Source organism: Perspicuibacillus lycopersici (assembly GCF_025660475.1).
GTDB classification, from domain to species: Bacteria; Bacillota; Bacilli; order Bacillales; family Caldibacillaceae; genus Perspicuibacillus; species Perspicuibacillus lycopersici.
Genome location: NZ_JAOUSF010000003.1, coordinates 57,672 through 519,044, shown reverse-complemented (window position 1 = coordinate 519,044; position 461,373 = coordinate 57,672). Strand labels below are relative to the sequence as shown.

Here is a 461,373-nt window from a genome sequence, read left to right as displayed (position 1 = left end):
GTAAGGCTTTAAAAAAGATTTTATTAGCAATCGAAGATGAATTACGAACAGGTGTAAGTTTTTCCAATGCGGCAACGAAGCATCCAAAGGTTTTTCCGCCGATTTTTATTAATATGGTTCGGGCTGGTGAAGCAACGGGGAATTTAGATGAAACATTGGACAGGCTTGCTAATTATTTTGAAAAGCAATATGAGATAAAAAAGAAGGTGCAATCTACACTCGCTTATCCATTAGTGTTACTGTTCATAACGATTGTAGTTGTAATCTTTTTAATGGTTTCCATTGTTCCTACCTTCTCGCATATGTTTGCTGATATGGGTGGAGAATTACCTGGGATAACAAAATATATGATAGGGCTAAGTAATGCCATTCAACACGGATGGTGGCTGCTGTTAATTACCGTTCTTTTCATTATTGGCGCCTTTCGCTATTTAATGAAAACGAATAGTAGGTTTTTCTATGGATTCCATGCTTTCATTTTAAAGATTCCTGTTTTTGGAAAGCTACTCCAAAAAACAGCAATCGCGCGGATGACGAGAACATTGTCATCGTTATTTTCCAGTTCAGTACCAATATTACAATCCCTTTCAATAGTTGAGCGGGTCGTTGGCAATCCGGTTATCGGTAAGGTCGTTCTGGAAGCACGCGATGCGCTAGAAAATGGAAACCGTCTATCGGAGCCCTTTTCAAAAAGCTGGGTTATCCCACCGCTTGTAACACAAATGATTAGTATTGGGGAAGAAACCGGTGCATTGGATTATATGCTCGGAAAAATTGCCGACTTTTATGAAGGTGAGGTTGACCGTTCTGTTGACACATTAAAGTCATTAATTGAACCAATAATGATCGTAATACTAGCAGTCGTCGTCGGAACTGTTGTGCTTGCCATTCTTGTACCAATGTTTAGCATCTTTCAAACGGTGCAATAGAAGTTCTTTGAAAAAAATAAGGAGGTGGTTACCTTCCGAATACTTACCTGCTACTGGATGCCATTTTCTATTTCATTATAAAAATTAAAAATCAAAAATAAGGAGGCAATAACATGAAAAAACATCTAAAACAACTGAAAAATGAAAAGGGATTTACATTAATCGAACTACTAGCCGTAATCGTAATTTTAGGTATAATCGCAGCAATCGCAGTACCGATGATTGGGAATGTGATTCAAGATTCAAAGGAAAAAGCTGCAGTTAATGATGCGCTAAATATTATTTCATCAGCAAAACTTGCAGATGCGAATAATGAAGCTCCTGCAAATTCTGAAACTGGTTACACAGAAAATGATTTAAATAAGTATCTAGAAACCACATCTACCTTTACTAGTGTAAACAAGGATGACAATGGTAATTGGTATATTACTGGTCATACAGATGCTCTTGACTATGTTAAAGGAGCTAAAGAAAATGTATTAACTGAACAAGAACTAAAAGCAGCATTGGCAAACGATTAATTTATCTTTTCTTATCAACACATTCAGGAGGTCCACCCATGCTCAACCTATTTTCCAACAAAAAGATCGTCAATATCGTTATCGATGACTATGTAATCCGAATGGTTGATCAACCGAACGGTACCGTCACTCAATGGAAAAATTTAAAGGAAAAGCTAGTACCAGCTGGTCTACTTGAGCGTGGGCGGATTGTTGATGAAATTGAATTCTACCACTTCATAAAAGACACAGTACGTGAGTGGGGCATAAAAAAACGCAATGTACGCTTTTATGTCCCTGACTCACTTGTCATTATGAAAAAGGTGACCTATCCTGCAAATCTAGAGGAAACAGAAATTAAAGGTCATTTCATAATGGAGCTGGGTCGCACCTTATATCTTCCATTTGAAAACCCTATTTTTGATATTTACCCAATCCCCACTACTGATGGTAATGAAGAAAGGGAAGGGCTACTTTTTGCTGTCCCAGAAGAAGAAATTAAAAAGTATACCGAAATTTTTGATGACTGTGGATTAACGCCGATTGCCGCGGATATTCGCGCAATAGGTGTATACCGCTTCTATCAATCGCTCCAAAGTATTGATAACAATGATGCTTACTTATTTTTGGAGGTTAATTTAGATTCTGTTTTAGTTAGTATTTTTTCTCATAATCGTCCAGAGTTTTTACGCTATATGGACTTAGAAGTTCAATTATCTAATTGGAATTGGTCACGAACAGAAACGAATTTTTTGCAATGGGAATATAAAGGCGAAATTGATTACATCAATCGCTTAATTGATGATCAAATTACCGAGATTGAGCGGATTTTAAGCTTTTATCGATACTCGATTCATAAAGGGGAACGTGCTGTTTCGAAAATAATTTTATTAGGTGACATACCAAATATGAACACACTATACGAAAAGCTGCAATCTCAGCTTTCGCTATCAATCGAATTACTGGATGCCAATTTACCTCTTAAAAAAATGACTCAAGTACCGAGATCCTTCATTCCAGCTGTTGGTTTAGCGATGAGAGGAGGTAGTGAACGTGATTCCTAATATTAATTTATTACCAAAATACGAACGGAAGGACTCGAGAATCTTTATTATCGTCCTAACGATAGCGGTAGCTTGGCTACTGTTATTATTATTTTCAATCTATCAATACGTTTTAGCAAATAGTGATATAAAATTGCTACAAAAGCAAACAGAATCCGCCACTTTAGAACGTGCCGTATTAGAGAAACAGCTTCATATGATAGATGTAGAGCAGTTAGCTACCATTCAAGATGCGATTACATATGTAGAGGGCATTACTGTACCGACATCAATTGTAATCGAGGAGCTGAATCAATTATTGCCGAACACAAGCTATCTTCGGCAATATAGCTATAATAATGGGGAAATCTCGATTCAATCAGAGTTTGCATCAATGAATACCATTGCACAATATATTACAGCTTTAGATGCTTCCGAAATAATTAGTGATGCGGTAGTCAATACCATTACAGCAAATGCAGGGGATACAGTAACTAGCTATAATGTGAGCTTTATTGTGAGGGTTAACAGGGAAGAGCTAGTGAAATTAGATAGGGGTGAGGATAATGACTAACTTCATTGAAGAAAAGAAAAAGCTCGTTATCCTTATTCTTGTTATCATGTTTCTATTAATCGGATTATTTTATGTAAATAAAGTGATGCCGATAAAAAAGGAAGCTGCACACGCAAGGCGAGATTTAGAAACAATTGAAGAAGATATTGACATACTTGAAACACAAATGAAGACAGAGGATGAGGAACAGGCCGATAACGATTTCCAATTGGAAAGAAAAATGCCCACCTCGCGTAAATTAGATGATGTATTGCTTTCCTTGAAAAAAATAGAAACAGACAGTTCTAGTCAAATTACAACGATGTCGTTTATTGAGAATAGTGAGCTTTTGGAAAATGAATTAAGTCTATCGGATGTAGAAAATGGAACAACAAATGTAACAGAGACGACGGATGTTGGTAACGAATCTCAAGCAAATATTCAAAATAGCTTGCAGCAATTAAAATTAATCACAATCAATTTATCTGTAACTTCTCCGAGCTTTGGGCAATTTCAACAATTTTTGCAAGGGATTGAACAAATGGAAAGAATAACGAAGGTCGATAATGTGACATTTACAACTAATTCAAATGAAAACAATCCGAAAAATCAACAAATATCGACCAATATCCAAATAACGACATTTTACTTTGATTCTAGTCAATAATAGACAAAAAACGTCAATAAAGAAAAAATAAAGGTGAAGAGGAAAAGATATTTTTATGAATGCTATTTATTTATTATTATTCGTTTTGTTTGGACTATTATTTGGTTCGTTTTTTAATGTGATTGGATTGCGGGTGCCAAAGAAGGAGTCTATCATTTATCCAAATTCGCATTGCACGAATTGCAAACATGAATTATCTTGGTGGGAGCTTATTCCTGTTTTATCTTATCTGTTTTTGCATGGGAAATGTCGAAAGTGCAGGACGAAGATATCTCCGATTTATCCAATGATGGAAGCAATTACAGGCGGATTGTTCGCTTTATCCTATTATTATTTAGGCTGGGAAATGGAATTACTAGCAGCGCTCTTCTTCGTTTCCCTACTCGTTATTATTACTGTGTCCGATTTAGAATATATGATTATTCCAGACAAAATTTTAATCGTATTTCTCCTACTATTTATTGCTATTCGTATTTTTGAGCCACTAAATCCATGGTGGGATTCCATTGTAGGAGCGGTTCTCGGATTTGCTATTCTGTATTTACTAGCCATTGTTAGTCGTGGAGGTATGGGTGGTGGAGATATAAAATTATTTTTTGTTTTAGGGATAATACTTGGAACGAAAGCAATCATTATGACATTATTTTTCGCTTCTTTGCTTGGGTCTCTCGTTGGTATAATCCAAATGCTTTTTCATAAGTGGAAAAAGAAAACACCAATTCCTTTTGGCCCTTTTATCAGTATTGGTGCATTATTATCGTATTTTTATCGTGATACGATATTGGAATGGTATATTCAATTTCTTTCCTAAAAAAAACGTGACGAAATTTCACGAAATTTCACGAAACCTTCTGCAACAAGACGACAAAAGTCTTGTTCTTTTTTTTTACAAGTATGATAGGATAGAACAAAACGTCATGGGGGAGGGCTATTTTATGGACAAGCTCCCTAAAGGGAACGGAAAAGTAACCATTAAAATAAACGGGAAAGAAAAGGATTACGAGGAAAATTTAGAAATTTATAACTGGAGAGATGCTCAAAAGGAAATGGCAGCAAGTGAAGAGCCAGTAGCAAAAAATAATGATTACAGTATAAACAACATTACGAATCCTTTTAAAAAACGGAAGAAAATCGGTCGAAAGCGGATATCATCTGTTAGCGCACAGAAACAAATGAGTCATTCGACGACAATGGTAATTATTGCATCGATTTCTGCAATAACTATAGGTATTTTAATCGGTTTTATTTTGTTACAGGTGATGGGTACTGGGAAAAATCCATCGCAAGTAAATGGAGAAGATGGACATGCAGCAGGTGTCAATGGAGAGCAAATGATTTTACCGGCGGTTGATATTTATTTTTTACAAGAAGGTGTATACTCGAATGAAGATTCGGTGAAAAGTCTTGTTGCAGAATTGAATGCTAAAAACCAACCTGCCGCCTATGTAAAGAGTGAGGACAATATCCATGTACTTGTCACAATGGTGGATAGCTTGGATTCAGGTAAGGCGATACAAAAAAATACAGACTATGCAAATTATTGGCCGAAACAACTGACCATTAAAGAAAAAATCATCCAAAATTTAACATCCGATGAAAAAAAGTTTTTCGAATCAGCATTTTCGTTTTATGACATGCTAATAAAAGAAGGTACAACAGCATACATACAAGGGGAAAGCTATCAAGCAAATACAGAAAACTTACAAAAGGCATATGAAATAATTCAATCAATTGAAAATTTAGATCGAGAGCAAGTAAAGCAGCTGAAAGAGTTACTATCAGAAGCATATGATGAAATGCAATTATTTTTAGCCGACCGGAAGGAGCAAAACTGGGTAGCTGCTCAAAGTGATTTACTTCAATTCATTTCTACTTATTACGTGATGTAATTTCATTCCTTCCTGTTAAATAAACGTAAGGTGAGAATATAATAAAATATATATTTTAAAAGTGCTAATCATTCGAAAATGGCGTTTTATTACAGAGGTTTTGGGGAAATGATGGAAAATTGTCATCCAAAATTAATCTTTGTGTCGTTGAGTGTCGAACGTTGTTTTGATACGATAAGCTTATGTATCTCCCCTGGTACATTTATTTAATAGGAAGGTGATTTTCTTGGCACGCCTCATTTTAGCTTCATCATCACCACGAAGAAGAGAAATCCTCAAACAAGTCCAACATAATTTTGAAATTATTATTAGTGATGTTGATGAAACGATTGAAGAAATACTTCCACCGGAACAAGTTGTGATGACTCTAGCATCGAAAAAAGCGCATGCAGTTGCCAAACATTATCCAGATGCCTATGTAATCGGAGCAGACACAGTCGTATATTTAGCACCACAAATATTAGGCAAACCAGCAAATAAAGTTGCGGCAAAGCAAATGCTAGTCAATTTGTCCGGGAAAACACATACCGTGTATACAGGAATATCGGTAATTCATGGATCACAGGAAGAAACTTCTTTTGTGAAAACGGATGTAACGTTTTGGGAACTTTCAGAAAAGGAAATCGAGCATTATATTCAAACAGGGGAACCATTTGACAAAGCAGGGAGTTATGGCATCCAAGGATATGGAGCAACTCTTGTTAAAAGCATCAATGGTGATTACTTTTCCGTTGTTGGTTTACCAATTGCAAAGTTATATCGTACATTACAAACAATGGGCTATGCTTTTTTTTAGTGAAAAGAGCATAAAGTGGAAACCTCAAACTTATTATTAACAATGTCGAGTATTTCTTTAAACATTTCAGTTATGGAAGAAACGTAGTAAACTACTGTTTATGGAAATTTCAGGAGGGGATGGAGGATAAATAAAACGTTAATGATTAAAGATTTTCCGAAAGAGGAACGTCCACGTGAACGGTTTATTCATAATGGTCCTGAAAGCTTATCCAATCAAGAACTACTCGCACTAATTTTACGGACAGGAACAAGAACAGAGTCAGTTCTTCAATTATCTCAGCGCCTTCTCACACATTTTGAAGGATTACGAATGCTAAAGGAAGCTTCTCTTGAGGAATTAATGAACATTAATGGGATTGGAGAGGCAAAAGCAATTCAATTACTAGCTGCAGTGGAGCTGGGCAGAAGAATTGCAAATTTAACATTTGATGACCGTTACGTAATCCGTTCCCCGGAGGATGGGGCAAAATATGTAATGGAAGATATGCGTTTTTTGAATCAGGAGCATTTTGTATGCTTATTTTTAAATACAAAAAATCAAGTATTACACAAACAAACCATATTTATCGGTAGTTTAAACGCATCGATTGTTCATCCAAGAGAAATATTTCGAGAAGCTTTCCGTCGTTCGGCAGCATCTATTATTTGTTTGCATAATCATCCATCGGGTGATCCTGGACCAAGCAGAGAAGATATTGAAGTGACAAAGCGCTTAGCAGAGTGCGGCAAAATGATTGGCATCGAACTCTTGGACCATATAATCATCGGGGACAAAAGATATGTAAGTTTGAAGGAAAAAGGTTACTTATAATACTATTAATTTTTTGTTTGATAGGATATAATTATGTTTATGAATTTTTTCGTTTGAAAAAAATAAATGGATTTTGACGATCTTTTTTTATGGCTAAACAATAAAATCGCTTCATTATGTAAAGCTTAATATAAATAGCCGAAATTTACCGTGTCAGAAACGGTGCAAGAAAATTACTCAACTATGTTTATCACAGAAAATGTATCAGAAAGGGAGATACGACCATGTTTGGAATTGGTGCAAAAGATTTAGGAATTGACTTAGGAACAGCGAATACGCTTGTGTATATTAAAGGAAAAGGTGTAGTACTTAGAGAACCTTCTGTTGTTGCTTTTCAAACAGATACAAAACAAATAGTAGCTGTTGGTAATGACGCAAAAAATATGATTGGACGAACTCCAGGTAATGTTATCGCACTTCGTCCTATGAAAGATGGAGTAATTGCTGATTATGAAACAACAGCAAAAATGATGAAGTATTTCATCAATCAAGCGATGAAAAATAAAGGCGGATTAGGTAGAAAACCTTATGTAATGGTTTGTGTACCATCCGGAATCACTGCTGTTGAAGAACGAGCAGTAATTGATGCAACTCGTCAGGCAGGGGCTAGAGATGCTTATACAATTGAAGAACCGTTTGCTGCAGCAATAGGTGCTGACCTGCCAGTTTGGGAGCCAACTGGAAGTATGGTTGTGGATATCGGTGGCGGAACTACGGAAGTTGCCATTATCTCGCTAGGCGGCATTGTAACTAGCCAATCAATCCGTATTGCTGGTGATGAAATGGATGAAGCAATTATTAATTATATTCGTAAAAATTATAACTTAATGATTGGTGACCGTACGGCAGAAATCATCAAAATGGAAATTGGTTCCGCTGGTATGCCAGAAGGAATTGAAAATATGGAAATAAGAGGTAGAGATTTATTAACAGGTCTACCGAAAACAATCGAAATTACGTCAGAGGAAATTTCGAAGGCGTTAGGTGATACAGTATACTCCATTGTGGAGGCAGTAAAAAATACATTGGAAAAAACACCACCAGAACTTGCTGCGGATATTATGGATAGAGGTATTGTATTAACTGGGGGAGGAGCACTCCTACGAAATCTTGATAAAGTAATTAGTGATGAAACAAATATGCCTGTTCTAATTGCTGAAAACCCGTTGGATTGTGTTGCGATTGGTACAGGAAAAGCACTAGATCATATTGATTTATTCAAAAGCAGATCCAAGGATTCACGGTAAGTAAGCGAAGAGGTGTAGATCATGCCACAATTTTTTATGAATAAGCGACTGATTATTTTACTTGTGGGAATTATCCTTCTCGTGGCATTGATTGGTTTTTCATTAAGAGAAAGGGATAACCTATCATGGCCAGAGCAGTTTGTAAAGGATACTGCCGGCTTTGTGCAATCCATTTTCGCAAAGCCCGCACATAGTATTGCGGGCTTTGTTGGAAATGTTCAAGATTTACTTCATACATATGAAGAAAATGAAATTTTGAAAAAAAGATTGGATGAATATGCCCAATTGAAAATAGAGTCAGATCGATTAGAGAAGGAAAATGAAGAATTAAAAGCGATCATAGAGAAGAAGGAAGATTTAGCTTCCTATAATCCATTACCAGCATCGGTAATTTCTCGAAGTTTTGATCGCTGGGATGAAACCCTTATTATTAATAAAGGGGAAAACCAAGGGATTAAAACGAATATGGCGGTTGTCACATCAGAGGGAATGATTGGAACGATTAAGAGTACTAGTAAGCTGTCGTCAACCGTGCAGCTATTAACAACAATTGATCGAGCAAATCGAATACATGTAGCAGTACAAGCAGAAAAAGATGTTTACGGGTTAATCGAGGGCTATGATGCAGAATCAAAAATGTTGCTAATTAAGCAAATACCATCAAATAGTAAAGTGGAAAAAGGTCAAAATGTTATAACATCAGGTTTAGGTGGTATGTATAGAAAAGGCCTGTTTATTGGAACGATAGAAAAAGTCGAGCCAGATCAGTATGGGTTAACACAAACAGCGTATGTAAAACCAGCTGCAAACTTCTATAATATTGAAGAAGTTATTGTGATTGAACGTTTAATGGACCAACCAGATGAAGATGTGGTGGATAATGATGAATAAAAAATGGTGGATACCTATCTTCGCAATTATATTTTTTGATATTGAAAGTATCTTTGCGAATTATTTTCCAGTACAGCTAATCTCAGAGGATTGGATTTGTGTCCCTCGTTTTCTCTTATCTTTTTTTATCTTTATCGCGGTCTATTATGATAAAAAATTAGCACTAATCTATGGTCTTGTATTTGGATTAATAATGGATATTGTTTTTATTGATATTTTGGGAATCTATTTGTTTTGGTATCCCGCAATTATTTATGGTGTATCTAAATTAATGAAAATTATCCATACCCATTTGCTTATTCTGGCATTTATTACGTTGCTCGCAATTACCGTATTAGAATTTGGAGTATATGGTTTTAATTTTATTTTACAAATTACAGACATGCCAATCGAGCATTTTGTAAATAATCGGTTATTCCCTACTTTATTATTAAATTTAGTCTTTTATCTATTACTAGCTTATCCGTTAAAGAAATACTTTACATTGATAAAAAAAGTAAAAGAAGAAGAAGAGGGCATGTTTCAATCCTAAATAGGCTCATTTGTTTGAGCACTTTTTATTACTATAATTTTATATAAATAAAATTTTTCTATAAAATAAAGGATATTGCCCGCCTTTTGTTGAATTTTATTTTTGTTGAGGTGAATTTCTAGCATGGTAAAATTGCATAATGTCATGATAAAAGGCACAAAAGACGGGTTATTATTACACCTTGATGATAGATGTTCTTTTTCTGAATTATTAAATGAACTGGAGGACAAGCTTCTTCCACATCAGCAAGTGAATGACGACTCGCATGTATTAAATGTTCGTATTCATACAGGCAATCGCTTTTTATCGAAAAACCAAGAGAAGAAAATAAAAGAGATTGTAGGGCATAAAAAAAATTTACAAATTGAATCTATTGATTCCAATGTTATATTAAAAAAAGATGCAGAACGAATCAAAAGAGAATCTGAAATACAAGTTATCACAAAGATTGTTCGATCTGGACAAATCTTAAATATTACTGGGGATGTTCTCCTTATAGGGGATATCAATCCTGGTGGAAAAGTGATGGCGAGTGGGAATATATTTATTCTTGGTTCTTTAAAGGGAATCGCACATGCTGGATGTTTAGGAAATGAAGAGGCGGTAATATGCGCCTCAAAAATGAGCCCTACTCAATTACGAATTGCGGATTGTTTCACACGGGCACCAGACCGAGAGGAAGATAAACCGCAGGAAGCTGAGTGTGCATATGTTAATGATGCTCAGCAAATTATTATTGATAAATTAATAGTTTTGAAGAAAATACGTCCAAATTTAAATCGGTTCGTGGAAGGGGGATTATAATCGTGGGTGAAGCGATTGTTATAACTTCCGGAAAAGGTGGAGTAGGAAAAACAACTACCTCTGCTAACATCGGTACATCACTAGCATTACAAGGAAAAAAGGTTTGTCTTATGGATACAGATATTGGCTTACGTAATTTAGATGTCGTAATGGGACTAGAAAATCGCATCATTTATGACTTAGTTGACGTAGCTAACGGCAGGTGTAAACTTCATCAAGCACTTGTGAAGGATAAGCGCTTTGATGAAAAATTGTATTTATTACCAGCTGCACAAAGTAGCGATAAAACGGCAGTAACACCTAGCCAAATGAAGAAAATCGTTGACGAGTTAAAACAAGAATTCGATTATATTATCATTGATTGCCCAGCTGGTATTGAGCAAGGCTTCCAAAATGCAGTTGCCGGCGCTGACCAAGCGATTGTTGTCACAACTCCTGAAATCTCTGCTGTTCGCGATGCAGATCGGATTATCGGTTTATTGGAAAAAGAGCCGATGGATCCGCCACGACTCGTTATTAATCGAATCCGTACGAATATGGTAAAACGCGGAGATATGATGGATGTCGATGAAGTAACCAATATTTTAGCTATTGAATTAATAGGCATCGTCGCAGATGATGAGGAGGTTATTAAAGCCTCCAATATTGGCGAACCGATCGCAATGAATCCAAATAGTAAAGCAAGTATTGCTTACCGGAATATCGCTCGAAGAATTTTAGGTGAATCCGTACCATTACAACATTTAGATGATGCGTCAAAAGGTATGTTAACAAAGCTTAAAAAGTTTTTCGGTGCACGTGTATAGTAATTCATATGCAGTGAAATTAAATAGTATAACGAAATTCAATAAATTATATAACGTAATAAAATAAAAGCAATTGATTTATTATCAATTCTGCTCCCCGACTGTAGACAAACTGGAAAATTTTCGAGCATGTCTACAGTCTTTTTCATTTAGAAAGGTCACTTACGCTCCAATCAACGCATTTTAACTACAATTACCATCAAAACCAAATAAAGACATCGAGTGGAAGCCCGCTTGATGTCTTTTTTCGATTATCTGAAGCGACTGAAAGAATTATTTGTAATCACTTAACCATTTTTCTATAATCGTTAGCGGAACTAATTAATTGAATTTCATTGGGGTGTAACTGGATTGTTTTTATAACTAATGCCAAAATGTTTAAATGTAATCCCTTTCTCTTTTAAAGATACTAAAAGCAGATAGAATCTTTCCATTTCATTATCCTGATTCTCATTTGTAATTTCATTGAAATATCTATATCAATAGTTGAGTATTCTTTAAAAGGAGAGATTTGCAAATCTTCACTATAATAACGATTGTTTAGCTAATAAATATCAACTGCATTATGAAAACTGTCAGGAAAGAAATGCTCAACAATTGGACCTAATTCATCTTTTGCTTGCTTTTGCCATGTTTGATCGAGATAACTATCTTCTGTTTCTTTAGTAGTATAGCGATTTTGTCCTACATAAAAAATTAACTCAGGGTTCTCTTTAGCATGGGCATAGCCATGGTATGCTTTGCCGTGGAAGAAAGCAAAGGAAATTTCCTCCATCACAAAATCCTTGTTGTATTTATTCTCAAGATACTCCTCAAAATTGTTTTTATACGAAATTAAGTCCCAAGGTGTGCCATAAAAAATGTAAAAAATGATACCACCGAAAATTGCAAAAACAGGCAAAACAAGGATTTTTTTGATTTTAATAATTTCATTCCTCCCCCCTGTTATCGAATGATAGTTTAATTCTACTACTACTACTACTTTAGTTTCTGTGCCATGCGGCAACTGTAGACATAAATTAATTTAAAACTAGAAAATGAGCTTTATTTATAAACTAATGAAGCTGGTTTATTGAATAAGCAAGTGGTGGATTCAATACGGTAGATATTTTTAAATCTTTTAAGTTCCAGCAGGACAAACAGGCTTTTATGTCGAATATTCAACATAAGAAATTTATTATATTGGAGGAAAAAAATATGGCAGAAGTTTTGTTGTTACACCATGTTTTAGGCAGGACGAAGGGGATTGAAGCATTCGCTAATCAATTGAGAGATGCGGGACATACTGTGCACGTGCCAGATTTATTTGACGGACGCATCTTTTCTTCATTGGAGGAAGGCTTAGCATTTGTGAAGGGTATCGGATTTGAAGAAGTGACGGCGCGTGGCGTTCGGGCAGCATGGGAGCTACCACGAGATGTCGTCTATGCTGGCTTTTCACTCGGTGTCTCGGCAGCACAGCAGCTCGCCCAAACTCGTGACGGTGCTAGAGGCGCACTATTTTTTCATGCCTGTCTCCCGACCTCGGCGTTCGAATCCGAGTGGCCAGCAGATCTGCCTGTGCAAGTTCATGCCATGAGTGCAGATTCTTTTTTCGTTGAAGACGGCGACATTGAGGCAGCCCATGAGCTGGTTGCGTCGGCCAATCACGCTGAACTTTTTCTGTACGAAGGCAAGGAACATCTTTTCACTGACAGTAGTTTACCGTCTTACGATGCTGACGCGACGAAACTAGTAATCAAGCGTGTTCTCGACTTCCTCGCATAACTCGCATAATTACGCGAAAATTTTCAGTAGCTACCATAACTTAGCTCCGGTTTAAAACATCCCTCATTTTGTATAAAATGAAGGGATTTTTCTTTGTATCAATTATTGGAAATGAAACGAAAGCGTTGCACTCCAATGAACTTATTTTCTCCTTCTATACATTCTATTCCTTGATAGTTTACCTCATGTTTTTGGGTGATGTGTCAAGCGCATCCATAACAAATCATCACTAAGTAGTATTTCTTGTTTGAAGTGAACCTGTTCAGTTAATAACTAAGTGCTTATTTGTGGAACTTTTTCTTATTACTAACGTTTTTTCCTAATCATCGGACACGTTGTCATACTTACTAGGGACAAGTCATACATTGTAATAAAGAAATGGGCATAAAGGGTTGGTGAATATGAGTAATCGAAAAGAAGAAATAAAAAGACGAATAGCGCAACGAAAAAAACTAAATCGTACAATGGCGATGAATAGTAATGCCAAAAGGCAGTCAGAACGACCGTTATTCACTCCGGATTATTATCCACAAGAAGATAAATGGTTTACAGGGGATAAGGAAAATAATAATGAAACAATCCACCCATTGTTTAGAAAGGAAATCTTTATTTTTAAACTATTAGCTGCAGCTTGCCTAGTGTTAGTCGTTGCAATAATCTTTCAAAATCCATCACAAAAATTAGATAGTTTCCGTGTGGCTGTCAAACAAGTGATGGAGAAGGACTTTCAATTTGCTACCGTGTCCAACTGGTATGAAGATACTTTTGGCAAGCCTTTGGCACTTTTACCGGAACAACCAAAGGAAAACACGGAAGAAAAGGTGCAAAAAGAATTTGCTATGCCTGCCAATGCGAAAATATTGGAGGATTTTGATTCCAATAAAGAAGGAATAACCATTCAAACGACGAAGGATGCAATAGTAGATGCAATTCAAGAAGGTACTGTTACGTTTGCAGGTGAGAAAGAAGGGTATGGTAAAACGGTCATTGTCCAACATCCGGACAGTAGTGAAACATGGTATGGTGAACTTAGTGAAATATCAGTGGATTTATATGATCAAGTAAAAATTGGTGATCCATTAGGGAAAGTTTCGCAAGCAGAGGATACCGTTTCGGGAGAGTTTTATTTTGCTATTAGAAAAGATGAGAAATTTATTGATCCAGTTCAGGTGATTACCTTTGAATAAATGGATCCGGTTACTTACAAACATTCATATTCATCCACTTTTTTGGATGGTTGCTCTCGTCGCAATACTTACCGCACGTTTCAAAGAATTGCTAATCGTATTTGCGATTGTCTTTATACATGAATTAGGCCACGCCATGGCCTCTTCTTTTTTTTCCTGGAGGCTAAAACGGATTATGCTACTTCCTTTTGGTGGTGTGGCAGAGGTTGATGAACATGGGAATCGGCCGTTAAAGGAAGAATTTATTGTAGTAATTGCGGGACCACTTCAGCATTTATGGATACCAATATTCGCCTATATCCTTTATTACTATGGATTAATATCAGAACCAGTTTATCAGTACTGTATTGAATATAATTGGATGATTTTATTGTTTAATTGTTTACCTATACTCCCATTAGATGGAGGAAAATTAGTCTATCTTTTTTTTGCAAATTATTGTCCATTTATAAAAGCATTAAAGCTTGCTATCATCACATCGTTTATTTTTCTCCTTCTATACTGCTGTATGATTGTTATTCTCTTTCCGTTTCATTTAAATGGTTGGTTTATGGCATTATTTTTAATGATCACCCTTTACAAAGAATGGAAAAATCGTCCCTATATTTTTATGCGTTTTTTACTAGATCGTTACGCTGGAAAAATGCAAAAAAACAAACAAAGGAAACTATTATATGTTTCCCCAGAGGATACGGTACAATCCGTAATCGAAAGACTATATCGAGGAAAATGTCATCCAATCGTTATTCTTGAAAACGGTAGGGAGCTTAAAAGGCTATCTGAATCAATTTTATTAAAGGCGTTTTTTGAAGAGAATGCCGCAAGTCAACCAGTAAACTATTTGCTTTCCAGAACATAAACCCATTAAAATGAAGAGAAAACATCCGTAGTAGCCAAGAAAGAGGATTAACAAAATGAATCGACTATTTATTAATACAAGAGAATCAGAGAAACGTTGGATGGTAGAAAAATCAGGTGAAATGGTGGAGCTCTTTATTGAACAACCAGAACATGCTTCACTTATCGGTAATATTTATCTTGGAGTAGTAGAAAAGGTCATACCAAGCATGAATGCAGCCTTTGTTCATATTGGAAAAGGGAAAAAAGGCTATTTACATATTAGTCAAATTCCTGCTTATTATATGAGTGAGGAAGCAAATAAACCGTTCAAATCTATCGCCAAATTCCTTCGACAAGGCGAAAAAATTATCGTACAGGTCGTAAAGGATGAGACAGATTCGAAATATTATCGACTAACCGGTAATATTGAGTTTTCTGGAAAAGCGATTGTTTATATGCCATTTGGAAAATATACTGCGGTATCGAAAAAATTAAACGAAGAAACACGCACGAAGTGGAAGGAATGGGCGAAGCTAGTGCTAACAGATTCTGAAGGGATCGTCATTAGGACAAGTGTGGAGAACGTAACGAATGATGTACTTTTACAGGAGTTGGAAAAATTACGGAAGCAGTTTACAGAGGTTCATTCATCTTCCGTAAAAGGGAATGCACCTTCACTACTTTTACAGAAAAATACCTTTTATGAAAAAATATCCCATATATTAGAAAAAGAACAAATGGATGAAATATATTGTGATGAAATTTCTTTGTTTCAAAAATTAAAAGAAGCGCTGAAGGATAGTAACCTCTCGATTAACTATTACCCGGGAAATGAAAATATTATTTCTCACTTTCAAACGAGTCACGCAATGGAGCAACTTACGAAAAAAATTGTTTGGCTGAAAAATGGGGCAAATATAGTAATAGAAGAAACAGAAGCTTGCACAGTCATCGATGTTAATACAGGGAAATTCACGGGAAAAAGCCAAAAGGAAAAGACAATTTTCGACACAAATTTATTAGCTGCAGAAGAAATCGCCAGACAGGTGAAGCTACGAAATATCGCCGGCATTATTTTAGTAGATTTTATTAACATGAAATCGCCGCAGCAGCAAAAACAAATCATTTCACTTTTAAATGAACGATTTATACACGATCAAGAACGGGTAACTATTTATGGGTTTACCTCTTTAGGAATATTAGAACTATCAAGAAAGCGGACAACCCCTAGTATTAAGCAGAAGCTTACCATTAGCTGTCCAGTTTGTAATGGTTTAGGTACTGTTATGTCACCTGCAACAATTGCATTTCAATTGGAAAGAGAGCTTTGGGAATATAAAGGCTCAGATTATTCAGAAGTTCAAATCGAAGCAACACCAGATGTAATCCAATATTTCACTGGTGAAAATGAAGCCCATTTACATGATTTAGAAGTAATTCTCCGTATAAAAATATTGCTACAATCAATCGATAAGAACATTCCACATTATCATATAAAAAGATGGCGTTAAATTAATGTAGAATGGAGAAAATAGTTTGACACTATTATTGATATATGGTAGTATTCATATGTTGTTATTTTTGTAGCACCCGTGCTACAACCGCACATAACAGGTATTACATAAGTATTGTTCTTACGAATAATCACCTGCAAATGGCGAGTCTGAGTCTAAAGAGGAGGTGCAATTCATGTACGCGATTATTGAAACTGGTGGTAAACAACTTAAAGTTGAAGAAGGACAATCTATTTACGTTGAGAAATTAAACGCTGCTGATGGCGAAACAGTTACTTTTGATAAAGTTCTTTTTGTTGGTGGCGAAACTGTAAAAGTAGGTGCTCCTTTCGTTGAAGGCGCAACTGTTACGGCTAAAGTTGAAAAACAAGGTCGTCAAAAGAAAATTATTGTCTTCAAATACAAAGCTAAGAAAAACTATCGTAAAAAACAAGGTCATCGTCAACCTTATACAAAAGTTACGATTGAAAAAATTCAAGGCTAAGGCGATTGAACAATGATTTATGTAACAATTCAACAGACAGACGAAAAGTATATACAATCCTTTTCAGTCGAGGGTCATGCGAATTTTGCTAAACATGGTTCAGATATCGTTTGTGCTGGAGTTTCTGCGGTAACATTTGGCGCAATAAATGCTGTAGAGGCTTTAACCAATGTTGTTCCAGCTGTAGAGCAAGGTGGAAAAGGCGGCTATTTGCAATGTACTGTACCAAATAATTTACCAAAAGAAACAAAGGATAAAGTACAGCTACTTCTTCAAGGGATGTTAGTTGCACTACAAACAATCGAATACGATTATAGTGAATATATAAAAATTACCTTCAAAAAATAGGAGGTGGGACTAATGTTAAGACTAGATCTTCAATTTTTCGCTTCTAAAAAAGGTGTAGGTTCTACAAAAAACGGTCGTGATTCTATCGCGAAACGTCTTGGTGCTAAACGTGCAGACGGTCAATTCGTAACTGGCGGATCTATCCTTTATCGTCAACGTGGAACGAAAATTTATCCAGGTGAAAACGTAGGTCGCGGTGGCGACGATACACTTTTTGCTAAAGTTGATGGCGTTGTACGTTTTGAACGTATGGGCCGTGACAAGAAAAAAGTTAGTGTTTATCCTGTAGCTAAAGAAGCATAAGTATTTAATAAAAAAACTCTAACCCGTTAGGTTAGAGTTTTTTTATGCGAATAAAGATAATGTCCACAAGAAACTACGAATTTTATCCTCAAGAAAATCGTATGTATCTCTTTCAACGTATATTTACACTTGGATTTTCCGATAATTTCAAGGCTAACCCTATCAATATATGTTATACTAATGAACAAAATGGGTAGTGAAATAAAAAGGTTTTAATAAGGGGTAAAATAAGATGAAAGAACAGGATATCGTAAATCTACTTCGTCATTCTCGACATGACTGGTTAAATAAAATTCAGCTAATTAAAGGATATTTGTCGTTTGGTAAGTTAGAGCGCGTAAATGAAATTATAGAGGAAATTGTGAGACAATCAGAAAATGAATCGAAATTGTCAAATTTACCATTACCTCAATTTTCCGCACTATTATTAACGTACAATTGGAACACTAATCCAGTAGTATTAAGTTATGAAGTTTTGGGGACAGGAAAAGCAATAAATGTGGATGATGTAGTCTTTACGAAGTGGTTGAGTCAGTTTTTGCAAAAGCTGAATGCTTCGGTATCAACTATCGACGAACATCAATTATTTCTTCAAATTATACTAGATGAGGAACAACTGCGATTGGCTGTCCGTTTTAATGGAATACTAGTACATACGGAATCCATTTTAGATTTTTTAAATAAGCAAATGGCAGGAATATATTTATCAGCACCTACCATTAGCAAGGAAGAAATCGACTTTGAATTACATTTTTAAACTATTTTTGTTATTGGCAATGTAAACATCAAATTTACGGATGCAAAATAACAATCGATGCTAGAATTAGGAAGGAGAATGCAGACTTTATGTTTGTTGATCGCGTTAAGATATACGTTAAAGGTGGAGACGGAGGCAATGGTATGGTTGCTTTCCGTAGGGAAAAGTTTGTACCAATGGGTGGACCAGCCGGTGGTGATGGTGGTAAAGGTGCAGATGTTGTATTTGAAGTGGATGAAGGCTTGCGGACATTAATGGACTTCCGCTATCAACGGCATTTCAAAGCACCAAAAGGTGAGCACGGAATGTCTAAAAATCAACACGGTAGAAACGCTAAAGATTTTATCGTGAAAGTTCCACCGGGTACAGTTGTTAAAGATGAGGAAACTGGTGAAGTAGTAGCAGACTTAGTAAGACATGGCGAGCGTGCTGTTATTGCAAAAGGTGGTAGAGGTGGCCGTGGGAATAGTCGTTTTGCAACACCTAGAAATCCTGCGCCAGAGTTATCTGAGAAAGGGGAGCCAGGGCAGGAACGAAATATCATTTTAGAGCTTAAGCTATTAGCGGATGTTGGTTTGGTTGGTTTCCCAAGTGTAGGGAAATCGACACTATTATCTATCGTTTCTTCTGCAAAGCCTAAAATTGCTGAATACCATTTCACGACCATTGTTCCAAATTTAGGAATGGTACAAACAGAAGATCAAAGAAGCTTTGTCATTGCAGATTTACCTGGATTAATTGAAGGTGCTCATCAAGGAGCAGGACTTGGACTTCAATTTTTACGACATATTGAGAGGACAAGGGTAATCATTCATGTAATTGACATGGGAGCTGTAGAAGGTCGCGACCCTTATCAGGATTTTCTTACGATTAATGAAGAATTGAAGCAATACAATATGCGTTTAACGGAACGTCCGGTCGTTATTGCAGCAAATAAAATGGATATGCCTGAGGCAGAAGAAAATTTACAAAAGTTCAAGGAACAATTGAAAGAAGATATTCAAATTTTCCCGATTTCTGCTATAACAAAAGAAGGCATAAGAGAGTTATTATTTGCAGTGGCTGACTTACTAGAAACGACACCTGAGTTTCCTTTAACTCACGAGGATGAAGACGAAGATGTCATCAATCGTGTACTTTATAAACATGAAAGTGAAGTAGAAGACTTTACTATTACCCGGGATTCAGATGGTGCATTTGTTTTAAGTGGATATAAAATTGAGCGACTGTTCAAAATGACTGATTTTAGTCGTGAAGAATCCATTCGTAAATTCTCTAGACAGTTACGGGGAATGGGAGTCGACGAAGCATTAAGAGAACGTGGTGCCAAAGATGGCGATATTGTTCGGTTATTAGAATTTGAATTTGAATTTGTAGAATAATAATTTTGCACATCATTCTTTTGAATGGTGTGTTTTTTTATAGCCTTTGTATTGCAGATAAAAAGATGAAAAGGACAAATTCGATTCTACATATTTATGAAATGTTTATCATAAGTTTTTACGAAGATGATTAGCACTTTACCCATTCTTTCATACAATAAATACGACTTAAGTTTAGGAGGGAAGAAGAGTGAAGATCCATATTGTTCAAAAAGGCGATACGCTGTGGAAAATTGCACAAAAATATGGTGTGGATTTTGAACAGCTAAAAAGCATGAATACACAGCTTTCCAATCCAGATATGATCATGCCTGGAATGAAAATTAAAGTTCCTTCTAGTAGCGGAACCGTTAAAAAGGAAATGCCTACGTATAAGAAAGAATTTCCTGTAAAAGAGATGCCCATACAAAAAGAGAAACCATTAGTGGATCATCCTTTTGCACAGGAGAAACCAATTACACTTCCAGCACAAAAAGAAGCACCGAAAGTACAAAAACCGAAGGAAATCATTAAGGAAGTGCCTAAGCCAATCTTTATACCAAAAGCCCCACAACCAGTGATTCCTGAAATTGATATTAATAATTATTATATGTTAAACATGGCAAATATGAATGTTCAACAGCAACCACAGGTAGCACCTGAGAAAGAAAAACCACTAAAACCGACCTACCAAATGCCTACTTTCGAGGAAGAGTCCGAGGATATGCCGGAAGCTCCAAAGCAACCAGTCGTTCAACCAGAAGCAGTTGCTCCACCAATGTATCCTTGTCAACCTTGTGTTCCGATGACTCCAGTATTACCTGGATCTGGAATTCCATGTTGGCCGATACAAGCTGTACCCTTTACCCAGCCAATGTTTACCCAACCGATGATGCAACAGCCATTTATGCAAATGCCAGCAGTAGATCAATCTATAATGCCGATGGATTCTCAATATATGAATCCAACCGAAGGAATGAATTCACAGCAATCCTTTATGCAGCAACCAAATTCTTTTTCGACCCCGTTTGATCCACAATGGGAGGATGATATGTCACCAGATGATTCAAATGTATTTAATAGCCAAATGCCATTAACACCTGTTCAAGGAGTTAATGATATGTCAATGGGATATCCTGCACCAACATTTCCAATGATGCAGCCAAATATGGTTTTCCCAGGATTTATGCAAAATGATGATTGTGGATGTGGAGGTTCTTCATTTCCTCCTGTACCATATGCATTACCAAGCAATCCATCAGCTTTCCCAACAGGCATGCAACCGATGATGCCTGGAAGCGGGGCATTTCCAGGCTTGTTTCCGACCGCACAACAACCATCCGGACTAATGGATGAGCAAGCAGGTATGGATTCATCCATTGAAGATAACGATGGTTTTGCGCAAGACATGGGAATGCCAATGGTACCAGGAACTCAAGGCTGGCAAGTGCCAAGCTATGGTGGAATGGGGATGGACCCTGATGGTCAACCTTGGCAAGGAGGAGACTTTGGAGAAATGCCGATAGCACAAGAAGCTCAAGGCTGGCAAGAAGGAGACTTTGGAGGAATGCCAATGGCACCGGGAGCTCAAGGCTGGCAGACACCAGGCTTCGGAGGAATGCCAATGGCACCAGGAGCTCAAGGCTGGCAGACACCAGAGTTCGGAGGAATGCCAATGGCACCAGGAGCTCAAGGTTGGCAGACACTAGGCTTCGGAGGAATGCCAGTGGCACCAGGAGCTCAAGGCTGGCAGACACCAGAGTTCGGAGGAATGCCAATGGCACCAGGAGCTCAAGGCTGGCAGACACCAGAGTTCGGAGGAATGCCAATGGCACCAGGAGCTCAAGGCTGGCAGACACCAGACTTTGGAGGAATGCCAATGGCACCAGGAGCTCAAGGCTGGCAGACACCAGACTTTGGAGGAATGCCAATGGCACCAGGAGCTCAAGGCTGGCAGACACCAGGCTTTGGAGGAATGCCTTATGGATATGGAATGAGTCCAGATATGTTTGGTCAAATGCAAGGTAATTTTGGCATGCAACAACCAAGATTGGACGATGAAAGTAGTGACGATTAATCATAAAAATAATAGGGACGGTCAACAGGATCGTCTCTTTTCTCTTTTGGAAAATATTATGCATGTTACACAATTAATTCCGATTAACGCACGCGTGTATTATTTGAAAGCAGCTGGAAAATCCCCGATGATTGTCAAACAATTTCCTTCCACCCAGCAGTTTCAAAGACAAAAGCTTTTAACGGACCATTTAAAAAAATTCTCCTTTCCTACGTATCAGTTTTTAACCGATAGTGATACATTGCTTCAAAGTTTAGGAGAGTATTTTGCAATCATTTCTTACATAGAACCGTCGATTAGGAAGTTTTCATTTCGATCAGAAACGGATCGGTTATCAGGGATTTTTCTATTAAATCAATTTCATCGGATTACTACGTCATTATCAATATCAGAAAAGCTATTGTTTCCACCATTTGATCAAGAAATGAAATGGAACATAAGACTCCAGCAATTTAAGGAACATCTTCCATTATTCAATCATTTGTTACGTCGTGAGCTGCTTGATAATTATTTAACTATAGCTAATTGGTCACTTGAAGAAATGGAGAGATATAGTAAACATTTGCTACACGAGGACAATGTCATCATTCACGGCGATTGTGCAAATCATAATTTTATTCGAGACAATCGCGGGAAATTATATTTGATTGATTTTGATTTATGTGCACGTGCACTGCCAATTATTGATGATCTACAATATGTAATGCGGATTCTCCCATTTGTAAATTGGAATATTTCCAGCATATTCTCCATTGCGCCATTAAAAAAATATGAAAGGCATCCTTGGTTTTTGGCGGCTCTCGCTTTTCCTAGTGATGTATTTCGAGAGATAAATCGCGTCCTGTCCAATGCTTCTATTGCGGTCGATTACAAGCTTCACTATATAAGGAAATTACTAGTGGAACAATATGAGAGAATTCTTTATGTTTATCATCAGATTAACTTTTTCCTAAAAAAATTATAAGTTAAAGGATATTTTGTTTCGTTGCCGAACAAAATATCTTTTTTTATAAAATTTTTATAGAATTGGTTATTATCGCTAACACATGGTAAAAATACTAATAGTGAAGAGAAATATTTAATTAAAGGGTGAGCAGAATGAATATGAAAATACGACTAGTATTGATGACCCTTCTTTTATTCGCGGCTATCTTGGATTTGTTTTTTTTTAATCCATTAGGCGACCCACACACTTTTGCCAAAAGCGATGCGGACAGTAATCAAGTGAGCGAACAACAATTGACTGTTGTCTTACAAATAGCCTATTTAGATGGAGAAGTACAGGAAGAAATCATAACAGAGAATATTTATGCAATGGATGAGCTTTGGAAGCAATATAAGGATTGGAAACTAGTAGATATAAATGCTGATCATGTTGTATTAAAAAAATATGTAGATGATATTTCTCCATTATTGAAAGCGAATGGATATTTTGGATTAACGGAAAATGGAACATTATCGATTTTTAATGGGAAACCGGAAGAAATGCAGATTATTCATACGTTTTTTCAGTTAGATATGGAAAAGCTAGAAAGCACGAAACAAGATCAATTGAAAACAGGGATACCAGTTCGTACAAAAAACGATTTCCAAAAGGTATTAAATGCTTTCAAACCATATAGCCGTACAACCAATCAATAAGTCATTCGGTTGTGCGGTGTTTTTTTATGTACGAGTACATTAGAAAAATTTCATAATAAATAGAAAAAATTCTAATTGCAGTAATATTGGTCAGAAGTTCTCCTAGAAGAACATTATATGGTAAAATGATAAACAGTACTAATTTAGGGAGAGAGAGAATTGTACGAATACATCGTAGGAACGATTAAATATATTAGTCCACAATATATTGTGATTGAAAATAATAGTATTGGCTACCAACTATTAACTCCAAATCCATATGCATTTTCGATGGATGGTAAAGAGCTGAAAGTATATACATATTTTCATATTCGGGAAGATGCACATACATTGTATGGATTTGTCACGAGAGAAGAAAAGCAATTTTTCACCAAATTATTAAATGTATCGGGCATTGGTCCAAAAGGTGCATTGGCGATTTTAGCAGCTGGTGAGCCGCAAAAGATTGCTCAAGCAATTGAACAGGAAAATGAAAACTTTTTAACGAAATTTCCTGGTGTAGGAAAAAAGACAGCAAGACAAATTATTTTAGATTTAAAAGGCAAATTACAAGATTTCCTTGGAGAAACTGGAGAAGATTTGCCAGTGGATATGGTAACATTAGCTGAAAATATTGAGGTAACTGAAGCGTTGTTAGCGCTCGAAGCATTAGGTTATTCTCAAAAGGAAATTAATAGAGTTGCGCCATTGTTAGAAAAAGAAAAATTAACGACAGACCAATATATTAAACTGGCGTTGAAAAAATTAACGTCATTGTAAAAATGGGGGATGTAAATGTCTGAGCGAATAATATCGGAAGAAGCAAATTTTGAAGATTTGTCATTGGAACAACACCTGCGTCCCCATTCCTTTAATCAATATATCGGTCAAGATAAAGTAAAAGAAAACTTGAAAATCTTTATTGAAGCAGCAAAAATGAGACAAGAAACGTTAGATCATGTCCTTTTATATGGACCGCCAGGACTTGGGAAAACGACATTAGCAGCCATTATTGCAGCGGAAATGGGTGGAAACCTACGAACGACCTCTGGACCAGCGATCGAGCGGCCAGGAGATTTAGCTGCAATATTAACGGCAATAGAGCCAGGGGATGTATTATTTATTGATGAAGTTCATCGTCTTCCACGCTCCATTGAAGAAGTCCTATACCCTGCAATGGAGGACTTTTGCTTAGATATTGTAATAGGAAAAGGACCAAGTGCTCGATCGATTCGCTTGGACCTCCCACCTTTTACATTAGTAGGGGCAACTACAAGAGCTGGAGCACTTTCTGCACCTTTACGAGATCGCTTTGGTGTGCTTAGTCGTCTAGAGTATTATACTCCGGAGCAATTGAAAGAAATCGTACTGCGAACGGCAGCTATTTTGGATTCAGAAATAGATAGTCGGGCAGCAGAAGAAATTGCATCCCGTTCTCGGGGGACTCCGAGAATTGCCAATCGATTGCTACGTAGAGTCCGTGATTTTGCCCAAGTAAAAGCAGATGGAATTATTTCGCATTCCCTTACGAACGAAGCACTTGATTTATTACAGGTAGACCGTTTAGGATTAGATCATATTGATCATAAATTATTAAAAGGTATTATCGAGAAATTTAAAGGTGGTCCAGTAGGACTGGAAACTATTGCTGCATCGATTGGGGAAGAAGCTGGAACGATAGAAGATGTGTATGAACCATATTTATTACAAATTGGATTTTTACAACGTACTCCTCGGGGAAGAATCGTAACACCACTTGTTTATGAACATTTTCATATGGAGGTTCCGAAAAAGTGATAGGTATCGGAAAAGCGTTAATGGTAATTGGTGGTATCATCTTTGTTGTAGGATTGCTTATGCAGTTTGTGAAAATTGGAAAATTACCCGGTGATTTTATTTTTCAAAAGGGTAATACAACCTTTTATTTTCCAATGATGACATCTATTATTATTAGTATTGTATTATCCTTATTATTTTTTATTATTAACAGATTTAAATAAGAAGATGGTGACTAAAATGAAAGTAGAAGATTTTGATTATTATTTACCAGAAGAATTAATTGCACAAACGCCACTTGAAAATCGTTCAAGTAGTAGATTGATGGTATTAAATAAACAATCTGGTGACATTGAGCATCGGACATTTGTTGATGTAATTAATTATTTGAATCCAGGCGATTGCCTAGTATTAAATGATACGAAAGTTTTACCAGCCCGTTTATTTGGAGAAAAAGAAGATACTGGTGCCCATGTAGAAGTGTTACTTTTAAAGCAATTAGAAGGGGATCGCTGGGAAACATTGGTGAAACCAGCAAAGCGTGTGAAGGAAGGAACCGTTGTTCACTTTGGTGATGGCAAGCTGAAGGCTACATGTGTAGATTCATTAGAATACGGTGGACGCATCTTTGAGTTTTCCTATGAAGGAATATTTTATGAGGTGCTGGAAAGCTTAGGAGAAATGCCACTTCCACCATATATTAAAGAGCGTTTAGATGATCAGGACCGTTATCAAACGGTATATGCAAAAGAACGTGGGTCTGCAGCTGCCCCAACAGCTGGCTTGCATTTTACTAAAGAGCTGTTAGAGCAAATTGCTGCAAAAGGTGTCCATATCGCCTTTATTACCCTTCATGTTGGCCTTGGTACTTTCCGTCCAGTAAGTGTTGATAATTTGGAAGAACATGAAATGCACTCCGAATTTTATCAAATGAACGCAGAAACGGCGAATTTATTAAATGAAGTGAAGCAAAAGGGAAATCGAATTATTTCGGTTGGGACAACCTCCACGAGAACATTAGAAACGATTGCGACAAGAAATGATGGAAAATTCGTAGCAGAAAATGGTTGGACGAATATTTTTATTTACCCAGGTTATGAATTTCGCGCAATTGATGGATTGATCACGAATTTCCATCTACCGAAGTCAACACTTGTCATGTTAGTAAGTGCACTAGCTGGTAGAGATCATATTTTACATGCATATGAAACTGCAGTAAAAGAAAAATATCGATTCTTCAGCTTTGGTGATGCGATGCTAATTATCTAAACCATTTTTGTATAATAAAGTGGTACATACGATTATGGGGGCATTAGCCGTAGATCTATACTTTTCGTGTTTCTGCGCGATCTACACTATTCCCCCGAAAAATGAAATCTATCGTAGCCCAGTACTAGTGTAATACCTGAAAATATGAAACTACAGAAGAAGGGAGTAGCAACTTTGACTGCTATTCGTTATGAACTAATAAAAACTTGTAAACAAACTGGAGCGAGACTTGGGATTCTACATACTCCGCACGGATCATATGAAACCCCAATGTTCATGCCGGTCGGTACACTTGCTACCGTAAAAACGATGTCCCCTGAAGAATTAAAGGAAATGGGTGCAGGTGTTATTTTAAGTAATACGTATCATTTATGGCTAAGACCTGGTCATGAGATCGTAAAAGAAGCAGGCGGACTACATAAATTCATGAACTGGGATCAAGCAATTCTAACAGATTCTGGTGGTTTCCAAGTCTTTAGTTTAAGTCAATTCCGCAAAATAGAAGAAGAAGGCGTTCATTTCCGTAACCATTTAAATGGCGATAAAATGTTCTTATCACCAGAAAAGGCAATGGAAATCCAAAACGCCTTAGGATCAGATATTATGATGGCATTTGATGAATGTCCGCCATATCCTGCGGAATATGAATATATGAAAAAATCAGTAGAGAGAACATCTCGTTGGGCGGAACGTTGTTTGAAGGCCCATCAACGTCCAGAAGATCAAGGATTATTTGGGATAGTCCAAGGTGGGGAATATGAGGACCTGCGCAAATTAAGTGCAAAGGACCTTGTGGCGCTTGATTTACCGGGATATGCTGTCGGTGGTCTATCGGTTGGCGAACCGAAGCACATTATGAATAAAGTATTAGAATATACTACACCACTATTGCCAGCAAATAAACCACGTTATTTAATGGGAGTAGGGTCTCCTGACTCCTTAATCGATGGTGCTATCCGTGGGATCGATATGTTTGACTGTGTACTACCAACACGAATTGCAAGAAATGGTACAGTAATGACAAGTCAGGGTCGGTTAGTTGTGAAAAATGCGAAGTATGCAAGAGATTTCCGTCCATTGGATGAGAATTGTGATTGTTATGCATGTAAAAATTATACACGTGCATATATTCGCCATCTTATTCGTACTGACGAAATTTTCGGATATCGACTTACTACTTATCATAATCTATATTTTCTGTTACAATTAATGGAGCAAGTCCGTCAAGCGATTCGTGAGGATCGTTTAGGTGACTTCCGCGAAGAATTTTTCGAACAATATGGCTTCAATGAGCCAAATGCGAAAAACTTTTAATATGAAAATGTAATTGTTCAAAAAAGGGGCAGTAGGTAATCAAGCAATTGACTTATGATAGGTCTCCTTTTTGAAAATTTAATATTACATAAAGAAAGGAGGGAAATTATGAGTCCAGGTGTACAAAGTATTATTATGCTTGTATTGATGTTTGCAATCTTTTACTTCCTTTTGATTAGACCGCAACAAAAGAGACAGAAATCTGTTCAACAAATGCAGTCAAGTCTTGAAAAAGGTGATAAAGTTGTTACTATCGGTGGCCTTCACGGATTTATCGATGCAATTGATGAAGGTACTGTAGTTATTCGATGTGGTGATGGTAGTAAACTTACATACGAACGAAGTGCTATTCGTGATGTTGTAGAAAAAGCTGCAAAATAATCCATAAAATAATAAACCCTGACCAACCACGGTCAGGGTTTATTTATGAAATTTGCACAAAATTTATGCGGTTCTATTTCGATTTCCACCACTTAAATTTACCCCTAAAATTCCACCGAAAATAGCTGTCACATTAAAACAAATATAAAAGATTACTTGCTCCATGGAAAATAACTGATCAAGACCTAAATATTGGAATAAGAAGTTTATCAATGTATAACTAATACCGGTTAACCCTCCAAGTAACCAACCTTTTTCTTTTCCTCTCCCGCCAGCAACAAATCCGCCAATGAATAATGAAATAAAGGATATGATGGTTATGATTAAACTAAGCTGATCCTCGTGTAAAGAAGTAAAGGTTAATAATAAGGAGAAAATTAAACTAAAAACTGCTGCAACTACATAAATGACACCTAAACCAACTAATATAGAACTTCCTAATTTTCTTGTTTCCAAAATCTCTCCCCCTAGCGTTTCCATTCCTATTCATAAAATTATTTATTTCAGTACAAGCATATTCGGACATTCCTATATTTAGAATGAATTTTTTTAAATAATAATTGGAAAATTAATAAGATGAACGAGTGTCATGTTTAAGGGGGAAAATTATTAGGTTAATTATGTAGCAAGAAGGTAAGGCATGAGTCAAATAAATAAATTGCATAGAAGGTAGCGACAGATAGCATCAATTATTCAGCTGTAAAATGAACTTTCTAAAGAAATTAATACGAGTACACTAAGGAGAGATTTGAGTGGAAGCCTATAGTATTATTACAGTAAGAACCATTATCGTTTATCTAATAATCGTCATTATTTTTCGAATCATGGGGAAGCGGGAAATTGGAGAATTGGGAATCCTTGACTTAGTTGTGTTTGTTATGCTGGCAGAAATGGCCGTAATGTCGATTGATCATTATGAAGCTTCCTTTATTAAAGCACTTTATCCAATGCTTGTGTTATTTATCGTTCAAATTGTCTTTGCCTTTATTTCCTTAAAAAGTCGAAGGTTTCGTAAAATCGTCGATGGAGAGCCAACAATCATAATTAACAATGGAAAAATTAATGAGAGGGAAATGAAAAAACAACGATATAACTATGATGATTTACTCATGCAATTACGTGAAAAGGACATTCGAAATATAGCAGATGTGGAATATGCATTATTAGAACCAACAGGAAAATTATCGGTTTTTAAAAAAGAAACGAGTGGGAAATCACGTGGCTACACGATTCCGATGATATTAGATGGAATTATCCAAGAGGATAATTTAGCTCTACTTCATAAGACGGAGCAATGGTTACAGGAGGAGCTGCAAAAGAAAGGTTATTTTAATATAGAGGATATTTCGTTTTGTAGTTATGAAAACGGGCAATTTTATATTGATCTAAAGGACGGTAAAAAAAGCGAAACGAAACGGCAATAAAGATTGTTCGTCAAATGTTGATAGGCTCAGTAATCCAACTGAGCCTTATTTGGATATATTAACGCTATTTATTTTGGCGGTGAAAGAAATGCAAACATTTTACGTATGTCACCTATTCGCATTACTTTTAGTAGAAATAAAAGAATAGTATATACGATTACCATTACAACAGTGGTCGCTAATACTGCCAGTACCATTGTCATCTCATCTAGAAAATATGGATATAAATATGTTCCAAACCAACCAGTGAAAATCGTTAAACTAAAAATTTTTACATAAAAACGAGTATAAAAAGTAAGTGGAATGACTTTTAATACGGTTGCATAGTGAAGGAATGTCACGAGCACGAATCCAACGATCATTCCTAATGCTACCCCATTAATTCCAAAGCTAGGTTGGGTAGCAAGTAAAAATATTGTTGCTAATTTCACTACGGCACCAATAAAGCTATTTATCATTGCTGCTTTTGCTAAATCCAATGCTTGCAGTGCGGCTTGAAGTGGTGATTGTAAATACGAAAAAATAATAAATGGTGCCATTATTTTAATGAAAATTGCTCCATTAGTGGAATTATACATTAGCTGCATTAATGGTTCTGCAAGTACATAAAGAACGATTAAAGCAATTGCCCCAGTAATCACACAAAATTTCATTGCTTGCTGAATTCTCTTCTCTACTAATGCATAGTTTTTAAGCGAATGTGCCTCACTAATGGCAGGAACTAATGATGTACTGAGCGCATTTGTTACAAATGATGGCAAAAACAATAGCGGCATCGCAAAACCAGTTAAGGAACCGTACTGTTTTGTCGCCATAACCGTTGTTATCCCAGCGATGGCAAGTGATTGGGTTACAACAATTGGTTCGAAAAACCATGAAACAGAGCCAATCATTCTACTTCCGGTCGTCGGCACCGCAATTCGCATTAAATCTTGGAAAATACTCTTCCCCTTGGCCAATCCTTTAAAAAAGTTTTTGCGTAAAGGAAATGCTTTTTTTAGTTTAAACATCGTTAATAAATACAATAAGGAAATAAATTCTCCGCCAATTGTGGCAACCATTACTGCTGCTGCTGCAATATGAATCCCATATGGTAAAAATATTCTTGTTAATATGGCAATTAATAGAATGCGGACAGATTGCTCGATAATTTGTGAGATCGCAGCTGGCTTCATATTTTGTTTTCCTTGAAAATATCCTCTCAATACCGAAGAAACTGCTATAATAGGTATAACGGGTGCAATGGCAATTAATGGATACATTGTTCTAGAATCGGTAAAAAATGCTTCTGCAATATAAGGGGCTCCAAAAAATAATGCAGGTGTAAAAAGAATCGAAAGTGACAAAGTTGTTAACAAAGAGATGACAAGGATTTTTTTCACCTTTGCTGTATTTCCGACTGCCTCTGCTTCTGCAACGCGTTTCGATATTGCTACCGGTAAACCGAATTGAGTTAAGGTTACAGCTAATATAAAGGTTGGATATGCCATCATATATAGGCCAACACCTTCTTCGCCGATAAATCTCGCGATGGCAATTCGATTAATAAAACCTAATATTCGAGTAACTAGTCCGGCAGTTAAAAGGATAATAATTCCTTTTAAAAACTTTGACATTTGCTTCCCTGCCTTCTCAAATGGATTTTTTTTTTATACAATAATATATATGCAAATACTTGGACAAACCATGACAAGTTTTTTAAGGAGGACTGAACTTGGATACCCATCCATATGACCACTTCCTAGAGGAAGTTAAAGAGGTTTTACGTAGTAAGCTAGAAGAATTTAAACTGTTTGATTACGATCAAGTAACAGAAGAAGAGCTGTGGAATTTTTTAATGAAAAAGAAATGGAGAAAACCGAAAGAGGACATTCATATTTATGAAATTGTAAAAGATATTTTTTCTTTAAAGGTTAGTGATTTCATTGCCTTTGCTCAAGTAGAGCATTTACGGATGGACGACATCTTTTCTGAAGCAGGAGCATTAGAACTAAAAGAATTATTGAAAAAATAGTTCAAATATTATATAGTAAGCACGTTACATAAACGAAATTATTGCATTAATAAAAATTATTTAACCCTCATACAGTTGAAGCTACCGATATATTTGTGATTCAAGTTAAACGATTGTAAATCATCTTATGAGTGTTCTCTTAAGGGGGATTTTTTAATGGTAAAACGCAGTAGAATTGTCGCTTTCTTTCTCATTATCGTACTATTTGCTAGTTTAATCGGAACAACTACTGATTCAATTGTACACCGAATTAAATTAGGACTGGATTTACAAGGTGGGTTTGAGGTTTTATATGATGTACAACCAGTAAATAAGGGCGACAAAATAACAGACGATACTTTAGCAAGTACTGCTGAAGCATTGGATCGAAGAATTAATACGCTAGGTGTAAGTGAACCGAGAATTGATATTGAAGAAGGAAATCGTATTCGTGTTCAGCTTGCAGGAATTGAAGATCAAGAGCAAGCAAGAGAAATGTTATCAACTACAGCTGTTCTTTCCTTCCGGGATGCCAATGATAATAAATTATTGGACGGAACGGATTTAGTCGAAGGTGGAGCAAAGCAGTCATATGATCAAAACGGTAAACCGAATGTTACACTGAAGTTAAAGGATGCGTCTACTTTTGCTGAAGCGACTAGCAAAGTATTGACACAAGATAATCCTGTCATGGTTATTTGGTTAGACTTTGAAGAGGGTGTCGATTCCTATGCGGAAGAAAGCAAGAAGGAAAATCCGAAATATATTTCCGCACCAGGTGTTAGCAAAGTAATTAATAGCTCAGATGTTGAAATATCAGGTAATTTTACTCCAGAGGAAGCACAGGATTTAGCGAACCTATTAAATGCAGGGGCACTTCCAGTTGAACTGAAAGAGGTATACTCCACATCTGTCGGTGCACAATTTGGTGCAGATGCATTACAAACAACTGTTACTGCAGGTATTATTGGGGTATTAGCAGTATTTCTATTTTTACTAATCTTCTATCGTTTACCAGGATTTGTAGCAGTCGTTACATTATCCATTTACATTTTCTTAATTTTAGCTGTATACGACGGCTTAAATGCAGTATTAACGTTACCAGGAATTGCAGCGCTATTGCTCGGTATCGGGATGGCTGTCGATGCGAATATTATTACATATGAGCGGATTAAAGAAGAATTACGAGTAGGAAGGTCACTTCAAGCAGCATTTAAAGAAGGAAATAAATCATCCTTTATTACGATACTAGATGCCAATTTAACGACGATGATAGCTGCTGTCGTACTATTCTTCTTAGGGACAAGCTCTGTCAAAGGCTTTGCGACGATGTTGATTGTCAGTGTTCTTGTCAGCTTCATCACGGCAGTTTATGCTTCAAGATTGTTCTTACAGTTACTAGTGAAGAGTAACAAGTTTAATGATAAGCTTTCCTGGTTTGGTGTGAAGAAAGATGAAGTGAAACATATTCGGGAAGGCTATGATACATTAGATCTTACTACGAAGTTTGATAAAGTAGATTTTGTTAAACATAAAAATAAATTCTTTGCTCTATCTGCAGTGCTCATCGTTGTAGGATTGATTCTTATTGCGATTTTCCGTTTGAACTTAGCAATTGATTTTTCCAGTGGAACGCGACTTGAAATTATGGCAGAGCAATCTTTAACAGTTCAAGAAGTTAGTGACGAATTACAGAAATTTAATATTGAAACCGAAGATATAGTTGTATCTGGGGATAATGATGAACGGGCAGTAGCACGCTTCAAGGATGTCCTTGATCAAGATGAAGTAAATGAAATGAAAGTTTATTTCCATGAAACATATGGCAGTGATCCAAATATAAGTGTAGTTACTCCAACAGTTGGTAAGGAATTAGTGAAAAATGCAATTTATGCATTAGCGATTGCCTCTGTAGGAATTATCCTTTATGTATCGTTGCGATTTGAAATGCGAATGGCGGTAGCGGCAATCATTGCGCTTCTCCATGATGTATTTTTCATGATTGCGATTTTCAGTATTACGAGATTTGAAGTAGATTTGAATTTTGTTGCAGCAATCCTTACGATTATCGGTTATTCGGTAAATGATACGATTGTCACCTTTGACCGAATTCGTGATCATATGAAACGGAAGAAACGTATTAAAGAATATAGTGAATTAGTCGAGATTGTTAACAAGAGCTTACGTCAAGTATTTACAAGATCGATTAATACAGCATTAACGACACTACTTCCAGTGCTGTTCCTATTGTTAATGGGAAGTGAAGCGATTTGGAACTTCTCCTTTGCAATGACGATTGGACTAATCATTGGAGTATATTCTTCCCTTTATATTGCAGCACAGCTGTGGCTAATTTGGAAGGGTAAGGAATTAAAGAAAAAAGGTGTACTAACTACTTATAAAGAAAAGAAAAAATATAATACAGATGATGCAGTATTATAAAAAAACTTGCCAAGCATTGCTTGGCAAGTTTTTTTGTGACGATTATAAGAAAATCAATATTTGTCATTGATTCCAAACACACTCTCTAATATAATAGTTAGGTTGAGAGGTGAGGGTAAATATGTTACAAGCTCGTACACGCTGGTCTGTTCAAGCAGCAGATCAATCGAAAGTAGACGAATTGATTAATGAATTACAATTAGCACCTCTTGTAGCAACCCTTCTTATAAATCGCGGAATTGATACGCCAGCGAAAGCTAGTGAATTTTTATTTCCAACAGTGGACTTCTATGATCCATTCATATTGAAGGATATGGATCGGTGTGTAAATAGAATAAATGAAGCAATTGAAAAGAACGAACGAATTGTTGTTTATGGAGATTATGACGCGGATGGGGTTAGCAGTACAGTTGTTTTATTAAAAGCTTTACAAGAGCTTGGTGCTACTTCCGTAAATTTTTATATTCCAAACCGTTTTACAGAAGGCTATGGACCAAACGAAAAGGCATTTCGACACCTAAAAAATGAAGGCTATGATTTAATCATTACCGTAGATAATGGAATATCTGCAATACATGAAGCACAAGTTGCCAAGGAAATTGGTATTGATTTGATTGTTACTGATCATCATGAGCCAGGGCCGGTATTGCCTGAAGCAATTGCAGTAATTCATCCGAATCGCAAAGATTCAACGTATCCATTTAAAGAACTGGCTGGAGTAGGTGTAGCATTTAAAGTAGCAACAGCGCTGTTAGGAAAACCCCCTGAGCATTTATTACCTTATGCTGCTATTGGAACGATTGCAGATCTTGTTTCCCTTCATGACGAAAATCGCTTAATAGCCAAAAAAGGCTTATCCCATTTACGAAAAACAAATGAAATTGGATTGCTTGCATTAATGAAATTGGTAGGTATTAAGCAAACGGAAATTAATGAAGAAACGATTGGCTTCACACTAGCTCCAAGAATTAATGCACCAGGAAGATTAGATAGCGCGAGTACTGTCGTTGAGCTGTTTATGACAGAGAATCGTGAACTGGCTGAACAGCTAGCAGATGAAATTAATGAAATTAATACGGAAAGACAAGAAATTGTTAATGAAATGACAAATAAAGCAATGGAAATGGTGGCTGCCTCCCAAGCAGAAAATAATCATTCTGTGATAATTGTCGGGAATGAAGGTTGGCACCCAGGTGTAATTGGTATTGTCGCTTCCCGATTAGTGGAAAAATTTTATCGTCCGGTATTTGTATTTTCTTATGACCGTGATAAAGGACTAGCAAAGGGCTCTGCAAGAAGTATCCCAGGTTTTAATTTATATGAAAATTTATATGATTGTAAGGATCTTCTACCCCATTTTGGTGGACATAAAATGGCGGCAGGCTTGACATTGAATTTGGATGAGGTGGAGGAATTACATAGTCGCCTCAATCAACTAGCGAATGAACAATTGACGGAAGAAGATTTTATCCCCGTTACAGAGTTGGATGGTATATTCACCCTTGAGGAGACAACTCTCGAAGCAATTGAACAGATGCAATTACTAGCACCGTTTGGTATGCATAATCCGAAACCAAAGGTGTTAATCAAAGACGTCCAGCTTCCCCAACTGAAAAAGGTAGGAGGCGACCAAAAGCATTTGAAGGTTACATTATCCGATGGAGTACATCAATTAGATGGCATTGCGTTTGATATGGGTTCCTATGCGGATCATCTCTCCCCGGTAGCTAATGCTTCGATTATTGGTGAATTAGGAATCAATGAGTGGAATAATACTCGTAAGCCGCAAATCTTCTTAAAAGATATATCGGTTTCAGAATGGCAATTATTTGACTATCGTGGGAATAAAAAGCTACAACAATGGATAAACAAATTACCAAACGAGAATTGTAAATTCATTATTTTTCAAGAGGATAGTTATGATAAATTTCCAGAGGTTGATGAGCTAATCTTCATCGATTCTGATGAGACAGCAAAAAATTGCCATTTAGATGGTATGCATGTCGTTATTTTGGACATGCCACCGAATCGGCACCGAATCGAGTGTTTATTAACCGATAAAAGCATCGCAAGAATTTATGCGCACTTTTATCAGCATGATACACAGTTTTTCCGGACAATCCCTACCCGAGATCATTTCAAATGGTTTTTCGCATTTCTACTTAAAAAGGGTGTCTTTGATATTAATCGCTATGGTAATGATTTAGCCAACTATCGTGGCTGGTCAAAAAACACCATTCATTTTATGACAAAAGTGTTTTTTGAATTAGATTTTGTTACAATAAATAATGGCATTATTTCTGTAGTGGAAAAAGCGAAGAAACGAGATTTGACGGAATCTAAAACCTATCAAGAAAGAATAGAAATGATTCAATTAGAAAAGGAACTGCTTTATTCTTCATATGATCAATTAAAAAAATGGTTGTCGCATTGTATGCAGAAGGAAAACCATGAGGAGGCTAAAGTTTTATGGACTTAAATAAATATATTGGAATTGTTGAGGATTGGCCGAAACCAGGAATTGAATTTAAAGATATTACACCATTAATGAATGATGGTGCAGCATTTAAGTATGCTACAGAGCAAATTGTAGAATATGCAAAAGAAAAATCCATTGATATTGTAGTAGGACCAGAAGCACGCGGATTTATTATTGGTTGTCCAGTTGCTTATGCATTAGGTGTTGGTTTTGCACCTGTTCGTAAAGAAGGGAAATTACCAAGAGAAACTATTAAAGTAGAATACGATTTAGAATATGGTCAAGATGCATTAACAATCCATAAGGATGCCATTAAACCTGGTCAACGTGTATTAATTATTGATGACCTTTTAGCGACAGGTGGAACTATTGGTGCGACCATCAGTCTTGTAGAACAGCTTGGTGGAGTTGTTGCAGGAGCTGCATTCTTAATTGAATTATCGTATTTAAATGGTCGTGAAAAATTAAAAGGATACGATATTCGCGCATTGTTACAATATTAATTTTGGAGTTATTTAACCGTTTTTACTGTACTTGTTTTTTGAAAGAGTGATTATACCCAATATGGCTTGGCAAATGCCAAGCTATTCCTTTATTCAAGAGAGAAATTGGAATTATTATGCAATTATAGATTTTTTTATTATATATTGATTGTTTATGCTTTACATCTGATATAATTTTATAAATAATTAATTTCATATACATGAAGTGATTCATATAATGATATGATAATTTTTCAAAATAATGTCTTTTTTAAAGATATTTTTCCTATAGATATTGATGCTTTATTGTAAAGGTGATTAAATGAGTACCGATCAAATATTAACGGTAGATGAATGTTTTGACAAAATAAAAATGTATTTAAATGAAGAACATGTAGCGATAGTAAAAAAGGCTTATGAATTTGCTGAAGCAGCTCATCGAAATCAATTTCGGAAATCGGGGGAACCGTATATTATTCACCCAATCCAAGTTGCAGGTATTTTAGCAGATTTACGTATGGACCCTTCTACACTTGCAGCAGGTTTTCTTCATGATGTAGTAGAAGATACTGATGTGACATTAGCGCAATTAGAAGAAGTATTTAATCCAGAAATTGCGATGCTAGTTGACGGTGTGACTAAATTAGGAAAAATTAAATATAAATCCCATGAAGAACAGCAGGCGGAAAACCATCGGAAAATGTTTGTCGCAATGGCAAAGGATATGCGGGTAATATTAATTAAGTTATCCGATCGTTTGCATAATATGCGGACATTAAAGCATCTTCCAGAAGAAAAGCAGCGGAGAATTGCAAATGAAACGCTAGAGATATTTGCACCATTAGCACATAGACTAGGTATTTCAAAAATTAAATGGGAATTAGAAGATACCGCGCTACGTTATTTAAACCCACAGCAATATTACCGAATCGTTAATTTAATGAAACGGAAGCGGGCAGAACGTGAACAATATTTAAATGATGTAATAAACGAGATTAAGCATCGTTTAGGTGATGTATCGATCCAAGCAGATATTACTGGTCGACCAAAGCATATATACAGTATTTATCGTAAAATGGTATTTCAGAACAAGCAATTTAATGAAATATACGACCTATTAGCGATTCGCGTAATGGTAAATAGCATTAAAGATTGTTATGCTGTACTCGGTATTGTCCATACAGCCTGGAAACCAATGCCTGGAAGATTCAAAGATTATATTGCAATGCCGAAACAGAATTTGTATCAATCATTGCATACAACGGTAATTGGACCAAAAGGTGACCCACTAGAGGTGCAAATTCGGACGATAGAAATGCATCAAATAGCCGAATACGGGATTGCAGCCCACTGGGCATATAAAGAAGGTAAAAAAATTAATAATGGCGATGCCTTTGAAAAGAAATTAACATGGTTTCGAGAAATACTAGAGTTCCAAAATGATTCCGACAATGCGGAAGAATTTATGCAATCATTAAAGGTCGATTTATTCTCTGATATGGTGTATGTGTTTACACCGAAGGGAGATGTAATTGAACTTCCATCTGGGTCAGTACCAATTGATTTTGCCTATCGCATTCACTCGGAAATTGGTAACAAAACAATTGGTGCGAAAGTAAATGGAAAAATGGTTCCCCTTGATTACGAATTGAATACAGGAGATATTATTGAAATATTAACCTCTAAGCATTCTTATGGCCCAAGTCGTGATTGGATCAAATTGGCACAAACCTCACAAGCAAAAAATAAAATTAAACAATTTTTCAAAAAGCAACTAAAAGAAGAAAATGTGATTAAAGGAAAAGAGCTTGTTGAAAAAGAAGTTCGTAATTTAGAATTTGATTTAAAAGAAATAATGACCGCTGAAAATTTGAAACGTGTTGCCGAAAAGTTTAATTTCATGAATGAAGAGGATATGTATGCAGCGGTAGGCTATAATGGGATTACTGCGATACAGGTTGCCAATCGGTTAACGGAGAAATTACGTAAGAAAAAAGAACAAGAGGATCCAAGCATTTTAAAAGAAATAGCGGAAATGCGACCAGTCGATGCCTCTAAACGTAGGGATTCAGGGGTACGGGTAAAAGGAATCGATAATTTGTTAATTCGTCTTTCCAAGTGCTGCAGTCCAATTCCTGGCGATGAAATTGTAGGCTACATTACAAAAGGTCGTGGCGTATCTGTTCATCGTGCAGACTGTCCAAATATCCATGCGGATGATGTAAAGGACCGTTTAATTCCAGTGGAATGGGAAGGTTACTCGAGCTCACGTAAAGAATATAATGTTGATTTAGAAATCAATGGATATGATCGTAGTGGATTGTTAAATGAAGTATTACAGGCAGTTAATGAAACAAAGACGAATATTACAGCTGTATCTGCACAATCTGATCGTAATAAAATGGCAACGATATTAATGTCTATCTCTATTCATAATGTGGCACATTTGCATAAGGTAGTAGAGCGTATTAAACAAATATCAGATATTTATGCCGTTCGTCGGGTCATGAGCTGAGGAGGACAAAGATGCGAGTAGTATTACAACGTGCGAAAAATGCAAAAGTAGTCGTAGAAGAGGCAATCGTCGGGAAAATTGATAATGGTTTTCTCCTTCTAGTTGGTGTCACTCATACGGATACGGTAGCTGATGTCGACTACTTAGTAGAAAAAATTGTCCACTTGCGAGTATTTGAAGATGAAGCAGGAAAAATGAATCAATCGTTAATCGATGTAGCTGGACAAATATTATCCGTTTCGCAATTCACGCTTTACGGAGATACACGTAAAGGAAGACGACCAAATTTTATGGATGCAGCTAAGCCTGAGCAAGCGAATCAACTGTATCAATTATTTAACGAAAAGCTTCGAGAAAAAAATATTCAAGTTGAAACAGGAATTTTTGGTGCCATGATGGATGTATCATTTACAAACGACGGACCTGTTACGTTACTATTAGATAGCAAAACAAAATAATTTATGTGGAAAAACTAGTGAGAATCAATTGTTTCTTGATCTCTCACTAGTTTTTTTGTTTGAATAAGGACGTTTCACGTATGTGGTGAAAAATAATTAATGACATGAAATATTTTCTCCATTATGGAAAAGCTATAGAAAGAATGAAAAACCAACAACGAGTATTAATTTTCCGAAAGGGAATTTTCTATCAAAGGTAAAAGAATGAAAAATTTATATTTGAAAGGATGAAGGCTGTGCGTTCCAGTGATAAACATGAATTATCAAACCTTTCAGGAAATGATGTATTGGGTGTTGATTTCCATGATTTCCTAGTAAAACAAACAAATTCCACTACTTATGAATTAGCATCCGAATTTGGCATTTCTTTAGGAGATGTACAAAAGCTAAAAAAACAAATTCAACGCAATTAGATTCCCCTTGACATTTTTCGTGTGGTTTCGTATGATTATTGAATCATATACAAATACGAATAATTGATCCAATGAAGGAGAAAAGTATTTCCGCCCCAAATGGCTAGAGAGGGAATGTCCTAGGCTGCAAACATTCCTCCATGATGACGAAAAGAAAGACACTCCCTAGGATAATTTTAGAACAATGATTAAAAAGATATCGATTTCTCGTTTAAGGAATGACGATAACACTTTTGGATCATTTAGTATAGAATTTACGTAAACAGGCGTTAACTGTTTGAGAGGAAGACTGTTGATGGAATGATTGAATTCCTGAAATACAATCTTCAATTAGGGTGGCACCGCGAGATAAGCTCTCGTCCCTTGTATACAAGTACAAGAGACGAGAGCTTTTTTATTTTCCTTAATTGTAAGTGCAATAGCTTTTTGATACATATTCGTTTTAAAGGAGGTTTTACCCATGAAAGTGCAAATTCCACGTGGGACACAAGATATTCTTCCAAGTGATGTAAGGACTTGGCAGTGGATTGAAGAAAAAGTAAAAGAAATTACAAAAAAATATCGCTATGAGGAAATACGGACTCCGATTTTTGAACATACAGAGATTTTTACAAGAGGGGTTGGCGATACAACAGATATTGTCCAAAAGGAAATGTACTCCTTTCAAGACCGTGGTGGAAGAGATATAACATTACGACCAGAAGGAACAGCAGCAGTCGTTCGTTCCTATGTAGAAAAGAAAATGTATGGTGATCCAAATCAACCGATGAAATTATATTATTTAGGACCAATGTTTCGCTATGAGCGTCCACAATCCGGTCGTTTTCGTCAATTTGTTCAGTTTGGCGTAGAGGCACTTGGAAGCAATGATCCGGCAATTGATGCAGAAGTAATTGCATTAGCATTAGATGTATACAAGAGTGCGGGGTTGAAAAATTTAAAACTAGTCATTAATAGTCTAGGGGACAAGGAAAGCAGGATTTCTCACCGTCAAGCACTTATTGATCATTTTAAACCGAGCATTCATGAATTTTGTTCCGATTGTCAAAACCGTTTAGAAAAGAATCCATTACGTATTTTAGATTGTAAAGTCGATCGCGAACATCCGCTTATGGGAAGTGCACCTTCAATTTTGGAATTTTTAAATGAAGAATCTAAAGCATATTTTGGAAAAGTTTGCAGTTATTTAGATGATTTGCAAATTGACTATGAAATCGACTCAACATTAGTTCGAGGATTAGATTATTATAATCATACAACCTTTGAAATAATGAGCTCTGCTAGTGGTTTTGGAGCAATTACAACATTATGTGGTGGCGGTCGCTACAATGGTTTAGTAGAAGAGTTCGGTGGACCGGAAACACCTGGAATTGGATTTGCTTTAAGTATCGAGCGCCTTATTGCAGCATTGGAAGCGGAAGGAATCGAACTCGATACATCTGATGCATTAGATCTTTATATTGTTACATTAGGTGAGGAAGCAAAAGACTATTCTGTGAAATTATTAAATGCAGTTCGCCAAGCTGGTTTTACAGCAGATCGAGATTATACCGATCGGAAAATAAAAGCGCAATTAAAATCAGCGGACCGATTAAATGCTAGATTTGTTGTTATTTTAGGTGAAGATGAGCTAAATAAGGGCATTGTTCAAGTGAAAGAAATGAATACAGGGGAACAAAAAGAAGTAGAGATTTCCTCATTTGTACAGCAATTTACACAGTTATTTGAATAAGAGGAGGATGGACAAATGTTTGGCAGAACCTATTATTGTGGAGAAATTACAGAAATAAATGTTGGTGAATCCGTAGCGCTAAAAGGGTGGGTACAAAAGCGGAGAGATCTGGGTGGATTAATTTTTATTGACTTAAGAGATCGCTCAGGATTAGTACAACTCGTGTTTAATCCAGATGTATCAACAGAAGCATTAAAAATTGCAGAATCAATTCGTAGCGAATATGTTATTGATGTAAAAGGTACGGTAGTCCTTCGTGCAGAAGGTACAGAAAATGCTAAATTAAAAACAGGTAAAATCGAAATTAAATGTGAAGAAGTTTCGATATTGAATGAATCGAAAACACCACCGTTTATTATTGAAAATGATTCGGACGTAACCGAAGAAATGCGATTGAAATATCGTTATTTAGATTTACGTCGTCCAGTGATGTATGAAACATTAAAATTGCGTCACAAAACAGTAAAAGCAATGCGTGATTTTCTTGACGATGCAGGATTTTTAGAAGTGGAAACACCGATTTTAACGAAAAGTACGCCAGAAGGGGCAAGGGATTATCTTGTTCCTAGTAGAGTACATCCGGGAGAATTTTATGCATTACCACAAAGCCCACAAATATTTAAACAGTTATTGATGGTAAGTGGAATGGATCGTTACTTCCAGGTTGCTCGTTGTTTCCGTGACGAAGATTTACGTGCAGATAGACAACCAGAATTCACTCAAATTGATATGGAAATGAGCTTCATGAGCCAAGAAGAAATTATTGGGCTTATGGAGGAAATGATGCAAACAGTGATGGAAAAAGTAAAAGGCATTAAACTTGCAACTCCATTCCCACGCCTGACCTATGCAGAGGCAATGGCAAGATATGGCTCTGATAAGCCTGATACAAGATTCGGACTTGAATTAGTAGATATATCCGAAGTAGTAGAAAAATCTGGCTTCAAAGTATTTGCTAATGCTGTTGCAAATGGTGGACAAGTAAAGGCGATTAATGTAAAAGGTAGTGCTAGTGCCTATTCAAGAAAAGATATCGATGCATTAACAGAATATGTTAATCGTTATGGTGCAAAAGGTTTGGCATGGTTAAAAGTTACTGCAGAAGGCTTAACTGGTCCGATTGCGAAATTCTTTAATGAAGAAGAAGCTGGCCAACTAATGTCTGTACTACAAGCAGAAGCTGATGATTTACTATTATTTGTGGCAGATAAGAAGTCTGTAGTTGCTGATGCGTTAGGAGCTCTACGCTCGAAATTAGGAAGGGATTTACAGCTTATTGATGAGTCCAAATTTAATTTCCTTTGGGTAACCGATTGGCCATTATTAGAATATGACGAAGAAGATGGTCGCTATTATGCTGCACACCATCCATTCACAATGCCACAACGAGAAGATTTACCATTATTAGAAACTGATCCTAGTAATGTAAAAGCACAAGCCTATGACCTTGTTCTAAACGGCTATGAGCTTGGCGGTGGATCATTACGTATATTTGAAAGAAATATTCAAGAAAAAATGTTTAACGTACTTGGATTTACCGATGAACAAGCACGTGAACAATTCGGATTTTTAATGGATGCATTTGACTATGGAACACCGCCACATGGTGGTATTGCATTAGGATTAGACCGATTAGTTATGCTTTTAGCAGGTAGAACGAATTTACGTGATACGATTGCATTTCCGAAGACAGCAAGTGCTAGTGATATTTTGACAAATGCACCGAGTGAAGTAAGCACAGCACAATTAGATGAATTAAAACTAACGGTAAAACAGCTACCAAATAAGCAATAATTACCAGCCTGTTCCGCTTGAAAAGAAAACGAATTTCATGCTATTATGTAGTCAATCAAGAGAGTCCTGATGTGTTAGTTGTCCTACCGAGTTTTGACCGAACATGTTAGCCTTCGGGAGTTTGCCGTGTCTAAGTGGCGCAAATGCCTCTATACATGTGGACTTGCAAAATTTAGACCAAAACACCCACCTGCAAATTCGCGGGATCAAAACAAAGGCGAAAAACGACGGCACGATTGGGACTCTCTGCTTTACCGAAGTCTTTTGGTTAAACCATTTTACTTTCTTTTTATGTGTTTATGGAGAAATCATTACATGTGAGGCTTAGATTAACATCTAAGCTTTTTTATTTACCTATTAAAATAATTGAAAACAAAAGCATTTGGAAAAAATCTACTCATTTCTAAATGATTATGATATATTTTTTAATGCTTAGAAAAAAATTTTATATAAAATAGCAAGGGTGTGGACTTATCATGTTACATCAATTTTCACGTAATGAATTAGCGTTAGGAAAAGAAGGCTTAGAGTTATTAAAGAATTCAACTGTTCTTGTGCTTGGTATTGGTGGCGTAGGTTCGTTTTCTGCGGAGGCTCTCGCAAGATCTGGAGTTGGTCGTTTAATTTTAATTGATAAAGATGTAGTCGATATTACAAATGTTAATAGACAAATTATTGCATTACTCTCTACAATTGGGAGACCAAAAGTAGAAATTATGAAGGAGCGGATTGCCGATATTAATCCTGATTGTGAAGTAATCGCATTAAAAATGTTTTATACAGAGGAAAATTACGAAGAAATTTTTGCCTATGGCATTGATTTTGTTGTGGATGCATCTGATACGATTTCATATAAAACACATATTATGAAGGAATGTTTGAAACGTAATATTCCGATAATTTCTAGCATGGGTGCTGCAAATAAAATGGATCCAACACGTTTTCAAATTGCCGACATTTCTAAAACACATACCGATCCAATCGCTCGTGTGATTCGTCAACAATTAAAACGAGACAAAATTAAAAAAGGTATTCCAGTTGTCTTTTCTGATGAAAGCCCAATTGTTATTCGGGAAGACGTAAGACAAGTTGTAGGGAATGATAATGCAGAAATTCGCAAGGCGAAAATGCCACCGTCCTCTAATGCATTCGTTCCTTCTGTAGTAGGGTTAATTATGGCCTCCTATGTCGTTCGAGAGATCACAAAAGATATTATGATTCAACGAGTAAAGCCTGAATAAAAAATGAAAAAAGGATTGCTAGTTTTTAAATACTAGTCAATCCTTTTTATATTGATTAATTTTCTCATATACTTGACCGAGTGCGATTTCGAATTTTCCTGATTTTTTAGGTTGAAAATATTTTTTCCCACGTAGTGAATCAGGAAGGTATTGCTGATCTACCCAGCTACCTTCATAATCATGTGGATATTTATAATCGACACCTCTTCCCAGTGCCTTTGCTCCTTGATAATGGGAATCCTTAAGGTGGTCGGGTATTTCACCGCTTAAACCTTTTTCGAGATCTGCTAGTGCTGCATCGATGGCGGTTATTGCGGAATTTGATTTTGGAGATAAACAAAGCTCGATGACTGCATTTGCCAGTGGGATTCGTGCTTCTGGAAATCCAATTCTTTCCGCTGTTTGAATAGCTGCAAATGTACGAAAAGCAGCTTGAGGATTGGCAAGCCCAATATCCTCGTATGCGATAACTAACAGTCGCCTACTTATGCTGGGCAAATCTCCAGCACTGATTAATCTTCCTAAATAATGGAGTGCTGCATTCACATCACTACCACGAATTGATTTTTGGAAGGCAGAAATGGCATCGTAATGGCCATCCCCATCTTTATCAAAGGAAAAGCTTTTCTTTTGAATACATTCTTCTGCAATTTGAACGGTTATATGGATTATCCCATTTTCGTTTACTTCCGTTGAGCGGACGGCAAGCTCCAAAGCATTTAATGCACTTCGCACATCGCCTGCCGTTGTACTTGCTAAATGGTGGATAGCTTCATCTGATATCTCGACATTATCATTTCCTAAACCGCGTTCCTTATCTTCCAAGGCACGACGTAAAGCGATTTTTATATGTTCAGGTTCTAGCGGTTTTAATTCAAATATTTGGCAGCGGCTACGTATCGCTGGGTTAATGACATGATAAGGGTTGCCCGTCGTTGCACCGATTAAGACGATCATTCCATTTTCTAAATACGGCAATAGAAAGTCTTGCTTTGCCTTGTCTAAACGATGGACTTCATCGAGAAGTAAAATTACCTTTCCGCTCATTTTTGCCTCTGCAGCAACAATTTCCATATCTTTTTTATTATTCGTTACAGCATTAAGCATCCGAAATGCATATTCTGTACTGCCAGCGATGGCACTAGCAATCGAAGTTTTCCCGACTCCTGGAGGACCATATAGAATCATGGACGATAGCATTTTTGCTTTTACCATCCGTTGGATTATTTTTCCCTCTCCAACGAGATGTTCCTGACCGATGATTTCTTCAATTTTTCTAGGTCGCATGCGAAATGCTAATGGTTTTATACTCATGGTCATTCCCTCTTTTTAACAGTCTCTTTACCATATAATCTAGCATAATTTCTGAAAGATAAAAAGCTGGAAGTAATTAACCTTTTTATTATAGAAGCAGAGAAGCGGGCGAATCTATCTGCTTGCCCTTGTAGTTAATCATATCAAAATATGCTATAATGCTTAAGGTTGAGAATGATACGTATATACATTTTCGGGAGATAATTCTATTTATATATTCATGTTTGAAAAGAGGTGTTTCAATGAAAATTTCTACAAAGGGTCGATATGGACTAACGATTATGATTGAATTAGCAAAGAAATTCGGGGAAGGACCAGTTCCGTTGAAGTCGATTGCAAAAGCGAATGATCTGTCGGAGCATTATTTAGAGCAAATAGTTTCTCCACTTCGAAATGCAGGTCTTGTAAAAAGTATTCGCGGGGCATATGGTGGCTATGTTTTGGCAAGAGAACCAAAAGCTATTACTTCTGGAGATATCATTCGTGTGTTAGAAGGTCCCCTTCAATTAGTAGAGGGAATTGAAGATGAGGAGCCAGCAAAAAGAGAACTATGGATTCGAATTCGTAATGCAATAAAAAATGTGTTAGAAAACACGACATTAGATGATTTAGCGAAACATTCGGATGATAATAGTGCAGAAGAAGGCTATATGTTTTACATTTAATTCATTTTTATATAAACTGTTTATCACTGTGATAAAAGTCGATACTATAAATAAAATGGTAGGACAAATAATAGTATTTTTTAATAAAGGCTGTGCTTGTAATCGTTTGTTAATATCACATGAAGCAAACGGAAAAAATAGTACCCATCGTATTTACAAAAAGGAAGCTTTTAAACAGCCTAAATAAAGTAGGTGCAATTTATTCATGGAAAAAATTTATGTTGATCATGCAGCGACATCGCCAATGCATCCTGAAGTAATTAAAGTAATGACGGATTTAATGCCAAAGTTTTATGGGAATCCTTCCAGTATTCACCATTTTGGACGTGAGGCAAGACATATTGTTGATCAAGCGCGAACAACTGCTGCGAAATCGATTCACGCCGATTTTACAGAAATTATTTTTACGAGTGGTGGTACCGAAGCAGATAATTTAGCGCTAATTGGTACAGCAACGGCCAATGAAAATAGAGGTAAGCATATTATTACAACTCAAATCGAACATCATGCCGTGCTTAATACATGTAAGTTTTTAGAAAAAAACGGTTTTGAAATAGAGTATTTACCGGTTGACCAGTATGGGATTGTCCGAATGGAAGATTTGAAAAAAGCATTGCGAGATGACACTATTCTTGTGTCGGTAATGTTCGCCAATAATGAAGTTGGCTCGATTCAACCAATCGCGGAAATCGGACAATTGCTAAAAAATCATCCGGCTTATTTTCATACAGATGCCGTACAAGCATATGGTGTTATACCGATAAATGTACAAGAAATGGGTATTGATATGCTATCGGTATCCGCACATAAATTGAATGGACCAAAAGGAATTGGCTTTTTATATGTGAAAAACGGAACAAAAATGACACCACATCTTTATGGTGGGGAACAAGAGCGAAAACGAAGAGCGGGCACAGAAAATGTTCCGGCAATTGCAGGATTTGCGAAAGCAATTTCCGAAAGTTTGCGAACACAGACTGAAAAGATTAATCGTTATAAGCAATTTAAAGCGAGATTTATTGAAATATTGACGGAAGAGGCAATCGATTTCCGAGTTCATGGATTAGCAGAACATACGCTACCACATGTCGTAAATATTAGTTTTACTGGTATCAATGTGGAACAAATGTTAGTGAACTTAGATTTAGAAGGCATTGCAGCATCCAGTGGTTCTGCATGTACAGCAGGATCTTTAGAACCAAGTCATGTACTACGGGCAATGTTTGGTAGTGATTCAAGTGAGCTTTATAATTCCATTCGTTTTAGCTTTGGTTTTGGAAATTCACTCGAACAAATCGAAACAGTAGCACGCAAAACGGCAAAAATCGTGAAACGGTTAACAAATAATTAAGGTTGGAGGTGTTACATTTGAAGGAACCGAGAGACACTCGTGTAGTAGTAGGAATGAGTGGTGGTGTAGATTCTTCGGTAGCAGCATATTTGTTAAAGCAACAAGGATACGAAGTTATCGGTATTTTTATGAAAAACTGGGACGATACTGATGAGTTTGGAGTTTGTACGGCTACAGAAGATTACGAAGATGTTATTCGCGTATGTAATCAAATTGGCATACCTTATTATGCGGTTAATTTTGAAAAAGAATATTGGGATAAGGTCTTTACTTATTTTTTAGATGAATATAAAGCAGGAAGAACACCGAATCCAGATGTAATGTGTAATAAGGAAATTAAATTTAAAGCATTTTTAGACCATGCGCTAAAGCTTGGTGCAGACTATTTAGCTACAGGTCATTATGCACAAGTGAAGCTAATGGATGGTGAATATAAAATGCTTCGTGGGAAAGATGAAAATAAGGATCAAACATATTTCTTAAATCAACTATCACAAGAGCAAATTTCAAAGGTAATGTTTCCAATTGGTCATCTTGATAAAAAGGATGTGCGGGAAATTGCGAAAGAAGCTGGTCTTGCTACTGCAACGAAAAAGGATAGTACTGGTATTTGTTTTATTGGCGAGCGCAATTTCAAAGAGTTTTTAGGACAATATTTACCTGCTCAACCTGGAAGAATGGAAACATTAACTGGGGAATTAAAAGGAAAACATGAAGGGTTAATGTACTACACGATTGGTCAAAGACATGGTCTTGGTATTGGTGGTCAAGGAGACCCATGGTTTGTCGTTGGGAAGGATTTAGAAAGAAATGTACTACTAGTTGGTCAAGGCTATGATAATGATGCGCTTTATTCGGATGAAATTATTGCAACGGATATTAGCTGGACAACGGAAAATATGCCAATGCAAGATTTTGCTTGTACAGCGAAATTCCGGTATCGCCAACCAGATAATGGTGTAAAGGTACAATTTCTTGATGGTAATCGCGTAAAGGTGATTTTTGATCAACCAATTCGTGCGGTAACCCCAGGACAAGCAGTTGTTTTCTATAAAGGAGAAGAATGTCTTGGTGGCGGTACAATTGATCAGATTTTTAAAAATGGAAGTAAATTAGAATATGTAGGCTAATATATAGGATCAGTGTTTTGCAGGAAATCTGTAAAAATGCTGATCCTATTATCCATTTTTGCCTATTTTATATATAATAGATGTGAGAGTAATAATAAGGCTGTATTTGCTAATTTAGTATAAAGCAACAATCTTAATAACAGTAAAATAGAGGAATTGATTATGGATACGAAAGAGATGAATTTATTAAAATCAGGTAATATTGAAGAAGCGGCACAGGTTTTGTTGGAAAAAATAGAGGGAGAACCAAAGAATCCTATCCATTATATAAATTTAGGAAATTTATTCGCCATAATAAAGGATTTTGATAAAGCAATTGTGCTTTTTGAAAAGGCCATTTCGTTAGATGAATCGGCTGCTTCTGCTTATTATGGAATAGGAAATGTCTATTATCAGATTCAACAATATCAACTCGCTGTCCAATACTTAGAACGTGCACTGGCATTTGTGAAAGATGATGCAGATACTTATTTTATGTTAGGTATGTCGATTGTTCAATTAGGACAAGATCGGCTTGCCCTACCGTATTTGCAACGAGCGGTAGAACTGAAGGAGACCGATAGTGAAGCACATTTTCAATATGGTTTATGCTTAGCGAAATCGGGACTTTTAGAAACAGCAATTCACGAATTTGAAAAAACGATTCATCAAAATACAAAGCATGCTGATGCTTACTATAATTTAGGAGCAGCCTTTTTCAAATTAGACGAGCTTCAGAAGGCAAGACAATATTTCGAAAGAGCGGTGCAACTAGAGCCTGCACATTTATTAGCAATTAAAGGGTTAAAAATGCTTGAGGAAGAAAATTAATGTAGGGGAGGGGGAAATCCAATGGTAGAATCACAGCAAGCTTTTATTAAGGGAAGACATATTGTCACGATATTTCATAATGAAACTAATTTATATACTGTGTTAAGAATTCGGGTGGAGGATTGTAGTGAAGATTTTCAAGAGAAAGAGGCAGTGATTACAGGATATTTCCCCCGTATACACGAAGAAGAATCTTATACCTTTTATGGGGAATTTCAAGAGCACCCAAGATATGGGAAACAATTTCAAACAACACATTTCCAACAAGAATTGCCACAAACGAAGCAAGGAGTTATTCAATATTTATCGAGCGATTTGTTCAAAGGAATTGGTAAAAAAACTGCAGAAAGTATTGTCGAGGTTTTAGGTGAAAATGCAATTTCACGGATATTGGCATCCCCATCCTTGCTAGATACTGTACCAAAACTCTCCCCAGAAAAGGCAAAGGAGCTCTATGAGGCGTTACTTGAACATCAAGGCTTAGAAAAGATTTTAGTGCAATTAAATCAATATGGATTTGGTCCGCAATTATCGATGCGCATTTATCAAAGCTATAAGGAAGAAACGTTACACATTATTGAGAAAAATCCGTATCGCCTGGTCGAAGATGTCGAGGGAATTGGTTTTGGTAGAGCAGATGAGTTGGGCTCTAAATTAGGAATACAAGGAAATCATCCCGATCGAATCAAAGCAGGCTGTCTCTATAAACTGGAAGTGGAAAGTTTGAATGAGGGCCACTCTTTTTTACTTAAAGACCATTTAATCAATGAAGTAAAGAAATTACTAGAATCTAAACAACCGATTCAAATAGATAGCAATGCGATTGCTTATGAAATATTAAAGCTGGAAGAAGAGAAAAAACTAGTCGTGGAGGAAAATCGTGTGTATATGCCCTCCGTCTATTACTCAGAAAAAGGGCTAGTAAATAATATTAAGCGAATTCTTTCACAAAAGGAATATAAAGATCAATTTCCAGAATCAGAGTTTCTACTTGCATTAGGTTCTTTAGAAGAAAGATTAAGTATTGAATATGCACCATCTCAGCGGGAAGCGATTCAAAAAGCATTAACATCGCCAATGCTTATTTTAACAGGTGGTCCGGGAACAGGGAAAACAACGGTTATTAAGGGGATAGTTGAGCTATATAGTGAGCTTCACGGTTGTTCACTGGATCCGAAAGATTATAAAAGGGATGAAGTTTTTCCATTTCTTTTAGCGGCACCGACGGGGAGAGCGGCGAAAAGAATGAGTGAATCAACAGGACTCCCTGCCGTAACGATCCATAGACTGCTAGGCTGGAATGGAACAGAATCGTTTGATTATCACGAAGATAACCCAATTGAAGGAAAAATTATCATCATCGATGAAATGTCTATGGTCGATATTTGGTTAGCACATAATTTATTCAAAGCATTACCTGAGCATATGCAAGTAATTGTAGTAGGTGATGAGGATCAATTGCCATCAGTTGGACCAGGTCAAGTGTTAAAGGATTTATTAGCATCTGAGCGAATCCCTACTGTTCGATTAACAGATATTTACCGACAAGAAAATGGCTCCTCCATTATTGATTTAGCCCATTCGATTAAAAATGGGAAGGTTCCAAGTAATTTATTGGAACAGCAAAAGGATCGATCCTTTATTCCTTGTTCAACGGGTCAAATGAGCGAGGTTGTGAAGCAAATAGTGACACACGCAATAAAGAAGGGATATTCGAAAAAGGATATTCAAGTTTTAGCGCCAATGTATCGTGGTCCTGCGGGTGTGGATCAATTAAACATAATGTTACAGGAAATATTAAATGGAAACCCCGATGGTCGGAAACGTGAATTGACATTTGGTGATATTGTGTATCGGGTCGGTGATAAAATATTACAGCTAGTCAATCAGCCAGAGAAAAATATTTTCAATGGGGATATGGGGGAAATTGTTGCTATTTTCTTTGCAAAAGAAAATGAAGAGAAACAAGATCAATTAATTGTTTCTTTTGATGGAAATGAAATTACCTATACGAGACAAGACTTAAATCAAATTACGTTAGCATACTGCTGTAGTATTCACAAGTCACAGGGAAGTGAATTTCCTGTCGTCCTATTGCCAATTGTAAAAAGCTATTATCGTATGCTTCGGAGAAATCTCTTATATACGGCGGTTACAAGAAGTAAGGAAAAATTGATATTATGCGGAGAAATGGATGCATTTCAAATGGCAGTCAATCGTACTGATGATAATAGCCGTAACACGACATTAAAGGATAGAATTGTAGAATCTATCACAAATATGAATGTTAACGAGAAAAATGTAGCGGACGAAGCTGCTAATACCGAACAATTCCCGTTTGAAGAGCTTTTAATGAAAACAGATCCAATGATTGGAATGTCAAATATCAGTCCATTTGATTTTATGGAAGGTTGATTGGTAGATTTTTATAATTTTTTGTATAAAGGTTTAAATTTTGTCAATTTGGGCACAATTTTTAGTGATCTTAAATATTTTAATATGTGAAAAACAGGAGATCTAAAGAGGTGCAAACAAATGATTGTGGCGTGTCCTAATTGTCGAAGCAAAGATGTAGGGAAAATCGGAATAAATCAGTATTATTGCTGGAATTGTTATATAGAGCTTACGATCAGTAAAGGAATCATTTATACCCATCAAGTGGAAGAGGATGGCTCATTATCCTCCTTAGATGATTTATTTTCCGAAGAAGAACGACGCTTTAATGCATAAGCATGCTTCGTCGTTTTTTTTATGTCCATTATTAATCATTAGCTATCTTCGTATATTTTACGTATTACCTTCCAAACTAATGAACATGGAGGGAGAATGATGGATATTAAAGTAAAGTGGTTTTATCGATTAGGCTTTTTATTGCTTCTATTTGTCGTTATTTTTATTTTTTTAAAGCTAAAGCCATTTTGGCATCCGATTCTCCATGTAGTATTAACTACCTTATTTCCATTTGTGGTGGCTGCGTTTATTGCATATTTACTGCGACCGTTAGTAGAAAAGCTCCATCGAAATGGGTTACAAAAATGGTTAAGTGTTCTAATTATTTACATATTATTTTTTGTTGGTTTTGGGTTTGCTATTTATAAAGGGATTCCAATTTTTGTCCATCAGTTAAAGGACCTTTCGGAGAATGTTCCAGGATTAATGAAGCAATATGATAAATGGGCGATATTTGTCGAGGAAAAAACGAAAAATTGGCCGTTTGGGTTACAAGGACAAATTGATAAAGGCATGCATGCCGTCAATAATGGTATTGAGCATCTCGTAGAAAGAATATTAAATATTATATTTTGGGTGCTAGATAAGTTCTTTTTGTTACTTTTAATACCATTTATCGCTTTTTACATGCTTAAGGATAGTAATTATTTGTATCAAGTGTTTTGGAAGATGATCCCTGGGAAATGGCGTAGTGAAATGCAGTTATTTATTTTAAAAGTAGATGAATCATTAGGAAATTATATTCGGGGACAGCTAATTGTTTGTGGAACGATTGGGACCGTCTCTGCTTGTTTATTTTGGTTAATTAAGCTTAAATATCCATTACTTCTCGGCTCCATCGTTGGAGCAACAAATGTAATACCTTATTTCGGTCCAATTATCGGTGCAATCCCGGCAGTAATAATTGCTGCCACGATATCGAATAAATTGGTGATCTATGTCGTCTTAATTATATTTGTTCTCCAATTTTTAGAAAGCAATGTCCTCTCTCCTTTTATTGTAGGAAAAAGCTTGCGAATGCATCCACTATTAATTATGTTCTCGATTTTAATTGGTGGAGAAATTTGTGGCATAACCGGACTTATTTTAGCTGTACCTGTAGTGGCCATTATTAAAACAGGGATTATTCAAGGGCATCAGCTATTTGTAAAAAAACAAACGCTCGAAGAGAATGGAAACAATACATCATAAGAAATCTAATTTGACAAAATTACCAATCATGAATATAATCCATGTATATATTACTATACGGAAAATACATTGAAGGATCGAGTATGTTATTACTTATCTACGTGCGTTTTGCATTAAGAGAGGAATTCCTTGGCTGAAAGAATTCTAGATGGAGGGTAACAGAAGGCTAATCCCGAGTGCAGTTAAACACTGCCGTGAGACCACGTTACGGTTTTGAGTGATGAAAGGATAACGAATTTTTACTTTCATAATCAGGGTGGTACCACGGAAAAGCGCTTCGTCCCTGCTTTTGGGATGAGGGGCTTTTTTTATTGTCTTTTCCATGTATTTTCAAAAATCAATCAACAGGAAGTAATTAATTGCTTATTTTTTCTATTTAAATCGTATGGAAAATGGTAATAAATGAAGTAGGAGGAAAAGGACAAATGAAATCATTAACCGGTGCAGAAATTCGTCGTATGTATTTAGATTTCTTTCAAGAAAAAGGGCATAAAATTGAGCCAAGTGCGTCATTAATTCCACATGATGATCCATCATTACTATGGATTAATAGTGGTGTAGCAACATTAAAAAAATACTTTGATGGCAGAGTAGTTCCAGAAAATCCACGGATTACGAATGCACAAAAATCCATTCGTACGAATGATATCGAAAATGTTGGGAAAACAGCACGACATCATACTTTTTTTGAGATGCTTGGAAACTTTTCTATTGGGGATTATTTTAAAGAAGAAGCAATTTTATGGGCTTGGGAATTTTTAACTAGTCCAAATTGGATTGGCTTTGAACCGGAAAAATTATCGGTTACTATACATCCGGAGGATCAAGAAGCATATGAAATTTGGCATAAGCAAGTAGGTATTCCAAAGGAACGGATTATTCGCTTGGAAGGAAACTTCTGGGATATTGGGGAAGGACCGAGTGGACCAAACTCAGAAATTTTTTATGATCGTGGACCAGAATTTGGTAATGATCCGAATGATTCAGAATTATATCCAGGTGGAGAAAATGATCGCTATTTAGAAGTATGGAATCTAGTATTTTCTCAATTTAACCATAATCCTGACGGTACGTATACACCACTTCCAAAGAAAAACATTGATACTGGAATGGGTCTAGAAAGAATGGCATCTGTTATTCAACATGCGAAAACGAATTTTGATACTGATTTATTCTTACCGATTATTGGAAAAACGGAAGAAATTAGTGGAGAAAAATATGGTGTGACAGATGAAAAGGATGAGGCTTTCAAAGTAATTGCGGACCATATTCGGACAGTAACGTTTGCAGTAGCTGATGGTGCACTTCCTTCAAATGAAGGACGCGGTTATGTATTAAGAAGATTACTAAGAAGAGCCGTTCGTTATGCAAAAAAAATTAATATTGAACGACCATTTATGCATGAACTAGTTCCAGTGGTTGGGCAAATAATGGTAGAGTATTACCCGAACGTACAAGAGAAAACGGAGTTTATTCAAAAAGTAGTGAAAAATGAAGAAGAGCGATTCCATGAAACGTTAAATGATGGACTTGCAATTTTATCAGAAGTAATGAAAAAAGCGAAAGAAACGGGTAGTGATACAATCGATGGCAAGGATGTTTTCCGCTTGTATGACACATATGGTTTCCCTGTAGAGCTAACAGAGGAATATGCATTAGACGAAGGTCTTAAAGTTGATTACTCTGGATTTGAGGCAGAAATGGAAATGCAGCGTGAGCGAGCAAGAAAGGCTCGTCAAGACGTAGACTCCATGCAAATTCAAGGTGGAGATATCGGGAATGTGAAAGTGGAAAGTAATTTTGTCGGTTATGACCAACTAGAAGTGGAAGCAACAATTGAAGCGGTATTAGTGGAAGGAAAGATTGTCCAAACAGCAACGAAAGGACAAGAGGTTCAATTCATCCTTGATCAAACACCATTTTATGCAGAAAGTGGTGGACAAATTGCAGACCGTGGCGAAATCACTGCAACTGGTGTAAAGCTATTCGTGCTTGATGTACAAAAAGCACCAAATGGGCAAAACCTACATCGAGCAGTTATTGAAGAAGGAACAATCGAAACTGGTCTGAAAGTAAATGCGAAGGTTTATGAAAGCAATCGTCTACAAATTACAAGAAACCATACTGCAACCCATTTACTACATCAAGCATTAAAAGATGTTCTAGGTATTCATGTAAACCAAGCTGGGTCATTAGTAGAACCAGATCGTTTACGCTTTGATTTCTCACATTTTGGACAGGTTACAGAAGAAGAACTAGATCGAATCGAAAAAATTGTAAATGAAAAGATTTGGGAAAGTCTCGCTGTAGATATTAGTTACAAACCAATTGCAGAAGCTAAGGCAATGGGTGCAATGGCATTATTTGGTGAAAAATATGGCGACATTGTCCGTGTAGTTAGAATAGGTAAATATTCTCTAGAGCTTTGCGGTGGCTGTCATGTACCAAATACATCGGTCATTGGTTTATTTAAACTAATTTCGGAAACTGGTATTGGTGCAGGAACTCGAAGAATTGAAGCTGTTACTGGGGAAAAAGCATATCAATTTATGAATGATCAATTATATCTATTAAAAGCAGTAACTAATAAATTAAAAACAAATTCGAAGGATGTTTTATCTAGAATTGATTCTCTTTATCAAGAAATAAAGGAATTGCAAAGAGAAAATGAGTCCTATGCTACAAAATTAAGTAATGCAGAAGCAAATTCTTTAATGGATCAAGTCATTCAAGTGGACGGTGTGAATGTATTAACTAGCCATGTACATGTGACAGATTCCAACCAATTACGAACAATGCTAGACGAAATAAAGCAAAAACTAGTATCAGGTGTCATTGTTTTGGCAACAACAGAAGAAGATAAGGTTCAATTTATTGCTGGTGTAACGAAAGATTTAACTAATAAATACCATGCTGGACAATTAGTGAAAGAAGTAGCTAGTATTTGTGGTGGTGGCGGCGGTGGTCGCCCGGATATGGCACAAGCAGGTGGAAAAGATCCAAATAAATTGAATGAAGCACTCGACTTTGTAAAAGAATGGGTAAAAAAGATTTCATAAAGAATCTATGTGTTGTACAATAAGGATAATAAGTCAAAAATGTCCCAATTGACGAATGGAGGTGCTTTTTCCTATGAGTTCACTTGATAAAACGATGCAATTTCATTTTCCAGAGGAGCCTATTGAGCAAGAAGTAAAAGAAGTCGTGTTCCAAGTTTTCAGTGCATTAGAGGAAAAGGGGTATAACCCAATCAACCAAATTGTCGGATATTTACTTTCAGGTGACCCAGCATATATACCGAGACATAAAGATGCAAGAAACATTATCCGGAAGCTGGAACGTGATGAAATTATTGAGGAGTTAGTAAAATCATATTTACAACACCATCGAAAGGAACGTTAAATGCGGGTATTAGGATTAGATGTAGGCTCAAAGACTATTGGAGTCGCAGTTAGTGACGAATTAGGCTGGACGGCACAAGGTGTAAAAACCATAGTAATAGATGAGGAAAGAAATCAATTTGGGATTTCAGAAATAGAAGCAATTGTTAAAGAGTATGGTGTAGAAAAAGTAGTAGTCGGTTTGCCGAAGAATATGAATGGGACGATTGGACCACGTGGAGAAGCGAGTCAAAAATTCGCCAAAATGCTAGAAAAAAAGGTACAGCTACCGGTTATTCTATGGGACGAGCGACTTTCGACAGTGGCGGCAGAACGAGTGCTTCTAGAAGCAGATATTAGCCGGAAAAAGCGGAAAAAAGTTATAGATAAAATGGCAGCTGTAATGATCCTCCAAGGATTTTTAGATAGCCAAATGTAAATCTATCTTTTCGATAAATAAACAAATATGCATATAGTAATGCATCAAATATTGGAGGTTTTTTAAATGGAACATGGTGAAAATAATATTACAGTAATAGACGAGCAAGGAAATGAACAACTTTGCGAAATTTTATTTACTTTTGAATCCGAAGAGTTTGGTAAATCATATGTATTATACTATCCAATCGGTGCAGATGAAGACGAAGATGGAGAAATCGACATCCATGCATCAAGCTTCATCCCTGGAGAAGAATCTGGCGAATTAATGCCAATCGAATCCGACGAAGAATGGGATTTAATCGAAGAAATGCTAGAAACATTTTTAGCGGAAGATGAAGAAGAATAAAATCATCGAATCATAAAATAAAAAACTGACGGAGGGCATGTAGAAATACGCGCCTTCCAGTCAGTTTTTTTTAGGTCGTAATACTTCTTTTTATTCATGGAAACAATCACATTGAACGCATTATAAGGAAGTTATAATGATTAGAACGAGTCATTTACATATTTCCATCTTCAGGTTATATTCCTATCGTAAGCAATAAATAGGATTTTGTATTTTTTGCAAAATAACAACAAATAGTTTCCGCCATTTAGGTATGATATAGTATAATGGTGCAGAAAAGGATTTTTTTTGTCGATAAATCATTCATTCGTACTTTCTTCCTATGAAAGGAGATATTAATGGGGAATAAAGATAAGCAGAATCAAATGAAACAACAAATATTAGAAGAAAAATATAAAGAAGCAAAAATTACCCGTCGGATTGTTTTTATCACGACAATTGTTCTCTTCTTGTTAGTTTCCGGAATACTAACGGGTACGTATTTGTATATTAGTGCTGCATTAAAACCTGTAGATGCTAATAGCAATAAAGATATATCGGTAGAAATACCACTAGGCTCAGGAATCTCTACAATCGCAAATATTTTAGAGGACAAGCACGTAATCAAAGATGCAAAGGTATTTAAATATTACGTGAAATTTAAAAATGAAGCCGAATTTCAAGCAGGAACATACGCATTATCACCTTCGATGACCTTAGATGAAATCATTCAAAGCTTAAAAACCGGGAAGGTATACAAGGATGCAAAAATAGCAATTACCGTACCAGAAGGATTAAATTTGAAGGAAATAGTAGCAATAGTGTCAAAAGCAACTGGCTATTCTGAAACAGAATTAATGAACACCTTAAATGATGAAAAATTTATTCAGTCCATGATTGATAAATATCCAAATCTGCTTACCGATGAAGTATTCCAGGAAAATATTAAATACCCGTTAGAAGGATATTTATTCCCTGCTACTTATTCTTATGTGGAGGAAAAGCCTGCAATTGAAGAAATTTTTGAGCCGATGATTGAAAAGACAGATTCCATCGTAGCTAAATATATGCCGGATATTAAGAATAAAAAGATGACCGTTCATACCTTTTTAACAATGTCATCACTTATTGAGGAAGAAGCAACGGAAGATACCGATCGAAAAACGATCGCAAGTGTATTTTACAATCGGATGGATATTGGCATGCCACTTCAAACGGATCCTACAGTAATTTATGCATATGGAGAGCATAAGGATCGTTTATACTTCACAGACTACGAAATTGATGATCCATACAATACGTATGTCATCCAAGGCTTACCTCCTGGTCCAATTGCAAATGCAGGGGAAAGCTCGTTTGAAGCAACACTATATCCGAAAAACACTAAGTTCTATTATTTCTTAGCAACCGACTCTGGCGATGTATTATTTTCAGAGACGCTAGAAGAGCATAATAAAAAATATGATGAATATATCGGGAACTAATTTTCACAATACATTTTGATAAAATATCGCTTTTTTATTTCCTTTATGGTAAAATAATTCAAGTGTTTTTTACTGGTACAAGTGTCATTAAAAGGACCTATTTTCTAAATATGTCCTTTATAATGACTCTTTTTTCATGAATATAGAGTGTTTTTGTATGTATTTTCATTGAAGGAGATTCCAACTCGATGATGAATGAAAAATTATTGGATTATTTGTATGAAAAAATCCCTAAACGGTCTCCTCTATTTGAAGAAATGGAACAATATGCCAAAGAAGAGCATGTGCCGATTATGGACCCATATAGTATGGAAACATTGCTTTTGCTTTTACAATTGTACAAGCCAAAAGCTATTTTAGAAATTGGTGCTGCGATTGGCTATTCTGCTTTGCGAATGGCTAGCCGAACAGATGCCAAAATTGTCACCGTTGAACGTGATGAAAAACGCATTTCGGATGCGAAAAAATTTATTAATCAGGCAAATAAAGCAGATCAAATTGTCCTATTAGAAGGGGACGCATTTGACCTTGTAGATCAGGTGGCAGCATATGCACCGTTTGATTGTATGTTTATTGATGCAGCTAAAGGTCAGTATCAGCGATTTTTTGAAGCATTTGAGCCGTATATGGCAGAATCCCATGTGATTATTACCGATAATGTTTTATTCCGGGGATTTGTGTATAATGGACAATATGAAAACAAAAGATTAGCGAATTTAGCGAAGAAAATAGACCAATACAATCATTGGCTAATTACTAACCAAGCCTATCAAACAGTAATTTTACCTGTTGGTGATGGAATGGCGATTAGTATAAAAAAATAGATGTAATAGTACAACTTGAAAGGAGAACGAGTATGCAGCCAAGACCTGTAGTTATAGGGGTAGCTGGCGGATCAGGATCAGGCAAAACGAGTGTAACAAGATCTATATGTGAACGCTTCGGAGAGCAATCGATTGTAATGATTGAGCAAGATGCTTATTATAAAGATCAAAGCGAAAAATCATTTGAGGAAAGATTGCAAACAAATTATGATCACCCACTTGCTTTTGATAATGATTTATTAATTTCCCATATAGAACAGTTACAGCAATATAAACCGATTGAAAAACCAGTATATGATTACACCATTCATACGCGTTCGAAAGATGTAATTCCAGTTGAACCAAAAAAAGTTATCATTTTAGAAGGTATATTAGTATTAGAAGATGAAAGATTGCGCAATTTAATGGATATTAAACTATTTGTTGATACTGATGCTGACTTACGAATTATTAGACGATTACTTCGTGATACGAAGGAACGTGGACGTTCGATGGACTCTGTTATCGATCAATATGTATCTGTAGTTAGACCGATGCATAATCAGTTTATTGAGCCAACGAAGCGATATGCAGACGTAATTATTCCTGAAGGTGGGAAAAATGCGGTTGCGATTGACTTAATGGTAACTAAAATTCAAACTATTCTTGAACAAAAGTCATTTTTGTGACACAATATCATAAATAATTGTAATGAATACTTTCATTTATTATAAATTATAATCCGTTTCGTTTAGTACCAGTTAAATAAATCATTACCAATGAACCTCTCACTATGAACAAATACTAGTTCATAGTGAGTATTAAACAGAAGGAAACGGAAGAAAATAAGAAGGAGTGGAATATGATGGTGGCTGAAAAACAATATCCAATGACAAAAGAAGGAAAAGAAAAAATAGAATTAGAATTAGAACAACTGAAAACGGTTAAACGTAAAGAAGTTGTAGAACGAATAAAAATTGCTCGAAGCTTCGGTGATTTATCTGAAAACTCAGAGTATGATTCTGCAAAAGAGGAACAAGCCTTTGTTGAGGGAAGAATTGCGCTTTTAGAAAAAATGATTCGCAATGCGGTAATTATTGAAGATGATACTGCTAATTCTGATACTGTCACATTAGGAAAAACGGTAACTTTTATTGAATTACCAGATGGTGAAGAAGAATCCTATACAATTGTAGGTAGTGCAGAAGCAGATCCATTTGAAGGAAAAATTTCGAATGATTCTCCAATCGCGAAAAGCTTAATGGGCAAAAAAATTGGAGATAAAGTGAATGTTCAAACTCCAGGTGGAGAAATTTCCGTGAAAATTGTAGCAGTAAAATAAATACATATTGAATAATAACCACAGTCACATGATGCAGCCAATGGATAGTTAAAATCTTTTGTTGGGGAAGCATTGTAGTGACTGTGGTATTTTTTTTGCAATATTCTCGCAAAACTACACGATTAAAAGCCCCTGATATCGTCAACAATGGTAAGGGGTGAAGGGAAATGATTCGAAAAAGAGTACAGAGATTGGCAGTATTTATTTTAATAGGAATTGCAATTTTAATTATTCGATTAGTACAAATACAATTAATGGAAACGAAAAGTTTTTCAGATAGAGATATAAATTTAATAGAGGCGAGTGTGGCACAACGTTCACAAGAAATGATTCTTGATAATGGGAGAGGAAAGTTTTATGATCGGAACGACAAACCGTTAACGTATGAAACAGTGCCATCACTTGTTTTATTTCCATTTCTTAAAAATATGAATTGGGACGTGGAACAATTAGCGAACATTATCGGAGTTCCTACGAAAGAAATTACAGCCGCATTAGAAACTTCGAAGGAGCCGTTTGTTTTAGGTGGGAAAAACCCAATTCAGCTAACAGATGAACAAATGGAAGCAATCAATGAGCTACAAATTCCGGGAGTTTTTGCTGTCCATAAGCAATTTGAGCGGAAAACAACGCCAGCTGCCCAGTTGATTGGCATTTTAGGGGAGAATCCCGAGCAGCTAAAGGAGCGCTATCCAGATAAAGATATCCCGCTGAATACATTAATTGGGATCACCGGGTTACAAAAAAGCTTTGACGAATTTTTATTACAGGAAGAAAATACGAAGCTTGTGTACCATGTCGATGGCAAAGGTGGTCCATTATTTGGCATCGATGTGAAGTATGTAGATCCCTCCAATCCGTTTTACCCAGTAAAAATTAATACTACTATTGATATGGAAATACAAAATGAGGCAGAAAAAATAGCAGACAAGCATAAAATAAGTAAAGGTGGAATAGTATTACTAGATATTGAAACTAATTCCATTCTTGCCCTCGTATCACGTCCGAATATCGATGAAAAAGACCCGTATGCAAATGATGGGGCAAAAAATTTGATGGTAACAGCCCAAATTCCGGGTTCCGTGTTTAAAACAGTAATTGCTGCAGCTGCTATTGATAACAGTTTAAACAATCCAGACCGTGTGTTCGATTGTAGTAAAACGATACGTGGTACGGAGGACAAAGTATATGACCATGGACCATTGAATTTTACGGATAGCTTTGCTGTAAGCTGTAATTACACATTTGGAACGCTTGCGCAAGAATTAATGGAAAAGGATGAAACAATTATTGAAACGTATGCAAGTAAATTAGGATTAATGGATAATGTCGGTTGGTCTGGGGATGTTTTTCACTTTAAAGACTTTCATCAACTTGCAGATGAAGAAAAAGGTCAAGTGTTTTTAACAAACGAAGAACGTTCAGATGCGAATTTCGTTGCCCAAACGGGAATTGGACAATATAATGTTCGAATTACCCCGTTGGGAGCTGCTAATATGATGGCAACGATAGCTAGAGGCGGAAAGAAAGAAATGGTTCGTGCAGTATCCTCTATTGAATATAAAAATGGTTCGACACTTTATTCTTTTCCACAGGAATCGTTAGGTGGGGACGAAATATCACCATATACAGCGATGAAGCTACAACAATTGCTTCGCGAAGTGGTTGTAAATGAAAATGGAACAGGAAGATTAATGCAAAATCTCCCTTATGACGTTGCCGGTAAATCCGGAACTGCACAAACCTATCAAAAAGAGGATATGCAATATGAAAATAAGTGGTTTGTTGGGTATTTTCCTTTTGACAAGCCGAAATATGCAATGGCAATTGTAAAATTAGATGTACCATCAGAAGAAGGTTCAGTAACCCCAATTTATCAAGATATGGTAAACTATTTATATCAATATGATCACCAATAAAAATCGTTACTTTGGATGTAATATATTGTAAAAGAATCGTCATGTAATTTTTACTGTACATGACGGTTAATTCATTGAATAATATTTAAAGAACAGTTAGAGAAATACAATGGGGAGGAATAACTTATGGCAAATAATTATTACCCGCCGGTTCGCCGTTCTCGAGTGGAACAACATTCAAAACGTAAAAAAACAAATTTTATATTAAATATATTAATTGGAATTGTATTTATTTTATTAGTTATGGTCGGCGGATATATTTTGTTTGGAACACATGATGAGGATAGGCAAGCAGCGAAAACGGTGCAAGAGGGTGAAAATAGTCAATCACTATCAAATACAGATGAAAATGGGGAGCAAGTAGATTCCACTGATCAATCGGAGGGCACAGAAAATGCATCTGACAATCCGGAAAATGGAGCTATTGATGAGATTGACCAGGAAGAAGGGGCAACTGCTGGAGAAGAAGATGTAACAGAGGAAGACTCTGCTGCTGAAGACGAACTAGCTTCTGAAGAAGGTGAAATCATAACAGAAACCTCGAATGATCCAAATGTATCGCAATCAATTGTTAATTCCGCTTGGAAGCCTGTCGGAACCGTCCAAACAGGTGAACATACTACACAATATGATGAAGGCACAACAGATAGAAAAGAAATGGAAAAAGCAATTGCATATGCTACAGGTGTAAGTGCGGATAATATGACAGTTTGGTGGCTAGAACGCGGGGAAGTTCCTAATCGGGATGTAATCGCAACGATTTCGCCGAAAGATCAATCGCAAACATATCGTGTATATTTACAGTGGTATGATGGCCAAGGCTGGAAACCAGTGAAGCTAGATTATTTAAAAGAAAATGATAAAAAATAGTTAGGAGCACGAAAATGAAGATTGCAATTATCGGAGCAATGGAAGAAGAAGTTACTATTTTACGAAATGAGATTAAAAATCAGCAGGTGGAAACAATTGCCAACTCCGAATTCACCTCAGGAACAATGAATAATAAGGATGTTGTATTATTGAAATCAGGTATTGGAAAAGTAAATGCAGCAATGTCAACATCCATTTTATTAGAAAAATATAAACCAGATGTTGTAATAAATACTGGTTCTGCTGGTGGGCTTCATCCAGATTTGAAAGTTGGCGATATTGTTATTTCAACAGAAGTGCGTCATCATGATGTCGATGCAACTGTATTTGGGTATGAATATGGGCAAGTTCCACAAATGCCTCCAGCATATGTAGCGGATGAAAAGTTACAGGAAATAGCCGTGCGAAGTGCGAAGGAAATTTCTGAAGTGCAAACGGTCAAAGGATTAATTGCAACAGGCGATTCGTTTATGAGTGATCCAGAACGTGTCCAAGCAATCGGTAAAAGATTTACTAATTTACAGGCAGTGGAAATGGAAGCTGCTGCAATTGCACAGGTTGCCTATCAGTTTGGTGTTCCGTTTGTTATTATTCGTTCATTATCAGATATTGCTGGTAAAGAATCGAATATCTCTTTTGAACAATATTTGGAAACAGCAGCAGTAAACTCTGCAAAATTAGTGATGGCGATCATTAACCAATTATAAAATTTATTTCGTTTGTTTGTATGGAGAAGACAACCGGTGATGGTTGTCTTTTTTGTATCCTCTTTTTTCCAGTTCTACGTTTATTTACATTCTCTATCCATGATCGTTTTATGATAATCTAGTAGCATGCAATAAGTTCATATAATAGTAGGTGAGTAGAATGAAGGAAATAAAAAACTTACAAGGAAAAGAAATCGATTATAAAAATTTCTCCCATATATTAATAGCAGTCAGTACGTTTTTGTATATCGGAATTTTAATAAAGGGAAATGACCAATCGTTGCAGGAAACTTTACTGATGATTGTTACGACATTAGTTTTCATCGGATTTGCCTATATTTTCCGTTACTTTTCTGTACAATGTCATCGTAAATTAGTAGAGTTGGAAGCAGAGGAAAATCATCATCTACAATAAATAAAGTCGGGATAGTAAGTCATCCCGACTTTTTTAACTTTCATTTTGTCGATTTTTCTTTTCTTTTTCTGCGCGATAAAATTCATGGAACATTTTCATTAAAGCACGTTTTTCAATTCTAGAGACATAGCTTCGTGATATTCCTAATTCTTTTGCAATCTCTCTTTGTGTCTTCTCTTTCTTTAAATCAAGACCAAATCTGCCGATAATAACTTCTTTTTCTCGTTCATCTAATACCCCGATGTATTCCTTCACCTTTTCTAATTCCATATTTAACTGAATGGTATCAATTACATCTTCGGATTCTGATTTTAATACATCGATTAAACTTATTTCATTACCTTCTTTATCCTGCCCTATTGGGTCGTGTAAGGAAACATCCTTTTTTGTCTTTTTTAATGCTCGCAAATGCATAAGGATCTCATTCTCTATACATCTTGCAGCATATGTAGCGAGCTTTGTCCCTTTCCCTTCTGAAAAGCTTTCAATTGCTTTAATTAGTCCGATTGTACCTATAGAAATTAAATCCTCTTGATCCTCCCCGGTATTCTCGAACTTTTTGACGATATGGGCAACGAGACGTAAATTATGCTCAATCAGCAAATTTCTTGCTTCCATATCGCCCTCTGCCATCCGCCGTAAATATTTCTTTTCTTCACTCTGGGTAAGAGGTTGTGGAAAGGCATTGTTCTTTACGTAGGAGACCAAAAATACAAGCTCTTTAAAAAGAATACTAAGTGCTGATAAGATTCCTGACATGGACACACCTCACCTCTAGCAAACATCAATACATTGCCTATAAGTAATACGTATGTGGAATTTTAGGAAAATGTGTCTGTCCGGAATTTTTTATTTACAAGAAAATAATGGAAAGTAAAATTCACATTAGAAGTACCTACATTTTATTTGAGAAGCTAAATTTTTTGAATAATTATAGAAGTTTGTGAAAAATCATATTATAATAAAAATAATAGCTGAAAGGAGGAAATGATTTGACTACTATTACATATACAGATACTTGGGATTTAGATACCATATTTCCGGGAGGTAGTAACTCTCCAGAGTTTCAAGTGCATTTACAAGTAACAGAAGGAAAACTGCACCAATTTCTAGCAAATGTTGAAAATTGGCAGCCTCCTTCAAGTGCAGCAGACAGTGAAGCTTTCAATCAATTAATTGATGAATTTCAAGCGGTTGGTTATAAAATTAGACAAGCGGGTGCTTTTGCAAGCTGCCTAGAAGCACAGAATATGCATGACAAACAAGCGAACAAATTGAGGGGCCAAGTAACACAATTAAGCGCTGTGTTTCAAAAGGCTTTAATTCAATTGGACGAAAAACTAAAAAATATAGATGATGTTGTCTGGGAGCAGCTACTATCCACAGATTTACTCAGTCCGTTAGCTTTTGCACTAAACGAAAGACGCGTCCGTGCAAGTGAAAAAAGATCTAAGGAAGAAGAAGCTGTGATTAGTTCATTAAGTGTTGATGGATATCATGGCTGGGGTCAATTTTATAATACAATTGTAAAAAATATTAAAATACCTTTTTCGGAAAATGGAGAAGAAAAACTCCTTTCTGCAGGGCAAGCATCTAATAAATTATCTAGCCCTGACCGCAATGTCCGTGCCCAAGTATTTAGTAAATGGGAAGAAACTTGGCAAGATAAGGCAGACTATTTTGCAGCAACATTAAACCATTTAGCAGGCTTCCGCCTAAATGTATATAAACAACGGGGATGGGAGGATGTTCTGAAAGAGCCATTAACGATTAACCGAATGACGAAGGAAACATTGGATACGATGTGGACAGTTATTCGTGATAATAAACAGCCATTTGTTGATTATTTGAATCGTAAAGCAAAGCTATTAGGCTTAGAAAAGCTTTCCTGGTTTGATATCGGTGCACCGTTAGCAGATACAGAAACAAAGATTCCATATCAAGAAGGAGCGGAATTTATTCTCGAACAATTTGGTCGCTTCGGAGAAAAACTACCTGCTTTTGCACAAATGGCATTTGAAAATCGTTGGATTGAAGCAGAGGACAGAGATGGAAAACGTCCAGGAGGTTTTTGTACATCCTTCCCAGAAAGTAAACAATCTCGTATTTTTATGACCTATTCTGGCACCCCATCTAACGTTTCGACATTAGCCCATGAATTAGGGCATGCCTTCCATTCCTATGCAATGCTAGATGTTCATCCAATGAACAAAGGCTATGCAATGAATGTTGCAGAAACTGCCTCTACATTTGCTGAAATGATTGTAGCGGATGCTAGCGTGAAGCAGGCAAAATCACAGGAAGAGAAAATTGCCTTATTAGAAGATAAAATTCAGCGTTCGACCGCATTTTTTATGAATATTCATGCCCGCTTTTTATTTGAAACAAGCTTTTATGAAGAGCGAAAAACTAGTTTAGTAAGTGCGGAAAGACTTAATCAATTAATGGAGGCTGCTCAAAAAGAAGCATATTGTGATGCATTAGATCAATACCATCCAATGTTTTGGGCATCAAAATTGCATTTTTACATTACAGGCACCCCGTTCTATAACTTCCCGTATACATTTGGATATTTATTCTCTCTAGGAATCTACGCGAGAGCACTTGGAGAAGGGAAGGGCTATGAAGAAAAATATATTGCACTATTAAAGGATACTGCATCAATGACAGTGGAAGACCTTGCGAAAAAACACTTAAATGTTGATTTGACAAAACGTGATTTCTGGGAAAGTGCAGTAAATCTTTGCATTGAAGATGTAGAAGAATTTCTAGAATTAACGAAATAAAAAAAGTCTGTATTTGGGTTTCTTGTTGTTGCTTTAATATAGCTCGCAGACCGAATTCACTCCGCTAGATAACAGCCAAAAGAAAAGAGCGCAAATTTGTGCTCGATTAAAAAAGTATCGAGAGAACATTCTCGATACTTTTTTTGTTATGCTAATATATAGTTGTAGTTAGCGTTAGGCAAATGAGTTCCATAAAATATGACCCAATGCCTCGTGCATATAAAAACGGTGTGTTCTACCTTATATTTTTTTTATCGTAAATTGGCTAACCATAAGGAATGATAATATGACTAAGAAAAACATATATAATTGCGGTGGAATAATAGGATTCATTAAGTACATTAATGTTAAAATACAGCCAGCAGCAGTAATCGGTAGCCCTGTAAAATAGCCATTACTTTCACTAATATTAAATCGAGCCAAACGGAATGCACCACAGCCAATATAAAAAATAGTAAAGAAAATACCCGGTGTAGCAAAACCATGAATTATTCCCTCATATAATAAAAGTGCAGGGGCAACACCGAAGGAAATAATATCGCTCATGGAATCCAATTGCTTCCCTAAATCCGATTCGGTTTTTAATTTTCTCGCCACAATTCCGTCGAATCTGTCTAATAAAGCAGCCATGAAAATAAAAAATACACTAATATTAAGCTCTCCTTGTAATGTGTAAATGATGGAGAACCCACCTAAAAATAAATTGATCATCGTTAACAAATTTGCCAACTGTGCTTTTAGTTTTTTTATTGTTGCATCAATGACTGATGTCCGAAACATTACTTCACCCCTTTCCATAAAATTTCGTATATCATATAATATTTTATGCTTTCTACAATAGTGCGTAAAGAGAAATGTTCTGGAGGATAAGATGATAAAAACTATTTATCGTTTACTAATTGAATTGACCAATCGCAAATGGTCATCTTTATTACTACAAAAATTTGCTATGTCAAAAACGAGTAGGCTCTTGATTCCTTATTTTATTAAAGTATACAACATTAATATGGAGGAGGCAGAACTACCTTATCAAGCATATCCAACCTTACATCAATTATTTATTCGTCGGATAAAATCCGAGGCAAGAGTAATTGATGCTGATAAATTTACCGTAGTAAGTCCAGTTGATGGTTTTATTGAAGCTATAGGTAAAATTACCGATGAGACGGAATTTCTAGTAAAAGGAAAGAAATACTCGGTCGTAGAAGTACTCGGATCAGCTTCGGTTGCCGCTAAGTATACGTTAGGTACTTATATGGTAATTTATTTAAGTCCAACAAATTATCATCGGATTCATAGCCCGGTCAATGGGGAAATAATCGGCCAATGGGAGCTTGGGAAGCATTCCTATCCAGTCAATCGAATTGGATTGCGCTACGGGAAGGACCCATTAGCGAAAAATTATCGTAAAGTTACGGAATTGAAGTACCTAGGTGGTCATTTAGCGATTGTAAAAGTGGGAGCGATGTTTATAAATTCTATTGACTATACATACAAATCAACTACATTGCAAAAGGGAGAGGAGATTGCTTATTTCTCCTTCGGATCAACCGTAATATTATTATTTGAGAAAGATACACTTTTCCTATCAGACCCATTAACGAAAACAAGACAAATACAAATGGGACAAACCATCGGATACATACGATAATAAATAGGGATACTATAAAAATAAATTACGTTCCCCAACAAGGAACAAAAATGTTAAGGAACGTAGCGGATAATTTTACTAGGAATTTATTTCTATTTCATTAAGACGATGCTTTAATTTTTTGAGTTAATGATCGGCGGTGAATTTCCTTTTCGATTAGGCGAATAAATTCTGGAGATAATTTTAATTTCTTTGCTTTGTAGTAGGATTCAAGTAATAGTTCGTCAGATAAATTTTTCATCTATTCCGGTTTCGAACCATTCACCTCCATTTATTAGTAATAAATTAGCTGTATATCACATATACTAATAGGTTGATTCGTATGCTGTAATGCTACTTTATCAAAATTAAATCGTAAGAACAACCGTTCTTTTATCCACAGTAAACAGTGGATAAGTTGTGTTTAACTTGTTAATAGTAAATAGAAACTGAGGTTTTATCGATTGTTATTTTGTGTATAAACTTATCCACAGTTGTAGAATTCGGGTTGAAATTGTCGAAAACTTTTTTGTATTTGTCAGATTGTTAGGAAAAATGTCGAATGTTGATTTTTTATATTGCCATATAATTATTTTGCCTATTTTATAGATTTACTTTGAAAAGAGTGGATAATTTCGGTATGATGATAAACGTTAAAGATTATTTCGAGGTGTAGCTATGTTAAAAAAATTTTTACCGAAGGATTATGTAAAATCAATTTATGAAATAACTCCTGAACTGTTAAAGGAAAGAAATATTAAAGGAATTATTACAGATTTAGATAATACGCTCGTAGAATGGGATCGACCGCTTGCGACACCAAAGTTAACGCAATGGTTTAAAAATATGAGCGATCACGGGATACATGTCGTAATTGTATCGAATAATAATGAAAAGCGTGTTCATGCTTTTGCAGAGCCACTTGGTATTCGGTACATATATAAAGCACAGAAGCCAATTGGAAAAGCATTCCGTAAAGCATTAGCGATGATGGATTTACAAAAAGAAGAAACAGTGGTTATTGGTGATCAGCTGTTGACTGATATATTAGGTGGAAATCGTTCCGGCTTTCATACAATTTTAGTTGTCCCTGTTGCACAAACAGATGGTTGGATGACGAGAATTAATCGTTCAATCGAACGGAAGCTATTAAAATGGTTTGATAAAAAAGGCTTGCTTCATTGGGAGGGTTCGTCAAGTGGAAAATGAAATTGTTTGTATTGGGTGTGGTTCAAGAATTCAAACAGAGGATCCAAGCGAGCTTGGTTACACTCCTTCTTCAGCATTAAATAAAGAGCCGATTATTTGTCAACGTTGCTTCCGATTGAAGCATTATAATGAAGTTGCTGACGTACGGTTGACCGATGATGACTTTTTAAAGATATTAAATGAAGTTGGTAAAACAGATGCGTTAATCGTAAAAATTGTCGATATTTTTGATTTTAATGGTAGTTGGTTACCTGGCATTCAGCGCTTTGCAGGGGGAAATGATGTCCTTCTTGTAGGGAATAAAGTCGATTTACTTCCAAAATCAGCAAATAAAAATCGACTAATCAATTGGATTAAGCAGCAAGCAAAGGAATTAGGCTTAAAGCCGGTAGATGTAACGTTAGTAAGTGCCGATAAAGGTATGTATATGCAAGAGGTAATCGATCTAATTGAAACATACCGAAACGGTAAAGATGTATATGTTGTTGGTTGTACAAATGTAGGAAAATCAACCTTTATCAATCGGATTATTAAAGAAGTATCTGGAGAACAGGATGTTATTACGACCTCACATTTTCCAGGTACAACTCTTGATATGATTGAAATTCCTTTAGATGATGGCAAGGCAATTATTGATACGCCAGGAATTATTAATCATCATCAAATGGCCCATTTTGTTAATAAAAAAGATTTAAAAATCATTACACCGAAAAAAGAAATAAAACCAAAGGTGTATCAATTAAATGAACAGCAAACATTATTTTTTGGTGGACTAGCTCGCTTTGATTATATTAAAGGTGGCAGACGGTCATTTGTTTGTTATTTATCAAATGAACTCTCAATTCATCGTACAAAACTTGAAAAAGCAGATGATTTGTATGAAAACCACAAAGGGGAGTTATTACAGCCACCACGTGTGGATGAATTAGAAGATTTCCCGGCGCTCGTTCGACATGAATTTTCTATTAAGGATGGTAAAACGGATATAGTCTTTTCTGGCCTAGGTTGGGTAACAATCTCCGAACCAGGAGCAGTAATTGCAGCTTATGTACCAAAAGGTGTTCGCGTGTATGTAAGACCGTCATTAATATAAATGAAAATAATACGAAACTATTTCGAAATCAGCTATGTAACATTTTTATAGGGAAAATGAAAAAGCAGAATGAATATATGGAGCTTCTCTAAAAAGTAAAGTGTATTTATTCTGCGGATGCAAAGCACATAAAGACTTAACAATAAGCACTTTTAAAAGGCTTATTAAAATAAAGGAGTACGATTACATGTTAACAGGTAAACAAAAACGTTTTTTACGTTCAAAGGCACATCATCTGAACCCGATTTTTCAAGTAGGTAAAGGTGGAGTAAACGACAATATGGTAAGACAAATTGCCGATGTTCTCGAAGCAAGAGAGTTAATTAAAGTAAGCGTTCTGCAAAACTGTGATGAAGATAAAGATACTGTTGCTGCAAAGCTATCAGAAGGGGCAAATGCAGAATTAGTCCAAGTTATTGGTAATACCATCGTATTATACAAAGAGTCAGCAGAAAATAAACAAATTAATTTACCACGGTAACGGTCATGAAAAAAATCGGAATACTAGGTGGTACCTTTGACCCACCACATATTGGACATTTAATTATTGCTGATCAAGTTTTGCAAAAATATCGGCTAAATGAAATTTGGTTTATGCCAAACCATGTTCCTCCTCATAAGATTAAAGATTCCAATACTACTGATGCTAACCGATTAACTATGCTACAATTAGCAATAAATAATCATCGTTCATTTAAAATAGAATCTATTGAATTAGAACGTGAAGGTAAATCATATACATATGATACGATGGTTTTATTAAAGGAACGAGAAAAGGATACACAGTTTTATTTTATCATTGGGGCGGATATGGTAGAGTATTTGCCGAAGTGGTATAAAATTGATGAACTTGTTCAGCTTGTTCAATTTATTGGAGTGAATCGTCCGTTTTATAAAAGAGAAACTCGATACCCTGTACAGTTTATCGATATCCCTTCCATTCACATTTCTTCTTCTATGATACGAGAGAAAATTGTAAAAGGAGAATCTGTGAACTACTTAATTCCGGATAATATCATACACTATATAGAGGAGAACGGTTTGTATGGATCGAAATGAAGCATTACAAATTTTAAAAAAACATTTGCCAGAAAAACGCTATATTCATACGTTAGGGGTGCTAGAGACGGCATTAGATTTAGCCCGAGTGTATGGCTGTGATGAAAAGAAAACAGAGCTAGCGGCAATTTTTCATGATTATGCGAAATATCGACCGGAGGAAGAAATGCGGAATATTATTATTCAAGAACATTTTCCAGAAGATTTATTGCATTATCATTCAGAGCTTTGGCATGCACCGGCTGGAGCCTATTTAGTAAAAAAAGAACTAGGAATCGATGATAAAGATATATTCCAAGCCATATACTATCATACAACCGGAAGACCAGGAATGACGCTAATAGAAAAAATTATCTTTATAGCTGATTACATTGAGCCAGGTCGACAATTTCCAGGAGTAGACGAAGTAAGAGCTTTGGCAAAGAAAAATTTGGATGATGCTATATTACAGGCTTCACGTAATACGATTGCGTTTTTAATGAAGAAAAATGCTCCAATCTATCCTGACACCTTTCATACTTATAATCATTTCTTAATGAAAAAGGAGGAATCGTCTATTCATGAATAATAACCAAGATTTATTATTAACAGCTGTAGATGCAGCGGACGACAAAAAAGCGGAAAATATTCTCGTATTAAATATGCAAGGAATTTCATTAATCGCGGATTATTTTGTTATTTGTCATGGGAATTCTGATAAGCAAGTGCAAGCAATCGCAAATGAAATAAAGGATAAAGTAAATGAAAAGGGCTATAACATTAAACGTCTAGAAGGATTTGATGAGGCGCGTTGGGTATTAGTCGATTTAGGCGACGTCGTTGTCCATGTTTTCCATCGCGAGGAAAGAGGCTACTATAATTTGGAAAGATTATGGGGAGATGCGCCTTTTGTTGATGTGAAGAGTGAATTGACCCCATGAATTATCAATCATTCGCCTATTTGTACGATGAATTAATGGATGAAGCACCATATGATAAGTGGGTTTGCTTTTTTCAAAAGCAAAAAGAAAAGTATACTCCGAATGCAAATAACATTTTAGATTTAGCATGTGGAACTGGTGAAATGAGTATTCGCTTATCTGAGCAAGGATATCAGGTGACAGGAGTCGATTTATCAGAGGATATGTTAGCGGTAGCGAATGAAAAAGCGATGAATAAAGGCTATCGTATACCGTTTTATCAACAAAATATGACGGAGCTAGAAGGTATTGGACCATTTGATATTGTCGTCATTTTTTGCGATTCATTAAATTATTTAGCATCAGAAAAAGAAGTTATTGAAACCTTTCAGTCTGTGAAGCGAGTTCTTAAGCCAGATGGGTTATTATTATTTGATGTTCATTCTACCTATAAAATTGATTCGGTATATGCAGGAAATACTTTTGCCTTTAATGGCGATGACATTTCTTATATTTGGTCAAGTTACAAGGGAGAACAACCATATTCCATTGAACATGAGCTTTCGTTTTTTGTTTTTGATGAACAAACGGCACAGTATGATCGATATGATGAATTACATAAGCAACAAACCTATACGATCAATCAATATAAACATTGGTTAACTAATACTGGTTTTACTATTCAATCAATCGAGGCTGACTTTGGAGAAGCTGTAACGGATACAAGTGAACGGATATTCTTTACTGCTCAAAATCGCTATTAGAGTCTTTACATAGAAAAAATTCATTTTTACTAAGAGACTTCAAGCAGTAGACAAACTGGAAAATTTTCAAGTTGCCTCCAGCTTTTTCGTGATAAGACAGCACAAAACATGCCTTTGGAGCAGAAATCTACATATATTAACTACAAAACACCCAAGCAGGACAAAAGGCATCGAGAGTAAATCCTCTTGACGCCTTTTGTTATTATTCTAGTGTGTAAGGCTATATGCATGCATCGGTATCTGTTTCCAAAGCAAAAAAAAATCAGCTCTATAAATATTTTATCGTTTTTGAAGGACTTTCTTTCCTTACGTCGAATAGTTTTATTAGACATTTGGAATTTGAAACTGCTCTTTAATAATATCTAAATCCTCTTGATATTTTTTGTGTGTTGCTTGGTATAATTGGTTAAAGCTCCTATGAATATCACTAGCTTCTAAAACCTTTATTCCTTCTCCAGTGATACCGCCTTTTACACAAACTTTCTCTTGTAAGCTCGGTAAAGTGTATAATTGCTTTTCTATTAAATTTCCCATACCAATTAACATTTCAGAGGCAAGCTGTGTAGCCAATTCCTCACTAATTTTTGTTTCCTTTACAGCAGAGTCAATAAATTTCCGTAACAAATAACTAAAGAATGCAGGTCCACAGCTGACAATATCAGAGGCAACTCTAGTTATTTCATTATCTATTTCGATCGGTTTGCTAATCTTCGATAGTAACTCTACCAACGTATTTTTCCATTCTTCCGTACAATTTTTTCCGAATGTTAGTAAACAAACGCCAGACAATGCATGGTTTGTAATACTCGGTATTGCGCGTGCACAAGAACAAGCGCAAAGTGATTCCAACTGTTCCACCGTTATGGGACTTGTTATGGAAATAAGACATTTTTTATCTGAAAGTAAATGGTTTATTTTTTTTAATAGAGGATGAATGTCTAACGGTTTAATGCAAAGAAAAAGCAGATCACTGTTTTGAATCACTTCCTCTGCATTTGAATGAACATGGATTTCCGGATATTTCGCTTGTAATTTTAATGCTTTTGAGATGGTACGATTCGTAATACAAATATTATTTGGCTTTATTGCATCACTTATAATAAGACTTTCCGTTAACATCGATCCCATGTTCCCAGTTCCAATGATACCTATTTGCAATTCAATTCTCCCTCCTTTAACAAGACGGTTTCATAACAGATTATGAGACGGAAGAGAAATTTATGACACAGGAGTGATGATTCGTGCACTGGGTTATGCAAAAAAAAACGTTAATACTCATTACAGTTATCGCGATAGGAGCAATTTTCGTACTATTAACAAAAATGCATGAAGAGGAAAGTTTACGTACATCCGCAAATTTAGATTCTAATCTTTTGGAGACAAATGCGACTAATGCTTCTCCAGAACCTTCTGCCCAAACGAGTGAAGCGATACATTCAGAGCCAATGGTTTTTAAGGTTGATGTAAAAGGTGCCATTCAGCAACCGGGGGTGTATTCGATGAAAGAAGGGGATCGGATTATTGATGTAGTGGAAAAAGCGGGTGGATTTCTCGAAACAGCAGATCTAAATCAAGTAAATTTATCGCAAAAGGTTAGTGATGAAATGGTGATCTATGTTCCAGAAATAGGGGAGGATATTGAAGCAAATGCAGTTGTTTCTGCCGCTAAACCTCCAGTAGAAGGTTCCCAGGAAAATGGGAGTATCATCAACATTAATGAAGCAGATGTCACTATGCTGCAAAATCTTCCTGGTATAGGGCCAGGAAAAGCAGAAGCGATTATCAAATACCGAGAAGAAAATGGTCCCTTTCAAGAAGTAACGGATTTAATGAATGTTTCTGGAATAGGTGAAAAAACATTTGAAAAATTAAAGGAGAATATATCAGTTCAATAAAAGTATTGACTCCTATTTGTAAGCTTGTCTAAACTTATGATAGGAATCATTATGGAGAGGGAGTCGTTTGGAATGGAAAGAATCGCTTGGGATCAATATTTCATGGCACAAAGTCATATATTATCACTTCGGAGTACATGTACAAGATTAATGGTTGGAGCGACTATTGTTCGGGATAAGCGGGTTATTGCTGGTGGCTATAATGGCTCTATTGCTGGTGGAGATCATTGTATGGAAAAAGGCTGCTACGTGATTGAAAATCATTGTGTCCGTACGATTCATGCAGAAATGAATGCCGTTATTCAATGCGCAAAATTTGGTGTTCCAACAGAAAATGCCGAAATTTATGTGACGCATTTTCCATGCTTACAATGCACAAAAGGAATCATTCAATCGGGAATCCGTGCAATCTATTATGCAGAGGATTATAAAAATCATCCGTATGCATTAGAGCTTCTTGAACAAGCGAATATAAAAGTACAAAAGGTTCCGTTTCCGAAGGATCTTTTTGATGAAAACCAGCTGGAAAAGAAACAGCTAGTAAATGAAATGTTAGAGGAATTAGCAAATGCTAATTTGAAAGATTCGCAAAAGGCGGCATTCGTGGAACGGGCAAAGCGATTATTTAATTAATGGAAGTTTTTTTGATAACTTTTGAATTGGAATAAAGTTTTATTTATTGAAACTTTATTCCAATTCAGGTAGTAAATTTATTCTCAAGATCTGTCTCTGTATATTTATTGATGGAGGGAGTGTTTGCCTATATTTTATGGTATATTTGCTTATTTAAGCTTTACCGTGCTTCTCGGATTTTTATCCTTTTATGATTTTTCCCTTGGTTTAATTAGCCTCATTTCCTTTTGTCATCTGCTTCATTATCGTCTTCCAAGAAATCGAATATATCTCCTAATCGTGAGCTTTAGTTTTTGGCTCCTCCTCTTTAAGCTAAATCTTTCTCCAGTGCCTATTTCTGTACCTGAAACAGATGTGCATGAAACGATTCGTTTTATCGAATATCCTGTTTTTGATGGGAATAAAATGAGCGCAAATGTAAACATAAACGGCAGGAAGATTGCCGTTTCCTATTGGCTAAACTCGAAAACTGAAAAAGATCATTTAAGGACGATTAGCTACCCTGGTGTCATTTGTTCTGTTAATGGAAATTACGAAATTCCTTCCCAACAAAGAAATCCTAATGCATTTAATTATCGGCAATTTTTATTAACCGAAAAAATTTATTACACAATGACAATTCATGAAATGAAAGAATGTCATATTGGAAAACGAACGTTCCTGGATTACTTACTGATTATCCGCGAAAATAGCATTGCTGAAGTAAATCGAGTGTTTCCAACACATATAGCTCCATTTATTAATGCGTTATTATTTGGAGAGGATCGAGGGATGGAGGAGGAAGACCAAGCCGCATATCAATCACTTGGTTTATCTCATTTACTTGCGATTTCTGGCTTGCATGTCTCCATTTTATCAGTTAGCCTATTTTTTCTTTTATTACGATTCGGCTTTACAAAGGAATTTGCAAGAAACTTCCTCTTATTTGTATTACCGCTGTATGCTGTTTTTGCTGGCATGTCACCTTCTGTTAATCGCGCGGTATTTATGTCATGGTGTGTGCTATTTTTATCGAAATGGAAGGATACGTTCCTACCAATAGATGCCCTTGGTTTTTCGTTCCTTTTCTTTATTCTGCGGAATCCGGCCATTATTTATCATGTAGGCTTCCAGCTCTCCTATTTAGTGACGGCATGCTTATTATTATCATCCGCAATTTTGAAAAAGCATGCACGATATCTTACCTCCAGCGTGCTTATTGCATTATTAGCCCAACTTGCTTCGTTACCGGTTATTCTTTTCCACTTTTATGAATTTTCCCTAGTCAGCTGTCTTATGAATATTATTTTTGTTCCATTGTATTCCTTTATTATCCTACCGCTATGTATAGTAATGTTTATTATTATACTCATTATGCCTTCGTTGATTGATTTTTTCGCAAATCTCTTAATGAAAATAGTGGAGCTTGCAAATTCGATTACAAATTGGATTAGTCATTTTGATTTGTTTACCATAACCTTAGGAAAGCCACCAGTATTCCTGTTTATTTTCTACTTTTTCACGATAATTGTTCTTTTCTTTGTAATCGAAAAATATTGGTTACAGAAAAAAGGATTACTTTTTCTTTTATTATTCACTCCAATAATTTTTCAGCTTTTATTTGTAAAATGGTCTCCTTTCGGTGAAGTTACATTTATTGATGTTGGTCAAGGAGATAGCATCCTTATCCGGTTACCTTTTAATCAAGGGAATTATTTAATTGACACTGGAGGGAATATCTCCTATACGCAGGAAGAATGGGAGGAACAGGCGAATCCGTATGATCCTGGAGAAAAAATAGTTCTTCCATTGTTGAAAAGCAGAGGAATTACCCACTTGGATAAGCTTATTTTAACTCATGGGGATATGGATCATATTGGTTCTGCAAAAACGATTATCGAGAAGCTACCAATAAAGCAATTGCTTGTAGGGGATACCATTCATAAAAAGGCATTTGAATTGGAAATAATTGCATTAGCTAATAAAAAAAATATAGAGGTTATTCACGTTTATGAAGGATTAAAATGGGCTAAAGGAAAATATGACTTTCATATTTTAGCTCCAAGGTTAATGGACGAAGCGGATAATGATGCTTCCATTGTGATTTATGCAATAGTTGCAGGTAAGAGGTGGTTATTTACTGGAGATTTGGAAGAAGCAGGGGAAAAACAATTGATAGAGAAGTATCCGCAGTTACGAGTTGATATACTAAAAGTGGGTCATCATGGAAGTAATACTTCCACGACAGCTCCATTTTTATCTAAAATCAAACCGAAAGCGGCCATTATTTCTGTTGGGGAAAGGAATCGCTATGGACATCCACATCAGGAAATTCTCGATAGACTGCAGGAGAATACTATAGATATATACCGAACAGATAAAAATGGGGCAGTTTCTTATTCCTTTTTCTTAAATAAAGGGAGATTTTCTACCGTTATTGATTAAGAAGATCTGTATTATTTTGTAACCAAAATAGCTTTACCACATATAATATCCATATAGAAAAGACCGCCACCATTTTGGCAGCAGTCTTTTCTTCTAGTCATGAAGTGGTATTAAGAAATAATTTGTTTAATTACAACTGCGACAATGAAAATAGTTGCAAAAAAACCGAAAGATACTACCATCCCAACCATCGTATCAGTAAAGTCATTTCTTTTCGATTGGACGTCTTGTTCGAATTCGTTCACATCTACCCCTCCTATTTCAAACTAAGTATACTTGAAAATTCTAAAAAAATCTACATATTCAATTCCTTTTCCTGAACTGACAAGTGTTGTCACAAATATTTAGATAAGGAAAGGTAAAAATAAGAGAACACCGTTGAAATATAAATGAATACATGGGCTTTATATTTCAACGTTTAAATAAATGGGAATTGGCGTGATTTGCCGATTCCTTTTTGATTTTTATGGTATTGTATATCCAATTCTTTTTTGACTTATTCCTTATCTTTTTTTAACATAAAGATATGAATATCATGGAAAAGATCGGAGAGTAGTATGTACGATAAACTTTGGAAAGATATTAAAAACAAAAAATTTTCCTCACTCTATTTATTATATGGAGTGGAAAAATTTTTAATCGATAAAACCAAAAATTTAATCATAAGTGAAGCATTAACCGATGAGGAATTAGAATTTAATCTCTCGAACTATGACTTAGAAGAGATTTCAATAGAAGCAGCATTAGAGGATTGTGAAACAGTTCCTTTTTTCGGTGATCGGAAAGTAGTTATCATGCATAATCCATATTTTCTTACCGCTGAAAAAGTAAAAGAAAAAGTGGAACACAATCTAAAAATGCTGGATGCCTATTTGGCGGATCCTGTTCCAACCTCGATTGTCGTATTTATTGCTCCGTATGAAAAATTGGATGAACGAAAAAAAATCACTAAAAATCTCATCAAAAATGCTACGGTGCTTCAAGCGAACAATCTTTCTGAGGCAGAAATTAAAAATTGGATTGAGCATCAATTTCGGATGAATGGGAAACAAATTGAAAGCTCTGCTATTGAAAGGCTGTATCACTTAGTTGGGGCGAATATGGCCATATTGAACAAAGAAATTGATAAATTATTATTATATACTAATGAAGGGGAGACAGTGGCACTAGATACCATTGATTTGCTAGTTTCTCGTTCTTTAGAAGAAAATATTTTTGCTTTAGTAGATAAAGTAGTGCATCGAAAATTAGCAGGAGCATTAGAAATTTATTATGATTTATTAAAGCAAAATGAAGAACCAATCAAAATATTAGCAGTAATAGCGAATCAATTCCGCTTTATTTACCAAGTCAAAGCCTTATTAAAGAAAGGGTATGCGCAAAAACAAATTGCTTCTTCATTACGAACGCATCCATATCGGGTGAAATTAGCAATTGATCAAACACGTCTGTTTGATGATGAGTGGCTATTAAAATTAATTCATGAGCTCTCAGAATTAGATTATAAAATGAAAACAGGTTATGGAAATAAAGAGAAATTATTAGAATTATTTTTTATTCGATTTTTAACGAAATGATGGAAAGCAAAAACCAATCCTTTTTTGGTCGTTTCAGACTGTAGGCAAACTCTTGAAATTTTCGCATTTGCCTACAGTTTTTTTATCGAATAGAAAGAGTAGAAAGCGTTGGTTGGTTGGAGCGGACATGCTTGATTCCTGGGGGATTAGCGCTACAGGCGAGAACCACAGGAGCGATATGCTCCCTATAAGGTAAACAGATAAAAACCATTTTTATAATCATGATAGATATCCAAAACGACTAAACGGCCTCAGCCCTATAGAATATAGAGCTAAAGCCGCTTAGCTTAATTATATTATTTTCACTGTCTACTTGACGAGGTGCAGTTCAATCCTTTTTTGGATCGACTTTTACTATTTTCTTATATATGGTTGGCTATTTATAAGCCTGCAGACTGTACATTTTACGCATCTTGGCGAATCGGAGTCTACGTTAAATCACATCGTATATAAAAAGAAAATTTGGTCATTTAACCAAATTTTCTAGTTGAATTATGCGTTTAGAGCATTCACTTTTTTAGATAAACGTGATTTATGACGTGCAGCAGCGTTTTTATGGATTAAACCTTTAGTAGCCGCTTTATCTAATTTGCGAACAGCAAAAGTTAAAGCTTCTTTTGCAGCATTAGCATCATTGTTTGCAACAGCAACCTCTACTTTTTTAATTGCAGTACGCATTGCTGATTTTGCAGATGTGTTACGTACATTGTTAAGTTCACTTGTTTTAATACGTTTGATAGCTGATTTAATATTAGCCAAATCTCTTCACCTCCTAGTGACATGCGAGATTTATAAAAACTCGACTTCAATTTCAACAATAAGAACAAATGATATTCTATCAAAGGATAGACAATAATGCAATAGTATGCATAGAAAAACGTACCATTTCGAATGAAACATTGAAATTAAGGCTATATTAATTTTAGCAAAACATTTTAATAAATGCTATTGATTTATAAAATATGCGATTAACATAATTTAGCACTTATCAATAAGGAGAGGGTTGTGAAGGATGGAGAATGATTTAAGTTTATATTCTGTTCGAACAGATTTGGCAATTGAAGCGAAGGATATGGTAGCGGAACAACAAGAAAAAGAAGATCAGTCCCTTTCCCAAATTAAGGGAGTAATTGTGAAGGAGCGTACCGAACAAGGGGTAAAAATAACGGAAGTGGAAATCTCCCCAGAGGGTGCCAAGACGATTGGAAAAAAACCGGGTAATTATTTGACATTAGAAAGCCAAGCAATTCGGCTACAGAATGAGGAATTAGAAAAAGTAACGGAACAAATTTTTGCTAAGGAATTCCATCATTTCTTAAAAAATTTACAGATACCAAAGGATGCTAGCTGCTTAATTGTAGGGTTAGGAAACTGGAATGTTACACCAGATGCACTTGGGCCGATTGTATGTGAAAATGTGCTTGTAACTAGACATCTGTTTGAGCTCCAACCTGAAACAGTCGCTCAAGGATACCGTCCAGTTAGTGCTCTAGCCCCTGGAGTTATGGGGATTACAGGAATAGAAACGAGCGATATTATTTTAGGTGTTGTGAAGAAGACGAACCCCGATTTTGTAATCGTTATTGATGCATTAGCTTCTCGTTCCATTGAAAGGGTCAATGCAACGATTCAAATATCGGATACGGGAATACATCCTGGCTCTGGGGTTGGTAATAAACGTAAAGAATTAAGTCAAAATACGCTCGGAATCCCGGTTCTAGCAATTGGTGTTCCTACAGTTGTCGATGCTGTATCTATTACTAGTGATACGATAGATTATATTTTAAAGCATTTTGGTAGAGAGTTGAAAGAGGGAGATCGACCATCCCGTGCCCTAGCACCAGCAGGTTTAACCTTTGGGGAGAAAAAGGTGCTTACCGATGATGATCTACCGAGTGAAGAGCATCGGAAGAGCTTTTTAGGTATTGTTGGTACATTGGAGGATGAAGAAAAACGTTCCTTAATACGGGAAGTACTTGCACCACTCGGTCATAATTTAATGGTAACACCAAAAGAAGTCGATGTATTTATCGAACGAATGGCAAATATTATTGCGGAAGGTTTAAATGCTGCCCTTCACGATGCAGTAAATCAGGAAAATGCTGGCTTTACAACTCATTAAACACTAGTATTAATTCTACTAAATTGTTCTACTTCAAAATAAAAAGCATATTCTAGTAATAAATCTAGCAAAATGAACGTTGGCTAAAGGTTATAAAGAAGGTGAGATTATGTTTCGATTTTTACTAAAAACATTAATAGTAGCAGGAATACTGTTTTTCGGAATCATTATAGGCTTCCAAGAAGCAAATCATGGACTGCTAAAAATGAAGGGATATGCGGACGAAAATTTCACAGGAGCCTTCACGGTGGAAGAAGCAGCGAATGGCGAGTACGAAGCGACTATTTTAGGTGAAACAGTTACTAGCCATGATCTTGAAGGGAAAAAGAAAATATTAGAAGAGATGAATAACTACAATTTCTTTACAGACATAGCAAAAAAAGTATCCAATCTCATCTCCAACTTTGTAACCAACCTATTTCCTTCATGAATTTATTTTTTCCGTACCTTGTCGTACGGATATTTTTTTTATAAAAAGCGGGCAGTTGATAAATAGTAAAAGTGATGCTAGGTAGATTTAATAACGAATTCTTGTCATGTTAACAACGTGTGGAAGTTCGCTCTTGTCAATCCGTTAAGGTAAAAATAAATTGGCAACCAGAGCGTATTTAGTGTGCAGGCAAAAAAAAAAGCAATTATCGATTCGAAAACAGCTTAAACGAAAATGATTTTCATTGAATATACAAAAGTCTATTGTTATAATCAAAGCTAGTGATTTGTCTTTGTCTACAGGAGTGAACGGAATGAATAGAGAAGAAAAAATAAAACGTCAATCAAAAATCCGTAATTTTTCCATTATCGCCCATATTGATCATGGAAAATCGACTTTGGCCGACCGGATTTTAGAAAAAACACAAGCGCTAACTGCCAGAGAAATGAAAGATCAATTGCTAGATTCAATGGATCTTGAACGGGAACGTGGAATTACCATTAAATTAAATGCAGTTCAGCTATCTTATAAAGCGAAAAACGGTGAAGAGTATATATTACATCTAATAGATACTCCTGGACATGTTGACTTTACATATGAAGTATCGCGAAGTTTAGCTGCCTGTGAAGGGGCAATCCTTGTCGTTGATGCTGCCCAAGGAATTGAAGCACAAACACTTGCTAATGTTTATTTAGCACTTGACAATGATTTAGAAATTATCCCGGTTATTAATAAAATTGATTTGCCAAGTGCTGATCCTGAGCGTGTTCGTCAAGAAATTGAGGATGTTATTGGCTTAGATGCTTCAGAAGCAGTTTTAGCCTCTGCAAAGGCAGGCATTGGTATTGAAGACATATTAGAGCAAATTGTCGAGAAGGTTCCACCGCCACCAGGAGATGTAGATGCCCCATTACAAGCATTAATATTTGACTCATTATATGATCCATATAAAGGTGTTATTGCTTATATTCGAGTAGTCAACGGATCTGTAAAAGTTGGTGATACGGTTCGAATGATGGCAACTGGTAAGGAGTTCGAAGTAACTGAACTTGGCGTTTATTCACCGAAACCAATTAAAAAAGATGAGCTAATCGTTGGGGATGTAGGTTATTTAACTGCATCGATTAAAAATGTCGGTGATACAAGAGTAGGGGATACAATCACAAGTGCAAGTAACCCTGCCAGTGAACCACTACCAGGTTACCGAAAGCTAAACCCGATGGTATACTGCGGACTTTATCCAATTGATACTGCTAAATACAATGATCTTCGAGAAGCATTAGAAAAATTACAATTAAATGATTCAGCCCTGCAATTCGAACCAGAAACATCACAAGCACTAGGCTTTGGTTTCCGTTGTGGATTTTTAGGCTTACTCCATATGGAAATTATTCAGGAGCGGATAGAAAGGGAATTTAAAATTGATTTAATTACTACTGCTCCGAGTGTTATCTATCATGTGTATTTAACAGATGGCGAATCCATCCAAGTGGATAATCCTTCGAACATGCCAGACCCACAAAAGATTGATCGTGTCGAGGAGCCATTTGTAAAAGCGTCAATTATGGTTCCAAATGATTTTGTTGGAGCTATAATGGAGCTATGCCAAAACAAACGCGGTAATTTCATTGACATGCAATATTTAGACCAATCACGTGTCACAATTACTTATGAAATTCCATTATCCGAGATTGTTTATGATTTCTTTGATCAATTGAAATCAAGCACGAAGGGCTATGCTTCCTTTGATTACGAGCTAATTGGCTATCGTCCGTCTAAATTAGTGAAAATGGATATTTTATTAAACGCCGAAACGGTAGATGCACTTAGCTTCATTGTTCACCGTGATTCAGCATATGATCGCGGAAAAGTAATTGTCGATAAGCTGAAAGAAATCATCCCACGTCAGCAATTTGAAGTACCGATTCAAGCAGCTATTGGAACAAAAATAGTTGCACGTTCAACAATTAAAGCAATGCGAAAAAATGTATTAGCGAAATGCTATGGTGGAGATATTTCCCGGAAGCGTAAATTATTAGAGAAGCAAAAAGAAGGTAAAAAACGAATGAAGCAAGTAGGATCTGTTGAAATTCCGCAAGAGGCCTTTATGGCAGTTTTAAAAATTGATGAGAATAAATAACGTATTGTTTTCCTGCTGAGATTCCTTTTTTATAGAGTAAACAAAAAGAATGGAGGTTAGAAATGGGGTTGTGAAAGACTCCCTATTGACTAGCCTCCTTTCTATATACATGGTTGTAAAGGTTGTGAAATACATGGTTCAAGCAGTTTATATTCATATTCCATTTTGTACGCATATTTGTCACTATTGTGATTTTAATAAAGTATTTTTAAAAGGTCAGCCCGTCGAGCTTTATTTAGAAGCGTTGGATAAAGAAATGCAGACTACCTTGGAGAAAATTCCCGCAAAAGAATTATCAACAATCTTTATTGGCGGCGGAACCCCTACAGCGTTATCTGAAACGCAATTGCAATTATTAATGAAATCCATTCATAACAATTTCCAAATTACCCCAAATATTGAATTTTCGATTGAAGCAAATCCTGGTGATTTGACTATGGAAAAGCTGGAAATATTAAAGGAGTACGGTGTTAATCGATTAAGCTTAGGCGTTCAAACCTTTAACAATCAATTACTGGAGGCAATTGGCCGTAGTCATCGAGCGGATGATGTATATGCAACGATAGAAAATGCGAAAAAATGCGGTTTTACTAATATTAGTGTCGACTTAATGTATGGGCTTCCTGGACAAACAATCCAGGATGTAGAGCATTCCTTAAAGGAAGTATTTGCACTTGATATTCAGCATAGCTCTGCATATTCCTTAATAGTAGAACCAAAGACTGTCTTTTATAATTTGATGAATAAAGGAAAGCTCTCACTTCCAGGGGAAGATACGGAAGCAATGATGTATGAACTGGTGATGAGTGAGATGGAAAAACACGGATTCAACCAATACGAAATTAGCAATTATGCTTTACCAGGATATGAAAGCAGACATAATCTCGTATATTGGAACAATGATCCATATTACGGTTTTGGTGCTGGCGCACATGGCTATTTACAATCTAGTCGGCAAGCAAACATCGGACCTGTAAATAAATATATTCAAACTGTTCAGGCTGGAAATCTTCCGATACGTGAGCAAATATCTGTTAGCAAAAAAGAACAAATGGAAGAAGAAATGTTTTTAGGCTTACGTAAAACAAATGGTGTTTCCATCTCTGTTTTTATAGAAAAATTTTCGGAAAATCCACTTGAAAAATATGCACAGCAAATCGAGGAACTTACGAACAAGCAATTACTGATGGTTTCTAACGGTAGCATCCAATTAACGAAAAAGGGCAGGATGCTTGGAAATGAAGTATTTCAGCAATTTTTAGGTTAATGGGAATTATATGGAAATAAAGAAAGACTGGGTAGATTTATTGACATATAAAGGTTGATTTGATAATTTATATATAGATTTAGCACTCGCATGCTAGGAGTGCTAAAAGGAGTGATAGTAATGTTAACAGATCGTCAGTTGTTAATATTGCAAGTCGTCATTGATGATTTTATTCGCTCTGCACACCCTATCGGTTCACGGAGCTTGGCAAAAAAGGAGAAGATCTCTTTAAGTTCTGCAACGATCCGTAATGAAATGGCTGATTTAGAGGAATTAGGTTTTATCGAAAAAACCCATACATCCTCAGGAAGAGTTCCGTCAGAGAAGGGGTACAGGTTTTATGTCGATCATTTAATCTCCCCTGAGAAAATTGCATTACAAGAGTTGCAAAAAATCAAGTCCATATTTAATGAAAAAATCTATGAGCTTGAAAAAATCATTCAAAACTCTGCAAGTGTTTTGTCTGAGCTTACGAAGTATACCGCAGTTGTACTTGGGCCAACTGTGAAGGAGAATAAATTAAGTAAATTTCAAATCCTTCCATTGAATGAGGAAACGGCGGTTGCAATCATTGTGACTAACACAGGTCATATTGAACATAAGCTCTTTTCCTTGCCAAAATCAATTAACAAATCCGATCTTGAAAAAACGGTCAACATTCTAAATCATAGATTGGTTGGAAATCCGTTAGTAAATTTACAAGAAAAGCTTTTTAAAGAAGTAGCAATCCTTTTTAAGGAGCATATCGATAATTATGACTTTATGATTCAATCGGTAGCAGATGTATTAAACATCCCACTCCACGAAAAGCTATATTACGGTGGAAAAATCAATATGTTAAAGCAACCGGAATTCCAGGATATCGAAAAGGTTCATGAAATCATGAATTTCCTTGAAGAGGAAAGTGGCTTCTATCATTTATTAAAAGAAACACCGTTCGGTATCAATGTGAAAATTGGTACAGAAAACAATCTAACGGTCATGGATAATTGCAGTTTAATTACTGCAACCTATAATATTGGCCAGGAACAAGTTGGTACTATCGCAATACTAGGACCGAAGCGAATGCATTATTCTCGCGTAATATCTATTATGAATTTACTTAGCAATGACTTATCTAACGCATTATCCAAGTTGTACTCACAATAATTGGTGAATGCTAAGGTGCAGCAAGTTCGATTAGATATTGCCGTTGATAAATTTATCTATTATTACTGTACAATTTAACAACGTAGTTTGGGTGAGCAGCAAAGCTTCCGCTCACCTGAAGCTAACGCGGACGATACTTTGCCTGCGAACATAGCTAATAAGTTAATTGTGCGAACTATCAATTTGATGGAAACTATCGGTTACCACAATTGATATTTTTTCAGGAGGTGACAATATGGAAAAAGAAAACGAAGTATTTCCAGAAGATAAAACTACAGAACAAGCACAAGAAACAACAGTTGCTGATGAACAGGAAGAAAACAAAGAAAATGTTGAAGTGATTTTTGATGAAGAAGCCATAGAAGCGGATGCTTCCGAAGCACCTTCCGTATCTGAATTACAAGAACGTATTAGTCAACTTGAAAAGGCTGTTGAAGAAAAAGATAATCGTCTACTTCGTTTACAGGCTGATTTCGATAATTACAGAAGACGAACACGTTCGGAAATAGAATCCAATGAAAAATATCGTTCACAAAGTCTAGCGCTCGGTATATTAACAGCGATTGATAACTTTGAACGTGCACTTCAAACCGAAGTCCAGGATGAAGAAGCAAAATCCTTGCTACAAGGGATGGAAATGATTTATCGGAATATTTTAGAAGCCTTGAAAAAAGAAGGAATTGAAGCATTAGAATCTGTTGGTCAGCCTTTTGATCCAGAATACCATCATGCGGTCATGCAAGATAGTAATGATCAATATGAGCCAAATACAGTTATTGAAGAATTCCAAAAAGGTTATAAACTAAAAGATCGAGTAATCAGACCTGCTATGGTTAAAGTAAATCAATAATAGACTATAGTACTACATATATAAACAGAATATTGGAGGTTATTACGAATGAGTAAAATCATAGGAATCGATTTAGGTACTACTAACTCTTGTGTTGCCGTATTAGAAGGTGGAGAACCACAAGTAATTCCAAATCCAGAGGGAAATCGTACAACACCATCTGTTGTTGCTTTTAAAAATGGCGAACGTCAAGTAGGGGAAATTGCAAAACGTCAAGCAATTACTAACCCTAATACGATTATTTCTATTAAACGCCATATGGGTACTAATCATAAAGAAACAATTGAAGGAAAAGATTATACACCACAAGAAATTTCTGCAATCATTTTACAACATTTAAAATCATATGCAGAAAGTTATTTAGGTGAACCAGTAACAAAGGCTGTTATTACAGTTCCAGCTTACTTTAATGATTCTCAAAGACAAGCAACAAAAGATGCTGGCAGAATCGCAGGATTAGAAGTAGAACGGATTATTAATGAACCTACTGCAGCAGCACTTGCATATGGTTTGGATAAAACAGACGAAGAACAAACAATTCTAGTATTTGACCTTGGTGGTGGTACTTTTGACGTATCTATCCTAGAACTAGGCGATGGTGTATTCGAAGTACGTTCCACTGCAGGTGATAATAAACTTGGTGGAGACGATTTTGACCAAGCGATTATTGACTATTTAGTAGAGCAATTTAAAAAAGAAAATGGTATCGACTTATCACAAGATAAAATGGCATTACAACGTCTAAAAGACGCTGCTGAAAAAGCGAAAAAAGAATTATCAGGTGTATCTAGTACACAAGTTTCCTTACCATTTATTACAGCAGGAGCAGCTGGCCCACTTCATTTAGATGTAACATTAACTCGTGCGAAATTTGAAGAAATTACATCTGATTTAGTAGAAAGAACAATGGGTCCTACTCGTCAAGCATTAAAAGATGCTGGTTTAACTGCTAATGAAATTGATAAAGTTATTTTAGTAGGTGGTTCTACTCGTATCCCTGCGGTACAAGAAGCAATTCGTAAAGAAATTGGGAAAGAACCACATAAAGGTGTAAACCCAGATGAAGTAGTTGCGATGGGTGCTGCTATTCAAGGTGGCGTAATTACAGGTGATGTAAAAGACGTTGTATTACTTGACGTAACACCACTTTCTCTTGGTATTGAGACAATGGGTGGCGTGTTTACAAAGCTAATTGAAAGAAACACAACCATTCCTACTTCCAAATCACAAGTATTCTCTACTGCTGCAGATAATCAAACAGCAGTTGATATCCATGTACTTCAAGGGGAACGCCCAATGGCTGCTAATAATAAAACGCTTGGCCGTTTCCAATTATCTGATATTCCACCAGCACCACGTGGAGTACCACAAATTGAAGTGAAATTTGATATCGACAAAAACGGTATTGTTAATGTAAGTGCAAAAGATTTAGGAACAGGTAAAGAGCAAAACATTACCATTAAATCTTCCACAGGTCTTTCAGACGATGAAATTGATCGTATGGTGAAAGAAGCAGAACAAAATGCTGAAGAAGATAAAAAACGTAAAGAAGAAGTTGAATTGCGCAACGAAGCTGACCAATTAGTGTTTACAACAGAAAAAACACTAAAAGAAGTTGAAGGCAAAGTAGATGCAGCTGAAGTGAAAAAAGCAGAAGATGCAAAAGATGAATTGAAGGCTGCAATTGAAAAGAATGATTTAGATGAAATTCGTACGAAAAAAGATGCTTTATCAGAAATAATTCAAAATATCTCTGTGAAATTATATGAGCAAGCAGCACAAGCAGGTGCAGCTCAAGGTGGAGCAGCAGGTGATCAATCAGCACCAAAAGACGATAATGTTGTAGATGCTGATTTTGAAGAAGTTAATGATGATAAATAAAAAATAGTCGAATTTGTTAGCCAAAAGCTAAGCAATTCACTATACTTTATAAGTCAAAGTCAGGTTCGCTTGGCTTTGACTTTTTGTGTATTAAGGGAATAGGATTAGTTATTGCACACAGGAAAGAATTAGTGATAGAATTAACTCTATGTGAAAAGATTCGGGAGTGAAAGTATGAGTAAACGTGATTATTATGAAATCCTCGGTGTTGAGAAAGGTGCCTCGAAGGATGAGATTAAAAGAGCATATCGTAAGCTCTCAAAAAAATACCATCCAGATATTAATAAAGAACCAGGTGCAGATGAAAAATTCAAGGAAATTGCTGAAGCCTATGAAGTATTAAGTGACGACAACAAACGTGCCCAATACGATCAGTTTGGTCATACCGATCCAAACCAAGGATTCGGAGGGTTTGGTGGAGGATTTAGTGATTTTGGAGAAGGTGGATTCGGAGGATTTGAAGATATTTTAAATAGCTTCTTTGGAGGCGGAAGCACCCGGAGAAGAAATCCGAATGCCCCTCGACAAGGAGCTGATCTTCAATATACTATGACACTAGAATTTCAAGAAGCTGTTTTTGGTAAAGAAACAGATATTGAAATTCCACGCGAGGAAGATTGTGGAACTTGTCACGGTAGTGGAGCTAAGCCTGGAACAAAACCGGAAGAATGCCCATATTGTCATGGAACGGGACAAATTACGGCAGAGCAAAACACTGCCTTTGGTAGAATTGTTAATCGCAGAGCTTGTCATCATTGTCAAGGAACTGGAAAAATTATTAAAGATAAATGTACGACCTGTGGCGGAACGGGTAAGGTGAAAAAACGTAAAAAAATCCATGTTCGGATTCCAGCAGGAATTGATGATGGTCAACAATTGCGTATCGCTGGTCAAGGGGAACCTGGTATAAATGGTGGACCAGCTGGTGATCTGTATGTTGTCTTTTACGTAAAACCGCATGAATTTTTCCAACGTGATGGAGAGGATATTTATTGTGATATGCCGATTACCTTTGTACAGGCTGCGTTAGGCGACGAGATTGAAGTACCTACTTTGCATGGAAAAGTGAAATTGAAAATTCCTGCAGGTACACAATCCAATACGAAATTCCGGCTCCGTGGAAAAGGTGTGAAACACCTGCGTGGAAATGGTATTGGTGACCAGCATGTAACGGTTAAAGTCGTTACACCTACGAAATTAACCGAGAAACAAAAGCAAATTTTACGTGAATTTGCGGAAATTAGTGGGCAAACACTTGAAGAGCAGGATGAAACATTTTTTGAAAAAGTAAAACGGGTTTTAAAAGGAGATTAACGGATCGGAGTTGTCACAAATGAAGTGGTCTGAAATTAGTATCCATACTACTAATGAAGCTGTAGAACCAATTTCAAATATTTTATATGAAGCGGGTGCAAGTGGAGTTGTTATTGAAGACTCCTTTGAATTGTTAAAGGAAAGAGAAAATCGATTTGGTGAAATTTTTCAACTAGACCCAGATGATTTTCCAGAAGAAGGCGTAATTATTAAAGCATATTTACCGATTAATAGTTTTTTGGGTGAAACGGTAGAAGAAATTAAAGATGCGATCAATAATTTAATTCTATTTAATATTGATATTGGGTTAAATAAAGTCACAATAAGTGAAGTAAATGAAGAAGAATGGGCCACTGCATGGAAAAAATATTATAATCCAGTGAAAATCTCAAAAAAATTTACAATCGTACCAACATGGGAAAATTACCAGCCTGTGCAAAGCGATGAATTGATTATCGAGCTAGATCCAGGAATGGCGTTTGGAACTGGAACACATCCTACCACTGTCATGAGTATTCAAGCATTAGAATCGACTGTAAAACCTGGGGATACTATTATCGATGTTGGAACCGGATCTGGTGTGCTAAGTATTGCGGCAGCTCTATTACAAGCGGAAAATGTAATTGCATTAGATTTAGATGAGGTAGCGGTTCATTCAGCTCGTGTAAATATTAAACTAAATAAAGTACAGCAAACCGTGTCTGTTATGCAAAACAATTTATTAGATGGTATCCAGGTGGAAGCAGATGTCATTGTTGCAAATTTACTGGCGGAAATTATTATTCGTTTCCCTGAGCAAGCATATGCATTGCTAAAAGAAAAAGGATATTTCATTACATCTGGAATCATTAATCAAAAGCGTAAGGATGTAGAGGATGCCCTTATTTCTGCAGGTTTTACCATTATTGAAACATTAGTAATGGAAGATTGGGTAACGATGGTTGCGCAAAAAATATAGATACAACCTTGGACTAGAGGTGTCATAATGCAACGGTATTTTTTAGAAAATAATATCCAAACAGATGCTCAAATTCAAATAATTGGGGAAGATTATCACCATATTGTTCGAGTCATGAGAATGACAGTAGGAGATATGATCACCGTTGTATTTCCAAATGGTAAGGTGGCTATCTGTGAAATTAGTGATATTCTTTCCGAATCTGTTTTAGTCGATATAAAATCTTGGGAAACGGTTGAGCATGAGTTACCCATTCATGTAACGATTGCAAGCGGCTTGCTTAAGGGGGATAAATTAGATATAGTTATCCAAAAGGGAACCGAGCTAGGTGCAAGTCAGTTTCTACCGTTTGCCTCCGATCGTTCGATTGTGAAATTAGATGAAAAAAAGAGTGGCAAAAAGCTGGAACGTTGGCGGAAAATTGCGAAAGAAGCTGCCGAGCAGTCAGAGAGAAATCGGATACCAACGGTTGAAATTCCTTCTTCCTTTCAAGATTTAATTAACATGAGTAAAACATATACAACAAAAATCGTTGCATATGAAGAAAGTGCACGAGAAAACGAAACAAGCCAATTTAGTCAAACATTGCAACAACTGAATACAGGTGATTCACTATTTATAATATTTGGTCCTGAAGGTGGTTTAACCCCGTCAGAAGTTAATCAGCTGCAAGAAAATGATTTTATAATTTGTGGTTTAGGTCCGCGCATATTGCGGGCGGAAACGGCTCCTATGTATTGTTTATCAGCGATTTCTTTTTATTATGAATTACAGAGGTGAATAAAATAAATGTCATCAGTTGCTTTTTATACGTTAGGTTGTAAAGTGAATCATTACGAAACAGAGGCTATTTGGCAATTATTTAAAGAAAATGGCTATGAACGAGTCGACTTTGAAAAGAATGCAGATGTTTATGTAATTAATACTTGTACTGTAACGAACACTGGTGATAAGAAAAGCCGTCAAGTTATCCGTCGTGCCGTTCGACAAAATCCGGATGGTGTGATTTGTGTAACGGGCTGCTATGCCCAAACATCACCTGCTGAAATATTGGCAATTCCGGGAGTAGATATTGTCGTCGGGACACAGGACCGAGTGAAGATGCTTGACTATATCGCTAAATATCGCGAAGAACGAAAGCCCATCAATGCTGTACATAATATCATGAAAAATCGTGTGTATGAAGAAATGGATGTTCCGTATTTCACGGATCGTCATCGTGCGTCATTAAAGATTCAGGAAGGCTGTAACAATTTCTGTACATTTTGTATTATTCCTTGGGCACGAGGGTTAATGCGTTCACGAAATCCAGAGGAAGTTATCCGTCAAGCACAACAATTAGTTGATGCCGGCTATAAGGAAATTGTTTTAACAGGAATTCATACAGGAGGCTATGGCCAAGATTTAAAAGATTATAATTTAGCCATGCTCCTTAAGGACTTAGAACATAAAGTAACAGGACTGAAGCGTTTAAGAATTTCATCCATTGAAGCAAGTCAACTAACAGATGAAGTGATTGAAGTTATTAATCAATCAAACATTATTGTTCGGCATATGCATATTCCTCTACAATCAGGTTCAGATACCGTGTTAAAGCGAATGAGACGGAAATATACAATGGCTGAATATGAAGAAAGATTACTCAAATTGAAGAAAGCATTACCAGGACTTGCGATTACATCTGATGTCATTGTTGGTTTTCCAGGAGAAACAGAGGAAGAATTTATGGAAACCTACAATTTTATCGAAAAACATAAATATGCAGAGCTGCATGTTTTTCCTTATTCGAAACGAACTGGTACACCAGCAGCAAGAATGGAAGATCAAGTAGACGAAGATGTAAAAAATGAGCGAGTTCATCGGTTAATCTCGCTATCCGATCAATTAGCAAAGGAATATGCTTCCCAATTTGAGCATGAGGTGCTTGAAGTTATTCCAGAGAACTTTTATAACGAAGATCCTGCTAGCGGGTTATTTGAAGGTTATACTGATAATTACTTAAAAGTTGTTTTTCCGGCTACAGAGGATATGGTGGGTAAAATTGTTCGTGTGAAAATTACGAAATCTGGTTATCCGTATAATGAAGGACAATTTGTGCGTGTAATGGACGAACTCGATGGTGATAATAAGGAAAAATTAGTAATTTAAATAGAGGGGCGAATCTCGCTCCTTTTTTACCGTACAAATCTACGGAGAATGATTGGTTAATAAAGGAGAAGAAACGAAATGGAAATTGCAAAATATATTGATCATACTTTATTAAAAGCAGATGCAACAAAAGATCAAATTAAACAGCTTTGTTTAGAGGCCAGTGAGTACCACTTTGCATCTGTTTGTGTCAATCCTACATGGGTTTCCTATGCAAATGAATTATTAAAAGACACGGATGTAGCTGTTTGTACAGTAATTGGTTTCCCATTAGGTGCTAATACCTCAGAGGTAAAAGCATTTGAAGCAGACAATGCAATTAAAAATGGCGCAAATGAAATTGATATGGTTATTAATATAGGTGCACTAAAAGGCGGAGATCATGAGCTCGTAAAAAATGATATCGCAAGTGTAGTAAATGCTGCAAATGGGAGAGCATTAGTGAAGGTTATCATTGAAACAAGCTTGTTAACAGATGAGGAAAAGGTAGTGGCGAGTAAACTATCAGTTGAAGCTGGAGCAAATTTTGTCAAAACATCTACTGGTTTCTCTACAGGTGGTGCAACACCTGAGGACGTTAAGCTAATGCGCGATACGGTTGGCCCAAATATTGGAGTGAAGGCATCTGGTGGTGTTCGAAGTGCTAGTGATGCTAAGGCAGTAATAGATGCAGGAGCTAGCCGGATCGGCGCAAGCTCAGGTGTTAAAATTGTCCAAGGCTTAACTGCTGATTCTGATTATTAATTTACAGAAATACAATGTAGAGATCGTCTAATTATATGGGCGGTCTCTTTTTTTGAAATCTTAGGATTCCTTTGATTGTAAGGATAAACGGCAAAGTGAGTGGGAAAACAGTTCGAAATCCGTTTGATAGAGGGTATCAAAAGGAAAGCGAGTAGGAAAACGGTACGAAATCCGATTGATGGAGAGTATCAAAAGGAAAGTGAGCAAGATATCGGAGAGAAATCCGTTTGATAGAGGATATCAAAAGGAAAGTGAGCGGGAAAACGGTACGAAATCCGTTTGATAGAGGATATCAAAAGGAAAGTGAGTGGGAAAACAGTTCGAAATCCGATTGATGGAGGGTATCAAAAGGAAAGTGAGCGGGAAAACGGTACGAAATCCGTTTGATAGAGGATATCAAAAGGAAAGCGAGTAGGAAAACGGTACGAAATCCGTTTGATAAAGGATACCAAAAGGAAAGTGAGCGGGAAAACGGTACGAAATCCGTTTGATAGAGGATATCAAAAGGAAAGTGAGCGGGAAAACGGTACGAAATTCGTTTGATAGAGGGTATCAAAAGGAAAGCGAGTAGGAAAACGGTACGAAATCCGATTGATGGAGGGTATCAAAAGGAAAGTGAGCAAGATATCGGAGAGAAATCCGTTTGATAGAGGATATCAAAAGGAAAGCGAGTAGGAAAACGGTACGAAATCCTTTTGATAGAGGATATCAAAAGGAAAGTGAGCAAGATATCGGAGAGAAATCCTTTAGATGCAAAGTACCAACAGGAAATTGAGCAAGAAACCTAAATGAAATCCGATTGATAAAGTAAAAATGCAAAAATTTCCCTCCATATCTTTATGATCCCGTTTTTCCCAGAAACAGAAAAATATGAAGAGAACATTTTTAAGATCCCCCATGTATTTTTTCAATAAATCGAGCAAATTGCTTTGCAAACGGTAGAATGAGTAAGGATACCACGACATTAAACAATACACTAGCATGTGCAATCTGTTGATCTGGAAGCGAGGCGAGCTGCTGGATTAAGTGTGCAAATGGCTGAATAAATGGTAAAAACAATACGACGCCAATTATATTCAGCCAAATATGGGCATAAGCAGATAGCTTTGCTTCCTTCCCACCACCAATACTCGCAACATAAGTATCCACACATGTACCAATATTTGCTCCAAGCATAATCGCAATAGCTGCAGGAAGGGTCAATATATGTCCTTCCATAAATCCCATTGTAATTCCGGTCATAGCAGTACTTGATTGAATAATGGCTGTTAATATACAACCGAAGAGAACAGCAATCGACATCGATTCATTCATTTGTAAAAAGATTGGTCCAAGATAAGGGTTGTCCGATAAAGGCTGGGCAAGCTTCTCAAATCCCAGCATTGCTAAAAATATTGCTCCTAACCCGTAAAAAAATAGGCCGGTGCTCCGAATTTTTTTATATGGAAATACGATAAATACACTTCCGATAATTATTAAGGGAAGTATAAATTGATCTGGTCCATAGGCTAAAAATTCAATCGTAGCAGTTGTTCCAATATTTGTTCCAAGAATAATTCCGATTGATTGAGAAAAAGTTAATAAACGAGCGGCTATAAGTCCAATCGTTATAATCATAACAGCAGAGCTGCTCTGTAAAATCATCGTAATAAAAATGCCGAATAGCATACCTTTAAGTGGTGTGGATGTAAATTTAAGAAGCCAGTCTTTCATTTTTTCTCCAGCAACATTGACAAGACCAGTTCTCATAACCGTCATTCCAGCAATAAATAATACGATATAAATAATAAATAAAAAAAATGAAAGCATGTCCTCACCTCAATCCATTCATATGATAAAATAAAATAAAAATGACCGAATAAATATTTTCCTAACACTAGTTGACCCAAAGGGGTAGTATATATTATAATTTTGTAGGTACATGGTTTTTCTCCATGTTTGGTGTAAGGGTTTTGTTCGGAGGGAGGGAAAGATATGTCAAAAACAGTCGTTCGTAAAAATGAATCCCTTGATGATGCATTGCGTCGTTTCAAACGTCAAGTATCAAAAACGGGTACTCTACAAGAAGTAAGAAAACGCGAATTTTACGAAAAACCAAGCGTTAGACGTAAGAAAAAGTCTGAAGCTGCTAGAAAACGGAAATGGTAAGAGAGGGTGTAGTGATGAGTCTTCTCGAACGTTTAAATGAAGATATGAAATCGGCGATGAAGAGTAAAGAGAAAGAAAAACTTTCTGTTATTCGGATGATTAAAGCTTCATTGCAGAACGAAGCAATCAAGCTTGGTAGAGAATTATCTGAAGATGAAGAGTTGACTGTTCTATCGCGCGAAGTAAAGCAAAGAAAAGATTCCCTCCAAGAATTCGAAAATGCAGGTCGAAGTGACTTGGTTGAAAAAATCAAAACAGAACTTACTTACGTCAATGAATATTTGCCAAAACAACTATCTGAAGATGAATTAATAAAAATTATTCAACAGGCAATTGAAGAAGTAGGAGCTTCTTCAAAAGCTGATATGGGTAAAGTAATGGCAGGCGTTATGCCAAAAGTAAAAGGAAAAGCAGATGGCTCACTCGTAAACAAATTAGTCTTACAAGAGTTGTCCTAACTCTTTCCATATACTTGAATAGGAAAAAGGAGCTGACCTCGGTCGGCTCCTTTTTCTATGGCTGTTTTCTTAAGGATTGTAATCATTTCATGAAGTAGGTTTATTTAATGTAACGCTGTGCAGACTGAATACACGAAGACTCCAACGGGAAAGCGAGATAGCCGTGAACCACAGGAGCTCTAGCGAAGCGGAGGTTGACTGCTTGCCCATACGGCTAAGCGGAGTATATTCAGTCTGCGGTCTTTTTAGAAAAAGCAATAATATATACGGAAACTGTCTTTTCTATATAGAAAAAAATCTTGTATATAATTGAAACTTTTGTACTACATATTCGTATATGTATTTAGCGGTAATTCCTTGGCGAAAGGAGGGGGAAAATGATCAAACGTTGGATAAAAATAATGCTGCTTGCACTCGTTGTTTCATTAAGCTTCTTCCCTATCGAGAAAGCAAGTGGTAATAATGATATAGTCTATTTTGCAGATATTAATAGTGAAGTAACAAAGGGATTGTATGAATATATCGGAAGAGCAATTTCTGTTGCTGAGGAAGAAGGGGCTAGTGCAATTGTTTTTGAGATTGACACACCAGGAGGCGCAGTAGATGCAGCTGGCGATATTTCGAAGCTGTTATCGGAAACAGATTTGAAAACCATTGCCTTCATTAATCCGGATGCTATTTCAGCAGGCTCCTATATTGCATTGTCAATGGATGAAATATATATGGTACCTTCTGGACGAATGGGGGCTGCTGCAGTCATTACCCAGGACGGTAATGCCGCTGATAAGAAAGCACAATCCTATTGGCTAGCAGCAATGAAAACTGCTGCCGAAAAGAATAATCGTGATCCAATCTATGCAATGGCAATGGCTGATGAATCAATAGATTTACCAGAAGTAGGTTCTCCTAAAGGGAAATTATTAACATTAACTGCTTCTCAGGCGGTTGAAGTTGGGTATGCTGAAGGAATTGTTCAAAATCAAGCCGATTTATTACAGAAATTAGGCTATGCAGATGCAGAAGTAAGGCATGTCGAAAAAGCGTGGTCGGAAAAAATTGCCGAATTTCTAACGAATTCTTATATTGTTCCGATTTTATTATCATTAGGAAGCTTAGGGCTCATTGTTGAATTGTATTCACCAGGCTTTGGTATCCCTGGGTTTATGGGTATTAGCTCATTACTATTATTCTTCTATGGGCATTTTATTGCAGGTTTAGCAGGTTTTGAATCGATTATCTTATTTACTTTAGGTATAATATTAATTGTAGTAGAGTTATTTCTTCCAGGAGGTATTCTTGGATTCTTAGGCTTAGGTAGTATCATATTATCGATTTTACTAGCCGGTGAAAACATGGTCCAAATGGGAATCAATTTATTAATTGCAATTGCGATTGCAGTTATTGCGATGGTGATACTAATGAAAGTATTTAAGAAGAAGATTAGGGTGTTTAATAAGATTATATTAAAAGACTCGACTAATACGGAGCAAGGCTATATTTCGAACAAAACTAGAACAGATCTTTTAAATAAAACTGGAATCTCCTTAACGCCATTGCGTCCAGCAGGAACCATTATGATTGATGGAGAACGAGTGGATGCAGTTACAGAAGGAAGCTTTGTGAATAGTGGTGTAAAAGTTTCTGTTGTAAAAGTAGAAGGAGTTCGAGTCGTCGTTCGAGAAGTATAGGAACATTCGTAATAGAAAATAGTACAAAAAATAAATAGTGTTCAATTATTTTAGGCTGTTTTCTTCATTAGGAAGACCAGTAAATACTGGCCAAATGGTTAAAAATAGCCTAATGTAAAATAAAGATAATAAACAGGAGGTAATAAAATGGGTATTGATGCAACTACTCTTTTTGGAATAATTATAGTAGTAATTGCGATAATTCTTTTAGTAACATTATTCTCATTTATCCCAGTAATGCTCTGGATATCGGCATTAGCTGCTGGTGTTCGTATTAGTATTTTCACTTTAGTAGGGATGCGCTTACGGAGAGTTATTCCGGGGCGGATTGTAAATCCACTTATTAAAGCACATAAAGCAGGGTTAGATGTTGCCATTAATCAGTTGGAAAGTCATTATTTAGCAGGTGGTAATGTTGACCGTGTTGTAAATGCATTAATTGCAGCACAAAGAGCAAACATTGAGCTTACCTTTGAACGATGTGCGGCTATTGACTTAGCTGGTCGGGATGTTCTGGAGGCTGTTCAAATGAGTGTAAATCCTAAGGTAATTGAAACACCGTTTATTGCCGGTGTTGCCATGGATGGGATCGAGGTTAAAGCGAAAGCAAGAATTACTGTACGTGCCAACATTGACCGTCTAGTCGGTGGTGCTGGTGAAGAAACGATTATCGCACGTGTTGGTGAAGGGATTGTAAGTACAATCGGTTCATCTGAGAATCATAAAAAAGTATTAGAAAATCCTGATTTAATTTCACAAACGGTATTAAAGAAAGGTTTAGATGCTGGAACAGCATTTGAAATCTTATCCATTGATATTGCGGATGTTGATATCGGCAAAAATATTGGTGCCATCCTGCAAACAGACCAAGCAGAGGCAGATAAGAAAATTGCTCAAGCGAAGGCAGAAGAACGCCGTGCAATGGCGGTTGCTTCTGAACAGGAAATGGTAGCGAAGGTTCAAGAAATGAGAGCGAAAGTTGTTGAATCTGAGGCTGAGGTACCATTAGCGATGGCAGAGGCATTACGTTCTGGAAATCTAGGGGTAATGGATTATATGAACTATCGAAACATCATGGCGGATACCGAGATGAGAAATTCCATTGGTAAAGCAACAGATCAAAACCAAGGGGAAGATCCTAACAACAAATAATGTGAAGGGAGGTTCACTCTCTTGATTGAATTTTTACTTAATAATCCCTTTTTAATTGTCATCATTATAGGAGCGATTACGTCCTTTTTAGGAAAATCCAAACAAGAAAAAAAGGGAAGCGCAACAGAACCAGTAAAAACTTTTCCACCAAGAACTATTCAACAAGAAACCGAGCAACCATTGCAAAAACCAAGCTCTACCGAACAGCCGGTAGTGCAAAAAAAGACTGTCGTTGAAGTAGTACAAAAGGAAAAGAAGGCTGTAATGACAGAAAGCCATTCTGGACTACAATCGCAACAAACCGCAAAAACAAAAGCATTACAAAAAGAGATGGATCACCTTCAACATGTATTGACAAAGAAACAGGCAACAGTAGCTACTAATATTCCTACTAGAAATATAACAAAGTCAAACGTGGTGGATGGAATTATTTGGTCAGAAATTTTAGGACCACCTCGAGCAAAGAAGCCGTATCATTTTTCTAAAAATCGAGGATAAAGATAAATAGAAATTTAGTGCTATTCCCCCCTTTCATTTCATAAATATGATATGAAAGGGGGGTTCTTTTATGGCCAAAAAATGGAGGCAGAGAATAAAGAATTGGTTGACTAAACAATTAGATCTCCCAGAAGATGTCATGATGGATTTTCCCCGGATAACCATGGTAGGGCAAATTCACATATACATAGAAAACCATAAAGGGCTGCTTGCTTTTTCCGATAATGAAATTCGTATTATGTTGAGTCAAGGACAATTACTTGTGAAGGGTAAAGGCTTTGTCATTCGAACAATTTTACCAGAAGAGTTACTTCTTGAAGGGAAAATTGACCAAGTAACCTTTATTAATGAATAGAAGTGGGAGGATTGTATGAAGAACCTTTGGATGAAACAAATGACAGGAAATATAACGGTCACCATTACTGGTCAGGGTGCAGAGCGGTTTATTAACAAGCTAGTAAGGGACAATATTTCCATTTGGAATGTAAGACGCCTCAGTTCCGAGGCAGTCTCCTTCCAAATGTTTATCAGTGATGTCCGGCATATCCGAGAGGCAGTTCGTTATCATCGAGTTAAAGTAAAATTTTCAAAAAAAGTTGGACTGCCATTCTTCATGAAAAAACTTAAACGAAATGTTGGCTTTATTATTGGTTGTATTATTGCCATATTTACCGTGTTATTTTTATCTAATATGATTTGGAATGTAGAAATTAAAGGTGCTAGTCCAGAAATTGAATATAAAATCAATAATGAATTAAAACAGCTCGGAGTGAAAAAAGGACAACTCCAATTTTTCGTTGATGATCCAGAAACATTACAACGAAAAATCACGAGTAAAATTGATGAAATTACATGGATTGGTGTGGAATTGAAGGGGACAACCTATCATTTCCAAGTAGTGGAGAAAAAACAGCCGGAAAAGCAAGAAGCAACCTCTCCACAAAATCTTGTGGCAAAAAAAGAAGCTATTATTGTGGATTACTTTGTAGAATCAGGAAAACCTCTTATTTCGGTTAATGACTATGTGAAGCCTGGCCAGCTTTTAGTTTCCGGGACAATTGGAAATGAAAAGCAGCCAAATATTGTTTCGGCCAAAGGGGTGGTATATGGGAAGACATGGTACAAAACAGAAGCAACAGTGGATATGAAAACAGACTATTCGTTATTAACAGGGGAAGAAGTAACGAAACGAGGATTGAAAATATTTAACCTCGACATTCCAATTTGGGGTTTTAAAAAGGAAGATTATAAAGAAAAGAAAATTGAGCATGATGAAAAAGAAGTGAAATTTTTAAAATGGACATTACCTATTTCCTTCACAAAAACAACAATCCGTGAAGCAGAAGTACAAGAAAAAACATATAGTAAAGAAGAAGCAAAGGAAATGGCAAAGGAGCTAGCAAAAAAAGATTTGCAAGCAATGTTGCCCGAGGATTCGAAAATTGTAAGTGAAAAAATTTTGCAAGAAGGTACAGACAATGGTAAATTTAAACTAACGATAATTTATACTGTAGTTGAAAATATTGTCAAAGAGCAACCTATTATTCATGCTAACTGAGGAGTGTTGTATTTATTGAACACAATAGATTTGCAATTAGAACATTTAGATAATCCAATTGAATTATTTGGTACATCTGATACACATTTGAAAATGATTGAAAATGAATTGGATGTTTCTATTATTACAAGAGGCGAATCGATTCGAATCTCGGGGGCTGAAGAGAATATTCATTCAGCTGCTAATGTTATAAAAAGTTTACATCAAATGGTCAAAAATCGAATTGGGATTGGACCACGCGATGTATCGCTTGCATTACAGATGGAAAAAAAGGGCACTATTGAATATTTTGGGGAGTTTTATAAAGAAGAAATCACAAGAAATTCTAAAGGCAAGCCTATTCGTGTGAAAACATTAGGGCAACGTGAATACGTACAAGCTATAAAAAATCATGATTTAGTCTTTGGTATTGGACCAGCAGGAACAGGAAAAACCTATTTAGCGGTTGTTTTAGCTGTTCATGCATTGAAAAATAATCTGGTGAAACGGATTATTTTAACTAGGCCAGCTGTAGAAGCGGGGGAAAGCTTAGGATTTCTTCCGGGAGATTTAAAGGAAAAAGTAGATCCATACCTTCGTCCTCTATACGATGCGTTGCATGATATATTAGGTGGCGAGCATACGGAAAGAATGATTGAGCGTGGTATTATCGAAATTGCACCGCTTGCCTATATGCGTGGCCGAACATTAGATGACGCGTTTGTTATTTTAGATGAAGCACAAAATACGACCGCTGCACAAATGAAAATGTTTTTGACTAGATTAGGATTTGGGTCTAAAATGGTAATAACTGGAGATCGGACCCAGATTGATTTACCTAGAGGTGTACAGTCAGGATTAATAACAGTTGAAGCTGTATTAAAGAAAATCTCGGGAATCTCGTTTATTTATTTAGAACAAAGCGATGTTGTTCGTCATCCGCTAGTTGCAAAAATAATCACTGCATATGAAGATGAGGTTAATAAAGACTAAAAGTCCGATTTTACGGACTTTTTTTGTTCTTTTAAAGGAGAAAAACGAGATTTTTGCTAAAAATTATTATTTTTCGCAAAAAAATAGGAGAAAATGATGCAAGATGAATAAAATATTGTTATCATTTTACATAATTAGTCAACCTTAGAAGGCTTAGAGAAAAATGTGGAACCTTGCTACTGAAGATAGGATAGGAGGATTAAACGGTGAAGCGTTGGCAAAAATCCTTTACGAAGTTTAAAAATCATTTAAGTAAAAAGCTATTTCAAATTATCATATTTGCACTGTTATTTTTAATGCTCTATGCATCGATGTATAGTAATGTGAATTTAGAACCTATCGATGTACAAAAATTTGGTGTAAGTGAGCATACAATTATTTCTCCAATAACAATGGAAGATACAGAATTAACCGAGAAGAAAAAGCAGGATGCTGTAAATCAAGTACAACCAGTGTATGAATTAAATCAGGAATATGCACAAAATATGGTGGACTTGGTAAGCGATATATTCACTTCGGCCATTGAGATAGTCGAAGAAATCAATCAAGCAAAGAAAGATGCGAGCTTGAATTTGTCGAATGAAGACAATGAGGGAACAGCATATGTGGAGCCAAGTGTAAGTCAAAAGGTAAATATGCTGAAGGAAAAGCTAACAGATGATGTAAATAGTGATTTATCTAACACAACGTTAGCTGCATTAGTCACTAGCTCGAAAACAGAGTTATCAATGGCAAAGGATGCCGTTGTAACAGCAGTAAACAACGCCATGACGAAACGAATTTCTGCTAGTGAAGTAGAAAATGCAAAAAAACGGGTGGAGGATGAAATTCGTTATAGTTCTCTTTCACAGGATTTAAAAAATGCTGCCATTGAGTTAGGAAGATATGCAACAATTCAAAATGAATATTATGATCCAGAAGCTACAGAAGTTGCTCGCCAGCAAGCAATTGAAAATATCGAACCTGTTCGAATTCTTCAAGGCCAAATTATTGTGGAGGAAGGACAGCTTGTTACCCAAGAAATATATCGCCAATTAGATTTGTTAGGATTACTTGATACAAAGGAACGCTCATTGCCGTATTTTGGCTTGTTTCTATTTGTAACGGTATTAGTAGGCTTTATTTATTCCTTCTTCTATCGGGAGATTCAAAAGCCAGAGATGAATAAAAAACTACTGTTATTTAGTGTTGTCCTAATCATCTCGATTATATTTATGAAAATAATTAGTTTATTGCCATTCACAAGTATTAATATGTCATATGTTTATCCAGCAGCCATGTGTGTCATGTTAATGAAAATCTTATTGAATGAACGAATGGCGATTATGAGTGCGATTTTACTCTCGGCATGCAGTACAGTAATTTTTAATGGAAGCTCATCAGGATCGTTTAATTACTCTGTGGGGCTGTATATTTTGATTAGTGGCTTATCCGGTATTATCTTTTTGACAAACCAAAATCATCGGTCTAAAATATTTCAAGCAGGCTTATTTGTATCGTTAATCAATATGGTAATTATTGCGGCATTACTGTTTATTCCAAATTCCCAATTTACTTATTTACAATACATTTATTATTTTGTATTTGGAATTGGTTCCGGTTTAGCATCGGCAGTATTGACGATTGGTCTTTTACCGTTTTTTGAAGCAGGCTTTGGTATTTTATCAACAATGAAATTAATCGAGCTTTCAAATCCAAATCATCCATTGTTGAAAAAAATATTAACAGAGACACCGGGAACTTATCATCATAGTGTCATGGTTGCCAATTTGGCTGAAGCTGCCTGTGAAGCAATAGGTGCAGATGGTTTATTGGCGAGAGTGTGCTGTTATTACCATGACATAGGGAAAACAAGGCGCCCAAGCTTTTTTGTGGAGAATCAAGGGAATATGGAAAACCCACACGATCGGCTAGCTCCAGAAATAAGTAAAGAAATAATTATTGCACATACTACAGATGGAGCAAATATTTTACAAAAGCATCGCATGCCGAAGGATATTGTGGATGTAGCTAGACAGCATCATGGAACAAGTTTACTTAAATTCTTTTATTATAAAGCAAAGGAATTAGGGATTGAAGTAAAAGAAGAAGATTATCGATATCCTGGTCCGAAACCACAAACAAAAGAAACGGCGATTATTAATATTGCTGATAGTGTAGAAGCGGCCGTTCGTTCCATGGCAAATCCCAATATGGAGAAAATAGAAAGCTTAGTAAAAAATATTATAAAAGACAGATTACACGATGATCAATTTAATGAATGTGATATTACATTAAAAGAATTAAAAATGGTTGAAAAAACGTTATGTGAAACATTGCATGGTATTTTTCACAATCGAATTGAGTATCCAGAATTAAAAGAAGAAAGGTAAGATAGGTATGCCATTAGATATGGACTTCAATGATGAAACAGAATCGTTAACAGAAGAACAAATAAATACATTGGAAAAATTATTACATTTAGCGGCAAAAATGGAAGCAATCGAAGAAAAGAGTGAGCTTTCCTTAACATTTGTTGATAATGAAAGAATCCAAGAAATAAACCGTGACTATCGAGATAAAGATCAGCCTACAGATGTTATCTCCTTTGCGCTCGAGGAAACCGTGGAGGATGAACTCGATATTATTGGTGCAGACATGCCTCGGGTACTTGGGGATATCATTATTTCCGTCCCGCGGGCACAAGAACAAGCTAATGAATACGGGCATTCCTTTATGCGCGAGCTTGGCTTCCTAAGTGTTCATGGGTTATTACATTTATTAGGCTATGATCACCAAACCGAGGAACAAGAGAAAATAATGTTTGGTAAACAGGAAGAAATTTTACAAGCATTTGGTTTAACGAGATAAATAAAGATGGGATATAATCAATGAAGAAATTATGGTTATCTTTTCATTACGCTACCGAAGGGCTTATACAAGCCTTGAAAAGCGAAAGGAATTTGAGAATACATATCTTTAGTGCAGTTATTGTCGTTATCTTTGGTTTCTTATGTAAAATTTCTAGTGTCGAGTGGTGTATTTTACTATTAACAATCGGTGGCATGATTGTCCTGGAGTTAATCAATACAGCAATTGAAAGAACGGTAGATTTAGCTACAGATAAAATACATCCACTCGCTAAACAAGCAAAAGACATTGCCGCAGCAGCCTGTTTTATCTTTGCTATCATTAGTGTTATCATAGGATTACTAATTTTTTTACCAAAAATTACATGAATCAACCTAGACGAGAACTGTTTCCATTTTTACGTATTTTACATATTAATAGTATATAATCTTATCCAAATGGCGGGCTGTAATCCATACGGTGTTGCTATTATAATTTCGACAACATACAGTAATACGGCACTTAGAGTATTTTTTAACCAAACATTATTTTTTGAATTTAATAAATTTTTTCATCATTTTACCATGGAAACGTTAACATCAGATTATTTTTATAGTAAAATAAAAGAAGAATCGTGAGAAGGGAAGACAATAATGAAAACCGAGCAATTAGTTTTAGAAGCAAAAGAAGCAATGAAACGTGCCTATGTACCATATTCTAAATTTCCAGTAGGAGCAGCTCTTCTTACAACTGATGGTAAAGTATATCACGGATGCAACATCGAAAATGCTGCCTATAGTATGACGAATTGTGCGGAAAGAACAGCCTTTTTTAAAGCAATATCAGAAGGTGATAACAAATTTGAAATGCTAGCAGTTGTAGCAGATACAGATCGTCCTTGTTCCCCGTGTGGTGCTTGTCGCCAAGTAATTTCCGAATTTTGTTCGCCGAGCATGAAAGTAATATTAACTAATCTACATGGAGATATTCAAGAAACTACAGTTGCTGAATTACTACCAGGAGCATTTAATGCGGAGGATATGAATGAATAATATGGAAAAAGAGTTTAAGTCAGGCTTTATTACAATTATTGGCAGACCAAATGTTGGAAAGTCAACTTTTTTAAATCAAGTTGTCGGTCAAAAAATTGCTATTATGAGTGATAAAGCACAAACAACACGAAACACAATTCAAGGAGTTATCACAACTGATGAAGCTCAAATGATTTTTATTGATACACCGGGAATTCATAAACCAAAACATCGACTCGGTGACTTTATGATGAAGGTTGCGACAAACACTTTACATGAAGTAGATTTAATTCTTTTCATGGTAAATGCCACCGAAAGTTTTGGACGTGGAGAAGAGTTTATTCTAGAAAAATTAAAAGGGGTTAAAACGCCGGTCTTTTTAATCATTAATAAAATTGATTTAGTCCATCCAGATGAGTTGTTTACGATTATTAGCCAATATAAGGATAAATTCTCCTTTGCGGAAATAGTTCCAATTTCTGCATTACAAGGGAATAATGTAGAGCATTTATTACAAGTAATTAAGGACTACTTACCAGTCGGTCCACAGTTTTATCCGAGTGATCAAGTAACCGATCACCCAGAACGTTTTATCATTGCCGAACTTATTCGAGAAAAGGTTTTACAATTAACACATGAGGAAATCCCGCATTCCATTGCAGTGATTATCGAAAAAATTGAAAAACCGAGCGAAAATGAAAAACTAAATGTAATGGCGGCTATTGTTGTGGAACGAAGCTCGCAAAAAGGGATTATCATTGGAAAACAAGGAAGTATGTTAAAAGAAATCGGAAAGCGTGCTCGGAGAGATATCGAGAATTTACTTGGCTCCAAAGTATACTTAGAGCTTTGGGTTAAGGTACAAAAGGACTGGCGAAACAAAGCGATCTTTTTAAAAGAATTTGGTTATCGAGATGATGAGTATTAATGGATTGTTAAAATTTATGTAACATGATTTTTTAAAGACAGGTAAAAATATATTATAGATTCGGGTTTTAGCTAGTCGATAAATTTGAAAGGTGGGAATTTCCATGTTAAATTTTACTTGGAAGGTTTTTACCCAAACTGGAAGTATTGACACATACCTTCTCTTTAAGGAATTGGAAAAGGAAATGGAAGAAGCACCAGATAATGATACGATAGAGCTAGCAAATGTAGATTATCCGATTATATAAAGTGTAATCGACAGAATCATGCCATTATGATGGCAATGTGTCTTTTAGTAGACAGTCGATGGAACAAGAAGTTTAGAAGTGTGTAATGGATGGTGACACCATTGTTTCAAAAATTAGAAGGCATTGTATTAAGATCCATCGACTATGGTGAATCTAATAAAATATTGACAATATTTTCCCGAGAAAAAGGGAAGGTAGGTGCTGTGGCACGTGGGGCAAAAAAGCCGAATAGTCGGCTTGCCTCTGTGTCACAGCCTTTTACTTATGGATATTTTCTTTGCTCGATCGGATCTGGACTAGGAACCGTACAACAAGGAGAAAATATCGATTCCTTCCGTACGATTAAAGAGGACTTATTTTTAACCGCATATTCTGCTTATATAGTGGAACTATTAGAAAAAGGAACAGAAGAAAAAGTAGTAAATCCTTTTTTGTTTGAACTTTTGTATCAAACATTAAAACATATAAGTGAAGGATATGATCCAAAAATAATAAAAAATATATTTGAAATAAAAATGCTTAGTGTACTTGGATTCCGACCAATTTTAACGGAATGTGCAGTATGTGGAAATCCAGATGGTCCTTTTGCCTTTTCTGTTAAGGAAGGTGGGATTATTTGTCCGAATTGCTATCATAAGGATCCATATCATTTGAAGGTACAGCAGGCAACGATTCGTTTATTGAAATTATTTTATTATATTGATATTACAAGAATTGGGTCTATCAATGTGAAAGAACTAACAAAAAAAGAATTAAATCAATGTATTACCGCTTACTATGAGGAGTACTCTGGAATATACTTAAAATCAAAAAAATTTCTTTTACAAATGGAAGAATTAGGCTAAAATCGAAAAGGTAGGTTGAAAAAGGCAAATTCTATCGTTCCATTGGATTTATGAAAGAAATTAGTATATAGTAATAAAAGAAAATCTTGTTTTTATTTGATGGATGTTGACAACTAAATCAATTTCCGATATGATACGAAAAAATATGTTTTGTGAAGAAGGAAAGTAGTACTTAATCTACTCTATATTAGCGAACCTAGGATAGTGCAAGCTAGGGTGTAGAGAATTAAGGAAGGCGTTCTGGAGCAAATGTAATCAAAGTGGCCAATTTTTTTGGCAAATAGGGTGGAACCGCGGGTATAACTCTCGTCCCTATGCTAGTTGCTAGCATAGGGATGAGAGTTTTTTGTTTGTCTATATTTTTAAAATGAGAGGTGTTTCTATTGAATATTCAAAACATGATACTAACATTACAAAAGCATTGGTCTGAGCAAGGCTGTGTGTTAATGCAGGCATATGATGTAGAAAAAGGAGCAGGTACGATGAGCCCTTATACGTTCTTACGGGCAATTGGTCCAGAGCCATGGAAGGTAGCATATGTGGAGCCATCCAGAAGACCTGCAGATGGACGCTATGGAGAGAATCCAAACAGATTGTATCAACATCATCAATTTCAGGTGATTATGAAGCCATCACCGGATAATATTCAAGAGCTATATTTAGATTCATTACGCGCACTCGGAATTAACCCGTTGGAACACGATATCCGGTTTGTAGAGGATAATTGGGAAAATCCTTCCCTTGGCTGTGCCGGATTAGGCTGGGAAGTTTGGTTAGATGGTATGGAAATTACGCAATTTACTTATTTCCAACAAGTTGGTGGCTTGGAATGTAAACCAGTATCGATTGAAATAACCTATGGTATTGAGCGTTTAGCATCCTATATACAGGATAAAGAAAATGTATTTGATCTCGAGTGGACAGAAGGATTTACTGTACGCGATATTTTTGGTCAACCAGAATATGAACACTCAAAATATGCTTTTGAAACATCAGATGAGGAAATGCTCTTCCAATTATTCTCCACTTATGAAAAAGAAGCACATCGTCAAATGGAGGAAGGTTTAGTACATCCAGCATATGACTATGTTTTAAAATGCTCACATGTGTTTAATTTACTTGATGCTAAAGGTGCAATTTCGGTTACGGAGCGCACGGGATATATTGCACGCTGCCGTAATTTGGCGAGAAAAGTAGCGAAAACTTTTTATGAGGAACGTGAGAAGCTTGGTTTCCCAATGTTAACAAATGGAGGGGGAAATACAAATGAATAAATCTGATTTATTATTGGAAATTGGTTTAGAGGAAGTACCAGCAAGATTCCTCACACATGCAATGAACCAATTAGCAGAGAAAGTAAAGCAACTATTAACAGAAAAAAATATTGAATTTGGAGCAGTTCAAAGCTACTCCTCCCCAAGAAGATTAGCGGTATTGATTGAGGATGTTAGTGAAAAGCAATTGGATCTTCACGAGGAAGTAAAAGGACCTTCCAAAAAGGTAGCGCTTGATGCTGAAGGGAATTGGTCGAAGGCTGCGATTGGATTTACAAGAGGCCAAGGAAAATCTGTAGAGGATATTTATTTTAAAGAAATTAATGGTGTGGAATATGTCCATGTTGAAAAATTTACGAAAGGTCAAGATACTATCGCGATTCTTTCATCATTAGGTGAATTAATTACTAGCCTTACTTTTCCGAAAAATATGCGCTGGGCTAATTTAGACATTCGTTATATTCGTCCGATTCGTTGGATTGTCGCCTTATTTGGAAATGAAATTATTAATCTAGAGGTAGCAACAGTAAAAAGTGGTCGCGCATCATATGGTCATCGTTTCCTAGGGGAACGAGTAGAAATTCCTACAGCAAAGGAATATAAGCAATTATTGTTGTCCCAATATGTAATGGCAGATTATAAAGATCGAAAAGCTGTGATTTTAAGTCAAATCCACCAATTAGAAAAAGAACAAAATTGGCTGATTCCAATTGATGAAGATTTATTAGAAGAAGTGACAAATTTAGTAGAGTATCCTACTGTTTTATTTGGATCCTTTGATGAAGATTACTTACAGCTACCAAAAGAAGTATTAATTACAACAATGAAAGAGCATCAACGATATTTCCCAGTAACAGATTCTAATGGGAACTTATTAGCGTACTTTGTAACGGTTCGTAATGGGGATCAAAACCATTTAGAGACGGTTCGAAAAGGGAATGAGAAGGTATTAAGGGCACGATTACAGGATGCAGTATTCTTCTATGAAGAAGATAAGAAATTATCGATTGAAAAAGCATTAAATAAATTAGAGCATGTTGTTTACCATGAGGAAATTGGTACGTATCAAGATAAATTGACACGAATCCAAGAGCTCTCCCAATACATTGTACAAAAGGTTGGTATTAATGGGGAAGAGGAAAAACAAACGTTAAGAGCTGCAGAAATTTGTAAATTTGACTTAGTTACACAAATGGTTGATGAATTTACCGAGCTTCAAGGAATTATGGGAGAAAAATATGCAAAAATAGCTGGGGAAGCAGATCTGGTCGCATTGGCGATAAATGAGCATTATATGCCAAGATTTTCTGATGGACAGCTTCCAGAAAGTAATGCAGGTGCAATTGTAAGTATTGCTGATAAATTAGATACCTTGGCATCGTTCTTTGCATTAAATCTTATTCCGACAGGATCCCAAGACCCATATAGCTTAAGAAGACAAGCGACAGGTATCGTGCAAATTTTACTTCAAAAGGGATGGAATCTTGATTTCACTTCATTATTGAAAAAGGGTATCGCAAAAACATCTGGATTTAGTAAACGTGGAGAAGAAGAGGTTTTAAACGATTTACTAGAATTTTTCAAACTACGTTTTAAACATTTATTAAACGAAAGACAGGTTCGTTACGATATTATTGAAGCAGTTCTAGAAGCACCTATTACGAATGTGAAGTCATTAATTACGAAGGCAGATATCCTTCAAGCGAAAAAAGAGGAATCTGGATTTAAAGAAGATATGGAAGCATTAAGTCGTGTTGTTAATATTGCAAGCAAAGCAGAAAAAATTGTGGAAATAAATGCGGATCTTTTTGAAAATGAATCCGAACGTGTGCTATATAATGAGTTTGTCAAAATCGAAAATGCAGCAAGTCAATCGTTGAATGATGAACAATATTATGCACAATTAGTGGCATTAAACAAACCAATTACTAATTATTTTGATCAAACAATGATAATGGTGGATGATGAAAACATTCGAAACAATCGTTTGTCCTTTATGAGAAAACTCGCAGATCTTATTTTATACTTTGCACATTTCCAAAATATCATAGTGAAATAAAAATACCGTTAGCCGCGATAATAAATGGTGATAAAAAGATAAATAAATGTGACACATTTATTTATCTTTTTAAAATATAGTATATAATATTTGTAACAATGTGCGAATGATACGCTTTTTAGGCTAGGTGGTGATTACAATCGAACTAAATAAACGACAAGAACAAATTTTGGAAATCGTTAAAGAAAGTGGTCCAATTACTGGCGAACATATAGCAGATAAACTAAATTTGACGAGAGCAACTCTACGTCCAGATTTAGCTATTCTAACAATGGCCGGATTTTTAGATGCAAGACCACGGGTAGGATATTTCTATACTGGAAAAAGCAGAACACAATTACTATCAGAAAGTCTTAAGAAGATTAAAGTAGAGGACTATCAATCTCTACCAGTAGTAATAAATGAAAGTGTCTCTATCTATGATGCAATTGTCAGCATGTTTTTAGAAGATGTCGGTACATTGTATGTCGTGGATGAGGATTCCTTATTAGTAGGAGTGCTTTCGCGAAAGGATTTATTGCGTGCAAGTATTGGAAAGCAGGATTTAAACACTGTCCCAGTGAATATTATTATGACACGGATGCCAAATATTACATTGTGCAGAAAAGATGACTTATTAATAGACGTCGCTGAAAAGCTAATCGAAAAGCAAATTGACTCAATTCCGATTGTTAAGGATAAAGGTCGAGGTTACGAGGTAACAGGGAGAATATCAAAGACAACAATTACAAAGGCTTTTGTGTCACTTATGCATACTGATTGATAAATAAGGAGCTGGACAACTAATGGTAAAACCTCCTATATATTTAGTATCGGATTCTGTTGGGGAAACAGTAGAACTAGTAACAAAAGCAGCGATGAGTCAATTCAACGGTTCAGATGTCGATCTAAGAAGAGTTCCCTATGTTGAGGATTTCGTAAATATTGATGAAGTAATTTCGATTGCATCAATGAATCATGGCATTATTGTATTTACTTTAGTAAAACCAGAAATGCGAAATTACTTGTCAAAAAGGGCAATGGAAGAAGGTATTTATGCCTTCGATGTAATCGGTCCATTAATGGACAAGTTTGGAGAATTATCAGGAATTCATCCTCGAAATGAACCAGGACTTGTTCGGAAACTAGATGAGGATTATTTTAAAAAAATCGAGGCAATCGAGTTTGCAGTAAAATATGATGATGGAAAAGATCCAAAAGGAATTACAAAAGCTGATATTGTATTAATCGGTGTATCAAGGACATCCAAAACGCCACTTTCCCAATTTCTCGCATTAAAACGCTTGAAAGTAGCAAATGTACCAGTCGTACCAGAGGTAGATCCACCGGAGCAATTATTTACGATTAACCCGAATAAATGCATCGGTTTAAAGATCAGTCCGGATAAATTGATTAATATCAGGAAAGAACGACTGTTGGCGCTTGGATTAAATGAAACGGCACATTATGCTAACCTACAAAGAATTCAAGAAGAACTAAATTATTTCGAAAAAATCGCAAATAAAATAGGTTGTCAAGTAATCGATGTAACAAATAAGGCAGTGGAAGAAACAGCTAATTTAATTATGAACTTAATTCGAAACTAAGGAATAGGTATCGAGTATTTATTTTTCCGAATGGATGTTCGTGCGGACAGATAGAACAAATATAAATTAGCCTTAAAAAGCACAGCAATGTGCTTTTTTTTATCGGAACAACGAAATAAAACGATAAAACGGAATAAATAATGAAAATACGAGATAAATATGTGGAAAAAAAGATTTTCTTATACTATAATAAAAAATTGTATGAAAAAAATAAATGAAATAGGTTTAGACTTCGGTTGTTAAGAATAAACTTAGTAATGTGTAAATCTAAAGGGTAAGGATACCATTAAATATAAGTAGCTACTTTTTCCTCTTGCATCGAACCGAATATACCAATTCATTGCCTAAGGGCTGTTCTAAAGGGTTGTTATTATATTAGTCAGTAGTCTTTTTACAAATAACAACAATTGAACGAAACAATCAAAATAAAATATGTCCAATTTAGCAGGATTATGTGGAGTGATGTAGAATTTAATAAAAGAGTGTAGCATTTGATGCAGTTGTCCTTAATATTTTAATATGAGAGGGGAAAAATTTTACATACTCATTTAAAAAAATGTCGATGATTGCAGGATTTTGGAATTAAATATCGAATAAATATAAAATGGAGAGAGATGTTCTCATGGTAGAACGAATTCCTGAAGAAAAAATTAACGAAATTCGACAGAGTGTAGATATTGTCGAATTGATAAGTGAATTTGTTCATTTGAAAAAACAAGGACGAAACTACTTTGGGCTTTGTCCATTTCACGGGGAAAGTACTCCTTCATTTTCCGTATCACCTGATAAACAAATTTTCCATTGCTTTGGTTGCCACGCAGGAGGAAATGTTTTTTCTTTTTTAATGGATATTGAAGGAATATCTTTTCAAGAAGCTGCAATTAAATTAGCCGAGCGTGGAAATATTCATCTACAAATAGACTCATCCCCTATAAGTAACCCGGTTTCAAAAGAAAATGAGCAAATGATCCAAGCATATGAGCAATTAAGTAAGTTCTACCATCATTTATTAGTGAATACAAATGAGGGTCAGGAAGCGTTAGAATATTTAACGAATCGAGGATTTACTAGAGAAGTAATTGATCATTTCCAAATTGGTTTTGCTTTGAATAAACGAGATATGGGTTTGAACTTTCTAAAGAGAAGGGGATATTCAGAAGAATTTCTGGAACGCTCAGGATTAGTAATAAAAAGTGAACATTCAAATGAATACTTTGATCGATTTCGGGAACGTATTATTTTTCCGATTTTTGACAATAAAGGAAATACTGTTGCTTTTTCCGGGCGTATTTTAACAGAAGGGCAACCAAAATATTTAAATAGTCCCGAGACCATCATTTTCCACAAAAGCAAAACTTTATACAATTTTCATAAAGCACGTCCAAATATTCGCAAAAAGCAATCAGTCGTTCTTTTTGAAGGTTTTGCGGATTGTATTTCTGCATTTCGGGCAGGAATTGATAATGGGATAGCAACAATGGGTACCGCGCTTACAGAAGATCATGTGAATATCATTAAGCGTAATACGAACCAAGTTATTTTGTGCTTCGATGCAGATGCAGCTGGACAAACAGCAACAATGAAAGCTGGAGAATTACTCCAAGCAGCCGGCTGTCATGTCCAAGTCGCAATGATTCCTAATGGTAAAGACCCTGATGAATATATAAAAACAAATGGACCGAAAAACTTCGTAAATGAAGTTATCGGGTCAAGTTTAACCTTCATGGCCTTTAAATTAAAATATTACCGTCTAGGAAAAAATTTGCAAAATGAAGGAGAAAAGCTTAACTATATCGAAAATGTATTAAATGATATTAGTAAGCTAGGCAATGCTGTCGAGCAAGAAATGTATTTACGGCAGCTTGCAGAGGAATTTTCCTTATCATTAGATGTACTGAAGCAACAAGTTAGAAAAATGATTTTCCAGTCAAAAAAGGGAAATATTCATAAAAATAATCCACCACTTCAAAAGGTAATGGTAGTACATGCGGATAAAAAGTTAAAGCCTGCATATTATAACGCAGAAAGAATGTTAATTGCCCATATGTTAAAAAGTGTACAATTTACCTATAAGGTTCAAGAAAAATTAGCTGGCACTCCTTTTAACGTGGACGATCATCAAGCGATAGCAACTTATTTATATGCATTTTATGAAACAGGAAATGAACCTGATTTAAGTCATTTTTTAACTTTTTTACAGGATGATCAATTAAGAAAAGTAACTGCAGAAATTGGTATGTTATCGATAAATGATGAAATTACCGAAAGAGAATGGACAGATTACATTTATAATGTGTTGAAGTATCAAAAAATGCAAAAGATAAAAGAAAAAGAGGAAGAACAAAAGCAGGCAGAGAGAGAAAAAAATTACACAAAAGCAGCAGTAATTGCAAACGAAATATTGCAATTAAGAAAAATGCTTTAATTGTTGGAAGGAGGGGAACCAATGGCTGAAAAGTCAGCGCGTTCCAAAGAGGTTGAATCTGAACTTACAGTTGATCAAGTGAAAGAAAAATTAGTGGAGGTAGGAAAGAAAAAAGGGTCTCTTTCTTATGATACTATTGCATCTAAGCTTGCGCAATTTGAACTGGAAGCAGAGCATATGGATGAATTTTATGAGCAATTAACAGAAATCGGTATTCAACTTAATGAGGATACAGAAGAAGAAGATGCAAGTGATGATCCAGATGACCAAGAAATAGAAAAAGAAGAAGAAGAATTTGACCTAAATGATTTAAGTGTTCCACCAGGTGTTAAAATAAATGATCCTGTCCGGATGTATTTAAAGGAAATCGGTCGTGTCGATTTATTATCCCCGGATGAAGAAATCGTATTGGCAGAACGCATTGCTCAAGGTGATGAAGAAGCGAAACGACGCTTAGCTGAAGCTAACTTGCGACTCGTTGTAAGTATTGCAAAACGTTATGTAGGTCGTGGCATGCTTTTCCTTGATTTAATCCAGGAAGGAAACATGGGCTTAATCAAAGCTGTTGAAAAATTTGATTATAAAAAAGGATTTAAATTCAGTACGTATGCAACATGGTGGATAAGACAAGCGATTACTCGTGCTATTGCCGATCAAGCGAGAACGATTCGTATTCCTGTTCATATGGTTGAAACGATTAATAAATTGATTCGTGTCCAACGGCAATTACTGCAGGATTTAGGACGTGAACCAACACCTGAAGAAATTGCAGAAGACATGGATTTAACACCTGAAAAAGTTCGGGAAATCTTAAAAATCGCTCAAGAACCAGTTTCATTAGAAACCCCAATTGGTGAAGAAGATGATTCCCATTTAGGTGATTTTATTGAAGACCAGGAAGCAACTTCACCATCTGACCATGCTGCATATGAAATGTTGAAAGAACAATTAGAAGATGTTTTAGATACATTAACAGACCGTGAAGAAAATGTATTACGTCTTCGCTTTGGCTTGGATGACGGGCGCACTCGTACGTTAGAAGAAGTAGGTAAAGTATTTGGAGTAACCCGTGAAAGAATTCGTCAAATTGAAGCGAAAGCATTACGAAAACTTAGACACCCAAGTAGAAGTAAACGATTAAAAGACTTTTTAGAATAATTATTTTCTAAGGTTTGTCGCTTTTTGCGACAAACCTTTTTATTTATAATAAATTTATACGATGTTGTTTCCTTCAGCAATCTATTTGAGAAAAGCAATCATCTAGCCTTATTTAATGTGTTAACCTTCATAAGGGGGATATTTCCTTCCGCATTTCTAAATGCAACTCCTACCTTGTCATCTATTTTAATGAATTTAAATTTAATTTGCAAATGTCCTTTGCACTAATTTTTAAAATTTTTTATTTTTAATGGTCTGAAATGCGAATTTTTTTATGAACAAATATAAAATCCTCCTAACTAAAAAGACAGCGCATACATTGGTATAGATAATAGTTTTTTCAAACCGGCATCATTGGGTTATTGTGAAGCTATTTTCTATTGTCTATGAGGGAGGGTGATCAATCATGAACTTTGATTTAACGGCAGAACAAAACATGATTCAGAAAACAATTAGAGAATTTTCTGAGGAGGAAGTGGCTAAGGGTGCACTTGAACGAGACAGGTCGAAAACATTTCCGAAAGAAATTTTTCAGAAGCTTGCAGATTTAGGAATGATGGGGCTGCCATTTCCTGAAGAATATGGTGGGGCAGGGGCTGATACCATCAGTTTTGCAATAGTAGTAGAGGAATTAAGTAAAGCTTGTGCATCAACAGGTATTACTTATTCTGCCCATATTTCATTAGGAGGAGCACCAATTCATTTGTTTGGTACAAAAAAACAAAAAGAGGAGTACTTACCTCTCATTTGTTCAGGGCAATCTCTCGGTGCATTTGGGTTAACAGAACCTAATGCAGGTTCTGATGCTAGTGGAACAAAAACAAAAGCAATTGAGCAAGGAGATAGCTTTATTATCAATGGGAATAAATGCTTTATTACAAATGCAAGTTATGCGGAATTTGTCGCATTAACTGCTGTAACCAATTCCGATGGAAAAAAATCGGAAATAAGTGCCATTATTGTTCCGACTAATTCGAAAGGGTTCACTGTTATTGATAATTACGAAAAAATGGGACTTCATGCTTCCAATACAACAGAGCTTGTATTAGAAAATGTTCAAGTTCCAAAAGAAAATTTATTAGGGGAAAGAGGGCAAGGCTTTAAACAATTTTTGCAAACATTAGATGGTGGGAGAATCGGGATTGGTGCGATGGCTGTTGGGATTGCACAAGCAGCATATGAAAAGGCATTAGCATATGCGAAGGGGCGTAAGCAGTTCGGAAAATCTATTTCCTCTTTCCAAGCGATACAATTCAAGCTTGCTGATATGGCAATGAAAATTGAATTAGCAAGAAATATGGTATATAAGGCAGCATGGCTAAAGGACCAAAAGCGACCATTCACAAAGGAAGCTTCGATTTGTAAGCTGTATGCATCAGAAATTTGCATGGAAATAACGTCACAGGCGGTGCAAATTCACGGAGGAAATGGTTATATGCAGGATTATCATGTCGAGCGTTATATGCGTGATGCAAAGCTGCTAGAAATCGGAGAAGGGACATCAGAAGTACAGCGGATGGTGATTGCCAAACAAATTGGCTGCTGATGTTCGTATAAATGGAAAAAGTAGGAATAGAAGTATATCCGATTGAAGTCAGTTTGCGGTAAAAATAGCAGTTTTTATTACATTTTTTGTACAAATTTTGAAATTCCCTATTTTCGTAGTGTTTTCCCCTTCCACTTCTTGTCTTTTTAAAGTAAAATAAGAATTGTTTGTATATACTATTTTCAGAACAATACATACACAAAGGGGAGAAAGACATGAAACGTAATGCACTAGTTCCATACTTTCTTATTATGGTTTTAGGTATCTGCTTAGTAATAGCGCTTCCACTATTTGATAACGGAAGTGGTAATGAAGCGGAAGCTGGTGAAGAAAATGGTGGAGAAACTGTAGCGCAAGCGCCGGAGGATATTTACAATAGTACTTGCTATACTTGCCACGGCAGCAACTATGAAGGTGGAGCAGGTCCATCCTTAAAGGGTGTTGGCGAGCGTTTGTCTGCTGATGAAATTAAAGATGTGTTAGTTAATGGTAGAACAGGAGATATGGGAACAATGCCTCCTGGATTAATACCTGACCAAGCAAATGTTGATGCAATGGTAGAATGGCTAACAACACTTGAATAATTTTCTTTCCTTACGATTGAACAAGAAAATCTGACTTACAATGGTCAGATTTTTTTTGTGTTTGAAATTACCGCTATTTTCTTGTACTTTTATATATAGGATTTTCCTTGGAAAAGAAAGAATGGTGATTGGAAAAAGATGATGAATTTATCAAGAAGACTTACTGCTGTAGCGTCTTATATACCGAAATCGAGTATTCTCGCAGATATTGGCTCAGACCATGCCTATTTACCAATTTATGCGGTTGAAAATGGCTTAGCGAAAGCGGCAATTGCTGGTGAGGTTGCTGATGGCCCATTTTCGGCTGCAAAATCAAGTGTGACAGCTGTTAATTTACAAAATGTAATTGAGGTCAGAAAAGGCGATGGATTAGCTGTAATCCATGATTCTGATCAAATAGAGTGTATTACAATTGCTGGAATGGGTGGGGCATTAATCGCCTCTATTTTATCTGCGGGTAAAGATAAATTAACTTTCGCAAAAAGATTGATTTTACAGCCAAATGTAGCAGCTCATTTTGTTCGCAATTGGTTAGTTGATAATGATTGGGAATTAATCACGGAGCAAATTCTCGAAGAGGACGGTCATATTTACGAAATTTTAGTCGCTGATAGAGGAGAAGGTAAGAAACCGTACGCACAAATGGAGAAGGAATTATTTTTTGGTCCATTTTTATTGAAGGAGAAAAATCCGATTTTTCGGAAAAAGTGGGCACGAGAGAAAAAAGAGTGGGAACGAATTTATAAACAATTAGAAAAAGCAGAGGCAACCGAGGCAATCCGTGAAAAAAAACAAGAATTACTACGAAATATCCAATGGTATAAGGAGGAATTGAGTGATGAAACAACCGAATGGGCATGAAATCATTCAATTATTTGAGACATTTTCTCCAAAGAAGTATGCAATGGAGGACGATAAAATTGGTTTACAAATTGGTAGTTTAAATAAGCCGATTGATAATGTTTTAATTGCACTTGATGTATTAGAGGAAGTAGTAGATGAGGCAATAGCCAATAATGTGCAGCTGATCATTGCCCATCATCCGATTATTTTCCGTCCGCTGAAAACGTTACGCCATGAGGATACATATGGAAAAGTCATTGAAAAATTAATAAAGCACGATATAGCGGTTTATGCAGCCCATACAAATTTAGATGTGGCAAAAGGTGGCGTAAATGATTTACTTGCAGAAAGCTTACAATTAGCACAAGTTGAGGTTTTAGCTCCTACTTATGAGGATCGCGTCAAAAAATTAGTAGTGTATGCTCCAGAAAATGTGGAAGAAGAACTGCGGAAAGCATTAGGGGATGCAGGTGCGGGAGCGATTGGGAATTATCGTCATTGCTCCTTTACAGTTAATGGAACCGGTAGATTTTTACCGGAAAAAGCAGCCAATCCACATATCGGGACAATCGGTCAGCTAGAAGCAGTTCCAGAAGCTAGAATTGAAACGATTTTTCCAGAATCAAAGGAAAAACAAGTACTTACAGCAATGCGAAAGGTGCATCCATACGAAGAACCTGCATTTGATATTTATCCGTTAAATATTAAAGGTGAGCAACTTGGATTAGGAAGAATTGGGTACTTACATGAGGAAATGACATTAGAACAATTTGCGAAATTTGTAAAAGTACGGTTAGATCTTGAAGGTGTTCGTGTCGTTGGCAATTTATCTGATAAGGTGAAAAAGGTTGCTGTTTTAGGTGGAGATGGAAATAAATATTATCATGCTGCATTAAGAAAAGGTGCGGATGTATATGTTACAGGTGATATGTATTACCATACTGCAATTGACGCTAAAATGGATGGTTTAAATATTGTAGACGCTGGCCATAACATTGAAAAAATTATGAAGGTTGGAGCTGCGAAACAGTTAACGAAAATGTGTGAGAAAGCGAAATTTGCTGTAAACATCTTTCCTTCAAAAGTTCATACAGACCCATTTCAATTTATATGGTAAGAAGGCTATTCTCCTATCGTGTGTTGCCATTTAATAAGTTACACGCAGGATGAGTACACTCCGCTATCCTGCTCATCTCGCTATAAGCACATATTAGTGACAAGCGAACTTCTGCACACCTTCGGAAAGCAAGTAATGTGTGGATAATAATTGACAATAGATACCAATAGGAAGCTCTCTTGATGGCTAATGTCGACAAAAAGGACAATTTCTGCAAATTGTCCTTTTTCTCTATGTTATAGTGCTTTTTTTACTTTCGGTAATATTTTCGCTAAAGGTACTTTTTTCTCTCGATTCCATGTAGAATCATCATTTGCATCAAATTGCTCGAGAAATTGAATAACCTCTCTCGTAATTGGTGTTGGTGTAGAAGCACCAGCTGTTACTGCTACTTTTTTTGCATCTTTAATCCATTCGATCGCAATTTCAGAAACATCAGAGATACGATAGGATTTTGTTCCAGCAATCTCTTCTGATACTTGTGCTAAGCGATTAGAATTATTGCTTTTTGGATCCCCCACAACGATTAAAACATCTGCCTCACCAGCTTGTTTCGCTACGGCTTCTTGTCTCACCTGTGTGGCTAAGCAAATTTCATTATGTTTTTCGGCATGCGGGTATTTTATTAAAACAAAATCCATAATATCTTTTACATCCCATTGACTCATAGTCGTTTGGTTTGTAATGATTATTTTGTCGTTATTAATGTTTAATGCCTTTGCGTCATCCATTGTTTCTACTTGATGAACCTTTCCTGGTGCAATCCCTGCAGCTCCTTCAGGCTCTGGATGCCCTTTTTTACCAATATATACAATTTCATAACCTGCAGCTGTTTTTTCAGCAATTAAATCATGTGTCTTCGTAACATCTGGGCATGTTGCATCAAGTGTTACGAGCCCTTTTTCACTTGCGATTTTTCGAACCTCTGGGGAAACTCCATGGGCGGTGAAAATAACGGTTCCACCATCTATCTTCTCTATAATTTCTTTTCTGTTTTTACCATCTAGTGTAATAATTCCTTCTTCTTCAAATGCATCTGTCACATGTTTATTATGAACGATCATACCGAGTATGTAGATCGGTCTTGGTAATGTTTTATCGAGCGCTGCATTACGGGCAATAACCATCGCGTCCACAACACCATAACAATAACCACGGGGAGAAATTTTGATAACATCCATTGATTATCCTCCTACTATTCTCGCTATCTTTTAGTTTATTATAACGAAGAACAGGAAAGAATACAAAGTAAAAAAGCAGTGTAAATTGCACTGCTTGCTAAGAAAAAATTATATATAGAATTTAGGAACGGATGGCAGTTCCCGATATCTTTGTTTTCTATTATTTTGGTTGTTTTCATCGAACGTTGCATTTTCCGTTGAGCTGGATTTCTCTGGATTTGATTTGTATCCCGTCTGTTTTTCATTTAAAACACTTTCTTCGGCTGCTGTTTCGTTTATCGTATTTTCGTCTTCTATTTCCAGTTCTACTTCACTACTATTTTCCAAATCCAGTTCTTCCGATTCCTCTGCTTCTGTATCCGTTACATCGCTATTTTTAAATCCTTGATATAATTTCCATAAGGAGGGCAAATTACGAATCAACGGACCATATTGTTGTACCATTGGTCCAATCTGTTGTGCCGTTCGGAGCACTTGTTGAGTTTGCCCTAAAAAACGGGAGATACTTTCGGGATTTAACATGGAACGAAGCGATGATTGTGTTCCTGTCTGTTGGATACCCGCACCGAATTGAAATGGATTTATCGAACTTTGTATTGGTTGAGTTTGTGACCTTCCGAAAAGTCGAGCTAGAAAGCCTCCGCCACGACCTCTTGCTGGCTGGGCTTGAAATTGGCGTGTTGGATAATACATGAAGTTTTGCTGTCTAGGTACTCTCGGTACTCTCGGTACTCTCGGAGCTCTCGGCATCCCCCAAGGTGAATAGCCTTGATTAGGTCTTTGTGAAAATGGTGGTGGCAACGAAATAACCTCCTTTGTATCGTGCATAAGTGAATCTATACTACAATATGCAAAATTCCCATTTTCGGTCATGGAATAGAAAATTTTCTATAGGTGGAGTTATTCCACTAAATTCTGTATAATACTAAACTGACAACTTAATTTTATGCTTATATAGTAGTAGCCCAAATGGGTTGGACGAATCACAGAAATCAATCCGAGCTTGTATGAGAGGAAAGCGAACGAATTGAATTTGTAATTAATGTTATTTAATGTATATAACTAAGTTAATAATAAATAAGGGAGTTCACTCATAATGAAAGAAACGAAATTTACGAAATTTCCACTAGCGCCATTTCTATTAGGGGCACTAGCAGAAATTGGATTTTATGAGCCAACAGAAATACAAGAAAGAATTATTCCAAAAGCTTTAACAGGTAAAAGTATTGTCGGACAGTCTCAAACAGGAACAGGAAAAACGCATGCTTTTTTACTGCCAATTCTTACGAAAATTGACCCAGAAGTAAACGAAGTACAAGCTGTTATTACGGCACCGACAAGAGAGTTAGCGAATCAAATTTATCACGAAGTGCTTAAACTCACAAAAAATGCTGAAGTAGAACTTTTAACAAAATTATTCGTTGGTGGAACCGATAAAAATCGAACCATTGAAAAATTAAAAACACAGCCACATATTGTTGTTGGTACACCGGGAAGAATATATGATTTAGTAAAGGAAAAGGCACTCTCTATTTATACAGCCAAAATGATGGTTGTTGATGAGGCAGATATGATGTTAGACATGGGCTTTATCGAGGATGTCGACAAAATTGCAGCATCACTACCAGGTGATTTACAAATGTATGTATTTTCTGCAACGATTCCAGAAAATTTAAAGCCATTCTTGAAAAAGTATATGGAAAATCCATTATTTGTACAAGTGGAGCCAGATCAAAAATCTGCGAAAAATATTGAGCATATTTTAATTCCACAACGTCATCGAAACAAAGTCGATTTGTTAATTAATGTACTCCAAGCATATAATCCATACTTAGCTATTTGCTTTACGAATACAAAGCAAAATGCGGACAGCCTTGCGAATAAACTTGCGGAAAAAGGTGTAAAAGTTGGGATTATCCATGGGGATTTGCCTCCAAGAGAGCGTAAAAAAATGATGAACCAAATTAGAAATTTGGAATTTCAGTATATTGTCGCCACAGATCTTGCTTCCCGTGGTATTGATATTGATGGAGTTAGCCATGTAATTCATTACGAGCTGCCAAAGGACTTAAGCTTTTATATACATCGAGCCGGTAGAACTGGTCGTGGGGACTATTCCGGAATTTCCGCCGTTATATATGAAGAAAATGATATAATGACCATTTCCAAGCTAGAAAAAATGGGAATAACCTTTTCGAATAAAGATTTAGTGAATGGTGAATGGGTAGATGTACAGGACAGAAATGAACGAAAAAACCGGAAGAAAAAATTACCAGATTCAAAAGAACGGCCGATTCAAGTGAAAAAGCCTAATAAAGTAAAACCAGGCTATAAAAAGAAAATCAAGAACGAAATAGAAACGATGAAAAAAAGACAGCGGAGAAAAGGGAAGTAATGATTTGTTTTTTCTAAAGAAACGTTGTTAAATTTTGTATTAGAAATTTTTATTATGGAAAAAGAGGGGAAACTTATGTTGAAAATTGGATCACATGTGTCAATGAGTGGAAAAAAAATGCTTCTTGCAGCAAGTGAGGAAGCTGTTTCCTACGGTTCTAGTACATTTATGATTTATACTGGTGCACCACAAAATACTAGAAGGAAAAAAATTGAAGATTTAAATATTGAAGCAGGTCTTGCTCATATGAAGGAAAATGGGATAAAGGAAATCGTCGTACATGCCCCATACATTATTAATATTGGGAATACGACAAATCCTGCCACCTTTGAGTTAGGCGTTAATTTTCTTCAATCGGAAATTGAAAGAACAGAGGCAATCGGTGCAAAACAAATAGTTTTACATCCTGGTGCACATGTAGGTGCTGGTAGTGAAGCGGGAATTGCAAAAATTATCGAAGGATTAAACGAAGTATTAACTAATGATCATGATGTTCAAATTGCATTGGAAACAATGGCTGGTAAAGGATCGGAATGTGGTAGATCATTTGAAGAATTGGCAATGATAATTAATGGCGTGACGAATAATGATAGATTGTCCGTATGTTTTGATACTTGTCATACACATGATGCAGGATATAATATTGTGGAAGATTTCGATGGTGTTTTAAATGAATTTGATAAATTGATTGGTATTGATCGGATAAAGGTTTTACACATTAACGATAGTAAAAATCCACGTGGTGCAAGAAAAGACCGTCATGAAAATATTGGCTTTGGACATATCGGGTTTAAAGCATTAAATTATGTCGTTCATCATCCACAATTGATGAATGTACCAAAAATTTTAGAAACACCATTTGTTGGGGAAGACAAAAATAATAAAAAGCCACCATATCAATATGAAATTCAAATGTTTAGAAATCAAACATTTGATGAAGCTGTTCTAGAAAAGATAATCAATGCATAAATTATGGGGCTGTTTAAGTCAAATAATCGACTTAAGACAGCCCTTTTTAATGTGAAGGAATAACTAAGTAGTTTGGTGAAATAATTGCTTTTGTTATCTATCATTATCTTCTCCTTGCTATAATTTACACGATGCTTGCTTTAGTAAAATAGTTATTTTGTTAGCATGAGGAATAATTGGTTTACCTTTTTTGCTGTATCTGGACCAGCAATTTTGGCAATTTCTTTAATTACTTTTGCTCGATCAGATGAATTAAAAATATTGATATTTCTCCCTCGCAAATAAGCTGCCACTTGTTCTGCCTGCTGACTCGTTACTTGAATATTAAATTGCTTCGCATACTTCAATAACTCTTTCCCAGAAATACTGTTGATTTTCATATTGATGATGTTTTCAAGAAACTTCATTTCATCGCCTCCAAATATAATGTATGAATAAATGAAAAAGATAGTTCCTATGTATTAGAATGGAAAGAGAAGAAACTTTACATATTAACCATTATTAGGTATACTTTCTTGAGTAAATCGTAATCATTCTTAATACCTTATATCTATTCACACATTTTATCTTTGGAAAGGTGAGTTTATGAAAACAAATACACCTGTGATTGAAATAAATCATTTAGATTATCGATACGACTACGATTTTGTCTTAGAAAATATACAGTTAAAAGTAAATAAAGGTGACTTTTTAGCAATTGTTGGACCAAATGGGTCTGGTAAGTCAACGCTATTAAGGCTCATTTTAGGTTTATTAAAAAAACAAGATGGGCAATTACTTCTCTTTGGAGAACAAATAGATACTTTTACTGGGTGGGACAAAATTGGATTTGTTTCGCAAAAAGCAAATTCCTTTAATACTGGATTTCCTGCCACAGTTTATGAAGTTGTGCGGAGCGGATTAACAAAAAAAACGGGTATGTTCCGTTTCTACCCGAAGGATTCAAAGGAAAAAGTTTTAGCTGCATTACGGTCAGTTGATATGGAGGAATATATTGACAGAAATATTGGGGAGCTTTCTGGAGGACAACAGCAAAGAGTATTTATTGCCAGGGCAATAATAAGTAACCCAGAAGTATTAATTTTAGATGAACCTACGGTAGGAGTAGATATTCAGAGAGTAGAGGTTTTCTATCAGCTACTAAATCGTCTCAATAATGAGCGAGGAATGACAATTGTCATTGTAACACATGATATTGGCACAATTACCGATAAGGTTTCCCATATTGCTTTTCTCAATCGATCCATTCATTTTTATGGTACAATAGAAGAAATGAAACGATTGGATAATGAAGTGATGTCCTTTTTTTATGGCCATAATATGCATTTATTAACTAGCAATTATGAGCATGGAGGAGCAAGAGTATGATTGAAAGTTTGTTTCAATTTGAGTTTTTACAAAATGCATTTATTACCGGAATTATCATTGGGATCATTGCTCCATTATTAGGCGTTTTTATTGTAGTTCGAAAGCTAGCATTAATTGCTGATGCCTTAAGTCATGTGACATTGTCAGGAATCGCAGCGAGCCTGTTAATTTCTAAATGGTGGGTGCCATTTGCAGCGGTTAATCCTTTGTATACAGGAATGCTATTTTCGGTGGTCGGGGCGTTATTAATTGAAAAATTACGAACGGTCTATAAACATTATGAAGAATTAGCAATTCCGATTATCATGTCCTTTGGGGTAGGGTTAGGCGTTATTTTTATTTCCTTGGCTAATGGCTTCACAACAGATTTATTTGGTTATTTATTTGGTAGTGTAAGTGCTGTTAGTCGAACGGACTTATATATTGTCATTATTATTAGTGTCATTGTTATTATTACGATTACCGCCATTTATAAGGAATTATTTGTATTATCATTTGATGAGGAACATGGACAATCATTAGGATTACCAGCGAAACTAATTCATTTTATTTTTATTGTTACGGTTGCGTTAGTAATAGCAATTTCCATGAGAATAGTTGGAATTTTATTAGTCTCAGCATTAATGACACTTCCAGTCGCTGCAAGTATTCGATTAGCGAAAAGCTTTAAGCAGGCAATTATTTATTCGATTTTATTTGGTGAGTTATCTGTAATTGGTGGTTTAATTAGTGCCTATTATTTAGATTTAGCTCCAGGTGGTACAATTGTAGTAATTGCTGCGGGAATATTATTAGTCACGATTTTATACAAAAAACTACGATTGAATTTTAAAATTGTAGGATGAGATGAGGTGAAGAGACGTGAATGTTAATGAGGCTATTCAATTATTAAAGGATAAGGGTTATAAGTATACAGGAAAAAGGGTAGATATGTTGGAATTTTTTGCGGATCATGATCGCTATATGACAGCAAAAGAAGTTTTGGAGGGAATGAAAACTACCTATCCAAATTTAAGCTTTGATACGATATATCGAAATTTATCATTGTTTGCAGATCTTGGCATTTTAGAAACAACAGAGCTTTCAGGTGAAAAACATTTCCGTTTCCTCTGTTCCAGAGAACATCACCATCATCATTTTATTTGTTTACATTGCGGGAAAACGAAAGAAATCGATACATGTCCGATGATTAGCTTAGATGGTGAATTAGATGGCTATACAATTTCAGGGCATAAATTTGAAATATACGGGTATTGTAATCAATGTGTACATTAATTAAGTCTAGGTAAAATGAAATTTCTATAAATACCATGAAAAGAGGCAATCGGTTGTGTGAACTGATTGCCTTCTCTTACAAATTCTATTTGGCGAATAGGTTATTTTCGAGTTTGTAGCCAATTTGTTACCCATTGATCAGCTTCTTCCCAAGTATATACACGAATAACATTCTCAGGAATTGGCTTCCGGTTATATGGAGTATCGAATAACAATACAGGAATATTACAAGCTTCCGATATCATTACCGCATTATCATGTTTATCTTCTAAAAACAAATTGACTTGCAATTTTTTTGCTGCATCAATTTTGTCATGGGATCCTATCAATTCAATATGATCATAATGAATTTGATGTTTGTCTAACCATCCTTCTGTTACTCCAAGCATATTGTTTCCTCTAGCACTAATGAAAATTAATTCATGCTCTTTTTCCCATTTGTTGAGAATTTCTTTAGCACCTTCGAATATTGGAGAATCCCGATAGATCGTCGCTTCTGTTTCTTTAAACCATTTAGAAAATTCCTCAGGTGTTGCGTTAACAAAAGGAGTTAATTCATATTCGGTAATATCCTCCATTGTAAGCTGCATATGGAAATCTTTATTTATTTGAGAAATAATCGAAAATGGTGATGTTACTGTTCCATCAATATCAATACCAAAACGTATACCCATAAATACTGTACTCCTTAGATTCTTTAATAATTTGGCTGTTTTCATATGAATTGTTGCTATAGGAAATAAAAAATATAGAATGAACTACTACTGTACAAACCGAATACATGAAGACTCCACAAAAAAGTGAAGTGTTTTAGTCTGCGGCTAATTACAAATAGCAGAAATTTTTTAGTAAATAGCCAAATTTATTTCTTATATGTTTAGTTTACCATATATTACAAATAAAGCGAGGTTCTAGTTTTTGTGTAAATAAAAGGGTATCAAGTTAATCTTTTGTGAGTGTTATCTGGCTATTTTGATTCATACTATGAATGCTCCCTACAAAAGAGAAAGCGAGGGATACCTTTTGGATGATTACAACAAAGAAATTCAGAAGCAAAACGAAAGCCAAACAAGCAATAATTTAGCGGACGAAAACACGTACGAGGAAGAAACTGCTGCTGAATTTGTCGCTCCTGTAGATTATGAATTACGTTCAATGCGAGAAAGTCGAGGCGTACAAGAAACAAATGAAGCAGGAGCAGGCAAGGTTTGGGGTTATATTGGATTGGCACTCGCAATTCTATCCCTATTTACTGCGCCATTACTTTTTGGTATAGCAGGGATAGTACTCGGTTTCATTGCTCGAAATCGAGGGGCATCAGGGCTAGGGAGCTGGGCAATAGGAATTGGAGCATTGTCAGTGGTTATTAGCCTATTTTTAGCACCATTCTTTTGACCCAATAAATCTCATGTAACAAAAAAACAGTCCTGCACCATTTGCAGGACTGTTTCTATTAGGAATTCACCATTTCATTTTGCTTTTCAAAATATTCTTTTGCAACTTGATCAATTTCTTTTTTCAATTCTTCCACCATTATCGCCTCAGGTACTTTTCGAACGATCTTTCCTTTTCGAAAAAGTAAACCTTCTCCACGTGCACCTGCAATACCAATATCTGCTTCCCGTGCTTCACCAGGACCATTTACTGCACAGCCAAGTACTGAAACCTTAATTGGTGCTTTAATGTTTTGAATGTATTCTTCTACTTCATTTGCAATACTGATTAAATCAATTTCGATACGTCCACAGGTCGGGCAGGAAACAAGTGTAGCTGCATTGGAAATGAGTCCAAAGGCTTTTAATAATTCTCGAGCTACTTTTACTTCTTCAACTGGATCGGCACTTAACGAAATCCGTAATGTATTGCCGATGCCCTTACTTAAAATGGCCCCAAGACCAGCTGCACTTTTTACTGTTCCAGCAAATAATGTACCGGATTCAGTGATTCCAAGATGGAGCGGATAATCAAATGCTCTCGATGCTTTTTCGTATGCTTCGATTGCAAGCGGTACGGTAGATGCTTTCATCGAAACGATTATATCATGGAAATCCAAATCTTCTAATATTTTTATATGATGAAGTGCGCTTTCCACCATTCCATCAGCAGTCGGATAACCATATTTTTCTAATATCCGCTTTTCTAACGAACCTGCATTAACACCAATCCGAATTGGGATTCCACGTTCTTTTGCAGCATTAACAACTGCTTCAACTTTTTCTCTTTTTCCGATATTTCCTGGATTAATTCGAATTTTATCTACTCCACCTTCAATTGCCTTTAATGCAAGCCGGTAATCAAAATGAATATCAGCAACAAGTGGAATATTTATTTGTTTTTTTATTTCATGTATTGCATTAGCTGCTCTTTCGTCAGGGACAGCTACACGAACAATTTGGCAACCAGCTTCTTCTAATTGATGAATTTGTGCAACAGTTGCTTCCACATCGTGCGTTTTTGTTGTTGTCATACTTTGGATAAATACTTGATCACTGCCACCTATTGTTAAATTTCCAACACGGACAGGTCGAGTTTTTGTACGATGAGTAATTTCACCCATGTTTGTTCTCTCCCTTATTTTTAAATGTGGGACGAAAATTGTCTACTCGTTTATTTTATCAATGAATGTAGAGAGATATCAAGAGAATAATAAATTTGAAATGTCTATTTAATATTATTTAATAATTATTGAATCCATTCCATTACATTGGTGAGTTGTAAATGTTTGTTGTCACGTAGAAGATTATTTCGGATGGTTTCTATTAAGGCTGTTTTCGAATAGATTGTTGCTTTTTCTAAAATTCGGTGACTCCAATACACTCCGCGCATCCATTCGGGCGAGCGGAGTGTATTGTATTGGAGTCTGCACAGTGCTTCCCTTTAATAAACCTATCTAGTGAAATAATAACGATTTTTAGAAAACAGCTTTATTTAATAATAAAAAAGTATTGGATAGACTGCTATACAATTTATCAAGATAAAGTAGGAAAATATTATTATTCTTGCATTTTCTTATTCCTCACTTGTGCTTGCATAGATCGGAATTTTATAAACCTCTCCTGGTCGGATTTGCTCTGGTGCGATGCCTCCGTTAAGTGAGGTGAAGTCCTTTATCATTTGATCAATGGCAATATTTTTAGGAAAACCCGTTAGTTCCTCGATAATCGATAATACTGTGTCACCTGGTTCAATTCGTACTTCTAAAAAGGCTATGGAACTACTTGCAATGGCATCTTGCTGTGTGGCTTTTGGAAGTGTTCCGACAGTAATATCCATGTAAATCGCATATAGTACGGCTAAAAGTACTAATCCACCAATTACCCTTTTCATCTCTATCATCCACCTACTATTTTTATGATTTTCAACACTATTAGTAATAATATGTATTCTATAAAACTAGCTTTTATACATAAAAATAGTAAATTTAATCTAGTAAATGATGTTTCGGTAGTAAGAAAAAACCCTTCTCGGATGGAGAAGGGTTAGTAGTGTATCGTTACTATTTTATGATAAATCAGATTGCTTCGGGATTTCTTTTATTACTAAGAAGAGCATGATGACCATTACTGCCCAGTTAATCATTCCGCCAAGCGGAACTGTAACCTGTAATGCTTCCATTATCGTGAAAAATAAGGTAGGTAGCGTAATTGCATACGCACTTAGTTTCCATGATTGACCATATGTTAATGTTTCTTTTAAGGAATTTTTAATAATTAAGCCAATTAATGCAAGAATTGTTACCTTTATGAAGGAGCTTGCTGCTTGGAATAAGTAAAACAGGATGAAAATTACGATATTAATAACCGGAATAAAGGAATCAACCGATTGAACTATATCCGCTAATTGGTCCTTTGTAAGCGAATCAAGCTCTAAAAAAGAATAAGTAAATGAATCCGTTTGACCTTCTAAATTAATCGCGACATCGTTCTTTAAAATCGAGAGTGTATTTGCCTCATTAAGTGCATCATTTACTGTAATTGTTCCAGTGCTATCAAAAATAATGGAAAAATCATCCTTTTGTACATGGATTGGTTCGTTACTGTTGGAGACAAGTGTTCCATCTTGAATTTCAAATTCTGGCAGGTCATTCATTAATGTGTTTTCCACTCTATCAATCCCATTGGAAATGATAGTTGCTGTAATAATAAAGATTGGAAGTGTAGCGATTAACGATAAAAAGAATAGATAGCCAATTGTTTTTCCCATCTTTTGATTGCGGAAATTAACCATGTCCTTCGGAGAATAAAGACTTTTATAAAATTGTTTAAATATATTCACACGAACACTCCTTTTTAATTCTAAAAATAGAATTTTCCTATTTCATCCTATTTATTATTACATACAATGGGAAACAATAAAAATACTTTACGGAAGGAAGAATTCTAAGTAATACAATTGTAATATTTTTGTAATCTTAATGTAAAGATAACTCTTAATGTAAAGTATATGTAAATTTCACTGTATTTGTATTTACAATTAATTGTGTTTTATACCATAATTGTGAAGGGTTTTCGCAATTTGAATATACACTAGAGTAGGGGTTGAATGAATGAACGAAATAAATATTCAGCAAATGATATTCGAGTTTTTAGGTGGTTTAGGTATTTTTCTTTTTGGGATAAAAGCAATGGGTGAAGGGCTGCAAAAATCTGCAGGTGATCGATTGCGTGATATTTTAGATAAATTTACAACGAATCCGGTTATGGGTGTACTTGCTGGGATGGTTGTTACGATTCTCATACAAAGTAGTTCAGCAACAACGGTTATAACTGTTGGTCTTGTAAGTGCCGGTTTTATGACACTTAGACAAGCAATTGGGGTAATCATGGGAGCTAATATTGGTACAACAATTACTGCTTTTATTATTGGTATTGATGTAGGAGAATTTGCTTTACCAATATTAGCCCTTGGCTCCTTTCTATTATTTTTCTTTAAAAGCAAAAGAGTACATTATATCGGACAAATTCTATTCGGATTTGGTGCCTTATTCTTTGGATTAGAATTAATGAGCGGTGGAATGAAACCTTTACGAGACTTTGAGTTATTCCACGAATTAACGGTAAGCATGAGTGAAAATCGTTTACTAGGTGTTCTTGTTGGTACTATTTTCACAGTTGTGGTACAAAGTTCGAGTGCTACAATCGGTATATTGCAAAGCTTATTTGCGGATGGTCTATTAGATATTAAAGCAGCATTACCTGTCTTATTTGGAGACAATATAGGTACGACTATTACCGCGATTCTAGCCGCTATTGGCGCATCCGTTGCAGCCAAGCGCGCTGCGTTAAGTCATGTATTATTTAATGTAATAGGAACCATTATATTCCTAATCATTTTAGGACCATTTACGATGTTCATTGAATTTTTACAGGATAGCTTAAACTTAAATGAAAAGATGGTAATTGCATTTGCACATGGAACTTTTAATATTACGAATACTATTATTCAGTTACCGTTTATCGGCTTACTTGCATTAATAGTAACTAAACTTATTCCTGGGGATGATTCCTTTGTGGATACGAAGGCAAAGCAATTAGATCCGATGTTTATTGATCAATCGCCTTCTATTGCTTTAGGTGCAGCAAAGGAAGAAGTAATCCGAATGGGTCAATTGGCAATTAAAGGACTCGAGGAATCAAAAAATTATTTAACGACTAGACAATCGAAACATGCAGAAATGGCATTGAATTTGGAAGATGCGATAAATAATTTGGATAATAAAATTACCGATTATTTAATCAAGCTATCCTCTGCCTCCTTGTTGGATCATGAATCGGAAATGCATTCGATGCTATTAGATACAGTTCGTGATATTGAGCGAATCGGGGATCATTTTGAAAATATTGTGGAACTATCGGAATACCAAATCAATAATAAAGTGAAGCTTTCCGATTTTGCAAAGCAAGATATTGAGGCTATGTTTGAGCTTGCAGTTTCAACTGTTAAAGAAGTAATAGATGCGCTTGATCATAATGATAGTGAAAAAGCAAAATCCGTCATTCGAAAAGAAGCTAAAATAGACCAAATGGAAAGACAGCTTAGAAAACAGCATATTTTACGTACGAATGAAGGAATATGCAGTGCCCAAGCAGGTATTGTTTTTGTAGATTTAGTGATAAATTTAGAAAGAATCGGGGATCATTCTGTTAATATTGCAGAAGCGATATTGGGAATTAAAGAACATCAAGAAACTGTGGTGAAATAATGGGAATTATCGCTTGGCTCATTATAAGTATTTTATTTGTTTTAGCTTTTGTAGGGTTGGTTTATCCAATCCTCCCGAGCTCATTATTTCTTTTATTGAGCTTTGTAGTGTATGGTATATTTTATTCTTTCGGTGATTTTCATTGGACGTTTTGGACTATCCAAATATTCCTGTTTATCCTATTATTTACTACTGATTATTTAGCAAATTTATTTAGTTTAAAAAAATTTGGCGGGTCGAAGGCAGGTATGTGGGGGAGTACATTCGGGTTGCTTATCGGTCCATTCGTTATTCCATTTCTTGGTATAATCATCGGCCCATTTTTAGGAGCCGTTATTGCGGAACTGCTAGTCCATAGAATATCTTTTTCAGATGCAGTAAAAATTGGACTCGGCTCTGTAGTTGGCTTTATTGGCAGTGTCGTTGTCAAAAGTTTAATTATGATCTTTATGATTGTTTATTTTCTTATTGTAGTTCTTTAAAGTTTTCGAGCAACTTTTTATCCTTTAAAAACAGTCCGGATGGTACTTCCATAGGGGCTGTTTTTGTTTGTATGACCCTATAATAAATATACATCATTGTAAATAGGTAAAAATAAATATTTTAAGACATTTTATTTGCTAATGGTTAATGATTTTGCTACTCTTATTTTGAAAGTTTTAGTATGTTTGCTAAAGCTTAAAACAATTTACATATATTTGAAGGAGGAATTAACAATGGCTTTTGAATTACCACAATTGCCTTATGCTTATGATGCACTAGAACCACATATCGACAAGGAAACAATGAACATTCACCATACGAAACATCATAATACGTATGTAACAAATTTAAATAATGCAGTCGCAGGAAATGCTGATTTAGAAAGCAAATCTGTTGAAGATCTTGTTTCTAATTTAGATGCTGTTCCTGAAAACATTCGTACAGCAGTTCGTAATAATGGTGGAGGACATGCTAACCATTCACTATTCTGGCAAATCTTATCTCCAAATGGTGGCGGTGAACCAACTGGTGAATTAGCAGATGCAATCAATGCTAAATTTGGTAGCTTTGCTGGATTCAAAGATGAATTTACAAAAGCGGCTACAGGTCGTTTCGGATCTGGTTGGGCATGGTTAGTAGTCAATAACGGAGAATTAGAAATTACAAGTACACCTAATCAAGATTCTCCATTAATGGAAGGTAAAACACCTGTTTTAGGTCTTGATGTTTGGGAACATGCTTACTACTTAAACTATCAAAACCGTCGTCCAGACTACATTGGTGCATTCTGGAATGTAGTAAACTGGGAAGAAGTTGCAAAAAGATTTTCTGCAGCAAAATAATGGGAATGCTTTGAATAAAGCAACAAAAAAGCAAGAGATGCCTGAATGACTAGGCTATTTCTTGCTTTTTGTTTTTATTTGAATAGTTCATGCTCTCTTTACAAACAATAGAATTTGTAAAGGGGAGTATGTAATGAAGAAAAAAAACCATAAATGGTTTGGAAATGTTGTACTCACGAAGGATTTAGTTTTATTACTATTAATAGGTGGCTTGTATTCCTTAAGTCTTGCTTTATCCAACACATTTGTAAATGTTTTTCTTTGGAAACAAACGGGTGAGTTTTTTCAATTAGGCTTATATAATTTAATGATTGTTGTCATTCAACCATTAACCTTTATATTAAGTGGAAGAATCGCCAAAAAGGTAGATCGAATCATTGTTCTACGAATTGGGGTAGTTTTTCTCTCCATTTATTATATTAGCGTTTTATGGAGTGGGGAAAATGCAGCAAATATTTTATTATTATTAGGTGCTTTACTCGGGATTGGCTACGGATTTTACTGGTTGGCTTACAATGTTTTAACCTTTGAAATAACAGAACCTGAAAATCGAGATTTCTTTAATGGATTTTTAGGAATCCTTAACTCGATTGGAGGAATGGTCGGTCCTATTTTAGCAGGTTTTATCATTTCACATTTCGAAGCGTTTACAGGATATTCGATTATTTTTACTATTTCGCTTTTGTTGTTTGCAGCGGCGAGTATACTTAGTTTTTTTATGAAGCGAAGACCTGCCAGTGGGAATTATTTTTTTATCCGAATTTTAAAGGAACGTAAAAAGGATGGGAATTGGAAAAATATTACAAATGCTAATCTTGTACAAGGCTTAAGAGAGGGAATTTTTGCATTTGTTATCAATGTATATGTGTATATTTCAACCGGTAGTGAAATGGCACTTGGAACCTTTGCCTTCATTAATTCACTTGTCGCATTTATCACCTACTATCTTGCAAGTCGATTTATTAAGAAGCAGCATCGCAAACGAGCGATTCTATTTGGAGGATTACTATTATTTGCCACGGTATTTTTAATCATTTTCCATGTTTCCTATCCACTGTTTTTAATCTATTCAGCAACCATTGCCTTTGCCTATCCGATAATTTTAGTACCTTTCATTTCAACCTCCTATGATGTTATCGGACAAGGATGGAGAGCAGCAGATATGCGCATTGAATATGTGGTGGTAAGAGAGTTATACTTAAATGCAGGTCGAGCAATTTCGATTATCGTCTTTTTAGTCGCAATAACGTTATTCCCTGTAAAAACAGTAATGCCATATTTATTAACAATACTCGGCTCAGGTTATTTACTTATTTATGTATTTGTACGGAATATTAATGTTAAAGGAGTCCAATCGTGATTCCTTTTTTTATGGGAAAATTTGTTATATACTTTTAAAGGAAAAGACTAGCATTTTTAATAGAAATTACTTGAAAAATTATATACAATAGACAAGTATTGAATTAGTTTCGTTTTAAGAGAGGTGAATACGGTTGAAGCATAAGCAAAAACAAAAGAAAAAGAAGAAGAGCCATATTCCATTACGGATGAATATATTATTTTTTGCTGTATTTCTCCTGTTTTCCATATTAATTCTCCGACTCGGCGTTTTGCAAATTGTCCAAGGGGAAGAATATACGAATCAAGTAGAGCAGAAAGATGAAATTTCAGTCGATTATTCCGTTCCACGTGGGGAAATATACGATCGGAATTATCAGAAGGTAGTTTATAACATTCCTCAAAAGGCGATTACGTACACACCGTCAAAAAATCCTCAGCCTGATGATTTACTGGACGTTTCCAAGAAATTAGGTCAAATTATTCAAATGACGGATGCTGATAAAGAAAAAGTGACGGAAAGAGATAAGAAAGATATATGGCTATTAGAAAATAAAAATGGGGATTCCTTAATAACAAAAGAAGAAAAGGAAATGTTAAAGGATAAAAAACTTAGTGATAGTGATATCTATCAAATGAAGCTAGATCGGATAACGGAAGAACAATTGAAAAGTGTTGATATAAATGTCGCAAGTATATATCGGAAGTTATTTAATGCTGTCGCACTAACACCTACTATAGTAAAAAATGCAGATGTAACGGATGAAGAGTTTGCCTATATAAGTGAAAACTTAGCAGACTTACCGGGTGTCAATATTACGACAGATTGGGACCGAAAGAAAACGTATGATACTGCTTTGTCTACTGTGCTTGGTAACTGGAGTCAAGGGCTTCCAGCAGAGCAATTGGAATATTACGAATCCAAAGGATACAATCTTAATGATCGTGTTGGGGTTTCCTATATTGAAGAACTATATGAGGATGTTCTAAGAGGAACGAAATCAAAAGTAAAAACTGTAACAGATAAAAATAATAATGTCGTGGACACAAAAGTGATTTCTGAAGGTCAAAGCGGAAAAGACTTAGTGTTAACAGTTGATATGGATCTCCAAGTAGAGGTTGAAAAAATTATCGAAGAAGAAATTCAAAAAATGAAGGAGTACCCAAACACGGATACACTTGATCGAGCATTTGTCGTAGTAATGAACCCGAAAACAGGGGAAGTTTTAACCTTGGCTGGTAAGCAATATACAGGTAATAAGAAAACACCTTGGTATGACTATGCACATGGAACATTTACGTCTGCCTATGAATCTGGATCAGCTGTGAAAGGTGCAACAGTGTTAACTGGTTATCAAACAGGCGTTATTTCACCTGGAGATCAATTACTGGATGAAGTGTTTAATATTAAAGGGACACAAGTAATTAGTTCTTATAAAGTAATGGGTTGGATCGATGATTTAACAGCATTAGAAAGATCTTCGAACGTTTATATGTGGAAAGTTGCGATTGCAATCATGGATGGACATTATGTATCAGGACAAGCACTTCCACTTAATACAGATAAAATTGATTTAATTCGCTATTATTTTAGTCAATTTGGATTAGGTACAAAAACAGGGATTGGTTTTTCAGAGGAAATTGAAGGGCTAAAAGGTGCAGCAGACGTTAATGCTTTTCAAATTGGTATTGGTCAGCTTGACACGTATACACCACTTCAGCTGGCTCAATATGTTTCAACCATTGCAAATGGTGGCTACCGCATGCAACCATTGCTTGTAAAAGAAATTCGTAATCCTGACGTGAATGACAATGCATTAGGTAGTACGATTATAGAAGAAATGCAACCAAAAGTGTTGAATCGGATTGATATGAAATCGGAGTGGATTGAGCACGTACAAGAAGGATTTTGGCGCGTTACACATGGTTCTCAAGGAACTGCGAGATCATTTTTTGTGAACGAGCCATATGATGCAGCTGGGAAGACTGGTACTGCACAAAGCTATAAAGATGGTAAATCTACGTATAATTTATCATTTGTAGGATATGCGCCATTTGATGATCCAGAAATAGCGATTTCTGTTATTGTACCAAATGCTTATTATGGAAGTAATCAACCATATTCTATTTCGAACGTGATTAGCCAGCGAGTTTTCCGGAAGTACTTTGAACTAAAAGAAAAACGACAAAATAATGACTTAGAAAACGATGAGGCAGAGAATAATACCGAAGAAACAGATACAGAAGAAAATTTACAAGAATAATAAAAAAGCTGATAGGAAACAAAACTGCCCCGTAAATGTTAGGTAAGTGTCTAACATTTACGGGGCAGTTCAAATGAATTCCGTCAGCTTTTTCTTATAGAAAAAATTTATAATAGATGTATACAACGGAACTGGTGAAGAGGATACCGAGGGCAAAGGAACGAACTGTTTGTTTATTCATCTTATTATTTCCCCCTTGGATTATTAGATTCTAATATTGCTATCACTTCCTCAACAGATAAAGCAGATTGTCTCGCAATCTTTTCAATAGGCAAGCCTTGTTGATAAAGTAACTGTACCTGGTTAATGATAATTTGATTAGGTGAAATATATGGGTTTTTTTTATGTACACTATTGTTCGGTATAAGTAGTTCTTCTTCTAATATTTTTAGTCGTCTTTTTATTTGGTATGTTTCTTGAAATAATTGTAAAGATAGCTGCTCCAGTTCATTTTTTATTTCTTTCGTACGGTTTGGTAGAAAAAATGACAGTATAAATAATATAATTCCTACTCCAAAAAGAATAAATAATATACTTTCCACGATTTGCATCACTCCTAATTCATAAGTTTAGCATATTAGACAAAATTCCACTATATTTGACAATTTCAATTCGTAAAATCTCATCACAAAAACTTTCTTTGACGAAATTCGAATACATATTTAATTGTCTTGTTGCATAATTTGTAAAAATAGCACGAACAGACAAATATTTTAATACAAAAAATGACAAATTGCGTTTATTGTTAGAATATTAGATAAATGTTACGATACATATATACATTTTTTTGCTAAATGGTCAATGGACAAGTGTTCATTTTTTATCGTATATTTTTGCTTTTTCTAAACATCCGTTTTCGAGTGGTAGGCTACGTGCTCTGTCTACTCAAGAAAAATTGGCTTTCCTCCAGAAAACCAATAATCCTTAGAAAAAGCCTTCTAATAAAAGTAACGGAATGAATACATGTGAAGTTATCGAATTTTAAACAAATTTAACGAAAGGCGTGAGACCGATGAATAAGCCGATAGGTGTAGTGAATGGAAATAAAGAGCAAGCAAATCTTGGGGATGTAATAAGCATGAATCATTATATATTTGTAAATAATGAGATGAAAACAATAAATATAGGGGAAGAAACCTTTCTGCTAAATCATTTACTGCATATCAATATTTATCCTCAGTGTGTAAAGGAAAACATGTTATTAATTAAATTTGATATTCAAAATTTAGCCAATCACGATGTTCCTATTCGTATTCTCGTGGAAAATTATTTACATGCAGAAACAAATAATTATGCATTTGTTTCCCCTAAAAACGAAGTATTATTTTTGACTGATCGAGAACAATTATATTTAACGTCAGGTATTATTCAGGAAAAATCAATCTATCAATATGGTATTCTAAAAATGAAAACTAGTCTTGCGACAATATGTAATGGTAGCATTCCATTTTGTCCAATTGGAAGCGGAGAGGTTGCAACAGTATACTCATTAGAACAAGTGATCAAGCCAAAAGAAAAGATTCATGCATATACTTGGGTACTATCCTCGAACTCGTTAGTAGAAAGCGATCTACTTAATTGGGATAATCAATTAAAATCTAGACTAGCTTTTTTATAAAAAAGGTGATATTATAGAAAGGTCGTAATTTGTGTAAGACTGGAGGGATCAATATGCGTGTGAACATTACGTTAGCATGTACCGAATGTGGTGAACGTAACTATATTTCAACAAAAAATAAACGTAACAATCCAGATCGTTTAGAATTGAAAAAATATTGTCCTCGTGATAAAAAGACTACTGTACATCGTGAGACAAAGTAAGCAGCAGGATTTTTCCTGCTGTTTTCTTATACTCTTTTTTTGAGGTGATTATGCAGTGAAGGAACAAAAAAATGTGCTTAGACAAACATTGATACATAAGCTGAAACAGCTAGATAGAGCAGAATATGAAATGAAATCAGACGATATTGCTAAAAATTTATTTCAATCCCAGATTTGGAGTAACGCAGCAATGATCGGTATTACTATATCGATATTTCCTGAAGTGGATACATATAATATTATTCAACAAGCCTGGAAGGAAAAAAAGCTTGTTACAGCTGCAAAATGTATTCCTAAGACGAGGGAATTGAATTTTTATCAAATAACGGACTTCCAACAATTAGCAAAAGGCTATTTTGGGTTATATGAGCCGATAACCGAACAGACGAAGCTTGTCCAAGCGGAATCCATTGATACATTAATTATTCCAGGTGTTGCATTTACTCCAACAGGTTTTCGGCTAGGCTTTGGTGGTGGTTATTATGATCGCTATATCCCTACTTTTAAAGGGATTAAGCTAGCTTTAGCCTTTCAAGAGCAATTACTTGCTGATTTACCTGTGGAGGAACATGATCAAAAAGTAGACATGATTATTACTGAAAAGGGAGTATATTATTGCAATGATAAATAACAGTCTTTTATTATTGTTGTTAGCAATTTTCTCCTATATGGCTTATAAAGCAAAGGCGCTGAAGCTCAGTGGCTCGATAGCTGCGATTGTAGTTGGGTTTGCGATTTATTTTGGGTTTGGATTAAAAGGGTTACTTTTATTAGCGATATTTTTTATTACGTCGACATTTTGGTCGAAATGGAAGCAAAAGCAAAAGGAAAATGTTCAATCAATTTTGGAAAAAGATGATATTCGTGATTGGGCACAGGTGGTAGCTAATGGAGGCGTACCGGCAATTATAAGCATCCTCTATTATGTTACTGATGAACCTATTTTTCTAGTGATTTTTGCGGTTTCTATTGCAGCAGCGAATGCCGATACATGGGCTTCGGAAATTGGTATTTTTAGTAAAAGCAATCCCTTTCTTTTCGTGAATTTGAAAAGGGTTTCAAAAGGTACGTCTGGAGCTGTTTCACCTTTAGGAACAGTTGCAGGCTTAATCGGTTCATTGCTAATTGCGATCAGTACTTATGTATTATGGTATAAGGAAATAACCGTTAGTGAGATTGGAATTATTACGTTGTTTGGTTTTCTTAGTATGATTATCGACACAATTTTAGGCAGTACGATTCAACAAAAAAACAGTTGCCCTATTTGTCATCTAGAGACGGAAAAGAAAATACATTGTCATACAAAGACGATACCATCAAATGGAATTGCTTTTTTTAATAATGATATGGTTAATATCGTATCTATTTTACTTACGACAACAATGTCGGTCTTATTTTATTTCATTTAGGAATATTTTATTGGATAAAAATAATAAAGAATCAAAAACTATTTCTAGGAGGAGGATATCCATATGTTATCAAGGTTATTTCGCGTATTATTGATTTCTGCTGGAATAGTAATGATTTATAAGTACCGGTTTAAATTGATGAATAAGGTGCTAGGAAACGAAAAATTAAGAGCATTTGCTGTTCAATTTTCCATGAAAATTCCAGCAATCCGGAATCTATTTATGCAAACAGCATTTCGCTCGTAAACCAGTATTAGTATCAAAGAGAAGACAGGCGACTTTCCTTGCCTGTCTTTTTTCTATCGTCGAATGGAATCCAATGAAACGATCCTCGAAGCAATGAATACATATAAAGGTAAATAATTTTATTCAAACATTAAATACACTTTACTTTTAAAAACAGGTTCCGATATAGTATGGTTAATGTAATATAACTATCGCTTAAAAAGGCGCAGGAAATAAAAAGATTGTATTTGGAAAGTAGGGAAGCTGTTGGGATTAAGAGAAGATTACTTATATTGGCGTTTTACTTACTTTTTTATCGTAGAAAAAAAGTATCGCATTCTTAACATATCCCCTGATCATCAAGAAATTTGGTTGGAAAATACGAAAAATAAAAAATATCCAGTGATACGATTAAAACGAATGGATATTGATTGGAGCAATTGGTTACAAAGAGATTTAGAGCGTACAAATGTAAATGGCGAAAAAATTAGGAAAGCACTATATAAACGGAGTTTAGAAATTGTAAATATATATATTTCTTCCTTTCCTCCAGTGGATTCATATGAGCAGCTATTACGGGAGCAATACGATACGAAAAAAATAATCCTTCAAACGTTTTTGGTGGAAGGATCGAATATTGAGCAAACATTAAAACCAATTAACAATAAATTTGGTGAACAAATTATCCATGAGATAAAGGAGCATTATGATCCTTTAGAAGTGGAACAATGGAAAAGTCATGCATTAAATTTTGCTGTCCATGAAGCAAAAAAAGAAAAACAGCTTTTTCAGTCTGGAAAGCCATTTTTCACGTATGCATTATTAGTTGTTCAATGTGTCATTTTTCTTCTATTGGAAATTAGTGGTGGAAGTACGAATCCATATGTATTATTACAATTTGGTGCAAAGTATAATCCGTTGATTTTGGAAGGAGAGTGGTGGCGATTTTTCACACCGATGTTTCTTCATATCGGATTCCTGCATTTATTCATGAATAGTCTTGCACTTTATTATTTAGGTACTGCAGTGGAAAGAATTTTTGGTAATTGGCGATTCTTACTTATTTATTTTTTTGCAGGCTTTTCTGGATCGCTCGGAAGTTTTCTCTTTAGCCCAAATCTTTCCGCAGGTGCAAGCGGAGCGATATTTGGCTGTTTCGGAGCATTGTTATTTTTTGGTCTTGTTCATCCAAAAGTATTCCAACGAACATTAGGGATAAATATTTTAGTCGTGCTTGCACTTAATTTACTATTTGGTTTCTCCGTATCTTCAGTAGATAATGCTGGACATATTGGTGGATTGATAGGAGGCTTTTTAGCGGCTGGATTCATACAGCTACCAAAAAACCGCAGGCTCGGCCAACAAAGCTTGTTTCTCCTCCTAGCCATTCTTATCGTAGGTGCTAGTTTATGGCTAGGTTTTTATTAATGGTTGTTTTTTATAGGAATGTTGTTATTTCATGAAACCCACTCCTACGGGAAAAATAAAGTGTATTAAGTTTGTGGGCTGTGAAAATATGCGGCGATTGTTACGATAATCGTCTGATCTATTTTACTCGTTGTTGGAAATCAGTTGCTTCAATAGAATACTTTCCCCTGTATCTGTTTCAAAAACAACATATAAATGCTGGTGATTTTTTGCTAATAAAATTACTGGGATGGTGCTATTTAATGGAGATAAAATAGTGCCATCGCTTTTTTTTATGCCGAGGAAATAGTTTTTATATAAACCTTCCCATAATTGTCCGATAATTTTATTGGATTGCTCCTTTGTTAACGATGGGAGCGGTTTTTCATTGTAGTTAGGTAATTCTGATAATGGGATGATATGATAGTGCTCCAAATTTAATTGATGCACTTCAGCGGCAGATTGTAATGTAAGCTGAATTACTTCAGTTTCCGCTTTATTTAATACTTCCATCCAACCAATATCCTCTTCTGTTGCTGGTGTTTGAAAAGCTAAAAGCGACGCCACAGAGGAATGAACGATATACAGAAAATCGGAAGACATTGTTTGGGCACTATACAATTGATTTTCCTTATGTATTTCGCTGTGGTGAAAGGTAACCGCACGCAATAAGCGATTATTCTTTAAATTGAGTGGAAATTCATTTTGAATGCTTTCTGTTTTTTCCTCCCATTTCCCCATTTTTCCAATAAGCCTACCGTTTGCAAATATAAGTGAAATATCTTGACGCATGTATACCGGATTTTCCAATCGAGATAAAGTATTTACTTGAACTTGATAATGCTTTTCTTGAGAAATAGGTTCCGAAATTTTTGTTTTTGCATCCAAATAGGAGATTTCGGGGTCGGAAGGAAAGTACGTGATACTTTCTACCACCTTGTTGTTACTAATTGCGCCCCAATAAATGGAGGCAAAAATGGTACAAATAGCAAAAAGTATAATATGAAAAATTTTCAATTGCTTACACCTCAAATTCATCTGTCATTATGAACAGTAGAGATTGTTACAGAATGGAGATTAATTTTCTTCTTCGTACGATAAGTAATCATCAGCTCACAAGTTCGCTGTGTTTCCTTTCTCTCATTGCGAAGGGCACCAGTTTGTCCGTCGCTACCCGCTCGCCTTCGCTTTTCTGTTCATATATATGTTTTTGTCCTTTTTTTATGATAAGAAAGAATTTTGCTATTAATTGGAATTTTGTTGTTTTCGTTGGTAAGGTATGAATCTGAATGTGCTTGTCTATGATGGTAGTATTATTTTTGCAGGAAAAAGATGGTAGGTGGATACTAACGTGGGTGTAGATAAAGAGAAAATTTCCGTGTCAAAAAGTCTTGTTGAAAATGTTGATAAATTAGAAGGAATGCTAGGAATTGGAAAAAGCTTTGATGTAATAAAATTAGATTTAAATTATGCGGATCGAGACATGGCGATCTTTTTTATCGATGGATTTATAAAAGATGATTTATTTCTTCAAATAATGAAATTTCTAGCAAACTTAAAACGAGAAGAATTAGATCTCCAGCCGCTTGAAAAATTACTTCGTAGGTATTTGCCATATGTAGAGCTGGAGGCGACGGATGATTTAAATAAAGTGGCTGATATGGTCCTTGCAGGACCAACAGCATTAGTGATTGATGGGATTGACAAGGTCATCTTAATTGATGCAAGAACCTATCCGTCCCGAGGTCCAGAAGAACCGGATATTGAAAGAGTGGTTAGAGGTTCACGTGATGGTTTTGTAGAAACTTTAGTATTTAATACGGCATTAACAAGACGGCGTATCCGCGATCGCTCGTTACGAATGGTATATACACAAGTGGGAAGACGTTCAAAAACCGATGTCGTTATTTGTTATTTAGAAGACATTGCAGATCAAAATTTAGTAAAGGATATAAAAGCTTCACTAGATAAAATAGATACCGATGGAATACCAATGGCTGAAAAAACGATTGAAGAATTTATTTCTGGTCAGCATTGGAATCCATATCCAACGGTTCGCTATACGGAAAGACCGGATACTGCTGCTGCTCATTTATATGAAGGACATATCTGTATTATTGTCGATGGCTCACCAAGTGTGATAATTACGCCAACTACATTTTGGCATCATCTCCAGCATGCAGAAGAGTATCGAAACAAACCCATTGTAGGTGCCTATTTACGTTTGGTTCGCTATCTAGCTGTCTGGGCATCGATTTTTCTATTACCTTTATGGTACTTATTTGCGGTGCAACCAAATTTATTACCGAAAAGTCTTGCTTTTATTGGCCCAAATGATGATGGTCAAGTTCCATTATATTTACAATTTCTTTTAATAGAAATTGGTATTGATATGCTACGAATGGCCGCCATTCACACCCCTACCTCACTTGCAACAGCATTAGGGTTAGTTGCTGCTTTGATGATTGGTCAAGTAGCGGTAGAGGTTGGTTTATTTTCTAATGAGGTTATTTTATATTTAGCAGTTGCGGCAATTGGTACATTTTCTACTCCGAGCTATGAGCTTAGCTTAGCTAACCGAATATTTCGCTTGCTTTTATTGACGGCAACTGCGATATTTCATATTTATGGATTTGTTATCGGAACCGTTTTATGGGTTCTCCTTCTAGTGAATATGAAATCGTATAATATTCCATATTTATGGCCATTTATTCCGTTCAATTTGCGAGCATTTCTTGATGTACTCGTTCGTGCACCAATTCCTTTAAAACGACAACGACCGAAAATATTAAATCCACAGGATCCAGATAAATAATAAATATTGCGGGTCGATAAAATACTATCATGTTGAAGTGTATTAGTGAATAAAATGCACACTGTGTTCTTAACCGCAGTTAAAGTGTATTTAATCTTGTAAAACACCGCTACTATTGTTGAAAGCCTTTTACAATAAATTTTATAAATGATATTTTTATGAAACTACCAACCCACCATTCTGTTGGTAGTTCTTTTTTTGGAAAATATTGATAAAAATTATCGATGCGTTTCGCGTGAGAATGTTGTATAATTATCTCGTGAAAAAGGTGTGTGAAAACATGAGAACAATCTATGATGTTCAGCAATTATTAAAATCATTTGGTACAATTATTTATATCGGAGATAGACTAGCTGATTTAGAACTAATGGAATCTGAGGTAAGGGAATTATACCGATCCCAGCTTATGGAAGTGAAGGATTATCAAATGGCATTATTGTTGTTAAGGCAAGAAATACAAAAAGAAAAAGACAAACGAAAGAATAGGGGATTGCGCACATGAAAAATTTAATTTTCGCAGTTGATTTAGGTGGAACAACAAATAAATTGGCTATTTTAACTGACAGTGGAGATTTTGTACATAAATGGGAAATTCCGACGGATATCAGTGAGAATGGGAAATATATCGTTGAAAATATTGGAAAAGCATTTTCCCAAAAAATACAAGAATTAAAATTAACGAGAGAACAATTTTGTGGTGTTGGTATGGGCGCACCTGGCCCGGTAGTTCCTGGTGGGATAATTTCGAAAGCGGTTAATTTAGGTTGGGAAAACTTTCCACTAAAAACGAAATTAGAGGAAGAATTACAACTCCCAGCATTTGTCGGTAATGATGCCAATTGTGCAGCATTAGGGGAAATGTGGAAGGGTGCAGGAAAAGGATTAGATAATCTTGTATGTGTTACGCTTGGCACTGGTGTCGGCGGCGGGGTTATCACGAATGGAAATATTGTCGAAGGTGCAAATGGTGGTGCAGGTGAAATTGGACATATCTCTGTTCAACTAGAAAATGGTTTCCAATGTAATTGTGGAAAACGTGGTTGCTTAGAAACGGTTGCTTCTGCAACAGGGATTGTTCGATTAGCAATGGAGGAAATGAAAAATACAGAAAATTCCCCCTTAAAAGATTTATATTTACAAAACGGTGCTGTTACATCAAAAGATGTATTTGATTATGCTGCGAAGGAAGATGCAATTGCATTAAAGGTTGTAGATAAATTAGCATTCTATATTGGGTATGCAATTGGAACATTAAGTACAGTATTAAATCCAAATGCAGTTGTCATTGGAGGCGGAGTATCTAAAGCAGGAAATGCCTTGATAGAGCCAGTGGAAAAATACTATGAAAAATTTGCTTTCCCACCTTCAAGTGCAGATACGAAAATAATTTTAGCAACATTAGGAAATGATGCAGGGGTAATCGGCGCGGGATGGCTAGTAAAGAAAAATATTTTAGAGGATAACTAATTTCTTTTTCAAAATAAATTAAGTAAGTAGCTATTAGGAGTTTTTTCCTATTAATGGAAAAGCTCCTTCTATTTTTGTTTTTCTTATTGGAAATAAATTTGAAAAAAAGCTTAATTATTGAAACATTTTTCTAATGAAAATCGTCAATATAAGAGTAGAAAAAATTGTTTAGATTTTCTCGTATACTAGTAAAATATCCATAGGTCATTTGTAATGATTTTATGAACGGGTATTTTTGGAAACATGATGTTCAAATGTCATTAGGAGGATATGTAATGAAGCGATTAATAGAGTCAAAATATACGATTATCTTTTTAGCAATATTTCTTTTATGGATAAAAACGTATATTTCCTATAAAACAGCTTTTGATATTACAATTGAAAATAAGCTGCAGGAATTTATATTATTTATCAATCCAATCAGTTTCCTGTTGATTGTGTTTGGTTTATCCATGTTTATTAAAGAGAAAAATAGAAATCGATTTATTATTATTACATACTTTTTAGTTTCGGCTATTTTATATGTAAATGTTGTATTTTTCCGTTATTTTAATGATTTTATTACTTTACCGGTGTTGTTCCAAACGAGCAATTACGGGCAATTGGATAGCAGCGCCATTGCTGAAATGTATGTAACAGATATTTTTTATTTTATCGATTTTATTATATTACTAGTTGTCATGTATTTCTTAAGAAAGAAGCAATCGTCTAAACAGGATTCCACTAATTCTACTGTGTTTACAAAGCTTGAAAGACGTATCTTTTATATTATTACCGCAGGAATCGTTTTTATAAACCTCGGATTAGCTGAAATGGAACGACCAGAGCTTTTGACACGAACATTTGAACGAGAGCTGCTAGTGAAAAATATTGGTCCATACAATTACACGGTGTATGATCTATATTTACAATCGAAAACCTCGGCACAAAAAGTATTTGCCAATGGGGATGATTTAATCGAAATCGAAAATTATCTTCGTTCCAACGCAAATGACTCCAATACTAGTGATATGTTTGGAATTGCAAAAGGAAAAAATGTAATTGTCATTTCTTTAGAATCGACACAAAATTTTGTTATTAATTCAAAAGTCAATGGGGAAGAAATTACGCCATTTTTAAATGATTTTATAAAAGAAAGCTATTATTTTGATAATTTCTACCATCAAACAGGGCAAGGAAAAACATCAGATTCAGAGTTTATTATTGATAATTCCTTTTATGGATTAGGTAGAGGAGCAGTTTTCTTTACACATTCTGAAAATGAATATAATGCATTACCAGAAATTTTATCACATAATAATTATTATACTGCTTCATTACATGCTAATAATAAAACATTCTGGAATAGAGAACTGATGTATCATTCTTTAGGATATGATCGATTTTATAATTTAGAGGATTACGAAGTAACGGGTGAAAACTCTATCGGCTGGGGATTAGGAGATATTTCATTCTTTGAACAATCGATTGATCATCTAAAGAATATGCCAACACCATATTATGCTAAATTTATTACGTTAACTAATCATCATCCATTCGAATTGGACGAAGAAGATCGATTGATTGAACCATATAATTCTTCAAGTAATACATTGAATAATTATTTTACAACGGTTCGCTATGAGGATGAGGCGATAAAATTATTTATTGAGCAGCTGAAGGAAGAAGGGCTATATGATAATTCCATCATTATTATGTATGGGGATCATTATGGAATATCCGAAAATCATAATGATGCGATGGAACAATATTTAGGCAAAGAAATCACACCTTTCGAGGAAGCTCAATTACAAAAAGTTCCATTTATCGTACACATACCTGGTCAAGAGGGTAAAACAATTTCTTCCGTTAGTGGTCAAATTGATGTGAAGCCGACAATATTAGGACTATTAGGGATAGAGGCAAAAGATGATCTTCATTTTGGCCATGATCTATTTGCTGAGGAGCAACCGAACTTTGTCATTTTCCGAGATGGTCGGTTTGTTACCGATAAATATATTTATGCAGATCAAATTTGTTATGACAAGTCCACTGGAGAAGCAACTGATATTAGTCTTTGTAGTCCTTTTATAGAGAAGGCTAGAAATGAATTAAATTATTCCGATAGCATTATTTATGGAGATTTATTACGCTTTTACAAATCAGAACAAGTAAATGGCGAGGAATCCGATAAATAAGTCGGAAAGCTTCTTTTATTAATAGATTTATAGATACTGCGAAAACCAGTAAAGATAAAATTCTTTACTGGTTTTTTTGTTCACGTTTGTAAATAATGAAACCGGATTCGGATGAGTACAGGCAAGATAAAACATTTTTCTCATATATTATGTTATATAGGCATTAACCTATCTGTATAGTTGTATTCTAAAGAAATGGTATTCGTTATGGAGCCCAGAAAAATTATATAAATTACAGAGCAAATGGAATACACGTAGGTTCCATGAAATAGCGGAATGTATTCAGATTATCGGACTATTTGAGATTCTAATTAATACGAAAATGGCTTTCAGGATAAACGAGTGGATTAGGAGGAAATTTATGAGAGTTCGAGTAAGAAAAGGAGATTCCTTTTGGACGTATAGCCAAATATTTCAAATTCCATTAGTTTTAATAGAAGACTCTAATCCAGGTGTAACACCAACATCCTTACAAATTGGCCAAGAAATTAATATCCCGGGTTATATAGCAGAAAATTATTCGGTAAAAGAAAATGATACATTATGGATGATTGCACAAAGTAGAAATCTTCCGTTAGAGGCGTTGTTGATTATGAATCCGAGCATCGCCCCCAATCTTTTGTCTATTAATCAGCAAATTGTCATACCTGTTCGCATAGTCGAACGAATAGTAAATGGGAACATGGATTATGATTTTCAACAGCTGGAGAATGATATCCAGCAGTTGGTAGACCTTTATCCATTTTTACAATTAAACATTGTTGGCAATAGTGTACTAGGAAAACCACTATACGAAATAGAATTAGGAAGAGGGGAGGGGGTAATACATGTTAATGGTTCCTTTCATGCAAATGAATGGATTACGACACCTGTAATCATGCAATTTATTAATGATTATGGACTTTCTTTAGTAAATGGAACACCAATTCGCGGTGTTTTTTCGCTACCACTATATAATAAACATACATTATCCATTGTCCCGATGGTAAATCCAGATGGAGTCGATCTTGTCCTGAATGGACCACCAGAAGAAAGAAAAGCAGAAGTGCTCGCAATTAATAATGGTAGTGATGATTTTTCTGCATGGAAGGCAAATATTCGTGGCGTGGATTTAAATAATCAATACCCAGCTAACTGGGAAATTGAAAAAGAGCGAAAAGAGCCGAAGAGTCCAGCGCCAAGAGACTTTCCTGGTGATGCACCACTGACAGAACCAGAGGCGATTGCAATGGCAGCACTTGCACAAAAGAAGCAATTTGAAAGTGTATTAGCACTTCATACACAGGGAAGGGAATTTTATTGGGGATATGAAGGATTAGAGCCGCCTGAATCTACCGCTTTAGCTAGTGAATTTGCAAGGGTAAGCGGCTACTTACCTGTTCAATATATAGATAGTCATGCTGGCTATAAAGATTGGTTTATTTATATATATCAGCGTCCTGGTTTTACATTTGAGTTAGGTACCGGAGTAAATCCTTTACCGATAGAACAATTTCCAGCGATTTACGAAGAAATGCTCGGGGTTTTTCTCGTAGCTTTATATTTATAAGGAAATTAAGACATCAAAAAAATTTATTGTACACGATTTCTTTTACTTCCATTTTTATTAATAAGTGCTATTATTGATAGATGTTAAAAAGAAAAAGCCTATTTTGGCTTTTTCTTTTGCTCTATTTTATTGAAAATGCAATACAGGAGAACGAAAAGTTTCGTATTATTCTAGTTATTTAACAAAAGCTAATAAATATTGAAATAAATGAAACATTTTTGTAATTTAACCGTCTAATATATATATACAAAAAATGAGGGAGAGGTAATGGATCAATGAGAAATACAAGATTATGGATGACGTTGTGTATTTTTATCATCCTATTAACTGGTTGTCAAACTGGCCAATTAGAAGAGAAGCAGCGATCCATTACCCTACATGGCAGCAGACCAGAGGTGGCAAACAATCTCCAAAAGAGTCCAGCGATGGAAAATAGCACGACATTTATGCCACTAGAAGTAGATCAACAGTCGTTTCGTTTTATTATTGGCTGGTTAAATAATGAAGAAATTCTATTATATGAATCTATTGATGGAAAGTCTGTTGTCTCATCTTATAATGTAAAAACTGGAGAAAAGCTGGAGCGCTTATCTCTAGCACAGTCAATCATTACTGCAGAAATAAGTCCAGCCAAGGAGCAATTATTAATTCATACTGCACCTAGTGCTTACGAGGCGCAAATAAATATTTATCAATTAGATACGTGGGAAAGTATTTACGAAACAACGATCGAATCAGCGGAAATTTCTTACGAGTGGAATGGGAATGATGAATCAAAGCTTATCGTAACTGCCTTTTATCAAGATTGGTCTTTTGCTACATTCCTTTTGAATACAGATGAAAAGGAAATGCAACAAATGCAATTCCCGCAACCATTTATTCTCTGGCTAAATGATACAGATTTCGTATATTTAAATTGGGATACTGATAGTCCAAGTACGACAGCTCCTGTTGTAAGAAAAGGGGATAGAGAAGAAGAATTATTTCCTAATAAACAATTTTACCACTTATTCAGCTGGAAAAATGTAATGATGACTATTAGTGTAAGTGAAGAAGATGAGGATTCAGCTGAATTTCAATTTCTTGATAGTGAACTTCACCCACTATACACTTTCGAAATTCCTCATTTACGGAAATATTCTGGCTGGCAAATCCCTTATTTCGATTGGGTTCCAACAGAAACTACCTTTATGGTAATTGAACCAAATACGAGTGGACTATCTGATGAATATGCAGGAGGATTCCGATTAGTAGCGAGAAATATAGCTAATGAACAATCAGAGGTGATTATGGAATCGATTGATAATGCACCTTTAAGTTGCTCACCTGACGGGAAATATTGTTTAGTTGGTTATCAATTGGAGCAAATCGTACTAGTTCATGATAAAGAAATGAAGGAATTTCTCCTTTTTAAGTAAGTATTAATAACAAAGAGACAGCTACTATTTTTAAGTAGCTGTCTCTTTGTTTATGCCTCTGGAAACCCTTGAAATATGATCGTCATTACCGTAAAGAATCCAAAAACACCAACTGTTGCAATGGATAAAACTAATCCGAGGAAATTTTTATTTTTTAAGCAAGAAACTATAGCAAATAAAGCCAAAATCGTAATTAAGCCAGTGATAATAACAGTACCCATTATTATGCCCCCTTGTATGTAGTCAATTTACACATTTACCTTAAGTATTAGAAAATTCATCCCATTATTATTTTAGCGGTTTTTCTAATATTTGTCGAGTGTTTGTCATCTATACGAGGGGAACTCCTTTGTCATTTTTGCATATGATTTGTTAATTTTATTATCTTCTGTAAAATATAATTTATAAAAAATTAGGAGTGAGAAGTATGAAATGGGAACAAATTCCCTTAGGTAGGGTGCAAACGAATTGTTATTGTTTATCCATTGATTCAAAATGCATTATCATTGATCCAGGTGCAGAAGGGGAGAAGCTTGCACAGATCCTTCAAGAAAAAGGCTTACGACCTATCGCAATTCTTTTAACACATGGACATTTTGATCATATCGGGGCAGTAGATTTTTTGCGCGAGAAATATAGCATACCAGTATATATTCATAAAAAGGAAAGAGACTGGCTATCAAATTCCTCATTGAATGCATCGACTTTCTTTTTCCCAGATGAACCAATGCAAATAAAACCAGCAGACTTTGAAATATCTGGTGCTGGAAAATTAACGATTGACGAGTTTTCCTTCACAATATTTGAAACTCCTGGTCATTCACCAGGAAGTGTTTCCTATTATGTAGAAGCTGTGCAATTTATTGTTTCAGGAGATGCTTTATTTTATGGGGGAATTGGTAGAACAGATTTACCTGGGGGAAATCAGCAGCAATTACTCTCCACTATTAAAGAAACATTATTCGCTTTACCAGAAGAAACAATTGTTTTACCAGGACATGGTCCAAAAACAACCATTGCTAGAGAAAAGCAAAGTAATCCATTTTTGAGAGCGTAATTTACAAAGGCAGTTTTTGTATAGATTATTACTTATTCTAAAAAGACCGCAGATTGAATACATAGTAGGTAATGAGCACCGGATAAGGCGAAGCAACGCGAAGAAAGCGAGCGTTTGTCAACAGCCTGAGAGGCTCGATAATTCGAGCCTCATGCAACAATATCTCTCTTTTGAAAAGAATAAAAAGTAATAATCATAAATAATAAATAGTATACGACCATTACAGTAAAGGAAAATCCAACAGTCATTCCATTGACCGTATCGTCATAGGTATAAATGGTTAAATCTAAGTTAGGAAAAATTAAATATTTAAACCATTCGTATCGGTCAAGTAACATGGTGAAAATACCTGATAAAGTGGAGCTAATAAATAATACAAATATCCCGACACCTACAGCTAATGCTTGATTTTTAAATAGTGTGGACAGCATAAAAGATATCGTATTAATCAAAATTAAGCCAGGTAAATAATAGATGAACGTTTGAATGAATTGTCCACCTTCCGTTGTTGTTTTTACGGCATCAGAGAACAAGCCACCAGTAACAATTTCCTTATGAAAACCACCCGTTCCAAAGAAGATGCTACCAATTATAAACCCAAAAGCAACTAGTCCGATAAGCAATAGAAGAGAATAAAGATTTACTGCAAAGTATTTGGATAATAATATTTTCCAGCGTTTATACGGACGAATTAACAGTTGCTTAATCGTTCCATCACCAAATTCCGCAGATATATTTTGACTTACGACAATAACACTAAATAAGGTAACAAAGGATGTAATGCCAAGCACAACGGTATTTAAAAAATTCCAAACGGATGGCTGCTCCTCTGTAGCAGTACTACTGCCATCTGCTGCTACTTCAGTCATTGCTCCGCCAATCACATGGAATAGTTTATCGTAAGCAAATGCCCCAATGAAAAGGAAAACAACTAGTAAGATAAGGTATACATAGGAAGATTTTCTTGCAAATATTTTAATCCATTCATTTTTAATTAATTTTATCATTTTATTTCACCGCCATTTCTTCTTGCTGATTCGTAATTTCTATAAATCGATCCTCTAATGTTTTTCTTGTTACGGTAATTTCGGAAATAGCAATTTCGTTTTTTACAAGGTGCGCATTAATTTTTGCAATTTCCTCATACGGGAGCATTAGCATAATACTCTGTTCACTTTTTTTCACAACATTGGAAATGGAAAGGTTCTTTAATAATTTTATTGCTGTTTCTGAACTATTTACGGTAAATATAACTTCTCTTAGTTGTTCTTGTTCCACATCATTGCCCTCATGAATAGAAGCAGAGTGGATTAGCTTTCCTTTTTCGATTATGACATAACGATCACACATTAATTCGATTTCTGAAAGCAAATGGCTGGATATTAACACAGCAATTCCTTGGTCCGCAAGTGTACGAAGATGCTGACGGAACTCTCGAATGCCTTGAGGATCCAAACCATTCGTAGGCTCATCTAATATAATTATGGAAGGGTTATGTAATAAGGCTTGAGCAACACCTAGTCTTTGTCTCATTCCAAGGGAATAAGTTTTCACCTTCTGATGAATTGCGTTTTCTAAATCAACTAATTTAACAATCTCATCAATTCTTTCCTGAGAGATTGGAGATAGAGACATGCGGGCATAATGTTTTAAATTTTGGTACCCGGTCATGTATTTATAAAATTCAGGATTTTCTACGATTGCTCCAAGTTTATTCATTGCCTCTGAAAAATTGCTATCAATGTCAGTGCCATCGATAAAAACTTTACCACCAGTTCGATTGATTAAGCTTACAATCATTCGAATAATTGTTGTTTTACCAGCACCATTTGGACCAAGTAAGCCAAAAATTTCTCCCTTTTGAATTTGAAAGCTAACCCCGTCAACAATCAGTTTATTGCCAATTCGTTTGCTTAATGCTTGTACCTCTAATGCACTATTTGCCATGGTATCCCTACTTTCTCTTAACTTCTCTTCTAGTAGTACGAAAAACGAATAAAAAAGTTTCATATAAAGTAAAGACGACAACCGAAAATGGTACGGTCGTCGTCTGATAAACTCTATTTCGCTTTATTAATGGCTAACGCCAGGAGTCATATGGAATGTTGTATAGTAGGTGAAACCTACGAAAAAGATGGTTAAATATGCACCAAAAATATACATATACATTCTTTCTGATAAACGTAAATAGCCAAGTAATAAGAAAAATCCTGTTTGCGCTAAAAATAACAATGCTAAAACATTTAATTCCTCTCCACCCACAAAAAACATGACACTAAAAATAGCTGTCCAAAAGGATAAGACTCGAAACATCCGATCCACTATGTATTACCCCCTTTGTTGATTTGAAATACATCTACCATCATTATAATAATAGTATATACAAATGTAAACATTTCCATCAATTAATTCGAAATATTTAGGTGATATGCACAGGAAAGGCACCCGTCCATCATATTTTGGACGTTTGTTAAAATAAATGGATTATCAAATAACGCTTCCACAAGCCCCTTTAAAAATGCAATATGTAGGTCGCAGGTAATGTCTTTCTGCTGGCTAGCGACTTCTTTAAATGGACAGTTAAATATTTGAAAGAATAGCTTGTGATTATCTTCCTTAATATAAATATCTGGATTTAAACCAAGCATAGAAGAACTTGTTTTTAGCAGCTCCACTTTTTGGTTAAAGCTAAGCTGGTCTTTATTGATATTACGTTTTACTAACAGGTTTCCCATAATTTCCAAGCCGTAGCGTTTTCCAGTTTCATATAATGCATTGGACGCAGCTGGACCTAAACAGACCATCGTTTCAAGCGCGATTTTTGCTAATAAACGATAATCGCGAAATGGGAAGTTTAGTTCAACTACTTCATCAGATAGGCGATACAGTCGACTAGGTCTTCCACCTTTACCAGTTTTTTGATTTTCACTACGGAGCATCCCGACATCCTCTAATTTTGATAAATGTAGTCGGGCAACATTTGGATGGATATGAAATTCCTCTGCTATGTCTTGTACGGATACATTACGATGGTTATTGCTTACATATTGATAAATTGAATATCTAGTAGGATCAGCTAATACATTTGTAATTTTTAATGTTAGTTCTTGTTCCACTATATTCACCTCGTTTACCTGTTTTACTATATTATAGTACGAGAAGGAGTATAAATGTTGATATGTAGGGGATTGTTGGAATTTGTTCACATTTTCACAAACTTACAGTGACCTATCAACCAATGATTAAAAAAATTATCGGAGGAGAAGGAGTTTATCTATATGCGTCGAATATTTAATATATAGAAGTAGAGCATAAAGGAGTGTGGTTTATGTAGTGTCTTCCACTATTGAAAACATGGCTGAAACAATAATAAAGCAGGCAGTAGTCTCCCGTGCAACAGATATTCATATCCTCCCTAAGGCAGAACATTCCCAAGTTCTTTTTCGTCTAACCTATAAACTTATTCCAAAAATTAATTTAACACTAGAAGAATCTGAGCGATTAATTTCTTATTTAAAATTCCAAGCTTCGATGGATATTGGAGAAAAGCGAAGACCACAAAATGGATCGTTTTCCATAGAAGTAGATAAGCAAATAATTGGTTTGCGCTTATCCACATTACCATCTACGTATTCCGAAAGCTTAGTAATCCGTATTTTACCGCAGGAAGATTATATTCCGTTTCACCGCCTATCGCTATTTCCTAAATCTACTAGAATATTATTATCGATGATTAAGTTTTCCCATGGATTAATTATATTTACTGGACCGACCGGGTCTGGGAAAACTACCACCTTATATTCGTTACTGCAACATTCCACCAAATTTCATGGCCGAAATGTGATTACATTAGAGGATCCAGTAGAAAAGAGTAGCGAAGATCTACTACAAGTCCAAGTGAATGAAAAGGCAGGTATTACGTACAGTACAGGCTTAAAAGCAATTTTACGACATGACCCTGATATCATTATGGTTGGAGAAATCCGTGATAGTGAAACCGCAAAGATTGCAGTGCGGGCTTCGTTGACAGGACATTTAGTATTAACGACAATGCATACGAGAAATGCGAAGGGGGCATTATATCGTCTTATGGAATTTGGTGTGAATTGGAGTGAAATGGAGCAAACACTTGTAGCTATCACCGCCCAACGACTAGTAGAGGTACTCTGTCCGTATTGTTTATCGGAGGACTGTCCTATTTATTGTTCTCATCATAAGGAAAATCGGGCAGCTGTTTATGAAATTTTATATGGAAGTGCGCTTCAAGAGGCATTAATGGAATTAAAAGGATATACGATGCAGAGGAAATATCCAACGTTAAAGCAAGTAATATCGAAAGGAATAGCACTTGGTTTTATTAAAGAAACAGAATATGAAAGATGGGTGTTAGATAGTGCGCAAGAGACGTTGGAGTATACATGAGCAGGCATTATTGTTTCAACGACTCGGCTTGCTATTACAACAAGGTTATACATTGAGTGAAGCGATTGACTTCATGATTATTCAGTTGGATAAGGAGAAAAGTTCTGCTTTAACAACTGGTGTGGAACAGCTTAAGACAGGAGAACGCTTCTATAAAGTACTATCCAATCTTAAATTCCATCCGACAGCGGTAAGCTTCGTTTATTATGGAGAGGAAAATGGTCAACTTGCATTTTCTTTAAAAACTACAGGGGAGCTTTTACAAAAACGAGAAAATGACGAAGGAAGGTTAAAAAATTTATTAGCTTATCCATTGTTTTTGTTAATGTTTACCGCGGTTCTATTTTTCGTCATTCAATGGAAACTGCTTCCCCAATTTCTTCAATTGTACAATTCTTTTCAAACGGAACCTAGCATGTTCATTCGCTTCATGGTTTGGCAGAGAAATCATCCAGTGCTCATCCTCCTTGTATTGTTGGTGATCACTGCTATTTACCTTGTCTCCTTTACTATTTTTAAAGAAAAAAAATCCCCATATGAACTTCAGTGCCTTTTTGCAAAAATACCAATGTTTGGTCCAATCTATCGGTTATGGCATACGTATTATATCTCCTTTCAAATTAGTCAATTATTGACCAATGGAATTTCATTACATGATGCATTGAAGTTTATAAGTAAAGACCCGAAGAAAAAGTATTTATACGAAGCTATTAATCAAATTAATGCAGATTTATTAAATGGAGAATCACTCTATTCAGCAGTTAAAAGAATCCCATTATGGCAAAAAGAATTAGCGATTGTTGTTTTACATGGACAATTAAGTGGAAAGCTCGATATCGAGTTAAAGACATATAGTGAAATTTGCTTTCAACAGTTTTCTGAGCGGATTGAGAAGCTGATTAACATTATCCAACCGTTAATTTTTACATTACTAGCTGTTTGGCTAATCGTTTTATACATGTCTATCATGATGCCATCGTTTCAAATGATTAACAAAATATAGCAAGGAAATGGAGGAAACTCATGAAGAAAGGAAAGAAGAAAAATAATAAAAGATTCATATTAATGGAGATGAAAGATAGTAAAGTTGCACATGTTGCTATCAAAAAAATAAAGGAGCAAGCTGCGTTCACATTAATAGAAATGATGATTGTATTATTCGTCATTTCCATTTTATTATTGATTACTATTCCAAATGTTACATCCCAGCATGCAAGCATTAGCGAAAAAGGCTGCGAAGGATTGATTAATATGGTACAAGGTGAAGTTCAAGCCTATTGGATTGACCATAGTAAAAAGCCCGAATCAATAACAGATCTTACCGATGGTGATTATTTAAAAGAAGCTCCCATTTGTCCAGATGGAACAAAAATCATTATTGACGAAGATGGAAATGCTGTGAAAGAAACAGAAAGTTAATCGAAATGGATAAGAAAAAATTTCCTACGGAAATGGGCTACACCTTACTTGAGGTGTTAGTAGTCTTTTCCATCGTTATTTTCTTTTTGTCGATTTTGCCACCTTTATTTATCTCTTTACAAAATACAATCGGACGTGAGCATTTTTTTGGCCAATTGGAAGAAGATTTGTATTTTGCCCAAAGCTATGCCATGAGTAAAAGAACAACGGTAGCCTTTCAATATCGAGCGAGCAATCGAATGTATGATGTAACGGAAATTGGGGGTTCAATCCTCATTCGGCGTACACTTCCAGAAAACGTAGAAATTTACCGCGGAGACATGAATAGCTTTTATTTTAAAAGGGATGGAAACATAAGTAAATTCGGCAGTCTATATATAAAAATTGAGGGGAAGATCTATCGATTAACCTTCAGTATTGGAAGGGGGAGATTTGAAATTTTTGAGGAATAAAGTGCAATTAAATAGACAAGCGGGGAGTATTTATTTAGAAATGTTACTTTCCCTTTTTGTTTGGCTAACTATCCTTTGCTCACTTATTCCAGCATTCTTTCATTTAACGATAAGCAGAAAAGCATTACTTTTAGAAAATGAGGCAAATCATATTTTGACTACTCAAATTGCAAAATGGTATTTAAAAGAGCCTTTGGATACTGTAATAGAGGGAGAGGGTACGATAAAGTTTTTCGTTGAAATTGAAAGGGAGATGGAGGAGATAAGAGGAATATGCGTCCGCTATCAAGGATGGATAAAGAAAGAAAAAAGGATTTGTCGCACCATTGCGGAAAAATGAACATGGATATACATTTTTAGAATTAATCCTCTCCCTGTTTTTATTTACACTCATTACAATGTTCATTGCAACTACAACACCAATGCTACGTTACCATTCATATACTAGTGAAATTCGAGAACAAATGGAATGGGATAATTTCATTCAACAAGCAAAAAGAGAAATACGTAATAGTGATCGTTTATATCTTTCGTCGGGTCGTTTGTTTTTATATGCTGGACAAAAGGTTATTAAATATGAAAAATACGGGAATTTATTAAGAAGGCAGGTGGATGGAGAAGGTCATGAAGTGTTACTGTACAATACGTACGCCGTTCAATTTAAAGCACTCCAAAAAGCGATTAAAATTTCGATTGAACGAGACAATGCAAAAACATATTCGGCAATTATTTATTTGCCGAAATATAAAACGAAGGAATTTTCGGAATGAGGATGGCTACTTGTTGCCATTCTCACTTTTCATCCTACTATTATTTTCCATCATAATTTTACAATCCGTTAGCAAATATGAAGTGGAAAAACAATATTTTGAGAATTCGAAGACAATGGATCAATTAGAATCCCTTCTATATACTGGCATCCACCAATTTGAAAAAATAGCAGACTATCCATTAATGAAAGAAGAAGTATTTACGTTTGATGTTGGAGTTGTATCGTATAAAGTGATGGAGGAGTCAGAGCAACAAGTAACCGTACAATTTCAATGTAACACATGGAATGAAGGAGAATACTTGGTGCAAATTATTTGGAATCCCATTCATCAGGAAATTATCGCTTGGCAGGAGCTATAAATTATCGTATATAGTAAAAATGAAAAATTTTTGGTGTGCTACGGTTAAATTCATAAAAAAGCGGAAAATCTATTAGTAAAGCCTAGTTTTCTAACTTTACTTATAGAAAGGATGCTTTTACCTATGAAAACAAACGAATATGTGAAGTTTATAACGCAAACGGTAGTCGAGCATTTTGATAAGCCGAAGGAAGAACGTAAACAACTAAAATATGAAAAAAAACAACTGCAGGAACCACGTGTCTATAAATATTTCGGCATCATGCCATATGCTGTGAAAGAAGCTTTTAAAATGATGAAGCATAAAAAACGGAAATAAAAAGGTTGAAAAGTTAAGTTGCTTTTCAACCTTTTTTTATCGGCATTCGATTGGACGGTTTATAAAGAGAGGTTGGCGCTAATGTCGCAATCTCTCGTTGCTTTGCTAAATAAAATATCCCCCCATTAATAATCGAAACGGTAATTTTAGGTTCATATTGTTCCTGTAATGCTTCTTTTTCGCTGTAATAGCTCTCTGGCTTTTCCTCCATATCTTCATAAAAGTGATTAAGTAATTTTTCGTCCTCTTGCCATCGTTTACGAGCTTCGTCTGCCCAAGAATGATCATCCTTTTCAATATCATTCGTTATATATTGCTCAATACGACGCAGCCCACTTTGCGGCTTAATTAATGGGGATAGTGTAAAGCAAAAATCTGGAATTTTTGCGACTAATTGATTTTGAAAGCTATTTAATTGGTCTTGAAAATTTTCTGCCATTGCCCCATTAATTAAATTTAAGCCTATGGACCGAAAGGAGTCCTTCTTGCGATCACAGCAATAGCTAATTTTCATATTGATACAGAGCCATGGGATTAATGGTATATTCGACGATATGGATGCATGTTGATCCTCAAATAATCGAATAAACCCCCCGAGTCTTTTTGAAATTGCAAAAATTTGATGGAGGCGAGGGGACCCAAAATGAATCAACTCTCCTTTAATTTCCTTTGCTTTCTCGTAATCCGTTATTAATGTAAGCTTTTGTGGATTCGGAACACCACCGGTCTTTTCGACATAATGCCAATAGAACGGACGATTCATTAATGCCTTGTCCATATCGATTGTTAATTGAACCGATAAATATTGACCAGGGTGGTTTTCAATTTCACAATCATTGGCAGTGAAAAATTGGTTAAGAAAGGAGTGAATCTCCTGCTGCTTCACGATAATCATTCTCCTTTACTGATTGAGCAAATTCAATCATCGATGATAGATTTTCCATTTTAATTCGCATTTCCCCTTCGGACATGGAGTGCCCAAAAATATCGATTAAGTGATCTTCCATTTTACCAAAATCCAACTTCGTTAAAATATCATCGAGCTCGCCAATCACTCGTTCGAATAAGTCAATTTTTTCATAAAGCAGTTTCAATATATGCTCTTCTACTGTGTTCTTTGTTGCGAAATTATAGATGTGAACATCCTTTTCCTGTCCTAGTCGGTGCACCCGTCCAATTCTTTGCTCTAGACGCATCGGATTCCATGGTAAATCAAAATTAATAATATGATTACAAAATTGGAGGTTGATACCCTCACCACCAGCTTCGGTTGCAATGAATACTTGGGCATGATTTTGGAATAATTCCTTCATCCAATCCTTTTTCCCGCGTTTAAAGCCGCCTCGGAACGGAACAGATGTAATCCCGTGCTGCTTTAAAAACCATTGTAAATACAGTTGGGTTGCACGATATTCCGTAAAAATAATTACTTTATCATTTATCGATTGAATTAATTCAACTGCTTTTTTTGCTTTGGAATTAACCGTAATATTATTTACTTTCTCCATTACCTTTTCAACAAACTGTTCAAACAGTGGAGAGGATTCTTCTTTCTTTTCTAGCATATTTTTAATGGTGTAATAAACTGCCTCTCGACTACTACAAGCTTCGCGTTGCAATGTAAGTAGAGCAAATGAATTACTTAAGAAGGATTCGCTATTAGTATGATAGGAGGTGAATAGGTCATACAATGCTCGTTCCTCTGGTGTAAAATCAATTAATACTGTTTCTACTTTGCGTTTTGTCCATTCAATCTTTGTATCTTGTCTTCTATTTCGGATCATAACTTTGTTTACTAATTCTTTTAAATGAAGATCATTCAGTTTATCCTTATCCTTCTTATATGCATCTAAAAAGTCCTCGTATCTTCCGAGGTGACCCGGTTTGAGTAAGGATACTAAGTTAAAGATTTCCTCAATTTTATTTTGAATTGGAGTTGCAGTTAAAAGTAAACAAAATTTCTTTTTTAAATTTTGTACAAACTCATAGTTTTTTGTTTTATGATTTTTTAGTTTATGTGCTTCATCAATAATAATAAAATCATAGCTTTGTTCGAGAATAGCCTCCTTATGTGGACTCTTTTTTGCAGTATCTAGGGAGGAAACAACAACATCGATACTTTCCCAGCTATATGATTTTTTGTAGGCAATTGCGGGAATATGGAATTTACTATTTAACTCCATCACCCATTGCGATACGAGAGATGCAGGGACAAGAATAAGTACCTTTTTAACAAGTCCACGAATCATATATTCTTTTAAAATTAATCCTGCTTCAATCGTTTTTCCTAAACCTACCTCATCGGCTAAAATTGCTTTCCCATTCATATTTTCAATAACTTGTTGTGCAGCATCAAGTTGGTGTGGCAGTGGCTTTAGCTGGGGCAAAAATTTAGGTGCCTGCAAACCTTCAAATTCCGGAATCAAAAGATGTTTTTCCACTTCGATCGCGAGATTATATAATTGTCTATTTGACCATGGTCCATCGTCTTCCAATCTTTTTAAAAAAGGCTCTTGCCACGATGTATCGAAATGGATGGAAACACTCATAAAAACATCTCCTTTATCACGAAGAAATGGTTGCTAAAATTACCTATTAGATGATACGATGAGGTTATTGTAATAATTATAAAAATAGTGATTTTTAAGACTTGATTACAATCGTAAAATTAGTATGACCATTTTTTAGAAAAATATGTAGCGGATGATGACTTGGGGAGAGACTACCTATGTAGCGCCGAAGGAGCAAGCATTAATGTGAATCTCTCAGGCAAAAAGACTCATGTCGGACGCAACTCTGGAGAGCGCTCATATATCGGGCCACCAAAGGGGAAATCTTTTAAATACATTGGACATTATCCAAAGAATAAGAAGAATCGTTTATTCCTCGGTTTCCTATGTATTTTTAAGAAAACTTTCAGGTTACAGGACAGAGAACTCATTTGCAAAGATGAGTCTTTCTGTCCTTTTTTATGCTTGTCAGCCATATGTTAAAAGGTTTTATTGAAAGGGCTACTTTTTAAAGACTCGTTGTTTTTCATGTGATTAGAAATATTGTATTCGGTCTAGGGACTACTCCTAAATCAACCGAATGACTAAAAAAGGCCTTGTAAAATTAATTGTTTCACACAAGCAAAAAATCGAACAGAATAGGAAACTTATTGCGATTATCTAGAAAGGGGAGCTTGCGATGACAGATTTAAAACGAACGCCATTATTTGATACGTACAAAGAGTGGGGTGCCAAAACAGTTGATTTTGGTGGCTGGGAATTGCCAGTACAATTCTCGAGCATTAAAGAAGAACATGAAGCCGTTCGAACGAAAGCAGGACTATTTGATGTATCCCACATGGGAGAAATCATGGTATCAGGTACGAATGCAGAAAACTATCTACAAAAAATGCTGACAAATGATGTATCAAAAATCAAAATTGGTAGAGCACAGTATACGATTATGTGCTATGAGGATGGTGGTACCGTCGATGATCTGCTGGTGTATCGATTAGAGGAAAATTCATACCTACTTGTCGTAAATGCTTCCAATACAGATAAAGATTTTGCCTGGTTAAAGCAGCATCAAATGGAAGAAGTAACGATTGAAAATGTTTCTCCACAATATGCACAACTAGCAATCCAAGGTCCATTAGCACAAACAATTTTACAAAAAATAGCAAACAATACAGATCTTTCAGAAATCTCCTTTTTCAGCTTTCAAACAGATGTACAATTAGGAAAAGTTTCTGCCCTCGTTTCTCGTACTGGATATACCGGGGAGGATGGTTTTGAAATTTATTTACAAGCAGCAGATGCCCCATATTTATGGAATGAAATACTTGCAGCTGGAAAAAATGAAGGAATTTTACCTTGTGGATTAGGTGCAAGAGATACACTTCGCTTTGAAGCAGGGCTACCATTATATGGTCAAGAACTATCTCGTGAGATTACTCCAATCGAAGCTGGAGTAAGCTTTGCAGTAAAAAGTAATAAGCCTTCCTTTTTCTTAGGGAAAGATATTTTGCAGGACCAAAAGGAAAACGGACCTACTCGAAAACTTGTCGGTATTGAAATGATTGATAGAGGTATTCCGCGACATGGCTATAAAGTATTCAAGGATGGCGAAGAAATTGGGTTTGTCACCTCTGGTACTCAATCACCAACCTACAAGAAAAATATTGGTCATGCATTATTACAAGCTTCCTTCACGGAACTAGGTACGGAAATATTCGTAGAAATTCGTGGCAAACATTTAAAAGGAAAAGTAGTTGCTACTCCTTTTTATAAAAAAAATAAATAAAAAAAAGCAAAATATATGGATATGGGAAAGCGGGGAATTAAAATGACGTTTCGTTATTTACCAATGACAGAGCAAGATAAGAAGGAAATGCTCGATGCCATCGGAGTTACATCTGTGGAGGAGCTCTTTTCAGATATTCCAGAAAGTGTTCGTTTTAATGGACGTTTACAAATTAAAGAAGCCAAATCTGAAACGGCACTATTAAAGGAACTAACTAATTTAGCAAAGAAAAACGCGGATGTTAAATCATATACTAGTTTTCTAGGTGCAGGGGTGTATGATCATTATATTCCATCGATCGTAGATGCTGTTTTATCTAGATCTGAATTTTATACAGCATATACACCATATCAGCCAGAAATATCGCAAGGGGAGCTACAAGCAATCTTTGAATTCCAATCCATGATTTGTGAATTAACAGGAATGGATGTCGCTAACTCTTCCATGTATGACGGCGGAACAGCTCTTGCAGAGGCAGGATTGTTAGCTGCAGCACAAACCAAAAGAAAAAAAGTGTTAATCTCAGAAACCGTCCATCCAGAATATAAACAAGTTGTTGACACATATGGAAAGGGTCAAGGAATTGAAGTAATCCAAATCCCACATAAAAATGGGATGACAGACATTACCGCTTTAACAGAAATGATGGATGATTCGATTGCTGCTGTTATTGTGCAATATCCAAATTTCTTTGGGCAAATTGAATCATTAAAAGAGTTGGAACCGATAATTCACGAGCATAAATCATTATTTATTGTTTCAAGTAATCCGGTTGCATTAGGGATATTAACACCTCCAGGAGCACTTGGTGCAGATATTGTAACCGGTGATGCACAGCCATTTGGTATTCCCCAATCCTTCGGAGGACCACATTGTGGATTCTTTGCCGTTACAAATAAATTAATGAGAAAAATTCCTGGTAGATTAGTAGGACAAACATCGGATGAGGATGGGAAACGAGGATTTGTTTTAACCTTACAAGCACGGGAACAACATATCCGCCGTGATAAGGCTACCTCTAATATTTGTTCCAATCAGGCATTAAATGCACTAGCTGCAAGTGTTGCCATGACCGCGTTAGGGAAACAAGGGATTAAGGAAATGGCAATTGCCAATATTCAAAAAGCGAATTATGCGAAACAATTACTGAAGCAAAAGGGTTTCGAAATTGTATTTGATGGCCCATCATTTAATGAATTTGTAGTAAAAACTAAGCAACCAATGAAAGAAATTGCTAATCATTTATTAGAGCAAGGGATCATAGCTGGTTTTGATTTACAACGTGTGTATCCGGAACTAAACAACCATATGCTAGTTTGTGTTACGGAAATACGTACAAAAGAAGAAATTGATCAATTTGTTGAAGAAATGGGGGCTTATCATGCATAATCAAGAATTGCCACTTATTTTTGAAATTAGTAAAGAAGGAAGAATTGGCTATTCCCTACCAGAAAAAGATGTACCAGAGGTAGAATTAGCGGAGCTTATTCCTAGTGAATATATTCGTACGGAAGATGCAGCATTGCCAGAGGTTTCAGAGCTAGATATTATGCGCCATTACACTGCATTATCGAAAAGAAATCATGGCGTTGATTCGGGATTTTATCCGCTAGGATCATGTACAATGAAATACAATCCAAAAGTTAATGAAGTTGTTGCACGGATTCCAGGGTTTGCCCATATACATCCCCTTCAAGATGAACGTACCATTCAAGGATCAATGGAGCTTATGTATGATTTGCAACAGCAATTAAAAGAAATAACCGGTATGGATGAGGTAACCCTACAGCCTGCTGCCGGAGCACATGGAGAGTGGACCGGATTAATGATGATCCGTGCGTACCATGAGGCGAACGGAGATACATTACGGACGAAAGTAATAATCCCAGATTCTGCACATGGAACAAACCCAGCATCAGCATCTGTTGCAGGATTTGAAACAATTACTGTAAAATCAAATGAATTTGGTCTAGTAGATATTGATGATTTGAAGAAAGTGGTTGGTCCAGATACCGCTGCATTAATGTTAACAAATCCAAATACATTAGGGCTATTTGAAGAGAACATAGTGGAGATGGCAGAAATCGTCCATGCAGCCGGTGGGAAGCTGTACTATGACGGTGCAAATTTAAACGCAGTTTTATCAAAAGCTCGACCAGGAGATATGGGCTTTGATGTTGTTCATTTAAACCTACACAAAACATTTACAGGTCCACACGGCGGTGGTGGCCCAGGTAGCGGTCCAGTTGGTGTGAAAAAGGACTTACTGCCATTTTTACCTACACCAGTACTGACAAAAACGGACAATGGCTATACATTTGATTACAACCGTCCCCAATCAATTGGTAGAGTTAAACCGTTCTATGGGAATTTTGGTATAAATGTTCGTGCATATACGTATATTCGTACGATGGGTCCAGATGGATTAAAGCAAGTTACCGAAAATGCAGTATTAAATGCAAACTATATGATGAGAAGACTTGCACCATTCTATGATTTACCATATGATCGCCATTGTAAGCATGAGTTTGTTATTAGTGGTAGAAGACAAAAGAAATTAGGGGTTCGTACGCTTGATATTGCGAAAAGACTGTTAGATTTTGGATTCCATCCACCTACAATCTACTTCCCATTAAATGTAGAGGAATGTATGATGATTGAACCAACTGAAACGGAATCGAAAGAGACATTAGATTCCTTTATCAATGTGATGATTCAAATTGCAAAAGAAGCAGAAGAAACACCTGAAGTGGTACAAGAGGCACCACATACAACTGTTATTAAAAGGTTAGATGAAACGCAGGCAGCTCGTAAGCCGATTCTGCGCTACCAAAAAGCATAAATACGAATAAACAAAAAAGGAAGAGGGGCAACGTAAAAATTGTAGCCCCTCTTCTCTTTTTGAAAAGTCCATTCGATTATTTTGTTTTTATTTTACCAGTCCATTTTTTAAATCCACCTTTTAATTGGTAGATCTGTTTATATCCTTTACGGTATAACATTTGTGCTGCCCTACCACTTCTAGTATTGTTTTGGCAATACAAATATACAGGCTTATCTGGACGAATTTCCTTTAATCTCATTTTCATTTGAGTTAACGGAATATTTCTAGCACCTAAAATATGTCCTGCATCAAATTCGTTCGGTTCTCTTACATCAATTAATTGGGCTTTACGATACCCTTCGATAAATTCTTCTTGTGTTAATGTTTTAACAACTTTCTTTTGATAGAAGTAATTGAATAAAGTATAAGCAATAACTGCTACGATTACGACTAGTAATATATACATAGATGGTTCCCCTTTCCACAAACATGTGCATTATTATTATATAAATGAAATTGGAAAAGCGCAAAGGAAAATGATAGGGAATGATATATTTCTTCATCATTTTTCATAAGGTTATTCATATTTGTAGAATTTTGTCGATTTTTATCGAAGCATTTCTTTTTTTTATAAATAAATTATTTGTTAAAATGGTACATGTGTTTCTTTTAATTCCTCTTATTCTATTCCCTTACAAACCTAATAAACTTCGTCAATTTTAGACAAATTTCTCTTTTTAGTACAAATTTCCCTTGACAATTTTCTAGTTATATGCAGAAAAACACAATATATAGATTTAATATTATTTTTACATACTACATATTGAATTAATAGTTTCTGTAGAGTAAAATATTTTTAGCGCAACTAGACAACCATGATAGATTGGTTGAAAAGTTAGTAGAGAAAAGGAGATGGGTAAATGACCATTGTTGTAAAAGAAAAAATGAATATTGACATGAATCGTTTGAATGAATCCATTCGATTATTTCCTCAAGTACATCCCATCACAGAGGATATGCATATAACCTTTAAAGGTGTATCAAGACTTGTAATGTTAGATAGATATTCCTTTAAAGATACAGAGAAAATGACATTAACCAATGGCGATTTTGTCGTATTAACGATAAAAGAGGATCCGAAATTTCCTGCAAGAGGCCTAGGGTATATTGAGAATATTGATTGGGATACAAAAAAAGCCACTGTACTTGTAGAAGAGGAGTATCGTGGAGCGTTAGATAATCCAGAAGAAGTGGAAAGCGGAAAAATTATACGTTCGTTAGATGTGATTGAAAAACCGCTGGAAATTTATTATGAACAAATTGCGAAACGGAATGCCACCGGACTTGCGAAAGTGGAGACAACAATTGAGAAACAGCAGGAAGCATTTGAAAAATTCTATTATGAGCTAGTAAACTTGAATTTTGTTCCTGCGGGCCGTGTGCTTTACGGGGCAGGTTCTGAAACCGAAGTTACCTTCTTCAATTGTTATGTAATGCCTTTTGTTCAAGACTCTCGTGAAGGAATTTCCGAGCATCGGAAACAAGTAATGGAAATTATGAGTCGTGGCGGAGGAGTTGGAACTAATGGTTCCACATTACGACCTCGCAATACTCTTGCAAGAGGTGTCAATGGTAAATCAAGTGGCTCCGTATCTTGGTTAGACGATATTGCAAAGCTGACTCATCTTGTAGAACAAGGTGGATCAAGACGCGGTATAGTTATTAGTGGTGCCCGTCTATAAATACCTCGTGAATTGCTGGAAAATCTTAAATCATGTAAATGAAAAAATGGACATGAGACATGCAAATGAACTACAGCATAACTTGAAAAAGTAGGTGCGAATGTTTGAAAATCATTGGCATGAAAAAGACAATCAGCAGCCAAGCTCCTACGTTCCAAAGGAATAGGGAGAAGGTTCAACGACCATCGAAAGCACGTATAATACGGAAGCGAGTAGAGTAGGAATCAAGTGATTCCGAAGCGCGAGGACACTCGAGTGTAGAGTGTGAGATATGGTCTGAGCTCTAAGGAGACTTAGAGAGTTGATGTAACGAGTCAACGAAACGAACTGGCTCAAATGATAATGTTATCCATTACACATCCAGATATTGTAGAATTCATTATTTCTAAAATGCAAAACCCAAGAATTCTTCGATTCTTACTAGAAAATTCTAAAGATGAACAAATCATCCGATTAGCAAATGAAAAGTTAAAATTTACTCCATTGACAGAACAAGAAAAAACAATGTATCAAGGAATTGTAAATTTCAAGCATATTCCAGGATTTGGCGGCTTTACAGATAAAATTATTAAAGATGCAGAAGCAAAACTTCAGGATGGCGGAACATATGACGTTCATAATAAAGAGTTTTTAACAGGTGCGAATATTTCTGTTTGTTTAACAAAGGAATTCATGGAAGCTGTAGAAAATGATGATTATTTTGAATTGAAATTCCCTGCTATTGAAAGCTATACTCCTGAGGAAATGAAAGAATACAATGAGAAATGGCATGAAGTTGGCGATGTTCGTGAATGGGAAAAAATGGGTTATAAAGTACGTACATACCGTAGTGTACGTGCGAAAGAGCTTTGGAACTTAATCAATATTTGTGCAACTTATTCTGCAGAACCTGGTATTTTCTTTATCGATAATGCAAATGACATGACAAATGCTCGGAGCTATGGCCAAAAGGTAGTAGCAACAAATCCGTGTGGTGAATAGTTTGCCTCACGTAAAAAATTGCGGGATAAAGCGGGGATGCTGAGATGCAAATCCGAACCGAAGGCTAGAGGTAACACTTTAGTCAGGGGCAACGCATAGCAAGTGAAACTGTGGATAAAACAGAATATAATCTTGCCACGAGACCGCAACATTACAATATTTGTAATGAAAAGATATGCTGAACTTACAGGAAGCAAACTGTAAGAACTAAAGGATAAAAAGCCTTTAGGATAACAAAATTGGAACAACCACTTGCACCATTTAGTGTATGTAACCTAGCAGCTGTTAATTTAGCGAACATGGTAAATAAAGAAACGAAACAGGTTGATTTTGAGAAATTAATCAATACTGTACAAACAGGCGTAAGACTTCAGGATAATGTAATTGACGCAACTCCATACTTTTTAGAGGAAAATAAGAAGCAAGCCCTAGGGGAACGTCGGGTAGGCTTAGGCGTTATGGGTCTAGCAGATTTATTAATCTACTGTGAGAAAGAATATGGTTCAAAAGAGGGAAATGAGCTTGTTGATAAAGTGTTTGAAACGATCGCAACAACAGCTTACCGTACTTCAATTGAATTAGCGAAAGAAAAAGGTAGTTTCCCATTTTTAAAAGGTAAAACAGAAGAGGAAACGAACCGTTTACGCCAAGCATTTATAAATACTGGCTATATGAAGAAAATGCCAGAGGATATTAGACAATCAATTTTAGAAAATGGAATTCGTAACTCGCACTTAATTACCGTTGCTCCTACTGGATCTACAGGTACAATGATTGGAGTTTCTACTGGACTTGAGCCATATTTCTCCTTTACGTACTACCGTAGTGGTAGACTTGGTAAATTCATTGAAGTGAAAGCGGAAATCGTAAATGAATATTTAGAACGAAATCCAAATGCAGCTTCATCTGAATTACCAAAATGGTTTGTTACTGCGATGGAATTAGCTCCAGAAGCTCATGCCGACACGCAATGTGTAATTCAACGCTGGGTAGATAGTTCCATTAGTAAAACAGTAAATGCACCAAAAGGCTATACAGTGGAACAGGTGCAAAAAGTATACGAGCGTCTATACAAAGGCGGAGCAAAAGGCGGTACCGTTTATGTAGATGGAAGCCGAGATGCACAGGTGTTAACGTTAAAGGCGGAGGGAAACACTTCTGAAGATGTAGCACCTGCCTCATTAGAAAAACCAAAAGTAGTCCTTGTAGAAACAATTCAAGATTTGCGTTCTACAGATGTCACTTATGGATCGGAAATTGGGGATATTTGCCCAATATGCCGAAAAGGTGAAGTGAAAGAACATGGTGGCTGTAATACGTGTGATAACTGTGGTGCCCAATTAAAATGTGGTTTATAAACAAATAAATATGCTAAAAAAATTATAATAAGAAAAGAACGAGAGGAGTATCTCTCGTTCTTTTTTATTAGAGAATTTTGCCCACCAAGACGGACGAACAATGAAAATATTTACAAAATAACTAGCTTGGCAAATGTACTATTTTTTCCTCCTGTTGATTAAATATGAAGTAATAAAACATGGGGGGATGCCTGTGCAGGTCGATGCAGTATTTTCTGGAGGCGGGATAAAAGGCTTGGCGTTCATTGGCGCCTATGAGGAATTAGAAGCAAAGGGAATTACATTTTCACGACTGGCTGGAACAAGTGCAGGATCGATTATTGCTTCACTAATTGCAGCAGGTTATACTGCACAAGAGGTTAATAACGCGTTAAATGAACTTGATTTAACTTCGATCTTGGATAAGCGACCAGCCCTTTTCCCATTAAAAATTTTAAACTGGTTACCTCTATACTGGAGATTAGGACTCTATAAAGGACAAGCGCTAGAAAATTGGATAGCTGAAAGGCTGCTAGCAAAAGGTATCAAAACATTTGCAGATCTCCCACCAGGTAAACTACGAGTAATTGTATCTGATTTAACAAATGGAAAAATGGTTGTATTGCCAGATGATCTCCATAAATATGATTTGGCTTTTGAATCCTTTTCCGTTGCCAAAGCTGTAAGAATGAGCTGCAGTATTCCTTATTTTTTCGAACCAGTACAATTGAAAACGTCTAAAGGGAAAGTAGTCATCGTAGATGGTGGAGTATTAAGTAATTTCCCGATGTGGTTATTTGAACATGATGGAGGTAAACAAAAGCGTCCGGTAATTGGCTTAAAATTAAGTCACAATTATAAGGATAAACCAATGAAAAAAATAAAAAATGCACTGCAATTATTTGAAGCGTTATTTGCAACAATGATGGATGCACATGATGCACGGTATATATCTAAAAAACATGTGAAAAATATAATCTTTATTCCAACAGAAGGAATTGTTACTACCGAATTTTCGATAACAGAGGAGAAAAAAAGTGCCCTCATTGAATTTGGTAAATTGAGGACACAAGATTTTTTGAAAAGATGGACATATTAAATAATGGATAATGAAGAAGCAATATGATTAATGAAGCGCTCGATTTTTCTTCTTCCCTTTTTTCCCTTCTATAACGGTTAAATGAGAGGGATAGGATTTTCGAATCGCTTTTTTATTTTTTTTCATTTGTTGTTTTGCGCTTAATTGTTTTTTTAATCGTCTCTTTGAACGACGAGCGGCATGGATAAATGCTCGCTGCTCTTTTCTTGCCGGACTTACTGGAGCCGCAAAATGTCTAAACAAAAGAAAAATTATCGCAACAATTGCAATTGTTATCAAAATTTCGCGCCCTATCCGTAATGGGTTTGCAAATAAACCAATTACAGCAAGCATGAGAAGACTATAAAAGACAATAGCGAAATATTTGGATTTCATGCGGGCCACCTCCTAAGAGCATCATGAGCATATTTGGAAAATTTTAAACGGTATTTTAAGAAAAATTAAAACTACTTGTTTATGAGAACATGTCATGAATTTTGTAAAGTTTATATTATCTTACTTATATTTTATAAAAGATTGGAATATTCTTCTATAGCTGAATGAAGAATTCTTTTTAAGAAAAACTAACATTAGGTCAAATTACAAATGGAGGTTGCAATAGATGCAGAAAGCAAAGTTGGAACAAAATCAGCATGCAAAACCAATATCAGCAAGTGTAAATGCTGTCCTCACAGGTTTTGTTGGGGGGCTATTCTGGAGTGCACTAGGACTTCTAGCGTATTATTTTCATTTTACAGAAATTCGACCAAATATGATTCTTGAACCATGGGCATTGGGGGCATGGAAAACAAAATGGCTTGGGACCGTTATTTCCTTAATTGTGATCGGCCTTTTTGGAATTGGAGCTGCCCTACTTTATTATATTGCGCTTCGAAAATTTCGAACAATCTGGATAGGTATTGGTTACGGTGCAATTTTATTTGCTTTAGTATTTTTCGTTTTAAATCCACTGTTTCCAAGCTTAAATCCGCTCCATGATTTAAACTATAATACGATCATAACAACGCTTTGTTTATATATATTATTTGGAGTTTTTGTTGGATATTCAATTTCTTATGAATATAATGAGCAAAATTTTCGCAAACATCACGAAGATAAAGATAATGAGTCATTAAAAACCGTGTAAACTATAGTATCTATTTACAATAATATGATAAAATATTTTTATCCTTATATTAAGGTTTTTGTGTTTCGAAGCATTTAGCATTAAAAATTTTCAATATTTTGCAAGCTGTCGTAAATGGGGATATAGCGATTGGCTCTATTGAATGAGAAGTAAATACAGTAACTAAGGAGAGGATTTACATGGAGAAATTAGTAAAACTACGTAGTCAATTTTCAGAATTAGGCATTGATGCAATTTTAATTATGAGCCCATATAATCGTAGATATTTAGCGAACTTTACTGGATCAGCTGGTGTCGTTCTCATTAGCGAGAAGGATGCATTTTTCATTACAGACTTCCGTTATGTGGAGCAAGCCAATAAACAGGCAGTAGGCTTTGAGGTTGTCCAGCATGCAGGGACAGTTACTAGCGAAGTAGCGAGATTATGTAAAGAAAAAGGAATACAAAAGCTAGGGTTTGAAGAAAATGATGTTACATACGCTTTATATCAAACACTACAAAAAGAAATCGCTGCGGAATTAGTACCAGTTAGTGGAGTGGTAGAAAAAATTCGCTTGATTAAGACGGACGCAGAGATTAAGATATTAAAGGTGGCTGCTGATATTGCAGATGCAGCTTTTAAACATATACTTGAGTTCATGCAACCTGGAAGAACAGAAATTGAAGTTTCCAATGAACTTGAATTTTTCATGAGAAAATGTGGTGCAACTTCATCTTCTTTTGATACTATTGTTGCTTCAGGAGTTCGTTCGAGCTTACCGCATGGTGTTGCAACAAATAAGGTCATTGAAAAGGGAGATATGGTAACATTAGACTATGGTGCTTATTATGAAGGATATGTTTCTGATATCACTAGAACTGTTGCAGTAGGAGAGCCATCCCAACAATTAAAAGATATTTATCAAATTGTTTTGGATTCTCAATTAAAAGCAATGGAATTGATTCGCCCAGGAATGACAGGAAAAGAAGCAGATGCCATCACACGTAATCATATAACGGAACACGGGTATGGTGAGAATTTTGGACATTCTACTGGTCATGGGATTGGTTTAGAGGTTCATGAAGGTCCTGCTCTATCTTTTAGATCTGACATAGTATTACAACCAGGAATGATTGTTACTGTTGAACCAGGAATTTATGTGCCAGGTCTTGGTGGTGTGCGTATTGAGGATGATACAATCATTACAAAAGATGGTAATGAAGCATTAACTCACTCAACAAAAGATTTAATTATATTGTAATAGTAGGAGGATTTTTGAATGATTTCAGTAAATGATTTTCGAACAGGTTTAACGATTGAAGTAGACGGCGGAATCTGGAGAGTATTAGATTTCCAACACGTTAAACCAGGTAAAGGTGCTGCGTTCGTACGTTCTAAATTACGAAATCTACGTACAGGTGCGATTCAAGAAAAAACGTTTCGTGCAGGTGAAAAAGTAGAAAAAGCACAAATTGATAACCGCAAAATGCAATATTTATATGCAAGTGGTGATTCCCATGTATTCATGGATACAGAAAATTACGAGCAAGTAGAGCTTGCAGCAAATCAAGTAGAGTATGAATTAAACTTCTTAAAAGAAAATATGGAAGTTCATATTATGATGTACCAAGGAGAAACACTTGGTATTGAGCTACCTAATACTGTAACACTAGAAGTAACTGAAACAGAACCAGGTATTAAAGGGGATACAGCTTCAGGTGGTACAAAACCAGCAACTGTAGAAACTGGTTTAGTTGTACAAGTACCATTCTTCGTAAATGTAGGCGATAAATTAATCATTAACACAACAGACGGCTCTTATGTTTCTCGCGGTTAATCGCTAGATATAGCATGCAGCGAAAAAATAAAAAAGTAAGCAAAAAAACAATCGGTTAATCCAACCGGTTGTTTTTTTTTGCATATTATTATTTCTATCATTATTAAAATTGAAGGTCATACTTTGTACAGGGCTGCCATACATTTTAGTAAGAACAAACTTTGAAAAAATAGGGAGAGGGACGATTATGCAAAGTGTACTAGCATTTCTTCCTAAAACAATTCAAGAACAAATACTAGTTTTACCTCCTGAGCAAATAGAACAAATGGAAGAGGTTCGCATAAGGATTAATCGACCAATTGAAATTTCAACAATGCAGCATACGATCTACTTACCGTATATCGTCCAACCTTTTGATGCAGAGCTTTTACTAAATATGCTAAGTCAAAATTCCTATTATACATTGGATGAGGAATTAAAACGTGGATATATCACCATTGAAGGCGGTCACCGTATTGGATTAGCTGGAAAAGTAATTTTAGAGGATGGAAAAGTAAAAGCTATCCGCGATATATCTTCTTTTAATATTCGGGTGGCGAAAGAACAAATCGGGATTGCCGAAAAATGGATTCCTTATTTGTATCAAGGAAAGTGGCAGCATACGATGATTGTTGGTGCTCCACAGACCGGTAAGACAACATTATTAAGAGATTTAGCGAGAATTATTTCTACCGGTTCAAAAAAGCATTCAATACCGCCACTGAAGGTTGGCATTGTCGATGAACGTTCCGAAATTGCTGGATGTGTACATGGTATTCCGCAGCTAACCTTTGGAATGCGAGTAGATGTACTTGATGCATGTCCAAAAGCGGAAGGAATGATGATGTTAATACGCTCGATGAGTCCAGATGTCCTCATTGTAGACGAAATTGGTAGAAAGGAAGATACGGAAGCTATTTTAGAAGCAGTGCATGCAGGAATATGTTTAATTATGACCACCCATGGAGAATCGGTTACCGATCTATATGGACGGCCAGCACTTCGACCAATAATAGAGCAGAAGGTGTTTGATCGATATATTGAGCTTTCGAGGAAAAAAGGTCCAGGAACGATTATTGGATTAAAGGATCAAAATGGTAAGGAAATATTTAGAAAAGTGAGTGTTACGTAATGATGAAAATCCTAGGTGCTTTAATTATTCTTGTTGCCACCAGCTGGATTGGTTTTGAAGCATCGAGATTGTTAACAGAAAGGACACGTCAATTACGATTGCTCAAATCAGCCTTACAGAGCCTAGAGGCAGAAATCATGTTTGGACATGCTCCACTTCATGAAGCATCGAGAAGAATTGCAAAGCAAATCGACGGACCAGTTGGGAAAATTTTTAAAAGATTTGCCACGAATTTAATAAAAATCGATACAACAGCAAAGGTTGCATGGGAGGAAAGTTTAAATGAGGTTTGGAAGCAAACCGCGTTAAAAAAAGGTGAGTACGAAATTCTACTCCAATTTGGAGAAACATTAGGAAGGCATGATCGAGTTCAGCAGCAAAAACAAATTCGGCTGGCATTAACACATTTAGAAAGAGAAGAAGTAGAAGCAAGGGACAAACAGCTTGTATATGGAAAAATGGTAAAAAATTTAGGTGTGTTATCAGGAATACTGATTATTATTTTATTAATTTAATGGATTGGTAAATGAGAGGCTAATTGGTTTCTTCAAGTAGACATTACAAAAGCAGGGTTGCATGTCTTAACGTAACAATTGGCTGAACAAGTTGAATAATCATACGAAATAGGTACAGCGGATCGATGATAGGGAGGATCAATGATGGGCATTGAAGTTGATGTAATTTTTAAAATAGCAGGGGTTGGAATTGTAGTAGCCTTTTTGCATACAATTCTTGATCAAGTAGGGAAAAAAGAATATGCCCAATGGGTAACCCTTTTTGGCTTTATCTATATTTTATTTCAAGTAGCAACCATTGTGGATGATCTATTTCAAAAGATAAAATCCGTCTTTTTATTTAATTAAATAAAGGAGGGCTCCTCGATTGATATTCTGCAAATAATTGGAATAGGACTAATTGCATCATTTTTAGCAATCATTATTAAAGAACAAAAGCCAAATATCGCGTTCCTATTAACTGTATTTACTGGTAGTGTCATATTTTTGTTTTTAATTGATCAAATTTATACGATCATTCAAATGATTGAACGAATCGCAATTAGTGCAAAAGTAAATACCGTTTACGTGGAAACTATCCTAAAAATCATAGGGATTGCATATATTGTAGAATTTGCTTCACAAATAACAAAAGATGCTGGACAAGGTTCAATTGCTTCTAAAATAGAAATGGCTGGAAAAATAATTATTTTAGCGATGGCCGTGCCTATTTTAACCGTATTAATTGAAATGATTTTAAAAATGATTCCTTCCTAATAATAGTAAACATAGTAATAGTGTATATCAAAATTGAGGTGAAACAATGAAGCGCCAGATCGTCCGCTGTATACTTTTCGGAATGGTATTCTTTTTTCTTTGGACAAGTCCTATCTTCGCTTCTACACCAGAAGAAGGAAAGAATGCAATCGATTTAGTAGAGGAACAATTAGAAACAATCGATTTCAGTGATATTCAACAATTTTGGGATCAAATTGTCACGGATTATGGCGGATTTTTACCAGAAAGTGAGAAAGGAAGTCTTCTAGATTATATAAAATCTGCAGATGATTTTAGTTTAAAGGAATGGGGACTTGCTGCCCTACGTTATGTCTTTCATGAATTAATCGCAAACGGTCAATTATTAGGATCCCTGATTATGCTGACAATCTTTAGTATGTTTTTACAATCCATTCAAAATGCCTTTGAAAAAAGCACCGTTAGTAAAATTGCATATTCCATTGTGTTTATGGTACTTATGATCATTGCATTAAATAGTTTTCATATTGCGATTGAATATGCTAGTGGGGCAATTGACAATATGATACATTTCACGATTGCATTTATCCCATTGCTACTCGCATTAATTGCCACGAGTGGTGGTATCATCTCCGGCGGATTTTTCCATCCAGTCATTTTATTTTTAACAGATATAAGTGGGATATTTGTGAAAAACATCGTCCTACCTCTATTATTTCTATCCACATTATTAAGCATTGTAAGTACTTTGACAGAACATTATAAGGCTACACAGCTTGCACAATTATTACGGAATTGGAGTATCGGCTTACTCGGTGTATTTATGACGGTGTTTTTAAGTGTAGTCTCCATTCAAGGTGCTACAACAGCGGTTGCCGACGGGGTTGCTATTAAAACAGCAAAGTTTGTTACGGGAAATTTTATACCGGTTGTCGGTAGGATGCTAACCGATGCGGCAGATACGGTGATTAGTGCATCCGTATTAATGAAAAATACTATTGGAATTGCTGGTGTTGGCATTCTTTTACTATTAATCATGTTTCCTGCATTAAAAATCTTAATGATTGCATTTATTTTCAAATTTGCAGCAGCACTCCTCCAGCCGTTAGGTGGGGGACCGATAATTACTTGTTTAGATATTATTTCTAAAAGTGTTATCTATCTTTTTGCTGCACTAGGCATTGTGGCAATCATGTTTTTCTTATGCTTAACCGTAATTGTGATGGCTGGTAATTTGACAATGATGGTTCGTTAAGGTAGGTGAGGAAATGGAATTTCTTTCAGAATGGATAACGAATATTTTATTATTTATTTTACTTGCGGTAGTTGTAGAGCTGTTACTTCCTCAAACGAATTTGCAAAAATACGTCAAAATGGTTTTAGGATTGTTATTAATCGTAATTATTTTAACTCCGATTTTTCAATTGTTTTCTGTGGATGCAAACGAATTATTGCATCAGGCAACAAAAGAAGCTGATCGAAATAATTCTTCCATAGAAAATTCAATAGAAAATAAGAAAATAGATATACAAGCCGAACAACGTGCATATATTTTAGAAGAAACGGCTGTCCAATTAGAGGAATTAACACAAAAGGAGTTGATGGAAAGGTTTAATTTACAAATTAAGGATATTCAGTTAGTAGTAAATGACACGTTTGATAATACAGCCAGCATGGAAAATATCATGGAAAGTATTGATGGTATTACCGTTGTTTTAGAAGAAGCAAAAGGCGACGATCAAACGGCAGTAGAAGTAGTACAAGAAGTAAAAATAGATACAAATGAAGGAGTACCCAAAGAAGATACTAATGTAATAGATTCGTCTGTTGCAAGTTTTCTTTCCGATAACTGGGGGGTAGATATGGAAACTATTCACATTACAGTTGAAAGGGGGAATAGTGGGAATGAGTGAAGAGCGAGGACCGTTATCTTCTCTAAAAAAATGGTTGAATAATAATAAAAATGGTTCCAGCGGCAATCAAAAGCTGGGTAAACATCATTATATTTTAATCGCATTAATTATCGGGATAGCTTTTATGCTAATGAGTAAGTTTTTAAGTGGTAACCAGCAATCCACTGACCCTATGCCCGTAAATTCAACAAACGATGCTGTTGAAGATGTGGAAACACTCGGCAAAAATAGTGGCAGCCAGCCTTCTTCCATGATGGATTATGAAGTCTACTATGAAAATCAACTGAAGGATCCATTAGAAGCCATCGTTGGCGTAGACGACGTATCCATTGTAGTAAATGTGGAAGCAACAGAGAAACAAATCTATGAAAAAAATAAAATAAATCATAAACAAACTACGGAAGAAACCGATGCGAATGGTGGAAAGCGTAAGGTGGAAGATGATTCTACCGAAGAGCAGATGGTTCTTATCCGCGAAGGTGACAAAGAAATACCATTAATTTCAGAAACGAAAAAACCTGAGATTCAAGGAGTTTTGATAGTCGCTAAAGGTGCAGATAATCTGCAAGTGAAAAAATCAATAATTGAGGCAGTCACTAGAGTACTAGATGTCTCTAGCCATCGTGTCTCAGTTCAAGTTAAAAAATAGCTTAAGGGGGATAAAAAAATGATGTTAAAAAAACAAACCGTGTGGTTATTAACAATGCTAAGTCTAGTCGTAGTCCTATCTGTATACTATATTTTTGGGGAAGATCAAAAGTCAAATGTGGCAAATGTTGATAATGAGCAAGCTGGAACAGAAGAAATGCAAAACGAAGCAGATGGAGCAACTAGCAATCAATTAACAACTGATCAAGCTTTCGAAGCGATTCGCCTTCAAATGCAAGATGACCGTGGAAGAAGAATAGAGGAGTTGCAAACAATTGTAGGTTCAACAGAATTATCAGCAGAAGAAATTAGTGAAGCGAAAGATGAAATGGAAATGATTAATGAAATTGCTGAGAAAGAAAGATTGTTAGAAAAACTAATTGTTTCAACATTAAATTATGAAGATGCATTAGTCCGTGCCGATGGTAAAAATGTATCGATTACCGTTAAAGGACAAGAGCCTTCTAAAACAAATGCAAATGCAATCATTCAAATGGCTGCAAAAGAAATGGGAACATCCTCTGTCCAAGTTTCCTTCCAAACAGAAGATGAAACAAAATAATGAATCTATTTTTCTCGGGTAATATAAAAACATTTTTCCCGATAAAGATTTAAGCGGAAAATGTGTTCCAATCAAAGTTTGGGACACATTTTTTCATGCGACAAAAGCTTGAAAATAGCGTTTACTTGTATTAACCTTTTATTAAGGATTGAATTATAGGTACATTATATCGTATAGTATTAGTAGTTAGTCATAATTTTTTAAGGGGTGTTTTACATGTTGAAAGTCCAAGAAATCCGTGAACTAATCAGACTTGTAGATCAATCAAGTATTGATGAATTTACTTTTGAAAATGAAGGTATAAAGTTAATAATGAAAAAAAATAATCTTGCAGAAGTGAGAGAGCTATCTGCTTCTCTACCAGTTCAAGTAATAAATACTGCTTTACCACAAGCAGAACAAAAACCAGTAGAAGTTTCTACTCCAAATGTAGAAACAAAAATAGAAGCACCAGTAATTACAAATCCAGAAACTGCGGAAGAGGCAAAATTACATACAATTACCTCACCAATGGTAGGAACCTTTTACAATGCACCATCACCAGGTGCAGAACCATATGTGAAGATTGGTTCACCAGTAACGAAAGAAACAATTGTTTGTATTGTGGAAGCGATGAAACTATTTAATGAAATTGAGGCAGATGTAGAAGGTGAAATTGCTGAGATTCTTGTAGAAGAGGGCCAATTAGTAGAATTTGGCCAACCACTGTTTTCAGTAAAAGTAAAATAAGAGGTGCTCAGTTATGATAAAGAAAATATTAATTGCAAATCGAGGAGAAATTGCTGTCCGAATTATTCGTGCGTGCAAAGAGATGGGTATTGAAACTGTCTCTGTATATTCTGCAGCAGATCAAGAGGCACTACATGTGCAAATGGCAGATGAAGCATATTGCATCGGACCAAATCCGTCAAAAGATAGTTATTTAAACATACCAAATATATTAAGTGTTGCTAGACTAACCGGTTGTGATGCTATTCATCCAGGTTATGGTTTTCTAGCAGAAAATGAAGATTTTGCAGCTTTAGCAGCAGAATGTCATCTAACTTTTATTGGTCCTAGCCCAGAAGCTATTGCGAAAATGGGAACGAAGGACGTTGCAAGAGAAACAATGAAGCAAGCGGGAGTACCGATTGTTCCTGGGTCACAAGGAATTGTGGAAGAAATGGACGACGCACTTGCCGTTGCAAGAGATATCGGATATCCAGTCATTATTAAAGCAACTGCCGGTGGTGGCGGTAAAGGAATCCGGATTGCTCGGAATGAAGACGAATTAATAAATGGTATAACCATTACGAGACAAGAAGCAATGACTGCATTTGGTAATCCAGGCGTTTATATAGAAAAGTATATTGAAGATTTTCGTCATGTTGAAATCCAAGTATTAGGTGATAATTTTGGCAACGTGATCCATTTAGGAGAGCGGGACTGTACGATTCAAAGAAGACTTCAAAAATTATTAGAAGAATCTCCATCGCCAGCATTAAATGAGGAAATTCGTAATAAAATGGGAGCAGCAGCAGTTTTAGCTGCTAAAGCAGTTGATTATACAGGCGCTGGTACGATAGAATTTATATATGATTACCGTAATGAATCATTCTACTTTATGGAAATGAATACCCGAATTCAAGTAGAACATCCAGTTACAGAACTCGTCACAGGGATCGACTTAATTAAAGAACAAATTCTTATTGCAAGTGGTCAGCCTTTACAATATAAGCAAGAAGATATTAAAATGAATGGATGGGCGATTGAATGTCGGATAAATGCGGAAGATCCTGAGAAGAACTTCCTACCATCTCCAGGGAAAATTAAAATGTATTTACCACCAGGCGGTTTAGGTGTACGTGTGGATTCAGCCGTTTATCCAGGATATTCAATTCCTCCCTACTATGACTCGATGATTGGAAAACTGATTACTTATGGAGCGACAAGAGAAGAAGCAATAAGTCGGATGAAACGAGCGTTAAGTGAATATGCAATTGAAGGTGTTGCAACTACTATTCCTTTCCATTCCCGTCTGTTGGATCATGAAACATTTGTCAGTGGTCAGTTCAATACGAAGTTTTTAGAAACGTATAATGTAATGAGGGATACTGAAGAAGGAGGTATGCGAAATGGCTGAAAATCAAGCATTAGAAATGACTAATGGTGGCTTAGGTCGAATTGAAATTGCACCGGAAGTTATTGAAATTATTGCTGGAATTGCCGCTTCAGAAGTTACAGGAGTCGCAAATATGCGCGGTAATTTTGCTTCTGGAGTAGTAGAACGTCTAGGAAAGAAAAACCACGGAAAGGGAATCCGAGTAGATCTTTCCGACAACCAAATTAAAATAGATGTTTACTGTGTACTTAATTTTGGCGTAACAATACCAAAGGTTGCAAAAGAAATGCAGGACAATATTCGCCAAGCATTATTAAACATGACGGGCTTAGAAACCGACGAGGTTAATGTTCATGTTGTGAACATTAACTTCGAAACACAAAAGGAAGAGTCTTCCGAAGAAGAATAAGAGATTATTCGAAAGCTAGCAGGGAATCCGCCCTGCTTCTTTTTTTTGTTCGTTATTATGCTAACAAATGAAAGTTCACAAATGGAATATGTGTTCACCCATCGTATTTTCGGATAAACTACTTTTAAAGAAAGCATTCTATTAATATTCACGAATAATTGCAAATTGAATCTGCCCCTTTCTTTTTAAAGGATAGTTTGCTATCATTTGTTTAGAAAATAGGACAGAATAATGGACTACATATAATGAATACGAAATAAAGGAGTATTTTCATGAATAGAAGGACAGCTAGAGAAAAAGCATTACAAGCAATTTTCCAAGTAGATGTAGGGAAAGTTGATGCCGAGCAAGCATATGAGCATGTACTGGAGGATGAAGAAAAAGATCCGTTTTTAGAAAAGGTGATATATGGAACCATTAATCATCTAGAAGAAATTGACCAATTAATTTCCGAACATCTAGAAAATTGGACAATTAGTCGGCTAGCAAACGTAGATCGAAATATTTTAAGAATTTCTGTCTATGAAATGAAATACATGGAAGAAATACCAACTAGTGTGGCGATTAATGAAGCATTGGAAATCGCGAAAAAATTTGGTGATGAGAACTCCAGTCGTTTTATTAATGGTGTATTATCGAAGGTGAAAAAAGCATTAGATAAATAAGTAGCATTATTTCCAAAAGGGGTGGAGACATGCCAGGTAAATTAATCAGTGGAAAAGAAGTTTCAATCAAAAAAAAGCAAGCTTTAAAAGAGGAAGTTACAAAATTAAAAAATAATGGAATAACTCCAGGTCTTGCAGTTGTTTTAGTAGGAAATAATTCCGCATCACAAACATATGTGCGAAATAAACAAAAGGCATGTCAAGAGGTAGGAATTCACTCTCTACTATTACATTATGATGAAAGCATTTCAGAGGAATTTTTACTGGAAAAAATTCATGAATTGAATAATGACCCGATTATTCATGGGATTCTCGTACAACTTCCGTTACCTAAACAAATCGATGCGAAAAACATACTAGAAGCGATTAGTCCTGAAAAAGACGTCGATGGATTTCATCCAAGCAATGTTGGAAAAATGATGACTGGCGAGCCGTCCTTTGTTCCGTGTACACCACTTGGGATAATGGAACTGTTAAAAGAGGCTGATGTTTCCTTGAAAGGGAAACATGCGGTTGTAATCGGTAGAAGTAATATTGTCGGTAAGCCAATTGGTCAGCTACTTTTAGCAGCAGATGCGACTGTCACTTATTGTCATTCGAAAACCGAAAATTTACGATACTACACAAGCCAAGCGGACATATTGGTTGCTGCTGTCGGTATCGCAAATTTAATTACCGCAGACGATGTGAAACAAGGTGCAGTCGTTATTGATGTTGGAATGAATCGTAATGATGCAGGAAAACTTTGCGGGGACGTATTAACAGACGATGTCATAGAAAAGGTAGCATATATTACACCTGTACCAGGTGGAGTAGGACCAATGACCATTACAATGCTATTAGCAAATACGGTGCAGGCTGCAAAAAACATCCATAATGTCATGGATCTTGTTTAATCTTAATACAGAAATACATAGCTTTTGATAGTTAAGAATGAAGCAGCACCGATAATAGGTGACTGCTTATCTTATTTTTTGTACACTAAATGTATCAGCCAATCGTGTACGGTTTAAAGGAGTGTGTTTATGTCAGAAGAACGTTATTTAACGGTACAAGCACTTACAAAGTATATAAAAAGAAAATTTGATTATGACCCATATTTACAGGATTTTTATGTAAAAGGGGAAATATCAAATTTTAAGAGACATTCTAGCGGACATATGTATTTTACATTAAAGGATGAAAAAGCACGAATACTTGCTGTCATGTTTGCAGCAAGTGCAAAAAAATTGCGCTTTGAACCGGAAAATGGAATGAATGTGTTACTTCGGGGAGAAATCACCGTTTATGAACCGAGTGGCCAATATCAAATATATGTAAAAGAAATGCAACCCGATGGAATTGGGGGGCTTTATTTAGCATTTGAGCAATTAAAAGAGAAATTAGAAAAAGAAGGTTTATTTAAAAAAGAATATAAGAAGAAACTGCCACCATTTCCAACGATGGTTGGTGTTATAACTTCACCAACCGGAGCAGCAATACGAGACATTATTACAACGATAAAAAGGAGATATCCGGTTGCAAAAATTATTGTCTATCCTGCGCTTGTACAAGGAAATCAAGCCGGACCTTCAGTTGTAAAAGCTATACAAACAGCCAATGAAAGAAATGAAGCAGATGTATTAATAGTTGGTAGAGGCGGAGGTTCCATAGAGGAATTATGGGCATTCAATGAGGAAATCGTTGCTCGTGCAATATTTGAATCAAATATCCCAATAATTTCTGCTGTTGGCCATGAGACGGATACTACAGTAGCTGATTTTGTCGCAGATATGCGGGCACCTACACCTACTGGAGCTGCGGAACTAGCTGTTCCACATATCGAGGATTTAATGGAACGGGTGCTAAATCGTAAAATCCGGCTATTACGTGTTATTAAAGAAAAAGTGAACATGGAGAATGAAAAGTTATCGAGATTAACGAAATCCTATGCATTCCGCTATCCACATAAAATGTTTGAACAAAAAATGGAGCATCTTGATCGGACGATGGAAAGGTCTAATCGAGTAATGATAAAATTAATAAAAGATCATTCTCAGCAGTTACAGCTATTGAGTAAACGACTAGAAAGAAATCATCCACAGGCACATTTTGAACGAGCAAAAACAATGTATACCAACCAAGAAAAGCGATTAAATCGATTATTAGAAAATCTGTTAAAGGATAAACAAAAGCAATTTGTCGGGATTATCCAAACATTAGAGGCGTTAAGTCCTTTGAAAATCATGAACCGTGGATATAGTATCGTTTACCAGGATGACGAAAAATTATTGAAAAGCGTGAAGGATGTAGCGGTAGGAGATAAAGTAAATATTTCATTATTTGACGGAAAATTGCATGCGCAAGTATTAGAAAGAAGGGAGAATGACCAAAATGGCTGATAAAGAGACATTAACATTTGAAGAGGCAATGGAAAAATTAGAAGGTATTGTTGATATTTTAGAGGAAGGCAATGTTCCTTTAGAAACAGCAATTGAAAAATATAAAGAAGGTATGGAATTAGCAAAAATTTGTAATCAAAAACTAAAAAATGTCGAGGATCAATTAACAGAAATTTTGAAAGAAAATGGGGAAACGGAAAGCTTTGTCATCAACGAGGAGGAATAGGGTTGCAGCATTTATCAAGTTCCATGAGCGAAAGTATTTCACACGTTAATAAGGAATTATCAAAATATATCGAAAGACTCGAAATGCCAGAGACGCTAAAAAAATCAATGGATTATTCACTCCAAGCAGGCGGAAAAAGAATCCGGCCACTACTTATATTTGCTACATTGGCAGCGTTTCGTAAGGATATAAAAATCGGCTTACCTGTTGCCTGTGCGGTAGAAATGATACATACCTATTCATTAATACATGATGATTTACCTAGTATGGATGATGATGACCTTCGAAGAGGAAAACCGACTAATCATAAAGTGTTCGGCGAGGCGATTGCCATTTTAGCGGGTGATGGGTTATTGACCTATAGTTTTCAACTGCTTTCAGAATTAAACGAGTTAAACATATCAGAAACGCAAAAATTATCCATCATTTATGAGTTAGCGAAAGCAGCCGGACCTGAAGGGATGGTTGGCGGACAAGCTGCTGATATGGAGGGCGAAAATCAAACATTAACATTAACAGAGCTAGAATATATTCATACACATAAAACGGGGAAATTGCTTACCTTTTGTGTCAAAGCAGGAGCAATTCTTTCCGGAGCAGATACATATACATTAGAACGTTTAGAAACATTTGCAAATCATATTGGTCTTGCCTTTCAAATCCAGGATGACATTTTAGACATCGAAGGTACAAGTGCAAAGCTAGGGAAAACGCAAAGTGATAACAATCATAATAAAAGTACATATCCTAGCTTATTAACGCTAGCAGGGGCGAAGAAAAAATTACAGGAACATATCCATTTGGCAAAAAGTATTCTGCGTAAACTGCCACTGGAAACAGAGCAATTAGAAAAAATCACGGATTTAATTGGCAAAAGAGACCATTAAAGAGTTAGAAATTGTACGGGATCACTATTTATTTGATATGATAAAGGAAAGGACAATCAGTTTGATAAAGGTGGGTAAATTTGTTGCCACTAATTGAATACACGTCCACTATTTTGTAAGATTCTATTATGTATTCATTTACATAAGCAGTTTATTACCGTAATTAATCATAAAAACAATAAAAATAGGAAAATCGCTTGGTAAGAAAATACCGGGAAATCGATACGAAAGTGAGTGATCCGTTATGGATCTGTTATCCATTAAAGACCCCTCTTTTATTCGTGAATTAACAATGGAACAGCTACAAGAGCTTAGTAATGATATCCGCCAATTTTTGATAAAAAAATTATCCATTACTGGCGGTCATATTGGTCCGAATCTCGGGGTTGTTGAATTAACGATTGCACTTCATAAAATGTTTGATAGTCCGAATGATAAAATTTTATGGGATGTAGGACATCAATCGTACGTACATAAAATTTTAACCGGACGGGCAAAAGATTTTGGTACGTTACGACAGTATAAAGGGCTATGCGGATTTCCGAAACGAAGTGAGAGTGATCACGATGTATGGGAAACAGGTCATAGTTCCACAAGTTTATCTGCTGCAATGGGAATGGCAATTGCGCGGGATATAAAAAAAGAAAACCATTTTATTGTCCCAGTTATTGGTGATGGAGCTTTAACTGGTGGGATGGCTCTTGAGGCACTTAATCATATTGGACATGAAAAGAAAAATATGATTGTGATTCTCAATGATAATGAAATGTCTATTGCTCCAAATGTTGGTGCACTTCACAATGTACTAGGAAGATTACGTACCGCTGGAAAATATAATTGGGTGAAGGATGAATTAGAATCCTTTTTGAAGAAGATTCCAGCAGTTGGTGGGAAAGTAGCTTCTACAGCAGAACGGTTAAAGGATAGTCTAAAATATTTATTAGTTTCAGGTGTGTTTTTTGAGGAATTAGGGTTTACCTACTTAGGTCCAATTGATGGACATAATTTTGACGATTTATTTGAGAACCTCAAATATGCGAAAAAAACCGAAGGCCCTGTGTTGCTTCATGTAGTAACTAAAAAAGGCAAAGGCTATTATCCTGCCGAAACAGATACAATTGGCACATGGCATGGACCAGGTCCGTATAAAATTGAAACAGGCGATTTTGTAAAACCGGTGAATAGTCCACCTGCATGGAGTAAAGTTGTAAGTGAGACGGTGAGAAGAATTGCACGTGAGGATGATCGAATCGTTGCAATTACACCAGCAATGACAGTAGGCTCTAAGCTAGAAGGCTATCAGGAGGAATTTCCAGATCGAATATATGATGTTGGGATTGCTGAACAGCATGCAACGACAATGGCAGCAGGACTTGCAGTAGGACATATGAAACCATACTTAACTATCTATTCCACCTTCCTTCAAAGAGCATACGATCAAATTGTTCATGATATTTGCCGGCAAAAATTAAATGTATTTATCGGAATAGATCGAGCAGGTCTTGTTGGAGCAGATGGTGAAACCCATCAAGGTGTTTTTGATATTGCTTTTTTACGTCATTTACCAAACATGGTGCTGATGATGCCGAAAGATGAAAATGAAGGACAACATATGGTATATACGGCAATGAAATATGATGATGGCCCAATTGCGATGCGCTTTCCAAGAGGAAATGGATTAGGTGTCCCTATGGATGAAAAATTAAAAACGATCCCAATTGGTACGTGGGAGGTGCTGAAAGAAGGTAGAGATGCAGTGATTTTAACCTTTGGCACAACGATACCAATGGCCATGGAAGCGTCAAGAATATTAGAGAAATACGGTGTACAGGTGAGAGTCGTAAATGCTCGCTTTATAAAACCATTAGATGAGCAATTACTATCCAAGATATTAGACGAAAATATTCCAATCTTAACAATCGAAGAGGCTGTTTTACAAGGTGGCTTTGGTAGCTCTGTAATTGAATTTGCAAGCGATCACCGCTATTCTAATTCATCCATCGAGCGTATGGGAATACCAGATAAATTTATCGAACATGGAAGTGTTTCCGAATTATTACATGAAATTGGATTAACAACGGAAAATATTGTTCAAAAGATTGGCAATATGACAAAAAAAATAGTAAAAAGGGCATAAAAAATGAAGGAACCTAAAGTAAGACTTGATATATTATTAGTAGAACGTGGTTTAGCAGAAACTCGTGAAAAGGCAAAACGAGCAATCATGGCAGGTATTGTTTACTCGAATGAGGAAAGATTAGACAAGCCAGGAGATAAAGTGGCTGCTTCCATTCCATTAACAATAAAAGGAAAGCAAATGCCATATGTTTCACGTGGCGGGTATAAGCTGGAGAAGGCTTTGAAAGCCTTTAATTTATCTGTTCAAGATAAAGTCCTTATTGATATTGGATCCTCCACCGGTGGATTTACCGATTGCGCACTACAAAATGGAGCAAAATATTCTTATGCAGTAGATGTAGGCTATAATCAATTGGCATGGAAGCTTCGTAATGATGATCGTGTAGTCGTAATGGAAAGAACGAATTTCCGTTACTTAAAGCCAGAAGATCTTTCACGTGAATTACCAGAGTTTGCAGTTATCGACGTAGCCTTTATCTCATTAAGACTAATATTACCAACATTGAAAAAATTATTGGTGAATAATGGCGATGTCATTGCTTTAATTAAACCACAATTTGAAGCAGGGAAAGAGCTTGTTGGGAAAAAAGGAATTGTGAGAGATCCAAAAGTTCATTTTCAAGTTATTAACGATATCGTTCATTTTTCCTTACAAGAAGGATATGATGTTGACCACCTTACCTATTCGCCAATTACTGGTGGGGATGGAAATATCGAATTCTTGCTCCACTTGAAATGGAGTAGTGAAAAGGAAAAAGGAGATAACAATTTAACAGTATCAGTTGACAATGTCGTAGCAGAAGCACATAACCAGTTAAAGGCTGGGAAAAGAGAGGAATAAGCTAATATGCTTCCTCTCTTTCTTTATGAAATAAATTTCCTATTTCTTATTTTTCTTGTAAAATAAGGGTATATGAAAAATTAAAGGATTTTTGTCGAAAGCCAGAGAATAAATAAGATATAGATACTTGACTAATTTTACAAGAAAATATTGAGGGGATGCTCATGAGTAAAGTAAAACGCCTAATTAAAATACGTGAAATCATTGCAAATAACGATATTGAAACACAGGACGAACTTGTTGATCGGTTGAAGAATGCAGGATTTAACGTTACACAAGCAACTGTATCACGAGATATAAAGGAACTTCATTTAGTGAAGGTGCCTTCTAATAATGGTAATTATAAGTATAGTTTACCTGCGGATACGAGATTTAATCCACTAGAAAAATTACAAAAAACATTAGTGGATGCTTTCGTTAAAATTGATTATGCAGATCATCTTATTGTGCTAAAAACAATTCCTGGTAATGCACATCCGGTCGGTGCATTAATAGATTCCTTAGATTGGGATGAAATATTAGGAACAATCTGTGGGGATGATACATGTTTAATAATTACGCGAACACCAAATGATGCGAAAGCTTTAACGACCCGTTTGATAGATATGTTAACGTGATCTAAAGGAGGGGAATGGTATGTTAGCAGAACTTTCTATAAAGAATTTTGCCATTATCGAATCTATATCGGTTTCCTTTCAAAAAGGTTTTACTGTTTTAACAGGTGAAACAGGAGCAGGGAAGTCCATTATTATTGATGCCATCCATTTATTAGCGGGAGGCAGAGGCTCAGCCGATTTTGTCCGCCATGGAACTGAAAAAGCAGAGATTGAAGGTTTGTTTTTAATCGATGATAATCACCCATGTAATCGACGCTTGCTGCAATTTGGAATTGATATCGAAGAAGGAATGGTTGTATTAAGAAGAGATATAACGGTTTCTGGAAAAAGCGTATGCCGAGTGAACGGAAAATTAGTGACGATTTCCACCTTGCGTGAAATTGGAAGATCGTTAATTGATATTCATGGACAGCATGAGCATCAGGAGTTAATGGATGAACGCAGCCATCTACAGCTATTAGATGAATTTGGTAGCGAATCTATCCAAAAGGCATTACTTGAATACCAATACATTTACCGAGAATACGAAAAGGTAAAAAAAGATTTACATTCACTAAGTGTAAATGAACAAACGATGGTACAACGGCTCGATCTTTTGCAATTTCAATTAAAGGAAATTACCGATGCAAATTTACAAATTGGGGAAGATGAAGAACTAATAAATGAAAAGAAAAAATATATGAACTTTGAACGCTTATATCAGGCGTTAAATACTAGCTATGCAGCACTGCAGGGAGAACAGCGAGGTATTGATTGGGTTGGATTAGCCCTAGCTAATTTAGAAGAAACAATCACAATGGATGAAGAATACAAGGAAATGTATGAAATTGTATCCAATAGTTTTTATCAATTGGAAGATGTCATGCACACATTACGGGATAAAATCGAAAATTTAGAGTATGATCCAGAAAGAATAAACTATGTAGAGGATCGTTTAAATGAAATTAATCAATTGAAACGAAAATATGGGAAGACAATCGAGGAAATTCTTGAATATTGTGCAAAAATTGACGAAGAGATTGAAATGATTACCAATCGGGAAAATCATATTAATCAATTAACGACGAAACTATTCTCGATTGAAAAAGATTTAATCCTCGAAGGGGAAAACGTAACAGCTATCCGCAAAAAGACAGCAAAAAAATTAACCGATGCGATTCACAAGGAATTAAAAGGGCTTTATATGGATAAAACCGTATTCGAGGTTCGTTTCCACAAAAATGATCAGCCACTATTTAAGATGGATGGTATGGATACGATTGAGTTTTACATAAGCACCAATCCTGGTGAGCCAGTAAAACCGTTAGCAAAAATAGCATCAGGTGGTGAGCTCTCTAGAATTATGCTTGCGTTAAAAACGATTTTTTCTAAGCATCAAGGAATTACCTCCATTATTTTTGATGAGGTGGATACAGGTGTTAGTGGGCGAGTTGCACAAGCGATCGGGGAGAAAATTTATCAAATTTCGATTGGTTCGCAAGTCTTATCCATTTCGCATTTACCACAGGTCGCTGCTATGAGTGACTATCATTATTTTATCTCGAAGGAAATTATCGGTAATCGAACGAAAACAGCTATTCGCGTTTTAAATGAAGATGAACGGATAAATGAAATTGCGAGAATGATTTCTGGAGCACAAATAACGACTGCAACACAAGAGCATTCACGAGAAATGCTAAAATTAGCTAATCAATTTAAAGAAGAAGTAGTAAAAGTATAGTCGCGAAAGATAAATATTTTCGCGATTTTTTTATGATTTTTTTTACGATACCAAACTTACCCAACTTGTACAGTATTTTTTTCAAGAAATGCATTATAAATGTTTCAATCCTAGGCAACATTATAAGTGTAAGTGATGTTGTGTGTGTGGATTAGGAGCGAGGAGAGTGAATGGATTGAAGTTCGACAATATTAGAAAAATATTTGGATGTATTCTCCTTGTTTCTTTCATATTTATCGGCTTTTTTTCCCCTCTAGGAAGCATTATTCAATTGCCGAAGGAGTTAACGATTTTTGAAGGACAAAAACAAATAATAGCAACTTCTGTACCTGTCCAAGCATCTCAAACGAACGATGATTTGGATATTGACTATAATGATGACCGACTTACATTAAATGCCGAGAATCAAGGAAAAAGTGAAGTAATTCTTCAAATCGCTGGGATTCCAGTGAAGAAAGTCGATGTAAACATTCTTAAAGATTTCAAGGTCATTCCTGGTGGACAATCAATTGGTGTCAAAATTAACTCAAAGGGAGTATTGGTAGTTGGACACCATCTCGTTGAAACGGAATCAGGAAAAGTATCCCCAGGAGAAGAAGCAGGTATTAAAATAGGCGATTTAATTACAAAAATTAACGGAAAAACGATTGAATCAATGGGTGACGTTGGGCCATTTGTACAGGAATCTGGAAAAAGTGGAGAACCACTTGATATCGTTATTCAGCGAAATGACAAAGAATTTCATACGAAACTTAGTCCAAAACAAGATGCTAAAGAACAAAAGTTTAAGCTCGGTTTATTTATCCGTGATTCTGCAGCTGGAATCGGGACACTTACCTTCTATGAACCAAAATCAAAAAAATATGGGGCATTAGGGCATGTTATCTCTGACATGGATACAAAAATGCCGATTGTTGTAAAAGACGGTTATATTGTTCCATCTACCGTAACTTCTATTCAAAAAGGAAGTAATGGTGTACCAGGGGAAAAATTAGCAAGATTTTTACCAGAAAAGGATGTCGCAGGTAGTATACAAAAGAATAATCAGTTTGGAATTTTTGGGAAGCTGAATAAGGAATTAGAAAATGGTGTATATGATAAAGCAATTCCAATTGCACTTTCCCATGAAGTGAAAAAAGGACCTGCACAAATATTAACAGTAGTTGATGAGGATAAAGTAGAATTATTTGATATCGAGATTGTTAATTCCATTCCACAAAAATTCCCTGCAACAAAAGGAATGGTTATCAAAATAACGGATAAACGACTTTTAGAGAAAACAGGTGGTATTGTTCAAGGAATGAGTGGAAGCCCAATCATTCAAGATGGAAAGCTTATAGGAGCTGTTACACATGTTTTTGTAAATGATCCGACAAGTGGTTACGGAGTTCATATTGAATGGATGTTAAATGAAGCAAATCTAAATATTTACGAAGATACACTTGGTGAGGCAAGCTGAGGCGAGGATTATTATTATCCTCGCTTTTTTTTTTCATTGGATAGGATTATTATGTAGAAATACGGGTATATATGAATTATAAAGGCGTGTCCTAAAAGATAAAGAAAAAAATAATGTCTTAAACAGTGGAAATGTATCGGATTAAGCAATGAATATCCTTATATGAACTGAAATATTTTAACAGGAAAAGGCGAGTAAATCGTAAGAAAAACTCGAAACATGACGAAAATTGGAGAAAATATTTGGAAACATAAGAAAAAATATATTTTTTTAAAAATATAGAGGGATTTTGTTTGCTTTGTCGAAAATGTTAGTTAGAATAATGTTATGTACACTTGTTTAGGAACAAATAGGGAGGAAACATTGGTGAAGAAAATTAAGGTTTGTATAGTTGATGATAATAAAGAATTAACGGGCTTATTAAAAGAATATATAAATGATCAAGAAGATATGGAAGTTATTGGGGTATCATACAATGGACAGGAATGTATGAAAATGCTCGAAGAACTAACCCCAGATGTTCTTCTTTTAGATATAATTATGCCTCATTTAGATGGTTTAGCTGTTTTGGAAAAATTACGGGAAAAAGAATCGGCACCAAATGTTATTATGTTAACTGCGTTTGGCCAAGAGGATGTTACGAAGAAAGCAGTTGAATTAGGGGCTTCTTATTTTATTTTGAAACCATTTGATATGAACCATTTGGCAAATCAAATTAGGCAAACAAGTGGAAAGCTCGTGCAATCTGCACAAAAAAATTCATTAATCTATAAATCCTTAACCAATGGGGAAGAAATAAAAGCAAAAAATTTAGATGCCAATATAACGAGTATCATCCATGAAATTGGTGTACCAGCACATATTAAAGGTTATTTATATTTACGCGAGGCAATTTCCATGGTTTATAATGATATTGAATTATTAGGATCGATAACAAAGGTTCTTTATCCGGATATCGCGAAAAAATATAACACAACTGCTAGCCGAGTAGAGCGGGCAATTCGCCATGCTATTGAAGTGGCTTGGAGCCGTGGGAATATCGATTCCATTTCCAGTTTATTTGGCTATACTGTTTCCATGTCTAAAGCGAAACCAACAAATTCGGAGTTCATTGCAATGGTAGCAGACAAACTAAGATTGGAACATCGAGCATCGTAATTTTTTCATAATTCCATTTAAAGTGAAGACCATTTTTGATAATAATCAAAGATGGTTTTTATTATTAAAACTTTATACTTGCTTAACAATTATCCGTTATACTAAAGAAAAAAGGCGTGGTGAATAAAATGACATTGATTTTTGCACATCGTGGCTCAAGTAGTAGTCATCCGGAAAATACAATGATTTCTTTTATGGAAGCAAACAAGGCAGGAGCAGACGGAATTGAATTAGATGTACAATTAACAAAAGATGGCGAAATTGTTATCATTCATGATGATAAAGTAGACCGAACGACTAATGGGAAGGGCTTTGTTAAAGATTTAACATTAGCTGAAATAAAGCAGCTAAATGCTGGACATCATTTTAAAAAAGGAACATTTGAAGATACGATTCCAACTTTACAGGAATTTCTTACATGGTTTAAACAAACAAATTTGCTATGCAATATCGAATATAAATCAACCACTATAACCAACCATGAATTAGAAGATAAAGTGGTGCAATTAGTGAGACAATATCAATTAGAAGATCGGATTATTTTTTCTTCTTTTAATCATTATAGCATTGTCTATAGCTACCGATTGGCACCTGAAATTGAAACTGCACCACTCTACATGGAAGGAATTTATATGCCATGGGTATATGCAGATTCCATACGTGCAAAAGGAATTCATCCACATTACAAAGTAACACCAAACGAATTGATTATTCTCGCACAGCAAAATGGTATTGCCGTACGACCTTTTACTATCAATCAAGAAAAGGATATTAAGCGATTTATGGAAGTAAATACGGCAGCAATCATAACAGATTATCCTGCGATGGCTAGAGAAATTAAAAATAATTTATAATGAATGCCATTTACCGATGTTTAAATCGTTTTGTGACTTTTTTTCTTTTTTTATCTCGACGATAGATGAAGCCGCCAATGAATGCTAGTCCCATGATAAAAAGAAACAGTCCGAATGCAAATTGAAGCCATACATTGGTAAATGGCCAATTTTCTATAGAAAAAGCAGAATCTCGCATGAGCTTTACGCCAATAACTGCTAAAATACCTGGGATTAATACAATAATCAATGCTAGTAAACGCGTCATTAATATAGTCCCTCCACATGTTCTATTCATTGAAATATTATCGGAAAATAAACATTTGTCAAGCAAAAACACCTTAAAATCATTGCTTCGGATAGAAAAATAATATATGGTAATTACATAATGGAAATTTTTTTTTGCAAAAAATACAAGTAATAGTACAATATTTTGCTACATACGTTAGAATAAAAGAGGGAAAGCGCTTACAAAAATGGTTTGGCATTTTTCGTAAATTATAGTAAATTATATATAGGGTTTTTCATCTGGTAGTATAGCAAATTGTTAAGGGGGAACTAAGATGGAATTATTCAAGTACTTAGAAGCTTATGATTATGAAGAAGTACATTTTGTCCAAGATAAACAATCTGGTTTAAAAGCAATTGTCGCTATTCATGATACTACATTAGGACCAGCTCTTGGTGGGACAAGAATGTGGACCTATGAATCAGAGGAAGCTGCAATAATTGATGCGCTCCGGTTATCAAAAGGGATGACATACAAAAATGCTGCTGCAGGTCTTAATCTTGGTGGAGGAAAAACGGTTATCATCGGTGATCCTCGAAAAGATAAAAGTGAAGAGAAGTTTCGGGCATTTGGACGTTTTATTCAAGGATTGAACGGTAGGTACATTACTGCAGAGGATGTAGGGACTTCTGTGGAAGATATGGACATTATTCATGAAGAAACAGATTTTGTTACTGGAATCTCTCCTGCATTTGGATCTTCAGGAAATCCTTCTCCAGCTACAGCGTTTGGAGTATATCGGGGAATTAAAGCCAGTGTTAAAGAAGCCTTTGGATCTGATTCCTTAGAAGGGAAAAAAGTTGCTGTCCAAGGTGTGGGAAATGTTGCTTATCATTTATGCCGTTATCTTCACGAAGATGGAGCATCCTTAATTGTTACTGATATTCATAAAGATGCCGTCATGAGAGCTGTAAATGACTTTGATGCTGTTGCAGTCGATCCAAGTGATATTTATAGTGTGGATTGTGATGTATTCTCCCCTTGTGCTCTTGGTGCTATAATAAACGATGAAACTATTCCACAATTGAAAGCGAAAGTAATTGCTGGTTCCGCAAACAACCAATTGAAAGAGAACAAGCATGGTGACATTTTATTTGAAATGGGAATTGTGTATGCACCTGATTATGTCATAAATGCTGGTGGGGTCATCAATGTGGCTGATGAATTATATGGTTACAATCGTGATCGTGCAATGAAAAAAATCGAACAAATTTATAATAATTTAGAAAAAGTATTTGCAATTTCCAAACGAGATGGAATTCCATCCTATTTAGCAGCTGATCGGATGGCAGAAGAACGAATTAAACGAATTCAAAATTCAAGAAGCCCATTTTTAGTAAATGAAAAACATATACTTAGTCGTAGATTAAAATGAATTCCGTGCATCGTTTGCAGGTTTAATTAAATATATATACTTCACCCTGAAAATATTAAAAAAATTTCAATGGAAGGAGTGATTTTTTTTGGCTAGAGATTATGACTTGGTCATAGTAGGAGGCGGTACAGGCGGTTATGTTGCAGCTATTCGTGCCAGCCAGCTAGGTTTAAAAACAGCGCTTGTGGAAAAACAGAAGCTTGGAGGAACCTGTCTTCATGCTGGTTGTATACCTAGTAAGGCATTGTTACGGAGTGCCGAGGTTTATAGAACAATGAAGGAAAGTGAAATATTTGGGGTTACAGCAACAAATATTTCGTTAGATTTCGAAAAAGTACAGGAAAGAAAAAATTCCATTATTACTCAATTACATAGCGGTGTGCAGCATTTAGTGAAAAAAGGAAAAATTGATGTTTATTATGGGGTTGGAAGAATATTAGGTCCTTCAATATTTTCGCCACTACCTGGGACAATTTCAGTAGAAATGAATGACGGTAGTGAAAATGAATTATTGGTGCCAAAATTTGTTCTTCTTGCAACAGGATCTAGACCGCGAACAATACCGGGAGTAGAAATCGATGGGCAATTTATTTTAACTTCTGATGAAGCACTAAAAATGGAAAAATTACCGAAATCCATCATTATCGTTGGTGGTGGTGTTATTGGGGTGGAATGGGCTTCCATGCTTGCAGATTTTGGAGTAGAGGTCACCGTTGTTGAGTATTTGAATCAAATTCTTCCAACCGAAGATGATGCTGTTATAGCTGAAATGACACGGTTGTTAAAGAAAAAAGGAATCAAAATATTGACAAATGCGAAGATGTTGCCAGAAACCATTACAAAGGCAGAAAATCATGTGGATGTAATAATAGAACATGGTGGGGAAAAGAAAGAATTAACTGCCGATAAATTATTGTTATCAGTTGGGCGAACTGCCAATGTGGAAGGAATTGGCCTTGAAAATACAGAGATTGTGGTAAATAAGGGAGTAATCGAAACGAATGATTTTTATCAAACGAAGGAATCCCATATTTATGCTATTGGAGACTGTATTGGTGGGCTACAGCTTGCACATGTTGCCATGAGGGAAGGAACTATTGCAGTAGAGCATATCGCTGGTGAAAAGCCAGAGAAATTAAATCAACGACTCGTACCAAAATGTATTTACTCCAATCCTGAAATTGCTAGTATTGGATTAACAGAGCGAGAGGCAAAAGCACAAGGTTTTGATTTACAGGTTGGTACATTTCCGTTTAAAGGTATCGGTAAAGCATTAGTAGTTGGGGAAACAGATGGGTTTGTAAAAATAATAACAGATAAAAAGACAAATGATCTTCTCGGAGTTCATATGATTGGTCCCCATGTAACGGATTTAATATCGGAAGCAAGTCTTGCCGCTTTATTAGATGCAACAGCCTGGGAAATTGCCCAAACCATTCATCCGCATCCAACTTTGTCTGAAATATTTGGAGAAGCAAGCTTAGCGGTAGATGGAAATGCAATACATTTTTAAATTTCATTAAAAATTTTATGCGGTAGATAAAACTGAATAATGGCAATTATTTATCATATTCAAGCATGAAATTATTAACATTTATTTTTATTTATTGTTAGGAGGTAGAAAAAATGGTCGAAAATCGTCATCAAGCATTAGGTTTATCAGATGAAACGGTACTTGAAATGTACGAAACGATGTTACTTGCAAGACGGTTAGATGAACGGATGTGGCTATTAAATCGTTCGGGTAAAGTTCCATTTGTTATTTCTGGTCAGGGGCAAGAAGGCGCGCAAATTGGTGCTGCCTTTGCTTTAAACCGTGAGAAAGATTATATTCTCCCATACTACCGTGACATGGGTGTAGTATTAGCGTTTGGTATGACAGCAAAAGAATTAATGCTCTCTGCCTTCGCAAAAGCAGAGGATCCAAATTCTGGTGGCAAACAAATGCCTAGCCATTTCGGACAAAAGAAAAATCGAATTGTAACTGGATCATCGCCGGTTACGACACAAGTACCGCATGCTGTAGGCATCGCTCTTGCTGCGAAAATGGAAAAAAAGGATTTTGTCTCCTTTGTAACATTTGGAGAAGGTTCCTCTAACCAAGGTGATTTTCATGAAGGAGCAAATTTTGCAGGTGTTCATAAATTGCCAGTCATTTTCATGTGTGAAAATAATAAATATGCTATTTCTGTCCCCGTGACGAAACAGCTTGCTTGTGAACGTGTATCCGATCGTGCAATTGGCTATGGAATGCCTGGTATTACTGTAGATGGGAATGATCCATTAGAAGTATATCGAGTCGTGAAGGAAGCACATGACAGAGCTATTCGTGGAGAAGGTCCAACATTAATCGAAGCAGTAACGTATCGACTAACGGCACATTCAAGTGATGATGATGATCGTGCATATCGTGATCAAGAAGAAGTAATGACTGCTAAAGAACAGGATCCACTATATACATTTGGTAGCTATTTAAAAGAAGTAGCTGTATTAACAGACGAAATCGAAAAATCGTTAAATGATAAAGTGATGAAACTTGTAAACGAAGCAACCGATTATGCCGAAAATGCACCATATGCGAAACCAGAGGATGCCTTGAAATATGTGTACAAAGAGTAGGAGGAGAATAGTATGCCCGTTATTTCCTATATTGATGCTGTGACAATGGCAATACGAGAAGAAATGGAAAGAGACGAAAAAGTATTTATATTAGGAGAGGATGTTGGTAAAAAAGGTGGGGTATTTAAAGCGACACATGGTCTTTATGACCAATTTGGGGAAGAAAGAGTAATTGATACCCCGCTTGCTGAATCAGCCATTGCAGGTGTTGCCATCGGCGCGGCTATGTATGGAATGAGACCGATTGGTGAAATACAATTTGCTGATTTTATAATGCCGGCAGTAAATCAAATTATTTCCGAGGCTTCAAGAATTCGTTATCGCTCAAATAATGATTGGAATTGTCCACTTGTTATTCGTGCTCCATATGGTGGTGGTGTGCATGGTGGTCTATACCACTCCCAATCAGTGGAAGCAGTATTTGCCAATCAGCCAGGATTGAAAATTGTGATGCCATCTACACCATATGATGTAAAAGGCTTGTTAAAAGCAGCAATCCGAGACGATGATCCCGTCCTATTTTTTGAACATAAACGTGCCTACCGGTTAATAAAAGGTGAGGTGCCTACAGAGGATTATGTTCTCCCAATTGGGAAAGCAGATGTGAAACGGGAGGGTGAGGATATTACAGTTATCACCTATGGTCTTTGTGTTCACTTTGCACTTCAGGCAGCAGAAAAACTAGCCCATGATGGGATATCTACCCATATTCTTGATCTCCGAACGGTTTATCCTTTAGATAGAGAAGCAATTATGGAAGCAGCTTCGAAAACAGGAAAAGTATTATTAGTGACAGAAGATAATAAAGAAGGCAGCATCATGAGTGAGGTAGCGGCCATTATTGCGGAAAATTGTTTATTTGACTTAGATGCACCAATTATGCGTGTAGCAGGTCCAGATATACCAGCTATGCCATTTGCACCAACAATGGAAAAATATTTTATGCTGAACCCTGAAAAAATAGAAAAAGCAATGCGAGAGCTAGCAGAATATTAATGATAGGCAAGGAGGGTAAAGTATGCCAGTAGAACAATTAACAATGCCACAATTAGGGGAAAGTGTTACAGAAGGAACAATTAGCAAATGGTTAGTTTCGGTAGGGGATAAAGTGAATAAATATGATCCGATTGCCGAAGTAATGACAGATAAAGTAAATGCAGAGGTTCCATCCTCTTTTACAGGAGTAATAAAACAATTAGTAGCCGAAGAAGGCGAAACATTAGCCGTTGGGGAAATCATTTGTATGATTGAAACCGAACCGTCCGAGGGGAAAGCAGAAGAGAAAATCGAAGAGGCGATTCAAGATACGGTAAATGGTGAGAGTACCACTGAGGAAGAGCTAAAATTCCGTTATTCTCCTGCAGTATTACGGTTGTCTCAAGAGCACGGAATCGATCTTACACAAGTAAAAGGAAGCGGAAAGTCAGGAAGAATAACACGGAAGGACTTACAAGCAATTATTGAATCCGGAAATATTCCGACAGCAACGACTCCAGTTATAGAAGCTTCAACTGCAAAAGCTGCTACAGCGGAAATGGCAAATGCTGTACCAATATCAGAAAAAACTAAAGCTACACCTTCCGTTGCCCAAACGGTACCTGGTGATATCGAAATTCCTGTTACTGGTGTTCGAAAAACGATTGCTGCAAATATGGTTCGAAGCAAGCAGGAGATTCCACATGCATGGACAATGCTGGAAGTGGATGTGACAAATTTAGTTGCTTACCGTGATTCACTAAAAACCGAATTTAAACAGAGAGAAGGCTTTAATTTAACCTATTTTGCCTTTTTTGTAAAAGCAGTAGCACAAGGATTAAAGGAATTTCCACAGCTAAATTCTACTTGGGCAGGGGACAAAATTATCCAAAGAAAGGAAATTAATGTATCCATTGCGGTTGCAACAGATACGTCATTATTTGTTCCTGTAATAAAACATGCAGACGAAAAAACGGTTAAAGGAATTGCTAGAGAAATTAGTGAACTCGCCCAAAAAGTCCGTACCGGAAAATTAACAGTAGACGATATGCAAGGTGGAACATTTACAGTTAATAATACTGGTTCCTTTGGATCGGTGCAGTCTATGGGAATCATTAATTATCCGCAAGCAGCTATTTTACAGGTGGAATCCATTGTGAAACGTCCAGTTGTTATGAATAATGGCATGATTGCAGTAAGAGATATGGTGAATCTTTGCTTATCCTTAGATCATCGTGTATTAGATGGGCTAGTTTGTGGACGCTTTTTACAACGGGTAAAAGAGATTTTAGAAAATATCTCGAAAGAAACTACTTCTATTTACTAATAAATATATAGAAAATTACAGAGCAGACTGAATACATGAAAACTCCCACTCACCTGTAGGAAAGTATTATGTATACCATCTCTGACGAAATACAAATAGTAACAACGTGCTTTATGAAACTACAAAAATTAAATATTGCTAATGATTTTCCACAGTTTAACATATGCTCGAATTAGTCGTTGTTTAATTACAGCGACTTTTTTTATAAAGCAAAATAATATTAGAATAAAAATAATATGATAAATACTGGAGGTGTTACTTTGAAAAAAGTAGAGTCAACTATTACAGATATTCGCAAATATCGGTTTCCCGTACTAACATATGAAGAATGGGTAAAGCATGCGGAAAAAGCGTTAAAGGGTAAAAGCTTACGAGAATACGATTATCCATTGGATGAAACGAATAAAATGAAACCGCTTTACGATGAGGGCGATAGAGATAACGATACAAAGCAAATTCATCCGATCATTAGTGATAATCCCGATTGGTATTTAGCACAAAAGGTTTATGGTCAAACAAGTACGGATATAAATCGTGCATTGCATAATGCATTAGAAAATGGTCAAAAAATCCTCTCCTTTGATCTTGATCCCAATTGGTCTGTGACTGATTTACAACGGGTGCTAAAAGATGTGGAAGTAGCAAATGCATCGTTCTTTATTGATGGAAAAGTAAATACGATTCCTTTCTATCCGATGATAGTTGAGTGGGTGGAGCGTACAGATATCGAAAACCAATCAATAAAAGGATTTATCGGTGGAGATCCAATTGCTTACATTTATCAAAATGCACTATCGAAAACGGATAGCGAAAAATATTATCAATATTGGAGTAATGGAATTCAATATGCTCTAGAGCAACTACCGAATGTGAAAACGATTTATGTGGACGGAACAATGTATGGAAATGCAGGAGGAAACGTTATTCAGCAACTAGCATATTCTTTGGCAACTGCCGTTGAACATATTACTATTCTACACGCTACCGGCTTATCATTAGAAGCCATTTTTTCAAGGCTTCAATTTGGCTTTGCCATCAGTTCCAACTTTTTTTTAGAAATCAGTAAGCTACGAGCAGCTAAATATTTATGGGAAAAATTAAAGGAGGCATACAGTGTCACTAGTAACGATGGCATCGATCTATATGCGGAAACAACAATCATTAATAAATCACAAATAGATGTTTATACAAATCTATTACGGATTGGCGGCGAAGCATTAGCAGCAGTAATCGGGCAGGTGAAGTATTTACGAATAAATTCATTTGATGAAGTGACAGGAACGATAAGTGATTTAGGAATTCGCTTAAGTCATAACATCCATCACATTTTTAAGGAAGAGGCAAAGCTCGCAGCTGTTTCGGATCCAAGTGGAGGTTCTTATTATATAGAATCATTAACGAAAATGCTAATCGAAAAAGCATGGCACTTATTTTTGCAAGTAGAGGAAGCAGGCGGGATGCTTGCTGAAATACTCAACGGTGGTGTACAACGGCAGCTAGAAGAAAACAAAAAGCAGACGCTTGATGATTTTCAAAATCGTACATGCACACTAATAGGTACGAATCGTTACGTGAATAACCTGGAAAGACTCGAGATTTCCAGCCAGAAAGAAAACACATTAACACTTGCTGTTCCTATCTCCATTCCAAAACTGTCAGCGGAAGTGAAAAAAGGAGCCGCATTAGGAAATTTTCTGAAAACTAGCGTTAAATCTACTTCTTCGTATCTACCAATCTCCTTCTTTAGATTAAGCGAGCAATATGAATCCATTCGAAATAAGGCAAATCAATATTTTCAAAAGCACGCACATCCACTTACCGTTGGAATGGTTTGCTTTGGCGAAAGAAAAAGCTGGCAGACGATTGCTGATTATTGTTCTGATTTTCTTGCCAGTGGCGGTATTCACACTGTGCAGAGTCAGGGAATTCGACATATTTCGGAAGCTGAGGCTTTTATTAAAGAAACAAAATTTCCAGCTTACTGCTTTTGCTGGAAAGACGATGATTCAAACTGGGAGTCACAAATATTAACGATAGCAACATTATTTCCTGACAAGCAATGGATACTTACAAACCCAACATCGCTTCCCCTCCAAAACAAACTAGAAATACATCCAAAAGTAAACCAGCAAAAACTATTAACAAATCTTTTCCAAAGGATTGGAGGACTTGCCGAATGAAACCAAATTTTAAGGACATCCCGTTATTTTCGGAACGGAATCATGCAATAAATAGCCAAGGTCGGATGAAAGCGGAAAAGGTGATGGAAACGTATGAAAAGATTCCAATCGCATCGGTCTATTGGGAAGAGGACACCAAAGATTATGAACATATAAAAGGCTATCCTGGCATCTCTCCCTATACGAGAGGTCCATATCCGACGATGTATATTAACCGTCCTTGGACCATCCGTCAATATGCAGGCTTTTCGACAGCAGAGGAAAGCAATGCTTTTTATAAAAGAAACTTGAAAATGGGACAAAAAGGGTTATCGGTTGCTTTTGATTTACCTACACATCGAGGATATGATTCTGATCATCCACGAGTAATTGGAGATGTTGGTAAAGCGGGAGTCGCAATCGACTCGATTTTAGATATGAAAATATTATTTGATCAAATTCCGCTCGATCAACTATCGGTGTCGATGACGATGAATGGCGCAGTTTTGCCGATAATGGCATTTTATATAGTGACAGCAGAAGAACAAGGAGTAAGTCAAAAGCAGCTCTCGGGAACGATTCAAAATGATATTTTAAAAGAATATATGGTTCGAAATACGTATATTTATCCACCACATATGTCAATGCGAATTATTGCCGATATTTTTTCGTATACAGCTAAACATATGCCGAAATTTAATAGTATAAGTATTTCCGGCTATCATATGCAGGAAGCTGGAGCAACAGCAGATTTAGAATTGGCATATACATTGGCAAATGGCCTAGAATACGTTCGAACAGGGCTTCAGGCAGGAATTGATATTGATGTATTTGCACCAAGGCTCAGCTTTTTTTGGGGAATAGGGATGAACTATTTTATGGAAGTCGCTAAGCTCCGGGCAGCTAGATTCCTATGGGCAAAATTAATGAAATCATTTGATCCGAAAAATCCAAAATCACTCGTATTACGAGCTCATAGCCAAACCTCTGGGTGGAGTTTGACGGAACAGGATCCATTCAACAATGTAATCCGAACGTTAACAGAGGCACATGCTGCTGCTATGGGGCATACGCAATCACTTCATACGAATGCATTAGATGAAGCTATTGCCCTGCCAACCGATTTCTCGGCAAGAATTGCAAGAAATACTCAGTTGTATTTGCAAAAAGAAACATCTATTACGAAAACAATTGATCCATGGGGTGGCTCCTATTATGTGGAATATTTGACGAATTCATTAATTGAGCGCGCGTGGCTGCATATACAAGAAATTGAGGAACTTGGTGGAATGACAAAAGCGATTGAAACAGGGTTACCGAAGCTTAAAATAGAAGAAGCAGCAGCTGTTCGACAGGCAATGATTGATTCCGGAGAAGAAAAGCTAGTCGGGGTTAATATTTATCAAGTTGCTCAGCACGAAGCTATTGATATTTTAGCTATTGATAATGAATTGGTACGGAAAAAGCAAATGGAACGATTAGCGAATTTGCGAGCAAATCGAAATACACAAGAAGTAAAAACGGCGCTTGCTAAAATCACGAAGGCAGCACAAACTGGAGAAGGAAATTTACTAGAACTTTCTGTTGCTGCGGCAAGGAAACGTGCAACTTTGGGGGAAATTTCTCAGGCAATTGAGAGTGTGTCAGGTCGATACCGAGCGATCGTTCAATCGGTAAGTGGGGTTTATCAAAAAGCATACAATGATGAGGAGAAAATTGAAGAAATTCGCCAAATGACCGATGAATTTTTTGAATTAGAGGGACGACGCCCGCGAATGCTAATGGCAAAAATTGGTCAGGACGGGCATGACCGTGGGGCAAAGGTAGTAGCAACAGCATTTGCAGATTTGGGCTTTGACGTAGATATTGGTCCATTATTTCAGACAGCCGAGGAAACCGCCCGTCAAGCGGTGGAAAATGATGTACATGTTATTGGGATGAGTTCCTTAGCAGGAGGACATAAAACATTTTTGCCACAACTAATAGAGGAACTAAAAAAACAAAATCGACTAGATATTCTTGTCGTGGTAGGTGGCGTCATACCAGCTCAGGATTACACCTTTTTGAAGGAAAAAGGTGCTGCTGCAATATTTGGGCCAGGAACTATTATACCGAATGCAGCACGTGCAGTTTTGGAGGAAATTTATCGCCGCTTAGGGTATGAGGAAGTGTAGTAAATGCCGGAGGATAGCAAGAAAAACCGTTCACGATATGTAAAAAAGGATAGAAGCACATTATCTATTACCGATTATGTGAAAGGTATTAGAAATGGTGACCGAAGTATATTAGCAAAAGCAATTACCTTAATTGAGAGTAGGAATTCTAATCATTTTAAAATGAGTCAGCAGATTTTGAAAGAAATTTTACCCTTTACGGGAAACTCCATGCGTATCGGTATTACAGGGGTTCCAGGAGCAGGAAAAAGCACCTTCATTGAAAGATTTGGTACGGAGCTTTGCAATAAAGGTAGAAAGGTAGCCGTTTTAGCCATCGATCCAACCTCAACTATTAGCAAAGGGAGCATTCTTGGCGATAAAACACGAATGGAAAATTTATCACGGGAACCGAATGCATTTATTCGCCCCTCTCCAACCAATGGTGCACTCGGAGGGGTTCATCGAAAAACACGTGAAACCATTCTTTTATGTGAAGCAGCTGGTTTTGACACGATATTTGTAGAAACAGTCGGGGTTGGCCAAAATGAAGTGGTAGTCCGAACAATGGTAGATTTGCTTATGATGCTAACCATTACTGGAGCTGGAGATGAGCTACAAGGAATGAAAAAGGGGATGATGGAGCTATGCGATATGGTCCTCGTGACAAAGGCAGATGGTAGCAATAAACAAAAGGCAATAGAAACAAAAAGCCAATACAATAAATTTCTACATTTGCTAAAACCAGTAACAAGAGGCTGGATAGCTAAAGCATTTACCTGTTCTGCGGTGACAGGAGAAGGAATCCCAATGGTATGGAAGGTCATTCAAAAATTTTTCACCGTAGTGGACAACAATGGCTATTTAATGGAAAGAAGGAATGAACAAACAAAAGAATGGCTGCGATCCTCAATAATGGAGCAATTGGAGCATTCCTTTTTTCAAAATAAGGAGGTCATGCTCCGGCTCCCACTATTAGAAAGTAAGGTCACAGCTCTTTCCTTACCAGTATCTACTGCAGTGGAACAATTACTGGAGCTTTATTTCCATGAAATCAAAAAAATATAAAGTAAATAAAAATAGGCTGTTTTTGTATAAATTAAATTGTTTCTATTTGTAAAAAGTACACAGAATGAATTCACCCTATGCATCCATTCGGGCAAGCGGTGAGACTAGCTGCTGCTTTAATCCCTACTAGCAAACTTCGCCAACCTCCGTATGATTAGGAAACATCGGTTCGTAAACTCACCGTGTTTCCTTTATCCTGTAGATTGGCTACAGTTTGTATGTGTATGTCGCCGGGCAGCCGCCTCCGCCTTTATGGATTCTTTGTGCATTCAGTCTGTTCAGTAGTTTTAACAAAATTTCTAATCTTGTTAAATAAAATAATTCGTTAAAAAAAGCCATAAAAAAAGAGATAGTGCCGATTCGCACTATCTTCATCAGGGAGTTAGGGGTATGGATCATGTGTACTAATACTTTACCCCTTGAACAATAAATTAAACATAAAATTTGAAATTTGATTATAATAATTGATATGATAAACAAAGAATAACGTATTTACAATGAAGAATAAAAAGGAGTGATTCGTAATGAGTCTTGATTTTAATTTTTTAATGAATGACGTTGTAGAACAAGCAAGAAAAGATATAGTGGAAGCAGGATTTGAAGAACTAAAAACTGCGGATGAAGTAGAAGAAGCATTAAACAGAAAAGGTACAACATTAGTAATGGTCAATTCCGTATGTGGTTGTGCCGGTGGAATTGCTCGTCCAGCAGCAAAGCATGCGATTCATTTTGATAAACGACCAGACCATTTAGTTACCGTTTTTGCAGGTCAAGATAAAGAAGCTACAGCGAAAGCAAGAAGCTATTTTGAAGGATACCCACCATCTTCTCCATCCTTTGCTTTATTAAAAGATGGGAAAATTTGTGCAATGGTAGAACGTCACGAAATTGAAGGCCATGCACCGATGTCAGTTATTGAAAATTTACAGGAGCTTTTTGACAAATATTGTGAGGAATTTTAATTACTAAAGACTAACGGCATTTATTATGCTGCATTCTATAAGATTGTTAAGAAGACTCTCACTGGAAAGCGAAGTACATTCAGATTAAAGGCTATTAACAAATAGCGATATACTTTACGAGTACAGCCATTTTAATAAAATCAATTGCTTAAAACCACCAGCTTAGGAACATACTAGAAAAAAAGCTGGTGGTGTTTTTTTATGAAATTATTGTTATCATTGCTACTTGCATTCACCATGTCTCCGGTTTGGCCAATTGGTCCAAATCCACTTCCAGGTGATCCATTTCTTATTGTAAATAAAAAAAGTAATGAGGTTGCTTTTATCCATGATAATAAAGTACAGATAGTTTATAAAGCGGCAACCGGAAAGACAAATGATCTCACTCCAGCAGGATTATATACAGTCACTGTAAAAGCAATCAATCCATATTATCGAAAAAAAAATATTCCGGGAGGATCACCAAAAAATCCATTAGGATCACGCTGGATTGGATTTAATGCAAAGGACACAGAAGGAAGAACATATGGCATTCACGGTACAAATAACCCATCATCTATTGGTGGCTATGTTTCACAAGGCTGTATTCGATTGAAAAATGAGGATGCCATTGAGTTGTTTGAAAAGGTACCGATTGGTACAAAAATTTATATAACATACTCTGGAATGCCATTTGAAGAAATTGCGCAAGAAAAAGGAGCTATTACCAATCATTAAAGATATGGTAAGAGCTCCGTTGCTATCGTTTAATTTTATAGAAAAATCGTTAATCCTGCTAGAAATGTAGATGCCACCATTGCAAAAAGCATAAAATAGATAATTACTTTCCGCAGTTTTCGGTTGGTCATAATGATTCCTCACTTTCATATAATCTACTAATCCTATTGTACCCACTTTTGTATACTACTACAAGTTCGTTTTGTTACGAAATCGTGCATCCTTATCTAGTAATCTATGAAAGATTCGACATAATATTCGGGAAAAATAAAAGTACTTACTATATTATGGAATGTGGGAGAACATGACTACCGATTTATGATTAATTTGGAGGTGTTTTGGCGTGAAAGGAATCGATCATATTGGAATTGCAGTTCAATCATTAGAGCAGGCACTGCCATTTTATGTGGACATTTTACAATTTAAGCATGTACATACAGAGGAAGTGGAATCAGAAAGAGTAAGAGTAGCTTTTATCCAAACAGATAATTGTAAAATAGAGCTACTAGAGCCGATGGATGAAAGTAGCCCGGTTTATACTTTTTTACAGAAAAGAGGGGAGGGCGTTCACCATATTGCACTAGAAACTGAAAAAATAGAGGCAGATATTGATTCATTAACAGAAAAAGCTGTCCGATTGATTAATCAGCAACCGAAACAAGGGGCAGGCGGTGCACGCGTTGCCTTTTTACACCCTAAATCTGCCAATGGTGTGTTATATGAACTTTGTGAAAGACAATCAAAATAGCAATTTGAAATAGTAGTTATGTTAAATGGAAATAGATGGGAAGGGGAGAAATAAATGCGCGGGGTAAAACAGACGGATATGTTTGATAAAATCCATGAATTGTATGATAAGCGCCGAGAGGTAGAGCTAGGTGGGGGAGAAGAAAAAATTGATAAGCAGCATGATAAAGGAAAATTAACGGCAAGAGAGCGGATCAATCTTCTTGTTGATGACGGTTCCTTTGTCGAATTAAATCCATTCATGGAACATCGCTCGCTTGAACTAATGGGGGTAAAGGGACCGGGCGATGGTGTTGTTACCGGATTTGCTAAAATAAATGGTCGGCCAATCTATTTATTTTCTCAGGATTTTACTGTGTTTGGTGGTGCATTAGGAGAAATGCACGCAAAAAAAATCGCGAATGTAATGGATTTGGCAGCGAAAAATGGAGTACCAATTGTAGGATTAAATGATTCCGGAGGTGCTAGAATTCAAGAAGGAGTTATTTCGTTAGATGGATATGGCCATGTTTTTTATCGAAATTCAATATATTCTGGTGTTGTTCCACAAATTTCTGTCATAATGGGACCTTGTGCAGGCGGAGCAGTATATTCCCCTGCAATTACCGATTTTGTAATTATGGTGGAAAAGACTAGTCAAATGTTTATCACCGGTCCGAAGGTAATAGAAACGGTAACAGGAGAAAAGATTAGCTCAGAAAATTTAGGAGGAGCAAGAATCCATAGTGGCATTAGTGGAAATGCCCATTTCAGTGTTCCAACAGAGGAAGAGGCACTACTGACCGTTCGTACATTACTCAGTTATTTACCATTAAATAACGAAGAACGACCACCTACGAAAGAGGAGGTAACGGAGGGTGATGATTATCGACCTAAGCTAGCGGAGATAATTCCTTATGATCCACTGCGAACCTATGATGTTCGTAACGTTATTGAAGAGGTATTAGATCAAAACACTTTTTTTGAAATACAGAAAGATTTTGCCAAAAATATTGTGATTGGCTTTGGAAGAATAAAAGGAGAAACGGTAGGATTAGTATGTAATCAACCGAAATGGCTAGCGGGAGGGCTTGATATAGATTCCTCTGATAAAGCAGCAAGATTTATCCGCTTTTGTGATTCCTTTAATATTCCGATTATTACCTTTGAAGACGTTACCGGATTTTTTCCAGGTGTAAAGCAGGAGCATGGGGGCATCATTCGTCATGGAGCAAAAATATTGTATGCCTATTCTGAAGCAACCGTTCCGAAAATGACCGTTATTACAAGGAAGGCTTATGGTGGTGCTTATGTTGCATTAAACAGTAAAGCAATTGGGGCAGACTTTGTGTTTGCCTGGCCAAATGCTGAAATTGCCGTCATGGGACCTCAAGGAGCGGCGAATATTATATATGCAAAGGAAATTCAGCAAAGTAACAATCCAGAAATAACTCGCGAACAAAAAATCGTAGAATATCGCGAAAAATTTGCCAATCCATATGTTGCTGCAAAAATGGGAATGGTTGACGATGTGATCGATCCGCGGGAGACAAGAATGAAATTGATTCAATGTTTAGATATGCTAAAAACAAAACAAGAAACAAGGCCGAAGAAAAAGCATGGCAATATACCTTTATAAAGTAAATTGGTAAGCGATTACAAAGTGCTGATCATAAAAAGATTAGCGCTTTTTTTGCAATTGAAATTTTTTCGTAAGCAAAACATATGTCGGGAAAATAATCGAAACCAAGAGAAAAATTTGAATGGATATGGAAAAAAGCGGTATACTTAGTTTGTTACTATTAATAGGAGGGTTATATATGATAAATAATAATAGATTGTTAAATACATTTTTAGAGCTTGTTCAAATTGACTCAGAAACAAAAAATGAAGCTCAAATTTCGAAAGTATTGAAGCAAAAATTTTCTGATCTTGGTTTAGATGTTTTCGAGGATGATACGATAGCTCAAACTGGACATGGTGCGGGCAATTTAATTTGTACATTAAAAGGAAATAATCCAAATGCCGATACGATTTATTTTACTTCCCATATGGATACCGTTGTGCCAGGAAAAGGCATAAAACCATCGATAAAAGATGGCTATGTTGTAAGTGATGGTACGACAATTTTAGGGGCGGATGATAAGGCCGGACTTGCAGCAATATTCGAAGCAATTCAAGTAATAAAAGAAACGAATATTGCGCATGGCGATATCCAATTTGTTATTACTGTTGGTGAGGAATCTGGATTAATGGGAGCAAAAGCATTAGATCCTTCTTTAATTAAAGCAAAATACGGGTATGCATTAGATAGCGATGGTCCTGTAGGTACTATTGTCGTTGCAGCACCAACACAAGCGAAAATTAAAGCAACTATATACGGAAAAAGTGCACATGCTGGCGTTGCACCGGAAAAAGGAATTTCTGCGATTACAATTGCAGCAAAATCGATTTCTAAAATGCCGCTAGGGCGAATTGATGAAGAAACAACCGCTAATATCGGTCGTTTTGAAGGTGGTCAAGCAACGAACATTGTCTGTGACCGTGTGGACATTTTAGCAGAGGCACGTTCATTAGTACAAGAAAAATTAGATCAACAAGTACAAAAAATGAAAGTGGCATTCGAAGAAACTGCGACTGCTATGGGTGGTCGTGCGGAAATCGATGTGCAAGTAATGTATCCATCCTTTAAATTTAGTAGCAACGATCAAGTAGTACAAATCGCTGAATTAGCAGCGAAAAAAATTGGTCGGGAGAGTAATTTAATTCAAAGTGGTGGTGGTAGTGATGGGAACGTTATCGCTGGATTTGGAATTCCGACCGTTGTATTAGGCGTAGGGTACGAGGAAATTCATACAACAAACGAACGGATTCCTGTAGCTGAATTAAATAAATTGGCTGAAATGGTTTTAGCCATTGTAGAGACGGTAAATAATCAATAAATTTTTGCTACTATATTCCACTAGAAGGAAGCAGTGAGGTGTAACTATTGAATGCATCTAATATCGTCGTTTTTCGAAGCGGATCAGAAATGTATGGAGTGTTGATTGAGAATATTGTCTCCATTGAAAAGTCAGAGAAAACGACCGATGAATATGATTTACCTGTTTATGTAAAAGGTTTTGTAAATAGCGGAGCGGAAGAAGTACCAGTGATTGATTTTCAAACCGTTTTGTATCCGAATAAAGAGACAACGGATGAAACTGCTCGATGTATAGTTGTTAAAGCAGATCTTATTCAGCTTGCATTTTTTGTATCAGAGGTAATCGGCATAAAGGAAGTAGGCAGTGGACAGTTACAGCAAGTGAAATTTGTAACCAATACTTCAAAGTCGATTTTCTCAGCAATTGCAATGATAGAAAATCAGCTAATACCAATTGTCGATCCAGTAAAATTTATTCATTATGCAAAAGACTTTGCTACGATTCTTTCATTTATGAAGGAAAAGCAATCTGTAATAGAGTGCAAGTAATCAATGTAGGTTAAATCGTTTCGTAATATTTCAATAGGGGCTCTAGTCATGGATGGAAATTTATCAAATAAAGCCAAAATTATTTTTCATGTGGATATGAATAGCTTCTATGCATCAGTTGAGATGGCAAGTGATGCGACACTAAAGGGGAAACCTGTTGCCATTGCTGGTAATGTGGAGGAACGCAGAGGTATCATAGTTACGTGCAGCTATGAGGCTAGGGAATTTGGTGTGAAAACGACAATGCCCGTATGGCAGGCGAAAAAATTATGTCCACACCTCATCGTTAAACAACCAAATTTCGAATTATACAGAAAAGCCTCGAAAGCGATGTTTCAATTACTTCGTGGATATACCGATTTAGTAGAACCTGTATCCATTGATGAAGGTTATATGGATATGACACATGCATTGTCCGAGCATCCTTTACATATTGCGAATATGATTCAAGAACAGCTACTCCGAGAACTGGATCTTCCATGCAGTATTGGTATCGCACCAAATAAATTTTTAGCAAAAATGGCTAGTGATATGAAGAAGCCTTTAGGGATTACCATTTTAAGAAAAAGAGAAATCCCAACAATTCTCTGGCCGATGCCTGTGCATGAAATGCATGGAGTCGGTAAAAAGACAGCCGAAAAGCTACAAACCATTGGTGTAGTAACTATCGGTGATTTAGCAAGTACTAATGAATTACAATTAAAAAGCTTACTTGGTATTAATGGAATCCGTTTAAAGGAACGTGCCAATGGAATCGATACGCGTCCGGTCGACCCTGAATCTATTCATGATTATAAAAGTATTGGTAATTCTACTACATTGCCAAAGGATACTACCATTCAGCAAGATTTGCTCGAAACATTGCTCTCTTTGTCCAAAACGGTATCGGCACGGCTAAAAAATAAGAACGTTTATGCTACTAATTTAGCAATAACAATTCGTTATAAGGATCGTTCTACCTATTCAAGAAGCGAAAAGCTAGCGAATCCTATGCAAACAGAAAAGGATATATACGAACAGGCAAAACGATTATTTATTAAGCATTGGAATGGTAATCCAGTCCGATTACTCGGAGTTACTGGTAATGATTTAGTGGAACAGGACCATGCTTTCAAGCAACTCGATATTTTTACATATGAAAAGGACGCAAAAGAGGAGCCGTTGATTAAAACAATGGAGAAGCTGCGAGATAAATTTGGTAAAGATATCATTGTAAAAGGCTGGAATAATTATCATAAAGAGGGTCAGACCGATACAGGATTCAATAAAGATTTTTTAAGACGTGAGGACGAGTAGAAAAGTAAATCCCCCGGATTCGTTAGTTATTACTAGCAAATTTCGGGGGATTGCTTTTTGGTCTAATTATCGATTTGATTAATCAATTTTACTTCTGTACCAGGATAATAATGGTCAATAATTTCTTTATAGGTTTTTCCTGCTTCTGCCATTACATTTGCTCCCCATTGGCTCATTCCTACACCGTGACCATTTCCTTTTCCGCTTATATTATATGCAGAAGGCTCATTTTCAAACGAGCTAATGAGATAGCTTTTAAAGTAGGAAGCACCAATCAGCGGGCGGATTTTTTTTAATGGTACATGATGGAATGAAACCTTTTCGAAAAAAATGAAATCATCCATCACTTTCCGTATTAAAGTGATTTCAATCGAGCCTTCCAATGAACGTTGTGCCTCATTTTTATCCTTCGCAATAACAAAGGTAGGGATACTCAATATTTTAATGTCACCCGGATAGCCATGTTGATTTAGCCAGTTTTTCATCGTGGAAGTGATTTCTACATCTTTTTCTTGTAATTCCTCCCACCAATTAGATTTGCTCCAGTTTATTTCATCCAAGTCGATTTGCGTCTTTTTTAATGAAAAATCCCAAAGAATAACTGGGTCATAAGGATCTTGTTTTATTGGGAAATATGAGCTTTGTTTACCACCCCAAACATTTCTGTTACTTTCGGTCATCCCACCATTACTGGCAGAATAATAAGCATTTATCGGCTTCCCTTTAAATGTAATAATTTCACCATTCGTTTCCTTTACCGCTTGCTTCGTTTTTTCAAATGTATTGTACCCTCCATATACTTGATAATGTGTGGTGTCATCAAGATTGGAAGATTGATGGGTAACGGTATACGTACGGGCAGCCAATGTTTGCGCCTTTAATGCCTCAAGACCCCAACTCGGATAAACTTCAAATGGGACAACACCCATTAAATAATCTTCTAATAATAATTGATTAATGGGACGAATATATTTACCATCTTCTATATGGAATTCGATTGCACCTAAATACGGTCGGTCTTCCAAGAATAATAAATGTTCTTCATCATAATCGGCTGGATATAAAATAAATGGTTCAGCTACCTCTGTAATGGTTTTTCCAAACTGAAGAAATAATTTACCGTTTTTTAATGTAAGTGTGTAATCTACTCCATCCTTTAATGTCACCGTTGGATCCAATGTTAAGTAATCGCTTCTAAAGTGAAATGATATTTTAGAAGTATTTCCAATATAGTTTTTTAAACGTACGGAAATCATTTCATCAGCAAAAACCTCATTTGCGAAGGTTAATGATAAAAAGGTAAAGATGATTAAAGTTAGTGTTTTCATATTTATAGTATTGTTTCCGTGTTAATAGTTTATTCCTAAAGTTTGTCGTGAAGAACAATGAAAGGACACTGTTTAATCAGTGCCCTTCCATATCATTTATTTTGTTCTTATCTTTTGTTAATCACGATTTTAGCAATTTTCATCGACATCTAAATCAGCAACCGGCCACCAGAAGAAGCCGTCTTTTTCGAGTAATTCATCTGCTGCCTTTGGTCCCATAGTGCCTGCCGCATAATTAGGGAATGGAGCTTTTTGGTTTGCCCATACTTCGGAAATTTGATCTACAAATCGCCAAGATAATGCTACTTCATCCCAATGTGTAAAGTTTGTTGCATCCCCACGTAAGCAGTCAAATAAAAGTTTTTCGTACGCTTCTGGTGTGTTCATTCCATCAATGCTCTTATTCGAGAAGTTTAACTTTACAGGATTCGTTTCCATACCTTGTCCAGTCTTCTTCACATTTAAATGAAGGGTAATTCCTTCTTCTGGTTGGATGTGAATAACAAGTAAATTCGGATTCAAGGATGATCCGTTTTTATAGTACAAATTCATTGGAATATCCTTGAATTGTACGACAATTTTTGTAGACTTTTTATCCATTCGTTTTCCTGTACGGATATAGAATGGGACTCCAGCCCAACGGAAATTATCAATCATGAATTTACCGGCAACATATGTTTCCGTGTTGGATTCAGGGTCTACATTCGGTTCGTTCCGGTAAGCAGGAACGGTTTCGTTATTTATCGTACCTTCTCCATATTGACCACGAACGAAATATTGATCAATTTCTTCGTTTTTAAATGGTCGTAATGCACGAAGCACCCGTACCTTTTCGCTGCGAATTTCATCCGTTGTCAGCTTAATCGGTGGTTCCATCGCTAATAAGGATACGATTTGCATCATATGGTTTTGGAGCATATCGCGTAGTGCACCGTTTTTATCATAATATCTAGCCCGTTCCTCAACGCCTAGCGTTTCACTGGAGGTGATTTGAATATTAGAGATGTAACGATTATTCCAAAGTGGTTCAAAGATTGCATTGGAAAAACGAATAACCTCTATGTTTTGGACCATTTCTTTTCCTAAATAATGGTCAATCCGGTATACTTCATTTTCTTTAAAAGCGGAACGAATTCGTTTATTTAAATTGATCGCAGATGGTAAATCATGACCAAATGGTTTTTCAATAACTAATCGTTTGAACCCTTTTGTATCGGTTAGTCCATCTTCTTTTAAATGCTCGGCAACTGTACCGAAAAACTCAGGAGACATTGCTAAATAAAAGATGCGATTACCGTCTAAATGATAGGTAGTATCGAGACAATCGACAAGATTTTTTAATTCCCGATAAGATTCGGAATCTGTAACATCATGTGATTGATAATAAAAATGGGAAATAAACTCGGTTAAATCCTCTGAACTATTTCCAAAGGTATCTATTGATTCCTTTACCCAATTTCGAAAATCGTCGTCATCCTTTAATCGTCTTGCAACACCGACTACGGCAAATCTATCAGATAATAATCCTTTTTTGTAAAGATTATATATGGATGGATATAATTTTCTTTTTGCTAAATCACCTGTTGCGCCAAAAAGTAATATCAATGATGCTGGAGCTTCTGTATGTTTCACTTTATACCCTCACTTTATTATGTAGTCCTAATAGCTAATCGCTATAGTTAAATTTTAGCTATATAATTTTGAAATGGCAAATTGTAAACGGTATCGTATCTATTGTGTGTAATTTAACAATATGCTAATACATAGTATAATGAAAAATATAAAAAGATGAAATAAAAAAGACTCAAATTTCCTTCGTGAAAGAGTCGATCTACTTTGTTTTCGGTGAAAGTATTGTATTTCATGTACGAAAAAAAGATAATAGAGATAATTACTATTAATTGCTTTCATTTTGTTAGTTTATTGGAGGAATCCATTTTGGAAATATTGTTTTTAGGAACAGGTGCAGGTATGCCTGCAAAATATCGGAATGTAACATCTATTGCATTAAAGCATCTTGAGGATGGCTCTATCTGGTTATTTGATTGTGGCGAAGCAACCCAGCATCAAATACTACATACTTCTGTAAAACCGAGAAAAGTCTCGAAAATTTTTATTACCCATTTGCATGGGGACCATATATTTGGCCTACCTGGCTTTTTAGGCAGTCGTTCCTTTTTAGGTGGGATTGAGCCTTTAACGGTTTATGGACCAAAGGGAATTCGTGAATACATTGAAACAAGTCTTGCAATTAGTCAAACCCATTTAAAATATGAATTAATCATTGAAGAGATAGAAGACGGGCAAATACTGGAGGATGAACAATTTCAAATTGAAATAAAATTATTGGAGCATGTGCTTCCATCGTTTGGTTTCCGAATCATGGAAAAGGACAAGCCTGGAGCACTATTAGTGGATGAATTATTAGCTATTGGAATAAAGCCCGGCCCCATTTTTCAGCAAATAAAAAATGGAGAAGAAATCACATTAGAAAATGGGCAAGTTATTTCTGGAAAGGACTATGTTGGTCCAGCGAAAAAGGGACGAACGGTTACAATATTAGGCGATACACGGCCATGTTCGAATGGTTTAGCATTAGCGAAAGATGCGGATTTACTTATTCACGAAGCAACATTTGATAAGAGTGCAGATAAAATGGCAAATGATTATTTCCATTCTACCACTCACCAGGCTGCGACAATTGCAAAAGAAGCGAATGTTGCACAATTATGTATTACCCATATAAGTTCTCGATTTGAAAAAAGAGATTGGCCAATGCTGGAAAGAGAAGCACAGGAAATTTTCCCGAATACAATCATTTCAGAGGACTTTAAAAAAATTGAAGTAAAAATGAAGTAACTAAAACAAAAAGAGTAGATGAAAGCTATCTACTCTTTTTGTGTGCCAATTATAGCCAACCACGCTCGTATGGAACGGGAGCTTTTAAGGAATGCCCTAAAGTTTTGGCTGCCTGATATGGCCAATAAGGATTTCTTAAAAGCTCACGTGCAATAAAAACTAAATCTGCTCGTTCGTTTTGTAAAATTTCCTCCGCTTGAACTGGGGAAGTAATGAGTCCAACAGCACCTACCGGAATAGCAGCATTTTCGCGAATCTTTTCTGCTAATTTCACTTGATATCCAGGATATACTGGCACCTTCACATTTGGAACGACGCCGCCAGTGCTTACATCAATGAAATCTACCCCTTGTTCCTTTAGCCAGCCTGCAATAGTAATAAAATCATCCAATTTAGAACCATCCTCGTGATATTCAGCAGCGGAAATTCGAACAAATAATGGGCCATCCCAAACGGATTTCACTGCATCAACTACTTCACGAATGATACGATAACGATTTTCTAAACTTCCACCATATTCATCACTACGTTTATTCGTTAATGGAGATAAAAATTGGTTCAATAGGTAGCCGTGTGCACCATGTAGCTCAATGACATCAAAGCCTGCTGCTTTCGCTCGACTAGCAGCCTTTTGAAAGGCATCGACAATTTCTTGTATTTCCGATTTTGTTAATTCTTTTGGTGTTTGATAGCGGTCACTAAAAGCGATTGGGCTAGGAGCAACAATATCGCTTGGCAAGTCTGCTTTTCTTCCTGCATGTGCGAGCTGAATACCAGTTTTTGATCCATGCTCTTTCATCAGCTGAACAAGTTCTGTTAATCCCTCAATATGTTGATCATCCCAAATACCTAAATCCTTTGTGGTAATTCTTCCTTGTGCTGTAACGGCAGTGGCCTCTACCATGATTAATCCTACTTGACCAACCGCGCGACTCGCATAATGGGTACGATGCCAATTAAGTACTTTGCCATCCTCGTTATTGGATGAATACATACACATAGGGCTCATCACAATTCGGTTCGGTAACGTGACATTTTTAATCGTATATGGTTCAAATAGCTTTATTGTCATTTCCATCCTCCTCGGTAAATATCATTCCCCACTAGTATAGCAGTAGCGGCAGTGGTAGAGAAAAAAGTTGCTCATGATAAACAATTTGATTATATAATTGCTATTGGCAATTTTCTGCATTCCTATACGGATAACATGACATTTTCCGTGTGAACAGGTAAACTTATGAAAAGATAATGTGATAAAGGAGAGCGGTATTCGAAATGGCAGAATGGATTAACGGAATTGGCAAAATTACGCTACCGACCCCATTTGCAGTTGGCGATGTCAATGTTTTTCTTGTGAAAGGGGAGGCATTAACATTAGTAGATGCCGGAATTAATACAAAGGAAGCGTGGGAAATCTTTGTACATGAATTACAATCATTAGGATATCAGCCTTCAGATATTGACCAAGTGATTTTAACCCATCATCATCCAGATCATGTCGGTTTACTCGATTATTTACCAGTTTCTAAGGTGGTAGGACATGCATATTGCGAACGATGGATTAATCGTGACGAACAGTTTATTTCTGATTATCGGAGTTTTTATAAAAAATTATTTAAGCAGTATAGTGTACCTGAAAAATATTATGTGGGAATTCAACAAATGGAGGACCAATTACAATATTCCTGTAACCGCTCGCTAACCGGTATTTTAGTGGAAGGGATGGATGTTCCCGGTTTACCGAATTGGACGGTTATCGAAACTCCGGGGCATGCACAAAGTCAGCTGAGCTTTATTAATGAAAAGGAAGGGTGGATGTTTGGTGGGGATCATATATTGGCGACAATCTCTTCTAATCCATTATTGGAACCTCCGCTAAAAGCGGGAATGGAGCGTCCAAAGCCATTGCTACAATACAATGCTTCCTTAGTAAAGGTTAAACAATATCCAATTGAATTGGTTTACTCTGGTCACGGTAATGAAGTTAAATACATATCGCGATTAATTGATAGAAGGCTAGCACGCCAGCATAGTCGAGCAATGAAGGTGAAGGAAATGATCCAACAAGAGCCATTAACAGCTTTTGAAATTTGCATGCGGCTGTTTCCACAAGTATATGAGCGCGAGGTAAGCTTAACAATGTCTGAAACGGTTGGTCAATTGGATTACTTACAATCGCTTGGAGAAATAAAATTGATAACAGATGAAGTTGGAAAACAAATATTTGTAACGGTTTAGCTGTAATTAGGAAATTAGAGGTGAGAAGATGGAAAATCTTAAAAATAAAACTATTATCATTACAGGGGCATCTTCTGGAATTGGCGAAAAAATTGCCATGAAAGTGGCTAACATTGGTGCTCGACCGATTCTTGTTGCGCGATCCAAAGAGAAATTAAAAGCGATAAGTAATAAAATTAATCAACAAACAGCAGTCGATAGTTTATACTACCCGCTAGATATTAGTGATAGGAAACAGGTGAAAATTGTTTTTGCACAAATTCTTAAGGAGATTGGGCAGGTTGATATTCTTTTAAACAATGCTGGATTTGCTATCTTTGATTCCTTCGCTGAAGCCGATTTGGAAGATATCGAAAAAATGTTTCAAGTAAATGTTCTTGGATTGATGGCATGTACAAAGGAGGTTCTCCCTTCTATGCTGGAGAGAAATAGTGGCCATATTATTAATATCGCTTCCCAGGCTGGAAAGTTAGCTACGCCGAAATCTAGTGGATATGCTGCAACAAAGCATGCAGTATTAGGGTTTACCAATAGTTTACGAATGGAGCTTGCTAAGACAAATATTTCTGTCTCCTCTGTTAATCCTGGCCCAATAGAGACGACTTTCTTCGACATTGCAGATAAGTCCGGAAACTATGTAAAAAATGTCAAAAAATACATGCTGCAACCGGAAAATGTAGCAGAAAAAATTGTCCAGCTCATGATTCATCCAAAGCGTGAATTAAACTTACCGAGATGGATGAATATGGGAAGTGTTTTATATAATTTATTCCCAAATATTGCCGATCGATTTGTTGGAAATATATTAAATAAAAAATAAAGGCTGTTGTCTAAAAGATTGTTGTTATTTCATGAGATAGGTTATTAATGGCATGTATTCAGTCTGCGCACTTTTTACAAATAGCAACAATCTATACCGTAAACAGCCAAAATAAAATAGGGAATAAGCCCTAAATGAAGAAGGCGATGTCACGCAAAAACCAGTGAGATAACAAAATAAGTACAGCAGAAACAGCGATGGCAGCATATAATGGCTCAGTTTTCCCCTTAGCTTCTGTATGGAAGGAAAAAATCGTTGCAAAAATCACCATAAATTCCAAAATAGTAGTCATATTGATTAGAAATGGCTGGATTACATATAGCTGCGGAATCGAAAGAATAAAAGTAACAAGCATAAAAACGACAGAAATGGTAATAAACGAACCAAACCGTCCGACAATATGATGAAATGCTCGATTTAATTTTAGCCAATAATTAATGACAACATATAAGAGTCCAGCGGTTACGAGTAACCAAGCTTCATAAAATAGAAAGGATAGCAAAAAAGTTTGAAGTGATTCAAGAAAACGGGCGTCCGGTGGTTGCAATAAGGTCAACGGACGATAAAGAAAAGCGATTGTTAGTCCATAAAATAATGCGTACAGTGTAATCGACAAATATCCATTTAAATATTGATCGGCACCTACTCTGTTGGAAAAAGTTGCGGGCGACTTTAAACTTTCGAGAAGGAAATCCCAATACTTTTTAAAAAAACCTTTCTTTTTGTTACGAGAAATAGCTGCAGCTCTCCTGTCTTTCGTATGATGAGACATTGGGCTTACAGCAATTTCGGTGCTATCAATAGCGACTGGTTCGGAAGGCTCTTTTGCAATAGAGTCAAATGAATTCCCACAATACGGACAATAACTCGCATCAGGTGTATTTGTTTTTTGACAATGTGGACAGATCATACACACTACCTCCTATACCATATAGTTATTTTTTTTACTTTGTAATCAGCTAGCGGACTTATACAAACAACCATCCGAAAACCGTCCAAAGGTTAGCCACTATGCATACGAAATACTAAATTCGTTATCTATCCGATAAACCAACCTATTCTATAAATAGTATACGTTCTAAGCTTATATACATATTTTTATTAAGAAAGCTTTCCAGCCATTAAAAAGTAAGGAGAGAATATTGTTATTCTCTCCTTTTTGTTCTTATAGTTTATGAAATATGGGCTGTTGATTTTCGAAGGTTGTTACATAGCGAAAGCCGATTTTTTTTAGAAGTCCAGCCGACTTTTCATAATACTCTGCTAAGCGGTCTGGTCTATGTGCATCTGAGCCAATGGTAATTATTTCCCCACCCATGTCTTTATACAGCTGTAAAATATCTTCGCTTGGTAGTAAACGATTCATTCCATAATAAAAACCTGAAGTATTAATTTCGATTCCTTGTCCAGAAGGAATAATTTCCTTAAAGATTTCTTCGATAATATTTAAAAATAAACTTACACCTTCCGTATATTTATAACGGGCGACTAAATCTAAATGCCCTAAAACGCTAAACGAACGAAAGGTACGAATACATTCTAGCAATTCCAAGTAATATTCTTCATATGCCTGATCAAGGCTCTTTCCTTCAAAAAAACGACCAGAATGCAAATCTAGCTTTTTTGTTGTATGCATCGAGCAAATGACAAAATCAAATGTCTCTTTTTGCAAAAGCTTACGATAACTGTCTAAAACATGTGGCTGAACACCAAGCTCAACTCCTTTCCGAATGTTTATTTTGTCCCCGTATTTGCGCTGCATTGTTGCGATTGTAGCTGCATAATTTACCACATCTAAATCAAAATCAATCGTTTCATCCGGATAATCTTCATCAATATGCTCCGTAAAACACATTTCTTGTATTCCTTTTTGTATGGCAGCTTGCACCATCTCTTCCATTGGAGTATCGCAATCAGCAGAAAAATTACTATGTAAATGGAAATCAAACATGTGTGGCTCGCTCCTGTCTATTAAAAAATAATTTCTACAATTTTAATAATACTACATGACTTTATTTTAATAAAGTGATAAACTGATAAAGTGATAATTAGATAAAGGGTGATTGTATGCAACTACTGAGTCAAATTGTTCCGGAAGGTGTAACAGATCTGCTTGCGAATGACTTCGATCGGAAAGAGCAGTTAACAGTAAAAATAAAGCAGTTATTTCGAGAAAATCAATTTAAGCAAATACAAACTCCGATTTTCGAATATTATGATCTCTTTTCGGAAATGAAAGGGACGATCGAAAAGGATCGAATGATTAAATTAATTGATACGGATGGCAAAATCTTAGTGTTGCGACCAGATGCTACGATTCCAATTGCACGAATGGTAGCAACCAATTATAAGGATGCAGCGCCTATCCAAAAATTTTCCTATGTAACTAGCATATTTCGTATGAATGATGACCCGCAAAATGTTCAATCAAGAGAGTTTACGCAGGCGGGTGTGGAGTTATTTGGAAAAGCAGGAATCGAGGCAGATGTGGAAGTGATATCGCTTGCTATTGAGTCATTAAAGCAGGTTGGGGTCAAAGCTTTCACGATTGATATTGGGCAGGCGAATTTTTATAAAGCATTAATGGAACCAATTGATTTACCAATGGAGGAAATGGCGGTTATTGAGAAATTAATAGAAAAGAAAAATTTTGCCGAATTAACTGCTGCCATTGGGAATTTGCCGATTGGAATGGAATATAAACAGGCATTACAGACAATTCCTACGTTATGTGGAGAGCCGAAGCGAGTTTTGGAGCAAGCGTGGAATATCGCAGTAAATAATGAGATGAAGGCGGAAATCAGCCAGCTTAAAGAGGTGTATGGTCATTTAGTAGCGTTGGGCTATGAATCGTATTTATCACTCGATTTAGGACTAATTAATCATTTGAATTACTATACGAGCATTATTTTTCAAGGCTATATTCCAGGCTTTGGCAAACCAGTTATTTTAGGCGGTCGCTATGATTCTTTAACGAAGCAATTTGGCTATGATACAAAGGCAACTGGATTTGCAATCTATATTGATGATTTAATGCTTGCACTTCATAACATTGGATAAAGTGAGGAAGGTTCATGACTTACATAAATATTGCACTTGGGAAGGGAAGATTAGTAGATAAAACGATTTCCCTACTAAAGGAGATGGGGATTGATTTCTGCGAGTATCATTCCGAAAGTAGAAAGCTAATTTTTGAGGATCCGAAAAATTATATTCGAATCGTACTTGTTAAAGCGGTGGACGTCCCTACCTATGTAGAAAAAGGGGCAGCAGATATAGGGGTCGTTGGAAAAGATACATTGCTAGAATCAGGAGCTAATGTTTTTGAAATGGTTAATTTAGGCTTTGGTAACTGTAAATTTGTAGTTGCTGGTTGCGAACAATTAAATCTTTATAAAAAGAAATTAATTGTCGCAACGAAATATCCAAATGTAGCAAAGAAATATTTTAACCAACAAGGTCGGTCGATTGAAGTGATTAAATTAAACGGTTCTGTTGAGTTAGCACCACTAGTTGGTTTATCGGATTGTATTGTCGATATCGTAGAAACTGGAACAACATTAAAAGAAAATGGTTTGAAAATATTAGAGGAAATTTGTCCGATTAGTGCCCGCTTAATTGTGAATAAAGCAAGCTATAAAACAAATTTTCAACAGGTGAATACATTTCTCGAAAAACTACAGGCCATAATTAATCGGCTGGAGGTGAATAATCCATGATTAATGTAATGAAAGTTGATACGACTGACATTTCATCTATCATGAACGAAAAACTATTACGTCTGGAAGACTCCTATGATCAAATTGATCAAGTTGTTCGTGAGGTAATGGAGCAGGTGAAAACGTTCGGCAATCAGGCGCTTATTAACTATACGGAGCAGTTCGATGGTATTTCATTACCATCCATTAACGTTCGTGCGGAGGAAATAGAAGCGGCTGTTCAATTACTAGACCCAGCATTTGTAGCAATTTTGGAGCAGGCAAAATCAAATATTTTCGACTATCATCTGCACCAGAAAGAAAAATCCTGGTATGTAAATAAATCCGATGGGATTATTTTAGGACAGCAGATCACACCTCTTCACCGGGTCGGGGTTTATGTCCCAGGAGGAAAAGCTGCATACCCATCGACACTATTAATGAATGTTATTCCGGCATTAGTCGCAGGCGTTTCTGAAATTGTAGTAGTATCTCCACCTGGAAAAGATGGCAAAGTGAATCCTGCCGTGCTTGCAGCAGCATCACTTGTTGGGGTGAAAGAGATTTATGCCATTGGTGGCGCACAAGCTATTGCAGCCTTGACATATGGGACAGAAACGATCCGACCAGTTGATAAAATTGTCGGTCCAGGAAATATTTATGTAGCTCGTGCAAAAAAATATGCCTTTGGAAAAGTAGCTATCGATATGATTGCTGGTCCAAGTGAAATTTGCATTATTGCCGACGAGTCCCAAAATCCATTATTTATTGCGGCGGATTTATTGTCACAGGCAGAGCATGATGAAATGGCGGCAGCTGTTTTGATTACAGATTCATCGACAGTTGCAGAGCAGGTAAAGCTGGAAATTGAAAAGCAGCTATCAAACTTAGAAAGAGCAGCGATTGCTAGAAAAGCAATTGATACCTATGGAAATATTTTTATTGTGGAGTCAATAGATGCTGCCTTTGCCCTTGCCAATGAGATGGCACCCGAACATTTAGAGGTAATGGTCGAAGATGCGTTTCTTCAGTTACCAAAAATAAAGAATGCTGGTGCTATTTTTCTCGGAAAATTTTCCCCTGAACCATTAGGAGATTATTTTGCAGGACCAAATCATACGTTGCCAACGAGTGGAACTGCGAAATTTTCATCCCCACTAGGAACCTATGATTTTATGAAAAAATCAAGTGTCATTTATTATAGTGAAAATGAGCTGAAAAAAGTAAAGGATCAAATTATTGATTTTGCAAATCAAGAAGGGCTCGGTGCCCATGCAAATTCGCTTAGCGTCCGATTTGCTGAAGGAGGTAACAAATGAGAACGGCAACTATTACACGAGAAACCGCAGAAACAAGCATTAAATTACAGCTTTATTTAGATGGAACAGGAACCGCAACGCTACATACAGGAATTGGATTTTTCAATCATATGTTAATTTTAATGGCTAAGCATGGATTTTTAGACTTAGATGTGAAATGCAAGGGTGATTTGGATGTTGATTTCCATCATACGGTGGAAGATATCGGGATTGTATTAGGCAAAGCCTTTGCAGAGGCGTTAGGCGAGAAACAAGGAATTACTCGCTATGCGACAGCTTTTACACCGATGGATGAAGCGCTGAGCTTAGTTTCTCTCGATATTAGTGGAAGACCATATTTATATTTTGAAGCGGAGTTTCCGACTGAAAAGGTGGGAGATTTTGATACCGAACTAGTAGAAGAATTTTTCCGAGCATTTGTTAATCAAGCAGGTGTAACGTTACATATTAAGTTGCTGCATGGAAAAAACAGTCACCATATTATAGAGTCAATTTTTAAAGGCTTCGGTCGTGTAATCGATGAAGCTTCTACAATCGATACTCGGATTACTGGTGTACGTTCGACAAAAGGCATGCTGTAAGGGGGAATAGATGATGATTGCTATTATTGATTATGGGGCAGGTAATTTAAAAAGTGTTCAGCATGCATTAACGACGCTTGGACTAGCTTCGGAAATAACCGCAGATCCGGAAAAATTATATCAAGCAGCAGCACTTATTCTTCCTGGGGTAGGTGCCTTTCAAAATGCGATGGTCGAACTAAATCGATTGGGCTTGGTGGCGGCAATTAAAGAAAATGCAAAATTAGGCAAGCCAATTTTAGGAATTTGTTTAGGTTTGCAGCTACTTTATGAGAAAAGCTATGAACAAGGAGAATGGGGAGGCTTAGGCTTATTAAGCGGTGAAGTAATTCGCTTTAATACAGAATGGAAAGTTCCGCATATGGGCTGGAATAACTTAATCAAAGGAACGGAAAGTGCATTTGGCCGTGAAATTACTGCGGATGATTATGTATATTTCGTTCATTCCTACTATGTGGATACGAAAAATCCAGAAGAAGTATTATTTTGGAGTGATTATGGCTGTAAGTTTCCGGCCGTTGTGAAAAAGGACAATATTATCGGCATTCAATTTCATCCAGAAAAAAGCGGGGAGACTGGAATGAAGCTATTAAAAAGTTTTGGGGAGATGATGTTGTGATTCTATTTCCTGCAATTGATATTCGAAATGGGAAATGTGTCCGTTTAATTCAAGGGGACTACGGAAAAGAAGCGGTATATGGTGATCCATTAGAAATGGCAAAAAAATGGGCGACAACCGGTGCCCAGTTCCTTCATATCGTGGATCTAGATGGTGCTCTAATAGGGACTTCGCAAAATCTTGAAATCATCGAGGCAATCGTCCAAGTAGTGGATATTCCAGTACAAGTTGGCGGTGGAATCCGTTCATTGGAACAAATCGAACGTCTTCTTGCGATTGGTGTGAAACGAGTGATTCTTGGCAGTGCAGCATTAGGGAATGAGGAGTTATTAACAGAAGCGCTAAAACGTTACAGTGAATCAATAGCAGTTTCCATTGATGCAAAAAATGGATTCGTGGCAACGGATGGCTGGACGAAAACAAGTACAGAAACAGCTGTAAGCTTCGCCAAAAAGCTAGAAGAAAAAGGGCTGCAAACGATTATTTATACAGATATTGCAAAAGATGGTATGTTAGCCGGACCGAATTTTGCCGAGCTTGATGTGATGAATAACGCTACAAAGATGAATGTCATTGCCTCTGGCGGAGTTTCCACTACACAGGATCTTGCTAAATTGGAACAGCTACAAATGTACGGAGCGATTATCGGAAAAGCGTTGTACACTGGACAGCTTGATTTACAGCTTGCGTTAAAGGAAGTGAGTCCATGCTAGCAAAGAGAATTATTCCTTGTTTAGATGTCCGAGATGGTCGCGTGGTGAAAGGGGAAAAATTTCAAAATATTATGGATGTCGCTGACCCAGTAGTACTCGCACAAAAATATAGTGAGCTTGGTGCGGATGAGTTAGTCTTTTATGATATCACAGCTTCTAATGAGGAGCGCGATATTTTTATTGAAATCGTAGAAAAAACTGCCGAGCAAGTACATATTCCATTTACGGTTGGTGGTGGAATCCGGACAATCGAGGATTTCCGAAAAGTTTTAAAAGCTGGTGCTGATAAAGTATCGATTAACAGTGCAGCGGTGAAAAATCCGATGATCATCCGGGAAGCGGCAGATAAATTTGGAAGTCAATGTGTCGTGCTTTCCATCGACGCAAAGGAGCAAGCTGATGGTAAGTGGCATGTCTATATAAATGGTGGCAGAATCAATACTGGTATGGATGCCGTCTGGTGGGCTAAAGAAGGAGAGCGTCTTGGGGCAGGAGAAATTGTTCTCAATGCAATTGATACAGATGGAGTGAAAACGGGTTTTAGTACCGATATTACCCGGGACATATCGAAGCAAGTGAATATTCCGGTGGTCGCCTCCGGTGGTGCAGGAACAATGGAGCATTTTCTTGAGGTTTTAACCATTGGTGAAGCAGACGCAGCTTTAGCCGCCTCAGTATTTCACTTTGGACAAATAGAAATAAAACAGCTAAAAGAATATTTATACAAAAATGAAGTAAGTGTAAGGAGAGGTTAATGATGAATTTTACAATAGATACCATCGTGTTTGATGAAAAAGGGCTTGTACCTGCAATTATTCAAGATATTTATTCCGGAAAAGTACTAATGCTTGCTTTTATGAATAAAGAATCATTGCAAAAAACGCTGGAAACGAATATGACATGGTTTTTTAGTAGAAAAAGAAAACAGCTGTGGAATAAAGGAGAAACCTCGGGAAATAAGCAATTGGTGAAAAAAATCAGCTATGATTGTGATGCAGATACATTGCTTGTGGAAGTCGAGCAAATCGGTGTTACCTGTCATACTGGAGAAGCAAGCTGCTTCCATAATGAAATTCGTACGACCGAAGAAGTAGGCGCGTTTAATCGCGAGATTGTAAATGATTTATACGATTTTATCCAATACCGGAAAGAAAACCCAGTGGAAGGCTCTTATACGAATTATTTATTTACACAAGGAATTGATAAAATCCTGAAAAAAATTGGTGAGGAATCTAGTGAAGTGATTATTGGTGCAAAAAATCCTGGCAAGGATGAATTAATTTATGAGTTATCCGATTTAATTTATCACTCGATTGTATTAATGATTAATAAAGGGGTAACGATTGATGAATTAAAGGGAGAACTAACGAAACGGATGATGGCGAAACAAGCGAAGTAAAGTGAGGGATAGATGTGAGTAAATTTTGGAGCGAAATTGTACACCTGACAGATCCATATGTTCCTGGTGAACAGCCAAAACAACAAAATATCATCAAATTAAATACAAACGAAAATCCGTATCCCCCTTCACCAAAGGTGCTAGCTGCATTAAGGGAAGGGGCAAATGAGTACTTACGTCTCTATCCTAGTCCTACTGTAGATGAGCTATTACAAGCAGCTGCAAAGCAATTTGCTGTTTCTCCTGATCAAGTATTTGTTGGTAATGGATCGGATGAGGTGCTTGCATTCGCTTTTCTTGCTTTTTTTACTAAAGGGGAAGTGATTCGTTTTCCGGATATTACGTATAGCTTTTATTCGGTTTATGCGAAATTATATGGTCTTGAATATGAAGAGGTTCCATTATTACCGGATTTCACGATTCCAGTGGAACAGTTTTTTGATTCAGAGGGGGGCGTTATTTTTCCAAATCCGAATGCACCAACAGGCGTGTATTTGCCATTAGCAGCGGTAGAGGAAGTATTAGTTCATAACCCGAATAAAGTAGTTATCATTGATGAAGCATATATTGATTTTGGCGGAGAATCCGCGATACGGTTAATCAATCAATACGACAATTTACTCGTTATTCAAACCTTATCGAAATCTCGATCGTTAGCAGGTTTGCGAATCGGCTTTGCTTTCGGAAATAAGGAGTTAATCGAAGGATTAAATCGAATCAAAAACTCTTTTAATTCCTATACAATCGATCGACTAGCGATTATCGGTGCAGTTGCCGCGCTAGAGGATACAGTTTATTTTGCAGAAACGCGTGAGAAAATTATTTGTTCACGTGAAAAGGTTGCCGCACAGTTACAATTGCTAGGCTTTACCATCTTAGAATCAAAGGCTAACTTTTTATTCATCAAACACAATCTACTACCCGCAGAAGTTTTGTATACAAAATTAAAGGAAAAGGGGATTTTTGTTCGATATTTCAATAAGCCACGAATTTGTGAATACATTCGCTTAACCATTGGCAATGAGGAAGAGATGGACCGGTTTATTCATGAGGTGAAAGTTATTCTCCATACATAATAATGAATCTGTTTGGTATAATGGATGTATCAAGAATATCTGATACATCTTTTTTGTTTTCATTCAAACCAAATGTTCGGCCATTTTTTCGAATAAAGGAAGGTTCACTAGATGTCATTATTACAAGTAATTAACCCTGCAACGGGAGAACATATCGAGAATATTACGGAAACCAATGTCGCAGATGTTCCGCTTATGTATGAAAAAAGTAGAAATGCCTTTCAGAGCTGGAGCCAGCTTGCTGTAGAGGAGCGGCTGCAATATTTAAAAAAATTAAAAGAAGTAATGGTCCAAGAGATGGACGCGATTGCAAAAACGATAGTGAAGGATACAGGAAAGGTACCAACCGAAGCTTTAGTGGCAGATATTATGCCATCAATTGATGCCGTTGGTCATATTATCAAACATGCAAAGGCAATGCTGAAGCCACATAAGGCAAAAACTCCGCTTTTACTTATTGGAAAAAAATCTTATGTAGAATATATGGCCCGTGGTGTTGTGCTTGTGATTTCTCCATGGAATTATCCACTGCAATTAGCATTTGTACCGATGATTAGTGCGCTTGCTAGTGGGAATTCGGTTATTTTGAAGCCTTCAGAAGTGACTCCACTTGTTGGCAAATGTATCGAGCAATTATTTCAAAAGGCAGGATTTCCAGAAGCAGTTGTCCAGGTGGCACATGGAGGAAAAGAGCTTGGTGCAGCGTTCACTGCCGGGAACCCCGATTACATCTTTTTTACAGGCTCTGTCAAAACAGGGAAAATCATTCAAGAAGTTGCTGCGAAGCAGTTGATTCCAACGACGCTTGAGCTAGGTGGAAAAGATCCGTTTATCGTATTTGCCGATGCTAATTTGAAAAGGGCTGCCAAAGGAGCAGTATGGGCAGCGTTTACCAATTCAGGACAAGTGTGTATGAGTGCAGAGCGAATGTTTGTGGAACGAACTGTATATGATGAATTTTTACAGCTAGTAAAAAAAGAAACCGAAATACTTGTACAAGGAACAGATGAAAATGCAGATATTGGTTCGATGACATTCCCGGGACAGGTTGCTATTGTAAAACAACAGGTGCAGGAAGCATTGGAAAAAGGAGCACAGCTTGAATCTGGAATACATCCTGAGAAGTGGGATAAGCAATCGATGTTTATTAAGCCAATAATTTTGACCAATGTACATATGGATATGGAGATTGTTCGCGAGGAAACCTTTGGTCCAGTAATGCCGATTATTCCGTTTGATACGGAAGAGGAGGCAATTATCCTTGCGAATCAGTCAGAGTATGGCTTGAATGCAAGTGTTTGGACGCAAGATTCACATCGAGCAAGACGTGTAGCTCGCCAGCTTATTTCTGGTGCTGTTACGATTAATGAAGCAATTGTATCTGTTGCAAATCATTATCTACCATTTGGCGGTGCGAAGCATAGTGGAATTGGTCGTTACCATGGCGAACAAGGCTTGCGTATGTTTTGTCATGAAAAAGCAATCGTTATGGATCGCGGCAAACGCAATCAGGAAATTCAATGGTATCCATATAAAGGGACCTATTCCCAATTTCTTCAGCTATTCCAAAGCTATTTTGCGAAGAAAACTCGTTGGGGTACGTTTCTTAAAAGTTATGTACGACTGTTAAAAAAATAAAGCTTTTTTAAAACTACTGTAATGGTCTTCTAGATGGGACTGACATGGGCAGAGTATGTAGTCAGAACTTTGAAAACAGCTAGCGTGGTAGTAAAAGGAGACTTCAAAATAGATAATTAGTTCACTTATAGTGGAGAAAACTTGAAATCACAACACAAATTGCATAAGGTTTCGCAGTACTTTTATTACAATTATTTACACTTGAATTAACGTACAAAAACGCTTGGTTAGAAATAAAAATTCAAACCGGCGTTTTGTATTATGATATCTGAAGTTTAACTAACTTCAATAAAAAAATGCGTTAATCCTTTGGTTCAACGCACCCGTTTGTTGTAGATTACCTTACTTTTTAATTACTCTGTTAAATTTTCTTTAGTTTGTGGTATGTCCATCAACCAATTATTATTCTCGTTTGCTTCAATTAACTCATTTACTTCATATGTAGCATAATAACCCTCTTTGATAAATGGATCGCTTTCAACAAGATGTATTGCTTCATCAATTGTCTCACATATTAATATTTGCATAGCCCTATCATTACCCTTAAAGGGTCCGCAAATAAATAGCTTTGTATCTTTGGTTAAGTTTTGCAAATGGTTTACGTGTTTGTATAATAAATCAGTTGTTAGTTCACCTTTCTTTTTATCTTTTAAAATTGCAACATACTTCCTCATAGAATATTCTCTCCCTTCACCAATCAAGATCATTCGTTCATGTTTGTGATTATATTCATTCAAACTTTATTCAACTCTTCTGTTCTTTAACTCAATAAGCCTTAACACAGAAAAAGAGAACAATTCTTGCTGCAGAATTGCGCCCTATAACGTAATACACACTATATTTTTAGACTTCTTTAATTAAGGGTAAGAATAAACTCCTCCACATCTTCGCCACGTGCATTAGAAAACCCACTGTCCTCACCAGTAATCATGAATCCACCTTTCTCTAAAACCTTAAGAGATCCGGCATTGTCTTTCGCGGCACGAGCATAAAGAGGACGAATTGTAATGTGCTTTAGAAATTCCCGTAAAGCTTTTGTTGCGATCCCTTTTCCCCAATATTCCTTTCCAATCCAATAGCTAACTTCTAGCTCTCCGAACTGCTCGAAACATGAAATATGCCCAACCACATTCTTTTCGACCATAATCGTCTGCTTAATAATTTCCTTATCAGTAAGAATTTTGTTCCAGTGTGCAGCGAAGCTATCCCAATCACTGGGGTCTTTGCTCGTAAAGGCAGCCATATGGTTCGCTTCATGGTTCTGTTGATGCTTAAAAAAAATGGGAAGATCATCCTCCATCACATTCCGAAGCATTATATTACTCATCAAACTCCCCCTTTGTTATTTACTTTATTTTAGCAAACGTACGTTCCTATTTCAATGGATTTTCAGACTACTAAAAACCAATAATAATACTTTTCCTTTATCCGTTAAATGGCCCGATTGTTGAAAAAAAGCTAATGACGATTGTTCAACTAAACTGCTTCTTTCGTTTAAGAACAAGTTTTCACATAGTCTTTATTTTGTTCTAAAATTTTCCTAATTAAGATTTAATCCCATTTACCTTTTTTCATACTTTTTATCAATCCCATTGCGACCTACTAAGACTTAATTGTGAAATGTAAATTTTAAATGCTAAAGCAAAGACAAAGACAATTTATAATAAACATCAATAAAAATAGCATACCAATCACTATGCAATTTAGTATGCTATTTTACTTGTTAATTTAGGTTTTCTCCATCGATAGTGAACTACTTACAAAATAGAAGCTCTCCTTTTTTTCAAAAATTTTCCTATTGAAATCGAACGTATATTCTTATAAAATGAGGAATATACTAATAGCGAACATTTGTTTGTTGGAGATGAAGAATAAATGGTGGATTATCATAGCTTACCCCATCAGCAGATTTTATGTGTAGATATTAAAAGCTTCTATGCCAGCTGCTCTGCTGTGATGGCAGGGCTCGATCCGCTCACTTGTTATCTTGTTGTCGTAGGAGATAAGCAAAGAGAAGGGAGTGTGGTGCTTGCAGCATCCCCGCGAATCAAAAAGGAATTTGGCATTAAAACAGGATCACGTTTATTCGAAGTGCCAAATGATCCGCGCATTCAAGTAGTAGAACCTAAGATGGCTACCTATCTTCGGGTTTCCACCGAAATCACTCGCATGTTTCATCGGTATGTTCCGAAAGAGGCAATTCATGTATATAGCGTCGATGAAAGCTTTATTAAGCTGGATGGAACAAATCAGCTCTGGGGGGATGTATACGAGATTGCTGAAAAAATAAAAGATGAAATGGAACGGGAATTTCAGCTTCCATGTGCGATTGGCATTGGGCCGAATATGTTACTTGCCAAGCTTGCGTTAGATTTAGATGCGAAAAATAGAGGGATTGCTTTATGGACATATGAAGATGTTCCTAAGAAGCTTTGGCCTGTTTCACCATTACGGGAGATGTGGGGAATTGGGAAACGAGTCGAGAAAACATTGAATGGAATGGGAATCTTTTCAGTAGGGCAGCTTGCTAACTATGATTTGGCTAAGCTGGAGGCGAAATTTGGAGTTATGGGAAACCAGCTTTATCATCATGCATGGGGTGTCGATCTGTCAGAGATGGGTGCCCCGATTATGGATGGGCAAATTAGCTTCGGAAAAAGTCAAATTTTACTTCGGGATTATAAAATAGTGACAGAAATTAAACAGGTGATTTTAGAGATGTGCGAGGAAGTTGCTCGTCGTGCCCGCACACATAAAATGGCGGGAAGAACAGTAAATCTCGGCATCGGCTACAGTCATGAAGAATTAGGTGGGGGATTTTCCCGTTCGAAAACGATGGACGTACCTACCAATATTACGATGGATTTGTATCGGGTTTGTTTAGAGCTATTCGATAAATTTTATGATGGTCGTACGGTTAGGCAAATTTCCATTGCACTCTCTAATATTGTTCCGGATAATGTCCTGCAAATGAGCTTATTTGAACCAAATCAATGGAAGAAGCGGGAGCTTGGCTATGTAGTTGATCGAATTCGTGGCCGCTTTGGTTCGGAGTCGCTTCTCCGTGCAGTTTCTTATGCAGAAGGTGGAACGGCAAGAACTCGTGCGAAGCTAGTTGGCGGACATAAGGCGTAACGCTTATTTTTCGCATGATGAGAACAAATGGGAAAGAAGGAATGACAAATGATCCGTGATCGCGGGCGGATAAAATGGACGGCAATGATGTTGCCGGAGCATGTGAAAATGCTGAGAGATTGGGCAAAGGAGGAGGCGTGGGAGCAACCACAGGTGATCGATGAACAGAAATGGGAGTTAATGAATGCGACAATTGTAGAAGCACAACAATTAGAAAAAGCAATTGTTGTCCATTTTTATACAAATCATCATATAGAAACAGTCAGCGGCATGCTTCGTTCCTTTGATCCGATTGCAGGAGAAATCCAAATCATTGAACTACCAGGTACTATTCAATCGATCCGATGCAACGAAATCACTGATATCGAATGGATGGAGGAAGAATAGTCAAGAAGATACCTAGAATGCGTATAGTAGATTTACGAAAAAGGTAAATCACTATACGTGCATATTTTTTTAGAGGGGGTTAATATTTATGGAGCAGCATGAAGCGGACAAATTGATGACGCTAAGGAAAAAGAAAAAAATAATGACAAACGATAAGAAATTTAGTATACTATTTGTTGTTGCAAATAATTTAATATATGGAGAAGTACCCAAGTGGTTATAAGGGGGCGCACTCGAAATGCGTTAGGACGGGCAACCGTTGCGTGAGTTCGAATCTCATCTTCTCCGCTAAAGAAAATCCACCTGTTTGTTAAAAAGCAGGTGGATTTTGTGTATAAAATTTCCATTCATTACATCACATACTTCTGTAAAAACTCATCAATAGCCGCTTCATACTCTGTTTGATTTTCATTAAGCGACTGGGCATGTGTACCGTTTTTCGCCATCAAAAGCATTTTATCGCCACGCTTCTTATCATACAAATCTTTCGTCATATACGGGAGGATATAATCATCTTTTTCACTATGTATAAATAAAACAGGCTGGTCAATTTGATCTACAACAGAAATAGGAGAAACTTGTTTCATCGAATAACCATCCCGAAAACGTAAAAATACATTACCTAATGGTACAAAAATCGAAGCTGGCAAATATTTTATTTCACATTTCATTCGGTAACGAAGTAGCTCTTTTAAGTCTGAAAATGGACAATCAACGACATAAAAATGGGCTCGGCTTCCTTTGTCACCAGCATAAAGCAATGCAGTTGCTGCCCCCATCGATTCCCCATGAATTCCAAGCAATAAATCTTGGCCAACTTGAGCATATAACCAATGAACAACTGCTTGTAAATCATCCTTTTCATAATAGCCATAGCTTGTCGTTTTTCCACCAGTTTGGCCATGGCGCCGCTGATCGTAAATAACAACATTAAATCCACGCTTTAAAAATAAGTTAGCGTATTTGATTGAACTCATTTTACTTTCGGTTACACCATGACTAAAAATAACATATCGCTTGCTCGGATATGGATTAATCATCATCGTACTGATTTGGTAGCCATGAGGAGATGGAATCCACACTTCTTTTTTTGGTAATTCGGAAAATGTTGCAGGGTGAATATGCTTCAGTTGCATATCTCGCTCAATAATTTCTTGTTCCTCTTTTTTCTTTATATGGGTAATCCGTTCGGTAAAATAAATCCCGAAGGAAACAAGGGAGCCTAATAAAGCTAACCCAGAATATAAGTATTTTTTTCTCATGATTAACCCTCCAAACGAATGGATAAATAGAAAATGGCTGCTAAATATGCAGCCAAGTGAACGATAAATGAGAAAGCATACGTCTCTACTGTTTGGAATTTTGACGGTTCGTTGGTTGTGCTGCGTTTTCTAAATCCTCCACAGCAATTTGTCTCTTCACGGTATCGGCAGATGGCTTTCCTTTTTGGCTATATCCTTTTTCACGTTTTTGTGACATGGATTTGTTCTCCTTTCAAAAAGAATCATTTGTATTTTAAGGAGAACGTCTGTATTTTATTCTATAATACGACGATGTAGTTTCATAATCAAAATCCTTAGCCACAGATGTTTTTTATTATATGGTAAAATCAATAGTATATATCTACTTATATATATTGTAACGAGTGGACGGGTACACTTGCAATTATTTTAAAAGATTCAAAAATAAAGGAGTAATTTGTATGAAAAAAAAACAACCAATTAAAGATGAGGGACCATTGACATTAAAAGATGCATTAGGTAGTGATCTGCTGAAAAAGCTTAAGGAAACGAAGAAGCAATTAGAAGACTCTGAGGTAAAGAAAAAGGCAGAGGAAGCGGAACGGAAGCGGGAAGAACAAAGACAAAAGGAAAAAAATAAATCATTCGAAGAACTATTAAACGAGAGTGATTTTGACTGGAGAAAATTCAAGTAATTGGCAACGAAAAAATAAAAACATCGGGAGAATGTATGAGGGGAAAACATATTGGACAAATTGTCCTACTAACCATTTTAAGTTGTATTGCGTTGTTTATCATCGAACAAATTATTGAAGTGGGGTACGTAATAAAAACAGCAGCGAAATTAGTGATGTTTCTCATCATTCCACTAGCCTATATTACATTTGTTCTACGTCAGCCGATTTTAGCATTTTTAAATGTAAAGTCTATTGATATAAAAAATTTACGACTTGGTTTTATATTTGGCGTTCTTGCGATGGGGATTGTTATTTCCGCTTTTGTGCTTTTCCATAATTTTATTAACACGGATACAATTATCGATGATTTACAAACAAGATTAAAAATTACACCAGAAATCTTTCTTTTTATTGCTATATATATTACATTAGGGAATTCCTTGCTAGAAGAATTCTATTTTCGAGGGTTTATCTTTTTTAATTTATATAAAACGGATCATAAACTACTAGCCTATTTATTTTCCTCCTTACTTTTTTCCGTTTATCATGTAGCAATATTTGCCGTTTGGTTCAATATTTGGTTAATCCTTTTGGCGATGCTCGGACTTTTCCTAGTAGGTCTTGTTTTCAGCTGGCTAAATACGAAATCAAATAATTTTTTAAACTCCTGGCTGCTACATATTCTTGCGGACTTGGGTGTCATGCTAATTGGGTTTCATCTATTTGGCTTTTATTAATGGTTCGAGTAAGCTTTGCAAACATTTCCGTTTTGCAAAGCTTTTTTTATGCTGATTAATAGAAATAGTAAAAATTTTATTTAAAAATATTTTCATATTTTATTTTTTTCTATATAATGGATAATAATTCGAAAAACGAAATATTTTTCGGATGAGCACTACCATTTTTCATTAGGAGGGGATTTCAGATGGAAGAAATATTGACGAAAACGTTAAGCCGTTCAGAAGTTGCGGTCGAACAAACATGGGATTTAACGGACTTGTTTAAAACAGTTGCGGATTGGAAGGCAGAATTAGAAGCAATACAGAAGGATGTCCAAACAGTGGTTCAATATAAAGGGCATTTTACTAGTAATGCAAAAACATTGCTAGCTTGTTTGCAAGCAAGGGATGCTTTAAGGGAGCGCGTTACTCGAGTGATTACGTACGCATCATTAAATCAATCAGCAGATGGAACAAATCCAGAAAATCAAACGAATTCTGCATTAGCGGATTCCCTTATTTCTTTTGTGAATGCGAGCATTGCTTTTATTAACTCTGAAATTCTCGAAATGCAGGAAGAGACAATTTTGCAATATATGCAACAAGAACCAGAATTAAAAGAATTCCAGAAAACATTAATGGATTTATTTGAAACGAAACCGCACCGACTTTCTCCAGAAGCTGAGGAGGTTTTAGCAGCATTTGGTGAAATCCTTGATGCCCCATATATGATATATCAAAGAAGTAAAACATCCGATATGAAGTTTTCTTCCTTTAAAACTAGGGATGGAGTGGAACATCTACTAACATTTAATTCCTTCGCTTCCTATGAGGATGCTGTAAATCCGGAACTTCGAAGAAAAGCTTACGCTGCATTTGTGGATACATTAAATCAATATAAAAATACGTATGCAGCCACACAAGCGACAGAAGTGAAAAAACAAGTAATCGAAGCAAAATTGCGAAATTATCAATCTGTAACCGATATGTTACTAGCAGAACAACAAGTAACAAAGGAAATGTACGAAAATCAATTAGATACGATTTTAACCGAATTAGCACCACATATGCGTCGATTGGCGAACTTAAAAAAACGCGTATTAGGATTAGATAAATTCTATTTTTGTGATTTGAAGGCACCACTAGACCCAGGTTTTGAACCGAAAGTTACCTATGCAGAAGCGTCTAAGCTTGTGCTTGAATCAGTACAAGTTATGGGACCAGAGTATGTAAGCATTATTGAGCAAGGGCTAACGAATCGCTGGGTAGATCGTGCAGATAATATTGGGAAGCGATCTGGTGCATTCTGTTCAAGTCCATATGGGGCACATCCCTACATAATGATGACTTGGAATGGTTCGATGAGAAATACGTTTACTTTAGCACATGAGCTTGGACATGCGGCACATTTTACGTTGGCTGGTCGAAATCAACGAATTTCCAATACTCGCCCATCGAGATATTTTGTTGAAGCACCGTCAACTATGAATGAACGGTTATTAAGTGAACATATTTTATCTCAATCAAATAATGAACGGATGCGCAGATGGGTAATACTTCAATCATTAGGTACGTATTATCACAACTTTGTCACCCATATACTTGAAGGCGAGCTGCAACGACGTATTTATGACCTAGCAGACAAAGGGACACCAATAACTGCAAAAATTCTTTGTGAACAAAAATTAGATCTGTTAGAGAAATTCTGGGGAGATGCAGTGGAAATAGATGAAGGTGCTGGTCTAACTTGGATGCGCCAGCCGCATTACTATATGGGTCTGTATCCATATACGTATTCAGCTGGCTTAACCGCATCAACTGCTGCAGCACAAAAGATTTTTGCGGAAGGCCAACCAGCAGTAGAACGATGGTTATCTGCATTGAAAGCTGGAGGCACATTGAAACCGCTAGAATTAATGCAGCTAGCAGGGGTAGATCTATCAACGAAAAAACCAATTCAAGAAGCGGTTGCCTATGTAGGAGCATTAGTAGATGAGTTAGAAAAAAGTTTTTACAACTAAATAGGAATTGGCTAAATTCAAAACAAAAAATGAACCTTTCATAACGAAGGTTCATTTTTTTGTTTCATATGTATTATACTCGGCGAAATCCCTCTTGCTGAAGGTAGTTTGTTGCACCATTATAGGTTGTATACGTTCCGTCTAGCATTTCTCCAGCATAAATATTCCAAAGATCGAAGTCGTACACTAATGTTAGTGTTTGATTATCATCATTCACCCAAGTTTCTACAATTGGTTCCTTTTCGGAAAGCGATGCAATCGATTCACGAATAATTTTTTTTAACGCTTCCTCCGAAAAATCACGGATATTTACCATGCCTTTATGATCAAGCGGATAGCTGTTATCGTCTATACGCTCTGCATACACAAATCCGTTACCATTAGGATGAAGATGGTATACCACTATTTTTTTATCGGTTATGCTTTCTTCATAATGGAAATTCACCCGGTTAAGGGATACATCTTTTCGTTGTAATTCTGGAAAAGATTCAATTATAGCAAGTTTTTCTTCAAAAGTAAGCATAATTCCTCCAAATACGTATGTAATAAGTTTTCCTCCAAATTATACCACTATTATTAGAGAATATACTACTCCACAAATAGATAGAGGATATACACTTTTACTAGGTGTAATGAATGAAAGTTAATTAGCCTAAACGATGTTCTCTATATCCAGTTGTTTTTGTTAATTTTTGAACGAGCTGTATTTCTTCCGTTGTTAGTGGAGATGCTTGGCTAGATGCAATGTTTTCTTTCAATTGTGCAACAGAGCTTGCGCCAGCGATTGCGGAAGCAACAACAGGATTATTCAAAACATATTGTAAACTTACAGATGTTAAGGAACGATTGTTAGCTACCTTTTCCTTTAGTTTAGGGATAATATCATTTAGTTCCTCGTAGCTATACTCCAAATATCCATTTTTCTTAATCGCTTCTGAAGCTTTTGTTAGCATCGCTTCACTAAGCAATCCTCTTGCGAGCGGTCCGCGGGCAATGACACTAATTCCGTGATCATGTAGTAATGGCATTGCTTGTTCTTCTGGGCGGCGATCTAAAATACTATATTGCATCATGACGGAATCTATATTGGAGTGCTTGACAAATTCATGTATAACCGTCGGACGAATAGAAGATATCCCGTAATAGCGTATCAATCCTTCTGCCTTCAACTCTTCAAAAGCAGCGATTGTTTCTTCGATTGGATCTTCCATTGTACCGCCGTGTAATTGGTACAGATCGATATACTCGGTTCCAAGTCGCTTTAAGCTTTGTTTTACGGCTTCTTTTATGTAAGCTTTAGAGGCATCCCAATACCAGCCGCTTTTATCTTCTTTCCAACGGTTACCTGCCTTCGTTGCAATAATGACTTGATCACGTACATGTTTTAACGCTTTCCCGACTATTTGTTCATTCACACCGACATCATATAAATCTGCAGTATCGAAATAATTTATACCTGCATCTAGTGCGGTATGAATGATTTCTGTTGCATGCCTTTCCTCTGTCCCTAGTGACATGCAACCAAGGCCAAGCTTTGAAACGAATAGATCAGACTTTCCTAATTTTCTTGTTTCCATTTCGTGTCACCTCAACATACGTTTTCTTCATTTTAGTATGTACCGGTAAGACAAGCAACTATATAGAATTAGGAGTCTATAGATAGTAAAATTGATAGAAGAAGTTTAACTCCCCCATGGGAGTCTCCGTGTATTCATTCTGCTCTACAGTTCATTCAATATTTATTATCTCTAAAAATCACCAAGCCTTTAGAGAACAGCATTTGTTTTGAATGGACTCCGCTTTCCTGCTCTTGTGCTTCTATCCAATCGCTTACGTATTGATATTGTTTGGCGTATTGTTTTAATAGATGGCGAATTTCCCAAGCTTTTCCGGATAAGATAATTCTTTTCATAACAATTCCCCCAGTGAAGATAGCATTCGTAATTATATTTATCGAGGTTCCAGTAGATGTAGGGATTCTCATATATAGAAGTAAATAAAATATGGTAAACTATATGAAACTAAGCGATTAGATAGAACTGGAGGATGTATAAATGCAAATATTTGAAGAAAAAACGATAAGTAGTAAAAAGATTTTCGATGGAAGGGTTATCCAATTACAAGTGGATGAGGTGCTATTACCAAATGGAAAGACGAGCACGAGAGAAATTGTGAAGCATCCGGGTGCTGTAGCAGTTATTGCAATTACGGATGAAGGAAAAATGATTATGGTAGAACAATATCGAAAACCATTGGAACGTACACTAATTGAAATTCCAGCAGGAAAGTTAGAACAAGGTGAATTACCCGAACGATCGGCAGCTCGTGAGCTAGAGGAAGAAACTGGTTATTCCTGTACTGCTTTAGAACATCTTACTTCCTTTTATACTTCTCCAGGATTTGCTAATGAATTGTTACATATATACAAAGCAGATGGGTTAAAATTAGAAAACCGTTTACATACTGACGAAGATGAATTCGTAAATGTTTTAGAAGTAACCTTTGAAGAAGCACAGCAAATGGTGGCAGAACAGAAAATTTATGACGCAAAAACGGTGTACGCCGTACAATATTGGCAAATGCTAAAAACATTGGAGAAATAAACGAATGAAACGATACTTCGCAGATTTACATATCCACATCGGACGCACAAAATCTGGGCGTGCGGTAAAAATAACAGGCTCGAAAAATTTAACATTAACAAATATTCTGCAGACGGCGAAATATCAAAAGGGAATTGACATTGTAGGGGTAATTGATAGTCATTCTCCTGAAGTAATAGAGGAAATAGAAGAATTAATACAAAAGGGTTCCCTTGAGCCGTTGCAGGATGGCGGACTACTATTTGAAGGAAAAACGACGCTTATTATGGGAAGTGAACTGGAAATCTATGATTTATCGTGTAAAGGACCAATCCATTTATTATGCTATTTGCCTTCACTAGAGAAGATGAAGGCATTTTCAGCATGGCTTGCCACACAATTAAAAAATATTCATTTAAGCTCACAAAGAATATATACAACTGGAAGAGAATTACAGGAACAAGTGAAAGCACTTGATGGCTTATTTATTCCCGCACATGTATTTACACCATTTAAGAGTTTATTTGGTCGTGGAGTAGAAAAAAAATTAACAGAAGTTTTCTATCCAGATAAAATTGATGCAATAGAATTAGGACTTAGCTCCGATACGAAAATGGCAGACCATTTGAAGCAATTGCATCGCTATCCATATATAACAAATTCAGATGCCCACTCTTTACCGAAAATTGGCCGTGAATATCAAGCGTTATTTATAGAAAATGGTAGTTTTTCGGAATTGACAAAAGCACTTCGTGGCGAAGCAGGTCGGAAGATAATGGTAAATTACGGATTGGATCCATTGCTTGGAAAATATTATCGGACAACCTGTGCAAAATGTGTGACACCAATGACAGAGGAGATGGATAGATGTCCACATTGTGGATCAAAGCAGAAGGTTAAAGGGGTATCAGAAAGAATAGCAGAGCTTACCGATACAAATGACCACCCGGTACGTCCGCCGTATGTCCACCAAGTACCTTTAGATTTTTTACCAGGGATTGGACCGAAAACGTTGGCGAAGCTATTACATTCATTTGGTACGGAAATGGAAATTATTCACAATGCCAATGAATCAGACTTGTTAAAAATAATTCCCGAAAAAACAGTCTCCTACATAATAAAAGCACGTAATGGAGAGCTATTATTGGAGTCTGGTGGTGGTGGGCGCTATGGGAAAATCAAGCATAAGTAATATGGAAAAACAAATGGTTCGCTAGACAATCTTTTGTTAGGAGAAATACAAAGCGAAAAACGAGAAAACATTCCTATTATTAGAATACTTCCTTCTAGTAAATCATAGAATCTAGTAAGTTGATTGAAGGAGGAAGTAATGATGAAAAAAAGGATGCAGCCAAATTTTATAACAAAACATTTGCAAGAATATTCCTCAATCTATATATTTCATACGGTACTATTTTTAATGGGTGTTATATTTGGTGCAATTGTAGTGAATAGTTTAAGTGGTACACAAAAAAGTGACTTATTTTATTTTTTAAATGAATTTTTTGGACAACTTCGTCAAGGGGATTTAGTTTCTGCAAATAATGTATTTATCCATACGTTAAGCTATAATGCAAAATATATTGGGTTAATGTGGATACTCGGTATATCTATGATTGGACTACCTTTTATATTAGTGCTTTTATTTTTAAAAGGGATGGTTATTGGTTTTACAGTAGGATTTTTAGTACAACAAATGAGCTGGAAAGGGTTCTTTCTCTCCTTTGTTTCCGTCCTACCGCAAAATATTATTACGATTCCGGTTTTTATAGCTGTTGCTGTAATCTCCGTTACATTCTCATTACAAATGATCCGTAAATTATTTGTTAAATCATTATATCAGCCGTTTGGACCAATGCTTGTCCGATATTGTATGTTTTTTGGTGTTGCAGTTCTATTCCTTTGTGTTGCAGCGTTTATTGAAGGTTATTTTACGCCACATTTAATGAAAGGGCTGCTAAATATATTAAATTAAAGTAATAGATTATAATAGTTATTAAAAAATAATTATTATTAAATGTAATTTATTATTATTTTCATTTGCAACTCCCTAATCATTTGTTATAATGAATATACATTGCGAGGGAGGGGCTATCTTTATGGAAAATCGTCTTGAGAAAATCAAAAAGCAGTTACATACATCCAGCTATAAGCTAACTCCTCAAAGGGAAGCAACCGTTCGTGTGTTGCTCGAACATGAAGAGGATCATTTAAGCGCAGAAGATGTATACCTCCTCGTGAAAGAAAAATCACCAGAAATCGGGTTGGCAACTGTTTATCGAACACTTGAATTATTAACAGAATTAAAAATAGTAGATAAAATTAATTTTGGTGATGGTGTGTCCCGTTATGATTTACGGCAAGAGGGTGCAGCACATTTTCACCACCATCTCGTCTGCATTGAATGTGGTTCAGTTGAAGAAATTCAAGAAGACTTATTGGAAGATGTAGAAGCGATTGTAGAAGAAAGATGGAATTTTTTAGTAAAAGATCACCGACTAACTTTCCACGGTGTTTGTCGAAACTGTCAAACGAAACACGCGGAAGTTACTCCGTTGAATCCCGAAAAAACGTCTATTTAAATAGGAGACTATTAAAAAGCAATGACATTAGCCACCCTAATATCATTGCTTTTTCTTTTATATTTCAGAAAAATGGAATCGATAAGTATAAAACCTGTCTTCTCTGGCATAAGTTGTACTAATGATTATTATTGTTAAAGGTGCGAGAGAAGATGAAAAATTCGATTAAGCTAATTTTTAAAACGTTAAAGGTATTTCTTCTATTTACTGGATGTACGATTCTTTTTTATTATGCTATTATGTGGGTAACGCAAGAGTATCAAGACTATCATCGCTACGATGAACCAGATGGAAAAGCAATTAGTGTTGTTTCGGATGGAGCAAACGAGAACTATCATTGGTATAATCGACTATTACTGTTTTATTTAGATGGGGAGTAATTTGTGTGAATGACCAAATTAATGATTTTTTACATTTTTTAATTGTTGAAAAGGGATTGGCAGAAAATACAATCAAATCGTATAAACGTGATTTGATAAGCTATGCAGCATTTTTAAAACAAGAAGAACAAATCGTGCATCCTAATGATGTTCTTAGAACACATATTATGCATTTTTTAGGAAATTTAAAAACAAATGGAAAATCTTCGCGAACCATTGCTCGGCATATTGCATCGATTCGTTCATATCATCAATTTTTGCTTCGAGAAAAAGTGACCGAAAATGATCCGACTGTACATATCGAAACACCGCAAAAAGAGTTGAAATTACCAAAAGTTTTAAATACACAAGAAGTGGAAGCCTTATTAGTAGCACCCGATCTTTCGACTATTTATGGGATACGTGATAAAGCGATGCTAGAGCTTATGTATGCAACAGGTATGCGGGTTAGTGAATTGATCAATTTAAATTTAGGAGATATCCACTTATCGATGGGATTTGTTCGATGTATTGGTAAGGGAAATAAAGAGCGAATTATCCCAATCGGATCGCATTCTATCCAGTCTATTGAAAACTACTTACAAATGAGTAGACCGAAGCTCGCAAATCGGAAAAAGAAAAGCGAATCTTTATTTTTAAATCATCATGGAAATCGCTTGTCTAGACAAGGATTTTGGAAAATATTAAAGCAATTGACAGATAAAGCTGGAATTAAGAAGGAATTAACACCACATACATTAAGACATTCCTTTGCAACACATTTGTTAGATAATGGGGCAGATTTACGGGCAGTTCAAGAAATGCTTGGACATGCCGATATATCAACAACACAAATTTATACTCATGTAACTAAAACAAGATTAAAGGATGTTTATAGTAAGTTTCATCCACGTGCATAGTGAAAAATAATTTGTGATGATAGTATATTAGAATAATATTTTCTTGGAAATCATTTAGCCGATTTCAATTTTAGATTAGCTGCTATTTATAGCGGCTTTTTGTTGTTGGAAGGAAGAAAATTATATACAATAATAGTATTAGCCGAAAGTGTTCCATATATTACATATTATAGTAAGTTGTATCCAAAGCTATACTATAGGCGAAATAGATCACTTTGACTACACGATACAGCAATGGCATACATATTATTTTGAGGAGGAAATTGGTCATGAGCCAGTCTTATAAACGGATATTTTTAATTGTTATGGATTCTGTTGGTATTGGGGAAGCACCTGATGCTGAAAAATTTGGAGATAAAGGCGCAGATACTTTTGGTCATATCGCAGAAAAAATGAATGGTCTTCATATGCCAAATATGGCAAAGTTAGGCTTAAGTAATATTCGAGAAATTAAAGGCATTGAGAAAGCGGCACAGCCACTCGCTTATTATACAAAAATGCAAGAAGCTTCGAATGGGAAGGATACAATGACAGGTCATTGGGAAATTATGGGCCTTCATATTGAAACGCCATTTCAAGTATTCCCAGAAGGTTTTCCAAAAGAATTAATTGATGTGATTGAAAAGAGAACTGGTAGAAAAGTGATTGGTAATAAGCCTGCAAGTGGCACAGAGATTCTGGATGAATTAGGCAAGGAGCAAATGGAAACAGGAGCATTAATCGTCTATACCTCTGCAGATTCTGTTTTACAAATTGCTGCACATGAAGAAGTTGTTCCATTGGATGAATTATACAAAATTTGTGAAATCTGTCGGGAGCTAACGCTAGACGAAAAATATATGGTTGGTCGTGTCATCGCTAGACCATTTGTTGGAGAACCAGGTAATTTTAAACGTACAGCAAATCGCCATGACTATGCATTAAAACCATTTGGTCGCACGGTTATGAACGAATTGAAGGATGCAGGATTTGATAGTATTGCGATTGGAAAAATTTCCGATATTTATGATGGAGAAGGCGTAACGAAATCATTGCGTACCGTCTCTAATATGGATGGAATGGATAAGCTTATGGAAACATTAAAAATGGATTTCACTGGTTTAAGCTTCTTAAACTTAGTAGACTTTGATGCGTTATATGGACACCGAAGAGATCCGCTAGGTTACGGGAAAGCTTTAGAAGAATATGATGCGCGACTTCCAGAAGTATTTGAATTAATGCAGGATGATGATTTATTAATTATTACAGCAGACCATGGCAATGACCCAATTCACCATGGAACTGACCATACACGAGAGTATGTGCCATTACTTGTATATTCGAAACAAATGAAAGCTGGAAAAGAATTACCAATTAGAAAAACATTTGCCGATATTGGTGCAACAGTTGCTGAAAACTTTGATGTGAAACGTCCAGCATTTGGCACGAGCTTTCTTGCTGAAATATCCGAAAAGTAATAGGGGAACATAATTTTTTAACAATCGACAGCAGCAGTTTTATCTGCTGCCTGTCATCTACTATACATAAGCAGAAGGTGAATGATTGTGAGATTTGTTGATATTATTGAAAAGAAACGGGATGGATTGGAATTAACGACAGAGGAAATTCGTTATTTTATTAAGGAATATACCGAAGATCGAATTCCGGACTATCAAGTAAGCGCATTATTAATGGCTATCTATTTCCAAGGCTTGAACGAAAGAGAAATTGCCGATTTAACGAAAGCAATGGTGGAATCTGGAGATCAAATTGACTTATCAGCAATCCACGGAATAAAAGTAGATAAACATTCTACTGGAGGGGTAGGTGATACAACTACATTAGTATTAGGACCGCTCGTTGCAGCTTTAGACGTACCGATTGCGAAAATGAGTGGACGAGGATTGGGACATACTGGTGGAACGATTGATAAATTAGAATCAATTGCTGGCTTCCATGTAGAATTGACCAATGAGGAATTTATCCGACTGGTGAATGATAACAAGCTAGCGGTTGTCGGACAAAGCGGTAATTTAACACCAGCAGATAAAAAATTATATGCGTTGCGAGATGTAACCGCTACAGTAAATAGTATCCCGTTAATTGCGAGCTCCATCATGAGTAAAAAAATAGCTGCTGGGGCAGACTGTATCGTTTTAGACGTAAAAACAGGTGCTGGAGCCTTTATGAAATCGATAGAGGATGCAAGAAAACTAGCAGAAGCAATGGTAACAATCGGTAAAAATGTTGGCCGAAATACGATTGCAGTTATTTCTGATATGAGTCAGCCGCTCGGCTTTGCGATTGGAAACGCTTTGGAGGTACAAGAGGCTATTGATACATTGAATGGAGATGGACCAGAAGATTTAACGGAATTATGTTTAACACTAGGAAGTCAAATGGTGTTTTTAGCAAATAAAGCCGATTCTATTGAAGAAGCAAGGGAACTTCTAAAGGATGCTATACAATCTGGTAAAGCATTAGAAAAGCTAAAAGCATTTATTGCTTCTCAAGGTGGGGATCCATCTGTAGTTGACCAACCAGAAAAATTACCAAAAGCGAAGTATCAAATTGAGCTTTTGGCGAAGGAAGCTGGTTGGATTGAGTCAATGGTAGCGGATGAAATTGGTACAGCAGCTATGCATTTAGGTGCTGGTCGAGAAACAAAAGAATCGATTATTGATCTTTCCGTTGGTATTGTGTTAATAAAAAAGATTGGGGATCAAGTAAAGCAAGGTGAGCCAATACTTGTGATTCATGCGAATAGCGAGGATGTCGAGGATGTAAAAGAACTTTTATATCATACTATAAAAATCTCACCACAACCTGTTGCTGCTCCGAAATTAATTCATGAAATAATAAATAAATAAAATAACAAAGAAGAACTTTCCGAAAATTAAACTGCACCAAAATTGTTAGATACAAAACTAACAATTTTGGTGCAGTTTTTTTTTGTATAAAAAAAATTCCAATGGAAACAATGTATGGAAGAATGTGTAATTTTGCTAGTGTCAAAACTATGAAAAGCAAATATTTTGTGGAGGGAAAGTAATGAAACGGTTCTTATTGGTAGCCATAGCAGCAATATTTTTTTACGTTTCTATTCAACCAACGAATAGTTTTGCCGAGGAGTCTCAAATTAATTTAGCTGATAATGCAAAATCAGCAATATTAATTGAACAGGATACTGGAGCGGTCCTATTTGAAAAAAATAGTCAAGAAGAACTACCACCTGCCAGTATGACCAAAATAATGACTATGCTTTTAATTATGGAAGCATTAGACACTGGGAAAATCTCCATAGATGAGAAGGTACGCACAAGTGAATACGCAGCCTCTATGGGAGGATCACAAATCTTTTTGGAGCCTGGCGAAGAAATGACGGTAGACGAACTTCTCCGTGGAATTTCTATTGGTTCTGCAAATGATGCTTCGGTAGCAATGGCGGAACGAATCGCCGGTTCTGAGGAAGCATTCGTAAAAATGATGAATGATAAAGCAAAGGCATTAGGACTAAAAAACACTAAATTTCAAAATGCTACTGGTCTTCCGAGCGAGGATCATTACAGCAGTGCCTATGATATGGCGCAACTAGCAAAAGAGTTACTGAAATATGACAACATTACGAAATATACCGGACTATATGAATCTTATTTACGTGAGGATTCCGATAAAAAGTTTTGGCTAGTCAATACGAATCGTCTTGTCCGTTTTTATTCTGGTGTTGATGGCTTAAAAACAGGATTTACGAATGATGCAAAATATTGCTTAACTGCAACTGCAAAGAAAAATGGTATGCGGGTTATTGCCGTTGTTTTCGGAGCACCTACTCCAAAGGATCGGAACTTACAAATTACAAAGATGTTAGATTATGCATTTAGTCAATTTGAAACAAAACCGATGTTCCAAAAAGGAGAGGTACTTGGGAAAGCAAAAATTCAAAAAGGACAAGCAAAGGTTATTAATGGAATTACCGATAAACAAATTTCTATTCTCAATAAAAAAGGTGATAAGCTTGGCGATGTACAAAAGGAAATTACTTTTTTACAGGTGAAGGCGCCGATTAAAAAGGGTGATCCAGTAGGAAAGGTAACCATTTATAAGAATGGAAAGGTCTTATCCGAAAGTGACATCATAGCGGAGGAAGATGTGGATTCTGCCACTTGGTGGACATTATTCAAACGCTCCTTTGGAATGTTCACGAAGGTTCAATAAAGAACTTTGTAGAAATTTTGTAAAAAAAGAAGAATTTTCACTAGTTTTGTCGATAAGAAGGAATTAGCGTTTTTAATATCGAATTGACTCACTATACAAGAGAAGGAGGCTGTGTATAGTGAGTCTAAATATTAATCTTGAAATGAAACAGAATGTACTATGTGTCCGCTTAAGCGGTGAATTAGATCATCATACTGCTGACCAAGTACGCGACCAAGTTTCTACTACTATTGAAAAGCATGATATTCGTTATTTAGTCATGAATTTAGAAAACCTAATGTTTATGGATAGTTCTGGTTTAGGAGTTATTTTAGGTAGATATAAACAAATTAAACAACGTAATGGCGAAATGGTAGTTTGTGCTGTTTCTCCCCCAGTTGAGCGATTATTTAATATGTCAGGATTATTTAAGATTATTCGCTTAGAGCCGACAGAGGAATTCGCTTTAAAACGATTGGGGGTTGCCTAATATGAACAATGAAATGCACTTACAGTTTCGTGCCATAAGTGAAAATGAATCCTTTGCAAGGGTAGCAGTTGCAGCATTTATTGCACAATTAGATCCGACAATGGATGAATTAACGGAAATTAAAACAGTAGTTTCGGAGGCTGTGACAAATGCGATAATTCATGGCTATGAAAATAATGAAAATGGAATCGTATATATTTCTGTTACAATTGATGGTCATTATGTGGAATTAGAAATTAGAGATGAAGGATTAGGAATCATGGATATTGAGGAAGCAAAGCAACCTCTATTTACAACAAAGCCTGAGTTAGAGCGTTCTGGAATGGGATTTACGATTATGGAGAATTTTATGGATGAGATGACAGTAGACTCTCATCCAAATCAAGGAACAGTTATTCGTTTAAAAAAGCATTTATCAAAAGCGAAAGCACTGAGCAATTAAGGGGTATTGCCAATGGATGTGGAGGTTAAAAAAGGTTCAAGTCAGACGTACTTAAAAGATGAAGAAATCAAGGAATTGATTAAACAAAGCCAAGCCGGCGACCAAGAAGCAAGAAATAAAATTATTGAAAAAAATATGCGGCTCGTATGGTCTGTCGTTCAACGCTTTTTAAATCGTGGGTATGATCCAGATGATTTATTTCAAATTGGTAGTATTGGTTTGCTAAAATCGGTTGATAAATTCGATTTATCTTATGATGTAAAGTTTTCAACTTATGCAGTACCAATGATTATTGGAGAAATCCAACGGTTTTTACGAGATGATGGGACAATTAAAGTTAGTCGTTCGTTAAAGGAAATGGGTAATAAAATCCGCCGTGCGAAGGATGAATTATCAAAAGAATACGGACGAGTACCGACCGTATACGAGGTTAGCGAATATTTACAAATTCCTGTGGAAGAAATTTTGTTAGCGCAGGAAGCGGTTATGGCTCCAACATCAATTCATGAAACAGTATACGAAAATGACGGGGATCCGATTACACTTCTTGACCAAATTTCCGATACGAATGATGGGAAATGGTTTGAAAAGATTGCGTTAAAAGAAGCGATAGAAGAACTAGATGAAAGAGAAAAGCTTATCGTATATTTACGATATTATAAAGACCAAACTCAATCAGAAGTGGCAGGAAGATTAGGTATCTCCCAAGTTCAAGTATCGCGATTAGAGAAAAAAATATTAAAACAAATGAAAGACCAGATGGATATTTAATTCATTTGGTCTTTTTATTTTTGCCCCTTTCGTTTGGAAACCATGCATGTAAATAATTGGATTTCATGATTCTACCTGTTGGATACCATACTATACGTACAATATATTTGTTCAGGAAGTGAATAGAGTGTGGAAAATACAATTTATATTCGTCTTAGACATCGGGTGGAAGTAAAAGAAAACGAAAGGATACGCTTAAAGGATGTTGCTCTAATTATCGCGCCTGAAAATATTTTGCCTACATTAGAAAACTTATGCATTTATGAGGTCACGAAAGAAGATAAAAATACGATTATTATTGATGGTATGCAAGTTATCAAGCATATCACCTTTCAAACAAATGAATCGGAGATACAGCTCATTGGTCCTCCGCAAACAATTATTGAAGTAGTTTATAAAAAATCCCGCTTGTCGTTCCCGATTTTCCTTATAGTATGGTTTTTATTGTTTATTGGATCAGCGTTTACGATTATGAATTTTCATGAGGACGTTAGTATGCAGCTAGTCCATCAAAAATTATTTTATTTACTTACGGGAATAAAGGACTCCAAACCTTTAGTGTTTCAAATACCATATTCAATTGGTTTAGGGTTAGGGATGATTTTATTTTTTAATCATGTATTCAAGAAAAGAATTAATGAAGAGCCAAGCCCGTTAGAAGTGGAGATGTTTAATTATCAGCAAGCGATCGACCAATATTTAGTCATGCATGAGAACAAAGAAAGAATGAAGAAAATACATGATCGCTAAAATTTTATTTGTTATTATCGTCGGTTTAGCTTGCGGATTAGCAGTAGGGGCTGGTTTTGTTGCATTCATCACCGTTTTAAGTATTATCCCGCGATTGATGCAGTTAACAAAAACAATGACGAAGATTCTTTATTATGAAGCAGCGGTAGTATTAGGTGTCGTATCAGGTGCCTGGTTAAGTTTACAGGAACCAGTATTTTCCATTAATCGTTATTTTTTGCTCGTTTTTGGTTTATTTTATGGTGTATTTGTAGGTATGCTATCTGCTGCTTTGACCGAGGTATTAAATGTTTTTCCGTTATTAGCAAAACGAATCAAACTACAAGAACGATTATTATACCTATTAATGGCAATGGTATTTGGTAAAATTTTTGGTTCATTATTCCATTGGATATTTTTCGTCGATATGTAAAATCTAACGAAAACATTATGTTGATATTTCCAATTCGAAAGGTGTTGATGGCAGGAAATGGATAGACAGAAAACAATGTTGCCGATCCCAGATAATGTAGCGGAAATAGAAGACTATATGAAACGAAGAATTGGTCTCGGAGACAGCTTTGATTTAGGTGTTCGCAAAATAAAAATCCTGAAAAAAGATGTCCATCTGTATTATACAAATGGTCTCTGTGACACCTCGTTTATTATGCGAATTTTGATGGAAATAGTCCATATTAACGATAATGAGAAATATTCCTCACAATTAGAAAAAATCGTGGAAAATCGGACTATTCATCAATCTGTAGAAATAGTAGAAACAATGGATGAAGTAGTCGATCAAGTGCTCTCCGGCTTAATCGCCATTATTGTGGATGGAGAAACGGAAGCGCTCATCGTCGATACTAGAAGTTACCCTGGTAGACAACCAGAGGAGCCCGATACTGAAAAGGTCGTCCGTGGTTCCAGGGATGGCTTTGTGGAAAATATTATCATTAACACTGCATTAACGAGAAGAAGAATTCGTGATGAACGGCTTCGCTTCGAAATGAATAAAGTTGGGGAGCGTTCCAAAACGGACATTGCCATCGCATATGTAAAGGATATCGCCGATGAGGATTTATTAGATATTATTCGGAAAGAAATAAAGTCCATTAATGTCGATGGGTTAACAATGGCTGACAAAGCAGTAGAGGAATTTATTGTAAAACAAGGCTACAATCCTTATCCAGTAGTACGCTATACGGAACGAGCAGATGTTGCTGCGACCCATCTTTTGGAAGGACATATATTAATTTATGTCGATACGTCTCCAAGCGTTATAATCACACCAACAACGTATTTTCACCATGTTCAGCATGCGGAGGAATATAGGCAATCAGCAGCAGTAGGGACATTTATTCGGTGGACAAGATTTTTTGGAATATTAGCTTCCATCTTTTTGTTACCGTTGTGGATGCTATTTGTTTTACAACCTGATTTATTACCAGACAAAATTAGTTATATCGGTCCAAATGATAAATCAAGCGTGCCAGTTTTAGTACAAATATTTTTAGCGGATTTAGGTATTGAATTTTTACGAATTGCTGCTATCCACACACCAACTCCACTGTCCACTGCAATGGGACTAATTGCTGCAGTATTAATTGGGCAAATTGCAGTTGATGTCGGCTTATTTATACCCGAGGTTATTTTATATGTATCGATTGCTTCCGTCGGAACCTTTGCAACACCAAGCTATGAATTGAGTGCGGCAAATAAAATTGCTAGGACGTTCTTATTAATTATTGTCGCTATTTTTAAAGTACCTGGAATGGTTATAGGGACAACAATATTTATTCTATTTTTAGCGCAAATGCGTTCATTAAATACGCCGTATTTATGGCCACTACTTCCGTTTAATTTCCGAGCCTTTATGCAAATATTAGTTCGTCGTTCGACACCTGGCTCAAAAATTAGACCAAGTATTGTCCATCCAAGAAATCGCTACAAACAGCCAACGTAAGTCTGGCTGTTTTTGCCGTTGCAATACAATCATTCTTATGATAAGGTTTTTTTATTCGAAAATGAGAATATCATTAGCAAGCATCGATGATTTCTCCTAAAAAAAGTAAGGGACTGTTTAGCGAAGGACGCAAGGTTGCTCCCTGACATAGTTGGAAGGTTGGATACAGAAGGAGTAGATGGAGCATGTTTTTATATGGAACAATGGGTGTAAATGAACTAGGGAATTTAGAAATTGGTGGCTGTGATACCGTTGAACTGACGAAGCAATTTGGTACACCACTATATGTTTATGATATTGAATTAATCCGAAATCGTGCACGAAGCTTTCTACGGACATTTAAAAATCTCCAAATAAACGGACAAGTAGCTTATGCTAGTAAAGCATTTTCAACTATTGCAATTTTAGAAATTATGAATGAAGAAGGGTTATCCTTAGATGTCGTATCCGGTGGAGAATTATATACCGCATTAAAGGCTAATTTTCCAACAGAAAAAATTCATTTTCACGGTAACAATAAAAGCTATCCAGAATTGGAAATGGCAATAGATTGTAATATCGGTTGTATTGTTGTGGATAATTTTTATGAGCTAGGATTAGTAGATGAGATTTGTAAACGGAAAAACAAGCAAGCCAATATATTACTCCGGGTTACTCCGGGTATTGAAGCACATACACATGAATATATTCTAACTGGACAGGAAGATTCGAAATTTGGTTTTGATCTTCAAAATGGTCAAGCAAAAGAAGCGCTACAAAAATCATTAGAGCTGTCGACTGTAAATGTTCTTGGCGTCCATTGCCATATCGGCTCTCAAATTTTTGAAACAAGAGGATTCATTATTGCCATTGAAAAAATTTATGACCATCTTATTAACTGGAAGACAGATCTTCAATATGAGCCAAAAATATTGAATGTCGGTGGAGGTTTTGGTATCCGCTATACAGATAGTGATCATCCAATGGAGCCAGAAAACTATGTGGAAGCAATTATTCACGAAGTGAGTAAACAAGTAGAGACACACAATCTTTTAATGCCGGAAATTTGGATTGAGCCTGGCCGTTCACTTGTCGGTGATGCTGGAACAACATTATATACGATTGGGTCCCAAAAGGAAGTACCAGATGTACGCCACTATGTTTCAGTAGATGGTGGAATGAGTGATAATATTCGCCCAGCATTGTATCAAGCAAAATATGAAGCAATTATCGCTAATAAGGTACTAGAAGCAACGGAGGAAACGGTTTCTATTGCCGGTAAAGCCTGCGAATCAGGAGATATGTTAATTTGGGATATAGCATTACCGAAGGCGGAGGCTGGAGATGTTTTAGCTGTATTTTGTACAGGTGCGTATGGCTATTCCATGGCTAGTAATTATAACCGACTACCGCGACCTGCTGTAGTTTTTGTAGAACAAGGACATGCGAAGCTTGTAGTGAAGCGAGAAACATATGAAGATTTAATTAAACTTGATCTTTCACTCCAAGAAGTCGTAAAAAAATAATATTTTTGTTAAAAAATAGCCGTTTTTTCTGTAAAATTATGGTCAAACATAGATTAATACTCTACAATATAGTAAAATAGTAGAGTATTTGTTTCTCTTTTGGAGGGGCTTTAATGATGCAAAAGAAAAATGGAATCTTGTTCGTCCTTCTAGTAATTATAGGACTTGTATGGGGACTATATTATTGGGCTTTTATTGTCAATGGCAATTAATAGTATAACTCATCGAAATTAAGGGAAAAATAATGAAAAGACTAGTTTTATATAATGAGGGGTTATCATGTTAATTCGATATAAGAAATTATTTGAAAAAATAGCAATGGGTCTGCTTTCTTTTATGCCGAATGAAAAAGACATAAAGAAATTGCAGCAAACAATTAAACAATATGAATCGGATGAAAATTGGCATCTTTTTTTATGGAAAGAAGATGATGATATTATTGGTATTATTGGTGTGTATCGAAAGGATGAAAATGTGATGGAAATTCATCACATTTCGGTCAATCCTTCCTATCGGAACCAAGGAATTGGAAAAGGAATGGTGAAAGCACTTAAAGATATGTATCCCCAATCCACTCTTATACCGATAAAAGATATTGAAACGTTCTATAATAAATGTGACTAATCATCATGAAGAAAAAGCGGTTAGACTAACGCTAAAAGTCGAGCCGCTTTTTTAGGTGTTAAAGATTTTTTCTACTCCTACTTTTCATTTGCATTGACACTTGTCTCGTTAGGATAATTTCCGAACGGTCACGAAGCAGATGCTTGTTAATAATATACGCATCATCAATTGTTTCTTGATAGGATAATCCGTTGAGTCTACAAGCATTTATGTATTTTTTTAAAAGTGTATCGTGTTTTATTGGAAGTCGAATTGCTTTATAGGAATCGGAGTGATTCAGCCGATGGATTGTTTGCTTCAATTGCAGCAGTAACTGCATAGGATCAAAACCAAGTGATTCTAACTGCGTTTCTTCTTCACACATAATAGTGTATGCACTTTGCATCAGCTTTTTTGCACCACGAAAATTATTTCTGCGATAGTGATAAAAGGCTGCGGCAATTTGAATAAAGCCAACCCATATTTTATTAGATTTCCCTTCCTTTTTCCAATATTCTTCTAAAATTTCATGACACTCGAAGTAATCTCTTTTACAGTGGAAATGTACTAAATAGTCAATTAATGCATAAGGAATTTTCAAGTTGATTCACCTTTCCTAGTCGATAGGAGTCAAAGCTTACCTCGTTGCTCACCCGAAGGATATGCTGGGTGGTTTCAGTTTGCTGATGATAAATAAGGAAATACCAATAAACTATCGAAACAGTTTAAGCAAAAGACGATAGAAGTAGGTTAAGTTTTCCTTTATACTTAATATAGTTTAACAAATAAATGATAATAATGGTGGTAATGTATGCAAGTAAATATTAAAACTGCAGGGTTTGAAGGCCCGCTCGATTTACTCCTCCATTTAATAAAACATTTAGAAATTGATATATACGATATTCCGATGTCGGAAATTACCGATCAATATCTATTATATATTCATACGATGAAAGAATTGGAGCTAGATGTTGCTAGTGAATTTCTTGTAATGGCAGCTACTTTGCTTGCAATTAAAAGTCAAATGCTGCTTCCAAAGTATGAAAACAGCGGGGATGACGATTTATTAGAAGAAGAATATATCGAAGATCCGCGTGAGGAGTTAGTTTCTAGATTAATAGAATATCGAAAATATAAAGAAGCGGCAAATGATTTGAAAGAAAAGGAAAAAGAGCGTTCCTTAATGTTTACAAAGCCACCAAGTGATTTATCCGATTATGCTACGAATGTTCCAGTGGAAGAAATCGATAATAAGGTAACCATATATGATATGCTTGGTGCCTTTAATAAACTATTACGAAGACAAAAATTACAAAAACCATTGCATACAAAAGTTGCCAGGCAGGAAATCTCGATTGAAAAACGGATGCAGGAAGTAGAAAGTCACTTAGTAAATGTAGGCGATTGGGTAAATTTCTTCGATTTATTTCCATATCCCGAAAAGGAATACATTGTTGTTACATTTCTAGCGATTTTAGAATTAATGAAAAGAGACAGTGTTGAATTTCAACAAAAAGGGAACTTTGAAGAAATTTGGTTACAGTATAAGAAGTAATGATGAATTAATGTATGTTAAGCAGAATACACAGAGGAATTGCAGTCTGTGCTCTGTTAACAACAACCTATTAGCATGAGAAAAGGCAAAAGTTAAATATACTCCTTCATTTCCGAAACAAAAGTGGTTAAGTAAAGATAAGATTCATTAGTAGAGGTGAAAACGATTGAATAAAATTGTTCATTGGACAGGAATATTAGAAAGCTTATTATTTGCTGCTGGTGATGAAGGGTTAACATTAAAGCAGATTATGAAAGTAATGGATATAGAAGAGTTTGAAGCACAAGCTGTTGTGGAAGAATTAAAGCAGGAATATGATCAAAATGAAGATCGCGGGATTACGTTAATTCAGTTAGCAGGAACCTATCAATTAGCGACAAAAAAAGAGCATGCCGTATATTTACAACGATTAGTAGAAGTACCAAACCAGACGACATTATCGCAGGCTGGGTTAGAAACATTAACCATTATTGCCTATAAACAGCCGATTACAAGAGCGGAGATTGAAGATATTCGTGGAGTGAAAACAGATCGTCCAATCCAAACATTAGTAGCAAAAGGACTAATTCAAGAGGTTGGTCGAGCAGAGGGTGCTGGTCGAGCCATCCTATACGGTACAACAAAGGAATTTTTAGATTATTTTGGGTTGAAGGATATTAAAGAGCTTCCACCATTACCGGAAACAAATCAAGAAGAATTTTTACAAGATGAAGCAGACTTATTTTTTGACCAAATAAGAGTGGATGACACAATCGAATAAAGGGTAAGAAGGAATATTCATAAGTATTGATTACTTATGGATATTTTTTTGGGGGATTTCTTGAATCGACTAGTAAACATAATTTAAAGCTCGCCAGCTTAAAAACAATGTTACTTTTATTTTTTATCATATCTTACGTACTCCAACCATACACTTGTACAAAACGAATAAAAGGAGTCGATGGACAAGTATGGGGGTGCACATGAAACGGTTCCTAATCATTCTCTTAGTATCTATACTTATCATACACATGTTTCCTAAAAAAAGCTTTGCTTCAGTAAGTGTCAATTCAGCAGCCGCAATTGTGATGGATCAAAAAACGGGACGAGTCTTTTTTGAAAAAAATGCAAATGAGCCAATGAAAATAGCTAGTATCACAAAAATAATGACGGCTATCATTGCGATTGAATCTGGAAAGCTGGATGAGGAGGTAACAATAAGCAAAAATGCTGTGAATACAGAAGGATCCTCGATTTACTTAAAAGAGAAAGAAAAAATGAAACTAGAGGATTTAGTCTACGGCTTAATGCTTCGTTCAGGCAATGATGCTGCGGTTGCTATAGCGGAATACGTTGGCGGGAGTGTGGAAGGGTTTGTTTATTTAATGAATGAAAAAGCAGCGCAAATTGGAATGAAAAATACTCATTTTGCAAATCCGCATGGACTTGATGATTCTGATGAACACTACTCGACAGCGTATGATATGGCAATTTTAACAAAGTATGCAATGCAAAATGATAAATACAAGGAAATTGCCGGAACAAAAGTCCACTATGCGCCAAATCCGTCAAGCAAGTGGGATAGAAAGTGGACCAATAAAAATCGCTTATTGACCGGTCTTTATAAATATTCTACTGGTGGGAAGACAGGGTATACAAAGAAAGCGCACCGAACCCTTGTATCCACTGCATCTAAAGATGGTATGGATTTAATAGCAGTCACGTTAAACTCCCCATCCTCAGGAGATTGGAACGAGCATATTCGAATGTTTGAATTTGTTTTTTCTGACTTCGAATATCAAACGATTCTTAAAGATGGAAATATTGAGGACGTTAAAAACTCAATTTATAAAAACCGTGCCTATTTAGCACGTGCATATCAATATCCGATTACGGATGAGGAAAAGGATTTATTTAAAGTGGAGTATCGCTTAATCAAACCAAAAAAGAATTGGAAGAAAAATCCAGAAAATGTTCCAGAAATTATAGGAAAAACGGAAATATATTTCGATGATAAATTAATTCAAACGATGCCGATTTATTATAAATATGAAGACGCTGAAACGAAAAAGTCATTTTTTGATGTCGCAAAACAGATTTTTGGAACAATAATAGGGGTAAAAGCAAATGATTAATTATATTTGGGTAGCAATGACCATTATTGGAATTATATTTGCGATGTTTAATGGGACAATGGACGATGTGAATAAAGCGGTTTTTCAAGGTGCGCAAGATGCAGTAACTCTATGTATTGGATTAATAAGCGTTCTTGTGTTTTGGCTAGGATTAATGAAAATTGCCCAAAGCTCCGGGTTACTTGATATTTTAGCAAAATTATTTCGTCCATTCGTAAAAAAGCTATTTCCTGATATTCCGGATGATCATCCAGCAATGGGGTATATTTTGTCTAACTTAATGGCTAATATGTTTGGACTAGGAAACGCAGCAACGCCATTAGGAATAAAAGCAATGGAACAATTAAAAAAACTGAATGGGGATAAAGATTCTGCTAGCCGATCAATGATTACTTTCCTTGTCATCAATACATCAAGTCTTACGATTATTCCAACCACCGTGCTTGCAATTCGCATGAATTATGATTCTGCATCGCCAGCGGAAATTGTCCTTCCAACATTAATCGCAACTATTTGCTCCACACTAGGCGCTATTTTTATCGATCGCTTTTTCTATAACCGCAAAAACCGAAGCGGGGTGAAGTAAATGCAATTGGTTTCCACTATTTCCTTATGGCTCATTCCTATTTTAATTGGTTTTATATTAGTGCATGGAACGTGGAAAAAGGTTCCTACATATGAAACCTTTGTTGAGGGTGGGAAAGAAGGAATTAAAATCGCCATTTCAATTATCCCGTTTCTAGTTGGAATGTTAGTATCAATAGCAATATTCCGAGCTTCTGGTGCGTTACAGTTTTTTGTCGATTTAATAAAACCTTTTTTAGAATTTATTGGTGTTCCTGCAGAAATTGTCCCTCTTGCAATTATCCGCCCGATATCAGGGACAGCAGCACTAGGCATGACGAGTGACTTAATAGCTACCTATGGACCAGATTCATTTATTGGTAGGCTAGCATCAGTTCTCCAAGGAAGTACCGATACAACCTTCTATGTACTTACCGTTTACTTTGGTGCTGTAGGAATTAAAAAAATGGGGGATGCACTGAAAATCGGCTTACTTGCGGATGCAGTCGGTATTATTGCTAGTATCATTGTCGTTACTCTCTTCTTTGGTACAATTTAATATAGTAAGGAGATTCGAAACCGGGAAAAATATAATACGCCCGGTTTTTTTATTTTTTATAAATTTTTCTCGCTTTTTTATTTATTATTGCTTGTTTTCCTATGGAAAATATTTTTTCTTTGTTTTCCTGTGGAATATATGTCATAATTCATGCAGGAAGAACCATTACAAATTTTAGCTTAATGTAGATTAATAAAGGGGTGTCAACCTTTTGGAAAGATTACAAAAAGTAATAGCACATGCAGGTATAGCTTCGAGAAGAAAAGCGGAGGAGCTAATAAAAGAAGGTAGAGTGACTGTTAATGGAAAGGTAGTTACTGAATTAGGAATAAAAGTTACGCCTAAGGATGAAATAGAGGTAAATGGAGTTAAAATAGAAGGTGAAGAACCAGTTTACTTTTTATTCTACAAACCAAGAGGAGTTATCACCTCTGTAAATGATGAAAAGGGAAGAAAAACAGTAATGGAATTTTTCCCTCAAGTAAAACAACGGATTTATCCGGTAGGTAGACTAGATTACGATACATCTGGATTATTAATTATGACAAATGATGGCGAATTCGCGAATCTTTTAATGCATCCAAAGTTTGAAACAGACAAAACTTACGTTGCGAAAGTAAAAGGAATTCCAAATCGGGAAGATTTAAAAAAATTACAAAAGGGTGTAAGACTGGAGGACGGGATGACAGCTCCAGCTCGAGTAAAATTCTTATCTAGCGATCGGAAAAAAAATACTGCGATTGTTGAAATTACCATTCATGAAGGTAGAAATCGTCAAGTTCGTCGAATGTTTGATAGTATTGGATTTCCTGTATTAAAATTAAAAAGGGAGCGATTTTCCTTTTTAACATTACACGGTTTAAATCCTGGTGATTCTCGTGTACTTACTCCACATGAAATTAAGCAACTACGAACAATTGCCAATAAAGGAAGTTTAATTTAGGAAAAAGTCAATGGCAGCTGGTTACAAATTTCGGAATTTAGAGCCAGCTGTCACAAAAACTTCATAAAGTAAACGCTATATTATTTGAGGCAAGTGATATAATCTAACAAAAAACGGTCTGTTTTAGGAGGGGTGTTTTGTGAATAAAAAGAATCGACAAATTCGGCGTACGGTTATATTGGTTCTTTTAGCAGTGGCGATTATTTACACATTGTATGCTAACTTTACGAAAGATGATAGAAAAGTAGCAGCTGTCGGCGACAAAGCTCCCGATTTTGTTTTAACGGATTTGGATGGAAAGGAATATAAGCTTTCCGATTATAAGGGAAAAGGGGTATTCCTTAATTTTTGGGGTACATATTGTAAGCCGTGTAAAAAAGAAATGCCATATGTTGATAACCAGTATAAAAAATATAAGGAGCAAGGTGTGGAAGTATTAGCGGTTAACGTTGGAGAAACCGATTTAGCAATTGAAACCTTTGCAAATCAATATGGATTATCGTTTCCGATTGTAGTAGACGAAGATGCAGAAGTGCAAGAGGCATATGGGATTTATCCATTACCAGCAACATTTTTAATAAATCCTGATGGGAAAATTGTTAAATACATAACAGGGGAAATGAACGAACAAATGGTACAACAATATATGGAAATGATAAAACCATAATTGTTAAATAGGGAGTTTTTGAAAATGAATAAAATAAAGTGCGAATGTGGCCATGTGAATCCGCATGGTACGGTTTTATGTGAGGCATGTGGAAAAGTATTAGTAGAGGAGGAAAAGAAGAAAAAACTCCTCGATATGAGATACGAAGGCACCGCACGCCGTTCCCAAACATATAACAGATCGCTCGTCGACAAAATTTGGAATTTTTTTTCTTCGGTTAAAGTAGGTGTATGGTTAATCGTTGTTACATTAATTGCTTCTGCTTTGGGAACAATTTTTCCGCAAGAAATGAATTTATCGATATCTGTATCGGCAGAAGAATATTATCAAGATCGCTATGGAATTTTTGGTCAAATATATTATTTGTTAGGTTTTCATGATTTATACCGTTCTTGGTGGTACATATTATTAGTTGCTTCTATTGGTGTTTCACTAGTAATTTGTAGTCTTGATCGTGCGGTTCCTTTATATAAAGCGTTGAAAAAACAACGGGTAACAAGACATAATAGTTTTTTGGAGCGACAACGATTTTTTACTAGAGCAGCGATGGAAAATGCCAATCAAGATATCGAATTAGTAACAGCAAGATTAAAGAAGAAACATTATAAGATTTTAGAGGAAAATGGAAATGTGATGGCAGAAAAAGGACGTTTCTCTCGCTGGGGTCCATATGTTAATCACATTGGGCTAATCTTATTTTTGTTCGGAATCATGCTGCGATTTGTTCCAGGTTTTTATGTAAATGAGCAAATGTGGTTAAAAGAAGGCGAAACAAAAGTCATTCCAGGTACGGATAAGCAATATTACTTAGCGAATCATGCTTTCGTATTAGAGCTTTATGACGAAGAAGATGGCGAAGTATATAAAAATGCTATTGAGGAAAAAGGCGGGATTGTTAAAAATTATCAATCCAGTGTTACGCTTTATAAAGCAGTGGGTGAGTCGTTACCTGGAGAAAAACCAGAATTACAAGAGGTTAAGAACTATGACATTCGAGTAAATCAGCCTTTGAAAATGGACCATTATGCAGTCTATCAATCTAGTTATCGATTAAATGAAATTAGTGCAATGACATTTGCGTTAACGAATAAAGAAACAGGTGAACAGTTCGGTAACATTACGATCGATTTAGCAAATCCAAAAGGTAACTATGATTTAGGGAATGGATATTCTGTTCAAGTATTAAGCTATTTCCCAGATTTTGAAATATTAGACGGAGAGCCACATACAAAGACGCCGAATCCAAATAATCCGGCATTTGCTTTTAAAATGATAACTCCGGATAAGCCAGAAGGTGAAACTAGCTTTGCTGCAATTCAACAAACGATTGAGCCTTTAGGCGAAAATACATATAAAATGGCATTTCAATCCGTCGAAACGGTCAATTATTCGGGATTAACGGTTCGAAAAGATTTGACATTAGGAATAATCTCTGTCGGAGGTATTATCTTTTTACTTGGGGTAGCACAAGGGTCCTTTTGGCAGCATCGAAGAATTTGGATAAATCAAAGCAAGGGACAGGTAGCGATAGCTGCACATACAAATAAAAATTGGTTTACTTTAATGAAAGAAATTCAAGCAGTATTAGCAGGGACTAATCTTCCGATTCCATTTGATCAACAATTGGACAAGGAGGAGGCGAAACAACAAGGGGTGAATACGGTTGGTTGAATTAAGTAGTAATTTTTTATTTGCATCATTTATTCTATATTTAGTAGCGATTCTATTTTTTGGCGGTGCCATTAAACAGAAAAAAGGGATGGAAGGCGATCATCAAAATGCGAATATTAATCGTTGGGGAAAAATCGGTATCTTTCTTACAATAGTGGGCTTTATTTCGCAATTAGGCTATTTCGTCACTCGTTGGATTGCAAGTGGCCACGCACCGGTAAGTAATCTGTTTGAATTTATTACATTCTTCAGTATTATGTTTGTTGCCGGTTATATTATTATCTTTTTCTTATATCGTTCCATTGTGCTAGGTTTATTTACTTTACCAATTGTGTTAATTATCATTGCCTATGGAAGTATGTTTTCAAAAGATATTACTCCACTTATTCCAGCATTACAGAGTCACTGGCTATTTATTCATGTAATGACGGTTGCAGCAGGGGAAGGAATTCTTGCTATCAGCTTTGTAGCAGGATTGATTTATTTAATAAAAAATATTGACCAAACGAAGAAGTCTAAGAAAACGACTTGGCTGGAAGTTGTTATGTTTGGTATTATTTCATTATTCGGTTTTATAGTAATTTCTGCAATTTTTTCGCTTGCAAATTATACTGCATCATTTGATTGGATAAATAAGGATGGGGTACAGGAGAACTATGAGTATCATCTACCTGCATTAGTTGGCCCAAATGAATGGACATTAGTGACAGAAAATCGAATGGAGCCATTAATCGAGCTACCTTCTGCGATCAATGCATTGAAAACAAATACTGTTATTTGGTCCTTTTTAACAGGTGGTCTGCTCTACATACTTATCCGACTTTTGACGAAAAAAAGAATTGGGCAGCTTTTCAAGCCTTTAGTTAAAAAGATGAATAGTGATTTACTTGATGAAATTAGCTATCGCTCGGTATTGATCGGTTTTCCGGTGTTTACGTTAGGTGGACTAGTATTTGCGATGATTTGGGCGCAAATTGCTTGGACAAGATTTTGGGCATGGGATCCAAAAGAAGTGTGGGCACTCGTTACATGGCTATTTTATGCAGCATTTCTACATCTTCGCCTGTCGAGAGGCTGGCATCATGAAAAATCTGCATGGCTAGGTGTTATTGGTTTTGTAATTATTATGTTTAATCTTGTATTTGTTAACTTAATTATAGCTGGATTACATTCTTATGCATAATCGATAAACGTTATTTAGTGTATGAAAAAGTCTTCACATAATTTGTGGAGACTTTTTTGTTACTTCGTTTTATACTGTACATAAGGAATAAATGGTTATTTTCTATGGAATATAGCAGATTTATGTCGATTTGTGTAAAATAGAGGTGCAAGGAGGAGTAAAACATGGATAAAGATATAAAGATATTAGTTGTTGATGATGAAGAGCGTATTCGTAGGTTATTGAAAATGTACTTAGAGCGTGAAAATTATATTATTGATGAGGCCGTAGAAGGCGAAGAGGCATTAGAGATGGCAATGGAAACGGATTATGATTTAATTCTACTGGATTTAATGCTTCCAGGGAAAGATGGCTTAGAGGTATGTCGTGAAATTCGAGAGAAAAAAGCTACACCTATCATTATGCTTACTGCAAAAGGAGAGGAAGCCAATAGAGTGCAAGGATTTGAAGTGGGAACAGATGATTATATCGTCAAACCATTCAGCCCGAGAGAAGTTGTTTTGCGTGTGAAAGCATTGTTGCGAAGAGCGTCTACCACTAGCTTTTTGCAAACGGAAACAACGGCAAAAAATGTACTTGTTTTTCCTCATTTAATGATTGACCATGATGCACATCGCGTGCTTGCGGATGGACAGGAAGTAAGCTTAACTCCAAAGGAATATGATTTATTGTATTATTTATCAAAGGCACCTGATAAAGTATTTGATCGGGAGCAATTACTAAAAGAAGTATGGCATTATGAATTTTTTGGTGACTTACGTACCGTGGATACACATGTGAAACGTTTACGGGAAAAATTAAATAAGGTTTCTGAAGATGCAGCTAAAATGATTGTGACGGTTTGGGGAGTCGGCTATAAATTTGAGGTAGGTAATGAATGATTTGGCGAAGTGTAGTTGGTAAGCTTTGGGCTACCATCCTATTATTTTTCTCTTTTGTTTTATTCATATTGACACTGTTATTAATGCAGTTTTTGAATAACTATCTTGTAAACCAAGTAACAAATACGTTAACGAATACGGCAGCGAAAATTGCCGTTATATTAGAGCAGCATGATGATTTGCATTTTGGTTTAGAAGTTGCTTGGGAGATATTGGATGATGTAACGAAAGTAATTATTGTTACCGATGAAAATCATATGTATTATTCTTCTACTACAGATGCTAATCACTTTGACCTTTCGTATTTTACAGAGGACAAAGAGCTATCACGGGTATTTAGTGAAAATGAGGTAGTTAAAAAGGATATATTACTACCTGATAATGGAGATAAAGATAACAAACAAAAGGAAGAAGCATTAATGATTGGTGTTCCTTTAGAGAAATTCTCTAATAAAAAGGGAGCAGTGTTTATTTATCAATCATTAGATGTTATGAAAGAAACGACGACAACGACAACGAGATTAATATGGGGAGCAGCGTTTATTGCGTTCGTATTAACTACTGTCTTCGCTTTCTTCCTATCTACTCGAATTTCTTCGCCATTAATAAAAATGAGGGAAGTTGCGTTTGAGGTGGCCAATGGTGAATTCGACACGAAAGTGCCAATTTTAACGAATGATGAAATTGGGGAGCTTGCTACTGCCTTTAATCAAATGCGTAAACGATTAAAGGTTAATATGAATGCACTGAATCAAGAAAAAGAACAGCTGTCGAGCATTTTAAGTAGTATGGCTGATGGTGTTTTCATGTTTAATCGCGATGGCAAAATTATTGTAAAAAATCCACCAGCAGAGCGATTTTTGCACCATTGGTATTATGAGCAGGAAAATGTTCAATTAGATGTTGTACCAACGAAGGTGCTGGAATTATTCCATCAAGCAATCGAAGGGAAAAAAGAACAAATTGGCGATATTTCATTACAAGGTAGATACTGGTCGGTTATTGTAAGTCCTCTATATAATAATGAAAAAATTCGTGGGGCTGTAGCTGTTTTACGAGATATGACAGAGGAAAGAGAAATGGATAAGCTACGAAAAGACTTTGTTGCAAATGTCTCGCATGAATTGCGTACACCAATTGCAATGCTTCAAGGCTATAGTGAAGCATTAATGGATGATGTAGCAAGTAGTGAAGAGGAACGTAAGGAAATAGCAACGGTAATTAATGAAGAGTCGTTGCGAATGGGTAGACTTGTCAATGAATTACTTGATTTAGCACGAATGGAGTCTGGACATTTACGATTACGCGAAGAAATCGTTATGGTTCAACCATTTATGGAAAAGATTGTCAAGAAATTCGCTGGATTAGCGAAGGATAATCAATTGGAATTACAGCTTGCACTTCATTTAAATGAAGTGGAATGGGAATTTGATCCCGATCGTATGGAGCAAGTATTGACTAATTTAATTGACAATGCCATTCGTCATACTGGTGAAGGTGGATTAGTAGAAGTGAATGCGAGAAATTCCCATAATTCATTGATTATTGAAGTGAAGGACAATGGAACAGGTATTCCGAGTGAGGATCTTCCCTTTGTTTTTGAGCGTTTCTATAAAGCAGATAAGGCAAGAACAAGAGGGAAATCTGGTACAGGGCTTGGATTAGCAATTGCCAAAAATATCGTCGATTCTCATCACGGTTCTATTGATGTAAGAAGCAAACTTGGACAAGGAACGACATTTACCATCTTAATTCCCCGAAAAAGTTAAAAATATCGACTATTTTGACGATAAATCTTGTTTCATACGGAACATTACATAGAAGGCTTTCCAAAGTCAAGCGCTAGCCTGCCTTTGCAATCGTAAATTCATCACAAGATGAACGAACGATTCCAACAGGCAGGTAGGAATGATAATGGAAAGCCTCTATTGTTTTAAAAGTTATTTTCAAAAATATTATTGTTATTTCATAAGATAAGAAATAAAGAGTTTTCGTAGTAATAAACGAAATGAAAAGAGCTATTTTTAAAAAGATTTTTTCTTTTTTCTAATAACATCTTTCCTACTTTCGAAAAAAAGTCTATAGTAAAAGTGAAACTTTTTTGACCGGATTATCGACAAATATAATGAACGGGGAGGATCATATGGACTCCGTTTTCAAGGAAATCTATACAAAACACCATCAAGATATCTTTCATTTCTTATTTTATTTAGTAAAAAATCGAGAGCTTGCAGAGGATCTTGTGCAAGAGGTCTATATTAGAGTGCTGAAATCGTACGATCGATTTGAGGGGAAAAGTACGCTTAAAACATGGTTATTATCCATTGCACGTAATGTCGCAATTGATCATTTTCGGAAAGAAAATACATTAAAAAACAAACTATTTTCGCGAACCGATTGGAAAGACTATGACATACAGGATAAACGACCAATTCCTGAAGAAGTCGTAATAGAAAATGAAACCATTGGTTTACTGTATCGTTGCTTAGATTTATGTACTGTTGATCAACGAGTGGTTATTATTTGTAGATATATTCAGGATTTATCGATTTCAGAAACCGCAGAGATTCTTGGCTGGACTGAAAGTAAAGTCAAAACTACGCAACATCGAGCAATAAAAGCATTAAAAAAACAAATGAATAGGCTTTTAGAAAAGGAGGGAGAAATTTGATGAAGAAAAATCCAATGTCAGATTCTGAGATAGCTGAGCTCCTTCATCAATTACCTTCTGTCAAAGACCACCGAAGTATGCATGAAGTATATAAAAATATAGAAAATCAGTTGGAACAAGAAAAATCATATCCGGTGAAGAAAAAGAAAAAGCTATTCCTTTTGCCAGCATTAGCTACTGTTGCGGTATTATTTCTCGCTATTTTTCTTGGGTCCACACTAATTGAACCGAATGAATTATATAATATTGCGGAAGATGTACAAATGGAGCGTGGCCAATCTTTAGAGGAAAAAACTTCATTGCCATTAGATAGTCAGGATACTGCGAATGGAATGGAGCGGAAAGAATTTGGCAGCTTTTCAAGTAGTAAAGAAGAACAGAAAAGTATTTTATATGAAGAGAATCCAATGCGGTTATCAATTTATCCTAATGAATTTGCAGATGATCAATTGGTCGTTACACTCGGCTTGCCCGATCAAAATGTTCAAAATGTCGTTCCTGTATCTATACTAGTAATGAAGCAGGATGGAAAGACCTGGCTGGATTATTATCAAGATGTAATGAATAGTATTGATGAAGAGTTACTAGGTTTTGCTGAATACTATCCTTATCAAGGAGAACTGTCCTTATCTGAAGAAGGGAATGTAGAGTTAAATCTAATGGAAAATCATAGCTATGATTTGAGCTCTACAACGGAATCCATTTTCTTCCGAAGCTTAGATGTTTTCCGTAACCAAAAAATTAGTTCTGTTATTTTAAAGCAGAATGCTTCTCCAGCAGATTTTTCTCATACCGGAGATATTCATGGAGAATATGCAATTCCTTCATTGGCAAAGACAGGCTACTTTTTATTCGAGGCAAATGATTATCTGTATTTAGCACCAGGTCCAGAAAGATATGAGAAAATCGAAGATGCATTAAATGCTATGCGAAATGAAATTAGTACACATAATTTATTGCCTAGTATTCCAGAGAGTATCGATTTTTCTATAAACGATGGGCAGCTTGGACAATTAATCATCCGTATCAATGATCAATCGAAGTTAGTGGATAATGAGGAGACTGCGCGATTTATTGACGCCGTTTTATTAACGGCAAAGGATTTTGGTTATCAGACTGTATCATTTGATAACGCACGTATTCAAGAGGTTGGTAAATTTAATTTGGAAAATCCGATAGAAGTTCCAATTGGGGCGAACTTGATTGGTGAAGTGGAATAAAGTGTAGAAAAGGGCGATTGGTTGCAATCGTCCTTTTCTATTATCTATTGAATGTATAAAATAGGGAAATTCTTTTCATAATATTTTACTGTTACATTTCTTTGTTCTAATAGTGGACAAGTAGTCATACTGTAAATTAGGTAAAATATGAGGAGGAAAACAATGCTAGAATATTCGAAGCGACTACTGCTGGCCATTATCATTACAATCATCGTTAGTTTATTAATTATCGGAGGAAAACAAACGATTGCGAATGCAGAAGCGGTGGACTTGGAGAACCTAGAATGGATTTGGCCGTCTGCTGGTGTGATTACAGATACGTATGGAACAAGAAATGGAGAACATTACGGGATTGACATTGCTGGAGATATTGGATCCCCGGTTATGGTTGTAGCAGATGGAATCGTTACAAAATCCTATTATTCTAATACTTATGGTAATGTCGTATTTATTAAGCATGAATCAGGCTATGAAACCGTTTATGCACATTTAAGCAAACGGAACGTAGTCGAGGGTGAAGCAGTGAAAAAAGGAAGCAAAATTGGATTGATCGGCAGTACAGGAAATTCTTCTGGACCACATTTGCATTTAGAGGTTCATAAAGATAGCTGGACCGTATCCAAAGAAAATGCTTTAGATCCTTTTTTAATTTTTGGAGAAGGGGAAATTGGACAATTTGTTGCCGCTGGAGTTAATAAAATTGTGCCTGTTGTCGAGGTCGCAAATAAATTTGAAGGATCCGATGTTTATATTGTACAAGCTGGTGACACCTTGTGGAGTATTGCACAAAAATATAAATCGACGGTCGATGAGATTCAACAAATGAATCAGTTAATAAATACGACGATCATTCCTGGCCAAAAGCTCGTCGTCGAAAAAGTAGAAACATATCAGGTGAAAAAGGGAGATACATTATTTTCTATCGCCAAAAGCCATGGGTTAACAGCCGAACAATTAAAACAAATAAATGGGATTAAAACGGATGCTATTTATCCAAACCAAACCATTATTATTGAACAAAAATAATATTTTTCCGTTCGTTGCTTTAAGTGAGCTAACGGTTTATTCTTTTTGTTAAGCAGGAATAAAAATTTCACACCATTAGAAAGCACTTAAGACTTTAAAAAAGGGCAAATCATTATAGCTATTTTTATCATTTTTAGCGAGAATACTCCTTCCTCAAATATCCAATTACCCTATCAGCTAGGGGAGGATATCTAGCTAGTTCCTTTTTATAAGCAAAATACTTTTCTTTTTTTCCTTTGTTTAGTATAATTTTAATGTATTATATGATTATCTAATATTGATTCATCTTCGGGGCAGGGTGAAAATCCCGACCGGCGGTAATAAGGCATTGCCTTTAGCCCGCGAGTCATTGAATGATGACAGGATTTGGTGTGATTCCAAAGCCGACAGTACAGTCTGGATGGGAGAAGATGGGGGTTTCGATTCGTTCAATATAGTGGGTTTGAACGTTTCTTAAGAATGCCTTCTTTCTCCTCCGAGGATTTCCTTCGGAGGATTTTTATTTGTATTGGTATTTCTGAGTGATTAATCGAAGCCTTCCTTCTGAAAATGTGATGATGGATCTCACAAAGAAGGAGAGAAGAAAATGAAAAAACTTAATATCAAAGCCTTTGTTTCAATTGGTATGTTAAGTGCTGTTGCTTTTGTTTTAATGCTGTTAGATTTCCCACTACCTATGTTTCCAAGCTTTTTAAAGATTGATTTTAGTGATATTCCTGCATTAATCGCTGCGATTATTATGGGGCCAATGGCAGGTGTATTGGTAGAGCTATTTAAAAATCTGCTTGATTTACTAACAACTGGAAGCGTAACGGGTATTCCGGTCGGTCATATTGCAAATTTTGTTACAGGTGTTATTTTCATTTTGCCAACCTATTATATTTATAAAAAAATTAAATCACAAAAGGGTTTAACAATCGCATTAATTGCTGGAACGTTAATTACTGCTATTATGATGAGTGTTCTAAATTATTTTGTGTTTTTACCGATGTATGCGGTCTTTATGAATTATGAGGTACCAAGTGAATGGGTGGTCAGTTTTATTTTACCGTTTAATATATTAAAAGGAATTATGATGTCCATTGTATTTCTCATTTTATTCGTAAAAATGCAAAACTGGATTAGCAAACAGCAATCAAGTTTTAATCGGTTATAAAAGCCAAATTTTATATAGTATTTAAAAAATAGATTCAGAATATCGGTAGCATCGATTCTATTCTGCTAAGTATTTTAAAATCAATTCAAAAAGGCTCCTGAGTAGGAGCCTTTTGCTAATTATTTATATTGAAAATAAAAGTTTCATAATGTTATGATTGTTATATATTACTCGAATTTATTTGGATCGCCATCGAATGATTCGTCAGCTACACGAATCGAGTCCGTTGGGCATCCTTCAAATGCATCAAGCATATCTTCTTCTAATATTTCTGGAACTTCTGTTGTCCCTGTATTATCATCAAGAATCACATATGCAATTCCCTCATCATCATAATCATAAATATCTGGAGCAGCGGCACCGCAAGCTCCACATGCTATACATGTATCTTTATCTACTATTGTGAACTTAGCCATCTATTATAACCCTCCTATTACCTATCCCTATTCTGGAACTTTTTTCTAGAAATCAATAATTTAATTGTAAAACTCCATACCGAACTTTTCAACAGTTATGTTTTTTGACATTAACTCGTTATAATCGAAAGGGAAATATGTCGAGTAAAGGAAGAAGATACTACTTGTTGCATTCCTTCTTCGGAAAACATGATAAAATATAAATGGTGATCAAAATGAACTATACAATTGCCTTAAGCTTATTATGTATCGAGCGTTTTAATGGGGAACGTTCGACAAATGCCGTTTACTATTTATTAACGGGAAAAAAGTCCTCGCAGACGATTCAAGATGCAGGCTGGTATCAATTACGACAATACTATCATGCAATCCCACAATTATCGAAGCAAGCATTTGATAACATGATAAAATTTTTATTAGAGGAAAACTATATTTGCAATCAAGACGATACAAATAATATTACAGATAAAGGGAAAGAAAAACTCGGTTTTTTAATATCTAAATCACCATTTCCGAAATATTTTAATGGCTGGAAATATCAACAACTTGATGAGATCTTCTGGAAAAGGTTAAGTTTGTTAATTCAAACGATATCCTATTGGAATCGGAACAATGCTAGCTTCTATCCAGTACAACGAAGCTATGAAACGCAAAGCTGGGTAAAAAATTGGCTTTATGTAATGAAAAACAAGTATGATAAACAAGCGCTAACAAAAAAACTGTATGGGGAGCTGCAGTCCATTTTATCGGAATTAGATAAAACTAGTCAGACTATTAGCCCCACCCTACTTATTTATCGATTGTCAAGCTATCAAAAAACAGGGATGACCTCCGGACAGCTGGCAAATACTTTAAATATGGATGAGGAATATTATGCAATTTGCTTCCGTAGTATACTCCATTACTTAATAAATACGATTTCGCACAATAGAGAAAGGTATTCTTTATTATGGAAGCTGCTCGAAGATTTAAAGCAAAGGGTAGTATTAACACAATCTACACAAGCTACCTATCAGCTTTTACAGCAGGGAAAGAGCTTAAAGGAAATTGCTCATATTCGGCGGCTGAAAAAGAATACGATTGAAGATCATCTCATTGAAATTGCCTTAATAGATCCAGATTTTTCAATAGAAGGATATGTTCCACCAAAGCTTCAAGAAAAAATTATTGTCGCAGCACAAAGCCAATCGACAAGAAAGCTGAGAACTATTAAGGAACATGTCCAAGAAGCAGATTATTTTATGATTCGATTAGTATTATCGAAATGGTCAGAATCAAATAAACAGACATAGTATTGATGGTGGTTGTTTTATGAATTTAGAAAAAATATTATATGAGAAATTTTCCTATACACAATTCCGTAATGGGCAAAGAGAAATAATTGAATCCGTATTAAACGGTACGGACACAATAGCATTACTTCCTACAGGTACTGGAAAATCACTTTGTTATCAATTACCAGGATATCTTGTTGATGGATGTGTACTAATCATTTCCCCACTTCTATCGTTAATGCAGGATCAAGTGGAACAATTAAGGGCAAAAGGGGAAAAGCGAGTAGTCGCCATTAATTCCTTTCTATCCTTCGAAGAAAAAAAACAAGTTTTACGAAACATTCGATATTATAAATTTATTTATATTTCACCTGAAATGCTCCACAATGAAGGAATCAAAAAAATCCTTCAATCGCTTACTATCTCATTGCTTGTTGTAGATGAGGCACATTGTATTTCCCAATGGGGTTATGATTTTCGCCCAGATTACTTAGAAATTGGTACTGTTCGGAAACAGCTTGGCTCTCCCGTTACGTTAGCATTAACGGCAACCGCTCGCCAAGAGGTTCGGGATGATATTAAGAGATTTTTAAAATTAGAAATGGTTAATGAAATAATATTTTCCTCCGATCGTCCAAACATTGCTTATATGGTGCAAAGAGTAAATGGCTATGAGGAAAAACGTACGACTTTATTATCATTGGTAAAGCAGTTACAAGGACCCGGTATTATATATTTTTCAAGCAAAAAATTAGCAGATGAATGGGCAAAATTATTAAACGAAGCTACTTCATACAATGTTGGTGCCTATCATGCAGGTCTCGATATGGAGCAGCGAATATTATTACAGCAGCAATTTTTATTTAATGAATTGGATATTATGTGTGCAACAAGTGCATTTGGAATGGGAATAAATAAAGAAAATGTTCGTTTCGTCATACATTTTCACCCACCAGTAGATATTGAATCCTATCTCCAAGAAATAGGAAGAGCAGGTCGTGATGGGGAAAAAAGTATCGCAATTTTACTTTATAGTCCGGATGACATTCATTTACAAATGCAATTAATGGAAGGCGAGCTTCCAAATTCATTGCAAATAGAATATTTCGGGCAGTATATGCTGCAAGCGAAAGTAACTATAAATAATAAGGAGCAATCATCTATGGATACTTTTTTGCAGCAACCATTGGATGGTTTTAGTGAAGTGCAATGGCGACTATTGCGAAAGTTTTATTTGAGCAGTCGTGACGAAAATACCTTTAAAACCTCGATACAGCATTTCATTGAAAAACGAAAACAGTGGAAACAAATAAAGCTACAAGAAATGAATCAGTGGATAATAAGTTCAGGTTGTCGTAGAGAAAATATGCTGCATTATTTTAATGAAGAAAAAAACATAGATGTTTTAAATTGCTGTGACCATTGTGGAATTACAATGGAAATTTATCAAAAGGTTCACTCGATAAAAAAGGAACGTCTAAAATTGAATTGGCAAGAACGATTGCAGGAAATATTTGCGATAAGTTTGGACTAATAGTTATAGGTTTTCCTATCCTCAGGATTTCCTTTATAACTATGAAGACCATGAGGGGAGAGGAGAAACATGCATCACGGGTATACAGAAGAAAAGGAAACAGCTGAAACTGATTCCAAAACAGGCTCCGAGGAATTTTCAGCCTCACATCTACCGCCTAGAAGTGAGTACCATCGTCGTAAAAAAGCAAAAGCAAAAGAAAAGGATTCACAAGAAAAGCAAGCAGAAGAACAGCAAAAAGTAAAGTATCCAATTATCAAAATACTAGCATTTATATTTTTACTTCTCCCGTTTGTAATCGGAGCTTATTACTATTTTCAAGTAATAAAAAATGACTCCACACCTGTTCATATCGAAGCCGACGATAACACAGGCTTTGATCAAGTGGAAATCGAAGATCCATACGAATAGCTGTGTATGTACTTAGTTTATTTATATAGACTAAGTTTTTTTATGCATAAACAGGATAGCTTGACCATATTTTTTATTAAAGCTAGTTGTTTTCCTAAAGAATACTATCAATCAACAAGTGCTTACTAGACTGGTGGAATACATAAAGATTTGGGGTGAGAAAATGGACGAGGTCATAAAAAATTTAGAGAATTGGACAGATACAGCAACGAAAGAAATGCTTCAAGGAGTCGTAAAAAAGAAACAGAAATTTGATAACTATAAACAACTCCATTTACTCGTTATGTGGTCAACTGTCAGTGTAACGTTCTGTTACTTATTATTCCTATACCAAAATGTTTTTTCTGTTTATTCCTATTCCTTTGCTGAAATGTTTTCCGCATTTTTAAATATGGAAGCGAACGCATACTTATTGGTTTTTACTATTGGCCTATTCGGGCTTATGAATGTATTGAAAAAGAAAGTAGATAAATACGAAGGGGAATACCATGCATTGAGATGTGAAATCATTGATAAAAGTAAGGATTTATGGAAATCACCTGAAGCATGGGCGAATCGTCATCAAGTATTCGAGGTAATGAAAGTGACCTATGATATAAACTTATACCATGAAAATAAATAAAAGCTGTCTCAAAAGTACAGTACTTTTGGAACAGCTTCTCTTTCGAAAATCAAAATATTTTTTTCTTTCCTCGTTCATCTATTAATATTTGTGCTGCTTCTCGGAAGCGTTGGGAATGGACGATTTCTCGTTCACGTAAAAATCGAAGTCCATCATTTAAATCCGGATCATCACTCATATTAATAATCCATTGGTATGTTGCTCTTGCCTTTTCTTCTGCGGCAATATCCTCATAAATATCTGCGATAGGATCACCTTTAGCCTGAATATAGCTGGCTGTCCATGGTACACCTTCTGCATTAGTATACATTAATGCTTTATCATTGTTCGCGTAATGCGGACCAAGACCTGCAGCGATTAACTGTTCAGGTGTGGCATCTTTTGTTAATTTATATACCATTGTCGCAATCATCTCTAAATGAGCGAATTCTTCGGTTCCGATATCTGTAAGTAAACCGATTACTTTATCAGGAATGGTGTAGCGCTGATTGAGATAACGTAGTGCTGCAGATAGTTCCCCATCGGCCCCACCATATTGTTCCACTAAAAATTTTGCGAGCATTGGATTACAAGTACTTACTCTAACAGGGTATTGTAATTTTTTTTCATATATCCACATATTGATCCCTCCCTACATGATAGTTATACTTGCCATGGCCATGGACTATCTGCCCAATTCCAAGGATAAGCAGAATAGCTGTGGCCGAATTGAAGCAATGGACCAAACTGCTTTTCGAAAACTTTTCGAATCCTTTTACTTTCCTTAGCGAAATAGTTGAATTGTTGAATTGCATCCTGATCATTCGGGTGGGTATCTAAATATAAGGTTAACTCTACTAATACAAAGTCTACTGCTTGCAGTTCTTCGAGTAATTGATAATATTCGGGAGGTACTTGTTTAGTCATGAGAGCTATCCTCCTTCCTTAACTTCTCGTAAGGACCAAAATACGGATCATACAAAACTTTCCATAGCGTTCCAGCACGTAAAGCTTCATGAGGAGTAAATTGGGCAAGGTTAGGTGGCTGCATTTGCATATATAAATGTGGTGGTGTGGAATAGGTTTTTGCTACGATTGGCTTGCATGGATCAAAAGGGCTTATAAATGGATAGTAAACTTTATGGGGAGTAGGCACCTTTGTTCCTCCTTTGCAGTTTTTTATACGTCATTTCATTTTTATGGATATCTTGCCTGTACTATGCTAAAAACACAAACGGAATTTCAAATGGTTGGAATGAACAAAACGAAAAAAAATTCATACGATGCAGTATAGAGGTATAGTCAGGAGGCCGAACGTATGCGGTTGGAACGAGTTGGCGGAAATCAAATAAAAATTACTCTAACATATGAAGAATTAGCCGACCACGGATTCTCTGAGGAGGATGTCGGCAAGGATCCATCGAAATGGAATCAATTATTTATCAATATTATCAATGTCGCGAGTAAAGAATATGAGATTCTTTTAGAGGATACAGTGCTAATAGACATTTTTTCTTTTCATTCGCAAGGAATGGTATTAGTAATCACATTAATTGAAAACGATGATTTTTTTGATTTGGTTGATGATACAAGAGAAATGGAATGGGAAGATGCACTTTCAGCATCGAACAGTTTATTTTATATATTTGAAGAAATAGAGGATGTCATTCAATTTAGCATTCGGATTTATCCAAAGTTTCAAGGAGGACAATTACTTTCCTATAATGAGAAGTATTATTTGTTTTTATATATTGCGAACGAATCGCTTCTATCAAATATTTCCTCGCTCGCTTCAGAATATGGGGACCCTGCTACCATTGGCTTTCCGTTCGTTCAAGAATACGGAAAAATCATTATTTCAGAAAACGCAATCCAACAATTAAACCATTACTTTAATGGATGAGCTTCGCAAGTTTTGAAGCTCATTTTTTCCTTTAACAAATAGAGCCACAATACTAACTTTAGTACAGAAGCTAATATTTCATTCGTGGAAAAGGAATACTCAATAAGCGCGGATAAAGGCTATATCAATATGAAAAAATAAATAATAAGGAAGGAAATAAGGAAGTACAAAATTGTTTATGCAATTTGAAAAATCTAATATTTTTATATTGCAATATATATGATTCAGTGTATACTAATCATGAGAAATGCTGTTTGTTTATAGTGAATATTAGGAGGTCTTCAAATGGTCGCCCATAAGGGTACAGAAAGCATAAATAATGAAGATAAACATGACGTATTAAAATCCACTCAAACCATTATTCGTCAAGCACTGGACAAACTTGGATACTCTGAAGAAGTTTACGAGCTGTTAAAAGAACCTCTCCGAATGATGACTGTAAAAATACCAGTTCGCATGGACGATGGCAAGACAAAGGTGTTTACAGGTTATCGGGCGCAGCATAATGACGCGGTCGGCCCTACGAAAGGTGGTATCCGCTTTCATCCAAATGTCTCTGAAAGAGAAGTAAAGGCATTATCGATTTGGATGAGTCTAAAATGTGGAATTGTCAATTTACCTTATGGTGGAGGGAAAGGCGGTATTGTCTGTGACCCTCGAACAATGTCATTTAGAGAGCTAGAAGCACTTAGTCGTGGATACGTGCGTGCAATAAGTCAAATTGTTGGTCCGACGAAGGACATTCCAGCGCCAGATGTGTTTACTAACTCGCAAATTATGGCATGGATGATGGATGAATATAGTAGAATAGATGAATTTAATTCACCTGGGTTTATCACTGGGAAACCGATTGTGCTTGGGGGGTCTCACGGTAGAGATTCTGCAACCGCTAAAGGAGTTACTATTTGTATACATGAAGCAGCGAAAAGAAGCGGTATTAAATTAGAAGGAGCACGTGTAGTTGTGCAAGGTTTTGGTAATGCTGGTGGTTTTCTTGCAAAATTTATGCATGACGAAGGTGCGAAGGTTATTGGGATTTCAGATGCCTATGGTGCACTGCATGACCCTGATGGTCTAGATATCGATTATTTACTAGACCGTCGCGATAGTTTTGGAACGGTAACAAACTTGTTCAATAATGCAATTTCAAATAAAGATTTACTGGAATTAGATTGCGATATTCTTGTTCCCGCAGCAATTGAAAACCAAATTACGGAAGAAAACGCTCACAATATTAAGGCGAAAATAGTAGTTGAGGCAGCAAATGGTCCGACAACGTTAGAAGCAACAAAAATTTTAACAGAACGTGGGATATTGTTAGTTCCAGATGTATTAGCATCTGCAGGTGGTGTAACTGTTTCGTATTTTGAATGGGTTCAAAACAACCAAGGATATTATTGGACAGAAGAAGAAGTAGAAGAAAGATTAGAGAAAATAATGGTGCAAGCATTTGATAATGTTTATACAACGGCTAAGACTAGACGAGTAGATATGCGTTTAGCTGCATATATGGTTGGTGTTCGAAAAATGGCTGAAGCATCACAATTCAGAGGCTGGGTCTAATGTTTTCCGGAATTATTCTATTTCTTCATTGAAAGTTTAAAAAATATCTCCTATCATTAATGGATAGGAGATATTTTTTATATGAAGAATAAAGTATGAACAATTCTTGAGATGTAAGTTCGAGGCAGCATTATTTCTACTGGTTTACATTCCAATCATCTTCTTACCAAATTGCTACTCGAAATCTTTTGGAGTGCTAATCATAATTATTTTTCTTCTTTATAAGGAGGTTTTATATTTTGCATTTTGAAGAAAGCATTATTGTTGGAGGGGGTCCTTGCGGTTTAGCCGCAGCGATTGCACTACAAAATCATGGAATAAACGCATTAATTATGGAAAAAGGGAATGTTGCGAATGCATTATATAACTTTCCAACACATCAAACCTTTTTTAGCTCTAGCGAAAAATTAGAAATTGGAAATGTTCCTTTTATAACAGAAAATCGAAAACCAAAAAGGAATCAAGCATTAACGTACTATCGAGATGTAGCGAAAAGGAAAAATCTTCGTATAAATGCATATGAACAAGTATTGTTTGTAAAAAAAGCGGATGACGATTCTTTTATTGTTGGAACGACAAAAGAGGAGTATCAGGCTAAGCATGTGATTATTGCTACAGGATATTATGATCATCCTAATTATATGAACATACCTGGAGAAGATTTACCGAAAGTATCTCATTATTTTAAAGAAGCACATCCGTATTATGACATGGATGTTGTCGTAATCGGTGGAAAAAACTCTAGTGTCGATGCGGCGCTCGAATTGAATAAAGCAGGTGCCCGTGTGACGGTACTTTATCGTGGTACACAGTATTCTGACCATATAAAACCATGGGTGCTACCGGAATTTGAATCGTTAGTGCGAAATGGATTGATAGCGATGATTTTTAATGCACATATAAAAGCAATTACGGAGTCGAGTGTTATTTACGAAGTGAACGGGAAGCGAGAAGAAATTCCAAATGATTTTGTATTTGCTATGACAGGATATCATCCCGATCATAGCTTGTTAAAAAAAATGGGTGTAAGTATCGATGTGGAGTCTGGTCGTCCCATTTTCGATCCAGAAACGATGGAAACAAATATTCCAGGGATTTTTGTTGCCGGAGTAATTGCAGCCGGTAATAATGCCAATGAAATTTTTATTGAGAATGGAAGATTTCACGGCGATTTAATTGCAGAAGCAATCGTAAAAAAAGGAAACTATTAGTTTAAAAGAAATAAAGGTAGAAAAAGTTCCCGAACTTTTTCTACCTTTATTGTTACTGAAATAGTTCATTGATTATTGATAAATCTTTTGTTGTTTCCAAAGCTAATTGAAGCTTGATTCTCGCTTTTTGTCCATTTAATCCATTGGAAAATATAATTCCCATTTTTTTCAGCTGTGCACCACCACCATCATAGGCATATACGTCCTCCACAATGCCGTTAAAGCAACGAGAAACAAGAACAATCGGGACATTCTTTTGTAGGAGTTGCATTAACCCAGGAATACAAGCAGGTGGTAAATTACCTTGTCCTAAAGCTTCGATAACAAGTCCATCGATATTGGCATGACTAAGTGCCTGAAATAGCATCGAATCCATTCCAGCATATGCTTTAATTAATTCCACACGATGATTTAATGTATGTATTGGAAGCTTCTTTTCCAGCTGAGGATGATGATGAAAGAGGATTTCCTTTTTCGTAATTATCCCAATCGGTCCATATTGCGGACTTTGAAAAGTCGAAACGTTACTCGTATGTGTCTTTGTTACATTATTCGCAGCATGGATTTCATCATTTAATACGACAAGCACACCTTTTCCTTTCGCATGATCATGTATTGCTGTGCGGAGTGCAGTTAAAAAATTATATAAGCCATCAGCCCCGATTTCATTACTTGAGCGCATGGCTCCGGTAATGACAATTGGGATATCGGTTTGAATTGTTAAGTCTAAAAAATAGGCTGTTTCTTCCAATGTGTCTGTACCATGGGTAATGACAACACCTTCGATTGAACTGTTTGCTATATGGTAATCAATTCGCGTTTTTAATTGAAACATTTCCTTCGGTGAAATGTGAGGGGAAGGAAGGTTAAAGGGTGCTTCAATAATTAAATCTGCTAAATGATTTATTTCCTTGGTCTTTTCAATTAATGGGTTTTGTTCACTAGGTAATACGGCGCCGGATTTTGCGTCTTCGGCCATAGAAATCGTACCACCTGTATGAAGAACAAGGATTTTTTTCATGTAAATTCCTCCAAAAATTACTGTGTTTTTTGTGTTTTCAATTTTATATATCCATGTTACGATGAATGTATATCATTTGAAATGAGGTCCAATATGTTTTCCATTATTTCCGCCGCCATTGCCCCAGGCTTCGCTCTTCTCAGTTACTTCTATTTAAAAGATGAATACGACGCTGAGCCTTTAAAGGACGTTTTTCGAGTGTTTGTATTGGGTGCTATATTAGTATTTCCTATCATGTTTATACAATATGTTTTGGATGTGGAGCAAGTATTTCACTCGGATTTTTTTAAAGCCTTTTTTTCTTCCAGTTTGTTAGAAGAATTTTTTAAATGGTTTATTTTGTATTATACAATTTTTAAATATATTGAGTTTGATGAACATTACGATGGGATCGTCTATGGTGTAGCAATTTCCTTAGGCTTTGCTACTTTGGAAAATATTCTTTATTTGCTTAGCTACGGGCTGGAATATGCAATCGGACGCGCATTTCTCCCGGTATCCAGCCATGCACTATTTGGCGTGATGATGGGCTACTATATGGGAAAAGCGAAATTTTCACCACCAAATGCAACAATCAGATGGATATTAATGTCTATTTTACTCCCATTTTGTCTTCATGGATTCTATGATTTAATCATCTTAACACAACGATATTGGTTTCAGTTTATTATACCGTTTATGATATTTTTATGGTGGCTTGCGTTAAGAAAAGTAAAAAAAGCGAAGCAACAAAGTAATCCTTATCAATCAAACCCACATACTTTTACACAATAACGAAAATACTTCTTTCGAATTACGTGAGAAGTATTTTTTTTGCTCATTTTATTCCATGCATACATAAAAGAAAAGCAAAAAGGATAGCTATCGAAAAAACAGCATAAAACCACAAAATTTTTCCTAGCTTTGTATAAAAATCTATTTCCTACAAAAACTACGGCAAGGGAATAATGACAGCTATGGAGGGACATATATGAAAACCAAAAGGATACTGAAGGTATTTTTAATTTTTGCTTGCTGTTTATTACTCGCACAATCAGGTGAAAGCATCCAAAAAGCGAGTGCATTTACTAATCAAGTAATCCAAATAGGTGCAGTAGGTGATGATGTTATTGAATTACAATCAAGATTACAATATTTAGGTTTTTATAATGGAAAAATTGATGGGGTTTTCGGATGGCAAACATATTGGGCATTACGAAATTTCCAATATGAATTTGGCTTGAAGGTTGATGGACTTGCAGGCTGGCCAACAAAGTTAAAATTGGCTAAAGCTTCACAATATCATGAAGGCTATGTTAAAGAACAAATTAACAAAGGTAATAAATTTACCCATTATGGTGGAATGGATTTAAACAAGCAAACGGCCCCAGCGAAAAAGAATAACACTGCGCAAAAAGGAACTACAAATCAGCCTGTGAAAAAACCAGCTGGAAATACTGGCGGAGCCGCGCAAAATACCGGAAATGCCGGAACAAATAATCAAAATGCGGGTACTAATGCTGGAACAAACCAAGCGACTGCCAATAAACCGACTGCTACAAATGTACCAAATGGCTTTTCTCAAAATGATATTCAATTAATGGCAAATGCAGTTCATGGTGAGTCAAGAGGAGAGTCCTATATTGGGCAAGTGGCTGTAGCTGCCGTTATATTAAATCGTTTAGATAGCCCATCATTTCCAGATACTGTTTCCGGAGTCATTTTTGAACCTGGTGCATTTACTGCTGTAGCGGATGGACAAATATGGCTAACCCCAAACGAAACGTCGAAAAAGGCAGTATTGGATGCAATAAATGGATGGGATCCTACAGGAAATGCAATTTATTATTTTAATCCTGATACTGCTACAAGCGGTTGGATTTGGAGTCGACCACAAATCAAGCAAATTGGGAAGCATATATTCTGTAAATAAAAGAGGTGAGTACATTGTTACGAAATATTTTAATAGGTGCTCTCACAGTTGCCGTTATAGGTACAGGTGTATGGGCTTATCAAGAACATAAAGAGAAAAATGCGATATTAATTAATGCAGAGAATAATTATCAGCGCGCATTTCATGATTTAACCTACAATATTGATTTACTACATGACAAAATTGGTACAACGCTAGCAATGAATTCGAAGCAATCATTGTCTCCTGCATTAGCAGATGTATGGAGAATTACTTCCGAGTCACATAATGAAGTAGGGCAATTACCATTGACGTTAATGCCTTTTAATAAAACAGAGGAATTTTTATCGAAGATTGGTGACTTTAGCTATGAAGCGGCAGTACGGGACCTTGATAAGGAGCCATTATCAGAAGAAGAATATAATACATTAAAATCGCTTTACCAGCAATCTGCAGATATTCAAGATGAATTACGGCAAGTTCAATACTTAGTATTAAAAAATAATTTACGCTGGATGGATGTAGAAATGGCATTGGCATCTGGCAAGGAAGCTGCCGATAATACCATTATTGATGGATTTAAAACAGTAGAGAAAACGGTTGAAGGTTATTCAGATAATGATATGGGTCCGATTTTTACTAGTATGGAAAAAAAGGAAGCTAGCTATAAAAATCTCCCTGGAAAGGAAATAACCGAAAAAGAAGCATTATCTATAGCGAAGAAATATATAACAATTGGTAAAAGTGCAGAAACGAAAGTGGTGAAAAATGGTGATGGATCTGATTATGAATTTTACAGTGTATCCATCCAAGATAAAAATGGTGAAACGAATATGGATATCACCAAAAAGGGTGGTTACCCGATTTGGATTATGAGCAATCGTGATATTAAGCAACAAAATATAAGCTTAAATGAAGCAAGTAACAATGCATTGAAATTCTTAAATAACCGTAATTTCAAAAATATGGAACTATTTGAAAGCTCTCAATATGACCATATTGGAGTATTTACCTTCGTTTCGAAAATAGATAATGTGCGCGTTTACCCAGAGGCAATTAAAATTAAAGTAGCCCTTGATGATGGTAGTATTATCGGATTTTCAGCAGAAGAATATTTAGGAACCCATCGAACACGAGAAATTCCACAGCCAAAGATAACAGAGGACGAAGCGAGAAAACAAATTAATAAAAATGTGAAAATAATGGAAAGTGGACTTGCAATTATTAACAATCGCTCCAATGAAGAAGTACTTGTTCACGAGTTTTTAGGAACATTGGAAAACGATACGTATCGAATTTATATCAATGCTGAAACAGGTGATGAAGAAGAGGTCATCAAATTACAAAATGCAGAACCGATTTATGAAGATCTAGTGGGAGGAAAAGCGTAAGTTGCTTTTCCTTTTTCTTTGTAGTTTAAAACAACAATCTATTTAAATTCATTGTATATTTTACGTAAATATTTTACATTAGAATTAGACAAAGGTAAGTTTCAGCATAGAAATTCGATTCTTCCTTCAACTAACATATTTGAAGTGCGCGAAAGCTGGGGGATATGATGTTTAAAATTGGGTACGTATTAACTATTCAAAAAATAAATAGTACAAAAAATGAGCGATTTAAAAGTAAAATAATGGATATTACTGAACAGGAGATTTACATTAATTATCCAGTTAGTATGGAAACAAATAAAACCTCCTATCTGATTAACGGTACCCCTTTAAGTTTGTCTTTTGTTGGAGAAAATGATATCGTCTATCAATTCACCACACATGTTGCCGGAAGAGTCCATGATGGCATTCCATTATTATTGATTAAAAAGCCAGATCCAGCCGAAATTACGAAAATTCAAAGAAGAGAATTTGTTCGAGTTGCACGAGCAGTGGATGTTGCTATCTATCCGATGGAAGGAGATATGCAGTTATTTCAATCGATAACAGAAGATATTAGTGCCGGTGGAGCATCGATTATTGTTCCAAAAGAGAAGCAAATTTATGAAAGACAACCGTTAACTTGCTGGTTTGTGTTACCGCGAGCTTCTGGAAAGTACCATTATTTGAAATTCATATGCAAAGTAGTACGAATAAGTAGCCGAGATGATAAATCGAATATTATTTCTGTACAATTTATGGATAAAACGAATGCAAAGGAATTACAAATTATTCAATTTTGTTATGAAGCCGAGCTGGCAATAAAGCAAAAAGAATTAGGTTATTAGTATATTTTCATCAGACCGTTACAATAATAGGAATATCATTCTATTATTGGTGGTTATAAAATGAAGCGAATCGAAAGAATAATAATAAAACTTGTCGTTATTCAGGCAATATTTTTATTTTTATGTCAAATTATTTTTCATCATTTGAATACTTTTCCGGAATTAAAGGATTTAACCCAATATGAAGGGGTTAATGAAGAAAATTTTTCAAAAGTATTAGAAACAATAAATTCTCCTTAAGCAGGTACATATCCTGCTTTCTTTTATGTTAAAATAAAACTAGCAAAAATTACATCAGACAGAGAGGTAAAGAAAGAAATATGAATAGTAACAAAAAAAGAATTTCCATTGCAATCGATGGACCAGCTGCAGCAGGAAAAAGTACGGTTGCGAAAATTATTGCTCAAAAACTAGCATACTTATATATTGATACTGGTGCGATGTATAGAAGCCTTACATGGAAGGCATTACAAGCAGGTGTAGATATAGAAGATGAAGTAGCACTTTACGACTTATTAATGAATACAAAAATTGAATTAATCAAGGATAATAATATTCAAAAGGTATTTGTTGATAATCAGGAAGTAACAGATGCTATCCGATTGCCAGATGTTACTACTCGCGTATCGGCTGTATCTAAGCATGAATTAGTTCGCAAAGAAATGGTGAAGAGACAACAATTATTTGCAACTAATGGAGGCGTTGTAATGGATGGACGCGACATTGGTACACATGTACTTCCAGATGCAGAAGTAAAAGTATTTTTACTTGCTAGTGTTGATGAAAGAGCGATTAGAAGACATGAGGAAAATACGAAAAAAGGTATTCCTTCTGATTTAGAACAATTAAAGGATGACATTGCAAGAAGAGACAAGCTGGATTCTGAACGAGAAATAGCCCCATTAAAAAAAGCGGATGATGCAGTAGAAATAGATACAACATCATTATCTATTGATCAAGTAGTAGAACGGATAATGGAGTTAGTTTGGGAGAGGGTCGGTTAGAATGAGTTTTTATGGGTTTGCAAGGGGAGTAGTTGATGTAATTTTCACCCCTATTTATCGGTTTAAAGCAATTGGAACAGAAAATGTACCAAAAGATGGCGCCGTCCTTTTATGTGCCAATCATATTCATAATTTAGATCCGATTGCTGTTGGTGTTACGACAAAAAGACATATTGTTTTTATGGCGAAAGAAGAGCTATTTAAAGTGCCTATTTTAGGAAATGTTGTCAAGCATTTACAGGCATTTCCTGTCAAGAGAGGGAAAGGAGATAGGGAAGCATTACGGATGGGCTTAGCCGCATTACGAGAAGGAAAAGTACTTGGTTTATTTCCGGAAGGTACAAGAAGTAAAACTGGTGAAGTAGGGAAAGGGATGGCAGGTGCAGGTTTTTTTGCACTGAAAACAGATGCACATGTTGTACCATGCGCCATTGTTGGACCATACAAGCCATTTAAAAGAGTGAAAGTAGTTTACGGAAAACCTATTGATATGCAGCCGCTTCGAGAAAGAAAAGCTTCAGCAGAAGAAGTTACAGAACTTATTATGACTCATATTAAAGAAATTTTGATACAATATAAGTAATGTATTGACAAAATACGTTAATTATTAGAAGTTAATTAAAGAGTAAGAATTTTTCTCTTTAATAATAACAATACTTTAAGTGGTTTAGGAGGATATCGCATGACGGAAAATGTAAATGAAAATGTAGCTGAAAATTTAGATGCAATAGATGTCCAAAACTTTTCTGTTGGAGATCAAGTAACAGGTCAGGTTACAAAGGTGGAAGAAAAACAAGCAATTGTCAATATTCCAAACTGCAAAGTGGATGGTATCATCCCAATAAGTGAATTATCAACATTACATATTGAAAAAGCAGAAGATGGAGTAAAAGAAGGCGAAGAGTTAACATTAGAAGTAATTAAAGTTGAGGACGATGCTCTTATTCTCTCCAAACGAAGAGTAGATGCATTAAAGGCTTGGGATGACTTAGTAGAAAAATTCGAAAGCGGAGAATATATCGAAGCGGAAGTAAATGATGTAGTAAAAGGTGGTCTTGTTGTGGATCTTGGTGTTCGTGGATTCGTCCCAGCATCAATGGTAGAAGATCATTTTGTGGACGATTTTTCTGATTATAAAGGAAAAAAACTGTTATTTAAAATTGTGGAATTAGATAAAGAAAAAAATCGCCTAATTTTATCACATAAAGATGTATTGTTAGAAGAAAAAGGGAAGAAGAAGAAGGGTATTCTTGCCAACTTAAAAGCTGGTCAAATTGTAGAAGGAACAGTCCAACGAGTAACAAATTTTGGTGCTTTTGTTGACCTAGGTGGGGTTGATGGTCTTGTTCATATTTCCCAATTATCCTATGAACATGTCAATCATCCAAATGAGGTAGTAGCTGTAGGAGATAAAGTAACAGTGAAAGTTTTATCGGTGGATACGGATAGTGAACGCGTATCTTTATCGATAAAAGATACACTACCAGGACCATGGACAAATATTTCTGAAAAATTAACTGTTGGTGCTGTAATGGAAGGAACAGTACGCCGCTTAGTTTCCTTCGGTGCATTTGTTGAAGTTCTACCTGGAATTGAAGGACTTGTTCACATTTCGCAAATCTCCAATAAACATATTAATACACCACATGAAGTGTTAAAGGAAGGTCAAACAGTTCAAGTGAAAGTATTAGAGGTTAATGAAGCAGAAAAACGTATTTCACTTTCCATGAAAGAATTAGAGGAAAGTGAAGAAGTAGTTGATTATGAACTACCAGAAGAAACAAGAGGATTCAGCTTAGCAGAAGTACTAGGCGATCAATTAAAAAAATTAAAAAATTAATCAATTAATCAATTAATCAATTGCAATTATTATTGATTGTTTTTTAAGGATTGTTTCTATTTCTTTTGTATAGGTTGTTGCTGTTAAGTAGCAGACTGGATCACTCCGTTTTCCTACGAGAATCTCGTCTATTCAGTGTGCTCAGCAGTTCATCCAACATTCCTTCTTCAATAAATAACAGCCTTATTAAAAGGATTTGAGTCATTTATATGATTCAAATCCTTTTTTTTGAATTTATATTACGTTGCTATATACTTTTCCTCTTTCTGTTAGATTGCCTAGGATTGAAAGTACATATTTTTGTTCATAATGGAAAAGATAGGAGGTAGGTATATGGAAGGTTTTCTCTTTTTTTGGATTGCATGGAGTGGTTGGATTATTTCTACCTTTATTTTAGATAAACAGAATAAATACCGCTTAAAGATTGCAGCTACACTATTAATTGTCATTATCCTTTCTGACATCCATATTTCGATTGTTTCTTTTCATATTTCATTAGCAGCCATATTTTTATTAGTAGTCGGCTATTTATATTTCATAAAAAAAACGTTCTGGTTTTTATTGTATACGACGATACGGATTATTACGATTACATTGGCAGGGGCTAGTTTTTTGTTAATGGCATTATATGATCCGGTGTGGGTTATTTTTGATTTGGCATGGCTGCAAAGCATATTATTTACGATATTAGCGTTAGTACTTTTTAAAAAATACGAAGAACGCATTTTTTCGACAATAATTGGATTAATACAAGCAGATATCATTTATTCTTACCTATTGAAACCTTTCGATATTCAATATCCGATTGGATCGTTCGCCTATTTTGATGGAATTGCACTAACCTGCTTGTTTATTACTACTTGGTATGGATTAGAGCACTTACAAGCAATTTTCCAAAAGAATACACAACTAGAAAGGGAGAAACCATTATAAATGAGTGATTACGTGTATCCAATACTATTTGGCATTGTATGTGGTGTTATTTCGAGAATGCTTATGCTGCGAACGGACTATCGTCAATATCCAACCTATTTACATGGGAAAATAATTCATATAGCACTAGGGTTTATTGCCTCTGCATTAGGTGCGATTGCAGTACCGGCATTAATACAAGAGGAATATACAGCTATAACATTTTTAACAGTGGCAGCTTCGCAATTTCGAGAAGTAAGAAATATGGAACGTAATACACTTGCTCAGCTTGACCAGTATGAGCTTGTTTCCCGCGGAAATACCTATATTGAAGGTATTGCAATTGCTTTTGAAAGTAGAAATTATTTAGTTATTTTCACCTCGATGTTAACAACTTTAGCATATGTACTATTCCATATTATCGTAGGGATCATTGTGGCAATTGGGTGTATGTTTTTGTCCAAGCTTTTGATGGGTGGGGGAAAACTGAAGGATATTGTAGATATAGAATATGTAGAGCCACATTTCAAAAAAGAAGGTTTGTATGTAGACAATATTTATATTATGAATATTGGATTACCACAACGACAAGAGGAAGTGCTTAAATATGGGATGGGATTTATATTAAAGCCGAAAAATTTTAATTCTCGCTCGACCATTGCGAACCTAGGGCAACGACAGGCAATACTCCATGATATTCATACAGCATTAGGGGTGTATCGGGATTCAGGAACACCAGCACTTGTTCCGTTAGCGAAAAGAGATTTAGATGATGGACGAGTCGGGGTGTTTGTTTTACCACAAGAAAAAAATATTGAAAAAGCCATTGATATTATTGGAAACACCCCTACATTAGAAAATGCCATTCGGATGCCAACGAAACGAAAGAAGCATGAGGGAGGTAATATATCATGAGCATCGAAAAAATGATACTCGCTGTTATTACGACGAACCCGAAAAAAGCTCCGAGTGGTCTCGCTGTATTTCATTGTGATACACAAGAGGAAATGTATAAAATTGGCGGAAATTTAGAAGCTATACTAGATGGAATTGCCCATTCTATTTCCGATGAAATCATGATAATTGTGAAGCATTAAGAAAAAACGGTATAATTACATTGTAATGCGTATCCTTTATCTGTTAAAATGAATAAGGTTTTTATAGAATCAAAGCCATACAAATTTTGTACATTAGCTAGGGGATGTCCCATTAGCAGAGGTCTACCCTCACAATACAAAGTCTAGAGAAAATGTTCTAGAACAAAGTTTGTGGGTTAGACCCCTTTTGGGACACCCCTTCTTACTATTTGAAAATGAAAATGAGAACTTGAGGTGTTAAGTATGTCTTTACCAGTAGTTGCAATAGTTGGTAGACCAAATGTCGGAAAGTCGACAATTTTTAACAGAATTGTCGGGGAACGAATATCGATTGAAGAGGATATACCGGGTGTTACTCGGGATCGCATATATGGAAAAGGCGATTGGCTGAATGTGGAATTCAATATAATTGATACAGGCGGTATCGATATTGGAGATGAACCGTTTTTAGATCAAATACGTGGTCAAGCGCAAATTGCTATTGATGAAGCAGATGTCATTATTATGATTACAAGTGGCAGGGAAGGTGTAACTTCTACAGATGAGGAAGTTGCAAAAATTCTTTATCGTTCCAAAAAACCAGTCGTGCTCGCTGTAAATAAAGTCGATAACCCTGAAATGAGAGCGCAAATTTATGACTTTTATGCATTAGGCTTTGGTGAACCGTATCCAATATCTGGAACACATGGCTTAGGTCTAGGGGATATGTTAGATGCAGTAATCAAAAATTTCCCAAATAAAGAAGAAGAGCAGTATGAAGATGATGTTATTAAGTTTTCTTTAATCGGAAGACCGAATGTCGGAAAGTCTTCTTTAGTTAATGCTATTTTAGGAGAAGAGCGTGTTATTGTTAGTGATATCGCAGGTACAACAAGAGATGCGGTTGACTCTCCTTATACATTTGACGGGGAAAAATACGTTATTATTGATACTGCAGGGATTCGTAAAAAAGGAAAAGTATATGAAACGACAGAGAAATATTCTGTACTTCGTGCACTTCGGGCAATTGAACGTTCCGACGTTGTTCTAGTTGTAATCAATGCAGAAGAAGGTATTATAGAGCAGGATAAAAAAATTGCCGGTTATGCCCATGAAGCAGGGCGAGGAGTAATTATCGTCGTAAATAAATGGGATGCTATTGAAAAAGATGAAAAAACAATGAATAAGTTTGAAGAAAAAATTCGAGATGAGTTTCAATTTCTCGATTATGCTCCTGTTGTATTTGTTTCTGCAAAAACGAAAAAACGATTGCATACATTACTTCCTTCGATTAAATTGGTAAGTGAAAATCATTCCCAACGTGTACAAACGAATGTCTTAAATGATGTTATAATGGATGCAGTGGCAATGAATCCGACACCAACCGATCATGGTAAACGATTAAAAATATATTATATGACACAAGTTGCTGTAAAACCGCCTACCTTTGTTTTATTCGTTAATGAACCAGAATTACTTCATTTCTCCTATGAGCGGTTTTTAGAAAATCGTCTTCGTGATGCTTTTGGATTTTTGGGTACGCCAATTAAAATAATTGCTAGAGCGAGAAAATAGTAAGGATGTGTATGAAATGCAAATGGAACAAAAGAAAGTAACAGTCTTAGGAGCTGGAAGCTGGGGTACTGCACTAGCGTTAGTTTTAGCTGATAATGGTCATGAAGTACGTTTATGGAGTCATAGTAAGGAACAAGCAGAGTCCATTAATGCTACGAAAAAGAATGAAAAATATTTACCAGAAATCACCTTGCAGGATAATCTTACAGCATATTCCGATTTAGCTGACTCCGTACGTAATATTACAACGATAGTTGTTGCAGTACCGACAAAGGCAATTCGGGAAGTCCTAAGAAAATTAGTTCCTTGTTTGTATCAGCCAGTTACTATCGTCCACGTAAGTAAAGGAATTGAACCTGGAACATTGAAGCGAATCTCCGAAATGATTGAAGAGGAAATGCCTGAAAATGTTTTAGAGGAAGTTGTCGTATTATCAGGACCGTCACACGCTGAGGAAGTATGCTTACGGCACCCGACTACGGTTGTCGTTTCATCAAAAAATTTAGAAAAAGCGGAAGAAATACAAGATCTGTTTATGAATCAACATTTCCGCGTATATACAAATCCGGACGTTATAGGGGTCGAAATCGGTGGTGCCTTAAAAAATATTATTGCCCTTGCAGCAGGAATTTCAGATGGCTTAGGCTATGGGGATAATGTTAAAGCGGCATTAATTACAAGGGGTTTAGCTGAAATAGCAAGACTTGGAACAAAGCTTGGTGCAAATCCGCTAACTTTCTCTGGATTAACAGGAATTGGAGATTTAATTGTTACTTGTACAAGCGTCCATTCCCGAAATTGGCGAACAGGGAATATGCTCGGAAAAGGCAAAAAATTAAATGAAATTCTGGAAGAAATGGGACAAGCAGTAGAAGGGGTGCGTACAACGGAAGCGGCGCAACAAATGGCTACAGAATATGGAGTAAATATGCCAATTACAAGTAGCCTATATAAAGTATTATTTGAAAATGTACCACCAAAATATGCAGTAGAAAAATTAATGTCTAGAGATAAAACACATGAGATGGAAGATTTAGTAAATATTTTAATTAATGAATAATAAAATTCATTAGATAAAGAACGTCCAATCCATTCCATTTCAGTTTTTTCCTTTTGTACATATGCTAAATATTTTTTTGTAAAAGTTATGAGAAATCCTTATAAAATAGGCTCTCGAGGATACGTAACCGTAATTTTAAGCATACAATACTACGAAATAAAAAGTTGAACCGGGAATAGGTATGTTTTGTCAAACAGCTGATTGAAAGTGATTGCCCCTACTTTCAATCGGCTTTTTTTATGTTCATTAAGGGATGTGCCAGAACTAACAATCGATAGGAATGCGTCTAACATAATAAGGATTTTTTTGCCATTTGTAAATGAATGATTAATTTCGAAAAATGGAGTGGAAAAACAACGTATTTTTCATCACATGTTAGCATACAATGGCAGAATTTTATGATAGAATGGACAACGAAATAATATTTTTAGTTTTTGGAATAAAGATAACAACAGGGTGAGAGGGTGATTTTTTTGACGCCAGGATTGATGAAAATGTGGATTTCTTTTGCCGCAATGGGCTTTTTAGTAATTTCCGTACTTTTAATCTGGTTAAGCAGATATAAACTTAAGAAAGGCTTTTTAAAGGGGTTAACAGCGTTTATAGCATATGGATTAATGATTTATGCAGGCTTAATTATTTTTGTTATTGTTTTTTCAGGACCGACATTAGAATAAGAAATGAGAGGAGATTTGTTTTGAAACGTATTTTCTCATGCTGTATGGTAATTTGCCTTTCTCTTTTATTAAGCGGATGCCTATATCCGGAAACAGAAGGGGCTGAACGAATTCCGTACGAAGAACAAGTACAGCAGGTACAAGAAGCAATCAATCAATATAGGGAAGATAATGACGGTATTTTGCCAATTAAAAACAAAGAAGCGGATACGGATATATACATAAAGTATTTAATAGATTTTAAGCGTTTAGTGCCGATGTATTTGCCGGAAACACCAGCGAATGCGTTTGAAAATGGTGGCGTTTTCCAATATGTCATTTTGGATGCAGAAACAAATCCTACGGTCAAAATTTTTGACTTACGTATTGCGGAAACCATTAGGGATATAAAGCTGCGATTAGCGTCAAAGGAATATCCCCCATTTAAAGAAAGAATTGCACCAAATGTGTTTTCCCTTGATTTTAAGGATCTCGGCTATAAAGAGGATCCAACCGTAATTAGTCCGTATACAAATCAAAATTTATCTTTTGTTATTACGGGTGATGGTGATATTTATGTTGATTATCAAAGTGATTTATACACACTAATAAAAGATATGGAAAGTATACCATTTAAACAAGGGGATGATATCCGGTTGCTGTTAACAGAGCAGTCTGACTTTGTACCCGCTTATTCCTTACCATATACTATTGATGATAATGGCGAACCTATTTTTCTAACAGAAAAACAAAATTAAAAGTCATAACCCTTTTTCCTTGCAATATATTGTAGGAGAAGGGTTTTTTTGTTGGTCTGTTTATTCCGTAGAAAACTAACAAAATAAGGGGGAAAAATTTGAAATAATAGTCATAAGTTATATGGACAACATCATAAACATATACTGTCACAAAATTAATACGGATAAATTATCCCAGCAACTGATGAACGGGAGGGAGTTTTTTGGAAAAGTTCGATATTTTTAAAGACATTGCGGAACGAACTGGGGGCGACATATATATTGGTGTCGTAGGAGCAGTACGCACAGGGAAATCAACATTTATCAAACGTTTTATGGAATTAGTTGTTTTACCAAATATTCAACATGAGGCAGAACGTGCAAGAGCACAGGATGAATTGCCACAAAGTGCTGCTGGAAAAACGATTATGACGACAGAACCTAAATTTGTCCCAAATCAAGCAATATCTGTACATGTAGAGGATGGATTAGATGTAAATGTAAGATTAGTAGACTGTGTTGGTTATACCGTACCTGGTGCAAAGGGTTACGAGGATGAAAATGGGCCAAGAATGATTAATACTCCTTGGTATGAAGAACCAATTCCATTCCATGAAGCTGCTGAAATTGGTACAAGGAAAGTAATTCAGGAGCATTCTACTATTGGAGTTGTCGTTACAACAGATGGTACTATTGGTGAAATTCCACGTGCTGATTATGTCGAGGCAGAGGAACGAGTGGTTAATGAGTTAAAAGAGGTTGGGAAACCATTTATTATCATCATTAATTCCACAAAACCTTTCCATCCTGATACTGATTTACTTCGTGGGCAATTACAGGAAAAATACGATATTCCTGTCATTGCAATGAGTATTGAAAGTATGAGAGAATCCGATGTTTATAATGTATTACGAGAAGCATTATATGAATTTCCGGTATTAGAAGTAAATGTGAACTTACCTAGCTGGGTAATGGTGCTCAAGGAGGAGCATTGGTTAAGACAAAGCTATCAAGAGGCAGTTAAGGATACTGTTCAGGATATTAAACGGTTAAGAGATGTAGACCGTGTCGTGCAGTCCTTTACGGAATATGATTTTATTGATAGTGCGGGCTTGGCTGGAATGGAGATGGGCCAAGGGATAGCGGAAATTGACTTGCACGCCCCAGACGAATTATATGACCAAGTATTAAAAGAAATTGTTGGGGTAGAAATTAGAGGAAAAGATCACTTGCTAGAATTAATGCAAGATTTTGCACATGCAAAGCGGGAATATGATCAAATTGCCGATGCATTAGTAATGGTGAAACAAACCGGTTACGGTATTGCAGCACCATCAATTGCGGATATGAGTTTAGATGAACCAGAAATTATTCGCCAAGGCTCCAGATTTGGAGTTCGTCTAAAGGCTGTTGCACCTTCTATTCATATGATTAAAGTGGATGTAGAGAGCGAATTTGCCCCAATTATCGGTACGGAGAAACAAAGTGAAGAATTGGTTCGCTATTTAATGCAAGATTTTGAAGATGATCCATTATCGATTTGGAATTCAGATATTTTTGGTAGAAACTTAAATTCCATTGTTCGTGAAGGAATTCAAGCGAAATTATCACTAATGCCAGAAAATGCAAGATATAAACTAAAAGAAACTCTCGAAAGAATTATTAACGAAGGATCTGGCGGACTTATCGCAATTATTTTATAAATGGGAGAGGAAATAAACTGGCCGAATAGGAGACATAAGTCCGCTTCGGCCCTATCCCAATAAGGTGAAAAAAGATGAGAGGATAGCCGTCTAAGTTCTTTGTCTGATTGCTAAAAAAAGGGGATTTTACATTGCGGAATGCTGTAAATATGTAATTTTTCTAATTTTTAAACATAAAAAAATCACTCCAATTTTATGGGGGGATTTTTTTTATGTTTAAAATCTGAAGAAAATGGGAAAACCGTTGATAAACCTAAGTTTTTATGCAGAAATGTTTTCGGATGAAATATTCCTTTAGGCAATAGAAGCGTAAAAAGTTTGGCATTAATTGTATTTTTAATCTTGCTATGAGATATTGATTGTGATAATCTTTTAACAGAATTGTTCTTGTTAAACTTTTCCTCTAGGAAAAATGTACTCGAACAAGCAATTGCATACTACTTAATTAAATAGATGCAAAAAAAACATATTTATGTTTGACCCTTTCATTGGGAGGAGGTGAATGGCATGAACAAAACAGAATTAGTAAACGCAGTTGCAGAAACTGCTGAACTTTCTAAAAAAGATGCAACTAAAGCAGTAGATGCTGTTTTCGATACAGTTTTAAATGCTTTAAAAGAAGGCGATAAAGTTCAACTAATTGGTTTCGGAAACTTCGAAGTGCGTGAACGTGCTGCTCGTAAAGGACGTAATCCACAAACTGGGGAAGAAATCGAAATCGCTGCAAGTAAAGTTCCTGCATTCAAACCAGGAAAAGCTTTGAAAGATGCAGTAAAATAATTACATATCTAAACTTAGATAAAAATAAAGGAATGGTCACTATGATCATTCCTTTATTTTTTTGCAAAAAAAATTGTCCTTTGCTACATAGATAACAGGTGTGCTAATATGGAATAGATTTATAAAAAAGATGCTTCGGCAATTGTTGGGTATATTCATTCTTCAGAGAATGATAATACTTCTATTTCCACCGCAATTTTATAATATAGAATACAGCCAACAAATATAATCTTCTGTTACATATAGATGATTTACATTCATTGGGAGGAGTATCAATGACAGAAATTAATCTCCAGCAAATAGAATACGCTGTTCGTTTGATTTTAGAGGGAATCGGGGAAGATCCGAATCGTGAAGGTTTATTAGATACACCAAAACGGGTAGCAAAAATGTACGCCGAAATGTTTGCTGGATTGAACCAAGATCCAAAAGAATACTTTGAAACATTTTTTAATGAAGTCCATGAAGAATTGGTGTTAGTAAAAGATATCCCATTTTTCTCCATGTGTGAGCATCATTTAGTTCCATTTTTTGGACATGCCCATGTCGCATACATACCAAGAGAAGGTAAAGTAACCGGGTTAAGTAAATTAGCAAGAGCAGTGGAGGCAGTCGCTAAACGACCACAGCTTCAAGAACGAATTACATCAACAGTCGCTAATGCGATAATGGAACAACTAGAACCATATGGGGCAATGGTTGTTGTAGAAGCAGAGCATATGTGTATGACGATGCGCGGAGTGAAAAAGCCAGGAGCAAAAACGGTAACGACTGCTGCAAGAGGTGTTTTTCAAACAGATGCTGTAAAAAGAAGTGAGGTTTTATCCTTTATCAATCAAAAATAGTAATATTAGTACAAATATTGTGCAGTACTATTAATAATCTGTATTGGTGACGGATCAAAAATCTATTATGAGGTAAATTTGCTTTTTACAAAAAAGAACAAACTTACTATTTGAAATGTGGTAAAATAGAAATAGTTTTTTTGTTTGATCGACCATTTGTTAAGTCAATGGGATATTGAGGGTGATTTTCTTGCAGGTAACGGAAACGATGATACATAGCATGGAAGAAAAAATATTGGAGGAAATAAACCATCCATATTTAACAAAGCAAATAGACCTACCACCTATTAATTCCGATAAACTACGTATCCTTTTATCAATATTACTTTCACAAAATCTATCGGAACTAGAAGTGGAGAAATATATTATAACGGTATTGCTTATCCAAATAGCATTAGATACCCATGATTTAGTAAAAAATGATGAAGAATACATGCCCCATAAAAAAAGGCAATTAACAGTACTTGCAGGAGATTATTTTAGTGGATTATATTATAAAACACTTGCACAAATTCCAAACGTGAAATTAGTGAAATCATTAGCGGAAGGAATAAAAATAGTCAATGAAAATAAAATTTCTATTTATAAAAATGAAATTGCTACAGTAAATGACTATTTAGCTAGTCTGCAACAAATAGAGACCGCCTTATTTCAACAAGTCGCATCATTTTTTCAAGATTCCATCTGGGCATTGATTTCAAAGAATTTGCTTCATATGAACCAAATAATCCGTTCAAAAGATAAATTGAAAGCCTATATTCTTTCGAATAAATTAAAATTTGCTGGTGCCAAATTATTTCGCAGCACACAGGTAAGCAAGGAACAGCAAATAGATTTGTGGTTGGATAACTATATCGAAATACTATATCATCAAATAGAGCAATATATAGATAGTCATGATTTACACAAAATGCTTCATAATAAATTTAGAGGAAATGCAAAACTAGGTCATCCGATTGTCCTTGAATAGCTTCTCTAAAAGGAGTAGTTGAGAAATGGTACAGTCTAAAGAAGAAAAAGTACATCACGTATTTGAAAATATATCTGATAAATATGATAAAATGAATTCTATCATTAGCTTTCGCCAGCATATTCTATGGCGCAAGGATACAATGAAAAGAATGAACGTCCAAAAAGGGAAAAAAGCATTGGATGTTTGTTGTGGTACTGCCGATTGGACGATTGCTTTAAGTAAAGCAGTAGGAAATGAAGGAGAAGTTATCGGGCTGGATTTTAGCGAAAATATGTTAAAGATTGGTAAAGAAAAGCTGAAGTCACAACAAATTGAAAACGCTAAGCTTATTCATGGAAATGCGATGAGCCTACCATTTGAAGATAATACGTTCGATTATGTAACGATTGGATTTGGTTTACGAAATGTTCCAGACTATATGCAAGTGTTACGTGAGATGCAGAGAGTAGTTAAACCAGGAGGGCTAGTAACTTGTTTAGAAACCTCTCAACCGACGGTAATCGGATTTAAACAAGCATATTATTTTTATTTCCGATTTATAATGCCATTATTTGGTAAGTTATTTGCGAAAAGCTATAAAGAATATTCTTGGTTACAAGAGTCTGCAAGAAGCTTCCCGAAAGCGAAAGAATTGGCAAGCTTATTTGAAAAAGCAGGATTAGAAAATGTTAAGTACCATTTATATTTTGGTGGAGTTGCTGCTGTCCATATTGGACAAAAGTCAGAGGAGAAATGATCGTTGTTGATAAGCTAGGTGGTATCTATGAATTTTAAAACAGTCTATTCATTGCTGAGCAATGATTTAAAAAAAATTGAAAAAGAATTGGAACAAGTTTTAGATGCCAATTCACCTCTACTAAAAAAATCCTCACTACATTATTTACAAGCTGGCGGAAAGAGAATTCGGCCAATTTTCGTTTTACTATCAGCGAAATTTGGGAAGTATAATCTCGATAAAGTCAAAAATGTGGCTGTCTCTTTGGAGCTCATTCATATGGCATCGCTAATTCATGATGATGTTATTGATGATGCAGAAACAAGAAGAGGTAGACCAACAGTTAAAGCAAAATGGGATAACCGAATTGCGATGTACACTGGTGACTATGTTTTAGCAAGATCACTTGAATTAATTACAAGCTTAAAAAATGTACATGCACATCAAATTCTATCAGAAACAATGGTTGAGCTGAGTATTGGAGAAATTGAACAAATTCGTGATAAATACGATTTTAATCAAACATTGACAAACTATTTTCGGCGAATTAAAAGAAAGACAGCTCTTCTTATTGCAGCGAGCTGTCAGCTAGGTGCAATTGCTGCGGAAGTAGAACCGATTCATCAAGAAATATTATATAAATTTGGTTATTATGCAGGAATGGCATTTCAAATAACCGATGATATTTTAGATTTTACTTCAACCGATGAAAAGCTTGGGAAACCAGCAGGAAGCGACTTACTTCAAGGAAATATTACTTTGCCAGTGTTATTTGCATTAAAGGATGAGTCTGTAAGATCTGAAATAATTAAAGTAAATGAATATATGGATTTAGAAGAGTTGAAACAAGTGATTGCATCAATAAAAAATACCGATGCAATTGACAAATCGGTTGCTGTTAGTGATTGGTATTTAAATAAGGCAATGAACCTATTAAAAGAGCTTCCGGATAAGGAATCGAAATCATTATTGAATGCTGTAGTGTTATTTATAGGAAGAAGGAATTTTTAACATTTTAGACAAATGTAAATGTTTACAACCTTTGATATGTAATGGTATGATTTTTTTGTTACGATACATAACTTCTACATATAAAGGGAGAGAGACATGGAAAAAACTTTTCTAATGGTAAAACCTGATGGTGTTCAAAGGAGTTTAATTGGGGAAATTGTTTCAAAATTTGAGAAAAAAGGATTTCAATTAGTTGGCGCGAAATTAATGCAAGTTTCAGAAGAAACTGCCCAACAACATTATGCTGAGCATAAAGGAAAACCTTTTTTTCATGAATTAGTTTCATTCATTACATCTGGACCGGTTTTTGCAATGGTTTGGCAAGGGGAAGAAGTAATTTCAACAGCTAGAAAAATTATGGGGAAAACAAATCCGAAGGACGCAGATCCAGGTACAATCCGAGGAGACTACGGAGTAGTTGTTAGCAAAAATATTATTCATGGTTCCGATTCACCAGAAAGTGCAGAAAGAGAAATTGGGATTTTCTTTTCTGAGGATGAAATTGTAGAGTATTCCAAATTAATACAAGAGTGGATATATTAAAAAAACTGCGTATGCAGGGTTTCAGAGTGTAGACAAACTCAATGATTTTCGAGTTTGTCTACACTCTTTTTTTAAAAAAAATAGAATTATTGTCTATGCAGGCGCTGTTTATGTTTGCTGTTATGGAATTGGAAGAAAATGGTCAATTGGTTGGCAGCCTGCTTAAATGGAGCCAAATTAGTTAATTGGAGCGGAAATCAACCTATTTCAGCCACAATTCCATCAAGAAATGAGAAAAAACACCGAGAGAGTCCGCTTAATGCCTTTTCGACAATATGAAAACCTGCGTATGCAGAGTTTTTTAATTTCTAGATTTTGCTGGAAATACAATTCGTTCAATGTATAATTACATAAAGGAGCATTTATTAGACAACTAGGGTGAAAGGACATTATATGGATAAAGAATATCAACAATTTGCAATAAATATAAAGAGAAAGACGGGCATTGATCTTATGCTTTATAAAGAAGCACAAATGAAAAGAAGATTAATTTCTCTTTATCAACAAAAAGGCTATCAATCGTTTCAGGAATTTTATGATGGAATGATTAATGATCCGAAGCTATTAGCTCTTTTTTTAGATCGTGTAACGATCAATGTGACGGAATTTTTCCGGAATCCGAAAAGATGGGAAGTTCTCGAAAATAAAATCATACCAATGCTTTTATCGAATTCAAAACAATTGAAAATCTGGAGTGCAGCATGCTCTTCAGGTGAGGAACCATATACTCTAGCAATCCTATTAAATAAATATTTGTCACTTGCGAATATCCATATATTAGCTACAGATATTGATGCTAATATTCTCGAAAAGGCAAAATTAGGAATATATAATGAACGTAATTTAGTAGAAGTGCCTGAAGATATTAGGAAACAATATTTCCATAAAGAGGATGCGCTTTATAAAATAAATGAAAAAATTAAGCGTACCGTAACATTTCAAAAGCGAGATTTATTAAAGGATAGCTTTGAGAAGAATTTAGACTTAATTGTTTGTAGAAATGTTCTTATTTATTTTACAGAAGAAGCAAAAACGTATTTATATAAAAAATTTAGTGAGTCATTAAGACCAGGGGGAGTTTTATTTGTTGGAAGTACTGAGCAAATCTTTTTCCCTGATAAATATGGATTTGAGCCGATCGACAATTTCTTTTATCGGAAAGTGAAATAATAGCTTGATTTATTTGGCTGCAATCGTATCTCCTTTGGCGATTGGGATCTACATGTATTCAATTTGCGCGGCAGTTCATTCCATATATTTAATCTCAATAATAAATCAATCCTTAAATAAATAGCCTTCCGCCAACAAGCGGAAATAATTATGAAAGAAATGCAGGAAATGATAGCAGAAAATGGAATACATATAGAAAGATATTTATTATTCCACATATGGGGAGTGTAAGCAAATGAAATGGAAAGAACAAATATTAAATCTACATGCATACCAACCAGGGAAATCAATAGATGCTATAAAAAGAGAATATGGACTTGAACGCATAGTTAAGCTTGCATCGAATGAAAATCCTTATGGTTGTTCGAATAAAGTGACGGAAATGCTAAATAATCAAACTACATCTAACGCACTTTATCCAGATGGATATGCATTTGACCTTCGTATGTCATTAGCGACGCATTTTCAAGTGCAACCGTCTGAATTAATATTTGGAAATGGCTCAGATGAATTAATTCAAATAATTAATAGTGCGTTAATAAAGCCAGGTACTAATGCAGTAATGGCAACTCCAACCTTTTCTGAATATCAACAATACACGATTATTAATGGTGGAGAAGCGAGAGAAATCCTGTTAACAGATAAAGGGGAACATAATTTTACTGAAATGTTGAATGTCATTGACGAAAATACCGCAATCGTTTGGATTTGTAACCCAAACAATCCGAGTGGAGTATATATGAAAGAAGAGGAGTTAGTTGCTTTTCTAGAAAAAATTCCAAATGATATTTTAGTTGTAATAGATGAGGCCTATAATGAATATGTAGTAGCAAATGATTATCCAAATACATTAAAACTATTAAAACGTTTTAAAAATATTATTATGCTCCGTACCTTCTCGAAAATTTATGGACTTGCCTCCTTTCGGATTGGTTATGGTGTTGCTGATCCATCGATTATAAAAACATTGGAACCAATTCGTAGTCCGTTTAATACGAATACGTTCGCACAAAAGGCAGCATTAGCAGCATTAGCTGATCAAGAATTTCTTGAACAATGTAAAAGAAAAAATCGGGAAGAACTAGAGAAAATGTACCAATTTCTAGAGAATGTTGGGTTATCCTATTACCCTACACAAGGGAATTTTCTGCTAGTAGATTTCCAAACAGATGGTGATCAAATTTTTCAAAAGCTATTACAGCAAGGATTCATTGTTCGTTCAGGAAAATCGTTAGGGTTTCCTAATAGTGTTCGAATAACGATAGGACAGGCAGAGGATATGGAAGCGTTGCGAAAAGCTATCCAACTGATTTTAACGACTGTTTAGAACTAGAATAATTTAGAGAGTGGAGCGGTGAAAGTAGTGATTAATGATTCTCACGTCGCTCCATTATATTTGGCATTGTTTGCAAACAGAAAGGCACTTAAGAAAAAATATTGCATAAATGGTTAAAAGCAATCATAAATTCTCTTATTTTTTCATAGCTTGTCATAAGACCAACAGTGGAGGTGTGGTTTTATGACATATATCATTGAAAACGCAAATTTGTATAAGCAAAATCGTTTGGAAAATACTTCTTTATTAGTCGACGAAGGAAAAATATTATCCGTCCAACAATCTTTCGCAAGGTATCGCTACATGAAGATGAATGCTCAAAATTTTTTAATGACATCTACACATGTGTTCTATATGGATGGTTTACCTGTAGTTGATGATAGCTTTTCTAGCAAAAATTATTTTATTAATAAGTTTTTATTACATGGTTGTACAACACTTTTAGTCTCGACCCCACTGATACAGTATGTTCATGAAATCGAAAGCGAAGTATATTGTATACGAGAATTTTTCGAGAAATGTCCACTTGATTTTACCATTGGTGTGCGCATTCCGATAGAAAATTTTTCCGTACAAATGGTTCAAAAATGTAAGCGAGCAAAAATACCGGCAATTTTTATTGAAATAGACAATCCGAAATGGTTGTACAAGATTCCTTGGGGTTGGATCCGTGAAGCAATGTTTCCGTATAATTGTCCACTAATACCGATTACAAACGAAACTGGGGATAATCGAGAGAAATTATTACAGCTTTGGAATACGATGTTAACTCGTGAAAAAATACCTCATATTGATAAACCGCTACAAGAGCAAACTCCATTATCACTAGATGTACTAAAAAAAATTGGGATATATCCGATGAAAGGCTATTTACAAGCAGGTGGAGAATTAAGTTATAATTTGTATTTGACAGAGAAAGAACCTATAATCAATGAGTTGACAAATGATTTCCTTAACCTTCCGTTAGCGATTACGGTCCATAAAGGAGATGTCATTCGGGTAGGGAAAAAAATTTATTATCATCCAAAAAAAGGCGAAGAGCTTATTATAAGTAGACCATCCTTTTTCAAATAACAATATTAGTAATAATTTATCGTTTAGAGGGAGTAATAATTAATGAACCAAATGATGCAATGTATCCAATTACTTGAAAATGGTGAGTTAGATAAAGCATATGAACTATTGAACAAGATTAAAGATAGCGGTACTGAAGATGAAATTTATGAGTTAGCTGAACAAATGGCAAATTTTGGATTTTTGGAGGAGGCTGCGAGCCTTTATCAAAAATTGTTGGAAAGCTATCCCGGTGAAGGGGAACTGCTAATTTCCTTGGCTGAAATTAACATTAATTTAGATAAAGAAGAAGAAGCATTACTAGAATTAGAAAAGATTACACGAGATGATCCATCCTATATCGAGGCATTGTTACTACAAGCGGACTTATATCAAATGGACGGCTTATTTGAAGTAAGTGAGCAAAAACTTTTAGAAGCACAACGAATGGCGCCACAAGAACCTGTTATTCACTTTGCATTAGCAGAATTGTATGCATCGATTGGTAAATTTGCAGAAGCTGTATATCAATATGAACAAGTAATGAAAGAAATGGACGAGATTGCTGGTGTGAATATGAATCAAAGACTGGCAGATGTTTACTCGACTGCAGGTGAGTTTGAAAAGGCATTGGAATATTATGAAGTTGCACTAAACAAAAAGCTTGATATCAATGTTTTATATGGTTATGGTTTGACGGCTTATCAAGCAGGACTTTACCAAACAGCAATCCAAAAACTAACAGAGGTCATCGAGCTTGATCCCGAGTATGGAAGTGCCTATTTACCGCTTGCAAGAGCATATGAACATGAGGAAGAGCTGGATAATGCGATAGAGGTAGTAAAAAAAGGCATGAAAACTGATCCTTTCAATAAGGAAATCCATTATTTTGCTGGAAAAATATCTGCAAAGCTTGGCAATGAAAGTGATGCAGAGAAATTTTTGCGAGAAGCAATTGCAATTGATTCCACATACATTGAGGCAATCTTAACAATCAATAAATTATTATTATCCCAAGATAGGTACCATGAAATTATTGAAATTGTGGAACCGATTATTTCTGATGGCGAAGAAGACCCAGATATGTTATGGGATTTCGCACGTGCATGTCGGGAAGAAGAAAGATATTCGGATGCATTAAACAGCTATCGTAAGGCATATAGTTATTTAAAGAACAATGATGAATTTTTACAGAATTATGGATTTTTCCTTTTAGAAGAAGGAATTATTCATGATGCTATAGAAATATTTAAACAGTTGCAAAAAAATGATCCAACCAATGTTGAGTACATCGATGTATTAGAAAGATTGGAGTCAAGCGATAATTAATTTGTATTTAACAACCATTAGGAGGGAAAAGTCGATGGCCACTCCTGTATCCGTTAATGAGAAAAAAGAATTCATTCGTTGGTTTTTAAACCATTACCAGTTGAAAAGACGGGAATGTGTATGGATCTTAAATTATTTAATGAGTCATGATCAGTTAATGGCAAAGGTTCATTTTGTAGAGTATGCGGAATATTGTCCTCGAGGGATTGTAATGGCAACCCAATGTGTGGATGATGTACCTTTTCGCTTTTACAAAGATTCCGTAATGACTACGGATGCGGAAAAATCGTTCCACGATATTCGATTAAATCGTGATCAAGATATTTTTATCCAATTAAAGTTCAAAGCAGTTAATAAATCTTATCAGTATGCAGCAGTTCTTGAGAGTAATCCGTTTATGCCTGATATTCTACAAATAAGTGAAAAGGATCGGGAACTAGCAGATCTATTTTTGCAAACGACTATTAAAAATTTTCAATTAGATAAGCTAAAAAAACAAATAGATCAGGCGTTAGATGAAAAAAACGAATCAGAATTTCTAAGATTATCAGCGGAATTGAATCAAATTATTAATAATTAAGCACCTTGAATTGACAAGGTGTTTTTTTGTTTACCTTATGGTTAAGCTCTAGTTCGTTGACTAGTGTACTTCTTATAAGAAAAAAATATGGAAATAATAACTAATAAAATAGATAGACACAAAAATGTTTAAATTTGTTCACAAATTATCCATTTTTCTTCTCTTTAATATGCTATGATAAATGTGAAATTTTACATTGTTCTATTAATTAAGCTTTTTTTCGTTTGTTCTAATGAAAAAGTATTTTAATATGCTGTGTAGATGAAATGCCTGCTGGTCGTAATGAGGTGGGCTATGTTTACCTGCAAGTCTGAATGGCTATCATTAATAGGAATGGAGGTGACTTTGTGCGTTGGACAGCTAAAGAATCGGCATTATTCTTTGAATCTAAGGAATACATTGATACGGCCCTTGTACCACTAACTCCAATTGCTTTTGATGAACAAGGCAGAGAAACAGGAAACGCTAATGAATTTATTCAATTGATAACGATGAATATTGAGAAACAATTTAAAGGTAGAATTCTCCTATTACCAGCGTTCACTTATTTCCATTCGGAATCTGATGATTGGAAAAATCAGTTATTAGCTAGTTGGTTAAATGAGCTGAAAAGTAATTTTAAACATGTGTTTATTATTAGTACGGATCAAAGCTGGAAACCTATACTAGAAAAGTCTGGTAATGAATTTATTTGGCTACCTGCTGTTCCTTTAGAACATTTAGAAGATGAGTACAAAACTACTATAATTGAAGGTCAAGTGAAGCAATTACTAAATCTTTTTGTGATGAAATGGCAAAATGCAGTTTCTCAATAAATGAATTATAAAAGTATTCTCTTTTTATCGTATATTCTATATTAATGCTACTATTTTATTGACCTTCCCATGATAATGATATATCATGATAATGTCTTATTGTTAATAGGATATGAGGTCATTTCATACATATTAGATAGGGGGGATAAGGATGAGTGACAAACAGCGAGTGACTAGACGTCAATTCCTAACGTATACGCTTATGGGTGTAGGCGGTTTCATGGCTGCTGGTACAGTGATGCCGATGTTACGTTTCGCGGTCGATCCTGCATTACAGGCGAAAGCTGGGGGAGATTTAATTGCAACAGGATTAAAAGAATCAGAAATTACAAATGAACCACAACGTGTTGATTTTAAATTTGATCAACAAGATGGCTGGTATGAATCCCAAGTAACGCAATCTGCATGGGTGTATAAGGATAATAATGGAGATATTATTGCCCTATCGCCTATTTGTAAGCATTTAGGTTGTACAGTTAACTGGAATGGAAATGAAGAGTTCCCGAATCAATTCTATTGCCCATGTCATTTTGGACGATATGAAAAGGATGGAACAAATGTAAAAGGGACTCCACCGAGGGGACCATTGGATCGTTATGATTACGAAATAAAAGACGGTGTTTTATATTTAAGTATGCGTGCAAAACCTAGAGGGGGGGCGTAATTCTTGTTAAACAAGGTATATGATTGGATTGACGAACGTCTGGATATTACCCCTTTATGGCGGGATATCGCAGATCATGAAGTACCTGAGCATGTAAATCCTGCCCATCATTTTTCAGCATTTGTTTACTGCTTTGGCGGCTTAACGTTTTTTGTTGTTGTTATTCAAATTTTATCTGGTATGTTTTTAACAATGTATTATGTACCGGATATCGAACGCGCTTGGGAATCTGTATATTATTTACAAAATCAAGTTGCGTTTGGACAGATTGTTCGCGGGATGCATCACTGGGGTGCAAGTATTGTTATTGTCATGATGTTTCTACATACTTTACGGGTATTTTTCCAAGGGGCATATAAAAAGCCAAGAGAATTAAACTGGATAGTTGGGGTATTAATTTTCTTTGTTATGTTAGGACTTGGCTTGACAGGGTATTTATTACCATGGGATATGAAAGCGTTATTCGCAACTAAAGTTACACTTGACATTGTTCAATCAACACCATTGATTGGTGATGTTTTGAAAACTTTAATTGCTGGGGACGAGTACATTACAGGTGCACAAACACTAACTCGTTTCTTTGCAATACACGTATTCTTCCTACCAGCAGTATTATTAGGATTAATTGGAGCGCACTTTTTAATGATTCGTAAACAAGGGATTTCTGGTCCGTTGTAAGTCGTTTTTTCCTATTTACATAGTGATTAGGTGGAAAGCTTTCGAACGGTACTTTATTGAACGAAGGAGGGGGAATGTTCATGCATAGAGGAAAAGGAATGAAGTTTGTAGGTGATTCTCGGATTCCGATTAATGGAAGAAAACCAAATATTCCGAAGGATTACTCTGAGTATCCAGGGAAAACAGAAGCCTTTTATCCTGATTTTTTGCTTAAAGAATGGATGGTAGGTGCCGTATTCTTAGCTGGTTTTCTTTGCCTGACAGCAGCTGAAGCGCCGCCGTTAGAGAGAATTGCCGATCCTACTGATACAACCTATATTCCAATGCCAGACTGGTATTTTCTATTTCTATATCAACTATTAAAATATACATTTACATCTGGTCCATACAATATTCTAGGGGCAATGGTTATTCCTGGCCTAGCATTTGGCTCTTTATTGTTAGCTCCTTTTCTTGATCGTGGTCCAGAGAGACGACCTTTTAAACGTCCACTTGCTACTGGATTCATGCTTTTAGGAATCGCTGCTGTATTTTATTTAACATGGCAAGCTGCTGCGCATCATGACTGGGAAGCAGCAAAACGCCAAGGTGAAATAAAGGAAGTTGTAGAAGTTGATAAAGAAGATCCTGGATACAAGGTCATGGAAGCAAATGGTTGCTTAGGCTGTCATGGGGGCAATTTAGAAGGGTTAACTGGTCCGCAATTAGTTGGAACGGAAAAAACAGCTGATGAAATTAAGGACATCGCTGTAAATGGTTTCGGAGATATGCCTCCAGGATTATTTAAAGGTACAGACGAAGAGCTTCAACAATTAGCAGACTTTATAAAAAGTATTGAAGCAGATAAATAAAACTGGCGAACTATCGCCAGTTTTTTTGTTTGCTAAGTAATTTGTCCTATGCAATGATTTGTATTTTTTTATTTTCATAAGAACGTATATAATAGCATTGAGGTGAAAGTATTGGCGAAAATATACTATATGCTCACGCGTAAAAGTTTTTTATCTCTACTATTAATCATTAATATTGTCGGTACGATATACGGTTATATTTGGTATGGTTATCAATTAGCGGAAACGCCAGCAAAATTTTTAATTTTTGTTCCAGATAGCCCTACTGCAAGTTTGTTTTTTGTATTTGTAATAATAGCGTTTTTAATGAAAACAAATTGGCCACTAGTCGAAGCGCTAGCCGTTATTACTTTATTTAAATATGGAATATGGGCAGTTGTAATGAATATTTTAACCCTTATTGTAACTGGCTATTTACCATGGGAAGGCTATATGCTAATTGCATCCCATTTTGCGATGGCACTCCAAGGAATACTTTATTCCCCATTTTACCGTTTAAAATTGAAGCATATCGTAATTGCGGCAATTTGGACCTTACATAACGATATCATTGATTACGTCTTTTTTATGTATCCAAGTTATCGTGATTTAAATCAGTTTGTCCCACAAATTGGCTATTTTACATTTTGGTTAAGTATTTTTTCTATTGGGCTTGCTTATTATTTGGGAATTAGGAAGAACCGAAAGATATTGACTTTGCCTTTTTAATTGAAATTATGGTCTACTCTTGTCCACTCTATCATACATTTTAGTAGGAATATGAAGGGGGACAAGGGTAATGCGAAAAATTGTTGTACTATTGTTAACGATATTATTTATTATTCAACCGAGCGATGCAGAAGCAGTGACAAACCAAACTGGGAATACACTTTCATTAATGGATCAATTGGCAGATGAAGCCCTTCAATTAACAAAATCCGAGCGATATGATGATACGAAAATAATTCTCGAAAAATTTGAGAATCTATTAAATGATAATTCTTATTATGCACTTTCCTTAACGATGGATGAGTGGAGAATTCTTCAGCTTTCGGTAACAGAGGCATCGAAAATTATTACGAATGAAGATTTTACAGAGGGTGAATTAGTAAACAGTTTAACGAAGATGCGATTAGCCGTTGATGCAGTGGCAACGGAATACGAGCCATTATGGACAGCAATGGAACAACCTGTAATGGCATCGTTCCAAACGGTGAAGGCTGCCGTGATGGATGGCGACACTGCTCATTTTTATGATCAGTTAAACGCATTCCTGAGTCTCTATGAGGTCATTTATCCAAGTATAAAATTAGATGTGTCAGTGGAAAAGGTACAACAGCTTGATGCACAAATTCAATACATTCAGCAATATTCCGATGAGCTATTTGCTAGCGCGGATGGCATAAAGGAAATGGAAGCATTACAAACGAATTTAGAATCATTATTTGAAAATGTAGATGAGGATGAAGCAGATCCATCGTTATGGTGGGTAATTATATCAACTGGCGGAATTATTATACTGACATTATCCTATGTTGGATGGCGGAAATTTAAAGCAGAAAAAGAAAGCAAACAGCAATTTGAAAAGGAACATAAAAATTGACAGATGGTCTACTTTTATATATTATTTTGTAAAAAGATATATAATATTGGGAGGGTCTAAATGGCTAGCTTTATCGTTTACTTCTTATTAATTACGATCATACCAATTTGGGCAAGTATGCGAGTGAAAAGTTCCTATAACAACTATTCAAAAGTCCCGAACTCAACAAATATGACTGGGGCAGAAGTTGCAAGAAGAATTTTAGACTCCAATGGGTTATATGATGTTGCTATTGAAGAACAAAGAGGCTTCTTAAGTGATCATTACGATCCAAGATCAAAAGTGGTACGTCTGTCATCTGCAAACTATCATGGGAATTCATTAGCAGCTACTGCTGTTGCTGCTCATGAAGTTGGTCATGCGATTCAGGACCAACAGGAATATGCCTTTTTACGCTTGCGATCTTCATTAGTTCCAATTGCTACATTCGGTTCCAATGCATCGTACTTTTTCTTAATTGCCGGCTTCTTTTTCGGAATGACAAAATTAGCGCTTTTAGGGATTATCTTTATGGCGTTAGCAGTATTATTCCAAGTAGTAACACTTCCGGTAGAATTTAATGCTTCAAGTCGTGCAATGGATCAAGTGGTTTCACTTGGTATTATTCGCAATGATGAAGAACGTGGAGCGAAAAAGGTATTAAATGCAGCAGCTCTAACCTATGTTGCGGCAGCAGCTGTAGCATTAATGGAGCTCCTTCGTTTCGTATTAATGTATGTCGGTTTGAATAATAGTGAGGATTAATGAATAGAAACAGAGCTGGATAGTGATCCAGCTCTGTTTGTTTATTTCTGTTTCATTTGTCGCAAGAAATGGAATTAATGTTCAATCGGATTTTTGTTTTCGTCTAAAGTAAATCCTTCTCCCATAACATCATTTACAAACGTTATTGAAACAAATGCATGGGGGTCCACACTTGTAATTAAATTTTTTAATGTCCGTAGCTCGTTTTTACCAACAATACAATAGAGAACATTTTTTGCTTGCTTAGAATAGAAACCATGTCCATCTAAAACGGTTATTCCACGATTCAATTCATTGCAAATTTTATTGCCGATCTCTTCATAGGAATCAGAAATGATAATCGCACCACGGGCGGAATATGCACCTTCTTGGATAAAATCAATTACTCTTGCCCCGATAAAGACCGCAATCAATGTATAGGCTGCTTGCCGTAAAGATAAATATGTAATGAGTGACAGGGTGATTACGCATGCATCAAATAGGAGCATCGTTTTTCCCATCGACCAGCCGACAAATTTTTGAACAAGGCGTGCAATAATATCGACGCCACCGGTTGTTCCTCCATACCGAAAAATAATTCCTAGTCCAACACCGATAAAAAGACCAGCAAAAATAGCAACTAATATCATGTCGCCTTCTAATGGTACTTTTATTTGGTAGCGCTGGAATACCTCTAAAAATAATGAAACAGCAACAGTACCAATAATCGTATATAAAAATGTATTCCTTCCTAAATATTTCCATCCAAGTATAAATACAGGAATATTAAGTAGGAGGTTAGTTATGGAAGGTTTAATTTCAAAGAGGAAATATAATAACAAGGTTATTCCAGTAAATCCGCCCTCTGCTAAGCTATTCTGCATATTAAAATGAACAATTCCAAAAGAAAAAATGGCAGATCCTAGTAAAATAAATAAAATATTTTTAAATTTAAGACCAAATATCATGTAGAATATTCCTTTCTTATCACAAATTAAGAAGTGCCAAAGTTCCAGTGACACGATTCCATTATACAGAATGCATCTTATTGATAGCAATGAAGGAGTATCGTTTCTTTCTTTTATCGTTGCTATTGTTACACTAGAATATACAAATTGTCTAGAGTTTCCTTGAGAAAATAATTGTAATCGCAATTTCATCAGATGTATCATATTGTTGGGTAACACATTTGTGATATGATGATAGTAATAGCAGTAATAAAGAGGTGAAGATTTTGGCTACGAAGACAATGCAAGATTTACAACAGGAAGTGGATAAATACATAGGTCAGTTTAAAGAAGGATATTTTAGTCCATTAGCATTGGTTGCGAGAATGACAGAAGAGCTTGGAGAACTAGCTCGTGAAGTAAATCATTATTATGGAGAAAAACCAAAAAAGCCAACAGAAGAAGTAAAAACAGTGGAAGAAGAATTAGGGGATATGTTATTTGTATTAATATGTTTTGCCAATTCGCTAGGAATTGATTTAGAACAAGCGCATAATCGAGTGATGGATAAATTCAACACTAGAGACAGTGATCGTTGGACAAGAATTGAAGGAGAAGATATTCATGAGTAAATTAACAAAAATTGTTATTGCTGGTCCTCGTGGAAGAATGGGGCTAGAAGCAGTGAAGATGGTTACCGGAGTGGAAAATTTTCAGCTTGTTGGAGTAATTGACCGAATCAATGAAGGAAAAAATCTATCAGATGTACTATCTTCCGTAACGGATAATAACAGTAAGGTATATACGGATATTGCTGTATGCTTACAGGATACAAAACCAGATGTACTTATTGATTTAACGGTTCCGGAAGCAGCTTTTCAACATGCAAAAACGGCATTAAATTATGGAGTTAGACCAATTATTGGCACGACCGGAATGTCACAAGCAGAGTTAGAAGAACTAAAAATGCTGGCAAAGGACAAGCAGCTCGGATGCATTATTGCACCAAACTTTGCAATTGGTGCGGTGTTGATGATGAAATTCTCACAAATGGCAGCAAAGTATTTCACGGACGTAGAAATAATAGAAATGCATCATGATAATAAACTCGATGCTCCTAGCGGGACCGCTATTAAAACGGCTGAAATGATTCAAGTTCAAAGAGAAGCAAAAAAACAAGGACATCCGAATGAGGTTGAAAAATTACAAGGTGCTCGAGGTGCCGAGTTTGATGGAATGCATATACATAGTGTGCGCTTACCTGGACTAATTGCCCATCAGCAAGTGCTGTTTGGTTCAACTGGAGAATCTTTAACGATTCGTCATGATTCATATGATCGTGCATCCTTTATGACAGGTGTGAAAGTATCAGTAGAAACGGTAATGAAGCTAAATGAGTATGTTTACGGACTGGAAAATATATTAGATTAACGATAATAAATAGGAGTGGTAGTAATGAATATTGCATTGATTGCCCATGATCGAAAAAAGCAGGACCTTATTACATTTGTTACAGCATATCAGCCAATTTTTGAAAAGCATGTACTTTTCGCTACTGGAACAACGGGTTTAAAAATTCATGAAGCAACAGGTTTGTCCATTGAACGGTTTCAGTCCGGCCCATTAGGCGGAGATCAAGAAATTGGCGCGAAAATCGCAAAAAATCAAATGGATTTAGTAATTTTTTTCCGTGACCCTTTAACTGCCCAGCCCCATGAACCTGATGTTACGGCATTAATCCGTCTTTGTGATGTATATAATGTTCCGTTGGCGACAAATATGGGGACAGCAGAAGTACTTATTCGCGGATTGGAACATGGTGATGTGGATTGGCGAGCTTATTTTAGAGGGCAAAACCCGCGGTTAGAAAAATAAGTTTCTTTTAAGCAGTATTTGACTAAGAGGAGATATGTAATGAAATTAAAGATTGGGATTGTTTGTTATCCTACAGTCGGAGGATCAGGTGTAATTGCAACCGAGCTAGGGAAAATGTTGGCAGAGCGTGGACATGAAATCCATTTTATTTCTTCTAGCCAACCGTTTCGATTAAGAAAAATTTATCATAATATTTTTTACCACCAAGTGGAAATTAATCATTACTCTGTTTTCCAATATCCACCGTATGATATTCAATTAGCAAGTAAAATTGCAGAAGTTGCAACGAGGGAAAACTTAGATATTTTGCATGCGCATTATGCAATTCCTCACGCTGTTTGTGCCATTATGGGTCGCCATATGGCGACAAATGATTTTAAAATAGTAACTACATTACACGGAACTGATATTACTGTGCTTGGGCAGGATCCGTCTTTAACAAATGCTATCCGATTTGGAATAGAAACGTCTGATCGGGTCACAGCCGTATCGAAAGCATTGGTGGAACAAACCTATGACTTTATTACACCTGAGAAAACGATTGATACCGTATATAATTTTATAGATGAGAGGGTTTATCGAAAGGTAGACTCACAGCATTTAAAAGCAGAATTTGGCATAAAACAAGAAGAAAAGGTCGTTATTCACGTTTCAAATTTCCGTGCGGTAAAACGTGTCGAGGATGTGGTGAAAGCATTTGCCAAAATCCATCAGGAAGTACCTGCGAAATTACTACTAGTTGGTGATGGACCAGAAATGCCAAAAATTACAGCGCTTGTGCGAAAATCATCGATTGATTCGAATGTTATTTTCCTTGGAAAACAGGAGAATTTGGAAGAGCTTTATTCGATAAGTGATTTAATGCTACTTCTTTCGGAAAAAGAAAGCTTTGGCTTAGTGGCTCTAGAGGCAATGGCTTGTGGTGTCGCCTGTATTGGTACTAATGTTGGGGGAATACCAGAAGTCATTGAAGATAATGTCAATGGATTTATCTGCCCACTTGGAGATGTCGATGAAATAGCAAACAAGAGTATTTGGATTTTGAAGGATCCAGCATTACAGCATAGATTTGTAGAAGCTGGCTTAAAGAAAGTTCATTTCGATTTTTCTTCTGAAAAAATTGTACAGCAATATGAAGATATTTATTATCAGTTAATAGAAACGGAAGGCGAAGGAAATTGATCGAACCCTTTGTAAAAGCAACATCAATACTTGAAAAAATTGAAGCGGCCGGATTTGAAGCTTACTTTGTCGGTGGGTCAGTTCGTGATTATTTAATGAATAATCCGATTGCTGATGTTGACATTGCAACAAGTGCACTGCCAGAAGAAATTAAAGAAATTTTCCCAAAAACAGTGGATGTCGGAATTGAACACGGTACGGTTTTAGTTCTATACAAAGGAGAAAGCTATGAAATTACCACCTTCCGAAGTGAAGGAAAATATGAGGATTTTCGTAGACCAACCGATGTCACCTTTATTCGTTCCTTAAAAGAGGACTTACAACGTCGTGATTTTACGATGAATGCTATCGCAATGACAAAGGATGGAAAATTAATCGATCCTTTTTCGGGAAGTATCGATATTCAAAATAAATTAATCCGGACCGTTGGACAAGCGGATGAGCGATTTAAAGAAGATGCATTACGAATGATGCGTGCTATCCGTTTTGTAAGTAAGCTCTCCTTTCAATTAGAGGAAAGGACGATGCAATCATTACAAAAGTATGGACAGCTACTCGAGCACATTGCAGTTGAACGGAAGCAGATGGAATTTTCGAAACTTCTAATCGGAGCTAATCGTCAAGAAGCATTGCATTTATTGGTCGAACTTCAATTACATCAATATTTACCAAGGTTAAAGAAATATTCGCTTGAATTGAAGCAAGTTGCTAATATACCAGCACTAACGACATTAGATGTGTTCGAAATGTGGAGTATCATTCTGATAACAATCCATAAGGAAGAAATCGAGCTCTTTTTACGAGAATGGAAACTTCCGGTCAAAGATATTCGCAAAATTAAGGCCATTTGTTCTGCCTATTATTATCGAATGGAAAATGAATGGGATATACAAGCGCTTTATCATATCGGGAAAGAAATCTGTATTCATGCGGAAAAAATACATACGATTATAAAAAAAGGCAGCATCGCAGAAAATATTGCACATATCGAAAAACTATATGATGCGTTGCCGATTAAAGATAGAAAAGAATTAGTCATCAGTGGTCAGCACTTATTGGAATGGGAAAATAATACGAGCGGTCCATGGATTAAGGAAAGACTAAAAAAGGTGGAGCAAGCGGTCCTATTAGGTCATGTGAAAAATGATGTAAATAGTATTAAGGAGTGGTTATATTCATGAAATCCACGGTCCGCCAAAATTTATTAGATGCTTTTCGAAATGCAGCAGGAGAATTTATTTCTGGAGAAAAGCTAGCAAATACGATTGGCTGCAGCCGTACAGCTGTCTGGAAGCATATTGAAGAGCTTCGGAATGAAGGCTTTGAAGTGGAAGCTATTCGAAAAAAAGGCTATCGCTTAGCGGAACATCCAAACACACTAACGGAAAATGAAATCTATTTAGGTTTACAAACGAAATATATTGGAAAAACGATTCATTTTTACGAAAGCTTACCTTCCACGCAACAGGTTGCAAAAGAGCTAGCGCTTAACGGTGCAACGGAAGGTACATTAGTAATTAGTGATGAACAAACATTAGGGAGAGGACGTCTTGCGCGCGCATGGCATTCTCCGAAAGGTACGGGTATATGGACAAGCATTATCATCCGACCAAAGATTCCGATTCAACAAGCACCACAATTAACTTTACTAACAGCAGTTGCAGCTGTACAAGCTATTGAGGAACAAACGGATATTGACGTATCAATCAAATGGCCGAATGACCTTTTAATAAATGGCAAGAAAGTGTGTGGAATATTAACGGAACTACAGGCAGAGGAAAATCAAATACAATCGATTATTATCGGAATCGGTATTAATGTGAATCAACAATTAACAGACTTCCCTGAAGAGCTGCATTCGATTGCAACCTCATTATCAATGGAAGTAAATGACAAAATAAATCGTGCAAAACTTGTCCAAAGCCTTTGTTTCCATTTAGAAAAATTATATGAAACATATTTAACTTTAGGCTTTCAACCAATAAAGCTACTTTGGGAAAGCTATGCACTATCTATTGGAAAACAAATTACTGCAAGAACGTTAAATGGCACATATTCAGGAATCGCATTAGGAATAAATGAACAAGGAGTATTATTACTCGAAACAAGTGATGGTAAAATACAGCATATTTATTCTGCAGATATTGAAATAGATGCTTTGAACCGATAGTAGTGTAAATGATATAGTGGTACTAACACTAGGAAAATACTTTTCAATTTTATGATAATTTGCTATAATTCGAGTAAGTTGAAGAGGAACTGCACCATTTGGGCAGTATCCGCTATTTTTCACTAGGCAAATTATACAAAATAATTTATTCTGCCTGTAGCCGCAAATTGGACCAGGACAGAGGGATGAAACGGAAAAATCGTAAATAAAATCCTTCTGTTTAAGAAGGATTTTTTTATGTGGATTTATTTTGTTTCATTTCCTCTAACCATTAAAGGAGGAAAAAGAATGAAACAAACATCTGATTTTTATCAAATGAAAAAGGCAAAAGAAAAAATTACGATGATTACAGCTTATGATTATCCTTCTGCCAAGCTTGCAGAAAAAGCTGGTATCGACATGATCTTAGTCGGTGATTCCTTAGGGATGGTTGTACTAGGCTATGATTCTACTGTTTCTGTTACGTTGGATGATATGGTACACCATACAAAAGCCGTTCGACGTGGTGCTCCGAATACCTTTATTGTAAGTGATATGCCATTTATTACGTACCATCTCTCGTTCGATGAAACATTAAAAAATGCAGCGAAACTTATCCAGGCAGGAGGAGCAAATGCAGTAAAGGTGGAGGGTGCCGAAGAAGTACTTGAAAGGATTCGCGTATTAACCAATGCAGGGATTCCTGTCGTTGCTCACTTAGGGTTAACGCCACAATCTGTAGGCGTGCTTGGTGGCTATAAAGTTCAAGGGAAAACTAGCCGTGATGCTGAAAAACTTATGAGAGATGCGAAGGCGTGTGAAGAAAATGGGGCAATCGCATTAGTGCTTGAATGTGTTCCACGTCAATTATCTGCACGCATACGGGAGGAATTATCGATTCCAGTTATTGGTATTGGCGCGGGCTTGGAGGTGGATGGTCAAGTTTTAGTATTTCATGATGTTATCGGATATGGTGTTGACCGACTACCTAAATTTGTTAAACAATACGCTCAAATTGATATAAATATTCAAAATGGAATTAGTCAATATATAGAAGATGTGAAAGCAAGTACGTTTCCTGAGGAACGCCATACGTTTACGATGAATGAGGAAACATTGGCAACAATATCGTTGTATGGAGGGAAACAATCGTGAGAATTATTACCACTATAAAGGAAATGAAAGCTATTTCCCGGGAGGCAATCCACACTGGTAAATCCATTGGCTTTGTACCAACAATGGGATATTTACATGACGGTCATTTAACGTTAGCAAATAAAGCAAAACAAGAAAATGACATTGTCATCATGAGTATTTTTGTAAATCCATTACAATTCGGTCCGAATGAAGATTTTGCATCCTATCCGCGAGATAGAAAACGAGATGAACAATTAGCAGAAAGTGTTGGGGTGGATTACGTTTTTTATCCAACGGTTGAAGAAATGTATCCAAGAAGTATGGAAATAGAGATTAAAGTGAAAAGCCGGGTCAATGTTTTATGTGGAAGAAACCGGATCGGTCATTTTGATGGAGTAGCAACTGTATTGATAAAATTATTTTCTATTGTCCAGCCTACCAATGCTTATTTTGGTTTAAAGGATGCACAGCAAGTAGCAGTAGTGGATGGACTGATTGCAGATTTAAATTTACCTGTTCAGCTTAATGCAGTGGAAACGGTTCGTGAGGAAGACGGACTAGCGAAGAGCTCACGAAATGTGTATTTAACGGAAGTAGAAAGAGGGCAAGCAAAGGAATTATATCAGTCACTATTATACGGGAAAAAATTAATCGAACAAGGGGAACGGAACCCAGATGCGGTCATTTCTAAAATGAAGGATTATTTAATAGAACGAATAAATGGTAGTATCGAATATATCGAACTATATTCCTACCCAGAATTAGCTACTATTAACGAATGTCATGGGAAAATCATCATTGCATTAGCAGTGAAATTTTCGCAAGCAAGATTAATTGATAATATAATATTGTATGTTTGATACGGTACAATTAAATGCTTGTCTATTTTCTTAACAAAAAGGAGTCATTAGAATGTATCGAACAGTAATGAATGCTAAATTGCATCGTGCACGCGTAACAGAGGCAAATTTGCAATATGTAGGAAGCATCACAATTGATGAGGATTTGCTAGATGCTGTTGGAATGGTTAAAAATGAAAAGGTTCAAATTGTAAATAATAATAATGGTGCAAGATTTGAGACTTATATCATCCCGGGAAAACGTGGTAGCGGCGTTATTTGTTTAAATGGTGCTGCAGCCAGACTAGTTCAACCAGGCGATATCGTCATTGTTTTATCGTATTGCATGGTTTCTGATGCGGAGCTAGCCAATCATCAACCGAAAGTAGCGATATTAAATGAAAATAATCAAATAGTGGATATGATCCACTACGAACCAGAGCGTGAAATAATTGAATCGTAAAATAATTTGACAGCCTTTGCCGTAAGCGAAGGTTGTTTTTTTCACTATTTTAGTAAAGAACAAAACAATTGGGAAAAATAATAATATCTTTATATTAAGGACGTCTTCGCTTATTTTTGATACTATATTAACAAGGAATTTTTTCATTGGATGTTTCAAGTCTGTTTTTCGATATATTTTTTTATTATGAACTGCTGAGCAAGGTAAATACATGGTAGACTCTTGTAGGTATGTGAAGTTTATTCACTCAGCGGTCACAAATGATAAATAAAATTGATGAGAAGCTATTTTTAGAAAACAGCCGTTAATGAACAGCGTTTTTATAGATACTAGAGGTGTTTACTTTGAATAAATTTGTAGTGGTAGATATTGAGACAACTGGGAACTCATTAAAAAAAGGTGACCGTATCATTCAATTCGCAGCAGTTATTATTGAAAATGGTGCAATTGTAGATACATACACAACGTATATCAATCCAGAAATCATGATTTCCCCTTTCATAACCGAATTAACAGGCATCGATAATACTACCGTAGCAGATGCACCGTTATTCCATGAAGTAGCAGATTCCATTGCTAACCTTTTGGAGGATGCTTGTTTTGTCGCGCATAATGTTCATTTTGACTTAAACTTTCTACAAGATGAATTAGAATTAGCAGGATTACCAAAACTAGCCTGCCCAATTATTGACACAGTAGAAATGTCAAGAATTTTAATGCCAACATTGGATAGCTATAAACTAAATGATATTGCAATCGTTGCTGGTTTTGATCATGACAGACCACATCAGGCGGATAGTGATGCCTTTGTAACAGCAGAGTGGTTTTTATCTTTATATGACAAGGCGTTGCAATTACCAACTGAATTATTGAACCAGTTGTACAAACTTTCTAAATTACTGAAAACGAATGTAGCTGAGTTATTTTCGTATCTTATCCGTAATAAAGCAAATCAACAGCAAATTCCAGAAACCTTGCAATTTTTTCGAGGATTAATGCTTAAAAAGGTACAAATAGCGCCTATTACGCATTCTGAACCGGTAGCATTTCCTAGTGATAGGAAGGAAAAAATGGAGTTATTACAAAAAGGCTATTCCGCTCAATATGAAGAGCGAACGGAGCAAGGCGATATGATTCAGTTTGTCTATGATTCGTTGCGTGAAGGGGATATAACTTTAGTGGAGGCAGAGCCAGGGTTTGGTAAAACAATTTCTTATTTATTGCCAGCTGCAATTTTTTCCATTAATAAAGAACAACCAGTTATTATTGCTACCCATACCATTTTGCAGCAACACCAAATTATAGAGAATGAATTGCCACGACTTAATAAAATGTTAAACAAAAAAATTAATGTCCAGGTTATTAAAGGAAAAAGTCATTACTTGAATTTATGGAAATTCGAACGGATTCTTCGCCAGGAAAATGAACACTATGATGAAATTATTACAAAAATGCAGATTTTGGTTTGGCTAACAGAAACAGAAACTGGTGACGTAGATGAATTAAATTTATCTAGTGGTGGAATTCACTTTTGGTACCGAGTATCATCGACATCAGTGGAAAATGAAACAGAAATTAATCCGTGGGGAAAAATGGAATTTTATCAAAGAGCGATGTATCGTGCGGCAAATGCAAATTTAATTATTACGAACCATCATTTTTTGTTAGCGGATGTAACTGGAAATATACGATTTTTACCGTCTTATGATTATGTGATCATTGATGAGGCACATCATTTTGAGAAAAATGCAACCAAATTTTATGGAAATCAAATAAGTTATCGGAAGATGAAGTATTTGCTTGGTCAATTAGGTACTGTTGAACAACAGAAGCTGTTAGGAAAAATATATCGTTTATTAATTGATAAAAATATACATATGCAAACAAATGCGACAACATTAAATAAACATATCGAAAGCTTCACCAATATGTGTGAGGAATTTTTCCAGCTCTGTCTGTCTTTTTCAAAAAAACGACAAAAAAATGCCTATGGTAAGGTCTCCACTTCGATTTCCTTTTTAGACAATAGCAGACTTACGTATGCATGGGAGCGATTGTATGATGCATTCACCATACTATATGAAGACTTTGAAAACTATTATGAAAAGCTTTCAAATATGTATTCCCTACTATCAGAAGCTGAAAAAATTATACTCGAGGATTTCTTATTATTGTTATTGGATTTTCAAACAATGGAACGTTTCCATCAGGATGTTTTTTATCAACAGGATGTTATCATTTGGATGGAAACAGATGATCGATCACCATTACCATCCTTAGTTCTTTATAGTCAGCCTTTATTTGTTGGCGAACAATTAGCCGAAACATTATATTCCGAGAAAAAATCCATCATTTTTACGTCAGCAACATTAACGGTGAAAAATTCATTTGCTTACATTATGGAGCAACTCGGATTGAATCATTTTCCCGTCCATTATAATCAATATAAGGCACCGTTTTCTTACACAAATCAAGTCAATTTGTATGCGATGGAGGATTTACCAAATATTTCAGAGGTAGATGAGCAAGAATTTATTGCGACAATTAGTAGCTATATTACCTCGATAGCTGAAGCGGTCGAAGGTAGAATGTTAATTTTATTTACCTCACATGAAATGTTGAAACATACGTATTATCTTGTGAAAGAAAGTGGGTTACTGGAGGATTATGTGCTACTAGCACAAGGGATTTCTGGCGGTAGCTCCCAACGACTACGAAAACAATTTGGCAGATTTGATAAGGCGATATTATTCGGCTCTTATACGTTTTGGGAAGGAATGGATATTGGCAAGGATGCGTTGTCGGCAATCATTATGATTCGACTCCCATTTACCTCACCGAAAGAACCAGTACATCATGGGAAGGTACAATTGTTAAAAGAACAAGGAAAAAGTGCTTTTTATGAATTTTCTTTACCTGAAGCTGTCATTCGCTTTAAACAAGGCTTTGGCCGATTAATCCGTTCGAAAGAAGATACAGGTAATTTTATCATTTTTGATAAGCGGATATATACAAGTAAATATGGAACAACTTTTCTCCAATCAATACCGAAAACACCATTACAATTAATGACAATTGATGCTTTATGTAATAAACTAGAAGCGAATCGAGTGGGTACGAATTCAAAGGATCCAGAAGATTAATGGAAGTTATGTACAATTGGAAATGATTAGCTGCGTAAAAATTACGCAGCTTGTGTGTGTGGACTAGAATGTGTATTTTAGTTGAAAATTTAAGGTAATCCATTTGTGTAACAACTTTCTAATATGTATTGTTACCATCTGTACCTCGCGTATAAGTAGAAAATTTTGTGCAAATTTCTAGTAGGATTTTTGTATGGTAAGGAAGTTGGAGTGTGACATATGAAACAGAAAATAATTATTATTGTTCTTTTCTTAGTAGTCATTATTGCTATCGGTTTAGTACTTGTTTATCATTTTTCAACAGATGATTTAAAGCAAGATAAAGATTTGGCAGTAGAACGAGCAAAGGAATTCACGAATATAACAACTGTCGAAACAATCGAATGGTTTCATTACATAGACAATTATTATGTAATTAAAGGAAAAAATAACAAAAAAGAAAGCATTATTGTTTGGGTTCCAGATAATCCAAAGAACAAAGAAATTGTTGTAAAAAAAGCGAAAGATGGATTAGCAGAGGAAGAGGTTGTCTCATTGCTTTCCAATGGGTTAGATAACTTTTCAAATGATAAACGGCCAACGGAAATTATTGATATTAAGCTAGGGATGGTAGATAATGCACCAGCATATGAAATAACGTACCGTGACCAAAAGAATCGCTACAGTATAATATATATTGATTTTTATAAAGGTGATTGGTATCGAGTATATAATTTATAAAATCGTGTGAAATTTTCGTGAAATAATTTTTAAACATGGTATGATAACGATAGCAAGTTTAAAAATAGAAACTAAAAATGGGAGTGGTCTCATTGAAATTAGCGGAGAGAATGAACACATTAACGCCATCGACAACATTAGCAATTACTGCTAAAGCAAATGAAATGAAAGCACAAGGAATTGATGTTATCGGTCTAGGAGCAGGAGAACCCGATTTTAATACTCCTGAACATATAATCGAGGCTGCTTATCAGTCGATGATAAATGGACAAACAAAGTATACGCCTGCCGGTGGATTGCAAGAATTAAAAAATGCAATCATTGAAAAATTTTTAGCAGATCAGCAAATTCGATACGAGCCAGCAGAAATCATCGTTACAAATGGTGCGAAGCATGCATTGTATACATTGTTTCAAGTACTGCTTGACGATGGAGATGAAGTAATCATCCCGTCACCATATTGGGTAAGTTACCCAGAACAGGTAAAATTAGCTGGGGGAGAACCAGTAATTGTCGAAGGATTAGAAGAAAACCAATTCAAAATTTCACCAGAACAATTGCGTTCAAAAATCACGAAAAAAACGAAAGCAATCGTTATTAATTCGCCAAGTAATCCAACAGGCGTCATGTATACAGAGGAAGAATTGCATGCAATAGGAATTGTTTGCATGGAAAATAATCTTCTAATTATTTCCGATGAAATATATGAAAAATTAGTATATGGAAATGGAAAACATGTTTCTATCGCACAAATTTCAAATGAATTAAAAGAACAAACAATTATTATTAATGGTGTATCGAAATCACATGCGATGACTGGTTGGAGAATTGGCTATGCAGCTGGAAACAAAGAAATCATTAAAAAAATGACCTCATTGGCAAGTCATAGTACTTCGAATCCAACAACTACTTCACAATATGCGGCAATTTCTGCCTATAGAGGAAGCCAGCATGCAGTAAAAGAAATGCAAAAGCAATTTGAGAAACGATTAACCATCATCTATGATAAACTTATCGCAATACCTGGTTTTACTTGTATTAAACCAGAAGGAGCATTTTACCTATTTCCAAATGTAATAGAAGCAGCGAAAAATTGTGGCTACTCCAATGTAGATGATTTTGCAAAAGCACTTCTGGAAGAAGCACATGTAGCAGTAGTACCTGGATCTGGCTTTGGCTCACCAGATAATATACGTTTATCGTATGCAACGAGCTTAAATTTATTAGAAGAAGCAATCAGACGGATAAATCATTACGTATTGAAACATATGAAATAATCTGCTTAAGCGATTAGTAGTTAACATTGCTTGTCTAACCAGTGAGTTGTATAATAGGTAACATATGGATAAATCAATTATTGTACTAATTGATGTAGTAGAAGTTTTTTGGAGGGAATATAGTGAAGACCACGATAGCAGAAGTCAAGAATTATGTTGGCCAAGAAGTAACGATTGGCGCATGGTTATCAAATAAGCGTTCTAGCGGGAAAATTGCATTTTTGCAATTACGTGACGGAACAGGCTTCATTCAAGGCGTTGTAGTAAAGAATGAAGTAACAGAAGATGTGTTTCAATTAGCAAAATCATTAACACAAGAATCTTCCCTTTACGTTAAAGGGATTATTCAAGAGGATACCCGTTCTCCATTTGGTTATGAACTATTGGTTCACCATGTAGAATTGATTCATCAATCTACAGATTATCCAATTACACCGAAAGAACACGGAACCGAATTTTTAATGGATCATCGTCATTTATGGCTTCGTTCGAAACGTCAACATGCCGTAATGAAAGTTAGAAATGAAATCATCCGGGCAACTTACGAATTTTTTAACAATAATGGGTTTGTAAAGGTTGATCCACCAATCCTAACAGGAAGTGCACCTGAAGGGACTACAGAATTATTCCATACGAAATATTTTGAAGAAGATGCTTATCTTTCTCAAAGTGGCCAGTTATATATGGAAGCGGCCGCTATGGCACTTGGAAAAGTATTTTCCTTTGGACCAACATTCCGTGCAGAAAAATCAAAAACGCGTCGCCATTTGATTGAATTTTGGATGATCGAACCAGAAATGGCATTTTATCAATTTGAAGATAATCTGAAAGTTCAAGAAGAATATGTTTCCTATATTGTTCAATCAGTTGTAAAAAATTGTCAGTTGGAATTAAACACACTTGGTAGGGATTTATCCAAATTAGAAAAAGTTACTGCCCCTTTCCCGCGTATGCATTATGATGACGCAATTAAGTTTTTACATGAACAAGGATTTGACGATATAGAGTGGGGGGATGATTTTGGCGCTCCTCATGAAACCGCAATCGCAAATTCATTTGATAAACCAGTGTTTATTACGCATTACCCAAAAGCAATTAAACCATTTTATATGCAACCAGATCCAACGAGAGATGATGTTGTTTTATGTGCCGATTTAATTGCTCCAGAAGGATATGGTGAAATCATTGGTGGCTCTGAGAGAATTCATGATTTTGAACTATTGAAGAAAAATATTGAAGCACATGATTTACCATTAGATTCTTATGCTTGGTATTTAGATTTAAGGAAATATGGATCTGTTCCACATTCCGGCTTTGGTTTAGGATTGGAAAGAACAGTAGCATGGATTTCTGGAACAGAACATGTACGTGAAACGATTCCATTCCCAAGATTATTAAATCGTTTGTACCCTTAATTGTATGAATTAAGAAAAACTGCCAGTTAGCGGTAATTCAGACTGTAGATGAACGAACCCGAAAATTTTCGAGTTAGTTGCCTACAGTCTTTTTTCTATCGATTATAGAACTAATAAGCTCGTAAATTAACGTATTTTAATCGTTATCTTATCAAATATATAGAAAAAAGGGTGACGGGTCTTCTTGCTTCTATTATTTAGATCTGTTTTTTTATGGGTTGCTGTCAAAGGGAAACTAACAAATGAAGCAACTAGATTCTTTACAGAAAATTGTTCTATTTTTGTTAATCGTAATTATCCTTATCAGTCCAAATAAATCATGATATACTATTTTTGAGGTGCATTTTATGAAAAATAATATAATACTGTCTTGGATTGAAGAAGGGGTAGTTTCGATACCTTCTTTTTTATTCAGTGAATATAAAAGTATCGGTTTAACAGATTTGGAATGCATGTTAATTTTGCAGCTACATGCGTTTATGGAAAAGGGGAATAGCTTCCCGACATTAGAGGAGCTTTCGAATCGAATGACCCTCTCATTGGAACAATGCTCCCAAACATTAGGTTCATTACTTACACGTGGGTATTTAGAAATTTTAAAGGGCCATACAGATCAAGGGATATATTTCGAAAAATATTCGTTACAGCCACTATGGAAGAAACTCATCAATCATCAGTTATTAGTAGAAAAAGAGCAGACAGAACAGCAACTAAAGCTTGAAGAAGGTTCCTTATTTACGATTTTTGAACAGGAATTTGCAAGACCACTTTCTCCGATGGAATGTGAAACATTGGCAATGTGGATTGACAACGATCATCATAATCCAGCGTTAATAAAAGCTGCATTACAAGAATCCGTAATGTCTGGAAAGCTTAACTTCCGCTACATTGATCGGATACTTTTCGAATGGAAGAAAAATGGTATACAAACAGTGGATCAAGCAAAACAACAAGGAAAAAAATTTCGGTCTCATCAGCAAAAGACGAAAGTGGAGGAACGGAAAAAAGGTGGCACAGATACTGTCCCATTTTATAACTGGCTAGAAAGTTAAGAGGTAATGAGAATGCTAACGAAAAAAGAAATACGATTTAGTTTAGATGAAATGGCGAAAATGTTTCCAGATGCGCATTGTGAATTACATCATTCCAATCCATTTGAGCTTGTTATTGCGGTAGCTTTATCTGCACAGTGCACAGATGTATTAGTCAATAAAGTAACGAAAGACCTTTTCCAAAAATATAAAACGCCTGAGGATTATTTAAGTGTGTCATTGGAAGAGCTACAACAAGATATTCGGTCCATTGGACTTTATCGCAATAAGGCGAAAAATATTCAAAAGCTATGTCGAATTCTTTTGGATAAGTATAATGGTGTCGTTCCGCAGGATAGAGATTTATTGATGGAACTTCCAGGGGTTGGTAGAAAGACTGCAAATGTTGTTGTCTCCGTTGCCTTTGGAATACCAGCAATTGCGGTTGATACACATGTTGAAAGAGTAAGTAAAAGGCTAGCATTTTGTCGCTGGAAGGATAGTGTTTTAGAGGTAGAAAAGACCTTAATGAAAAAAGTACCAAAGGATGAATGGTCGGTTACTCATCATCGGATGATTTTTTTTGGTCGGTATCATTGTAAGGCACAATCTCCAAAATGTTTAGACTGTCCATTACTGTCCATTTGTCGGGAAGGAAAAAAGAGAACAAAAGGAAAACAATTAAATGAAAATAGCTAATGAATTAGATGTTTCCAACTTTTATGTAGAACAGTGGACGCCTGCTACTTTTTTCCCAATGGAAAATCAATATTTTTTAGGAGAGCTGGATGCCACCGAGCTTCCTTGGCTACAAGCAGAACTTCCGCTAGCTTCATTACGGGAAGAATGGAATCAATTATATGAAGAAATTCATGGACTTTTTCGTAATCGAGAAAAGCAAACTATTCCTGTTTTAATGGCGAGAGCAAGCGCGGTATTTATCCGACTGTTATTTTGGAGCAATCAGCAGCCAGTCCAATTGAAATTTCTATTAGAAAGAATAGAAACATTAGAAATTAAGCCTGCAAATATTGGGGATCGATTAGGATTTATTATTAGCAATCCGTTGATTCATCATTCCATTGTTCAACTATCTGAATTGATGCTAGAACAGCAAAAAAAATATTATAAATATTTAGCAATGAAAAAAAGAGCAACCAATAAATAATAATTGGTCGCATCATACTGTCGACAAAAGGCATTGAGAGTCCTCTCGGTGTCTTTTTTTATTTTTGGATAGAATTGCTTTTAAATTCCGTTGATTTCCGCTCCGGGCATTTTGCTTTTTTCGGGGCGGTGAGCTTCCTTGTCGCTGTGCTCCTGCGGGAAAAGTGGCTCGACCGCGCCCGCGGAAAGCGTCCACCCTTTTTTCCAATCAACCTACATTATTTACATCATTCTAAAAGAAAAAAGAGTGTAGACAAACTCGGAAATTTTCAAGTTTGTCTACACTCTGGAGCAACCAATAAAAAATAATTGATTGCTTTTTCGTTTTTATTACTTATTTATTCTTCATCGCGGCGGGCGTTATGGTCGTTTCCGAAACTATCTCCACCATTGCCATCGTTTTCGCCGTCATCATCTCCACCATCGTCGGCTCCTCCGTCGTCATCTCCGCCATTGCCATCATCATTACCATTATCATTGCCGTCACCATTACCGTTGCCATTGCCATTGCCATCACCATTACCGTTGCCATCCCCATCATTGCCATTGTCTCCATTATTTGGAGGGTCAGCAGGGAGTGTTTCATCCACTAATGAGGTTAAATCTAGGTTAGTCGTAGCTGGGTCGCTCTTCTTGTCTTTATAAACGGCATAAACAGTAAATGTATAATTTAATCCAGGTGTAATATCTTCGACTTTCAGTCCTTTTTTATCTGTTTCGGCTAAAAGCTCATCACTAGATCCATTGATGGAAACATATACTTGATATTTCATATCTTTCATGTCTTTGTAATTCCAAGCCAATGTTACTTGGTTCTTCTTCTCATCAAATTCACTAGTAAGTTTTTCAACAGGTGATACGACATTATATTTTTCCGATACTTCTGTTGGTTGATTTCCTTTAACAAAGTATTCATAAACAATTTGATCTTCAGGAGTTAAATCACTAGCAAGCTTTGCAGGATTCGTCCCTTTTTCGATTCCTAATTTAACAACACTATCTGGCTGTTTAAAGTCAGCCGTTTCGACTCCATCGTGTACGGTAGTCATTAATTGACGGAAAATTTTCTGTGGAAGCTTTGTATCATCCACAGGGTTTTTCTTTTTATCATAGCCGACCCATACAGCAGCTGTATAGTTAGTGGAATATCCAGCAAACCATGCATCTGGTGAGCCATCCTTTAGATTATATTTTTCCAGCTCTTCATCGGTATAGTTTGTTGTCCCAGTTTTACCTGCTATCGGTACGCCAGCAACTTTTGCTTCTACCCCAGTTCCGCTTTGCACCGCAGTTTTTAACATGTCAGAAATCATAAACGCTGTATAATCCGACATTACGGTTTTCGACTTTGGTTCTAAATTGATTTCGGTAATACCGTCAGAAAGTACAATTTTGCGAATGGCATGTGGTTCGTTATAAACACCATTATTACCGAAAGCACTATAAGCACCTGCTAAATCAACAGGAGCAATCCCGGTAAGGAATCCACCAATCGCATACGGCTCATAAATAGTATCCTCTAAAGGAATTCCTAAATTAACACCAAATTCTCTTGCCTTTTCTGTGCCAACGGCTTGAAAGGCTTTAACAGCAGGAATATTTAACGATTTCATTAACGCAAAGCGCATTGTAACAGGACCATTGTATTTCTCGTTCCAGTTATTAAGTGGTGTTCCATCAGAATAGGTATGTGGTGCATCATCAAGTATTTGATAGGTTGACCATTTTAAATACTCGATCGCAGGCCCATAATCTAATACTGGCTTAATCGTGGACCCTGGTTGTCTTTCAATATCAATTGCATAGTTTATTCCGCGACGAACTTTTTGATGTCGCCCACCACCAATTGCTCGAATTTCCCCAGTTTTTGTATCGAGTAGGATAACTCCAGCCTGAATCTCATCATTAGGATACTTTACATATTCATTCGTATTTAATATTTTATCGACCATCTTTTGTGCATTCGGATCTAAAGTAGTATGAATTTCCAAGCCATCACTATATACATTGTAGCCTAATTCTTCTACTTCATCGATAATTTGATCGACAAAGGAATCATAAGGTGAATCGTCGGAAGTACTTTCTTCATCCTGCTTTGCAATCAATGTTTCAATTTTTATACTTTGCGCTTCCTTCATTTCCTCTTCTGAAATGAAACCGTGTTGATTCATTAAAGAAAGCACTAGATTTTTTCTTTCATCTGCTAAATCCGGATTTACAAATGGATTATAAGCGTTTGGACGCTGTGGCATACCCGCAATAAGGGCAACCTCAGGTAATGTAAGTTCATCTAATTCTTTACCAAAATAAGTTCGTGACGCTAGCTTAATACCGTATATATTACCGCCCATAGGAATTTTGTTCACATACATTTCAAAAATTTGTTCTTTCGTAAAATGCTGTTCTAGCTGGTAAGCTAACCATGCCTCATGTGCTTTCCGCTTAATTGTTTTTTCATTAGATAAAAAGGACAGTTTTACTACTTGTTGGGTCAGTGTACTTGCCCCTTGGGAACCGAATCCGTTAGTAACATTTCCTAATACAGCCCCACCTAAGCGGATTAAATCAATTCCATGATGCTCAAAAAAGCGAACATCCTCTGTCGCGAGTATTGCATTTTTTACTAAATCGGGTATTTCATCAAATTCTACTAAATCTCTTTTTTCTGCCCCTAATTCGATAATAAGATTATCATCTTTATCGTAAATTTTAGAGGATACAGGGTCCTGGAGTTTTTCTGGATCAAAGTCTGGCGCATCACTAATCATATAGGCGAATGTTCCAATTCCTCCAATTAACCCAACAAAACCTACTACTAAACATATAAGAAAAATTTTTTTTGCGATTTCTTTTGCTGATTTATTTGTTTTTTTCTTCTTTTTTGTGGCTTCTCGTTTTTGTGTTCGGGATTTATATTGTTCTCCCATAAAAACTACCTTCCTTTCATTCCTATCAGATATCTAAAGGAATCGAATTTATTTTTTACCGTATTGGATAAAAAATAGGGAAGATTCGTTAGTCAAGCACTTCTTTATATAACGAATCTATTACTCTAATATAATCAATTCTTGGATTTATGCCAAGTGGGATATTGTGACCATTATCGATGATTTCTTGTTTTGTAATCGATTTTCTACCGCCTTTCTCCATACGTTCCCAAAATTGCAACAAAAAATTCCCATCTAATAAATATACTTCCTCTGTTTTGGAAAAACGTATGATGACGAAAGAAATACCACCACATTGTAGCACTTGGCGAATATGGTTCACCTGATGCTCATGAAAATTGCTTAGCGGTAAGGAAGTTGGATTTTTTGTTTCCTTTGCCTCAAAGTCAATATATTTACCTTTATATACTCCATTATAATCGGTTGTTGATGGCGTTTTAAAATATGCCTCTTTAATAACAGCTGCGCTTCTGCTTGGATAATCTACAGAAACAATTTGTACTGGTGTTGGTTTCTTATGAATAACTGCAATGTGATTCGTTAAATAATAATCATTAGACTCATTTAAGTCTTCTTCTAGAGTCATACCCCGATTTCCATAGTGTAATTGTGTTTTTTTCTCTACTTTTGTTAAATTATATTTTTTACCATTTGGATAGCGAATTTCCAAAAGCCTCACCTCAAAATTTTCAGGGACCTCCGCAAAAAGGAGCGGGAAAAAATTGGAACTATTAAGCAATCAGGAAGTTTATCAAACAATTATTTCAGAAACAAAAAAAGGCAATATGGATAATATAACACGAACCGAGTTTTATGAAAAATTTTATTTTCAACATCCAGACATTCTCTGGTCACTGTTAGCAAGTTTTGTTTCCCGAAATGCCGGCTGGAATATGTGTGACTTGGAAGGGGAATGGTTCCCAAAGGTTTTGTCGAAAGACTTCAGAAATCAACTGTTTTCCACCTATGAACGGGCAAACTGGCTAATATTTAATGACGCATATCCACAATTATTGCTCTATCATTATTCGACGATTTTGCAACGTTCGATGTTTCATTTGTTACCGAAATTTAATGTGTCTAAATTTATGGAGAAGGAATGGCTCCATTATTGGAACTATAGAGATTCCCGACGATTGCTATATGCTCTCATTATAAACGAACAGAACTTGATACAAAAGCCTGTAATCGACCATCCATTTTATCATAGTAAAGTATTTCAATCACTTCCGTTTAAATTACAGGATCTTTTTCATTATAGTGTTGTCATCTTTCCTACCTGTAAAGGGGAGCTTTATGGGATGAGTGCAAATCAATTTGTGAATTTAGATAAACGAATTGAATTAGGAAAAAGTTTAGCTTCCATCCTATTTAAAAATGAAATATATGATGAATTTATAAAATTTATTAGTACAACTACGCATACTGGTTCGAGATATGATTATGAACAATATTTTAAAGATAAAAAATCTAGAGATACTCCGTTTTTACGATTACAATTTCCGGTCATTCATCATCGAAAACCGACGGAAAGATGGGATAAAGGGAAGCAAATAAAGAAAAGATGGTACAAAACACCAAAAATCACGAATAATATAAAGATTACGAACTGGTATAAAAAGAAGCGTAAAGAAATTGAATTGTTTATTACATTAGAGGAATGGGAAAAGCTACATCAAAAGGATAAGGAATCTTAATAGTTGTTGTCATTGATTTGGCTTTCTACATGATTGTCGCCTATGTGAGATAAGTACCAATGTATTTTATCCTAATGAAAAATAATGCAAGGAGAACTCTCCTTGCATTTTCAATATAAACAATCGTGTTTTTCGGATATTAGGTGGAAGGACGGTTAGGACCTTCTAATTTTGGATTACCTTCTGCAGCTTTTGTATACGCATGATTTTCTTTATCGGCACCGCGATTTTTATTTTTCTTTTTTCCCATTGATAACACCTCCTAATCCTATTATTTACTACAGATATAATTTCATTCTTAGACAATCTTTTTGTTCATTGTCAAAAAAAGACTTTCTTTAGCGAATCACTTCTAGTTTTGTCATGTGGGAAGGAAGAGAAGAAATTATCAAGAATTGTATTGTTAAGTGAAGGTTGTTTATGCATTTTCTTTAGAAAACAGTCTATCAAAAAAATCGGAGGCGGATGGATATGGAAAATCAAAATTACTTATTAAGTAAAAATGAAGTGATGGAAAAACTTAGTCTACTACATGCGCAGCTAGAAAGCCTGGAAGAGAAATTAGAAATTGCGATTCAGGAGGAGCAACAACGGTTGTCACAGCAATTTCAACAAACCATTGATCGGACAGAAATGAAATTAGAGCAAGTAGAAAAGGAAATTTCGATGACAAAGCATACTACTCTGCAGTCTAAATTACAAATACGCAAACCAGCAATTATATAGAAACAATCGAACCATAATGGATATAAATTTACCATAAACAAAGCTTAGGGCTATTAGCTCTGAGCTTACTTTGTTGAAAGAAAAAATGTTAGGAACGAGATTGTCGTACAGTGAAATACACATGGAAGAAAACTTTCATCAAATGTTGTATAATATGTGTTAGTAAAAGAAAATTAGGTGATGAACATGAAGATTGAAGAATTAATAATCGGTACGGAAAAAATGAAAGACTATTTAACGAAAACCGATGAAATATATGAAAGTGTACGAGAAACAAAGGAAGAAGCAGATTTTTATTCAACAATTAAACCTTTTGTTGATGAAATTCATGAGTATTCTGAGCAATGGTGTGAGCAAGCAAGTAACTGGGTGAAGGAGAATAAGCCGCGAAATATTTATCCTCAGCAGCTTGATGCAGCAAAAGAAAATTTAAGAGAAATATGTGTTCAAGCATTCTTCCCGAAAACAAGCTATAGTCGGTTTAAACATAATGTTCATTCGATAAACTATACATTGGAAAAATTATTAACAGAAATTAGGAAAAAGGAAAAGTAAGTGACCTTTTCACCATCCGAAGGATCTGTTCATAAGATTAAAGGAGGAAGGTGAAGAGAGGGGTACCTTACGATGTATAATCAACCAATTAGTGGATTTTTTCATCCAGTGATAAACAATAATCGCATTTACAGGCAATTACAAGGTAATCCAATGGTTAATGGTATGTACCATCCTGCAATGCTCAATCAAATCAATCCATACACCTATTACGGTAATACATTATTTCCAAATCAAAATATGATGAATCCAAATGGTTTTTCTGCTTCACCAGGATTTACAGGGGCACCAAATTATCCAAGTGTACAAATGATTTTCGATAACCCACTGCACCCAATTTATAATCAAAATGGGATGATGCCTTTCGAAAATAGTATGTATCCGATGCAAATACAGGCACAACAATTTCCAATGAAACCATCCGGTATTGGCAGCATAATTAATTCTTTTAAAAACCAAGATGGAAATTATGATTTTAATAAAATGTTCTCCACAGCAGGACAATTTATCGGTGTCATAAATCAAGTTTCCTCTTTGCTAAAAGGATTCTCACAGGTGTTTAAAGTATAATACACTCGGATCACAAATTACCGAGTGTATTTTATTTTTGTTTTCATCCGGTTATTCCTCAATAATAATTGACTTTCCAAATTTTTTCGGTATATGAATTTTTAATAAACCATCACGGTAACTTGCTTTTGCCCCTCGATCATTTACCGGATGATAAAACGGAATAGTACGGGTCATTTGCTCAAAGGATGATGTTTTTTTCTTCGTATGGCTGACGTCATTTTCCTCTATCTCAATTTGATATTGCTTAACGGTAATGGTTGCATTATTTGGCATTATATTAATGGCGATATTTTCCTTTTTCACCCCTGGTAATTCAGCAGTTAATATATAATCAGTATCTGTTTCTTTTACCATGACTTTAAAGCTAGGCTTTATCATGCCGTTCCGAAAAAACGCATTAATGCTTTCTAATACATTACCAATGGGCATCTCATGAAATAGGGGATGATTAGTAAACCATTCTTTGATTACTTCACCGTTAGCAGGGGGATTACTTTTCTTAGGCAAGTTTTCATTCATTATGAATAATCACCTCGAATCATGTAGATTTTTCCGCTATAATATATGAAATACAATCCATCGTGTGCATGAATCTGTTCAAACAAAAAGAGTTCAATGGTTACATGAGGAAAGGATGGCGGAGTATATACTGCCAGCAGGCTAGCAAAAAATGTACGAAAAAATCTTCAAAAAATAGTTCCTGCTTTACTATCCAAACGTATATTCGATATAATAAAAAATAAAATACTAGATTTGATGGGTAAGGGTGATATATTTTGCTTCGGAAACAATCATTAACTGAAATTATTAATTGGTTAAAAAACACGAATGACATTAATTTAAATATTAAACATTGGGAAACGATACCAAGTAAACAAGCCTCAACTGTTCCTATTCCAGAGCGATTACATCCTAATCTTAAGCAAGCATTAATTAATCGAGGAATTACTTCATTATATAGTCATCAAAAAACAGCATTTGAGTTCGGTATAGCTTCTCAGGACTTCACTGCTGTTACCCCAACAGCATCCGGAAAAACATTATGCTATAACTTACCAGTTCTCCAAAGTATTATAGAAAATCCGGATGCACGTGCATTATATATGTTTCCGACAAAAGCATTAAGCAATGATCAAAAATCTGAATTAAATGAACTAATAGAAGAAGCGGAAGTGAATATTAATAGCTATACTTATGATGGAGATACACCGGCTAATATCAGACAAAAAATTCGAAAAGCAGGTCACATTGTAATTACCAATCCAGACATGTTACATTCTGGTATTTTGCCACATCATACAAAATGGGTGTCATTATTTGAAAATTTGAAGTATGTAATTATCGATGAACTCCATATTTACCGTGGAGTATTTGGTAGTCATACTGCAAATGTATTAAGAAGGCTTAAAAGAATTTGTCAATTTTATGGAAGTGATCCAGTTTTTATTTGTACTTCTGCAACAATTGCAAATCCACAACAATTGGCAGAAACATTAACAGGAAATAAAATGCGATTAATTGATAAAAATGGTGCGCCAAGTGGGAAAAAACATTTTGTGTTTTATAATCCGCCGATTGTCAATAAGTCTTTAAATGTTCGTAAAAGTGCAAGTCTTGAAGTACGCCGCTTAGCTGGTGAATTTTTGAAAAATAAAATCCAAACGATCGTTTTCGCAAGGAGTAGGGTAAGGGTTGAAATTATCCTCACTTATTTACAAGAACTAGTAAAAGGAAAAATCGGTCCAAAGGCAATCCGTGGCTATCGAGGGGGGTATTTACCTACCGAACGTCGGGAAATTGAAAAAGGATTACGTGAAGGGGAAATTTATGGTGTAGTAAGTACGAATGCATTGGAATTAGGAGTAGATATCGGTCAACTTCAAGTGTGCATAATGACAGGATATCCAGGAACAATTGCAAGTGCATGGCAGCAGGCTGGACGAGCTGGCAGAAGACATGGTGAAGCATTAATCATGTATGTCGCTAGTTCCTCCCCATTAGACCAATATGTTATTTCTCATCCAGAGTATTTCTTTAAACAATCCCCTGAGGTTGCGCGAATTAATCCAGACAACTTAATTATTTTAGTAGACCATGTGAAATGCGCAGCATATGAGTTGCCATTTGAAAAAGGGGAGACTTTTGGTGGTATTGATATGGAAGACATATTGGAATATTTAATCGACCAAAAAGTTTTGGTTTTTAGTGGGAAAAAATATCATTGGATGAATGACTCCTTCCCAGCACATAATATCAGTCTTCGTTCTGCTTCCCAAGAGAATGTCGTCATCATTGATCAATCAGATATTGCCAATGTAAAGGTAATAGGAGAAATGGATACATTCAGTGCCCTTACATTACTCCATGACGAGGCAATTTACTTACACCAAGGGACACAGTTTCAAGTAGAAAAACTAGATTGGGAGGAGAAAAAGGCGTTTGTGCGTGAAGTTCAAGTCGATTATTATACCGATGCAAATTTAGCGGTTCAATTAAAAGTATTAGAGGTAGATAAAGAGCGAAACACAAGACAAGCGACCATTCAATATGGGGATGTTGCAGTCCAAGCAATGGCCACTATATTTAAGAAGATTAAATTTGAAACCCATGAGAATATAGGCTCTGGGCCGATTCACCTCCCTGAACAAATACTGCATACAACCGCGACATGGATATCGCTGCAGCAGGAATTTGCTGAAATTGGGGAAGAACGGCTAGAAGATGGTTTAATGGGCGTTACCCATGCAATGAAAAATATTGTTCCTATGTTCGTTATGTCAGACCCTAGTGATGTTCATGTTGTTCCACAAGTAAAATCGAGTCATAACAACAAACCGACAATCTTTCTTTATGATCGGTATCCTGGCGGTGTAGGCTTAAGTGATGAAATCTATGAAAAAATCGAACAAATTTTAACAGAATCCAAAAATATAATTAACAACTGTCACTGCGAATATGGCTGTCCGTCATGTATTGGAACCGATGTGACAACTAAAACAGGGAAGAAAGATGCGTTATTATTATTGGATTATTTTATTCATGCATCAAAGCATACGGAGATGAAGGCATGAAGATTAAAAATAAATTAAAAGTATATGAATCATACTTAAATAATGAATCGAAGGACCTGACCGTCCAAGTCTCACCGCCTGTAAAACAGTTGGAAATTCCTAATCTGGAGCAATGGCAAATGCGGGGTGTGCAACCGTATATATTAGGTGACGAATATTGTCTTGTGAAAGAAAGACGATATCCTTTATTGGAAAAGCGTGGAATGTATTCGTTTCAAGATTATATTCGAGCAATTGAGGCATGGCAGCATACAGACTTCCAACATCCGTTATCAGCAAAGGGATATAAGCCAACCGATTTATTTTTCTTTGATACGGAAACAACTGGGCTTGGAGGTGGGGTAGGAAATACCATTTTTCTGATTGGTTATGCCTATGTAGAGGGTGAGGAAGTTGTCGTCAGGCAACACCTGCTTCCAGAGCCTGGGTTTGAGATCCCACTGTATGATAGTTTTTTACGATCTGTCGATTATACAACACTTGTAACTTATAATGGGAAAGCATTTGATTGGCCACAAGTAAAGACTAGGCATACATTGATAAGAGAACATGTTCCAAAGCTTCCAGCATTCGGTCATTTTGATTTATTACATGCAGCTAGAAGATTATGGAAAAATGAACTAGAATCTGTGAAATTGTCCATTGTAGAAGAAGAAATTTTAGGAATCGAAAGAACAGACGATGTACCTGGTTATTTAGCGCCAATCATTTATTTTGACTTTATTGAAACGAAACATTTAGATGGTATAGTGAAAGTGATGGAGCATAATGAAGACGATATTCTTTCTTTATTGATTTTATATACGCATATTTCTTTTCAATTACTAGGGCTTGATCAACAGCAATCAAAAAGTGAAATGCTTTCGGTTGGTCATTGGTATTCTTCAATAAATGAAACGAATAAAGCTATCCAAATACTAGAGGATGCACTGGAAAATCATGATGGGAAAGACAAGTGGAAGGGAATGTTAGAGCTCTCCTATCAATATAAAAAGCTAAAAAAAATAGATCAAGCTTTCGCATGCTGGCAACAGATCATTGAAAAGGGAATGGGAAAAATTAAAATAGAAGCATGTATTGAAGCAGCTAAATATTTCGAGCATCACGAGAAAAATTATCTACTTGCGCTAAACAGTGCGAAACAGGCGTTTACAGAATTCAAAAAGATCGAACAAATGACAGGGATATCCATTCCGAAACAAGAAGCAGAAATAAAAAAACGATTGCTACGTCTGGAGAAAAAAGTTGACGACTGTTGACAAATAAATAATGTTAAGGTGGAAAGGATATATTCTCCTCAAACAACTGGAAAAAAATTTCTATATTTCATGTGAATTTTGTATTGATGTATACCATAACTCGACATAAAATAATATAGGTATTAACATTCATAAATAGTTAGGAGATATATCATGCATCGGGCGTTCTTGTACTTGTTTTTCACACTGATATTATCGATAATGATTGTGTTTTCAATATTTAAAGATTATCTTCATGTATGGTTTTAAAAGAAACGTAGTTTTATTGTTATAGCAGCACAAAATAGGTATTTTCATTAGTACATGTACACCCCTTTTTTCATAGGTTATTAGTGTAGAATAAATATTTTACAGAAAGGGGACCGGAAAAATGCCAGCATTTCCACCAAATTATTTGCAACCAGTTGTTCATCCAACGCAACAATTTGTAAATACAAATCAATTTACACATATTGTTCCGCATATTCATCCATCACACACAACAACTGTTAATCAGCATATGTTTTTGCACAAGCACTTTTGTCCACATACTCAATCTGTTGTGAATGAAGTATGTCACCAACATGTAAATTGTTGTCCAAAAAAACCAAGGGGATTTTGTTAAAAGCTAAAAGGGCAGAATTTCTGCCCTTTTTTACTATTCTAGTGCTTTAGTCCCTTAACAGAGAAAAATTTTTGTATTATGGTATAAAAATGACTACAGAAGAATAGGATTTTTCATGGACTGTTTCATAATGAAATATATTAAATTGACAAAGCGCATGTTTTTTGAAAAAATATGAATAATGAATGTAGAAATGAACGAGGTGAAAAACTTTGCTTCAACAAAAGTTACAATTATCAGCTAAAGATATTTTGGAAAAAGAATTTAAAACAAGTATGCGAGGATATAATCAAGAGGAAGTAGATCAATACTTAGACCTTATTATTAAAGATTACGAAATGTTCGTAAAAGAGTTAGAAGAAGTGCAAATGGAAAATCAACGTCTGAAAAAACAGTTAGAAGACGTTCGGAAACAGCCTGCCCAACCATCTGGTACAACAAACTTTGATATTCTGAAACGACTAAGCAATCTTGAAAAACATGTGTTTGGTAATAAATTATACGACTAATATTTTCCAATTTTTCCGTTGAAAAACAGTTGTATATTCTTCCTTGATTGTCTATAATCTATATGTAGCGTTAATAACGTTCAGGTAATCGCTGTTACTAGCCTTGCTAGTAGCAGAGGAAAGTCCATGCTCGCACGGTGCTGAGATGCCCGTAGTGTTCGTGCCTAGTGAAACAATAAGCTAGGGCAGTCTGGCTTTTGCTGGGCTGACGGCAGGGAACAGACCTAAGTCCATTTGGATATGGTCTCACTACCTTGAAAGTGCCACAGTGACGGAGCCTTATAAGAAATTATAAGGGTGGAACGAGGTAAACCCCACGAGCGAGAAACCCAAATTTTGGTAGGGGAACTTTCTCTGAGGAAATGAACGGAAGAGAGAGGCGAAGATTTTATTCTTTGCAGATAGATGATTACCACCGGAGTACGAGATTTGCGAATCGTTTGCAGTACAATGGAACAGAACATGGCTTATAGAACGTTATTAATTGACATTTGATTTCATAAAATGCTCTCCAATGGAAACAATGGAGAGCATTTTTATTATGTTGCTGTATCAAAATAAGGTTGAATACATAGTTTCCATATTGGCTAGCACTTGAAATGGGTACGATAGGATTGTTACTATTTACATACAAAAATGATTTTAGAAGGTAGTGTCAAAATGAATAATTTTAAACTATTAGCAACAGCCCCGATGGGGATTGAGGCAATTGTAGCAAATGAAGTTCGTAATTTAGGTTACGAATGCAAAGTAGATAATGGAAAAATATTATATACTGGCGATGCAATGACGATTGCTCGCAGTAACTTATGGTTGCGGACAGCAGATCGAATAAAAATTATCGTCGGAGAATTTAAGGCAACTACTTTTGACCAATTATTTGAAGGAACAAAAGCATTGCCATGGGAGCAATTTCTTAATGCAGATTCCGAATTTCCTGTTTCAGGAAAGTCGGTTAAATCGAAATTATATAGTGTCCCCGATTGCCAAGGTATTGTCAAAAAAGCAATTGTAGAACGTTTAAAATCGAAATACAAGCAGGTAAGCTGGTTTGAAGAAAAAGGACCAAAAGTTCCTATTGAAGTATCGATTTTAAAGGATAAAGTCACCTTAACGATTGATACAAGTGGGACGGGCTTACATCGGAGAGGATATCGTGTGGGACAAGGCGAAGCACCATTAAAGGAAACATTAGCTGCGGCGTTGATTCTTTTAACGAACTGGACTTATGATCGCCCGTTTGTCGATCCATTCTGTGGCTCTGGTACATTGCCAATTGAAGCAGCATTAATTGGCCAAAATATCGCTCCAGGTTTCAATCGTGAATTTATTAGTGAAGGATGGCATTGGATGCCGAAATCCGTATGGGATGACGCGCGAATGGAAACAGAAGATTTAGCACAATATGATCGTAACCTCCAAATATTTGGTTCAGATATTGATCATAAAATGGTGGATATTGCGAAAAATAATGCACTAGAGGCAGGGCTAGGTGACTTGATACAATTTAAGCAAATGCAAGCAACGGATTTTCATTCTGACCTAAAATATGGTGTTGTAGTTGCTAATCCGCCCTACGGTGAACGGTTAGGTGATAAGGAAAAAGTCGAACAACTATATCGAGATCTCGGAAAAACATTTCAAGCATTAGATACATGGTCGATATATGTGATTACCTCTAATGAACAATTTGAGGAACTTTACGGCAAACAAGCAACGAAAAAGCGAAAGCTATTTAATGGTTTTATTAAAACGGATTATTACCAGTACTGGGGACCGAGAGTGCCGAAAGGATAATGACCTTTATTTCCCTCTATTTCAAATTAATTTTCAGCATAGGAATAATTTTGTAAATAGTTGATTATAATAAATTAGCTATATTATGAAAAATGAGGGATGGATCATGTACAGAGAAAATCTTGATTTTACGATGATTTCAAAGGCTATTGAATTTACGTATCAACAATTACAAACAGAAAACGTAAATAACGAGCAAGCTTTTTACGAGTTACAGCAGGCTGAGGAAAATTTGCAGCAAGCTCTAAACTATTTGTTAACAAACCGTGTGAAGCATTAACTACCTAATACTATTGAGCTATCGTTCAGCTTCCGTTGGCGATGGCTCTTTTTTATGTTTGCGTGCGTCCCGTTCAAAACTCAAAAGCCAGGGAAGTATACTAGTGAAAATTTTTACTTGCTAAAAAAACCTGATAATTCTTTCATCACCACTTACCAATATATAAATTTATGATAAAATAAGCTTTGAAGTTTGAGAATGGAGGCAAAATAATGAACATCGAACAAATAAAAGAAATCGAACAGCAGTTTTTGGAATATGTAAAGAAAATGATTGCCTATCATGAGGCGATTAATGTAATGTATTGGGACTTGCGTACTGGTGCGCCGAAGAAAGGTGTGGAGCAACGTTCAGAGGTTATTGGACTATTATCTTCAGAAGCTTTTAAAATGGCAACCTCAGCGGAAATGGAAACATACATAAATACATTATTAAGTGAAGAAGTAAAAAACTCTTTATCTGATATTACCCTGCATACGGTATTAGATTGTAAAAAAGAATATGATCGAATGAAAAAAATCCCACTAGAGGAATATACGGCATTTGTAACATTACAATCACAAGCAGAATCCGTTTGGGAAGAAGCTAAAGAAACTGCAGATTTTGCTTTGTTTGCACCGTATTTGGAAAAGCTAGTAACTGCAACGAAGAAGTTTGTTGAATATTGGGGATATGAAGGAAATAAATATAACACTTTACTAGATATGTATGAACCTGGAATGACGGTTGAAATATTAGATAAAGTTTTTGGAGAAGTTCGTGATAGTATTGTGCCACTTCTACAAAAAATCGAAGCCTCTCCAACGAAAATGGAAACGGAATTTCTTTATAAACATTTTTCGAAAGAAGCACAAGAGAAGTTTAGTATCGATATTTTAAAACAAATGGGCTATGATTTTGATGCTGGCCGTTTAGATGAAACGGTACATCCATTTGCTACAGGTATTAATCCTGGGGATGTTCGTATTACTACTAGATATGTAGAAAATGATTTTCGAGTTGCTATTTTCGGTACGATTCATGAAGGTGGACATGCATTATATGAGCAAAATATTTCGAAAGATTTAGTTGGGACGACATTAGCATCTGGTACCTCAATGGGAATCCATGAGTCCCAATCCTTGTTCAATGAAATATTTGTTGGCAGAAATAAAGCGTTTTGGAAGAAAAACTTTGACCTACTGAAAAGCTATTCTCCAGGTCAATTTGACAATGTATCACTCGATGATTATTATCGGGCAATAAATGAAGTGAAACCATCATTGATACGAATTGAGGCAGATGAATTAACCTATCCATTACATGTCATCATTCGTTATGAAATTGAAAAAGGCTTATTTAATGATGAAATTGAAGTGAAAGATTTACCAAAAATTTGGAACGAAAAGTATAAACAATATCTTGGAATAGAGCCTGATCATGATGGGGTAGGTGTACTTCAAGATGTCCATTGGGCAGGGGCAAGCTTCGGTTATTTCCCATCCTATGCACTCGGCTATATGTATGCAGCTCAATTTAAACATGCATTAATAAAGGATATACCGAACTTTGATGAATTACTAGAAAAGGGAGAATTACAACCAATAAGAGCCTGGTTTACCGAGAGAGTTCATCAATACGGGAAAATGAAACAACCGTTAGAAATTTTGCAAAATGCAACAGCGGAAGGCTTGAATGCAAAATATTTACTGCAATATTTAACGGATAAATTTAGTGGAATCTATCAATTGTAATTTCATTAGTGACGATTCATAAGCTAAAATAATTATATTCATAGGGACAGTAATGTCCCTATTTAGAGTGTAGACAAACTCGAAGATTTTCGAGTTTGTCTACACTCTTTTTTCTTTTAAAATAGAATGATGTAAATAGTTTGGTTGATTGGAACGAAGGGTGGACGCTTTCCACGGGCGGGGCCGAGCCGCTTTTCCCGCAGGAGCGCCAGCGACGAGGAAGCTCACCGCCAGGAGCGGAAATCAACGGATTTTAACCGCAATTCCATGACAAAAGGCACCGAGAAGATGTCTCTCAATACCTTTTGTCGACAGTCTGGATAAGGACAGTAATGTCCCTATTTTTTTATGGGCTGTTATCGGAGAATTTGTTGCTATTTGTAAACAGTCCGAGAAACTAGGCTACTCCTTTGGAAATTAGAGCTCGGAAAGTTGAATAGTGTAAAACTAATTTTCTGACTGGGAATACTTCATTCCTCCAATTTATAATTGAATCTAAAAATGTAGATTTCTTGTAATCAACCGTACTATTTTCGCCAATTATCATACTACTAAAAGTTGATATTTTAATTCGTGAACCAATGTTATGTAATTCAATATTTAAAATAATATATTACTTTTCATCAGTCACTAAATAAGTTTTACAAGAAAGATTGAAAGTGCAGATTACTTTTTTTGAATAAAAATTCCCCTATTTGTATAATAATTATTCCCTTATTTTAACGATTCCAATAGTATCAATGGTTAAACGCTTAAAATAGGAATGAATATAAATTATTATTATTGTAAATAATGATAGAATCATTTAAAATGAGAAATGAAAAATGTAGAAAAAACAGGAAATTTGTCACATGTTTCAATAGCATAAATATATTACAATAGTATTACAAAGTTTATAGGGGGAAAAAGAATGTCTAGATGGTTAACACCTGAAGAGATACAGAAAAAACGAGAGGTTAAAAAGAAATTATTTTATCTTTCGATTCCAATCCTCGGGGGGATACTTGGTGCGGTATTGACAATTCTATCCAGCACTATTTAAGAGTAATCCAAGTTCCAAAAAATATAATGTATAGCAATCATTTTTTGTTTAATAACAAATAATATATAGCTACTCCGATTTTGTTTAACAGTATAAACAAAACAATTGAAGCAAAAAAAATCGTTTTAATTTCATTGGAACAATCGGAATCATTACATTTTAGTAAAATTTTTTTATAAAATAAGTATAAATACCCAAAGCTTATTTCATACGTATATACTCGTGTGAAATGATCTTTGGGTATTTGTGTATTTCGGAAGCTGTGTTGCTTTAATGAAAAGAAACCTCAACATACCGACAAGGTATAGAGTGACATTTGTCGAAAACTGGAAAAATATATCTGTTTTTCAGAAAGCAATCAAGGGTATGGATAGTAACGAAAACGATGCAGATTACGGAGGAAAGGAATCAAGCCGTAAATTCACATAACGATTTCAAGAGAATATATTATTAATAATTAATGGAAAGAGTGATTGCGATGGTAATGTATTATTGTGAAAATTGTTGTACCATCCATCAAGAGCCATTGGTCTGCTGTGTATGTGGTGAAAAGGTCATTCAACCAATTGTTATTAATGTGCAATATCAAAAAACAGACCATGTGGATGGTTATGCATAATGAATGAAAATGAAACTTCCAATAGTAAATGACGATATACTATTGGAAGTTTCATTTTAATTTTTGTTGAAATTTATGGTAATATAAAAATACTTTGAAAATAAAGAGGTGTTCACTTTGTATTTACCATCCTTTGATCTACAAGGAAAAACCGCAATTGTTACAGGAGCCGGCCGTGGAATTGGACGAGCAATTGCCATCGGCTTTGCGGAAGCTGGAGCAGATGTTGCACTATTGGCAAGAACAGAAAAAGATATAAAAGAAACTGCTGTACATATTGAGAAGTTAGGAAGAAAAGCATTTATCTTGCCTACAGATGTAACGGACAGAGTTCAAGTACAAGCTGCAGTAGCGCGAACGCTAGAAGCGGCAGGAAAGATTGATATTTTAGTAAATAATGCGGGTATGAATATTCGATCTAAGGCATTAGACGTGACCGATCAAGAATGGAAAACCATTCTTGATACGAATTTAACCTCAGCATTTATGATGTCACAGGAAGTCGGAAAGATTATGAAGGAGCAGAGAACGGGAAAAATTATTACAATTTCATCCGTAGCAGGAACAGTTGCCTTACGTACTGGGGTTGTATATGCAGCGACGAAAGCAGCGCTTATTCAAATGACGAAAACATTAGCGTTTGAATGGGGAAAGAATAATGTACAAGTTAACGCAATTGGTCCTTGGTATTTTAAAACCCCTTTAACTGAAAAGTTATTGGCTGATGAAAGCTATTTACATGATATTTTATCGGTAACACCGCTAAATCGAATTGGAGAGCTACCAGATATAGTTGGTCCAGCAGTCTTTTTAGCATCGAATGCAAGTAATTACGTGACAGGGCAAACATTATTTGTAGATGGTGGGATGACGATTAACGGTTTTTGACAAACTGAAATGGTACTTTTATAAATAAAAAAGAGGTTGTCTTACAAGGAACGTTATAATCGCGAATCATTGGGAAAATTGGTTATCCAATATCGCAAGATTCGTGAAGGTACATTTCTTTGTAAAGATAGCCTCCCTATGTATTTTATTCATTTTCTAACATAATAATAATATTTAAGTTCCCAATATTTTCAAACATAATTGGTAGTTTATATGCTTTTTCAAATCCAAAAATTTTCGTTTGACCGACAAATACAGTTGGAGGTGTTATGTCAATTTGGACTCCTGTTGCCCAGATTTCGGTACAAAGATTTCCAACCACCATATTTCCTAGCTCTCCTGCGAAGGATTCTAGCATTACCCCTTGAATCGGCATGCCAAACATGGATTCACCTAATCCACTAAAGCTTGTTTCATTTCCCGCTATTAAAATGCGGCCTTTAATATCGCCAATTAAGCCTATTAATACACCAATGGAATCTTGCATAAAGGGTTCTTTAAATGGTATTGGCTCTGAGATACTTTTTGAAAATGGAAATACCTTATTTACTGAAGAGATAGTTCCAGTTAATACGTTCGTAATTTTATCTCCTAAACTAGTAGTCATTCTATACCCCCGTAATGTTCTTCTTTCGACAAAATTTGATATTTTTCTCATTACTTTCCCAATTGTAACAGAAATACAAGAGTTTTACAGGTATTTTTTGTGAAAATTATAATCGTAGAAAATTTAGTGAATAATAGTAATACTATCTATAGTAAATATAAGGGGAATACATTATGCCTAAAATAGTTTCCATTGGGACAGAACAGCCACCACATATCATTACGCAAAGCGAAGCGGCACAATTATCAAAAGAATTATTTTTTCACCGCTTTAAAGATATCGAACGTTTACTTAAAATTTTTGATAATGGTCAAATCGAAAAACGCTATTTTGTAAATAGTATTGATTGGTTTCGTCAGGAGCACAGCTTTTCGGAAAAAAATCAGCAATATGTACAATGGGCAATTAAATTAGGAAAAGAAGCGATAAACAATTGCTTAACAAATAAAAGCATGTTGCAGCAGAGGGTCGATTATGAAGAAATTGAGGCCATTATTTTTATTAGTACCACCGGTATAGCTACACCAAGTATCGAGGCAAGAATAATGAATGAATTACCATTTTCACCTCATACGAAAAGAATCCCAATTTGGGGCTTAGGATGTGCTGGTGGCGGTGCAGGGTTAGCAAGGGCCTTTGAATATTGTATCGCTTTTCCAAAGGCAAAGGTGCTAGTTTTATCTATCGAATTATGTAGCTTAAGTTTTCAAAAAGAGGATTTATCGAAAAGTAATTTCATTGGTACTTCCCTGTTTGGAGATGGAGTTGCATGTGCACTGGTGGAGGGAGATGAGGCATCCCCTTCGGCAAAAGCTGGAAAAGCCTATCCGGCAATTTTGGATACTATGACAACCCTTTTACCGAAATCATTAGATGTAATGGGTTGGGATGTAGGGGATGATGGGTTATATGTCGTTTTTTCGAAAGATATCCCTACACTAGTAGAAAGCTGGTTAAAGCCTACGGTACTGGAATTTATGCAAAGGAATCAAATGGCATTAACTAGAATTAAACAGTTTGTTGCCCATCCTGGCGGGAAAAAAGTAATCGATGCATATGAAAAAGCACTAGGAATAAATCAGGAGTTAACAGTGAACGCAAGAGAGGTACTAAAAAACTTTGGGAATATGTCTTCTGCCACCATTTTCTATGTATTAAGAGCCTGTATGGAGCAAAATCCAGCATCCGGAGATATTGGGTTGGCATGTGCGCTAGGCCCAGGCTTTTCATCAGAGCTATTACTATTACAATGGGGTGTAAATGAACAGGAGGATGTTAAAAAATGACATTGTTTTATATACTGCTTATTTTTCTAATTTGTCAACGGATCATTGAACTTATTATTGCGAAACAGAATGAAATTTGGTTAAGAAAGCAGGGAGCTATCGAGTTTGGAAGAGACCATTATTATTTAATCGTCATGATGCATATTTTGTTTTTTGTTGCTTATTTCGGGGAGGTAACAAATTTAGGTGGCGTAATATCGCCATATTGGTATGTATTATTCCCAGTCTTTTTATTATTGCAAATTGGCAGAGTATGGGTGATTACAAGCTTAGGGAAATATTGGAATACACGGATTTTTATTTTACCAAACGGTACTCCGCAAACAAAAGGACCATACCGTTTTATTAAACATCCAAATTATCTTATTGTTGCCGTAGAGTTTGTCATCATTCCATTATTGTTTCAAGCAACCACTACTGCGATTCTGTTTACTGTTTATAATGCCGTACTTATGATGATTCGTATCCAAACAGAAGAAAAAGCACTTCATTCATGGGAGGAGTATAATCGCGTATTTGCCGACTACCCTCGTTTTTTTCGCAAATAAGAAATTTCTTATCCTCTTTCATGAGTAAAATGAATGGTTGGTTTACTGAAAATTTTGTATTACACTAATACAGTAGTGGGAAATTTACAAATAACCATTTACAATAGTTAAAAACGAACAAAGTGAAACTAAAGGGGTAGGCAAATGGGAGCAACTTTCATGTCATTAGTAAAGCAAAACGGGAAAATACTAAAGCAGCTTCACGATTTTCATCAGTTATTTTTGGAAAATGGGGATCATATCCGTGCAGAAAAAGTGATGGATTTAATACGAAAAGTGGTAAAACAGGAAAAAATGCTTGCTTTTTGTGGCCATTTTTCTGCAGGGAAATCAAGTATGATTAATCAACTTATTGGGATGGAGGTACTTCCAAGTAGCCCGATTCCTACGAGCGCTAATATTGTAAAAATAAAATCTAGTGAAAACCATTTCGCTAAAGTATATTTCCATGATGGAACAATATACAAGTATGAGGCTCCATTTCAATTAGAGGATATTAAAAGATATTGTAAAGATGGAGAAATAATTTCCAATATCGAATTAGAACTCCCGATAATAGATTTTCCGCAAGGTGCAATTATTTTAGATACACCGGGCATTGATTCAACAGATGACGCGCATCGGATAGCAACGGAATCAGCCTTACATTTGGCAGATGCTTGCATATATGTCATGGACTACAATCACGTCCAAGCGGAGCATAATTTTTTATTTGCAAAAGAAATGATTGCATACAATATGCCACTATATTTAGTTATTAATATGATTGATAAACATCAAGAAAATGAAATACCAATGGAAAAATATCAACAATCCGTAATCGAATCCTTTGCATTATGGGGAGTTCATCCAGAACACATATTTTATACAAGCTTAAAGGATAGAGAGCATCCACATAATCAATTGACCGATTTAAAAACTACATTGAAGCGTTTATTTGCTGAAACGGACGAAGGAAATATCGATGGTTCCATTCAATTATTGATTGATGAGCATTTGCAGTTTCTTGCTCAGGAACAAGAGGAAAAACGAACAGAAATCGAGGAAAAACTTCATGGATTATCATCTGATGAGCGCCAGGAATTACAGGAAAAGTACATGCGTTTGCAAAACGAAAAACAGTATTTCGAATCACTTGTAGAAAATGCTAGAGCGTATTTAACAACAGAGGTAGCTAATATTCTTCGCAATGCCTATTTAATGCCAGCGGATACCCGTGAATTGGCAAAGGGATTTTTAGAATCCAATCAAAAGGACTTTAAAGTAGGCTTCTTTATGGCGAAGAAAAAAACAGAGGAAATAAAACAAGAACGTCTGCAGCTATTACTTGATAAATTACAAGAAAGCACCGATACACAAATTACTTGGCACATAAAAGAATTATTCATGAAATTAATAAAAAAGTATCAAATACAGGACCAAGCACTTGAAGGAAAGCTTCAGCACATTTTTATTGAGGTTACACCAAATCAACTTTATTCCACTATTAAGCAGGGGGCACTTGTTACAGGAGAATCTGTTTTAAATTATTCGAATGATTTAGCAGAAGTAATTAAGAAGAATGCTAGAAAAGTAGTGGATGAACATTTTATATTGGTAATTGATTGGTTGGAAACATTCGTTCATGATAAAATAACTAAACTTCAAATGCAACAAGCAGAAATGAATGAATATTTAGAATTGATAGAGCAATTAAACATGCTAGAGAATGACGTACAAGAAGCTTCCAAGAAGATGCAGGCTATCTTTTACACTACGGAGGAAGTGATGGATGATTCGATTTATCATCGTATCCAATCGATGCTTGAATTTACGGAAGGGGAAGAAATCCTCGTAAAGGCAATGCAGGAAGAGCAAAAAGAACAGCCTACGAAAAAGGTAGAGAAACTAGCGGATACTCTTGAAATAAATGTATTGGAACAAGAGAATAATCTGCATGAGAAGACAGTTAAGAAATTGGAAAAGGCAGCAGAAATTGTTCGTACGATTCCAACATTAAAAAATCTTGCACAAGGATTAATAGAAAAGGCAAATCGTCTGAAAAATCAACAGTTTACCGTTGCATTATTCGGAGCATTTAGTGCAGGTAAATCTTCGTTTGCCAATGCACTAATTGGAGAGAAGATTCTACCTGTATCACCGAATCCAACAACTGCAGCCATCAATCGAATACTTCCTGCAACATCGATACACCCGAATGAAACAGGGATTGTTAAACTAAAAAATATGGATCAATTATTAGCGGATGTTAATGAAGCATTTGAAAATTTCCAATGCAAGGCAAATGATCTAGCTGATGCAGTAAAACTTGTATTAAAAATAAAAGAAAATAGAAAAGAGCATCGAGAGAAGGAGCATGCCCACCAAACATTTTTAGAAGCGTTTGTGAAAGGATATGAACAATTTCACGATAAACTAGGTAAGCTTATTTCCATCGATAAACAAACATTTCAGCAGTTCGTAGCAGAAGAAGATAAATCGTGTTTTGTAGAATGGATTGATTTTTATATAGAGTCGCCATTAATGACAAAGGGTATTACACTTGTGGATACTCCCGGAGCAGATTCGATTAATGCAAGACATACCGATGTTGCCTTTGAGTTTATTAAAAATGCGGATGCGATAATTTTTGTCACATACTATAACCATGCTTTTTCTAAGGCAGATCGGGAGTTTTTGATTCAATTAGGTCGAGTAAAGGATCAGTTTAGCTTAGATAAAATGTTCTTTATTGTTAATGCAACCGATTTAGCAAATTCGGAAGCAGATAAAGAAGAGGTTCTCTCCTATGTTGAAAATCAATTGACACAATACGGCATTAGGAACCCACAGCTTTATCCGGTATCTAGCTTGAATGGATTACAAGAAAAGCGAACAAAAGAGGATCTTCAATCGGGATTTCCTAAATTTGAACAATCCTTCTATCACTTTGTGAGCAACGATTTACGGGCAATTGCAAGAAAAGATGGTGAATTAGAATATACCCGGATTCTCGAACGGGTGGAAGCATTACTTGCGACAGCCAATGCAGATTCGTCAGAAAGAGAAAAGACAAAAGAACGGCTATTCCAAGAACAGAAACAGCTATCGCAATTGCTAAAAACTAGCTCGGATGCATTATTATTAGATAAGTTAAATCAGGAAATCCAAGAATTAATTTATTATATTAAGCAACGTGTCTCTTACCGTTTTCCGGCTTTTTTTAAAGAATGCTTTAATCCTTCAATTATTAAAGGAAGTAATAGTGAAGCAAAGGCTGCTCTTTATGATGCCTGCAAAGAGTTTGTTACCACTGTAGGCTTTGACTTAACCCAAGAAATGCGGGCGACGTCCTTTCGAATCGAGAATTTTATAAGCAACTTATTGCAACAATGGAGCGAAAATATCGTTGCAAAAATGAAATCAGTTAATCATCGTTTAACGTTTTCTAATATAGAAGTAAGTGGATTTTCTCCGCTTATATTTGAAAATACGTTAAAACATTTGCCAACGGATTATTTTAAAAAAGCATTGGCAACCTTTAAAAATCCGAAAGCATTTTTCGAAAAAAATGAAAAACGAATGATGCAAGAACAGATGGAGCAAGATATTGCCGAACCGATTGGGATTTATTTACAGGACGAATCTGCTAGAATACTAGCAAATTATGAAAAAGATCTAAAACGTCTCTTACAGCAAATACAAATAGCTTTCCTGACGGATTTGGAAACACAATATGCAGGATGGCAAACAGTTCTTGAGCAGGGGATAGATGTGGAAGCATTGCAACAAAAATATGAAATACTTTTTGCATTACATGAGTCAAAGTAGGAAAGAGGGAATATTATGCAAACGCTATTAGAGGCTACAGACGTGTGGAAAATTTTACATGGAGAAAAACAAGTCCGTTTTGTCGATTGTCGTTTTTCACTTGCTGATCCAATGTGGGGCAGTCGTCAGTATCAGGAGAAGCACATAGAAAATGCAGTATATTTTGATTTAGAAAAGGATCTATCCGGACCTGTTGGTAAGCATGGTGGAAGACATCCACTTCCAGATGTTCACAAATTCCAAAAGAAGCTAGCCGCTAATGGGATAAGCAATCAAACAATTATTATAGCGTATGATCAAGGGGCTTCTCCCTTTGCGGCAAGATTTTGGTGGTTGATGAAATATATCGGTCATCAGGAGGTCTATGTAATTAATGGTGGATTTTCTAGCTGTATTGCAGCTAATTTTCCTGTTACTAATGTGGTACCAAGCTTTCCTACTGCCAATTATGTGCTCCATTTACAATCGGATTTAATAGCAGATGTAGAATATGTTAAGCAAATGATTGCAAGTGAAAAGGAAGCAATCATTATCGATTCTAGAGAAAGAAGTCGCTATTTAGGAGAAACAGAACCGATTGATAAAAAAGCAGGTCACATACCTGGAGCAATTAATAAGGTGTGGACAGACGGAGTAAAGAATGGCTCCTTTTTAGCAGATGAGCTTCAAGTCAATAGATTTCAAGAAATTTCCAAAGAAAAGGAAATAATTGTTTACTGTGGGTCAGGTGTTACTGCAGCTCCAAATGTGTTATTATTAAAAAATATCGGCTATGAAAATGTTAAGCTGTATGTTGGAAGCTTTAGTGATTGGATTTCGTATGAAGAAAATCCAATTGCCATTGGAGATAACAATTAATTTATGCACATTTTGTAACAATAAATATATTAATTGGGGTGTAATCATTGACGGCAAATCAACCAAAATTATTACTTGTAGATGGTATGGCACTGCTATTTCGAGCATTTTATGCAACAAGTGCAACTGGCCAATTTATGTATAATGATCAAGGTATCCCGACAAATGCTGTAAACGGATTTTTAAAGCATATGTTTACAGCAGTTAACCATTTTCGGCCAACACATTTAGCAGTATGCTGGGATATGGGGAGTAAAACATTTCGTAATGAATTATATGATGACTATAAAGGGAATCGTACGGCTGCACCAGATGAAATGATCCCGCAATTTGATTTAGCGAAAGAAGCGGCTGCTGCTTTTTCAATTCCAAATATCGGTGTAGTTGGTTTTGAGGCGGATGATTGTCTCGGCACGATTGCAACGAAATGTAAAACAGAGGCTGATGTCCTCATATTGACCGGTGACCAAGATATTCTTCAAGTAATCGATGATGGGATATCCGTTGCTTTATTGAAAAAGGGATTCGGAAACTACCAAGTATTTTCAAAAGCAATTTTTATGGAGGAAAAAGGCTATCAACCTCGCCAGCTTATTGATGTCAAAGGATTAACAGGAGATACTAGTGACCATTATCCTGGTGTACGTGGTATCGGTCCGAAAACAGCTGAGAAGCTTATCCAACAATTTGGATCAGTAGAAAATATATTAGAATCTCTACATCTATTAACACCATCACAAAGGAAAAAAATTGAGGAGGATCGAGATTCCTTAATTTTATCGAAAACATTAGCGGAAATTAAGCTAGATGTACCACTTCAATTTTCTTTGGAGCATGCAAAGCTCAATCTTTTTGAAAATGATCGTAATGAGCAGCTTCTGAAAATTAATATTAAAGGTATGTCAAGAATTTTGACAATGATTGAAAGCTTAGAAGAAGAGCATGTCGGATAGTAATAGCTAATGGAAACAGTGGAGGCGTAATTGCTTCCACTGTTTTTTTGTTTACTATTTTGTATTCTTCTTTTTTGCGGCATTTTCAAGCTTACTTTTTGGCTGTTCTGTTAAAGTACCATCTTGACCGTATCCTTGTGGATTTACGCCAGGAGCCTTTGTTCCTCTAGTACCACCCTTTGTCATCCGACCATCACCTCCACCATTTAGTGTGGACGGTTTTTTTGAAAATAATTATCCTTTCCATTTTTTTATTGAAAAGTACTTTTCCTTACCTTCAAGTTAAAGGCTAGTAGCTGTTTTTAGCCTCGTGTAGAGGAAAATGAAAAAAATGTCGAAAAATAAATTTTCTAATAGTCAAATCCTAAATTTCAATGATATGATTAAATGGTCTATAGGGAAAAAGGGTGGATCAAGATGAAAAAAATCGAACAATCAGTAGGAGAATATATTCAATATTTACAAGGAAAGGGCTTTCCATTTGAAGAGGATGCCATAGGTTTTATTTATTTTGGAATGCAATATACTAATTCTCCAGATTGCCTAGCTATAGCTGCAATTGAAATTACATTAAAAGCACAGAAGAGATTTGATGGTAGCTTTTACATTTCATTATTAGAAGCGTTGAAAAAAGAAAATGTGACCAATCGCGAAGAGGCATTTCGTTTTGTTGAAGATACACTACAGCTGTCGCTATAATAATAGCTACCAGCATTCTGTTTTTGTCTATAAAAAAGACACCACAAGTACAAATGTTGAATTCTTTGCAGTGTCTCTTGTTTAACAGCACCATTATTCCGTAATGGTAGCTGTTTTTTGTTTTCTTTTTATAGAAGGAAGCTCTGCTAAAATCATTCCGCTAAAAATTAGAAGCGAGCCTATGAATCCTTTCATTGATAATGATTCTTGTAGCACGATATATGCCGTCACTGCAGCAAATACAGGCTCCATCGCAAAAATTAATGCCGTATGAACAGCACTTGTAAATCGTTGGAAATATGTTTGGGCGAAAAATGCAAGAGCAGTTGCAAATATACTAGTAATAAGCAATGCAATGAGTACTTCCCCTTGTAATACGACGGACGAATGGAAAACTATTTCCCAGTCTTCCAATAGAAACGCACTAATCCCCGAAAAAAGCGTAACAAAGCTAATTTGTAGTACCGTAAGCAATAATGTTGGATAATGATTAGAAAATTTTCCGGTAAAGACAATATGTAAAGCAAAACCAAGTGCACATATGAGAACGAATAAATCTCCTATGTTTAATGAACTATTACCAGAGAGTGTTAACATATATAATCCCGCTGTTGCCAGGACTACTCCAAGTACAGCTTGTATCTTTGGCTTAATTTGAAAGATAAGAAAAGTGAATAATGGAACAAGTACTACACTTAATCCTGTTATAAATCCTGCCTTAGATGAAGTTGTATAAACAAGTCCTAAAGTTTGAAAGGCGTATCCGATAAACAGCCAAAGCCCTAAAATAAACCCGGCGAAAAATACCTTTTTATTAAATTGTTTTAATTCCTCCCGATGAAATAGTAGTAGCCAGCTTGCTAAAAAACATGTAGCAAACAAAAAACGAATACAATTAAAAGTGTGTGGGGGTAAAAAGGATATCGCATTTTGTACAATTACAAATGTTGCTCCCCAAATAAATGCAACAAGTAGTAAAATAATATCTGCTAGTTTTGTTTTGTTCAAAAAAATTCCCTCCGAAAAATGCTTAGTTGCTCACTAATTATTATGAATTGCTTGTCTAGCAAGAATATCTGCATGTTTGTTTTCTTTACTTGGAATCCATTTAATAAAAAATAAATCTAATGACCGAATAATGTCTTGGGCACTATCTAAATAAGCTTTAAATTCTTGATTTTTGACAAATCCCTTTTCAATGGAATCACATACGATTTGCGAATCACTTCGAAAGGATACGACGGAAAACCCGTTATCTTTGCAGATTTCGAGTGCTTTTACAAGAGTTGCAAATTCTGCTAAATGATTGTTCATAATTCCTAATGGTATGGAGTATTCCAGATTTTTCCCTTCTCCTTTCACGAAAATTCCTCCACCACTAAGCCCTGGATTTCCTTGACTTGCGGCATCAATATAAACTTCAATCACCTACATAACCTCGCAATCAATGGTAACGTATGAAACATTTAAGATAACATTTCTAATATATGTATTATAGGATAAAATGAATAATATTGTTAATTATATAGTTAGGATGTTATCGGATTGTATAGAAGACTTTACATGCGCATTTAAAAAGGGTAAACAAATAGATAAAGGGTGAACATAGGTTTGAAATTTCGAATAATATGGGAATATCATTATAAAAATAAATTATCAACATCCTTCACTTCGGATTGGATTCGTGAGGATGCAATCCTTGCAATTCTTGAGGATATTGAAAATACCGGACGTGCTAAGTCAATTTTAACTGAAGATGAAACAGGAAATACATGGACAAAAAAAGAAGTGAAGAAATTATTAGCGAAAATAGAGGAGGAACCAGATGAGTTGGTTCTTTATTTTGATGGGAGCTTTCAAAAGGAAACACAAAAAGCAGGACTCGGCATTGTATTATATTATCGTCTCGGAAAAGAAAAAATTAGGCATCGTATAAATGCTCGAATAGAGCAGATGGAATCCAATAATGAAGCAGAATATGCTGCTCTGTTTTATGGTTTAGAACAAATAGAGGCTTTAAAGATTCGCGGGAAAAAAATAATGATTAAAGGGGATAGCCAAGGCTTATTAATGCAGCTAAAAGGAGAATGGCCATGCTATGAAGAATATTTAACCCGTTGGCTGGATCGAATTGAGGCGAAAATAAGCCAATTAAATTTATTGCCAGTATTTGAACCTATTAGCAGAAATGAAAATAAAGAAGCAGATAAGCTAGCGAGTCAAGCAATTCAAGAAATAATAATTGAAAGCAAACAAGCAATGGATTCTTCTGATACGTGAGGGGATAGGATAGTGAATAATAGAAAGGAATTAATGGAGAACATTGAAAATTTATTGGACACATACTGTAACGGCTGCTTTCTTTTTCAACATAATAAAAATGAAAATGGGCGACGTTATGCACACCAATTTTGTATAAAAAAATGTACGGTAGGGGATCAACTGAAAAAAATTGGTCAAAAATTGTCTTAAATCAAAGGAACGCAAAAATAATAGAAAAATATAAACAGGCTGGTAATATACCAGCCTGTTGATTATTAATATAAATTACATATATTGTTAAATATTATAGTTTTACTACGTTAGCAGCTTGTGGCCCACGGTTTCCTTCAACAATTTCAAAAGAAACTTCTTGGCCTTCTTCTAATGATTTGTAACCTTCACCTTGAATAGCTGTGAAGTGTACGAATACATCATCTCCACCTTCAACTTCGATAAATCCATAGCCTTTTTCATTGTTAAACCATTTTACTTTACCGTTTTGCATCTTTTTTCCTCCTAAATTCACCCGACACAATTCGTGTCCATCGAAAATTTATCAAACCATAAACTAATTATTCTATTAATATACATTATTTAGTTTAATGATTTATTTTCACTATACAATAACGCTTTCAGCTAGTCAAGAATATGTAGCATAAATTCAAAAAACTTTTCTATCGGTTATATTTATGTGAAATCAGCTACATAATCATCATAGAGAAATGGTTTAGAATTAAAGAAATCCGGGAATAAAATAAAGTTGTTTTATGAAGTCAAACGGTAATGAAAGCGGTACTTGTTCGTGAAAAGGAACTATAGTAAAATTAAATGTATAGTGATTTGTATTTTGGAGGATTTATAATGCCAACACCAAGTATGGAAGATTATATTGAACAAATATATCAATTAATTGAAAATAAAGGCTATGCAAGGGTATCTGATATTGCAGAAGCATTGTCTGTACACCCTTCATCTGTAACAAAAATGGTACAAAAGCTAGATAAAAACGAATATTTAATATACGAAAAATATCGTGGATTAATATTAACTCCTAAAGGGAAGAAAGTCGGTAAGCGATTAGTATATCGTCATGATTTACTGGAGCAATTTTTAGAAATGATTGGTGTTGATAATGAAAATATTTATCAAGATGTCGAGGGAATAGAGCATCATTTAAGCTGGAATGCCATTGATCGAATCGGAGATTTTGTTCAGTATTTTGAGGAAAACCCTGAGAGGCTAGAAGAAATTAAAAAATATTCATTAAATCAGGAAGAATAGGCCGAAAAACCGGTCCCATTCTTCCTGATTTTAGCTTACGTGTTTAAAAAATTGGCGGATAATTAATAAAACTATTATCATTGCTTACGGTTTGAATAATTGGTAAATCTTCCTCATTTCGTTCAATTATTTGTACCCCTGTAATGTTCCCATCATATATTTCCTGCAATGCTTTCCGATAGGAAATGACCCTTCCAGAAGAAGTTTTAAAACTAATAATCTCTCCATTTGTATTACGATCAACCGCAACTAATTTTTCCAAGTTTCTTTCCTCCTTTCTGTGTAGCGTAATCCGTTAATTAGCATGTATTGCATTGCTACGAGACCAATGATATAAATGCTTTCTGCTGTTAGTTTTTCCATGTTGTTCAAAATTCATAACGGAGCACTCATGTTTTCATCATGGACAGAGTTCTATCTATTCCTTGAACGAATTTCTAATGGTAAAATATAGATATTCTAGAGAAACGAGGGATGACATTGCAGAACGATTCTAAACATTATTTATCAGACATTGAAATTGCCCAACAAGCAAAATTACAGCCGATTGTTAAAATTGCAGAGAAAATAGGGCTTTCTGCAAACGATTTAGAATTGTACGGTAAGTACAAAGCAAAGATTTCTTTAGAGATGATTGATACATTACATAAAAGACCGAATGGAAAATTGATTTTAGTTACTTCCATCAATCCGACTCCAGCTGGTGAAGGAAAATCCACGGTTACAGTAGGATTAGGGGATGCGCTAAATCGTCTTGGGAAAAATGTTATGCTAGCGTTAAGGGAGCCATCATTAGGTCCTACTATGGGAATTAAAGGCGGAGCATGTGGCGGAGGGTATGCCCAAGTTGTTCCAATGGAGGATATTAATCTTCATTTTACAGGAGATTTACATGCGATTACTACTGCTAATAATGCATTAGCTTCCTTTATTGATAACCATATTCAACAAGGAAATTTATTACAGATTGACTCTCGGAAAATTATCTGGAAACGCGCACTAGATATAAATGATCGAGCACTGCGAAATATTGTCATTGGACTTGGTGGTAAATCAAATGGAATTCCGAGAGAAGAGCATTTTGATATAACCGCTGCTTCCGAAATGATGGCGATTTTTTGCCTTGCAGAAAATTTGACAGATTTAAAGGAACGGATAGCGAATATTGTAGTAGCCTATAATATGGAAAATAAACCAGTAACCGTCAAAGATTTAGGGGTTGAGGGTGCACTAACATTATTATTAAAGGATGCAATTAAACCAAATATTGTTCAAACATTAGAGTATACGCCAGCGCTAATCCATGGGGGACCTTTTGCAAACATTGCCCATGGATGTAATAGTCTATTAGCAACGAAAACGGCATTAAAATTAGCAGACTATGTTGTGACCGAAGCAGGATTTGGTGCAGATCTTGGGGCAGAGAAGTTTCTCGATATTAAATGTCAAAAGGGAGACATCTCTCCAAATGCAGTAGTAATAGTAGCAACTATTCGCGCATTAAAATTACATGGCGGCGTGTCATTAAACGAGTTGAACTTTGAAAGTATTGAAGGCTTGAAGGCAGGCTATGCAAATTTGGTGAAGCATGTGGAAACTATTAAAGCATTTGGATTACCTTATGTTGTTGCATTAAACCGATTTTCTGGAGACACAGGGCAAGAGATTGAAACATTTGCTGCGCTCTGTCAAGAGCAAAACATACCTTTTTCATTAACAGAGGTTTGGGAAAAAGGTGGTGCAGGAGGAATAGAATTAGCGGAGAAGCTCGTATCTATTATCGAAAATCCACAAATTGAAAATAACTTCCATCCATTATATGCTAGTGAACAAAGTATCGAGGAAAAGCTTTTGGCAGTTGTACAAAAAGTGTACGGTGGAAAAAATGTAGAATTATCGGCTTTAGCTCGTAAACAAATAGCAGATATAGAAAAAAATGAATGGAGTCATTTTCCAGTTTGTATCGCGAAAACACAATATTCCTTATCTGATGATCCAAAGAAATTAGGAAGACCAGAGAATTTTACAATAACTATCCGGGAATTAAAGCCATCCGTTGGCGCCGGCTTTATTGTAGCATACGCTGGTGAAATGTTGACGATGCCGGGATTACCTAAAAAACCAGCCGCATTGAACATGGATATCGATGATTCAGGTAAAATAAAAGGATTGTTTTAACCATACAGTTACTCGGGCGACAAATTGATGTCACAAAACATTAAAACAATGAGAGAATGAAAAAAACGTAAGCCTTATTTGGCATAAAAAGGAATGATAGTTGTGTTTGATCCAACGGCATATGAAAATATTAAAGTTGTTCTCGAAGGAATTGTTTATGAAAATGATCTACAAGGAGAAATTCTTGTCATTGAACGTAATGATCTAGTGAATTTAGCAGATCTTTCTCGTTCCTTTAATATTACCTTTACTCATAAAGATGATATTCAACATAAAGTTCAAGTGAAAATCGGGCTGCTTTCCACCTTTAAGCAAATTGCTTCAGAGTGGATGACAATTCACGAACAGCCTGGTGCAGGGTTTTCGATTACTTTTGTTATTAATGAAGCTTTAAATGAAGTGTTAGTTAAACGGATGAATAAATATATGAAACAGAGGACAATCGGTTTGTTTGATGTACAATGGAAAAAAGTAATCTACAGTGATCAAACAATAAATTATGAATTTCTGTTGCAGAAAAATACTATATTGACGGAAAATATAATGGATGAAATTCCTAGCATTATCACGCTGGCAATCGATATATTAGTTTCCATTGATGATATGATTTAATAATGTTCTTAGACTGAATGCATGGGAAATAGTCCGTCTCCTTGCATGTGGAGAGCTATTCTCCCTATCTTCGGTCTAGAAGTATAATAATAGACAATAGTTGTTGCTTTTTATCATCTAAAGTCGCCTTCAATCGTTTTGTGACTAACACTTTGTTAAGAAATTTACTACGTAAGAACGGAGTAACTATATGAAAGAAATTATTATCGAAACAGAAAATTTTGTGAAAAATTTATTTCGTAATGATTCATCCGGACATGATTGGTACCATATGTTTCGGGTACGGAATAATGCATTGAAAATTTACTATCTAGAACAAAAAGGGAATCCATTTATAATTGAAATGGCAGCTCTTTTACATGACAGCATGGATGATAAACTTCATGATTCCCCAAATAAAGCCAGGCGCTCCTTACTTACTTTTTTACAAACTCAATCAATCAAGCAAAAGGATATTGATTTTATTATGGAAATTATTGATACCATTTCCTTTAAAGGAGGAAATGAGCTACCACTAACCTCCATTGAGGCAAAAATTGTTCGCGACGCTGATCGACTAGACGCAATTGGTGCCATTGGAATTGCGAGAACCTTTGCCTATGGCGGTAAAAAAGGTAATCCGTTGTATGACCCCAATATTGCAATTCGCGACAATATGACAATGGACGAGTACCGAAACGGGAAAAGTTCAACGGTTCATCACTTTTATGAAAAATTATTAAAATTAAAGGGTTTAATGCAAACAGAAAGCGCAAGAAAATTAGCAGAAGAGCGCGACCAATTTTTACATTTATTTTTACAGCAATTTTTAAAAGAGTGGAATGGTGAAATATGCAACTATTAAATGCATTAAATATACAAAAATCAATTGGGGAAAAACATTTATTTAATAACATTAGCTTTTCCGTTGGGGAAAAGGAACGAATTGGATTAATCGGTGTCAATGGAACAGGTAAATCTACATTATTAAAAATAATTGCAGGTATGGAGGATATGGATGAAGGATCCATCGTCAAGCCAAATGATTTTTCCATTGCCATCCTTCTACAAGAGCCGTTTTTTCAAGAGGATCTAACCATTTTAGAACAAGTGTTAGGTGCGGATAATAAAGTAAATAAAGTGGTTCGTTCCTATGAAATTGCATTGGAAGCATTGAATGAGAATCCAAAGAGCGAAAAACGACAACAAACATTTTTTCAATTGCAAAAGGAAATGGATAGTCTCGGTGGCTGGGATATTAGTGCGAAGGCGAAAACAATGCTATCGAAGCTAGGATTGCAAAATTACCACGAAAAAGTTAGTAATTTGTCAGGCGGTCAGAAAAAACGAGTAGCGTTAGCGGAAGTGCTAATGCATGAAGCTGATCTTCTAATACTAGATGAGCCGACAAACCATTTAGATTATGAAATGATTGAATGGCTCCAAGATGAACTGAAAAAATATACAAAATCAATTCTTTTTGTTACTCATGATCGGTATTTTTTAGATGCTGTATCAAATCAAATTTTTGAATTATTTAATGGAGAATTATTTACTTACAAAGGAAATTACGCGAATTATTTAGAAGCAAAAGCAATTCGTTTAGAAGAAAGTGATCGCCGACGGGAAAAAGCAGAGAATTTATATAAGCGAGAGCTTGCCTGGATACGACGTGGTGCACAGGCAAGATCCACGAAACAAAAGGCTAGAATTCAAAGGTTTGAGAGTTTAGATAAAGAGCTACAAAAAGGTACAAATAAAGATAATCTTGAAATGGCATTTACTACAACAAGATTAGGAAAAGATGTTATAGAAATAAAAGCTGCAAACAAGGCATTTTCAGGGAAAATAATTTTACGTGAGTTTGATCTTTTAGTGAATCAAAAAGATCGAATTGGGATAGTGGGAAAGAATGGAAGCGGAAAATCTACTTTGTTAAATATTTTTGCAGGAAAAGAACAGCTTGATGCAGGGGATGTCATCATTGGTCAAACGGTAAAAATGGCTTATTATACGCAAGAATCTGTGGATATGGACATTAATAAACGGATGATAGAATATATTAAAGAATCGAAGGAAAATATTACCACAACAGATGGTAAAATTATCTCTGCAGCTCAAATGTTAGAGCGCTTCTTATTTCCGATGCACACCCATGGAACACCGATTCGAAAATTATCAGGTGGAGAACGAAGAAGACTGTATTTATTGAAATTATTAATGGATGAGCCAAATGTCCTGTTATTAGATGAACCGACAAATGATTTGGATACTGAAACATTAACGATTTTAGAAGGGTTTTTAGAAGAATTTGCAGGGGTGGTAATTACAGTATCACATGACCGCTACTTCTTAGATAAAGTTTGCGATACACTGCTCGTATTCCAAGGAGAAGGGGTTATTGAAAGATATTATGGTAGCTATTCCGATTACTTGGAAAAATCGAAACTGGAGCTGCGCAAAGAAGAAGTAAAGGAAATCGTGAAACAAGCAGATAAGCAAGTAAAACCGGCAAAAAAACGGTTATCCTATATGGAAAAACGTGAATGGGATGAAATTGACGATAAAATTGCAGAAGCAGAAGGTAAAATTGCAAGTATTCAGGAAGAAATGCAAGCAACTGGTAGTGATTTTACGAAATTACAATCGCTGATGGCAGAAGAAGAAAAATGGAATCAAGAATTAGAACGGTTAATTGAGCGTTGGACGTATTTATCCGAAATGGCAGAATCGTAAAGTCATATGTTTTGCTATTTTTCCAAACGATTCGCTATGATAGAAATAAAATGTTTAAGGTGGAGAGAATGGCCATGAAAATTAGAGCGATTGAACCCACGCCAAGTCCAAATACAATGAAGATAATTTTAGATGTGGAACTACCAAGTGGGCAAAGAAATAATTATCGAAAAGATACAGTGGCGGATGCACCGAAGGAAATTCAACAAGTATTAGCAGTTGAAGGCATTAAAGGGGTGTTTCATGTTGCCGATTTTATCGCGGTAGAACGACATCCGAAGGTAGATTGGCAGGAAATATTGCCAAAAGTAAGAGCTGCGCTTGGTCAAGAGGAAAGCATGGCAGATGCTGTAGATAAAAAACGGCTCGATCACTACGGTGAAGTTAATGTCTTTATTCAAATGTTTAAAGGGATTCCGATGCAAGTTAAATTAACAGATGGAACGACAGAAAAGCGATATGGCCTCCCTCCGGTTTTTGTTGATGCTATTGCAAAAGCTCAATTACCAGAGGATAATGTCGTCTTGCAAAGAAAATGGGTGGAAAAAGGTGTACGATATGGAGATTTTGATCAAATAGGTCATGACATTGTGGAGGAGATAAGTGCATCATACCCACAGGAACGATTACATGATCTTGTAGAACTTGCAAAAAATCCAGAAAGTACAGAAATTCAAAAACGCTACCGAACGGTTACTTTAGATGATTTAAAGGATCCAGATTGGAAGAAGCGCTATGAAGTTTTGGAGCAAATGGCAGAACCGTCCGTAGCAGATTTATCCGTATTAGAAAAAGCATTAAGTGATGAAAAAGCATCCATTAGACGTCTTGCCGTTGTTTATTTAGGGATGATTAAGGATCCAATCGTTTTACCTTATATTTATCAAGGCTTAAAGGATAAAACGGTCACTGTTAGAAGGACGGCTGGTGATTGTTTAAGTGATCTTGGCTTTGTCGAGGCTATGGATGAAATGATTGCTGCCTTAAAAGATTCAAGTAAGCTTGTACGCTGGCGTGCGGCAATGTTTCTATATGAATTGGGTGATGAACGAGCACTTCCTGCATTAAAGACTGCTGAAAATGATCCAGAATTCGAGGTAGCGCTACAAATAAAAATGGCAATAGAAAGAATTGAAGGTGGAGAAGAGGCAAAGGGCTCTGTTTGGAGACAAATGACGGAAGCAAGAAATAATCGTTAGGAAGAACGAAAATTTCTATAGAAAATTGTTAATTGAGTTTTATAAAGAAAATCAATAATTTCTGTGCTTAGGAGGAAGATTAATTGAGCAATGCATACGAGGAATATATGAGACAGCTTGTTGTTCCAATGAGGGCAGAGCTAGTAGAAAATGGGTTTACTGAGCTGAGAACAGCTGAGGCAGTGGAAAAGTTTATGGAAACAGCGGATGGCACAACCTTCGTCGTTGTCAATTCTGTATGTGGCTGTGCAGGTGGACTAGCACGTCCAGCAGTTACCGAGGCACTGGCAACTACAGCAACTAGACCAGATCATTTAGTAACAGTGTTTGCTGGTCAAGATAAAGAAGCAACTGAAAAAATGCGGGAATATTTTAAAGGCTTGGCCCCATCCTCACCATCAATGGCAGTACTAAAAGGAAAGGAAGTTGTTCACTTTATTCCTAGAGAAGATATTGAGTACCATACGGTAGAGGAAGTAGTAGAAAATATTGTTACTGCATTTGGAAAATATTGTAATTAATCTGAAATTGAAGCTCAATTATCGCTGTCACAAAAGATAAAGGAATCCATCTTTTGTGGCATTTTTTTATTTTGGACAAGGATTACAGTAGAAAAAATATTTTCAAATCTTATGAAATCCTATAGAAACCCCTTACTTTCTTCGGAAAATATAGTATAATAGATAAAAGTACTAATAATCTATTATTTTGTACATAGGTAAAAGGAGTTCATTTTTATGAAAAAATGGCTTAAAAAATCATTTGTTGCACTCATTACATTAGTAACCTTTGGATTGGTGACACCGTATCAATCAATGGAAGCTGCTAGTGAGCATCTAGATAAGTCCGATAAAGATGATGTTATTGAATCTAAATCTGTAGAGCAAAGACAAGCTTTTGAATATGAACTTTTCGAGGAAACACGGGAATCGATACGAACAAATTTTTTAAATCAAGTATATGTAATGGGAGAATCCCAAGCTTGGAAAAAATTTGGTGAAAAAATCGGTCCTGTTATTGAGGATGAATTTCAAGATATTATTTTACCGAAAATAGAAACTGCAATAGAGGAAGTAACGAACCAATTTGATGATGAGGATTTACAATTTCTATCAATCTCACAAACTCCTGGAAAAGGAAAGAGTGAGAAAATCTTTCATATTTATAATGAAAAAACAGGAAAAGACATTATTCGCTTTCACGTGAGAAGAGACCTTCGTCCATTGGAAGGCTATTGGTTTAATTTTCACTACCATACGTATCACGATAATTTCCAAAGTCACCATGAATTAGGAGATATATATTGGGATAAAAATACTCCGCCACATTGGGCAAACTAAGGAAATTGTCACTGGAATTTCTATAAGAAAAGCACATACTTAATGATTATCCAGCATTTAAGTATGTGCTTTTTTTAGTCAATTTCTTGGAACAAACGGTATAGCAGAATTGGTAAAATACAATTGTAATATTTTTCTATTAGAAATTAATTCAACTATTTTATGATTACCCCATGTTATAATAAAATAGATTCCTATATAATTAGGAGAACTACCCTACAATTGATTTTTTGCATCCTAGAAGAAGGGAGTTTCTTCATGAGAAAGCAACTACTAATTCTCCTTTTATTTGCTATGCTTGTTTTTTGTCAACAATCGACCGCGGCATTCAAGTCTGTATTTTTAGAAAATATCAAAAATGCTTCTTCGTTAGCAACGATTCCATTACATTCAAGAGAATTATTAGAGTCCATCATTCTTTTACCTACCGCAGATTTTAATGAAATTGCTGCTGGGAAGATGATTCAACGAATTGATCAATTACCTGCTACATTATTGCAAAAAATTAAAGATAATAAAATTATTATTCTTTTATTTAATGGGAAATTAACCGATCAACCCACGACTAGGCATATGCAAGGACTAACTCCTAGAGGATATGCGCATACTACCACTACTTGGGATGATGTACCGGGATCAGGAGGCAGTGATATCGTATTAGTAAAAATAGGTGCGAGCGATAAAGGATCTGGACATGGATCAGTAAATCTAGAGCTTCATGAATTAGCACATTCTATTGATAAAATAGTGTTTAATAGAATTCGAGATGAAGAACAATTTTTATCCATATGGCGTGAGGAAGTAGACCCATTATTTGGAAGTCAGCCCTACTTTCAAACCTATCCAGAGGAATATTTTGCAGAATCGTTTGCAATGTTTTATGCTTATGAAAATACCCGAGAAATGTTAAAGGAAAAAGCGCCGAAAACCTATGCCTATATTGCAGGGTTAAAATAGATATATGAGGTGTATAGTGAAATGAAACAATATTTACAATTATGTGAGCATGTATTAAATAATGGAGTAGAAAAAGGGGATCGTACTGGAACAGGTACAATAAGCACCTTTGGTTACCAATTACGATTCAATTTACAAGAAGGATTTCCACTAATTACAACGAAAAAACTACATGTAAAATCCATCATTCACGAGCTCCTTTGGTTTTTAAAAGGAGACACGAATGTTAAATATTTACAAGAAAATGGCGTACGGATTTGGAATGAGTGGGCGGATGCAAATGGAGATTTAGGACCGATATATGGCTATCAATGGCGTTCCTGGACAGGTGCAGACGGTCAAACAATTGATCAAATAACAGATGTAATCAACCAAATCAAAACAAATCCAAATTCACGTAGACTAGTAGTTAGTGCATGGAATGTTGGCGATTTAGACAAGATGGCGTTAGCTCCTTGCCATACGTTATTCCAATTTTATGTTGCGGATGGGAAGCTTTCCTGTCAATTATACCAACGTTCAGCAGATGTGTTTTTAGGAGTACCGTTTAATATTGCATCCTATGCATTGTTAACATTGATGATCGCGCAAGTATGTGACCTCGAACCAGGTGATTTTGTGCATACATTTGGTGATGTTCATATTTATACAAACCATTTGGAACAAGTGAAATTGCAGTTAACGAGAGAACCTCGACCATTACCAGTAATGCGGTTAAACCCAGAGGTAAAAAATATTTTTGATTTTACGTATGGAGATTTTTCATTGGAGAATTATGACCCACACCCAGCAATAAAAGGAGTCGTTAGTATATGATTTCCTTTATATTTGCGATGGACGAAGAAAATGCTATCGGGAAAAACAATAATTTACCTTGGCATATTCCAGATGACTTACGCCGTTTCAAAAAAATTACGATGGGTCATCCTATTATAATGGGAAGAAAAACCTATGATTCCATTGGAAAACCACTACCTGGTCGAGAAAATATTATTATCACCAGAAACAAAACGTTTGTTGCGGAAGGCTGTATCGTTTTCTACGATATAAAGGAAATGATGGAGTATATAAATAAACAGAATGAAGAGTTTTTTGTTATTGGAGGAGCGGAAATTTTTCGTTTATTTCTTCCATTTGTAACGAAAATGTATGTAACGAAAATAAATCACCGTTTTGCTGGAGATGTTTTTTTCCCGGAAATGGATTGGAGTAGCTTCACGATTTCCAATCGAGAAAAAGGAAAAACCGATCCGAATGTTCCTTATGCATATGAATATATTTTATATGAAAAATAATAAAATATTGAAGAATTCGATGTTTTTTGGAGGAAATTTGCATGTGTGGTCGCTTTACATTAACCGCAGAACCATCTTATTTGATCGATGCGTTCCAATTACAATTTTTCCCGGATAATTATTTGTTAAACTATAACATTGCACCATCAGATGGAATATTAGCCGCAGTTCAATCTGTTAGCGGAAGAAAAGCAGGATTTATCCGGTGGGGGTTAGTGCCAAGCTGGGTAAAAAATCAAAAAGTATGGACGCCACTTATTAATGCACGCTCGGAAACATTAGAGAAAAAGGCTAGTTTTCGACATTTACTAGATAAGAAGCGTTGCATCATTTTTGCAGACAGTTTTTATGAGTGGAAGATGGTAAATGGGAAGAAAATTCCTTATAGAATAATGGCAAAAGATGACAAACCATTTGCCTTTGCAGGACTTTGGGATCGTAATAATTCTTCGCCTGCGGAGCTAGTCACCTGTACCATTTTGACGACAGTAGCAAATGGAGTAGTTCAGGACATTCATGAACGGATGCCAGTTATTTTAAATGGAGATGAAGCTATAGAAGCGTGGATAAATACAAAAAAATATCTTTTTGATGATATAAAAAATATTATGCAGCCATACCCGCAGGAAAAACAAAAACTATATGCCGTATCATCTATAGTAAATTCAATAAAGAATAATGATATTAATTGTATCGCCCCGTTAGTCAGTGAGTAGATCACTCACGTATTGTTATTGCAGATACTGAAATGTTAAGGATGTGCTAATATGTCAATAAAAATCGTTACGGATTCAACAGCAGATATAAACAAAGAAATGTGCGAACGCTATCAAATATCCGTTATTCCAATGCAAATCATTCTTGATGGAAAAACTTATATCGATAGAGTAGACATTACACCGAACGAATTTTTGGAAAAAATGAAAGCTGCGGATGAATTACCGAAAAGCTCTCAACCATCTATAGGTCATTTTATTGAGCTTTATGACCAATTGTCTGCGGATGGTAGTGAAATTATTTCCATCCATTTAGCAGGGGAATTAAGTGGTACTGTACGAACTGCTCATGCGGCTGCACTTCAATGTAATGGAAAAGTAACAGTTGTCGATTCTACTTTTATTTCGAAGGCGCTAACTTTCCAAGTAGTAGAGGCAGCAAAAATGGCACAAGAAGGAAAAACGGTAGAAGAAATCGTTAATCGATTGAACCATATTCGTTTACGTACAAAATTATATGTAGTAGTGAATACTTTTGAAAATCTTGTAAAAGGCGGTAGAATTGGAAAAGGAAAAGCGTTAATTGGTTCCTTATTAAAGATTAAACCGATTGCTTCATTGGAGGATGGTATTTACACCCCAATCGCAAATGTCAGGAGCTATAGCCAAGTCGTAAAAAATTTAGTTAAACATTTAAAAGAAGATACCGACGGCAAAGAAATTAAGGAAATTGGCATCGTTCATGCAGATGGTATGGAGCTTGCAACATTATTAAAAGAAAAAATACTAGAGGCCTTTGAGCATCTAGAAATTCTAATTGAGGATACAACGCCAATTATTAGTACCCATACTGGTCCTGGGGCAATTGGCTTTATGTACTACGCAGAATAATTGATTACCATAAACCAAACCAATCAAGTGGAGAGCCTTTCCGATGATTGGTTTTTCTTCCATTCCATGCTAGTAAACGTTTAGAAAAAGAAAAGTCATTTATATTTTGTTTATTCTAGTAATTTGATACAATATGCTTGGATGGGAGGGGAATCATTGTTACATATAAAAAAAATCTTTTTATTCGTTTTACTTTTATTTATAGTTAGTGGTTGTGGGAAACAATCGATTCAAAATGGAGTCGAATGGCCAATAGAGGATTTTAAATTTATAAATCAAAATGGTGAATCTGTTTCCAATGTGGATTTACAAGGAAAAGTGTGGATTGCCAATTTTATGTTTACTAACTGTACCACTGTTTGTGGTCCAATGTCAGCGAATATGGCAAGAATTCAACGATTAATTGCAGAGGAAAAATTAGAAAATGTAGAGTTAGTATCTCTATCAGTGGATCCTGAAGTAGATAGTCCAGAAATATTAAAAGAATATGCCACAAGATTCACAGAAGACTTTAGTAACTGGAACTTTTTAACAGGGTATGCCCAAAAATTTATCGAACAATTTGCATTCGATAATTTTCATGCACATGTTATAAAACCTGAAAATGATAATCAAGTCATTCATGGTACAGATTTTTATTTAGTAAATCAAGAAGGAACGATTGTTAAATATTATAGTGGTGTAAGTGACGTACCATATGAAGAAATTATGAATGATATTAACCTATTATTAGAAAAATAAATGAGAAGGAACATTTCCTTTAAATACCAGTACAGCCTTTTATTTTTAGAGGCTGTATTTCTGTTTTAAGATGGATGAACATGATATAATAAAAGATAGAAAATTAACTAAAGCAGGTGAACATATGAAAAAAATCACCTTCATCTTCCTAATTATTTTCCTAATCCTATTTGCAAGTATACCCTTGTTTTCTTCACCCTCCAATGTAACCATTCAAGCAGAACGGAAGAGTACATCTTTAGTAAAGCAAAGCCTTCCGGCCGATTTCATTCCAAAAACATTGAAAATAGCAGCTCTTGGGGATTCGCTTACTGAAGGAGTAGGCGATAGTACGCATGAGGGTGGTTATTTAAAATATTTAAAAGATGAGTTAATGGGATTAAAAGGGGTAAAAGAGGTTGTTGTTGAAAATCATGGGGTAAAAGGAAATAGAACAGATCAATTACTTGCTCGCATGGAAAAACCAGACGTTAAGCAAGATACGGAGGCAGCAGATATTGTTTTATTAACCATCGGTGGAAATGATATAATGAAGGTCGTCCGTGATAACTTTGCAAACTTGCATATTGATAAGTTCAACGAGGAACAAAAGCAATATGAAGAAAACTTACATGCGATTATTTCGAAGGTAAAAGAGGATAATCCGGATGCAGTAATCTTACTAATTGGATTGTATAATCCATTTTCACAAATGCTGTCAGGGATTAAGGAATTTGATCAAATACTTAATAACTGGAATAATGCTGGGAAAGAAATCGTTACTTCCTATGAAAATGGGTATTTTGTGGAGATTGAGGATATTTTTTCCAATGGTAATGATACAGAAGTGCTATATGAGGATTTATTCCACCCGAACGATAAGGGCTATGAAATGATTGCAGATAGAGTTTTTTCAACATTAACGGTAGATATCGAACCAGTTTTAAATGAATGGTTTGTGATAAAGGAAGAAGCGAATGAAGAAAATTAGATGGTCATGGAAATTAGCATTTTTTTGCTTAGTTGGAATTAATATTTTGGTGTTTGTACTGTTATTTATATTAATGGTGTTACCTACTAGTGATGGAATAATACCGAATAAACAAGAGCTTACTACTGAAAATGTATCGTTAAATATCCAATCTTCAAAGGCGGATTTAAATCGGTTAATTAACTATTATATTGAAAAAGAAGAAACCGATAGTGATAATGGCGGATCAATTGATTATCAAGTCCAATTAACAGACGAAGTGGAACTATATGTTACAATTCCAGTATTTAGTGAATCGATTGAAACAAAATTAACGTTTCTACCAAAAGCATTAAAAAATGGAGATTTATTATTGACACAAGAATCTGTTAGTATTGGACAGTTACATTTACCTGTCACATATATCATGAATTTCTTGAAAAAAACATATCATTTTCCAGAATGGGTAGAAATTTTCCCAAATGAGAAAACTATTTATATTCATTTAACAGATCTTGAAATACAAAATAATATGGAAATAAGAGCAAATGAATTTGATTTAGAAAAGGATAATATCTCATTTTCCCTTATTGTAAATCCTAAATAGAAAGAAACCAACGAACAGCGTATGCTCGTTGGTTTCTTTTTTTACGTCATTTTTTATGGAGGCAAGATTTCTTGAAGGAAGAAAAGCATTATGATATTCATGCTGGAAACGATGGTCCAATAATATCAGTCTATTAAACTATAATTTTACATTAAAATACGTAATCCTTTTGGATAGAAATTTTTAACAATCGCATCGACTTCTTTTCCCCAACCAAGTGGAAAGTCATCTATAGTTACAAGAACCCAGCCTTTATACTTTTCTGTCCCTTTTAAAGTTTCCCCTTTTAAATAGCGGAGCCAATATTGCTTATCTGTAGTTAACTGGAGAAATTGTTTTACTTCGTTTAAATGTAGTGAAAGTGCAAAAGCATGGTTTGGTTCAAACCGGTTTTTTTTCATTTCTCCAAGATGGAGCCCAGCACGTAAAATTTTTAGTCCTTTTAAATCAGGACAATGGTCAGGAAGAGAATGTAAAACATTTCCAAATAATGCTAAATTTGAAAAGAGAGGATTTTGTAAAATGGTTTGTTGAAATGCGATAAACTCCTTCAATTCATTTTGACGAATGTTTATTATCATTTCCTTTGTTTTGGTCTTTTTCGGCTCTAAAGAACTACGTTTTCTTAATTTTGCCGCAAAATGTCCTTCACCCTTCATTTTATGTGGCCATAGGCGAGCACATTTTTTTATATCGGTTATGTTTGATTTTGTCCATTCCGGTATTGCATCTTCAATTCCAGCAGATTTTTCAATTGGCAATAATTCCATGTCTGGATATTCGGTTAAAAACCACTCTACTATTTGTTCATTTTCTTCTGGGGAAAAGGTACAAGTAGAATATACGAGAATTCCGTTTTCTTTTAACATAGAATAGGCTTCCTGCAATACTTCTTTTTGCAATCGTTGACATGTAAGAACATGATCTTCATTCCAATATTTAGTTGCTTCTGGATCCTTGCGAAACATGCCTTCTCCAGAGCAAGGAGCATCTACCAATATTTTATCGAAATAGTGATTAAAATGTTGCGCTAATCGTTGTGGTGTTTCATTTGTAACAATTGCATTTGAAATGCCAAATCGCTCGATATTTTCCGATAGGACTTTTGCTCGTTTTGGATGGATTTCATTAGAGATAAGGATTCCTTTATTCTCCATTGCTGCCCCAATTTGCGTCGATTTTCCACCAGGGGCAGCACATAAATCTAGAATTTTTTCACCAGGCTTTGCATCAAGTAAGCTTGCGACAAACATAGCACTCGGCTCTTGAATATAGTAAACACCAGCAGCATGATAGGGATGCTTACCAGGTTCCGTATTTGTATAATTGTAGTAGTAACCGTTAGCAACAAACGGAATTTTTTCTAATGGAAATGGGCTGATATTCTCCCATTGTTCGGTTTTAATTTTAAGGGGGTTGATCCGTAAACCTGCTACTCTGGCTTCGGAGAAGGCATCAAAAAATGCGTCTGCTTCTTCTGCTAATAAATGTTTCATTTTCTCAATGAACTCTAATGGAAGCTGTGTCATTAAAAAAATATGCTCCTTTCATTCTATGTCTAAGATGGATATCTAAAAAGTATTTTAACAAAATAATAGTAATTAGCCTATGAGAAATATTAGGATAGGGCTTTTGTTGCGTAATATTTTACTATATATAGGAATTTCGGGTACAATCTTAACAAGTGAAAAATTATTTTAGGGAGTGATAGGATTTGACAGAAAATAAACAAGAAATAGCAACGTTTGCTGGTGGTTGTTTTTGGTGTATGGTCAAGCCATTTGATCAATTCCCTGGCATATTAAAGGTAATATCTGGATACACTGGTGGTCATAAAGAAAATCCTACATATGAAGAAGTTTGTACTGAAACAACCGGGCATCGGGAAGCTGTCCAAATAACGTTTGATCCTAGGATAATTTCCTATGAGCAATTGTTGGATATTTTTTGGCAACAAATAGATCCGACAGATGCAGGTGGTCAATTTTATGATCGTGGTACATCCTATCAAACCGCCATTTTTTATCATAGCCCGGAACAAAAGGAAAAGGCAGAACGTTCGAAACAAGCGTTAGAAGCGAGTAAAAAATTCAAGAAACCGATTGTTACGCCAATAATACCCGCTGCTACATTTTATGAAGCAGAAGATTATCATCAAAAATATTACCAAAAAAATCCTGTCCGCTATGAAGCTTATCACCAAGGGTCAGGACGTGCGAATTTCATTAAAACACATTGGGGGAAAAATCATGAGTAATAAAGAAGAAGTGGTAAAAAAATTAACACCAATGCAATATGAGGTAACCCAAAATAATGGGACAGAGCCTCCATTCCGAAATGAATTTTGGGATCTTTTTGAAGAGGGTATTTATGTAGATATTGTATCAGGAAAACCATTATTCAGCTCTCGCGATAAATATGATGCAGGCTGTGGTTGGCCAAGCTTCACAAAAACAATTGATGAGGCAGAGATCATTGAAAAAACAGATACAAGTCATCATATGGTTCGTACAGAGGTAAGAAGTAAATCAGCAGATTCTCATTTAGGCCACGTCTTCCCAGACGGGCCAGGTCCAAATGGACTGCGTTATTGCATCAACTCTGCTGCCCTACGTTTCATACCGAAACAAGACTTAGAAAAATCAGGATATGGCGCGTATAAAAAATTATTTGATTAAAAAAAATGTATAGTTTAACTGTTCAAGAAAGAATGCCAATGTTTTAAGTGGCATTCTTTTTTTTCCGCGGTTAATCCTATTTATAGAAAGATAAAGAATATCATTGCCACTGGGCAAACGCACAAACGAGGCAATTACCTATCCCATATAGTAGTAATATATCTTGGCTAAAAAGATGAAAGGGTGATTAATATGTTTCCAAGTGGATGCAGTAGTTGTTCCTATCCAGTTTACGGATACGGTTATCCAGTAGCAAGAGGTGGAATCTCCTTTGCATTAATCGTTGTGCTATTTATTTTACTAATCATCATTGGCGCAAGCTGTTTTGGAGCATAATCTAAAACCGTTAACCATTATTAAAGAATTCAATAAAAAGGGACCTAAATGGTCTCTTTTTATTGTAGAAAAATATTTACTAAGAGATAAGGACATAACGAAAAAACATTATTTTTTTTGATTGAAAAATGCAGTTTTTATGATGAGAATAATATTGATTTCCGTTTTCTGGGACACTTTCCCCAGATCCGTCTCGAGTCTCCTCGTTACTGCATGCTTGGCGGGGTCTCGAGTCACGGGCTATTCCCGGAGGAGTGGTCCCTTCACTCTAATCAATTTTCATAAGTATCCAATTCTTTTTTTTGTATAAGAAATTTTTTAAAAAAATCACTTATGAACTAGCCTCAATTTATTTAATGCCTTCCTACGTTATGAATTCTTTATTTCATAATGAAAGGAAAATTTCTTTTCAAGATATTTCAACTAAAATAGGCATTCGATTATTTTATTTTACATACAATATACCAGAATAACGGTAAGTATATTCCATCAATAGTTGGTCGTTTTATGATTTCTGCCAACGTTTCGTTTTTCATTGTTGCCTTACTTTTAAAGGAGGCGTAAATGGCCATGAATAAATCCTATGTAATCAAACCGATAGTAGATGAAGAGCTTCCTATGATTTCTCATGGAAGTGGTATTTATCTTTATGATGTCACTGGCAAAGAGTATATAGATGGCTGTTCAGGCGCAGTGACAGCTAATATCGGTCATGGAATTCAAGAAGTCTTGAACAAAATTAATGAACAAGGGAAAAGAGTCTCATTTGTTTATCGTTCCCAATTTACCAATGAAGCTGCTGAGCAATTAGCAAAAAAACTTATCGATTCGATTGGCAGTGAATTTGACGGAGTATTTTTTGTTAACAGTGGATCAGAGGCTACTGAGACCGCATTAAAAATCGCCATACAATATTGGCAAGAAAAGGGAAACTTTAAGAAAACGAGAGTTATTTCTCGTTGGTTAAGCTATCATGGGATTACGAATGGAGCATTATCCATGTCTGGTCATCCACTAAGGAGAGATCGCTTTACCGAGCTTCTCCAAGATTATCCTACATTGAACCCACCTTATTGCTATCGTTGTCCTTTCCAGCTAAACTATCCAGAATGTCAATTACAATGTGCAAACGAATTAGAATTAATGATTGAAAGAATTGGTGCCGATCATATTGCAGCATTTATTGCAGAACCAATAATTGGTGCTGCTGGTGGTGCAGTTACTCCACCGAAGGATTACTATGGCAAAATTGCCGAGATCTGCAAAAAATACGATATTTTATTTATAGCCGATGAAGTAATGACAGGGTGTGGACGTACTGGGAAAATGCTAGGAATAGAGCATTGGGGAGTTGTTCCTGATATTGTAGCATTAGGAAAGGGATTGAGTGCAGGATATAGTCCATTGGCAGCAACGATTGTTCACAAACGGATATTGGAACCAATTAGAAGTGGCTCCAAATCTATTATGAGTGGTCATACATTAAGTGCGAACCCAGCATCCACTGCTGCGGGTTTAGCTGTCTTGGAATTTTTAGAGAGTAATAAAGTAATAGAAGCTGTTGGGGATAAAGGGGAATATTTAATCAATCAGTTAAAGAGTTTTCAAGGAAAATATCACACTATAGGAGATGTTCGCGGCCTCGGATTATTGATCGGACTGGAAATTGTTTTGAATCGCATAACGAAACAGCCGTTTCCACGAAGTCAACAAGCAACATTCGAGTTGATCCGGATAGCGAAGGAAAAGGGCTTGCTCCTATACCCATCACAGGCTGGAAATGATGGCATACATGGCGATGCCGTCATTGTAGCCCCACCATTGACCATTACAAAGGAAGAAATCGATGAATTAATCCTACGTCTGGAACAAACGATGGACGAATTTGAAGCACAAATGCTTGATGAAAGAGGAAGAGAATGATGGAAAATCCATTTGGAAAAATCACGACATATAAAGAGCTAGCCAAATATTTTCATCATAATATGTCACTAATGTATGGTGGTTTCGGCGGAATTGGAACCCCACCAAGTGTCATTGAATTTATTCTTGAATTAGGTATTAAGGATTTGTATTTAATTGGGAATGATACCGGATTTCCGAATATCGGAATAGGAAAATTAATAAGTCATGAACGGGCAAAAAAAATCACCGTATCTCATATTGGCTCCAATCCAATCGCAGGAAAGCTGATGAATGAAGGAAAGCTAGAAATTGAATTTTCTCCACAAGGAACATTAGTGGAACGGATTCGTGCAGGCGGTGTAGGGTTGGGAGGAATTGTTACTGATATTGGTATCGAAAATGAACAAACGAAACAAGGAAAACAAATGGTTACAATCAACGGTAAGAAATATTTGGTAGAGCAATCGTTAACAGCGGAAGTATCAATCGTATATGCGAAGCAATCCGATCCTTATGGAAATTTAACGTATGATAAAAGTGCTAGAAATACGAATCCACTCGTTGCAATGGCAGGAGACATTACGATTGCTGAAGTGGACGAAATTGTTCCACTCGGTAGCATTCATCCCGAGGATGTCATTACTCCCGGTGTCTTTATTGATTATATTGTTCCAACACAAGGGGTGAATTGGAAATGGGTATGGCAATAGAGGATCGCAATCGAATTGCAAAAAGAGCAGCGGCAGAAATAGAAGATGGGATGGTTGTCAATCTAGGTATTGGCATTCCATCATTAGTACTTAACCATTTACAAAATAAGAATAACATTATGTTTCACTCAGAAAACGGCATTATTGGCATGGGCCCAAGCCCAAAAAAAGGAGAGGAAGATGAAAATTTATGTAATGCAGCAGGGTATCCTGTGACGATAAGAAAAGGTGCTAGTTATTTTGATAGTACTATTGCCTTTGCGATTGCAAGAAGAGAAAAATTAGATGTTACCATTCTCGGAGCACTTGAGGTGAGTGAAACGGGGGATATCGCAAACTGGATTGTTCCAGGCAACCGTGTTCCTGGAATGGGGGGAGCAATGGAGCTTGCAAAAAAAGCAAAAAAAGTAATTGTAGTGATGAGTCATTTTGACAAATATGGCAATTCAAAAATAGTTCCTAGCTGTTCCTTGCCTTTAACTGCAAGCAGCTGTGTCGACTTGATTATTACGAATGTAGGAGTATTTCATGTAACGAAAAATGGTTTAATATTAACGGATATATTTTTACCATATACAGTGAATGAAGCTAAAAAACAAACAACTGCAAAATTTTCAGTATCTCCTACATTAGCGATTATTGAGTAATTTGCTAGGCATAGGAGAATGGAAATGTTTTTCCTCTTCCCAAAGAAAAGGAGGGATTATTTATTGAATGAACCATTGGCTCGTGTTAATCAGTGGATGGATGATAATCAACCGAAGCTTATTCGTTTTTTGCAACAATTAGTACAGGAGGATAGCACAAGAGGAAATGAATATAAAGGGCAAGCAGTCATCATCGAAAAATGTCGTGAGCTTGGTCTAGCATTAGACATTTGGGAAATTGGGAAGGAAACGACAGAGCATCCTTATTTTTATTCTGATCGTACAGAATTTATTGGTAATCCTAATGTAGTTGCAACGTTACGGGGGAGTGGTGGTGGTAAATCATTGATTTTAAATGGCCATATTGATGTTGTACCAATCGGAAATCGTGCGGATTGGAAAATCGACCCGTTTAGTGGAGAAGTAAAAGAAGGCAAGTTATATGGTAGAGGTTCGACTGATATGAAGGGTGGAACTGCAGCATTAATATATGCTATGGAAGCGATAAAAGCTTGTAACATTATATTAAAAGGTGATTTGATATTCGAAAGTGTCATAGAGGAAGAAAGTGGTAGTGCAGGATCGTTAGCAACTGTGTTGCGCGGATATAATGCAGATGGTGCTATTATTCCAGAGCCTACCAATCTAAAAATTTTTCCAAAGCAACAAGGCTCACTATGGTTTCGGATACATGTATTTGGAAAGTCAGCCCACGGTGGCACGAGATATGAAGGGGTAAATGCAATAGAGAAGGCAATCCAGGTGATTCAGGCAATTGAACAATTAGAAAAAAGAAGAAATGCGTCCATTCATGATCCGTTATATAAAAATATTCCTATTCCAGTCCCTATTAATATAGGAAAAATTGCAAGTGGGAGCTGGCCATCATCTGTTCCAGATCTTGTCGTATTGGAAGGGCGTATGGGGGTTAAGCCAGAAGAAATGGTAGAGGATGCAATGGTAGATATGGATCAAACACTCCAGCTATTAATTAAAGAGGATCCTTGGTTTAATCAAAAGCCACCTACTTTGGAATGGTTTGGTGCAAGATGGCTGCCAAGTACAATTGAAAAGGACCATCAGCTAGTTACTATATTACAAGATTCCTATAAAAATATTACCGGTACAGATGCCGTCATAGAAGCCTCTCCATGGGGGACAGATGGGGGGATGCTTTATCATGCAGGGAAAATTCCAGTTGTTATTTTTGGACCAGGAACTACTGCGCTAGCACATGATAGCAACGAATATATCGAATTAGAGAAAGTCTTTATCGCAGCAAAGACAATTGTTCAAGCGGTGTTACAATGGTGCGAAATTGATGAATTATCATGAGGTGATAGGATGCCATATATTCAAATAAAAACGGATATTCCCGGTCCGAAGGCGAAGAAATTGCTAGAACGTAAAGCTAAGGCAGTGCCGAATGGTCCATTTCATACAATTCCATCCTTTGCACAAAAAGGAAATGGGGCATTATTAGAGGATGTTGATGGCAATGTTTTTATTGATTTTGCAGGTGCTATTGGCACATTAAATGTCGGTCATACTCCAGTAAAAGTAGTAGAAGCGGTAAAAAGCCAACTAACCCAATATATTCATCCTTCCTTTCATGTCATGATGTATGAGCCATATATTCGGCTAGCAGAAAAACTTAATTCCATCACACCAGGGGATTATCCAAAGAAAACAGTTTTTTTAAATAGTGGAGCGGAAGCGGTGGAAAATGCAATAAAAATAGCAAGAAAATATACAGGAAAAAAGGGAATTATTTCCTTCGAACGGGCATTTCACGGTAGAACCTTTATGGCAATGTCACTAACAAGCAAAGTGAAGCCATATAAAAACGGATTTGGACCATTTTTGACCGATACGTATAAATTGCCATATCCATATTATTTTCATGATACACATATGGATAAAGATGAGCTTGATGCCCATTTGCTCCAACAATTTGAAGCGTTTTTTATTCGAGAAGCCGCTGCAGAAGATATTGCAGCAGTGATTATGGAACCAATTCAAGGAGAAGGTGGGTTTGTTATCCCCTCTAAGCAGTTTGTTCAAGGTGTTCAAAAGATATGTGAGAAATATGGGATTCTTTTTATCGCTGATGAAATTCAAACAGGCTTTGGTCGGACGGGATTCCTATTTGCATCCGAATATTTTGGAATCGAACCAGATATGATTACGATGTCTAAATCACTAGCTGCAGGAATTCCGATTAGTGCTGTAACAGGGAAAAGTGAAATCATGGATGCTTGTGCTCCAGGTGAAATTGGTGGTACTTATGGGGGGAGTCCGTTAGGCTGTGTAGCAGCATTAGCAGTTTTAGAAACGATCGAAACGGAGGATTTGTTAACACGGGCGAATGCAATAGGAGAATTTTTTCAAAAGACATTTTCTCCATTAGTATCAATGATTGCAGAGCTTGGGGAAGTACGAAATATAGGGGCAATGTGTGCACTCGAGTTTGTTACCGATAAAGGATCGAAAACGCCAAATGCCAAATTTGTAAAACAAGTATTAGAACGAGCACATAAGCGTGGTCTGATTCTGATGAATGCAGGACTCTATAGTAATGTCATTAGAATTCTTTGTCCACTAGTAATTTCCAATGAGCAATTAGAAGAAGGATTTAGCGTATTAAAGAAATGTATAGAAGAGGTAAGTGCAGGAATTGATGAAGCTGGTGTTTGATTCAATATAGGAAGGAGTTACTTGTCCGTGAATATGGCGTATAAGCAAGAAAAAAATCATCAATTCGAAGTAGCTTATTTAGTTGATAGCGATAATAAACGAATTCGAGTGGACGAGGTAACGGGGGAAATAACGAAAGCCTTATCTTTATTGGAGGATGAGGCTAGGAAATTAAATATAGAAAAATTGATTGTTTATACAGAACAGGATGCATTTTTCACGCTTTTGCAATTAGGTTACCAATTAGAAGCTGTAATCGATTATTTCTTTCATGGCGAAACAGCATATGTATTCACGAAATATTATTCACAAAGTCGAATAACGAGTGATTTTTGGATTAAGGAAGACGACATTCTTCAGTCGGTTTATACGAAACAACCGGAAATAATGAAAGCGTTACCAGAAAATTATCATTTACGCACAGCAAGTCTTACAGATACAGAAGCTTTAGCAGCGCTATATCAAAGGATATTTACTGTTTATCCGACACCGATGCATGATCCCAACTACATTGCCAAGCAAATGAATAAGGATACAATATTTTCTGTCCTAACATATAACGGAAAAATTATCAGTGCCGCGTCTGCTGAAATAAATAGAAAAATGAACAATGCAGAACTAACAGATTGTGCAACCTTACCCGAGTTTCGAAAATCTGGTTTCATTAAAATCTTGTTGCGTGATCTTGAAAATAAATTAGTGCAGCAAGGAATTATATGTGCATACTCCATTGCACGGTCGCTTTCCTTTGGGATGAACGCTGCGTTTTTTCAACTCGGATATGCATACAGAGGCAGATTAACGAAGAACTGTTTGATCTTTGATAAATGGGAAGACATGAATGTATGGATAAAAAAACTAACAGATGGGGGGAAGTAATTTGTTCTTGTAAATATCCGTAATTTTTTTAATTTTAATTTCCAATTGAAGCAACAAAGCATATTAAATAAGTAAATGAATGGGGGGAAGGTTATGAAATTCGATTTATATAAGCCAAATCGACATTGGAAAGATATTGAACTTTGGAAAGATATCCCAGAAGAAAAATGGAATGACTGGCTTTGGCAATTAACCAATACCATCCGGACAGTAGATGATTTGAAAAAAGTGATAAATTTAACACCCGATGAAGAAGAAGGGGTTCGTATATCAGCTAAAACGATTCCTTTAAATATTACACCATACTATGCATGGTTAATGCATGAGGATGATCCTAGATGTCCGATCCGGATGCAGTCAGTACCAATATCACAAGAGTTACACAAAACACCATATGATTTAGAGGATCCTCTCCATGAAGATGAGGACTCCCCTGTACCAGGATTAACCCACCGTTATCCGGATCGGGTGTTATTTTTAGTGACGAATCAATGCTCCATGTATTGCCGATATTGTACGCGTAGACGATTTTCTGGACAAATCGGAATGGGAGTGCCGAAGAAACAACTAGATAAGGCAATTGACTATATCCGAAATACACCAGAAGTACGTGACGTACTATTATCAGGTGGAGATGCACTGCTTATCAATGACCAAATTTTAGAATATATATTAAAAAATTTACGGGAAATTCCTCATGTAGAAATTATCCGTCTGGGAACAAGAGCCCCAGTTGTATTTCCACAACGCATTACGGAAAATTTATGCAACATATTAAAGAAATACCATCCAATTTGGTTAAATACACATTTTAATACATCCATTGAAATTACCGAAGAAGCGAAAAAGGCATGTGAAATGCTAGCAGATGCTGGTGTACCAGTTGGTAATCAATCGGTTATATTAGCAGGGATTAATGACAGTGTCCCGATTATGAAAAAATTAATGCATGACCTCGTAAAAATTCGTGTCCGACCATATTATATATACCAATGTGACTTATCGGAAGGGATTGGGCATTTCCGTGCCCCAGTATCCAAGGGATTAGAAATTATTGAAGGTCTTCGTGGCCATACGAGCGGTTATGCGGTTCCAACATTCGTTGTGGATGCTCCTGGCGGTGGCGGGAAAATTGCACTGCAACCAAATTATTTAATTTCCCAAAGCGCAAATAAAGTAGTTTTAAGAAACTTTGAAGGGGTGATTACAACTTATCCTGAGCCTGAAAATTATGTACCTGGTCGTGCCGATGATTATTTTAAGGAAGTATATCCGGAAATGGAGTCAAAACGATCAAATGCTGGAATTGCGGGATTAATGAATGAATCAAAATTTAACATCGTACCAGAAGGATTAGAAAGAATCGAAAAGCGAAAGACGTATCAAACCAATCCCGAGCACAGCACATTAAAGGATTTTCGGGAAAAACGCGATCAATTAAAGGAAAAAAAATATTTGGCAGACCAACGAAAATATTTTGCAAAGAAAGATGGAGGCGATCATGAGTAAGATATGTGAATGGTGTGGAGGGAATCGAATTGTCGACTCAGAGCAAACTGTCTATTGGGAATTGCCGGATGGCACACGTGCGGTAGAAATTGAAAATACACCAAGTATTCGTTGCTTAGATTGCACTATGGAATATCAAGAGGAAGCATTAATTAAAGAAATAGAGGATCAATTATTTTTAATTAATACGAAATTATTACCAAAAAGCATTACCCATGCTGAATTAATGCAACAGCCCCGGATTTTGAAAAGGAATTATTTTGATTTTTCCGATCTATAATCGGAAAGAAATGAGCACATTTATGAAATTCAAAGCTTCTAGTCCTATGTATCATCGAAATTTATGATATAGTAGAAAAAACAAATTGGATATTAATGTATTAGATACAAAACAGATATATAGGATGGATTAATATGGCAAAAACATTTTATCATTTTTTAATGACGTATCGAAATCCGCAAGGGAAAGATGACATTTCACACTTTGCGAATCATGCTTATCATGATCACAGTTTTCCTACGCGCTCAAGCGACTATGATGAAGTTAGTCGTTATTTAGAGCTTAATGGTGACTATTTGTCTTCCATGACAGTATTTGATAACGCTTGGGAGCTATATGTTCAAATCGAAAAACCTTTTTCTTAACAAAAGCATTGTATGAAGGACAGAAGAATTTTCTCATGGGATGGATGGAGCCTCTTGATACCAGCATTTTAGCAAATGCTGGTTTTCTCATTTCTGCTTGTGCATGCATATAATAGATAAACCGCATGAAAGCGAGGGGATAGGAGGCATGAGCAAACACGGTCAACCAAAATTTAATATCGGCGATCGGGTTGTCACTAAAGAAGGAACGGTAACAGACGTTGTAAAAATATACAACCTGGATGGTGAATGGTTCTATTCTTTAGAAAATCATGACGATTTATATAGAGAAAAAAATCTCCTGTACATGCAAGATTACGATAAAGGTGTACAAAAACGCGAAAATATTCACATTGAATATAAATTTCACTTTGGAGATATTGTACGAGTGAGAGGGTATGGTCAAGAATTATTTATCATCATCGGTTTTCGAGCGGAAATTTGGCGTTACAAAGACTCTGCGTGGGAGGACATTATTTATGAGCTTTCCCGTGTCGGAGATGGTCAATGGCTAGAAGCTGCTGAGGAAGAATTAACGTATATTACAAATGAAACAAATGCTAGAAAATTATTAAATGCGAAAAAAGCACAAGGCTCAAAAGGGCAATTGCTCATTTCCCCACCGAAAACACAAAGTCGGAAAAAGGAAATGACTGATGTCGATGAATTGTTAGATATGTACAATGATTATCAGTATTTGTTTCGAAACTTTGGTGAATTAGCTTACCGCAGAAAGATGAATGAGATATTAAAAAAGCTTGAAGCATTATCACAAAATCCATTTAAGAAGGAAAGTTAATTACTATGCTTGAAACTTTTCCCTTAAGTAACCGTAAATTTCCTATAAAGAATTCTATATTAGACTTGGGGGATTAATTGAATGTCGTTTATTAACAAAGTATTTGCCAGTGTAGGTATTGGAGGAGCAGAAATTGATGTAATACTGGATAATAATATTTTCACGGTTGGTGAAGAAATTAACGGCCGGATAGAAGTCAAGGGAGGCAGTATTGAACAAAAAATCGAATCATTGTATTTAACACTTAAAACAAATTTTTTACGTAAAATAGATGAAAAAATGGTAAAAGATATTGCTACTATTGGTCGTTTCCAGCTTTCCGAATGCTTCACAATTAAACCAAATGAAAAAATAGAAAGACCGTTTTCATTTACACTTTCAGTTGATACTCCATTAACTTATGGAAAAACGAAAATTTGGATAGAAAGTGGAGCAGATATTAAAAATGCTATAGATCCAACAGATAAGGATTATATAAAAGTAGTTCCTAATGAATTAATGGCAGCTGTCATTAATTCTGTTGCAAATCTAGGCTTTTCGCTTCGGAATGCAGATTGTGAGCTTGTGCCTAACGCTATCCGTAACAGATTACCGATTATCCAGGAATTCGAATTTGTTCCGTATGAAGGAATATTCCGAGGACGATTAGAAGAATTAGAAATAGTATTTGTAAATCAGTCTAATCATCGTTTAAATTTATTTATGGAAATGGATAGAAAAGAACGAGGTCTAGTGGGATTTTTTTCAGAAGCCTTTGAAATGGATGAAAAGAAAATTCAACTAAGTTTAACAAATGCAGACATCCCTTATATGGAAGAAAAGATAATAGGTGCAATAAAAGCATATATATAAACGAATAAAATAGGAGCAATGCCATACTAAATTGGCATTGCTTTTCTATTAATAACACGGAAATTTTTCCATTACCGTTTTCTACCAGTTGCAGAATTTTCCTTCGCATGTGCTTCATGTTCCGCAATTATTTGTTCTTCTGGAATGTGATTATTTTTCTTTCTCTGACTAATACGATTGCGATGTTTTTTTCCCAAGGATATCCCTCCCATCCTATAGAAATCTTTATTAGTGTGTATTAAACAGTAGAAAATATCCAAAATTAGCAGGGGAACATTTTTACTTTTTCTCAAATATGGTATATTAATTGGTGGACATACAATGTTTAAATCAAGGAGGAAATTACGTGAGTATACATATTGGTGCAAAAGAAAATGAAATTGCTGAAACAGTCCTTCTACCTGGAGATCCTTTACGGGCAAAATACATTGCGGAGAACTTTTTAGAAAATGCGGTTTGCTACAATGAAGTTCGTAATATGTTTGGCTACACAGGAACATATAAAGGAAAAAGAATTTCTGTACAAGGAACAGGAATGGGTGTACCGTCCATTTCTATCTATATTACCGAATTAATGCAAAACTATAATGTGCAAAATTTAATTCGTGTTGGTACTTGTGGAGCTATCCAAAAAGATGTAAAAGTTCGTGACGTTATCGTTGCGATGAGTGCATCCCATGACTCCCAAATCAATCGTAAAATATTCGGTGGTGCAATGGATTATGCACCGACTGCTAATTTCGATCTTTTAAGAAAAGCATATGACGCGGGTGTGGAAAAAGGATTAAACTTAAAAGTTGGTAATGTGTTCAGTGCAGATTTATTTTATGATGATTATGCAGAGCATGAAAAATGGGCGCAATACGGTATTTTAGCGGTAGAAATGGAAGCTGCTGCATTGTATACAATGGCTGCAAAATATGGCCGTAATGCACTAGCTATTTTAACGGTAAGTGACCACATTTTAACAGGAGAAGCTACTTCTGCTGAAGAAAGACAAACGACTTTCAATGATATGATTGAAGTTGCTTTGGATAGTGCGATTAAATAACCTTGTGGCATTTAAAGTTTTAGTGAATGATATAAACGTGCGAGTGACAATAAATGTCACTCGCTTTTTCATCACTTTAAGCAACTATAATTACAATGCCTTTAATCCATTTTTAATTATAGAAAAAAATATTATTAGTTAAATATGATGGATGGGAAATTTCAAGCTTCGATACTTCGAGTACACCTCCTGTTTATTCTATGGAAAAATACTCTTTTGTTTACGATTATATTTCAATTGTTTTACAAAATAAGGGAGAAGCATTGGCATTACTAACTTTCACTCTATCACCTCATAAAGGGGAAAAATAATAACTGTTCATCATTTAAAACGAGTGATAAAATGGAACATGTTAAAAGTCAAAAAAGATAGGTGAATATAATGAAACTTCAGAGAATTATCATACCATTCATGATTGCTCCCTTATTATTTGGATGTGCAAATAATCAAAAGAATAATGAGAAAACAGATAGTGTAGAAACAGAGAAAGAAAATGTAGCCGATAATACGAGCCAAAATGAAACGTCTAACAACGATTCAAGTGAGCAACAAGAAAATACGTCTTCAGAAGATCAAGGGATTACATTAGAAAAGAAATACTTTAATGAAGTTGAGGAAGTGAATGGACAAGCTGTTATTAAAAATGTAGAAAATCTTTTAGTATTGGTTAATAAAGAAATTATGCTGCCATCTGACTATATTCCTTCTGATTTAGTTAGACCAAATGTAGCATTTTCGTTTGGTGATCAAGATATTGAAAAAAGCTATATGAAACAAGTTGCTGCAGATGCTTTAGAAGCAATGTTTGCACAGGCAAAAGCAGAAGGTGTTAATTTGTTTGCTGTTTCTGGATACCGCTCTTATGCTAGACAAGATCAGGTTTTCCAAGCAGAAGTTGCAGCAAAAGGGGAAGAGAAGGCTATGGAAGCTGTAGCAGTTCCTGGACAAAGTGAACATCAAACGGGTCTAGCAATGGATATTTCCGGAGCAAGCGTTGATTACTTATTAACGGAAAGCTTTGAGGACACTGCGGAAGGAAAATGGCTAGCGGAAAATGCACATAAATTTGGATTTATTCTTCGATATCCAAAGGGAAAAGAGAGTATTACCGGATACAAATATGAGCCATGGCATTTCCGTTATGTTGGCGAGGAAATGGCAACTATTATTTATGAACACGATTGGACTTTAGAAGAATTCTTCGAGGAAGCAAAGGCTATCTAGAGCCAACCTTGACTTCTTTGCTATTCAATTTTAGTAAAACATGGTATCTTATACAATATAGTCTATATTTTCTCTATTTTAGATACCTTGAAAGTGGTGATGAACGTGGATCAAGAGGAAAAACAAGAAGTGGAAACGGAAAAAACGGAACAAGAAAATAAATTTATGAAAATTAAGAAGTTCCAATTTATCATGATTATGTTTGTTCTTGTTTTCTTAACTGCAGGTGTAACAACCTTTGCCCTATCGTTTGGGGATGAAAAAGTAGTAGAAAGAATTCAACTAAGAGATCGCGAAGAATTTTCCAAACTATACGATGCTTACGAGCAAATCCAAAAAAATTATGTGGATGAAGTGGATGATCAAGTATTAGTTGATGGAGCCATTAATGGAATGGTGGAAGCGATTGGTGATCCATATTCTGATTATATGACTGTTGAGGAAGCGAAGAGCTTTTATGAAAGTATTTCATCGTCATTCGAAGGAATTGGAGCTCAAATTGAAGAAAGAGATGGAAATATAGTGATTGTTGCCCCGATTAAAGGATCGCCTGCAGAAGCAGCAGGTTTACGGGCAAATGATGCGATTATTGAGGTAGACGGAAAAAATATTCAAGGAATGAGTTCGAACGAGGCGGTTACTTTAATCCGAGGGGAAAAAGGAACAGTCGTTGAATTAACAATTTCTCGTCCAGGAATTGATGAACAAATAAAAGTAAACATCACACGTGATGTTATCCCAATTGAAACTGTCTATAGTGAAATGTTGGACGGAAATATCGGAAAGGTACAGCTTACTTCATTCTCTGAACATTCAGCAGAAGAATTGAAGCAACATATTGCAGACCTGAAAGAACAAGGTGCGAAAGGGATTATTTTAGATTTAAGACAGAACCCAGGAGGTCTATTACCACAAGCGATTGAAATTGCTAGCATGTTTGTTCCAGAAGGTGAAGTTATTTATCAAATGGAATACAAAGATGGTACAAGAGAACGACAATTGTCCAATCAAACAGAGAAATTTGATTTGCCAATAGTTGTTGTTGTAGATGGTGGTAGTGCGAGTGCTTCGGAAATAGTCGCAGCTGCAGTTAAGGAATCCGCTGGAATACCACTAGTTGGAGAGAAAACATTTGGTAAAGGTACTGCACAAACAGCAGGTAATTTCTCTGACGGTTCAAACTTGAAGATAACAACAGCACGCTGGTTAACACCAAGTGGGGAATCTATTCATAAGAATGGAATAACACCAGATTATGTTGTTTCATTACCGGATTATGCAAAGCTACCATATATTGACCCTAGTTTAGAATTAAAAGAAAATGTTCTATCCGAGCAAGTTTCTTCAATGGAAGAAATGCTTAAAGTACTTGGTTACAATCCTGGTAAAGTAGATGGTTTATTTGATGCAGATACGAAGGCAGCAGTTATTTCCTTCCAAAAAGATCATAAACTTAAAGAAACAGGGATTGTTCAAGGGGATACGACTGTCGCGATTATGCAACAATTGAGTAATAAAATTACGGAAGAAGATCCGCAAATCGGCAAAGCGGTAGAATTAATTAAAGAACAAATGAAATAAAATTTACGTAAAAAAACAAGGGGAACATCCCCTTGTTTTTATTATTATGAAATACTACTTTCTCCAAATTTAGCAAACATCGTTTCCGATTCCACTAATCCACATACACCACACTGGATTTTATATTCTGGTCCGCGATATGGCATATGGAATGGCTCCAAAGTTGCTTCATCATACGTTTGTAATACTTCGCCTGTTTGAGGATCAAGCTTCACCGATTCGGCCATTTGTTTAATAATATTGAATCGTGTTTTGTTTGTTTTACAATTCGGACAACGATATGGAGTTGTCATAAAACATCTTCCTTTCATCCTCAGGAATTAATGGTATAAAGTTAGCTTTTCCCAACGGGATGAAATTATCCTTTATCTTTACTGCATGGAACCTTTCCTTATTCCGGTTGCTCCATATTATCCACATTAATTTCACTCATTTGCCAATCTAAGCTTTTCGGGATTTTAATTTCTAATACATTATCCCGATAAATAGCCTTCGCCCCTTTCTTCTTTACGGTTGCTGGTAAAATGATGGAATAGGGGGTATCCTTTCCTTTAAATCCATCGATAATGCATTTATTCAAACTATAATAAATTTTGACTGCCTTCAGTACGCTCTCATCTACTATTGGAATCCGAATATATACATAGTCATGTGTTTCAAAAACCTTTTCGTTTATTTCTAAATCAGAATTTCGCTGCTGAGTATTTTCCTTCGGATTATTGGCTTGCTGAGCGAAGGTTTTTAAATAATCTGGGAACATATTCGATAATTGATCCATCATCTTTTGTAATTGGCCATCGGTTAACGGTTTAAACGGATCATTTCCGTTTTTATTGAATCCAAAAAAATTCCATGGAAACACGTTTTTCACCTTCTTTTCCATGTATATATATACGTTATGACGCTTTGATACGATGGGTGCATTCCGTTTCAATAGGAATCATTCGATGGGGGGAGAGGAAAATGAAAAACGGTCATGTCCAAATGATAGACACGACCGTTTTCGTTTACATTTTTTCTTTTATCCTACGGCTGTTTACTTGTCAGGATTGTATATTTCTTTTGTATGTGAATTAGCCGAGCTGCTAAACCGATAGCACCTGCGCTTAATCCAACAATTAATCCTATCCAATAACCATATGGCCCAAGATTTGTGAAGTTAGCAAGTGAATAGCCTACAGGTAAACCAACAACCCAATAGGCTATTAATGTCGTTACAAACGTTATGTTGACATCCTTATACCCACGAAGTGCACCTTGTACAGAGGCTTGAATGGCGTCTGATACTTGGAAAAAGAGAGAGTACAGTAAAAACGCCGCAGTTAATTGTAATACTTGAGAATCATTTGTATAAAAACCTGCAATTTCATATTTAAAGCAGTATAAAATGGTAGCACTAAATAACGAGATGAATACGGATAGACCGATACCAAGCCAACTATATTGTTTTGCATGCTTTTGGCGTTTTGCACCAATCTCAAAGCCAACAAGTATTGTTAGCGCCATGGATACACTTAATGGCACCATATACAATATGGATGTAAAATTTACAGCCGCTTGATAGGAAGCAATGGTATATGTATCGTATTTACTCATGAGCATAGTGATTGCCGAAAAAATACTCGTTTCAAAAAAGATGGATAATCCAATAGGCAGACCGAGTGTTAAAAGTTCCTTCCATTTGGTAAATAATACAGGATATATTTTACGAAAAATATTATATTCGAGAAATGGCGATTTTTTATGAACAATATAAATGGCGATGAAGACAACAAACCAATAAGTAATACTAGTAGCTATTCCTGCTCCAACACCACCTAATGCTGGAAAGCCGAATTTCCCAAAAATAAATAAATAATTAAATCCTGCATTGATTGGTAAAGCAAGTAACGTAATGAACATTGTAATACGTGTTTGCCCAAGTGCCTCGATGAAACAGCGGAGCACATTGTAAATTAATAACGGAAATATACCAAAAGCCATTGTACATAAATATTGAAAGGCAATTTTCCGGACCGCTGGTTCCAAATCCATTAAATTTAAGATAGGGGATAGGAATAGCGCGCCCGCAATAATCATTAGTAAGCTGATAACTAATGCGACATAAATAGCTTGCAAAATACTTTTTGCTACTTCATTATTTTTTTTTGCTCCTAATAGATGGGAAACAATAGGTGTAACGGCTAGTAAAATTCCGTTTAATCCAGTATATACAGGAGACCAAATTGATCCTGCGATAGCCACCCCTGCTAAGTCCTGTGCACTGTATTGTCCAGACATTGTTGTATCAAAAAAGTTCATTAAAGACAGACCGATTTGTGTAATAAATATCGGTAAAAAAATGATGAAAAATAAGCGTGCTTTTTGTTTTATAGTTTTTGTTTCGTACATCTTATACCTCATTTCTAATCCAATCACAAAACGATAATCGAAATTATATCACACAATCAAAAAAATGGCTTCAAGAACTACCTAAAGAGAAAATTTGTTTCTTTTCCTAAACGATAACTTATCGAAAATTTGATGAAAAAACGTTCGGGTGTGTTCCCGAACGTTTATGCTTCCAATGGTTGGATTGCTGCTTCCTCAACCGTAGAGGTGTTCTGCTTGTAGTAAAGTGTATAGGCATCTTTACTAATTTCGTATAAGTGATATTTATACCCATTAGGATTATTATTTAATTTATCTACAATCGTTTTTCTAGATTCTTTAGCATCTATCACGTATGGTAGCTTCTCGGCTGCCTTTTGTGAGCGAATATTTTCTTCTCGTATCCGCATAAAAACTGTTTCAATAGAAAGCTCAAAAAAGACTTCCTGGAAAAAGGCATCTTTTGCTAATTGGTTATAACCTTTTCCGTGATATGGCTTGCCTAACCAAGTACCAAGGAATCCTGCATGACTATTGATATCATAAAGATTTATCGTCCCGATCGGACTACCCCATTCATCAAGAATGGTCCGAGAAATTATTTCCCCGCGTTCCTCGGCTTCCATTAATTGCTTAGTCATAAATAAAAATTCTTCATAGGAATTAGGTTTTTGACGGACAAAAGGGAAGACATCAGGGTGCGTAATTAATGAATATAAAGTACTACAATCATTGAGGTCACGTTTTTTTAACATTAAAATTCCCTCCCGAAGAGGGCAGTATCGTAGGTGTTCGATTCTACCCTCGAAATTTTTTATATGAAGATTAAAAAATTTCGGGGTGGGAATCGAACCCACTAGAACCAGTAACCTGGTGGCGCACCATTTGCCTTCCCTATGTAATTGTTTGTTTCATACTCTCTTTCGGTATAATACAAGATAACAATGAAAAAAGAAAGTAGTTTTTTGTAAAATTTTTGTATAAAACAGTACAAAATTTTTCCTTTAAATGAAAGGGCACAATGGTAGCATTTCCAACAAATAAATATGTACCAATAAATATTCATCCTCTATTGAAATAAAAGTAAAAATGGTCCATATACTATAAAAGATATGGCTAATTAATAGAATGGAAGGGAATGATAAAATGCCAACACAAAGTGATCGGATATTTGCAGCATTAATATTTGGAATTAGTTTTTTTACCGCTTTTATTGGGCCAATTATCATATGGCTATTAAAAAGAGAAGATTCAGCATTTGTTGACTATTACGGAAAGGAGTACTTCAATTTTCTTATTTCCTATGGGATTTACACATTCATTGCCTTTCTATCCACCATCGTACTAATAGGATTCCTTTTACTACCCATCGTCGGCATCGTATCCTTTATTTTTACAATTGTAGCAGCTGTAAAAGCATTAGATGGGAAAATATATCGGGTTCCTCTCACAATTCCTTTTTTTAAATAGTTAAATAGTGCAGCATCCATATTTTCGGGCTAGTTACAAATAACATTAAATTAGCAACAGCTAAGAGAAAATTAAAGATAGGAATATTTAGTTTTCACGAAATCTATTTTTCCCTATCATCATTTCCTAAACGTAAGCATAATTTAGTATAAACAAAAAAAGATAGTCCACAGTAGATGTGAAATAGAGGGGAATAGCTATGTCAATTAAAGAGTATTACCACCGTTTAGGAAATACGAGCTTGAATATTAGTCTATATTTTATTGTTATCGGAATGCTACTCAACGTATATTTGCTAATGAAAAATCAAGTAATCTATGGAGGGATCCTATTCATTGCAGTAAGTTTTCTGTATTATAGTATTCACTTATATTATGTAAAAAAATCACAAAAGGTACAGCTACAACTTACGAAAGAAGACGACACGAGAATATTAAATCGATATATATTAGAATCCAATCATGGCTGTTTATACTATTTTTCCCCAAATGGTATAGCAAATGTAAAAGTAAAACTGAAATACACAATAAAAGGGGTACGATTTTCAATATTAGAAAAGGACAATGAGTTAGGCTATGTAATTTATAGAAATAAACAGCTACAATTTTATTTACTAGAAAAACTATTTTTCGGAACGGTAAGCAGTAACGGAAAACACGAGATTGGAAATATTAGTATAGAAAATAGTGAAATCCATCTAAAAAAAAGTAAAAATAATGAGTTTAAGTTTATGAAGGATAATCAAATTATTGCCGAGGTAAAAAAGGGCTGGCTACCGATTTCTTGGACAAAAATTTTCCGTCTTAATACACCAGTGCTTTTGTTTCAGGATAAAGTAACCACTGAAGAAAAACTGGCGATACTATTAATATTGCCGGTAGTTTACAACGTATAATTTGTTCCGAATTAAAATCGAATGAAGAACAGTATTTCATGCTGACAGATTCCTTAAACTCTGCGAAAATAGTATTGATAGTAATGATAGGATTGTTTTCTACAAGATGGTTGCTATTCAAAGGAAAGAATCCAGCTAAGCAAACGTCATATACGAAAGACTCTCATGCGAAGGCTTCGTCTATTTGTCTACAGCGAATTGAAATTACGACGAAAATAGTCAAAAATAAAAAGGTTTATTATTTCTTTTCGAACTCCATACTATAAAAGTAGCGTTTCTATATGTAAAGGGGGATTTTATGAAGCAGGTTTTCATTGGATTGATTTTCATATTATCCGTACTGCTTGTTGTCGATCAATTTATTGTAAAATCCGGTAAAAATAATACCTCTATTACTAATTCGGAAGAGGATGCTGGTGCACAATCACTGTTGGATAGTGAACAATCGGTAGAAGCAGTTGCAGATTATGGACTTCAAATCGGACAGGCAGCACCAGATTTTACATTGGAGACATTAGATGGTACTACGTTGTCATTAAAGGATTTGCGCGGAAAAAAAGTATTGCTGAACTTTTGGGCTAGCTGGTGTGGTCCTTGTAAAGAAGAAATGCCACATATGCAAAAGGTGTACGAGCAAATTAAAGACGAGGATACTATCGAGATTGTTGCTATTAATTTAACGATTGGCAAAGAATCGGCAGAGGATGCGGCGAAATTTGTGAGAGAAATGGGGTTATCATTTCCAATTCCTTTAGATATTGGTGGAAAAGTACAAGAGGCATACGAAATTTATCCAATTCCAACAAGCTATTTCATTGATGCAAATGGGGTCATTCAATCGAAATATTTAGGACCAATGAATGAAGAATACATCATGAATGAATTAAATAAGCTGTAAAATGTCTGATGATTGCAATCAGGCATTTTTTATTGTAATCCTTTGAACGAATTTGATAAGATGGATTAAACTACATAGAAAACGACAAGGGAGAAATTTTATGCTAAATGTTCCATTTAAAAAAGTACATGGCTCTAGAAATGATTTTCTTTTAATAGATCATAAGGATCTACCGAGTTCTTTTACGTATCAACAAAAACAACAATTAACAGTACTTCTTTGTGATAGGGAAAATGGAATTGGTGCGGATGGTATTCTTTTTGTTAGCGTCGGTGGTCGTACGGATGGTGTAATGCAAATCTTTAATTCGGATGGGTCCGAGGCATCCATGTGTGGCAATGGGTTACGATGCGCTGGCCGATATATTCTTGAAAAAACAGGAAAAGATCAAGTAATCGTCGAAACGTTAAAGGCAGATTTATATGTAAAAAAATATCATGAAACGAAAACAGATATTCCTTTCTATCAAGTAGAAATATCACCGGTGCTTTTTGAACCAACAAGCTTGCCGATGAAAAGTAACCTAGAAAAAGTAGTGAATGAAAAATTAGATTATCTCTCCCATGAATTAACTTTTACAGCAGTAGCAGTTCCAAATCCACATTTAATTTCTATTGTAACTAAGGAAATACTCCTAAGTGAAGAACAAGGGAGAATTGCAAAATATGTAAATGGAGAAAATCCGTATTTTCCAGACGGTGTAAATGTAAGCTTTGTTTATCCAATAAAAGCAGGCGAGGTTTTTGTCAATACGTATGAACGAGGCGTTGGGTTTACCAATGCATGTGGAACGGCCATGTCTGCTTCAAGCCTAGTAACCATTCTTCAAGGTCTACATCAATTCGAAAAACCACTTGTTGTCTATAATAATGGTGGCTATGTACAAACGATCGTGCATAATCAAAATGGGAAGCAATGGATTGATTTGATAGGAAATGGTACGTATTCGTTTGATGGGAACGTTGAAGTGGATATGGAAAAGGCGTTAATGACTAATTTGGAAAAAACCTATCATTATGATGAGGAAGAATTGCAATATCAACAAATGGAAAAAAAGGCAAAGGATGTTATACTGTCTGTTTTTGGGAAAGAGCAAATATAAATTGCGAGTCATTTATGTACTGCACCTTAGGGGTTAGATTTTAACGCTAACTTATCGGGTGCAGTACCGCTTTTACCAGCATTTTATTTATGGACTTTATTTTGTTGAGTAGGAATAAGCAGTAACATGAAACGAGTTATTTATACAGGTGAAAAACTATTTATTAACAAAGAAATTCGTTATCCTGTTTATATATTGCTTCTCTTAGGAACGTTCGTATATTGACCAATGAAACCGATATTGTAGCCTATTTTATCAACCGTATTTCCGCACAATACCTAGAGCAGAATCCGTTGGAAACGAGCGGTCAAGCGGATTTCCGCACAATATTCAGCTCAGAAACCGATTGATAGCATCAATCAACCGTATTTTCGCACAATATCTAGACCAGAATCCGATGGAAACCATCTATCAACCGTATTTCGGCACAAGATCTAACGAAGAATCCGATGGAATCGATCTATCAACCGTATTTCCGCACAATACCTAGAGCCGAATCCGTTGGAAACGAGCGGTCAAGCGGATTTCGGCACAATATTCAGCTCAGAAACCGATTGATAGCATCTATCAACCGGATTTTCGCACAATTTCTAACGCAGAATTCAATGGACACGAGTTATTAAACGGTTTTGGCGTAATTTTAAAGCTTTCTTTCCCTTTGAAAAAAGTTAGCTATGATTTTTTTTCAAAAATTGTAATACTTCTTGTAGTTGTTCAGAATTGGCTGCTTGGAAAAATTTTTCAAATGGATTCCCCTTTTCTTTTATACGATTGAGAACGGATTGCATGGAAAATCCATCTGGTGTAAGCTTGTCATCGGCTAATTCTTCCCAAAAAATAGGGGCTGCAACACCTGCATTTTCATTCCCCCGTAAAGAAAATGGGCTAATAATCGTTTTCCCCTCAGCGTGCTGAACATAATCAATATACAGTTTATTACCTCGATTTTTTTTTAACCGTTCAATAGTAAAATGTTTGTCGTTTTTCGCAATAATATAATTTGCAATAAATTCTGTAAAGAGACGAGCTTCGTCCCAGGAAATTGGTTTATCCTCTGCAAGTGGAAAATAAATTTGCAACCCTCTATTTCCAGAAACTTTAATAAATCCTTCTAAGCCTAATTTATCAATAATATCTTCTTTTATAAAAAGTGCTGCTTCAACTGCTAACGGAAAATCGTTTTTCGTAGGAGGATCAAGATCAATGACAATTTCCTTCGGATGGCTTTTTCCTACCGTGCGATACGGTAAATGAAATTCAATTGCTAGTTGATTACCTAACCAAAGATAGGTTTCGATATTATTACAAACAATATAATTAATCCCATCCTCAAAATTTGTTTCAACAAAATCTGGAGCATAGTCTGGACAGTTCTTTTGAAAAAATGCCTCTCCAAAAGTTCCATGTGGATAACGTATTACAGTTAAATTGCGATTCGACAAAAATGGCTGTATATACGGATAAATATCCTTTAAATAATGGATATAGTCTATTTTTGTAATTGGATTTTTTTTCCATAAAGGTTTATCCGGATGTGTTATTTCGATTGGGAGATTTTTATCATTACCTTTCATTTTATCTAACGTGCATTCGCTCGGATGGGTAGAAAAAAGAAACTTGGAAAAATAAGGTTCACGTAAAGCATTTTCATATAGCTCTAAATAATTCAATTCCAGACAAATAGTAGGGGAAACATAAATAAATTGATCATTTTCTTTTATAGCATTTGCACGAATGACTTGTAAAAGTGCTGACATTTCTTCCTTCGTCATCCCATTTTTGAATAAGCCTATAGGTACTAGCTCATCCGAATGAAAGACGGCAACATGAAAAAATCCATTATTTTTCTCATATGCGGTAATCACACATTGTACTTTTTTCCAATTTTTATATTTTAACCATAGGCTTGTCCGTTTTCCATCCTCCCACTTGCTGTTTTTATGCTTAGCAATGATTCCTTCACCATCGTATTGCTTCACCATTTTCCATAAAGTTTGGAAATTAGCATGATATGGGATAAATTGAATAAAAGTTTTATCTTGGCTATTGGGATGTAGCGGAAATTGTAACTGTTTACAGATAGATTGGAGTAACATTTTTCTTTCCATAAAGGTTTTTCCTGTTATTTGTTTCCCTTGATACATTAGTAAATCAAATGCTAGAAATGTACAACGATTATTATTCATCGATTGTTCTATATTTTTAGCTGCTCTTAAACGACCGCGTGTTTGAATAAGGGAAAATGCACTTTTGTATGGATTTACTAGTACGGCTAATTCTCCGTCAAGAATTATTGGCAAATGTTCTTGCAGCACGTCCTTCCATTGAAGAAAAAAATGGTTTGCTTCGGGAAATTGTGAAAGTAAATTTTTCCCATTTCGGCTAATCATTTTAATGGAATCACCGATTTCCAACATTGCACGAAAACCGTCATATTTTGTTTCATACACCCATTCTTCACCTAAAGGTATATCAAAAGTTAAACTTGGAAGCATTGGTTTCATCGTTATCCCCTTTAATTCGTTAGTTTAACGTTAGTGTTTGCCAAAACTTATGATGTATGAGTATCCATATGATTATGGAATGATAATTATAAGAAAGGGATGATGCTATGCATACAATGTGGAAAGGGAGTATAAGCTTTGGCTTAGTGAACATTCCGGTAAAGCTTCATGCAGCAACAGAGGACAAGGATATCAAATTCCGCAGCCTCCACAAAAAATGTCATACACCAATTAAATATGAAAAAGTATGTCCAAATTGTGAGATAGAAATTACTAATGAAGACATTGTAAAGGCATATGAATATACGAAGGGTAAATATGTCGTACTAGAGGAGGAAGATTTAAAAAGCTTGGAGCATGAACAGGATGATAAAGCAGTTGAAATTATTGACTTCGTTAAAATTAGCGATATAGATCCAATATATTTTAATCGAGGATATTATTTATCGCCAAATGAAGGTGGTTCAAAGGCTTATTCACTGTTACGAAAAGCGTTAGTGGAATCAGGTAAGGTTGGTATTGCAAAAATAATGATTCGATCAAAAGAGCAATTAGCTGTTATTAGAGTATACGATAATACGCTAGTAATGGAGACAATCCATTATCCTGATGAAGTTAGAAATGCAGCTGATGTACCGAATGTTCCATCGGAAAGCCAAATATCAAAAAAAGAGCTAGATACTGCTATATTATTAATCGATCAACTAACAAGCGAATTTAATCCAGAGAAATATAAGGATGAATATCGAGAGACGGTAATGAATTTAATTGAATCTAAACGGACGGGAGAAAAAATGGTAACACCAGACTCGAAAGAAACGCCATCCAATGTTATGGATTTAATGGCTGCATTACAAGCATCAATTGATCGAACAAAACCAGAGGGAAAAGCAAAACAAAAACCAACTGCTAAACGAAAAACGGTGACTCGTGTAAAGAAAAATGCATAGTAGGGAAAGAAACGACTGTTTATTCAGTCGTTTTTTGTATGTTTTAAATATCCCCAATTTTATACAAATAAAAACAATATTTTCGTTTATTTAACGAAAAATTTCTTTGTTTATTTAGAAGAATAAAGTGAGTGAACAAAAAGAACTACCATGCAAAAAAATATTACATTTTTATTACAAAGGCAAGTGGGGATAGGATAATAGTCCTATGCTTTTCAAAAGAAATATTAAAACGGAAATAAAATGTCATATTATTCGGCAAATTTTTACTAGTGAAAAATAAATAAATCAGTGCTTTGGAACTATTAATTTTGTTCAATAGATAGAACATACAGACTATTATACTATTTTTAAAATATATAAATAATTACGACAAATTTTGACACAAATTGTGAAAATTTTAAGGTATATTTCTTAGTAGCAACACGATATACATAGAAATGGTACGAAAGGAGGATATAGGTTAACAATTTTATTTCAAAAGTTACATTGGGAGGGGAAGCTTTGAAAAGGAAAACGAGACGCATCATATCTATGTTGTCTGCTGCACTATTATTGGTTTCCATGTATTTATCGCCACTAGGTAGTACATATGCAGCGACAAAAGGAAACGCTGTTTCTGTAAAAGATACAGGAACACAATCAGTAGAAAGTAAGATTAATAGTAAGGTTGTCGATCAATTTAAGAAAGATGATAAAGTATCTTTCTTAGTAAAATTTAAAGAACAAGTGGATTCTGCAAAGGTTGCTGCAGAAGCTGATAAAAAGGCGAAAGCACAAAAACTTACGCCAAGTAAAGCAGAGTTTGCTAAAAGATCTGCTATCATTACGGAATTAAAAGCAACGGCTACTACTACACAAGCTTCAGTAGCTAGTTACTTAGAGAAGCAACAGAAGGAAGGGGAAGTAGATAGCATAACATCCTTCTACATTATTAACGGTATGGAAGTTACTGCTACGAAAGAAGTAATGGAAAAAATTGCTTCATTCCCTGAAGTAGATAAAGTATTACCAAATGAAACAAGAAAATTGATTGAAACAGATTTAGATGACGTTTCAACAAGTGATAACAAGGTACAAAGTGTTGAATGGAATATTGATCGAGTTGGAGCACCAGAAACTTGGGCAATGGGTGTAGATGGAACGGGTACAGTAGTCGCTTCTATCGATACAGGTGCACAATGGGATCATCCAGCATTACGTGATAAATATTTAGGCTATAACCCAGCAACTGGAGAAGTTAACCACGAAAATAGCTTCTTTGATGCTATCAATGGTCAAACAGCAGCATATGATGACCAAGGACATGGTACACATACAATCGGTACAATGGTTGGTAGTGAATCTAATGGAGCTAACCAAATTGGTGTCGCACCAGGTGCGAAATTTATCTCCGCAAAGGCATTAGATGCGGAAGGATATGGTTCCGATAGTGGATTAACTCTAGCTGGCCAATGGGTTCTTGAACAAGGTCCAGATGTAGTAAATAACTCTTGGGGTGGTGGACCAGGATTAGATGAATGGTATCTACCTGTAGTAACCAACTGGAGAGAAGCTGGAATTGTGCCAGTATTTGCAGCTGGTAATACAGATTTATTTACACCACAAGATCCCGGAACTGTTGCAGCACCAGCAAATTATGAGGAATCATTCGCTGTAGGAGCAACAGATATAAATGATAATTTAACAAGCTTCTCATTATTAGGTCCATCTCCTTACGGTGAGATTAAACCAGATGTATCAGCACCTGGTAGCGGAATTCGTTCTTCTGTACCAGGAAATGGTTATGCTGGTAACAGTGGTACTTCAATGGCAGCTCCACACGTAGCAGGAGCAGTTGCATTGTTAAAGCAAGCAAATAGTAGCTTGACAGTTGATCAAGTAGAAGAAATATTAATGAGTACTGCTACACCAAGAACAAATGCAGACTATCCACAGTCACCAAATAATGCATTTGGTTCTGGTATTATCAATGTATTTGCAGCAGTTGCTTCTGTATCGGAAGGTCTAGGTACAGTAGTAGGTCAAGTTACTGCAGATGGTGAGGATACTGAAGCGCCAACAATTGAACATGAAGGATTTGAATCTACGTATGCTGGACTTCCAGTAACAGTGCAAGCGACAGTTTCTGATAATGTTAGTGTTACAGGTGTATCTGTAGAGTATGAAAATGCCGATGGTACTACAGGTACATTGGAAGCAACACAAGTAGATGGCGATTACAAGTCTGGAGTATTCGAAGCGACAATTCCTGCTGAAGATGTTGTAGAAGGAGATCTAGTTTATACAGTACATGCAACGGATTTTGGTGGAAATGAAGCGGTTAGTGAAGAGTTTACATTAACGGTTAATCCTCCAGCTTCTGTAGGTTACTTCCAAGATTTTGAAACTGATTTTGCCGGGTGGAATGTAGCGATTGGAGAAGGTTGGGAATGGGGTGTGCCGACGACTGGACCAGGCGCAGCGTTCTCAGGTGAAAAAGTCGTTGCTACAAACTTAGATGGACAATACGCTAACAGCACATATGAATCTCTAGAAACACCACCTATTGCAATTCCTGCAGATGGAAATGCATATTTACAATTGAAACAATGGTATAATCTTGAAAATAACTGGGACTTCGGTGGTATCTTTATAACTGCTGACGGTGGTCAAACTTGGGCAGAACTTGCGGAATATACTGGAACCACTGGTGGTTGGGTTGATGCAGAATTTGATTTAAGTGCATATGCTGGCCAAACGGTTGTCATTTCATTTGATATTTCTACAGATGGAAGTGTAGCCCGTGATGGTTGGTATATTGACGACGTAGGTATCTCTGCAACACCACTTACCGAATCAGTAACAGTTGGTAAAGATGTAAAACAAGAAGAAGTAGCGAAAAAAGAAGGTCAGGAAAAGATTAATCTTGCAGAAGCGAAAAAAGCATTTGCAAAAGCTGCAGAGACGAAAGCTGTGAAAACAGATGTTGTTCCAATGTCTCTTCCATTAAATGCTACTGTAACTGTTCAAGAAACAGGAATTTCCGTTAATACAAATCCTGCGAATGGTAGTTATTCTATTCTTGCACAAGCTGGAGAGTATAATCTACTTGCAGAAGCTTACGGATATCATTCCTCTGAAGCATCAGTAACTGTAGCAGATAGTGAAGAAACAGTTGCTAACTTTAATTTAGAAGCACTACCTAGTGGTACTGTTTCTGGTACAGTATCAAATGCACAAACTGGCGAGCCAATTGAAGGCGCAACAGTTTATGTTGTTGAAGACTCAAATGTAGCACCAGTATTATCGGATGCAGATGGTAATTATAGCTTAACTGCATATGCTGGTGATTACACATTAAAAGTAGTCGCACCAATGTATAATGGTGTGGAAGTAGCCATTACACTTGATGGTGGAGCAGAGCTAGATCAAGACTTTGCCTTAAATCCATTTATCGGATATCCTGGTGAAATCGGATATGATGATGGCGTTCCAGAAAATGCAGTAGCTTGGAATGATGCTGGAAATGGTTGGGGAGTTAAAATGTCCTTAGCTGAAGGTTCAGAAAGTGCTCTCGTAACCGGTGGATTATTCCGATTCTGGGATACAGAATGGCCAGTTCCTGGTGGAACGGAATTCCAAGTAGCTGTATATGATGCTAGTGGCCCTGATGGATCACCAGGTCAAAGGATTGCAGGTCCATACGATGCAACTGCATTACGTGATGGTAACTGGACACATGTTGATTTAAGTGATAAAGGAATTGTGGTAGATGGAGACTTCTATATGGTTTACATTCAATCACAACCAAATCCTAATACTCCAGGATTAGCACTAGATGAAACTAGTGACGCTGGAAGAAGTTGGGATTTCATTGGAGGTACATGGTCACCATCTTCTGAAGGTGATTTCCCTGGTAACTTTATGATTCGTGCACAAGTAGAATATAGCGTGGATGCACCTGTTATCACTGCACCTGTTGATGGTTTATATACTAGTGAAGAAACAGTTTCAGTTGAAGGAACAGTGGCACCTTCTCAACAAGTTGTTATTTCTAACAATGGAGAAGATGTAGCAGAAGTTCAATCTACTGAGGATGGTACATTTGCTAGTGATGTAACATTATCTGAAGGTGAAAACGTATTATCTGCATTAGTTACTGCAGAGCGTGGAACAACACCTCCTTCTAATGAAGTAACGGTTGTTTATGATAGTGTTGCTCCTGCATTAACAATTGATACACCAGTAAATGGTGATAAATTAAATGCAGAAGCAGTAACAGTATTAGGACATATCGAAGATGCAAATCTTGATAAAGTTACTGTAAATGGTGTAGAAGCTACTGTTACAGACGATATGTATGATGCTCGAATCGTATTAGAGGAAGGCGAAAACTTAATTACTGTCGTTGCAACTGATTTGGCTGGAAATGAAACAGTTCAAGAGGTTACAGTGGAAGTAGATTATTCTGCTCCTGTCCTTGAAAATGTTGAGCCTGCCGAGGATGTAGAATTAGAAGCAGGGGATACTTTAGAAGTTTCCTTTACAAGTGACCCTGGTTTAGAAGCATCGTTTGTTATCCATTTACCACTTGCAGAAGAAAATGGTGCTGCTAGTGTAACAGAACTTTCCATGGAGGAAGTAACTCCTGGTGAGTATGTTGGATATTACACGGTTGCTGATAACGTAAAAGCAGATGGAGCGAGAGTTGAAATTCGCGTAGTTGATGCTTATGGAAATGAGTCCAGAACATTAGCGGATGGAAAACTATTCATTAACTTAAGTGATGAAGAAGATCCTGGAGATGGAAACGATCCTGGAGATGGAAACGATCCTGGAGATGGAACAGATCCTGGAGATGGAAATGATCCTGGAGATGGAAATGATCCTGGAGATGGAAATGATCCTGGAGATGGAAATGATCCTGGAGATGGAAATGATCCTGGAGATGGAAATGATCCTGGAGATGGAAACGATCCTGGAGACGGAACAGATCCTGGAAATGATGATGGAGTAGACAACGATAATAGCGGTGGAAATGACGATGGTAATAACAATTCTGGAGATAACGAATTACCTGATACTGCAACAAATAATGGTAATATGTTAGCTATTGGATTCTTGTTAATTGCAATCGCATCCGTAACATTTGTTCTTGTTAGAAGATTCAAAAAAGTCGCTGAATAATAAGTGTTGACTTTTTAAGGAGAGTAGAGAAATCTGCTCTCCTTCTTCATTTTGCTTCAATATTAAATGTAATTATATAAATAGAAGAAACGATTTAAATAAATAAAAAGATTAGTATTATTCATTGACAGGATACGGTATTTCATTTATGATAAAGATGGTATTACATAGTTCTATATAATTTTTAAGGAAATAGGTCGCAGCTTCAATCCAGTGTTGGACGCTTAATACCGTCCTACGAAATGGATACTGCGACCTTTTTTAATTATATAAGAAGACATGTAATAAATTTTTTGTTAATTTAGGAGGATTTACAATGAACACAGGTAAAGTAAAATGGTTTAATACTGAAAAAGGTTTCGGTTTCATTGAAGTTGAAGGTGGAAATGATGTATTCGTACATTACTCCGCTATTCAAGGTGAAGGATTCAAAACTTTAGAAGAAGGTCAATCTGTTTCTTTCGAAATCGTTGAAGGTAACCGTGGACCACAAGCTTCTAACGTAACTAAACTATAATAATCCAAAGAGCAAATTTACCAATAGGTAAATTGCTCTTTTTTTGTATGATTTTTCAATAGAATGCATAGAAGTTTACACAATTTAGTAAAAAACATGTTTAGAAAAAATTTTTTTCACTATACTATAATTGTAGGGATATTTTTATCCACATTTTATTTATTTTATTAGGAGGATTTACATGGCAACAGGAAAAGTTAAGTGGTTTAATGCAGAAAAAGGTTTTGGCTTCATCGAACAAGAAGGTGGAAATGATGTATTTGTACATTATTCTGCTATCCAAGGTGATGGATTTAAAACACTAGAAGAAGGCCAAGAAGTGAGCTTTGATATAGAAGAAGGACAAAGAGGTCCTCAAGCTGTCAACGTTCAAAAAATGTAATAGGAAAATTCCTTACATTGCACAAGAAGAGTCCGAAATCAATGGACTCTTCTTTTTATTTTGTCTTATGATTAAGTTTTTTTGTAATGGCTGTTTTCTAAAGAAATATTGTTAATTCAAGTAAAGATATTTTTAATTAAACGCTGATCAGACGTATTATACGGAGATTCCACGAAATGCGGAACTGTCAGTTTGCAACGCACGAAATGTAGTACTCGGTATCGTGATATGGAAACACTACGAGAACAGCATACGAGCCGATGTTGATAGTAGTGGATGGAGTGGCGCAAGTTCTTTTGCAAAAAGCAATAATCTATACGAAAACAAGGTTTAAGAAAATGAATATTGTTCTTATCCATAACACAGTACACATATTTCACCTTAAGGAAACTAAGATTTAGGAAAACTATGCAGATGCGAAGAAGGGACAAGTTATTTATCACATGTCGTACATAAATAATCGTTAAATAAAGTACACTAAGTGAATGAGTATCATGATAAAGATATTAGTTGGACTATGCTGTAAATAATACGATATTGTTTCCAGGAGGAAATGAAATGGGCAAAAATAAAGGAAAAAAACTAAAGTGGTGGCAGTTATCGATTTTAGGTATTGGTTTTATTATTGGTACTGGTTTTTTTCTAGGCTCGACTATTGCAATTCGGTCAGCAGGACCAGCAGTTGTGATTACTTTTTTCTTAGCGGCAGTTGGAACCTATATTGTATATGACGTATTAGGAAGAATGACTGCACTTGATCCACAAGAAGGTTCATTTAGCTATTATTCCAAAAAGGCATATGGACATTGGGCAGGTTTTAGTAGTGGATGGGTTTACTGGAGCTCTGAAATGCTTATTATGGGAAGTCAAATGACAGGGATTTCGATATTTACTCGTTTTTGGTTTGAAAACATCCCAATCTGGATTTTTGCTTCCGTCTATACTGTGTTAGCGATAGGTATTGTATTAGTAGGTATAAAATGGTTTGAACGAATTGGAAATGTTTTTGCTTTTGCAAAATTGTCCGCCATTATTATGTTTATCATATTAGCGTTATTAGCATTATTTGGTGTTTTAAAAGGAGATACAGACTTTCAAAAACCTACCACTCTTGCTAGTTTTATTCCGTATGGATGGAAGGGAATGTGGGCAGCATTGCTTTTTTCTTTTTATGCATATGGTGGAATAGAAATTATGGGTATTTATGCTACGCGATTAAAGGATCCAAAGGACACACCGAAATCGGGAAAATTTATGCTAATGCTATTAACCATTATCTATATACTATCGGTTGGATTGGCAATTATTTTAGTTCCATTACGAACATTTAATATGGAAGAAAGCCCATTTGTAGTAGCCCTACATAACTTTCATCTAGCGTTCGTCCCACATGTATTTAACGGGATATTAATTATTGCAGGATTTTCGACAATGACTGCCTCACTATTTGCAGTAACGACGATGCTTGTAAACTTAGCGAAGGATGGAGATGCACCAGCGCGTTTAGGTAAAGGAGGAAAATTAGCGGTACCTTTACCTGCGCTTGCGATGACAACCTCGGGACTAATTATCTCAATTGTATTAGGGCTACTATTGCCAGATCAAGTTTATGAATACATTACAACTGCTGCAGGATTAATGCTTCTCTATAATTGGTTATTTATTTTATTTTCATCGAAAAAGCTACTTAAAGTATCGATGTTTGATCATGTAAAACGTTACCTTGGGACTATATTAATTTTATTAGCTGTAACTGGCTCGATATTTCATGGCTCCAGTAGACCGGGATTTTTTATTAGCCTTTTCTTTCTAGTGATAATCGGTGGAATCACAATCTTAATGAATCGTAAATGGAAGAAAGGTGGAAGTAAACCAACGGGCATTTATCAAATTATTAATGGCGAAAAGGAAAAATAAGCAAGCAATTGGTCAATTTATTTCTATTTATTAACTAATGCTTGTACACCTTCCAGTCCAAAAAATACGCCAAATCCAATAAGGAATAATCCGGAAATTATCGATAAAATCTTTAAAAAAGTTATCGATAAATATTTGCGAAATATACTTGATATCGTGGCCATTGAGATGTCCCAAATAAATATACCGATAAAAATTGCTAAGCTAAAAAGCATTACATCTTCTCTACCATATTTATGTATCGTTGTCGTTAATATCGATCCGTAAATACCTAACCAAAATAAAATTGATAATGGATTAAGTAAGGACATAAAAAAACCGGTAAAAAAGGATTTAATCGCAGGTTCATTGCTCCGTTGTGATTTCGGGTTTATTTTAGAAATGTTTACAATACTTTCTACTCCCGTATAAATTAAGACAAAGGCACCGAAAAGCCATAGAAAGGTTTGCATAAATGGTATTTCTAAAAAATGGACAACACCAAAGAATATAAGCAACATGAAAATAGCATCTGCAATCATTGCACCTAAGCCAACAAACCAGGAGTGGAGAAATCCATTTTTTAATCCATGATCTAATTGGGCAGCATTAATCGGACCGATTGGTGCTGCTAATGATAAACCTAATAAAATATAGCTAAGAAAAATGTTCAATTCAAATAAACCTCCATCTCATTTGCTTATGCTTGTACATTCTATTCAAATATTATGGAGTTTAATACTAAAATAATATCTTGTTCATTTCTTTTGAAATAGATAGTATTATTCCTGTAGAAGAGGACGACAAAGGTAAAGAAATTTTACAGAAATTATTACCATTGTATATGGATAATTAAGTGCGTTATACTGATTTTAGACATTCAAATGGTTTACCCAACCCTTTGTGATTTACAACATTTTTTTGGCTGACTAATATAGTCAGCTTTTTTCTTTTTTAATCTGAAATGGAAAAAACCATGAGTCAGCGGAAAACTAATCGCATCTCACGGTTTTTTTTATCCATGTGTAATGTATTTAAGGTGGACTTTTTCTATTATATTTTGATTTTTTCAAACGTACTAGACTTTGAGCGTTCTTTTTCTTCCTTTTCTGGTCTAATGCCAAAATAGCAAATAATGGCAGTTAAAACACTAAGACCAGCTAAGAAATAAAAAATATAATTCTCCATCGATTTCATCATAATTGCTAATATTGGCGGGCCAAGTGCAACACCAATAAATCGCATGGAACTATATAAAGAGGAAATTGTTCCGCGTTCTTCTTTTTGAATGCCTTCCGTAATTAATGCATCTAAACAAGGTAGACCAACCCCAATACCAATGCCAACGATGACAAATAGCAAAATTGATATCCATAAATTGCTGAAAAAACTTAAAGAAAAAACACTGATACATAAAATCAGTAACCCAATAAAGGCTACTTTTTTCATTAATATCTTATCTTCCTTAATTTTTTTCCCGGAAATAAAAGAGGCTAAACAAAGAGCACCTAATGGAATTGCTAAAATAAAGCCTTTTGTGATATGTCCAATACCATATCCATCTTCTAACAGGCTAGATAAATAAAACAAAATACCAAATAAAATAAACATTAGCATGCCACCAATAAAAAATAAGGAATTCAACCAACGACTATTTAGCTTATATGTTCGTTTCAAATCATGAACAAACTCTTGAAATGTAGGGACTTCCTTATTTTTGGGACTTTTGACTAAAAACATCATCATTAATATAGAAATTAAACAAAATACAGGAATGGAAACGAATGGCAGATACCAAATGATATTTGCAAGTAATGCGCCTAGAATGGGACTTAATACCTTTCCGAGTGTATTTGCTGTTTCGATAATTCCAAGGGAAGAACTGATTTCTTTATCGGTTCGAAACATATCTCCGACTAATGGTAAGACGATGGGAAACGCTCCGGCAGCACCAACTCCTTGCAATGTTCTTCCTATCAATATTAACCAGTAGCCACTTTGCATTTTCCATGATGCAAATGCAGCAATGATTCCTCCAATACCTGCTAAAATAAGGCTAGGAATAATTATCATTTTTCTTCCCCATTTATCGGATAAATATCCGGCAATCGGAATGAAAAATATCGCTACAACCGAATAAACCGTAATGATTAAACTAGATTGGAGCGAGGAGATATGTAATTCTTTCTCCATTGTTGGTAAAACTGGAATCAGCATTGAATTACCTAATGTCATCACTAACGGAATTGAAGCAATGGATACTATTGCCCATTTTTGATCATTTGCTTTATGAATGTTGTCACTACTCTTCATTCTTATCACCATTAAGATAATTTAATTTCGACATTATCATACTCCATTCAAAATGCATTAATATTAATAATGTAACCAAAAAAATTGAAAGCATAATTGGAAAAAACTATCCTATTGAAAAGGAATAATTTTCACTTTGGATATTTTAAATTATTTTAGGAAAATGACAGTTACTTGTAGCTAATTAGGTAGGTAATAAACCGGAAGAATCATAAATTGTGGAGTCAACGGTATAATGACATAACTTTAAGAGAGCGATGGAGAATGTTCGAACGGTTTAGAGAATCTATTTATACGGTATAAATATTTGCGATGTCTATCTTGAATATTCTGGAAAAATGATGAAGAAATGAAGGGGAATGAATAAGTATGACCTAATTCTTCTTCTTCGTGTAATGATATTGTCAATACGTAGCTAGAGTAAGATAAAATTGTAATTTGTATTTTAGTATTTAATCAATAGCCGATAGTTAAAGGGACAAATTTGGGGAATTATTATAATATTTTATTATTTCCTTTGACTTCCCAATATTCAATGGTAAAATGGAAATGTAAACGGTTAATCCTATATTGGTATAGTTTATAATGTAAACTATTTTAATGAAACGTGTTTACGTTAGGGGTAACGAAAACATGGTAGATTATTCAAGTTTTGGAGGGTAACTGTACATGAACAGGATAAAAGGGGACCTTGTTGTTCCATGGGAAAATTTTCACGGACCAAATTTAGGTTACATTGCAGAATTATATGAAAACTATCAAAAAGATCCCAATTCGATTGATCCTGAAATCAAGGAACTGTTTGAACAATGGGGACCGCCATTATTAGATGGTGGCTTAAAATCAGAAGGTAAAACATTGCAGCAAGCAACACCATCCATTCAAATGGAGCAATTGGAAAAATATTTAGCCGCAAGTAAATTAGCAGATAGTATTCGGACATTTGGACACTTAGACGCTAATTTAAATCCATTGCAACAAAGAAATAATGGTGAGTTGTATAATAATCCGCAAAAATTTGGCCTTACTTATGAAGAATTAAAAGAATTTCCTGCATCCATCTTTAGTACCAATCTACCGGCACATATCACCAATGGATTGGAAGCGTTGAAATATTTGCAAACAATCTATTCCAATAATCTTGCATTTGAATTTGATCATGTCCAAGATAATGAGGAGAAGCAATGGTTAACGGTAATGATTGAAACAGGTAAATATAAAGAAAACTTATCAAACGAGAAGAAGCAAGCAATTTTAAAAAGACTTGCAGAGGTAGAAGTATTTGAGCAATTTCTTCACCGGGTTTTCGTTGGACAAAAGCGATTTTCGATTGAAGGAGTAGATACACTTGTTCCATTATTAGATGAAATCATTTCTTGCTCCGTAAAAAAAGGCGTGAAATCAGTTAATATTGGAATGGCTCATAGAGGTCGACTCAATGTATTAGCACATGTATTAGGAAAACCATATGAGATGATTTTTGCAGAATTTCAACATGCACCAAATAAAGATTTCATACCATCCGAAGGTTCCATCGGTATTACGTATGGATGGACTGGTGATGTGAAATATCATTTAGGATTGGATCGGAAAATAAAAGAGCAAGATTCTATTCAAGCAGTAATAACGCTTGCTAATAATCCAAGTCATTTAGAATATGTTAACCCAGTTGTCGCTGGTTATACCCGTGCAGCACAAGAAAACAGAAAAAATAATGGACATCCTCTACAAAATACGGATCAAGCACTAGGAATTCTTATCCATGGAGATGCAGCATTCCCGGGACAAGGAGTCGTAGCAGAAACATTAAATTTAAGCCGAATTAAAGGCTATCAAACGGGAGGTACTATCCATATCATTGCAAACAACATGATTGGATTTACTACAGAAAGTGAAGATTCCCGCTCGACGAAATATGCAAGCGATTTGGCTAAAGGATTTGAAATCCCGATTATACATGTTAATGCGGATGATCCGGAAGCTGTCTTAGCTGCAGCACAATTAGCTGTCTTATATCGACAAACATATAATAAAGATTTTCTCATTGATTTAATTGGGTACCGACGCTATGGTCACAATGAAATGGACGAACCGCTCGCAACGAATCCGGTAATGTACCACTTCATTCATGAACATCCTACCGTATTAAATCTATATGCAAACCAATTACAACAATCTGGCGTTATTGCACCCGATTATTTAACAGAGGTAGAAAAACAAATAGAAAATAAATTAAAAGCAGCCTATGAAAAAGTACCGAAAGGCAAGGATCTTGATTATGTAATGAATCCTCCTGAGCAGGTAGAAAAAGGCATACCTCCAGTTGTTACAAAGGTTGCATCAGATCAATTAACACGTTTGAATGAGGAATTATTGATGTGGCCAGAGAATTTTCAAGTGTTTAACAAATTGGAGAAAATTTTAAAACGACGAAGTAAAGCATTTACCGAAGGGAAAATTGATTGGGCACATGCAGAAACATTAGCGTTTGCTACAATCGTTGAAGATGGCATTCCGATTCGCTTAACGGGTCAGGATTCGGAAAGAGGAACGTTTGCCCATCGCCATATTGTATTACATGACCATCAGACAGGAGAAACTTTTTCACCTCTCCATAATTTATCGAATGGAAAAGCTTCCTTTGCAGTACATAATAGCCCATTATCAGAAATTAGTGTGTTAGGATTTGAATATGGCTACAATGTCATTGCACCAGAAACACTCGTTTTATGGGAAGCCCAATTCGGTGACTTTGCAAACTCCGCCCAGGTCATTATGGATCAATTTATTTCTTCTGGCAGAGCAAAGTGGGGACAAAAATCTGGACTCGTCATGTTACTTCCACATGGTTATGAAGGCCAAGGACCAGAACATTCAAGTGCAAGACTAGAACGATTTTTAACAATTGCTGCAGAAAATAACTGGACTGTCGCTAATATGACAAAATCATCGCAGTATTTTCATATTTTACGTCGTCAAGCACTTATATTAGAAAAAGAAGAAGTAAGACCATTAGTAATTATGTCACCAAAAAGCTTGCTCCGTCATCCGTTAGTTGCCTCAAGCTATGAGGATTTAACAGATGGAGAATTTCAACCAGTATTAGAACAACCAGGAACAGGAAGTAAAGCGGACAAAGTCGAGCGATTGATTCTTTGCTCTGGAAAAATTGCAATTGATTTGGCAGAAGCAATTGAAAAAGTAGAGGACAGAGATTGGTTCCATATTTTACGAATAGAAGAATTATATCCTTTTCCGATGAAGGAAGTAGCAGCATTTATTGAAAAATATGGAAACTTGAAGGAAATCGTTTGGGTACAAGAGGAACCGAAAAACATGGGTGCTTGGACATTTGTTGAACCAAGGGTAAATGCTTTAGCACCAACAAATGTAGAAGTATTCTATATTGGAAGAAGAAGACGATCGAGTACTGCTGAAGGAGATCCGATCGTTCATAAATGGGAGCAATCACGTATAATCAATGAGGCTTTAAAACGTTCATAAGAGGTTTACTAGTTCCTATAGGAACTTAATAAATATACAAATAAATATCTAGGCAAATGTGAAAGGGGATATCACAAGTGGCAGAAGTAAAGGTACCTGAATTGGCAGAATCGATAACGGAGGGTACGATTTCCGAATGGTTGAAAAAACCAGGTGATGTTATAGAAAAAGGGGAAACAATTGCAGAATTAGAAACAGATAAAGTGAATGTTGATTTAATTTCTGAAGAAGCTGGAGTTATAAAAGAGCTACTATTTGCAGAAGGCGATACAGTTCAAGTTGGTGAAACAATTGCGATTGTTGGAGAAGGAGAGGCAACTTCCTCGGCACCTGCAAAAGCAATCGATTCATCCGAGACAGAAGCAGTAAAAGAAACTGCTCCAGCCGTACTAGTAGCTGAAGAAACATCGAATGGTAAAGCACCTATCGCTTCACCAGCAGCAAGAAAATTAGCAAGAGAAAAGGGAATCGATTTATCAACTGTTCCAACAGGTGATCCACTTGGAAGGGTAAGAAAACAAGATGTTGCTGGGTATGCAAACACACCAGCGACACCACAAAAAACAGAATCACCAAAACAAGCGACACAAGCTCCAGTCACACCTGGAAAACCTGTAGAGGTAGTGAAAATGTCTCGTCGTCGTCAAACAATTGCTAAACGATTATTAGAAGTAAAACAAAATACCGCAATGCTTACAACATTTAATGAAATTGATATGTCAGCGGTAATGGATTTACGGAAACGTCGGAAGGATGCTTTTTATGAAGCGCATGAAGTTCGTCTCGGCTTTATGTCCTTCTTTACAAAAGCAGTAGTTGCGGCACTGAAGAAATATCCATTATTAAATGCAGAAATTGATGGCGATGAATTATTAGTGAAAAAATATTATGATATTGGTGTAGCAGTTTCAACCGATGAAGGTCTAGTTGTCCCAGTTGTTCGTGACGCAGATCGGAAAAACTTTGCGGAAATTGAAGGCGAAATTTTAAATCTTGCATTAAAAGCAAGAGATAATAAATTGAGCTTAAATGATCTCCAAGGTGGAACCTTTACGATTACAAATGGTGGGGTATTCGGTTCCCTAATGTCCACCCCTATCTTAAATGGACCACAAGTTGGTATTTTAGGAATGCATACGATTCAAACTCGACCTGTGGCAGTAGATAAGGATACAATTGAAAATCGTCCAATGATGTATATTGCACTTTCCTATGACCATCGAATTGTGGATGGAAAAGAGGCAGTTGGATTTTTAGTAACCGTTAAAAAGCTGCTAGAAGATCCAGAGCAATTATTATTAGAAGGATAATGAATGCAAAAAAACATGAAGCCATTGTTGCTTCATGTTTTTTATTTGTCCTTTTAAATACAACCCATTCCTATCTACTGACACAAATTTGTTAAAACTGTTGACTCCCATTAGCGTTATTTAAATTATAATGGACACGTATAAATGGGAGGTAGGAAAAATGGATGTAGTCGATAGAGTATATGAGGAATTAAAATTTGTAATTGATCCAGAATTTGGCCTCAATATTGTCGATATGGGACTTGTGTATGATGTCCATATTCAAGCGGATAAACATGTAATCGTAACAATGACTTTTACCACTCAAAATCACCCTTTACAAGATACAATTTGTAAAGGAGTTCAATTTGCGGTATTAACGATTGAAGATATAAAGGCAGTAACGATAAAGGTTGTTTGGAGCCCTACATGGAATGTTAGAATGATGAATAATCAATGGAAGGAGCTCCTTATTGGTTAAATCAAATGGTGAAAGAGCGACATGTTTTACACCATTCCACAAACAATTGGGGAGAACTATTGATTTCTCGGCCAATCATTTTTATAATAATAGGAGAAAAAGGAGTTGAATGTAATGATTCATAATAACTGGACGAAACGTGAAACAATTAAGCGAGTTAAATGTGTACATACAAATGCAAAAAAATATATGGTGAATCGCGTGTTAACAGAAGGCGAAATTTATGATGTGAAAAATGAAACAGAAGAATTTTATTTTGTTATGGATAACACTGGACAAATTGGTGGGTATTATAAAGAATACTTTGCAGAAGTATAAAATAAACTATTGAAAATTCCTAACATTCTGTAGGAATTTTTTTATGCGTTAAAAACCTCACTTTCTACATTATTCTTTAATAAAAGAAAAGACTACCACTATTAGGGGTGGATGAATATGTACGTATATCAAGAAGAGGAGATTCATCAGTTAGATAAAATCGCAGCATCTAATGGTTTATCTACAAATGCATTAATGGAAACATCTGGTCGGAGTCTGTATTTCGAGCTCACGAGGCTTGTGAGCATACGTCAGTCAATATTAATTCTTGCAGGTAAAGGCAATAATGGTGGAGATGCTATTGTGCTTGCAAGGTATTTGCTTCAAAATGGTTATCAGACAGAACTTGTATTTCCGATGGGATTGCCGAAGTCTGAAGTAGCAAAAGAACATTTTCGATATTATCAAAGTCTAGGATTTCCTTATTTGGAAGAAATTCCGAAAAAACAAACGTACGATGTGATTATCGATGGACTGTTAGGGGTTGGTACAAAACTCCCATTGAACGATACAATGATGAAGATAGTGAGTTGGTGTAATAATCAACCGTCCCTTCGGATAGCGATTGATTTACCGACAGGTGTTGTTGCAAATTTTGGTGAAGTAGAAACCGCCTTTCAAGCAGATTATACTTTTTCGTTACATGGTTATAAGCCATCAGCCTTTTTGTTACCTGCTTCCGCATTTTACGGGAAATCGAAAGTGTTGGATATTGGGCTACCTCATCCTTCGCAATGGAAAATCTGGAGTGAAGCTGATTTTACAAATACATGGAAGACTAGAAATAAAGATGCCCATAAAGGAACCTTTGGCACTGGCTTATTGTTAGCAGGCAGCGATGAAATGCCTGGGAGTGCATTATTGGCAGGACTTGCATCAATGAAAATTGGAATTGGCAAGCTTATCATTGGAACGACACCTTTTGTGGCTAGTATCATTGCTTCTAGACTACCAGAGGCAACTTATTGGTTTAATGGTTTAAATAAACTACCTAATGGAGACTGGCCAGTTGGCGTAAAGGGAATTGCAATAGGACCAGGATTAACCGATACGCTTCTTGTGGAAGAAGCAATAAAAAAAATATGGGAAACAAATATTCCAGTCATTTTAGATGCAGGAGCACTACAAAAGCGGGAATATCCAAAACGGAATGCACCAACTATAATCACACCACATCCAGGTGAATTTAGTAGAATAACAGGGTTAACGACAGCAGAAATTCAAAAAAACCGATTGAAGCTAGCAAGTGATTATGCACAGGAACATCAAGTAATCGTTGTATTAAAAGGAGCAAATACAGTAATCGCCTTCCCGGATGGCAGTGGGGTTATCAATATTACGGGTAATCCAGCGTTGGCAAAAGGAGGAAGTGGAGACACTTTAGCAGGCATGATTTTAGCGCTTTTATGTATGGGGGAAAATCCCAAAATAGCGGTAGCTAATGCCGTGTACTTACATGGATTATGTGCAGATGAACTAGTAAAAACGAGGAATGAAAATACAATCGTGGCAAGTGAGCTTTCGAATATTTTAGGTGAATTAATATATACATTAACACATAACATTTCATAATTTGTATTTATCCGTGTATACGGATGTAAGGTTTAGAACAAATAGATCGTAGGGAGAAAAAGTAAATGTGGATTTTTATCGGTTTAGGTGGTGTCATTGGAAGCTTGATTCGATACGGTGTCAGTGTTTTGGCGGGTCAATGGACATATGGAGGTTACCCAATGGCAACGTTTAGTGTTAATGTTGTAGGATCCTTTCTATTAGCACTATTTGCAAATTCATTTTCTATGAAATTCCAGAAAACAAAATACTATGCTGGTATAACGACTGGAATCATTGGTTCGTTTACAACCTTTTCGACATTTAGTCTGGAAACCGTTCAATTAATAGAAAATAACCATCTGTTCATTGCTACTATTTATATTTTGTTGAGTTTTATTTTCGGGATTGGTTTTGCTTACCTTGGAAGGAAAACAGGAAAACGGCTGTTTCAAGCTAACCGATCTTTAGAAAGGAAATGAGTATTTTTTATGAGTTATTTCTATGTTGCTGTTGGTGGGTTTCTAGGGGCAATTAGTAGATATTATTTGAGTACATATTTTAATCGAAAATCGCAAGGAATGCTTCCCTTTGGTACATTGTTCGTGAATATTGTAGGATCCTTTTTATTAGGATTGTTATTTGGAATTGCTGGCGGGACGAATAATTATTTGCTATTTGGTACTGGTTTTATGGGGGCGTTTACTACTTTTTCAACGTTTATGGTAGAAGTGCTTACTATTAATGAAGGGAAGCTGCTAGGAAAAGGATTTTTCTATATACTTCTATCGGTTGTAATTGGTTTATTTTTTGCGTTCATAGGATATTCAATCAGTGACGGATAAAAAAACAGGATGCCTTTGATGAGACATCCTGTTTATAATGTTTATGATGCGCGCTTCGCTGGAAAAGGTAGTAATTTTGCTCGGATTAATCGATTTCTGACAGTAATTCCAATGACAGCCGCAAGATATGCTTTTAATAAACCAACAATAATAAATGGATAAAAGCCAGAAGAAAGTGCGCTAGTCCATGAAAGGTTTGCAAAATATTTCAACCAGATTGTGCCAAAAATTAATGTAATAATCATCCCGATGATATTAGCGATGAAAGCATTTGTAATCCGAAAGGCAGTTTTTTCTAGAATTATTCCGGTAATAATCGCACAGGGTATGAATCCGATAATAAATCCACCAGTAGGTCCTGTAAGTGCTGTTAGCCCAGAATGAAAGTTTGTAAAAACAGGTAACCCGATTGCACCCATTAGACAATATAATATAACGGCATAGGAACCATATGTGGATCCAAGGATTGTTACAGCAAGTCCAATCGCGAGTGTTTGACCGGTAATTGGGATTAATGGTAATGGAATTGTAATCTGAGCAAGAATACTAATCATACTAGCAAATAGAGCAACATTTAGCATCATGTGTAAACGGTGGTTCTTTACGGATTTCAAAAAAATCACTCCTTTTATGTAAACTTAAAATAAAATAGGTTAACATATAATGATTATACTAAGCTTAAAAAAGAAATGTCAATAATAGAAATAGATTTTTCAGAAAAGCAGATTGATAGAAAATATTGATTACAAACCGCTTTTCTACAATGAAAAAAGACTTAATCCCCTTTAAAGAAAATTAAGTCCTTTTGCTATTTATTGGAAAATAGAAACAAGGTCTTACAACAGGTGCCATCGGCAGGAAGGTCTATTCTTCGTAACAAATAATCGGTCTACTTTACCATAAGAAGTCTAAAATTTCCCCTTTAAATAAATTTGTATCGATTGTACATTTTTCGGCATCAATCCCATATTGCCAGCCATATAATTTAGAACCTTCTGGAGCAACTCCAGCAAATTTTGGTGCTTTTTCTTTCGATGTGATACCTTCATGCGGATATGCAGTCCAAATGATAACAGACTTATTGATTTGATCATTTTCGGCAGCTGCATCTGCATACTCATGATATAAATCTCGATCTTCTGTAAATACCCCATAAATTCCCGGTTTATAGGAAGAATTATTAATTTCCTCCATCCAGCCTATAATAAATGCTTTATTCACTGGATAATCTGGTTCTATATCTGCGAAAATTGCTTTTCCTTCTGGCACACCTAGTTCTTCTGCAAGTTTAATAGCTTCTTTAGCTTGTTTTACTCCATTATCATAGCCAGTAGCATCGGTAAAATGATTATAAATGAGTAATATTTTTATATTTTCATCATGTAATAATTTTATTTCATCCTTGTCTAACCCAGTGGAAACATTATCCTTCGTTCCTAAATAACGTCCCCACACTTCTGGAGAGCCGAAATTATCCTTCACACAAACGAATAAATCATTATTTGTATAACTTGCAGAGTCTACTCCCCAAATAATTTCCGGTTTGTCTTCCTTAGGTTTATCCTCCTTTTCATCTCCACCATTATTTCCAGTATTATTCATAGAGTGAAAAATCACCATAATAGAAAAAATTGGTATTAGAAATAGAAGGAAAAGCGCAACCCATTGAATGATTAATCTCAAACGTAAATTGGACATTATCTCACTCCCTTCCATGCATCATATTCACGAATGCATGAAAAGGTATTAAGGAAAATGCCTATCTCCAAGTTTCCAATTCTTGCTATGAAAAATAGAAGAATGCAGTTTTAGATTGGAAAAATTCCCCTTCATTCTCAATCTATTCCTTCATAACTTTTCCCATTTTATGAAAGACTATGACTACAACAAAAAAAGAGGTGATAAAGATGCGTTATGACAATTCAAAAAAGCTAGCAGGGAAGCATTATGCGCATGATATGAAACAAAATGATGATGAATTATCACAAGGATTAAGCTTAACCCATGAACAAGTGTCTGATAATTATATGGAAGGCACTATTGATGGAGTAATTGAAAAAGAAAATGGGAAAAGTGTGCCGTTGAAAGATCTTTAATTTTTAAAAGACATGGTATTGTAGTATATATTAGGACTGTTTTAAAAGAAGGCTGTATTCCCAGGATTGTTGTTATTTCATGAAATAGGTTTTTTAAATGAAACGCTTCAAGCAACTGAATACACGAAAACCCTCGAAAATCGTTAAGTGTCAATCGTAGGACGTACAACTGTAATGCAATTACTAATCACGATAAAGGAAACATGACGAGCTTGCGAGTCGATGTTGACTTATCGTACCGATGGTTGGTGAAGTTTACTTGTCGAAAGTAAGCCTCCGCTTGCCTCTCGCCGCTAGCCAGAATGGTGTATGGAGTGTATTTATTTAGTCTGTAGTCTTTTTAGAAAAAGCAACAATCTATACGAAAACAGCCATAAAGAAAGAGGTACTGTTCTGTTATACTGGTACCTCTTTTTTAAATGAAGATTATTTGTTTGCAAGCAAAGAAAATAGCCCTAAAAATAGGGTAACGTATCTTTAGCCTTTAATTTCATTCACTAACTACAATATAGGCAATCATTGGTCCATGATGCTCGTAATCCTGATGGGAATGGCAAATTAATCGATAAGTACCAGGCTTGTCAAATTGAAGCGGAACGACTGTTTCTTTTCCTTTCATTATTGTACCTTGAATATTGGTTCCTTCAATGGAAAAGGGATGTTCTTCACCATTCACACCAAAAATTTTCAAACGAACTTGTTCTCCGGTCTTTACATTAATTGTTCCTGGATCAAAGCGGTAGGCTTCAATTTCTTCTCCGTCTTCAGTTGAGGTAGTAAATTCCCCAGTGACTAAATGAATCTCACGGACTTCTTGGGCATTTGTTACATTAAATGCGGGAGTAACCTTTGCTTGGAAGGAATACCATATAAATGCTGCCAATAAAAACAATACAACAGCTATCACCTTTACAATTGATTTTCTCGTTACAACAAAAAAATTCACGTCTTCACCTCCAAATCCTTAATACTATAAAATATGCAAGGAAGATGAAGTCTTGTCCTATTTCGATAAATTTTTATTTTGCATGGTTGATAATATGACTTGAAGGGGGGCTTCTTCCATTTTACTCATTTCATACAGATACAAGGAATGATAATACTTGCTTAAAACCTTTGGTTCAAACAAGAAATTTAAAATTTCCTCTGTAACTCCACCGGCACTTTGCCAATGCTGACTTTCATGGATAATCCCTAAAGTACGTAATTCGTCAAAATTTATTTCTTCTTGTCCAGGTAGTTTATCGTAAATAAAAATCGGGATTTTTTTCTGAATACATTCCGTTATTGTTACACCACCAGGCTTTGTAATAATTAAATCTACCTGGTTATAAATTAAATCCATTATTCTCCGGGATTGAATATATGGAATAGGTGTTAAATGTTTCGAATGAAGTTGTTTGATTCGATTATATAACGTACGATTTTTTCCACAGAGAATAAAATAATGAATGCGTTTATGATGCTGTAAATTGTTGATTAGCTTCTCAAGATTTCCTGCCCCCATACTCCCCCCAGATATTAAAATATTTGCTTTAGATTTTGGCTGTTCTGGAATTAGGGGACGCTTTTTTAATAATGGATGTACTGGAATTCCCGTGAAATGAATTTGCTCCTTATGGACGTTTTTACTTAATAAGAAATTTTTCATTTTTCCTGTGGAGACGAAATGTCCGTCAATTTCTTTTATGCCCCAGCCGCGATGAATGAAAAAGTCTGTATATATATTAAATACAGGAATAGAAAGCTTACCTGCCTGCTTCATTTTGCTTAGCAGTCTTGATGGAAGGGCATGAGTACAAACGATACAATCTGGTGCTTTTGATTGGATGATTTGCTCTAGCTGCCGTTCAAAAAATAGCTCATATAAATAAAAATCCTTTTCAATATCTATATTTTTCCAGACCATTGTACGGTAAAGGAAGCTATATGAGCTAGGAAAGGTATGGATCCATTTTAAATAAAATCCCGATAGAAGCTTTTCTAATACTCCGTAGCTATAGGAGAATACATCGACTTTTTCACATTCAATGGTAGAATCATGATTATGAAAATGTGAGATTAATGCATCTGCTGCTTGTTGATGCCCTGATGGTATTTGCATAAAAGGTAAAAATAAGACCTTTTTTATCATGGGACTACTCCTTTATTAGTGACTAGTCATTACTTTTCGATCAAAGCTAATGGCTTCTTGCTGCATATGTTGTTGCAAATGTTTTGTGAGTAAAATATCTTTACTAATAAAAATATAAGCAGGTTCACTCGTTTTTTTCTGATTGTGCTGCAAAATACTTAAAGATAGTAGGTTTATTGGTAGAAATGCTAGCCATTTCATTTTTCTATATACGCTATTTTGAATGGCATGGGTTTCAAAACCGAGGCGATTATTCCCAAATTTTAAGGAAGTTATCCCGATAATTCCTTTTATTTGTTCTTTCTTTGGATGATTTTGTACATAATTTGCTAATTCTGGGAGGGACTTTTTAATGGAATGGTAAAATAATTTCCCTTTTTGAAAATCATCTTGAATTGATAAAAGTTCAGAAAGTAATTTGACATTATGTAAATGTATCTTTATTAATAGATCATTTTTATGAATCGTTGTTCCATCAGCTAATGTGACATTATAGCCTTTATATTTCGTGAGTCGGACACGAAATATATTTTCTCCATTTTTGATATAGGTAAGTCTCGAAAAAAAATAATAAAATGGGTCAATCAGCCGCCAGCACAATAAAATTAAATTACGCATAAAAGCAAACACCTTTCTTTCCAAGTATTCTTCTAAAAAAATTTTTTCAGTCATTATTGTAATGAATCTGTTCGTATTATGTTCATTGTTAAGTAAAGTATGCCTTATTTTCGATTGTTTTCCGTGCGCATGAAATTACTATTGTTGCCTACTATAAAAATGCTGTAGAAATTTATGAGGGAGGTGAACAAGTTGGCAAAAAGAAAAGCGGATGCATCGACTATTGGACTTAATCCATCCGAAACAATAGGACAGGGAACAACCAGCGAAGAAAAAGGAAAAAAGGCTTCCTCAGCCAGAAAAAAACAAAAGCGATATTAGGATAGTCATTTGAGAAGAAACGGAAACTGCAAGTTAGTTTCCGTTTTTCTTGATTTGAAGCATAAATAAAGGGATATTGGGATAAATGGAGTCAAATTGGATTAATACAATCCAAACGATATGATATGATATTTTTATCCAATTCTTCCAAAGGATGAGTGATGGAATCGTGGATATACATATTTTGCAATCCCTTACTTGATTGATAAAGAAAAACTTATAGGAACATAGGAACGGAAAGGGCGGAATAACATGTGGAAAGAATTTAAGGAATTTGCGATGAAAGGAAATGTTCTTGATTTAGCGGTCGGTGTTTTAATCGGGACAGCATTCAATAAAATCGTGAGTTCTTTAGTGAATGATTTAATTATGCCGATATTTGGTCTTTTTATTGGGAAGGGTGATTTTTCTGAATTACACTTTAAACAAATTAAATACGGAAGTTTTATCCAATCAATATTAGATTTCTTAATTATTGGATTTTCGCTCTTCATTGTCGTAAAAGTAATAAATAAAATAAAGACTTTTCGAGAAAAAGAAGAGGCAGCTGAAAAGAAGGAGGAAGCTAAAAATATTTCCATGGAGCAACAATTATTAACAGAAATTCGGGATTTACTAAAAGAAAGAAGTAATAGTCAGGGACATGAATAATGAAAAAACAGTCCACATTTTTTGCGGACTGTTTTTTAACAATGGAAAAATTATTCAGTTTCGTAGCTTTTTACTAATTCATCTACTAATGTACCAACATAGGCAACTGCTTGGCGAATCGGTTCCGGAGTAGACATATCGACACCTGCTTTTTTCGCAAGATCAAGAGGGGATAGTGTTCCACCGGATTTTAATACTTCTAGCCACTCATTGCGAACTGGTTGCCCCTCTGTTTTCATTTTTTCTGCAACGGCAGTGGATATCGTAAGTCCTGCAGAGTACGTATAAGGATATAATCCCATATAGTAGTGTGGCTGGCGCATCCAAGTAAGTGCTGCACCTTCATCAATTTCTACTTCTTCTCCCCAAAATACTTTTAAAATATCACCTTTTATTTTCGTAAGTGCTGTAGCAGTAATTGGATTCCCTTTTTCTGCCCATTCATATACTTCGCGTTGATAAGCTCCTTCTAAAAGATGGGTAACAAAATTGTGATAGTACGTTCCTAAAAGCTGTAAAATAACCCAACGACGCATTTCGTTACTGTCCGTTTTGGCAAGGAGATGCTGTGCTAATAACAGCTCATTCATTGTCGATGGAGCCTCAACAAAATACATCGATGGTCGAGTATTCACTAATCGTTGATTATGACCAGCTAAATAAAAATGTCCAGCATGACCTAGCTCATGGGCAAGAACGAATGCGCTTCTCATAGAATCTGTCCAAGTAATTAAAATATATGGATGTGCACCATATGGACTAGAGCAAAAAGCACCAGTTGATTTTCCGACATTATCAGCTAAATCTACCCAACGCTCTGTTAAGCCTTTTTTGATGATTTCCGTATACTCTTCACCCATGATCGATAATGCATCTAGTAATATTTCACTAGCTTCTTCATAGGTTGTTGATGGATTGAATTCAGAATCAAGTGGTGCTTTTAAGTCACAAAATAATAGTTTATCCAATCCAAGTATTTCTTTCTTTAATCTCGCAAATTTGCGCATATGTGGTGCGAGTTCATTTTTAATGATATCTAGTTGATTATTGTACATAACCTTCGTTACTTTTTGCGGTTGTAATAGCATATCCGTAACGGAAGGATAGTTTCTTAGCTTCGCTAAAGTTACTTGTTTCTTTACTTCTGTTGCGTAAGCAGTAGCAAACGTATTTTTGTATTGCTTTAATGTGTTTACAAAAGATTCATATGCTTTTCTACGGATCGAGGTACTGCTAGAAATTTCATACTTATCTTCATACAAAGCAAATGACATTGGCAACTGTTCGCCGCTTTCAGCAGTAATCGAAGCAAACTCCATATCTGAAAGCTTACTGCGATTGTAAATGGTATATGGTGCACTATGTACTTCACTTAATGCAGCTAATACTTTTTCGGTTTCAGCAGAAAGTGTATACGGCTTTGTTACAAGTATATCATCGAGTAGTAAACGGAAATCGGCCAATTTCGGTTGCTCAGATAAGCAACGTTCCACTAATCCGTCCTCAAGCTGCAATATCTCTGATTTTAAGAAGGAAAGCTCCGAATTTAACTGTGCATAGAAAGAAGCGACCTTTCCTGCATCCGCTTGAATGACCGGATCGCTTCCGTCCGCAGAATTTCGTAAGCTAGCATATGTTCCAACTAAAATAACACGACGTTGTAATGCTTCATAGTTTTCTAAGCAAGCGAGTAATGTATCGGCACTCTCACCTAATTTTCCGGCATAATTAGTTACTGATGGAAGAGCTTCTATAATTGCTTGTAATTCTGACTCCCATGCTTCGCGAGTAGGAAATAAATCCGTTAAGTCCCATGTTAAGTGTTCTGGTACCTCACTTCGTGCCCACCGCTTACTAGCAGTATTTGTTGTCATAGACAATTCCCCCTTTTATCCATGCGTTCGAATATTTCGAGTCGCTAATAAAAAATATTATACAGGAGAATTATTGTTTGTACATCTATTTTTACAAATTTTTAAATAAATTAGTAAAGATAGAATTTAAATTTTTATTCCTATTTTTGTACTATTTGTAGCTGCGATTACGACTAAACTTTATTCGATTTTTTCTGCTTGTACTAGATTTGTTGTTACAAATTCTATAAATTGTTTTAGTTGTTCTATATCAGAGAAGAACGCTTGAGCCTTTTTCGCATCTCCGCCACCTTTACCAGAAAAAGCAGCTGCATGATTTTTAATTATTTGACCACAGTGCAAAGGGCTTGTCCCGTTATGTAATAGAAGTATTTTGTTTTCTAGTGTGGAAGCAAAAACAACCGTTTTATCACTTTGATTGGTTATATTTCGTGCAATTATTTCCAGTTCTTTTATCGAGTACTGATCAAAAATAGTAGAAATAAATGGACCATCCTCTTGCTCGGATAGTAATTTTTGAGCAATTTCATAGGAAAGTTCCTCAAATAAAGCATTATATTTCTGGCTAGCTTCTTTGTTATCGCTTAGTAGCTTTTCAATTTTTTCTGGAAGCTTCTCGGGCGGGGAGGATAATCGATTGGCTATGGAACTTACCCATTCATTTTTTTTCGAATAATCCTTCAGTAACCGCATGCCACAGCTGAAAAATAGGCGTACATGTCCGCGATGCTTTTCTGTTTTCATGAGCTTCAGTAATCCAATTTGACTAGTTGTTTGGACATGTGTTCCACCGCAGGCATTGTATTCAATACCTTCAATTTGCACAATGCGAAGCTGTTCATGACCGCTCGGAACCTTACGGAGGGCATATTTACTAGCTTCGTTCGTATTTATATAAAATACATTGATTTTTCGGTTTTCATAAATATAATCATTCACTCTTGCTTCTATATTAAGTAGCTGTTGTCGAGACAAAGAAGGAGTATTCAAGTCAATGGTAGCTGTATCATTGCTTAAATGAAAGGAAACCGTTCCGATATCATAAAGTTCAACACAAACTGCTGATAATAAATGTTGCCCACTATGGTGCTGGGTATGTTCAATTCTGCGTTCTTTATTTAACGAGCAATTTACAAGTGTACGATTAGGTTTTTCGTTTAATATATGGATTACTTCATCCTGTTCTTTCCTAACAGCTAGGACTTCTATTCCATCAATTGTTCCTAAATCGCATGGTTGCCCACCACCTTCTGGATAGAAGGCAGTATCTTTCAAGGTGATTTCCCAAGTGCCATTTTTATTTTCGGAAGCGGTTATTTCTGTTTTCCATTGATAGATGAATGGATCTGTATAATATAATTTATTCGTCAACTAAATCATCCTTTCGACTATGTATTTGTTCATTATATAATAGGAAAAAGATTTCGAAAATATAATTGACAAGTTGTATAGAAGAAAATCCCTATCCATCTATTATCGAAGCGACAAGTGTTGTTTGCCTCAAATAGGGGATAGGGAAAAAAAAGAAGTGTTATTTTTTCACTGCCTCTAATATCCAAACAAATGGATTCTTTTTCGTGAAATGAACAGTAAAGTTTTCCAATTGAAAAAATTCTTCGAGAATAGGTAGAGTAGTATAGTACTCGGTTTGTAAATCCTCTGCTAACCGGTGAAATTGATTGATTTTTGCTTGATCAATCATTTCCTGCTTTGCCTGGTCGGAAACAAACATTGTATCTGCAAAAACAATCTTATTCCCAGTACTTAACATGTTTGCGTAGCGTTTAATTGCAGTTTGTTTTTCTTCATCTGTTAAATGGTGAAAGGCATAAGTACTTACAATTGTTTCGATGGGTTCGGAAATTTTCGGGTAAGCCAAAAAATCGCCTTCCATTATTTGCAAATGAGGTAGTTTTTGTTTTGCAATTTTGCGCATTTCTTTTGATGGTTCAATTCCAATTACTTTATGTTCACGATTAAGTAATCTTTTCGTTAAATTTCCAGTACCAACACCAAATTCTAGTACAGATCCTAGAGATAATTTTGCCACTTCGTCTAAAATTTCCTCATAGTTACTAAAAACTTCTTTATATTGTTCATCAGTTCCGTATACTGTATCATCATAGGTTAATGCCCATTGGTCAAATAGTTGATCAAATTCTCGTCCCATCATCATTTCCTCCAAAGGCTTTCAAATTTTAAAATCAAATTATTCCTATCTGTATAGTATGAATTAACATTCCTTTTGTCAATCTCTGCACTGTTTATATTGTAAGTGATTAGCTTGCGATGGATAACTTCATTCGTACTAAAAAAATCTGCTAGTTTTTCCTCTTCTCTTTTGAAATAGGAATCTAAGAAAAAATTAAATTTTGACAATGGATAGTAAAAAACATACTATATTAGTAGGATTTAAATTGAGCTATTATTGGAGGTATTTCAATGCAAGTGAAAAAAATGAACGTCGAAAGTTTTAATTTAGATCACACAAAAGTAAAAGCTCCTTATGTCCGGCTAGCAAGTGTTAGTGAAGGAGCGAATGGGGACAAAATCTATAAATATGATGTACGCTTTTGCCAACCAAACAAAGAGCATATGGAAATGCCAGCACTTCATTCTTTAGAACACTTAATGGCAGAACATATTCGTAATCACCATCAAACGATATTTGATGTTAGTCCGATGGGCTGCCAAACTGGTTTTTACGTATCGATTATTAATGATGGGGAGTTTGACTCCTTTTTACAATTGCTAGAAAAAACGTTAACAGATGTTGTTCATGCGACAGAGGTACCAGCTTGCAATGAAGTCCAATGCGGATGGGCTGCAAGTCACAGTCTTGAAGGAGCACAAGCAATTGCAAGTAAAATGCTAGAAAATAAAGCAGCATGGCCACATGTATTTGCATAAAGGATTGAATGACTCGTGACATATTTTGAAAATGTTCAACAGCTTATCGGTCAGACACCATTAGTGAAAATTCAAAAAAATCCATTTCAAGAAAAAGTTACGATTTATGCCAAGCTAGAGTATTTTAACCCAGGTGGCAGTATTAAAGATCGACTAGGTAGGATGCTTGTAAAGGATGCTATCCATCAAAAGAAAATTTCGCAAAATGGTACAATCATTGAACCTACAGCAGGGAATACCGGTATTGGGCTTGCAATGGCAGCAATCCAAACGAATATAAAGGTGATTTGTGTCGTGCCAGAAAAATTTAGCCAAGAAAAGCAAGAATTGATGAAAGCACTTGGTGCAACAGTGATAAATACACCATCAGAGCTAGGGATGACTGGTGCGATCCAAAAGGCAAAAGAGCTTCAATTGGAAATACCAGATTCCTTCTGTCCAATGCAATTTGAAAATGAAGCGAACCCAAGAGCCTATTATGAATCTCTTGGTCCAGAATTAATCCGTGATTTAAATGGCAATGTCGATATATTTGTTGCAGGAGCTGGAAGTGGAGGAACATTTGCAGGCTGTGCGAAATATTTAAAAGAATATTACCCAAGTACAAAAACGGTTATTGTTGAACCACAAGGATCAATTTTAAATGGTGGAAATGCTGGAACACATGATACAGAAGGAATTGGTCTTGAATTTATTCCGCCATTTTTGGACGAAAGCTATTTTGATGCAATATACACGATAAAAGATGTCGATGCCTTCCAAAGAGTGAAGGAATTAGCAATCAATGAAGGAATGCTAGTAGGTAGTTCATCTGGAGCAGCATATGAAGCAGCACTACAGGAAGCAGCAAAAGCTGAAGCTGGTTCAAACATTGTGGTAATTTTTCCAGATAGTAGTGAACGATATTTTTCGAAGCATATATACGATTACAAATAACTTTTCACAAAATATAGGAGGAGACGCAAATTGCGTAAGAAAACAGTAATGATTCACGGTGGTATTTCCGTGGATAAAGCAACAGGTGCGGTGTCTATCCCTATTTCCCATGCTAGTACCTTTAAACAAGATGGTATCGGAAATTTTAAATATGAATATGCCAGAACTGGAAACCCAACTCGCGAAGCATTGGAGCAGTTAGTTCGCGACCTAGAAGGTGGTGTTGCTGGATTTGCATTTGGATCCGGAATGGCAGCTATTTCCTCTGTTATGCAATTATTTTCCAGTGGAGATCATATTATTGCAACCGATGATGTATATGGTGGGACATTTCGCTACATGACAAAAGTAATGAGCAAATATAAGATAGATGTTACTTTTGTCGATACAAGTGACAAGGATAAAGTCATTGCTTCTATTCAACCGAATACAAAAGCAATTTATATTGAAACACCAACGAACCCGTTATTAAAAATTACCGATATAAAAGCGATTGCTGCTATTGCTAAAGAGAACGGATTATTGACAATTGTCGATAATACGTTTGCTACACCATATTGGCAAAATCCGATTGCCCATGGTGCAGATATTGTCGTTCATAGTGCTACCAAATATTTAGGTGGACATAGCGATGTAGTAGCAGGTATTGTTGTCGTCAATAGTGAAAAATTAAAGGAAGATATTCACTTTATTCAAAATTCTGTCGGAGCAATTCTCGGACCACAGGATAGTTGGTTGCTTATCCGTGGCATCAAAACGTTAGCGATTCGCATGGAGGAAATCGAACAAAGCAGTTCTAAAATTGCGGAATTTCTACAATCACATCCAAAGGTACAAAAAGTATACTATCCTGGTTTCACAAATCATCCGGGTCATGACATTCATAAACATCAGTCGAATGGCTTTGGCGGTATGATTTCCTTTGATATAGGTAGCTCAGAATTAGCAGATCAATTGTTAGCGAAAACAGAACTATTCACGCTAGCAGAAAGTCTTGGCGCAGTGGAAAGCTTAATTTCTTTACCGGCAAGAATGACCCATGCTTCTATTCCAAAAGAAAGAAGAGAGGAACTAGGTATTACAGAAGGACTACTACGAATTTCTGTTGGCCTAGAAGATGTAGATGATTTAATAGAAGATTTATCCAATGCTTTACAATAAGCGAGGAGCTGTCCTGTTGGGCAGCTTTTTTCCTCATAAATTTACATTATCACGAACGTTCGAAGGGATATCGGAGTGTATTTAGTCTGTGCAGCTTCTTTTGTAACAACATTCGATAAGAAAACAGTTAAATAAAAAGACGAATTCATTTTGAATTCGCCTACATTTTCAAAAAGAAATAATAGAAAATGTATTATTTTGCACTTACAGATTTCTTTCCCCAATGTTCACTAATAAATTGATCTCTTCCGGATTTTGCTCGATCTTCTTCATATTCTTCAGGATTTTTCTTATAAAAATCTTGATGGTAATCTTCTGCAGCATAAAACGGTGCGGCTGGTAAGATAGGAGTTACAACGGGTTTAGAAAAACGACCACTTTTATTCAAATCTTCCTTCGATTTTAATGCGATTTGTTTTTGTTTTTCAGAATGATAAAAAATAGCAGTGCGATAGGAGCTTCCACGATCATGGAATTGTCCTTCTGCATCAGTTGGATCAATTTGTTGCCAGTAAATATTTAAAATTGTTGGGTAAGAAATGATATCTGGGTCATAAGTAATTTGTACGACTTCATAATGTCCAGTTGTTCCTGATTTTACTTGTTCGTAAGTAGGGTTTTCAATTTCACCGCCTGAGTAGCCAGAAATAACGCTTTTAACCCCATTCCATTTATCAAATGGCTTTACCATACACCAAAAACATCCGCCAGCAAATGTAGCTTTTTCCAAATTAGTATCCATTAAACCAACTCCATATAATAATATTCCGAAAATAGATTTATTAATTAGTAAACAATATAAATTGTACCATCAAAAACCAAATATGCAATAAATTTATTTCGAATACGTAGTAATTACCGATTTAGAAAAACAAAATTTATGGTAAATTGAATAAAATTGGAGGAAATTACTCAATCTAATCATGAATAAAAAGGAAAGGAGGATATTATGAAGCATCTACGTGCCCTTCTCTACAAGTTTGTCATGATACTTGCTGTTTTATCGATTATTTTAGGTTTTGTTTATGGAGTATCTTTTGGAGAGATCTTAACCATCAGTTTGATTTTAACGATTGCAGCATATGTAATCGGTGATTTGTTTGTGCTCCCAAAGGCGGGAAATTTAACTGCAACGATTGCAGATTTTGGACTTGCATTTTTCGGTATTTGGTTATTAGGGAGTATGTTTATTGATGAAACGATAAGGCTAGGTGTAGCAAGCTTTCTATCTGCAGTATTAATTACTGTTGGAGAAATCTTCTTCCATGCGTATTTAGTACGTAGTGTTTTAAATGAACCAAAGGATCGGAAACCATCCGTAAATTACCGCACAAAGGCAACACCTGCCTATCAAACAGAAATGGCAGAAGAAACATATCCTGAAGTGAATACTGGAGTCAATACTAAAAAAGAGGAAAAAGAATAAGGAAAGGAAACAGATCTCGGTCTGTTTCCTTTTTTCCTTATGAATTATTGGCTAATGTAGGGGAACCTATTTTCTTATTCGTGATTTGCTTCATAATATTTTGTATCGCTTTGTTACTATTATTACTTTTCCCTTTAGACATGCTGTATACTGCTCCGCCAGCAAGACCTAAGCCTAATAAGGAAAATAACCATTTGTTTCGACTTTTTTTTCGTTGGTTTGGTAACATCGCCATTACTTTATTTACATTCATTGTTCTCATCAATCGCTTTGTATTCATAGGTTTCACCTCTTTAACAAATTTTTATTGCTTCCCTTACCTTGCTTATTTTTTAACAAATGAACAATAGTATGCGAGGAATTCCCATCAGAATATGGTGGAAACAGGGAATCGATGATAAAACTGGATTGGTTCTTTGTTTTCTATGCTACCTGTATTATACGTGGCAAATTCATTTACCATCAACTCCCACTATATAACTAATTAGTTGTCCCCTATACTGTAGGAAGTAGGGGGGAAACAAATGAATTTATATTTAGTCATTACGGCAATTGTCATCATCAGTATGTTGTTTTTTAAAGCTTATCAAAACACAAAAAAAGTGAATATACAATCCATCGCAATCCCTCAAACGAATAAACTTATAAATAAATTAACCATTTTTCATTTATCTGATATACACTTGGAAAATATATCTGTAACGCCAGAGGAAATTGTACTAATGGCACAAAATCAACAGATTGATCTTATTGCTTTAACAGGGGACTTTTTAGACAGGAAACGAACAATTCCGAAGCTAGTTCCGTATATTCAAGCATTAAAACAATTAAATCCTCGCTATGGAATGTATGCAGTTTTTGGAAATCATGATTATGTATTAAAAGGAAACCATTTTGCACAATTAAAAGATGTATTGGAATCTAATGGATGTATCACATTGCAAAATGAACATATATCGTTAACAGTGGATGGAGATATAGTAAATATTATTGGTATTGATGATTATAGTACGAAGCGCAGTAATATTAATGATTCTTTTCGAGATTTGCAAGAAGGATATAATCTTGTGTTAACGCATGATCCAAATGTCGTGTTAGAAATGCCGAATATTCCATTCGATTATTTACTATCTGGACATTTCCATGGCGGACAAATTCATTGGCCAAAACCGTATCATTTAGCAAAAATGGGGAAGCTTGCGAGACAAAAGGTAATTAAAGGGCTGCATTATCATAAAGGGAAACCATTTTATATTAGTGAGGGCTTAGGGCAAACCGGATTAAATATCCGTGTCGGTTCTAGACCAGAGGTAACCTTCCATCAAATTGGGAATCAATCAAGTCAAGGATAGTCCAGTCCTTGGCTTTTTTGTTATAGACGTGGTGACTTCAATAGAATAGATTAAATATCCAAATTGCAAACTGAATATAGGAATAAATGATACGTAAACATCTTTCATAAATGTACATACTATATAATAAGATAAACAATGGACAAGCGATTCGACAAAATCGCATGTTTCGAACAATTTCTACATATTTTATCGAATTTTGCGCTTGCCTAGGAAATAATATTCAAAAGTTTTTGGAAATATTCATGAAGAAATCTCCTCAAATTGACAATTATGTTTCCGGGCAAAAGCAACATACTAATTATATACTAGTAGGAAGGAGCGTCATCTATGCTAACCGAAAGTCAAATATCTACCTTCCGCTCCATATTACAACAAGAAAAAGCAGAAATTGAAGAACGCTTTCGTTCAAATGATCATTTTGATTTGAATAAGGGCCATTACCATGAATCAGTAGGTGAATTATCTAGTTATGATAATCATCCTGCCGACGAGGGAACCGAATTATTTGAAAGAGGAAAAGATGTTGCCCTAAATGAGCACGAACAAAATCATTTGAAAAATGTAGAAAAAGCATTGCATGCAATAGAGGAAGGTACGTACGGTACATGTGAAGTATGTGGGAAAGAAATTCCATTTGCGCGTTTAGAGGCATTACCAACTACTACTTATTGTAAGGAACATAGCCCAGATCAAGTAACATCTCATGAACGACCGCTAGAAGAGGGAGTTTTAATGCCACCATATGGTAAGTTTAATTTTGATGATTCTGCAGATGAGGGTCTTACCTTTGATTCAGAGGATTCTTGGCAGGAGGTTGCTTCATGGGGAACTAGTGAAACACCACAGGATTTTGTCGATCCTCCTGAGCATTACAATGATACAAATATCGAGTCCGATGAGAATATAGGGTATGTAGAAGATTATGAAAACTTCGTTGGGGTAGACATGTATGGAAAAAATGTGACGGTCTATCCTAATCGTCAGCACAATTTATATGAAGAGGAACTAGATGAAGAGGGAACAATGACTATTTTTGGTGATTTGCCACCTTCAGAAAGAGAACCGTATGTAGAAGATTAACCAATATAGACTGCTAATTATGAGCAGTCTTTTTTTTTGGATAAAACTTGATGCATAACATGAACGGTGGGCTTCTTTCGTATGATAGTAATAAAACTTGTACGAAAGGGTAGTGGAGAATGAACAAATCACTAGGAATAGCTTCACAAGGAATTTCTAAACAAACACAAAAAATACTTGTTTTTATTGTAAAATCAGATAATCATTCATTTCGACAAGGAGACTTTTTCGTTATTGGAAACGAAAAAATGGAGGAAGAGGCATTATTTATTCAAGATTATCTAGAGGAAAATAATCATATCCATGTAGAAAATAGCAGGTTTTTAACAATTAAACACAATCATGATACTAATAGTTTGCTGTTATACATTCAGCCAATCACTGGAAAACTACAGGATTACTTTGATTTATATCAGCAACTTGTAGCCCAGGGACAATCGATATTATTCATTAGTAAGTGGGCAGAAAATAAAACGAAAGACGAATATTTGTTTATTACAGAAGAGGGAAAGCGATTTGGAAGTTGGGCAGGGGATATTCCATTTGAAATCAAACATATTCCTTTTCGGGCAAATCCATTCGAAAAGGTGATTGGTGCAAAGCAATATGAAGAAGAACAAATTTTTTATTATTTATTTTGGCCGAATCCCCGCTTGTTTCTAATTGGAGCCAATCGATTCACACAAGCTATCTCACAATATGCTGCAGATATTGGATTCAAACCAATCCTTGTCGATGAGCGGGAAGCAATTTGTACAAAAAGCCGGTTCCCTGCTTGTATCCAGTTTATTAACGAGGAAATTGCAGAAAGTATAAAAAGAATTCAGTTCCGATCATATGATTTTGTATTATTTACTGCTGAGGTGATACGTCAAAACAGTATTGCTAGTTACAGATTGGAACGGCCATATTATGTTGGACTCCCTGCAAAGAAGGGAAAGCTTCGCCAATTATTAGGAACAAGATCCATCCCGAAAAATATAAATCCGTTAGAATTTCCGAACGAGCTTAGTAAAAATGAAGTTGCTGTCATGATTGTGGCGGACATGATTCGAGCAATGAAACATATAAAATAAGATATAAGTTAGCAACTGGAAATTTAAAGGATTGCTTCAGATTGTCGACAAAAGGCATCGAGAGGATGTCTTTTGGCATTTTTAAATGGAATTGCGGTTGAGTCCTTTCAAGCAAGTTGCCAAGTCCAATTTGCTAATTTTTTCAAATTCATGGCAGCAAACGTAAGCATCGCTGCATAGACAATTTTTTAAGACCACGTAAATACGATTGTGAGGATTTCTAATTATGCACAATCATTTGGTTGGTTTGTCCACATTCTGACGCAATCAAAGGATTGTTTTTTTGGCTGTGGAGAAATGAGTGATATTAATTAATAAAAGGAATTATTAATAATGAAAAGAATTTTCAGTTATGATAAACTAAAATATATTTCGTGAATCTAAAAAACTAAAATGAGGGATCTTTGGATGTTCCATTCTAGATAAAGAATGCTGCAACTTTAGATGGTGGGGGAAGTATTAATATGAAAGTTATGTCTTTGATAAAGCCTTACCGAATCGCAATGATTATTGCGTGGATTTTGATGTTGATTGAACTTATGGTGGAATTAGTTTCCCCGCTTTTAATGGCAAAAATAATTGATGAAGGAGTATTACAAGCGGATCTTCATACGGTTACTGTTTTGGGATTGGTATTAATTGGGATTAGCTTACTCGCATTTGCTTCAGGGATATCAAACTCATATATTGCTTACTATGCAGGGCAAAATTTAGGATACGATATTCGGAAAAACGTATATGCGAAAATTCAAAGATTGCCATTTTCAAGCTTGAATCAATTTCCTACCTCCTCCTTTATTACGAGGTTAACAAATGATGTTACGCAAATCCAAAATGTGCTTTTCATGAGTTTACGGATAGCATTACGATCTCCACTACTTATCATTTTTGGTACCGTTATGGCATTATTTGTTCATGCAAAGCTTGCCCTTATTTTTGTCGTAGCGATTCCGCTATTAGTAGTGTTTTTAATTTTTATTATGAGAAAAGGATTTGTCTTCTTCCAATCGGTTCAAAAAAAATTAGACCGTGTCAATAGTGTGATGCGTGAGAATTTAATTGGCATTCGGTTAGTAAAGGCATTTTATAATCGCTCGTTTGAACAAAATCGATTTGTTACAGTAAATCGTAACTTAAAAAATACGACGATGAAGACACTACGTTTTATCGAATTAACAGCACCATTGTTGTTATTGTTGATGAATTTTTGTATTGTTCTAATCCTATGGTATGGAAATCGGGAAATGTCCTTTGGCGGTGCCCAAGCTGGAGAAATCGTGGCAATTGTTAATTATGGGACAAGAATTACCAATGCATTATCAATGCTAACCTTTATTATTATGGCATTTTCTCGTGCGAAAGCATCGAGTGACCGAATAAATGAAGTGCTGCAAATGGAAGAAGAAGTAGATGTTGAAGCTCAAGATTCAGCAAATGCGACTTTAAAAGGTGCAATCGAGTTTAAAAATGTTAGCTTTCAATATTTTGAAGATCACGCCAATGCGATTTCGAATCTATCGTTTTCTGTTCAGGCAGGTGAAACAGTTGCTATTTTAGGCGCTACAGGGTCAGGAAAAACCTCACTTTTTCAATTGATACCAAGACTTTTTGAAGCGAAAGAAGGGGAAGTCTACATCGACAATCAAGATGTTCGTCGCTTTCCTGCACAAGTACTGCGCCAGCAAATTGGCTATGTACCGCAAGAGTCCTTTCTCTTTACAGGGACGATAAAAGAAAATATTGCATGGGGGAAACGAGAAGCTACTATGGAGGAAATAGAACAAGCAGCACAGGATGCACAAATTCATGATTCCATTATGCAATTTCCTAAACAATATGATACGATTGTCGGTCAAAAAGGTGTTAATTTATCAGGTGGACAGAAGCAGCGACTGTCGATTGCTCGAGCATTAGTAAGAAAACCGAAAATATTGTTATTAGACGATAGTACAAGTGCATTGGATTTGAAGACGGAGCAAAAATTACTAGAGGCTATTAGGGGATATGACTGCACGATGTTAATTATTACCCAAAAAATTACTACGGCACAGCATGCAGATTTAATATTGCTTCTAGATGAAGGGGAATTAATTGCAAAAGGTACACATGAAGAACTACTATCGACATCTTCTCTATATCAAAAAATATTCCAATCTCAAAATAGAGAGGAGCGAAAAGAAAATGCCACTGCAGCGAATAAATAACAAAAAAACGATCGAGCAAACAGATGGGAAAAATGTAAGCTTCGACACTGTGAAGAGATTATGGATGGAGCTTTCCAATAAAAAAGGATTATTAATTTGTGTCCTATTGCTAGTACTAATCAATGCCCTTTTAGGTATTGCCGGTCCCTTCTTGATCGGAAAGGCGATTGACCAATTTATTTACGAGAAAGTATCATCTGGTTTAATTCCATTATTAGTAGGATTAGCTAGTGTATATTTTTTCTATTCGTTAACGACCTTTTTACAAAACTATTGGATGATTGGAATTGCACAGGAAACCGTCTTCTCTATGCGGAAGCGCCTATTTGAACATTTTCAAAGCTTACCGATCTCTTTCTTTGATAAGCGGCAGCATGGGGAACTAATGAGCAGGGTAACAAATGATATGGACAATGTAAGCTCTACTTTAAATAGCTCTGTTATCCAAGTGTTCTCAAGTGTTTTAACTCTTTTAGGAACCATTTCGGTAATGGTATATCTTAGTCCACTTTTAACATTAATAACGTTAATCATAGTGCCATTAATGTTCTATGGTATGAAATGGATAACGAAACGAACAAGTAAATTGTTTAAAAAGCAACAACGTTATTTAGGTGACTTGAATGGATTTATTGAAGAAACAGTTTCCGGTCAAAAAATTATCAAAACCTTTTCCCAAGAGTCCTATGTTATGGATGAGTTTCTCGAGAAGAGTACAAACCTACGGAAAGCAGGTTATTGGGCACAAACATATTCGGGATTTATTCCTAAATTAATGAATATGCTTAACAACTTAGGCTTTGCTATTATTGCCTTTGCTGGTGGGATATTTGCTATTCATGATATTGTTACGATTGGTGTCATGGTAGCATTTACAGAATATGCTCGTCAGTTTACAAGGCCGCTAAATGATTTAGCCAACCAGTTTAATACACTTTTATCAGCCATTGCTGGTGCGGAAAGAGTATTTGATATTTTAGATATGAATATTGAAGAAAACGATGAAGCAGATGCCAGTGACGTAAATGCCTTTAAAGGAAAAGTGGAGTTCACAAATGTTAGCTTTTCCTATGAAAAGGATGGCAACACAATAACAGACGCCAATTTCCTTGTATCTCCAGGAGAAACAGTCGCATTAGTTGGACCAACTGGTGCAGGTAAATCAACAATCATCAATTTACTATCCAGGTTTTATGAACCGAATCAAGGAACAATTACGATTGATGGAATATCTATTCAACAAATGACGAGAAAAAGTTTACGGAGAGCAATGGGGTTTGTACTTCAAGACGTTTTCCTATTTGAAGGTACGATACGTGAAAATATTCGTTATGGTCGCTTAAACGCAACAGATGAGGAAGTAATCGAAGCAGCTAAACAAGCAAATGCACATAAGTTCATTAGTAGACTTCCAAATGGATATGACACAATGCTTAGTCAGGATGGAAGTGGGATTAGCCAAGGACAAAAGCAATTATTATCGATTGCAAGGGCAATACTTAGAGACCCGAGTATTTTAATCTTAGACGAGGCAACTAGTAATATCGATACTGTTACGGAAATTAAAATTCAAGAAGCATTGCAACGACTAATGAAAAACCGTACAACGTTTGTTATCGCCCATCGATTAAATACTATCCAACACGCAAACCAAATTTTAGTGTTACAAGCAGGAAAAATAATCGAAAAAGGAAACCATGAAACATTACTTACTAAAAGAGGATTTTATTTTAGCTTATACAATAATGGAGAAAAAGAAGTAGGATAATTTGATTGTCGACGAAAGGCATTGGGAGACGTTGAACTGTACCCGTTGAGTAAACAGTGAAAATAATATATTAAGCTAAGCGGCTTTAGCTCTGTATTCTAAAGGGCTGAAGCAGTTTAGTCGTTTTTGATATTTATCATGATTAGAAAAAATCTGTCTTCCTTATGGGTAGCATATCACGTTATCGGTTTTTTTCTCATTTCTGGATGGAATTGTTGCTGAAATACGATCTGTTTGATCTCCTTGTTGTGTAAAACAGCCTTTAATAAAAAAAGTGGAAAATATTGAAAAAATCCATTGACATAGTTTTTGATATAATGATATGATTCTTTATGGTTAAAATATTTACAAAATTATCGAAAGGGAGGTTATGGTCATGATTAAATTAGCGTTAAATAACAACATAAAATTAAATATGATCATAGCTTGCCAATTTTCTATCTTAAAAACTATGTGATGTAAAGTAATCCATTCTACTTATTGACTTTTTTAAGACGCAGGCTATGAATATGCCCTTGCGTCTTTTTTACATGAAACATCATTTGTTCTCATAAAAGAAGCAAATGATGTTTTTTTGTTTCTAAAAAATGTATGTTTTGTAAATTTTTCCAAGGAGATTACAGTTTTCACTGTTCTCATATAAAATGAAAGGTTTTTAAACTAATACTTAAGGGGAGATGTTTATGCGTGTCGTAAAACGATTAATGACTAGAAAACTAATGGATACGGAAAGTGGATAGTGGATTGTGAAATGTGGCCCAAATTTCAAAGGAGTGAGACAGCATGTTTAGTGTACTAACAAAATTAGGTTGGTTTTTTAAAGAATATTGGAAGAGATATACTGTTGCAGTTCTATTATTAATTATTGCTAACGTATTTGAAGTAATCCCGCCAATGGTTATCGGTTCCGCAATTGATTCAATTTTTTTAAATACGTTTACGAATGACAAATTTATTTTATATGTAGGAATGCTATTAATTGGTGCCATTCTTAATTACTTTGTCACCTTTAAATGGCAATATAATTTATTTGGTGGAGCATTTATAGTGGAAAAAACATTACGCTCCAAATTAATGAACCATTTATTAAAAATGTCACCGATTTTTTACGAAAAAAATAAAACTGGTGATTTGATGGCAAGAGCAACAAATGATTTAAAATCCGTATCCGTTACTGCTGGGTTTGGGATTTTAACATTAGTGGATTCTACCTTATATATGTTTACGATTTTATTAACGATGGGATTTCTCGTATCCTGGCAATTAACGATTGCAGCAGTAATCCCTTTGCCATTATTAGCTATAACAATGAAAATTTTAGGAGATAAAATTCATAAGCATTACATGGTAGCACAGGATGCCTTTGGCGATATGAATGATGGAGTATTGGAATCGGTTGCCGGGGTACGTGTTATCCGTGCGTATAATCAAGAGCGTGCAGAAGAAAAACGCTTCGCTGAAACAACCGAGGATGTATTCAAAAAGAATATGATTGTTGAAAAAATTGATGCCTATTTCCATCCGATTTCTAGAATATTAACCGGACTAAGCTATTGTATCGGATTATCGTATGGTACGTACTTAGTATTTCAACAACAAATTACATTAGGTGAGCTTGTTGCATTTAATGTGTATTTAGGGATGTTAACATGGCCAATGTTTGCCATAGGGGAACTTATTAATGTAATGCAGCGTGGAAATGCCTCCCTTGATCGGGTACAAGAGACATTAGATTATCAAGACGATGTTCCAAATCAAGAAAAGCTAAAAACGATTGATGAGCTTTCAAATGTAGAATTTAGTAAATTAAACTTTCAATATCCTTCTTCTAATGTGAAGAACTTAGAAAGTCTTTCCTTGCAAATTAATCGTGGAGAAACGATTGGTATTGTAGGAAAAACGGGAAGCGGAAAAACGACATTAATTAAACAGCTTTTACGTGAATATCCATTAGGCTCTGGCAATCTGAAGTTAGCAGGTGTTTCGATCGAACAACAAGCAAAGGAAGACGTAAGAGACTGGATTGGCTATGTTCCGCAAGATCAATTTTTATTTTCAAGGTCAGTAAAAGAAAATATATTATTTGGTAAAGAAGATGCTTCCGATGAAGATTTAGAAAAAGCGATGGAATTGGCGGATTTTAAAAAAGATTTGGATATTCTTCCAAACGGATTACAAACACTCGTTGGAGAAAAAGGAGTAGCGTTATCTGGGGGTCAGAAGCAACGTATTTCTATCGCTCGTGCATTAATTAAAAACCCGGAATTACTAATATTAGATGATGCTCTGTCTGCAGTAGATGCAAAAACAGAAGCAAAAATCATTCAAAACTTAAAGCAAGAACGTGAAGGTAAAACAACCATTATCACAACCCACCGGCTATCAGCGGTTGAGCATGCACATTGGATAGTTGTACTTGATGAAGGAAAAATAATAGAAGAGGGAACACATCAAGACTTAGTGGAAAATAATGGATGGTACAAAGAGCAATTTGATCGCCAACAAATACAACAGCCAGATAAAGAGGAGGTGGAGATCTAATGGTTGCCAAACGATTATTTAAATATGCATTACAGTTTAAAAGTATCATAATTACAGCATTAATTATGCTTTCGGTAGCGGTTGCCAGTGATGTCATCGGACCGTTTGTTGCGAAAAGCTTAATTGATGATCATATATTAGGGATTGAAGACCATTGGTATGAAACAGAAGCAAATGATAAATCCGTGAATTTTGAAGGAAATGTTTATACTAGAAGTGAATATACGGAAACGGATGAACATGGTGAGATAGCTACTATTGTTCAAATAGGTAGAAACTTCTATTTCACTCCAGAAGAAGTACCATTTGAAGGGGAGCGTTCTTTTGAAAATGGTTTATTAACGATTAAGCTTGCGGATCAGGAATTAACAGTGGAAGCGGAAAAATTATCGATTGCTGATACGATGAATTTTTATGGACCAGAGCTCTCACCAATTATTTTATTAATTGGCATATATTTTGGACTATTTGTCGTTGCAGGGATATTCAATTATGGTCAATCTTACTTTTTACAAAAGGCATCAAATCGGATCATTCAAAAAATGCGAAATGATACGTTTCAAAAGATTCAAACATTACCAATTTCCTATTTTGACAATTTACCAGCTGGTAAAGTAGTTTCGAGAATAACAAATGATACGGAGGCTATTCGAGATTTATATGTTGCCGTATTATCAAATTTCTTTACTGGTATCGTATACTTAGTCGGAATTTATACAGCAATGTTTATTTTAGATAGTACATTGGCTCTTATTTTTCTGCTATTGATGCCGTTAATGATTATTTGGATGTATATTTATCGAAAATATGCATCGAAATATAATCAAATGATTCGTTCCAAAATAAGTGAAATTAATGCGATGATAAATGAATCGATTCAAGGGATAGCGATAATTCGTGCATTTAATCGTCAGAAAAAGACTGAAAAAGAATTTGAAGAATTAAATAAAACGCATTTTGATTATCAAAATAAATTGTTAACGTTAAATTCATTATCCTCTCATAATATGGTTGGATTAATGAAGAATATCATTTTTGTCGGTTTTATTTGGTATTTCGGTAAGGAAGCTTTAAGTATTCAAACGACCATTACGATAGGTGTTCTTTATGCGTATGTAGATTATATTAATCGCTTGTTTAATCCGATTAATAATATTATGAATCAATTATCGAATTTAGAGCAAGCACTTGTCGCAGGGGAACGCGTATTTCGTTTACTAGATGAAGAGGGAACCCCGATTAGTGATGAGAAAATTCCTCGTTACAAAGGTAATGTGTCCTTCAACCATGTATATTTCGGTTATAAAGAAGATGAATATGTATTAAAAGATATTCACTTTGAAGCAAAACAAGGAGAAACAGTTGCCCTTGTCGGTCATACCGGATCAGGGAAAAGTTCGGTAATGAATTTATTATTCCGTTTTTACGATTGTAACCAAGGGGAAATCATCATTGATGGTATGAATATTAAGGATATTCCATTGCAAACGATTCGTGAGCACATGGCAATTGTTTTACAGGAGCCGTATTTATTCACAGGAACCATTTATTCCAATGTAAGCTTAAATGATCCACGGATTACAAGGGAAAATGCTGAGGCTGCCTTACGAGCGGTTGGTGCGGATAATGTATTAAGACAGCTGGAAAAAGGTTTGGATGAACCGGTTATTGAAAAGGGAAGTACGCTTTCATCTGGGCAAAGACAGTTAATTTCCTTTGCACGTGCGCTTGCATTTAATCCGGCAATCTTAATATTAGATGAGGCGACTTCGAATATTGATACGGAAACAGAAGCAATTATCCAAAATGCGATGAATGTACTGAAAGAAGGACGTACAACATTCATTATCGCTCATCGTCTTTCCACCATTAAAAACGCAGATCAAATATTAGTTCTTGATCGTGGGAGAATTGTCGAACAAGGAAACCACGAACAACTAATGGAAAGAAAAGGAAAGTATTATCAAATGTATCAATTACAACAAGGCCAATCTTTAAATCAAGTAGGATAATTTTACAAATTTTGACTTCTGTCCTAGCGGATGGAAGTCTTTTTATATAGTAAAGAGGTTATTAAATCTAAGGAAAATTATCTCTACTAACAAAAATCGACTTCTTTTTTAGCCAATTGATGGTATCATTAGAAGAAATAAAAGTAAGTATTACTTTAGATGGACAATGATTCATGTTTTCTAGCACATACAATAAAAAACTACATTTGATAAGATAGATTGAATTATTTATTATTCAATTGAAGTAATCCAGAAAGGAAGGTAACGATGGATTTTGAGAAAATAATGCATCGTCTAGAAGGACATAACCTGAAAGAAAAACGGGACGAACGGTATCGCTCGTATGGTATATTAATACCACTTGTTATGCTAGAGGAACAGATTCATATATTGTTTGAGGTACGTTCCCTAGAATTAAGGAATCAACCAGGAGAAATATGCTTCCCGGGAGGACATGTGGATCCCGATGATTTAAGTCCAATGGACGCAGCCATAAGGGAAACTTCTGAAGAATTAGGAATTCCACTGCATACGATCCAAAATGTAAAACCACTTGATTATAGCGTTCAACATGCCGCAGGTAGAATAATCTATCCATTTGTAGGTATTATCACCGATCCCTCAAAAATCCAAGCGAATCCAAGTGAAGTAAAAGAAACATTTATGGTTCCGTTAGATTACTTATTAAATATTGAGCCAGAAATGCATTCCATTCATTTTCAAGTAATTCCTGATAAAAATTTCCCTTTCCACTTAATCCCAGGCGGGGAAAACTATCAATGGAAAACAACGGATATGAAAGAATATTTCTATTTCTATAAAGACTATTGTATATGGGGATTAACAGCAGCAATTCTTCGAGATTTTTTAATGTTAATAAATGAAACATAAGTTTATGTAAAAAGTTTTCCTTATGAAGGTAAAGATCGGGATTATTTATGTAGGTAACTATTTGGATGTATTAATGGAATGACCTATCGAAGCGGTTGCTCAAAGTTGTAACCTACGACTAAATATGCTTTAATATTCACAGGAGTTTAAGTAAAGTTTTTCCAACTATCAATAGATACTAGCTAAGGAGTGTATAGAAACATGAAATGCAAAATAAATAAAAACGCAGCAAAACAATTACAAAAACAATTAGAGCTTGAAGAAAATAAAGGGAAAATGGTTCGTGTAGTAGTTTCTCATTTACATGGAGATCATGCCCATTACGATTATACATTTGATGTTCCAAATGAACATGATGAAATTGTAAAAACAGACAAAGGGATTGATGTTCTATTAGATTCACGTAATGAATGGTTAGATGGGGTCTGGATTCAATTTTTCTATGTTCCACAGGAAGAATTCGTTATTACCAATCCAACAAAAGGTCATCAGCATCGTCACGTACACTAATCCATTTGTTTGGAGCTATTAAGAATTTCGAATATATCTTTATTCGATATGAATGCTAGTCGGAGGTTATTAGGTGAAATCGAAATTTTATGTCATTTGGAAAGGCAAGAAAACTGGAATATTTACTTCTTGGGATGAATGTAAGCAATATGTAAGTGGTGTACCCGGAGCTAAATATAAAGCTTTTTCCACTCGAGCTGAGGCAAACATAGCGTTAAAAAGTGGATGGGAAGCATATTATAATGGTACAGGAAAGAAAAGCGGTGGACAACGTACATCGGCTAGCCCGTCTCATTACAATCCAGAGAGTATATCAGTAGATGCAGCGTGCAGTGGAAATCCTGGTCCAATGGAATATAAAGGGGTATCAACGAAAACTGGAGAAACGATATTTCATTTTGGCCCAATAACAGGGACCAATAATATCGGGGAATTCCTTGCAATCGTCCATGGCTTAGGGTATTTAAAGGAACGCCAGTCGAACATGCCGATATACTCCGACTCGCAAACTGCTATTAAATGGGTGAATATGAAGAAGGCGAATACTTCGCTTGCGAAAACTAAAGCAACGGAACAAGTTTGGTCACTCATTTCCCGTGCAGAAAAGTGGTTAGCAGAAAATACGTATTCTAATCAAATCATGAAGTGGGAAACAGAGCATTGGGGAGAAATAAAAGCAGATTTTGGCAGGAAATAACACTATACATAGTCTAGGAAAAAGACGTTCCAATGGGAGCGTCTTTTTTTAAATGGACATTTTTTGTAAAATAACTGCTTTTCCATTCTTACTCTATTACGTTTAATAGAAGAAAGGAGTACTCAATTACGTGTAGGCAGTAGACAGTAGCTATCGAGAAATAGTTTTGCAAGCTCATGCTAATATTTTATAGTTTAAAAGGTTTGAGTCATAAAAAAATAGGGTATAATATTATTAGAAAATTTAACATATTATGCTAACAATAGATTATTTAAGTTTCAAAAAATCATAGGAATCGGAGGCTTGACATGAACGATAAGCTCGTCGATATTAACAAATTATTAGACGAAACAGCTAGTCTTTCATCTGATACTAATGATACTTGCACAGAACGAATCGATATTGATGCATTACTTGACCAGTACACAATGGAAAAACGATAAAAAGTAATAATCATCGCAAACAACCTATAAGTATCTAAATAAAGAAGCCAGCGAAAAGCTGGCTTCTTTATTTTAGACTTGGTGGAATATCTTCCCGCATCACTTGTGGTAATGTATTGAAGATGTGCGGTGGAGCAGGAGCTAATTTCGGCTTTTCACCAAAGGCAGGTGGATTAGCTACATAATTAAATTGACCTAATCCATCCATACTTGGACCATGTGCCCAGCGTCCCTGTGCACTAGCGTTTCCTTTCGAGAAATTAAATAATGTATAAGATACCTCCTGCTTTTCTAAATGTCTTGGGAAATTACTTGGGACTACAATATTTTCTTTTTCTTCAAGCTCACAAATTGCTGCATACCATTGATTTTGATGCATCGTATCACGTGCTAAAAGCCACGATAGCATATCTCGGACACCAGGATCATTCGTTTCGTAATATAGTCTGGCAACTTGAAGACGTCCTTGCGATTCTGCATTTAAGTTAGCACGAAAATCTGCTAATAAATTTCCACTAGCAACAATATAATCTGCTGTCCAACGGTTTCCAACACTGTCTGCTGGCATAGCACCTAATCCTGAAACAATTACATGCTGAGGATTCATTCCTCCTAAAATAGCGCCAACAATCGGATCCTTTGCTGCTGTTTCTACATCTCCAACTGGCGCTCCATCTAGCAGTCTAGCTATCATAGTCGCCAGCATTTCAATATGTGCTAATTCTTCTGTACCTGTATCTAATATTAAATCACGATACTTTCCATCTCCACGGGTATTCCATCCTTGAAATAAATATTGTAAGGCAACGGAAATTTCACCGAACTGTCCACCTAGTACCTCTTGTAGCTTTTTCGCAAATATCGGATCTGGACGTTCAGGCTTAGCGTGATACTGTAATTCCTTTACATGATAAAACATGCAACCATTCCTTTCTTTTTAATTAGGATATAGCCCTCCAAAACTAACGTATTCTTCTAGGCAACAAGTGGTGCATATATCATGGTTAGGACATTTATTTATTTTTTTGTAATACTGTCCATCGTTATTTTAAATTTTAAACAATAGTAGATTTCTAAAGTTTCCCATCAAGTAATCTTTCATACGATAAAAAAATAAATAGTATGGTAGAATAAGAAAATAAGAATAAATAATTCCTTTGTCTTCAATAGATGATTTTCATAGATAGGAGAAGCGTTATGAAGTTAATTAGTTGGAATGTTAATGGCCTTAGGGCGTGTGTGAAAAAGGGATTTCTTGATTATTTTCAAGAAGTAGCTGCAGACATTTTTTGTGTTCAAGAAACAAAACTGCAAGAGGGGCAAATTGAATTAGAACTAAATGGCTACCATCAGTTTTGGAATTATGCACAAAAGAAAGGTTATTCTGGTACAGCAGTTTTTACTAAATTTGCACCGCTTTCTGTAAGTTACGGAATGGAACCCGATGAAATTGATCCGGAAGGACGTATTATCACAATGGAATTTGAAAAATTTTATTTAGTGAATGTGTACACGCCTAATTCCCAAAGAGATTTAGCAAGACTACCATTCCGGTTGGCATGGGAGGATCGATTAAAACAGTATTTAATTGAGCTTGATCAGAAAAAGCCGATTGTATATTGTGGGGACTTGAATGTTGCTCATCAAGAAATGGATTTGAAAAATGCTAAGTCCAATGTCGGTAATTCCGGTTTTACCGATGAAGAACGCGGGAAAATGACGACACTATTAAATGCAGGATTCATTGATAGCTTCCGTCATTTTTATCCTGATAAAACGGATTGCTATACTTGGTGGTCCTACATGAATAAGGTACGTGAACGAAATATTGGTTGGCGGATTGATTATTTTATTACCTCTGACCGTTTAAAGCCACTATTACAGGATGCTGAAATTCATGCACATGTAATGGGAAGTGATCATTGTCCAGTAGTATTAACAATGGATGTATAATAAGATAGAATCTGTTCAATGAAAAGTAGCTGCTTTTTCCTGCAAGGTGATCATTTGTACTTATAATTGCATGAGAAATTGGGAATCCTGTCATTGGATAATATACGATTCAACATTTTGGAGGAAAAAGAATGAAATCTTTTACAGTGCATTTTCATCAAGAAGACCGGGTCGATCAAATGAATGTAATGAAATTATCTGAGGCAGAGTTTGATGACCAAGCGGCTGGAGGAACAAGACAATTATTTGAATTAGATACGAACCTTGGATTTTTTGTATTTGTTGACGCAGAAAATCACGAAGGAAAGGAATCCTATTACGCATTACGATATGAAGAGGATCAAGACGATCCTTCCGATATATATGCATTTGAATTAAAGGACTTTTACGACATGATGTCATTATTTATGAGTCAAATGTATTTTGATGAGGATAGTGATGATGGAGAAGAGGAAGCGTATGGTCCAGTTCATCATTTGGCACATTTACTATTTCACATCGTCGAAGCAGGAGAAGATGTGAATCCATAAAAGAAACAACAAGGAAGAGCCACTTATACAAGTTGGCTCTTCCTTTGTAATTACTAAAAAATATTTTTCTATTTCTGGACGTTTCGGGATAAATATATAGTCTGCAATCATACTTCAAATGATTACTTAATATGATAGAAAAAGAAGTCATATTAAGAAAGCAGGTGGGAACGATGGCATTTGTAATTACGTCTCCATGTCTAAATGAAAAGGCAGCTGATTGTGTAGAGGTTTGTCCAGTCGATTGTATTAAAGAAGGGAAAGATCAATTTTACATTGATCCAGATCTTTGTATAGACTGTGGTGCATGTGAAGGTGTGTGCCCTGTGGAAGCAATATATTATGAAGAGGATTTACCGAGTGGAGAGGAAGATTATTTAGCAAAAGCGAAAAAATTTTTCGAAACATATGAATAATTACTTTAAAACATATGATATTTCCTTCATTGAAAAGTGAAGGGATTTTTTATTTGCCGTTATTCTAAAAAAATGTTGCGAATATGAGAAGATATTTGATAAAAGGTAACAATCCTCAGAATAAATATTCCGATTTTTTTGAAGGATTTTAATTTAGAATGTCGAAATAAGTAAAGGAATGTAGATTATGAAGGAGGCCTTGGTTTTGAAAATAATACATAAAAGTAATATTGTAGAAGATTTTCATGGGACAAAAGTGGCAGATCCGTATCGTTGGTTAGAAGATGCTACATCAAAAGAAACGATTGCTTGGAGTGAGGAGCAAAATCGGAAAAGTGCAGAATACTTTAGCCACTCACCTAATGCAGAGGAGGATCGGAAACGGTTAACAGATTTATGGGATTATCCAAAACACTTCGTACCTAAAAAGGTGAAAAACATATTATTCTATCAAAAAAATGATGGCTTACAAAACCAAGCAATTCTGTATCAATTTGTCGACGGAGAGGAATCTATTGTATTAGATCCCAATTTATTAAGTGATGATGGTACTGTTGCATTATCAAATTATTCCATTAGTAAACATGCAAACTATATGGCATATGCAGTATCTGTTCACGGTAGCGATTGGCAAAATATACTTGTGAAAGATTTAACTACGAAAAAAGATTTAGAAGATAAAATT

At 35.7% G+C, this 461,373-nt stretch carries 468 protein-coding genes, 1 tRNA gene, 2 other RNA genes, 5 pseudogenes, 3 riboswitches and 3 other annotated features (2 of these 482 running past the window's edge); of the genes and pseudogenes, 397 read left to right on the top strand and 79 right to left on the bottom strand.

Features of this window, described 5'->3' with window-relative positions; genetic code table 11:
- From OEV98_RS10655 to minD, 14 genes are all read left to right on the top strand, one after another.
- A protein-coding gene (locus OEV98_RS10655) for a type II secretion system F family protein (RefSeq protein WP_263073257.1) crosses the window boundary here: on the top strand, positions 1-929 show its 3' portion. It extends 280 nt beyond the left edge of the window; the window shows 929 of its 1,209 coding nt (coding positions 281-1,209); the start codon falls outside the window, past its left edge; the stop codon is at positions 927-929.
- A gap of 113 nt (positions 930-1,042) precedes the next feature.
- Positions 1,043-1,450, top strand: a complete 408-nt coding sequence (locus tag OEV98_RS10650) for a type II secretion system protein (protein WP_263073256.1) — start codon at positions 1,043-1,045, stop codon at positions 1,448-1,450.
- A 38-nt stretch (positions 1,451-1,488) separates the two neighbouring features.
- Positions 1,489-2,493: a type IV pilus biogenesis protein PilM gene (gene pilM / locus OEV98_RS10645; protein WP_263073255.1), complete on the top strand. Its 1,005-nt coding sequence runs from the start codon at positions 1,489-1,491 to the stop codon at positions 2,491-2,493.
- Positions 2,483-3,046, top strand: a complete 564-nt coding sequence (locus OEV98_RS10640; RefSeq protein ID WP_263073254.1) for a PilN domain-containing protein — start codon at positions 2,483-2,485, stop codon at positions 3,044-3,046. Before pilM ends, OEV98_RS10640 begins: the two co-directional genes overlap by 11 nt.
- Entirely contained in the window at positions 3,039-3,692 is a 654-nt protein-coding gene (gene pilO, locus OEV98_RS10635) for a type 4a pilus biogenesis protein PilO (protein WP_263073253.1), read from the top strand. The genes OEV98_RS10640 and pilO overlap by 8 nt, the downstream gene beginning before the upstream one ends.
- Positions 3,693-3,747: 55 nt before the next feature.
- Entirely contained in the window at positions 3,748-4,503 is a 756-nt protein-coding gene (locus OEV98_RS10630) for a prepilin peptidase (protein ID WP_263073252.1), read from the top strand.
- A 124-nt stretch (positions 4,504-4,627) separates the two neighbouring features.
- Positions 4,628-5,581: a hypothetical protein gene (locus OEV98_RS10625; RefSeq protein ID WP_263073251.1), complete on the top strand. Its 954-nt coding sequence runs from the start codon at positions 4,628-4,630 to the stop codon at positions 5,579-5,581.
- A 217-nt stretch (positions 5,582-5,798) separates the two neighbouring features.
- A complete protein-coding gene (locus OEV98_RS10620; RefSeq protein WP_317633805.1) occupies positions 5,799-6,377 on the top strand; it encodes a Maf family protein in 579 nt (192 codons plus the stop codon).
- Between the two features lie 141 nt (positions 6,378-6,518).
- Positions 6,519-7,190, top strand: coding sequence for a RadC family protein (gene radC, locus OEV98_RS10615; protein WP_263073249.1), 672 nt, complete (start codon positions 6,519-6,521; stop codon positions 7,188-7,190).
- Between the two features lie 224 nt (positions 7,191-7,414).
- Positions 7,415-8,437 (top strand): rod shape-determining protein, encoded by a 1,023-nt coding sequence (locus OEV98_RS10610; protein ID WP_263073248.1) that lies wholly within the window; start codon positions 7,415-7,417, stop codon positions 8,435-8,437.
- Positions 8,438-8,458: 21 nt separating this feature from the next.
- Positions 8,459-9,328: a rod shape-determining protein MreC gene (gene mreC / locus OEV98_RS10605; RefSeq protein WP_263073247.1), complete on the top strand. Its 870-nt coding sequence runs from the start codon at positions 8,459-8,461 to the stop codon at positions 9,326-9,328.
- Complete coding sequence (gene mreD, locus OEV98_RS10600; protein ID WP_263073246.1) at positions 9,321-9,860, top strand: rod shape-determining protein MreD; 540 nt, start codon at positions 9,321-9,323, stop codon at positions 9,858-9,860. Before mreC ends, mreD begins: the two co-directional genes overlap by 8 nt.
- A 123-nt stretch (positions 9,861-9,983) precedes the next feature.
- Positions 9,984-10,664, top strand: coding sequence for a septum site-determining protein MinC (minC, locus tag OEV98_RS10595; RefSeq protein ID WP_263073245.1), 681 nt, complete (start codon positions 9,984-9,986; stop codon positions 10,662-10,664).
- Between the two features lie 2 nt (positions 10,665-10,666).
- Positions 10,667-11,470 carry a septum site-determining protein MinD gene (gene minD / locus OEV98_RS10590; RefSeq protein WP_263073244.1) on the top strand — a complete coding sequence of 268 codons (804 nt, stop codon included), beginning with the start codon at positions 10,667-10,669 and terminating at the stop codon, positions 11,468-11,470.
- 544 nt (positions 11,471-12,014) lie between these two features.
- Here the strand turns inward: minD and OEV98_RS10585 are convergent.
- Positions 12,015-12,245: a hypothetical protein gene (locus OEV98_RS10585; protein ID WP_263073243.1), complete on the bottom strand. Its 231-nt coding sequence runs from the start codon at positions 12,243-12,245 to the stop codon at positions 12,015-12,017.
- Positions 12,246-12,667: 422 nt separating this feature from the next.
- Here OEV98_RS10585 and OEV98_RS10580 point away from each other — a divergent pair, with 422 nt between their 5' ends.
- The 18 genes from OEV98_RS10580 (at position 12,668) to yajC (ending at position 28,468) form a co-directional block, all read left to right on the top strand.
- Positions 12,668-13,237 (top strand): dienelactone hydrolase family protein, encoded by a 570-nt coding sequence (locus tag OEV98_RS10580; protein WP_263073242.1) that lies wholly within the window; start codon positions 12,668-12,670, stop codon positions 13,235-13,237.
- A 401-nt stretch (positions 13,238-13,638) separates the two neighbouring features.
- On the top strand, positions 13,639-14,424 hold the full coding sequence (locus OEV98_RS10575) for a M23 family metallopeptidase (protein ID WP_263073241.1): 786 nt from the start codon (positions 13,639-13,641) through the stop codon (positions 14,422-14,424).
- Positions 14,417-15,283 (top strand): M50 family metallopeptidase, encoded by an 867-nt coding sequence (locus tag OEV98_RS10570; RefSeq protein WP_263073240.1) that lies wholly within the window; start codon positions 14,417-14,419, stop codon positions 15,281-15,283. Before OEV98_RS10575 ends, OEV98_RS10570 begins: the two co-directional genes overlap by 8 nt.
- Before the next feature lie 55 nt (positions 15,284-15,338).
- Positions 15,339-16,775: an Rne/Rng family ribonuclease gene (locus tag OEV98_RS10565; RefSeq protein ID WP_263073239.1), complete on the top strand. Its 1,437-nt coding sequence runs from the start codon at positions 15,339-15,341 to the stop codon at positions 16,773-16,775.
- 78 nt (positions 16,776-16,853) lie between these two features.
- Positions 16,854-16,939: a sequence feature (ribosomal protein L21 leader region), on the top strand.
- A 14-nt stretch (positions 16,940-16,953) separates the two neighbouring features.
- On the top strand, positions 16,954-17,262 hold the full coding sequence (rplU, locus tag OEV98_RS10560) for a 50S ribosomal protein L21 (RefSeq protein WP_263073238.1): 309 nt from the start codon (positions 16,954-16,956) through the stop codon (positions 17,260-17,262).
- Positions 17,263-17,274: 12 nt separating this feature from the next.
- Positions 17,275-17,610 (top strand): ribosomal-processing cysteine protease Prp, encoded by a 336-nt coding sequence (locus OEV98_RS10555; RefSeq protein WP_263073237.1) that lies wholly within the window; start codon positions 17,275-17,277, stop codon positions 17,608-17,610.
- Positions 17,611-17,622: 12 nt separating this feature from the next.
- Positions 17,623-17,913, top strand: coding sequence for a 50S ribosomal protein L27 (gene rpmA / locus OEV98_RS10550; RefSeq protein WP_055739138.1), 291 nt, complete (start codon positions 17,623-17,625; stop codon positions 17,911-17,913).
- 232 nt (positions 17,914-18,145) lie between these two features.
- Positions 18,146-18,670 carry a sporulation initiation phosphotransferase B gene (locus tag OEV98_RS10545; RefSeq protein WP_263073236.1) on the top strand — a complete coding sequence of 175 codons (525 nt, stop codon included), beginning with the start codon at positions 18,146-18,148 and terminating at the stop codon, positions 18,668-18,670.
- An 89-nt stretch (positions 18,671-18,759) separates the two neighbouring features.
- Positions 18,760-20,052, top strand: a complete 1,293-nt coding sequence (gene obgE / locus OEV98_RS10540) for a GTPase ObgE (protein ID WP_263073235.1) — start codon at positions 18,760-18,762, stop codon at positions 20,050-20,052.
- A gap of 190 nt (positions 20,053-20,242) precedes the next feature.
- Positions 20,243-22,108 carry a SafA/ExsA family spore coat assembly protein gene (gene safA / locus OEV98_RS17785; RefSeq protein WP_317633804.1) on the top strand — a complete coding sequence of 622 codons (1,866 nt, stop codon included), beginning with the start codon at positions 20,243-20,245 and terminating at the stop codon, positions 22,106-22,108.
- A complete protein-coding gene (locus tag OEV98_RS10530) occupies positions 22,098-23,072 on the top strand; it encodes an aminoglycoside phosphotransferase family protein (RefSeq protein ID WP_263073234.1) in 975 nt (324 codons plus the stop codon). The genes safA and OEV98_RS10530 overlap by 11 nt, the downstream gene beginning before the upstream one ends.
- Before the next feature lie 134 nt (positions 23,073-23,206).
- Positions 23,207-23,749 (top strand): intercompartmental signaling factor BofC, encoded by a 543-nt coding sequence (locus tag OEV98_RS10525; protein ID WP_263073233.1) that lies wholly within the window; start codon positions 23,207-23,209, stop codon positions 23,747-23,749.
- 159 nt (positions 23,750-23,908) lie between these two features.
- Complete coding sequence (gene ruvA, locus OEV98_RS10520; RefSeq protein ID WP_263073232.1) at positions 23,909-24,508, top strand: Holliday junction branch migration protein RuvA; 600 nt, start codon at positions 23,909-23,911, stop codon at positions 24,506-24,508.
- A gap of 15 nt (positions 24,509-24,523) precedes the next feature.
- Entirely contained in the window at positions 24,524-25,525 is a 1,002-nt protein-coding gene (gene ruvB / locus OEV98_RS10515) for a Holliday junction branch migration DNA helicase RuvB (protein ID WP_263073231.1), read from the top strand.
- Positions 25,522-25,728, top strand: a complete 207-nt coding sequence (locus OEV98_RS10510; RefSeq protein WP_263073230.1) for a DUF2905 domain-containing protein — start codon at positions 25,522-25,524, stop codon at positions 25,726-25,728. The genes ruvB and OEV98_RS10510 overlap by 4 nt, the downstream gene beginning before the upstream one ends.
- 16 nt (positions 25,729-25,744) lie before the next feature.
- The gene (queA, locus tag OEV98_RS10505; protein ID WP_263073229.1) at positions 25,745-26,773 is read left to right on the top strand and encodes a tRNA preQ1(34) S-adenosylmethionine ribosyltransferase-isomerase QueA; all 1,029 of its coding nucleotides are present in this window, start codon (positions 25,745-25,747) and stop codon (positions 26,771-26,773) included.
- 174 nt (positions 26,774-26,947) lie between these two features.
- The gene (tgt, locus tag OEV98_RS10500) at positions 26,948-28,087 is read left to right on the top strand and encodes a tRNA guanosine(34) transglycosylase Tgt (protein ID WP_263073228.1); all 1,140 of its coding nucleotides are present in this window, start codon (positions 26,948-26,950) and stop codon (positions 28,085-28,087) included.
- A gap of 108 nt (positions 28,088-28,195) precedes the next feature.
- On the top strand, positions 28,196-28,468 hold the full coding sequence (yajC, locus tag OEV98_RS10495) for a preprotein translocase subunit YajC (RefSeq protein WP_263073227.1): 273 nt from the start codon (positions 28,196-28,198) through the stop codon (positions 28,466-28,468).
- A 63-nt stretch (positions 28,469-28,531) separates the two neighbouring features.
- Here the strand turns inward: yajC and OEV98_RS10490 are convergent, their stop codons facing one another.
- Positions 28,532-28,924, bottom strand: coding sequence for a TIGR04086 family membrane protein (locus OEV98_RS10490; RefSeq protein ID WP_263073226.1), 393 nt, complete (start codon positions 28,922-28,924; stop codon positions 28,532-28,534).
- A gap of 296 nt (positions 28,925-29,220) precedes the next feature.
- Between OEV98_RS10490 and OEV98_RS10485 the strand changes: the two genes are divergently transcribed.
- Entirely contained in the window at positions 29,221-29,892 is a 672-nt protein-coding gene (locus tag OEV98_RS10485) for a DUF421 domain-containing protein (RefSeq protein WP_263073225.1), read from the top strand.
- A gap of 68 nt (positions 29,893-29,960) precedes the next feature.
- On the opposite strand, the gene spoVB is transcribed toward OEV98_RS10485, so the two are convergent.
- On the bottom strand, positions 29,961-31,508 hold the full coding sequence (spoVB, locus tag OEV98_RS10480) for a stage V sporulation protein B (RefSeq protein ID WP_263073223.1): 1,548 nt from the start codon (positions 31,506-31,508) through the stop codon (positions 29,961-29,963).
- 98 nt (positions 31,509-31,606) lie between these two features.
- On the opposite strand from spoVB, the gene OEV98_RS10475 reads away from it, so the two are divergent.
- The 11 genes from OEV98_RS10475 (at position 31,607) to OEV98_RS10425 (ending at position 45,441) form a co-directional block, all read left to right on the top strand.
- Positions 31,607-31,906, top strand: a complete 300-nt coding sequence (locus OEV98_RS10475; RefSeq protein ID WP_263073222.1) for a post-transcriptional regulator — start codon at positions 31,607-31,609, stop codon at positions 31,904-31,906.
- A gap of 156 nt (positions 31,907-32,062) precedes the next feature.
- Positions 32,063-34,327 (top strand): protein translocase subunit SecDF, encoded by a 2,265-nt coding sequence (gene secDF / locus OEV98_RS10470; RefSeq protein WP_263073221.1) that lies wholly within the window; start codon positions 32,063-32,065, stop codon positions 34,325-34,327.
- A gap of 121 nt (positions 34,328-34,448) precedes the next feature.
- A complete protein-coding gene (gene recJ / locus OEV98_RS10465; RefSeq protein ID WP_263073220.1) occupies positions 34,449-36,806 on the top strand; it encodes a single-stranded-DNA-specific exonuclease RecJ in 2,358 nt (785 codons plus the stop codon).
- Positions 36,797-37,309: an adenine phosphoribosyltransferase gene (locus tag OEV98_RS10460; RefSeq protein ID WP_263073219.1), complete on the top strand. Its 513-nt coding sequence runs from the start codon at positions 36,797-36,799 to the stop codon at positions 37,307-37,309. The genes recJ and OEV98_RS10460 overlap by 10 nt, the downstream gene beginning before the upstream one ends.
- Positions 37,310-37,610: 301 nt before the next feature.
- Positions 37,611-39,803, top strand: coding sequence for a RelA/SpoT family protein (locus OEV98_RS10455; protein ID WP_263073218.1), 2,193 nt, complete (start codon positions 37,611-37,613; stop codon positions 39,801-39,803).
- A gap of 11 nt (positions 39,804-39,814) precedes the next feature.
- Positions 39,815-40,261 (top strand): D-aminoacyl-tRNA deacylase, encoded by a 447-nt coding sequence (gene dtd, locus OEV98_RS10450; protein ID WP_263073217.1) that lies wholly within the window; start codon positions 39,815-39,817, stop codon positions 40,259-40,261.
- Between the two features lie 236 nt (positions 40,262-40,497).
- Positions 40,498-40,674, top strand: a complete 177-nt coding sequence (locus OEV98_RS10445; RefSeq protein ID WP_263073216.1) for a hypothetical protein — start codon at positions 40,498-40,500, stop codon at positions 40,672-40,674.
- A 62-nt stretch (positions 40,675-40,736) separates the two neighbouring features.
- Positions 40,737-41,041: a binding site (T-box leader), on the top strand.
- A gap of 93 nt (positions 41,042-41,134) precedes the next feature.
- The gene (hisS, locus tag OEV98_RS10440; protein WP_263073215.1) at positions 41,135-42,406 is read left to right on the top strand and encodes a histidine--tRNA ligase; all 1,272 of its coding nucleotides are present in this window, start codon (positions 41,135-41,137) and stop codon (positions 42,404-42,406) included.
- Positions 42,407-42,421: 15 nt separating this feature from the next.
- The gene (gene aspS / locus OEV98_RS10435) at positions 42,422-44,200 is read left to right on the top strand and encodes an aspartate--tRNA ligase (protein ID WP_263073214.1); all 1,779 of its coding nucleotides are present in this window, start codon (positions 42,422-42,424) and stop codon (positions 44,198-44,200) included.
- Positions 44,201-44,260: 60 nt separating this feature from the next.
- Positions 44,261-44,447, top strand: a non-coding RNA gene (ssrS, locus tag OEV98_RS10430) — 6S RNA.
- A gap of 229 nt (positions 44,448-44,676) precedes the next feature.
- On the top strand, positions 44,677-45,441 hold the full coding sequence (locus OEV98_RS10425) for a tRNA threonylcarbamoyladenosine dehydratase (RefSeq protein WP_263073213.1): 765 nt from the start codon (positions 44,677-44,679) through the stop codon (positions 45,439-45,441).
- Between the two features lie 36 nt (positions 45,442-45,477).
- On the opposite strand, the gene OEV98_RS10420 is transcribed toward OEV98_RS10425, so the two are convergent.
- Positions 45,478-46,755 carry a replication-associated recombination protein A gene (locus OEV98_RS10420; RefSeq protein WP_263073212.1) on the bottom strand — a complete coding sequence of 426 codons (1,278 nt, stop codon included), beginning with the start codon at positions 46,753-46,755 and terminating at the stop codon, positions 45,478-45,480.
- A gap of 242 nt (positions 46,756-46,997) precedes the next feature.
- Between OEV98_RS10420 and cymR the strand changes: the two genes are divergently transcribed.
- From cymR to OEV98_RS10325, 19 genes are all read left to right on the top strand, one after another.
- Positions 46,998-47,420 carry a cysteine metabolism transcriptional regulator CymR gene (gene cymR / locus OEV98_RS10415; RefSeq protein ID WP_263073211.1) on the top strand — a complete coding sequence of 141 codons (423 nt, stop codon included), beginning with the start codon at positions 46,998-47,000 and terminating at the stop codon, positions 47,418-47,420.
- A gap of 205 nt (positions 47,421-47,625) precedes the next feature.
- Complete coding sequence (locus tag OEV98_RS10410) at positions 47,626-48,771, top strand: cysteine desulfurase family protein (RefSeq protein ID WP_263073210.1); 1,146 nt, start codon at positions 47,626-47,628, stop codon at positions 48,769-48,771.
- Positions 48,772-48,788: 17 nt separating this feature from the next.
- Positions 48,789-49,901 (top strand): tRNA 2-thiouridine(34) synthase MnmA, encoded by a 1,113-nt coding sequence (gene mnmA / locus OEV98_RS10405; protein WP_263073209.1) that lies wholly within the window; start codon positions 48,789-48,791, stop codon positions 49,899-49,901.
- A 162-nt stretch (positions 49,902-50,063) separates the two neighbouring features.
- Positions 50,064-50,711, top strand: coding sequence for a tetratricopeptide repeat protein (locus OEV98_RS10400; RefSeq protein ID WP_263073208.1), 648 nt, complete (start codon positions 50,064-50,066; stop codon positions 50,709-50,711).
- A gap of 21 nt (positions 50,712-50,732) precedes the next feature.
- The gene (gene recD2 / locus OEV98_RS10395; protein WP_263073207.1) at positions 50,733-53,126 is read left to right on the top strand and encodes an SF1B family DNA helicase RecD2; all 2,394 of its coding nucleotides are present in this window, start codon (positions 50,733-50,735) and stop codon (positions 53,124-53,126) included.
- Positions 53,127-53,249: 123 nt separating this feature from the next.
- A complete protein-coding gene (locus OEV98_RS10390) occupies positions 53,250-53,441 on the top strand; it encodes a hypothetical protein (protein WP_263073569.1) in 192 nt (63 codons plus the stop codon).
- 99 nt (positions 53,442-53,540) lie between these two features.
- Positions 53,541-54,632: an AI-2E family transporter gene (locus OEV98_RS10385; RefSeq protein ID WP_263073206.1), complete on the top strand. Its 1,092-nt coding sequence runs from the start codon at positions 53,541-53,543 to the stop codon at positions 54,630-54,632.
- A gap of 60 nt (positions 54,633-54,692) precedes the next feature.
- Positions 54,693-54,920, top strand: a binding site (T-box leader).
- Positions 54,921-55,057: 137 nt separating this feature from the next.
- Positions 55,058-57,691: an alanine--tRNA ligase gene (alaS, locus tag OEV98_RS10380; protein WP_263073205.1), complete on the top strand. Its 2,634-nt coding sequence runs from the start codon at positions 55,058-55,060 to the stop codon at positions 57,689-57,691.
- A gap of 73 nt (positions 57,692-57,764) precedes the next feature.
- Complete coding sequence (locus tag OEV98_RS10375) at positions 57,765-58,034, top strand: IreB family regulatory phosphoprotein (protein WP_263073204.1); 270 nt, start codon at positions 57,765-57,767, stop codon at positions 58,032-58,034.
- Positions 58,035-58,451 carry a Holliday junction resolvase RuvX gene (ruvX, locus tag OEV98_RS10370; RefSeq protein WP_263073203.1) on the top strand — a complete coding sequence of 139 codons (417 nt, stop codon included), beginning with the start codon at positions 58,035-58,037 and terminating at the stop codon, positions 58,449-58,451.
- Positions 58,452-58,517: 66 nt separating this feature from the next.
- On the top strand, positions 58,518-58,799 hold the full coding sequence (locus tag OEV98_RS10365; protein WP_263073202.1) for a DUF1292 domain-containing protein: 282 nt from the start codon (positions 58,518-58,520) through the stop codon (positions 58,797-58,799).
- Positions 58,800-59,137: 338 nt separating this feature from the next.
- Positions 59,138-60,262 carry an endolytic transglycosylase MltG gene (gene mltG, locus OEV98_RS10360; protein WP_263073201.1) on the top strand — a complete coding sequence of 375 codons (1,125 nt, stop codon included), beginning with the start codon at positions 59,138-59,140 and terminating at the stop codon, positions 60,260-60,262.
- A gap of 188 nt (positions 60,263-60,450) precedes the next feature.
- A complete protein-coding gene (locus tag OEV98_RS10355) occupies positions 60,451-61,086 on the top strand; it encodes an O-methyltransferase (RefSeq protein WP_263073200.1) in 636 nt (211 codons plus the stop codon).
- Positions 61,087-61,118: 32 nt separating this feature from the next.
- Positions 61,119-61,754: a uridine kinase gene (udk, locus tag OEV98_RS10350; protein WP_263073199.1), complete on the top strand. Its 636-nt coding sequence runs from the start codon at positions 61,119-61,121 to the stop codon at positions 61,752-61,754.
- A gap of 176 nt (positions 61,755-61,930) precedes the next feature.
- Positions 61,931-62,407, top strand: coding sequence for a transcription elongation factor GreA (greA, locus tag OEV98_RS10345; RefSeq protein ID WP_263073198.1), 477 nt, complete (start codon positions 61,931-61,933; stop codon positions 62,405-62,407).
- A gap of 167 nt (positions 62,408-62,574) precedes the next feature.
- Positions 62,575-64,326, top strand: a complete 1,752-nt coding sequence (locus OEV98_RS10340; RefSeq protein WP_263073197.1) for a peptidoglycan D,D-transpeptidase FtsI family protein — start codon at positions 62,575-62,577, stop codon at positions 64,324-64,326.
- Positions 64,327-64,452: 126 nt separating this feature from the next.
- The gene (locus OEV98_RS10335; protein ID WP_263073196.1) at positions 64,453-65,196 is read left to right on the top strand and encodes a YrrS family protein; all 744 of its coding nucleotides are present in this window, start codon (positions 64,453-64,455) and stop codon (positions 65,194-65,196) included.
- Between the two features lie 14 nt (positions 65,197-65,210).
- Entirely contained in the window at positions 65,211-65,903 is a 693-nt protein-coding gene (mtnN, locus tag OEV98_RS10330) for a 5'-methylthioadenosine/S-adenosylhomocysteine nucleosidase (protein ID WP_263073195.1), read from the top strand.
- Between the two features lie 160 nt (positions 65,904-66,063).
- The gene (locus OEV98_RS10325; RefSeq protein ID WP_263073194.1) at positions 66,064-66,318 is read left to right on the top strand and encodes a YrhC family protein; all 255 of its coding nucleotides are present in this window, start codon (positions 66,064-66,066) and stop codon (positions 66,316-66,318) included.
- A gap of 33 nt (positions 66,319-66,351) precedes the next feature.
- On the opposite strand, the gene sigK is transcribed toward OEV98_RS10325, so the two are convergent.
- Positions 66,352-67,077: an RNA polymerase sporulation sigma factor SigK gene (sigK, locus tag OEV98_RS10320; protein WP_263073193.1), complete on the bottom strand. Its 726-nt coding sequence runs from the start codon at positions 67,075-67,077 to the stop codon at positions 66,352-66,354.
- 233 nt (positions 67,078-67,310) lie between these two features.
- Here sigK and OEV98_RS10315 point away from each other — a divergent pair, with 233 nt between their 5' ends.
- Positions 67,311-69,104, top strand: a complete 1,794-nt coding sequence (locus OEV98_RS10315; protein ID WP_263073192.1) for a M3 family oligoendopeptidase — start codon at positions 67,311-67,313, stop codon at positions 69,102-69,104.
- A gap of 240 nt (positions 69,105-69,344) precedes the next feature.
- Here OEV98_RS10315 and pssA read toward each other — a convergent pair whose 3' ends face one another.
- Positions 69,345-69,884 (bottom strand): CDP-diacylglycerol--serine O-phosphatidyltransferase, encoded by a 540-nt coding sequence (gene pssA / locus OEV98_RS10310; protein ID WP_263073190.1) that lies wholly within the window; start codon positions 69,882-69,884, stop codon positions 69,345-69,347.
- A 91-nt stretch (positions 69,885-69,975) separates the two neighbouring features.
- Between pssA and OEV98_RS10305 the strand changes: the two genes are divergently transcribed.
- Positions 69,976-70,755, top strand: a complete 780-nt coding sequence (locus OEV98_RS10305) for a phosphatidylserine decarboxylase (protein WP_263073189.1) — start codon at positions 69,976-69,978, stop codon at positions 70,753-70,755.
- A gap of 100 nt (positions 70,756-70,855) precedes the next feature.
- Here OEV98_RS10305 and OEV98_RS10300 read toward each other — a convergent pair whose 3' ends face one another.
- A complete protein-coding gene (locus tag OEV98_RS10300; protein WP_263073188.1) occupies positions 70,856-70,996 on the bottom strand; it encodes a sporulation histidine kinase inhibitor Sda in 141 nt (46 codons plus the stop codon).
- A gap of 416 nt (positions 70,997-71,412) precedes the next feature.
- Here OEV98_RS10300 and OEV98_RS10295 point away from each other — a divergent pair, with 416 nt between their 5' ends.
- The 7 genes from OEV98_RS10295 to OEV98_RS10265 all read left to right on the top strand — a co-directional run bounded on the left by OEV98_RS10295 (position 71,413) and on the right by OEV98_RS10265 (position 75,758).
- Positions 71,413-71,943, top strand: coding sequence for a YqeG family HAD IIIA-type phosphatase (locus tag OEV98_RS10295; protein WP_263073187.1), 531 nt, complete (start codon positions 71,413-71,415; stop codon positions 71,941-71,943).
- Positions 71,933-73,036, top strand: a complete 1,104-nt coding sequence (yqeH, locus tag OEV98_RS10290; protein ID WP_263073186.1) for a ribosome biogenesis GTPase YqeH — start codon at positions 71,933-71,935, stop codon at positions 73,034-73,036. Before OEV98_RS10295 ends, yqeH begins: the two co-directional genes overlap by 11 nt.
- Before the next feature lie 187 nt (positions 73,037-73,223).
- Positions 73,224-73,517, top strand: coding sequence for a ribosome assembly RNA-binding protein YhbY (gene yhbY / locus OEV98_RS10285; RefSeq protein ID WP_263073185.1), 294 nt, complete (start codon positions 73,224-73,226; stop codon positions 73,515-73,517).
- A gap of 5 nt (positions 73,518-73,522) precedes the next feature.
- A complete protein-coding gene (locus OEV98_RS10280) occupies positions 73,523-74,095 on the top strand; it encodes a nicotinate-nucleotide adenylyltransferase (protein ID WP_263073184.1) in 573 nt (190 codons plus the stop codon).
- Positions 74,082-74,663 carry a bis(5'-nucleosyl)-tetraphosphatase (symmetrical) YqeK gene (yqeK, locus tag OEV98_RS10275; RefSeq protein ID WP_263073183.1) on the top strand — a complete coding sequence of 194 codons (582 nt, stop codon included), beginning with the start codon at positions 74,082-74,084 and terminating at the stop codon, positions 74,661-74,663. Before OEV98_RS10280 ends, yqeK begins: the two co-directional genes overlap by 14 nt.
- The gene (gene rsfS, locus OEV98_RS10270) at positions 74,656-75,015 is read left to right on the top strand and encodes a ribosome silencing factor (RefSeq protein ID WP_263073182.1); all 360 of its coding nucleotides are present in this window, start codon (positions 74,656-74,658) and stop codon (positions 75,013-75,015) included. The genes yqeK and rsfS overlap by 8 nt, the downstream gene beginning before the upstream one ends.
- On the top strand, positions 75,012-75,758 hold the full coding sequence (locus OEV98_RS10265) for a class I SAM-dependent DNA methyltransferase (protein ID WP_263073181.1): 747 nt from the start codon (positions 75,012-75,014) through the stop codon (positions 75,756-75,758). Before rsfS ends, OEV98_RS10265 begins: the two co-directional genes overlap by 4 nt.
- Positions 75,759-76,082: 324 nt before the next feature.
- On the opposite strand, the gene comER is transcribed toward OEV98_RS10265, so the two are convergent.
- Positions 76,083-76,916 carry a late competence protein ComER gene (gene comER / locus OEV98_RS10260; protein WP_263073180.1) on the bottom strand — a complete coding sequence of 278 codons (834 nt, stop codon included), beginning with the start codon at positions 76,914-76,916 and terminating at the stop codon, positions 76,083-76,085.
- A gap of 83 nt (positions 76,917-76,999) precedes the next feature.
- Here comER and OEV98_RS10255 point away from each other — a divergent pair, with 83 nt between their 5' ends.
- From OEV98_RS10255 to OEV98_RS10245, 3 genes are all read left to right on the top strand, one after another.
- On the top strand, positions 77,000-77,653 hold the full coding sequence (locus tag OEV98_RS10255; protein WP_263073179.1) for a helix-hairpin-helix domain-containing protein: 654 nt from the start codon (positions 77,000-77,002) through the stop codon (positions 77,651-77,653).
- A gap of 72 nt (positions 77,654-77,725) precedes the next feature.
- The gene (locus tag OEV98_RS10250; RefSeq protein ID WP_263073178.1) at positions 77,726-78,286 is read left to right on the top strand and encodes a ComE operon protein 2; all 561 of its coding nucleotides are present in this window, start codon (positions 77,726-77,728) and stop codon (positions 78,284-78,286) included.
- Between the two features lie 123 nt (positions 78,287-78,409).
- Complete coding sequence (locus OEV98_RS10245; protein WP_263073177.1) at positions 78,410-80,710, top strand: DNA internalization-related competence protein ComEC/Rec2; 2,301 nt, start codon at positions 78,410-78,412, stop codon at positions 80,708-80,710.
- 110 nt (positions 80,711-80,820) lie between these two features.
- Here OEV98_RS10245 and OEV98_RS10240 read toward each other — a convergent pair whose 3' ends face one another.
- Complete coding sequence (locus tag OEV98_RS10240) at positions 80,821-80,955, bottom strand: YqzM family protein (RefSeq protein ID WP_263073176.1); 135 nt, start codon at positions 80,953-80,955, stop codon at positions 80,821-80,823.
- 312 nt (positions 80,956-81,267) lie between these two features.
- On the opposite strand from OEV98_RS10240, the gene holA reads away from it, so the two are divergent.
- Both holA and OEV98_RS17825 read left to right on the top strand, forming a co-directional pair.
- Positions 81,268-82,287: a DNA polymerase III subunit delta gene (holA, locus tag OEV98_RS10235; RefSeq protein ID WP_263073175.1), complete on the top strand. Its 1,020-nt coding sequence runs from the start codon at positions 81,268-81,270 to the stop codon at positions 82,285-82,287.
- A gap of 214 nt (positions 82,288-82,501) precedes the next feature.
- A pseudogene (locus OEV98_RS17825) lies at positions 82,502-82,573 on the top strand (IS3 family transposase); the annotation flags it as partial.
- Between the two features lie 206 nt (positions 82,574-82,779).
- Here the strand turns inward: OEV98_RS17825 and rpsT are convergent.
- Complete coding sequence (gene rpsT / locus OEV98_RS10230; protein WP_263073174.1) at positions 82,780-83,046, bottom strand: 30S ribosomal protein S20; 267 nt, start codon at positions 83,044-83,046, stop codon at positions 82,780-82,782.
- A 253-nt stretch (positions 83,047-83,299) separates the two neighbouring features.
- Between rpsT and gpr the strand changes: the two genes are divergently transcribed.
- The 12 genes from gpr (at position 83,300) to deoC (ending at position 97,290) form a co-directional block, all read left to right on the top strand.
- A complete protein-coding gene (gpr, locus tag OEV98_RS10225) occupies positions 83,300-84,409 on the top strand; it encodes a GPR endopeptidase (RefSeq protein WP_263073173.1) in 1,110 nt (369 codons plus the stop codon).
- 109 nt (positions 84,410-84,518) lie between these two features.
- Positions 84,519-84,839 (top strand): YqxA family protein, encoded by a 321-nt coding sequence (locus OEV98_RS10220; RefSeq protein ID WP_263073172.1) that lies wholly within the window; start codon positions 84,519-84,521, stop codon positions 84,837-84,839.
- Between the two features lie 313 nt (positions 84,840-85,152).
- Positions 85,153-86,979 carry a translation elongation factor 4 gene (gene lepA, locus OEV98_RS10215; protein WP_263073171.1) on the top strand — a complete coding sequence of 609 codons (1,827 nt, stop codon included), beginning with the start codon at positions 85,153-85,155 and terminating at the stop codon, positions 86,977-86,979.
- Positions 86,980-87,112: 133 nt separating this feature from the next.
- The gene (hemW, locus tag OEV98_RS10210; RefSeq protein WP_263073568.1) at positions 87,113-88,246 is read left to right on the top strand and encodes a radical SAM family heme chaperone HemW; all 1,134 of its coding nucleotides are present in this window, start codon (positions 87,113-87,115) and stop codon (positions 88,244-88,246) included.
- Between the two features lie 120 nt (positions 88,247-88,366).
- The gene (gene hrcA / locus OEV98_RS10205; protein WP_263073170.1) at positions 88,367-89,395 is read left to right on the top strand and encodes a heat-inducible transcriptional repressor HrcA; all 1,029 of its coding nucleotides are present in this window, start codon (positions 88,367-88,369) and stop codon (positions 89,393-89,395) included.
- Between the two features lie 235 nt (positions 89,396-89,630).
- On the top strand, positions 89,631-90,245 hold the full coding sequence (gene grpE, locus OEV98_RS10200; RefSeq protein WP_263073169.1) for a nucleotide exchange factor GrpE: 615 nt from the start codon (positions 89,631-89,633) through the stop codon (positions 90,243-90,245).
- A gap of 48 nt (positions 90,246-90,293) precedes the next feature.
- Entirely contained in the window at positions 90,294-92,126 is a 1,833-nt protein-coding gene (gene dnaK / locus OEV98_RS10195; protein ID WP_263073168.1) for a molecular chaperone DnaK, read from the top strand.
- A gap of 174 nt (positions 92,127-92,300) precedes the next feature.
- Positions 92,301-93,440, top strand: coding sequence for a molecular chaperone DnaJ (dnaJ, locus tag OEV98_RS10190; RefSeq protein ID WP_263073167.1), 1,140 nt, complete (start codon positions 92,301-92,303; stop codon positions 93,438-93,440).
- A gap of 19 nt (positions 93,441-93,459) precedes the next feature.
- Positions 93,460-94,398 carry a 50S ribosomal protein L11 methyltransferase gene (gene prmA, locus OEV98_RS10185; RefSeq protein WP_263073166.1) on the top strand — a complete coding sequence of 313 codons (939 nt, stop codon included), beginning with the start codon at positions 93,460-93,462 and terminating at the stop codon, positions 94,396-94,398.
- 27 nt (positions 94,399-94,425) lie between these two features.
- Positions 94,426-95,178, top strand: a complete 753-nt coding sequence (locus OEV98_RS10180; protein WP_263073165.1) for a 16S rRNA (uracil(1498)-N(3))-methyltransferase — start codon at positions 94,426-94,428, stop codon at positions 95,176-95,178.
- A 9-nt stretch (positions 95,179-95,187) separates the two neighbouring features.
- Complete coding sequence (gene mtaB, locus OEV98_RS10175; RefSeq protein WP_263073164.1) at positions 95,188-96,546, top strand: tRNA (N(6)-L-threonylcarbamoyladenosine(37)-C(2))-methylthiotransferase MtaB; 1,359 nt, start codon at positions 95,188-95,190, stop codon at positions 96,544-96,546.
- A gap of 78 nt (positions 96,547-96,624) precedes the next feature.
- Complete coding sequence (gene deoC, locus OEV98_RS10170) at positions 96,625-97,290, top strand: deoxyribose-phosphate aldolase (protein WP_263073163.1); 666 nt, start codon at positions 96,625-96,627, stop codon at positions 97,288-97,290.
- Positions 97,291-98,175: 885 nt separating this feature from the next.
- On the opposite strand, the gene OEV98_RS10165 is transcribed toward deoC, so the two are convergent.
- Positions 98,176-99,099 (bottom strand): Na/Pi symporter, encoded by a 924-nt coding sequence (locus OEV98_RS10165; protein ID WP_263073162.1) that lies wholly within the window; start codon positions 99,097-99,099, stop codon positions 98,176-98,178.
- Between the two features lie 165 nt (positions 99,100-99,264).
- Between OEV98_RS10165 and rpsU the strand changes: the two genes are divergently transcribed.
- From rpsU to OEV98_RS10040, 25 genes are all read left to right on the top strand, one after another.
- The gene (gene rpsU / locus OEV98_RS10160) at positions 99,265-99,438 is read left to right on the top strand and encodes a 30S ribosomal protein S21 (protein ID WP_033828375.1); all 174 of its coding nucleotides are present in this window, start codon (positions 99,265-99,267) and stop codon (positions 99,436-99,438) included.
- 14 nt (positions 99,439-99,452) lie between these two features.
- On the top strand, positions 99,453-99,896 hold the full coding sequence (locus OEV98_RS10155; RefSeq protein ID WP_263073161.1) for a GatB/YqeY domain-containing protein: 444 nt from the start codon (positions 99,453-99,455) through the stop codon (positions 99,894-99,896).
- Positions 99,897-100,273: 377 nt separating this feature from the next.
- Positions 100,274-101,584: an NfeD family protein gene (locus OEV98_RS10150; RefSeq protein ID WP_263073160.1), complete on the top strand. Its 1,311-nt coding sequence runs from the start codon at positions 100,274-100,276 to the stop codon at positions 101,582-101,584.
- 147 nt (positions 101,585-101,731) lie between these two features.
- Complete coding sequence (gene floA, locus OEV98_RS10145) at positions 101,732-102,736, top strand: flotillin-like protein FloA (RefSeq protein ID WP_407676505.1); 1,005 nt, start codon at positions 101,732-101,734, stop codon at positions 102,734-102,736.
- Between the two features lie 21 nt (positions 102,737-102,757).
- Positions 102,758-103,234, top strand: coding sequence for a hypothetical protein (locus OEV98_RS10140; protein ID WP_263073158.1), 477 nt, complete (start codon positions 102,758-102,760; stop codon positions 103,232-103,234).
- A gap of 70 nt (positions 103,235-103,304) precedes the next feature.
- Positions 103,305-103,589, top strand: coding sequence for a sporulation protein YqfC (gene yqfC / locus OEV98_RS10135; RefSeq protein WP_263073157.1), 285 nt, complete (start codon positions 103,305-103,307; stop codon positions 103,587-103,589).
- A gap of 15 nt (positions 103,590-103,604) precedes the next feature.
- The gene (gene yqfD, locus OEV98_RS10130) at positions 103,605-104,792 is read left to right on the top strand and encodes a sporulation protein YqfD (RefSeq protein WP_263073156.1); all 1,188 of its coding nucleotides are present in this window, start codon (positions 103,605-103,607) and stop codon (positions 104,790-104,792) included.
- 15 nt (positions 104,793-104,807) lie between these two features.
- Entirely contained in the window at positions 104,808-105,764 is a 957-nt protein-coding gene (locus OEV98_RS10125) for a PhoH family protein (RefSeq protein ID WP_407676504.1), read from the top strand.
- Positions 105,765-105,970: 206 nt separating this feature from the next.
- Positions 105,971-108,136, top strand: a complete 2,166-nt coding sequence (locus OEV98_RS10120; RefSeq protein ID WP_317633803.1) for an HD family phosphohydrolase — start codon at positions 105,971-105,973, stop codon at positions 108,134-108,136.
- A gap of 7 nt (positions 108,137-108,143) precedes the next feature.
- A complete protein-coding gene (gene ybeY / locus OEV98_RS10115) occupies positions 108,144-108,614 on the top strand; it encodes an rRNA maturation RNase YbeY (RefSeq protein ID WP_263073154.1) in 471 nt (156 codons plus the stop codon).
- Between the two features lie 20 nt (positions 108,615-108,634).
- Positions 108,635-108,982 carry a diacylglycerol kinase family protein gene (locus OEV98_RS10110; RefSeq protein WP_263073152.1) on the top strand — a complete coding sequence of 116 codons (348 nt, stop codon included), beginning with the start codon at positions 108,635-108,637 and terminating at the stop codon, positions 108,980-108,982.
- A 264-nt stretch (positions 108,983-109,246) separates the two neighbouring features.
- The gene (locus OEV98_RS10105) at positions 109,247-109,645 is read left to right on the top strand and encodes a cytidine deaminase (RefSeq protein WP_263073150.1); all 399 of its coding nucleotides are present in this window, start codon (positions 109,247-109,249) and stop codon (positions 109,643-109,645) included.
- Positions 109,638-110,552, top strand: a complete 915-nt coding sequence (gene era / locus OEV98_RS10100; RefSeq protein WP_263073149.1) for a GTPase Era — start codon at positions 109,638-109,640, stop codon at positions 110,550-110,552. The genes OEV98_RS10105 and era overlap by 8 nt, the downstream gene beginning before the upstream one ends.
- 103 nt (positions 110,553-110,655) lie before the next feature.
- Complete coding sequence (locus OEV98_RS10095; RefSeq protein WP_263073148.1) at positions 110,656-110,799, top strand: YqzL family protein; 144 nt, start codon at positions 110,656-110,658, stop codon at positions 110,797-110,799.
- A 101-nt stretch (positions 110,800-110,900) separates the two neighbouring features.
- Positions 110,901-111,644 carry a DNA repair protein RecO gene (recO, locus tag OEV98_RS10090; protein ID WP_263073147.1) on the top strand — a complete coding sequence of 248 codons (744 nt, stop codon included), beginning with the start codon at positions 110,901-110,903 and terminating at the stop codon, positions 111,642-111,644.
- A gap of 383 nt (positions 111,645-112,027) precedes the next feature.
- Positions 112,028-112,918 (top strand): glycine--tRNA ligase subunit alpha, encoded by an 891-nt coding sequence (gene glyQ / locus OEV98_RS10085; protein WP_263073146.1) that lies wholly within the window; start codon positions 112,028-112,030, stop codon positions 112,916-112,918.
- Positions 112,911-114,977 (top strand): glycine--tRNA ligase subunit beta, encoded by a 2,067-nt coding sequence (gene glyS, locus OEV98_RS10080; RefSeq protein ID WP_263073145.1) that lies wholly within the window; start codon positions 112,911-112,913, stop codon positions 114,975-114,977. Before glyQ ends, glyS begins: the two co-directional genes overlap by 8 nt.
- Before the next feature lie 127 nt (positions 114,978-115,104).
- A complete protein-coding gene (locus OEV98_RS10075; RefSeq protein WP_317633802.1) occupies positions 115,105-115,740 on the top strand; it encodes a helix-turn-helix transcriptional regulator in 636 nt (211 codons plus the stop codon).
- A gap of 22 nt (positions 115,741-115,762) precedes the next feature.
- On the top strand, positions 115,763-116,563 hold the full coding sequence (locus tag OEV98_RS10070; RefSeq protein ID WP_263073143.1) for a pyruvate, water dikinase regulatory protein: 801 nt from the start codon (positions 115,763-115,765) through the stop codon (positions 116,561-116,563).
- Between the two features lie 622 nt (positions 116,564-117,185).
- Positions 117,186-118,988 (top strand): DNA primase, encoded by a 1,803-nt coding sequence (dnaG, locus tag OEV98_RS10065; protein WP_263073142.1) that lies wholly within the window; start codon positions 117,186-117,188, stop codon positions 118,986-118,988.
- Positions 118,989-119,009: 21 nt separating this feature from the next.
- Positions 119,010-120,146, top strand: coding sequence for an RNA polymerase sigma factor RpoD (gene rpoD, locus OEV98_RS10060; protein WP_263073141.1), 1,137 nt, complete (start codon positions 119,010-119,012; stop codon positions 120,144-120,146).
- A 406-nt stretch (positions 120,147-120,552) separates the two neighbouring features.
- Positions 120,553-121,692 carry an acyl-CoA dehydrogenase family protein gene (locus OEV98_RS10055; protein WP_263073140.1) on the top strand — a complete coding sequence of 380 codons (1,140 nt, stop codon included), beginning with the start codon at positions 120,553-120,555 and terminating at the stop codon, positions 121,690-121,692.
- Positions 121,693-121,907: 215 nt separating this feature from the next.
- The gene (cccA, locus tag OEV98_RS10050; protein ID WP_263073138.1) at positions 121,908-122,276 is read left to right on the top strand and encodes a cytochrome c550; all 369 of its coding nucleotides are present in this window, start codon (positions 121,908-121,910) and stop codon (positions 122,274-122,276) included.
- A 138-nt stretch (positions 122,277-122,414) separates the two neighbouring features.
- Positions 122,415-123,137 (top strand): tRNA (adenine(22)-N(1))-methyltransferase, encoded by a 723-nt coding sequence (locus tag OEV98_RS10045; protein ID WP_407676503.1) that lies wholly within the window; start codon positions 122,415-122,417, stop codon positions 123,135-123,137.
- Positions 123,115-124,236 (top strand): Nif3-like dinuclear metal center hexameric protein, encoded by a 1,122-nt coding sequence (locus OEV98_RS10040; protein ID WP_263073137.1) that lies wholly within the window; start codon positions 123,115-123,117, stop codon positions 124,234-124,236. The genes OEV98_RS10045 and OEV98_RS10040 overlap by 23 nt, the downstream gene beginning before the upstream one ends.
- A gap of 236 nt (positions 124,237-124,472) precedes the next feature.
- On the opposite strand, the gene OEV98_RS10035 is transcribed toward OEV98_RS10040, so the two are convergent.
- Positions 124,473-125,417, bottom strand: a complete 945-nt coding sequence (locus OEV98_RS10035) for a 4-hydroxy-3-methylbut-2-enyl diphosphate reductase (protein ID WP_263073136.1) — start codon at positions 125,415-125,417, stop codon at positions 124,473-124,475.
- Between the two features lie 108 nt (positions 125,418-125,525).
- Positions 125,526-126,218 carry a YqfQ family protein gene (locus OEV98_RS10030; protein WP_263073134.1) on the bottom strand — a complete coding sequence of 231 codons (693 nt, stop codon included), beginning with the start codon at positions 126,216-126,218 and terminating at the stop codon, positions 125,526-125,528.
- A 295-nt stretch (positions 126,219-126,513) separates the two neighbouring features.
- Between OEV98_RS10030 and OEV98_RS10025 the strand changes: the two genes are divergently transcribed.
- Entirely contained in the window at positions 126,514-127,812 is a 1,299-nt protein-coding gene (locus OEV98_RS10025) for a DEAD/DEAH box helicase (RefSeq protein WP_263073133.1), read from the top strand.
- 75 nt (positions 127,813-127,887) lie between these two features.
- On the top strand, positions 127,888-128,781 hold the full coding sequence (locus tag OEV98_RS10020) for a deoxyribonuclease IV (RefSeq protein WP_263073132.1): 894 nt from the start codon (positions 127,888-127,890) through the stop codon (positions 128,779-128,781).
- A gap of 152 nt (positions 128,782-128,933) precedes the next feature.
- Here OEV98_RS10020 and OEV98_RS10015 read toward each other — a convergent pair whose 3' ends face one another.
- Complete coding sequence (locus OEV98_RS10015) at positions 128,934-129,188, bottom strand: DUF2624 domain-containing protein (RefSeq protein WP_263073131.1); 255 nt, start codon at positions 129,186-129,188, stop codon at positions 128,934-128,936.
- Between the two features lie 178 nt (positions 129,189-129,366).
- On the opposite strand from OEV98_RS10015, the gene OEV98_RS10010 reads away from it, so the two are divergent.
- From OEV98_RS10010 to OEV98_RS10000, 3 genes are read left to right on the top strand one after another with little or no spacing between them, the layout of a single operon-like run.
- Complete coding sequence (locus OEV98_RS10010; protein ID WP_263073130.1) at positions 129,367-130,149, top strand: metal ABC transporter ATP-binding protein; 783 nt, start codon at positions 129,367-129,369, stop codon at positions 130,147-130,149.
- Complete coding sequence (locus OEV98_RS10005; protein ID WP_263073129.1) at positions 130,146-130,994, top strand: metal ABC transporter permease; 849 nt, start codon at positions 130,146-130,148, stop codon at positions 130,992-130,994. The genes OEV98_RS10010 and OEV98_RS10005 overlap by 4 nt, the downstream gene beginning before the upstream one ends.
- A 16-nt stretch (positions 130,995-131,010) precedes the next feature.
- Positions 131,011-131,424 (top strand): Fur family transcriptional regulator, encoded by a 414-nt coding sequence (locus OEV98_RS10000; protein ID WP_263073128.1) that lies wholly within the window; start codon positions 131,011-131,013, stop codon positions 131,422-131,424.
- A gap of 101 nt (positions 131,425-131,525) precedes the next feature.
- Here the strand turns inward: OEV98_RS10000 and OEV98_RS09995 are convergent, their stop codons facing one another.
- Positions 131,526-132,098 carry a 5' nucleotidase, NT5C type gene (locus tag OEV98_RS09995; RefSeq protein ID WP_263073127.1) on the bottom strand — a complete coding sequence of 191 codons (573 nt, stop codon included), beginning with the start codon at positions 132,096-132,098 and terminating at the stop codon, positions 131,526-131,528.
- Between the two features lie 349 nt (positions 132,099-132,447).
- Here OEV98_RS09995 and OEV98_RS09990 point away from each other — a divergent pair, with 349 nt between their 5' ends.
- Positions 132,448-132,819, top strand: a complete 372-nt coding sequence (locus tag OEV98_RS09990; RefSeq protein WP_263073126.1) for a DUF4190 domain-containing protein — start codon at positions 132,448-132,450, stop codon at positions 132,817-132,819.
- 58 nt (positions 132,820-132,877) lie between these two features.
- Here OEV98_RS09990 and ispG read toward each other — a convergent pair whose 3' ends face one another.
- The 3 genes from ispG to OEV98_RS09975 all read right to left on the bottom strand — a co-directional run bounded on the left by ispG (position 132,878) and on the right by OEV98_RS09975 (position 135,699).
- Positions 132,878-133,972, bottom strand: a complete 1,095-nt coding sequence (ispG, locus tag OEV98_RS09985) for a flavodoxin-dependent (E)-4-hydroxy-3-methylbut-2-enyl-diphosphate synthase (protein WP_263073563.1) — start codon at positions 133,970-133,972, stop codon at positions 132,878-132,880.
- A gap of 461 nt (positions 133,973-134,433) precedes the next feature.
- Complete coding sequence (locus tag OEV98_RS09980; protein ID WP_263073125.1) at positions 134,434-134,751, bottom strand: hypothetical protein; 318 nt, start codon at positions 134,749-134,751, stop codon at positions 134,434-134,436.
- Positions 134,752-134,925: 174 nt separating this feature from the next.
- Complete coding sequence (locus tag OEV98_RS09975; protein ID WP_263073124.1) at positions 134,926-135,699, bottom strand: DUF1189 domain-containing protein; 774 nt, start codon at positions 135,697-135,699, stop codon at positions 134,926-134,928.
- Positions 135,700-135,970: 271 nt separating this feature from the next.
- Here OEV98_RS09975 and OEV98_RS09970 point away from each other — a divergent pair, with 271 nt between their 5' ends.
- The 5 genes from OEV98_RS09970 (at position 135,971) to OEV98_RS09950 (ending at position 142,553) form a co-directional block, all read left to right on the top strand.
- Positions 135,971-137,626, top strand: coding sequence for a Na/Pi cotransporter family protein (locus OEV98_RS09970; RefSeq protein WP_263073123.1), 1,656 nt, complete (start codon positions 135,971-135,973; stop codon positions 137,624-137,626).
- Positions 137,626-138,108: a DUF456 domain-containing protein gene (locus tag OEV98_RS09965; protein ID WP_263073122.1), complete on the top strand. Its 483-nt coding sequence runs from the start codon at positions 137,626-137,628 to the stop codon at positions 138,106-138,108. The genes OEV98_RS09970 and OEV98_RS09965 overlap by 1 nt, the downstream gene beginning before the upstream one ends.
- Positions 138,109-138,342: 234 nt before the next feature.
- Positions 138,343-138,951: a superoxide dismutase SodA gene (sodA, locus tag OEV98_RS09960; protein ID WP_263073121.1), complete on the top strand. Its 609-nt coding sequence runs from the start codon at positions 138,343-138,345 to the stop codon at positions 138,949-138,951.
- A gap of 133 nt (positions 138,952-139,084) precedes the next feature.
- The gene (locus OEV98_RS09955; protein WP_263073120.1) at positions 139,085-140,311 is read left to right on the top strand and encodes an MFS transporter; all 1,227 of its coding nucleotides are present in this window, start codon (positions 139,085-139,087) and stop codon (positions 140,309-140,311) included.
- A gap of 187 nt (positions 140,312-140,498) precedes the next feature.
- Positions 140,499-142,553, top strand: coding sequence for a peptidoglycan D,D-transpeptidase FtsI family protein (locus tag OEV98_RS09950; protein WP_263073562.1), 2,055 nt, complete (start codon positions 140,499-140,501; stop codon positions 142,551-142,553).
- 185 nt (positions 142,554-142,738) lie between these two features.
- Here OEV98_RS09950 and OEV98_RS09945 read toward each other — a convergent pair whose 3' ends face one another.
- Positions 142,739-143,095 (bottom strand): hypothetical protein, encoded by a 357-nt coding sequence (locus tag OEV98_RS09945; protein ID WP_263073119.1) that lies wholly within the window; start codon positions 143,093-143,095, stop codon positions 142,739-142,741.
- Positions 143,096-143,565: 470 nt separating this feature from the next.
- On the opposite strand from OEV98_RS09945, the gene OEV98_RS09940 reads away from it, so the two are divergent.
- The 6 genes from OEV98_RS09940 to OEV98_RS09915 all read left to right on the top strand — a co-directional run bounded on the left by OEV98_RS09940 (position 143,566) and on the right by OEV98_RS09915 (position 147,436).
- Complete coding sequence (locus OEV98_RS09940; RefSeq protein ID WP_263073118.1) at positions 143,566-144,171, top strand: hypothetical protein; 606 nt, start codon at positions 143,566-143,568, stop codon at positions 144,169-144,171.
- 53 nt (positions 144,172-144,224) lie between these two features.
- Positions 144,225-144,374 (top strand): 50S ribosomal protein L33, encoded by a 150-nt coding sequence (gene rpmG, locus OEV98_RS09935; protein ID WP_033828412.1) that lies wholly within the window; start codon positions 144,225-144,227, stop codon positions 144,372-144,374.
- Between the two features lie 55 nt (positions 144,375-144,429).
- Entirely contained in the window at positions 144,430-145,005 is a 576-nt protein-coding gene (locus OEV98_RS09930; protein WP_263073117.1) for a 5-formyltetrahydrofolate cyclo-ligase, read from the top strand.
- A complete protein-coding gene (locus OEV98_RS09925; RefSeq protein ID WP_263073116.1) occupies positions 144,995-145,783 on the top strand; it encodes a DUF92 domain-containing protein in 789 nt (262 codons plus the stop codon). The genes OEV98_RS09930 and OEV98_RS09925 overlap by 11 nt, the downstream gene beginning before the upstream one ends.
- Positions 145,784-145,846: 63 nt before the next feature.
- Positions 145,847-146,029 carry a hypothetical protein gene (locus OEV98_RS09920; protein ID WP_263073115.1) on the top strand — a complete coding sequence of 61 codons (183 nt, stop codon included), beginning with the start codon at positions 145,847-145,849 and terminating at the stop codon, positions 146,027-146,029.
- A 246-nt stretch (positions 146,030-146,275) separates the two neighbouring features.
- Positions 146,276-147,436 carry a rhomboid family intramembrane serine protease gene (locus OEV98_RS09915; RefSeq protein ID WP_263073114.1) on the top strand — a complete coding sequence of 387 codons (1,161 nt, stop codon included), beginning with the start codon at positions 146,276-146,278 and terminating at the stop codon, positions 147,434-147,436.
- A gap of 123 nt (positions 147,437-147,559) precedes the next feature.
- Here OEV98_RS09915 and OEV98_RS09910 read toward each other — a convergent pair whose 3' ends face one another.
- Positions 147,560-148,432, bottom strand: coding sequence for a class III extradiol ring-cleavage dioxygenase family protein (locus tag OEV98_RS09910; protein ID WP_263073113.1), 873 nt, complete (start codon positions 148,430-148,432; stop codon positions 147,560-147,562).
- Positions 148,433-148,835: 403 nt separating this feature from the next.
- On the opposite strand from OEV98_RS09910, the gene OEV98_RS09905 reads away from it, so the two are divergent.
- The 6 genes from OEV98_RS09905 to OEV98_RS09880 all read left to right on the top strand — a co-directional run bounded on the left by OEV98_RS09905 (position 148,836) and on the right by OEV98_RS09880 (position 156,841).
- Positions 148,836-150,230, top strand: coding sequence for a spore germination protein (locus tag OEV98_RS09905; protein WP_317633813.1), 1,395 nt, complete (start codon positions 148,836-148,838; stop codon positions 150,228-150,230).
- Between the two features lie 280 nt (positions 150,231-150,510).
- Positions 150,511-150,732 (top strand): YqgQ family protein, encoded by a 222-nt coding sequence (locus tag OEV98_RS09900; RefSeq protein WP_263073111.1) that lies wholly within the window; start codon positions 150,511-150,513, stop codon positions 150,730-150,732.
- Complete coding sequence (locus OEV98_RS09895; protein WP_263073110.1) at positions 150,729-151,697, top strand: ROK family glucokinase; 969 nt, start codon at positions 150,729-150,731, stop codon at positions 151,695-151,697. The genes OEV98_RS09900 and OEV98_RS09895 overlap by 4 nt, the downstream gene beginning before the upstream one ends.
- Positions 151,698-151,972: 275 nt before the next feature.
- Positions 151,973-153,874, top strand: a complete 1,902-nt coding sequence (locus OEV98_RS09890; protein WP_263073109.1) for an LTA synthase family protein — start codon at positions 151,973-151,975, stop codon at positions 153,872-153,874.
- A 361-nt stretch (positions 153,875-154,235) separates the two neighbouring features.
- Positions 154,236-155,423 (top strand): M14 family metallopeptidase, encoded by a 1,188-nt coding sequence (locus OEV98_RS09885; RefSeq protein ID WP_263073108.1) that lies wholly within the window; start codon positions 154,236-154,238, stop codon positions 155,421-155,423.
- Between the two features lie 275 nt (positions 155,424-155,698).
- Positions 155,699-156,841, top strand: coding sequence for a YqgU-like beta propeller domain-containing protein (locus OEV98_RS09880; RefSeq protein ID WP_263073107.1), 1,143 nt, complete (start codon positions 155,699-155,701; stop codon positions 156,839-156,841).
- 50 nt (positions 156,842-156,891) lie between these two features.
- Here the strand turns inward: OEV98_RS09880 and OEV98_RS09875 are convergent, their stop codons facing one another.
- Positions 156,892-157,062: a DUF2759 domain-containing protein gene (locus OEV98_RS09875; protein WP_263073106.1), complete on the bottom strand. Its 171-nt coding sequence runs from the start codon at positions 157,060-157,062 to the stop codon at positions 156,892-156,894.
- Between the two features lie 206 nt (positions 157,063-157,268).
- Here OEV98_RS09875 and OEV98_RS09870 point away from each other — a divergent pair, with 206 nt between their 5' ends.
- Positions 157,269-157,898, top strand: a complete 630-nt coding sequence (locus OEV98_RS09870) for an MBL fold metallo-hydrolase (RefSeq protein ID WP_263073105.1) — start codon at positions 157,269-157,271, stop codon at positions 157,896-157,898.
- Positions 157,899-158,047: 149 nt separating this feature from the next.
- On the opposite strand, the gene OEV98_RS09865 is transcribed toward OEV98_RS09870, so the two are convergent.
- From OEV98_RS09865 to OEV98_RS09850, 4 genes are all read right to left on the bottom strand, one after another.
- Positions 158,048-158,905, bottom strand: a complete 858-nt coding sequence (locus tag OEV98_RS09865) for an ABC transporter permease (RefSeq protein WP_263073104.1) — start codon at positions 158,903-158,905, stop codon at positions 158,048-158,050.
- Position 158,906: 1 nt separating this feature from the next.
- Positions 158,907-159,845 carry an ABC transporter ATP-binding protein gene (locus OEV98_RS09860; RefSeq protein ID WP_263073103.1) on the bottom strand — a complete coding sequence of 313 codons (939 nt, stop codon included), beginning with the start codon at positions 159,843-159,845 and terminating at the stop codon, positions 158,907-158,909.
- A gap of 126 nt (positions 159,846-159,971) precedes the next feature.
- Positions 159,972-160,220, bottom strand: coding sequence for a DUF2626 domain-containing protein (locus OEV98_RS09855; protein ID WP_263073102.1), 249 nt, complete (start codon positions 160,218-160,220; stop codon positions 159,972-159,974).
- Positions 160,221-160,303: 83 nt separating this feature from the next.
- On the bottom strand, positions 160,304-161,014 hold the full coding sequence (locus OEV98_RS09850) for a helix-turn-helix transcriptional regulator (protein ID WP_263073101.1): 711 nt from the start codon (positions 161,012-161,014) through the stop codon (positions 160,304-160,306).
- A gap of 217 nt (positions 161,015-161,231) precedes the next feature.
- On the opposite strand from OEV98_RS09850, the gene comGA reads away from it, so the two are divergent.
- From comGA to OEV98_RS09810, 8 genes are all read left to right on the top strand, one after another.
- Positions 161,232-162,320 (top strand): competence type IV pilus ATPase ComGA, encoded by a 1,089-nt coding sequence (comGA, locus tag OEV98_RS09845; RefSeq protein ID WP_456107219.1) that lies wholly within the window; start codon positions 161,232-161,234, stop codon positions 162,318-162,320.
- The gene (gene comGB, locus OEV98_RS09840; protein WP_263073099.1) at positions 162,292-163,323 is read left to right on the top strand and encodes a competence type IV pilus assembly protein ComGB; all 1,032 of its coding nucleotides are present in this window, start codon (positions 162,292-162,294) and stop codon (positions 163,321-163,323) included. The genes comGA and comGB overlap by 29 nt, the downstream gene beginning before the upstream one ends.
- Before the next feature lie 98 nt (positions 163,324-163,421).
- Complete coding sequence (comGC, locus tag OEV98_RS09835; protein WP_317633812.1) at positions 163,422-163,739, top strand: competence type IV pilus major pilin ComGC; 318 nt, start codon at positions 163,422-163,424, stop codon at positions 163,737-163,739.
- 5 nt (positions 163,740-163,744) lie between these two features.
- Entirely contained in the window at positions 163,745-164,191 is a 447-nt protein-coding gene (gene comGD / locus OEV98_RS09830) for a competence type IV pilus minor pilin ComGD (protein WP_263073098.1), read from the top strand.
- Positions 164,181-164,531, top strand: a complete 351-nt coding sequence (locus OEV98_RS09825) for a hypothetical protein (RefSeq protein WP_263073097.1) — start codon at positions 164,181-164,183, stop codon at positions 164,529-164,531. Before comGD ends, OEV98_RS09825 begins: the two co-directional genes overlap by 11 nt.
- Positions 164,518-164,961 (top strand): competence type IV pilus minor pilin ComGF, encoded by a 444-nt coding sequence (comGF, locus tag OEV98_RS09820; RefSeq protein ID WP_263073096.1) that lies wholly within the window; start codon positions 164,518-164,520, stop codon positions 164,959-164,961. Before OEV98_RS09825 ends, comGF begins: the two co-directional genes overlap by 14 nt.
- Positions 164,962-164,974: 13 nt before the next feature.
- Positions 164,975-165,322 carry a competence type IV pilus minor pilin ComGG gene (comGG, locus tag OEV98_RS09815; RefSeq protein WP_263073095.1) on the top strand — a complete coding sequence of 116 codons (348 nt, stop codon included), beginning with the start codon at positions 164,975-164,977 and terminating at the stop codon, positions 165,320-165,322.
- Positions 165,323-165,445: 123 nt separating this feature from the next.
- Positions 165,446-165,640, top strand: a complete 195-nt coding sequence (locus tag OEV98_RS09810) for a YqzE family protein (protein WP_263073093.1) — start codon at positions 165,446-165,448, stop codon at positions 165,638-165,640.
- 25 nt (positions 165,641-165,665) lie between these two features.
- Here OEV98_RS09810 and OEV98_RS09805 read toward each other — a convergent pair whose 3' ends face one another.
- Positions 165,666-166,526 (bottom strand): YqhG family protein, encoded by an 861-nt coding sequence (locus OEV98_RS09805; RefSeq protein ID WP_263073092.1) that lies wholly within the window; start codon positions 166,524-166,526, stop codon positions 165,666-165,668.
- Positions 166,495-168,189, bottom strand: a complete 1,695-nt coding sequence (locus tag OEV98_RS09800; RefSeq protein WP_263073091.1) for a DEAD/DEAH box helicase — start codon at positions 168,187-168,189, stop codon at positions 166,495-166,497. Before OEV98_RS09800 ends, OEV98_RS09805 begins: the two co-directional genes overlap by 32 nt.
- A gap of 154 nt (positions 168,190-168,343) precedes the next feature.
- Positions 168,344-168,431: riboswitch (glycine riboswitch) on the top strand.
- Positions 168,432-168,434: 3 nt separating this feature from the next.
- A riboswitch (glycine riboswitch) is annotated at positions 168,435-168,574 on the top strand.
- Positions 168,575-168,829: 255 nt separating this feature from the next.
- On the opposite strand from OEV98_RS09800, the gene gcvT reads away from it, so the two are divergent.
- The 3 genes from gcvT to gcvPB are packed head-to-tail and all read left to right on the top strand — an operon-like array spanning position 168,830 to position 172,775.
- Positions 168,830-169,933, top strand: coding sequence for a glycine cleavage system aminomethyltransferase GcvT (gcvT, locus tag OEV98_RS09795; RefSeq protein ID WP_263073090.1), 1,104 nt, complete (start codon positions 168,830-168,832; stop codon positions 169,931-169,933).
- 42 nt (positions 169,934-169,975) lie between these two features.
- The gene (gene gcvPA / locus OEV98_RS09790; RefSeq protein ID WP_263073089.1) at positions 169,976-171,322 is read left to right on the top strand and encodes an aminomethyl-transferring glycine dehydrogenase subunit GcvPA; all 1,347 of its coding nucleotides are present in this window, start codon (positions 169,976-169,978) and stop codon (positions 171,320-171,322) included.
- On the top strand, positions 171,315-172,775 hold the full coding sequence (gene gcvPB, locus OEV98_RS09785) for an aminomethyl-transferring glycine dehydrogenase subunit GcvPB (protein WP_263073088.1): 1,461 nt from the start codon (positions 171,315-171,317) through the stop codon (positions 172,773-172,775). The genes gcvPA and gcvPB overlap by 8 nt, the downstream gene beginning before the upstream one ends.
- A gap of 76 nt (positions 172,776-172,851) precedes the next feature.
- Here gcvPB and OEV98_RS09780 read toward each other — a convergent pair whose 3' ends face one another.
- Positions 172,852-173,223 (bottom strand): rhodanese-like domain-containing protein, encoded by a 372-nt coding sequence (locus tag OEV98_RS09780; protein WP_263073087.1) that lies wholly within the window; start codon positions 173,221-173,223, stop codon positions 172,852-172,854.
- 454 nt (positions 173,224-173,677) lie between these two features.
- Here OEV98_RS09780 and OEV98_RS09775 point away from each other — a divergent pair.
- The 4 genes and pseudogenes from OEV98_RS09775 to OEV98_RS09760 all read left to right on the top strand — a co-directional run.
- A pseudogene (locus tag OEV98_RS09775) lies at positions 173,678-174,472 on the top strand (ribonucleotide reductase N-terminal alpha domain-containing protein); the annotation flags it as partial.
- A 357-nt stretch (positions 174,473-174,829) separates the two neighbouring features.
- Positions 174,830-175,471 (top strand): annotated as a pseudogene (locus OEV98_RS09770) (vitamin B12-dependent ribonucleotide reductase); the annotation flags it as partial.
- A gap of 251 nt (positions 175,472-175,722) precedes the next feature.
- Positions 175,723-176,838 (top strand): annotated as a pseudogene (locus OEV98_RS09765) (vitamin B12-dependent ribonucleotide reductase); the annotation flags it as partial.
- Between the two features lie 193 nt (positions 176,839-177,031).
- A complete protein-coding gene (locus tag OEV98_RS09760; RefSeq protein ID WP_263073086.1) occupies positions 177,032-177,916 on the top strand; it encodes a patatin-like phospholipase family protein in 885 nt (294 codons plus the stop codon).
- Between the two features lie 27 nt (positions 177,917-177,943).
- Here the strand turns inward: OEV98_RS09760 and OEV98_RS09755 are convergent, their stop codons facing one another.
- Complete coding sequence (locus OEV98_RS09755; RefSeq protein ID WP_263073085.1) at positions 177,944-178,291, bottom strand: SA1362 family protein; 348 nt, start codon at positions 178,289-178,291, stop codon at positions 177,944-177,946.
- A gap of 226 nt (positions 178,292-178,517) precedes the next feature.
- Between OEV98_RS09755 and OEV98_RS09750 the strand changes: the two genes are divergently transcribed.
- From OEV98_RS09750 to OEV98_RS09625, 26 genes are all read left to right on the top strand, one after another.
- Positions 178,518-179,042, top strand: a complete 525-nt coding sequence (locus OEV98_RS09750; protein ID WP_263073084.1) for a YqhR family membrane protein — start codon at positions 178,518-178,520, stop codon at positions 179,040-179,042.
- Positions 179,043-179,221: 179 nt separating this feature from the next.
- Positions 179,222-180,283 (top strand): M24 family metallopeptidase, encoded by a 1,062-nt coding sequence (locus OEV98_RS09745; protein ID WP_263073083.1) that lies wholly within the window; start codon positions 179,222-179,224, stop codon positions 180,281-180,283.
- Between the two features lie 18 nt (positions 180,284-180,301).
- Entirely contained in the window at positions 180,302-180,859 is a 558-nt protein-coding gene (gene efp / locus OEV98_RS09740) for an elongation factor P (RefSeq protein ID WP_263073082.1), read from the top strand.
- Positions 180,860-181,046: 187 nt separating this feature from the next.
- Entirely contained in the window at positions 181,047-181,970 is a 924-nt protein-coding gene (gene spoIIIAA / locus OEV98_RS09735; protein ID WP_263073081.1) for a stage III sporulation protein AA, read from the top strand.
- On the top strand, positions 181,970-182,485 hold the full coding sequence (spoIIIAB, locus tag OEV98_RS09730) for a stage III sporulation protein SpoIIIAB (protein ID WP_263073080.1): 516 nt from the start codon (positions 181,970-181,972) through the stop codon (positions 182,483-182,485). Before spoIIIAA ends, spoIIIAB begins: the two co-directional genes overlap by 1 nt.
- Before the next feature lie 144 nt (positions 182,486-182,629).
- Positions 182,630-182,833, top strand: a complete 204-nt coding sequence (spoIIIAC, locus tag OEV98_RS09725; RefSeq protein WP_263073079.1) for a stage III sporulation protein AC — start codon at positions 182,630-182,632, stop codon at positions 182,831-182,833.
- Positions 182,834-182,860: 27 nt separating this feature from the next.
- Positions 182,861-183,241, top strand: coding sequence for a stage III sporulation protein AD (gene spoIIIAD / locus OEV98_RS09720; protein ID WP_263073559.1), 381 nt, complete (start codon positions 182,861-182,863; stop codon positions 183,239-183,241).
- Positions 183,242-183,287: 46 nt separating this feature from the next.
- A complete protein-coding gene (gene spoIIIAE / locus OEV98_RS09715; protein WP_263073078.1) occupies positions 183,288-184,475 on the top strand; it encodes a stage III sporulation protein AE in 1,188 nt (395 codons plus the stop codon).
- A gap of 13 nt (positions 184,476-184,488) precedes the next feature.
- Positions 184,489-185,133: a stage III sporulation protein AF gene (spoIIIAF, locus tag OEV98_RS09710; RefSeq protein WP_263073077.1), complete on the top strand. Its 645-nt coding sequence runs from the start codon at positions 184,489-184,491 to the stop codon at positions 185,131-185,133.
- Positions 185,126-185,782: a stage III sporulation protein AG gene (gene spoIIIAG / locus OEV98_RS09705; protein ID WP_263073076.1), complete on the top strand. Its 657-nt coding sequence runs from the start codon at positions 185,126-185,128 to the stop codon at positions 185,780-185,782. Before spoIIIAF ends, spoIIIAG begins: the two co-directional genes overlap by 8 nt.
- 18 nt (positions 185,783-185,800) lie before the next feature.
- The gene (locus OEV98_RS09700; protein ID WP_317633801.1) at positions 185,801-186,343 is read left to right on the top strand and encodes a SpoIIIAH-like family protein; all 543 of its coding nucleotides are present in this window, start codon (positions 185,801-185,803) and stop codon (positions 186,341-186,343) included.
- Between the two features lie 216 nt (positions 186,344-186,559).
- Positions 186,560-187,072 carry an acetyl-CoA carboxylase biotin carboxyl carrier protein gene (accB, locus tag OEV98_RS09695; RefSeq protein ID WP_263073075.1) on the top strand — a complete coding sequence of 171 codons (513 nt, stop codon included), beginning with the start codon at positions 186,560-186,562 and terminating at the stop codon, positions 187,070-187,072.
- A 13-nt stretch (positions 187,073-187,085) separates the two neighbouring features.
- Positions 187,086-188,465, top strand: a complete 1,380-nt coding sequence (accC, locus tag OEV98_RS09690) for an acetyl-CoA carboxylase biotin carboxylase subunit (RefSeq protein WP_263073074.1) — start codon at positions 187,086-187,088, stop codon at positions 188,463-188,465.
- Positions 188,458-188,853, top strand: coding sequence for an Asp23/Gls24 family envelope stress response protein (locus tag OEV98_RS09685; RefSeq protein ID WP_263073073.1), 396 nt, complete (start codon positions 188,458-188,460; stop codon positions 188,851-188,853). Before accC ends, OEV98_RS09685 begins: the two co-directional genes overlap by 8 nt.
- A gap of 272 nt (positions 188,854-189,125) precedes the next feature.
- Positions 189,126-189,518, top strand: coding sequence for a transcription antitermination factor NusB (gene nusB, locus OEV98_RS09680; RefSeq protein ID WP_263073072.1), 393 nt, complete (start codon positions 189,126-189,128; stop codon positions 189,516-189,518).
- A gap of 29 nt (positions 189,519-189,547) precedes the next feature.
- Positions 189,548-190,414 (top strand): bifunctional methylenetetrahydrofolate dehydrogenase/methenyltetrahydrofolate cyclohydrolase FolD, encoded by an 867-nt coding sequence (gene folD / locus OEV98_RS09675; protein ID WP_263073071.1) that lies wholly within the window; start codon positions 189,548-189,550, stop codon positions 190,412-190,414.
- Between the two features lie 129 nt (positions 190,415-190,543).
- Positions 190,544-191,899: an exodeoxyribonuclease VII large subunit gene (xseA, locus tag OEV98_RS09670; protein ID WP_263073070.1), complete on the top strand. Its 1,356-nt coding sequence runs from the start codon at positions 190,544-190,546 to the stop codon at positions 191,897-191,899.
- On the top strand, positions 191,892-192,125 hold the full coding sequence (gene xseB, locus OEV98_RS09665) for an exodeoxyribonuclease VII small subunit (RefSeq protein WP_263073069.1): 234 nt from the start codon (positions 191,892-191,894) through the stop codon (positions 192,123-192,125). Before xseA ends, xseB begins: the two co-directional genes overlap by 8 nt.
- Positions 192,126-192,148: 23 nt before the next feature.
- On the top strand, positions 192,149-193,012 hold the full coding sequence (locus OEV98_RS09660; RefSeq protein ID WP_263073557.1) for a polyprenyl synthetase family protein: 864 nt from the start codon (positions 192,149-192,151) through the stop codon (positions 193,010-193,012).
- Positions 193,013-193,256: 244 nt separating this feature from the next.
- Positions 193,257-195,149: a 1-deoxy-D-xylulose-5-phosphate synthase gene (gene dxs, locus OEV98_RS09655; protein ID WP_263073068.1), complete on the top strand. Its 1,893-nt coding sequence runs from the start codon at positions 193,257-193,259 to the stop codon at positions 195,147-195,149.
- Positions 195,150-195,152: 3 nt separating this feature from the next.
- Entirely contained in the window at positions 195,153-195,992 is an 840-nt protein-coding gene (locus tag OEV98_RS09650) for a TlyA family RNA methyltransferase (protein WP_263073067.1), read from the top strand.
- Between the two features lie 164 nt (positions 195,993-196,156).
- Positions 196,157-196,609, top strand: coding sequence for a transcriptional regulator AhrC/ArgR (ahrC, locus tag OEV98_RS09645; protein WP_263073066.1), 453 nt, complete (start codon positions 196,157-196,159; stop codon positions 196,607-196,609).
- Between the two features lie 19 nt (positions 196,610-196,628).
- Positions 196,629-198,329, top strand: coding sequence for a DNA repair protein RecN (gene recN, locus OEV98_RS09640; RefSeq protein ID WP_263073065.1), 1,701 nt, complete (start codon positions 196,629-196,631; stop codon positions 198,327-198,329).
- Positions 198,330-198,504: 175 nt separating this feature from the next.
- Positions 198,505-199,788: a SpoIVB peptidase gene (gene spoIVB / locus OEV98_RS09635; RefSeq protein ID WP_407676508.1), complete on the top strand. Its 1,284-nt coding sequence runs from the start codon at positions 198,505-198,507 to the stop codon at positions 199,786-199,788.
- Positions 199,789-200,154: 366 nt separating this feature from the next.
- Positions 200,155-200,946 carry a sporulation transcription factor Spo0A gene (gene spo0A, locus OEV98_RS09630; RefSeq protein WP_263073063.1) on the top strand — a complete coding sequence of 264 codons (792 nt, stop codon included), beginning with the start codon at positions 200,155-200,157 and terminating at the stop codon, positions 200,944-200,946.
- A 128-nt stretch (positions 200,947-201,074) separates the two neighbouring features.
- Positions 201,075-201,800: a glycerophosphodiester phosphodiesterase gene (locus OEV98_RS09625; protein WP_263073062.1), complete on the top strand. Its 726-nt coding sequence runs from the start codon at positions 201,075-201,077 to the stop codon at positions 201,798-201,800.
- 10 nt (positions 201,801-201,810) lie between these two features.
- Here the strand turns inward: OEV98_RS09625 and OEV98_RS09620 are convergent, their stop codons facing one another.
- The gene (locus OEV98_RS09620) at positions 201,811-202,047 is read right to left on the bottom strand and encodes a DUF2627 domain-containing protein (protein ID WP_263073061.1); all 237 of its coding nucleotides are present in this window, start codon (positions 202,045-202,047) and stop codon (positions 201,811-201,813) included.
- A 295-nt stretch (positions 202,048-202,342) separates the two neighbouring features.
- On the opposite strand from OEV98_RS09620, the gene OEV98_RS09615 reads away from it, so the two are divergent.
- The 10 genes from OEV98_RS09615 (at position 202,343) to OEV98_RS09570 (ending at position 215,423) form a co-directional block, all read left to right on the top strand.
- Positions 202,343-203,443 (top strand): Leu/Phe/Val dehydrogenase, encoded by a 1,101-nt coding sequence (locus OEV98_RS09615; protein ID WP_263073060.1) that lies wholly within the window; start codon positions 202,343-202,345, stop codon positions 203,441-203,443.
- A gap of 88 nt (positions 203,444-203,531) precedes the next feature.
- Positions 203,532-204,956, top strand: a complete 1,425-nt coding sequence (lpdA, locus tag OEV98_RS09610) for a dihydrolipoyl dehydrogenase (protein WP_263073059.1) — start codon at positions 203,532-203,534, stop codon at positions 204,954-204,956.
- A gap of 113 nt (positions 204,957-205,069) precedes the next feature.
- Complete coding sequence (locus OEV98_RS09605; RefSeq protein WP_263073058.1) at positions 205,070-206,062, top strand: thiamine pyrophosphate-dependent dehydrogenase E1 component subunit alpha; 993 nt, start codon at positions 205,070-205,072, stop codon at positions 206,060-206,062.
- A 12-nt stretch (positions 206,063-206,074) separates the two neighbouring features.
- Positions 206,075-207,058: an alpha-ketoacid dehydrogenase subunit beta gene (locus OEV98_RS09600; protein WP_263073057.1), complete on the top strand. Its 984-nt coding sequence runs from the start codon at positions 206,075-206,077 to the stop codon at positions 207,056-207,058.
- A 22-nt stretch (positions 207,059-207,080) separates the two neighbouring features.
- Complete coding sequence (locus OEV98_RS09595) at positions 207,081-208,364, top strand: dihydrolipoamide acetyltransferase family protein (RefSeq protein ID WP_263073056.1); 1,284 nt, start codon at positions 207,081-207,083, stop codon at positions 208,362-208,364.
- A 260-nt stretch (positions 208,365-208,624) separates the two neighbouring features.
- Positions 208,625-210,544, top strand: coding sequence for a methylmalonyl-CoA mutase family protein (locus tag OEV98_RS09590; RefSeq protein WP_263073055.1), 1,920 nt, complete (start codon positions 208,625-208,627; stop codon positions 210,542-210,544).
- On the top strand, positions 210,541-212,697 hold the full coding sequence (gene scpA / locus OEV98_RS09585; protein WP_263073054.1) for a methylmalonyl-CoA mutase: 2,157 nt from the start codon (positions 210,541-210,543) through the stop codon (positions 212,695-212,697). The genes OEV98_RS09590 and scpA overlap by 4 nt, the downstream gene beginning before the upstream one ends.
- 3 nt (positions 212,698-212,700) lie before the next feature.
- The gene (meaB, locus tag OEV98_RS09580) at positions 212,701-213,744 is read left to right on the top strand and encodes a methylmalonyl Co-A mutase-associated GTPase MeaB (protein WP_263073053.1); all 1,044 of its coding nucleotides are present in this window, start codon (positions 212,701-212,703) and stop codon (positions 213,742-213,744) included.
- A gap of 524 nt (positions 213,745-214,268) precedes the next feature.
- Positions 214,269-214,706 (top strand): BrxA/BrxB family bacilliredoxin, encoded by a 438-nt coding sequence (locus OEV98_RS09575; protein WP_263073052.1) that lies wholly within the window; start codon positions 214,269-214,271, stop codon positions 214,704-214,706.
- Between the two features lie 201 nt (positions 214,707-214,907).
- The gene (locus OEV98_RS09570) at positions 214,908-215,423 is read left to right on the top strand and encodes a L,D-transpeptidase (protein WP_263073051.1); all 516 of its coding nucleotides are present in this window, start codon (positions 214,908-214,910) and stop codon (positions 215,421-215,423) included.
- Positions 215,424-215,458: 35 nt separating this feature from the next.
- Here OEV98_RS09570 and prli42 read toward each other — a convergent pair whose 3' ends face one another.
- Positions 215,459-215,554 carry a stressosome-associated protein Prli42 gene (gene prli42 / locus OEV98_RS09565; RefSeq protein ID WP_263073050.1) on the bottom strand — a complete coding sequence of 32 codons (96 nt, stop codon included), beginning with the start codon at positions 215,552-215,554 and terminating at the stop codon, positions 215,459-215,461.
- 212 nt (positions 215,555-215,766) lie between these two features.
- Here prli42 and mce point away from each other — a divergent pair, with 212 nt between their 5' ends.
- The 5 genes from mce (at position 215,767) to OEV98_RS09540 (ending at position 220,917) form a co-directional block, all read left to right on the top strand.
- Positions 215,767-216,171 (top strand): methylmalonyl-CoA epimerase, encoded by a 405-nt coding sequence (gene mce, locus OEV98_RS09560; RefSeq protein ID WP_263073049.1) that lies wholly within the window; start codon positions 215,767-215,769, stop codon positions 216,169-216,171.
- Between the two features lie 54 nt (positions 216,172-216,225).
- On the top strand, positions 216,226-217,788 hold the full coding sequence (locus OEV98_RS09555) for an acyl-CoA carboxylase subunit beta (protein WP_263073048.1): 1,563 nt from the start codon (positions 216,226-216,228) through the stop codon (positions 217,786-217,788).
- A gap of 181 nt (positions 217,789-217,969) precedes the next feature.
- Positions 217,970-219,091 carry a tripeptidase T gene (locus OEV98_RS09550; RefSeq protein WP_263073047.1) on the top strand — a complete coding sequence of 374 codons (1,122 nt, stop codon included), beginning with the start codon at positions 217,970-217,972 and terminating at the stop codon, positions 219,089-219,091.
- Positions 219,092-219,138: 47 nt separating this feature from the next.
- Positions 219,139-219,621 (top strand): chemotaxis protein CheW, encoded by a 483-nt coding sequence (locus OEV98_RS09545; RefSeq protein ID WP_263073046.1) that lies wholly within the window; start codon positions 219,139-219,141, stop codon positions 219,619-219,621.
- A 48-nt stretch (positions 219,622-219,669) separates the two neighbouring features.
- The gene (locus OEV98_RS09540) at positions 219,670-220,917 is read left to right on the top strand and encodes a DNA polymerase IV (protein ID WP_263073045.1); all 1,248 of its coding nucleotides are present in this window, start codon (positions 219,670-219,672) and stop codon (positions 220,915-220,917) included.
- 62 nt (positions 220,918-220,979) lie between these two features.
- On the opposite strand, the gene OEV98_RS09535 is transcribed toward OEV98_RS09540, so the two are convergent.
- Positions 220,980-222,245, bottom strand: coding sequence for a SpoIID/LytB domain-containing protein (locus tag OEV98_RS09535; RefSeq protein WP_263073044.1), 1,266 nt, complete (start codon positions 222,243-222,245; stop codon positions 220,980-220,982).
- A gap of 129 nt (positions 222,246-222,374) precedes the next feature.
- On the bottom strand, positions 222,375-223,877 hold the full coding sequence (gene zwf / locus OEV98_RS09530; protein WP_263073043.1) for a glucose-6-phosphate dehydrogenase: 1,503 nt from the start codon (positions 223,875-223,877) through the stop codon (positions 222,375-222,377).
- Between the two features lie 306 nt (positions 223,878-224,183).
- Between zwf and rnz the strand changes: the two genes are divergently transcribed.
- Positions 224,184-225,104 carry a ribonuclease Z gene (gene rnz, locus OEV98_RS09525; RefSeq protein WP_263073042.1) on the top strand — a complete coding sequence of 307 codons (921 nt, stop codon included), beginning with the start codon at positions 224,184-224,186 and terminating at the stop codon, positions 225,102-225,104.
- Positions 225,105-225,153: 49 nt separating this feature from the next.
- On the opposite strand, the gene namA is transcribed toward rnz, so the two are convergent.
- Positions 225,154-226,176, bottom strand: coding sequence for an NADPH dehydrogenase NamA (namA, locus tag OEV98_RS09520; RefSeq protein ID WP_263073041.1), 1,023 nt, complete (start codon positions 226,174-226,176; stop codon positions 225,154-225,156).
- A 203-nt stretch (positions 226,177-226,379) separates the two neighbouring features.
- On the opposite strand from namA, the gene OEV98_RS09515 reads away from it, so the two are divergent.
- The gene (locus OEV98_RS09515; RefSeq protein WP_263073040.1) at positions 226,380-227,342 is read left to right on the top strand and encodes an MBL fold metallo-hydrolase; all 963 of its coding nucleotides are present in this window, start codon (positions 226,380-226,382) and stop codon (positions 227,340-227,342) included.
- 28 nt (positions 227,343-227,370) lie between these two features.
- On the top strand, positions 227,371-228,162 hold the full coding sequence (locus OEV98_RS09510) for an SDR family NAD(P)-dependent oxidoreductase (RefSeq protein WP_263073039.1): 792 nt from the start codon (positions 227,371-227,373) through the stop codon (positions 228,160-228,162).
- A 130-nt stretch (positions 228,163-228,292) separates the two neighbouring features.
- On the opposite strand, the gene OEV98_RS09505 is transcribed toward OEV98_RS09510, so the two are convergent.
- Complete coding sequence (locus tag OEV98_RS09505; RefSeq protein ID WP_263073038.1) at positions 228,293-229,072, bottom strand: zinc ribbon domain-containing protein; 780 nt, start codon at positions 229,070-229,072, stop codon at positions 228,293-228,295.
- 255 nt (positions 229,073-229,327) lie between these two features.
- Positions 229,328-230,113: a histidinol-phosphatase HisJ family protein gene (locus tag OEV98_RS09500; RefSeq protein ID WP_263073037.1), complete on the bottom strand. Its 786-nt coding sequence runs from the start codon at positions 230,111-230,113 to the stop codon at positions 229,328-229,330.
- Positions 230,114-230,229: 116 nt separating this feature from the next.
- Between OEV98_RS09500 and hisZ the strand changes: the two genes are divergently transcribed.
- The 10 genes from hisZ (at position 230,230) to OEV98_RS09450 (ending at position 239,205) form a co-directional block, all read left to right on the top strand.
- Positions 230,230-231,222, top strand: a complete 993-nt coding sequence (gene hisZ, locus OEV98_RS09495) for an ATP phosphoribosyltransferase regulatory subunit (RefSeq protein WP_263073036.1) — start codon at positions 230,230-230,232, stop codon at positions 231,220-231,222.
- Positions 231,223-231,236: 14 nt separating this feature from the next.
- Entirely contained in the window at positions 231,237-231,881 is a 645-nt protein-coding gene (gene hisG, locus OEV98_RS09490) for an ATP phosphoribosyltransferase (RefSeq protein WP_263073035.1), read from the top strand.
- A gap of 8 nt (positions 231,882-231,889) precedes the next feature.
- Positions 231,890-233,179 (top strand): histidinol dehydrogenase, encoded by a 1,290-nt coding sequence (hisD, locus tag OEV98_RS09485; RefSeq protein ID WP_263073556.1) that lies wholly within the window; start codon positions 231,890-231,892, stop codon positions 233,177-233,179.
- Positions 233,176-233,760, top strand: coding sequence for an imidazoleglycerol-phosphate dehydratase HisB (gene hisB, locus OEV98_RS09480; protein ID WP_263073034.1), 585 nt, complete (start codon positions 233,176-233,178; stop codon positions 233,758-233,760). Before hisD ends, hisB begins: the two co-directional genes overlap by 4 nt.
- Positions 233,761-233,773: 13 nt before the next feature.
- Positions 233,774-234,379, top strand: a complete 606-nt coding sequence (gene hisH, locus OEV98_RS09475) for an imidazole glycerol phosphate synthase subunit HisH (RefSeq protein ID WP_263073033.1) — start codon at positions 233,774-233,776, stop codon at positions 234,377-234,379.
- A complete protein-coding gene (gene hisA / locus OEV98_RS09470; protein WP_263073032.1) occupies positions 234,376-235,092 on the top strand; it encodes a 1-(5-phosphoribosyl)-5-[(5-phosphoribosylamino)methylideneamino]imidazole-4-carboxamide isomerase in 717 nt (238 codons plus the stop codon). Before hisH ends, hisA begins: the two co-directional genes overlap by 4 nt.
- A complete protein-coding gene (gene hisF, locus OEV98_RS09465) occupies positions 235,086-235,847 on the top strand; it encodes an imidazole glycerol phosphate synthase subunit HisF (RefSeq protein ID WP_263073031.1) in 762 nt (253 codons plus the stop codon). Before hisA ends, hisF begins: the two co-directional genes overlap by 7 nt.
- A gap of 2 nt (positions 235,848-235,849) precedes the next feature.
- On the top strand, positions 235,850-236,491 hold the full coding sequence (hisIE, locus tag OEV98_RS09460; RefSeq protein ID WP_263073030.1) for a bifunctional phosphoribosyl-AMP cyclohydrolase/phosphoribosyl-ATP diphosphatase HisIE: 642 nt from the start codon (positions 235,850-235,852) through the stop codon (positions 236,489-236,491).
- A 14-nt stretch (positions 236,492-236,505) separates the two neighbouring features.
- Positions 236,506-237,567 (top strand): histidinol-phosphate transaminase, encoded by a 1,062-nt coding sequence (gene hisC / locus OEV98_RS09455; RefSeq protein WP_263073029.1) that lies wholly within the window; start codon positions 236,506-236,508, stop codon positions 237,565-237,567.
- Between the two features lie 111 nt (positions 237,568-237,678).
- On the top strand, positions 237,679-239,205 hold the full coding sequence (locus OEV98_RS09450) for an aldehyde dehydrogenase family protein (RefSeq protein WP_263073028.1): 1,527 nt from the start codon (positions 237,679-237,681) through the stop codon (positions 239,203-239,205).
- Positions 239,206-239,558: 353 nt separating this feature from the next.
- Here the strand turns inward: OEV98_RS09450 and OEV98_RS09445 are convergent, their stop codons facing one another.
- Complete coding sequence (locus OEV98_RS09445; protein WP_263073027.1) at positions 239,559-239,879, bottom strand: YciI family protein; 321 nt, start codon at positions 239,877-239,879, stop codon at positions 239,559-239,561.
- A gap of 179 nt (positions 239,880-240,058) precedes the next feature.
- On the bottom strand, positions 240,059-240,532 hold the full coding sequence (locus tag OEV98_RS09440; protein ID WP_263073026.1) for a GNAT family N-acetyltransferase: 474 nt from the start codon (positions 240,530-240,532) through the stop codon (positions 240,059-240,061).
- A gap of 548 nt (positions 240,533-241,080) precedes the next feature.
- Here OEV98_RS09440 and OEV98_RS09435 point away from each other — a divergent pair.
- From OEV98_RS09435 to OEV98_RS09420, 4 genes are all read left to right on the top strand, one after another.
- Positions 241,081-242,340, top strand: coding sequence for a Y-family DNA polymerase (locus tag OEV98_RS09435; RefSeq protein WP_263073025.1), 1,260 nt, complete (start codon positions 241,081-241,083; stop codon positions 242,338-242,340).
- Between the two features lie 48 nt (positions 242,341-242,388).
- Positions 242,389-242,727, top strand: coding sequence for a YolD-like family protein (locus OEV98_RS09430; RefSeq protein ID WP_263073024.1), 339 nt, complete (start codon positions 242,389-242,391; stop codon positions 242,725-242,727).
- 88 nt (positions 242,728-242,815) lie between these two features.
- Positions 242,816-242,950, top strand: coding sequence for a hypothetical protein (locus OEV98_RS09425; RefSeq protein WP_263073023.1), 135 nt, complete (start codon positions 242,816-242,818; stop codon positions 242,948-242,950).
- Positions 242,927-243,015: transfer RNA gene (locus tag OEV98_RS09420), tRNA-Ser, on the top strand. Before OEV98_RS09425 ends, OEV98_RS09420 begins: the two co-directional genes overlap by 24 nt.
- A gap of 62 nt (positions 243,016-243,077) precedes the next feature.
- Here OEV98_RS09420 and OEV98_RS09415 read toward each other — a convergent pair.
- On the bottom strand, positions 243,078-243,989 hold the full coding sequence (locus tag OEV98_RS09415) for an alpha/beta hydrolase (protein WP_263073022.1): 912 nt from the start codon (positions 243,987-243,989) through the stop codon (positions 243,078-243,080).
- 85 nt (positions 243,990-244,074) lie between these two features.
- Positions 244,075-244,206: a hypothetical protein gene (locus OEV98_RS09410; RefSeq protein ID WP_263073021.1), complete on the bottom strand. Its 132-nt coding sequence runs from the start codon at positions 244,204-244,206 to the stop codon at positions 244,075-244,077.
- Positions 244,207-244,429: 223 nt separating this feature from the next.
- Between OEV98_RS09410 and OEV98_RS09405 the strand changes: the two genes are divergently transcribed.
- The 3 genes from OEV98_RS09405 to pepF (OEV98_RS09395) all read left to right on the top strand — a co-directional run bounded on the left by OEV98_RS09405 (position 244,430) and on the right by pepF (OEV98_RS09395) (position 247,385).
- Entirely contained in the window at positions 244,430-244,663 is a 234-nt protein-coding gene (locus OEV98_RS09405; protein ID WP_263073020.1) for a YqkE family protein, read from the top strand.
- A 35-nt stretch (positions 244,664-244,698) separates the two neighbouring features.
- Positions 244,699-245,382: a CPBP family intramembrane glutamic endopeptidase gene (locus OEV98_RS09400; protein ID WP_263073019.1), complete on the top strand. Its 684-nt coding sequence runs from the start codon at positions 244,699-244,701 to the stop codon at positions 245,380-245,382.
- Positions 245,383-245,570: 188 nt separating this feature from the next.
- Complete coding sequence (gene pepF / locus OEV98_RS09395) at positions 245,571-247,385, top strand: oligoendopeptidase F (protein ID WP_263073018.1); 1,815 nt, start codon at positions 245,571-245,573, stop codon at positions 247,383-247,385.
- Positions 247,386-247,458: 73 nt separating this feature from the next.
- Here the strand turns inward: pepF (OEV98_RS09395) and OEV98_RS09390 are convergent, their stop codons facing one another.
- The 3 genes and pseudogenes from OEV98_RS09390 to mciZ all read right to left on the bottom strand — a co-directional run.
- Positions 247,459-247,908 carry a hypothetical protein gene (locus OEV98_RS09390; protein ID WP_263073017.1) on the bottom strand — a complete coding sequence of 150 codons (450 nt, stop codon included), beginning with the start codon at positions 247,906-247,908 and terminating at the stop codon, positions 247,459-247,461.
- Between the two features lie 124 nt (positions 247,909-248,032).
- Entirely contained in the window at positions 248,033-248,962 is a 930-nt protein-coding gene (locus OEV98_RS09385) for an aldo/keto reductase (RefSeq protein WP_263073016.1), read from the bottom strand.
- A gap of 227 nt (positions 248,963-249,189) precedes the next feature.
- A pseudogene (gene mciZ / locus OEV98_RS09380) lies at positions 249,190-249,297 on the bottom strand (Z-ring formation inhibitor MciZ); the annotation flags it as partial.
- Between the two features lie 142 nt (positions 249,298-249,439).
- Here mciZ and OEV98_RS09375 point away from each other — a divergent pair.
- From OEV98_RS09375 to OEV98_RS09295, 17 genes are all read left to right on the top strand, one after another.
- Positions 249,440-249,988, top strand: a complete 549-nt coding sequence (locus tag OEV98_RS09375; protein ID WP_263073015.1) for an NUDIX hydrolase — start codon at positions 249,440-249,442, stop codon at positions 249,986-249,988.
- Between the two features lie 4 nt (positions 249,989-249,992).
- The gene (locus tag OEV98_RS09370) at positions 249,993-251,159 is read left to right on the top strand and encodes an endonuclease Q family protein (RefSeq protein ID WP_263073014.1); all 1,167 of its coding nucleotides are present in this window, start codon (positions 249,993-249,995) and stop codon (positions 251,157-251,159) included.
- A gap of 141 nt (positions 251,160-251,300) precedes the next feature.
- A complete protein-coding gene (spoIIM, locus tag OEV98_RS09365; RefSeq protein ID WP_263073013.1) occupies positions 251,301-251,942 on the top strand; it encodes a stage II sporulation protein M in 642 nt (213 codons plus the stop codon).
- A 124-nt stretch (positions 251,943-252,066) separates the two neighbouring features.
- The gene (gene fur / locus OEV98_RS09360; protein WP_263073012.1) at positions 252,067-252,549 is read left to right on the top strand and encodes a ferric iron uptake transcriptional regulator; all 483 of its coding nucleotides are present in this window, start codon (positions 252,067-252,069) and stop codon (positions 252,547-252,549) included.
- 152 nt (positions 252,550-252,701) lie between these two features.
- Positions 252,702-252,929 (top strand): YqzK family protein, encoded by a 228-nt coding sequence (locus OEV98_RS09355; RefSeq protein ID WP_263073011.1) that lies wholly within the window; start codon positions 252,702-252,704, stop codon positions 252,927-252,929.
- 5 nt (positions 252,930-252,934) lie between these two features.
- The gene (gene xerD, locus OEV98_RS09350) at positions 252,935-253,828 is read left to right on the top strand and encodes a site-specific tyrosine recombinase XerD (protein ID WP_263073009.1); all 894 of its coding nucleotides are present in this window, start codon (positions 252,935-252,937) and stop codon (positions 253,826-253,828) included.
- Between the two features lie 269 nt (positions 253,829-254,097).
- Positions 254,098-255,285 carry a phosphopentomutase gene (gene deoB / locus OEV98_RS09345; protein ID WP_263073006.1) on the top strand — a complete coding sequence of 396 codons (1,188 nt, stop codon included), beginning with the start codon at positions 254,098-254,100 and terminating at the stop codon, positions 255,283-255,285.
- Between the two features lie 87 nt (positions 255,286-255,372).
- Positions 255,373-256,677: a pyrimidine-nucleoside phosphorylase gene (locus tag OEV98_RS09340; RefSeq protein WP_263073005.1), complete on the top strand. Its 1,305-nt coding sequence runs from the start codon at positions 255,373-255,375 to the stop codon at positions 256,675-256,677.
- Positions 256,678-256,858: 181 nt separating this feature from the next.
- Positions 256,859-258,022, top strand: a complete 1,164-nt coding sequence (locus OEV98_RS09335; RefSeq protein WP_263073004.1) for a D-alanyl-D-alanine carboxypeptidase family protein — start codon at positions 256,859-256,861, stop codon at positions 258,020-258,022.
- Positions 258,023-258,140: 118 nt separating this feature from the next.
- Positions 258,141-258,491, top strand: a complete 351-nt coding sequence (spoIIAA, locus tag OEV98_RS09330; protein ID WP_263073003.1) for an anti-sigma F factor antagonist — start codon at positions 258,141-258,143, stop codon at positions 258,489-258,491.
- Position 258,492: 1 nt separating this feature from the next.
- Entirely contained in the window at positions 258,493-258,933 is a 441-nt protein-coding gene (gene spoIIAB / locus OEV98_RS09325; RefSeq protein WP_263073002.1) for an anti-sigma F factor, read from the top strand.
- Positions 258,934-258,945: 12 nt separating this feature from the next.
- Positions 258,946-259,704 carry an RNA polymerase sporulation sigma factor SigF gene (gene sigF / locus OEV98_RS09320; RefSeq protein ID WP_263073001.1) on the top strand — a complete coding sequence of 253 codons (759 nt, stop codon included), beginning with the start codon at positions 258,946-258,948 and terminating at the stop codon, positions 259,702-259,704.
- Between the two features lie 129 nt (positions 259,705-259,833).
- Complete coding sequence (locus tag OEV98_RS09315) at positions 259,834-260,454, top strand: stage V sporulation protein AA (RefSeq protein ID WP_263073000.1); 621 nt, start codon at positions 259,834-259,836, stop codon at positions 260,452-260,454.
- Positions 260,444-260,866, top strand: a complete 423-nt coding sequence (locus OEV98_RS09310) for a stage V sporulation protein AB (RefSeq protein ID WP_263072999.1) — start codon at positions 260,444-260,446, stop codon at positions 260,864-260,866. The genes OEV98_RS09315 and OEV98_RS09310 overlap by 11 nt, the downstream gene beginning before the upstream one ends.
- A gap of 57 nt (positions 260,867-260,923) precedes the next feature.
- Positions 260,924-262,396, top strand: coding sequence for a spore germination protein (locus OEV98_RS09305; RefSeq protein ID WP_263072998.1), 1,473 nt, complete (start codon positions 260,924-260,926; stop codon positions 262,394-262,396).
- Positions 262,397-262,581: 185 nt separating this feature from the next.
- Positions 262,582-263,901: a diaminopimelate decarboxylase gene (gene lysA, locus OEV98_RS09300; RefSeq protein WP_263072997.1), complete on the top strand. Its 1,320-nt coding sequence runs from the start codon at positions 262,582-262,584 to the stop codon at positions 263,899-263,901.
- Positions 263,902-264,180: 279 nt separating this feature from the next.
- Positions 264,181-264,525: a GNAT family N-acetyltransferase gene (locus OEV98_RS09295; protein WP_263072996.1), complete on the top strand. Its 345-nt coding sequence runs from the start codon at positions 264,181-264,183 to the stop codon at positions 264,523-264,525.
- Between the two features lie 58 nt (positions 264,526-264,583).
- Here OEV98_RS09295 and OEV98_RS09290 read toward each other — a convergent pair whose 3' ends face one another.
- The gene (locus tag OEV98_RS09290; protein WP_263072995.1) at positions 264,584-265,105 is read right to left on the bottom strand and encodes a DUF309 domain-containing protein; all 522 of its coding nucleotides are present in this window, start codon (positions 265,103-265,105) and stop codon (positions 264,584-264,586) included.
- A gap of 210 nt (positions 265,106-265,315) precedes the next feature.
- Between OEV98_RS09290 and OEV98_RS09285 the strand changes: the two genes are divergently transcribed.
- The 15 genes from OEV98_RS09285 (at position 265,316) to OEV98_RS09215 (ending at position 280,714) form a co-directional block, all read left to right on the top strand.
- Positions 265,316-266,059: a segregation/condensation protein A gene (locus OEV98_RS09285; RefSeq protein WP_263072994.1), complete on the top strand. Its 744-nt coding sequence runs from the start codon at positions 265,316-265,318 to the stop codon at positions 266,057-266,059.
- A gap of 166 nt (positions 266,060-266,225) precedes the next feature.
- Positions 266,226-266,819: an SMC-Scp complex subunit ScpB gene (gene scpB, locus OEV98_RS09280; protein ID WP_263072993.1), complete on the top strand. Its 594-nt coding sequence runs from the start codon at positions 266,226-266,228 to the stop codon at positions 266,817-266,819.
- 202 nt (positions 266,820-267,021) lie between these two features.
- Positions 267,022-268,173, top strand: a complete 1,152-nt coding sequence (locus tag OEV98_RS09275; RefSeq protein ID WP_317633800.1) for a D-alanyl-D-alanine carboxypeptidase family protein — start codon at positions 267,022-267,024, stop codon at positions 268,171-268,173.
- On the top strand, positions 268,166-268,759 hold the full coding sequence (locus OEV98_RS09270) for a nucleoside recognition domain-containing protein (RefSeq protein ID WP_263072991.1): 594 nt from the start codon (positions 268,166-268,168) through the stop codon (positions 268,757-268,759). Before OEV98_RS09275 ends, OEV98_RS09270 begins: the two co-directional genes overlap by 8 nt.
- Positions 268,760-269,296, top strand: a complete 537-nt coding sequence (locus tag OEV98_RS09265) for a spore maturation protein (protein ID WP_263072990.1) — start codon at positions 268,760-268,762, stop codon at positions 269,294-269,296.
- Positions 269,297-269,507: 211 nt separating this feature from the next.
- On the top strand, positions 269,508-270,239 hold the full coding sequence (locus tag OEV98_RS09260) for a pseudouridine synthase (protein WP_263072989.1): 732 nt from the start codon (positions 269,508-269,510) through the stop codon (positions 270,237-270,239).
- A gap of 139 nt (positions 270,240-270,378) precedes the next feature.
- Positions 270,379-270,906, top strand: coding sequence for a thiol-disulfide oxidoreductase ResA (gene resA, locus OEV98_RS09255; RefSeq protein WP_263072988.1), 528 nt, complete (start codon positions 270,379-270,381; stop codon positions 270,904-270,906).
- A 24-nt stretch (positions 270,907-270,930) separates the two neighbouring features.
- Positions 270,931-272,577, top strand: a complete 1,647-nt coding sequence (resB, locus tag OEV98_RS09250; protein ID WP_263072987.1) for a cytochrome c biogenesis protein ResB — start codon at positions 270,931-270,933, stop codon at positions 272,575-272,577.
- Entirely contained in the window at positions 272,570-273,760 is a 1,191-nt protein-coding gene (gene ccsB / locus OEV98_RS09245; RefSeq protein ID WP_263072986.1) for a c-type cytochrome biogenesis protein CcsB, read from the top strand. The genes resB and ccsB overlap by 8 nt, the downstream gene beginning before the upstream one ends.
- Before the next feature lie 164 nt (positions 273,761-273,924).
- Positions 273,925-274,641 carry a response regulator transcription factor gene (locus OEV98_RS09240; RefSeq protein WP_263072985.1) on the top strand — a complete coding sequence of 239 codons (717 nt, stop codon included), beginning with the start codon at positions 273,925-273,927 and terminating at the stop codon, positions 274,639-274,641.
- Entirely contained in the window at positions 274,638-276,410 is a 1,773-nt protein-coding gene (locus OEV98_RS09235; protein WP_263072984.1) for a cell wall metabolism sensor histidine kinase WalK, read from the top strand. The genes OEV98_RS09240 and OEV98_RS09235 overlap by 4 nt, the downstream gene beginning before the upstream one ends.
- 374 nt (positions 276,411-276,784) lie before the next feature.
- Positions 276,785-277,312, top strand: a complete 528-nt coding sequence (gene sigX, locus OEV98_RS09230; RefSeq protein WP_263072983.1) for an RNA polymerase sigma factor SigX — start codon at positions 276,785-276,787, stop codon at positions 277,310-277,312.
- Complete coding sequence (locus OEV98_RS09225) at positions 277,312-278,532, top strand: hypothetical protein (protein ID WP_263072982.1); 1,221 nt, start codon at positions 277,312-277,314, stop codon at positions 278,530-278,532. The genes sigX and OEV98_RS09225 overlap by 1 nt, the downstream gene beginning before the upstream one ends.
- 162 nt (positions 278,533-278,694) lie before the next feature.
- Entirely contained in the window at positions 278,695-279,558 is an 864-nt protein-coding gene (locus tag OEV98_RS09220) for a LysM peptidoglycan-binding domain-containing protein (RefSeq protein ID WP_263072980.1), read from the top strand.
- A 280-nt stretch (positions 279,559-279,838) separates the two neighbouring features.
- Positions 279,839-279,974: riboswitch (FMN riboswitch) on the top strand.
- A 170-nt stretch (positions 279,975-280,144) separates the two neighbouring features.
- Positions 280,145-280,714 (top strand): ECF transporter S component, encoded by a 570-nt coding sequence (locus OEV98_RS09215; protein WP_263072979.1) that lies wholly within the window; start codon positions 280,145-280,147, stop codon positions 280,712-280,714.
- Between the two features lie 167 nt (positions 280,715-280,881).
- Here the strand turns inward: OEV98_RS09215 and OEV98_RS09210 are convergent, their stop codons facing one another.
- A complete protein-coding gene (locus tag OEV98_RS09210) occupies positions 280,882-281,130 on the bottom strand; it encodes a ferredoxin (RefSeq protein ID WP_263072978.1) in 249 nt (82 codons plus the stop codon).
- A 215-nt stretch (positions 281,131-281,345) separates the two neighbouring features.
- Between OEV98_RS09210 and OEV98_RS09205 the strand changes: the two genes are divergently transcribed.
- The 4 genes from OEV98_RS09205 to OEV98_RS09190 all read left to right on the top strand — a co-directional run bounded on the left by OEV98_RS09205 (position 281,346) and on the right by OEV98_RS09190 (position 284,971).
- Positions 281,346-282,422 carry a helix-turn-helix domain-containing protein gene (locus OEV98_RS09205; protein WP_263072977.1) on the top strand — a complete coding sequence of 359 codons (1,077 nt, stop codon included), beginning with the start codon at positions 281,346-281,348 and terminating at the stop codon, positions 282,420-282,422.
- A 19-nt stretch (positions 282,423-282,441) separates the two neighbouring features.
- Entirely contained in the window at positions 282,442-283,938 is a 1,497-nt protein-coding gene (locus tag OEV98_RS09200) for a RecQ family ATP-dependent DNA helicase (RefSeq protein WP_263072976.1), read from the top strand.
- Between the two features lie 69 nt (positions 283,939-284,007).
- Positions 284,008-284,349 (top strand): hypothetical protein, encoded by a 342-nt coding sequence (locus tag OEV98_RS09195; protein WP_263072975.1) that lies wholly within the window; start codon positions 284,008-284,010, stop codon positions 284,347-284,349.
- Between the two features lie 163 nt (positions 284,350-284,512).
- The gene (locus OEV98_RS09190) at positions 284,513-284,971 is read left to right on the top strand and encodes a YpbF family protein (RefSeq protein WP_263072974.1); all 459 of its coding nucleotides are present in this window, start codon (positions 284,513-284,515) and stop codon (positions 284,969-284,971) included.
- Positions 284,972-285,020: 49 nt separating this feature from the next.
- Here OEV98_RS09190 and OEV98_RS09185 read toward each other — a convergent pair whose 3' ends face one another.
- Genes OEV98_RS09185 through OEV98_RS09175 form a run of 3 tightly spaced genes read right to left on the bottom strand, consistent with a single transcriptional unit; the run spans position 285,021 to position 286,106 of the window.
- Entirely contained in the window at positions 285,021-285,590 is a 570-nt protein-coding gene (locus tag OEV98_RS09185; protein ID WP_263072973.1) for a manganese catalase family protein, read from the bottom strand.
- A 23-nt stretch (positions 285,591-285,613) separates the two neighbouring features.
- Positions 285,614-285,877 carry a spore coat protein CotJB gene (locus OEV98_RS09180; protein WP_263072972.1) on the bottom strand — a complete coding sequence of 88 codons (264 nt, stop codon included), beginning with the start codon at positions 285,875-285,877 and terminating at the stop codon, positions 285,614-285,616.
- On the bottom strand, positions 285,870-286,106 hold the full coding sequence (locus OEV98_RS09175) for a spore coat associated protein CotJA (RefSeq protein WP_263072971.1): 237 nt from the start codon (positions 286,104-286,106) through the stop codon (positions 285,870-285,872). Before OEV98_RS09175 ends, OEV98_RS09180 begins: the two co-directional genes overlap by 8 nt.
- 162 nt (positions 286,107-286,268) lie before the next feature.
- On the opposite strand from OEV98_RS09175, the gene OEV98_RS09170 reads away from it, so the two are divergent.
- From OEV98_RS09170 to OEV98_RS09160, 3 genes are all read left to right on the top strand, one after another.
- Positions 286,269-286,853, top strand: a complete 585-nt coding sequence (locus OEV98_RS09170) for an adaptor protein MecA (protein WP_263072970.1) — start codon at positions 286,269-286,271, stop codon at positions 286,851-286,853.
- Positions 286,854-287,138: 285 nt separating this feature from the next.
- Complete coding sequence (locus tag OEV98_RS09165) at positions 287,139-288,416, top strand: Glu/Leu/Phe/Val family dehydrogenase (RefSeq protein ID WP_263072969.1); 1,278 nt, start codon at positions 287,139-287,141, stop codon at positions 288,414-288,416.
- Positions 288,417-288,655: 239 nt separating this feature from the next.
- Positions 288,656-289,627 carry a YpdA family putative bacillithiol disulfide reductase gene (locus OEV98_RS09160; RefSeq protein ID WP_263072967.1) on the top strand — a complete coding sequence of 324 codons (972 nt, stop codon included), beginning with the start codon at positions 288,656-288,658 and terminating at the stop codon, positions 289,625-289,627.
- Between the two features lie 52 nt (positions 289,628-289,679).
- On the opposite strand, the gene OEV98_RS09155 is transcribed toward OEV98_RS09160, so the two are convergent.
- A complete protein-coding gene (locus OEV98_RS09155; protein WP_263072966.1) occupies positions 289,680-290,648 on the bottom strand; it encodes an asparaginase in 969 nt (322 codons plus the stop codon).
- 93 nt (positions 290,649-290,741) lie between these two features.
- On the opposite strand from OEV98_RS09155, the gene prsW reads away from it, so the two are divergent.
- From prsW to OEV98_RS08985, 34 genes are all read left to right on the top strand, one after another.
- Entirely contained in the window at positions 290,742-291,422 is a 681-nt protein-coding gene (gene prsW, locus OEV98_RS09150; protein ID WP_263072965.1) for a glutamic-type intramembrane protease PrsW, read from the top strand.
- Between the two features lie 196 nt (positions 291,423-291,618).
- Positions 291,619-292,560, top strand: coding sequence for a spore cortex-lytic enzyme (sleB, locus tag OEV98_RS09145; RefSeq protein WP_263072964.1), 942 nt, complete (start codon positions 291,619-291,621; stop codon positions 292,558-292,560).
- A gap of 14 nt (positions 292,561-292,574) precedes the next feature.
- Positions 292,575-293,930 (top strand): germination protein YpeB, encoded by a 1,356-nt coding sequence (ypeB, locus tag OEV98_RS09140; protein WP_263072963.1) that lies wholly within the window; start codon positions 292,575-292,577, stop codon positions 293,928-293,930.
- A 167-nt stretch (positions 293,931-294,097) separates the two neighbouring features.
- Positions 294,098-294,757: a flagellar brake protein gene (locus tag OEV98_RS09135; protein WP_263072962.1), complete on the top strand. Its 660-nt coding sequence runs from the start codon at positions 294,098-294,100 to the stop codon at positions 294,755-294,757.
- Between the two features lie 60 nt (positions 294,758-294,817).
- The gene (locus OEV98_RS09130) at positions 294,818-294,997 is read left to right on the top strand and encodes a YpfB family protein (RefSeq protein WP_263072961.1); all 180 of its coding nucleotides are present in this window, start codon (positions 294,818-294,820) and stop codon (positions 294,995-294,997) included.
- Between the two features lie 80 nt (positions 294,998-295,077).
- A complete protein-coding gene (gene cmk / locus OEV98_RS09125) occupies positions 295,078-295,761 on the top strand; it encodes a (d)CMP kinase (protein WP_263072960.1) in 684 nt (227 codons plus the stop codon).
- A 1-nt stretch (position 295,762) separates the two neighbouring features.
- Positions 295,763-296,344, top strand: coding sequence for a lysophospholipid acyltransferase family protein (locus tag OEV98_RS09120; RefSeq protein WP_263072959.1), 582 nt, complete (start codon positions 295,763-295,765; stop codon positions 296,342-296,344).
- Positions 296,345-296,443: 99 nt separating this feature from the next.
- Positions 296,444-297,601: a 30S ribosomal protein S1 gene (gene rpsA / locus OEV98_RS09115; RefSeq protein WP_263072958.1), complete on the top strand. Its 1,158-nt coding sequence runs from the start codon at positions 296,444-296,446 to the stop codon at positions 297,599-297,601.
- Positions 297,602-297,934: 333 nt separating this feature from the next.
- Positions 297,935-298,534 (top strand): YphA family membrane protein, encoded by a 600-nt coding sequence (locus OEV98_RS09110; RefSeq protein WP_263072957.1) that lies wholly within the window; start codon positions 297,935-297,937, stop codon positions 298,532-298,534.
- Positions 298,535-299,428, top strand: coding sequence for a YIEGIA family protein (locus OEV98_RS09105; RefSeq protein WP_263072956.1), 894 nt, complete (start codon positions 298,535-298,537; stop codon positions 299,426-299,428).
- Positions 299,425-299,610, top strand: coding sequence for a capping complex subunit for YIEGIA (locus OEV98_RS09100; RefSeq protein ID WP_263072955.1), 186 nt, complete (start codon positions 299,425-299,427; stop codon positions 299,608-299,610). The genes OEV98_RS09105 and OEV98_RS09100 overlap by 4 nt, the downstream gene beginning before the upstream one ends.
- A gap of 243 nt (positions 299,611-299,853) precedes the next feature.
- The gene (gene der, locus OEV98_RS09095) at positions 299,854-301,164 is read left to right on the top strand and encodes a ribosome biogenesis GTPase Der (protein ID WP_263072954.1); all 1,311 of its coding nucleotides are present in this window, start codon (positions 299,854-299,856) and stop codon (positions 301,162-301,164) included.
- Positions 301,165-301,180: 16 nt separating this feature from the next.
- Positions 301,181-302,224 carry an NAD(P)H-dependent glycerol-3-phosphate dehydrogenase gene (locus OEV98_RS09090; RefSeq protein WP_263072953.1) on the top strand — a complete coding sequence of 348 codons (1,044 nt, stop codon included), beginning with the start codon at positions 301,181-301,183 and terminating at the stop codon, positions 302,222-302,224.
- 473 nt (positions 302,225-302,697) lie between these two features.
- Entirely contained in the window at positions 302,698-302,901 is a 204-nt protein-coding gene (locus OEV98_RS09085; protein ID WP_263073555.1) for a DUF2768 domain-containing protein, read from the top strand.
- Between the two features lie 20 nt (positions 302,902-302,921).
- Entirely contained in the window at positions 302,922-303,638 is a 717-nt protein-coding gene (locus OEV98_RS09080; RefSeq protein ID WP_263072952.1) for a hypothetical protein, read from the top strand.
- A gap of 203 nt (positions 303,639-303,841) precedes the next feature.
- Positions 303,842-305,320 carry a stage IV sporulation protein A gene (spoIVA, locus tag OEV98_RS09075; protein WP_263072951.1) on the top strand — a complete coding sequence of 493 codons (1,479 nt, stop codon included), beginning with the start codon at positions 303,842-303,844 and terminating at the stop codon, positions 305,318-305,320.
- Between the two features lie 507 nt (positions 305,321-305,827).
- Positions 305,828-306,100 carry an HU family DNA-binding protein gene (locus OEV98_RS09070; RefSeq protein WP_263072950.1) on the top strand — a complete coding sequence of 91 codons (273 nt, stop codon included), beginning with the start codon at positions 305,828-305,830 and terminating at the stop codon, positions 306,098-306,100.
- Positions 306,101-306,375: 275 nt separating this feature from the next.
- Positions 306,376-306,945, top strand: coding sequence for a GTP cyclohydrolase I FolE (gene folE, locus OEV98_RS09065; protein ID WP_263072949.1), 570 nt, complete (start codon positions 306,376-306,378; stop codon positions 306,943-306,945).
- A 190-nt stretch (positions 306,946-307,135) separates the two neighbouring features.
- Entirely contained in the window at positions 307,136-307,915 is a 780-nt protein-coding gene (locus OEV98_RS09060; protein ID WP_263072948.1) for a heptaprenyl diphosphate synthase component 1, read from the top strand.
- A 25-nt stretch (positions 307,916-307,940) separates the two neighbouring features.
- Positions 307,941-308,654 (top strand): demethylmenaquinone methyltransferase, encoded by a 714-nt coding sequence (locus OEV98_RS09055; RefSeq protein WP_263072947.1) that lies wholly within the window; start codon positions 307,941-307,943, stop codon positions 308,652-308,654.
- Positions 308,655-308,681: 27 nt separating this feature from the next.
- Positions 308,682-309,644: a heptaprenyl diphosphate synthase component II gene (gene hepT / locus OEV98_RS09050; protein WP_263072946.1), complete on the top strand. Its 963-nt coding sequence runs from the start codon at positions 308,682-308,684 to the stop codon at positions 309,642-309,644.
- Positions 309,645-309,740: 96 nt separating this feature from the next.
- Entirely contained in the window at positions 309,741-310,187 is a 447-nt protein-coding gene (ndk, locus tag OEV98_RS09045; RefSeq protein WP_263072945.1) for a nucleoside-diphosphate kinase, read from the top strand.
- A 393-nt stretch (positions 310,188-310,580) separates the two neighbouring features.
- Entirely contained in the window at positions 310,581-311,357 is a 777-nt protein-coding gene (locus OEV98_RS09040) for a CheR family methyltransferase (protein WP_263072944.1), read from the top strand.
- A gap of 235 nt (positions 311,358-311,592) precedes the next feature.
- Positions 311,593-312,684 (top strand): histidinol-phosphate transaminase, encoded by a 1,092-nt coding sequence (gene hisC / locus OEV98_RS09035; RefSeq protein WP_263072943.1) that lies wholly within the window; start codon positions 311,593-311,595, stop codon positions 312,682-312,684.
- Positions 312,685-312,876: 192 nt separating this feature from the next.
- A complete protein-coding gene (locus OEV98_RS09030) occupies positions 312,877-313,767 on the top strand; it encodes a hypothetical protein (protein ID WP_263072942.1) in 891 nt (296 codons plus the stop codon).
- A 42-nt stretch (positions 313,768-313,809) separates the two neighbouring features.
- A complete protein-coding gene (locus OEV98_RS09025) occupies positions 313,810-315,075 on the top strand; it encodes a tetratricopeptide repeat protein (RefSeq protein WP_263072941.1) in 1,266 nt (421 codons plus the stop codon).
- 34 nt (positions 315,076-315,109) lie between these two features.
- Positions 315,110-315,655, top strand: a complete 546-nt coding sequence (locus OEV98_RS09020; protein WP_263072940.1) for a ReoY family proteolytic degradation factor — start codon at positions 315,110-315,112, stop codon at positions 315,653-315,655.
- 347 nt (positions 315,656-316,002) lie between these two features.
- A complete protein-coding gene (locus OEV98_RS09015; RefSeq protein WP_263072939.1) occupies positions 316,003-316,470 on the top strand; it encodes a YpiF family protein in 468 nt (155 codons plus the stop codon).
- Between the two features lie 151 nt (positions 316,471-316,621).
- Positions 316,622-317,134, top strand: a complete 513-nt coding sequence (locus OEV98_RS09010) for a QcrA and Rieske domain-containing protein (protein WP_263072938.1) — start codon at positions 316,622-316,624, stop codon at positions 317,132-317,134.
- A 3-nt stretch (positions 317,135-317,137) separates the two neighbouring features.
- On the top strand, positions 317,138-317,812 hold the full coding sequence (gene qcrB / locus OEV98_RS09005; protein ID WP_263072937.1) for a menaquinol-cytochrome c reductase cytochrome b subunit: 675 nt from the start codon (positions 317,138-317,140) through the stop codon (positions 317,810-317,812).
- 80 nt (positions 317,813-317,892) lie between these two features.
- Complete coding sequence (locus OEV98_RS09000; RefSeq protein ID WP_263072936.1) at positions 317,893-318,663, top strand: menaquinol-cytochrome c reductase cytochrome b/c subunit; 771 nt, start codon at positions 317,893-317,895, stop codon at positions 318,661-318,663.
- A gap of 129 nt (positions 318,664-318,792) precedes the next feature.
- Complete coding sequence (gene lhaT / locus OEV98_RS08995; protein ID WP_263073554.1) at positions 318,793-319,371, top strand: lipoprotein heptaprenylglyceryl N-acetyltransferase LhaT; 579 nt, start codon at positions 318,793-318,795, stop codon at positions 319,369-319,371.
- A 70-nt stretch (positions 319,372-319,441) separates the two neighbouring features.
- Positions 319,442-320,245: a sporulation protein YpjB gene (locus tag OEV98_RS08990; RefSeq protein WP_263072935.1), complete on the top strand. Its 804-nt coding sequence runs from the start codon at positions 319,442-319,444 to the stop codon at positions 320,243-320,245.
- Between the two features lie 60 nt (positions 320,246-320,305).
- Entirely contained in the window at positions 320,306-320,989 is a 684-nt protein-coding gene (locus tag OEV98_RS08985) for a zinc metallopeptidase (protein ID WP_263072934.1), read from the top strand.
- A 74-nt stretch (positions 320,990-321,063) separates the two neighbouring features.
- On the opposite strand, the gene OEV98_RS08980 is transcribed toward OEV98_RS08985, so the two are convergent.
- Positions 321,064-321,936, bottom strand: coding sequence for a YitT family protein (locus OEV98_RS08980; protein ID WP_263072933.1), 873 nt, complete (start codon positions 321,934-321,936; stop codon positions 321,064-321,066).
- A 281-nt stretch (positions 321,937-322,217) separates the two neighbouring features.
- Between OEV98_RS08980 and OEV98_RS08975 the strand changes: the two genes are divergently transcribed.
- From OEV98_RS08975 to OEV98_RS08900, 16 genes are all read left to right on the top strand, one after another.
- A complete protein-coding gene (locus OEV98_RS08975; RefSeq protein WP_263073553.1) occupies positions 322,218-322,547 on the top strand; it encodes a nucleotide pyrophosphohydrolase in 330 nt (109 codons plus the stop codon).
- Entirely contained in the window at positions 322,540-323,346 is an 807-nt protein-coding gene (dapB, locus tag OEV98_RS08970) for a 4-hydroxy-tetrahydrodipicolinate reductase (protein ID WP_263072932.1), read from the top strand. Before OEV98_RS08975 ends, dapB begins: the two co-directional genes overlap by 8 nt.
- A 24-nt stretch (positions 323,347-323,370) precedes the next feature.
- A complete protein-coding gene (mgsA, locus tag OEV98_RS08965) occupies positions 323,371-323,790 on the top strand; it encodes a methylglyoxal synthase (RefSeq protein WP_263072931.1) in 420 nt (139 codons plus the stop codon).
- A gap of 39 nt (positions 323,791-323,829) precedes the next feature.
- Complete coding sequence (gene bshA / locus OEV98_RS08960) at positions 323,830-324,972, top strand: N-acetyl-alpha-D-glucosaminyl L-malate synthase BshA (RefSeq protein WP_263072930.1); 1,143 nt, start codon at positions 323,830-323,832, stop codon at positions 324,970-324,972.
- Positions 324,969-326,153 carry a CCA tRNA nucleotidyltransferase gene (locus OEV98_RS08955; RefSeq protein ID WP_263072929.1) on the top strand — a complete coding sequence of 395 codons (1,185 nt, stop codon included), beginning with the start codon at positions 324,969-324,971 and terminating at the stop codon, positions 326,151-326,153. The genes bshA and OEV98_RS08955 overlap by 4 nt, the downstream gene beginning before the upstream one ends.
- Positions 326,150-327,142: a biotin--[acetyl-CoA-carboxylase] ligase gene (locus tag OEV98_RS08950; protein ID WP_263072928.1), complete on the top strand. Its 993-nt coding sequence runs from the start codon at positions 326,150-326,152 to the stop codon at positions 327,140-327,142. Before OEV98_RS08955 ends, OEV98_RS08950 begins: the two co-directional genes overlap by 4 nt.
- A gap of 288 nt (positions 327,143-327,430) precedes the next feature.
- Entirely contained in the window at positions 327,431-328,276 is an 846-nt protein-coding gene (panB, locus tag OEV98_RS08945; RefSeq protein ID WP_263072927.1) for a 3-methyl-2-oxobutanoate hydroxymethyltransferase, read from the top strand.
- Entirely contained in the window at positions 328,273-329,118 is an 846-nt protein-coding gene (gene panC, locus OEV98_RS08940) for a pantoate--beta-alanine ligase (RefSeq protein ID WP_263072926.1), read from the top strand. Before panB ends, panC begins: the two co-directional genes overlap by 4 nt.
- Before the next feature lie 52 nt (positions 329,119-329,170).
- Complete coding sequence (gene panD / locus OEV98_RS08935; RefSeq protein WP_263072925.1) at positions 329,171-329,560, top strand: aspartate 1-decarboxylase; 390 nt, start codon at positions 329,171-329,173, stop codon at positions 329,558-329,560.
- 344 nt (positions 329,561-329,904) lie between these two features.
- On the top strand, positions 329,905-332,703 hold the full coding sequence (gene dinG, locus OEV98_RS08930; protein ID WP_263072924.1) for an ATP-dependent DNA helicase DinG: 2,799 nt from the start codon (positions 329,905-329,907) through the stop codon (positions 332,701-332,703).
- Positions 332,704-332,922: 219 nt separating this feature from the next.
- The gene (locus OEV98_RS08925; protein WP_263072923.1) at positions 332,923-333,423 is read left to right on the top strand and encodes a cell wall elongation regulator TseB-like domain-containing protein; all 501 of its coding nucleotides are present in this window, start codon (positions 332,923-332,925) and stop codon (positions 333,421-333,423) included.
- 92 nt (positions 333,424-333,515) lie between these two features.
- Positions 333,516-334,700, top strand: a complete 1,185-nt coding sequence (locus OEV98_RS08920) for a pyridoxal phosphate-dependent aminotransferase (RefSeq protein WP_263072922.1) — start codon at positions 333,516-333,518, stop codon at positions 334,698-334,700.
- A gap of 122 nt (positions 334,701-334,822) precedes the next feature.
- On the top strand, positions 334,823-336,115 hold the full coding sequence (gene asnS, locus OEV98_RS08915) for an asparagine--tRNA ligase (RefSeq protein WP_263072921.1): 1,293 nt from the start codon (positions 334,823-334,825) through the stop codon (positions 336,113-336,115).
- A gap of 347 nt (positions 336,116-336,462) precedes the next feature.
- The gene (locus OEV98_RS08910) at positions 336,463-337,167 is read left to right on the top strand and encodes a DnaD domain-containing protein (RefSeq protein ID WP_263072920.1); all 705 of its coding nucleotides are present in this window, start codon (positions 336,463-336,465) and stop codon (positions 337,165-337,167) included.
- A 12-nt stretch (positions 337,168-337,179) separates the two neighbouring features.
- Complete coding sequence (gene nth, locus OEV98_RS08905) at positions 337,180-337,845, top strand: endonuclease III (RefSeq protein ID WP_263072919.1); 666 nt, start codon at positions 337,180-337,182, stop codon at positions 337,843-337,845.
- Entirely contained in the window at positions 337,832-338,314 is a 483-nt protein-coding gene (locus tag OEV98_RS08900; RefSeq protein WP_263072918.1) for a YpoC family protein, read from the top strand. The genes nth and OEV98_RS08900 overlap by 14 nt, the downstream gene beginning before the upstream one ends.
- A gap of 337 nt (positions 338,315-338,651) precedes the next feature.
- Here OEV98_RS08900 and OEV98_RS08895 read toward each other — a convergent pair whose 3' ends face one another.
- Positions 338,652-341,240, bottom strand: a complete 2,589-nt coding sequence (locus OEV98_RS08895; RefSeq protein WP_263072917.1) for a penicillin-binding protein 1A — start codon at positions 341,238-341,240, stop codon at positions 338,652-338,654.
- An 88-nt stretch (positions 341,241-341,328) separates the two neighbouring features.
- Complete coding sequence (recU, locus tag OEV98_RS08890; protein ID WP_263072916.1) at positions 341,329-341,931, bottom strand: Holliday junction resolvase RecU; 603 nt, start codon at positions 341,929-341,931, stop codon at positions 341,329-341,331.
- Between the two features lie 52 nt (positions 341,932-341,983).
- Here recU and OEV98_RS08885 point away from each other — a divergent pair, with 52 nt between their 5' ends.
- The 4 genes from OEV98_RS08885 to OEV98_RS08870 all read left to right on the top strand — a co-directional run bounded on the left by OEV98_RS08885 (position 341,984) and on the right by OEV98_RS08870 (position 344,809).
- On the top strand, positions 341,984-342,958 hold the full coding sequence (locus OEV98_RS08885; protein WP_263072915.1) for a DUF2515 domain-containing protein: 975 nt from the start codon (positions 341,984-341,986) through the stop codon (positions 342,956-342,958).
- A gap of 471 nt (positions 342,959-343,429) precedes the next feature.
- Positions 343,430-343,684 carry a hypothetical protein gene (locus tag OEV98_RS08880; RefSeq protein ID WP_263072914.1) on the top strand — a complete coding sequence of 85 codons (255 nt, stop codon included), beginning with the start codon at positions 343,430-343,432 and terminating at the stop codon, positions 343,682-343,684.
- Positions 343,685-343,870: 186 nt separating this feature from the next.
- Complete coding sequence (locus OEV98_RS08875) at positions 343,871-344,239, top strand: YppE family protein (protein ID WP_263072913.1); 369 nt, start codon at positions 343,871-343,873, stop codon at positions 344,237-344,239.
- 72 nt (positions 344,240-344,311) lie between these two features.
- A complete protein-coding gene (locus OEV98_RS08870) occupies positions 344,312-344,809 on the top strand; it encodes a YppG family protein (RefSeq protein WP_263072912.1) in 498 nt (165 codons plus the stop codon).
- A gap of 51 nt (positions 344,810-344,860) precedes the next feature.
- Here the strand turns inward: OEV98_RS08870 and OEV98_RS08865 are convergent, their stop codons facing one another.
- Positions 344,861-345,331 carry an Hsp20/alpha crystallin family protein gene (locus tag OEV98_RS08865; protein ID WP_263072911.1) on the bottom strand — a complete coding sequence of 157 codons (471 nt, stop codon included), beginning with the start codon at positions 345,329-345,331 and terminating at the stop codon, positions 344,861-344,863.
- Between the two features lie 257 nt (positions 345,332-345,588).
- Between OEV98_RS08865 and OEV98_RS08860 the strand changes: the two genes are divergently transcribed.
- The 11 genes from OEV98_RS08860 to OEV98_RS08810 all read left to right on the top strand — a co-directional run bounded on the left by OEV98_RS08860 (position 345,589) and on the right by OEV98_RS08810 (position 356,614).
- Positions 345,589-347,883, top strand: a complete 2,295-nt coding sequence (locus OEV98_RS08860; RefSeq protein ID WP_263072910.1) for a DEAD/DEAH box helicase — start codon at positions 345,589-345,591, stop codon at positions 347,881-347,883.
- A complete protein-coding gene (locus OEV98_RS08855; RefSeq protein WP_263072909.1) occupies positions 347,880-349,142 on the top strand; it encodes a ribonuclease H-like domain-containing protein in 1,263 nt (420 codons plus the stop codon). The genes OEV98_RS08860 and OEV98_RS08855 overlap by 4 nt, the downstream gene beginning before the upstream one ends.
- Before the next feature lie 370 nt (positions 349,143-349,512).
- Entirely contained in the window at positions 349,513-349,746 is a 234-nt protein-coding gene (locus OEV98_RS08850) for a spore coat protein (protein WP_263072908.1), read from the top strand.
- A gap of 212 nt (positions 349,747-349,958) precedes the next feature.
- Positions 349,959-350,255 (top strand): cell division regulator GpsB, encoded by a 297-nt coding sequence (gene gpsB / locus OEV98_RS08845; protein WP_263072907.1) that lies wholly within the window; start codon positions 349,959-349,961, stop codon positions 350,253-350,255.
- Positions 350,256-350,331: 76 nt separating this feature from the next.
- An RNA gene (rnpB, locus tag OEV98_RS08840) (RNase P RNA component class B) lies at positions 350,332-350,730 on the top strand.
- 185 nt (positions 350,731-350,915) lie between these two features.
- A complete protein-coding gene (locus tag OEV98_RS08835) occupies positions 350,916-352,052 on the top strand; it encodes a THUMP domain-containing class I SAM-dependent RNA methyltransferase (RefSeq protein WP_263072906.1) in 1,137 nt (378 codons plus the stop codon).
- Positions 352,053-352,158: 106 nt separating this feature from the next.
- The gene (locus tag OEV98_RS08830) at positions 352,159-352,332 is read left to right on the top strand and encodes a hypothetical protein (RefSeq protein ID WP_263072905.1); all 174 of its coding nucleotides are present in this window, start codon (positions 352,159-352,161) and stop codon (positions 352,330-352,332) included.
- Between the two features lie 212 nt (positions 352,333-352,544).
- Positions 352,545-354,065 carry a carboxypeptidase M32 gene (locus tag OEV98_RS08825; RefSeq protein ID WP_263072903.1) on the top strand — a complete coding sequence of 507 codons (1,521 nt, stop codon included), beginning with the start codon at positions 352,545-352,547 and terminating at the stop codon, positions 354,063-354,065.
- A 910-nt stretch (positions 354,066-354,975) separates the two neighbouring features.
- A complete protein-coding gene (locus OEV98_RS08820) occupies positions 354,976-355,107 on the top strand; it encodes a hypothetical protein (RefSeq protein ID WP_263072902.1) in 132 nt (43 codons plus the stop codon).
- Positions 355,108-355,585: 478 nt separating this feature from the next.
- Positions 355,586-355,726: a hypothetical protein gene (locus tag OEV98_RS08815; protein WP_263072901.1), complete on the top strand. Its 141-nt coding sequence runs from the start codon at positions 355,586-355,588 to the stop codon at positions 355,724-355,726.
- A 117-nt stretch (positions 355,727-355,843) separates the two neighbouring features.
- Entirely contained in the window at positions 355,844-356,614 is a 771-nt protein-coding gene (locus tag OEV98_RS08810; RefSeq protein ID WP_263072900.1) for an SDR family NAD(P)-dependent oxidoreductase, read from the top strand.
- 145 nt (positions 356,615-356,759) lie between these two features.
- Here the strand turns inward: OEV98_RS08810 and OEV98_RS08805 are convergent, their stop codons facing one another.
- Positions 356,760-357,221: a chemotaxis protein CheX gene (locus OEV98_RS08805; RefSeq protein ID WP_263072899.1), complete on the bottom strand. Its 462-nt coding sequence runs from the start codon at positions 357,219-357,221 to the stop codon at positions 356,760-356,762.
- Between the two features lie 173 nt (positions 357,222-357,394).
- Here OEV98_RS08805 and OEV98_RS08800 point away from each other — a divergent pair, with 173 nt between their 5' ends.
- From OEV98_RS08800 to OEV98_RS08780, 5 genes are all read left to right on the top strand, one after another.
- Positions 357,395-358,507, top strand: a complete 1,113-nt coding sequence (locus tag OEV98_RS08800; protein WP_263072898.1) for a type III polyketide synthase — start codon at positions 357,395-357,397, stop codon at positions 358,505-358,507.
- A complete protein-coding gene (locus OEV98_RS08795; RefSeq protein WP_263072897.1) occupies positions 358,504-359,055 on the top strand; it encodes an isoprenylcysteine carboxyl methyltransferase family protein in 552 nt (183 codons plus the stop codon). The genes OEV98_RS08800 and OEV98_RS08795 overlap by 4 nt, the downstream gene beginning before the upstream one ends.
- Before the next feature lie 159 nt (positions 359,056-359,214).
- Entirely contained in the window at positions 359,215-362,865 is a 3,651-nt protein-coding gene (locus OEV98_RS08790; protein ID WP_263072896.1) for a dynamin family protein, read from the top strand.
- 15 nt (positions 362,866-362,880) lie between these two features.
- Entirely contained in the window at positions 362,881-363,723 is an 843-nt protein-coding gene (locus OEV98_RS08785; protein WP_263072895.1) for a sulfurtransferase, read from the top strand.
- A gap of 47 nt (positions 363,724-363,770) precedes the next feature.
- Positions 363,771-364,676, top strand: coding sequence for a 5'-3' exonuclease (locus OEV98_RS08780; protein WP_263072893.1), 906 nt, complete (start codon positions 363,771-363,773; stop codon positions 364,674-364,676).
- Between the two features lie 54 nt (positions 364,677-364,730).
- Here OEV98_RS08780 and sspL read toward each other — a convergent pair whose 3' ends face one another.
- Positions 364,731-364,862 (bottom strand): small, acid-soluble spore protein L, encoded by a 132-nt coding sequence (gene sspL, locus OEV98_RS08775; RefSeq protein ID WP_263072892.1) that lies wholly within the window; start codon positions 364,860-364,862, stop codon positions 364,731-364,733.
- 231 nt (positions 364,863-365,093) lie between these two features.
- Here sspL and OEV98_RS08770 point away from each other — a divergent pair, with 231 nt between their 5' ends.
- Positions 365,094-365,375 carry a DUF6123 family protein gene (locus OEV98_RS08770; protein ID WP_263072891.1) on the top strand — a complete coding sequence of 94 codons (282 nt, stop codon included), beginning with the start codon at positions 365,094-365,096 and terminating at the stop codon, positions 365,373-365,375.
- A gap of 93 nt (positions 365,376-365,468) precedes the next feature.
- Here OEV98_RS08770 and OEV98_RS08765 read toward each other — a convergent pair whose 3' ends face one another.
- Positions 365,469-366,383, bottom strand: coding sequence for a DMT family transporter (locus OEV98_RS08765; protein WP_263072890.1), 915 nt, complete (start codon positions 366,381-366,383; stop codon positions 365,469-365,471).
- Positions 366,384-366,416: 33 nt separating this feature from the next.
- A complete protein-coding gene (locus OEV98_RS08760; RefSeq protein ID WP_263072889.1) occupies positions 366,417-366,803 on the bottom strand; it encodes a reverse transcriptase-like protein in 387 nt (128 codons plus the stop codon).
- A 183-nt stretch (positions 366,804-366,986) separates the two neighbouring features.
- On the opposite strand from OEV98_RS08760, the gene OEV98_RS08755 reads away from it, so the two are divergent.
- Both OEV98_RS08755 and OEV98_RS08750 read left to right on the top strand, forming a co-directional pair.
- Positions 366,987-367,655: a reverse transcriptase-like protein gene (locus tag OEV98_RS08755; RefSeq protein WP_263072888.1), complete on the top strand. Its 669-nt coding sequence runs from the start codon at positions 366,987-366,989 to the stop codon at positions 367,653-367,655.
- Positions 367,656-367,667: 12 nt separating this feature from the next.
- Positions 367,668-367,847 (top strand): zinc-finger domain-containing protein, encoded by a 180-nt coding sequence (locus OEV98_RS08750; protein WP_263072887.1) that lies wholly within the window; start codon positions 367,668-367,670, stop codon positions 367,845-367,847.
- Positions 367,848-367,941: 94 nt separating this feature from the next.
- On the opposite strand, the gene cspD (OEV98_RS08745) is transcribed toward OEV98_RS08750, so the two are convergent.
- A complete protein-coding gene (gene cspD / locus OEV98_RS08745; protein WP_263072886.1) occupies positions 367,942-368,142 on the bottom strand; it encodes a cold-shock protein CspD in 201 nt (66 codons plus the stop codon).
- 356 nt (positions 368,143-368,498) lie between these two features.
- On the opposite strand from cspD (OEV98_RS08745), the gene mntR reads away from it, so the two are divergent.
- Positions 368,499-368,918 carry a transcriptional regulator MntR gene (mntR, locus tag OEV98_RS08740; RefSeq protein ID WP_263072885.1) on the top strand — a complete coding sequence of 140 codons (420 nt, stop codon included), beginning with the start codon at positions 368,499-368,501 and terminating at the stop codon, positions 368,916-368,918.
- A 43-nt stretch (positions 368,919-368,961) separates the two neighbouring features.
- On the opposite strand, the gene OEV98_RS08735 is transcribed toward mntR, so the two are convergent.
- Positions 368,962-369,180, bottom strand: coding sequence for a DUF3892 domain-containing protein (locus OEV98_RS08735; RefSeq protein ID WP_263072884.1), 219 nt, complete (start codon positions 369,178-369,180; stop codon positions 368,962-368,964).
- Positions 369,181-369,392: 212 nt separating this feature from the next.
- Here OEV98_RS08735 and OEV98_RS08730 point away from each other — a divergent pair, with 212 nt between their 5' ends.
- The 15 genes from OEV98_RS08730 (at position 369,393) to OEV98_RS08660 (ending at position 383,118) form a co-directional block, all read left to right on the top strand.
- Positions 369,393-371,096 (top strand): formate--tetrahydrofolate ligase, encoded by a 1,704-nt coding sequence (locus tag OEV98_RS08730; RefSeq protein WP_263072883.1) that lies wholly within the window; start codon positions 369,393-369,395, stop codon positions 371,094-371,096.
- 102 nt (positions 371,097-371,198) lie between these two features.
- Positions 371,199-371,708, top strand: a complete 510-nt coding sequence (locus tag OEV98_RS08725; protein ID WP_263072882.1) for a hypothetical protein — start codon at positions 371,199-371,201, stop codon at positions 371,706-371,708.
- Positions 371,709-371,898: 190 nt separating this feature from the next.
- Complete coding sequence (locus OEV98_RS08720) at positions 371,899-372,552, top strand: HD domain-containing protein (RefSeq protein WP_263072881.1); 654 nt, start codon at positions 371,899-371,901, stop codon at positions 372,550-372,552.
- Positions 372,540-374,423, top strand: coding sequence for an ABC-F family ATP-binding cassette domain-containing protein (locus tag OEV98_RS08715; protein ID WP_263072880.1), 1,884 nt, complete (start codon positions 372,540-372,542; stop codon positions 374,421-374,423). Before OEV98_RS08720 ends, OEV98_RS08715 begins: the two co-directional genes overlap by 13 nt.
- Positions 374,424-374,497: 74 nt before the next feature.
- Positions 374,498-375,622, top strand: coding sequence for a conserved virulence factor C family protein (locus OEV98_RS08710; RefSeq protein WP_263072879.1), 1,125 nt, complete (start codon positions 374,498-374,500; stop codon positions 375,620-375,622).
- Positions 375,623-375,705: 83 nt separating this feature from the next.
- Positions 375,706-376,143, top strand: a complete 438-nt coding sequence (locus tag OEV98_RS08705; protein ID WP_263072878.1) for a BrxA/BrxB family bacilliredoxin — start codon at positions 375,706-375,708, stop codon at positions 376,141-376,143.
- Between the two features lie 216 nt (positions 376,144-376,359).
- A complete protein-coding gene (locus tag OEV98_RS08700) occupies positions 376,360-376,962 on the top strand; it encodes a YpjP family protein (protein ID WP_263072877.1) in 603 nt (200 codons plus the stop codon).
- Between the two features lie 258 nt (positions 376,963-377,220).
- A complete protein-coding gene (locus OEV98_RS08695) occupies positions 377,221-377,919 on the top strand; it encodes an anthrax toxin lethal factor-related metalloendopeptidase (protein ID WP_263072876.1) in 699 nt (232 codons plus the stop codon).
- A 21-nt stretch (positions 377,920-377,940) separates the two neighbouring features.
- On the top strand, positions 377,941-378,735 hold the full coding sequence (locus OEV98_RS08690; RefSeq protein WP_263072875.1) for a thymidylate synthase: 795 nt from the start codon (positions 377,941-377,943) through the stop codon (positions 378,733-378,735).
- Positions 378,732-379,214: a dihydrofolate reductase gene (locus OEV98_RS08685; RefSeq protein ID WP_263072874.1), complete on the top strand. Its 483-nt coding sequence runs from the start codon at positions 378,732-378,734 to the stop codon at positions 379,212-379,214. The genes OEV98_RS08690 and OEV98_RS08685 overlap by 4 nt, the downstream gene beginning before the upstream one ends.
- A 41-nt stretch (positions 379,215-379,255) precedes the next feature.
- Positions 379,256-379,930, top strand: a complete 675-nt coding sequence (locus tag OEV98_RS08680; RefSeq protein ID WP_263072872.1) for an SOS response-associated peptidase — start codon at positions 379,256-379,258, stop codon at positions 379,928-379,930.
- A gap of 51 nt (positions 379,931-379,981) precedes the next feature.
- Entirely contained in the window at positions 379,982-380,821 is an 840-nt protein-coding gene (locus OEV98_RS08675) for a DegV family protein (RefSeq protein ID WP_263072871.1), read from the top strand.
- A 156-nt stretch (positions 380,822-380,977) separates the two neighbouring features.
- Positions 380,978-381,562 (top strand): SCO family protein, encoded by a 585-nt coding sequence (locus OEV98_RS08670; RefSeq protein ID WP_407676501.1) that lies wholly within the window; start codon positions 380,978-380,980, stop codon positions 381,560-381,562.
- 124 nt (positions 381,563-381,686) lie between these two features.
- Entirely contained in the window at positions 381,687-382,532 is an 846-nt protein-coding gene (locus OEV98_RS08665; RefSeq protein ID WP_263072870.1) for an SGNH/GDSL hydrolase family protein, read from the top strand.
- Complete coding sequence (locus OEV98_RS08660; RefSeq protein WP_263072869.1) at positions 382,519-383,118, top strand: YpmS family protein; 600 nt, start codon at positions 382,519-382,521, stop codon at positions 383,116-383,118. Before OEV98_RS08665 ends, OEV98_RS08660 begins: the two co-directional genes overlap by 14 nt.
- A 146-nt stretch (positions 383,119-383,264) precedes the next feature.
- Here OEV98_RS08660 and OEV98_RS08655 read toward each other — a convergent pair whose 3' ends face one another.
- The gene (locus tag OEV98_RS08655; protein ID WP_263072868.1) at positions 383,265-384,647 is read right to left on the bottom strand and encodes an RsmB/NOP family class I SAM-dependent RNA methyltransferase; all 1,383 of its coding nucleotides are present in this window, start codon (positions 384,645-384,647) and stop codon (positions 383,265-383,267) included.
- A gap of 185 nt (positions 384,648-384,832) precedes the next feature.
- Here OEV98_RS08655 and msrA (OEV98_RS08650) point away from each other — a divergent pair, with 185 nt between their 5' ends.
- The 14 genes from msrA (OEV98_RS08650) to OEV98_RS08585 all read left to right on the top strand — a co-directional run bounded on the left by msrA (OEV98_RS08650) (position 384,833) and on the right by OEV98_RS08585 (position 396,775).
- Positions 384,833-385,375: a peptide-methionine (S)-S-oxide reductase MsrA gene (gene msrA / locus OEV98_RS08650; RefSeq protein WP_263072867.1), complete on the top strand. Its 543-nt coding sequence runs from the start codon at positions 384,833-384,835 to the stop codon at positions 385,373-385,375.
- A complete protein-coding gene (msrB, locus tag OEV98_RS08645; RefSeq protein WP_263073551.1) occupies positions 385,365-385,796 on the top strand; it encodes a peptide-methionine (R)-S-oxide reductase MsrB in 432 nt (143 codons plus the stop codon). Before msrA (OEV98_RS08650) ends, msrB begins: the two co-directional genes overlap by 11 nt.
- Positions 385,797-385,988: 192 nt before the next feature.
- Complete coding sequence (locus tag OEV98_RS08640; RefSeq protein ID WP_263072866.1) at positions 385,989-386,132, top strand: YjcZ family sporulation protein; 144 nt, start codon at positions 385,989-385,991, stop codon at positions 386,130-386,132.
- 570 nt (positions 386,133-386,702) lie between these two features.
- Positions 386,703-388,055 carry an aspartate aminotransferase family protein gene (locus OEV98_RS08635; RefSeq protein WP_263073550.1) on the top strand — a complete coding sequence of 451 codons (1,353 nt, stop codon included), beginning with the start codon at positions 386,703-386,705 and terminating at the stop codon, positions 388,053-388,055.
- Positions 388,055-388,747 carry a 3-oxoacid CoA-transferase subunit A gene (locus tag OEV98_RS08630; protein WP_263073549.1) on the top strand — a complete coding sequence of 231 codons (693 nt, stop codon included), beginning with the start codon at positions 388,055-388,057 and terminating at the stop codon, positions 388,745-388,747. Before OEV98_RS08635 ends, OEV98_RS08630 begins: the two co-directional genes overlap by 1 nt.
- On the top strand, positions 388,732-389,394 hold the full coding sequence (locus OEV98_RS08625) for a 3-oxoacid CoA-transferase subunit B (RefSeq protein WP_263072865.1): 663 nt from the start codon (positions 388,732-388,734) through the stop codon (positions 389,392-389,394). The genes OEV98_RS08630 and OEV98_RS08625 overlap by 16 nt, the downstream gene beginning before the upstream one ends.
- A gap of 63 nt (positions 389,395-389,457) precedes the next feature.
- The gene (locus OEV98_RS08620; protein ID WP_407676500.1) at positions 389,458-390,729 is read left to right on the top strand and encodes a peptidase; all 1,272 of its coding nucleotides are present in this window, start codon (positions 389,458-389,460) and stop codon (positions 390,727-390,729) included.
- 9 nt (positions 390,730-390,738) lie between these two features.
- The gene (gabT, locus tag OEV98_RS08615; protein ID WP_263072863.1) at positions 390,739-392,091 is read left to right on the top strand and encodes a 4-aminobutyrate--2-oxoglutarate transaminase; all 1,353 of its coding nucleotides are present in this window, start codon (positions 390,739-390,741) and stop codon (positions 392,089-392,091) included.
- 33 nt (positions 392,092-392,124) lie between these two features.
- Positions 392,125-392,970, top strand: coding sequence for a putative beta-lysine N-acetyltransferase (ablB, locus tag OEV98_RS08610; protein WP_263073548.1), 846 nt, complete (start codon positions 392,125-392,127; stop codon positions 392,968-392,970).
- 93 nt (positions 392,971-393,063) lie between these two features.
- Positions 393,064-394,479: a lysine 2,3-aminomutase gene (kamA, locus tag OEV98_RS08605; protein WP_263072862.1), complete on the top strand. Its 1,416-nt coding sequence runs from the start codon at positions 393,064-393,066 to the stop codon at positions 394,477-394,479.
- Complete coding sequence (locus OEV98_RS08600) at positions 394,472-394,759, top strand: YokU family protein (RefSeq protein WP_263072861.1); 288 nt, start codon at positions 394,472-394,474, stop codon at positions 394,757-394,759. The genes kamA and OEV98_RS08600 overlap by 8 nt, the downstream gene beginning before the upstream one ends.
- 134 nt (positions 394,760-394,893) lie before the next feature.
- Positions 394,894-395,124, top strand: coding sequence for a YozE family protein (locus tag OEV98_RS08595; protein WP_263072860.1), 231 nt, complete (start codon positions 394,894-394,896; stop codon positions 395,122-395,124).
- Positions 395,125-395,272: 148 nt separating this feature from the next.
- Positions 395,273-395,923 (top strand): hypothetical protein, encoded by a 651-nt coding sequence (locus tag OEV98_RS08590; RefSeq protein ID WP_263072859.1) that lies wholly within the window; start codon positions 395,273-395,275, stop codon positions 395,921-395,923.
- 81 nt (positions 395,924-396,004) lie between these two features.
- Complete coding sequence (locus OEV98_RS08585; protein WP_263072858.1) at positions 396,005-396,775, top strand: sporulation protein; 771 nt, start codon at positions 396,005-396,007, stop codon at positions 396,773-396,775.
- Positions 396,776-396,846: 71 nt separating this feature from the next.
- On the opposite strand, the gene OEV98_RS08580 is transcribed toward OEV98_RS08585, so the two are convergent.
- Entirely contained in the window at positions 396,847-396,972 is a 126-nt protein-coding gene (locus OEV98_RS08580) for a hypothetical protein (RefSeq protein WP_263072857.1), read from the bottom strand.
- A gap of 149 nt (positions 396,973-397,121) precedes the next feature.
- Here OEV98_RS08580 and deoD point away from each other — a divergent pair, with 149 nt between their 5' ends.
- The 3 genes from deoD to OEV98_RS08565 all read left to right on the top strand — a co-directional run bounded on the left by deoD (position 397,122) and on the right by OEV98_RS08565 (position 400,631).
- Entirely contained in the window at positions 397,122-397,826 is a 705-nt protein-coding gene (gene deoD, locus OEV98_RS08575; protein WP_263072856.1) for a purine-nucleoside phosphorylase, read from the top strand.
- A gap of 381 nt (positions 397,827-398,207) precedes the next feature.
- The gene (locus tag OEV98_RS08570; protein WP_263072855.1) at positions 398,208-399,050 is read left to right on the top strand and encodes a M15 family metallopeptidase; all 843 of its coding nucleotides are present in this window, start codon (positions 398,208-398,210) and stop codon (positions 399,048-399,050) included.
- Positions 399,051-399,149: 99 nt separating this feature from the next.
- Positions 399,150-400,631, top strand: a complete 1,482-nt coding sequence (locus tag OEV98_RS08565) for a lmo1851 family serine protease (RefSeq protein ID WP_317633799.1) — start codon at positions 399,150-399,152, stop codon at positions 400,629-400,631.
- A gap of 44 nt (positions 400,632-400,675) precedes the next feature.
- On the opposite strand, the gene OEV98_RS08560 is transcribed toward OEV98_RS08565, so the two are convergent.
- The 4 genes from OEV98_RS08560 to OEV98_RS08545 form a co-directional block, all read right to left on the bottom strand.
- Entirely contained in the window at positions 400,676-400,924 is a 249-nt protein-coding gene (locus OEV98_RS08560; RefSeq protein ID WP_263072854.1) for a DNA alkylation repair protein, read from the bottom strand.
- Between the two features lie 98 nt (positions 400,925-401,022).
- On the bottom strand, positions 401,023-401,493 hold the full coding sequence (locus OEV98_RS08555) for an Hsp20/alpha crystallin family protein (RefSeq protein ID WP_263072853.1): 471 nt from the start codon (positions 401,491-401,493) through the stop codon (positions 401,023-401,025).
- A 164-nt stretch (positions 401,494-401,657) separates the two neighbouring features.
- On the bottom strand, positions 401,658-403,022 hold the full coding sequence (locus OEV98_RS08550; RefSeq protein WP_263072852.1) for an MATE family efflux transporter: 1,365 nt from the start codon (positions 403,020-403,022) through the stop codon (positions 401,658-401,660).
- A 164-nt stretch (positions 403,023-403,186) separates the two neighbouring features.
- Entirely contained in the window at positions 403,187-403,756 is a 570-nt protein-coding gene (locus OEV98_RS08545; protein WP_263072851.1) for a GNAT family N-acetyltransferase, read from the bottom strand.
- Positions 403,757-404,147: 391 nt separating this feature from the next.
- On the opposite strand from OEV98_RS08545, the gene OEV98_RS08540 reads away from it, so the two are divergent.
- The 4 genes from OEV98_RS08540 to dapF all read left to right on the top strand — a co-directional run bounded on the left by OEV98_RS08540 (position 404,148) and on the right by dapF (position 407,366).
- A complete protein-coding gene (locus tag OEV98_RS08540) occupies positions 404,148-404,471 on the top strand; it encodes a DUF4870 domain-containing protein (RefSeq protein ID WP_263072849.1) in 324 nt (107 codons plus the stop codon).
- Positions 404,472-404,670: 199 nt separating this feature from the next.
- Positions 404,671-405,366 carry a hypothetical protein gene (locus tag OEV98_RS08535; RefSeq protein ID WP_263072848.1) on the top strand — a complete coding sequence of 232 codons (696 nt, stop codon included), beginning with the start codon at positions 404,671-404,673 and terminating at the stop codon, positions 405,364-405,366.
- Positions 405,367-405,664: 298 nt separating this feature from the next.
- Positions 405,665-406,264 carry a TlpA family protein disulfide reductase gene (locus tag OEV98_RS08530; protein ID WP_263072847.1) on the top strand — a complete coding sequence of 200 codons (600 nt, stop codon included), beginning with the start codon at positions 405,665-405,667 and terminating at the stop codon, positions 406,262-406,264.
- Between the two features lie 100 nt (positions 406,265-406,364).
- Positions 406,365-407,366: a diaminopimelate epimerase gene (dapF, locus tag OEV98_RS08525; RefSeq protein WP_263072845.1), complete on the top strand. Its 1,002-nt coding sequence runs from the start codon at positions 406,365-406,367 to the stop codon at positions 407,364-407,366.
- Positions 407,367-408,034: 668 nt separating this feature from the next.
- On the opposite strand, the gene OEV98_RS08520 is transcribed toward dapF, so the two are convergent.
- On the bottom strand, positions 408,035-409,870 hold the full coding sequence (locus OEV98_RS08520; protein WP_263072844.1) for a DNA ligase D: 1,836 nt from the start codon (positions 409,868-409,870) through the stop codon (positions 408,035-408,037).
- Positions 409,871-409,977: 107 nt separating this feature from the next.
- On the opposite strand from OEV98_RS08520, the gene ku reads away from it, so the two are divergent.
- The 5 genes from ku (at position 409,978) to OEV98_RS08495 (ending at position 418,805) form a co-directional block, all read left to right on the top strand.
- Positions 409,978-410,820, top strand: a complete 843-nt coding sequence (ku, locus tag OEV98_RS08515) for a non-homologous end joining protein Ku (protein ID WP_263072843.1) — start codon at positions 409,978-409,980, stop codon at positions 410,818-410,820.
- Between the two features lie 504 nt (positions 410,821-411,324).
- Positions 411,325-415,989, top strand: a complete 4,665-nt coding sequence (locus OEV98_RS08510; protein WP_317633798.1) for a S8 family serine peptidase — start codon at positions 411,325-411,327, stop codon at positions 415,987-415,989.
- 316 nt (positions 415,990-416,305) lie between these two features.
- Positions 416,306-416,506, top strand: coding sequence for a cold-shock protein CspD (gene cspD / locus OEV98_RS08505; protein ID WP_263072842.1), 201 nt, complete (start codon positions 416,306-416,308; stop codon positions 416,504-416,506).
- A 181-nt stretch (positions 416,507-416,687) separates the two neighbouring features.
- On the top strand, positions 416,688-416,888 hold the full coding sequence (locus OEV98_RS08500) for a cold-shock protein (protein WP_263072841.1): 201 nt from the start codon (positions 416,688-416,690) through the stop codon (positions 416,886-416,888).
- Positions 416,889-417,446: 558 nt separating this feature from the next.
- A complete protein-coding gene (locus OEV98_RS08495; protein ID WP_263072840.1) occupies positions 417,447-418,805 on the top strand; it encodes an amino acid permease in 1,359 nt (452 codons plus the stop codon).
- 23 nt (positions 418,806-418,828) lie between these two features.
- Here the strand turns inward: OEV98_RS08495 and OEV98_RS08490 are convergent, their stop codons facing one another.
- Both OEV98_RS08490 and OEV98_RS08485 read right to left on the bottom strand, forming a co-directional pair.
- Positions 418,829-419,458: a LysE family translocator gene (locus OEV98_RS08490; RefSeq protein ID WP_263072839.1), complete on the bottom strand. Its 630-nt coding sequence runs from the start codon at positions 419,456-419,458 to the stop codon at positions 418,829-418,831.
- Positions 419,459-419,837: 379 nt separating this feature from the next.
- On the bottom strand, positions 419,838-421,097 hold the full coding sequence (locus OEV98_RS08485) for an MFS transporter (RefSeq protein ID WP_263072838.1): 1,260 nt from the start codon (positions 421,095-421,097) through the stop codon (positions 419,838-419,840).
- A gap of 669 nt (positions 421,098-421,766) precedes the next feature.
- On the opposite strand from OEV98_RS08485, the gene OEV98_RS08480 reads away from it, so the two are divergent.
- The 7 genes from OEV98_RS08480 (at position 421,767) to crcB (ending at position 429,085) form a co-directional block, all read left to right on the top strand.
- Positions 421,767-424,601: a 2-oxoglutarate dehydrogenase E1 component gene (locus OEV98_RS08480; protein ID WP_263072837.1), complete on the top strand. Its 2,835-nt coding sequence runs from the start codon at positions 421,767-421,769 to the stop codon at positions 424,599-424,601.
- 77 nt (positions 424,602-424,678) lie between these two features.
- Complete coding sequence (gene odhB / locus OEV98_RS08475) at positions 424,679-425,911, top strand: 2-oxoglutarate dehydrogenase complex dihydrolipoyllysine-residue succinyltransferase (RefSeq protein WP_263072836.1); 1,233 nt, start codon at positions 424,679-424,681, stop codon at positions 425,909-425,911.
- Positions 425,912-426,071: 160 nt separating this feature from the next.
- Positions 426,072-426,371, top strand: coding sequence for a metal-sulfur cluster assembly factor (locus OEV98_RS08470; RefSeq protein ID WP_263072835.1), 300 nt, complete (start codon positions 426,072-426,074; stop codon positions 426,369-426,371).
- A 114-nt stretch (positions 426,372-426,485) separates the two neighbouring features.
- A complete protein-coding gene (locus OEV98_RS08465) occupies positions 426,486-426,689 on the top strand; it encodes a DUF6501 family protein (RefSeq protein ID WP_263072834.1) in 204 nt (67 codons plus the stop codon).
- Between the two features lie 117 nt (positions 426,690-426,806).
- A complete protein-coding gene (locus OEV98_RS08460; RefSeq protein WP_263072833.1) occupies positions 426,807-428,261 on the top strand; it encodes an NAD(P)H-hydrate dehydratase in 1,455 nt (484 codons plus the stop codon).
- A gap of 65 nt (positions 428,262-428,326) precedes the next feature.
- On the top strand, positions 428,327-428,722 hold the full coding sequence (locus tag OEV98_RS08455) for a fluoride efflux transporter FluC (protein WP_263072832.1): 396 nt from the start codon (positions 428,327-428,329) through the stop codon (positions 428,720-428,722).
- Positions 428,723-428,731: 9 nt separating this feature from the next.
- Positions 428,732-429,085 (top strand): fluoride efflux transporter CrcB, encoded by a 354-nt coding sequence (gene crcB / locus OEV98_RS08450; protein ID WP_263072831.1) that lies wholly within the window; start codon positions 428,732-428,734, stop codon positions 429,083-429,085.
- Positions 429,086-429,126: 41 nt separating this feature from the next.
- Here the strand turns inward: crcB and OEV98_RS08445 are convergent, their stop codons facing one another.
- Both OEV98_RS08445 and OEV98_RS08440 read right to left on the bottom strand, forming a co-directional pair.
- A complete protein-coding gene (locus OEV98_RS08445; RefSeq protein WP_263073543.1) occupies positions 429,127-429,669 on the bottom strand; it encodes a biotin transporter BioY in 543 nt (180 codons plus the stop codon).
- 310 nt (positions 429,670-429,979) lie between these two features.
- Positions 429,980-430,783 carry a glycoside hydrolase domain-containing protein gene (locus OEV98_RS08440; RefSeq protein WP_263072830.1) on the bottom strand — a complete coding sequence of 268 codons (804 nt, stop codon included), beginning with the start codon at positions 430,781-430,783 and terminating at the stop codon, positions 429,980-429,982.
- Positions 430,784-430,992: 209 nt separating this feature from the next.
- Here OEV98_RS08440 and OEV98_RS08435 point away from each other — a divergent pair, with 209 nt between their 5' ends.
- The gene (locus OEV98_RS08435; RefSeq protein WP_263072829.1) at positions 430,993-431,181 is read left to right on the top strand and encodes a YozQ family protein; all 189 of its coding nucleotides are present in this window, start codon (positions 430,993-430,995) and stop codon (positions 431,179-431,181) included.
- A 490-nt stretch (positions 431,182-431,671) separates the two neighbouring features.
- On the opposite strand, the gene OEV98_RS08430 is transcribed toward OEV98_RS08435, so the two are convergent.
- From OEV98_RS08430 to OEV98_RS08420, 3 genes are read right to left on the bottom strand one after another with little or no spacing between them, the layout of a single operon-like run.
- Positions 431,672-432,127 carry a cupredoxin domain-containing protein gene (locus OEV98_RS08430; RefSeq protein ID WP_263072828.1) on the bottom strand — a complete coding sequence of 152 codons (456 nt, stop codon included), beginning with the start codon at positions 432,125-432,127 and terminating at the stop codon, positions 431,672-431,674.
- A 57-nt stretch (positions 432,128-432,184) separates the two neighbouring features.
- Positions 432,185-433,315: an MGDG synthase family glycosyltransferase gene (locus OEV98_RS08425; protein WP_263072827.1), complete on the bottom strand. Its 1,131-nt coding sequence runs from the start codon at positions 433,313-433,315 to the stop codon at positions 432,185-432,187.
- Positions 433,316-433,330: 15 nt separating this feature from the next.
- The gene (locus OEV98_RS08420) at positions 433,331-433,933 is read right to left on the bottom strand and encodes a YkoP family protein (RefSeq protein WP_263072826.1); all 603 of its coding nucleotides are present in this window, start codon (positions 433,931-433,933) and stop codon (positions 433,331-433,333) included.
- Between the two features lie 183 nt (positions 433,934-434,116).
- Between OEV98_RS08420 and OEV98_RS08415 the strand changes: the two genes are divergently transcribed.
- Together OEV98_RS08415 and mscL are read left to right on the top strand one after the other, a co-directional pair.
- On the top strand, positions 434,117-434,254 hold the full coding sequence (locus OEV98_RS08415) for a YuzL family protein (RefSeq protein ID WP_317633811.1): 138 nt from the start codon (positions 434,117-434,119) through the stop codon (positions 434,252-434,254).
- A gap of 252 nt (positions 434,255-434,506) precedes the next feature.
- Positions 434,507-434,905: a large-conductance mechanosensitive channel protein MscL gene (gene mscL, locus OEV98_RS08410; protein WP_263072823.1), complete on the top strand. Its 399-nt coding sequence runs from the start codon at positions 434,507-434,509 to the stop codon at positions 434,903-434,905.
- A 50-nt stretch (positions 434,906-434,955) separates the two neighbouring features.
- Here the strand turns inward: mscL and pepF (OEV98_RS08405) are convergent, their stop codons facing one another.
- The 3 genes from pepF (OEV98_RS08405) to OEV98_RS08395 all read right to left on the bottom strand — a co-directional run bounded on the left by pepF (OEV98_RS08405) (position 434,956) and on the right by OEV98_RS08395 (position 438,949).
- Complete coding sequence (gene pepF, locus OEV98_RS08405; protein WP_263072822.1) at positions 434,956-436,779, bottom strand: oligoendopeptidase F; 1,824 nt, start codon at positions 436,777-436,779, stop codon at positions 434,956-434,958.
- Positions 436,780-436,959: 180 nt separating this feature from the next.
- A complete protein-coding gene (locus OEV98_RS08400) occupies positions 436,960-438,150 on the bottom strand; it encodes an alanyl-tRNA editing protein (RefSeq protein WP_263072821.1) in 1,191 nt (396 codons plus the stop codon).
- Between the two features lie 160 nt (positions 438,151-438,310).
- A complete protein-coding gene (locus OEV98_RS08395; protein ID WP_263072820.1) occupies positions 438,311-438,949 on the bottom strand; it encodes a class I SAM-dependent DNA methyltransferase in 639 nt (212 codons plus the stop codon).
- 272 nt (positions 438,950-439,221) lie between these two features.
- Between OEV98_RS08395 and OEV98_RS08390 the strand changes: the two genes are divergently transcribed.
- The 3 genes from OEV98_RS08390 to OEV98_RS08380 are packed head-to-tail and all read left to right on the top strand — an operon-like array spanning position 439,222 to position 441,786.
- Positions 439,222-439,689, top strand: coding sequence for an S-ribosylhomocysteine lyase (locus tag OEV98_RS08390; protein ID WP_263072819.1), 468 nt, complete (start codon positions 439,222-439,224; stop codon positions 439,687-439,689).
- Between the two features lie 15 nt (positions 439,690-439,704).
- Positions 439,705-440,625: a PLP-dependent cysteine synthase family protein gene (locus OEV98_RS08385; RefSeq protein ID WP_263072818.1), complete on the top strand. Its 921-nt coding sequence runs from the start codon at positions 439,705-439,707 to the stop codon at positions 440,623-440,625.
- A gap of 30 nt (positions 440,626-440,655) precedes the next feature.
- Complete coding sequence (locus OEV98_RS08380; protein ID WP_263072817.1) at positions 440,656-441,786, top strand: bifunctional cystathionine gamma-lyase/homocysteine desulfhydrase; 1,131 nt, start codon at positions 440,656-440,658, stop codon at positions 441,784-441,786.
- Positions 441,787-441,979: 193 nt separating this feature from the next.
- On the opposite strand, the gene msrA (OEV98_RS08375) is transcribed toward OEV98_RS08380, so the two are convergent.
- The gene (msrA, locus tag OEV98_RS08375) at positions 441,980-442,528 is read right to left on the bottom strand and encodes a peptide-methionine (S)-S-oxide reductase MsrA (protein WP_263072816.1); all 549 of its coding nucleotides are present in this window, start codon (positions 442,526-442,528) and stop codon (positions 441,980-441,982) included.
- A gap of 207 nt (positions 442,529-442,735) precedes the next feature.
- On the opposite strand from msrA (OEV98_RS08375), the gene OEV98_RS08370 reads away from it, so the two are divergent.
- The gene (locus OEV98_RS08370) at positions 442,736-443,212 is read left to right on the top strand and encodes a YndM family protein (RefSeq protein WP_263072815.1); all 477 of its coding nucleotides are present in this window, start codon (positions 442,736-442,738) and stop codon (positions 443,210-443,212) included.
- A 37-nt stretch (positions 443,213-443,249) separates the two neighbouring features.
- On the opposite strand, the gene OEV98_RS08365 is transcribed toward OEV98_RS08370, so the two are convergent.
- A complete protein-coding gene (locus OEV98_RS08365) occupies positions 443,250-443,492 on the bottom strand; it encodes a hypothetical protein (protein WP_263072814.1) in 243 nt (80 codons plus the stop codon).
- A 244-nt stretch (positions 443,493-443,736) separates the two neighbouring features.
- Here OEV98_RS08365 and OEV98_RS08360 point away from each other — a divergent pair, with 244 nt between their 5' ends.
- The 11 genes from OEV98_RS08360 to OEV98_RS08310 all read left to right on the top strand — a co-directional run bounded on the left by OEV98_RS08360 (position 443,737) and on the right by OEV98_RS08310 (position 457,789).
- Entirely contained in the window at positions 443,737-444,564 is an 828-nt protein-coding gene (locus OEV98_RS08360; protein WP_263072813.1) for a metallophosphoesterase, read from the top strand.
- A gap of 330 nt (positions 444,565-444,894) precedes the next feature.
- Positions 444,895-445,647, top strand: a complete 753-nt coding sequence (locus OEV98_RS08355; RefSeq protein ID WP_263072812.1) for a TraR/DksA C4-type zinc finger protein — start codon at positions 444,895-444,897, stop codon at positions 445,645-445,647.
- Positions 445,648-445,766: 119 nt separating this feature from the next.
- Positions 445,767-446,723, top strand: coding sequence for a Rossmann-fold NAD(P)-binding domain-containing protein (locus OEV98_RS08350; RefSeq protein WP_263072811.1), 957 nt, complete (start codon positions 445,767-445,769; stop codon positions 446,721-446,723).
- Positions 446,724-447,187: 464 nt separating this feature from the next.
- Positions 447,188-448,927, top strand: coding sequence for an ABC transporter ATP-binding protein (locus OEV98_RS08345; protein WP_263072810.1), 1,740 nt, complete (start codon positions 447,188-447,190; stop codon positions 448,925-448,927).
- The gene (locus OEV98_RS08340; protein ID WP_263072809.1) at positions 448,905-450,695 is read left to right on the top strand and encodes an ABC transporter ATP-binding protein; all 1,791 of its coding nucleotides are present in this window, start codon (positions 448,905-448,907) and stop codon (positions 450,693-450,695) included. Before OEV98_RS08345 ends, OEV98_RS08340 begins: the two co-directional genes overlap by 23 nt.
- Before the next feature lie 783 nt (positions 450,696-451,478).
- On the top strand, positions 451,479-453,236 hold the full coding sequence (locus OEV98_RS08335; RefSeq protein WP_263072808.1) for an ABC transporter ATP-binding protein: 1,758 nt from the start codon (positions 451,479-451,481) through the stop codon (positions 453,234-453,236).
- The gene (locus OEV98_RS08330; protein WP_263072807.1) at positions 453,236-455,248 is read left to right on the top strand and encodes an ABC transporter ATP-binding protein; all 2,013 of its coding nucleotides are present in this window, start codon (positions 453,236-453,238) and stop codon (positions 455,246-455,248) included. Before OEV98_RS08335 ends, OEV98_RS08330 begins: the two co-directional genes overlap by 1 nt.
- A 267-nt stretch (positions 455,249-455,515) precedes the next feature.
- Complete coding sequence (locus OEV98_RS08325; RefSeq protein WP_263072806.1) at positions 455,516-456,139, top strand: NUDIX hydrolase; 624 nt, start codon at positions 455,516-455,518, stop codon at positions 456,137-456,139.
- A gap of 201 nt (positions 456,140-456,340) precedes the next feature.
- Positions 456,341-456,649: an iron-sulfur cluster assembly accessory protein gene (locus tag OEV98_RS08320; RefSeq protein ID WP_263072805.1), complete on the top strand. Its 309-nt coding sequence runs from the start codon at positions 456,341-456,343 to the stop codon at positions 456,647-456,649.
- Positions 456,650-456,722: 73 nt separating this feature from the next.
- Positions 456,723-457,346, top strand: a complete 624-nt coding sequence (locus tag OEV98_RS08315) for a ribonuclease H family protein (RefSeq protein ID WP_263072804.1) — start codon at positions 456,723-456,725, stop codon at positions 457,344-457,346.
- Positions 457,347-457,654: 308 nt separating this feature from the next.
- Entirely contained in the window at positions 457,655-457,789 is a 135-nt protein-coding gene (locus OEV98_RS08310) for a hypothetical protein (RefSeq protein ID WP_263072802.1), read from the top strand.
- Between the two features lie 67 nt (positions 457,790-457,856).
- On the opposite strand, the gene OEV98_RS08305 is transcribed toward OEV98_RS08310, so the two are convergent.
- Positions 457,857-458,708 (bottom strand): manganese catalase family protein, encoded by an 852-nt coding sequence (locus OEV98_RS08305; RefSeq protein ID WP_263072801.1) that lies wholly within the window; start codon positions 458,706-458,708, stop codon positions 457,857-457,859.
- A 278-nt stretch (positions 458,709-458,986) separates the two neighbouring features.
- On the opposite strand from OEV98_RS08305, the gene OEV98_RS08300 reads away from it, so the two are divergent.
- From OEV98_RS08300 to OEV98_RS08285, 4 genes are all read left to right on the top strand, one after another.
- Positions 458,987-459,742, top strand: a complete 756-nt coding sequence (locus OEV98_RS08300; protein ID WP_263072800.1) for an exodeoxyribonuclease III — start codon at positions 458,987-458,989, stop codon at positions 459,740-459,742.
- A gap of 131 nt (positions 459,743-459,873) precedes the next feature.
- Positions 459,874-460,272, top strand: a complete 399-nt coding sequence (locus OEV98_RS08295) for a cytosolic protein (RefSeq protein ID WP_263072799.1) — start codon at positions 459,874-459,876, stop codon at positions 460,270-460,272.
- A 173-nt stretch (positions 460,273-460,445) separates the two neighbouring features.
- Positions 460,446-460,688: an indolepyruvate ferredoxin oxidoreductase subunit alpha gene (locus OEV98_RS08290; protein WP_263072798.1), complete on the top strand. Its 243-nt coding sequence runs from the start codon at positions 460,446-460,448 to the stop codon at positions 460,686-460,688.
- 205 nt (positions 460,689-460,893) lie between these two features.
- Positions 460,894-461,373: the start of a prolyl oligopeptidase family serine peptidase gene (locus OEV98_RS08285; RefSeq protein WP_263072796.1), read on the top strand. Its footprint extends 1,539 nt past the window's final position; only the first 480 of its 2,019 coding nucleotides appear in the window; it begins with the start codon at positions 460,894-460,896; the stop codon falls past the right edge of the window.

Bases quoted from the DNA above. Each gene is read 5' to 3' on its own strand.
- nusB (WP_263073072.1), top strand. From the start codon at position 189,126: ATGAATAGAAGGACAGCTAGAGAAAAAGCATTACAAGCAATTTTCCAA.
- sspL (WP_263072892.1), bottom strand. From the start codon at position 364,862: ATGACAAAGGGTGGTACTAGAGGAACAAAGGCTCCTGGCGTAAATCCA.
- OEV98_RS09385 (WP_263073016.1), bottom strand. From the start codon at position 248,962: ATGGAAACAAGAAAATTAGGAAAGTCTGATCTATTCGTTTCAAAGCTT.
- OEV98_RS09895 (WP_263073110.1), top strand. From the start codon at position 150,729: ATGAAAAATTTAATTTTCGCAGTTGATTTAGGTGGAACAACAAATAAA.
- OEV98_RS10335 (WP_263073196.1), top strand. From the start codon at position 64,453: ATGGCAAATAATTATTACCCGCCGGTTCGCCGTTCTCGAGTGGAACAA.
- kamA (WP_263072862.1), top strand. From the start codon at position 393,064: ATGAAATTCGATTTATATAAGCCAAATCGACATTGGAAAGATATTGAA.
- bshA (WP_263072930.1), top strand. From the start codon at position 323,830: ATGAAATTAAAGATTGGGATTGTTTGTTATCCTACAGTCGGAGGATCA.
- OEV98_RS08370 (WP_263072815.1), top strand. From the start codon at position 442,736: ATGAAGCATCTACGTGCCCTTCTCTACAAGTTTGTCATGATACTTGCT.
- OEV98_RS08440 (WP_263072830.1), bottom strand. From the start codon at position 430,783: ATGTCCAATTTACGTTTGAGATTAATCATTCAATGGGTTGCGCTTTTC.
- OEV98_RS10625 (WP_263073251.1), top strand. From the start codon at position 4,628: ATGGACAAGCTCCCTAAAGGGAACGGAAAAGTAACCATTAAAATAAAC.
- gcvT (WP_263073090.1), top strand. From the start codon at position 168,830: ATGACAGATTTAAAACGAACGCCATTATTTGATACGTACAAAGAGTGG.
- OEV98_RS08630 (WP_263073549.1), top strand. From the start codon at position 388,055: ATGGAAAATCCATTTGGAAAAATCACGACATATAAAGAGCTAGCCAAA.
- OEV98_RS10460 (WP_263073219.1), top strand. From the start codon at position 36,797: ATGGACTTAAATAAATATATTGGAATTGTTGAGGATTGGCCGAAACCA.
- OEV98_RS10580 (WP_263073242.1), top strand. From the start codon at position 12,668: ATGGCAGAAGTTTTGTTGTTACACCATGTTTTAGGCAGGACGAAGGGG.
- dnaK (WP_263073168.1), top strand. From the start codon at position 90,294: ATGAGTAAAATCATAGGAATCGATTTAGGTACTACTAACTCTTGTGTT.
- OEV98_RS08350 (WP_263072811.1), top strand. From the start codon at position 445,767: ATGAACAAATCACTAGGAATAGCTTCACAAGGAATTTCTAAACAAACA.
- OEV98_RS09020 (WP_263072940.1), top strand. From the start codon at position 315,110: ATGGCCACTCCTGTATCCGTTAATGAGAAAAAAGAATTCATTCGTTGG.
- OEV98_RS08730 (WP_263072883.1), top strand. From the start codon at position 369,393: ATGACATTGCAGAACGATTCTAAACATTATTTATCAGACATTGAAATT.
- pssA (WP_263073190.1), bottom strand. From the start codon at position 69,884: ATGTTTCGGACATCAGTCATTGATGCAACAATAAAAAAACTAAAAGCA.
- spoIIM (WP_263073013.1), top strand. From the start codon at position 251,301: ATGAAAAAAAGGATGCAGCCAAATTTTATAACAAAACATTTGCAAGAA.
- OEV98_RS10265 (WP_263073181.1), top strand. From the start codon at position 75,012: ATGAATTATCAATCATTCGCCTATTTGTACGATGAATTAATGGATGAA.
- mreC (WP_263073247.1), top strand. From the start codon at position 8,459: ATGCCACAATTTTTTATGAATAAGCGACTGATTATTTTACTTGTGGGA.
- dxs (WP_263073068.1), top strand. From the start codon at position 193,257: ATGGATCTGTTATCCATTAAAGACCCCTCTTTTATTCGTGAATTAACA.
- OEV98_RS08675 (WP_263072871.1), top strand. From the start codon at position 379,982: ATGTCAATAAAAATCGTTACGGATTCAACAGCAGATATAAACAAAGAA.
- cspD (WP_263072842.1), top strand. From the start codon at position 416,306: ATGAACACAGGTAAAGTAAAATGGTTTAATACTGAAAAAGGTTTCGGT.
- OEV98_RS08875 (WP_263072913.1), top strand. From the start codon at position 343,871: ATGAAGATTGAAGAATTAATAATCGGTACGGAAAAAATGAAAGACTAT.
- hisH (WP_263073033.1), top strand. From the start codon at position 233,774: ATGATTGCTATTATTGATTATGGGGCAGGTAATTTAAAAAGTGTTCAG.
- OEV98_RS08720 (WP_263072881.1), top strand. From the start codon at position 371,899: ATGAAAGAAATTATTATCGAAACAGAAAATTTTGTGAAAAATTTATTT.
- mtnN (WP_263073195.1), top strand. From the start codon at position 65,211: ATGAAGATTGCAATTATCGGAGCAATGGAAGAAGAAGTTACTATTTTA.
- OEV98_RS10015 (WP_263073131.1), bottom strand. From the start codon at position 129,188: ATGAAGTTTCTTGAAAACATCATCAATATGAAAATCAACAGTATTTCT.
- OEV98_RS08550 (WP_263072852.1), bottom strand. From the start codon at position 403,022: ATGTACGAAACAAAAACTATAAAACAAAAAGCACGCTTATTTTTCATC.
- OEV98_RS09025 (WP_263072941.1), top strand. From the start codon at position 313,810: ATGAACCAAATGATGCAATGTATCCAATTACTTGAAAATGGTGAGTTA.
- OEV98_RS09625 (WP_263073062.1), top strand. From the start codon at position 201,075: ATGACATTGATTTTTGCACATCGTGGCTCAAGTAGTAGTCATCCGGAA.
- cymR (WP_263073211.1), top strand. From the start codon at position 46,998: ATGAAAATTTCTACAAAGGGTCGATATGGACTAACGATTATGATTGAA.
- hrcA (WP_263073170.1), top strand. From the start codon at position 88,367: ATGTTAACAGATCGTCAGTTGTTAATATTGCAAGTCGTCATTGATGAT.
- OEV98_RS09030 (WP_263072942.1), top strand. From the start codon at position 312,877: ATGACATATATCATTGAAAACGCAAATTTGTATAAGCAAAATCGTTTG.
- OEV98_RS09235 (WP_263072984.1), top strand. From the start codon at position 274,638: ATGATTTGGCGAAGTGTAGTTGGTAAGCTTTGGGCTACCATCCTATTA.
- OEV98_RS10355 (WP_263073200.1), top strand. From the start codon at position 60,451: ATGATGAATGAAAAATTATTGGATTATTTGTATGAAAAAATCCCTAAA.
- hisIE (WP_263073030.1), top strand. From the start codon at position 235,850: ATGAATTTTACAATAGATACCATCGTGTTTGATGAAAAAGGGCTTGTA.
- OEV98_RS10455 (WP_263073218.1), top strand. From the start codon at position 37,611: ATGAGTACCGATCAAATATTAACGGTAGATGAATGTTTTGACAAAATA.
- OEV98_RS10555 (WP_263073237.1), top strand. From the start codon at position 17,275: ATGATTTATGTAACAATTCAACAGACAGACGAAAAGTATATACAATCC.
- OEV98_RS09100 (WP_263072955.1), top strand. From the start codon at position 299,425: ATGAGCATCGAAAAAATGATACTCGCTGTTATTACGACGAACCCGAAA.
- OEV98_RS09265 (WP_263072990.1), top strand. From the start codon at position 268,760: ATGCAATTGGTTTCCACTATTTCCTTATGGCTCATTCCTATTTTAATT.
- OEV98_RS09535 (WP_263073044.1), bottom strand. From the start codon at position 222,245: ATGAAAACACTAACTTTAATCATCTTTACCTTTTTATCATTAACCTTC.
- OEV98_RS08895 (WP_263072917.1), bottom strand. From the start codon at position 341,240: ATGGGAGAACAATATAAATCCCGAACACAAAAACGAGAAGCCACAAAA.
- OEV98_RS09205 (WP_263072977.1), top strand. From the start codon at position 281,346: ATGAACTATACAATTGCCTTAAGCTTATTATGTATCGAGCGTTTTAAT.
- OEV98_RS09875 (WP_263073106.1), bottom strand. From the start codon at position 157,062: ATGGGTACTGTTATTATCACTGGCTTAATTACGATTTTGGCTTTATTT.
- OEV98_RS09900 (WP_263073111.1), top strand. From the start codon at position 150,511: ATGAGAACAATCTATGATGTTCAGCAATTATTAAAATCATTTGGTACA.
- hemW (WP_263073568.1), top strand. From the start codon at position 87,113: ATGGTTCAAGCAGTTTATATTCATATTCCATTTTGTACGCATATTTGT.
- spoIIAB (WP_263073002.1), top strand. From the start codon at position 258,493: ATGAACAATGAAATGCACTTACAGTTTCGTGCCATAAGTGAAAATGAA.
- OEV98_RS08330 (WP_263072807.1), top strand. From the start codon at position 453,236: ATGGTTGCCAAACGATTATTTAAATATGCATTACAGTTTAAAAGTATC.
- lysA (WP_263072997.1), top strand. From the start codon at position 262,582: ATGTTTTTATATGGAACAATGGGTGTAAATGAACTAGGGAATTTAGAA.
- OEV98_RS08660 (WP_263072869.1), top strand. From the start codon at position 382,519: ATGAAGAAAATTAGATGGTCATGGAAATTAGCATTTTTTTGCTTAGTT.
- OEV98_RS09865 (WP_263073104.1), bottom strand. From the start codon at position 158,905: ATGATAAAATTAATTAAAAATGAATGGATTAAAATATTTGCAAGAAAA.
- OEV98_RS08865 (WP_263072911.1), bottom strand. From the start codon at position 345,331: ATGAATGAAAACTTGCCTAAGAAAAGTAATCCCCCTGCTAACGGTGAA.
- hisD (WP_263073556.1), top strand. From the start codon at position 231,890: ATGAAAGTTGATACGACTGACATTTCATCTATCATGAACGAAAAACTA.
- mtaB (WP_263073164.1), top strand. From the start codon at position 95,188: ATGTCATCAGTTGCTTTTTATACGTTAGGTTGTAAAGTGAATCATTAC.
- OEV98_RS08320 (WP_263072805.1), top strand. From the start codon at position 456,341: ATGAAATGCAAAATAAATAAAAACGCAGCAAAACAATTACAAAAACAA.
- OEV98_RS08420 (WP_263072826.1), bottom strand. From the start codon at position 433,933: ATGCGTAATTTAATTTTATTGTGCTGGCGGCTGATTGACCCATTTTAT.
- OEV98_RS09305 (WP_263072998.1), top strand. From the start codon at position 260,924: ATGGATAGACAGAAAACAATGTTGCCGATCCCAGATAATGTAGCGGAA.
- accB (WP_263073075.1), top strand. From the start codon at position 186,560: ATGTTGAAAGTCCAAGAAATCCGTGAACTAATCAGACTTGTAGATCAA.
- OEV98_RS09660 (WP_263073557.1), top strand. From the start codon at position 192,149: ATGAGCGAAAGTATTTCACACGTTAATAAGGAATTATCAAAATATATC.
- gabT (WP_263072863.1), top strand. From the start codon at position 390,739: ATGCCATATATTCAAATAAAAACGGATATTCCCGGTCCGAAGGCGAAG.
- OEV98_RS08585 (WP_263072858.1), top strand. From the start codon at position 396,005: ATGTCGTTTATTAACAAAGTATTTGCCAGTGTAGGTATTGGAGGAGCA.
- OEV98_RS09575 (WP_263073052.1), top strand. From the start codon at position 214,269: ATGAGTCTTGATTTTAATTTTTTAATGAATGACGTTGTAGAACAAGCA.
- OEV98_RS09270 (WP_263072991.1), top strand. From the start codon at position 268,166: ATGATTAATTATATTTGGGTAGCAATGACCATTATTGGAATTATATTT.
- OEV98_RS08835 (WP_263072906.1), top strand. From the start codon at position 350,916: ATGAATAATTTTAAACTATTAGCAACAGCCCCGATGGGGATTGAGGCA.
- OEV98_RS10155 (WP_263073161.1), top strand. From the start codon at position 99,453: ATGAGTCTTCTCGAACGTTTAAATGAAGATATGAAATCGGCGATGAAG.
- OEV98_RS09190 (WP_263072974.1), top strand. From the start codon at position 284,513: ATGGACGAGGTCATAAAAAATTTAGAGAATTGGACAGATACAGCAACG.
- rpmG (WP_033828412.1), top strand. From the start codon at position 144,225: ATGCGTGTGAACATTACGTTAGCATGTACCGAATGTGGTGAACGTAAC.
- spoIIIAA (WP_263073081.1), top strand. From the start codon at position 181,047: ATGCAAAGTGTACTAGCATTTCTTCCTAAAACAATTCAAGAACAAATA.
- OEV98_RS08770 (WP_263072891.1), top strand. From the start codon at position 365,094: ATGAAAAAAATCGAACAATCAGTAGGAGAATATATTCAATATTTACAA.
- prsW (WP_263072965.1), top strand. From the start codon at position 290,742: ATGTTTTCCATTATTTCCGCCGCCATTGCCCCAGGCTTCGCTCTTCTC.
- ku (WP_263072843.1), top strand. From the start codon at position 409,978: ATGCATACAATGTGGAAAGGGAGTATAAGCTTTGGCTTAGTGAACATT.
- obgE (WP_263073235.1), top strand. From the start codon at position 18,760: ATGTTTGTTGATCGCGTTAAGATATACGTTAAAGGTGGAGACGGAGGC.
- dnaG (WP_263073142.1), top strand. From the start codon at position 117,186: ATGGTAGAACGAATTCCTGAAGAAAAAATTAACGAAATTCGACAGAGT.
- OEV98_RS08870 (WP_263072912.1), top strand. From the start codon at position 344,312: ATGTATAATCAACCAATTAGTGGATTTTTTCATCCAGTGATAAACAAT.
- hisC (WP_263072943.1), top strand. From the start codon at position 311,593: ATGAAATGGAAAGAACAAATATTAAATCTACATGCATACCAACCAGGG.
- OEV98_RS08975 (WP_263073553.1), top strand. From the start codon at position 322,218: ATGCAAGATTTACAACAGGAAGTGGATAAATACATAGGTCAGTTTAAA.
- OEV98_RS08500 (WP_263072841.1), top strand. From the start codon at position 416,688: ATGGCAACAGGAAAAGTTAAGTGGTTTAATGCAGAAAAAGGTTTTGGC.
- OEV98_RS08570 (WP_263072855.1), top strand. From the start codon at position 398,208: ATGAAACTTCAGAGAATTATCATACCATTCATGATTGCTCCCTTATTA.
- der (WP_263072954.1), top strand. From the start codon at position 299,854: ATGTCTTTACCAGTAGTTGCAATAGTTGGTAGACCAAATGTCGGAAAG.
- OEV98_RS09745 (WP_263073083.1), top strand. From the start codon at position 179,222: ATGGAGAAATTAGTAAAACTACGTAGTCAATTTTCAGAATTAGGCATT.
- OEV98_RS09500 (WP_263073037.1), bottom strand. From the start codon at position 230,113: ATGTTTGATTTCCATTTACATAGTAATTTTTCTGCTGATTGCGATACT.
- OEV98_RS08655 (WP_263072868.1), bottom strand. From the start codon at position 384,647: ATGACACAGCTTCCATTAGAGTTCATTGAGAAAATGAAACATTTATTA.
- prli42 (WP_263073050.1), bottom strand. From the start codon at position 215,554: ATGACCAACCGAAAACTGCGGAAAGTAATTATCTATTTTATGCTTTTT.
- OEV98_RS10040 (WP_263073137.1), top strand. From the start codon at position 123,115: ATGAAACAACCGAATGGGCATGAAATCATTCAATTATTTGAGACATTT.
- OEV98_RS10610 (WP_263073248.1), top strand. From the start codon at position 7,415: ATGTTTGGAATTGGTGCAAAAGATTTAGGAATTGACTTAGGAACAGCG.
- fur (WP_263073012.1), top strand. From the start codon at position 252,067: ATGGAAAATCGTCTTGAGAAAATCAAAAAGCAGTTACATACATCCAGC.
- OEV98_RS08625 (WP_263072865.1), top strand. From the start codon at position 388,732: ATGGGTATGGCAATAGAGGATCGCAATCGAATTGCAAAAAGAGCAGCG.
- spoIIIAG (WP_263073076.1), top strand. From the start codon at position 185,126: ATGAGTGAAGAGCGAGGACCGTTATCTTCTCTAAAAAAATGGTTGAAT.
- OEV98_RS10180 (WP_263073165.1), top strand. From the start codon at position 94,426: ATGCAACGGTATTTTTTAGAAAATAATATCCAAACAGATGCTCAAATT.
- pepF (WP_263072822.1), bottom strand. From the start codon at position 436,779: ATGACAACAAATACTGCTAGTAAGCGGTGGGCACGAAGTGAGGTACCA.
- OEV98_RS09355 (WP_263073011.1), top strand. From the start codon at position 252,702: ATGAAAAATTCGATTAAGCTAATTTTTAAAACGTTAAAGGTATTTCTT.
- OEV98_RS08435 (WP_263072829.1), top strand. From the start codon at position 430,993: ATGCGTTATGACAATTCAAAAAAGCTAGCAGGGAAGCATTATGCGCAT.
- floA (WP_407676505.1), top strand. From the start codon at position 101,732: ATGGGTATTGATGCAACTACTCTTTTTGGAATAATTATAGTAGTAATT.
- OEV98_RS08355 (WP_263072812.1), top strand. From the start codon at position 444,895: ATGCTAACCGAAAGTCAAATATCTACCTTCCGCTCCATATTACAACAA.
- OEV98_RS09110 (WP_263072957.1), top strand. From the start codon at position 297,935: ATGGAAGGTTTTCTCTTTTTTTGGATTGCATGGAGTGGTTGGATTATT.
- spoIIIAC (WP_263073079.1), top strand. From the start codon at position 182,630: ATGGGCATTGAAGTTGATGTAATTTTTAAAATAGCAGGGGTTGGAATT.
- OEV98_RS10280 (WP_263073184.1), top strand. From the start codon at position 73,523: ATGAAAAAAATCGGAATACTAGGTGGTACCTTTGACCCACCACATATT.
- ndk (WP_263072945.1), top strand. From the start codon at position 309,741: ATGGAAAAAACTTTTCTAATGGTAAAACCTGATGGTGTTCAAAGGAGT.
- OEV98_RS09010 (WP_263072938.1), top strand. From the start codon at position 316,622: ATGAGTGACAAACAGCGAGTGACTAGACGTCAATTCCTAACGTATACG.
- OEV98_RS08520 (WP_263072844.1), bottom strand. From the start codon at position 409,870: ATGAAACCAATGCTTCCAAGTTTAACTTTTGATATACCTTTAGGTGAA.
- OEV98_RS08850 (WP_263072908.1), top strand. From the start codon at position 349,513: ATGCCAGCATTTCCACCAAATTATTTGCAACCAGTTGTTCATCCAACG.
- lepA (WP_263073171.1), top strand. From the start codon at position 85,153: ATGAATAGAGAAGAAAAAATAAAACGTCAATCAAAAATCCGTAATTTT.
- OEV98_RS10375 (WP_263073204.1), top strand. From the start codon at position 57,765: ATGAGTTCACTTGATAAAACGATGCAATTTCATTTTCCAGAGGAGCCT.
- resB (WP_263072987.1), top strand. From the start codon at position 270,931: ATGAATAAAATAAAGTGCGAATGTGGCCATGTGAATCCGCATGGTACG.
- OEV98_RS10025 (WP_263073133.1), top strand. From the start codon at position 126,514: ATGAAAGAAACGAAATTTACGAAATTTCCACTAGCGCCATTTCTATTA.
- scpA (WP_263073054.1), top strand. From the start codon at position 210,541: ATGAAACCAAATTTTAAGGACATCCCGTTATTTTCGGAACGGAATCAT.
- yajC (WP_263073227.1), top strand. From the start codon at position 28,196: ATGAGTCCAGGTGTACAAAGTATTATTATGCTTGTATTGATGTTTGCA.
- nth (WP_263072919.1), top strand. From the start codon at position 337,180: ATGCTAACGAAAAAAGAAATACGATTTAGTTTAGATGAAATGGCGAAA.
- cccA (WP_263073138.1), top strand. From the start codon at position 121,908: ATGAAACGTAATGCACTAGTTCCATACTTTCTTATTATGGTTTTAGGT.
- OEV98_RS09955 (WP_263073120.1), top strand. From the start codon at position 139,085: ATGAAGAAAAAAAACCATAAATGGTTTGGAAATGTTGTACTCACGAAG.
- OEV98_RS08455 (WP_263072832.1), top strand. From the start codon at position 428,327: ATGTGGATTTTTATCGGTTTAGGTGGTGTCATTGGAAGCTTGATTCGA.
- OEV98_RS10070 (WP_263073143.1), top strand. From the start codon at position 115,763: ATGGTAAAACCTCCTATATATTTAGTATCGGATTCTGTTGGGGAAACA.
- rpsU (WP_033828375.1), top strand. From the start codon at position 99,265: ATGTCAAAAACAGTCGTTCGTAAAAATGAATCCCTTGATGATGCATTG.
- OEV98_RS08300 (WP_263072800.1), top strand. From the start codon at position 458,987: ATGAAGTTAATTAGTTGGAATGTTAATGGCCTTAGGGCGTGTGTGAAA.
- OEV98_RS09040 (WP_263072944.1), top strand. From the start codon at position 310,581: ATGGATAAAGAATATCAACAATTTGCAATAAATATAAAGAGAAAGACG.
- OEV98_RS08690 (WP_263072875.1), top strand. From the start codon at position 377,941: ATGAAACAATATTTACAATTATGTGAGCATGTATTAAATAATGGAGTA.
- OEV98_RS10545 (WP_263073236.1), top strand. From the start codon at position 18,146: ATGAAAGAACAGGATATCGTAAATCTACTTCGTCATTCTCGACATGAC.
- gcvPA (WP_263073089.1), top strand. From the start codon at position 169,976: ATGACGTTTCGTTATTTACCAATGACAGAGCAAGATAAGAAGGAAATG.
- OEV98_RS09370 (WP_263073014.1), top strand. From the start codon at position 249,993: ATGAAACGATACTTCGCAGATTTACATATCCACATCGGACGCACAAAA.
- xseA (WP_263073070.1), top strand. From the start codon at position 190,544: ATGTCAGAAGAACGTTATTTAACGGTACAAGCACTTACAAAGTATATA.
- crcB (WP_263072831.1), top strand. From the start codon at position 428,732: ATGAGTTATTTCTATGTTGCTGTTGGTGGGTTTCTAGGGGCAATTAGT.
- OEV98_RS09445 (WP_263073027.1), bottom strand. From the start codon at position 239,879: ATGAGGAAGTATGTTGCAATTTTAAAAGATAAAAAGAAAGGTGAACTA.
- ahrC (WP_263073066.1), top strand. From the start codon at position 196,157: ATGAGTAAAGTAAAACGCCTAATTAAAATACGTGAAATCATTGCAAAT.
- OEV98_RS09195 (WP_263072975.1), top strand. From the start codon at position 284,008: ATGCATCACGGGTATACAGAAGAAAAGGAAACAGCTGAAACTGATTCC.
- OEV98_RS09780 (WP_263073087.1), bottom strand. From the start codon at position 173,223: ATGTATATATTACTAGTCGTAATCGTAGCAGTTATTGCTTATACTTTA.
- yhbY (WP_263073185.1), top strand. From the start codon at position 73,224: ATGTTAACAGGTAAACAAAAACGTTTTTTACGTTCAAAGGCACATCAT.
- OEV98_RS09980 (WP_263073125.1), bottom strand. From the start codon at position 134,751: ATGAAAAGGGTAATTGGTGGATTAGTACTTTTAGCCGTACTATATGCG.
- cspD (WP_263072886.1), bottom strand. From the start codon at position 368,142: ATGCAAAACGGTAAAGTAAAATGGTTTAACAATGAAAAAGGCTATGGA.
- OEV98_RS10565 (WP_263073239.1), top strand. From the start codon at position 15,339: ATGAATCGACTATTTATTAATACAAGAGAATCAGAGAAACGTTGGATG.
- OEV98_RS08825 (WP_263072903.1), top strand. From the start codon at position 352,545: ATGAACATCGAACAAATAAAAGAAATCGAACAGCAGTTTTTGGAATAT.
- OEV98_RS09170 (WP_263072970.1), top strand. From the start codon at position 286,269: ATGCGGTTGGAACGAGTTGGCGGAAATCAAATAAAAATTACTCTAACA.
- OEV98_RS09570 (WP_263073051.1), top strand. From the start codon at position 214,908: ATGAAATTATTGTTATCATTGCTACTTGCATTCACCATGTCTCCGGTT.
- OEV98_RS09540 (WP_263073045.1), top strand. From the start codon at position 219,670: ATGGATGGAAATTTATCAAATAAAGCCAAAATTATTTTTCATGTGGAT.
- recD2 (WP_263073207.1), top strand. From the start codon at position 50,733: ATGGTAGAATCACAGCAAGCTTTTATTAAGGGAAGACATATTGTCACG.
- spoIIIAF (WP_263073077.1), top strand. From the start codon at position 184,489: ATGGAATTTCTTTCAGAATGGATAACGAATATTTTATTATTTATTTTA.
- OEV98_RS08665 (WP_263072870.1), top strand. From the start codon at position 381,687: ATGAAAAAAATCACCTTCATCTTCCTAATTATTTTCCTAATCCTATTT.
- OEV98_RS10385 (WP_263073206.1), top strand. From the start codon at position 53,541: ATGGATATTAAAGTAAAGTGGTTTTATCGATTAGGCTTTTTATTGCTT.
- OEV98_RS08360 (WP_263072813.1), top strand. From the start codon at position 443,737: ATGAATTTATATTTAGTCATTACGGCAATTGTCATCATCAGTATGTTG.
- mltG (WP_263073201.1), top strand. From the start codon at position 59,138: ATGGGGAATAAAGATAAGCAGAATCAAATGAAACAACAAATATTAGAA.
- OEV98_RS09555 (WP_263073048.1), top strand. From the start codon at position 216,226: ATGCGCGGGGTAAAACAGACGGATATGTTTGATAAAATCCATGAATTG.
- OEV98_RS08395 (WP_263072820.1), bottom strand. From the start codon at position 438,949: ATGGGACGAGAATTTGATCAACTATTTGACCAATGGGCATTAACCTAT.
- OEV98_RS09620 (WP_263073061.1), bottom strand. From the start codon at position 202,047: ATGACGCGTTTACTAGCATTGATTATTGTATTAATCCCAGGTATTTTA.
- xseB (WP_263073069.1), top strand. From the start codon at position 191,892: ATGGCTGATAAAGAGACATTAACATTTGAAGAGGCAATGGAAAAATTA.
- OEV98_RS09215 (WP_263072979.1), top strand. From the start codon at position 280,145: ATGAAAAAACTTAATATCAAAGCCTTTGTTTCAATTGGTATGTTAAGT.
- OEV98_RS08635 (WP_263073550.1), top strand. From the start codon at position 386,703: ATGAATAAATCCTATGTAATCAAACCGATAGTAGATGAAGAGCTTCCT.
- OEV98_RS09970 (WP_263073123.1), top strand. From the start codon at position 135,971: ATGAACGAAATAAATATTCAGCAAATGATATTCGAGTTTTTAGGTGGT.
- OEV98_RS09220 (WP_263072980.1), top strand. From the start codon at position 278,695: ATGCTAGAATATTCGAAGCGACTACTGCTGGCCATTATCATTACAATC.
- OEV98_RS10585 (WP_263073243.1), bottom strand. From the start codon at position 12,245: ATGGAGGAAATTTCCTTTGCTTTCTTCCACGGCAAAGCATACCATGGC.
- OEV98_RS10035 (WP_263073136.1), bottom strand. From the start codon at position 125,417: ATGGATGTTATCAAAATTTCTCCCCGTGGTTATTGTTATGGTGTTGTG.
- OEV98_RS08460 (WP_263072833.1), top strand. From the start codon at position 426,807: ATGTACGTATATCAAGAAGAGGAGATTCATCAGTTAGATAAAATCGCA.
- hisG (WP_263073035.1), top strand. From the start codon at position 231,237: ATGACTTACATAAATATTGCACTTGGGAAGGGAAGATTAGTAGATAAA.
- OEV98_RS09240 (WP_263072985.1), top strand. From the start codon at position 273,925: ATGGATAAAGATATAAAGATATTAGTTGTTGATGATGAAGAGCGTATT.
- hisB (WP_263073034.1), top strand. From the start codon at position 233,176: ATGAGAACGGCAACTATTACACGAGAAACCGCAGAAACAAGCATTAAA.
- OEV98_RS08365 (WP_263072814.1), bottom strand. From the start codon at position 443,492: ATGAATACAAAGCGATTGATGAGAACAATGAATGTAAATAAAGTAATG.
- OEV98_RS09510 (WP_263073039.1), top strand. From the start codon at position 227,371: ATGGAAAATCTTAAAAATAAAACTATTATCATTACAGGGGCATCTTCT.
- OEV98_RS08485 (WP_263072838.1), bottom strand. From the start codon at position 421,097: ATGAAGAGTAGTGACAACATTCATAAAGCAAATGATCAAAAATGGGCA.
- OEV98_RS09885 (WP_263073108.1), top strand. From the start codon at position 154,236: ATGAGAGTTCGAGTAAGAAAAGGAGATTCCTTTTGGACGTATAGCCAA.
- OEV98_RS09450 (WP_263073028.1), top strand. From the start codon at position 237,679: ATGTCATTATTACAAGTAATTAACCCTGCAACGGGAGAACATATCGAG.
- OEV98_RS10250 (WP_263073178.1), top strand. From the start codon at position 77,726: ATGGAAAGAATCGCTTGGGATCAATATTTCATGGCACAAAGTCATATA.
- OEV98_RS09425 (WP_263073023.1), top strand. From the start codon at position 242,816: ATGGAGCAGCATGAAGCGGACAAATTGATGACGCTAAGGAAAAAGAAA.
- OEV98_RS08325 (WP_263072806.1), top strand. From the start codon at position 455,516: ATGGATTTTGAGAAAATAATGCATCGTCTAGAAGGACATAACCTGAAA.
- OEV98_RS08565 (WP_317633799.1), top strand. From the start codon at position 399,150: ATGAACGTGGATCAAGAGGAAAAACAAGAAGTGGAAACGGAAAAAACG.
- OEV98_RS09295 (WP_263072996.1), top strand. From the start codon at position 264,181: ATGTTAATTCGATATAAGAAATTATTTGAAAAAATAGCAATGGGTCTG.
- OEV98_RS08470 (WP_263072835.1), top strand. From the start codon at position 426,072: ATGGATGTAGTCGATAGAGTATATGAGGAATTAAAATTTGTAATTGAT.
- OEV98_RS08830 (WP_263072905.1), top strand. From the start codon at position 352,159: ATGTACAGAGAAAATCTTGATTTTACGATGATTTCAAAGGCTATTGAA.
- greA (WP_263073198.1), top strand. From the start codon at position 61,931: ATGGTGGCTGAAAAACAATATCCAATGACAAAAGAAGGAAAAGAAAAA.
- OEV98_RS09905 (WP_317633813.1), top strand. From the start codon at position 148,836: ATGCTAGGAATTGGAAAAAGCTTTGATGTAATAAAATTAGATTTAAAT.
- OEV98_RS10410 (WP_263073210.1), top strand. From the start codon at position 47,626: ATGGAAAAAATTTATGTTGATCATGCAGCGACATCGCCAATGCATCCT.
- radC (WP_263073249.1), top strand. From the start codon at position 6,519: ATGATTAAAGATTTTCCGAAAGAGGAACGTCCACGTGAACGGTTTATT.
- OEV98_RS09550 (WP_263073047.1), top strand. From the start codon at position 217,970: ATGATAAATAATAATAGATTGTTAAATACATTTTTAGAGCTTGTTCAA.
- yqfC (WP_263073157.1), top strand. From the start codon at position 103,305: ATGGCCAAAAAATGGAGGCAGAGAATAAAGAATTGGTTGACTAAACAA.
- OEV98_RS09130 (WP_263072961.1), top strand. From the start codon at position 294,818: ATGAAGCGAATCGAAAGAATAATAATAAAACTTGTCGTTATTCAGGCA.
- OEV98_RS09210 (WP_263072978.1), bottom strand. From the start codon at position 281,130: ATGGCTAAGTTCACAATAGTAGATAAAGATACATGTATAGCATGTGGA.
- OEV98_RS09105 (WP_263072956.1), top strand. From the start codon at position 298,535: ATGAGTGATTACGTGTATCCAATACTATTTGGCATTGTATGTGGTGTT.
- OEV98_RS10010 (WP_263073130.1), top strand. From the start codon at position 129,367: ATGAAAACAAATACACCTGTGATTGAAATAAATCATTTAGATTATCGA.
- OEV98_RS10575 (WP_263073241.1), top strand. From the start codon at position 13,639: ATGAGTAATCGAAAAGAAGAAATAAAAAGACGAATAGCGCAACGAAAA.
- hepT (WP_263072946.1), top strand. From the start codon at position 308,682: ATGAATTTTAAAACAGTCTATTCATTGCTGAGCAATGATTTAAAAAAA.
- OEV98_RS08530 (WP_263072847.1), top strand. From the start codon at position 405,665: ATGAAGCAGGTTTTCATTGGATTGATTTTCATATTATCCGTACTGCTT.
- OEV98_RS10630 (WP_263073252.1), top strand. From the start codon at position 3,748: ATGAATGCTATTTATTTATTATTATTCGTTTTGTTTGGACTATTATTT.
- deoB (WP_263073006.1), top strand. From the start codon at position 254,098: ATGAGCCAGTCTTATAAACGGATATTTTTAATTGTTATGGATTCTGTT.
- OEV98_RS09430 (WP_263073024.1), top strand. From the start codon at position 242,389: ATGATCCGTGATCGCGGGCGGATAAAATGGACGGCAATGATGTTGCCG.
- OEV98_RS09995 (WP_263073127.1), bottom strand. From the start codon at position 132,098: ATGGGTATACGTTTTGGTATTGATATTGATGGAACAGTAACATCACCA.
- OEV98_RS10105 (WP_263073150.1), top strand. From the start codon at position 109,247: ATGAAAACCGAGCAATTAGTTTTAGAAGCAAAAGAAGCAATGAAACGT.
- yqeK (WP_263073183.1), top strand. From the start codon at position 74,082: ATGGATCGAAATGAAGCATTACAAATTTTAAAAAAACATTTGCCAGAA.
- OEV98_RS08985 (WP_263072934.1), top strand. From the start codon at position 320,306: ATGGCTAGCTTTATCGTTTACTTCTTATTAATTACGATCATACCAATT.
- era (WP_263073149.1), top strand. From the start codon at position 109,638: ATGAATAATATGGAAAAAGAGTTTAAGTCAGGCTTTATTACAATTATT.
- dtd (WP_263073217.1), top strand. From the start codon at position 39,815: ATGCGAGTAGTATTACAACGTGCGAAAAATGCAAAAGTAGTCGTAGAA.
- OEV98_RS09335 (WP_263073004.1), top strand. From the start codon at position 256,859: ATGAAACGGTTCTTATTGGTAGCCATAGCAGCAATATTTTTTTACGTT.
- sigX (WP_263072983.1), top strand. From the start codon at position 276,785: ATGGACTCCGTTTTCAAGGAAATCTATACAAAACACCATCAAGATATC.
- OEV98_RS08680 (WP_263072872.1), top strand. From the start codon at position 379,256: ATGTGTGGTCGCTTTACATTAACCGCAGAACCATCTTATTTGATCGAT.
- OEV98_RS09275 (WP_317633800.1), top strand. From the start codon at position 267,022: ATGAAACGGTTCCTAATCATTCTCTTAGTATCTATACTTATCATACAC.
- OEV98_RS10020 (WP_263073132.1), top strand. From the start codon at position 127,888: ATGTTGAAAATTGGATCACATGTGTCAATGAGTGGAAAAAAAATGCTT.
- OEV98_RS09375 (WP_263073015.1), top strand. From the start codon at position 249,440: ATGCAAATATTTGAAGAAAAAACGATAAGTAGTAAAAAGATTTTCGAT.
- OEV98_RS08305 (WP_263072801.1), bottom strand. From the start codon at position 458,708: ATGTTTTATCATGTAAAGGAATTACAGTATCACGCTAAGCCTGAACGT.
- OEV98_RS08990 (WP_263072935.1), top strand. From the start codon at position 319,442: ATGCGAAAAATTGTTGTACTATTGTTAACGATATTATTTATTATTCAA.
- sleB (WP_263072964.1), top strand. From the start codon at position 291,619: ATGAAAACCAAAAGGATACTGAAGGTATTTTTAATTTTTGCTTGCTGT.
- lhaT (WP_263073554.1), top strand. From the start codon at position 318,793: ATGCTCACGCGTAAAAGTTTTTTATCTCTACTATTAATCATTAATATT.
- hisS (WP_263073215.1), top strand. From the start codon at position 41,135: ATGAAAGTGCAAATTCCACGTGGGACACAAGATATTCTTCCAAGTGAT.
- sigF (WP_263073001.1), top strand. From the start codon at position 258,946: ATGGATGTGGAGGTTAAAAAAGGTTCAAGTCAGACGTACTTAAAAGAT.
- rpoD (WP_263073141.1), top strand. From the start codon at position 119,010: ATGGCTGAAAAGTCAGCGCGTTCCAAAGAGGTTGAATCTGAACTTACA.
- OEV98_RS09155 (WP_263072966.1), bottom strand. From the start codon at position 290,648: ATGAAAAAAATCCTTGTTCTTCATACAGGTGGTACGATTTCTATGGCC.
- OEV98_RS10220 (WP_263073172.1), top strand. From the start codon at position 84,519: ATGTTTCGATTTTTACTAAAAACATTAATAGTAGCAGGAATACTGTTT.
- pilM (WP_263073255.1), top strand. From the start codon at position 1,489: ATGCTCAACCTATTTTCCAACAAAAAGATCGTCAATATCGTTATCGAT.
- OEV98_RS09285 (WP_263072994.1), top strand. From the start codon at position 265,316: ATGCAAGTAAATATTAAAACTGCAGGGTTTGAAGGCCCGCTCGATTTA.
- OEV98_RS10055 (WP_263073140.1), top strand. From the start codon at position 120,553: ATGAACTTTGATTTAACGGCAGAACAAAACATGATTCAGAAAACAATT.
- queA (WP_263073229.1), top strand. From the start codon at position 25,745: ATGAAAGTAGAAGATTTTGATTATTATTTACCAGAAGAATTAATTGCA.
- accC (WP_263073074.1), top strand. From the start codon at position 187,086: ATGATAAAGAAAATATTAATTGCAAATCGAGGAGAAATTGCTGTCCGA.
- aspS (WP_263073214.1), top strand. From the start codon at position 42,422: ATGTTTGGCAGAACCTATTATTGTGGAGAAATTACAGAAATAAATGTT.
- OEV98_RS10095 (WP_263073148.1), top strand. From the start codon at position 110,656: ATGTTAAATTTTACTTGGAAGGTTTTTACCCAAACTGGAAGTATTGAC.
- OEV98_RS08390 (WP_263072819.1), top strand. From the start codon at position 439,222: ATGCAAGTGAAAAAAATGAACGTCGAAAGTTTTAATTTAGATCACACA.
- OEV98_RS09870 (WP_263073105.1), top strand. From the start codon at position 157,269: ATGAAATGGGAACAAATTCCCTTAGGTAGGGTGCAAACGAATTGTTAT.
- holA (WP_263073175.1), top strand. From the start codon at position 81,268: ATGTACGATAAACTTTGGAAAGATATTAAAAACAAAAAATTTTCCTCA.
- dapB (WP_263072932.1), top strand. From the start codon at position 322,540: ATGAGTAAATTAACAAAAATTGTTATTGCTGGTCCTCGTGGAAGAATG.
- prmA (WP_263073166.1), top strand. From the start codon at position 93,460: ATGAAGTGGTCTGAAATTAGTATCCATACTACTAATGAAGCTGTAGAA.
- OEV98_RS09090 (WP_263072953.1), top strand. From the start codon at position 301,181: ATGCAAATGGAACAAAAGAAAGTAACAGTCTTAGGAGCTGGAAGCTGG.
- gpr (WP_263073173.1), top strand. From the start codon at position 83,300: ATGGAGAATGATTTAAGTTTATATTCTGTTCGAACAGATTTGGCAATT.
- folD (WP_263073071.1), top strand. From the start codon at position 189,548: ATGCCAGGTAAATTAATCAGTGGAAAAGAAGTTTCAATCAAAAAAAAG.
- secDF (WP_263073221.1), top strand. From the start codon at position 32,063: ATGGTAAAACGCAGTAGAATTGTCGCTTTCTTTCTCATTATCGTACTA.
- OEV98_RS08445 (WP_263073543.1), bottom strand. From the start codon at position 429,669: ATGATGCTAAATGTTGCTCTATTTGCTAGTATGATTAGTATTCTTGCT.
- OEV98_RS08465 (WP_263072834.1), top strand. From the start codon at position 426,486: ATGATTCATAATAACTGGACGAAACGTGAAACAATTAAGCGAGTTAAA.
- recJ (WP_263073220.1), top strand. From the start codon at position 34,449: ATGTTACAAGCTCGTACACGCTGGTCTGTTCAAGCAGCAGATCAATCG.
- OEV98_RS10365 (WP_263073202.1), top strand. From the start codon at position 58,518: ATGGAACATGGTGAAAATAATATTACAGTAATAGACGAGCAAGGAAAT.
- spoVB (WP_263073223.1), bottom strand. From the start codon at position 31,508: ATGTCAAAGTTTTTAAAAGGAATTATTATCCTTTTAACTGCCGGACTA.
- OEV98_RS09505 (WP_263073038.1), bottom strand. From the start codon at position 229,072: ATGATCTGTCCACATTGTCAAAAAACAAATACACCTGATGCGAGTTAT.
- sigK (WP_263073193.1), bottom strand. From the start codon at position 67,077: ATGTCAGGAATCTTATCAGCACTTAGTATTCTTTTTAAAGAGCTTGTA.
- folE (WP_263072949.1), top strand. From the start codon at position 306,376: ATGACAGAAATTAATCTCCAGCAAATAGAATACGCTGTTCGTTTGATT.
- OEV98_RS09400 (WP_263073019.1), top strand. From the start codon at position 244,699: ATGAGGGGAAAACATATTGGACAAATTGTCCTACTAACCATTTTAAGT.
- OEV98_RS08925 (WP_263072923.1), top strand. From the start codon at position 332,923: ATGAAACAGAAAATAATTATTATTGTTCTTTTCTTAGTAGTCATTATT.
- OEV98_RS09135 (WP_263072962.1), top strand. From the start codon at position 294,098: ATGTTTAAAATTGGGTACGTATTAACTATTCAAAAAATAAATAGTACA.
- OEV98_RS08590 (WP_263072859.1), top strand. From the start codon at position 395,273: ATGAGCAAACACGGTCAACCAAAATTTAATATCGGCGATCGGGTTGTC.
- OEV98_RS08880 (WP_263072914.1), top strand. From the start codon at position 343,430: ATGGAAAATCAAAATTACTTATTAAGTAAAAATGAAGTGATGGAAAAA.
- dnaJ (WP_263073167.1), top strand. From the start codon at position 92,301: ATGAGTAAACGTGATTATTATGAAATCCTCGGTGTTGAGAAAGGTGCC.
- cmk (WP_263072960.1), top strand. From the start codon at position 295,078: ATGAATAGTAACAAAAAAAGAATTTCCATTGCAATCGATGGACCAGCT.
- msrA (WP_263072816.1), bottom strand. From the start codon at position 442,528: ATGGATACTAATTTGGAAAAAGCTACATTTGCTGGCGGATGTTTTTGG.
- OEV98_RS08335 (WP_263072808.1), top strand. From the start codon at position 451,479: ATGTTTAGTGTACTAACAAAATTAGGTTGGTTTTTTAAAGAATATTGG.
- OEV98_RS08560 (WP_263072854.1), bottom strand. From the start codon at position 400,924: ATGACAACTCCATATCGTTGTCCGAATTGTAAAACAAACAAAACACGA.
- OEV98_RS09700 (WP_317633801.1), top strand. From the start codon at position 185,801: ATGATGTTAAAAAAACAAACCGTGTGGTTATTAACAATGCTAAGTCTA.
- OEV98_RS08900 (WP_263072918.1), top strand. From the start codon at position 337,832: ATGAAAATAGCTAATGAATTAGATGTTTCCAACTTTTATGTAGAACAG.
- ruvB (WP_263073231.1), top strand. From the start codon at position 24,524: ATGTCTGAGCGAATAATATCGGAAGAAGCAAATTTTGAAGATTTGTCA.
- grpE (WP_263073169.1), top strand. From the start codon at position 89,631: ATGGAAAAAGAAAACGAAGTATTTCCAGAAGATAAAACTACAGAACAA.
- OEV98_RS08820 (WP_263072902.1), top strand. From the start codon at position 354,976: ATGTCTAGATGGTTAACACCTGAAGAGATACAGAAAAAACGAGAGGTT.
- OEV98_RS09950 (WP_263073562.1), top strand. From the start codon at position 140,499: ATGAATATATTATTTTTTGCTGTATTTCTCCTGTTTTCCATATTAATT.
- deoC (WP_263073163.1), top strand. From the start codon at position 96,625: ATGGAAATTGCAAAATATATTGATCATACTTTATTAAAAGCAGATGCA.
- rplU (WP_263073238.1), top strand. From the start codon at position 16,954: ATGTACGCGATTATTGAAACTGGTGGTAAACAACTTAAAGTTGAAGAA.
- OEV98_RS08980 (WP_263072933.1), bottom strand. From the start codon at position 321,936: ATGATATTTGGTCTTAAATTTAAAAATATTTTATTTATTTTACTAGGA.
- OEV98_RS09390 (WP_263073017.1), bottom strand. From the start codon at position 247,908: ATGCTTACTTTTGAAGAAAAACTTGCTATAATTGAATCTTTTCCAGAA.
- namA (WP_263073041.1), bottom strand. From the start codon at position 226,176: ATGACAATAAAGCTATTTGAACCATATACGATTAAAAATGTCACGTTA.
- OEV98_RS08685 (WP_263072874.1), top strand. From the start codon at position 378,732: ATGATTTCCTTTATATTTGCGATGGACGAAGAAAATGCTATCGGGAAA.
- dapF (WP_263072845.1), top strand. From the start codon at position 406,365: ATGCTAAATGTTCCATTTAAAAAAGTACATGGCTCTAGAAATGATTTT.
- OEV98_RS08425 (WP_263072827.1), bottom strand. From the start codon at position 433,315: ATGATAAAAAAGGTCTTATTTTTACCTTTTATGCAAATACCATCAGGG.
- OEV98_RS09200 (WP_263072976.1), top strand. From the start codon at position 282,442: ATGAATTTAGAAAAAATATTATATGAGAAATTTTCCTATACACAATTC.
- OEV98_RS08790 (WP_263072896.1), top strand. From the start codon at position 359,215: ATGTCATTAGTAAAGCAAAACGGGAAAATACTAAAGCAGCTTCACGAT.
- ablB (WP_263073548.1), top strand. From the start codon at position 392,125: ATGGCGTATAAGCAAGAAAAAAATCATCAATTCGAAGTAGCTTATTTA.
- OEV98_RS09880 (WP_263073107.1), top strand. From the start codon at position 155,699: ATGAGAAATACAAGATTATGGATGACGTTGTGTATTTTTATCATCCTA.
- OEV98_RS09055 (WP_263072947.1), top strand. From the start codon at position 307,941: ATGGTACAGTCTAAAGAAGAAAAAGTACATCACGTATTTGAAAATATA.
- OEV98_RS08540 (WP_263072849.1), top strand. From the start codon at position 404,148: ATGCCAACACAAAGTGATCGGATATTTGCAGCATTAATATTTGGAATT.
- OEV98_RS08495 (WP_263072840.1), top strand. From the start codon at position 417,447: ATGGGCAAAAATAAAGGAAAAAAACTAAAGTGGTGGCAGTTATCGATT.
- OEV98_RS09615 (WP_263073060.1), top strand. From the start codon at position 202,343: ATGGAATTATTCAAGTACTTAGAAGCTTATGATTATGAAGAAGTACAT.
- OEV98_RS10340 (WP_263073197.1), top strand. From the start codon at position 62,575: ATGATTCGAAAAAGAGTACAGAGATTGGCAGTATTTATTTTAATAGGA.
- OEV98_RS09890 (WP_263073109.1), top strand. From the start codon at position 151,973: ATGAAGCGATTAATAGAGTCAAAATATACGATTATCTTTTTAGCAATA.
- OEV98_RS08700 (WP_263072877.1), top strand. From the start codon at position 376,360: ATGAAAAAATGGCTTAAAAAATCATTTGTTGCACTCATTACATTAGTA.
- hisZ (WP_263073036.1), top strand. From the start codon at position 230,230: ATGCAACTACTGAGTCAAATTGTTCCGGAAGGTGTAACAGATCTGCTT.
- OEV98_RS08710 (WP_263072879.1), top strand. From the start codon at position 374,498: ATGAAAATTAGAGCGATTGAACCCACGCCAAGTCCAAATACAATGAAG.
- rpsA (WP_263072958.1), top strand. From the start codon at position 296,444: ATGACGGAAAATGTAAATGAAAATGTAGCTGAAAATTTAGATGCAATA.
- pepF (WP_263073018.1), top strand. From the start codon at position 245,571: ATGGAAGAAATATTGACGAAAACGTTAAGCCGTTCAGAAGTTGCGGTC.
- OEV98_RS10005 (WP_263073129.1), top strand. From the start codon at position 130,146: ATGATTGAAAGTTTGTTTCAATTTGAGTTTTTACAAAATGCATTTATT.
- OEV98_RS09860 (WP_263073103.1), bottom strand. From the start codon at position 159,845: ATGGCAAATAGTGCATTAGAGGTACAAGCATTAAGCAAACGAATTGGC.
- OEV98_RS09810 (WP_263073093.1), top strand. From the start codon at position 165,446: ATGAAAACAAACGAATATGTGAAGTTTATAACGCAAACGGTAGTCGAG.
- OEV98_RS08535 (WP_263072848.1), top strand. From the start codon at position 404,671: ATGTCAATTAAAGAGTATTACCACCGTTTAGGAAATACGAGCTTGAAT.
- OEV98_RS10650 (WP_263073256.1), top strand. From the start codon at position 1,043: ATGAAAAAACATCTAAAACAACTGAAAAATGAAAAGGGATTTACATTA.
- mscL (WP_263072823.1), top strand. From the start codon at position 434,507: ATGTGGAAAGAATTTAAGGAATTTGCGATGAAAGGAAATGTTCTTGAT.
- mreD (WP_263073246.1), top strand. From the start codon at position 9,321: ATGAATAAAAAATGGTGGATACCTATCTTCGCAATTATATTTTTTGAT.
- yqfD (WP_263073156.1), top strand. From the start codon at position 103,605: ATGAAGAACCTTTGGATGAAACAAATGACAGGAAATATAACGGTCACC.
- OEV98_RS08800 (WP_263072898.1), top strand. From the start codon at position 357,395: ATGCCTAAAATAGTTTCCATTGGGACAGAACAGCCACCACATATCATT.
- OEV98_RS08295 (WP_263072799.1), top strand. From the start codon at position 459,874: ATGAAATCTTTTACAGTGCATTTTCATCAAGAAGACCGGGTCGATCAA.
- OEV98_RS09185 (WP_263072973.1), bottom strand. From the start codon at position 285,590: ATGTGGATATATGAAAAAAAATTACAATACCCTGTTAGAGTAAGTACT.
- OEV98_RS09405 (WP_263073020.1), top strand. From the start codon at position 244,430: ATGAAAAAAAAACAACCAATTAAAGATGAGGGACCATTGACATTAAAA.
- OEV98_RS09605 (WP_263073058.1), top strand. From the start codon at position 205,070: ATGGTCGAAAATCGTCATCAAGCATTAGGTTTATCAGATGAAACGGTA.
- OEV98_RS09415 (WP_263073022.1), bottom strand. From the start codon at position 243,989: ATGAGAAAAAAATACTTATATTCTGGGTTAGCTTTATTAGGCTCCCTT.
- OEV98_RS08855 (WP_263072909.1), top strand. From the start codon at position 347,880: ATGAAGATTAAAAATAAATTAAAAGTATATGAATCATACTTAAATAAT.
- OEV98_RS08910 (WP_263072920.1), top strand. From the start codon at position 336,463: ATGAAAAATAATATAATACTGTCTTGGATTGAAGAAGGGGTAGTTTCG.
- OEV98_RS09120 (WP_263072959.1), top strand. From the start codon at position 295,763: ATGAGTTTTTATGGGTTTGCAAGGGGAGTAGTTGATGTAATTTTCACC.
- pilO (WP_263073253.1), top strand. From the start codon at position 3,039: ATGACTAACTTCATTGAAGAAAAGAAAAAGCTCGTTATCCTTATTCTT.
- OEV98_RS08805 (WP_263072899.1), bottom strand. From the start codon at position 357,221: ATGACTACTAGTTTAGGAGATAAAATTACGAACGTATTAACTGGAACT.
- spoIIIAE (WP_263073078.1), top strand. From the start codon at position 183,288: ATGAAGCGCCAGATCGTCCGCTGTATACTTTTCGGAATGGTATTCTTT.
- OEV98_RS08795 (WP_263072897.1), top strand. From the start codon at position 358,504: ATGACATTGTTTTATATACTGCTTATTTTTCTAATTTGTCAACGGATC.
- OEV98_RS10305 (WP_263073189.1), top strand. From the start codon at position 69,976: ATGATAAAAACTATTTATCGTTTACTAATTGAATTGACCAATCGCAAA.
- OEV98_RS09225 (WP_263072982.1), top strand. From the start codon at position 277,312: ATGAAGAAAAATCCAATGTCAGATTCTGAGATAGCTGAGCTCCTTCAT.
- efp (WP_263073082.1), top strand. From the start codon at position 180,302: ATGATTTCAGTAAATGATTTTCGAACAGGTTTAACGATTGAAGTAGAC.
- OEV98_RS10325 (WP_263073194.1), top strand. From the start codon at position 66,064: ATGAAGGAAATAAAAAACTTACAAGGAAAAGAAATCGATTATAAAAAT.
- OEV98_RS10425 (WP_263073213.1), top strand. From the start codon at position 44,677: ATGTTACATCAATTTTCACGTAATGAATTAGCGTTAGGAAAAGAAGGC.
- OEV98_RS09920 (WP_263073115.1), top strand. From the start codon at position 145,847: ATGTTATCAAGGTTATTTCGCGTATTATTGATTTCTGCTGGAATAGTA.
- OEV98_RS08480 (WP_263072837.1), top strand. From the start codon at position 421,767: ATGAACAGGATAAAAGGGGACCTTGTTGTTCCATGGGAAAATTTTCAC.
- OEV98_RS09925 (WP_263073116.1), top strand. From the start codon at position 144,995: ATGATAAATAACAGTCTTTTATTATTGTTGTTAGCAATTTTCTCCTAT.
- OEV98_RS08785 (WP_263072895.1), top strand. From the start codon at position 362,881: ATGCAAACGCTATTAGAGGCTACAGACGTGTGGAAAATTTTACATGGA.
- glyS (WP_263073145.1), top strand. From the start codon at position 112,911: ATGAATAAATCTGATTTATTATTGGAAATTGGTTTAGAGGAAGTACCA.
- OEV98_RS09685 (WP_263073073.1), top strand. From the start codon at position 188,458: ATGGCTGAAAATCAAGCATTAGAAATGACTAATGGTGGCTTAGGTCGA.
- udk (WP_263073199.1), top strand. From the start codon at position 61,119: ATGCAGCCAAGACCTGTAGTTATAGGGGTAGCTGGCGGATCAGGATCA.
- gcvPB (WP_263073088.1), top strand. From the start codon at position 171,315: ATGCATAATCAAGAATTGCCACTTATTTTTGAAATTAGTAAAGAAGGA.
- rpmA (WP_055739138.1), top strand. From the start codon at position 17,623: ATGTTAAGACTAGATCTTCAATTTTTCGCTTCTAAAAAAGGTGTAGGT.
- ybeY (WP_263073154.1), top strand. From the start codon at position 108,144: ATGCCATTAGATATGGACTTCAATGATGAAACAGAATCGTTAACAGAA.
- minC (WP_263073245.1), top strand. From the start codon at position 9,984: ATGGTAAAATTGCATAATGTCATGATAAAAGGCACAAAAGACGGGTTA.
- OEV98_RS09410 (WP_263073021.1), bottom strand. From the start codon at position 244,206: ATGTCACAAAAACGTGAAAAAGGATATAGCCAAAAAGGAAAGCCATCT.
- ruvX (WP_263073203.1), top strand. From the start codon at position 58,035: ATGCGGGTATTAGGATTAGATGTAGGCTCAAAGACTATTGGAGTCGCA.
- OEV98_RS08695 (WP_263072876.1), top strand. From the start codon at position 377,221: ATGAGAAAGCAACTACTAATTCTCCTTTTATTTGCTATGCTTGTTTTT.
- OEV98_RS08290 (WP_263072798.1), top strand. From the start codon at position 460,446: ATGGCATTTGTAATTACGTCTCCATGTCTAAATGAAAAGGCAGCTGAT.
- OEV98_RS10525 (WP_263073233.1), top strand. From the start codon at position 23,207: ATGAATATGAAAATACGACTAGTATTGATGACCCTTCTTTTATTCGCG.
- OEV98_RS08340 (WP_263072809.1), top strand. From the start codon at position 448,905: ATGCCACTGCAGCGAATAAATAACAAAAAAACGATCGAGCAAACAGAT.
- OEV98_RS09440 (WP_263073026.1), bottom strand. From the start codon at position 240,532: ATGAGTAATATAATGCTTCGGAATGTGATGGAGGATGATCTTCCCATT.
- panB (WP_263072927.1), top strand. From the start codon at position 327,431: ATGAAACAAACATCTGATTTTTATCAAATGAAAAAGGCAAAAGAAAAA.
- OEV98_RS10300 (WP_263073188.1), bottom strand. From the start codon at position 70,996: ATGAAAAATTTATCTGACGAACTATTACTTGAATCCTACTACAAAGCA.
- alaS (WP_263073205.1), top strand. From the start codon at position 55,058: ATGAAATCATTAACCGGTGCAGAAATTCGTCGTATGTATTTAGATTTC.
- OEV98_RS10150 (WP_263073160.1), top strand. From the start codon at position 100,274: ATGATCAAACGTTGGATAAAAATAATGCTGCTTGCACTCGTTGTTTCA.
- OEV98_RS09965 (WP_263073122.1), top strand. From the start codon at position 137,626: ATGGGAATTATCGCTTGGCTCATTATAAGTATTTTATTTGTTTTAGCT.
- OEV98_RS09515 (WP_263073040.1), top strand. From the start codon at position 226,380: ATGGCAGAATGGATTAACGGAATTGGCAAAATTACGCTACCGACCCCA.
- OEV98_RS09310 (WP_263072999.1), top strand. From the start codon at position 260,444: ATGATCGCTAAAATTTTATTTGTTATTATCGTCGGTTTAGCTTGCGGA.
- OEV98_RS09435 (WP_263073025.1), top strand. From the start codon at position 241,081: ATGGTGGATTATCATAGCTTACCCCATCAGCAGATTTTATGTGTAGAT.
- OEV98_RS08595 (WP_263072860.1), top strand. From the start codon at position 394,894: ATGGCAAAAACATTTTATCATTTTTTAATGACGTATCGAAATCCGCAA.
- panD (WP_263072925.1), top strand. From the start codon at position 329,171: ATGTATCGAACAGTAATGAATGCTAAATTGCATCGTGCACGCGTAACA.
- OEV98_RS10165 (WP_263073162.1), bottom strand. From the start codon at position 99,099: ATGCTTTCATTTTTTTTATTTATTATTTATATCGTATTATTTATTGCT.
- meaB (WP_263073053.1), top strand. From the start codon at position 212,701: ATGCCGGAGGATAGCAAGAAAAACCGTTCACGATATGTAAAAAAGGAT.
- OEV98_RS08950 (WP_263072928.1), top strand. From the start codon at position 326,150: ATGAAATCCACGGTCCGCCAAAATTTATTAGATGCTTTTCGAAATGCA.
- OEV98_RS09000 (WP_263072936.1), top strand. From the start codon at position 317,893: ATGCATAGAGGAAAAGGAATGAAGTTTGTAGGTGATTCTCGGATTCCG.
- sodA (WP_263073121.1), top strand. From the start codon at position 138,343: ATGGCTTTTGAATTACCACAATTGCCTTATGCTTATGATGCACTAGAA.
- OEV98_RS09750 (WP_263073084.1), top strand. From the start codon at position 178,518: ATGCAGAAAGCAAAGTTGGAACAAAATCAGCATGCAAAACCAATATCA.
- OEV98_RS09595 (WP_263073056.1), top strand. From the start codon at position 207,081: ATGCCAGTAGAACAATTAACAATGCCACAATTAGGGGAAAGTGTTACA.
- OEV98_RS09800 (WP_263073091.1), bottom strand. From the start codon at position 168,189: ATGAGTGTTTCCATCCATTTCGATACATCGTGGCAAGAGCCTTTTTTA.
- mgsA (WP_263072931.1), top strand. From the start codon at position 323,371: ATGAATATTGCATTGATTGCCCATGATCGAAAAAAGCAGGACCTTATT.
- OEV98_RS09180 (WP_263072972.1), bottom strand. From the start codon at position 285,877: ATGACTAAACAAGTACCTCCCGAATATTATCAATTACTCGAAGAACTG.
- OEV98_RS09165 (WP_263072969.1), top strand. From the start codon at position 287,139: ATGGTCGCCCATAAGGGTACAGAAAGCATAAATAATGAAGATAAACAT.
- rsfS (WP_263073182.1), top strand. From the start codon at position 74,656: ATGAATAATAACCAAGATTTATTATTAACAGCTGTAGATGCAGCGGAC.
- OEV98_RS08345 (WP_263072810.1), top strand. From the start codon at position 447,188: ATGAAAGTTATGTCTTTGATAAAGCCTTACCGAATCGCAATGATTATT.
- OEV98_RS10420 (WP_263073212.1), bottom strand. From the start codon at position 46,755: ATGAGTATAAAACCATTAGCATTTCGCATGCGACCTAGAAAAATTGAA.
- OEV98_RS10295 (WP_263073187.1), top strand. From the start codon at position 71,413: ATGTTAAAAAAATTTTTACCGAAGGATTATGTAAAATCAATTTATGAA.
- OEV98_RS08715 (WP_263072880.1), top strand. From the start codon at position 372,540: ATGCAACTATTAAATGCATTAAATATACAAAAATCAATTGGGGAAAAA.
- OEV98_RS09940 (WP_263073118.1), top strand. From the start codon at position 143,566: ATGAATAAGCCGATAGGTGTAGTGAATGGAAATAAAGAGCAAGCAAAT.
- OEV98_RS08545 (WP_263072851.1), bottom strand. From the start codon at position 403,756: ATGTTAAAAAAACGTGACCTCAATGATTGTAGTACTTTATATTCATTA.
- OEV98_RS10400 (WP_263073208.1), top strand. From the start codon at position 50,064: ATGGATACGAAAGAGATGAATTTATTAAAATCAGGTAATATTGAAGAA.
- OEV98_RS09755 (WP_263073085.1), bottom strand. From the start codon at position 178,291: ATGAAATCCAAATATTTCGCTATTGTCTTTTATAGTCTTCTCATGCTT.
- OEV98_RS09600 (WP_263073057.1), top strand. From the start codon at position 206,075: ATGCCCGTTATTTCCTATATTGATGCTGTGACAATGGCAATACGAGAA.
- OEV98_RS08815 (WP_263072901.1), top strand. From the start codon at position 355,586: ATGGTAATGTATTATTGTGAAAATTGTTGTACCATCCATCAAGAGCCA.
- OEV98_RS10045 (WP_407676503.1), top strand. From the start codon at position 122,415: ATGATGAATTTATCAAGAAGACTTACTGCTGTAGCGTCTTATATACCG.
- hisF (WP_263073031.1), top strand. From the start codon at position 235,086: ATGCTAGCAAAGAGAATTATTCCTTGTTTAGATGTCCGAGATGGTCGC.
- spoIIIAB (WP_263073080.1), top strand. From the start codon at position 181,970: ATGATGAAAATCCTAGGTGCTTTAATTATTCTTGTTGCCACCAGCTGG.
- comGD (WP_263073098.1), top strand. From the start codon at position 163,745: ATGGATAAGAAAAAATTTCCTACGGAAATGGGCTACACCTTACTTGAG.
- OEV98_RS08640 (WP_263072866.1), top strand. From the start codon at position 385,989: ATGTTTCCAAGTGGATGCAGTAGTTGTTCCTATCCAGTTTACGGATAC.
- OEV98_RS08310 (WP_263072802.1), top strand. From the start codon at position 457,655: ATGAACGATAAGCTCGTCGATATTAACAAATTATTAGACGAAACAGCT.
- OEV98_RS10110 (WP_263073152.1), top strand. From the start codon at position 108,635: ATGAAGAAATTATGGTTATCTTTTCATTACGCTACCGAAGGGCTTATA.
- OEV98_RS09650 (WP_263073067.1), top strand. From the start codon at position 195,153: ATGAAGGAACCTAAAGTAAGACTTGATATATTATTAGTAGAACGTGGT.
- OEV98_RS08600 (WP_263072861.1), top strand. From the start codon at position 394,472: ATGAGTAAGATATGTGAATGGTGTGGAGGGAATCGAATTGTCGACTCA.
- recN (WP_263073065.1), top strand. From the start codon at position 196,629: ATGTTAGCAGAACTTTCTATAAAGAATTTTGCCATTATCGAATCTATA.
- OEV98_RS09070 (WP_263072950.1), top strand. From the start codon at position 305,828: ATGAACAAAACAGAATTAGTAAACGCAGTTGCAGAAACTGCTGAACTT.
- mntR (WP_263072885.1), top strand. From the start codon at position 368,499: ATGCCAACACCAAGTATGGAAGATTATATTGAACAAATATATCAATTA.